Origin of the sequence: Amycolatopsis heterodermiae, assembly GCF_034929455.1 — a bacterium.
Taxonomy (GTDB): domain Bacteria; phylum Actinomycetota; class Actinomycetes; order Mycobacteriales; family Pseudonocardiaceae; genus Amycolatopsis; species Amycolatopsis heterodermiae.
This window is the reverse complement of sequence record NZ_JAYFSI010000001.1, coordinates 790,865-1,239,224: the sequence shown is the minus strand read 5'-3', so window position 1 is coordinate 1,239,224 and position 448,360 is coordinate 790,865. Positions and strand designations below refer to the sequence as shown.

Annotated in this window: 451 protein-coding genes, 3 tRNA genes, 4 pseudogenes and 3 riboswitches (2 of these 461 cut by a window edge); of the genes and pseudogenes, 229 read left to right on the top strand and 229 right to left on the bottom strand. The window is 70.1% G+C overall.

Annotated elements, in window-relative coordinates:
* Positions 1 to 438, top strand: partial view of a helix-turn-helix transcriptional regulator gene (locus VA596_RS06060; RefSeq protein ID WP_323324321.1) — the 3' portion only. 435 nt of this gene lie to the left of the window's left edge; 438 of the gene's 873 nt are visible here — the last part of the coding sequence; its start codon lies beyond the left edge, outside the window; its stop codon occupies positions 436 to 438.
* A gap of 30 nt (positions 439 to 468) precedes the next feature.
* Here the strand turns inward: VA596_RS06060 and VA596_RS06055 are convergent, their stop codons facing one another.
* Complete coding sequence (locus VA596_RS06055; RefSeq protein WP_458364006.1) at positions 469 to 891, bottom strand: MarR family winged helix-turn-helix transcriptional regulator; 423 nt, start codon at positions 889 to 891, stop codon at positions 469 to 471.
* Between the two features lie 157 nt (positions 892 to 1,048).
* Here VA596_RS06055 and VA596_RS06050 point away from each other — a divergent pair, with 157 nt between their 5' ends.
* Genes VA596_RS06050 through VA596_RS06035 form a run of 4 tightly spaced genes read left to right on the top strand, consistent with a single transcriptional unit; the run spans position 1,049 to position 4,282 of the window.
* Positions 1,049 to 2,011 carry a ring-cleaving dioxygenase gene (locus VA596_RS06050; RefSeq protein ID WP_323324319.1) on the top strand — a complete coding sequence of 321 codons (963 nt, stop codon included), beginning with the start codon at positions 1,049 to 1,051 and terminating at the stop codon, positions 2,009 to 2,011.
* Complete coding sequence (locus VA596_RS06045) at positions 2,011 to 2,613, top strand: alpha/beta hydrolase (RefSeq protein WP_323324318.1); 603 nt, start codon at positions 2,011 to 2,013, stop codon at positions 2,611 to 2,613. The genes VA596_RS06050 and VA596_RS06045 overlap by 1 nt, the downstream gene beginning before the upstream one ends.
* 42 nt (positions 2,614 to 2,655) lie before the next feature.
* Positions 2,656 to 3,795, top strand: coding sequence for a dipeptidase (locus tag VA596_RS06040; protein WP_323324317.1), 1,140 nt, complete (start codon positions 2,656 to 2,658; stop codon positions 3,793 to 3,795).
* Between the two features lie 46 nt (positions 3,796 to 3,841).
* On the top strand, positions 3,842 to 4,282 hold the full coding sequence (locus VA596_RS06035) for a LapA family protein (RefSeq protein WP_323324316.1): 441 nt from the start codon (positions 3,842 to 3,844) through the stop codon (positions 4,280 to 4,282).
* Here the strand turns inward: VA596_RS06035 and VA596_RS06030 are convergent.
* A complete protein-coding gene (locus VA596_RS06030) occupies positions 4,279 to 5,100 on the bottom strand; it encodes a maleylpyruvate isomerase family mycothiol-dependent enzyme (protein WP_323324315.1) in 822 nt (273 codons plus the stop codon). The genes VA596_RS06035 and VA596_RS06030 overlap by 4 nt on opposite strands.
* Positions 5,101 to 5,182: 82 nt before the next feature.
* On the opposite strand from VA596_RS06030, the gene VA596_RS06025 reads away from it, so the two are divergent.
* Both VA596_RS06025 and VA596_RS06020 read left to right on the top strand, forming a co-directional pair.
* A complete protein-coding gene (locus VA596_RS06025) occupies positions 5,183 to 5,974 on the top strand; it encodes an Abi-alpha family protein (RefSeq protein WP_323324314.1) in 792 nt (263 codons plus the stop codon).
* Positions 5,975 to 5,978: 4 nt separating this feature from the next.
* Entirely contained in the window at positions 5,979 to 7,214 is a 1,236-nt protein-coding gene (locus tag VA596_RS06020; protein ID WP_323324313.1) for a DUF445 domain-containing protein, read from the top strand.
* On the opposite strand, the gene VA596_RS06015 is transcribed toward VA596_RS06020, so the two are convergent.
* The gene (locus VA596_RS06015) at positions 7,211 to 7,567 is read right to left on the bottom strand and encodes a winged helix-turn-helix transcriptional regulator (protein WP_323324312.1); all 357 of its coding nucleotides are present in this window, start codon (positions 7,565 to 7,567) and stop codon (positions 7,211 to 7,213) included. The genes VA596_RS06020 and VA596_RS06015 overlap by 4 nt on opposite strands.
* Positions 7,568 to 7,680: 113 nt before the next feature.
* On the opposite strand from VA596_RS06015, the gene VA596_RS06010 reads away from it, so the two are divergent.
* From VA596_RS06010 to VA596_RS05980, 7 genes are all read left to right on the top strand, one after another.
* Positions 7,681 to 8,667 (top strand): zinc-dependent alcohol dehydrogenase family protein, encoded by a 987-nt coding sequence (locus VA596_RS06010; RefSeq protein WP_323324311.1) that lies wholly within the window; start codon positions 7,681 to 7,683, stop codon positions 8,665 to 8,667.
* 102 nt (positions 8,668 to 8,769) lie between these two features.
* Positions 8,770 to 11,721, top strand: coding sequence for a patatin-like protein (locus VA596_RS06005; protein ID WP_323324310.1), 2,952 nt, complete (start codon positions 8,770 to 8,772; stop codon positions 11,719 to 11,721).
* A 123-nt stretch (positions 11,722 to 11,844) separates the two neighbouring features.
* A complete protein-coding gene (ectA, locus tag VA596_RS06000; RefSeq protein ID WP_323324309.1) occupies positions 11,845 to 12,495 on the top strand; it encodes a diaminobutyrate acetyltransferase in 651 nt (216 codons plus the stop codon).
* Between the two features lie 15 nt (positions 12,496 to 12,510).
* Positions 12,511 to 13,764 carry a diaminobutyrate--2-oxoglutarate transaminase gene (gene ectB / locus VA596_RS05995; RefSeq protein WP_323324308.1) on the top strand — a complete coding sequence of 418 codons (1,254 nt, stop codon included), beginning with the start codon at positions 12,511 to 12,513 and terminating at the stop codon, positions 13,762 to 13,764.
* Positions 13,765 to 13,775: 11 nt separating this feature from the next.
* The gene (locus tag VA596_RS05990; RefSeq protein ID WP_323324307.1) at positions 13,776 to 14,168 is read left to right on the top strand and encodes an ectoine synthase; all 393 of its coding nucleotides are present in this window, start codon (positions 13,776 to 13,778) and stop codon (positions 14,166 to 14,168) included.
* A 30-nt stretch (positions 14,169 to 14,198) separates the two neighbouring features.
* Positions 14,199 to 15,101, top strand: coding sequence for an ectoine hydroxylase (gene thpD, locus VA596_RS05985; RefSeq protein ID WP_323324306.1), 903 nt, complete (start codon positions 14,199 to 14,201; stop codon positions 15,099 to 15,101).
* Between the two features lie 406 nt (positions 15,102 to 15,507).
* A complete protein-coding gene (locus VA596_RS05980; protein ID WP_323324305.1) occupies positions 15,508 to 18,234 on the top strand; it encodes an AfsR/SARP family transcriptional regulator in 2,727 nt (908 codons plus the stop codon).
* Between the two features lie 301 nt (positions 18,235 to 18,535).
* On the opposite strand, the gene VA596_RS05975 is transcribed toward VA596_RS05980, so the two are convergent.
* The 6 genes from VA596_RS05975 to VA596_RS05950 form a co-directional block, all read right to left on the bottom strand.
* Positions 18,536 to 19,204: a DUF4190 domain-containing protein gene (locus VA596_RS05975; RefSeq protein WP_323324304.1), complete on the bottom strand. Its 669-nt coding sequence runs from the start codon at positions 19,202 to 19,204 to the stop codon at positions 18,536 to 18,538.
* A 306-nt stretch (positions 19,205 to 19,510) separates the two neighbouring features.
* Positions 19,511 to 20,395 (bottom strand): hypothetical protein, encoded by an 885-nt coding sequence (locus VA596_RS05970; protein ID WP_247058625.1) that lies wholly within the window; start codon positions 20,393 to 20,395, stop codon positions 19,511 to 19,513.
* Positions 20,392 to 20,868 carry a DUF6932 family protein gene (locus VA596_RS05965; protein WP_323324303.1) on the bottom strand — a complete coding sequence of 159 codons (477 nt, stop codon included), beginning with the start codon at positions 20,866 to 20,868 and terminating at the stop codon, positions 20,392 to 20,394. Before VA596_RS05965 ends, VA596_RS05970 begins: the two co-directional genes overlap by 4 nt.
* Before the next feature lie 55 nt (positions 20,869 to 20,923).
* Positions 20,924 to 21,322, bottom strand: a complete 399-nt coding sequence (locus VA596_RS05960; protein WP_323324302.1) for a hypothetical protein — start codon at positions 21,320 to 21,322, stop codon at positions 20,924 to 20,926.
* Between the two features lie 15 nt (positions 21,323 to 21,337).
* Positions 21,338 to 22,075 (bottom strand): OmpA family protein, encoded by a 738-nt coding sequence (locus VA596_RS05955; protein ID WP_323324301.1) that lies wholly within the window; start codon positions 22,073 to 22,075, stop codon positions 21,338 to 21,340.
* Between the two features lie 1,278 nt (positions 22,076 to 23,353).
* Positions 23,354 to 24,175 (bottom strand): SGNH/GDSL hydrolase family protein, encoded by an 822-nt coding sequence (locus VA596_RS05950; protein WP_323324300.1) that lies wholly within the window; start codon positions 24,173 to 24,175, stop codon positions 23,354 to 23,356.
* Between the two features lie 279 nt (positions 24,176 to 24,454).
* Between VA596_RS05950 and VA596_RS05945 the strand changes: the two genes are divergently transcribed.
* Positions 24,455 to 25,117, top strand: a complete 663-nt coding sequence (locus VA596_RS05945; protein ID WP_323324299.1) for a DUF3159 domain-containing protein — start codon at positions 24,455 to 24,457, stop codon at positions 25,115 to 25,117.
* Positions 25,118 to 25,226: 109 nt separating this feature from the next.
* Here VA596_RS05945 and VA596_RS05940 read toward each other — a convergent pair whose 3' ends face one another.
* On the bottom strand, positions 25,227 to 26,192 hold the full coding sequence (locus VA596_RS05940) for an N-acetylglucosamine kinase (RefSeq protein ID WP_323324298.1): 966 nt from the start codon (positions 26,190 to 26,192) through the stop codon (positions 25,227 to 25,229).
* Positions 26,189 to 27,235, bottom strand: a complete 1,047-nt coding sequence (locus tag VA596_RS05935; RefSeq protein ID WP_323324297.1) for an SIS domain-containing protein — start codon at positions 27,233 to 27,235, stop codon at positions 26,189 to 26,191. Before VA596_RS05935 ends, VA596_RS05940 begins: the two co-directional genes overlap by 4 nt.
* A gap of 148 nt (positions 27,236 to 27,383) precedes the next feature.
* Between VA596_RS05935 and VA596_RS05930 the strand changes: the two genes are divergently transcribed.
* Both VA596_RS05930 and VA596_RS05925 read left to right on the top strand, forming a co-directional pair.
* Positions 27,384 to 28,139 carry a GntR family transcriptional regulator gene (locus VA596_RS05930; protein ID WP_323324296.1) on the top strand — a complete coding sequence of 252 codons (756 nt, stop codon included), beginning with the start codon at positions 27,384 to 27,386 and terminating at the stop codon, positions 28,137 to 28,139.
* A gap of 42 nt (positions 28,140 to 28,181) precedes the next feature.
* Positions 28,182 to 29,732 (top strand): MFS transporter, encoded by a 1,551-nt coding sequence (locus tag VA596_RS05925; RefSeq protein WP_323324295.1) that lies wholly within the window; start codon positions 28,182 to 28,184, stop codon positions 29,730 to 29,732.
* 25 nt (positions 29,733 to 29,757) lie between these two features.
* Here VA596_RS05925 and VA596_RS05920 read toward each other — a convergent pair whose 3' ends face one another.
* Entirely contained in the window at positions 29,758 to 30,705 is a 948-nt protein-coding gene (locus tag VA596_RS05920; protein ID WP_323324294.1) for a threonine ammonia-lyase, read from the bottom strand.
* A gap of 146 nt (positions 30,706 to 30,851) precedes the next feature.
* On the opposite strand from VA596_RS05920, the gene VA596_RS05915 reads away from it, so the two are divergent.
* Positions 30,852 to 31,577 carry a hypothetical protein gene (locus VA596_RS05915; protein WP_323325673.1) on the top strand — a complete coding sequence of 242 codons (726 nt, stop codon included), beginning with the start codon at positions 30,852 to 30,854 and terminating at the stop codon, positions 31,575 to 31,577.
* Between the two features lie 61 nt (positions 31,578 to 31,638).
* On the opposite strand, the gene VA596_RS05910 is transcribed toward VA596_RS05915, so the two are convergent.
* From VA596_RS05910 to thiE, 3 genes are all read right to left on the bottom strand, one after another.
* Complete coding sequence (locus VA596_RS05910; protein WP_323324293.1) at positions 31,639 to 33,276, bottom strand: hypothetical protein; 1,638 nt, start codon at positions 33,274 to 33,276, stop codon at positions 31,639 to 31,641.
* A gap of 14 nt (positions 33,277 to 33,290) precedes the next feature.
* A complete protein-coding gene (locus VA596_RS05905; protein WP_323324292.1) occupies positions 33,291 to 34,490 on the bottom strand; it encodes an OmpA family protein in 1,200 nt (399 codons plus the stop codon).
* Positions 34,491 to 34,670: 180 nt separating this feature from the next.
* Positions 34,671 to 35,330, bottom strand: coding sequence for a thiamine phosphate synthase (gene thiE, locus VA596_RS05900; RefSeq protein WP_323324291.1), 660 nt, complete (start codon positions 35,328 to 35,330; stop codon positions 34,671 to 34,673).
* Between the two features lie 31 nt (positions 35,331 to 35,361).
* A riboswitch (TPP riboswitch) is annotated at positions 35,362 to 35,467 on the top strand.
* Between thiE and thiO the strand changes: the two genes are divergently transcribed.
* The 4 genes from thiO (at position 35,461) to VA596_RS05880 (ending at position 38,026) form a co-directional block, all read left to right on the top strand.
* On the top strand, positions 35,461 to 36,537 hold the full coding sequence (gene thiO, locus VA596_RS05895) for a glycine oxidase ThiO (RefSeq protein ID WP_323324290.1): 1,077 nt from the start codon (positions 35,461 to 35,463) through the stop codon (positions 36,535 to 36,537). It overlaps the preceding riboswitch by 7 nt.
* Positions 36,537 to 36,737, top strand: coding sequence for a sulfur carrier protein ThiS (gene thiS, locus VA596_RS05890; RefSeq protein ID WP_323324289.1), 201 nt, complete (start codon positions 36,537 to 36,539; stop codon positions 36,735 to 36,737). Before thiO ends, thiS begins: the two co-directional genes overlap by 1 nt.
* Position 36,738: 1 nt before the next feature.
* Positions 36,739 to 37,497 carry a thiazole synthase gene (gene thiG, locus VA596_RS05885; protein WP_323324288.1) on the top strand — a complete coding sequence of 253 codons (759 nt, stop codon included), beginning with the start codon at positions 36,739 to 36,741 and terminating at the stop codon, positions 37,495 to 37,497.
* A 97-nt stretch (positions 37,498 to 37,594) separates the two neighbouring features.
* Entirely contained in the window at positions 37,595 to 38,026 is a 432-nt protein-coding gene (locus VA596_RS05880; RefSeq protein WP_323324287.1) for a MarR family winged helix-turn-helix transcriptional regulator, read from the top strand.
* Here VA596_RS05880 and VA596_RS05875 read toward each other — a convergent pair.
* A complete protein-coding gene (locus VA596_RS05875; protein ID WP_323324286.1) occupies positions 38,023 to 38,385 on the bottom strand; it encodes a winged helix-turn-helix transcriptional regulator in 363 nt (120 codons plus the stop codon). The genes VA596_RS05880 and VA596_RS05875 overlap by 4 nt on opposite strands.
* Positions 38,386 to 38,477: 92 nt before the next feature.
* On the opposite strand from VA596_RS05875, the gene VA596_RS05870 reads away from it, so the two are divergent.
* A complete protein-coding gene (locus tag VA596_RS05870; protein WP_323324285.1) occupies positions 38,478 to 39,317 on the top strand; it encodes an SDR family oxidoreductase in 840 nt (279 codons plus the stop codon).
* Here VA596_RS05870 and VA596_RS05865 read toward each other — a convergent pair.
* Positions 39,314 to 40,120, bottom strand: coding sequence for an ion transporter (locus VA596_RS05865; RefSeq protein ID WP_323324284.1), 807 nt, complete (start codon positions 40,118 to 40,120; stop codon positions 39,314 to 39,316). The genes VA596_RS05870 and VA596_RS05865 overlap by 4 nt on opposite strands.
* Positions 40,121 to 40,407: 287 nt before the next feature.
* Complete coding sequence (thiD, locus tag VA596_RS05860) at positions 40,408 to 41,235, bottom strand: bifunctional hydroxymethylpyrimidine kinase/phosphomethylpyrimidine kinase (protein WP_323324283.1); 828 nt, start codon at positions 41,233 to 41,235, stop codon at positions 40,408 to 40,410.
* A gap of 105 nt (positions 41,236 to 41,340) precedes the next feature.
* Here thiD (VA596_RS05860) and VA596_RS05855 point away from each other — a divergent pair, with 105 nt between their 5' ends.
* Entirely contained in the window at positions 41,341 to 42,351 is a 1,011-nt protein-coding gene (locus tag VA596_RS05855) for a phosphatidylinositol-specific phospholipase C domain-containing protein (RefSeq protein ID WP_323324282.1), read from the top strand.
* 146 nt (positions 42,352 to 42,497) lie between these two features.
* Positions 42,498 to 44,009: an alkaline phosphatase family protein gene (locus VA596_RS05850; RefSeq protein ID WP_323324281.1), complete on the top strand. Its 1,512-nt coding sequence runs from the start codon at positions 42,498 to 42,500 to the stop codon at positions 44,007 to 44,009.
* A gap of 19 nt (positions 44,010 to 44,028) precedes the next feature.
* On the opposite strand, the gene VA596_RS05845 is transcribed toward VA596_RS05850, so the two are convergent.
* The 4 genes from VA596_RS05845 to VA596_RS05830 all read right to left on the bottom strand — a co-directional run bounded on the left by VA596_RS05845 (position 44,029) and on the right by VA596_RS05830 (position 48,063).
* On the bottom strand, positions 44,029 to 44,550 hold the full coding sequence (locus tag VA596_RS05845) for a hypothetical protein (RefSeq protein ID WP_323324280.1): 522 nt from the start codon (positions 44,548 to 44,550) through the stop codon (positions 44,029 to 44,031).
* 4 nt (positions 44,551 to 44,554) lie between these two features.
* Positions 44,555 to 45,352 carry a bifunctional hydroxymethylpyrimidine kinase/phosphomethylpyrimidine kinase gene (gene thiD / locus VA596_RS05840; protein ID WP_323324279.1) on the bottom strand — a complete coding sequence of 266 codons (798 nt, stop codon included), beginning with the start codon at positions 45,350 to 45,352 and terminating at the stop codon, positions 44,555 to 44,557.
* A complete protein-coding gene (thiC, locus tag VA596_RS05835) occupies positions 45,349 to 46,983 on the bottom strand; it encodes a phosphomethylpyrimidine synthase ThiC (protein ID WP_323324278.1) in 1,635 nt (544 codons plus the stop codon). Before thiC ends, thiD (VA596_RS05840) begins: the two co-directional genes overlap by 4 nt.
* Positions 46,977 to 47,101, bottom strand: a riboswitch (TPP riboswitch). It overlaps the preceding gene by 7 nt.
* Positions 47,102 to 47,151: 50 nt before the next feature.
* Positions 47,152 to 48,063, bottom strand: coding sequence for a S1C family serine protease (locus VA596_RS05830; protein ID WP_323324277.1), 912 nt, complete (start codon positions 48,061 to 48,063; stop codon positions 47,152 to 47,154).
* 196 nt (positions 48,064 to 48,259) lie between these two features.
* Here VA596_RS05830 and VA596_RS05825 point away from each other — a divergent pair, with 196 nt between their 5' ends.
* Entirely contained in the window at positions 48,260 to 50,425 is a 2,166-nt protein-coding gene (locus tag VA596_RS05825) for a glycoside hydrolase family 15 protein (RefSeq protein WP_323324276.1), read from the top strand.
* A gap of 24 nt (positions 50,426 to 50,449) precedes the next feature.
* Here the strand turns inward: VA596_RS05825 and VA596_RS05820 are convergent, their stop codons facing one another.
* Complete coding sequence (locus VA596_RS05820) at positions 50,450 to 51,028, bottom strand: peptide deformylase (protein ID WP_323324275.1); 579 nt, start codon at positions 51,026 to 51,028, stop codon at positions 50,450 to 50,452.
* Positions 51,029 to 51,183: 155 nt separating this feature from the next.
* Here VA596_RS05820 and VA596_RS05815 point away from each other — a divergent pair, with 155 nt between their 5' ends.
* A complete protein-coding gene (locus VA596_RS05815) occupies positions 51,184 to 51,492 on the top strand; it encodes a DUF3263 domain-containing protein (protein WP_323324274.1) in 309 nt (102 codons plus the stop codon).
* Complete coding sequence (locus VA596_RS05810; RefSeq protein WP_323324273.1) at positions 51,489 to 52,115, top strand: LytR C-terminal domain-containing protein; 627 nt, start codon at positions 51,489 to 51,491, stop codon at positions 52,113 to 52,115. Before VA596_RS05815 ends, VA596_RS05810 begins: the two co-directional genes overlap by 4 nt.
* Positions 52,116 to 52,166: 51 nt before the next feature.
* Here VA596_RS05810 and VA596_RS05805 read toward each other — a convergent pair whose 3' ends face one another.
* The 3 genes from VA596_RS05805 to VA596_RS05795 all read right to left on the bottom strand — a co-directional run bounded on the left by VA596_RS05805 (position 52,167) and on the right by VA596_RS05795 (position 56,497).
* Positions 52,167 to 54,434 carry an AAA family ATPase gene (locus VA596_RS05805; RefSeq protein WP_323324272.1) on the bottom strand — a complete coding sequence of 756 codons (2,268 nt, stop codon included), beginning with the start codon at positions 54,432 to 54,434 and terminating at the stop codon, positions 52,167 to 52,169.
* Between the two features lie 374 nt (positions 54,435 to 54,808).
* Entirely contained in the window at positions 54,809 to 55,771 is a 963-nt protein-coding gene (pssA, locus tag VA596_RS05800; RefSeq protein ID WP_323324271.1) for a CDP-diacylglycerol--serine O-phosphatidyltransferase, read from the bottom strand.
* Positions 55,772 to 55,774: 3 nt separating this feature from the next.
* Positions 55,775 to 56,497 carry a phosphatidylserine decarboxylase gene (locus tag VA596_RS05795; RefSeq protein ID WP_323324270.1) on the bottom strand — a complete coding sequence of 241 codons (723 nt, stop codon included), beginning with the start codon at positions 56,495 to 56,497 and terminating at the stop codon, positions 55,775 to 55,777.
* A gap of 229 nt (positions 56,498 to 56,726) precedes the next feature.
* Here VA596_RS05795 and VA596_RS05790 point away from each other — a divergent pair, with 229 nt between their 5' ends.
* Positions 56,727 to 56,951 carry a hypothetical protein gene (locus tag VA596_RS05790; RefSeq protein WP_323324269.1) on the top strand — a complete coding sequence of 75 codons (225 nt, stop codon included), beginning with the start codon at positions 56,727 to 56,729 and terminating at the stop codon, positions 56,949 to 56,951.
* A gap of 39 nt (positions 56,952 to 56,990) precedes the next feature.
* On the opposite strand, the gene VA596_RS05785 is transcribed toward VA596_RS05790, so the two are convergent.
* A complete protein-coding gene (locus VA596_RS05785; protein WP_323324268.1) occupies positions 56,991 to 57,275 on the bottom strand; it encodes a GlsB/YeaQ/YmgE family stress response membrane protein in 285 nt (94 codons plus the stop codon).
* An 81-nt stretch (positions 57,276 to 57,356) separates the two neighbouring features.
* Here VA596_RS05785 and VA596_RS05780 point away from each other — a divergent pair, with 81 nt between their 5' ends.
* On the top strand, positions 57,357 to 57,917 hold the full coding sequence (locus VA596_RS05780; RefSeq protein WP_323324267.1) for an ArsR/SmtB family transcription factor: 561 nt from the start codon (positions 57,357 to 57,359) through the stop codon (positions 57,915 to 57,917).
* Positions 57,914 to 59,167, top strand: a complete 1,254-nt coding sequence (locus tag VA596_RS05775) for an MFS transporter (RefSeq protein ID WP_323324266.1) — start codon at positions 57,914 to 57,916, stop codon at positions 59,165 to 59,167. Before VA596_RS05780 ends, VA596_RS05775 begins: the two co-directional genes overlap by 4 nt.
* Here VA596_RS05775 and moeA read toward each other — a convergent pair.
* Positions 59,121 to 60,311 carry a molybdopterin molybdotransferase MoeA gene (gene moeA / locus VA596_RS05770; RefSeq protein WP_323324265.1) on the bottom strand — a complete coding sequence of 397 codons (1,191 nt, stop codon included), beginning with the start codon at positions 60,309 to 60,311 and terminating at the stop codon, positions 59,121 to 59,123. The genes VA596_RS05775 and moeA overlap by 47 nt on opposite strands.
* A 74-nt stretch (positions 60,312 to 60,385) precedes the next feature.
* On the opposite strand from moeA, the gene VA596_RS05765 reads away from it, so the two are divergent.
* The 5 genes from VA596_RS05765 to groL all read left to right on the top strand — a co-directional run bounded on the left by VA596_RS05765 (position 60,386) and on the right by groL (position 65,454).
* Entirely contained in the window at positions 60,386 to 61,063 is a 678-nt protein-coding gene (locus tag VA596_RS05765; protein WP_323324264.1) for a TIGR00266 family protein, read from the top strand.
* Complete coding sequence (locus VA596_RS05760) at positions 61,063 to 61,686, top strand: AIM24 family protein (protein WP_323324263.1); 624 nt, start codon at positions 61,063 to 61,065, stop codon at positions 61,684 to 61,686. The genes VA596_RS05765 and VA596_RS05760 overlap by 1 nt, the downstream gene beginning before the upstream one ends.
* A 112-nt stretch (positions 61,687 to 61,798) precedes the next feature.
* The gene (locus VA596_RS05755) at positions 61,799 to 62,005 is read left to right on the top strand and encodes a cold-shock protein (RefSeq protein ID WP_005164266.1); all 207 of its coding nucleotides are present in this window, start codon (positions 61,799 to 61,801) and stop codon (positions 62,003 to 62,005) included.
* Between the two features lie 67 nt (positions 62,006 to 62,072).
* Entirely contained in the window at positions 62,073 to 63,566 is a 1,494-nt protein-coding gene (locus VA596_RS05750; protein WP_323324262.1) for a serine/threonine-protein kinase, read from the top strand.
* Between the two features lie 259 nt (positions 63,567 to 63,825).
* Positions 63,826 to 65,454 carry a chaperonin GroEL gene (gene groL / locus VA596_RS05745; protein WP_247058577.1) on the top strand — a complete coding sequence of 543 codons (1,629 nt, stop codon included), beginning with the start codon at positions 63,826 to 63,828 and terminating at the stop codon, positions 65,452 to 65,454.
* A gap of 56 nt (positions 65,455 to 65,510) precedes the next feature.
* Here the strand turns inward: groL and VA596_RS05740 are convergent, their stop codons facing one another.
* Positions 65,511 to 65,843 (bottom strand): hypothetical protein, encoded by a 333-nt coding sequence (locus VA596_RS05740; protein WP_323324261.1) that lies wholly within the window; start codon positions 65,841 to 65,843, stop codon positions 65,511 to 65,513.
* Between the two features lie 174 nt (positions 65,844 to 66,017).
* On the bottom strand, positions 66,018 to 66,233 hold the full coding sequence (locus VA596_RS05735) for a PspC domain-containing protein (RefSeq protein ID WP_323324260.1): 216 nt from the start codon (positions 66,231 to 66,233) through the stop codon (positions 66,018 to 66,020).
* A 123-nt stretch (positions 66,234 to 66,356) separates the two neighbouring features.
* On the opposite strand from VA596_RS05735, the gene VA596_RS05730 reads away from it, so the two are divergent.
* Entirely contained in the window at positions 66,357 to 67,130 is a 774-nt protein-coding gene (locus VA596_RS05730; RefSeq protein ID WP_323324259.1) for a nucleotidyltransferase domain-containing protein, read from the top strand.
* Between the two features lie 40 nt (positions 67,131 to 67,170).
* Here VA596_RS05730 and VA596_RS05725 read toward each other — a convergent pair whose 3' ends face one another.
* The 3 genes from VA596_RS05725 to VA596_RS05715 all read right to left on the bottom strand — a co-directional run bounded on the left by VA596_RS05725 (position 67,171) and on the right by VA596_RS05715 (position 70,887).
* Complete coding sequence (locus tag VA596_RS05725) at positions 67,171 to 68,100, bottom strand: o-succinylbenzoate synthase (RefSeq protein ID WP_323324258.1); 930 nt, start codon at positions 68,098 to 68,100, stop codon at positions 67,171 to 67,173.
* A gap of 99 nt (positions 68,101 to 68,199) precedes the next feature.
* Positions 68,200 to 69,045: a DUF72 domain-containing protein gene (locus tag VA596_RS05720; protein WP_323324257.1), complete on the bottom strand. Its 846-nt coding sequence runs from the start codon at positions 69,043 to 69,045 to the stop codon at positions 68,200 to 68,202.
* 1,080 nt (positions 69,046 to 70,125) lie between these two features.
* Entirely contained in the window at positions 70,126 to 70,887 is a 762-nt protein-coding gene (locus VA596_RS05715) for a DUF4253 domain-containing protein (protein WP_323324256.1), read from the bottom strand.
* A gap of 234 nt (positions 70,888 to 71,121) precedes the next feature.
* Here VA596_RS05715 and VA596_RS05710 point away from each other — a divergent pair, with 234 nt between their 5' ends.
* Positions 71,122 to 71,694 carry a DinB family protein gene (locus VA596_RS05710; protein ID WP_323324255.1) on the top strand — a complete coding sequence of 191 codons (573 nt, stop codon included), beginning with the start codon at positions 71,122 to 71,124 and terminating at the stop codon, positions 71,692 to 71,694.
* A gap of 3 nt (positions 71,695 to 71,697) precedes the next feature.
* Here VA596_RS05710 and VA596_RS05705 read toward each other — a convergent pair whose 3' ends face one another.
* On the bottom strand, positions 71,698 to 73,344 hold the full coding sequence (locus VA596_RS05705; RefSeq protein ID WP_323324254.1) for a DNA repair helicase XPB: 1,647 nt from the start codon (positions 73,342 to 73,344) through the stop codon (positions 71,698 to 71,700).
* Between the two features lie 89 nt (positions 73,345 to 73,433).
* Between VA596_RS05705 and VA596_RS05700 the strand changes: the two genes are divergently transcribed.
* On the top strand, positions 73,434 to 74,093 hold the full coding sequence (locus VA596_RS05700) for an LppU/SCO3897 family protein (RefSeq protein ID WP_323324253.1): 660 nt from the start codon (positions 73,434 to 73,436) through the stop codon (positions 74,091 to 74,093).
* An 11-nt stretch (positions 74,094 to 74,104) separates the two neighbouring features.
* Here VA596_RS05700 and VA596_RS05695 read toward each other — a convergent pair whose 3' ends face one another.
* Positions 74,105 to 75,070: an ABC transporter substrate-binding protein gene (locus VA596_RS05695; protein WP_323324252.1), complete on the bottom strand. Its 966-nt coding sequence runs from the start codon at positions 75,068 to 75,070 to the stop codon at positions 74,105 to 74,107.
* A gap of 186 nt (positions 75,071 to 75,256) precedes the next feature.
* On the opposite strand from VA596_RS05695, the gene VA596_RS05690 reads away from it, so the two are divergent.
* The 6 genes from VA596_RS05690 to mdlC all read left to right on the top strand — a co-directional run bounded on the left by VA596_RS05690 (position 75,257) and on the right by mdlC (position 83,913).
* The gene (locus tag VA596_RS05690) at positions 75,257 to 78,010 is read left to right on the top strand and encodes a sensor histidine kinase (protein WP_323324251.1); all 2,754 of its coding nucleotides are present in this window, start codon (positions 75,257 to 75,259) and stop codon (positions 78,008 to 78,010) included.
* A 12-nt stretch (positions 78,011 to 78,022) separates the two neighbouring features.
* Positions 78,023 to 78,700, top strand: a complete 678-nt coding sequence (locus VA596_RS05685; protein WP_323324250.1) for a copper homeostasis protein CutC — start codon at positions 78,023 to 78,025, stop codon at positions 78,698 to 78,700.
* A 421-nt stretch (positions 78,701 to 79,121) separates the two neighbouring features.
* A complete protein-coding gene (locus VA596_RS05680) occupies positions 79,122 to 79,334 on the top strand; it encodes a hypothetical protein (RefSeq protein WP_323324249.1) in 213 nt (70 codons plus the stop codon).
* Positions 79,335 to 79,381: 47 nt separating this feature from the next.
* Positions 79,382 to 80,326 (top strand): hypothetical protein, encoded by a 945-nt coding sequence (locus VA596_RS05675; protein WP_323324248.1) that lies wholly within the window; start codon positions 79,382 to 79,384, stop codon positions 80,324 to 80,326.
* A gap of 254 nt (positions 80,327 to 80,580) precedes the next feature.
* The gene (locus VA596_RS05670; protein ID WP_323324247.1) at positions 80,581 to 82,227 is read left to right on the top strand and encodes a S53 family peptidase; all 1,647 of its coding nucleotides are present in this window, start codon (positions 80,581 to 80,583) and stop codon (positions 82,225 to 82,227) included.
* 99 nt (positions 82,228 to 82,326) lie between these two features.
* Positions 82,327 to 83,913, top strand: coding sequence for a benzoylformate decarboxylase (gene mdlC, locus VA596_RS05665; RefSeq protein ID WP_323324246.1), 1,587 nt, complete (start codon positions 82,327 to 82,329; stop codon positions 83,911 to 83,913).
* Between the two features lie 69 nt (positions 83,914 to 83,982).
* Here the strand turns inward: mdlC and VA596_RS05660 are convergent, their stop codons facing one another.
* From VA596_RS05660 to VA596_RS05645, 4 genes are read right to left on the bottom strand one after another with little or no spacing between them, the layout of a single operon-like run.
* The gene (locus VA596_RS05660; RefSeq protein WP_323324245.1) at positions 83,983 to 84,846 is read right to left on the bottom strand and encodes an ABC transporter ATP-binding protein; all 864 of its coding nucleotides are present in this window, start codon (positions 84,844 to 84,846) and stop codon (positions 83,983 to 83,985) included.
* A 17-nt stretch (positions 84,847 to 84,863) separates the two neighbouring features.
* A complete protein-coding gene (locus tag VA596_RS05655) occupies positions 84,864 to 85,697 on the bottom strand; it encodes an ABC transporter permease (RefSeq protein WP_323324244.1) in 834 nt (277 codons plus the stop codon).
* Positions 85,694 to 86,464, bottom strand: coding sequence for an ABC transporter permease (locus VA596_RS05650; protein WP_323324243.1), 771 nt, complete (start codon positions 86,462 to 86,464; stop codon positions 85,694 to 85,696). The genes VA596_RS05655 and VA596_RS05650 overlap by 4 nt, the downstream gene beginning before the upstream one ends.
* Positions 86,465 to 86,471: 7 nt before the next feature.
* Positions 86,472 to 87,503, bottom strand: coding sequence for an ABC transporter substrate-binding protein (locus VA596_RS05645; protein WP_410171841.1), 1,032 nt, complete (start codon positions 87,501 to 87,503; stop codon positions 86,472 to 86,474).
* Between the two features lie 701 nt (positions 87,504 to 88,204).
* Here VA596_RS05645 and VA596_RS05640 point away from each other — a divergent pair.
* From VA596_RS05640 to VA596_RS05615, 6 genes are all read left to right on the top strand, one after another.
* The gene (locus VA596_RS05640) at positions 88,205 to 91,423 is read left to right on the top strand and encodes a sensor histidine kinase (RefSeq protein WP_323325669.1); all 3,219 of its coding nucleotides are present in this window, start codon (positions 88,205 to 88,207) and stop codon (positions 91,421 to 91,423) included.
* Between the two features lie 20 nt (positions 91,424 to 91,443).
* Entirely contained in the window at positions 91,444 to 91,905 is a 462-nt protein-coding gene (locus VA596_RS05635; RefSeq protein ID WP_323325667.1) for a roadblock/LC7 domain-containing protein, read from the top strand.
* 25 nt (positions 91,906 to 91,930) lie between these two features.
* Positions 91,931 to 92,725: a DUF742 domain-containing protein gene (locus VA596_RS05630; protein WP_323324242.1), complete on the top strand. Its 795-nt coding sequence runs from the start codon at positions 91,931 to 91,933 to the stop codon at positions 92,723 to 92,725.
* Positions 92,706 to 93,314: a GTP-binding protein gene (locus tag VA596_RS05625; protein WP_086861435.1), complete on the top strand. Its 609-nt coding sequence runs from the start codon at positions 92,706 to 92,708 to the stop codon at positions 93,312 to 93,314. Before VA596_RS05630 ends, VA596_RS05625 begins: the two co-directional genes overlap by 20 nt.
* Before the next feature lie 403 nt (positions 93,315 to 93,717).
* Complete coding sequence (locus VA596_RS05620) at positions 93,718 to 94,134, top strand: roadblock/LC7 domain-containing protein (protein WP_323324241.1); 417 nt, start codon at positions 93,718 to 93,720, stop codon at positions 94,132 to 94,134.
* A 6-nt stretch (positions 94,135 to 94,140) separates the two neighbouring features.
* On the top strand, positions 94,141 to 95,076 hold the full coding sequence (locus VA596_RS05615) for a DUF742 domain-containing protein (RefSeq protein ID WP_323324240.1): 936 nt from the start codon (positions 94,141 to 94,143) through the stop codon (positions 95,074 to 95,076).
* A gap of 304 nt (positions 95,077 to 95,380) precedes the next feature.
* On the opposite strand, the gene VA596_RS05610 is transcribed toward VA596_RS05615, so the two are convergent.
* Entirely contained in the window at positions 95,381 to 97,618 is a 2,238-nt protein-coding gene (locus tag VA596_RS05610; RefSeq protein ID WP_323324239.1) for a helicase-associated domain-containing protein, read from the bottom strand.
* 91 nt (positions 97,619 to 97,709) lie between these two features.
* Here VA596_RS05610 and VA596_RS05605 point away from each other — a divergent pair, with 91 nt between their 5' ends.
* The 4 genes from VA596_RS05605 to VA596_RS05590 all read left to right on the top strand — a co-directional run bounded on the left by VA596_RS05605 (position 97,710) and on the right by VA596_RS05590 (position 100,819).
* Positions 97,710 to 97,889 carry a hypothetical protein gene (locus VA596_RS05605; protein WP_247058525.1) on the top strand — a complete coding sequence of 60 codons (180 nt, stop codon included), beginning with the start codon at positions 97,710 to 97,712 and terminating at the stop codon, positions 97,887 to 97,889.
* A gap of 105 nt (positions 97,890 to 97,994) precedes the next feature.
* Positions 97,995 to 99,383 carry an NAD-dependent malic enzyme gene (locus VA596_RS05600; RefSeq protein ID WP_323324238.1) on the top strand — a complete coding sequence of 463 codons (1,389 nt, stop codon included), beginning with the start codon at positions 97,995 to 97,997 and terminating at the stop codon, positions 99,381 to 99,383.
* A 48-nt stretch (positions 99,384 to 99,431) separates the two neighbouring features.
* Positions 99,432 to 99,902, top strand: coding sequence for a cyclic pyranopterin monophosphate synthase MoaC (moaC, locus tag VA596_RS05595; RefSeq protein ID WP_323324237.1), 471 nt, complete (start codon positions 99,432 to 99,434; stop codon positions 99,900 to 99,902).
* The gene (locus VA596_RS05590; protein ID WP_323324236.1) at positions 99,899 to 100,819 is read left to right on the top strand and encodes a molybdenum cofactor biosynthesis protein MoaE; all 921 of its coding nucleotides are present in this window, start codon (positions 99,899 to 99,901) and stop codon (positions 100,817 to 100,819) included. Before moaC ends, VA596_RS05590 begins: the two co-directional genes overlap by 4 nt.
* On the opposite strand, the gene VA596_RS05585 is transcribed toward VA596_RS05590, so the two are convergent.
* Positions 100,806 to 101,252 carry a nitroreductase/quinone reductase family protein gene (locus tag VA596_RS05585; protein ID WP_323324235.1) on the bottom strand — a complete coding sequence of 149 codons (447 nt, stop codon included), beginning with the start codon at positions 101,250 to 101,252 and terminating at the stop codon, positions 100,806 to 100,808. The two genes, VA596_RS05590 and VA596_RS05585, sit on opposite strands and share 14 nt — an antisense overlap.
* A 56-nt stretch (positions 101,253 to 101,308) precedes the next feature.
* On the opposite strand from VA596_RS05585, the gene VA596_RS05580 reads away from it, so the two are divergent.
* Positions 101,309 to 101,779: a MarR family winged helix-turn-helix transcriptional regulator gene (locus VA596_RS05580; RefSeq protein ID WP_323324234.1), complete on the top strand. Its 471-nt coding sequence runs from the start codon at positions 101,309 to 101,311 to the stop codon at positions 101,777 to 101,779.
* Positions 101,780 to 101,867: 88 nt separating this feature from the next.
* On the opposite strand, the gene VA596_RS05575 is transcribed toward VA596_RS05580, so the two are convergent.
* The 3 genes from VA596_RS05575 to moaA all read right to left on the bottom strand — a co-directional run bounded on the left by VA596_RS05575 (position 101,868) and on the right by moaA (position 105,513).
* Positions 101,868 to 102,512: a transglycosylase family protein gene (locus VA596_RS05575; RefSeq protein ID WP_323324233.1), complete on the bottom strand. Its 645-nt coding sequence runs from the start codon at positions 102,510 to 102,512 to the stop codon at positions 101,868 to 101,870.
* A gap of 1,731 nt (positions 102,513 to 104,243) precedes the next feature.
* The gene (locus tag VA596_RS05570) at positions 104,244 to 104,504 is read right to left on the bottom strand and encodes a MoaD/ThiS family protein (protein ID WP_323324232.1); all 261 of its coding nucleotides are present in this window, start codon (positions 104,502 to 104,504) and stop codon (positions 104,244 to 104,246) included.
* Position 104,505: 1 nt separating this feature from the next.
* Positions 104,506 to 105,513, bottom strand: a complete 1,008-nt coding sequence (gene moaA, locus VA596_RS05565) for a GTP 3',8-cyclase MoaA (protein ID WP_323324231.1) — start codon at positions 105,511 to 105,513, stop codon at positions 104,506 to 104,508.
* Positions 105,514 to 105,684: 171 nt separating this feature from the next.
* On the opposite strand from moaA, the gene VA596_RS05560 reads away from it, so the two are divergent.
* The 7 genes from VA596_RS05560 (at position 105,685) to VA596_RS05530 (ending at position 111,291) form a co-directional block, all read left to right on the top strand.
* Complete coding sequence (locus VA596_RS05560; protein WP_323324230.1) at positions 105,685 to 106,173, top strand: MarR family winged helix-turn-helix transcriptional regulator; 489 nt, start codon at positions 105,685 to 105,687, stop codon at positions 106,171 to 106,173.
* A gap of 33 nt (positions 106,174 to 106,206) precedes the next feature.
* Positions 106,207 to 106,611, top strand: coding sequence for a TOBE domain-containing protein (locus VA596_RS05555; protein WP_323324229.1), 405 nt, complete (start codon positions 106,207 to 106,209; stop codon positions 106,609 to 106,611).
* Entirely contained in the window at positions 106,608 to 107,414 is an 807-nt protein-coding gene (modA, locus tag VA596_RS05550; protein WP_323324228.1) for a molybdate ABC transporter substrate-binding protein, read from the top strand. The genes VA596_RS05555 and modA overlap by 4 nt, the downstream gene beginning before the upstream one ends.
* Before the next feature lie 58 nt (positions 107,415 to 107,472).
* On the top strand, positions 107,473 to 108,240 hold the full coding sequence (locus VA596_RS05545; RefSeq protein WP_323324227.1) for an ABC transporter permease: 768 nt from the start codon (positions 107,473 to 107,475) through the stop codon (positions 108,238 to 108,240).
* On the top strand, positions 108,237 to 109,307 hold the full coding sequence (locus VA596_RS05540; RefSeq protein ID WP_323324226.1) for a sulfate/molybdate ABC transporter ATP-binding protein: 1,071 nt from the start codon (positions 108,237 to 108,239) through the stop codon (positions 109,305 to 109,307). Before VA596_RS05545 ends, VA596_RS05540 begins: the two co-directional genes overlap by 4 nt.
* Positions 109,308 to 109,658: 351 nt before the next feature.
* Positions 109,659 to 110,453, top strand: a complete 795-nt coding sequence (locus VA596_RS05535) for an HAD-IIA family hydrolase (RefSeq protein ID WP_323324225.1) — start codon at positions 109,659 to 109,661, stop codon at positions 110,451 to 110,453.
* A 37-nt stretch (positions 110,454 to 110,490) separates the two neighbouring features.
* Positions 110,491 to 111,291: a metallophosphoesterase gene (locus VA596_RS05530; RefSeq protein WP_323324224.1), complete on the top strand. Its 801-nt coding sequence runs from the start codon at positions 110,491 to 110,493 to the stop codon at positions 111,289 to 111,291.
* Here the strand turns inward: VA596_RS05530 and VA596_RS05525 are convergent, their stop codons facing one another.
* The 13 genes from VA596_RS05525 to VA596_RS05465 all read right to left on the bottom strand — a co-directional run bounded on the left by VA596_RS05525 (position 111,292) and on the right by VA596_RS05465 (position 120,701).
* Positions 111,292 to 111,666: a YccF domain-containing protein gene (locus VA596_RS05525; RefSeq protein WP_323324223.1), complete on the bottom strand. Its 375-nt coding sequence runs from the start codon at positions 111,664 to 111,666 to the stop codon at positions 111,292 to 111,294.
* The gene (locus VA596_RS05520; protein ID WP_323324222.1) at positions 111,666 to 112,427 is read right to left on the bottom strand and encodes a PhzF family phenazine biosynthesis protein; all 762 of its coding nucleotides are present in this window, start codon (positions 112,425 to 112,427) and stop codon (positions 111,666 to 111,668) included. The genes VA596_RS05525 and VA596_RS05520 overlap by 1 nt, the downstream gene beginning before the upstream one ends.
* A 76-nt stretch (positions 112,428 to 112,503) precedes the next feature.
* A complete protein-coding gene (locus tag VA596_RS05515) occupies positions 112,504 to 113,934 on the bottom strand; it encodes a hypothetical protein (RefSeq protein ID WP_323324221.1) in 1,431 nt (476 codons plus the stop codon).
* 14 nt (positions 113,935 to 113,948) lie between these two features.
* On the bottom strand, positions 113,949 to 114,515 hold the full coding sequence (locus tag VA596_RS05510) for a DUF3558 family protein (RefSeq protein ID WP_323324220.1): 567 nt from the start codon (positions 114,513 to 114,515) through the stop codon (positions 113,949 to 113,951).
* A complete protein-coding gene (locus VA596_RS05505; protein WP_323324219.1) occupies positions 114,512 to 115,012 on the bottom strand; it encodes a hypothetical protein in 501 nt (166 codons plus the stop codon). The genes VA596_RS05510 and VA596_RS05505 overlap by 4 nt, the downstream gene beginning before the upstream one ends.
* A 72-nt stretch (positions 115,013 to 115,084) precedes the next feature.
* Positions 115,085 to 115,795, bottom strand: a complete 711-nt coding sequence (locus VA596_RS05500) for an ESX secretion-associated protein EspG (RefSeq protein WP_323324218.1) — start codon at positions 115,793 to 115,795, stop codon at positions 115,085 to 115,087.
* 33 nt (positions 115,796 to 115,828) lie between these two features.
* Positions 115,829 to 117,064, bottom strand: coding sequence for a ComEA family DNA-binding protein (locus tag VA596_RS05495; RefSeq protein ID WP_323324217.1), 1,236 nt, complete (start codon positions 117,062 to 117,064; stop codon positions 115,829 to 115,831).
* Positions 117,061 to 117,504 carry a hypothetical protein gene (locus VA596_RS05490; protein WP_323324216.1) on the bottom strand — a complete coding sequence of 148 codons (444 nt, stop codon included), beginning with the start codon at positions 117,502 to 117,504 and terminating at the stop codon, positions 117,061 to 117,063. Before VA596_RS05490 ends, VA596_RS05495 begins: the two co-directional genes overlap by 4 nt.
* Entirely contained in the window at positions 117,501 to 118,076 is a 576-nt protein-coding gene (locus tag VA596_RS05485) for a 4Fe-4S single cluster domain-containing protein (protein ID WP_323324215.1), read from the bottom strand. Before VA596_RS05485 ends, VA596_RS05490 begins: the two co-directional genes overlap by 4 nt.
* Entirely contained in the window at positions 118,064 to 118,267 is a 204-nt protein-coding gene (locus VA596_RS05480; RefSeq protein ID WP_323324214.1) for a DUF2997 domain-containing protein, read from the bottom strand. Before VA596_RS05480 ends, VA596_RS05485 begins: the two co-directional genes overlap by 13 nt.
* Before the next feature lie 8 nt (positions 118,268 to 118,275).
* A complete protein-coding gene (locus VA596_RS05475; RefSeq protein ID WP_323324213.1) occupies positions 118,276 to 119,895 on the bottom strand; it encodes an AAA family ATPase in 1,620 nt (539 codons plus the stop codon).
* Positions 119,896 to 119,976: 81 nt separating this feature from the next.
* The gene (locus tag VA596_RS05470) at positions 119,977 to 120,243 is read right to left on the bottom strand and encodes a hypothetical protein (protein WP_323324212.1); all 267 of its coding nucleotides are present in this window, start codon (positions 120,241 to 120,243) and stop codon (positions 119,977 to 119,979) included.
* A 194-nt stretch (positions 120,244 to 120,437) separates the two neighbouring features.
* Positions 120,438 to 120,701 carry a hypothetical protein gene (locus tag VA596_RS05465; RefSeq protein ID WP_323324211.1) on the bottom strand — a complete coding sequence of 88 codons (264 nt, stop codon included), beginning with the start codon at positions 120,699 to 120,701 and terminating at the stop codon, positions 120,438 to 120,440.
* A 488-nt stretch (positions 120,702 to 121,189) separates the two neighbouring features.
* Here VA596_RS05465 and VA596_RS05460 point away from each other — a divergent pair, with 488 nt between their 5' ends.
* The 3 genes from VA596_RS05460 (at position 121,190) to VA596_RS05450 (ending at position 124,526) form a co-directional block, all read left to right on the top strand.
* On the top strand, positions 121,190 to 121,525 hold the full coding sequence (locus VA596_RS05460) for a hypothetical protein (RefSeq protein ID WP_323324210.1): 336 nt from the start codon (positions 121,190 to 121,192) through the stop codon (positions 121,523 to 121,525).
* 464 nt (positions 121,526 to 121,989) lie between these two features.
* Positions 121,990 to 123,648 (top strand): AMP-binding protein, encoded by a 1,659-nt coding sequence (locus VA596_RS05455; protein WP_323324209.1) that lies wholly within the window; start codon positions 121,990 to 121,992, stop codon positions 123,646 to 123,648.
* A gap of 47 nt (positions 123,649 to 123,695) precedes the next feature.
* Positions 123,696 to 124,526, top strand: a complete 831-nt coding sequence (locus VA596_RS05450) for a hypothetical protein (RefSeq protein WP_323324208.1) — start codon at positions 123,696 to 123,698, stop codon at positions 124,524 to 124,526.
* A 21-nt stretch (positions 124,527 to 124,547) separates the two neighbouring features.
* Here VA596_RS05450 and VA596_RS05445 read toward each other — a convergent pair whose 3' ends face one another.
* Positions 124,548 to 125,516 carry a R2-like ligand-binding oxidase gene (locus VA596_RS05445; RefSeq protein ID WP_323324207.1) on the bottom strand — a complete coding sequence of 323 codons (969 nt, stop codon included), beginning with the start codon at positions 125,514 to 125,516 and terminating at the stop codon, positions 124,548 to 124,550.
* 4 nt (positions 125,517 to 125,520) lie between these two features.
* Positions 125,521 to 126,123, bottom strand: coding sequence for a TetR/AcrR family transcriptional regulator (locus VA596_RS05440; protein ID WP_323324206.1), 603 nt, complete (start codon positions 126,121 to 126,123; stop codon positions 125,521 to 125,523).
* A 95-nt stretch (positions 126,124 to 126,218) separates the two neighbouring features.
* Here VA596_RS05440 and VA596_RS05435 point away from each other — a divergent pair, with 95 nt between their 5' ends.
* The gene (locus tag VA596_RS05435) at positions 126,219 to 126,842 is read left to right on the top strand and encodes an HAD family hydrolase (RefSeq protein ID WP_323324205.1); all 624 of its coding nucleotides are present in this window, start codon (positions 126,219 to 126,221) and stop codon (positions 126,840 to 126,842) included.
* On the opposite strand, the gene VA596_RS05430 is transcribed toward VA596_RS05435, so the two are convergent.
* A complete protein-coding gene (locus VA596_RS05430; protein WP_323324204.1) occupies positions 126,839 to 127,081 on the bottom strand; it encodes a hypothetical protein in 243 nt (80 codons plus the stop codon). The two genes, VA596_RS05435 and VA596_RS05430, sit on opposite strands and share 4 nt — an antisense overlap.
* Before the next feature lie 133 nt (positions 127,082 to 127,214).
* Between VA596_RS05430 and VA596_RS05425 the strand changes: the two genes are divergently transcribed.
* On the top strand, positions 127,215 to 127,604 hold the full coding sequence (locus VA596_RS05425) for a cold-shock protein (RefSeq protein ID WP_323325665.1): 390 nt from the start codon (positions 127,215 to 127,217) through the stop codon (positions 127,602 to 127,604).
* 7 nt (positions 127,605 to 127,611) lie between these two features.
* Here VA596_RS05425 and VA596_RS05420 read toward each other — a convergent pair whose 3' ends face one another.
* The 3 genes from VA596_RS05420 to VA596_RS05410 are packed head-to-tail and all read right to left on the bottom strand — an operon-like array spanning position 127,612 to position 130,839.
* The gene (locus tag VA596_RS05420; RefSeq protein ID WP_323324203.1) at positions 127,612 to 128,100 is read right to left on the bottom strand and encodes a DUF2771 family protein; all 489 of its coding nucleotides are present in this window, start codon (positions 128,098 to 128,100) and stop codon (positions 127,612 to 127,614) included.
* A gap of 10 nt (positions 128,101 to 128,110) precedes the next feature.
* Positions 128,111 to 130,021 carry an MFS transporter gene (locus VA596_RS05415; protein WP_323324202.1) on the bottom strand — a complete coding sequence of 637 codons (1,911 nt, stop codon included), beginning with the start codon at positions 130,019 to 130,021 and terminating at the stop codon, positions 128,111 to 128,113.
* Positions 130,022 to 130,071: 50 nt separating this feature from the next.
* A complete protein-coding gene (locus VA596_RS05410) occupies positions 130,072 to 130,839 on the bottom strand; it encodes a glutaminyl-peptide cyclotransferase (protein ID WP_323324201.1) in 768 nt (255 codons plus the stop codon).
* Between the two features lie 51 nt (positions 130,840 to 130,890).
* On the opposite strand from VA596_RS05410, the gene VA596_RS05405 reads away from it, so the two are divergent.
* Positions 130,891 to 133,176: a DUF3027 domain-containing protein gene (locus VA596_RS05405; RefSeq protein ID WP_323324200.1), complete on the top strand. Its 2,286-nt coding sequence runs from the start codon at positions 130,891 to 130,893 to the stop codon at positions 133,174 to 133,176.
* Positions 133,173 to 135,980, top strand: a complete 2,808-nt coding sequence (locus tag VA596_RS05395) for a sacsin N-terminal ATP-binding-like domain-containing protein (protein ID WP_410171840.1) — start codon at positions 133,173 to 133,175, stop codon at positions 135,978 to 135,980. The genes VA596_RS05405 and VA596_RS05395 overlap by 4 nt, the downstream gene beginning before the upstream one ends.
* Positions 135,981 to 135,983: 3 nt before the next feature.
* Here VA596_RS05395 and VA596_RS05390 read toward each other — a convergent pair whose 3' ends face one another.
* Complete coding sequence (locus tag VA596_RS05390; protein WP_323325663.1) at positions 135,984 to 136,211, bottom strand: DUF2530 domain-containing protein; 228 nt, start codon at positions 136,209 to 136,211, stop codon at positions 135,984 to 135,986.
* 83 nt (positions 136,212 to 136,294) lie between these two features.
* Between VA596_RS05390 and VA596_RS05385 the strand changes: the two genes are divergently transcribed.
* Positions 136,295 to 137,764, top strand: a complete 1,470-nt coding sequence (locus VA596_RS05385; RefSeq protein ID WP_323324197.1) for an NCS2 family permease — start codon at positions 136,295 to 136,297, stop codon at positions 137,762 to 137,764.
* Here VA596_RS05385 and VA596_RS05380 read toward each other — a convergent pair whose 3' ends face one another.
* Positions 137,765 to 138,325, bottom strand: coding sequence for a hypothetical protein (locus VA596_RS05380; protein ID WP_323324196.1), 561 nt, complete (start codon positions 138,323 to 138,325; stop codon positions 137,765 to 137,767).
* A gap of 106 nt (positions 138,326 to 138,431) precedes the next feature.
* Between VA596_RS05380 and VA596_RS05375 the strand changes: the two genes are divergently transcribed.
* Entirely contained in the window at positions 138,432 to 138,863 is a 432-nt protein-coding gene (locus VA596_RS05375) for a MarR family winged helix-turn-helix transcriptional regulator (protein WP_323324195.1), read from the top strand.
* A 125-nt stretch (positions 138,864 to 138,988) separates the two neighbouring features.
* Positions 138,989 to 140,245 carry an MFS transporter gene (locus tag VA596_RS05370; RefSeq protein WP_323325661.1) on the top strand — a complete coding sequence of 419 codons (1,257 nt, stop codon included), beginning with the start codon at positions 138,989 to 138,991 and terminating at the stop codon, positions 140,243 to 140,245.
* A 756-nt stretch (positions 140,246 to 141,001) separates the two neighbouring features.
* Here VA596_RS05370 and VA596_RS05365 read toward each other — a convergent pair.
* The 6 genes from VA596_RS05365 to VA596_RS05340 all read right to left on the bottom strand — a co-directional run bounded on the left by VA596_RS05365 (position 141,002) and on the right by VA596_RS05340 (position 146,835).
* The gene (locus VA596_RS05365; RefSeq protein ID WP_323324194.1) at positions 141,002 to 142,021 is read right to left on the bottom strand and encodes a hypothetical protein; all 1,020 of its coding nucleotides are present in this window, start codon (positions 142,019 to 142,021) and stop codon (positions 141,002 to 141,004) included.
* Between the two features lie 223 nt (positions 142,022 to 142,244).
* Positions 142,245 to 143,048 carry an arylamine N-acetyltransferase family protein gene (locus VA596_RS05360; protein ID WP_323324193.1) on the bottom strand — a complete coding sequence of 268 codons (804 nt, stop codon included), beginning with the start codon at positions 143,046 to 143,048 and terminating at the stop codon, positions 142,245 to 142,247.
* A gap of 104 nt (positions 143,049 to 143,152) precedes the next feature.
* Positions 143,153 to 143,776 (bottom strand): superoxide dismutase, encoded by a 624-nt coding sequence (locus VA596_RS05355; RefSeq protein WP_247058440.1) that lies wholly within the window; start codon positions 143,774 to 143,776, stop codon positions 143,153 to 143,155.
* A gap of 197 nt (positions 143,777 to 143,973) precedes the next feature.
* On the bottom strand, positions 143,974 to 144,642 hold the full coding sequence (locus tag VA596_RS05350; protein ID WP_323324192.1) for a biliverdin-producing heme oxygenase: 669 nt from the start codon (positions 144,640 to 144,642) through the stop codon (positions 143,974 to 143,976).
* A 72-nt stretch (positions 144,643 to 144,714) separates the two neighbouring features.
* Positions 144,715 to 145,314 (bottom strand): TetR/AcrR family transcriptional regulator, encoded by a 600-nt coding sequence (locus VA596_RS05345; protein WP_323324191.1) that lies wholly within the window; start codon positions 145,312 to 145,314, stop codon positions 144,715 to 144,717.
* A 21-nt stretch (positions 145,315 to 145,335) separates the two neighbouring features.
* Positions 145,336 to 146,835, bottom strand: a complete 1,500-nt coding sequence (locus tag VA596_RS05340; protein ID WP_323324190.1) for a glutamate-cysteine ligase family protein — start codon at positions 146,833 to 146,835, stop codon at positions 145,336 to 145,338.
* Between the two features lie 213 nt (positions 146,836 to 147,048).
* Between VA596_RS05340 and VA596_RS05335 the strand changes: the two genes are divergently transcribed.
* Positions 147,049 to 147,855, top strand: a complete 807-nt coding sequence (locus tag VA596_RS05335; RefSeq protein WP_323324189.1) for a TrmH family RNA methyltransferase — start codon at positions 147,049 to 147,051, stop codon at positions 147,853 to 147,855.
* A 47-nt stretch (positions 147,856 to 147,902) separates the two neighbouring features.
* Positions 147,903 to 148,523: a DUF2537 domain-containing protein gene (locus VA596_RS05330; RefSeq protein ID WP_323324188.1), complete on the top strand. Its 621-nt coding sequence runs from the start codon at positions 147,903 to 147,905 to the stop codon at positions 148,521 to 148,523.
* Here VA596_RS05330 and VA596_RS05325 read toward each other — a convergent pair.
* Positions 148,510 to 149,946: a hypothetical protein gene (locus tag VA596_RS05325; RefSeq protein ID WP_323324187.1), complete on the bottom strand. Its 1,437-nt coding sequence runs from the start codon at positions 149,944 to 149,946 to the stop codon at positions 148,510 to 148,512. The genes VA596_RS05330 and VA596_RS05325 overlap by 14 nt on opposite strands.
* Before the next feature lie 82 nt (positions 149,947 to 150,028).
* Between VA596_RS05325 and VA596_RS05320 the strand changes: the two genes are divergently transcribed.
* Positions 150,029 to 150,382: an MmcQ/YjbR family DNA-binding protein gene (locus VA596_RS05320; protein WP_323324186.1), complete on the top strand. Its 354-nt coding sequence runs from the start codon at positions 150,029 to 150,031 to the stop codon at positions 150,380 to 150,382.
* A gap of 12 nt (positions 150,383 to 150,394) precedes the next feature.
* Here VA596_RS05320 and sepH read toward each other — a convergent pair whose 3' ends face one another.
* The 3 genes from sepH to VA596_RS05305 all read right to left on the bottom strand — a co-directional run bounded on the left by sepH (position 150,395) and on the right by VA596_RS05305 (position 153,358).
* Positions 150,395 to 151,246, bottom strand: a complete 852-nt coding sequence (sepH, locus tag VA596_RS05315; protein WP_323324185.1) for a septation protein SepH — start codon at positions 151,244 to 151,246, stop codon at positions 150,395 to 150,397.
* Between the two features lie 301 nt (positions 151,247 to 151,547).
* The gene (locus tag VA596_RS05310; protein WP_323324184.1) at positions 151,548 to 152,699 is read right to left on the bottom strand and encodes an ATP-binding protein; all 1,152 of its coding nucleotides are present in this window, start codon (positions 152,697 to 152,699) and stop codon (positions 151,548 to 151,550) included.
* Positions 152,696 to 153,358 carry a response regulator transcription factor gene (locus tag VA596_RS05305; protein WP_323324182.1) on the bottom strand — a complete coding sequence of 221 codons (663 nt, stop codon included), beginning with the start codon at positions 153,356 to 153,358 and terminating at the stop codon, positions 152,696 to 152,698. The genes VA596_RS05310 and VA596_RS05305 overlap by 4 nt, the downstream gene beginning before the upstream one ends.
* 114 nt (positions 153,359 to 153,472) lie before the next feature.
* Between VA596_RS05305 and VA596_RS05300 the strand changes: the two genes are divergently transcribed.
* From VA596_RS05300 to VA596_RS05275, 6 genes are all read left to right on the top strand, one after another.
* Positions 153,473 to 154,006 (top strand): hypothetical protein, encoded by a 534-nt coding sequence (locus VA596_RS05300; RefSeq protein WP_323324181.1) that lies wholly within the window; start codon positions 153,473 to 153,475, stop codon positions 154,004 to 154,006.
* A complete protein-coding gene (locus VA596_RS05295; protein ID WP_323324179.1) occupies positions 154,003 to 155,097 on the top strand; it encodes a peptidoglycan-binding protein in 1,095 nt (364 codons plus the stop codon). Before VA596_RS05300 ends, VA596_RS05295 begins: the two co-directional genes overlap by 4 nt.
* A complete protein-coding gene (locus VA596_RS05290; RefSeq protein WP_323324177.1) occupies positions 155,094 to 155,780 on the top strand; it encodes an ABC transporter ATP-binding protein in 687 nt (228 codons plus the stop codon). Before VA596_RS05295 ends, VA596_RS05290 begins: the two co-directional genes overlap by 4 nt.
* Complete coding sequence (locus VA596_RS05285) at positions 155,777 to 157,045, top strand: ABC transporter permease (RefSeq protein ID WP_323324175.1); 1,269 nt, start codon at positions 155,777 to 155,779, stop codon at positions 157,043 to 157,045. Before VA596_RS05290 ends, VA596_RS05285 begins: the two co-directional genes overlap by 4 nt.
* Positions 157,046 to 157,225: 180 nt before the next feature.
* Positions 157,226 to 158,752: an amidohydrolase family protein gene (locus tag VA596_RS05280; protein ID WP_323324173.1), complete on the top strand. Its 1,527-nt coding sequence runs from the start codon at positions 157,226 to 157,228 to the stop codon at positions 158,750 to 158,752.
* Positions 158,753 to 158,798: 46 nt separating this feature from the next.
* Entirely contained in the window at positions 158,799 to 160,040 is a 1,242-nt protein-coding gene (locus VA596_RS05275) for a glycosyltransferase 87 family protein (RefSeq protein ID WP_323324172.1), read from the top strand.
* A 10-nt stretch (positions 160,041 to 160,050) separates the two neighbouring features.
* Here VA596_RS05275 and serC read toward each other — a convergent pair whose 3' ends face one another.
* Positions 160,051 to 161,175: a phosphoserine transaminase gene (serC, locus tag VA596_RS05270; protein WP_323324170.1), complete on the bottom strand. Its 1,125-nt coding sequence runs from the start codon at positions 161,173 to 161,175 to the stop codon at positions 160,051 to 160,053.
* 168 nt (positions 161,176 to 161,343) lie between these two features.
* Here serC and VA596_RS05265 point away from each other — a divergent pair, with 168 nt between their 5' ends.
* Positions 161,344 to 162,012 (top strand): hypothetical protein, encoded by a 669-nt coding sequence (locus VA596_RS05265; protein ID WP_323324168.1) that lies wholly within the window; start codon positions 161,344 to 161,346, stop codon positions 162,010 to 162,012.
* Between the two features lie 198 nt (positions 162,013 to 162,210).
* Here the strand turns inward: VA596_RS05265 and VA596_RS05260 are convergent, their stop codons facing one another.
* The 5 genes from VA596_RS05260 to VA596_RS05240 are packed head-to-tail and all read right to left on the bottom strand — an operon-like array spanning position 162,211 to position 166,991.
* Positions 162,211 to 163,551, bottom strand: a complete 1,341-nt coding sequence (locus tag VA596_RS05260) for a serine hydrolase domain-containing protein (RefSeq protein ID WP_323324166.1) — start codon at positions 163,549 to 163,551, stop codon at positions 162,211 to 162,213.
* Positions 163,552 to 163,574: 23 nt separating this feature from the next.
* Positions 163,575 to 164,195 (bottom strand): response regulator transcription factor, encoded by a 621-nt coding sequence (locus tag VA596_RS05255; protein ID WP_323324164.1) that lies wholly within the window; start codon positions 164,193 to 164,195, stop codon positions 163,575 to 163,577.
* Complete coding sequence (locus VA596_RS05250; protein ID WP_323324162.1) at positions 164,192 to 165,349, bottom strand: sensor histidine kinase; 1,158 nt, start codon at positions 165,347 to 165,349, stop codon at positions 164,192 to 164,194. The genes VA596_RS05255 and VA596_RS05250 overlap by 4 nt, the downstream gene beginning before the upstream one ends.
* Positions 165,346 to 166,155, bottom strand: coding sequence for an ABC transporter permease (locus tag VA596_RS05245; protein WP_323324160.1), 810 nt, complete (start codon positions 166,153 to 166,155; stop codon positions 165,346 to 165,348). The genes VA596_RS05250 and VA596_RS05245 overlap by 4 nt, the downstream gene beginning before the upstream one ends.
* Positions 166,152 to 166,991 (bottom strand): ABC transporter ATP-binding protein, encoded by an 840-nt coding sequence (locus tag VA596_RS05240; RefSeq protein ID WP_323324158.1) that lies wholly within the window; start codon positions 166,989 to 166,991, stop codon positions 166,152 to 166,154. The genes VA596_RS05245 and VA596_RS05240 overlap by 4 nt, the downstream gene beginning before the upstream one ends.
* Before the next feature lie 778 nt (positions 166,992 to 167,769).
* On the opposite strand from VA596_RS05240, the gene VA596_RS05235 reads away from it, so the two are divergent.
* Both VA596_RS05235 and VA596_RS05230 read left to right on the top strand, forming a co-directional pair.
* Entirely contained in the window at positions 167,770 to 169,470 is a 1,701-nt protein-coding gene (locus VA596_RS05235; RefSeq protein ID WP_323325659.1) for an SDR family oxidoreductase, read from the top strand.
* 20 nt (positions 169,471 to 169,490) lie between these two features.
* Positions 169,491 to 170,066, top strand: a complete 576-nt coding sequence (locus tag VA596_RS05230; protein WP_323325657.1) for a TetR/AcrR family transcriptional regulator — start codon at positions 169,491 to 169,493, stop codon at positions 170,064 to 170,066.
* 36 nt (positions 170,067 to 170,102) lie between these two features.
* On the opposite strand, the gene VA596_RS05225 is transcribed toward VA596_RS05230, so the two are convergent.
* Positions 170,103 to 171,251, bottom strand: coding sequence for a citrate synthase 2 (locus VA596_RS05225; protein WP_323324156.1), 1,149 nt, complete (start codon positions 171,249 to 171,251; stop codon positions 170,103 to 170,105).
* Positions 171,252 to 171,531: 280 nt separating this feature from the next.
* On the opposite strand from VA596_RS05225, the gene VA596_RS05220 reads away from it, so the two are divergent.
* The 7 genes from VA596_RS05220 to VA596_RS05190 all read left to right on the top strand — a co-directional run bounded on the left by VA596_RS05220 (position 171,532) and on the right by VA596_RS05190 (position 177,214).
* Positions 171,532 to 171,834: an urease subunit gamma gene (locus VA596_RS05220; protein ID WP_323324154.1), complete on the top strand. Its 303-nt coding sequence runs from the start codon at positions 171,532 to 171,534 to the stop codon at positions 171,832 to 171,834.
* A gap of 11 nt (positions 171,835 to 171,845) precedes the next feature.
* Positions 171,846 to 172,151: an urease subunit beta gene (locus tag VA596_RS05215; RefSeq protein ID WP_323324152.1), complete on the top strand. Its 306-nt coding sequence runs from the start codon at positions 171,846 to 171,848 to the stop codon at positions 172,149 to 172,151.
* On the top strand, positions 172,152 to 173,867 hold the full coding sequence (locus VA596_RS05210; protein WP_323324150.1) for an urease subunit alpha: 1,716 nt from the start codon (positions 172,152 to 172,154) through the stop codon (positions 173,865 to 173,867).
* Positions 173,867 to 174,547 carry an urease accessory protein UreF gene (locus tag VA596_RS05205; RefSeq protein ID WP_323324148.1) on the top strand — a complete coding sequence of 227 codons (681 nt, stop codon included), beginning with the start codon at positions 173,867 to 173,869 and terminating at the stop codon, positions 174,545 to 174,547. The genes VA596_RS05210 and VA596_RS05205 overlap by 1 nt, the downstream gene beginning before the upstream one ends.
* Entirely contained in the window at positions 174,537 to 175,244 is a 708-nt protein-coding gene (gene ureG / locus VA596_RS05200) for an urease accessory protein UreG (RefSeq protein ID WP_323324146.1), read from the top strand. The genes VA596_RS05205 and ureG overlap by 11 nt, the downstream gene beginning before the upstream one ends.
* Entirely contained in the window at positions 175,241 to 175,939 is a 699-nt protein-coding gene (locus VA596_RS05195; protein ID WP_323324144.1) for an urease accessory protein UreD, read from the top strand. The genes ureG and VA596_RS05195 overlap by 4 nt, the downstream gene beginning before the upstream one ends.
* A gap of 564 nt (positions 175,940 to 176,503) precedes the next feature.
* The gene (locus VA596_RS05190) at positions 176,504 to 177,214 is read left to right on the top strand and encodes a TetR/AcrR family transcriptional regulator (RefSeq protein ID WP_323324142.1); all 711 of its coding nucleotides are present in this window, start codon (positions 176,504 to 176,506) and stop codon (positions 177,212 to 177,214) included.
* A 48-nt stretch (positions 177,215 to 177,262) separates the two neighbouring features.
* Here the strand turns inward: VA596_RS05190 and VA596_RS05185 are convergent, their stop codons facing one another.
* The gene (locus VA596_RS05185) at positions 177,263 to 178,948 is read right to left on the bottom strand and encodes a purine-cytosine permease family protein (RefSeq protein ID WP_323324140.1); all 1,686 of its coding nucleotides are present in this window, start codon (positions 178,946 to 178,948) and stop codon (positions 177,263 to 177,265) included.
* Between the two features lie 228 nt (positions 178,949 to 179,176).
* On the opposite strand from VA596_RS05185, the gene pdxH reads away from it, so the two are divergent.
* The 3 genes from pdxH (at position 179,177) to VA596_RS05170 (ending at position 181,999) form a co-directional block, all read left to right on the top strand.
* Positions 179,177 to 179,854, top strand: a complete 678-nt coding sequence (gene pdxH / locus VA596_RS05180; RefSeq protein ID WP_323324138.1) for a pyridoxamine 5'-phosphate oxidase — start codon at positions 179,177 to 179,179, stop codon at positions 179,852 to 179,854.
* Between the two features lie 289 nt (positions 179,855 to 180,143).
* Positions 180,144 to 181,409, top strand: a complete 1,266-nt coding sequence (locus VA596_RS05175; protein WP_410171867.1) for an MFS transporter — start codon at positions 180,144 to 180,146, stop codon at positions 181,407 to 181,409.
* A 23-nt stretch (positions 181,410 to 181,432) separates the two neighbouring features.
* Entirely contained in the window at positions 181,433 to 181,999 is a 567-nt protein-coding gene (locus VA596_RS05170) for a DUF3558 family protein (protein WP_323324134.1), read from the top strand.
* A 44-nt stretch (positions 182,000 to 182,043) separates the two neighbouring features.
* On the opposite strand, the gene VA596_RS05165 is transcribed toward VA596_RS05170, so the two are convergent.
* Genes VA596_RS05165 through VA596_RS05150 form a run of 4 tightly spaced genes read right to left on the bottom strand, consistent with a single transcriptional unit; the run spans position 182,044 to position 185,223 of the window.
* Positions 182,044 to 182,931, bottom strand: a complete 888-nt coding sequence (locus tag VA596_RS05165) for a hypothetical protein (RefSeq protein ID WP_323324132.1) — start codon at positions 182,929 to 182,931, stop codon at positions 182,044 to 182,046.
* Positions 182,932 to 182,987: 56 nt separating this feature from the next.
* The gene (locus VA596_RS05160) at positions 182,988 to 183,812 is read right to left on the bottom strand and encodes an MBL fold metallo-hydrolase (protein ID WP_323324130.1); all 825 of its coding nucleotides are present in this window, start codon (positions 183,810 to 183,812) and stop codon (positions 182,988 to 182,990) included.
* Complete coding sequence (locus VA596_RS05155) at positions 183,809 to 184,645, bottom strand: MBL fold metallo-hydrolase (RefSeq protein ID WP_323324128.1); 837 nt, start codon at positions 184,643 to 184,645, stop codon at positions 183,809 to 183,811. The genes VA596_RS05160 and VA596_RS05155 overlap by 4 nt, the downstream gene beginning before the upstream one ends.
* Positions 184,645 to 185,223, bottom strand: a complete 579-nt coding sequence (locus tag VA596_RS05150) for a TetR/AcrR family transcriptional regulator (RefSeq protein WP_323324126.1) — start codon at positions 185,221 to 185,223, stop codon at positions 184,645 to 184,647. Before VA596_RS05150 ends, VA596_RS05155 begins: the two co-directional genes overlap by 1 nt.
* A 120-nt stretch (positions 185,224 to 185,343) precedes the next feature.
* On the opposite strand from VA596_RS05150, the gene VA596_RS05145 reads away from it, so the two are divergent.
* From VA596_RS05145 to VA596_RS05130, 4 genes are read left to right on the top strand one after another with little or no spacing between them, the layout of a single operon-like run.
* Positions 185,344 to 185,946, top strand: coding sequence for a protease pro-enzyme activation domain-containing protein (locus VA596_RS05145; protein ID WP_323324124.1), 603 nt, complete (start codon positions 185,344 to 185,346; stop codon positions 185,944 to 185,946).
* Positions 185,947 to 185,956: 10 nt separating this feature from the next.
* Complete coding sequence (locus VA596_RS05140; protein ID WP_323324122.1) at positions 185,957 to 186,862, top strand: aldose 1-epimerase family protein; 906 nt, start codon at positions 185,957 to 185,959, stop codon at positions 186,860 to 186,862.
* Complete coding sequence (locus VA596_RS05135) at positions 186,829 to 187,332, top strand: GNAT family N-acetyltransferase (RefSeq protein ID WP_323324120.1); 504 nt, start codon at positions 186,829 to 186,831, stop codon at positions 187,330 to 187,332. The genes VA596_RS05140 and VA596_RS05135 overlap by 34 nt, the downstream gene beginning before the upstream one ends.
* An 11-nt stretch (positions 187,333 to 187,343) precedes the next feature.
* Positions 187,344 to 188,561 (top strand): amidohydrolase, encoded by a 1,218-nt coding sequence (locus tag VA596_RS05130; RefSeq protein ID WP_323324118.1) that lies wholly within the window; start codon positions 187,344 to 187,346, stop codon positions 188,559 to 188,561.
* A gap of 70 nt (positions 188,562 to 188,631) precedes the next feature.
* Here VA596_RS05130 and VA596_RS05125 read toward each other — a convergent pair whose 3' ends face one another.
* The 3 genes from VA596_RS05125 to VA596_RS05115 form a co-directional block, all read right to left on the bottom strand.
* Entirely contained in the window at positions 188,632 to 189,237 is a 606-nt protein-coding gene (locus tag VA596_RS05125) for a Uma2 family endonuclease (protein WP_323324116.1), read from the bottom strand.
* 394 nt (positions 189,238 to 189,631) lie between these two features.
* Positions 189,632 to 190,159, bottom strand: a complete 528-nt coding sequence (locus VA596_RS05120) for a Uma2 family endonuclease (RefSeq protein WP_323324114.1) — start codon at positions 190,157 to 190,159, stop codon at positions 189,632 to 189,634.
* A gap of 44 nt (positions 190,160 to 190,203) precedes the next feature.
* Positions 190,204 to 191,340: an acyl-CoA dehydrogenase family protein gene (locus VA596_RS05115; protein WP_323324112.1), complete on the bottom strand. Its 1,137-nt coding sequence runs from the start codon at positions 191,338 to 191,340 to the stop codon at positions 190,204 to 190,206.
* Positions 191,341 to 191,443: 103 nt separating this feature from the next.
* Between VA596_RS05115 and VA596_RS05110 the strand changes: the two genes are divergently transcribed.
* The 4 genes from VA596_RS05110 to VA596_RS05095 all read left to right on the top strand — a co-directional run bounded on the left by VA596_RS05110 (position 191,444) and on the right by VA596_RS05095 (position 195,926).
* A complete protein-coding gene (locus tag VA596_RS05110; RefSeq protein WP_323324110.1) occupies positions 191,444 to 192,019 on the top strand; it encodes a TetR/AcrR family transcriptional regulator in 576 nt (191 codons plus the stop codon).
* 41 nt (positions 192,020 to 192,060) lie between these two features.
* Positions 192,061 to 193,002, top strand: coding sequence for a carbohydrate kinase family protein (locus VA596_RS05105; protein ID WP_323324108.1), 942 nt, complete (start codon positions 192,061 to 192,063; stop codon positions 193,000 to 193,002).
* Between the two features lie 197 nt (positions 193,003 to 193,199).
* Positions 193,200 to 194,516: a citrate synthase gene (locus VA596_RS05100; RefSeq protein ID WP_323324106.1), complete on the top strand. Its 1,317-nt coding sequence runs from the start codon at positions 193,200 to 193,202 to the stop codon at positions 194,514 to 194,516.
* Positions 194,517 to 194,579: 63 nt separating this feature from the next.
* Positions 194,580 to 195,926 (top strand): cryptochrome/photolyase family protein, encoded by a 1,347-nt coding sequence (locus VA596_RS05095; RefSeq protein ID WP_323324105.1) that lies wholly within the window; start codon positions 194,580 to 194,582, stop codon positions 195,924 to 195,926.
* Here the strand turns inward: VA596_RS05095 and VA596_RS05090 are convergent, their stop codons facing one another.
* The 6 genes from VA596_RS05090 to VA596_RS05065 form a co-directional block, all read right to left on the bottom strand.
* Positions 195,927 to 197,117: an ABC transporter permease gene (locus VA596_RS05090; RefSeq protein ID WP_323324103.1), complete on the bottom strand. Its 1,191-nt coding sequence runs from the start codon at positions 197,115 to 197,117 to the stop codon at positions 195,927 to 195,929. It lies immediately after the preceding gene.
* Positions 197,114 to 198,028 (bottom strand): ABC transporter ATP-binding protein, encoded by a 915-nt coding sequence (locus tag VA596_RS05085; RefSeq protein WP_323324101.1) that lies wholly within the window; start codon positions 198,026 to 198,028, stop codon positions 197,114 to 197,116. Before VA596_RS05085 ends, VA596_RS05090 begins: the two co-directional genes overlap by 4 nt.
* Positions 198,021 to 198,575 carry a hypothetical protein gene (locus tag VA596_RS05080; RefSeq protein WP_323324099.1) on the bottom strand — a complete coding sequence of 185 codons (555 nt, stop codon included), beginning with the start codon at positions 198,573 to 198,575 and terminating at the stop codon, positions 198,021 to 198,023. The genes VA596_RS05085 and VA596_RS05080 overlap by 8 nt, the downstream gene beginning before the upstream one ends.
* Positions 198,572 to 198,841, bottom strand: coding sequence for a helix-turn-helix transcriptional regulator (locus tag VA596_RS05075; protein ID WP_323324097.1), 270 nt, complete (start codon positions 198,839 to 198,841; stop codon positions 198,572 to 198,574). Before VA596_RS05075 ends, VA596_RS05080 begins: the two co-directional genes overlap by 4 nt.
* 210 nt (positions 198,842 to 199,051) lie before the next feature.
* Entirely contained in the window at positions 199,052 to 200,593 is a 1,542-nt protein-coding gene (locus VA596_RS05070; protein WP_323324095.1) for a glycerol-3-phosphate dehydrogenase/oxidase, read from the bottom strand.
* A complete protein-coding gene (locus VA596_RS05065; RefSeq protein WP_323325655.1) occupies positions 200,590 to 201,153 on the bottom strand; it encodes a TetR/AcrR family transcriptional regulator in 564 nt (187 codons plus the stop codon). The genes VA596_RS05070 and VA596_RS05065 overlap by 4 nt, the downstream gene beginning before the upstream one ends.
* Before the next feature lie 97 nt (positions 201,154 to 201,250).
* Between VA596_RS05065 and VA596_RS05060 the strand changes: the two genes are divergently transcribed.
* Positions 201,251 to 202,870 (top strand): FAD-binding oxidoreductase, encoded by a 1,620-nt coding sequence (locus VA596_RS05060; RefSeq protein ID WP_323324093.1) that lies wholly within the window; start codon positions 201,251 to 201,253, stop codon positions 202,868 to 202,870.
* On the opposite strand, the gene VA596_RS05055 is transcribed toward VA596_RS05060, so the two are convergent.
* The 3 genes from VA596_RS05055 to VA596_RS05045 form a co-directional block, all read right to left on the bottom strand.
* On the bottom strand, positions 202,848 to 203,402 hold the full coding sequence (locus tag VA596_RS05055) for a gamma-glutamylcyclotransferase family protein (RefSeq protein ID WP_323324091.1): 555 nt from the start codon (positions 203,400 to 203,402) through the stop codon (positions 202,848 to 202,850). The genes VA596_RS05060 and VA596_RS05055 overlap by 23 nt on opposite strands.
* A gap of 65 nt (positions 203,403 to 203,467) precedes the next feature.
* Positions 203,468 to 204,565, bottom strand: coding sequence for an S-(hydroxymethyl)mycothiol dehydrogenase (locus VA596_RS05050; RefSeq protein ID WP_323324089.1), 1,098 nt, complete (start codon positions 204,563 to 204,565; stop codon positions 203,468 to 203,470).
* Positions 204,566 to 204,681: 116 nt separating this feature from the next.
* Positions 204,682 to 205,161 (bottom strand): HAD domain-containing protein, encoded by a 480-nt coding sequence (locus VA596_RS05045; RefSeq protein WP_323324087.1) that lies wholly within the window; start codon positions 205,159 to 205,161, stop codon positions 204,682 to 204,684.
* A 60-nt stretch (positions 205,162 to 205,221) separates the two neighbouring features.
* Here VA596_RS05045 and fdxA point away from each other — a divergent pair.
* Positions 205,222 to 205,542: pseudogene (fdxA, locus tag VA596_RS05040) on the top strand (ferredoxin); the annotation flags it as partial.
* Positions 205,543 to 205,659: 117 nt separating this feature from the next.
* Here fdxA and VA596_RS05035 read toward each other — a convergent pair.
* On the bottom strand, positions 205,660 to 206,523 hold the full coding sequence (locus VA596_RS05035) for a sigma-70 family RNA polymerase sigma factor (RefSeq protein WP_323324083.1): 864 nt from the start codon (positions 206,521 to 206,523) through the stop codon (positions 205,660 to 205,662).
* Between VA596_RS05035 and VA596_RS05030 the strand changes: the two are divergent.
* Both VA596_RS05030 and VA596_RS05025 read left to right on the top strand, forming a co-directional pair.
* Positions 206,514 to 206,681, top strand: a pseudogene (locus VA596_RS05030) (carboxymuconolactone decarboxylase family protein); the annotation flags it as partial. The gene VA596_RS05035 and the pseudogene VA596_RS05030 overlap by 10 nt on opposite strands.
* Positions 206,682 to 206,736: 55 nt before the next feature.
* The gene (locus tag VA596_RS05025) at positions 206,737 to 206,877 is read left to right on the top strand and encodes a carboxymuconolactone decarboxylase family protein (RefSeq protein ID WP_323324081.1); all 141 of its coding nucleotides are present in this window, start codon (positions 206,737 to 206,739) and stop codon (positions 206,875 to 206,877) included.
* 56 nt (positions 206,878 to 206,933) lie between these two features.
* Here the strand turns inward: VA596_RS05025 and VA596_RS05020 are convergent, their stop codons facing one another.
* The 7 genes from VA596_RS05020 to VA596_RS04990 all read right to left on the bottom strand — a co-directional run bounded on the left by VA596_RS05020 (position 206,934) and on the right by VA596_RS04990 (position 215,873).
* On the bottom strand, positions 206,934 to 208,196 hold the full coding sequence (locus tag VA596_RS05020; protein WP_323324079.1) for a peptidase C39 family protein: 1,263 nt from the start codon (positions 208,194 to 208,196) through the stop codon (positions 206,934 to 206,936).
* Between the two features lie 73 nt (positions 208,197 to 208,269).
* Positions 208,270 to 208,671, bottom strand: coding sequence for a PaaI family thioesterase (locus tag VA596_RS05015; RefSeq protein ID WP_323324077.1), 402 nt, complete (start codon positions 208,669 to 208,671; stop codon positions 208,270 to 208,272).
* 58 nt (positions 208,672 to 208,729) lie between these two features.
* Complete coding sequence (locus VA596_RS05010) at positions 208,730 to 210,454, bottom strand: TIGR03767 family metallophosphoesterase (RefSeq protein ID WP_323324076.1); 1,725 nt, start codon at positions 210,452 to 210,454, stop codon at positions 208,730 to 208,732.
* A gap of 684 nt (positions 210,455 to 211,138) precedes the next feature.
* Entirely contained in the window at positions 211,139 to 211,954 is an 816-nt protein-coding gene (locus VA596_RS05005) for a carbohydrate ABC transporter permease (protein ID WP_323324074.1), read from the bottom strand.
* On the bottom strand, positions 211,951 to 212,847 hold the full coding sequence (locus VA596_RS05000; protein ID WP_323324072.1) for a carbohydrate ABC transporter permease: 897 nt from the start codon (positions 212,845 to 212,847) through the stop codon (positions 211,951 to 211,953). Before VA596_RS05000 ends, VA596_RS05005 begins: the two co-directional genes overlap by 4 nt.
* Positions 212,848 to 212,855: 8 nt before the next feature.
* A complete protein-coding gene (locus VA596_RS04995; protein WP_323324070.1) occupies positions 212,856 to 214,142 on the bottom strand; it encodes an ABC transporter substrate-binding protein in 1,287 nt (428 codons plus the stop codon).
* Between the two features lie 102 nt (positions 214,143 to 214,244).
* The gene (locus VA596_RS04990) at positions 214,245 to 215,873 is read right to left on the bottom strand and encodes a long-chain fatty acid--CoA ligase (RefSeq protein WP_323324068.1); all 1,629 of its coding nucleotides are present in this window, start codon (positions 215,871 to 215,873) and stop codon (positions 214,245 to 214,247) included.
* A gap of 444 nt (positions 215,874 to 216,317) precedes the next feature.
* Between VA596_RS04990 and mihF the strand changes: the two genes are divergently transcribed.
* Both mihF and VA596_RS04980 read left to right on the top strand, forming a co-directional pair.
* Positions 216,318 to 216,629: an integration host factor, actinobacterial type gene (gene mihF / locus VA596_RS04985; protein WP_026468624.1), complete on the top strand. Its 312-nt coding sequence runs from the start codon at positions 216,318 to 216,320 to the stop codon at positions 216,627 to 216,629.
* A gap of 83 nt (positions 216,630 to 216,712) precedes the next feature.
* A complete protein-coding gene (locus VA596_RS04980; protein WP_323324061.1) occupies positions 216,713 to 217,855 on the top strand; it encodes an isochorismate synthase in 1,143 nt (380 codons plus the stop codon).
* A gap of 54 nt (positions 217,856 to 217,909) precedes the next feature.
* On the opposite strand, the gene VA596_RS04975 is transcribed toward VA596_RS04980, so the two are convergent.
* From VA596_RS04975 to VA596_RS04965, 3 genes are read right to left on the bottom strand one after another with little or no spacing between them, the layout of a single operon-like run.
* On the bottom strand, positions 217,910 to 218,104 hold the full coding sequence (locus VA596_RS04975) for a hypothetical protein (protein ID WP_323324060.1): 195 nt from the start codon (positions 218,102 to 218,104) through the stop codon (positions 217,910 to 217,912).
* The gene (locus tag VA596_RS04970; RefSeq protein WP_323324058.1) at positions 218,104 to 218,427 is read right to left on the bottom strand and encodes a DUF6247 family protein; all 324 of its coding nucleotides are present in this window, start codon (positions 218,425 to 218,427) and stop codon (positions 218,104 to 218,106) included. Before VA596_RS04970 ends, VA596_RS04975 begins: the two co-directional genes overlap by 1 nt.
* Before the next feature lie 43 nt (positions 218,428 to 218,470).
* Positions 218,471 to 219,157: a 4'-phosphopantetheinyl transferase family protein gene (locus VA596_RS04965; RefSeq protein ID WP_323324056.1), complete on the bottom strand. Its 687-nt coding sequence runs from the start codon at positions 219,155 to 219,157 to the stop codon at positions 218,471 to 218,473.
* A 129-nt stretch (positions 219,158 to 219,286) separates the two neighbouring features.
* Between VA596_RS04965 and VA596_RS04960 the strand changes: the two genes are divergently transcribed.
* Positions 219,287 to 220,456 (top strand): acyl-CoA dehydrogenase family protein, encoded by a 1,170-nt coding sequence (locus VA596_RS04960; RefSeq protein WP_323324054.1) that lies wholly within the window; start codon positions 219,287 to 219,289, stop codon positions 220,454 to 220,456.
* Positions 220,457 to 220,523: 67 nt separating this feature from the next.
* On the opposite strand, the gene VA596_RS04955 is transcribed toward VA596_RS04960, so the two are convergent.
* From VA596_RS04955 to VA596_RS04940, 4 genes are read right to left on the bottom strand one after another with little or no spacing between them, the layout of a single operon-like run.
* Positions 220,524 to 220,844: a hypothetical protein gene (locus tag VA596_RS04955; protein ID WP_323324052.1), complete on the bottom strand. Its 321-nt coding sequence runs from the start codon at positions 220,842 to 220,844 to the stop codon at positions 220,524 to 220,526.
* Positions 220,845 to 220,902: 58 nt separating this feature from the next.
* Positions 220,903 to 221,544, bottom strand: a complete 642-nt coding sequence (locus VA596_RS04950) for a TetR/AcrR family transcriptional regulator (protein WP_458364000.1) — start codon at positions 221,542 to 221,544, stop codon at positions 220,903 to 220,905.
* On the bottom strand, positions 221,535 to 223,067 hold the full coding sequence (locus tag VA596_RS04945; protein ID WP_323324050.1) for an ATP-dependent acyl-CoA ligase: 1,533 nt from the start codon (positions 223,065 to 223,067) through the stop codon (positions 221,535 to 221,537). Before VA596_RS04945 ends, VA596_RS04950 begins: the two co-directional genes overlap by 10 nt.
* Entirely contained in the window at positions 223,064 to 223,801 is a 738-nt protein-coding gene (locus tag VA596_RS04940; RefSeq protein WP_323324048.1) for an enoyl-CoA hydratase/isomerase family protein, read from the bottom strand. The genes VA596_RS04945 and VA596_RS04940 overlap by 4 nt, the downstream gene beginning before the upstream one ends.
* A 47-nt stretch (positions 223,802 to 223,848) precedes the next feature.
* Here VA596_RS04940 and VA596_RS04935 point away from each other — a divergent pair, with 47 nt between their 5' ends.
* Complete coding sequence (locus VA596_RS04935; RefSeq protein WP_323324046.1) at positions 223,849 to 225,432, top strand: amidohydrolase; 1,584 nt, start codon at positions 223,849 to 223,851, stop codon at positions 225,430 to 225,432.
* Between the two features lie 4 nt (positions 225,433 to 225,436).
* On the opposite strand, the gene VA596_RS04930 is transcribed toward VA596_RS04935, so the two are convergent.
* Positions 225,437 to 225,757, bottom strand: coding sequence for a hypothetical protein (locus VA596_RS04930; protein ID WP_323324045.1), 321 nt, complete (start codon positions 225,755 to 225,757; stop codon positions 225,437 to 225,439).
* A gap of 58 nt (positions 225,758 to 225,815) precedes the next feature.
* On the opposite strand from VA596_RS04930, the gene VA596_RS04925 reads away from it, so the two are divergent.
* Both VA596_RS04925 and VA596_RS04920 read left to right on the top strand, forming a co-directional pair.
* Complete coding sequence (locus VA596_RS04925) at positions 225,816 to 226,256, top strand: GNAT family N-acetyltransferase (protein ID WP_323324043.1); 441 nt, start codon at positions 225,816 to 225,818, stop codon at positions 226,254 to 226,256.
* A 39-nt stretch (positions 226,257 to 226,295) separates the two neighbouring features.
* Complete coding sequence (locus tag VA596_RS04920) at positions 226,296 to 226,979, top strand: metal-dependent transcriptional regulator (RefSeq protein WP_323324041.1); 684 nt, start codon at positions 226,296 to 226,298, stop codon at positions 226,977 to 226,979.
* Here VA596_RS04920 and VA596_RS04915 read toward each other — a convergent pair.
* Entirely contained in the window at positions 226,976 to 227,488 is a 513-nt protein-coding gene (locus VA596_RS04915) for a hypothetical protein (RefSeq protein WP_323324039.1), read from the bottom strand. The genes VA596_RS04920 and VA596_RS04915 overlap by 4 nt on opposite strands.
* Positions 227,489 to 227,642: 154 nt before the next feature.
* Here VA596_RS04915 and VA596_RS04910 point away from each other — a divergent pair, with 154 nt between their 5' ends.
* The 5 genes from VA596_RS04910 to VA596_RS04890 all read left to right on the top strand — a co-directional run bounded on the left by VA596_RS04910 (position 227,643) and on the right by VA596_RS04890 (position 230,801).
* On the top strand, positions 227,643 to 228,227 hold the full coding sequence (locus VA596_RS04910; protein WP_323324038.1) for an LLM class flavin-dependent oxidoreductase: 585 nt from the start codon (positions 227,643 to 227,645) through the stop codon (positions 228,225 to 228,227).
* Positions 228,224 to 228,475: a hypothetical protein gene (locus tag VA596_RS04905; RefSeq protein ID WP_323324036.1), complete on the top strand. Its 252-nt coding sequence runs from the start codon at positions 228,224 to 228,226 to the stop codon at positions 228,473 to 228,475. The genes VA596_RS04910 and VA596_RS04905 overlap by 4 nt, the downstream gene beginning before the upstream one ends.
* Positions 228,476 to 228,548: 73 nt before the next feature.
* Positions 228,549 to 228,893 (top strand): transcriptional regulator, encoded by a 345-nt coding sequence (locus VA596_RS04900; RefSeq protein ID WP_323324035.1) that lies wholly within the window; start codon positions 228,549 to 228,551, stop codon positions 228,891 to 228,893.
* 46 nt (positions 228,894 to 228,939) lie between these two features.
* The gene (locus VA596_RS04895) at positions 228,940 to 229,998 is read left to right on the top strand and encodes a zinc-binding dehydrogenase (protein WP_323324033.1); all 1,059 of its coding nucleotides are present in this window, start codon (positions 228,940 to 228,942) and stop codon (positions 229,996 to 229,998) included.
* Positions 229,999 to 230,174: 176 nt separating this feature from the next.
* A complete protein-coding gene (locus VA596_RS04890) occupies positions 230,175 to 230,801 on the top strand; it encodes an alpha-ketoglutarate-dependent dioxygenase AlkB family protein (RefSeq protein ID WP_323324031.1) in 627 nt (208 codons plus the stop codon).
* Here VA596_RS04890 and VA596_RS04885 read toward each other — a convergent pair.
* Positions 230,798 to 231,376 (bottom strand): ArsR/SmtB family transcription factor, encoded by a 579-nt coding sequence (locus tag VA596_RS04885; protein WP_323324029.1) that lies wholly within the window; start codon positions 231,374 to 231,376, stop codon positions 230,798 to 230,800. The genes VA596_RS04890 and VA596_RS04885 overlap by 4 nt on opposite strands.
* A 90-nt stretch (positions 231,377 to 231,466) precedes the next feature.
* Here VA596_RS04885 and VA596_RS04880 point away from each other — a divergent pair, with 90 nt between their 5' ends.
* Together VA596_RS04880 and VA596_RS04875 are read left to right on the top strand one after the other, a co-directional pair.
* On the top strand, positions 231,467 to 231,823 hold the full coding sequence (locus VA596_RS04880) for a hypothetical protein (RefSeq protein WP_323324027.1): 357 nt from the start codon (positions 231,467 to 231,469) through the stop codon (positions 231,821 to 231,823).
* The gene (locus VA596_RS04875) at positions 231,816 to 232,010 is read left to right on the top strand and encodes a hypothetical protein (protein WP_323324025.1); all 195 of its coding nucleotides are present in this window, start codon (positions 231,816 to 231,818) and stop codon (positions 232,008 to 232,010) included. The genes VA596_RS04880 and VA596_RS04875 overlap by 8 nt, the downstream gene beginning before the upstream one ends.
* On the opposite strand, the gene VA596_RS04870 is transcribed toward VA596_RS04875, so the two are convergent.
* The 5 genes from VA596_RS04870 to VA596_RS04850 are packed head-to-tail and all read right to left on the bottom strand — an operon-like array spanning position 231,963 to position 236,234.
* A complete protein-coding gene (locus tag VA596_RS04870; protein WP_323324023.1) occupies positions 231,963 to 232,832 on the bottom strand; it encodes a 5-oxoprolinase subunit C family protein in 870 nt (289 codons plus the stop codon). The genes VA596_RS04875 and VA596_RS04870 overlap by 48 nt on opposite strands.
* Positions 232,829 to 233,437 carry a 5-oxoprolinase subunit B family protein gene (locus VA596_RS04865; protein ID WP_323324021.1) on the bottom strand — a complete coding sequence of 203 codons (609 nt, stop codon included), beginning with the start codon at positions 233,435 to 233,437 and terminating at the stop codon, positions 232,829 to 232,831. The genes VA596_RS04870 and VA596_RS04865 overlap by 4 nt, the downstream gene beginning before the upstream one ends.
* Positions 233,434 to 234,186, bottom strand: a complete 753-nt coding sequence (locus tag VA596_RS04860) for a LamB/YcsF family protein (RefSeq protein WP_323324019.1) — start codon at positions 234,184 to 234,186, stop codon at positions 233,434 to 233,436. The genes VA596_RS04865 and VA596_RS04860 overlap by 4 nt, the downstream gene beginning before the upstream one ends.
* 1 nt (position 234,187) lies before the next feature.
* A complete protein-coding gene (locus tag VA596_RS04855; protein WP_323324017.1) occupies positions 234,188 to 234,982 on the bottom strand; it encodes a putative hydro-lyase in 795 nt (264 codons plus the stop codon).
* A 10-nt stretch (positions 234,983 to 234,992) separates the two neighbouring features.
* Complete coding sequence (locus VA596_RS04850) at positions 234,993 to 236,234, bottom strand: MFS transporter (RefSeq protein ID WP_323324015.1); 1,242 nt, start codon at positions 236,232 to 236,234, stop codon at positions 234,993 to 234,995.
* Between the two features lie 117 nt (positions 236,235 to 236,351).
* Between VA596_RS04850 and VA596_RS04845 the strand changes: the two genes are divergently transcribed.
* Both VA596_RS04845 and VA596_RS04840 read left to right on the top strand, forming a co-directional pair.
* Positions 236,352 to 237,074 carry a GntR family transcriptional regulator gene (locus VA596_RS04845; RefSeq protein WP_323325651.1) on the top strand — a complete coding sequence of 241 codons (723 nt, stop codon included), beginning with the start codon at positions 236,352 to 236,354 and terminating at the stop codon, positions 237,072 to 237,074.
* Between the two features lie 180 nt (positions 237,075 to 237,254).
* Positions 237,255 to 237,590, top strand: coding sequence for a hypothetical protein (locus VA596_RS04840; RefSeq protein WP_323324013.1), 336 nt, complete (start codon positions 237,255 to 237,257; stop codon positions 237,588 to 237,590).
* Between the two features lie 56 nt (positions 237,591 to 237,646).
* Here the strand turns inward: VA596_RS04840 and VA596_RS04835 are convergent, their stop codons facing one another.
* From VA596_RS04835 to VA596_RS04815, 5 genes are all read right to left on the bottom strand, one after another.
* Complete coding sequence (locus VA596_RS04835; protein ID WP_323324011.1) at positions 237,647 to 239,011, bottom strand: ricin-type beta-trefoil lectin domain protein; 1,365 nt, start codon at positions 239,009 to 239,011, stop codon at positions 237,647 to 237,649.
* The gene (locus VA596_RS04830) at positions 239,008 to 240,870 is read right to left on the bottom strand and encodes a ricin-type beta-trefoil lectin domain protein (RefSeq protein WP_323324009.1); all 1,863 of its coding nucleotides are present in this window, start codon (positions 240,868 to 240,870) and stop codon (positions 239,008 to 239,010) included. Before VA596_RS04830 ends, VA596_RS04835 begins: the two co-directional genes overlap by 4 nt.
* Positions 240,867 to 241,934 carry a ricin-type beta-trefoil lectin domain protein gene (locus VA596_RS04825; protein ID WP_323324007.1) on the bottom strand — a complete coding sequence of 356 codons (1,068 nt, stop codon included), beginning with the start codon at positions 241,932 to 241,934 and terminating at the stop codon, positions 240,867 to 240,869. Before VA596_RS04825 ends, VA596_RS04830 begins: the two co-directional genes overlap by 4 nt.
* An 81-nt stretch (positions 241,935 to 242,015) precedes the next feature.
* A complete protein-coding gene (locus tag VA596_RS04820; RefSeq protein WP_323324005.1) occupies positions 242,016 to 243,245 on the bottom strand; it encodes a family 16 glycosylhydrolase in 1,230 nt (409 codons plus the stop codon).
* 704 nt (positions 243,246 to 243,949) lie between these two features.
* Entirely contained in the window at positions 243,950 to 245,185 is a 1,236-nt protein-coding gene (locus tag VA596_RS04815; RefSeq protein WP_323324003.1) for an ROK family transcriptional regulator, read from the bottom strand.
* Between the two features lie 131 nt (positions 245,186 to 245,316).
* Here VA596_RS04815 and VA596_RS04810 point away from each other — a divergent pair, with 131 nt between their 5' ends.
* From VA596_RS04810 to VA596_RS04770, 9 genes are all read left to right on the top strand, one after another.
* Positions 245,317 to 246,504 (top strand): ROK family transcriptional regulator, encoded by a 1,188-nt coding sequence (locus VA596_RS04810; protein WP_323324001.1) that lies wholly within the window; start codon positions 245,317 to 245,319, stop codon positions 246,502 to 246,504.
* 319 nt (positions 246,505 to 246,823) lie between these two features.
* Positions 246,824 to 248,380 carry an ABC transporter substrate-binding protein gene (locus VA596_RS04805; RefSeq protein WP_323323999.1) on the top strand — a complete coding sequence of 519 codons (1,557 nt, stop codon included), beginning with the start codon at positions 246,824 to 246,826 and terminating at the stop codon, positions 248,378 to 248,380.
* A gap of 18 nt (positions 248,381 to 248,398) precedes the next feature.
* Positions 248,399 to 249,508, top strand: coding sequence for an ABC transporter ATP-binding protein (locus tag VA596_RS04800; protein WP_323323997.1), 1,110 nt, complete (start codon positions 248,399 to 248,401; stop codon positions 249,506 to 249,508).
* Positions 249,505 to 250,485: an ABC transporter permease gene (locus VA596_RS04795; RefSeq protein WP_323323995.1), complete on the top strand. Its 981-nt coding sequence runs from the start codon at positions 249,505 to 249,507 to the stop codon at positions 250,483 to 250,485. Before VA596_RS04800 ends, VA596_RS04795 begins: the two co-directional genes overlap by 4 nt.
* 1 nt (position 250,486) lies before the next feature.
* Entirely contained in the window at positions 250,487 to 251,482 is a 996-nt protein-coding gene (locus VA596_RS04790; RefSeq protein ID WP_323323993.1) for an ABC transporter permease, read from the top strand.
* Positions 251,479 to 252,471 (top strand): ABC transporter ATP-binding protein, encoded by a 993-nt coding sequence (locus VA596_RS04785; protein WP_323323991.1) that lies wholly within the window; start codon positions 251,479 to 251,481, stop codon positions 252,469 to 252,471. Before VA596_RS04790 ends, VA596_RS04785 begins: the two co-directional genes overlap by 4 nt.
* Positions 252,472 to 252,512: 41 nt before the next feature.
* Positions 252,513 to 253,916, top strand: coding sequence for a GH1 family beta-glucosidase (locus VA596_RS04780; protein WP_323323989.1), 1,404 nt, complete (start codon positions 252,513 to 252,515; stop codon positions 253,914 to 253,916).
* A gap of 171 nt (positions 253,917 to 254,087) precedes the next feature.
* The gene (locus VA596_RS04775) at positions 254,088 to 254,786 is read left to right on the top strand and encodes a DUF2306 domain-containing protein (protein ID WP_323323987.1); all 699 of its coding nucleotides are present in this window, start codon (positions 254,088 to 254,090) and stop codon (positions 254,784 to 254,786) included.
* 255 nt (positions 254,787 to 255,041) lie between these two features.
* On the top strand, positions 255,042 to 255,341 hold the full coding sequence (locus VA596_RS04770; RefSeq protein ID WP_323323985.1) for a DUF2306 domain-containing protein: 300 nt from the start codon (positions 255,042 to 255,044) through the stop codon (positions 255,339 to 255,341).
* Here VA596_RS04770 and VA596_RS04765 read toward each other — a convergent pair.
* Both VA596_RS04765 and VA596_RS04760 read right to left on the bottom strand, forming a co-directional pair.
* Positions 255,298 to 256,452, bottom strand: a complete 1,155-nt coding sequence (locus VA596_RS04765) for an acyl-CoA dehydrogenase family protein (RefSeq protein ID WP_323323983.1) — start codon at positions 256,450 to 256,452, stop codon at positions 255,298 to 255,300. The genes VA596_RS04770 and VA596_RS04765 overlap by 44 nt on opposite strands.
* Positions 256,449 to 258,791, bottom strand: coding sequence for a bifunctional salicylyl-CoA 5-hydroxylase/oxidoreductase (locus tag VA596_RS04760; RefSeq protein ID WP_323323981.1), 2,343 nt, complete (start codon positions 258,789 to 258,791; stop codon positions 256,449 to 256,451). Before VA596_RS04760 ends, VA596_RS04765 begins: the two co-directional genes overlap by 4 nt.
* Positions 258,792 to 258,857: 66 nt before the next feature.
* Here VA596_RS04760 and VA596_RS04755 point away from each other — a divergent pair, with 66 nt between their 5' ends.
* On the top strand, positions 258,858 to 259,253 hold the full coding sequence (locus VA596_RS04755) for a RidA family protein (RefSeq protein ID WP_323323979.1): 396 nt from the start codon (positions 258,858 to 258,860) through the stop codon (positions 259,251 to 259,253).
* Here the strand turns inward: VA596_RS04755 and VA596_RS04750 are convergent.
* On the bottom strand, positions 259,240 to 260,094 hold the full coding sequence (locus VA596_RS04750; protein ID WP_323323977.1) for a PaaX family transcriptional regulator: 855 nt from the start codon (positions 260,092 to 260,094) through the stop codon (positions 259,240 to 259,242). The genes VA596_RS04755 and VA596_RS04750 overlap by 14 nt on opposite strands.
* A gap of 51 nt (positions 260,095 to 260,145) precedes the next feature.
* On the opposite strand from VA596_RS04750, the gene VA596_RS04745 reads away from it, so the two are divergent.
* The 3 genes from VA596_RS04745 to VA596_RS04735 are packed head-to-tail and all read left to right on the top strand — an operon-like array spanning position 260,146 to position 262,035.
* A complete protein-coding gene (locus VA596_RS04745; protein WP_323323975.1) occupies positions 260,146 to 260,823 on the top strand; it encodes a GNAT family N-acetyltransferase in 678 nt (225 codons plus the stop codon).
* Positions 260,824 to 260,866: 43 nt separating this feature from the next.
* Positions 260,867 to 261,637 carry a hypothetical protein gene (locus VA596_RS04740; protein WP_323323973.1) on the top strand — a complete coding sequence of 257 codons (771 nt, stop codon included), beginning with the start codon at positions 260,867 to 260,869 and terminating at the stop codon, positions 261,635 to 261,637.
* Positions 261,638 to 261,675: 38 nt separating this feature from the next.
* Positions 261,676 to 262,035, top strand: coding sequence for a PLDc N-terminal domain-containing protein (locus tag VA596_RS04735; protein WP_323323971.1), 360 nt, complete (start codon positions 261,676 to 261,678; stop codon positions 262,033 to 262,035).
* Positions 262,036 to 262,126: 91 nt separating this feature from the next.
* Here the strand turns inward: VA596_RS04735 and VA596_RS04730 are convergent, their stop codons facing one another.
* Positions 262,127 to 262,591, bottom strand: a complete 465-nt coding sequence (locus VA596_RS04730) for a MarR family winged helix-turn-helix transcriptional regulator (RefSeq protein WP_323323969.1) — start codon at positions 262,589 to 262,591, stop codon at positions 262,127 to 262,129.
* Positions 262,592 to 262,737: 146 nt separating this feature from the next.
* On the opposite strand from VA596_RS04730, the gene VA596_RS04725 reads away from it, so the two are divergent.
* On the top strand, positions 262,738 to 263,133 hold the full coding sequence (locus VA596_RS04725; protein ID WP_323323967.1) for a nitroreductase family deazaflavin-dependent oxidoreductase: 396 nt from the start codon (positions 262,738 to 262,740) through the stop codon (positions 263,131 to 263,133).
* A gap of 215 nt (positions 263,134 to 263,348) precedes the next feature.
* Here VA596_RS04725 and VA596_RS04720 read toward each other — a convergent pair whose 3' ends face one another.
* Positions 263,349 to 264,527, bottom strand: coding sequence for an acyltransferase family protein (locus VA596_RS04720; RefSeq protein WP_323323966.1), 1,179 nt, complete (start codon positions 264,525 to 264,527; stop codon positions 263,349 to 263,351).
* An 87-nt stretch (positions 264,528 to 264,614) separates the two neighbouring features.
* Positions 264,615 to 265,505, bottom strand: a complete 891-nt coding sequence (locus VA596_RS04715) for a LysR family transcriptional regulator (protein ID WP_323323964.1) — start codon at positions 265,503 to 265,505, stop codon at positions 264,615 to 264,617.
* Between the two features lie 92 nt (positions 265,506 to 265,597).
* Here VA596_RS04715 and VA596_RS04710 point away from each other — a divergent pair, with 92 nt between their 5' ends.
* From VA596_RS04710 to ligD, 3 genes are read left to right on the top strand one after another with little or no spacing between them, the layout of a single operon-like run.
* On the top strand, positions 265,598 to 266,890 hold the full coding sequence (locus VA596_RS04710; RefSeq protein WP_323323962.1) for an FAD-binding oxidoreductase: 1,293 nt from the start codon (positions 265,598 to 265,600) through the stop codon (positions 266,888 to 266,890).
* Between the two features lie 60 nt (positions 266,891 to 266,950).
* On the top strand, positions 266,951 to 267,748 hold the full coding sequence (locus VA596_RS04705; RefSeq protein WP_323323960.1) for an oxygenase MpaB family protein: 798 nt from the start codon (positions 266,951 to 266,953) through the stop codon (positions 267,746 to 267,748).
* A 52-nt stretch (positions 267,749 to 267,800) separates the two neighbouring features.
* The gene (gene ligD, locus VA596_RS04700; protein ID WP_323323958.1) at positions 267,801 to 268,757 is read left to right on the top strand and encodes a non-homologous end-joining DNA ligase; all 957 of its coding nucleotides are present in this window, start codon (positions 267,801 to 267,803) and stop codon (positions 268,755 to 268,757) included.
* A 79-nt stretch (positions 268,758 to 268,836) separates the two neighbouring features.
* Here the strand turns inward: ligD and VA596_RS04695 are convergent, their stop codons facing one another.
* Complete coding sequence (locus VA596_RS04695) at positions 268,837 to 269,604, bottom strand: CDP-alcohol phosphatidyltransferase family protein (RefSeq protein WP_323323956.1); 768 nt, start codon at positions 269,602 to 269,604, stop codon at positions 268,837 to 268,839.
* A 69-nt stretch (positions 269,605 to 269,673) separates the two neighbouring features.
* On the opposite strand from VA596_RS04695, the gene VA596_RS04690 reads away from it, so the two are divergent.
* The 6 genes from VA596_RS04690 to ribA are packed head-to-tail and all read left to right on the top strand — an operon-like array spanning position 269,674 to position 274,611.
* Positions 269,674 to 270,630, top strand: a complete 957-nt coding sequence (locus VA596_RS04690) for a zinc-dependent alcohol dehydrogenase (RefSeq protein ID WP_323323954.1) — start codon at positions 269,674 to 269,676, stop codon at positions 270,628 to 270,630.
* A 31-nt stretch (positions 270,631 to 270,661) separates the two neighbouring features.
* The gene (locus tag VA596_RS04685) at positions 270,662 to 271,060 is read left to right on the top strand and encodes a 6-pyruvoyl trahydropterin synthase family protein (protein WP_323323953.1); all 399 of its coding nucleotides are present in this window, start codon (positions 270,662 to 270,664) and stop codon (positions 271,058 to 271,060) included.
* 5 nt (positions 271,061 to 271,065) lie between these two features.
* The gene (locus VA596_RS04680; RefSeq protein ID WP_410171866.1) at positions 271,066 to 272,130 is read left to right on the top strand and encodes a glycosyltransferase family 4 protein; all 1,065 of its coding nucleotides are present in this window, start codon (positions 271,066 to 271,068) and stop codon (positions 272,128 to 272,130) included.
* Positions 272,127 to 272,957 (top strand): class I SAM-dependent methyltransferase, encoded by an 831-nt coding sequence (locus VA596_RS04675; RefSeq protein WP_323323950.1) that lies wholly within the window; start codon positions 272,127 to 272,129, stop codon positions 272,955 to 272,957. Before VA596_RS04680 ends, VA596_RS04675 begins: the two co-directional genes overlap by 4 nt.
* A complete protein-coding gene (locus VA596_RS04670; RefSeq protein ID WP_323323948.1) occupies positions 272,954 to 273,976 on the top strand; it encodes a lysylphosphatidylglycerol synthase transmembrane domain-containing protein in 1,023 nt (340 codons plus the stop codon). Before VA596_RS04675 ends, VA596_RS04670 begins: the two co-directional genes overlap by 4 nt.
* Complete coding sequence (gene ribA, locus VA596_RS04665; protein ID WP_323323945.1) at positions 273,973 to 274,611, top strand: GTP cyclohydrolase II; 639 nt, start codon at positions 273,973 to 273,975, stop codon at positions 274,609 to 274,611. Before VA596_RS04670 ends, ribA begins: the two co-directional genes overlap by 4 nt.
* On the opposite strand, the gene VA596_RS04660 is transcribed toward ribA, so the two are convergent.
* A complete protein-coding gene (locus tag VA596_RS04660; RefSeq protein WP_323323943.1) occupies positions 274,600 to 275,298 on the bottom strand; it encodes a creatininase family protein in 699 nt (232 codons plus the stop codon). The genes ribA and VA596_RS04660 overlap by 12 nt on opposite strands.
* Positions 275,299 to 275,326: 28 nt before the next feature.
* On the opposite strand from VA596_RS04660, the gene VA596_RS04655 reads away from it, so the two are divergent.
* From VA596_RS04655 to VA596_RS04635, 5 genes are all read left to right on the top strand, one after another.
* Complete coding sequence (locus tag VA596_RS04655; RefSeq protein WP_323325649.1) at positions 275,327 to 276,127, top strand: inositol monophosphatase family protein; 801 nt, start codon at positions 275,327 to 275,329, stop codon at positions 276,125 to 276,127.
* A gap of 137 nt (positions 276,128 to 276,264) precedes the next feature.
* A complete protein-coding gene (locus VA596_RS04650; protein WP_323323942.1) occupies positions 276,265 to 277,737 on the top strand; it encodes a serine/threonine-protein kinase in 1,473 nt (490 codons plus the stop codon).
* A gap of 39 nt (positions 277,738 to 277,776) precedes the next feature.
* Positions 277,777 to 278,916, top strand: coding sequence for a glycosyltransferase (locus VA596_RS04645; RefSeq protein WP_323325647.1), 1,140 nt, complete (start codon positions 277,777 to 277,779; stop codon positions 278,914 to 278,916).
* Positions 278,917 to 279,260: 344 nt separating this feature from the next.
* The gene (locus VA596_RS04640) at positions 279,261 to 279,929 is read left to right on the top strand and encodes an RNA polymerase subunit sigma-70 (RefSeq protein WP_323323940.1); all 669 of its coding nucleotides are present in this window, start codon (positions 279,261 to 279,263) and stop codon (positions 279,927 to 279,929) included.
* A complete protein-coding gene (locus VA596_RS04635; RefSeq protein WP_323323938.1) occupies positions 279,926 to 280,204 on the top strand; it encodes a sigma-70 family RNA polymerase sigma factor family protein in 279 nt (92 codons plus the stop codon). Before VA596_RS04640 ends, VA596_RS04635 begins: the two co-directional genes overlap by 4 nt.
* Here the strand turns inward: VA596_RS04635 and VA596_RS04630 are convergent.
* Positions 280,191 to 283,427 (bottom strand): GH92 family glycosyl hydrolase, encoded by a 3,237-nt coding sequence (locus VA596_RS04630; protein ID WP_323323936.1) that lies wholly within the window; start codon positions 283,425 to 283,427, stop codon positions 280,191 to 280,193. The two genes, VA596_RS04635 and VA596_RS04630, sit on opposite strands and share 14 nt — an antisense overlap.
* Positions 283,428 to 283,530: 103 nt before the next feature.
* Complete coding sequence (gene pdxR / locus VA596_RS04625; RefSeq protein WP_323323935.1) at positions 283,531 to 284,850, bottom strand: MocR-like pyridoxine biosynthesis transcription factor PdxR; 1,320 nt, start codon at positions 284,848 to 284,850, stop codon at positions 283,531 to 283,533.
* A 47-nt stretch (positions 284,851 to 284,897) separates the two neighbouring features.
* Here pdxR and VA596_RS04620 point away from each other — a divergent pair, with 47 nt between their 5' ends.
* Positions 284,898 to 285,893, top strand: a complete 996-nt coding sequence (locus tag VA596_RS04620; RefSeq protein WP_323323933.1) for an aldo/keto reductase — start codon at positions 284,898 to 284,900, stop codon at positions 285,891 to 285,893.
* On the opposite strand, the gene VA596_RS04615 is transcribed toward VA596_RS04620, so the two are convergent.
* Complete coding sequence (locus VA596_RS04615) at positions 285,821 to 286,729, bottom strand: LysR family transcriptional regulator (protein WP_323323931.1); 909 nt, start codon at positions 286,727 to 286,729, stop codon at positions 285,821 to 285,823. The two genes, VA596_RS04620 and VA596_RS04615, sit on opposite strands and share 73 nt — an antisense overlap.
* A 70-nt stretch (positions 286,730 to 286,799) precedes the next feature.
* On the opposite strand from VA596_RS04615, the gene VA596_RS04610 reads away from it, so the two are divergent.
* Both VA596_RS04610 and VA596_RS04605 read left to right on the top strand, forming a co-directional pair.
* Complete coding sequence (locus tag VA596_RS04610) at positions 286,800 to 288,020, top strand: MFS transporter (RefSeq protein ID WP_323323929.1); 1,221 nt, start codon at positions 286,800 to 286,802, stop codon at positions 288,018 to 288,020.
* Positions 288,021 to 288,128: 108 nt separating this feature from the next.
* Positions 288,129 to 288,314, top strand: coding sequence for a hypothetical protein (locus VA596_RS04605; protein ID WP_323323927.1), 186 nt, complete (start codon positions 288,129 to 288,131; stop codon positions 288,312 to 288,314).
* Between the two features lie 44 nt (positions 288,315 to 288,358).
* Here VA596_RS04605 and VA596_RS04600 read toward each other — a convergent pair whose 3' ends face one another.
* Complete coding sequence (locus tag VA596_RS04600; RefSeq protein ID WP_323323925.1) at positions 288,359 to 291,268, bottom strand: AfsR/SARP family transcriptional regulator; 2,910 nt, start codon at positions 291,266 to 291,268, stop codon at positions 288,359 to 288,361.
* A 148-nt stretch (positions 291,269 to 291,416) separates the two neighbouring features.
* On the opposite strand from VA596_RS04600, the gene VA596_RS04595 reads away from it, so the two are divergent.
* Both VA596_RS04595 and VA596_RS04590 read left to right on the top strand, forming a co-directional pair.
* Positions 291,417 to 292,067 (top strand): vWA domain-containing protein, encoded by a 651-nt coding sequence (locus tag VA596_RS04595; protein WP_323323923.1) that lies wholly within the window; start codon positions 291,417 to 291,419, stop codon positions 292,065 to 292,067.
* Complete coding sequence (locus tag VA596_RS04590) at positions 292,054 to 292,968, top strand: hypothetical protein (protein WP_323323921.1); 915 nt, start codon at positions 292,054 to 292,056, stop codon at positions 292,966 to 292,968. Before VA596_RS04595 ends, VA596_RS04590 begins: the two co-directional genes overlap by 14 nt.
* Here the strand turns inward: VA596_RS04590 and VA596_RS04585 are convergent.
* Positions 292,957 to 293,580 (bottom strand): response regulator transcription factor, encoded by a 624-nt coding sequence (locus tag VA596_RS04585; RefSeq protein WP_323323919.1) that lies wholly within the window; start codon positions 293,578 to 293,580, stop codon positions 292,957 to 292,959. The genes VA596_RS04590 and VA596_RS04585 overlap by 12 nt on opposite strands.
* Positions 293,577 to 294,656: a sensor histidine kinase gene (locus VA596_RS04580; protein WP_323323917.1), complete on the bottom strand. Its 1,080-nt coding sequence runs from the start codon at positions 294,654 to 294,656 to the stop codon at positions 293,577 to 293,579. The genes VA596_RS04585 and VA596_RS04580 overlap by 4 nt, the downstream gene beginning before the upstream one ends.
* Positions 294,657 to 294,813: 157 nt before the next feature.
* Between VA596_RS04580 and VA596_RS04575 the strand changes: the two genes are divergently transcribed.
* A complete protein-coding gene (locus VA596_RS04575; RefSeq protein ID WP_323323915.1) occupies positions 294,814 to 295,308 on the top strand; it encodes a GlcG/HbpS family heme-binding protein in 495 nt (164 codons plus the stop codon).
* Positions 295,309 to 295,430: 122 nt separating this feature from the next.
* On the opposite strand, the gene VA596_RS04570 is transcribed toward VA596_RS04575, so the two are convergent.
* The 4 genes and pseudogenes from VA596_RS04570 to VA596_RS04555 form a co-directional block, all read right to left on the bottom strand.
* Positions 295,431 to 296,351: a type II toxin-antitoxin system HipA family toxin gene (locus VA596_RS04570; RefSeq protein WP_323325645.1), complete on the bottom strand. Its 921-nt coding sequence runs from the start codon at positions 296,349 to 296,351 to the stop codon at positions 295,431 to 295,433.
* Positions 296,352 to 296,369: 18 nt separating this feature from the next.
* Positions 296,370 to 296,672, bottom strand: a pseudogene (locus VA596_RS04565) (HipA N-terminal domain-containing protein); the annotation flags it as partial.
* Positions 296,665 to 298,416, bottom strand: a complete 1,752-nt coding sequence (locus tag VA596_RS04560; protein WP_323323913.1) for a DUF262 domain-containing protein — start codon at positions 298,414 to 298,416, stop codon at positions 296,665 to 296,667. The gene VA596_RS04560 and the pseudogene VA596_RS04565, both read right to left, overlap by 8 nt.
* A 209-nt stretch (positions 298,417 to 298,625) precedes the next feature.
* Positions 298,626 to 298,698: transfer RNA gene (locus VA596_RS04555), tRNA-Arg, on the bottom strand.
* 258 nt (positions 298,699 to 298,956) lie between these two features.
* On the opposite strand from VA596_RS04555, the gene VA596_RS04550 reads away from it, so the two are divergent.
* The 7 genes from VA596_RS04550 (at position 298,957) to VA596_RS04520 (ending at position 305,985) form a co-directional block, all read left to right on the top strand.
* Positions 298,957 to 299,610 (top strand): response regulator, encoded by a 654-nt coding sequence (locus tag VA596_RS04550; protein WP_003087851.1) that lies wholly within the window; start codon positions 298,957 to 298,959, stop codon positions 299,608 to 299,610.
* Entirely contained in the window at positions 299,611 to 300,219 is a 609-nt protein-coding gene (locus VA596_RS04545; protein WP_323323910.1) for a trimeric intracellular cation channel family protein, read from the top strand.
* A gap of 67 nt (positions 300,220 to 300,286) precedes the next feature.
* Positions 300,287 to 300,979 carry a response regulator transcription factor gene (locus VA596_RS04540; RefSeq protein WP_323323908.1) on the top strand — a complete coding sequence of 231 codons (693 nt, stop codon included), beginning with the start codon at positions 300,287 to 300,289 and terminating at the stop codon, positions 300,977 to 300,979.
* Entirely contained in the window at positions 300,976 to 302,394 is a 1,419-nt protein-coding gene (locus VA596_RS04535; protein ID WP_323323906.1) for a HAMP domain-containing sensor histidine kinase, read from the top strand. Before VA596_RS04540 ends, VA596_RS04535 begins: the two co-directional genes overlap by 4 nt.
* A 151-nt stretch (positions 302,395 to 302,545) precedes the next feature.
* Positions 302,546 to 303,346: a DeoR/GlpR family DNA-binding transcription regulator gene (locus tag VA596_RS04530; protein WP_323323904.1), complete on the top strand. Its 801-nt coding sequence runs from the start codon at positions 302,546 to 302,548 to the stop codon at positions 303,344 to 303,346.
* Positions 303,343 to 304,425, top strand: a complete 1,083-nt coding sequence (galT, locus tag VA596_RS04525; protein WP_323323902.1) for a galactose-1-phosphate uridylyltransferase — start codon at positions 303,343 to 303,345, stop codon at positions 304,423 to 304,425. The genes VA596_RS04530 and galT overlap by 4 nt, the downstream gene beginning before the upstream one ends.
* Before the next feature lie 72 nt (positions 304,426 to 304,497).
* Positions 304,498 to 305,985: a S1C family serine protease gene (locus VA596_RS04520; RefSeq protein ID WP_323323900.1), complete on the top strand. Its 1,488-nt coding sequence runs from the start codon at positions 304,498 to 304,500 to the stop codon at positions 305,983 to 305,985.
* 1,061 nt (positions 305,986 to 307,046) lie between these two features.
* Here the strand turns inward: VA596_RS04520 and VA596_RS04515 are convergent.
* The 4 genes from VA596_RS04515 to VA596_RS04500 are packed head-to-tail and all read right to left on the bottom strand — an operon-like array spanning position 307,047 to position 310,130.
* Complete coding sequence (locus VA596_RS04515) at positions 307,047 to 308,177, bottom strand: molybdopterin-dependent oxidoreductase (protein WP_323323898.1); 1,131 nt, start codon at positions 308,175 to 308,177, stop codon at positions 307,047 to 307,049.
* The gene (locus tag VA596_RS04510; RefSeq protein WP_323323896.1) at positions 308,174 to 308,806 is read right to left on the bottom strand and encodes a methyltransferase domain-containing protein; all 633 of its coding nucleotides are present in this window, start codon (positions 308,804 to 308,806) and stop codon (positions 308,174 to 308,176) included. The genes VA596_RS04515 and VA596_RS04510 overlap by 4 nt, the downstream gene beginning before the upstream one ends.
* Positions 308,806 to 309,489 (bottom strand): TIGR04282 family arsenosugar biosynthesis glycosyltransferase, encoded by a 684-nt coding sequence (locus tag VA596_RS04505; protein WP_323323894.1) that lies wholly within the window; start codon positions 309,487 to 309,489, stop codon positions 308,806 to 308,808. The genes VA596_RS04510 and VA596_RS04505 overlap by 1 nt, the downstream gene beginning before the upstream one ends.
* A complete protein-coding gene (locus tag VA596_RS04500) occupies positions 309,486 to 310,130 on the bottom strand; it encodes a glycosyltransferase family 2 protein (protein ID WP_323325643.1) in 645 nt (214 codons plus the stop codon). Before VA596_RS04500 ends, VA596_RS04505 begins: the two co-directional genes overlap by 4 nt.
* A 170-nt stretch (positions 310,131 to 310,300) precedes the next feature.
* Between VA596_RS04500 and VA596_RS04495 the strand changes: the two genes are divergently transcribed.
* The 5 genes from VA596_RS04495 to VA596_RS04475 all read left to right on the top strand — a co-directional run bounded on the left by VA596_RS04495 (position 310,301) and on the right by VA596_RS04475 (position 314,409).
* A complete protein-coding gene (locus VA596_RS04495) occupies positions 310,301 to 311,722 on the top strand; it encodes a hypothetical protein (protein ID WP_323323892.1) in 1,422 nt (473 codons plus the stop codon).
* Between the two features lie 10 nt (positions 311,723 to 311,732).
* Positions 311,733 to 312,434 (top strand): response regulator transcription factor, encoded by a 702-nt coding sequence (locus VA596_RS04490; protein ID WP_323323890.1) that lies wholly within the window; start codon positions 311,733 to 311,735, stop codon positions 312,432 to 312,434.
* On the top strand, positions 312,431 to 313,480 hold the full coding sequence (locus VA596_RS04485; protein ID WP_323323888.1) for a sensor histidine kinase: 1,050 nt from the start codon (positions 312,431 to 312,433) through the stop codon (positions 313,478 to 313,480). Before VA596_RS04490 ends, VA596_RS04485 begins: the two co-directional genes overlap by 4 nt.
* Before the next feature lie 108 nt (positions 313,481 to 313,588).
* Complete coding sequence (locus VA596_RS04480) at positions 313,589 to 314,008, top strand: hypothetical protein (RefSeq protein WP_323323886.1); 420 nt, start codon at positions 313,589 to 313,591, stop codon at positions 314,006 to 314,008.
* Complete coding sequence (locus VA596_RS04475; RefSeq protein ID WP_323323884.1) at positions 314,005 to 314,409, top strand: hypothetical protein; 405 nt, start codon at positions 314,005 to 314,007, stop codon at positions 314,407 to 314,409. The genes VA596_RS04480 and VA596_RS04475 overlap by 4 nt, the downstream gene beginning before the upstream one ends.
* A gap of 17 nt (positions 314,410 to 314,426) precedes the next feature.
* Here the strand turns inward: VA596_RS04475 and VA596_RS04470 are convergent, their stop codons facing one another.
* A complete protein-coding gene (locus VA596_RS04470; protein WP_323323882.1) occupies positions 314,427 to 315,488 on the bottom strand; it encodes an NAD-dependent epimerase/dehydratase family protein in 1,062 nt (353 codons plus the stop codon).
* 122 nt (positions 315,489 to 315,610) lie between these two features.
* Between VA596_RS04470 and VA596_RS04465 the strand changes: the two genes are divergently transcribed.
* Genes VA596_RS04465 through VA596_RS04455 form a run of 3 tightly spaced genes read left to right on the top strand, consistent with a single transcriptional unit; the run spans position 315,611 to position 317,166 of the window.
* The gene (locus VA596_RS04465; protein WP_323323880.1) at positions 315,611 to 316,111 is read left to right on the top strand and encodes a MogA/MoaB family molybdenum cofactor biosynthesis protein; all 501 of its coding nucleotides are present in this window, start codon (positions 315,611 to 315,613) and stop codon (positions 316,109 to 316,111) included.
* Between the two features lie 19 nt (positions 316,112 to 316,130).
* Positions 316,131 to 316,958, top strand: coding sequence for an aldo/keto reductase (locus tag VA596_RS04460; RefSeq protein WP_323323878.1), 828 nt, complete (start codon positions 316,131 to 316,133; stop codon positions 316,956 to 316,958).
* A gap of 34 nt (positions 316,959 to 316,992) precedes the next feature.
* Entirely contained in the window at positions 316,993 to 317,166 is a 174-nt protein-coding gene (locus tag VA596_RS04455; protein ID WP_323323876.1) for a hypothetical protein, read from the top strand.
* A 4-nt stretch (positions 317,167 to 317,170) separates the two neighbouring features.
* Here the strand turns inward: VA596_RS04455 and mscL are convergent, their stop codons facing one another.
* The 4 genes from mscL to VA596_RS04435 all read right to left on the bottom strand — a co-directional run bounded on the left by mscL (position 317,171) and on the right by VA596_RS04435 (position 319,459).
* Complete coding sequence (mscL, locus tag VA596_RS04450; protein WP_323323874.1) at positions 317,171 to 317,587, bottom strand: large-conductance mechanosensitive channel protein MscL; 417 nt, start codon at positions 317,585 to 317,587, stop codon at positions 317,171 to 317,173.
* A gap of 84 nt (positions 317,588 to 317,671) precedes the next feature.
* Positions 317,672 to 318,322: an SAF domain-containing protein gene (locus VA596_RS04445; protein ID WP_323323872.1), complete on the bottom strand. Its 651-nt coding sequence runs from the start codon at positions 318,320 to 318,322 to the stop codon at positions 317,672 to 317,674.
* Positions 318,323 to 318,452: 130 nt separating this feature from the next.
* A complete protein-coding gene (locus VA596_RS04440; protein WP_323323870.1) occupies positions 318,453 to 318,782 on the bottom strand; it encodes an FmdB family zinc ribbon protein in 330 nt (109 codons plus the stop codon).
* An 86-nt stretch (positions 318,783 to 318,868) separates the two neighbouring features.
* Positions 318,869 to 319,459 (bottom strand): 5-formyltetrahydrofolate cyclo-ligase, encoded by a 591-nt coding sequence (locus VA596_RS04435; protein ID WP_323323868.1) that lies wholly within the window; start codon positions 319,457 to 319,459, stop codon positions 318,869 to 318,871.
* A gap of 24 nt (positions 319,460 to 319,483) precedes the next feature.
* On the opposite strand from VA596_RS04435, the gene VA596_RS04430 reads away from it, so the two are divergent.
* From VA596_RS04430 to VA596_RS04410, 5 genes are all read left to right on the top strand, one after another.
* Positions 319,484 to 320,389, top strand: a complete 906-nt coding sequence (locus VA596_RS04430; protein ID WP_323323866.1) for a UTP--glucose-1-phosphate uridylyltransferase — start codon at positions 319,484 to 319,486, stop codon at positions 320,387 to 320,389.
* Positions 320,386 to 321,663 (top strand): molybdotransferase-like divisome protein Glp, encoded by a 1,278-nt coding sequence (glp, locus tag VA596_RS04425; RefSeq protein WP_323323864.1) that lies wholly within the window; start codon positions 320,386 to 320,388, stop codon positions 321,661 to 321,663. Before VA596_RS04430 ends, glp begins: the two co-directional genes overlap by 4 nt.
* Positions 321,663 to 322,331 (top strand): GNAT family N-acetyltransferase, encoded by a 669-nt coding sequence (locus VA596_RS04420; protein ID WP_323323862.1) that lies wholly within the window; start codon positions 321,663 to 321,665, stop codon positions 322,329 to 322,331. Before glp ends, VA596_RS04420 begins: the two co-directional genes overlap by 1 nt.
* Before the next feature lie 163 nt (positions 322,332 to 322,494).
* Positions 322,495 to 323,343, top strand: coding sequence for a divisome protein SepX/GlpR (gene sepX, locus VA596_RS04415; protein WP_323323860.1), 849 nt, complete (start codon positions 322,495 to 322,497; stop codon positions 323,341 to 323,343).
* 53 nt (positions 323,344 to 323,396) lie between these two features.
* Positions 323,397 to 323,469, top strand: a tRNA-Ala gene (locus VA596_RS04410).
* Between the two features lie 634 nt (positions 323,470 to 324,103).
* On the opposite strand, the pseudogene VA596_RS50635 reads toward VA596_RS04410, so the two are convergent.
* From VA596_RS50635 to VA596_RS04355, 10 genes and pseudogenes are all read right to left on the bottom strand, one after another.
* Positions 324,104 to 325,051 (bottom strand): annotated as a pseudogene (locus VA596_RS50635) (recombinase family protein); the annotation flags it as partial.
* A gap of 135 nt (positions 325,052 to 325,186) precedes the next feature.
* Positions 325,187 to 325,813: an ImmA/IrrE family metallo-endopeptidase gene (locus tag VA596_RS04395; protein WP_323323854.1), complete on the bottom strand. Its 627-nt coding sequence runs from the start codon at positions 325,811 to 325,813 to the stop codon at positions 325,187 to 325,189.
* Positions 325,814 to 326,060: 247 nt separating this feature from the next.
* Positions 326,061 to 326,870: a replication-relaxation family protein gene (locus VA596_RS04390; protein ID WP_323323852.1), complete on the bottom strand. Its 810-nt coding sequence runs from the start codon at positions 326,868 to 326,870 to the stop codon at positions 326,061 to 326,063.
* Between the two features lie 155 nt (positions 326,871 to 327,025).
* Positions 327,026 to 329,308 carry a helicase HerA domain-containing protein gene (locus VA596_RS04385; RefSeq protein WP_323323850.1) on the bottom strand — a complete coding sequence of 761 codons (2,283 nt, stop codon included), beginning with the start codon at positions 329,306 to 329,308 and terminating at the stop codon, positions 327,026 to 327,028.
* A gap of 288 nt (positions 329,309 to 329,596) precedes the next feature.
* A complete protein-coding gene (locus VA596_RS04380; RefSeq protein WP_323323848.1) occupies positions 329,597 to 329,896 on the bottom strand; it encodes an MT-A70 family methyltransferase in 300 nt (99 codons plus the stop codon).
* Positions 329,869 to 330,219, bottom strand: a complete 351-nt coding sequence (locus VA596_RS04375; RefSeq protein WP_323323846.1) for an MT-A70 family methyltransferase — start codon at positions 330,217 to 330,219, stop codon at positions 329,869 to 329,871. Before VA596_RS04375 ends, VA596_RS04380 begins: the two co-directional genes overlap by 28 nt.
* Entirely contained in the window at positions 330,216 to 330,467 is a 252-nt protein-coding gene (locus VA596_RS04370; protein ID WP_323323844.1) for a hypothetical protein, read from the bottom strand. Before VA596_RS04370 ends, VA596_RS04375 begins: the two co-directional genes overlap by 4 nt.
* A gap of 128 nt (positions 330,468 to 330,595) precedes the next feature.
* The gene (locus VA596_RS04365; protein WP_323323842.1) at positions 330,596 to 330,763 is read right to left on the bottom strand and encodes a hypothetical protein; all 168 of its coding nucleotides are present in this window, start codon (positions 330,761 to 330,763) and stop codon (positions 330,596 to 330,598) included.
* Between the two features lie 65 nt (positions 330,764 to 330,828).
* A complete protein-coding gene (locus VA596_RS04360) occupies positions 330,829 to 331,038 on the bottom strand; it encodes a hypothetical protein (RefSeq protein ID WP_323323840.1) in 210 nt (69 codons plus the stop codon).
* Between the two features lie 194 nt (positions 331,039 to 331,232).
* A complete protein-coding gene (locus VA596_RS04355; RefSeq protein WP_323323838.1) occupies positions 331,233 to 331,607 on the bottom strand; it encodes a hypothetical protein in 375 nt (124 codons plus the stop codon).
* A gap of 94 nt (positions 331,608 to 331,701) precedes the next feature.
* Between VA596_RS04355 and VA596_RS04350 the strand changes: the two genes are divergently transcribed.
* Positions 331,702 to 333,558 (top strand): hypothetical protein, encoded by a 1,857-nt coding sequence (locus VA596_RS04350; protein WP_323323836.1) that lies wholly within the window; start codon positions 331,702 to 331,704, stop codon positions 333,556 to 333,558.
* 447 nt (positions 333,559 to 334,005) lie between these two features.
* Here the strand turns inward: VA596_RS04350 and VA596_RS04345 are convergent, their stop codons facing one another.
* Positions 334,006 to 334,536, bottom strand: coding sequence for a hypothetical protein (locus tag VA596_RS04345; protein WP_323323834.1), 531 nt, complete (start codon positions 334,534 to 334,536; stop codon positions 334,006 to 334,008).
* A 904-nt stretch (positions 334,537 to 335,440) separates the two neighbouring features.
* On the opposite strand from VA596_RS04345, the gene VA596_RS04340 reads away from it, so the two are divergent.
* Positions 335,441 to 335,782: a hypothetical protein gene (locus VA596_RS04340; RefSeq protein WP_323323832.1), complete on the top strand. Its 342-nt coding sequence runs from the start codon at positions 335,441 to 335,443 to the stop codon at positions 335,780 to 335,782.
* A 235-nt stretch (positions 335,783 to 336,017) separates the two neighbouring features.
* Here the strand turns inward: VA596_RS04340 and VA596_RS04335 are convergent, their stop codons facing one another.
* The 5 genes from VA596_RS04335 to VA596_RS04315 all read right to left on the bottom strand — a co-directional run bounded on the left by VA596_RS04335 (position 336,018) and on the right by VA596_RS04315 (position 339,267).
* Positions 336,018 to 337,190: a methyltransferase domain-containing protein gene (locus VA596_RS04335; protein ID WP_323323830.1), complete on the bottom strand. Its 1,173-nt coding sequence runs from the start codon at positions 337,188 to 337,190 to the stop codon at positions 336,018 to 336,020.
* Positions 337,187 to 338,173 carry an ATP-grasp ribosomal peptide maturase gene (gene tgmB / locus VA596_RS04330; RefSeq protein WP_323323828.1) on the bottom strand — a complete coding sequence of 329 codons (987 nt, stop codon included), beginning with the start codon at positions 338,171 to 338,173 and terminating at the stop codon, positions 337,187 to 337,189. Before tgmB ends, VA596_RS04335 begins: the two co-directional genes overlap by 4 nt.
* 27 nt (positions 338,174 to 338,200) lie before the next feature.
* Positions 338,201 to 338,479, bottom strand: a complete 279-nt coding sequence (locus tag VA596_RS04325) for a hypothetical protein (protein ID WP_323323826.1) — start codon at positions 338,477 to 338,479, stop codon at positions 338,201 to 338,203.
* A gap of 7 nt (positions 338,480 to 338,486) precedes the next feature.
* The gene (locus VA596_RS04320; protein ID WP_323323824.1) at positions 338,487 to 338,900 is read right to left on the bottom strand and encodes a hypothetical protein; all 414 of its coding nucleotides are present in this window, start codon (positions 338,898 to 338,900) and stop codon (positions 338,487 to 338,489) included.
* Between the two features lie 121 nt (positions 338,901 to 339,021).
* A complete protein-coding gene (locus tag VA596_RS04315; RefSeq protein WP_323323822.1) occupies positions 339,022 to 339,267 on the bottom strand; it encodes a hypothetical protein in 246 nt (81 codons plus the stop codon).
* Between the two features lie 264 nt (positions 339,268 to 339,531).
* Here VA596_RS04315 and VA596_RS04310 point away from each other — a divergent pair, with 264 nt between their 5' ends.
* Complete coding sequence (locus tag VA596_RS04310) at positions 339,532 to 340,791, top strand: helix-turn-helix transcriptional regulator (protein WP_323323819.1); 1,260 nt, start codon at positions 339,532 to 339,534, stop codon at positions 340,789 to 340,791.
* Positions 340,788 to 341,303, top strand: a complete 516-nt coding sequence (locus tag VA596_RS04305) for an NUDIX hydrolase (RefSeq protein ID WP_323323818.1) — start codon at positions 340,788 to 340,790, stop codon at positions 341,301 to 341,303. Before VA596_RS04310 ends, VA596_RS04305 begins: the two co-directional genes overlap by 4 nt.
* Before the next feature lie 10 nt (positions 341,304 to 341,313).
* On the opposite strand, the gene VA596_RS04300 is transcribed toward VA596_RS04305, so the two are convergent.
* The gene (locus tag VA596_RS04300) at positions 341,314 to 341,553 is read right to left on the bottom strand and encodes a helix-turn-helix domain-containing protein (RefSeq protein WP_323323816.1); all 240 of its coding nucleotides are present in this window, start codon (positions 341,551 to 341,553) and stop codon (positions 341,314 to 341,316) included.
* A 258-nt stretch (positions 341,554 to 341,811) separates the two neighbouring features.
* On the opposite strand from VA596_RS04300, the gene VA596_RS04295 reads away from it, so the two are divergent.
* Both VA596_RS04295 and VA596_RS04290 read left to right on the top strand, forming a co-directional pair.
* Complete coding sequence (locus tag VA596_RS04295; RefSeq protein WP_323323814.1) at positions 341,812 to 342,912, top strand: hypothetical protein; 1,101 nt, start codon at positions 341,812 to 341,814, stop codon at positions 342,910 to 342,912.
* A 214-nt stretch (positions 342,913 to 343,126) separates the two neighbouring features.
* The gene (locus VA596_RS04290; protein WP_323323812.1) at positions 343,127 to 343,663 is read left to right on the top strand and encodes a DUF5343 domain-containing protein; all 537 of its coding nucleotides are present in this window, start codon (positions 343,127 to 343,129) and stop codon (positions 343,661 to 343,663) included.
* 73 nt (positions 343,664 to 343,736) lie between these two features.
* Here VA596_RS04290 and VA596_RS50630 read toward each other — a convergent pair whose 3' ends face one another.
* The 3 genes from VA596_RS50630 to VA596_RS04280 form a co-directional block, all read right to left on the bottom strand.
* Positions 343,737 to 344,003, bottom strand: coding sequence for a putative T7SS-secreted protein (locus VA596_RS50630; RefSeq protein WP_410171839.1), 267 nt, complete (start codon positions 344,001 to 344,003; stop codon positions 343,737 to 343,739).
* Positions 343,919 to 344,335: a hypothetical protein gene (locus VA596_RS04285; RefSeq protein WP_323323810.1), complete on the bottom strand. Its 417-nt coding sequence runs from the start codon at positions 344,333 to 344,335 to the stop codon at positions 343,919 to 343,921. The genes VA596_RS50630 and VA596_RS04285 overlap by 85 nt, the downstream gene beginning before the upstream one ends.
* Positions 344,336 to 344,452: 117 nt before the next feature.
* Positions 344,453 to 344,629 (bottom strand): hypothetical protein, encoded by a 177-nt coding sequence (locus VA596_RS04280; protein WP_323323808.1) that lies wholly within the window; start codon positions 344,627 to 344,629, stop codon positions 344,453 to 344,455.
* 242 nt (positions 344,630 to 344,871) lie between these two features.
* Here VA596_RS04280 and VA596_RS04275 point away from each other — a divergent pair, with 242 nt between their 5' ends.
* The 4 genes from VA596_RS04275 to VA596_RS04260 all read left to right on the top strand — a co-directional run bounded on the left by VA596_RS04275 (position 344,872) and on the right by VA596_RS04260 (position 349,555).
* Positions 344,872 to 345,534, top strand: coding sequence for a hypothetical protein (locus tag VA596_RS04275; RefSeq protein ID WP_323323806.1), 663 nt, complete (start codon positions 344,872 to 344,874; stop codon positions 345,532 to 345,534).
* 491 nt (positions 345,535 to 346,025) lie between these two features.
* On the top strand, positions 346,026 to 347,594 hold the full coding sequence (locus VA596_RS04270) for an ATP-dependent nuclease (RefSeq protein WP_323323804.1): 1,569 nt from the start codon (positions 346,026 to 346,028) through the stop codon (positions 347,592 to 347,594).
* A 480-nt stretch (positions 347,595 to 348,074) separates the two neighbouring features.
* On the top strand, positions 348,075 to 348,686 hold the full coding sequence (locus tag VA596_RS04265; RefSeq protein ID WP_323323802.1) for a hypothetical protein: 612 nt from the start codon (positions 348,075 to 348,077) through the stop codon (positions 348,684 to 348,686).
* A 428-nt stretch (positions 348,687 to 349,114) separates the two neighbouring features.
* Positions 349,115 to 349,555 carry a hypothetical protein gene (locus VA596_RS04260; protein WP_323323800.1) on the top strand — a complete coding sequence of 147 codons (441 nt, stop codon included), beginning with the start codon at positions 349,115 to 349,117 and terminating at the stop codon, positions 349,553 to 349,555.
* A gap of 8 nt (positions 349,556 to 349,563) precedes the next feature.
* On the opposite strand, the gene VA596_RS50625 is transcribed toward VA596_RS04260, so the two are convergent.
* The 3 genes from VA596_RS50625 to VA596_RS50615 all read right to left on the bottom strand — a co-directional run bounded on the left by VA596_RS50625 (position 349,564) and on the right by VA596_RS50615 (position 350,970).
* Positions 349,564 to 349,857 carry an Rv3235 family protein gene (locus tag VA596_RS50625; protein ID WP_410171865.1) on the bottom strand — a complete coding sequence of 98 codons (294 nt, stop codon included), beginning with the start codon at positions 349,855 to 349,857 and terminating at the stop codon, positions 349,564 to 349,566.
* A gap of 158 nt (positions 349,858 to 350,015) precedes the next feature.
* Positions 350,016 to 350,714: a DNA cytosine methyltransferase gene (locus VA596_RS50620; RefSeq protein WP_410171838.1), complete on the bottom strand. Its 699-nt coding sequence runs from the start codon at positions 350,712 to 350,714 to the stop codon at positions 350,016 to 350,018.
* Complete coding sequence (locus tag VA596_RS50615; RefSeq protein ID WP_410171837.1) at positions 350,668 to 350,970, bottom strand: DNA cytosine methyltransferase; 303 nt, start codon at positions 350,968 to 350,970, stop codon at positions 350,668 to 350,670. The genes VA596_RS50620 and VA596_RS50615 overlap by 47 nt, the downstream gene beginning before the upstream one ends.
* 122 nt (positions 350,971 to 351,092) lie before the next feature.
* Between VA596_RS50615 and VA596_RS04250 the strand changes: the two genes are divergently transcribed.
* Together VA596_RS04250 and VA596_RS04245 are read left to right on the top strand one after the other, a co-directional pair.
* Positions 351,093 to 352,553 carry an ApeA N-terminal domain 1-containing protein gene (locus tag VA596_RS04250; RefSeq protein WP_323323796.1) on the top strand — a complete coding sequence of 487 codons (1,461 nt, stop codon included), beginning with the start codon at positions 351,093 to 351,095 and terminating at the stop codon, positions 352,551 to 352,553.
* Between the two features lies 1 nt (position 352,554).
* Positions 352,555 to 353,118: a PIN domain-containing protein gene (locus tag VA596_RS04245; protein ID WP_323323794.1), complete on the top strand. Its 564-nt coding sequence runs from the start codon at positions 352,555 to 352,557 to the stop codon at positions 353,116 to 353,118.
* A 970-nt stretch (positions 353,119 to 354,088) separates the two neighbouring features.
* Here the strand turns inward: VA596_RS04245 and VA596_RS04240 are convergent.
* The 9 genes from VA596_RS04240 to VA596_RS04210 form a co-directional block, all read right to left on the bottom strand.
* Positions 354,089 to 355,504, bottom strand: coding sequence for a site-specific integrase (locus tag VA596_RS04240; RefSeq protein WP_323323792.1), 1,416 nt, complete (start codon positions 355,502 to 355,504; stop codon positions 354,089 to 354,091).
* A complete protein-coding gene (locus tag VA596_RS50610) occupies positions 355,504 to 355,740 on the bottom strand; it encodes a helix-turn-helix domain-containing protein (RefSeq protein ID WP_410171864.1) in 237 nt (78 codons plus the stop codon). The genes VA596_RS04240 and VA596_RS50610 overlap by 1 nt, the downstream gene beginning before the upstream one ends.
* 118 nt (positions 355,741 to 355,858) lie before the next feature.
* Complete coding sequence (locus VA596_RS04235; protein ID WP_323323791.1) at positions 355,859 to 356,164, bottom strand: hypothetical protein; 306 nt, start codon at positions 356,162 to 356,164, stop codon at positions 355,859 to 355,861.
* Between the two features lie 152 nt (positions 356,165 to 356,316).
* Positions 356,317 to 357,720, bottom strand: a complete 1,404-nt coding sequence (locus VA596_RS04230; RefSeq protein WP_323323789.1) for a restriction system modified-DNA reader domain-containing protein — start codon at positions 357,718 to 357,720, stop codon at positions 356,317 to 356,319.
* The gene (locus tag VA596_RS04225; protein WP_323323787.1) at positions 357,717 to 358,469 is read right to left on the bottom strand and encodes a hypothetical protein; all 753 of its coding nucleotides are present in this window, start codon (positions 358,467 to 358,469) and stop codon (positions 357,717 to 357,719) included. Before VA596_RS04225 ends, VA596_RS04230 begins: the two co-directional genes overlap by 4 nt.
* Complete coding sequence (locus VA596_RS04220; protein WP_410171836.1) at positions 358,469 to 359,209, bottom strand: ParA family protein; 741 nt, start codon at positions 359,207 to 359,209, stop codon at positions 358,469 to 358,471. The genes VA596_RS04225 and VA596_RS04220 overlap by 1 nt, the downstream gene beginning before the upstream one ends.
* Entirely contained in the window at positions 359,101 to 359,406 is a 306-nt protein-coding gene (locus tag VA596_RS50605) for a ParA family protein (protein ID WP_410171835.1), read from the bottom strand. The genes VA596_RS04220 and VA596_RS50605 overlap by 109 nt, the downstream gene beginning before the upstream one ends.
* A gap of 105 nt (positions 359,407 to 359,511) precedes the next feature.
* On the bottom strand, positions 359,512 to 360,447 hold the full coding sequence (locus tag VA596_RS04215; protein WP_410171863.1) for an alpha/beta hydrolase: 936 nt from the start codon (positions 360,445 to 360,447) through the stop codon (positions 359,512 to 359,514).
* A 73-nt stretch (positions 360,448 to 360,520) separates the two neighbouring features.
* Entirely contained in the window at positions 360,521 to 361,819 is a 1,299-nt protein-coding gene (locus tag VA596_RS04210; RefSeq protein WP_323323783.1) for a cytochrome P450, read from the bottom strand.
* A gap of 182 nt (positions 361,820 to 362,001) precedes the next feature.
* Here VA596_RS04210 and VA596_RS04205 point away from each other — a divergent pair, with 182 nt between their 5' ends.
* Positions 362,002 to 362,835 (top strand): SAM-dependent methyltransferase, encoded by an 834-nt coding sequence (locus VA596_RS04205; protein WP_410171834.1) that lies wholly within the window; start codon positions 362,002 to 362,004, stop codon positions 362,833 to 362,835.
* Between the two features lie 42 nt (positions 362,836 to 362,877).
* A complete protein-coding gene (locus VA596_RS04200; protein ID WP_323323779.1) occupies positions 362,878 to 365,007 on the top strand; it encodes a putative bifunctional diguanylate cyclase/phosphodiesterase in 2,130 nt (709 codons plus the stop codon).
* On the opposite strand, the gene VA596_RS04195 is transcribed toward VA596_RS04200, so the two are convergent.
* The 11 genes from VA596_RS04195 to VA596_RS04145 all read right to left on the bottom strand — a co-directional run bounded on the left by VA596_RS04195 (position 364,950) and on the right by VA596_RS04145 (position 375,566).
* Complete coding sequence (locus tag VA596_RS04195; protein WP_323325641.1) at positions 364,950 to 365,846, bottom strand: DMT family transporter; 897 nt, start codon at positions 365,844 to 365,846, stop codon at positions 364,950 to 364,952. The genes VA596_RS04200 and VA596_RS04195 overlap by 58 nt on opposite strands.
* Positions 365,847 to 365,900: 54 nt before the next feature.
* The gene (locus VA596_RS04190) at positions 365,901 to 368,009 is read right to left on the bottom strand and encodes an MMPL family transporter (protein ID WP_323323777.1); all 2,109 of its coding nucleotides are present in this window, start codon (positions 368,007 to 368,009) and stop codon (positions 365,901 to 365,903) included.
* A gap of 112 nt (positions 368,010 to 368,121) precedes the next feature.
* The gene (locus VA596_RS04185) at positions 368,122 to 368,370 is read right to left on the bottom strand and encodes a hypothetical protein (RefSeq protein ID WP_323323775.1); all 249 of its coding nucleotides are present in this window, start codon (positions 368,368 to 368,370) and stop codon (positions 368,122 to 368,124) included.
* Positions 368,367 to 368,711, bottom strand: a complete 345-nt coding sequence (locus VA596_RS04180) for an ArsR/SmtB family transcription factor (protein ID WP_323323773.1) — start codon at positions 368,709 to 368,711, stop codon at positions 368,367 to 368,369. Before VA596_RS04180 ends, VA596_RS04185 begins: the two co-directional genes overlap by 4 nt.
* A 70-nt stretch (positions 368,712 to 368,781) precedes the next feature.
* Positions 368,782 to 369,519 carry a Long-chain-fatty-acid--CoA ligase gene (locus VA596_RS04175; RefSeq protein WP_323323771.1) on the bottom strand — a complete coding sequence of 246 codons (738 nt, stop codon included), beginning with the start codon at positions 369,517 to 369,519 and terminating at the stop codon, positions 368,782 to 368,784.
* Positions 369,520 to 369,573: 54 nt separating this feature from the next.
* Positions 369,574 to 370,299, bottom strand: a complete 726-nt coding sequence (locus VA596_RS04170; RefSeq protein ID WP_323323769.1) for a DUF2786 domain-containing protein — start codon at positions 370,297 to 370,299, stop codon at positions 369,574 to 369,576.
* A gap of 336 nt (positions 370,300 to 370,635) precedes the next feature.
* Positions 370,636 to 371,292: a response regulator transcription factor gene (locus VA596_RS04165; protein ID WP_323323767.1), complete on the bottom strand. Its 657-nt coding sequence runs from the start codon at positions 371,290 to 371,292 to the stop codon at positions 370,636 to 370,638.
* The gene (locus tag VA596_RS04160; protein ID WP_323323765.1) at positions 371,289 to 372,434 is read right to left on the bottom strand and encodes a sensor histidine kinase; all 1,146 of its coding nucleotides are present in this window, start codon (positions 372,432 to 372,434) and stop codon (positions 371,289 to 371,291) included. The genes VA596_RS04165 and VA596_RS04160 overlap by 4 nt, the downstream gene beginning before the upstream one ends.
* Positions 372,435 to 372,593: 159 nt before the next feature.
* Positions 372,594 to 373,148 carry a TetR/AcrR family transcriptional regulator gene (locus tag VA596_RS04155; protein WP_323323763.1) on the bottom strand — a complete coding sequence of 185 codons (555 nt, stop codon included), beginning with the start codon at positions 373,146 to 373,148 and terminating at the stop codon, positions 372,594 to 372,596.
* A complete protein-coding gene (locus VA596_RS04150) occupies positions 373,127 to 373,936 on the bottom strand; it encodes an SGNH/GDSL hydrolase family protein (RefSeq protein ID WP_323323761.1) in 810 nt (269 codons plus the stop codon). The genes VA596_RS04155 and VA596_RS04150 overlap by 22 nt, the downstream gene beginning before the upstream one ends.
* A gap of 154 nt (positions 373,937 to 374,090) precedes the next feature.
* Positions 374,091 to 375,566, bottom strand: coding sequence for a helix-turn-helix domain-containing protein (locus tag VA596_RS04145; protein ID WP_323323759.1), 1,476 nt, complete (start codon positions 375,564 to 375,566; stop codon positions 374,091 to 374,093).
* Between the two features lie 114 nt (positions 375,567 to 375,680).
* On the opposite strand from VA596_RS04145, the gene exaC reads away from it, so the two are divergent.
* Together exaC and VA596_RS04135 are read left to right on the top strand one after the other, a co-directional pair.
* A complete protein-coding gene (gene exaC, locus VA596_RS04140; protein ID WP_323323757.1) occupies positions 375,681 to 377,204 on the top strand; it encodes an acetaldehyde dehydrogenase ExaC in 1,524 nt (507 codons plus the stop codon).
* On the top strand, positions 377,204 to 377,578 hold the full coding sequence (locus VA596_RS04135) for a DUF779 domain-containing protein (protein ID WP_323323755.1): 375 nt from the start codon (positions 377,204 to 377,206) through the stop codon (positions 377,576 to 377,578). Before exaC ends, VA596_RS04135 begins: the two co-directional genes overlap by 1 nt.
* Here the strand turns inward: VA596_RS04135 and VA596_RS04130 are convergent.
* On the bottom strand, positions 377,547 to 378,905 hold the full coding sequence (locus VA596_RS04130) for a M20 family metallopeptidase (protein ID WP_323323753.1): 1,359 nt from the start codon (positions 378,903 to 378,905) through the stop codon (positions 377,547 to 377,549). The genes VA596_RS04135 and VA596_RS04130 overlap by 32 nt on opposite strands.
* A 54-nt stretch (positions 378,906 to 378,959) precedes the next feature.
* On the opposite strand from VA596_RS04130, the gene VA596_RS04125 reads away from it, so the two are divergent.
* Positions 378,960 to 379,643: an MOSC domain-containing protein gene (locus VA596_RS04125; RefSeq protein WP_323323751.1), complete on the top strand. Its 684-nt coding sequence runs from the start codon at positions 378,960 to 378,962 to the stop codon at positions 379,641 to 379,643.
* Positions 379,633 to 380,232: a TetR/AcrR family transcriptional regulator gene (locus VA596_RS04120; protein ID WP_323323749.1), complete on the top strand. Its 600-nt coding sequence runs from the start codon at positions 379,633 to 379,635 to the stop codon at positions 380,230 to 380,232. Before VA596_RS04125 ends, VA596_RS04120 begins: the two co-directional genes overlap by 11 nt.
* Before the next feature lie 52 nt (positions 380,233 to 380,284).
* Here VA596_RS04120 and VA596_RS04115 read toward each other — a convergent pair whose 3' ends face one another.
* Both VA596_RS04115 and VA596_RS04110 read right to left on the bottom strand, forming a co-directional pair.
* Positions 380,285 to 381,853 (bottom strand): beta-N-acetylhexosaminidase, encoded by a 1,569-nt coding sequence (locus tag VA596_RS04115; RefSeq protein WP_323323747.1) that lies wholly within the window; start codon positions 381,851 to 381,853, stop codon positions 380,285 to 380,287.
* Positions 381,854 to 381,920: 67 nt separating this feature from the next.
* Positions 381,921 to 383,798 (bottom strand): propionyl-CoA synthetase, encoded by a 1,878-nt coding sequence (locus tag VA596_RS04110; RefSeq protein ID WP_323323745.1) that lies wholly within the window; start codon positions 383,796 to 383,798, stop codon positions 381,921 to 381,923.
* 186 nt (positions 383,799 to 383,984) lie between these two features.
* On the opposite strand from VA596_RS04110, the gene VA596_RS04105 reads away from it, so the two are divergent.
* Complete coding sequence (locus VA596_RS04105) at positions 383,985 to 385,739, top strand: serine/threonine-protein kinase (RefSeq protein ID WP_323323743.1); 1,755 nt, start codon at positions 383,985 to 383,987, stop codon at positions 385,737 to 385,739.
* Here the strand turns inward: VA596_RS04105 and VA596_RS04100 are convergent.
* Entirely contained in the window at positions 385,736 to 386,305 is a 570-nt protein-coding gene (locus VA596_RS04100) for a class I SAM-dependent methyltransferase (protein WP_323323741.1), read from the bottom strand. The two genes, VA596_RS04105 and VA596_RS04100, sit on opposite strands and share 4 nt — an antisense overlap.
* A gap of 82 nt (positions 386,306 to 386,387) precedes the next feature.
* Between VA596_RS04100 and VA596_RS04095 the strand changes: the two genes are divergently transcribed.
* Positions 386,388 to 387,092, top strand: coding sequence for an AraC family transcriptional regulator (locus VA596_RS04095; protein WP_323325639.1), 705 nt, complete (start codon positions 386,388 to 386,390; stop codon positions 387,090 to 387,092).
* 1 nt (position 387,093) lies between these two features.
* Here the strand turns inward: VA596_RS04095 and VA596_RS04090 are convergent, their stop codons facing one another.
* Complete coding sequence (locus VA596_RS04090) at positions 387,094 to 388,662, bottom strand: dolichyl-phosphate-mannose--protein mannosyltransferase (RefSeq protein WP_323323739.1); 1,569 nt, start codon at positions 388,660 to 388,662, stop codon at positions 387,094 to 387,096.
* Positions 388,663 to 388,741: 79 nt separating this feature from the next.
* Here VA596_RS04090 and rsmI point away from each other — a divergent pair, with 79 nt between their 5' ends.
* The 3 genes from rsmI to VA596_RS04075 all read left to right on the top strand — a co-directional run bounded on the left by rsmI (position 388,742) and on the right by VA596_RS04075 (position 392,400).
* Positions 388,742 to 389,581, top strand: coding sequence for a 16S rRNA (cytidine(1402)-2'-O)-methyltransferase (rsmI, locus tag VA596_RS04085; protein ID WP_323325637.1), 840 nt, complete (start codon positions 388,742 to 388,744; stop codon positions 389,579 to 389,581).
* A gap of 4 nt (positions 389,582 to 389,585) precedes the next feature.
* Positions 389,586 to 389,831 (top strand): hypothetical protein, encoded by a 246-nt coding sequence (locus VA596_RS04080; RefSeq protein ID WP_323323737.1) that lies wholly within the window; start codon positions 389,586 to 389,588, stop codon positions 389,829 to 389,831.
* Positions 389,832 to 390,009: 178 nt separating this feature from the next.
* Entirely contained in the window at positions 390,010 to 392,400 is a 2,391-nt protein-coding gene (locus tag VA596_RS04075; RefSeq protein ID WP_323323735.1) for a LamG domain-containing protein, read from the top strand.
* On the opposite strand, the gene VA596_RS04070 is transcribed toward VA596_RS04075, so the two are convergent.
* Complete coding sequence (locus VA596_RS04070) at positions 392,397 to 392,936, bottom strand: QsdR family transcriptional regulator (protein ID WP_323323733.1); 540 nt, start codon at positions 392,934 to 392,936, stop codon at positions 392,397 to 392,399. The two genes, VA596_RS04075 and VA596_RS04070, sit on opposite strands and share 4 nt — an antisense overlap.
* A gap of 50 nt (positions 392,937 to 392,986) precedes the next feature.
* Between VA596_RS04070 and VA596_RS04065 the strand changes: the two genes are divergently transcribed.
* On the top strand, positions 392,987 to 393,946 hold the full coding sequence (locus VA596_RS04065; protein WP_323323731.1) for a quinone oxidoreductase family protein: 960 nt from the start codon (positions 392,987 to 392,989) through the stop codon (positions 393,944 to 393,946).
* On the opposite strand, the gene VA596_RS04060 is transcribed toward VA596_RS04065, so the two are convergent.
* Positions 393,923 to 395,170 (bottom strand): aminodeoxychorismate synthase component I, encoded by a 1,248-nt coding sequence (locus VA596_RS04060; RefSeq protein ID WP_323323729.1) that lies wholly within the window; start codon positions 395,168 to 395,170, stop codon positions 393,923 to 393,925. The two genes, VA596_RS04065 and VA596_RS04060, sit on opposite strands and share 24 nt — an antisense overlap.
* Positions 395,171 to 395,189: 19 nt before the next feature.
* Positions 395,190 to 395,804, bottom strand: a complete 615-nt coding sequence (locus VA596_RS04055) for a glycoside hydrolase family 25 protein (protein WP_323323727.1) — start codon at positions 395,802 to 395,804, stop codon at positions 395,190 to 395,192.
* 166 nt (positions 395,805 to 395,970) lie between these two features.
* On the opposite strand from VA596_RS04055, the gene metG reads away from it, so the two are divergent.
* From metG to VA596_RS04025, 6 genes are all read left to right on the top strand, one after another.
* Positions 395,971 to 397,764 carry a methionine--tRNA ligase gene (gene metG / locus VA596_RS04050; protein ID WP_323323725.1) on the top strand — a complete coding sequence of 598 codons (1,794 nt, stop codon included), beginning with the start codon at positions 395,971 to 395,973 and terminating at the stop codon, positions 397,762 to 397,764.
* A 12-nt stretch (positions 397,765 to 397,776) separates the two neighbouring features.
* Positions 397,777 to 398,613, top strand: a complete 837-nt coding sequence (locus VA596_RS04045) for a TatD family hydrolase (protein WP_323323723.1) — start codon at positions 397,777 to 397,779, stop codon at positions 398,611 to 398,613.
* Between the two features lie 287 nt (positions 398,614 to 398,900).
* Positions 398,901 to 400,331 (top strand): transglycosylase family protein, encoded by a 1,431-nt coding sequence (locus VA596_RS04040; RefSeq protein ID WP_323323721.1) that lies wholly within the window; start codon positions 398,901 to 398,903, stop codon positions 400,329 to 400,331.
* Positions 400,332 to 400,884: 553 nt separating this feature from the next.
* On the top strand, positions 400,885 to 401,232 hold the full coding sequence (locus tag VA596_RS04035; RefSeq protein WP_323323719.1) for a hypothetical protein: 348 nt from the start codon (positions 400,885 to 400,887) through the stop codon (positions 401,230 to 401,232).
* 9 nt (positions 401,233 to 401,241) lie between these two features.
* Positions 401,242 to 402,081, top strand: a complete 840-nt coding sequence (rsmA, locus tag VA596_RS04030) for a 16S rRNA (adenine(1518)-N(6)/adenine(1519)-N(6))-dimethyltransferase RsmA (protein WP_323323717.1) — start codon at positions 401,242 to 401,244, stop codon at positions 402,079 to 402,081.
* 137 nt (positions 402,082 to 402,218) lie between these two features.
* A riboswitch (SAM riboswitch) is annotated at positions 402,219 to 402,309 on the top strand.
* 207 nt (positions 402,310 to 402,516) lie between these two features.
* On the top strand, positions 402,517 to 403,530 hold the full coding sequence (locus tag VA596_RS04025; RefSeq protein WP_323323715.1) for a methionine ABC transporter ATP-binding protein: 1,014 nt from the start codon (positions 402,517 to 402,519) through the stop codon (positions 403,528 to 403,530).
* Between the two features lie 64 nt (positions 403,531 to 403,594).
* On the opposite strand, the gene VA596_RS04020 is transcribed toward VA596_RS04025, so the two are convergent.
* A complete protein-coding gene (locus tag VA596_RS04020) occupies positions 403,595 to 404,992 on the bottom strand; it encodes a DHA2 family efflux MFS transporter permease subunit (RefSeq protein ID WP_323323713.1) in 1,398 nt (465 codons plus the stop codon).
* A 106-nt stretch (positions 404,993 to 405,098) separates the two neighbouring features.
* Here VA596_RS04020 and VA596_RS04015 point away from each other — a divergent pair, with 106 nt between their 5' ends.
* Genes VA596_RS04015 through VA596_RS03995 form a run of 5 tightly spaced genes read left to right on the top strand, consistent with a single transcriptional unit; the run spans position 405,099 to position 410,530 of the window.
* Entirely contained in the window at positions 405,099 to 405,641 is a 543-nt protein-coding gene (locus VA596_RS04015; RefSeq protein WP_323323711.1) for a TetR/AcrR family transcriptional regulator, read from the top strand.
* 9 nt (positions 405,642 to 405,650) lie between these two features.
* Entirely contained in the window at positions 405,651 to 406,613 is a 963-nt protein-coding gene (locus VA596_RS04010; RefSeq protein WP_323323709.1) for a 4-(cytidine 5'-diphospho)-2-C-methyl-D-erythritol kinase, read from the top strand.
* Entirely contained in the window at positions 406,610 to 407,017 is a 408-nt protein-coding gene (locus tag VA596_RS04005; protein ID WP_323323707.1) for an ASCH domain-containing protein, read from the top strand. The genes VA596_RS04010 and VA596_RS04005 overlap by 4 nt, the downstream gene beginning before the upstream one ends.
* 4 nt (positions 407,018 to 407,021) lie before the next feature.
* Positions 407,022 to 408,788, top strand: coding sequence for an ABC-F family ATP-binding cassette domain-containing protein (locus tag VA596_RS04000; RefSeq protein WP_323323705.1), 1,767 nt, complete (start codon positions 407,022 to 407,024; stop codon positions 408,786 to 408,788).
* A gap of 53 nt (positions 408,789 to 408,841) precedes the next feature.
* A complete protein-coding gene (locus VA596_RS03995; protein WP_323323703.1) occupies positions 408,842 to 410,530 on the top strand; it encodes a fatty acyl-AMP ligase in 1,689 nt (562 codons plus the stop codon).
* A gap of 61 nt (positions 410,531 to 410,591) precedes the next feature.
* Here the strand turns inward: VA596_RS03995 and VA596_RS03990 are convergent, their stop codons facing one another.
* The 4 genes from VA596_RS03990 to VA596_RS03975 form a co-directional block, all read right to left on the bottom strand.
* Positions 410,592 to 410,945: a DivIVA domain-containing protein gene (locus tag VA596_RS03990; protein WP_323323701.1), complete on the bottom strand. Its 354-nt coding sequence runs from the start codon at positions 410,943 to 410,945 to the stop codon at positions 410,592 to 410,594.
* 180 nt (positions 410,946 to 411,125) lie between these two features.
* Positions 411,126 to 411,449 carry a DivIVA domain-containing protein gene (locus VA596_RS03985; RefSeq protein WP_323323699.1) on the bottom strand — a complete coding sequence of 108 codons (324 nt, stop codon included), beginning with the start codon at positions 411,447 to 411,449 and terminating at the stop codon, positions 411,126 to 411,128.
* 21 nt (positions 411,450 to 411,470) lie between these two features.
* The gene (gene pth / locus VA596_RS03980) at positions 411,471 to 412,064 is read right to left on the bottom strand and encodes an aminoacyl-tRNA hydrolase (protein ID WP_323323697.1); all 594 of its coding nucleotides are present in this window, start codon (positions 412,062 to 412,064) and stop codon (positions 411,471 to 411,473) included.
* 9 nt (positions 412,065 to 412,073) lie between these two features.
* Complete coding sequence (locus VA596_RS03975; protein ID WP_323323695.1) at positions 412,074 to 412,682, bottom strand: 50S ribosomal protein L25/general stress protein Ctc; 609 nt, start codon at positions 412,680 to 412,682, stop codon at positions 412,074 to 412,076.
* Between the two features lie 353 nt (positions 412,683 to 413,035).
* Here VA596_RS03975 and VA596_RS03970 point away from each other — a divergent pair, with 353 nt between their 5' ends.
* Both VA596_RS03970 and VA596_RS03965 read left to right on the top strand, forming a co-directional pair.
* Positions 413,036 to 414,148, top strand: coding sequence for a hypothetical protein (locus tag VA596_RS03970; protein WP_323323693.1), 1,113 nt, complete (start codon positions 413,036 to 413,038; stop codon positions 414,146 to 414,148).
* Positions 414,149 to 414,248: 100 nt separating this feature from the next.
* Positions 414,249 to 414,890, top strand: a complete 642-nt coding sequence (locus VA596_RS03965; protein WP_323323691.1) for an NAD(P)-dependent oxidoreductase — start codon at positions 414,249 to 414,251, stop codon at positions 414,888 to 414,890.
* Here VA596_RS03965 and VA596_RS03960 read toward each other — a convergent pair.
* The 5 genes from VA596_RS03960 to VA596_RS03940 form a co-directional block, all read right to left on the bottom strand.
* On the bottom strand, positions 414,884 to 415,753 hold the full coding sequence (locus tag VA596_RS03960; protein WP_323323689.1) for a TIGR03621 family F420-dependent LLM class oxidoreductase: 870 nt from the start codon (positions 415,751 to 415,753) through the stop codon (positions 414,884 to 414,886). The genes VA596_RS03965 and VA596_RS03960 overlap by 7 nt on opposite strands.
* A 64-nt stretch (positions 415,754 to 415,817) precedes the next feature.
* Positions 415,818 to 416,798 carry a ribose-phosphate diphosphokinase gene (locus VA596_RS03955; protein WP_323323687.1) on the bottom strand — a complete coding sequence of 327 codons (981 nt, stop codon included), beginning with the start codon at positions 416,796 to 416,798 and terminating at the stop codon, positions 415,818 to 415,820.
* Positions 416,795 to 418,267 carry a bifunctional UDP-N-acetylglucosamine diphosphorylase/glucosamine-1-phosphate N-acetyltransferase GlmU gene (glmU, locus tag VA596_RS03950; protein WP_323323685.1) on the bottom strand — a complete coding sequence of 491 codons (1,473 nt, stop codon included), beginning with the start codon at positions 418,265 to 418,267 and terminating at the stop codon, positions 416,795 to 416,797. Before glmU ends, VA596_RS03955 begins: the two co-directional genes overlap by 4 nt.
* A 48-nt stretch (positions 418,268 to 418,315) precedes the next feature.
* Positions 418,316 to 420,070, bottom strand: coding sequence for a GGDEF domain-containing protein (locus VA596_RS03945; protein WP_323323683.1), 1,755 nt, complete (start codon positions 420,068 to 420,070; stop codon positions 418,316 to 418,318).
* Positions 420,071 to 420,116: 46 nt separating this feature from the next.
* A tRNA-Gln gene (locus VA596_RS03940) sits at positions 420,117 to 420,188 on the bottom strand.
* 202 nt (positions 420,189 to 420,390) lie between these two features.
* On the opposite strand from VA596_RS03940, the gene VA596_RS03935 reads away from it, so the two are divergent.
* The 3 genes from VA596_RS03935 (at position 420,391) to VA596_RS03925 (ending at position 422,318) form a co-directional block, all read left to right on the top strand.
* Positions 420,391 to 421,356, top strand: coding sequence for an acyl-CoA desaturase (locus tag VA596_RS03935; RefSeq protein WP_323323681.1), 966 nt, complete (start codon positions 420,391 to 420,393; stop codon positions 421,354 to 421,356).
* Positions 421,357 to 421,455: 99 nt separating this feature from the next.
* Positions 421,456 to 422,049 (top strand): TetR/AcrR family transcriptional regulator, encoded by a 594-nt coding sequence (locus VA596_RS03930; RefSeq protein WP_284748553.1) that lies wholly within the window; start codon positions 421,456 to 421,458, stop codon positions 422,047 to 422,049.
* Positions 422,046 to 422,318, top strand: coding sequence for a DUF6228 family protein (locus tag VA596_RS03925; protein WP_323323679.1), 273 nt, complete (start codon positions 422,046 to 422,048; stop codon positions 422,316 to 422,318). The genes VA596_RS03930 and VA596_RS03925 overlap by 4 nt, the downstream gene beginning before the upstream one ends.
* On the opposite strand, the gene VA596_RS03920 is transcribed toward VA596_RS03925, so the two are convergent.
* Positions 422,311 to 422,703, bottom strand: coding sequence for an NUDIX hydrolase (locus VA596_RS03920; protein WP_323323678.1), 393 nt, complete (start codon positions 422,701 to 422,703; stop codon positions 422,311 to 422,313). The genes VA596_RS03925 and VA596_RS03920 overlap by 8 nt on opposite strands.
* Positions 422,700 to 423,203 carry an isochorismatase family protein gene (locus tag VA596_RS03915; RefSeq protein ID WP_323323676.1) on the bottom strand — a complete coding sequence of 168 codons (504 nt, stop codon included), beginning with the start codon at positions 423,201 to 423,203 and terminating at the stop codon, positions 422,700 to 422,702. Before VA596_RS03915 ends, VA596_RS03920 begins: the two co-directional genes overlap by 4 nt.
* 31 nt (positions 423,204 to 423,234) lie before the next feature.
* Between VA596_RS03915 and VA596_RS03910 the strand changes: the two genes are divergently transcribed.
* Positions 423,235 to 423,960 (top strand): SDR family NAD(P)-dependent oxidoreductase, encoded by a 726-nt coding sequence (locus VA596_RS03910; protein WP_323323674.1) that lies wholly within the window; start codon positions 423,235 to 423,237, stop codon positions 423,958 to 423,960.
* A 221-nt stretch (positions 423,961 to 424,181) separates the two neighbouring features.
* Here the strand turns inward: VA596_RS03910 and VA596_RS03905 are convergent, their stop codons facing one another.
* Genes VA596_RS03905 through VA596_RS03890 form a run of 4 tightly spaced genes read right to left on the bottom strand, consistent with a single transcriptional unit; the run spans position 424,182 to position 428,031 of the window.
* Positions 424,182 to 425,360, bottom strand: coding sequence for a PQQ-dependent sugar dehydrogenase (locus tag VA596_RS03905; RefSeq protein ID WP_323323673.1), 1,179 nt, complete (start codon positions 425,358 to 425,360; stop codon positions 424,182 to 424,184).
* Positions 425,361 to 425,377: 17 nt separating this feature from the next.
* Positions 425,378 to 426,229 (bottom strand): alpha/beta fold hydrolase, encoded by an 852-nt coding sequence (locus VA596_RS03900; RefSeq protein ID WP_323323671.1) that lies wholly within the window; start codon positions 426,227 to 426,229, stop codon positions 425,378 to 425,380.
* 45 nt (positions 426,230 to 426,274) lie between these two features.
* Positions 426,275 to 426,931, bottom strand: coding sequence for a response regulator transcription factor (locus VA596_RS03895; RefSeq protein ID WP_323323669.1), 657 nt, complete (start codon positions 426,929 to 426,931; stop codon positions 426,275 to 426,277).
* Entirely contained in the window at positions 426,928 to 428,031 is a 1,104-nt protein-coding gene (locus VA596_RS03890) for a sensor histidine kinase (protein WP_323325635.1), read from the bottom strand. The genes VA596_RS03895 and VA596_RS03890 overlap by 4 nt, the downstream gene beginning before the upstream one ends.
* 147 nt (positions 428,032 to 428,178) lie before the next feature.
* On the opposite strand from VA596_RS03890, the gene VA596_RS03885 reads away from it, so the two are divergent.
* Together VA596_RS03885 and VA596_RS03880 are read left to right on the top strand one after the other, a co-directional pair.
* A complete protein-coding gene (locus VA596_RS03885; protein WP_323323667.1) occupies positions 428,179 to 428,775 on the top strand; it encodes a class I SAM-dependent methyltransferase in 597 nt (198 codons plus the stop codon).
* The gene (locus VA596_RS03880) at positions 428,747 to 429,235 is read left to right on the top strand and encodes a DedA family protein (RefSeq protein ID WP_323323665.1); all 489 of its coding nucleotides are present in this window, start codon (positions 428,747 to 428,749) and stop codon (positions 429,233 to 429,235) included. The genes VA596_RS03885 and VA596_RS03880 overlap by 29 nt, the downstream gene beginning before the upstream one ends.
* On the opposite strand, the gene VA596_RS03875 is transcribed toward VA596_RS03880, so the two are convergent.
* Positions 429,211 to 429,987: a helix-turn-helix transcriptional regulator gene (locus tag VA596_RS03875; RefSeq protein WP_323323663.1), complete on the bottom strand. Its 777-nt coding sequence runs from the start codon at positions 429,985 to 429,987 to the stop codon at positions 429,211 to 429,213. The two genes, VA596_RS03880 and VA596_RS03875, sit on opposite strands and share 25 nt — an antisense overlap.
* A 74-nt stretch (positions 429,988 to 430,061) precedes the next feature.
* On the opposite strand from VA596_RS03875, the gene VA596_RS03870 reads away from it, so the two are divergent.
* The gene (locus tag VA596_RS03870; RefSeq protein ID WP_323323661.1) at positions 430,062 to 430,985 is read left to right on the top strand and encodes an LLM class flavin-dependent oxidoreductase; all 924 of its coding nucleotides are present in this window, start codon (positions 430,062 to 430,064) and stop codon (positions 430,983 to 430,985) included.
* Positions 430,986 to 431,037: 52 nt separating this feature from the next.
* A complete protein-coding gene (gene mfd / locus VA596_RS03865; protein ID WP_323325633.1) occupies positions 431,038 to 434,595 on the top strand; it encodes a transcription-repair coupling factor in 3,558 nt (1,185 codons plus the stop codon).
* Positions 434,596 to 434,616: 21 nt separating this feature from the next.
* On the opposite strand, the gene VA596_RS03860 is transcribed toward mfd, so the two are convergent.
* Positions 434,617 to 435,024 (bottom strand): hypothetical protein, encoded by a 408-nt coding sequence (locus tag VA596_RS03860; RefSeq protein WP_323323659.1) that lies wholly within the window; start codon positions 435,022 to 435,024, stop codon positions 434,617 to 434,619.
* A gap of 86 nt (positions 435,025 to 435,110) precedes the next feature.
* On the opposite strand from VA596_RS03860, the gene VA596_RS03855 reads away from it, so the two are divergent.
* The 7 genes from VA596_RS03855 to VA596_RS03825 all read left to right on the top strand — a co-directional run bounded on the left by VA596_RS03855 (position 435,111) and on the right by VA596_RS03825 (position 441,246).
* The gene (locus VA596_RS03855; RefSeq protein WP_323323658.1) at positions 435,111 to 436,160 is read left to right on the top strand and encodes a SurA N-terminal domain-containing protein; all 1,050 of its coding nucleotides are present in this window, start codon (positions 435,111 to 435,113) and stop codon (positions 436,158 to 436,160) included.
* Positions 436,157 to 437,086: a MazG family protein gene (locus VA596_RS03850; RefSeq protein ID WP_323323656.1), complete on the top strand. Its 930-nt coding sequence runs from the start codon at positions 436,157 to 436,159 to the stop codon at positions 437,084 to 437,086. The genes VA596_RS03855 and VA596_RS03850 overlap by 4 nt, the downstream gene beginning before the upstream one ends.
* A 72-nt stretch (positions 437,087 to 437,158) precedes the next feature.
* Positions 437,159 to 437,716 carry an RNA polymerase sigma factor gene (locus tag VA596_RS03845; RefSeq protein ID WP_323323654.1) on the top strand — a complete coding sequence of 186 codons (558 nt, stop codon included), beginning with the start codon at positions 437,159 to 437,161 and terminating at the stop codon, positions 437,714 to 437,716.
* Positions 437,713 to 438,522 (top strand): zf-HC2 domain-containing protein, encoded by an 810-nt coding sequence (locus VA596_RS03840; protein ID WP_323323652.1) that lies wholly within the window; start codon positions 437,713 to 437,715, stop codon positions 438,520 to 438,522. The genes VA596_RS03845 and VA596_RS03840 overlap by 4 nt, the downstream gene beginning before the upstream one ends.
* Positions 438,523 to 438,533: 11 nt before the next feature.
* Entirely contained in the window at positions 438,534 to 439,337 is an 804-nt protein-coding gene (locus VA596_RS03835) for an ABC transporter ATP-binding protein (protein ID WP_323323650.1), read from the top strand.
* Positions 439,337 to 440,686: a hypothetical protein gene (locus tag VA596_RS03830; protein WP_323323648.1), complete on the top strand. Its 1,350-nt coding sequence runs from the start codon at positions 439,337 to 439,339 to the stop codon at positions 440,684 to 440,686. Before VA596_RS03835 ends, VA596_RS03830 begins: the two co-directional genes overlap by 1 nt.
* Positions 440,683 to 441,246, top strand: a complete 564-nt coding sequence (locus VA596_RS03825) for a hypothetical protein (RefSeq protein ID WP_323323646.1) — start codon at positions 440,683 to 440,685, stop codon at positions 441,244 to 441,246. The genes VA596_RS03830 and VA596_RS03825 overlap by 4 nt, the downstream gene beginning before the upstream one ends.
* Positions 441,247 to 441,979: 733 nt before the next feature.
* Here VA596_RS03825 and VA596_RS03820 read toward each other — a convergent pair.
* From VA596_RS03820 to efeU, 6 genes are read right to left on the bottom strand one after another with little or no spacing between them, the layout of a single operon-like run.
* Positions 441,980 to 442,390, bottom strand: a complete 411-nt coding sequence (locus VA596_RS03820) for a PPOX class F420-dependent oxidoreductase (RefSeq protein WP_323323644.1) — start codon at positions 442,388 to 442,390, stop codon at positions 441,980 to 441,982.
* A 33-nt stretch (positions 442,391 to 442,423) separates the two neighbouring features.
* Positions 442,424 to 443,566 carry a GDSL-type esterase/lipase family protein gene (locus VA596_RS03815; RefSeq protein WP_323323642.1) on the bottom strand — a complete coding sequence of 381 codons (1,143 nt, stop codon included), beginning with the start codon at positions 443,564 to 443,566 and terminating at the stop codon, positions 442,424 to 442,426.
* Positions 443,563 to 444,132 (bottom strand): TetR/AcrR family transcriptional regulator, encoded by a 570-nt coding sequence (locus VA596_RS03810; protein ID WP_323323640.1) that lies wholly within the window; start codon positions 444,130 to 444,132, stop codon positions 443,563 to 443,565. Before VA596_RS03810 ends, VA596_RS03815 begins: the two co-directional genes overlap by 4 nt.
* A gap of 48 nt (positions 444,133 to 444,180) precedes the next feature.
* On the bottom strand, positions 444,181 to 445,437 hold the full coding sequence (gene efeB, locus VA596_RS03805; protein WP_323323638.1) for an iron uptake transporter deferrochelatase/peroxidase subunit: 1,257 nt from the start codon (positions 445,435 to 445,437) through the stop codon (positions 444,181 to 444,183).
* Entirely contained in the window at positions 445,434 to 446,594 is a 1,161-nt protein-coding gene (gene efeO / locus VA596_RS03800) for an iron uptake system protein EfeO (protein WP_323323636.1), read from the bottom strand. Before efeO ends, efeB begins: the two co-directional genes overlap by 4 nt.
* Positions 446,591 to 447,436: an iron uptake transporter permease EfeU gene (efeU, locus tag VA596_RS03795; protein WP_323323634.1), complete on the bottom strand. Its 846-nt coding sequence runs from the start codon at positions 447,434 to 447,436 to the stop codon at positions 446,591 to 446,593. Before efeU ends, efeO begins: the two co-directional genes overlap by 4 nt.
* A 370-nt stretch (positions 447,437 to 447,806) precedes the next feature.
* On the opposite strand from efeU, the gene VA596_RS03790 reads away from it, so the two are divergent.
* Positions 447,807 to 448,360 carry the 5' portion of a lysozyme family protein gene (locus VA596_RS03790; RefSeq protein WP_323325631.1) on the top strand. 193 nt of this gene lie beyond the right edge of the window, so only the first 554 of its 747 coding nucleotides appear in the window; it begins with the start codon at positions 447,807 to 447,809; its stop codon lies off the right edge, out of view.

Sequence of the window (448,360 nt, the reverse complement as noted above, 5' to 3'; positions counted from 1 at the left end):
ATCGTGTTCGGGATCGGGCCGGGTGACCGCAACCTGCTCGAGAGCTTCTTCACCAACGAGAAGGTGCGGTCGCGTTATTCGAACCCCGAGCGCGTCGAACGCGAAGCGGTCGCGCAGTTCCGCGCGGCCGCGGCGGGCCGGTACAACGACCCAGGCTTCGGCAGGCTGATCGCGTCGCTCTGTTCGCGTAGTGAGCGGTTCGCGGCGCTGTGGCGCAGTCACGAAGTGCTGGGCTCGTGGAAGAAGCGGAAGGAGATCGACCACCCGGACGCGGGCCGGCTGAGCTTCGACGTGCACGCGTGGCGCGTCGACGGCGCGGACGACATCCGGTTGTTCCTGCACCTGCCCTGCCCGGCGTCGGACACTCGGGTGAAGCTGGAAACCCTGCTGCGCAAGCACGAACCGGTCGTGCGGGAGGCGCAGCCCGCGGCCAGCTGAGTGACTGAGGGGTCTCCGCCGGGAGGCCCCTCAGTCGCCGTTGAACGCCCGCAGGGTCCGCATCGCCTCGGCGAGCCCGGCCGCGTCGTCGCCCAGGGGGGTCAGGACGATCCGGCGCAGGATGTCCGCGGCGGCCGCGCGGGCCTTGTTCGCCACCTCCAGGCCGTGGTCGGTCAGCGACGCGAACGTCACGCGGCGGTCGTCGGGGCTCGGGACGCGGCAGATCAGGTCGGCCGCAACCAGCCTGTCCGCGACCTTCGTGAAGCCGCCGCTGGACAGTGCGGCCTCGGTCGCCAGCCGGGTCATCGGCATCCGGTGGTCGGGCGAGCGGACCAGCCGCACCAGGATGTCGAACGACGCGGGCGCGAGGCCGAAGCGCTCGGCGATCTCGCCCATCAGCTTGTCCTGCGTGGCCAGGTACCCCTCGATGACCAGGCCCCACCAGGTGACGATCTCGTCGTCGTCGGTGCTGTGTTGATGGGCGCTCGGCGGTAAAGAGTGCCTCGCGCTCTGATCGGGTGTCACGGTCGCAGCCTACCGGAGAGTCTGTCCGGAATATATCTTGCGCGCGAGAGGTTGTGGGGTTACCTTGGCCTGAGGAGGCAATCCCATGTCGATCAAGACGTCCGGCCTGCACCACGTCACCGCCATCGGCGGCGACCCGCAGCGCAACGCCGACTTCTACCTCCGGACCCTCGGACTCCGGCTGGTGAAGACCACCGTGAACTTCGACGATCCGGGCACCTACCACCTCTACTACGGCGACAGCTCCGGCAAGCCGGGCTCGCTGATGACGTTCTTCCCGTGGCCCGACGCGCCCAGCGGCCGCCTCGGCACCGGCCAGGCGACGACCACGTCGTTCTCCGTACCGGAGGCCTCCATCGGCTGGTGGAAGCAGCACCTGGACGCCCAGAAGATCGAGACCGGCCAGGTGCGCAACGCCGACGACGAGGACACGCTGACCTTCCGCGACCCGGACGGCCTGCAGCTCGCGCTCGTCGCGCACCCGCAGGGCGACCCGCGTGACCCGTGGGACACCGAACTGGTGCCGGCCGAGCACGCGATCCGCGGCCTGCACTCGGTGACGCTGTCGGTGAACCAGGAGGACGCGACCGCGGCGATGCTGACCGACGGTCTCGGTCTCGGCTTCGCCACCCAGGAGAGCAACCGCCTGCGTTTCGCCGCCGGCGACGGCGGGCCGGGTGCGCTGGTCGACGTCCTCGTGACGCCGGACGCGCCGCGCGGGCTGGTCGCCGCCGGCACCGTGCACCACGTGGCCTGGCGCGCGCCCGACGAGGAGACCCAGAAGACCTGGCGCGCGGAGCTCGTGGACAAGGGTGTCAACGTGACGTCCATTTTGGACCGGCAGTACTTCCGCTCGATCTACTTCCGCGAGCCGGGCGGCACCCTGCTGGAGGTCGCGACCGACGAGCCCGGGTTCGCCATCGACGAGCCGCTGCTGGAGCTGGGTCGCGCGCTCAAGCTGCCGCCGTGGCTGGAGCCGCGCCGCGACGAGATCCAGCACATGCTCCCGAAGCTGAACCTCCCCGCCGAGAACAACCCGGAGCTGTGATGACGCTGACGCACAAGTACGTCGAAGGCGCGCCGGACGCACCGGTGCTGCTCCTGCTGCACGGCACCGGCGGCGGCCCGGACGACCTGCTCGGCCTGGCGCGCGAGCTGTCCCCGGGCGCCGCGACCCTGGCCCCGGCCGGGCCGGTGTCGGAGCACGGCGCCGCGCGCTGGTTCCGGCGGCTCGAGGAAGGCGTCTTCGACCACGAGGACGTCGTCAAGCGGGCGCACGAGCTGGCGGACTTCGTCGTCGAGGCGCGGGAGAAGTACGGCTTCGGCGGCCGGCGGCTGGTCGCCGTGGGCTTCTCGAACGGCGCCAACATCGCGGCCGCCGTCGCGCTGCTGCGGCCCGAGGTCGTGCGCGAAGCCGCGTTGTTCGCGGCGATGTCGCCGGTGCCGGACCCGCCGTCGCACGACCTGAGCGCGTCGCGGATCTTCCTGGCCAACGGCGAGCACGACCCGATGGCGCCGCTGGCGTCGACCGAGGAGCTGATCCGGCTGCTGCGTGAGCGGGGTGCCGACGTCGTCACGGATCGTCACCCAGGCGGGCATCAGGTCACTGTGGACGGTGTCCACGCGGCCGCGAAGTGGCTTGCGGTGTAGCGATTGTACGGAGCGTATACGGCGTCACCCTAGGATCGGGTGATGACTAACGAGGCACTACAGCGTGCTACCACACTGCTGGACGGGGTCATCCTCGCCGACGGGCACAACGACCTGCCGTGGGAGCTGCGGCAGCACGGTGGCGCGAACCCGGTCGATGCGGTCAACTCGCTCGACCTGACCGTCCGGCAGCCCGAGCTGCACACCGACTTCCCGAAGCTCGCCGAGGGCAAGCTCGGCATGCAGTTCTGGTCGGTGTACGTGCCGTGTCAGTTCGAGGGCGACAGCGCGGTCACCGCCGTGCTGGAGCAGATCGAGATCGTCCACCAGCTGGCCGAGCGCTACCCGGACCGGCTCCGGCTGGTGGACACGGCGGACGAGGCCGAGGCCGCGTTCGCCGACGGCCGGATCGCGTCGCTGCTCGGCGCCGAGGGCGGGCACAGCATCGCCGAGTCGCTCGGCGTGCTGCGGGCCCTGCGCCGCCTCGGCGTCCGGTACATGACGCTGACGCACAACTTCAACACCACCTGGGCCGACTCGGGCACCGACGAGCCGGTGCACGGCGGGCTCACCGGGTTCGGCCGCGACGTCGTGCGCGAGATGAACAAGATCGGCATGATGGTCGACCTCTCGCACGTCGCGCCGTCGACCATGCGCGCGGCGATCGAGGTCAGCTCGGTGCCGGTGATCTTCAGCCACTCGTCGTGCCTCGCGGTCAACGACCACCCCCGCAACATCCCCGACGACGTCCTCGCGCAGCTGCCCGGCAACGGCGGCGTCGCGATGGTCACCTTCGTGCCCGCGTTCATCTCGCCGAAGGTCGCCGCCTGGGACGAGCAGCTCAAGGCCGCGATGGCCAAGGCCGGCCAGGACTACCGGGACCTGGGGCAGCGCGGCGAGTTCGTCAAGGCCTGGGACGCACCGGAGAAGCCGAAGGCGACGGTCGAGGACGTCGTCGCGCACGTCGAGCACGCGCGCGAGGTCGCCGGGGTCGACCACATCGGCCTCGGCGGCGACTACGACGGCGTCGGCACGCTGCCGGAGGGACTGGAGGACACGTCCAAGTACCCGGTGTTGTTCGCCGCACTGCTCGACCGTGGGTGGAGTGACGAGGACTGCGCCAAACTGGCCGGGAAGAACACGCTCCGCGTGCTCCGGGACGTCGACGCGTACACCCGTTAGAGGGTTTGACGCGGCGCTCCCCGCGTGCTGGGCGGACACTGGACGCATGACGCACGCGCGCGGGGACGCCACCGGCCCCACCAGCCACGACCTGCCCGGGACCGAGGTTCCGGAGGGTGCGCTGGAGCCCGCCGAACAGCGCGCGGGCGACGTGCGCCCGGGCCCCGAGGAAGTGACGCCGGTGCGCCCGGCGCCGACGCGCGTCGGCACGTCGCCGTCCGCGGGCCGGGGCAAGGCCCGGCCGACGCGGATCAGCGGCACCTGGGTCGCGGTGATCGCCGGCCTGCTGGTGCTGACCATCCTGCTGGTGTTCATCCTGCAGAACCTCGACCCGGCGACGGTCCACTTCTTCGGCGCCGAAGGCAGCCTCCCGCTGGCCATCGCGATGCTGTTCTCGGCCCTGGGCGGCGCGGCGCTGGTCGCGCTGATCGGCGGCGCCCGGATCCTGCAGCTGCGGAAACAGGCCCGGAGCCCGCGCCGCCGCTAGACGATGATCGACGTCATCCCGAGTACGACCGCGCAAACGTTTTCGTCGCCCGAAGTCTTCACGCGGCCGAGGTCGGGCGCGTTGCGGGTGCAGAGCCGCCAGAACGTGTCCAGGTCCGTCGCCACGGCGGCCAGCGGGGTGCGCGACGGCGGCGCGCCGCGGTCCAGGACCCAGCCGTCACGCTCGCGGCGGGCGTGCCACCTGCCGCCGCCCTTGCCGGTGACGGTGTAGCCGACCTGCTTGCCGACGCGGGCGTCGACGTCGCGCAGGGTGTGCGGCAGCGCGCGGACGAACGTGTCGGCGATCGGCTCGGCGTACTCGGCCTCGAGCGGCGTGTGCTCGAGGGCTTCGCGGAGCTGGACGTGGTGGACCCAGAACTCCGAATAGTCGCGGGCCGCGTCCAGCCAGCGCGGCGCCGGCCCGTCGCCCGCCCAGCTGACCGGCTCACCCAGGACGTCGAGGTCGAGCTTCGCCCAGTACTCGGTGGTCTGGCCCATGAACTCGTACATCATCGTGAGCAGGACGTCCGTCGAGAGGCGGCGGCACGCGACGACCCACTCCTCGTTGAGCCGGTCGATGAACCGCGGGAACGCCTCGCCGGGACGCGGGCCGTCCGACTGGTGGTCGTCACGGCCACGCGAGAGCCGGCTGACCTTGTCTCCCAGCAGGTGGGCGGCAATGTCCTTGACCGACCAGCCGGCGCACATCGTCGGCCGCGTCCAGTCTTCCTCCGTCAACGCACTGAGCAGCGTCATCAGCGACTGCTCCTCCTTCGAGAAGTACGGGAGGACGTCGATCGGCGGACCCCATGGATTCATGCCGCACATCATGCCGGTCGTCACACGACCATTCGGCCTACCCGCAGGTAGCATCACCGCGTAAGCAGAGGGGAGTGCGCTCGTGAACGCAGAGCGACCGAACGGCCGGGGCACCGGCGACGAGGTGGCCGACCTGGCCCGCCGCGCCGGCCAGCTGGCCGGCTGGGCCGCACGCACCGGGTTCGCGTTCACGCGCCGGCTGCCCGGCGTCGAGACCGCCGAACGCGGGGTGCGGCAGGTGGAGCGGCAGCTGCTGTCCGAGCTGCGCCGACGTCTCGACGAGGTGGACGACCCGTACCACGCGGCGCTGACCGCGGCGTCCGCGATGAACCGCCCGGCGGTGCCCGGCAGGGTCGAAGCCACGGTCACCATCGTGCCCGCGCGCGACAACCACGCCGAGCCGCTGCGCGCCGCGATGGCCGAGCTGCTCAACCACTCCATCGGCTTCGGCCGCGACCGCGCCCGCGAGTACTTCTACGCGATCATCCTGCGCCAGCTGACGCCCGACGAGGCCCGCATCCTGTCGGCGCTGTCCGACGGCTCGCCGTTCCCGGCCATCGACGTCGCGGAGCGCACCGGCCTCGGCGGCGCGGGCCGGCTCGTGCTGCGCAACGCCTCGACCGTCGGCAAGGCGGCCGGGGTGTCGCTGCCCGACCAGGTGCCCGGCTACGTCACCCGGCTGATCGGGCTCGGCCTGGTCGACCTCGACGAGGAGGTCCCGGCGCTGGAGACGCAGTACGAGATCCTGATGACGGACGAGACCGTGCGCGACGCGGAGAAGCACGTCAAGCGGGCGAAGTTCGTCAAACGCACGATCCACGTCTCGCGCCTCGGCGCGGAGTTCTGGCAGGCCTGCGACCCGAGCCTCGGTTAGCGGGATGGGGTCGTTCCTCGCCGGCATCGTCGCCGACTTCGCCCAGCACTGGCCCCTCTACGTCTCGATCCCGATCGTCGCGGCCCTGATCGGCTACGGCACCAAGCTCGTCGCCATCCGGATGATGTTCCAGCCGGTGGAGTTCATCGGCGTCAAGCCGTTCTTCGGCTGGCAGGGCATCGTCCCGAAGCGCGCCGCGCGGATGGCGAGCATCGCCTGCGACACGATGACCGAGCAGCTGATCAAGCCGGCCGAGGTCGTCGCGCGGCTGGACGCTTCTCGTATTGCCCAGGAGATCGAGAAACCGCTGCTCGCGGGCGTCGAGGACATCGTGCGCGAGGTCGCCGGGCACTACCAGCCGGGGCTCTGGGAGTCGCTCCCGGTGCGGGTGCAGCGGCTGGTGATCGAGCGCGTCCAGCACGAGTCGCCGCGGATGGTCGCCGCCGTGCTCGACCTGATCAAGTCCGATGTGGATAGTGTGTTCGACCTCAAGGGCATGGTGGTCACCAGCCTCGTCAAGGACAAGCGGCTGCTGAACCGGATCTTCCAGGAGGCCGGCGCCCAGGAGTTCAAGTTCATCGCGAGGTCGGGCCTGGTCTTCGGCGGCGCGATCGGCGTCATCCAGATGATCGCCTGGATCCTGTTCAAGTTCCCGCTGATCATGCCGGTGTTCGGCCTGTTCACGGGCTGGTTCACCGACTGGCTCGCGCTGCGGATGATCTTCTACCCGATCGAGCCGCGGCGGTATTTCGGAGTGGAGTGGCAGGGCCTGTTCCTGAAGCGGCGCAAGGAGGTCGCGGAGGCGTACGGCGAGCTGATCGCGAAGGAGATCATCACCCCGCACAACGTCATCGAGGCGATCCTGCACGGCCCGCTGTCCGACCGCGTCCTCGCGCTGATCCAGCGCCAGCTCGACGAGGAACTGGGCAGCGTCGCGCGGCCGCTGGTGGTGTTCGCCGTGGGCAGCCGCAAGTACCAGGACATGAAGCTCTCGATCGCGTCGCAGATCATGAACCGCCTGCCGGAAACCATGCGCTACATCGAGGACTACGCAACGGACGCGATGGACATCCGCAACGTCCTGGTGTCGAAGATGAAGGAACTGTCCCCGCACGAGTTCGAGCGCCTCCTGCGCCCAGCCTTCGAACAGGACGAATGGATCCTCATCGCCACGGGCGCGGTCCTGGGCTTCGCGGTCGGTGAGGCCCAGGTCCTGCTGCTGGAGCACTTGGCGGCTTAGGCGTCGTACGCGCGCCTCGCCGCGCCCACCTTCTCCCGGTGCTTCGCCGCCCACGCCGAAAGGGCGTGCAGCGGTTCGTCCAGCTCCGCCGCGTGTGCGGTCATCGTGTACTCCACCCGCGGTGGGACCTCCGGGTAGACCTTGCGCGTCACCAAGCCGTTGCGCTCCAGGCCGCGCAGCGTCAGGGACAGCATCCGCCGGGAGACGCCGTCGAGGGCGCGCTCCAGTTCGCTGAACCGCCGGGGGCCGCCGCCGAGCTGGACGAGGACCCGGATCGCCCACTTGTCGCCCACCAGGTCCAGCACCTCGCGCAGGGAGCACATGTCGGCCGGAGGAGTTTCGGTGTTGTCCATCGCCCTGACCTCGTTCGTAACAGTCGTGTGCCGTCGTACCAGAAAAGTGCCGTCTTCCAGCGGAAACGCCGCCGGTCCACGATCGATTCCGAGACAGGCGAAAGGAATCGGGAATGACGAAGACAGTGCGGTTCGCCGCCGAAGGCGGACCGGAAGTGCTGGAGCTGGTGGACGTCGACCTCGGTGCGCCGGGCCCCGGCGAACTGCGGCTGCGGGTCGAGGCGATCGGGCTCAACCGGGCCGAGGCGATGTTCCGCTCCGGCACGTACTTCGAGCGCCCGGACGAGTTTCCGGCCAAGCTCGGCTACTCGGCGTCCGGGATCGTCGAGGCCCTCGGTGACGGCGTCACGGAGTTCGCCGTCGGGGACGCGGTCAGCACGGTCGCGGGCTTCTCGATGCGGAACTACGGCGTCTACGGCGAAGCGGCGATCGTGCCCGCCTCGGCGGCCCTCCGGCGTCCGGAAGGGCTCGACGCCACCGAAACCGTCGCGCTGTGGGGACCGTTCCTCACCGCGTACGGCGCGATCGTCGACGAAGGACACGTGCGCCCCGGCGACTTCGTGCTGATCACGGCGGCGTCGAGCAGCGTCGGGCTGGCGACGATCGACGTCGTCAACCACATCGGCGCGATCCCGCTGGCCGCGACGCGCACCGCGGCGAAGAGGCGGCGACTGCTGGACGCGGGCGCGGCGCACGTGATCGTCACCGACGACGAGGACGTCGTCAGCCGCACCCGCGAGGTCACCGGCGGCCACGGCGCGGACTTCGTCTTCGACGCGGTCGCCGGCCCGGGCGTGCGCGCGCTGTCCGACGCGACGGCGCCCGGCGGCACGCTGGTCGTCTACGGCGCACTCGACGTCCCCGAGACGCCGTTCCCGCTGTGGACCCCGCCGACCATGCGGATGTTCAACGCGTTCGAACTGACCATGAACCGGGAACGCCTCGACCGGGCGGGCCACTTCATCCGGGCCGGCGTCCGCGCGGGCACGTTCCGGCCCCGCGTGGACCGGACGTTCGACCTCACCGACGTCGCCGAGTCGCACCGCTACCTCGAGGCGAACGGCCAGTTCGGCAAGGTGGTGGTCACGGTGGGCGGCTGACAGGCCGATCGAGGTCCACCCGAACGGCCGTACACCTGGACGTATCCCCGCGCTCACCTCACGCCTCTACTCTGCGTCGGACTACTAGGGGCAGGGGAGCCCATGGCTGAGACAGCGGAACCGTGGCAGCAGGAGATCCGCCTGGCCATGACCATGGTCGGCGGCTCCAGCCTCGCCATCTGGATGGGCGGCGTCGCCACCGAGACCTCCCAGCTGCTGCGGGAGTCGCGGGGCGAAGAGGCGGGGTTCTACCGCGGGCTGCTGGACCTCCTGCGCGCCAAGGTGTCGATCGACGTCCTGACCGGCACCAGCGCCGGCGGGATCAACGCGGCCTGCCTCGGGCTGGCGGAGGCGTTCGGTTCGACGCCGCAGGTGCTGCGCGACACGTGGATCGAGACCGGGTCCCTGGAGAACCTGATCCGCGACCCGCTGGAGCGGGAGCCGCGGTCGATCCTCGACGGCGACCGCGTCCTGCTGGGTGACGTGAAAAGGGCGCTGCAGGCGATCGCCGGGTACGGCACCCCGCCCGCCGAACCCCCGGACATCACGGTGCTGCTCACCGGCACGATGGTCGACGGCGAGACGACCCGGTTCGACGACGCGCTGGGGAACCTGGTGCGCGACACCGAACACCGGATGCTCTTCCGCTTCGACGGTCCACTGTGGACGAACGGGGTGGCGGGGCCGCTGGCGCTCGCCGCGCGCTCCACCGCCTCGTTCCCCGGCGCGTTCGAGCTGTCCCGGATGCCGATCGGCACCGAGGTCGCCGACGAGCTGCACCCCGACATGACCGCCTACACCGACCTGACCCGGTCGCACTGGCTGACCGACGGCGGGGTGCTGCTCAACAAACCGCTGCGGCCGGCGCTGCGGGAGATCTTCGAGCGCCCGTCCCATTCGGACGTCCGGCGGCTGCTGCTCTACGTCGTGCCGACCGGCGAACGGGACACCGTCGCGCTCGACTGCGACCCGGCGAACCCGCCGCTGCTGTCGAACGCGATGAGCAGGGTCGTCTCGACGGTGATGAGCCAGTCGATCAGTACCGAGCTGGAGGAGCTGACCCGGCACAACGACGCCGTCGTCCGCGCCCGCGACACCCGCGTCTCGCTGGCCGCGCTCGGGCTGCGCGGCGGTCCGGCGGCACTGGTCGACCACCGGCTGGCGACGGCGTACCTGGACCGGCGGACGGCCGAGGACGCCGCCGAGCTGGTCCAGGTGGCGACCCGCCGCTACGCACTGTCCGATGTGGACACCGAGGACCGCGAGTGGGCGTCGGGGATGTCGCAGCAGCTGCGCAGCGTCGCCGTCGAGGGGCTCAAGACCGGCATCCCGCCCGGACCGCCGTCGGCCGCCGTGAGCGTGCCCGAGCTGGTCGCCTACCGCACGAGCGCGCTCGACGACGCCGTGGCGACCGGGCTGCAGCTGATCAACGCCGGGTTCCGGCTCGGGCCGGACCCGGTGGAGGCCAAGGAACTCAACGCCGCGCGGGCCGGGCTGCACGCGGCGCGGCGGACGTCGGCGCGGGGCGTGCGGCTGGCGCAGTGGATCGCCGCGCACGACGGGCCCGGCGCGAGCAGCACGCTCGAAGTGTGGATCCGCGAACTCGCGCAGGAGTGGGCCGGGCTCGGCCGCTCGGACGCGGTCGCGCAGGCCTGGCCGATGGTCGTCACGGCCTTGCGGGCCGCGGCGCCGACGTTGCGCGCGCTGGCGACCGCGAAGCCGGACGACGACGACACGGTCACCACGCTGCTGGACTGGCTGGACCTCGGCACCGGGGGCGACGACGTCGTCCAGGCGCGGCTGCTCGGCCTGCACGTCGCGACGCGCGGGCTGCTCGCGCAGGCGCCGTCGGTCGACCAGCGGGTCGAGCTCGTGCAGGTCAGCGCCGACTCCCGGACGCTGCTGGATCTCAAGCGGCGCCGGTCGGGCGACAAGCTGACCGGGATGCAGGCGGACTACTTCGGCGCGTTCTACAAGGCGTCGTGGCGGGCCAGCGACTGGATGTGGGGCCGTGTCGACGGCGCCGGCTGGCTGGTGCAGTGCCTGCTCGACCCGGCGCGGCTGGAGACCCTGCGCGACCTGATCGGGCCCGAGGCGTTCCGCGACGAGGTCGTCGCGGCCTTCACGCCGCTCTGGCGCGAGCCGCAGCGCGCCGACAACGGCGAGGCGGCCGAGATCCAGCAGCTGAAGGACCAGCTGAGCGCCGAACTGGCGTTCCTCGGCCTGGACTCCGCGCTGAACCCGGTCGGCTTCGGGACCGCCCGCCCGATCAGCATGCCGGTGACGGCCATGGTGCTGGCGCGGCCGCGGCAGGCCGAGATCGCCGCGGAGGAGCTGCCGGTCGTCTCCCTCGCGGCGGACTACGACCGCAAGGACGAATCCGGTCTCGGTGCCGCGCTCGCCCAGCTCAAGAGCCGGGAGCGCCCGGCCGACGTGGGTGTCCAGCAGGAGTTCCAGGCCTGCCGGGTCTCGGCCGAGCGGCTCGCCGGGGAGCAGGGCACCGCGCGCCTGACCCGGACGGTGGTCGCGCTGGGCGCCGCCACGGTGAACGCCGGCACCGTCGCGTTCCGGCTGCCCGCGGGCTGGCCGCAGACGGTCGCGCGCATCCTGCGGACCGTCAGCCGCGTCGCGGCGAGGATCGCGGGGCACGCCTCGCGCGCGGGTGCGGCCGGCTCGATCGCCGCCGCGGTGCTCACCCTGCTGGCCGGGGTGGTGATCGGCGGCAACGGCAGCGTGGTGCTGTCGTGGATCGGCCTGCCGGTGCTCGCCGGCGCGGTCGTCTACCTGGCGACGGCGGTCCTCACGATGGGCCGCGCCCCGCGCCGGGCGTTCACGGTGCTGGGGGCGCTGGCCGTGGTGGCGCTCCTGCTCGCGGCGTTCCTGCCCCCGCTCGCGCGGCCGTTCTTCGGCTGGCTCGGCGACGTGGTGGCCGGCTGGCGCCGCGGCGAGGGCGCGGTGTGGTGGCTGGTCGTGTCCGGGCTGCTCGTCCTCCCGGCGGTGGTGATGCCGGTGAACGCCGTCTGGCGCGCACTGAAGGCCCACCGCCGGAGCTGAGCGCGGCACTTTCACGTGAAAGTGCCGTGAGGTCGGCCACCCGGATTCGGCCCGGCGCCTTGCGATCTTCGCGCCGGGGGTTCATGGTGCGGATAGGTCGCCGGCCACGGGTGCGCGACCAGGATGGCCGTCTGCCCCGGAACTTCCCTGATCAAACACGTTTGTGGGACTCCTCACCGGGTACTCCACGTCCTCCCAGGTCATCGCGGGGGTCGTGAGCTGCGTCGCTGGCGGCCGGAAAATTCTCTGTTACGTTTCCTGAGTATGTCCGTAACGCACTTGATCGAATCGCCGACCAAGGCGGACGGCGCGGAGCTGTGGCGAATCGCGCGTGATTCCGCCAAGCTCGATCTCAACTCGCCGTACGCATACATGCTGTGGTGCCGCGATTTCGCCGAGACATCGGTGGTCGCGCGCGAAGACGGCAAGGCGGTCGGATTCGTGACCGGCTACCGCCGGGCGGAGGAACCCGACGTGGGGTTCGTCTGGCAGGTCGCGGTCGACGCGTCGCAGCGAGGAAAGGGCCTGGCCGGCACGCTGCTGGATGCGCTGTACACGCGACTCGTCGCCGACGGGGTGCGCTACCTCGAGACCACCATCACCCCGGACAACGAAGCGTCCATCCGGCTGTTCACGTCGTTCGCGAAGCGCTGGAACGCCACGGTGGAAACCAGTGTGCTGTTCGGCGGGGACGAATTCCCCGAAGCCGGGCACCTGGCCGAAGAGCTTTACCGCATCGGTCCGCTGTCGGTACGCAAAGATCCGGGCGAGTAGGAGAAAAGAAACGTCATGAGCATCTTCGAAGAGCTCGAGTCGGAAGTACGCAGTTACAGCCGCGGCTGGCCGGTCGTGTTCGACCGCGCGCAGGGCAGCTGGCTGTACGACGAAAGCGGCAAGGGCTACCTCGACTTCTTCGCCGGCGCGGGGGCGCTCAACTACGGGCACAACAACCCGGCGCTCAAGCAGGCCCTGGTGGACTACATCCAGCGTGACGGCGTCATCCACGCGCTGGACATGTACACCGTGGCCAAGCGCGACTTCCTGCAGACCTTCCGCGACAAGATCCTCGACCCGCGGAACATGAACTACAAGGTCGTGTTCCCGGGCCCGGGTGGCGCGAACGCCGTCGAGGCCGCGCTGAAGCTCGCGCGGAAGGTGACCGGCAAGGAGTCGGTCATCAACTTCACCAACGCCTTCCACGGCATGACGCTCGGCGCGCTGTCGGTCACCGGCAACTCGATGAAGCGCGGCGCCGCGGGCATCCCGCTGGTGCACGCCACGCCGATGCCGTACGACGCCTACTTCGACGGCGCCATGCCGGACTTCCTCTACTTCGAGAAGCTCCTCGAGGACTCCGGCAGCGGGCTCAACGAGCCGGCCGCGGTGATCGTCGAAGGCGTCCAGGGCGAGGGCGGCATCAACGCCGCGCGCCTGGAGTGGCTGAAGGGTCTCGACGACCTCTGCAAGCGCCACAACATCCTGCTGATCCTCGACGACGTCCAGATGGGCTGCGGCCGCACCGGCCCGTTCTTCAGCTTCGAGGACGCCGGGATCTCGCCGGACATCGTCTGCCTGTCGAAGTCGATCGGCGGCTACGGCCTGCCGATGGCGCTGACGCTGATCAAGCCGAAGCTCGACGTCTGGGAGCCGGGTGAGCACAACGGCACCTTCCGCGGCATCAGCCCGGCGTTCGTCACCGCCACCGAGGCGATCAACGTCTACTGGAGCGACGACGAGCTCGAGAAGTCGACCAAGGCCAAGGGCGAGCGCATCGCCAGCGCGTTCTCCGGGCTGGTCGAGGCCTACCCCGAGGCGAACCTGGTCGCGAAGGGCCGCGGCCTGGCGCGCGGCCTCGGGTTCGAAAACGGCGACCTGGCCGGGCGCGTGTGCGCCGAGGCCTTCGCCCGCGGCCTGCTCATGGAGACGTCCGGTCCGGACGGCGAGGTCATGAAGCTGCTGCCGCCCCTGACCCTGACCGACGACGAGCTGACGCAGGGTCTGTCCATCATCGACGAGTCCGTCAAGGCCGTCCTGAGCAAGTAAGGGAGAACGACGTGCTCGTTCGCACGCTCGACGAGGTGACCGACACCGACGCCGACATCAAGACCGAGAACTGGCGCAGCAAGCGCATCATCCTGGCGAAGGAGGGTGTCGGCTTCTCGGTGCACGAGACCACGCTCTACGCCGGGACCGTCAACGACTTCTGGTACGCGAACCACATCGAGGCCGTGTTCATCACCTCGGGCGAGGGTGAGGTCGAGGACCTCGCCACCGGCAAGGTGTACGAGCTCAAGCCCGGCACGCTGTACCTGCTCAACGACCACGACAAGCACCAGGTCCGGCCGCGGACCGAGATCAAGTGCGTGTGCGTGTTCAACCCCCCGGTGACCGGCCGCGAGGTCCACGACGAAAACGGTGTCTATCCGCTCATCACCGAGGAATCGTAAAAGCCGGAAGACAAGCAGGAGGCGAAGCTCGTGACGTTGACGGACACCCGGGTCGGCGATGGTTACCCGACCCGGATCACCGGTAAGCCGGAACACCTTCCGCGGGTGCACCCCACCGTGTGGGGCACGGAGGCCGACGGTCCGATCGACGCCGCGACCCTCGCGAACCACGAGACCAACGGGTACACCGTGGTCGGCGACATGCTGTCGGTCGGGGAGGTCCAGGCGTACTGGCAGGAGCTGGTGCGGCTGTCCTCGGACCGCGAGCTGGCCGCGGACGAGCGCGTGATCACCGAAGAGCGGACCGGCGAGGTCCGGTCGATCTTCGACGTCCACGTGCTCTCGGACCTGATTTCGGAGCTGGTGCACGATCCGCGCGTGCTGGACCGGGCGCGTCAGCTGCTCGGCTCCGACGTCTACGTCCACCAGAGCCGGGTGAACTACATGCCCGGGTTCAAGGGCACCGGGTTCTACTGGCACTCGGACTTCGAAACCTGGCACGCGGAGGACGGCATGCCGTCCCCGCGCGCGGTCAGCTGCTCCATCGCGCTGACGGACAACTACCCGTTCAACGGCGGCCTGATGATCATGCCGGGCTCGCACCGGACGTTCGTCCAGTGCGCCGGCGAGACGCCGGAGGGCAACTACAAGAGCTCCCTCAAGGACCAGCGGGTGGGCGTGCCGAGCGAGGACGACATCACGAAGATGGCGGCCGAGCACGGCATCGACCAGTTCACCGGGCAGGCCGGGTCGGCCCTGTGGTTCGACTCGAACATCATGCACGGCTCGGGGAACAACATCACCCCGTACCCGCGCTCGAACATCTTCCTGGTGTTCAACAGCGTGGAGAACGCCCTGAACGAGCCGTACGCCGCGAGCGCGCCGCGCCCGTCCTTCATCGCCGGGCGCGACACGACACCGATCTCGCGCTGATCGGCGAGGCCGCAACCCGCCGGTGACTGATCCGGTGCGCTTTGTTACCGTGTCGCCACCGCGCGGGCGTGTGGCCCACGCGATAGACGTCTTCGCGGACGACCGGCGGGTGCTTCGCTCGGGGTGAGCCCACCCCGCCCGGTCGCTCTCGGCGACGGCGGGCGGACCGCGCCCCCTGGCGGCCCGGCCGGAGTTTCACGCACGACCCCGCACCAGCGGATCGGGACCGATGGTGCGGGGTCGTGTCATGTCCGCGGGAAGTCGCACGGGTGGCGCGCCCCCGCTGCGGAATCCGCAGAGCGGCGAACTTCCTGGTGAAAGGCCTGCGACGTTCACGACCGGGTGGTATTCGTCAGCTGGCGATCACGGTAGGTTCACCGTGAACCCCGGGGAGGTGGGCGCGAGCATGGCCGAAATCCGCTTCCAGCTGCTCGGGCCCGTCCAGCTCTTCGCCGACGACGTCCCCGTCCCCATCGGCGGTCCCGGTGTCCGCGGCCTGGTCGCGCTCCTCGCCCTGCAGCCCGGCAAGGTCGTCGCGCTCGACGACATCATCGACGCGCTGTGGGGCCACGACCCGCCCGCGACCGCCCGGACCATCGTCCACGGCAACGTGTCCCACCTGCGCCGGGTGCTGCGCGAACTCCGGGGTGACGCGACCATCCTGACCACACCACCGGGGTACCGGCTGGTGGTCGAGCCCGGCCGGATCGACGTCCACCGGGCGCGGGCGCTGCTGGAGCGCGCGTCCGTGGCCGGCCCCGAGACCGCGGCCGCGCTGCTGGGCGAGGCGCTCGCGCTGTGGCAGGGGCCGGTGCTGGGCGGGGTGCCCGAGTCCGTCCGGGCGCCCGAGCTGGCGGAGCTGCGCCGGGCCGTGCACGGCGCCCGCGTCGACGCGGACCTGAACCTCGGGCGGCACGCCGAGCTGATCGTCGAGCTCAGCCCGATCGCCGATCCCCTGGAGGAGCGCACCGCGGGCCAGCTGATGCGGGCGCTGTACCACGCCGGGCGCCGCGGGGACGCGCTCGAGCTGTACCGGACCGTCTCCCGCGCCACCGTCGCCACCCTGGGTGTCGAACCCGGTGCCGAGCTCCGCTGGCTCCACGAACGGATCCTCCACGACGACCTCGCCGCGCCGGTCGAAGAGCACGCGAAGGCGATCTCCCAGCTGCCCGCCGCGGTGCCGAGCCTCGCCGGGCGCACCGACGAGCTGGCCTGGCTCGACGCGCTGGTCACCCGCGCCGAAGCCGGTGAGACCACGATCGCCGTGGTCACCGGCACCGCCGGGGTCGGCAAGAGCACACTGGTCGTCTGGTGGGCCCACCGCGTGGCGTCCCGGTTCCCGGACGGCGTCCTGTTCGCCTCGCTGCGCGGCTTCGACCCGCACCACCCGCCGCTGGAGCCGGCCGAGCTGCTCACGCAGTTCCTGCTCGGCCTGGGCGTCGAAACCGCGAAGATCCCGGAGCTGCTGCACGAACGTGTCGCGCTGTACCGGTCGCTGATCGCCGGGCGCCGGATGCTCGTGCTGCTCGACGACGCCCGCACCGCCGAGCAGGTGCGCCCGCTGCTGCCGCCGAGCGCGCGCACGATGACGGTGGTGACCAGCCGGTCGCGCCTCGACGGGCTCGCCGTGTCGAACGTGGCCAAGCAGCGCGTGCTCGGCACGCTCGCCCCCGACGACGCCGTCCGGCTGATCGAGGAGCTGGCCGGCCCGGCGGGCCACAACCACACGCTCGCGCGGCTGTGCGGCTACCTCCCGCTCGCGCTGCGGATCGCCGGTGCCCGGTTGTCGGCGAGCCCGCAGCGCACCGCGGAGGAGCTCGTCGACGAGCTCGGCAACGAGCGCACGCGGCTGGCCGGGCTGCAGGTCGACGGCGCCGACGACGGCGTGCGCGCGGCGTTCGACGTCTCCTTCCGCGGCCTGCCGGACGAGATCGCCGAGACGTTCCTGCAGCTGGGCGGGGTGCCCGGGGTGATGGTCGGGCCGCACCTGATGGCCGCCGTCGCGCAGATCCCGGTGGCCGAGGCCCGCCGTCGCCTGCGCGCGCTGGCCGCGCACAACCTCATCGAAGAGACCGCCCGCGACGCCTTCGTCCCGCACGACCTCGTCTGGCTCTACCTGCGCGAGCTGGCCGAGCAGGGGCTCGACGAGAAGGAACGCGAAGCGACCCTCGGCTGGACGATCCGCTACTACCAGGCGGTGGCCGACCGGGCGCGGCGCCGGCTCGCCCGGGTCGCCGACCGGCTCGACTTCTCCCGTGTGCTCACCGACGACGAGCTGCCGCCGCTGCCGGGCTTCGCCGAGGCACAGGCGTGGTTCGCGGCCGAGTGGCCGAACCTGCTGGCGGTGCTCGACGCCGCGTACGCCGCGGGCCGCCACGACGACGTCTGGCAGCTGGCCTTGCTCGGCCACACCTACCGCGTCGCGTGCCCGCTGCTCGACGAGTGGACGCGGATGGCCGACCTCGGCGTCGCCGCCGCGGAGGCCGCGGGCGACGTCGCCGGGCAGTGCTGGCTGCGGCTCACGCGCACCGAGATCGCGCTCACCTTCGAGCTGCCGGGGGCCGGTCTCGCCGACGCCGAGCGGGCGCGGGAGCTGGCCGCCGGACTGGAAGACCACCGGCTCGTCACGGCGGCCGACCTGCAGCTCGGCCGCGCGCTGAGCCGGCTCGGTGACCACGGGCGGGCCGTCGAGCGGCTGCGCGAAGCCGTCGCGGAGTCCGGGGGCGACCCCGTGCTGCTCGGGCAGGCGCTCAGCAGCTGCGCGGAGGCGGAGAAGCGGGCGGGCCGGTTCTCCGACGCGCTCGGCCACCAGCTCGCCGCCCTGCGGGTCGACCGCGAGCTGGGCGACGACGACCGGGTCGCCGGCTCGCTCGGCACCCTGGCCGAGCTGAGCCTCCTGGCCGGTGACCAGCTCGCGGCCGAGCGCTACGCCCGGGAGGCGATCGACCTCGCCGTCGGCCGCGAGTGCGTCGCGCGCGAAGGCGCGTTGCGGCTGACCCTCGGGCGCGTTTTGCGGGCGAAAGGCGACGTCGACGGCGCGCGGGAACAGCTCGCGATGTCCGTCCGCATTTACGAGCGGGTGCACCCGAAGCTCGTCGGGGAAGTGCGCGGCGAACTCGCCGAACTGCCGTGACGAATAACCGCTTCCGCCGCGTTTCGACAGGTCAGCGGCGGAGAGCCACATTCGTGGGGAAAGCCCCTTGTTGCGAATGGGTCACGGCCGGCGTCGAGCCGGACGATCCTTAGTGGATTCTTAGTGCCCGCCTCCGCCGTCCGCGTAGGTTCGGCGGTGCCGGCGTAGCCCTAGGGGAGGGGCAGGCTGTGACGCCGGCGCCAGGCCCCACGGGGGAAACCCCGGCCGGGGCGGAGCCGCCGGGAGCGGCTCGTGGCGGGCCGGCCGGCCGAGATGGGGGTAGGCCGGCCGGTCGCCAGGCTCAGCCCACGCTCGCCGTGCAGAGCGCGATCGTCGTCCCGCTGTTCTCCGCGACCTTCTTGCCGTCGACGGAAATGGAGCAGGCGATATCGTTGTAGGTTTGCGAATTGCGGGTGTCCGCGGTGAGCGTCAGCAAATAGGAACCGCTGTTGTAGGAAGCCTGGCCGTGCCAGGCGTCGGTGCTCGCGGGCGCGTTTTCCGTGCGCTGGTCGCTGAGGCTGCCGTAGCGCACGGTCGCGCCGCCGGCCGAAGTCACTTCGAAGGTCACGGTGTGCTTGTCCCCGCCCGCCGCGGGCATGTGCAGGCCGGAGGCGCCGCCGCCCAGGAACGTCGAGTAGAGCAGCATCCCGGCGGTCGTGAGCAGTGCCACGACCGAGACGGCGGTGGCGGTGATCGCCAGCCCGCGGTCGCCTGCGGTGCCCTTCTTGACCTGGACCAGCCCGACGACGCCCAGGACCAGCCCGATCCCGCCGAGGGGCCACGCGACGAACTCGATGTCCGGGACAAAAGCGACGATCAGGGCGGCCGTCCCGAGCAGCAGGCCGACGATCGCCGGGATGTTCCGCGCCGGTTTCGCGTTCGCTTGACGACGCTCCGTGGCCGTCACCGGCGGGGCCGGCCTGCTGCCGTGGCGCGCGGTGGTCGGCGGGTACTGCGGGTCGGTCATCATGCCTGCCCCTTCGGGTGCGAGTGCGACGACGTTAACCCATAAGAGTCCGCCAGAACGAAATTGTTACATTCTGGAAAAAGTCATTGTCCCACCGTTCCGCGCCAGGTATCGGTATTTCCTGACCACGCGCGCAGGGTGTGACCCGGTGATCAATGCGATGAATATCGGAGATCCCACTGTCCGATGCCGACTATCGCGACTTCACGGCCGGTATCGTAAATACCGTACGGTCATCCCGGCACCGCCGAGAGGCCTACGACGAGTGTCGGGTCGTGCACGGAACGCGAATACGGTATTTCGGACGTCTCAGTCGAAAAGGCTCACTTCGGGAGTGATCTCGAGGAGCTCGAACACCGGACGGCCGCGCCGGCCGTCGATCGTGGTGGTCCGCACGACCCGCAGCCGCGCCGTCACCGGGTGGTCGAGGTTCTCCTTGATCTCGTCCAGCAGGTCCTCGGCCACCGCGCCCTGGATGGTGCCGCCCGACTCGCGGTCGAGGTAGAAGATCCGGCGCCGGGTGCGCACACCGTCGAGCCGCCCGCGCACCGTCTCGTAGCCGACGGCCTCCCGCGACTCCCGGAGGCTGCCCTGCAGGATCCGCGCCTGCTCGGTGGTCATGCTGCGGGTGACCTGCTCGCCCGCGGTCGGCGTCAGCGCCATCCCGATGCCGGCGTTCTTCGCGACGGCGTTGACGATGTCGCTGACGGCGTTGCGGACGGTGTCGCGCTGCAGCAGCACGGCGTCGAGCGCGCCGTCGTCCGAGCCGTTGGCCGGCAGGAAGTCGCACAGCTCCTTCACGGCCCGCTCGGACAGCGTTTCGATGCCGTCCACGATCAGCGCGTCGTCGGCGACGTCGAGCTCGGGGAAGCCGAAGAAGATCGCGTTGCCCGCCTGGCCGCGCTGGATCAGCGGCGCCTTGTCCCGGTCGGCCTGCTGGACGATGGTGACCTCGCCCGACGGGTTCCGGATGATGTGCCCGATCTTCGCCGTCGCGTCCTGCAGGGCCCGGCTGATGTCGGAGAAGGTGTAGGCGTCGATGTGCTGCTCGCCGATCACCGAGACGTGCAGCAGCGGCGAGCGGGACGTGCGCTCGAACTTGGCGTTCGCCGCCATCGCCGACGCGCGCGCCAGGTCGTCCAGCCAGGTGCCGCCGGGGATCTCGTCGGCGATGCGCCGGAACTCGTTCCTCACCAGATCATCTCCGGGTAGCCCTTGCCGCCTTCGGCCCAGACCTCGGCCCAGGTGTCCTCGTCGCCGGGGCGGCAGAGGAAGCCGTCGAGCATGCCGCCGACCGGCTGGACCTGGTCGAGGTACATCGCGGGCTGCCCGACGATCACGCCGCGCAGGGTGAGCAAGCCGTAGAGCGCCGAGCGGCCTTCGTCGTCGAGCCGCTTCAGCGCGCCCCATTCGTCCGGGATGAGGACGACGTCGAGGCCGCGCGGCGGGTGCGCGGTGCGGGTGACGAGCTCACCGCCGATCCACGCGCGCCCGGACGGCATGATCCGGCGGGCGACGCCGAGGTAGCTGTTGAGGGCGCTGAACAGGATCTCGCGGTCGTTCTGGTGCGGGGCGTCGAAGACCAGGCGCTCGTAGACGTCGGCGAGGTCGCAGGCGTGGCGGCCCGGCGGCAGAACCTGCTGGGGCGTCCAATGGGGGAGCGCCACGCCACCCCTCCTCAGCCTCGCTCACAGTGCGTAGCCGAATTTACCAGGATGGGTGTCAGCCACCGCGCCCAGGCTGGTGCGGGGCCTGCGGCCACGCGTCGGGCAGGTCGTCCGCCCGGGGCCAGGCCGGTTCCTCCTCGGCGGGCCAGTCCTCGGACTCCGGCCCACGCTGCGGCGGCAGCGGGAGGTGCCCTTCGCGGTGGCCGGCGGGCTCGGGGGTGTCGTCGTCGTAGCGGGACTCCTCCGTCGGCTGGAAGGCCGTGGCGGGGATGAACTGGGTCTGCTCGGCCTCGTCGTAGTAGGGCTCAGGCTCGTATGCGGGTTCTGGTTCTTCGTGGGGGCGTTGCGCCGTCCGTGTCGTCTGCGTCGTCCGGAGGACCAGCCACGCGGAGAGCGCGCCGAGGGCGAAGGCGACGATCAGCCACAGCCAGATCTGCCCGAACAGCCACACCATGCTCACTCACTCCCTTCAGACGACGGTGATTTCGACGCGCCGGTCCTCGCCGCCGGTCGCGGGACGGGTGTCGCCCAGCCCGCGCGAGGTCACGCGGCCGGCCGTCAGCCCGTTGGACGTGAGGATCCGCGCAACGGCCCTGGCGCGGTCCCGGGAGAGCTTCAGCGCGGCGCCCTCGCCACCGGGCCCACGCGCGACGTGCCCGGTGACGCGGTACCGGAAGGCGGCGGGCGACTTGGCGAGCGCGATCCCGACGTCCCGCGCGGCCTGTTCGCCTTCCGGGGTGAGCCGAGCGGTGTCCGGCACGAAGGTGATGGGCGCCTCGGCAAGCATCCGATCGATCTCGGCCTGAACGCCGGCCTTGTCGGTGGGCGGCGGCGCGGCCGTGGTGGTGGTCGGCGGCGGCGGGCTCGAGGTGGTCGGTGTCGTTGTCGGGCTGGGACTGGGGCTCGGACTGGGGGCCACGGGGATGACGTCACCGGAGACCTGCGCGGCCCGCACACCATCGACGTTCTGAACGACTTCGAGGGCGCGCAGTGCCTTGTCGGGCGGGAAACCGCTGAGGGTGGCATCCCGCCCGTCGAAACTGATTTGGCCCGACGGCAGCCCCGCGGCGGCGAGCGCGGCTTGGGCGTCGGCGGTGAGGTTCCGCTGGATGCTCCCGGACTGCGCCCAGGTCACGACCCCCGCCAGCAGTGCCGTGACCAGCACCGCGATCGGAATCAGCCGGATCCAGCCACGCCCACCGGACATGAAGCGACTGTAAGCCGGGTCACGCAGGTTGGCGACCCGGGAGAGGCATCGGTCCACAAGTTGTCCCCAGCCGAGTCGACTTGTGGACAACTGACGGCGCGGTGATCGGTTGACCACTTTCCGTCGGATCCACCCGCTACGCTGGAGACGGGCGGCCCCCCTTGGGAGTGGCGGGGTATGTCTGTTGGGTCACCAGGGGCCGGTGTTCGCAGTTTCTGCTGGTCTCCGAAGCCGAGCCGGGCACCAGGCCAGGTATTCGCAGGTGGGGTGGGTCTTCGGCGGCCGGTGTTCGCGGTTCGGGTGAGTTTCGTGGCTCTCGAGCCCAGGATCGGGTGTCCGGCAGGGCGCAGGGTCGAGCTGCTGCTCGGGGTTCCTGGCGGGCCCTCGGTAGTCAGGTGGCTCGGCAGCCTTGAAGTTTTGCTCGGCGGCTTTGACGTGCGGCTCGGTGGACTTGACGCGTGCGAGGCGGCGTGCGGCGCGGTGGTCCGAGTCGAGCCCACACCAAGAAGGCCGCAAGCGACGAAAGCCGCGAGCGAAGAAGCGCACAGTCGAGGAGCGGCGAGCGAAGAAGCTCGCAGCCAACGAGCCGCGAGTCAAGAAGCCCCCAGCCGGATGTCGAGCCGAGCCCGTAACCGAAGAACCGCGAGTCAGGGAGCCTCGAGCCAAGGAGCTGTAGGCGAGGGTCGCGAGTCGGGAACCCGCGAGTCAGGAAGCCGGGGCCAGGAAGCCCGCAGCCAGATGCGGAGGCAAGCTCGCAACCAAGGAGCCGTGAGCTAAGGAGCCGGAGGCCGAGAACCCGCGAGTCAGGAAGCCGGAGCCAGGAAGCCCGCAGCCGGATGTGGAGGCAAGCTCGCAACCAGGGAGCCGTGAGCTAAGGAGCCGGAGGCCGAGAACCCGCGAGTCAGGAAGCCGGGGCCAGGAAGCCCGCAGCCGGATGTGGAGGCAAGCTTGCAACCAAGGAGCCGTGAGCTAAGGAGCCGCGGTCTAGGAAGCCGCGAGTCAGGAAGCCCGCAACCAAAGAGCGGCGGGCCAAGAAGCCGGGGCCAGGAAGCGGCGAGCCAAGGAGCCGCGGGCCAAGGCGCCGCGAGCCAGGAAGCCGTGAGCCAAGGGCCCGGGCCAAAAAGCCGGGGCCGGAAGGCCCGCTGCCAAGGAGCCGCGAGTCAGGAAGCCGAGGTCGGAAAGCCCGCTGCCAAGGAGCCGCGAGTCAGGAAGCCGAGGCCAGAAACCCGCAGCCAAGGAGCCGCGGGCCAGGAAGCCCGCAGCCGGACAACAAGAACCTCAGCTCGCCTGCTGCCGCTGTTGCTGCGTGTTCTCCGCGACCTCCAGCACCTCGAGCGGCACCAGCGGCGAAAGCTGCGGCCGCTTCGGCGACAGCCCGTCACCCATGGACTCCCCGCGCAGCTGGCGGCGGATCCACGGCAGCAGGTGCACCTTCGTCCACGCCAGGTCCGATCGGCGCGAGTCGATCCAGCGGCTCGGGGTGTCCTCGGACGGCCAAGGCTCGCGCCAGTCGCCTTCCACCGGGATGCCCAGGACCTCCGCCGACTTCAGGGCGATGCGGCGGTGGGCTTCCGGGGAGAAGTGGAGGCGGTCGTCGCTCCAGGCTCGGCGGTCGTGGAGGGGGCCCATCGTCCAGAGGTCGACCATGCGTGCTCCGTAGCGCTCCGCGATGGCCCACAGGTGCGTGTTGTAGATCGCCACCTTGCCGCGCAGCACCGACATCACGGACAGCACCTTGGTGTCGGGGCCGTTGAAGATCAGCACCGGGATCCCGGCCTCGCGCAGCTTCGCGACGCCCTCTTCGAACCGCTCGACGACCGCCTCGACGTCGGCGCCCGGGACGATGATGTCGTTGCCGCCGGCGCAGAGCGTCACCAGGCCGGGCTTCAGCTCCAGGGCGATCGGCAGCTGCTCGTCCATGATCTCGTCGAGCATCTTGCCCCGCAGGGAGAGGTTCGCGTACCGGAAGTCGGACCGCCCGGCCGCCAGGATCTCGGCGAGCCGATCGGCCCAGCCCCGGAACGAACCGTCCGGCAACGCGTCGTTGAGTCCCTCGGTGAAGCTGTCACCGATCGCCACATAGCTGTCGAATCCGTACACGTTGGGTCCCCTTCCCGTCCTGCGGCCGACACACCCCGACATATAGTTGTACACCACAACTAACGAATCGGCGTGCACCCCCACGATGCGCCCACCGCCACCGTGGGTTCAGCCAGCGGTAACAGTGTCTTATCTTGTCGGCCTTCTGCGCTTCTGTATTACGCAGTCTTCACCTTCGGCATGCCGTGAAACAGCACACTCGGAGGTAAATCCGGCACCCGATGTGGCGAAGATCTCCCCCATCGGGGCGTCGCGGCCGTGATCCGGCAGGCTGGACACGTGTCCGAACAACCCCGTGAGTCGCTCGCGCAGATCCTCGGCGGCCGCCGGGGCGCGCTCGACGCCAGCATCCCGCCGGTCGCCTTCGTCGTGGGCTGGCTCGCGGCCGGTCAGTCCATCGCCTGGGGTGCCGGCGCCGCCATCGCGGTCGCCGTCGCGCTCGGCATCTTCCGGTTCGCCCGCGGCGGGAAGATCCGCGCGCTGGTGGTCAGCCTCGCCGCCGTCGTCGCGGCCGCGCTGATCGCCCTGCACACCGGCCGCGCCCAGGACTTCTTCCTGCTGCAGTTGATGTCCAATGTGGCCAGCGCCCTGCTCTGGGCGGCCAGCATCGTGATCCGCTGGCCGCTGCTCGGCGTCGTGGTCGGGCTGGTGCTCGGCCAGAAGACGCGCTGGCGCCGCGACCCGGTGCTGCTCAAGGCGTACTCGAGGGCCAGCTGGGTGTGGGTGTTCGGCCAGTACGTCCTGCGCGTGGTCGTCTACGGCCTGCTGTGGTGGTCCGGCCAGGTGATCGCGCTCGGCGTGGCCCGCACGGTGCTGTCGTGGCCGCTCGTCGCGCTGACCGTGGCGGTCAGTGGCTGGGTGCTCTACCGCGCGTTGCCTCCGGAGCATCCCGGGCTGCGCCTGGCCCCCGAAACCCGGGCGGACGACGTACCCGGGACATAAGGCGGCCCCCGGCGAGGGGGGAGGGTCCGGGGGCCGGTGCCCACGTTACCCGGACTACCCGGGTTCAGTCGACGTTTTGGCGGTTTCACACGACGTTTTGCTCAATTTCTCAGGGGATCCCCGGGAATACTGGTCTAACCACCCCTTCGCCGAAAGCGTCCACCGCGGCCAGCCAAGCGGCGCCGAGCACGCCATCGGAGCTGGTCAGCACCTCGAGACCGGCCAGCCCGCGCCGCACGAGCGCGCCGACCGGGCTGGTGCCCGTCAAAACCGAGCCCACGAGGACGACGGGGGTCGACTCGCCGGGTTCGCGCGCGGCGAGGGCGTTCGCGACGAGGAGTTCGGCCGCGCGGGCCACGATCCCGGCCGCCGCGGGCTCGCCGGCGTCGTACGCCGCGCTCACCAACGGGGCGAACCGCGCCAGCCGGACCGGCGCTTCGGCGTTGGCGTTCGTGATGAGCGCCCGCGACGCGGCGAGGCGCTCCGCGTCGGTCCGGACGTCCACTCCGGACGGTCCGAGCGCGGCGGTGAGCACCGCCGCCGGGAGGCCGTCGAGAGACAGGCCGCGCCCGAGTGCCTCCAAAGTGGAACGGACGGCTTCGCGGCCGAGCCAGAACGCCGACCCTTCGTCACCGAGCAGCCAGCCGTAACCGCCCGCGGTGCCGGCGAGCCGCCGCTTCCGGATCCGGCCCGCGATCGAGCCGGTGCCGGCGACGAGCACCGTCCCGTCCGGCGCCGAGGTCGCCGACGCGTATGCCACTTCGGCGTCCGCCACGACCCGGACCGTGGTGAGCCCGAGCCGCGCCCACGTGCTTTCGAAGACCGCGGCCACCGCCGGGTCGCTCAGCTTGCTGACCCCGGCCATGCCGACGACGCACGCGCGCACGGCGCCGGGGTCGTGCGCGCCGAGGGCCGCGGTGATCGCGTCGGCGATCCGGCCCGCCGCGACCTCGGGCGTGTGGGCGTTGGGGTTGGCGCCGCCGCCGCGCCCGGTGCCGAGCACGACGCCGGCGGCGTCGACCAGTGCGGCCCTGGTCGACGTGCCGCCGGCGTCGACGCCGATGGCGGAACTCACCGGGTCTTGGTCACCTTCAGCAGGCCGCGCGGGCTGTCCGGGTCGCCGCCGCGGGCGAGCGACAGGCCGAGCGCGATCCGCTGGATCGGCAGGATCTCCAGGATCGGCGCCAGCTCCTCGACCGTCGGCGCGACGTCGATGCGCAGCGCCGCCGGCACCTCCGAGGCGGCCGAGCCGACGGCGAGGACGTCCGCGCCGCGCTTGCCGACGGCCTCGAGGACCTCGTGCATCGCCTGGCCGCCGTGTCCCTTGCTGGTCATCGCGAGCACGGCGGTCTCGCCGTCCACCGCCGCGACCGGGCCGTGCAGCAGGTCCGCGCCGCTGTACGCGCGGGCGGCCAGGTAGCTGGTCTCCGCGAGCTTCAGCGAACCTTCGAGCGCGGACGCGTACGAGTAACCGCGGCCCGTGGTCAGGACGCGGTCCACGAAGCGGTACCGGTCGACCGCGTTCTGGACGCCTTCGGCGGCGCCGTCGAGGGTCTGCTGCGCCAGCTCGCCGATCTTCTCGGCGTCGGCCGCCTTGCCGCCGCGCACCGCGTCGATGAGCAGGTACAGCGCCATCAGCGTGGCCGAGTACGTCTTGGTCGCGGCGACGGCCTTCTCGAGACCGGCGCCGATGTCGACACCGAGCTCCGACGCCGCGCGCAGCGGCGAGTCGGGCGTGTTGGTGACGGACACCGTCAGCGCGCCCTGGCGCCGGGCCGTTTCGGTCACCTCGATCAGGTCAGGTGAACCACCGCTCTGGCTGACCGTGACGAACAGCACGTCCCGCAGATCGGGCCGTGCGCCGTACAGGGTCGCCGTGGACGGCGAGACAAGACCAGCCGGAAGGCCGAGCAGTACCTCGATCAGGTACTTCGCATACAACGCTGCGTGGTCACTCGATCCACGCGCGGCGAGCAAAGCGAAGCGCGGGGGGCGTTGTGAGATCTTTTCCGCCACCCCGGCGATTTCCGCCTGACGCTCGACCAGTCCCGCCAGGACGTCCGGCTGCTGGGCGATCTCCGCGGCCATGTGCTCGCCGGGCCGTTGTTCGGTCATCATTTTCCTCTCCACCTCCGGCATTATGTACCGGACTCAGGCGGCGTCGGTCAGGTCTAGACCAATGTTAGTGGGGCGGCGGGTTTGGGGAAAAGGGTACGTTTCTTACGGGGACGTGGCGTGTTATGAGGGAAGACATAGGGAGTCGGGCATGTTGGAGACCACCACCACGGGCGAGGCGGGCGCCGTCGCCGGGATGCGCGGGCAGCGCGAGCCCAAGTACTGGGCACTGAAACAGCACCTCCTCGACCTGCTCGACGTGCTTCCGCCCGGATCGCCGATCCCGACGGAACGCGCGCTCGCCGGGGAGTTCACGGTCTCCCGCACCACCGTGCGCCAGGCGCTGGCCGACCTGACCGCCGAGGGCCGCCTGCACCGTGTACAGGGAAAAGGCACCTTCGCGGCCGAGCCGAAGCTCGCGCAGCGGCTGCAGCTGTCCTCCTACACCGAGGACATGCGCAAGCAGGGCCTGAAGCCGTCGTCCAAGCTCCTGGAAGTCGAAGAGCTTCCGGTCGAGGGCGATCTGGCGAAACTGCTCGGAATCCGGACGGGCGCGAAAATTCTTCGCCTTCGACGGCTTCGACTGGCGGATTCCCAGCCGATGGCGCTCGAGACGACGCACCTGCCGCTCGGCCGTTTCCGCGGGCTGCGCAAGCACGTCTCGGCGGGCGGGTCGTTGTACGCCGTTCTGCGCGAGCACTACGGCGTCGAACTGGAACGCGCGGAGGAGACGATCGAGACGTCGCTCGCCGGGCCGCAGGAGGCGGAGATGCTCGGGGCGGACGTCGGCATGCCGGTGCTGATGCTGACGCGGCACTCGTTCGCCACCGACGGCAAGCCGGTGGAGTTCGCCCGCGCGATCTACCGGGGGGACCGCTACAAGTTCGTCACGACGCTGATGCCGTAGCCCTCGGTTGACGGCGGTCGCCGGGCAAGGTGGAGTGTGCTGGTGACAGCCACCGAAGACACCGGGATCCGGTGGGGGACGCACGCCGCGCGCGGCGTGCTCGCGACGACCATCCTCGGCTCCGGCATGGCGATGCTCGACGGCACGATCGTCAACGTCGCCCTGCCCCGCATCGGCACCGAGCTGGGCGCGTCCGTCGCCGGGCTCCAGTGGATCCTCGACGGCTACATGCTGGCGCTCGCCGCGCTGATCCTGGTCGCCGGCTCGCTCGGCGACCGGTACGGCCGGCGCCGCATGTACCTCATCGGCGTCGTCTGGTTCGGCGTCGCGTCGGGCCTGTGCGCCGCGGCGACGTCGACGGAGATGCTCGTCGCGACGCGCATCCTGCAGGGCGTCGGCGGCGCGCTCCTGACCCCGGGCTCGCTGGCGATCCTCCAGTCCTCCTTCGCGCACGACGCGCGCGCCCGCGCGATCGGCGCCTGGTCCGGCCTCGGCGGCATCGCGGCCGCCGCCGGGCCGCTGCTCGGCGGCGTCCTGGTCCAGGTGTGGTCGTGGCGGCTGGCGTTCCTGATCAACGTGCCGATCGCGGTCGCCGTCGTCCTCATGGCCCGGAAGTTCGTCCCGGAGTCACGCGACGAGCAGGCGACCGGGCACCCGGACTTCGGGGCCGCCGCGCTCGGTGCGCTCGGCCTCGCCGGGATCACCGGCGCGCTGGTGGAGGCACCCGGGCGCGGCATCGGCGACCCGATCGTGCTGGTCGCGGGCGTGCTGGGGGTCGTCGGGCTCGCTGCGTTCGTCTTCGTCCAGCACCGCTCGCGCGAACCGCTGGTGCCGCCGTCGCTGTTCCGCGACCGGACGTTCACCCTGTCCAACGCGCTGACCTTCGCCATGTACGCCGCGCTCGGCGGCGTGATGATGCTGCTGGTCATGCAGCTGCAGGTGTCGCTCGGCTACTCGCCGACCGCGGCCGGCCTGGCCGGGCTGCCGCTCACGGTGATCATGCTCCTGCTGTCGGGCCGGTCGGGTGCGCTCGCGCAACGCATCGGCCCGCGGACGCAGCTGGTGGTCGGCCCGATCGTGGTCGGCATCGGGATGCTGCTGATGCTGCGCATCGCCCCCGGCGCGTCCTACCTCGGGGCCGTGCTGCCCGCGGTCGTGGTGTTCGGGCTCGGGCTGGCGACGGTCGTGGCCCCGGTGACCGCGACGGTGCTCGCCGCGGCCCCGGACCGCTACGCGGGTGTCGCCTCCGGCGTCAACAACGCGATCGCCCGCTCCGGCGGCCTGCTGGCGGTGGCGGTGCTGCCCGCCGCGGCCGGGCTGACCGGCGAGGCGTACGCCGACCCGGTGGCGCTGACGGCGGGCTGGCGGACGGCGTTGATCATCTGCGCGGTCCTGGCCGTCGCGGGCGGGCTGATCGCGCTGGGCATCCACAACGGCGTCCTGGCGCCTCCTTCGTCCCCTTCGCTTGCTTCGCCTTCTTCGCCGCCGGTGGCCGACGAGTCGCCCCACCTGGGCGAGTGCTTCCACTGCGGGGTCGAGGGCCCGCCGACGCACGTGCGCCGGGGGACCCCCGCTCCCGCCGCCGGGGACTGACCGGCCGCTCTGGGCGAGCGCGGGGTCAGGCCAGGATCTCCGCGAACAGCGCCGGGTCGACGTTGCCGCCGGAGACGATCGCGACCGTGCGTCCCGCGGGCAGCTCGCCGGCGTGGTGCAGGTAGGCCGCCGTGGTCACCGCGCCGCTGGGCTCGGCCACCAGGCGAGCCTTTTGCGCCAGCGTGCGGACGGCGTCACGGATCTCGTCCTCGGTGACCGTCACCATGGCGTCGACGACCTCCGTGAGGTGCGCGAAGGTCAGCTCGGACGGCTGCGCGCGCAGGCCGTCGGCGATGGTGCGGGCGCGGTCGGCCATCGGCCAGTCGACCTGACGGCCCAGCCGCAGCCCCTCGGCCGTGTCGCCGGCCAGCGCGGGCTCGACGCCGATGACCTTCGCCCGCGGGCAGCGAGCCTTGATCGCGGTGCCGACGCCGGAGGCCAGCCCGCCGCCGCTCACCGGTACCAGCACGACCTCGACGTCCGGCAGGTCCTCGGCGATCTCCAGGCCCGCGGTGCCCTGCCCGGCGATGATCGCCGCGTCGTCGAAGGGCGGGACGAGGGTCAGCCCGCGTTCGGCGGCCAGTTCGTGCGCTTTGGCCTCGTGCTCGCCGATCGGCACCTCGATCACCTCGGCGCCGTAGGAGCGGGTGGCCTCGACCTTGATCCGCGGCGCGATGTCCGGCACGACGATCACCGCGGGCACGCCGAACCGCTGCGCCGCGTACGCGACGGCCTGCGCGTGGTTGCCACTCGAGTAGGCGATGACGCCGCGGGCGCGCGCCTCGTCGTCCAGGGTGCCGATCGCGTTGAACGCGCCGCGCACCTTGAACGCGCCGATCGGTTGCAGGCTCTCGGGTTTGAGCCACAAGGACTTCCGGGGATCCCACGTTTGGAGCAGCAGCGGCGTGCGCACGGCGACACCTTCGACGCGCTTCGCGGCGGCCTCGATGTCAGAGATCGTCACCAGTTCCATGTGCCGAGTATGTCAAGAAACTGTTCGATTTACACTGTCCACAGTAGACAGTCAACGTGGCGCTCCTCACGCCGTGGCAACGCGGGGAGTTTCCCGCGCGCCTTACACGTTGGACAGGGGAGAAGACTTACTACCGGATCGGGATCATGAGCAAGGAGAACGCAGCGACTTCCGAAGCGAAGGAAGCAAAGTCAGGACTGCGCATCGCGCAGGTGATGGCCGCGGCGCTGGCGGCGGTGACGGCGGCGCTGCTGGGGTCGACCCTCGGCGTGGCGGGCACCGTGGTCGGCGCGGGTGTGGCGAGCGTGATCACCACGGTCGGCGGCGAGGTGTACCTGCGCTCGCTGCAGCGCACGCGCGCGGCGGCGCTGAAGGCCCGCCAGCTGGCGACGTCGGGGATCCGCCGCCGCGGCGGCCCCGAGGTGGCCTTGGCCGAACAACCGACGGTGCAGCTGCCGAAGCCCGGCGAGGAAGAGCCGGGTCGCCTGCGGAAGCTGCGCTGGCCGCTGATCATCGGCACCAGCGTGGTGGCGTTCGCGGTGGCGATCCTGGCGATGGTCAGCGTGGACGCGGCCACCGGAGGCAGGGTGGCCGGCGGCACGGGCGCAGGCATAGGCAAGATCTTCGGCAGCGGCTCGGGCCAACCGGACAAGACCCCGGCAACCACCCCGTCGACGTCGACGGACGACACACAGAACTCACCGACGGACACGTCACCGACACCGACCTCGACCTCGACGTCCACCCCGCCGACGACGTCATCGGACGCACCGACGACGACCCCGACAACGCCGAGCACGACGTCGCAGAAGCCGACCACGTCGGCTGCACCCCCAACCAGCCAGGGCGCAGCCTCCACCCCGACCCCGTAACAGTCGTGGGGAGCACCTTCAGGGACCTATAAGCCCTGAAGGTGCTCCTCACGGCTTCGGCTCAGGCCGAGTAAGACCAGGTTGTGACGAGGCCCTGGGCGGTTTCCTCCGAGCCGCTGTCCGCGACCGGGGCCAGCCAAGCCGTGGCGAGGGTCACGACCGCCGTGAGGGCCGCGCCGATCAGCATCAGCCGGTGCGGGGGCTTGGGCCGATCGGGGATCTCCACCGGCGTGGGACCCACGATGATCAGCTTGTCCTTCTCCTGGAAGACCGGCAGGGCGCTGCCACGATCACCCTCGCCGGCGGTCAACTCGGCGAGCGCTGGGCCTCCGCCCGGCGAAACAGGCGACGTGAAGATCGACTCGCGGTTCGCGAGCCAGGTGTTGACGAGGTCGAGCCGCGAACGGAGGTCGACCCGCCGGGCCCCGGTGTCTTCGACCTCGGGCAGCGCCCGGCGCCTGAACTCCTCGCGGTCGAGATCGCCCGGGGGCAGGCCGAACCAGGTCCAGGCCAGTTCGACGGCCCGCAGCGAGTCGGCGAAGGTGCGCTGCCGGAGTGTCTCGGCGTGGTTCGTCAGCTTGTCCGCGGCGACGAGGGCGCTGTGCGCGGCCTCTCGTTCGGCGGCCACCCGGCCCTGGGCCCGCTTGATGCGACCGGTGATCTCGTCGATCACCGTCCGCTCGATCTCCAGCCGGTCACCGAGCAGGTTCCCCCGGCAGTACAGCCGGGCCATCTGGACGACGACGCAGCCGAGGATCAGGCCGATCACGATGCCGAACAGGACGGCCTCGTAGACCGGCAGATCCGCCTGCCGGGCGAGCCAGGCGACCCGGACGCCGCCGATCATCGCGACGGCCGCGGCCACCCCGACCAGCCCGTAGTAGGCGTGCGAGTACTGCTGGTCGGCTTCGGCGATCTCGTCGGTGGTCGGCGCCGGGCGTTCCGGGCCCGACCGGCCGTGCCGGAACGGGCGGTTGTAGTCCGCCGCGGCACCGCGGCGGTCGACGCTCAGCCTCTCGGCGCTGACGAACGTGCGCGCCGCCCATTCGATGGCCAGCACCTGCAGGCTCACCATGCCGAGCCCGATCGCCCAGCGGAGCGCGTTGTCCGAGCCAGTGGTGAAAGACAGGTTCAGCAGCGGCTTCCACAGGAGGATCGCGTCCATCACGCCCAGCAGGGTCGAGGCCAGGATCCGCCACGCTTTTTCCCAGCTGCGCTGGGTGTGCCGCGAGTCGCCTTCGGCACTGCGTTGACGGGCCAGCTGCTCGTCCTGGTGATGGATGACCTGGATCCGCCGTCCGTCGATCTTCTCGCCGTCCGGGCCGGTGATGGGGTCGTTCAGGATCCCGCTGGCGTGTTCGATCGTGTCGACGGCTTCGGCGAGGTGCTTGGCGGCCTCGAGGTCCTGTTCGGCCGCACGGTCGTCGGTCGGAGCCGAGTACTCCAGCGCCTGCGCGTGGCAGGTCGCGGCGGCGTTCTGGATCGTGCCGGCCGCGGTGTCCGCCAGCGGCCGGTCGTGGTCGGGCTTGCCGGTCGCCGGGTCGATCACACTGAGGTAGGTGGCGGCGGCCGCCGTCCAGACGCCCTCGTCGGTCGAGCCGAGGGCCATGGCGGCCGGCCTCGGCAGGTCGGTTACGCGAAATGAGCCCTTCGGCAGGCCGGGGTAGGCCGCCAGCGGCACGTCGGGCGTGTCGGTCACGAATTCTCCGTTTCTCAAGAGCGGGCGACGAGCTTGATGACAACCACTCGCTGCGCCGGCGATGTGGCGTCCTGGCCAGGGGTGGCGAGTTCGTCGAACCCCACGCCGGACGCCGAGATGTCGCCGGCCGGGATTCCCTGGTCGCGAAGCAGCTGCGCGACGGCGTTGGCGCGCTTCGCCGAGGTGTCGCGCGCGCCGCCGGGGTCGCCGTAGCGGGCGCAGTAGCCGGTGACGCTGATCCGGGACTTCCCGTGCTTGCTCCGGTACTGCTCGGCGGCTTGCGCGGCCACCGCGGTAGCCGCCGGGCGGTCGATCAAGTCCGCGCTGTCGGGGGCGAACGCCGCCTCGTCGATTCGGGGATCGTCCGTTTTGGCGGGTGGCTGTGGTGGCGTGAACGGAATGATCGGGGGGACCGTCGAGGCATTCGGCCAGGCACCGGTCGTTCCGTTGTCGTGGATCGGGTCGGCGATTTGCGCGCCGAGGTCGTCGGCGAGAGTCGTGGTGAACTTCTCGCGCCAGGATTCGGATCTCGGATCGAGCGGCCGCTGTTCCGCGCCGACCGGGGTCAAAAAGACGATGTGCAGGTCGACGCCCTGCAGATCCAGATCTTTCAGTGGAGTCTTCAGCACTTCGTCAACGGCTTGCTCGGGATCCGCGCCGGCGCTCAACGACGAGATCGTGAACGGATCGAGGGAGCCGGTCAGCACCGTGCTCGTCAGCCAGACCTCGGCTTGCCCGGTCCGCGCGGCTTCGTCCGCGGCGGCGTGCAACGCGGCGTACAAGGAGAATCCCGTCGGGCTGACCGCGGCTTTTCCCATGCGACCGGCGACGTCCTTGAGGATCTTGTCGACATTGGACGCCTGCTGCCGGCTGTCGTCGACCTTTCCGTTTCCGCGGTCGAGGTCCAGGCCGATGTCGCTCGCGACGTTCACCGCCTGCTCGCCGACGGCATAGGCGGTGAGCAGGGCGCCTCCGTCCTTACCGGCCTGCCGGAGGCGATCGCGCAAGGCACGCGGCAGGGTTCCGGGGGAATGGGTGGTCTTTTCCGCCAGCCACACCAGATCCGTGTTCCTGACCGGGTCCCCGATCTGGTTCAGCACGACCACGATCGCGACGAAAAGCACCACGGCGCCGGCGAAGATCGCCATGATGCGAGTGCCCTTGGAGATCGAGCGCTTCGGCGGGGTGGGTGTCTCGTAGTCGTAGTTCTTCACGAATCCTCCGTGCGGCCCCTATTGCCGTTGCTTCGGGGTTCCGCACGGAGGTCGGTGTTCGGCCGAACACCGTTACTCCGTGCTTTCTGCAAATGGCCCGATCAGGTAAACCCGACGCGGGTGGGATGAAGATCTGATTTCGGCCGTAACAAATGCGCGAGTTCGACCGAACCAGTTCTCTCAGGTGAGGTGGGACCGCAGTTCTCGCGCCGCCGCAGCGGGATCCTCCGCCTCCGTGATCGCCCGGACCACCACGATCCGGGACGCTCCCGCCGCCAGGACCTCCGGCAGCCGGGGGACGTCGATGCCGCCGATGGCGAACCAAGGCCGGGGCGGCGCGTCGGAAGCCACCGAACGGACCAGGTCCAGCCCCGGTGCCGAACGCCCCGGCTTGGTCGGGGTCGGCCAGCAGGGGCCCGTGCAGAAGTAGTCCACTCCCGGCTCGGAAGCCGCGGCCGACGCCTGGGCGGCCGAGTGCGTCGAACGGCCGATCACCACGTCGTCGCCGAGGATTTGGCGGGCCAGGGGGACCGGGATGTCGTCCTGGCCCAGGTGCAGGACGTCCGCCCCCACCGCTAGGGCGACGTCCGCGCGGTCGTTCACCGAGAGCAGTGCTCCGTGGCGGGCGCAGGCTTCCGCCAGCACCTCCAAGGCCGCGATCTCGCCCTTGGCTTCCAGCGCGCCCGTTTTGTCGCGCAGCTGGATGATGTCGACGCCGCCGGACAGGGCCGCGTCGGCGAACGACGCCAGGTCGCCGCGGGCGGTTCGGGCGTCCGTGCACAGGTACAGGCGCGCGGCGTCGAGCCGGGCGCGGATCTTGTCACCGGAGAGGGCGGGCATAGCGGCGACCGTACCTGGCGAGCTAGGGTGAACGGGTCCGCACGGGAGCCCGAGGCACGGGCTGAGAGGGAGCTGCCGCTCCGACCGTGGAACCTGATCCGGGTCATGCCGGCGCAGGGAGCGTGATCCCATGACGAACACCTTGGCCGTGGTCGGTGCCGGCGTGATCGGCCTGTCCGCGGCGTGGCGCGCGGCCACGCGAGGCCACGCGGTCACCGTTTACGACCCCGAACCCGTCCGTGGCGGCGCGTCCTGGCTGGCCGGCGGCATGCTCGCCCCGGTCACCGAGGCTTGGCCCGGGGAAGAAGCCGTCCTCGCCCTTGGCGAAGAATCCCTGCGACGCTGGCCCGGCTTCGCGCGCGACCTTATCCAGGAAGGCGTCGACCCCGGTCTCGCCGAGCACGGGACGCTGGTCGTCGCCTTCGACAGCGCCGACGCCGGTCACCTCGACATCCTCGCCGGCTACCTGCACTCCCTCGGCCGCGCGGCCGAACGCCTGACCGGGCGCGAGGCCAAGCGGCTCGAACCCGGCGTCGGATCCGTCCGAAGTGGACTCCACGTGCCCGGCGACCTGGCCGTGGACAACCGGAAACTGCTCAACGCGCTGTACGCGGCTTGCCTCAACCACCAGGTCCGGTTCGTCCGCGAACGCGTCGAAACCATCCCGGACGCCGACGCCGTCGTGCTCGCCGCCGGCGCCTGGACCGGACGGCTGCACCCGCAGCTCGCCGACGCCGTCCGCCCGCTCAAGGGCGAGATCCTCCGCCTCAAACCCCGCCGCGGCTGCCTGCCGCCGCCCGCGCGCACCGTTCGCGCCGTGGTCGAAGGCCGGCCGATCTACCTCGTCCCGCGCGGCGACCAGGAACTCGTCCTCGGCGCGACGCAGTACGAAGCGGGCTTCGACCGGGCCGTCACCGCGCGCGGCGTCCGTGAGCTGATCGAGGGCGCCGAGCGCGTCTTCCCGGCGATCACCGAGTACGAGCTGGCCGAGACGGCCGCGGGCCTGCGCGCCGGCAGCCGGGACGCGCTGCCGTACCTCGGTGTCCTGGACGACGGCGTCTACGCCGCGACCGGGCACCACCGCAACGGCCTGCTGCTGGCCCCGGTGACCGCGGACGCCGTGGTCGCCTGGCTCGAGGGGGAGAAGCCGCCCGAAGGCGTCGAAGCGGCTTCGCCCGCCCGCCTGTCCCAGAAGGAGCACGTGTGATGGAGATCAAGCTCAACGGCCGGTGGACGGAGTTCCCGGACGACGCGACCGTCGCCGACGTCCTCGACGCCGCCGGCGGGCAGCGGCCCGGCATCGCCGTCGCGGTCGACGGCGTCGTCGTCCGCCGGGGCGACTGGGCCACCACCGCCGTGCCCAAGGGCGCGGTGTTCGACGTGCTCACCGCCGTCCAAGGAGGCTGAAGTGGACGAAGAACCGCTGGTCATCGGCACGTGCAAGCTGTCGTCACGGCTGATCATCGGCACCGGCGGCGCGGCGAACCTCGCTGTGCTCGAACGCGCGCTGGTCGCGTCCGGCACCGAGCTGACCACCGTCGCGATGCGACGCGCCGACGCCGAGGGTGGCTCCGGCGTCCTCGAACTCCTGAAGAGGCTCGGGATCGAGCTGCTGCCGAACACCGCGGGCTGCCGCACGGCCGCCGAAGCGGTGCTCACCGCGCGCTTGGCGCGCGAGGCGCTTGATACCGATCTCATCAAGCTCGAGGTGCACGCGGACGACCGGACGCTGCTCCCGGACCCCGTCGAAACCCTCGACGCGGCCGAGCAGCTGGCCGCCGACGGCTTCACCGTGTTCGTCTACACGAACGACGACCCGGTGCTCGCGCTGCGCCTGGAGGAGGCCGGCTGCGCCGCCGTGATGCCGCTGGGCGCGCCGATCGGCACCGGCCTCGGGATCCGGAATCCGCACAACATCGAGCTGATCGTTTCGCGGGCGGGCGTGCCGGTGATCCTCGACGCCGGAATCGGCACCGCGTCGGACGCCACGCTGGCGATGGAGCTGGGCTGCGACGCCGTCCTGCTGTCCACCGCGGTCACCCGGGCCAGCGACCCCGAGCGGATGGCCGCGGCGATGCGCTCGGCCGTCGTGGCCGGACGGCTGGCGCGGGGCGCGGGGCGGGTGCCGCAGCGCTTCTGGGCCCAGGCGTCGAGCCCGCCGCGCTGACCGTCGGCGCCTTAACACCGAACCCGCACCGGGAACCCGTAAAGTGGACCGAACTTTCCGGCGCACCCGCGCACGGGTGAGGCAGAAGGAGCCAGCCGTGACCACATCGGTCCAGGACACCTCGGGCAGGTTGTACCTCGCGGTGGGCAGGCTGTCCCGATCGCTGCGCCAGGCCGGTGTGCCGGGCCCCGGCCACGGCGCGATCTCCGCGCTGGCGACCCTGGTGCACGCCGGCCAGCTCCGGCTCGGGGATCTCGCCGCCAAGGAGGGCGTCGCCGCGGCGACCATGTCGCGGATCATCGCGTCCCTGGTCGAGGCCGGGTACGTCAGCCGAGAGTCCGACCCGGTCGACCGGCGGGCGTGGCTGGCGAAGGCCACCGAAGAGGGCGAGCGGCTCGTCTCCGGCGTCCGGTCGACGCGGGTGCAGGAGCTGAACCGGCGGCTGGATCGCCTGTCGCCGGAGCACCGCGAAGCGCTGACGACGGCGCTGCCGGCGCTCGAAGCCCTGATCGCCGACGAAGACCGCTAAGGGGTCGGCAGCCGCCGGGTGATCCGGTCGAAGAGCTCGCCCAGCGGCTCGCCGACGTCCCGGCCGAAGTCGGTCAGCCCGTAGGTGACCTGGGGTGGTGTCGTCGGCTCGACGCGCCGCCAGACCAGGCCGTCCTTGACCAGCGCGCGCAGGGACTGGGCGAGCATCTTCTCGCTGATCCCTTCGATGCTCTCGCGCAGCTCGAAGAACCTGAGGTCGTTGCTCTGCAACGAGATCAGCACCCAGATGCCCCACCGGCTCGTCACGTGGTCGACCACCTCGCGCGCGGCGCAGGCGGTGTGAAACACCTCATACCGCGGCTGGGTCCCGCCCTGGGTGATCTGCGCGCCTCCGGTCACGTAGGGAGCTTACCCGGAGGTGTGTCCTTACCAAAAGTTAGCTCGGCTCCTAGCGTCCTGATCACCGAAGACATCGGACGAAGGAGCAGAGCATGATCGTGGTGACCGGGGCTACCGGGAACGTGGGCCGGCCGTTGACACAGGCGCTGGCCGAGGCGGGGCAGCAGGTGACGGCGGTGTCGCGGCACGCCGCGGCGGTCCCGGACGGCGTCCGCCACGTGGTGGCCGACCTGGCCGAGCCCGCCGGGCTGGAGCCGGCGCTCGCCGGGGCGAAGGCGTTGTTCCTGCTGCTGTCCGGCGACCTGCACGCCGTCGGCGCCGACCCGGCCGACATCGTCCGCACGGCGGTCGCCAGTGGGGTCCGCAAGGTCGTCCTGCTGTCGACGCTGGGCGTGGCGACCCGGCCGTTCGGCACGACGCGGGTGGCGATGCGCGCCCTGGAGGACGTGCTGCGCGAGTCCGATGTGGACTGGAGCATCCTGCGGCCGGGTGGGTTCGCCTCCAACGCCCTGTGGTGGGCCGAGTCCGTCCGCACCCAGCACGTCGTCGCCGCGCCCTTCGGGGACACCGGGGTGCCGGTGATCGACCCGGCGGACATCGGCGAGGTCGCCGCGGCCTGCCTGCTGGACGACCGGCACACCGGCGAGATCTACGAGCTGACCGGGCCGGCGGTGATCACCCCGCGCGGGCAGGCGGCCGCCATCGCCGACGCGCTGGGCTCGCCGGTGCGATTCCAGGAGCTGACCCGCGCCGAGGCCAAGGCCGGCATGACCCAGAGCATGCCGGGCGAGCTCGCCGACGACACCTTGGACATCCTCGGCTCGCCGAGCCCGGCCGAGCTGCGGGTCAGCCCGGACGTCGAGCGGGTGCTCGGCCGTCCCCCGCGTTCCTTCGCCGACTGGGCCGCGGAGAACATCGCCGCGTTCCGTTAAGCGGCCCGCTCACGCCGCAGCTCGGCGAGCTCCGCGCGTACGGCGCGGAGCTCTTCGAGGATCTCGCGGTTGGCCTCGGCCTGCGTCGCGGCCTGCTTGGCCTCTTCCTCGCGGATGTCCTGCCGCAGCTCGTCCTCCATACCGCTGACGACGACGGCGATGAAGAGGTTCAGCACCGCGAAGCTGGACACCAGGATGTAGACGACGAAGAAGATCCACGCCATCGGCGCCTGGACCATGATCTCCTTCGCGATGTCCGGCCACGCTTCGCCGGTCATCACCTGGAAGAGCGTGAACAGCGACGTCCCGAGGTCACCGAAGTTCTCGGGCGAGATGACGCCGAACAGCTTGGTCGCCATCACGCCCGCGACGAAGATGATCAGCGCGAGCAGCGCGGCGATCGAGGCCATGCCGGGGATCGCCGCGAGCAGCCCGGAGACGACCTTCCGCATCGACGGGACGACGGAGATCAGCCGCAGCACCCGGAGCACGCGCAGCGACCGCAGCACGGCGAACGGCCCGGTCGCCGGGATCACCGCGATGCCGACGACCAGCAGGTCGAAGACGTTCCAGTTGTCGCGGAAGAACCCGCCGCGGTAGGCGTAGAACTTCGCCAGCAGCTCGGCGACGAAGATGCCGAGCGCGATGTGGTCGAGGATGTGCAGGAGGCCGCCGTAACCGTCGATCAGCGACGTCGACGTCTCCATCCCGAGGGTGACCGCGTTGAACACGATCACGGCGATGATGAAGTTCTGGAAGCGGCGGTCCTCGAGGACCTTCGCCACCCGCTCGCGCCCGGTCAAGGCCGTCCCCCGTTGTGGTCAAGGATCAGTAAACGAGGAAAGGGTAGCCGGGCGGGTACTCAGCGCTCCTCAGGCGTTCGCGGCGCGCGGGCTGGGTGCGAGAGGGTGGGCCTCGGCGTTCCTCGCGGGCCGGCTTCCGGGCAGCCTGATTCGGTCGCCACGGCGGAGGATTCCTGCGCGACTGGCGGCGACCTGCGGGTCTTCGAGGACGGCCGCCGCAAGGACGAGACGGGTGCTCGGCGACCTGCGGGTCTTCGGGCGCGGCCGCCGCAAGGTCGTGCTGGTACTCAGCGCTCCTCGGGTGCCAGGCGCCAGAAGGCCGAGACCGGGCCGACCTTGGCGCCCATCGGGTACGCGTGCTCGACCGCGTGGGACACGAACCACTTGCCGTAGCGGGCCGCCTCGACCACTGACATGCCCTTCGCCAGGCCCGCCGTCAGCGCCGACGCCATCGTGTCGCCCGCGCCGTGCGTGTGCTGGGTCGGGTAGCGCTCACCGGGTAGCTCCACGAACGTCGAGCCGTCGAAGAGCAGGTCGACGCACTCCGGGTCGGACTGCAGGTGGCCGCTCTTCACGAGGACGTAGCGCGGGCCCATCCGGTGCAGCACCACCGCGGCGGTGTGCATGCCTTCGCGGTCCTTCACCGTCATCCCGGTCAGCAGGCGGACCTCGTCGAGGTTCGGCGTCAGCACCGTGGCGCGCGGCAGGAGCTCGTCGCGCAGGGCGTGCAGGCCGGCGTCGTCGAACAGCGGGTGGCCGTGCATGGACGCCGCCACCGGGTCGACGACGAACGGGATCTTCTCGTCGCGGCCGATCTCCGCCTTGTCGCACGCCGCCGCGACGGCGTTGATGATCTCCGCGGACGCCAGCATGCCCGTCTTGGCCGCGCCGACCCCCATGTCCGCCGCGACGGCCTCGATCTGCCCGGCCACGATGTGCGGCGGCAGGTCCGCGCGGTCGTGCACGCCCAGGGTGTTCTGCACCGTGACGGCGGTGACGGCGACCAGGCCGTGGACCCCGCAGGTGAGGAACGTGCGCAGGTCCGCCTGCAGACCGGCGGCGCCGCCGGAGTCCGATCCGGCGATGGTCAACGCAGTGGGCGGGCTCGTGGTCATGGTGGTTTCCCGACTTCTGGTCTAGGCCAACCGGCCGCTTTTCCTTCATGAGCAGTCAACCACGGTGAGACATTGTGAACATTACTCACGTTCGAAGGAGCCTGGATGAAGCTCTTCTCGGTGGCAGTCCTCACGGCGGCGCTCGTGCTCTCCGGGGCGACGGCGGCCCATGCGGACAGCCCGAAGCTCTCCCACGTCACGACCGTCGGCGTGCACAACACGTACGACCCGGCGGCCTACGACTACCTGGCCAGGGCGCTCGACGCCGGCTCGTCGCTCATCGAGCTGGACGTCTGGCCGGACTTCATCACCCACGAGTGGAAGGTCAGCCACTCGAACCCGTTGGGGAACAACAACAACTGCGTCGCGGCGACGTCGGCGTCGCAGCTGTACACCGGCGGGAAGAACAAGAACCTGGAGTACTGCCTCGACGACATCCGGATCTGGCTCGCCGCCCACCCGGGCCACACGCCGCTCACGCTCAAGCTGGAGATGAAGACCGGCTTCTCGGACAACACCGGCATGGGCCCCGACGAGCTGGATGCGACGTTCCGCTCGCACCTGGGCAGTGTCGCGTTCCGCCCGGGTGAGCTGCTCGGCAGCTACGGCACGCTCGACGACGCGGCCAAGGCGGACAACTGGCCGTCCGTGGACGCGCTGCGGGGCCGCGTGATCACCGAGATCATCCCGGGCACGGTGGAGGAGCAGAACCCGACCGACACACTGAAGACCGACGTCGAGTACGCGCGGTACCTGGTCGGGCTCAAGAACGCCGGCCGGGTCGGGGACGCCTACATCTTCCCGACCGTCCACGGTGCCGTCGGCGGTGACCCGCGGGACAAGTACACCGCCGACCTCAAGCCGTGGTTCGTGGTCTTCGACGGTGACGCCAGCGCGTGGGTCACCCAGACCGGCCCGTGGTGGTACGACGCCAACCACTACTACGTCGTGATGACCGACGGCCAGAACGTCGCGCCGGCCATCGACGCCCACAACCCGACGGTCGACCAGGCCAACCAGCGCGTCGCGGACCTGGCGAAGCAGCACGCGTCGGTGATCACGTCCGACTGGACCGGGCTCACGACGGTGCTGCCCCAGGTGCTCACCAGGGGCTGAATCCACGGGGCCGGCCTCGATCAGCTCGAGGCCGGCCCGCCGCGGCCCGCTGATGGCTCACCGGGTTTCGCCGGGCGTTCACCTCGTCGCCTCCGTGGCTCCCTAACCTCCGGGTAACTCATCCGAACCAATTTCCTGGAGGGTTCATGCGGAGACTGTTCTGCCTGGTCACAGCGTTGGTCGCGGCCGCGGGGCTGACGACCGGCGTCGCCGAAGGGGCGGCCAAAACGCCCAAGGTGCTGGTGATCGGGCTCGACGGCACGCGGTTCGACAAGCTCCTCGCCGCCGACACGCCGAACGTGCACGCGCTCGTCCAGCGCGGGTACTCGTCGCGCAGCTCGCTCTACGGCAGCGGGATGGCGCCGACGCTCAGCGGCCCCGGCTGGTCGTCGATCCTCACCGGCGTCTGGCCCGACAAGCACCTGGTCAAGGACAACGCGTTCACCGGCAACAACCTGGCCGCCTACCCGAGCTGGCTCGCGCGGGCCGAGACGGCGAACCCGGCGCTCGACACCTACGCCGCCGTCGACTGGAAGCCGATCGGGGACCGGATCCTGCGGACCGGCCAGGACCGCAAGTACGTCCTGGACGGCGATTCCGCCGGCTACGAGAACACCGACCCGCAGCTCGCCGCGGACGCCGAGAAGCACCTGAAGCAGGACAAGGCCGACGCGTCGTTCGTCTACTTCGGAGAGACGGACGAGGCCGGTCACGCCCACGGCGCGGATTCGCCGGAGTACGCCGCGACCCTGCGCTCGGACGACGCGTACATTGGCCGGCTGTTGACGGCGATCAGCGCGCGGCCGACCTACGCGTCCGAAGACTGGCTGATCATGCTGACCACCGACCACGGCCACACCGGTCCGGGCGGCCACGGCGGTGACAGCCCCGAGGAGCGCATGACGTTCGTCGTCGCGGCCGGCGGCGCGGTACCGGCCGGAACACCCGCGGTGGCGCCGAAGATCGTCGACATCGCGCCGACGGCGTTGCGGCACTTGGGAATCGCGCTTTCCCTGGACGGCTACGCGTTGGGTGCGGTGCCGGTGGACCCGTTCGATTCGGCGGTGCTGAAGTCGCGTGTGGACGAAACCGGCGTCCCGGCTTCGGTGCCGGGCTGGACGCACGACGCACCGTCGGGCTGGACGGTCCGGAACGCTTCGGCCATGCCCGCGGGTGTGACGGAGTGGCAGGGCTGGGCGTTCACGAACGACGACTTCTGGACGCGCACCGCGCCCGGGCAGGAGCGGGAGGCGAACGTGCGGTCCCGGGGGGTGTTCGCGGTGGCGGACCCGGACGAGTGGGACGACAAGGGTTCGCCGTCCTCGAAGGGCACTTTCGATTCTTCCCTGGTTTCGCCCGCGCTCACGGTCTCCGATAAGTCCACTGTGGACATCGGGTTCGTCTCGCACTACCGCCAGGACGGCACCCAGCGCGGCGCGCTGACGGTGTCCTTCGACGGTGGCGCGGAGAAGCCGATCCTGGCCTACGGCCCGGAATCCTCGTCCGCGAACCGAGGCGGCGACGTCCTGTCCCAGCCGACAACGGCCTCCGTGGCGGTCCCGGCGGGCGCTCGTTCGGCGCGGTTCACGTGGCGCCTTTATGCGGCGGGCAACAACTGGTACTGGGCGGTCGACGCACCGCACCTGGCGGCCCGCTGAGCGCACGGGTGGGGCCGGCTCACGCGCCGGGCCGGTCCCACCAGTGCGGCTGGTCGATGTCGGGCCGGTCGCGCAGCGGGAAGTAGAACGGGACGCCCAGTGCGGCCGCCAGAGCTTGGCCCTTCTCCGACGCCTCTTCGGTCGGCTGCGTGCGGCCGACGTAGGGCGGGAACATGCCCAGCGGGACCAGTTCGTGCTCCGGACGCGCCACGACGACGCACAGCGTGGGGATCCAGCCCCGCGAGTCGCCGTCCCAGATGATCTCGACCGCGAGCGGGCTCAGGTTCTGTTCGGCGACGGCGGCCAGCATCCCGGCCACCGTGACCTCCGGCGGCGGCTTCAGCAGCCCGCGTTCGTGCAGGTCACCGTTGCGGAAGCCGACCAGGCCCTGGCCTTCGGTGATGCCGGGCGCCGGCGTGAGGCCCGATTTCTCGCGCAGCGCCAGGATCGCGTGCAGGGTGTGGCCCTCGGCGAGCAGGTTGTCGATCTCGGTGCGCAGCTCGCCGGGCAGGGCCGCCCACAGCTCTTCGGGTTCCCTCACCCGCTCAGTCTGTCAGCACCCAGAACGGCGACACCGGGCCGACTCCCGCGCCGAGCGGATAGGACTCCGCAACGCAGCGCTCGATGAACTTCTTGCCCGCCGCCACCGCGTCCGGTACCGAAGCGCCCTTCGCCAGTGAGGCCGTGATTGCCGAGGCCATCGTGTCGCCCCCGCCGTGGGTGTTCTCCGTGTCGTAGCGGGGGCCGCTGAGTGAGATGACCGCGTCGCCGTCCGTCAGGAGGTCCACGCAGGTGCTGCCCTCCATGTGGCCGCCCTTGACCAGGACCCACCGGGATCCGAAGGCCAGCAACGCTTCCGCCGCTTCGCGTTGGGAAGCAGGGGACGTCACCGAGATGCCCGTCAGCAGGCGGACCTCGTCGAGGTTCGGGGTGATCAGCGTCGCGCGGGGGAACAGCTCCGTGCGGATCGCCTCCAGGGCGTCCTCGCGCAGCAGGGCGTGGCCCGTCATCGACGCCGCCACCGGGTCGACCACCAGCGGGATGTCGCCGCCGACCTCGTCGAGGGTCTTGGCCACCGCGCGGATGATCTCCGCCGTGGCCAGCATCCCCGTCTTGGCCGCGTCGACGCCCATGTCCGACGCCACCGCCTTGATCTGCGCGGCCACGACGTCGGCCGGGATCTCGGTGAAACCCTGGACGCCCAAGGAGTTCTGCACGGTGACGGCCGTCAGCGCGACCAGCCCGTGCACGCCGTGGGCGAAGAACGTGCGCAGGTCCGCCTGGATGCCCGCACCACCGCCGGAGTCGGATCCGGCGATGGTGAGGGCGGTGGGCGGAGTCACGGCTGGACCACGGGCAGGTAGACTTTGCTGCCGGATTCGGTGAACTCCGCCGACTTCGAAGCCATGCCGGCCTCGATGGCCTCCACAGTGGACAGACCGTGTTCCTCAGCGTACTTGCGGACGTCCTGCGTGATCCGCATCGAGCAGAACTTCGGGCCGCACATCGAGCAGAAGTGCGCGGTCTTGGCCGGCTCGGCGGGCAGCGTCTCGTCGTGGAACGCACGCGCCGTGTCCGGGTCGAGCGACAGGTTGAACTGGTCGTTCCAGCGGAACTCGAAGCGGGCCTTCGACAGCTCGTCGTCCCACTCCTGCGCGTACTGGTGCCCCTTGGCCAGGTCGGCGGCGTGCGCCGCGATCTTGTAGGTGATCACGCCGGTCTTGACGTCGTCGCGGTTCGGCAGGCCGAGGTGCTCCTTCGGCGTGACGTAACACAGCATCGCCGTGCCGTACCAGCCGATCTGCGCCGCGCCGATGGCCGAGGTGATGTGGTCGTAGGCCGGCGCGATGTCCGTCGTGAGTGGACCGAGGGTGTAGAACGGCGCCTCGCCGCAGAGCCGTTCTTCGAGCTCGACGTTCTCCTTGATCTTGTGCATCGGCACGTGGCCGGGGCCCTCGATCATCACCTGGACGTCGTGCGAGCGCGCGATGTGGGTCAGCTCACCGAGGGTCTCCAGTTCGGCGAACTGCGCGCGGTCGTTGGCATCGGCGATCGAACCGGGGCGCAGGCCGTCGCCCAGGGAGAACGTGACGTCGTACTGGCGCAGCAGCTCGCAGAGTTCCTCGAAGTGCGTGTACAAAAAGGACTCCTGATGGTGCGCGAGGCACCACGCGGCCATGATCGAGCCGCCGCGGCTGACGATGCCGGTGACGCGCCGCGCGGTCAGCGGGATGTAGCGCAGCAGCACGCCGGCGTGCACGGTGACGTAGTCGACACCCTGTTCGCACTGCTCGACGATGGTGTCGCGGTAGACCTCCCACGACAGCTTTTCCGGTTCCCCGTCGACCTTTTCGAGCGCCTGGTAGATCGGCACGGTGCCGACCGGCACCGGCGAGTTGCGGATGATCCACTCACGCGTCTCGTGGATCCGCTTGCCGGTGGAGAGGTCCATGATGGTGTCGGCGCCCCAGCGGGTGGCCCACACCATCTTGTCGACCTCTTCCTCGACCGACGACCAGACGGCCGAGTTCCCCATGTTGGCGTTGATCTTCACCAGGAAGTTCTTGCCGATGATCATCGGCTCGGACTCGGGGTGCCGCCGGTTGACCGGGATCACTGCGCGGCCGCTCGCGACCTCCGCGCGCACGAACTCCGGTTCGACGCGCTCGCGGGCCGCGATGTACTCCATTTCCCTGGTGACAACGCCTTTTTTGGCCCAGCCGAGCTGCGTGTTGTGCTCCCGGCCGTCGGACCAGCCGGCCCGCAGCCGGTGGAGTCCACTGTAGACGTCGATGGTGGCGTCCGGATCCGTGTACGGGCCCGAAGTGTCGTAGACGTCGAAGTGTTCACCGTTCGAGAGGTCGATCCGGCGGGCCGGAACGCGAAGCCCGGATTCCGTCTGGTGATAGACCTTGTGCGAACCGGTGATCGGACCCGTGGTGACGGAGACGTGCTTGTTTTCAAGCGTGGTCAACGACTTTCACTCCCTACGCCGGCATTACCCGGTCAGGTTCATGCGGTCGGTGACACCCGGGACAGATCCCCAGTCACCCTCTCAGCCCGCCATGGCGCGAGCTCCCGCGTTGTGGTGTTGTGCCACCGACCATGCCACGCCGGGGCGCCAGACTCAAGTCCGCTCACCTCACCCGACCAGTTCGGCGGGTGTGGCGTAGACGTCGACCATGGCTCCGTTGCGCAGCACGGTGATCGGCAGCGGGGTGCCGATCACTTCGGCGAACAGCTGCCGCTGGATGCCCTGCGCGTCCGAGACGCGGGTGCGGCCGACGGTCAGCACGAGGTCGCCCGCCCGCAGCCCGGCGCGCTCGGCGGGCCCGCCGGAGACGACTTCGCGCACCCGCAGCCCGGCCTCCTGCCCGGTCCGCTCGGCGATGTCGTCGGGCAGCGGCGCGGGCACGCCGACCACGCCGAGGTACGCGCGCCGCACCCGCCCTTCGACGACGAGCGTGTTGATGATCCGGCGCGTCGTCGAGTTGATCGGCACGGCGAGCCCGAGCCCGACGCCGGCGACCGCGGTGTTGACCCCGACGACGCGGCCGGCGGAGTCGGCGAGCGCGCCGCCGGAGTTGCCGGGGTTGAGCGCGGCGTCGGTCTGGATGACGTCCTCGATCACCCGGCCGGCGCGGCCGTGGCGCACCGGCAGTGCCCGGCCGAGCGCGCTGACGACCCCCGCGGTGACCGAGCCGGAGAAGCCGAGCGGGCTGCCGATCGCGACGACGAGCTGCCCGACGACCAGGTTGTCGGCGTCCCCGAGCACGGCGGCGGACGGCGTCTCGTCCCGCGCCCGCAGCACGGCGAGGTCCGACAGCGGATCGGCCCCGACGACGTCGAAGCGTGCTTCGCTGCCGTCGGCGAAGGTCGCGACGCCTTGTCGTTCGCCGTCGACGACGTGCGCGTTGGTCAGCAGGTAGCCGTCGTCGGCGAAGACGACCGCGGAGCCGCTGCCACGCCCGAGCTGAACCCCGGCGACGTGCGGGGTGACGGTCTTGGCGACCGTGCTGACCGAGCGCGAGTAGGCGTCCATCGCCTCGTCCATGAAGTACCTCGATTACACCGTTGCAGGTACTTCAAGTGTGCGCCGGTCACCGCGAGAAGTCCGTTCGCTGGTCGAGAACCCCGGACCAGTGACGGTCAGTGGTTCACCGATTCGGACCATGCGCCGGTGAAGGATCGGCGAGACACTGCCTGTCGCTTCCGTAACGGTGCAGAAGTGACATCACTGTGGGGTTGATATGCGCAAACTCATGGTCTCGGCCCTTGCCGGGCTGCTGGTCACCGGGCTGATACCGGCGACCGCGGCGGCACAGGGTACGGCTCCCGGCGCGCCCGGTGCCCATCCCAGCTGGCTGCCCGCGAACAAGACCGGCTTCGGTACCGCTCACGACCGCGGCAGCAACGTCTGGTTCACGCTCCAGGGCGGGCAGCTGTCCGAGGTCTACTACCCGGACCTGTCCACGCCGAGCGTCCGCTCGATGAACTTCGTCGTCACCGACGGGCGCAGCTTCGCCGACCTCGACTACGCCGAGAAGTCGCAGCAGGTCCGGCGCACCGACGACGACAGCCTGACCTACGAGCAGACCGTCACCGACGACCAGCACCGCTGGCGGCTGCGCAAGACCTACGTCACCGACCCGGCCGCGACGACCGTGCTGGTGGACGTCGACTTCCAGTCGCTGACCGGGCGGCCGTACCAGCTCTACGCCGTCGCCGACCCGGACCTGACCAACGACGGCTCCGACGACTCGGCCGCCCGCAGGGGTGACGCGCTCACCGCGTCGGACGCCACCAACGCCGCCGCGTTGACCGCGAAGCCCGGCTTCACGAAGACCAGCGTCGGCTTCGCCGGGGTGTCCGACGGCAACACCCAGCTCACGAAGACGTTCAAGCTCGCGACGTACGACACCGCCGCGAAGGGGAACGTCCTGCTCACCGGGCAGACCGCGGCCGACGGCGTGCGCAGCCGGCACGTCACCCTCGCGCTCGGCATGGGCGCGAAGGCGGCCGACGCGCTCGGCAACGCACAGGCGTCGCAGCGGCGCGGTTTCGGTGACATCACCCGCTCGTACGACCGCGGCTGGGAGCAGTACCTGCGCGGGGTGAGCAAACCGCCGTCGTCGCTGAAGACCGACAGCGAGCGCGACCTCTACAAGGCGTCGATGCTGACGCTGGCCGCGAGTGAGGACAAGCACCACCCGGGCGCGTTCATCGCGTCGCCGAGCATGCCGTGGCGGTTCGGGAACAACGACCCGGAGTGGTCGCCCTCCGGCACCTACCACCTGGTCTGGCCGCGTGACCTCTACCAGATCGCGACCGGCCTCGCCGCCGGTGGCGACACGGCGGCCGCGAGCCGCGCGGTGACGTACATGTTCGGCACGCAGCAGCAGGCCGACGGGCACATGCCGCAGAACAGCCGGGTCGACGGCGTGCCGTACTGGACGTCCGTCCAGCTCGACGAAACCGCTTTCCCGATCGTGCTGGCCCAGCAGCTCGGGCGCACCGACGTCTGGCCCGGCGTGCGCAAGGCGGCCGACTTCCTGTTGTCCTACAAGGGTCCTGATGGTCAGGCGTCGCCGTGGACCCAGCAGGAGCGCTGGGAGGAGCAGGACGGCTGGTCCCCGTCGACGATCGCGTCGGTGATCGCCGGGCTCGTCTGCGCGGCGGACATCGCCTCGCACAACGGCGCGGCGGCGGATGCCGCTCGGTACCTCGCCGCGGCCGACAAGTTCAAGGCCGACCTGCCCAAGCAGACGATCACCACGAACGGGCCGCTGTCGAAGGACCCGTACTTCGTCCGGCTGACCAAGGACGGCAACGCGAACGCCGGGACGACGTACAACCTCGGCAACTCCAGCGTGACGATGGACCAGCGTGCGGTCACCGATGCGGGCTTCCTCGACCTGGTGCGCCTCGGCGTCTACCGCGCCGACGACCCGGTGATCGTGAACAGCGTTCGCGTCACGGACAAGGAGATCTCGTTCACCACGCCGACCGGCCAGTTCTGGCACCGCTACACGAAGGACGGCTACGGCGAGCAGGCCGACGGTTCGCCGTGGGACTACACGTTCCCGGCCGAGAGCCGCACGACGTTCGGCCGGCTGTGGCCGCTGCTGGCCGGCGAGGGCGGCGAGTACGAACTGACGCTCGGCCAGCCCGGGGCGGCCGCGCGGCGGCTGCGTGACCTCGGCCGGGTGAGCAGCTCGGCGGAGACCATGCCGGAGCAGGTGTGGGACGAGAACCCGCCGTCGGGCCAGACGGGTTTCCCGGCCGGCACCCCGAACACCTCGGCGACGCCGCTGGCCTGGACGCACGCGCAGTACGTCCGCCTGGCCTGGGACGTCGAGGCGGGCTCGACCCTGGAGACGCCGAAGGTGGTCCGCTGCCACTTCCTCGGCTGCTGAGCCTCCGGGGGACGGCGGTCGTCGTCAGATGACGGCGCCGTCGTCCTCCGGGGTGCGCGGCGGGAGCCACGAGAGGCCGGGAACGCCCCACTTGTTGGACTTCAGCATCTTCTTCGCGGCGCGGGCGTGGCGCCCGACGAGCCGGTCGAGGTAGATGTAGCCGTCGAGGTGGTCGGTCTCGTGCTGCAGGCAGCGCGCGAAGTAGCCGGTGCCCTCGACCTCGATCGGGTTGCCTTCGATGTCGGAGCCGGTCACCTTCGCCCACGACGCGCGGCCGGTCGGGTACGACTCGCCGGGCGCCGAGAGGCAGCCCTCCCAGTCGTCGTCCGGGTCCGGCATGGTCTCCGGGATCTCCGACGTCTCGAGCTTCGGGTTGACGACGACGCCCTTGTGGCGGACGCCCTCGTCGTCCGGGCAGTCGTAGACGAACACCCGCAGGTCGAGGCCGATCTGGTTGGCGGCCAGGCCGACCCCCTCGGCGGCGTACATCGTCTCGAACATGTCGTCGGTGAGGGTGCGCAGCTGCTCGTCGAACTCGGTGATCTCCCGAGTCGGGTTGTGCAGCACGGGGTCGCCGGCGATCCGGATGGCGTGGACGGTCACGAGCGGGCAGTTTAGTCGGACCCTTCTGGTAGACCTGCATCAGACCGTGACGCGCCGGTGTCGATGCCCACGTCGGCGTGCGGATCCGTGGTTGAATGACGCCCGCGGAAGAGCTAGGTCATGATCGCCATGTCGCCCGATTGAGAGGGACTCGGATGGACGCCGCGGAGTCGATGGCTGAGCCGCAGCCGTCGCCGCCGAAGCCCGTGCCCGGCCTGACCGAACGCGAGGTCGAGATCCTCGCCTTCGAGCGTCAGTGGTGGCGACACGCCGGGGCGAAGGAGAACGCCATCCGCGAGCGCTTCGAAGTCTCCACCACGCGCTACTACCAGCTGCTGAACAAGCTGCTGGAGAAGCCGGAGGCGATCGAAGCCGACCCGATGCTGGTGAAGCGGCTGCGCAAGACGCGCGCCGCCCGGCAACGCAAACGTGGCGCACGGCGACTGGGGATCGAGCTGAAATGAGCGTGTTTTCGGGAATGTCCCGGCCGATGAAGGCCGCGGGCGTCGCGCTGATCGGCGTCGCGATCATCGCCGCCGTCATCGGCGGGATCTCCGCGTTGAGTGGTGGCGGGTCGAACGAAGCCGGGCCGAGCGGGACGCCCAGCACCCAGCCCGGCACGCCGCCGGGCGGCACGTCGCCGACGTCGCCCCCCTCCTCTTCGACACCGCCGACGTCGAGCACGGCCGGTCCGACGTCGCCCACGCCGCCGTCGTCCGGCCAGCCGACCCCCGGCCAGCCGACGTCGGGGCAGCCGGGTCAGCCCGGTGACCAGCAGACGTCCAACAAGTGGGTCACCGTCCGGGTGTTCAACAACTCGACGATCAAGGGCCTCGCGGCGCGGGCGAAGGACGACTTCGCCGGCTCGGGCTGGAACGTCACCGAGGTCAGCAACTACTCGCAGGGCATCATCCCGGCGACCACGGCCTACTACCGGCCGGGCACCGACGAGGAGGCCGCGGCCAAGCAGCTGGCGCAGGAGTTCGGCTTCAAGGCCGAGCCCCGCTTCCAGGGAATACAGGACGCGAGCCCGGGCGTGATCGTCATCGTGACGAACAACTACGAGTCCGGCCACAAGGGCAGCTGACGAGCTTTTGCCGAAGGGGCGCCACCCGCGGGTGGCGCCCCTTCGCGCGTTTCAGTCGCCGGTCTGCACGTGGGCGTAGGCCTCCAGGGCCGCGAGCTGGGCCGGGTCCAGGCTCGGCCGGACCTTCGTACGGGCCGTCTCGAGGTGGGCCGCCGTGACCTCGTGGGCCTCCAGCGACTCGCGCATCGCCGTCAACGCCGCTTCGCGGATCAGGGCCGCGCAGTCGGCCGCCGAGTAACCGTCCAGAGTGGACGCCACCGCGGCCAGGTCCACATCGGATGCCAGCGGGGTGTTCTTCGAGGTCGCCAGCAGGATCGCGGTGCGGGCCTCGGCGTCCGGCGGCGGCACGTAGACGCGGCGCTCCAGCCGTCCGGGCCGCAGCAGCGCCGGGTCGACCAGCTCGGGCCGGTTCGTCGCGCCGAGCACGACGACCTCGCGCATCGGCTCGACACCGTCCAATTCGGTCAGCAGCGCCGCGACCACGCGGTCGGCGACGCCGGAGTCGGACGACTGGCCGCGGCGCGGGGCCAGCGCGTCGATCTCGTCGAGGAAGATCAGCGACGGCGCGGCCTCGGCGGCGCGGCGGAACAGCTCCCGCACCGCACGCTCCGACTCGCCGACCCACTTGTCCATCAGCTCGGCGCCCTTGACCGCGAACACGTTGAGCGCGCCGGTGCCGGCCAGCGCCCGCACCAGGAACGTCTTGCCGCCACCGGGCGGCCCGTAGAGCAGCACCCCGCGCGGCGGTGCGACGCCGAGCCGGGCGAACGAGTCCGGGTACCGCAGCGGCCACAGCACCGTCTCGGTGAGGGACTGCTTGACGTCGACCATGTTGCCGACGTCGTCCAGGGTCAGCCCGCCGGTGGCCAGGTTGTCCGAAGTGGACAGCGACACCGGCCGGACGGTGGTCAGCGCCGCCTCGAGGTCCTGCTGCGAGACGCGCGGCTCGTCCTCGTCACGCTGGCGCAGCGCCGCCCGCAGGGCCGCGTCCCGCCGCAGCGCGATCAGGTCCGCCGCGACGAACCCCGGCGTCCGCTCGGCGAGCGCGCCGCAGTCGATGCCCGGCTCGAGCGGGACGTCACGCAGCAGGACGTTCAGCAGCTCACGGCGGATTTTCGCGTCCGGAAGTGCCAGGCCCAGCTCACGGTCCAGCAGGTCCGCGGCCCGCAGCCGCGGGTCGGCGGACTCGGCGCGGGCCGTCGTCGCGACCACGGCGAGCCGGTCGCGGCGCAGGGCCGCGCGCAGCTCCTCCAGCACGACCGTCGCCACCGGCGGCGGGGTGGTCGCGGGCAGCAGCGCGTCGACGTCGGTGATCAGCAGCACGGCCGGGCCCGTGGCGGCGCGGACCGCCTCGCGCAGGCGGGCCACCGCGACGTTCGGGTCCAGCACGGCCAGGTTGGGCGCGGCCAGCGGGACGACCTTGACGTCCTCGGCGTGGGCGACCGAACGCACGAGCGTCGCCTTGCCGACGCCTTCCGGGCCGGACAGCAGCACCCCGAGGTGGGCGGGCGCGCCCAGCTTCGCGAGCAGCTCGGGCCGGTGGAAGGCCAGGTCGAACCACTCGGAAAGCTTGCGGGCGGCCGCTTCGCCGCCGATCAGGTCGGCCACCGGCACGGCCGGCTCGGTGACCTCCGCGACCGCCACTTCGTCTTCGACGATCTCGGCGTCGATCCACTCCTCGGCCGCGGTGACGGCGGTGGTGCGGACGAGCGCGGTCGCCGTGCGCGGCGCGGCGGGCTCGGCGGCGGGCCGCGCGCCGTCCCGCCAGACGACCACTGTGGACGGTCCAACCGCGACGGTGCCGGCCGGCTCGGTCGCGGTGACGGTCAGCAGCTCGTTGGTCCAGGTCGCGCCGATGGCCCGCGACAGCTGGCCGCGCAGCCCGGCGGCGTCCGAGCCCGGCTGCGGCGCGAGGTCCTGCGGCAGCAGGGAAACGGCGTCTCCGACGGTCAGGACCTTGCCGATCAGCGCGAGCCGCAGCATGTGCGGGCTCACCGAGGTGCTGGCCAGCCGCGACCCCGCGACGGTCACCGTCCGCGCCGCGGACACCTCGGCCGGGGCGACGACGACCTCGGCGCCCTCGGTGACGCCGAGGTTCGACATCGTGACGTCGTCGGTGAGCAGCACCCCGGGCACGCCGGTCTCGTCGGCGGGCGCCGCGAGTGCGGCGCTGACGCGGGCGCCGGTCAGGTGCACCGCGTCCCAGGCCCGCAGGCCCAGCGCGTCGAGGACCTCGGGGTGCAGCCGGACGACGCCGCGGCGGGTGTCCAGCGCGGACGGCGTGTGCCGGACGGTCAGCGTGATCTGGGGGTGGCTCACGCCGTTCACCCTAGCGATGCGGAGCCCGCCCAGGCTGCCGAGCGGGGTGATGTCCCGGACCGCCGACACCGCGTGTCGTCCATCCGAGTACGCGTGTCGTCCCGCCAGGTACGCGTGTCGTCCCCTCAATCACCCGTGTCGACCCCTCAAACACGCGTGTCGACCCTCCGATCACGCGTGTTGCCTGCTCGATCCTGCGCGATCGCGAACCCGGACGGTCGGTTCGCGTGCCCGGAGGGGCATCTCGCGTGATTGAGCGGGCATCACGCGTGATTGGAGAGGCATCGCGCGTGATTGGCGAGTCGACACGCGTGATTGGGAGGACGACACGCGTACTCAGGTGGACGACACGCGTGCCTGGATGGACGACACGGTTACTTGCGGCGCAGGCCGATCTGGCGCCAGGAGCGGCGGCGCTGGCCGTCGCCGTTCTGGGCGTTTCCTCGGGGGGTGCGGACGTACTCGCCGTTGCGGGGGAGGCGGACCGCGCGCATCGCGGCGCCCGCGACGCGGCGGCGCAGCGGCGGGCGCAGGCCGAGGCGGCGCTGGGAGCGGGCCCGGCGGATCGCGCGGCGCTCGCGCGGCGGGACCGTCCAGGCCTCGGGGTGCGCGGCCAGCCAGCGGCTGCGGTAGACCGAGTACGGGATGTGCGCCAGGTACAGGATCATCGCGACGATCAGCGCGACCAGCGGGAACTGGATGATCGCCGCCGCCAGCAGGGCGACGCCGATCAGCAGCGGCGCGATCGCCTTCGCCGGGGCCTTGACCGTCTTCAGCGACAGCGTCGGGATCCGGCTGATCAGCAGGGCCGCGATGGCGATCGTCCACGCCCACACGACCCACTGCGACGACCACCAGCCCCCGCCCCACTGCAGCCAGGCGACCAGCGGCAGCATCGCGAGCAGGCCACCCGCCGGCGCCGGGACGCCGACGAAGAACTCGCTGGAGTACGGCGGCTGCTCGGTGTCGTCGAGCAGCGTGTTGAACCGGGCCAGCCGCAGGATCATGCAGACGGCGAAGATCAGCGACGCGACCCAGCCGATCCGGTCCGCGCCCGCCTGCCACACGTAGATGACGAGCGCCGGCGCGACGCCGAACGAGATGCCGTCGGACAGCGAGTCCAGCTCCGCGCCCATCTTCGACGTCGCGTCGAGCAGGCGGGCGATCCGGCCGTCCAGGCTGTCGAGCACCGCGGCGATGCCGATCGAGGCGATCGCCATCGAGTAGTTCTTCGTCAGCGCGAACTGCACCGCCGACAGCCCGGCGCACAGCGCCAGCACGGTGATGGCGTTCGGCAGCAGCCGGACGCCGGGGGTGGTCGTGGTCACGCGGACCATGGGTCAGCCTTCCGAAAGCGCCGGGAGCTCGGCGATCACCGTCTCGCCGCCGACCGTCCGCTGGCCCTTCGCGACCAGCACCCGGGAGCCCGGCGGGAGGTAGAGGTCGACCCGCGAGCCGAAGCGGATGATGCCGTACGTCGCGGCGGCGCCGACCTTGTCGCCCTCGCGGATCTCGCACAGGATGCGGCGCGCGACGAGCCCGGCGATCTGCACGACGACGAGCTCGTGGCCGTCTTCGGTGCGCATCAGCACGGAGTTGCGTTCGTTGTCCTCGCTCGCCTTGTCCAGGTCCGCGGAGAGGAACTTGCCCGGCCGGTAGGCGACTCGCTCGATCACGCCGTTCGCCGGCACGCGCTGGACGTGCACGTCGAACACCGAGAGGAACACCGACACGCGCATCCGCGGCTCGGCCGGCAGGCCGAGCTCGGCGGGCGGGACGGCTTCCTCGATCAGGGAGACGAGGCCGTCGGCCGAGGCCAGCGCGACGCCGTCACGCGGCGGCGGGACCCGCTTCGGCTCGCGGAAGAACGCGGCCATGGCCACGGTCGTGAGCGCGCCGAGGACGCCGAGGCGCTTGGAGAACCGGCGGGCGACCAGCGTCGCGACCGCGCCACCCGCCACGAACGGGCGACCGGCCGGGTGCATCGGCGGCAGCGTCTCGCGGGCGAGCTGGAGGGCGTGGGCGACGGGATTGCCGGTGGATTCTCCCCGGGTGCCGCTCATGGTCGGGTCCCCTGGTTTCGTGTCGTGAGGGCGGGTGACGCCGGGGTTCCGGCGGCCGCGTACGGGCGCCACCACGCTACCGCTGCCCCAGGTGGGGGTCTGGTCGGGTCCGTCCGGGTCCTCCGCGAGGGTGTCCCCGTGACGGGTGGGAGCGACCACATCCCGGTAACGGATGGTCGAAGTCTGCGATAACTCTGGGTAGTTGACGCCGCCTGACCTGTGAGGACCGATGATCGACCGCCACGATCCCGCCGAAGCCCGGCTCGCCGAGCTGCTCGGTGCGTGGCGCCGGGACGTCTCCGAAGGGCCGTTCCCGTCCCTCGTCGATCCGGACCACGCGGTGGACGTCGTCCTCGAAGCGAAAAGACGAAGCCGGGTGCATGCACCCCCCGACGGCACATGCACCCGGCCCCGGAACCAGGGCGTGCGAGAAGCGCCGAACGACGTACTTTAGCCGCCGGAACCGTGTTGACCACTGTTCATCAGGCAACCGTTACGAACGATCACCCGAACGACGGCCGATACCGCTCACGAGCCGCAGGATCGCCAGCAGCACGACGGCGCCCAGGATGGCCACGCCGAAGCTGGGGAAGTCGAAGTCGAACGACTTCGCCTGGCCGGTCGCGAGCCGGTAGAGCAGCCCGCCCAGTGCCGCGCCGACCACGCCGACGAGCACGCTGACCAGGCACCCCTGCCGGCGCCGGTCCCGCCCGTCGACCACGAGGTTGGCGGCCCAGCCGACGAGCGCGCCGAAGATGACCCATGCGACGAAACCCATGCGGAGAGCTTACGCGGGCTGATCACACGAAAGCACAAGAGACATTGCACAAGAGCCTTTGTACAACTACTCTTGTGTGTCATGACCGAAGACATCCGGGAGATCCGGGACTCCAAGGTGCTGGCCGCCATGTCGCACCCGCTGCGCCGCCGGCTCCTGGAACTGCTGCACCTCGACGGCCCCGCGACGGCGTCGATGCTCGCGGCCAAGACCGACCAGGCGGTGGGCAACGTCAGCCACCACATGAAGGTCCTGTCCGCCGCGAAGCTGGTCGAGGTGGCGCCGGAACTGGCCCGTGACCAGCGGGAACGCTGGTGGCGGCGCAGCGCCAAGACCCTCCGGTGGGCCGCCGCGAGCTTCCCCGGTGACCCGATCGCCGAAGCGGCCGAGGTGCTCGTGCTCGACCACCAGGTGGCGATCGCCCGCGACTGGATCGCCCAGCGCGAGACCTACCCCGAACCGTGGCAGGGCGGCCCGTTCAGCATCGACACGTGGGTGCGGCTGTCGCGCGAGGAGATGGACGAGCTGAACGCGCGGGTCCTGCTGCTGATCAGCGAGTTCGAAGACCGCACCGAGCCCGGCGACGGCGTCGAGCGGCGTCCGGTCTTCTTCGCCGCGCGGGCCTCGCTGGGTCAGCCGTGACGGGGCTCTGGGGGAGCCGCGACTTCCGGCTGCTGTGGACCGGCGAGACCACCAGCATGCTCGGCAGCATGGTCGCGAGCACGGCGTTGCCGCTGGTCGCGGTGCTCACGCTGGGGGCGAGCACGTTCCAGGTCGCGCTGCTGACGGCGGTGGCCTGGCTGCCGTGGCTGGTGATCGGCTTGCCCGCCGGCGCCTGGGTCGACCGGCTGCCGAAGCACCCGGTGATGCTGGCCTGCAACACGGTGTCGATGGCGGTGTTCGGCAGCGTCCCGCTCGCCGCCGCGCTCGGGCTGCTGACCATGCCGTACCTGCTGGCCGCCGCCCTGCTCGGCGGGGTCGCGAAGGTGTTCTTCAGCCTGGCCTACAAGGCCTACCTCCCGGCGCTGGTCGGTCCCGGCGACCTGCTCGAGGGGAACGCGAAGCTGCAGGGCAGCGAATCCGCGACGCAGGTTGCCGGGCCCGGCCTGGCCGGGCTGCTCGCGCAGGCGTTCGGCCCGGTCAGCGGGATCCTGGCGGACGCGGTCAGCTTCGGCGTCTCCGTCCTGTGCGTGCGGGCGATCAAGGTGCGCGAAACCGTCGTCCCGGTCGAGCGGACGCCGTTGCGCAGCCAGATCGCCGAAGGACTGCGGTTCGTCCTCGGCGACCGCTACCTGCGGACGCTGATGACGTTCGGCGCCGTCTCGAACCTCGCGCTCACCGGGTACCAGGCCATCCAGATCGTGTTCCTGTCCCGCACGCTCGGCGCCGCACCCGGCCTGGTCGGGCTGGTGCTGGCGGTGGCCGCGACCGGCGGGGTGGCCGGCGCCGCGCTGGCCGGGCGGCTCGGCGCCCGCTTCGGCACCGCCCGCGCGTTCCTGCTGTGCGAGGCGTTCGCGGCGCCGATGCTGCTGCTCGGCCCGCTGAGCGGCCCCGGCTGGGGTCTCGTGCTGTTCGTCGTCGCGGAGTTCGGCGTCTGCGCGGGTGTCGTCGCGTCGAACGTGCTGACCACGACGTTCCGGCAGCGCTACTGCCCGCCGGAGCTGTTCGGCCGGATCACCTCGACGACGTCGATCGTCAACTACGGCACGATCCCGCTGGCCGGGGTCCTCGGCGGCGTGCTGGGCGAGGCGATCGGCGTCCGCGAGACGCTCTGGGTGATGTCCGCGGTGCTGATCGCCGCCCTGGCGATGCTGGCGCCGCTCGTGCGGCTGCGCGACTTCCCGGTCACAGCAGCAGCACGTCCACTTCGTCGCCTACCGCTGCCGACGTGACGTCCTCCGGCAGCACGATCAGGCAGTTGGCCTGGGTGAACGCGGCCAGCAGGTGCGAGCCCGGCCCGCCGCGCGGGCCGACCACCCCGGTGACCTCCCGCCCGGACGGCGCGAACACCCCGCGGCGGAACTGGCGACGGCCGGCGGGCGAGCTCATCTCCTCGGTCAGCCGGGCCCGCACCTGATGACGCGAGACGTCGGTGTGGCCGAGCGCGGCCAGCAGCGCCGGGCGCAGGAACGCCTCGAACGACACGAGCACGCTCACCGGGTTGCCGGGCAGCGTCACGACCGGCACGCCCTGCCAGCGCCCGCTGCCCTGCGGGCCGCCCGGCTGCATCGCGACCTTCGCGAACTCGACGCCCTGCCCGGTGAGCGCGTCCTTCACGACTTCGTAGGCGCCCGCGCTGACCCCGCCGGAGGTGACCAGCAGGTCGGCGCCGGCCAGCCGCGGCTCGATGACCTTGCGGAACTCCTCGACGTCGTCGACCACGCTGCGGACGACGTCGACCTCGCAGCCGAGCTCGCGCAGCGCGGCGGCCAGCATCACGCTGTTGGACTCGTAGATCTGGCCGTGGCGCAGCGGGGCCGGCGCGTCGATCAGCTCGGTGCCAGTCGAGGCGATCAGCACCCGCAGCCGGTGCACCCGCACCTCGGCGAGCCCGACCGCGGCGGCCAGGCCCAGGTGCGAGTGCCCCAGCACGGTCCCAGCCGGCAGCGCGACGGTCCCGGCGACGACGTCCTCGCCGGTGCGCCGGATGTGCGCGCCCTCGCGGGCTTCGGCGGTGATCGTCACGGTCTCGGTGCCGCGGTCGGTGTCCTCGACCATCACGACGGCGTCCGCCCCCGGCGGCAGCGGCGCGCCGGTCATGATCCGGTGCGCGGTGCCGGGTTCGAGCGTCCCGACGTCGACCCGGCCCGCCGGGATGTCGTCGGCCACCGGCAGCGTCACCGGGGACGTGGTCACGTCGGCGGCGCGGACGGCGTAACCGTCCATCGCGGAGTTGTCGAACGGGGGCAGGGACACGCCCGCCAGCACGTCCTCGGCCAGGACGAGGCCGGCCGCGGCGGCGAGCGGCAGGGAGGTCGCGGGTGCGGTGCCGAGGAGCGCGGTGATCCGCTCCCGGTAGTCGTCGACGGAGATCACCGGACCATCCTCCCCCCTCGGGTGGGGCGTGCAAGACTCTCGGTCGTCTGAGAGCACGCCAGCGGGGAGTACGCATGCAGGTCCGAGTCCGCAACCAGCCTTCGTTCGCCGTCGCCCGGCTGATGTTGGCGCCCGGGGAACCGTGCCAGGTGGAGTCCGGCGCGATGATGGCCACGAGCTACGGCGTGCAGGTCCAGTCCCAGGCGCAGGGCGGCATCATGAAGGGCCTCGGCCGCGCCTTCCTCTCCGGCGAGTCCTTCTTCATCTCCACCTTCACCGCGCCGCAGAACGGTGGCTGGGTCGACGTCGCGGCCAACCTGCCCGGCGACATCCAGACCATCCCGCTCGACGGCCGCACCGGCTGGGCCGTCACGCGCGGCTGCTGGCTCGCGTCGTCGCACGGCGTGCAGACCGAGACCAAGTGGGGCGGCATGAAGAACCTGATGGGCGGCGAGGGCGGCTTCCTGACGCACGCCACCGGCCAGGGCGAGCTGCTCGTCAGCTGCTACGGCGCGGTCGAGACGATGACCCTGCAGCCGGGCGAGATGGTCACCGTCGACACCGGGCACGTCGTCGCGTACGCCGACACCGTGCAGTACCAGATCCGGAAGGTCGCGACGGGCATCATCCAGTCCATGAAGAGCGGTGAAGGCCTCGTCTTCGACTTCGTCGGCCCCGGCCAGATCATGACGCAGACGCGCAACCCGTCGGCGCTGATCAGCTGGATCATCTCGCACGTCCCGTCCCGCTGATGCGCGTCCAGACCCGGCACACGCCCGGTTTCGGCGTCGCCCGCGTGCTGCTCGACCCGGGCGAGGCCGTGCACGCCGCGCCCGAGACGCTGCTCGCGAGCCGCTTCGGCGTCACCGAGACGGCGGCCGGCCGCGGCGGCGCCCGTGCGGGCAAGTCGACGGCGGCCGTCTACACGGCACCGTCCGACGGCGGCTGGATCGACTTCGCGCCCCTGCGTCCCGGCGACGTCTACCCGCTGGAGCTGCGCGGCGGCACAGGCTGGTCGGTGCACCGCGAGGCCGTGCTGGTGCGGCCGTCGGCCGTCCGGCACGACACCGGCTGGGCGCCACTGCAACAGCTCTTCGGCGCCGACGCGGGTTTTCTCGACCACTACAGCGGAACCGGGGCGCTCGTGCTGGCCGCGCCCGGCCCGGTGGACGCGTTCGAGCTCGCCCAGGGCGAGCTGGTCACGGTCCGGCCGGACTACCTGCTGGCCTACCCGGACACGATCCAGTGCCGGCTGCGCGCACTCGACCCCGGCGGCCCGCAGTCGGTGCGCACGGGAGAGGGATTGGCGGTCGACTTCGCCGGTCCCGGGACGGTGCTCGTGCACGCGCGGAACCGGCGCCTTTCGGGCACGTGATCTTCAGACGAATTGCCCATTGCCGGGGGGAATAATTCCGGTAGCGTGATTGTCACTCGCGCCGCTGGCCCTAGCTGGGCCAGCGGATCCTTGTGTGCTGAGGGAGGGCGCCGTGGCTGTCGGCACCGTCAAATGGTTCAACTCGGAAAAGGGCTACGGGTTCATCGAATCCACCGAAGGACCGGACGTCTTCGTCCACTATTCGGCCATTCAGGCTGACGGATTCCGCACTTTGGACGAGGGTGACCGCGTCGAGTTCGAAGTCCAGTCCGGGAGAGACGGTCGTAGCCAGGCCGCGGACGTGCGGAAGGTGTCCTAGTCGACCGAGTTGACCTGTTGGGCGAACCCCCGGCAGCCGCCGAACCTGGGACGTTAGGCTGCCGGGCGTGACAGGCGATGTGTCGGGGGACCTCACCGGTCGCCGGCTGGGCAACTACCGCATCGACGGAGTGCTCGGCAAGGGCGGCATGAGCGTGACCTACAAGGCCACGGACGTGCGCCTGGGCCGGAAGGTGGCGCTGAAGGTCATCGGCGACCACCTCGGTACCGACGCCGAGTTCCGCGAGCGGTTCGTCGACGAGGCGCGCAACACGTCCGCGATCGACCACGCCAATGTCGTGCCCCTGTACGACTTCGGCGAGCTCGACGGCATGCTCTACATCGCCATGCGGATGGTCGACGGCGGTGACCTCGCCGGCCTGATCGCCGGCGGCCCGATCGCGCCCGCGCGCACGCTGACCATGCTCGACCAGGTCGCGGACGCGCTCGACACCCTGCACAACCGTGGTCTGGTCCACCTGGACGTCAAGCCGGCCAACGTGCTCGTGACGAAGAAGGAGACCTCGCGCGAGCACGTGTACGTCGCCGACTTCGGGCTGACGCGCCGCGGCGCGACCGGCCACCGCACCCGCGGTGGCGACTTCCTCGGCTCGCCCACCTACGCGGCGCCGGAGCACCTGCGGGGCGAGCCGCTGGACGGGCGCACCGACCAGTACGCGCTGACGTGCGTCCTCTGCGCCTGCCTCACCGGCAGCCCGCCGTTCAAGGGCGACGTGCCGACGGTGATCAAGGGCCACCTCAACGGCGAGCCGCCCGCGATCTCCCGGGCCGTCGCGCTGCCGCCGGCCATCGACGAGGTCATCCGCAAGGGCATGTCCAAGAACCCGGCGGACCGCTACCCCAGCTGCGTCGAGATGATCGCGGCCGCTCGCCGCGCGCTCGGCGCCCAGGCGACGTCGGACACCCCGCCCGGGCCCCCGGGGACGAATTCGGGTGGAGTTCCCGCGCCGCAGCGCCATGGTCAGGTACAACAGGGACCGCACCAGACCACGGCACCGCAGGGAGAGGGGGCCCCCGTGCACCCGTACGGAGGACAGCAGCAGCCCGGTTACGGGCAGCAGCCGGGGCCGCAGGGTCCCGGTGGCCCCGGTGGCCCGCCGCCGCAGGGCCCGCCGCCCGGCTACGGCTACCCCCAGCAGGGCCCGCCGCAGGGGATGCCCCCGGGCATGCCCCCGCAGGGCATGCCGCCCCAGGGGTACGGCTACCCCCAGCAGCAGGGCATGCCGCAGGGGCCGCCGCCCGGCTACGGCCCGCCCGCCGACCCGATGCGCCTGCGCCCGCCGATGCCGGCGGGCGGCGCGGGCGCGTTCGACCAGACGAAGAGCGGCGGCGGCGCCAAGTGGGTCTTCATCGTGATCGGCGCGGTCGTGGTGATCGGCGCGATCGTGGCGGCGATCATCATCTTCAGCGGCGGCGACAGCGGCGGTGGCGGCCAGACGACGGCCCCGAACATCCCGGTCGGCCCCGGCGACTCCCAGAGCACCCCGACGTCCTCGCTCAACGCGCCTCCGACGTCGATCTCCATCAAGCCGACCTCCTGAATCCGTGCGGCGCTGAGCAGGTCTTCTTGCACTCTCCCCCTGAGAGTGCTAAACACGGCATTGGCACTCGACGCCGTTGAGTGCCAGGCGAGCGGTCACCGATCGCGCGCTTGAAGGTCGGGACGGTGAGGCTGTACCCCCACCCGGGTCCAGTCGTCCGTCGCGGGCACCGAGCCTGGCCGAGGAAAGAGTCCTGCTGCCGCCGCTGCAATGCAGTACAGCGCGGCGGTGGCGCCCAATACCGGAGGACCACACCGCAATGGCCAAACTGATCGCGTTCGACGAGGACGCCCGCCGCGGTCTTGAGCGCGGCTTGAACATCCTCGCCGAAGCCGTCAAGGTGACCCTCGGCCCGCGGGGCCGGAACGTCGTGCTCGAGAAGAAGTGGGGCGCGCCGACCATCACCAACGACGGCGTCTCCATCGCCAAGGAGATCGAGCTCGAGGACCCGTGGGAGAAGATCGGGGCCGAGCTCGTCAAGGAAGTTGCCAAGAAGACCGACGACGTCGCGGGTGACGGCACCACCACCGCCACCGTGCTCGCCCAGGCCCTGGTCAAGGAAGGCCTGCGCAACGTCGCGGCCGGAGCCGACCCGATCAGCCTGAAGCGTGGCATCGAGGCGGCCGTCGAGGCCATCATCGAGCAGCTGCACAAGGCCGCCGTCCAGATCGAGACCAAGGAGCAGATCGCTGCTACCGCCTCGATCTCGGCCGCTGACCGCACCATCGGCGAGCTGATCGCCGAGGCGCTGGACAAGGTCGGCAAGGAAGGCGTCGTCACCGTCGAGGAGAGCAACACCTTCGGTCTCGAGCTCGAGCTCACCGAGGGCATGCGCTTCGACAAGGGCTACATCTCGGGCTACTTCGTGACGGACCCGGAGCGTCAGGAAGCCGAGCTGGAGGACCCCTACATCCTCCTCTTCGGTTCCAAGATCTCCACCGTCAAGGACGTCCTGCCGCTGCTGGAGAAGGTCATCCAGTCCGGCAAGCCGCTGCTGATCATCGCCGAGGACGTCGAGGGCGAGGCCCTGGCCACCCTCATCGTCAACAAGATGCGCGGCACCTTCAAGTCCGTCGCCGTCAAGGCCCCGGGCTTCGGTGACCGCCGCAAGGCGATCCTGCAGGACATCGCGATCCTGACCGGTGGCCAGGTCATCAGCGAGGACGTCGGCCTCAAGCTGGAGAACGCCGACCTGTCGCTGCTGGGCAAGGCGCGCAAGGCCGTCATCACCAAGGACGAGACGACCATCGTCGAGGGTGCGGGCGACGCCGACCAGATCCAGGGTCGCGTCAACCAGATCCGCGCCGAGATCGAGAACTCGGACTCGGACTACGACCGCGAGAAGCTCCAGGAGCGTCTGGCGAAGCTGGCCGGCGGCGTGGCCGTCATCAAGGCCGGTGCCGCCACCGAGGTCGAGCTGAAGGAGCGCAAGCACCGCATCGAGGATGCCGTGCGCAACGCCAAGGCCGCCGTCGAAGAGGGCATCGTCGCCGGTGGTGGCGTCGCTCTCATCCAGGCTGCCGAGGCTGCCTTCGCCGGTCTGAAGCTCGAGGGCGACGAGGCCACTGGTGCCAACATCGTGAAGGTGGCCGTCGAGGCCCCGCTCAAGCAGATCGCGATCAACGCCGGCCTCGAGGGCGGCGTCGTCGTGGAGAAGGTCAAGGGTCTGCCGCAGGGTCACGGCCTGAACGCCGCCACGGGTGTCTACGAGGACCTGCTCGCCGCCGGCGTGCCGGACCCGACGAAGGTCACCCGCTCCGCGCTGCAGAACGCCGCCTCCATCGCGGCGCTGTTCCTGACCACCGAGGCCGTCGTGGCGGACAAGCCGGAGAAGGCTTCGGCCGCTCCCGCCGACCCGTCCGGTGGCATGGGTGGCATGGACTTCTGAGCCACGCCTGAAAAGGGCCCGGTCCGCTTCGGCGGGCCGGGCTTTTTCTTTGGCCGCTAGGGTTTCGTGAAGAACCAGATGGCGAAGGCGCCGACGATCACGACGCCGAGCGCGAGCACGCCGAGGCCCCCGAGCCAGGCGGTGCTCGCTTCTTCCGCTTCCAGCGCGAGGACGATCGCGCCGATCCCGGTGAGCAGGATCCAGATCGCGGCCGCCGCGGCGGTGAAGAGCACGGTCCGGGTGACGCTCGGGCTGCCGGTGTCGTTGAAGGCGAGCGCGAAGAAGGCGGCGAAGGCGGTCAGCCCCAGTCCGGCGAGCAGGTAGAGCCCGCCGAGGACCCCCACGACGACCTTCGCGGCCGTCCGGCTGGCGGTGTTCCCTTGATCCACGAGCGCGAACCCTAACCCCTCGAACGGGGTTCGCGGAGGGCTTTTCGGCCGGTCAGCGTAGTCGTCTACGCCGAACGGCCCGGACGTCCCCTTGGCGTCCGGGCCGTTCCACTGGCACACCCCGTGATCGTCCGGCGGGCACCGGTTCCCCCTGCGAACCGGCGCCCGCCCCGGTCAGGAGTCTTCTTCGGGGGTCAGGATCGCGGCCGCGATGTAGATCGGGATGGCGATGCCGACGGAGAGGAAAACGGCGGCGACGAGCCCGATGCGCAGCACGTTCGCGTCGATGCCGAGGTACTGGGACCAGCCACCGCAGACGCCGGTGAGCATCTTGTCGGTACGGCTGCGGCGGACCTTCTTGGTTTCCGGGGTGTACACGCTGTTCGTCATGCATCAATGTTCGCCCGCCGGGGGTGCCGGCCACATCGGGAAGGGCCCGGATCCGGACCCTGAACTCGACCTCGGGGAAAACCAGGTGCCGGCCCGGACCCGGGGCCGGTACAACTTCGGACCATGGAACACGACAACCCCGAGTTCGCCGCGATCGCCGAGCAGGGCACGATCCTGCGCTGCCAGGTCGGTTCCGGCCTGCACGGCACCGCCGTCGACGGTCAGGACGACCGCGACGAAATGGGGCTGTGCGTGGAGCCGGCCGAGTACGTCACCGGGCTGCGGCGGTTCGAGCAGTACGTCTTCCGCACCCAGCCGGAAGGCGTGCGCTCCGGACCCGGCGACCTCGACCTCATCGTCTACTCGCTGCGCAAGTGGGTCCGGCTGGCGCTGAGCGGGAATCCCACGATCCTGCTGCCGCTGTTCGTGCCGACCGCGGAGATCGTCCGGATCACCGATCTCGGCCACGAGCTGCGCGCGAACGCGGACCGGATCGTTTCCCGGCAGGCGGGCCTGCGGTTCGCGGGTTACCTGCGGACGCAGCGGAAGCGGCTGCTGGAAGGCGGCCCGAACGTCAACCGGCCGGAGCTGGTCGAGAAGTACGGCTTCGACACGAAGTACGCGATGCACATGGTTCGGCTGGGCGTCCAGGGTGCCGAGCTGCTCGAGACGGGCCGGATGACGCTGCCGATCGCCGAGCCGTGGGGTTCGTGGCTGCGCGATCTCCGGCGGGGCAAGCACACGCAGGCCCAAGCCGTCGACGCCGCGGCCGAGCTGGAAGACCGGCTCGACCGCCTGGTCCGGGGTGGGTCCCCGCTGCCTGAGCAGCCGGACCACGCGTGGGCCGACCGCTGGCTGGTGCACGCGTACGACTCGGCCTGGCAGACGGCGGCTTGAGGTCGTGAGTGTTTAAGGCGGTTCTAGCCGCCCTAAACACTCACGACAAGCTGCGGACCCTCGCCAGCCGGGCTTCCCACGCCGCCTGGACGTCGGCCGAAGCCGCGTACGCCTCTGTCGGCTCCGGGGGCTTGCGCAGGACCGGGAGGTAACCGTCCACAGGGGACAGTGGGTTCGCGCAGACGTCGCCTTCCAGCAACGAGATCGTGCCCAGTCCGCACGCGAACTCCAGCTCCGGGAGCGCGCCGGCCAGCGCGAGGCCCGCGGCCAGCCCGACGCTCGTCTCCACCGCCGACGACACCACGCACGGCAGGCCGCACGCCTCGGCGACCTCCAGCGCCCGGCGGACGCCGCCGAGGGGGGAGACCTTCAGCACCGCGATGTCCGCCGCTCCGGCGACCGCGACCTTGAGCGGGTCCTCCGCGCGGCGGATCGACTCGTCCGCGGCGATGCGGACCGACACCCGGCGGCGAACCGCGGCGAGGTCGTCGATCGTCGGGCACGGCTGTTCCGCGTACTCCAGGCCGCCCGCCGCCTTGTCGAGGTCGGTGATCGCGCGGACCGCGGTGTCGACGTCCCACGCCATGTTGGCGTCGACGCGGATCGCGCCGGCCGGGCCGAGCGCGTCGCGGACCGCCTCGACCCGGGCGCAGTCGTCCGGAAGGGACGATCGGGTGTCCGCCACCTTCACCTTCGCCGTCCGGCAGCCCGACGCCTTGACCAGTTCGTACGCCTTTTCCGCGCCGACCACCGGCACCGTCGTGTTCACCTCGACGCGGTCACGGACCGGCTCCGGCCAGCCCGTCTGGCTCGCCTCGATGGCGGCATGCAGCCACGGCAGGCTTTCGGCGTCCGAGTAGTCGGCGAACGGGCAGAACTCACCCCAGCCCGCCGGGCCGGGCAGCAGCACGCCCTCACGGACCGTGATACCGCGGAAGCGGTTGCGCAGGGGAATCGCGTAGACCTTCATCACCGCCGATCATGCCACCGTCCCGCCTGCGCGGTTGGTCCTCGATTTCCGCCTGCTGGTTCCGGCCGACGGCCTGCGCGTGGCGTCGGCCGATTGCGCTCACTGTCTTGTCGGCGGGCTCACTCCCAGCAGCTCGGCCAGGGCCTCCGCGTTGCGTGGGGCCTCCACCTTCACGTCGTTGTCGAAGTAGACGTGGACGTCTCGCTTTCCGTCGTCGTGCCAGGTGCGGATCTTCTCCGCCCACTCGCGTAGCGCGCGGTCCGAGTAGCCGCTGACGTACAGCTCCTCGGCGCCGTGCAGGCGGACGTAGGCGAAGTCGGCCGTCTGGTCTTCGAGGAACGGCCACTTTCCCGCCGTGTCGGCGACCACCAGGGCGATGCCGTGCTCCCGCAGCAGCTCCGTCGCCGCGGGCTCGGTGAAACTCGGGTGCCGGACCTCCAGTGCGTGCCGTAGCGGCCGGTGCTTCCCGGCCTCCAAGTACGGCTTCGCCTTCAGCTTGTCGTCGTGCTTCGTCGCCAGCTCGGCCGCTTCCGTGGTCGTGCGCGGCAGGAGGGCGAAGAAGTTCACGAGCCGGTCGGGGTCGAACGTGAGCCGGGGTGGCAGCTGCCAGAGGAACGGCCCCAGCTTCGCGCCGAGCGCCAGCACGCCGGAGGCGTAGAAGTTGGCCAGTGACGTCTCGACGTCGCGCAGCTGCTTCATGTGCGTGATGAAGCGGCCGCCCTTCACCGCGAAGAGGAAGCCGGATGGGGTCTCGTCGAACCACGCGCGGTACCGCTCCGGGCGCTGCAGTGAGTAGAACGAGCCGTTGAGCTCGACCGCGCTCAGCCGCCGCGACAGGTATTCGAGCTCGCGCCGCTGCGCCAGCCCCGGCGGGTAGAAGTCCCCGCGCCAGGGCGGGTAGCGCCAGCCCGACGTCCCGATCCGGATTTCGGCGATCGCTCTCACCGCCTTCCCGCGCTGGGTGATGCCCGCTCGACGGCACCCCCAAACGGGCCCGCGCGGCCGCCGCCGGGACCAGTGGACCGCTGGCCGGGACAACTGACCCAACTTGGCGGACGGCCGTCTCACCGGCCCCTTGACGTGTCTGCTCATCGCCCCGCCTGCCGGCGGTGTCCCGCGCTGCTCCGCTGCGGCAGGTCTTCCTTTCGCGCTCTCATGCCCAGGAGGGCTGTCGGTGTGGTGTGGGTGTGCGGCTTGGGCTCGATGCCCGCGCCGCGTGGGGTGTCGGTTGCCGCGCCGGGTGTGGGTTGCGGCGATGTGCTGGGCGGTCGCTGGAGCCGGGGGTGGGTTGTCGTGCTCGGGAGAGCCGCCGGTGTTGCGTGGGCGGGCGACTTAGGTCCGGTGCCCGCGCCGAGTGGGGTGGCGGTTGCTGTGGCGGGTGGTCGCTCGTGCCGGGTGTTTGTGTGGGTTGTCGTGCCGGGGAGGGCTGTCGGTGTGGTGTGGGTGTGCAGCTTGGGTCCGGTGCTCACCCCACGTGGGATGGCGGCTGCCGTGGACGGCCGCCGCGGGGGTCGGGTGTGGGTTGCCGTGCCCAGGAGAACGGTCGGTGTTGCGTGGGTGGGCGGCTTGGGTCCGGTGCCCGCGCCGCTTGGGGTGGTGGGTGGTCGCTGGGGTCGGGTGTTTGTGCGGGTTGTCGTGCCTAGGGCTGTCGGTGTGGTGTGGGCGTGCGGCTTGATGCGCGCGTCGCGCGGGGTGGCGGCTGCCGTGCAGGGCGGCTGCGGGGGTCGGGTGTGGGTTGTCGGGCCGGAGAGGACCGCCGGTGTCGCGTAGGTGGGCGGCTTGAGGCCGGTGCCCGCGCCGCGTGGTGTGGTGGTTGGCCGCTGGTGTCGGGTGCGGGTTGCCGTGCCCAGGAGAGCCGCCTCCGTCGCGTGGGCGTGCGACTTGATGCGCGCGTCGCGCGGGGTGGCGGCTGCCGTGCAGGGCCGCCGCGGTGTCGTGCTCATGAGAGCTGCCCCCGCGCGTGGGTGGGCGGCTTGGGGCCGGTGCCGCGGGGGACGGTGGGTGGCCGCCGGGGTTCGGGGGTTCTCATGCCCAGGAGAACCGCCAGTGGCGTGACTGGACCAAATCCGATGCGTACTCGCGCAGGTTGCCCGGCTGGGCTGCGAACGTCGGGAGGCTGAACGCTCGGTGCTCCGCTGCCACCGACAGGGCCCTTGCCTGGTTGCGGGGTGGGGCCGACACCGACAGCTCGATGGCGTCGAACCCCAGCACCACCAGCGTCGCCCCGAAGCGGTCTTCCCAGCTGCGCAGCACCGCCGACAGTTCGGCTACCTGGTCGGTGCACTTGATCATGCCCGTCCAGCCCAGCAGGGCCGGGATGTCCGCGGGGCGCTCGGTCTGGACCAGGCCGAGCCGGTGCGGGGCGCGCGTGGCCAGGATCGAGCCGGTGTTGCCCGCCTCGGCCAGCGGGTCGGAGCGGCGTGGGCTTCGCTTGGCCAGCCCGGGGAACCGTGCGGTGAAGGGGCGCAGGCAGGCGCCGTCGCAGCAGGAGCCGTCCCACCAGCGGTCGAGGACCATGGCCGGGTCGGCCGAGGCGACCCGGTGGCCGGCCGGGGCGAGCCGGCCGCGGTCGTCGATCCAGTCCTCGCCGTTCGCCGCGAAGCGCTGGTCGTGCGGGATCAGCACCGGCCACAGCCCGGACCGCTCGAACTCGGCCACGCAGCCCAGGTAGCGCTCGGGCCGGGTCAGGGGCAGGTCGGACACCCACAGCCTGCCGTGCCACGACCCCGGTGGCAGGGTCTGGACCGGCGGCGCGGGGGTACCGGGGCGGAGCGGTGCGATCGTCATGACGTCCCCTCGAACTTGTGTTCGGCTGGTGCATGTCGAACAATAGTTCGAGGGTCTGACAATTTCCAGCGTCCGGCCCGCTCATCCGTTCGAGTGAATCCGGAAAACCGCAGGTCAGGAAGCTGCACGAGACGTGTGTGGCGGAAGTTGTTCCTGTGACGATGCGCTGGGCCGAACGGGGACGCCGTGGCCGCCGAACGCGAGCGGCGTGCTCGTTCGGGCAGGCTGGGGACCGTGATCGACGACTTCGCGAAGGACTACCTGCACGCCGACCTGCGAGAGATCCGGGAGGCGATGCTCCGGAAGCTCGACGGGCTGTCCGAGTACGACATCCGCCGTCCGCTGACCGCGACCGGCACCAACCTGCTCGGCCTGGTCAAGCACCTGGCGGTGGGCGAGGCCCGCTACTTCGGCGAGGTCTTCGGCCGCCCGTCTCCCGACGCCGTCCCGCGGTGGGACGACCTCGAGCGGCGCGGCACCGACATGTGGGCGGCCGAGCACGAAACGCGCGAGGAGATCACCGGCCGCTACCAGCGCGTCTGGGCGCACTCCGACGCGACGATCGCCGCGCTGGCCGTCGACGCGCCCGGCCACGTGCCCTGGTGGCCGCGCCCGGACGTCATGCTGTTCAACGTCCTCGTCCACGTGCTCACCGAGACCAACCGGCACGCCGGGCACGCCGACATCCTGCGCGAGCAGCTGGACGGCACGCTGGAGACGGGCGGCGGGCGCGACCGGGCGTTCTGGGCGGCCAGGCGCGCCGAGGTCGACCGGGCGGCGAGGGCCGCCGGCCCGGTCGGCCCCTGAGCGTCAGAGCGGCCGGAGCAGGTCGTCCGCGTCGACGATGTGGTACGCGTAGCCCTGCTCCGCCAGGAACCGCTGGCGGTGCGCCGCGTACTCCGTGTCGACCGTGTCCCTCGAGACGATCGAGTAGAAGTGGGCCTGGCGCCCGTCGCCCTTGGGACGCAGGAGGCGGCCGAGGCGCTGGGCCTCCTCCTGCCGCGAGCCGAACGTGCCGGAGACCTGGATCGCCACCGACGCCTCGGGCAGGTCGATCGAGAAGTTCGCGACCTTCGACACGACCAGCGTGCGGATCTCGCCGCGGCGGAACTTGTCGAACAGCTCCTCGCGCTCCTTGTTCCGCGTGGAGCCCTGGATCACCGGGGCGTCGAGCTCGTCGCCGAGCATCTCCAGCTGGTCGAGGTAGGCGCCGATGACGAGGGTCGGCTCGCCCGCGTGCTTCTCGACGATCGACTTGATCACCGGCGTCTTCGTCTGCGCCGTCGCCGCCAGCTTGTAGCGCTCGTCGGCTTCGGCCGTCGCGTAGCCGAGGCGTTCGGCGTCGGTCAGCGTGACGCGGACCTCGGTGCACTCCGCCGGCGCGATCCAGCCCTGGGCCTCGATGTCGCGCCACGGCACGTCGAAGCGCTTCGGCCCGATCAGCGAGAAGACGTCGCCCTCGCGGCCGTCTTCGCGCACCAGCGTCGCCGTCAGCCCGAGGCGCCGCCGGGACTGCAGGTCCGCGGTCATCCGGAACACCGGCGCGGGCAGCAGGTGGACCTCGTCGTAGACGACCAGGCCCCAGTCGCGCGAGTCGAACAGCTCCAGGTGCCGGTACTCGCCCTTGGTCTTGCGGGTGACCACCTGGTAGGTCGCGATGGTGACCGGCCGGATCTCCTTCTTCTCGCCGGAGTACTCGCCGATCTCCTCCTCGGTCAGCGACGTCCGCGCGATGAGCTCGCGCTTCCACTGCCGGCCGGCGACCGTGTTCGTCACCAGGATCAGCGTCGTGGCCTGGGCCTTCGCCATCGCCGCGGCGCCGACCAGCGTCTTGCCCGCGCCGCACGGCAGCACGACGACGCCGGAGCCGCCGGCCCAGAACGCCTCCGCGGCCATCCGCTGGTAGTCGCGCAGTTGCCAGTCCGCCTCGTCGAGGGCGATCGGGTGCGCCTCGCCGTCGACGTACCCGGCGAGGTCCTCGGCCGGCCAGCCGACCTTCAGCAGCGCCTGCTTCAGCCGCCCGCGCTCGGACGGGTGGACGATCACCGTGTCGTCGTCGATCTTCGCGCCCAGCATCGGGCTGATCTTCTTGTTCCGCGAGACCTCGGTGAGGACCGCGCGGTCGGTGGTCGACATCACCAGGCCGTGCGCCGGGTGGTTGGCGATCTGCAGCCGCCCGAACCGGCCCATCACGTCGACGACGTCGATCAGCAGCGGCTGCGGCACCGGGAAGCGCGAATACGTCGTCAGCGCGTCGACGACCTGCTCGGCGTCGTGGCCCGCGGCGCGCGCGTTCCACAAGGCCAGGGGGGTGATGCGGTAGGTGTGGACGTGCTCCGGGGCGCGTTCGAGCTCGGCGAACGGCGCGATCGCGACGCGCGCGTCGTCGGCCTGGGGGTTGTCGACCTCCAGGAGCACGGTCTTGTCGGACTGGACGATCAGCGGGCCATCAGTCACAACTACTGTTATACGTGCCTCGCTCCGGCCCGCTCCTGTCGCGGGTCCGCCGGTGGGACGATATGCCGAGGGGATCACTGGAGGGCACGTTGACCACACCACCGTCCGACGACAACCCGTTCCGGACGCCGGACTACGCGACGCCGCCGCCGTCCGCGCCGATGCCGGTGGCGCCGATGCCCGGCGGGCCGATGCCGGGGGCACCGCAGCGGCCGGGGATTCCGCACTGGTTCAGCGTGAAGGTGCGGATCACGCTCGTCGCGTGCGTGGTCCTCGCGCTGGCGGTCGGCTCCCTGGGGGCGCTGAGCATCGTGTGGATCCACCAGGCCGGGCCGCCGTCGGACGGCGACTGCCTGTACCTGACGCGGGAGAGCGGCGACAACCTCGCCTACCACCGCGTCGGCTGCGGGGAGGACAGCGCCACGTTCAAGGTCGAGGACAGCTACCGCGGCGCGCTCCGCTGCAGCGGCGGCGACTACGTGCGGTTCCAGATCACCGGCACCGGTTCGAGCACCGAGCGGACGCTCTGCCTGGCCCTGAACGTCGACCCCGGCGACTGCCTGCGTGACGTCGATGACGAGGCCACGGTCAGCAAGGTGAGCTGCACCGACCCGGCGGCCCAGGAACGCGTCGAGGTCCTCTCCGGCTACCAGCGCGACGACAAGTGCGAAGGCGCCGACAAGGTCCTGTCCTACATCGGCCCGCCGTCCCGCACGGTGTGCCTGATCCAGACCGGCGAGAACATCTAGCCGGGCGGCGGTCAGTAGCTGTTCTGGTCGGGCAGGAGCGCCTGGACGTCGAGGCGGTTCGCCAGCTGGCCCGAGTTGTGCATCAGGTCCGCCACGCGCTGCAGCCGGATGCCGTTGAGCGATGCCGGGTACGAGCCGAGGGAGATCAGCGACGCCGTCGTCGTGTCGATGTCGGAGAACTTCGGGAGCGAGTCGCGGACGATGGCCGGGTCGGTCGCGCTCTGCTGGGCCTTGCCCAGTGCCGTGCGGAACGCGGCGAGCGTGCGAGGGTTGGCCTCGGCGAACGGTTTCGCGGCCGCGTAGCCGGACAGCGGGAAGTCGAGCGTCGCGCCGCGGGCGCCGTCGGCGAGGATGTGCGCGCCCAGGTCCTTCTCGGCGCGGGTGATGTACGGCTCGGCCATCAGCGCCGCGTCCGCGTCGCCCGCCTGCAGCGCCTGCGGCATCTGGTCGAACGGCACCTGCTTGAACTTGATCTTCGCGACGTCGACGCCCGCGGTGCCCAGCACCGAGCGCGCGGCGAGCGCGCCGATGTCGTCGAGCATGTTGACGGCGATCTCCGGTGCCTTCTTGGCCGTCGGCACGGTGTAGTCGGAACCCGGCAACGTGACCAAGGCCATGGTGTTCGAGCCCGACGTGTAGGCCTCGCCCTGCAGTTGCAGCGGCTGACCGCCGGCCGCCGCGCGGAACATCGCGATGTCGCTGGCGAACGTGACGTCGAGGTCGCCGGAGGCCAGCTTGGCCAGTCCGTCACCGGCGCCGAGCTCCACGAGCTGCACTTTCAGTCCCGGCGGCCCGAATTTCCCGGCCCCGACGGCGATGCGCAGCGGGGCCGTGTCGATGGCGTTGCCCACACCGACACGCAGAGTGGTCCGTTCCAATGGCGGTGGCGCGGCCGTCGAACCGGAATTGAACAGGCTGCAGCCCGAAGTCGCCAGCAGCGCCGCTACCAGCGGAATCGTGAGTCTGCGTCTGATCATGAACCTTCACCTACCGCGAGAATCTGATTCTCGTGCTGGATCGTATGGTCCGCGCCCCATACGATCGCGGGCAGGGCCGTATCGCGCCAGCGCGGCTTTCGGATCTTCATGAAGCGGGCTACCGTTCAGTAGGTTCGAGGTGTCGGTAGGTCCGCGGGTTCCTCCCGCGGTGGAAAAGGAAACCAGGTGACCCGTCGCGACAAACGTCCCCGCAAGGGTGGCGAGGCGGCGGATCCGCGTCCGGCGGGCGGCCGCTGGAGACTGCGGAACTGGCGCCTCGGGACGAAGCTCTTCGCCGTCCTGCTCATCCCCGCGCTGGCGGTGATCGCGCTCGTCGGCCTCCGCATCAGCTCCGACCTGCGTGACGCGCAGCAGCTCGCGGAGTTCGCCACGCGCGGCCGCGTCGACAGCACTGTCGCCGAAGCCATCCACGAGCTCCAGCGCGAGCGGGACCTCACCGTGCGCTTCGTCGCGCAGAGCCGCCAAGGCGACACCGCCGACCTCGACGGCCAGCGCAAACGCGTCGACCAGGCGATCGGGACGTTCGAGCGGACGCTGGCCGACAGCAGGCCCCGCCTCGACGCGAAGGCCGCGGACAGCCTGCAGCAGACCGACGACCGGCTGCGCGTGCTCGGCGGCCTCCGGTTCTCCGCGCAGCACTCGGCGTTCCCGGCCGACGCCGTGCTGCGCTCCTACAGCGAGCTGATCTCCGGCCTGCTCGACATCAGCGACTCGGCCGCCGCCGACGTCTCGGACCCCGAGCTCGCGCGGTTGCGCTTGGCGGGCAACGCACTGGCCCGGATCAAGGACCAGATGTCGGTCAAGCGCGCGGTGCTGGCGGAGGCGCTCGCCGAGGGCACGCTGAACCGCGACCGCACGCGCGAGCTGCTCAGCGCGGAGGCCGAGCTCGAAGCCGCGCGCAACGACTACCGCACCTTCGCGACCCCCGACCAGCAGCGGATGTACGAAGACACGGTGATCGGCCTGGTCGTCGACATCGGCAACGACATGGTCGACTCCGCGCTCACCCGCACCGAAAACGGCCAGAACCTCTCCGGCCTCGACCCGAACCAGTGGGACACCTCGGCGACGCACACGGTGAACCTGGCCCACCAGGTGCAGCAGGCGCTGCTGGTCCAGTTGCAGGAACGCACCGACACCCTCGCGTCGCAGGCGCGCACCGCGGCGCTCTGGGACGGCGGGGCCGTGCTCGCCGTGCTGCTCGTCGCGGGCGTGCTCTCGGTCGTCATCGCGCGTTCCCTGTTGCGCCCCTTGCGGATCCTGCGCCGCACGGCGCTGGAGGTGGCCGAGCACCGGCTGCCGGCGGCGGTGCAGGGCCTGCTCACCGACCCCGAGCCCGCGCCGGAGAACCTCCGCAAGCGCCTCGCCGTCGCGCCGGTGCCGGTGTTCACCCGCGAAGAGGTCGGCCAGGTGGCGCGCGCGTTCGACGCGGTGCACGGCGAAGCCGTCCGGCTGGCTGGCGAACAGGCGATGCTGCGCGAGAACGTCAACGCGATGTTCGTCAACCTCTCGCAGCGGAGCCAGGACCTCGTCGAACGGCAGCTTTCGGTGCTCGACCGGATGGAGGCCGACGAGCAGGACCCGGACACCCTCGCCGGGCTGTTCGAGCTCGACCACCTCGCGACGCGGATGCGGCGCAACAGCGAGAACCTGCTGGTCCTGTCGGGGCACGACTCCGTGCGCGGGGACGACGGCGCGGTCGCGGCCGACGAGATCGTCGGCGCCGCGCTCTCGGAGGTCGAGCACTACCAGCGCATCGAGCTCGGCCCGGCGCCGCAGGTCGCGGTCCGCGGCGAGGCCGTCAACGACCTCGTGCACGTGGTTTCGGAGCTCCTGGAGAACGCGACGCGCTACTCCGGCGACGGCACGGTGACCGTGGGCAGCGCCGAAACCCACGACGGCGACTGGCAGATCGAGATCACCGACCACGGCGCCGGCATGCCGCAGGCCGAGATCGACCGCACCAACGCGCGGCTGGCCAACCCGCCGGACGTCGACGTCGAGGTGTCGCGCCGGATGGGCCTGTACGTGGTCGCGACGCTCGCCAAGCGGCACCGCATCGACGTTCGGCTGAGCCCGGCCGACCGCACCGGGCTGGTCGCGACGGTGCTGGTGCCCACCGCGCTGATCGTCGAACTGCCACCGCTGCCCGCACCGCCGCCGCCCGCCGAGCCGCCGGTCGCCCCGGAGCCCGAGCTGCTGGCGCCGCTGGCCCCGCTCAACCAGCCGGAACCGGAGCCCGAAGGGCCGGAAGAGCTGACGCCGCCGTCGATCGAGGCCGGCCCGCCGCGCCGCGCGCCGGTGGTGGCGCGCGACCACGCCCCGGAGTGGCCCACCGCGGAAGACGACATCCACCTGGACTTCGACGCCCCGACCGAACGGATGCCCGCCTACCGCGACGTCCTGTCCCGCTGGTTCGACGCCTCCGCACCGCCCGAGCAGCCGCGCCGGGCGGCGGAACCGCGCCCGGTCGCCGAGGAGCCGCGGCCGGTCGAACCCGAGCCGCGGCACGCGCTGTCCGGCGGGCTGCCGGTCCCCGAACCCGCGCCGGTGCCCCCGCCACCGCCACCGCCGCCCCCGCCGCCGTTCTTCCCGGTGGCCGGGTCGAACCCCGACGACGAGGACACCGACCCGCAGTTCCCGCCGGTCGCCCCGCCCGCCGTGCTCGCGCAGCCGTCCGCCGCGATCGAGCCGGAGTACCAGTGGCCGACGCCCGCGGAGCTCGAGCAGGAGGACGGCGCCGAGGACACCTGGCCGTTCCTGCAGCCCGCGGATGCGGCCGCCAGCCCGGGAGCGGTGCCGGAGCAGCGGCCGATACTCTCTCTTTCCCCGGAAGCGGTGCGCGAACGGATGACGAGCCTGCAAGGCGGCTTCCGGCGAGGGCGGCACGCGAGGGGAGAAGACACCCGGAACCAGTGAAACGGATGAGGCATGAGCTCGAAGACGCCCCTGCTGGAAGTGATCGCGCTGGACGCGGCGGACGCCGAAGGCGCGCAGGCGGGCGGGGCGGACCGCCTCGAACTGGTTGCGGACATGGCCCAGGACGGCCTGACGCCCTCGCTGGAGACGCTGCGTGACGTCCGGTCGGCGACCGATCTCCCGATCCGGGTCATGCTGCGGGACAACGGTTCCTTCGCCGCCGGCGACATCGAGGGCCTGCGCGCCGACACGGCCCGGCTGATCGACGCGGGCGCGCGCGAGTTCGTCTTCGGCTTCCTGAACTTCGACAGCGAAATCGACCTCGACGCGTGCGAAGCACTCATCAAGGAGATCGACGGCCTGCCCTGGACGTTCCACCGTGCCATCGACCGTACGCGCGACCCGCTGCGCGCGTACGACCAGCTCACTTCGCTGGGCTGTGACACCGTGCTCGCCGCGGGCCACCCGAACGGCGTCGGCAGTGGCCTGTCGGTGCTGCAACGGCTCGCGCAGCGGGAGACCGGACCGGAGTTGCTCGTCGGCGGCGGCCTGCGCGCCCAGCAGGTGCACCTCTTGCGCGCGGGCGGGGTGCGCGGGTTCCATGTCGGCAGCGCCGTGCGGCCCGGCGGCTGGCAGTCGCCGGTCGACGCCGAATCGGTTCGCACCTGGGTGGAACTCGTCAAGTCCTGATCGAACTGCGGAATTCTGCGGCGGATCGGAGGACGATAACGAGATCCGTCGAATCGCGGTGCGCACTCCGGTAAGCGATTCCCGCACGATGAAATTGCATTTCGAAAGTGCAGGAGCCGAGCGCGGGTTGCGCGTGCAGGTGCACGCGCAACTCAGGGTTATGACCTGGTTGGCGGCTGATTTGGGGTCGAGCCACTGGCTACGGTTGTCCCGCATTTCGCGATCTGGCCATGTTCAGGAATCGTTCTGCAAGTGCGGGAGGCGGCGCTGTGTGCGCGCGTATTCAGTTCAAGACGAGCTCGTTGCGAGGCCGGCAAGAACCGAAGAACACGACCGTCCGGCGGATCTCCGTCACCTGGGGGTGGCGGAATACGCGCGATTACCGGGCCGCCGCGCCGGGAACAAGCCGGAAGGTCGGATCGTGACCAGCGCGATACCGCGTCAACGCGGAACCGGAACCCCCGGGGACGAGTACGCCCGGCTGGGTCTCGGCGGCTCGCTCGCCCTCACCGGCCTCCTGGCCGCGGTCAAGATCGCGGAAACGGCCACGGGCGTGGTGCTCACCGCCGCCGGGGTCCTGCCCGGCGGCAACCCCCCGAAGGAGCGGCCCGAGGCCTGGCCCGGAGGGGAATGACCGGGAGCTGCCAGTGGCGGTGGCTCTCTAGGAGACGGAGGGCTGCCATGACGGGCAGTGACAGCCGCGGGAACGTACGGGTGGGACTCACCGACGTGCGACGGCTCGAGGAAGCCGTCGCGGAACTCCGGGCCCGGGACTACCGCTACGGCGGCGGGTCCTGCGCCGAGGCGATCGAGGCGCGCCTGCCGGACGCGGCGGAGCTGCTGAACGGCACGATGCGGGACGCGGTACTGGTGCGGCTGTGCACCGTCGTCGCCGACCTGTACAACCTGGCCGGCTGGACGAGCTTCGACGAGGACCGGCCCGCGGCCGCGCTGACCGCGTTCGCGCGGGCGCTGGAACTGGCCGTCGAAGCCGGGAACCACGACCTGCAGGCCAACATCCGCTACCGCACCGGGCGGCTGCACCTGCACTACGGCGCGGTCGACGCGGCGCTGGCGGAGTTCGCGCAGGGGCGGGAAGCGGCGCGGCGGGCGCGTTCCCCGCGTGCGCAGGCGATCCTGTCGGCCAACCAGGCGTGGGCGTACGCGAAGAAGGCCGACGTCGCCGCGGCGCTGACGTACCTGCGCCGCGCCCGCACCGAGTTCGCGGCCGCCGACGAGACCGAGGTGTCGCCGTGGGCCGCGTTCTTCGGCGCCAACGACATGGCGGCGATGGCCGGCACGGTGCACGGCGAGCTGGCCATGGTGGTCGACGTGCGTCACGGCCGCGACGGGATCCGAGCACTCACCGACGCGATCGCCGGCTACGGCCCCGACATGACGCGCAGCCGCGGCCTGACGGTGATCTGGCTGGCCACGGTCCATGCCCTGGACGGCGACCTCGACGTGGCCGCCCGCACCGGCCAGGAGGCCATCGAGCTGGCCGGCGCGCTGCGGTCACCAAGGACACGGCAGCGGCTGCGCACGTTGTTGGCCGCGGCCCGCAGGTTTCCTGGCGACGCGCACGCCCGGGAGATCGTCGACCGCATCGACGAGCTGCCGCACTGACATCCCGGCGTTCCGGCGGCGCGAGGCGCGAACGCCAGCACCGGCATTTCCGGAACCCGCACCGCCATCCCGACACTTCGGACAATAATCGTTTTGCCATGAAAAGGTAAACCCGCCGGAAAACGAAAATGGGAACCGCGAAACGGCAGACAAAAGTAGGTTCCTTGCCGCGAGATCCGCTTCTTATGCTTCTCGGCAACCTGCGGCGAGCATTCCGCGCAGGCCCGGTCCCCACCGCCGAGAGGAATTCTCCCATGCGCTTGCGCAAGCTCGTCGCGGCCGCTGTGCCGCTGCCTGCGTTGCTCGGCCTCGCCGTGGCCGTCCCGGCCGCCGCGGCGTCGGAACCCCTGGTCACGCTGGCCGACTCCGCCGCTCCTCTGGTCAACAGCGACCGCACCGGCGACGTCGCCGGCGCGCAGCGGATCACCGCTGCGCTCTCGCTGAAACTGCACAACCAGCAGGCGCTGGAAAAGTTCCTCGCCGATGTGCAGAACCCGGCTTCGCCGCAATACCACCACTTCCTCACGCCCGCGCAGTTCAATGCCGAGTTCGGCCCGACGCAGGCCGACGTCGACAAGGCCGTCTCATTCCTCGGGAAGGCGGGAGCCACCGGGATCGAGGTTTCCGGCAACCGGCAGGCCATCACGTTCAGCGGTTCGGCGGCGCAGCTCGAGGCGGCGTTCCACACCGGGATCGGGACCTACCACGACAAGTCGTCCGGCCGGAACTTCTTCGCCAACGACGCCGCGCCGACCGTGTCCGCGGACGTCTCGGGTGTCGTGGCGAACGTCGTCGGCCTGGACGACCACGCCGTGCGGACGCACTCGGCCAAGGCCGCTCAGCCCAACGTCGTCAAGTCCGTCACCCCGCCGATCCTCAAGACCGCCTACGGCACCAGCGGTCTCTCGGCGACCGGCAGCGGCGTGAAGGTCGGCTTCGTCGAGTTCGACGGCTACAAGAAGGCCGACGTCACCAAGTACGACAGCACGTACGGCCTCTCGGCGGGCACCGTGACCACGGTCCCGGTCAGCGGCGCGAATTACGACTCCTCGCCGGGTGACGGCCAGATCGAGGTCGAGCTGGACATCGAGGTCGTGCACGCGCTGGCCGCGGCGGCCAACGACTACGTCTACGAGGCGCCCAACTCGAGCGCCGGCGAGCTGGCGATGTACCAGAAGATCGCGTCGGACCACACGGTCAACGTCGTCTCGATCTCCTGGGGCGCCTGCGAATCCGCCGAGGGATCGAGCGCGGCGAACAGCGTCAGCAACGCGATCGCGACCGGCACCGCGGAGGGCATCTCGTACTTCGCGGCGGCGGGCGACGACGGCACGACCGACTGCTACCGCCAGACCGGTTCGACGGCGAAGGCCGTGGACTTCCCGGCGTCCAGCCCGAACGTGACCGGCGTCGGCGGCACGCAGCTGACCGTGACGTCCTCGAACGCCTACAGCAGTGAGAAGGCGTGGAACGACGGCGCGTCCAACGGCTCCACGGGCGGCGGCATCTCGACGGTCTTCACCGCGCCGTCGTGGCAGTCCGCGCAGAGCACGACCAAGCGCAAGGTCCCGGACGTCTCGGCGGACGCGGCCAGCGGCTCGGGTTACTACATCTACACGGCGGGTGCCTGGGAGACGGTCTGGGGCACGTCGGGCGCGGCCCCGCTGTGGGCGGCGTTCGCCACGCTGCAGAACCAGGTCCACGGCGGCGGGCTCGGCAACCTGAACCCGAAGTTCTACTCGATCGGCAACGGTTCCTCGTACGGCACGGGCTTCCACGACGTGACGACGGGCAACAACACCCTGCACGGCACGACCGGCTTCACCGCCGGCACGGGCTACGACCAGGTGACCGGCTGGGGCTCCTTCAAGGGCTCGGGCTTGTCCGGCCTGATCGGCTGAGTTCCCTGAAGGCCTCCTTCCCGGCCACAAGAGCCGGGAAGGAGGCCTTCACGGCTTTTCGGTGGTTTCATTCGCGGCTCAGGCGGCTAGCCTGGGGGCATGATCAAGCGCACGGTGCTGGACGCCTCCCGCGACCTCCTCCGGGAGCTCGGCCTCACCACGGTGTTCGGCAACCCCGGCACCACCGAGGTGCCCTTCCTCACCGACTGGCCGGACGACTTCTACTACATCCTCGGGTTGCAGGAGTCCGCCGTCGTGGCGATGGCCGACGCCTACTCCCAGGCTACGCGCCAGGCCGTGCTGGTCAACCTGCACTCCGCGGGCGGTGTCGGGCACGCGCTCGGCAGCATCTTCACCGCCTACCGCAACCGGACGCCGCTGATCGTCGTCGCCGGGCAGCAGGTGCGGTCGCTGCTCCCGCACGATCCCTTCCTCGGCGCGGTGGACGCCGCCGGGTTCCCCAAGCCGTACGTGAAGTGGTCGATCGAGCCGGCCACCGCCGAGGACGTCCCGGCCGCCCTCGCCCGGGCCTACCACGTCGCGACGCAGGCGCCGTCCGGTCCGGTCTTCGTGTCCGTTCCGGCCGACGACTGGACCGTGACGACCGAGCGCCCGGTCGTCTCCCGCCCGCGCATCCGCGGCTTCGGACCGGATCCGGAGTCGATCGCCGAAGCCGCCGCGGCGCTCGCGGCCGCCGAACGGCCGGGCATCGTCGTCGGCGGGGCCGTCGACCAGGACGGCGCGGTCGAGGAGGCCGTCGCGCTCGCCGAACGGCTCAACGCCGGCGTGTGGGTCGCGCCGATGTCGTTCCGGTGCTCGTTCCCCGAGAACCACCCGCTGTTCCAAGGGTTCCTGGACCCCGAGCGCGGCGCGATCTCGGACAAGCTGGCCGCGCACGACCTCGTCGTCGTGCTCGGCGCGCCCGCCTTCACCTACCACGTCGAGCGCGGCCGCGGTGAAGCTCCACTGCCGCCGCTGCTCCTCGTCAGCGACGACGAGCAGATCCTCGCGCGTGCCGCCGAAGGCACCGCCATCCGCACCACGCAGAAGCTTGGCATCCAGGCTTTGACCGACGCCGTCGGCGAGACGAGCCGTCCCGCGCCCGCGCCGCGGCAGCGGCCGGCGAAGCCGGACGGCAGCGCGCTCACCGCGGCGTACGTCTACGCGACCCTCGCGGAACTGCTGCCGGAGGACGCGCTGGTCGTCGAGGAGACGCCCAGCCACCGCGGTGCCCTGCACGACCACCTGCCGATCACCTCGACCGACATGGGCTTCCTGACGATGGCCAGCGGCACGCTCGGGTACGGCGTCCCGGGTGCGGTCGGCGCGGCGCTCGCCCGGCCGGACCGCACGGTCGTGGGTGTCGTCGGGGACGGTTCGAGCATGTACGGCATCCAGGCGCTCTGGACGGCCGCGCGCCAGGAACTGCCGGTGACGATCGTGATCCTCGACAACACCGAGTACGCGGCGGTCCGCATCCTGGGCGACGCGATCGGCGGCGCCAAGCTCCCGGGCACCCAGCTGGGCGGCATCGACTTCTCGACGCTCGCCGCGAGCATGGGCTGCCAGGGCATCGCGATCACCGAGCCGGCGGCGCTGGCCCCGGCCCTGACGGCCGCGCTGGCCGACAAGCGCCCGACGCTCGTCCACGTCCGGGTCGTGCCGGAGAACTCGACGATCTACTGACAGAACTCGGCGGCCGCGGCGGGAATCCAACCCGCCGCGGCCGCCGAGTGTCCGAAGTGGACGTTCGCGTCAGCGCCGGGACCGCGGCCTGACCGGCTGCGCCTTGGACTGCTCGGCCAGTGCCCATTCCGCCGCGTCGGACGCCGCCTTGGCGGCCTCGTCCGGGGTGCCGCCGTGCAGCAGCCGCGCCACCTCGCCGCGCAGCGTCACGAACTCCAGCGACTCGCGGGTCGCGATCTGGTCGCGGTCGGCGGGCAGGTCCACCCGCAGGTCCGCGACGATCGAGGCCGGCGACTTCGACAGCACCAGCACCCGGTCGGACAGGTAGACGCTCTCGTCGATGTCGTGCGTGACGACGAGGATGGTCGTGCCCTGCTCCCGCTGCACCCGCCGGGTGAGGTCCTCGAGCTCGAACCGCGTCTGCGCGTCGACCGACGCGAACGGCTCGTCCATCAGCAGCAGCGACGGCCGGCTGGCCAGCGCGCGGGCGATCGACACCCGCTGCTGCATACCGCCGGACAGCTGCCACGGGTACTTCCCGCCGACGTCCGCGAGGCCGACGTGCTCCAGCGCCTCGGCGGCCCGCTTGCGCCGCTCGCCGCGCGAGATCGAGCGCCACCGCAACGGGAACTCGACGTTCTTCTGCACCGAGAGCCACGGGAACAGCGACCGGCTGTAGTCCTGGAACACGACGGCGAGGTCGTCCGGCACGCCGTCGACGCGGTCGCCGTGCAGGCTGACCGTGCCCTCGGTCGCCGGGGTCAGCCCGGCGACGCAGCGCAGCAGCGTCGACTTGCCGCAGCCGGACGGGCCGACGATGCTGGCCAGCTGCCCGGCCTCGACGGTGAACGAAAGGTTGTTCACGGCGGTGTGCGCCTTGGCGCCGGAGCCGTACCGGTGACTGACGCCGGACACTTCGAGCATGGTTGACATTGAGGGCCTTTCCACCGTCAGTCGCGGCCGAGGCGGGCCGGCTGCCAGGCCAGCACCCGTCGTTCCGCGGCCAGGAAGATCGTGTTGAAGACGTAGCCGAGGATCCCGAGCAGCACCAGCCAGGACCACATGGTCGGGAAGTCGAAGTCCTGCTGGGCGTTCAGCAGTGAACGCCCGATGCCGAAGGAGGAGCCGACCAGTTCGGAAACCACCATCAGGAGCAGCGCGATGGACAAGCTGACCCGCAGCCCGGCGAAGATCTTCGGCGCCGCCGCGGGAAGCACGACCATGCTGATCCAGTACGTCTTGGGCGTGCGGAACGACCGCGCCGTCTCCACCTTGACCTGGTCGACCGAGCGGACGCCGTCGACCGAGTTGAGCAGCACCGGCCAGATCGCGCCGAAGATGATCGACCCGATCTGCATGCCCGAGCTCAGCCCGAACAGCACCACGAACACCGGGATCAGCGTGGGCGGCGGGATCGAGCGGAAGAAGGCGAAGAGCGGCCCGAGGTAGTCCAACGCTTTCGCAGACCGGCCGACCAGCACCCCGAGGAGGATACCGACCACGGACGCCAGTGCCCAGCCGCCGAGCATGTGACCCAGGCTGGGGAGCACGTTCTCGAACACCGCGTCGGTGAGGAAGAGGTGGTCCGCCGGGCCGGTGAACCACAGGTTCACCGCGCGGACCGCGATCTCGGACGGCGGCGGGAAGAACTTGCTGCCGGCCGCGCGGGCGGCGAACTCCCAGAGCACCACGAGGATCGCGAAGAGCAGCCAGTTGCGCAGGACCGCCGTCACGCCGCGGACGGCGCGCCTGCCGACGCGCCCGGAAAGAGTCGCCGCGGTCACGCGATCGCCTCCCGGTCCACCGTGCTCCAGCGGAACATCCGCTTGCCCACCTGCTCGAGTCCTTCGTTGATGAGCCAGCCCAGCACGCCGGCCACGACGGTGCCGGCCAGCACGAGGTCGAACCGGGTCGAACCGGTGCTGGCGACCAGGATGAAGTTGCCGAGGCCGACTTCGGAGCCGGCCAGGAACTCGGTGCTGACGACGGCGATCAGCGCGATGGTCGCCGACAGCCGGACGCCGGTGAAGACGAACGGCGCGGTGAACGGCAGCGCGACCGACGAGAGGATCCGGAACCGGCTGGTCCCGCTCGCCCGCGCGGTCTCCATCAGCACCGGGTCGATCTCGCTGATCCCGTAGATCGTGTTGAACATGATCGGCCACAGGGCGGCGTACACCGCGAGGGTGATCTTCGCCTCCGGGCCGGAGCCGATCACCAGCAGCACCAGCGGGATGAGCGCGGCGACCGGGATCGGCCGGAGGAACTCGACGATCGCGGCGGTGGCGTTGCGCAGCACCGGGACGCTGCCCAGCAGCAGTCCGGCCGGCACGCCGACGACCACGGCGATCAGGATGGCGATGAACCAGGCCAGCATCGTCGCGACGACGTCGCGGACGAAGTCGGGGTCACCGAGCAGTTGCCCGACGGTCACGAGGACGACGCTGGGCGGCGGGAAGAACGTCTTGCTGACCAGGCCGATCTGGACGACGATCTCCCAGAGCAGGAGGAAGCCGACCAGACCGGCCAGGTTGCGGAGCAGTTTGGTCACGACGTCGTCAGCCGGCGCTCGCCTGCGGGGCGATCATCGGCGCGGCCTCGACGGCCGTCGTGATGGCACCCAGTTGCAGCAGGAGGTCGGGCACGCGCTGCATGCGCCGGGCGTCCAGGACGGAGCCGTAACCGGGGATGGTCAGCAGCTTCGCGGTGTCCTGGTCGATCTTCGCGTACTTGACGAGCAGCGGCTCGATCTTCGACCGGTCGGCGATCGCGTCGCGGGTGGCCTTCTGCATCGCGCGCTGGAAGGCGGCGAGGGTCTTCGGGTTCGACTGGACCCACTTCTTGGTGGCGCCGTAGCCGGTCAGGGGGAAGTCCTGGCTGGCACCGGTGTTGATGTCGATCACCGGGGTGGCGCCGACGTTCTTGGCGGCCTGGGTGATGAACGGCTCCGGCAGGTAGGCGGCGTCGACCTGGCCCGACCCCAGCGCGGCGGCGATGTTCGGCAGGGCCAGCGGGACCCAGACGACCTTGTCCGACGGCACGCCGTGGTCCTTCATCACGGACTTCGTCAGCAGGTCCGAGGCCGTGTTCTTGGCCGTGATGGCGATCCGCCGGCCGGCGAGGTCGGCGACCGTCTTCACCGGGGAGTTCGGCACGGTGACGATGGCGTTGCTCTTCGCGTTCACCGAGGAGCCGTCGGCGACGAGCTGCATGTCGGCCGCGCCCGTGCTCTTCGCGATGAAGAACGGCGTGTAGGTGGAAAGCGCGATGTCGGCCTCGCCGGAGATCGACTTGGTCATCGAAGCCTGGCCGCTGGCCGCCACGACGGACTTGACGTCGAGACCCTCGGCCTTGAAGTAGCCGCCGTCCTGGGCGAGCCAGAAGGGGCCGAGGTCGGTCGTGGGCAGGATCGACACCGTGAGGTTCGTCTTCTCCAGTCCACCGCCCCCGTTCGACGACGAGGTGTTCGAGCTGTCCGAGCCGAGCGCACTGCAGCCGGTGAGGGCTGTGGCGGCCGCGGCGGTGAGGGCGAGCCCGAGCACGGCGCGGCGAGTCCGAACCCGGCCGCTGCTCACGGCGTTTCCAAGCAAGGCCTGCTCCTTGACGACGGTGACGGTGGGTGTACCGAATCCAGCGGAAGTGCGTGACTGATTGTCCGAGCCACGCGGGCCACTGTAGAGAACGTGACAGCCCGCTCACAACGGGTAGAAGCAATACCCGGGAGAGTGGTGCGCGTCACTCTTTAGGATTCTGGTCTAGACCCACTGCTCCACTCGCCGTAGCTGAATACCCAGCGTAGGGCCAGAAACTGGAAAAAGAGATCACCAGCTGTACGTCTACTGAGCGAACGCTGTGCAACATCCTGCGCGTGTTGTCGGGAGGGTTACATCTTCCCCGGCCGTTCGCTACCCTCTGCACCTGCGGGGAGGATTCAACCTCCGATGTAGTGAGAGAGAGTGCCTGGATGGCCGATCAAGACGACCCGCTTCGGTCTACCAGGACACGCTGTGCTTTTCCTGAGAGATTCGCCCCCGCAGCAGAGACCACAGCCAGGCCGGGCACTACCGCCGCGCCGGTGGGATAAGGCCGACCAGACCGATGCAAGACCAGCGCAGGGACCCGACCGTGATGCTCCAGCTGAACCGATTCCGTCCGGGAGGACGGCGTTCGGGCACCCCCGTCGAAGACGATCTTTTCACCCGTACGGGTACCGTCTCGCGCTGGGCTCCGACCGACCGGCCGTTGCGCCGGTATGCCAGGAGCGTGCGTACGAGTGGCTGAAGAGAACGTGATGCGCCCTGGCGGGCGATGGACCGATCAGGGCTTTACGAGCACAAACGATGATGGTGGTGCGGCGGTGCCGAACGAAGACGCCGCGGGGGTGGGAGGGACCCCTGCGCAGTCGCCCGGAGGAGATCCGGGGAAGAAGTCCGGGTTTTTCTCCGGCATGCGTGACTGGCGGCTGCGGTCCAAGCTGGCCGCGGTCCTGATCATCCCGACCCTGACCGCGTCGGTGCTGGGGGCACTGCGCGTGGTCGACGACGCCCAGCAGGCGGCGGAGTTCCAGCGCACCGCCGACCAGGTCGCGTTCGCGGTCAAGGTCACCACGGTGGTGCACGAGCTGCAGAACGAGCGCGCGCTGGCCGTGGCCCGGATCGCCTCGGGCAACGCGTTGCTGCAGACCGGCCTGGACTCCGAGATCGCCAAGGTCGACCGCGAGGTCGCCGATCTGAAGAGCTCCGCGTCCGGTCTCAAGAACGACGACCAGGCGACGACCGACCGCTACGCCCGCGGTATCCAGCGCCTCGACGCGCTGCGCCCGCTGCGCGCGGCCTACGGCGCGCAGAACGGCCTGCCGGACATCACCGTCATGACCGCCTACTCCGGCATCATCGACGCGCTGATCGAACTCGGCCGCGAGGTGACGACCGCGGTCACCGACCGGGACGTGCTCCGCCTCGGCACGAGCACGCAGGCGATCAGCGAGGCCAAGGAGTTCACCGTCCGCTCGGACGCCGACCTGCAGATCGCGGCGTACCGCACGACCTTCCCCGGTGACCTCCTCGACCAGACGCGTGCGTCGGCCTCCAGTGCGGACGCCTCGGTCATCTCGTTCCTGGCGAACGCCGACGACGACCAGCGGCAGCTCTACAACGACACCTACTCCGGCCCGGAGGTCGACGACCGGCGGCGGATCCAGACCAACGCCTTCGCCTTCGCCCAGCAGGGTGACGCGCCGAGCATCGACCCGTCGGTGCTCAGCAAGGACAGCACGGTCTCGGCGGACAAGCTGCACGCCGTCGAGTCGAACCTGCTGGCCCAGCTGAAGACCCGCGCGGACGACCTGGCCACCTCGGCCGTCAACTCCGCCTGGATCGGCGGTGCCATCGTGCTCGCCGCGCTGGCCGCCGCGATCGCGCTGATGCTCATCGTCGCCCGCTTGATGCTGCGCCCGCTGCGGGTGCTGCGGAAGAGCGCGCTGGACATCGCGTACACCCGGCTGCCCGAAACCGTGCAGGGGATCCTCGACGACCCGGACCCGGTCGGCGCCTCGAAACGGGCCGTCCAGCCGGTGCCGGTCACCTCTCGCGACGAGATCGGCGAGGTGGCGCGCTCGTTCGACATCGTCCACGAGCAAGCCGTCAAGATGGCCGCCGAGCAGGCCCTCCTGCGCGAGAACGTCAACGGCATCTTCGTGAACCTCTCGCGCCGGTCGCAGCGGCTGGTGGAACGCCAGCTCGGCGTCATCGACCGGCTCGAGGCCGACGAGCAGGACCCGGACCACTTGGCCAGCCTGTTCGAGCTCGACCACCTGGCCACCCGGCTGCGGCGCAACGGTGAGTCCCTGCTGGTGCTCTCCGGCGCCGGCCTGGCCAAGTCCGTGCCCAAGCCGGTGCCGGCCGCCGACGTCATCGGCGCCGCGGTGTCCGAGATCGAGCAGTACGCCCGGATCGAGGTCGGCATCGTGCCCGACGTCGCGGTCCAGGGCCTCGCGATCCACGACCTCGTGCACGTCCTCGCCGAGCTGCTCGACAACGCGACCTACTTCTCCGAGCCGGAGACGAAGGTCATCGTGCGGGCGGTCGTCACCCGCCGCAAGGCGCTGGCCATCCAGGTCACCGACCACGGTGTCGGGATGAGCGACGAGCGGCTGGCCGAGGTCAACTCGCGGCTCGCCGAGCCGCCGGACCTGGACGTGTCGGTGACCCGGCGAATGGGTCTGTACGTGGTCTCGCGGCTGGCCAAGCGCCACGGCATCGAGGTCCGGCTGCGCGAGAACGAGGACATCGAGGGTGGCGTCATCGCCCGCGTCGTCGTCCCGGCGGAGCTGCTCACCCACCTCCGCCCGGGCCAGCGGCAGCAGACCCAGACGCCGCCGCCGGTGAACCGGTCCGAGACGTCGATGTCGCTGCCGAGCATCCCGGTCCCGTCGATGCCCGACTTCGAGCAGACGCAGACCTACGCGAAGACCCCGCCACCCCCGCCCCCGCCGCAGGCCCCGCCCTCGCACCCCCCGGTGCCGAGCCAGGGCGGCCTGGTCCCGCTGGACCAGCCGATCAGCCTCGACGACCTGGTCAGCGGGGGCCGCGCGGCCGGACCGTTCCTGTCCCCGGAGCTCCCGAAGCCGGAGACGCCCGCCTGGCCGACCGCCGAGGACCTGGCCCCGCTGACGCCGTCGGCGAACGGCGACGGGGCGAGCCACAGCTCGGACACGCAGTTCCAGCCGCTGGTGCTGCCCAAGCGCGAGCCGAAGTACGTGCCGCCGGAGGAGCCGCCCCAGGCGCCGCCCCCGGTCCCGGACGTCGGCCCGTCGGCGCTCGAGGACGATGTACCCACCCGGCGGCTGCCGATCTACCAGTCGGTGCTGTCACGCTGGTTCAGTGAGGGCGACGAGGCGGGTACGGCCGATCCGGTGCCGTCGCAGGGCGACGCCGGCGACGACCCGATGCTGCCGCCGCTCGCCGGCCACGTCGACGAGCCCCGGTACGAGCAGCCCCAGCGGGAGCCCGTCCGGCAGCGGGAGCCCGTCCGCGAACGGGAGCCCGTCCGGGAACGCGAACGGGAGCCGGAGCCCGTTCCGGAACCCGAACGGGTGGACGAGCTGCTGCCGACCGCGGCGACGCGGCACCCGCTGCTCCCGCCCGACGACGGCTGGCACAGCGCCTCCGACGAAGGCTGGAACGCGGCCCAGTCGCTGCTCGAGGCCAAGGACGAGGAGATCACCCCGGCCGGGCTGCCCAAGCGCGTCCCGAACGCCTACCTGGTGCCGGGGTCGATCAACAGTCCTTCGTCCGACGGACCGGCGCAGAACAACTTCGCGGACAACACCGGCGGCCGACCCGGAACGGGTGTGATCACCCGCTCGGCGTCCACGGCGCGGAGCAGGATGGCAAGCTTCCAGCGTGGGTACACGTCCGGGCGGCACGCGTTGAAGGAACGCACCGACGACGGGCTGGAAGGCAGTGGCGTTCCGATGAATGGCAACACCACAGACAGCAGTGAGGAGTGAAAGTGACACGGGCGGGTGCAATGCAGCCGGGTGGCTCCGCGCAGCCGGGTGGCTCCGCGCAGGCCAAGGCGGGTAATTCCGGCAGCTTCGCTTGGCTGATCACGGATTTCGTGCACCGGGTGCCCGGCGCGGCCCACGCGGTCGTGGTGTCGGCGGACGGTCTGCTCTTGGCGGCCTCTCGGGGCCTCCCCAAGGACCGGGCGGACCAGCTGGCGGCCGTCGCGTCGGGGCTCACCAGCCTCGCGCGGGGCGCGGCCAAGGTGTTCGAAGGTGGCACGGTCGCGCAGACCGTGGTCGAGATGGCCAACGGCTTCCTCTTCCTCATGTCGGTTTCCGACGGCTCTTGTCTCGCGGTGCTCGGGTCGCCCGAAAGCGACATCGGCTTGGTCGTCTACGAGATGACCCTGCTGGTGGAGCGGGTCGGCCAGCAGCTGACACCGGAGATGCGCGCGCAACTGCAGGGCGCAGCGGTCCGCCGCTGAGGACCGGGGAACCGAGGAGAGAGCCGTGGATGACGGGCGCTTGAGGGGCGATGGCCGGCTCGGTGACGACTTCTCCGGCGGGTGGTCCGAGCAGCCGGGACCGGACGACGGCCGGGAGGACTGGCAGTCCTTCCGGGAACGAGTCGACCGCGAGTGGCGGACGCGCCGGGTGCAGGCCTCCGACAGCGACCCCGTCCGGGAGCCGCCGAACTGGCTGACCGACAGCAACGCGGGGCAGGAGCCGATCCGGCCCATCCAGCCCGGCAGCAACGAGTACCGCGACCGGTTGCTCGGCGGTCCGGGTGCGGAGCTGTTCGGCGGGTCGAGCGGGCCGCTGTACGACGCGGCGGACTTCGCCGCGTACAGCAACGGCCGCGATCGCGACTACTCGTCGGGACCGGACTCCGGGGAGCTGGCCGCGGCGCTGCCGCGGCAGGCCCACCAGGAGTACGTCGACGAGCCGCCGGCGACCGAGATGGAGACGTCGGGCCTGGTCCGGCCGTACTTCCGGACCCGGGGCCGGACGAAGGCGACCCTCGATCTCGCGATCGAGGCGCTGATCTCGACCAGCGAACAGGGCCGGATGCTCGACCGGGTCCGGGTACCCGAGCACCGGTCGATCTGCGACCTGTGCCTCGACACCCGGTCGGTGGCCGAGGTGGCGGCGCTGCTGCGGCTGCCGCTCGGCGTGGTGCGGGTGTTGATTGGTGACGTGGCGGGGCTCGGGCTGGTGCTGGTGCACTCCAGCAACCAGAACGTGGGCGACCGGCCGAGTATCGAGTTCATGGAAAGGGTGCTCAGTGGGCTTCGGAGAATTTGACTCCGACGCGAACGCGCCGCAGGTGACGGGTCCGACCTCGTCGGCCAAGATCGTGGTCGCCGGCGGGTTCGGTTCGGGGAAGACAACGTTGGTCGGGGCGATCTCCGAGATCGACCCGCTGACCACCGAGGCCATGATGACCGAGGCCAGCGTCGGACACGACGACACCTCGGCCACGCCCAACAAGACCACCACCACCGTGGCGATGGACTTCGGGCGTATTTCACTGGACTCGGACCTGGTGCTGTACGTGTTCGGCACACCGGGCCAGCACCGGTTCTGGTTCATGTGGGACGACCTCGCGGTCGGCGCCATCGGCGCGGTCGTGCTGGTGGACACGCGGCGGCTCGCCGACGCGTTCCCCTCGATCGACTTCTTCGAGAACCGGAAGCTGCCCTACGTCGTGGCGATCAACTGCTTCGACCGGCTGCTGCACCACCAGATCGAGGACGTCCGGCACGCGCTGACCATCGCGCCGTCGGTCCCGATCATGGCGTGTGACGCGCGCGAGCGCGACTCCGCCAAGCAGGTGCTCATCTCGGTCGTCCAGCACGCGATCGCGCACGATTCGGCGTTGCGCGCGGGATAGCCCGATGACGCCCCGAACCGGATGCGGCCGTTGGAGTGAACTCCGCGTGCTTCACCCACTTCGGGGAGTGCGGCGGCCGTCCGGAGCAGTGCCGGGCGCCGCCGGTTCGGTACCGTCGAGGACAGGGCCGCCCAGCCGGGCTACTGGAAACCCGGCTGACCAGCGCGGACGTCCCGTCGCCTCGGGTCGTGCCCGCGGTCGCGGAGCGTCCTGCGCACGTGTGGACCCGTCCGGGTCGATGCGGTGCGCAGTCGTGCGCACACGTAGGGTGCGCAGCGGTCATCCGGTGGTCGACTCGACACCACCGGCGGTGCGAATACGCTTTACGGAGGCGTCGTCGACCGGCCGTGCCGGCCACTCCGGGGTGCGGCGCGCGGCGCCGCACGAGCAAGGAGGGGCAGTAGTGACGGCATCCGGCCAGGGCACATTCGGCTGGCTCATCACGGACTTCGTGCGCCGGGTACCCGGCGCTGCCCACGGCGTCCTGGTGTCCGCCGACGGTCTGCTGCTGGCGCCGTCCGAAGGCCTTCCCCAGGAGCGCGCCGAGCAGCTGTCCGCGGTGGCCTCCGGACTGATCAGCCTGACGCACGGAGCCGCACGCTGTTTCGAAGCGGGCGGGGTCAACCAGACCGTGGTGGAGATGGAGCGCGGGTACTTGTTCCTGATGTCCGTTTCGGACGGGTCGTCACTGGCGATCCTGGCCGCGCCGACGTGCGACATCGGCACGGTCGCCTACGAGATGACGCTGCTCGTCGAGCGGGTCGGCCAGCAGATCACCCCCGAGCTGCGCGCGCAGCTGCAGGGCGGCGTGCGTGGGTAGGACACGATGAGGATTTCGGGATTCGACGATCCGGACTCCACCGGCTGGGACGCACTGCACCGCGGCACCGAACGCGAGGGTTTCGACTCACCGAGCAAGTTCGACATGTCGACGTTGTCGACCATCATGCCGCGACGCCGTCCGGCCCAGACCTCGCAACCCTCACAGCCGCAGCCGGATCCGCAGGGTTACACCGACGAGGACACCCGCGAGTGGGGTTCCTCGGCGTCCTCGGTCGAGGACGACGCCTACGACGACGGTTACGACCCCGACCAGCCGGAATGGCAGGACGAGGAGCCGTACGAGCCGGAGCCGCCGCCGGTGGAGACCTGGACGCCACCGCGTGGCGCCGGCCGTTCCCCGGCCCCGCGCCCGCCCGCGCCGCGCCCGCCGGCCCCGCGTCCGCCCGTCGCCCGGCCGCCCCGTGCCCAGGCGGCGCCCCCGCCTGCGTGGGCCCCGCCGGTCGACCCGCGGACGGGCTGGACACCCCCGCCGGACCCGGAGACCCGCTGGATCCCGCAGGCGGCCGAGCCGTACGGCTACGAAGAACCGGCCTGGAACGAGCCGGCCGTACGCGCGGCGAGCCCGGTGCGGGTCGGCTCCGCGGGTTCGCGGGTGCGCCCGTACACCCGCACGGGCGGCCGCACCCGGTCCGACCACAACCTCGCGCTGGAGGCGCTGGTCTCGACGTCCGACGACGGCCGTCGTTACCGCGGCGTCCGGTCGGTCGAGCACCGCCGGATCTGCGACCTCTGCCTGGACACGCGGTCGATCGCCGAGATCGCCGCGCACCTGCGGCTACCGCTGGGCGTGGTGAAGGTGCTGGTCGGCGACATGGCCGACATCGGCCTGGTCCTGGTCCACCACACGGAACTGATCCTGGGCGACCGCTCATCGCGCGACTTCATGGAACGCGTCCTGGCCGGCCTGCGAGCCCTCTGAGAACGCACTTTCCTAGCGAAAGCTCGGCCTCGGGTGGGCTCGAAGCGGAGCTTTCGCTAGGAAAGATGCGTCCCGGCCGGTGGGCGCTGGTCCTCGACCAGCGCGGCCGACGGTCGCCGATGATGGCTCCGGCCTGGGATCTCCCGCGCGATCGGTTGCGCCATCAAGACCGACCGGTTGCGCATCTGGCCGCCGAGCTGGGATCGCCCGCGCGACGAGTCCGCTCGCATCGCCGACGAGCGCTGGTTTCGACCGGTGCGCCGGCGGTCGTCCGATACCGCCGTCGCGGCGAAGCCGACCCGCGCTAGTCCTCGACCAGTGCGGCCGACGTGATGCGGTGCAAGGAGTAGCGCTCGTTGTTCTCACCCTCGAGAATCCCGCCGCCGACGCGGATCGGGCGGACCACGCGCTGGCTGGCGGTGCCTCGGGAGTCGACGAAGCCGATCCAGACCTCGCGGCGTTCCAGCGTGGCCCGGGACAGCAGCTCGAGCGTCGCCGACGTGTCCGCGCCGCCACCTCGGTGGGCCTGGACCGTCGAACCGCGGCGGCGGGCCGTGGCCGCGTCGCCCGCGCGCAGGTTGGAGACGATCCGCTCGGCCTGGTCGTCGGTCAGCACCGCCTGCTCGCCCGGGTTGCGGCGGGCCGCGCGGGCCTTCGCCGGCAGCCTGCGGCCGCCCGGGCGGATGTCGACGACGCGGCCGTCCGGGCCCTCCGCGGCCGGGGCGAACCCGGCCCCGCGCAGCCCGGCCAGCACCTCGTGCAGCGGGTCCGGGCTGATCACGACGGTCGGCGCGATCAGCCGCAGGTCGTGCTCCGCCGCGATCGGGTGGGCCAGCACCTCGGCCAGCAGCGCCTCGTCGTCGCACCGCAGGAACGACGCCGCGACCCCGCCGCGCAGCCGCCCGTGCCGCCGCGCGACGTCGTCGATCAGGTAGCTGAGCCCCTGTGGCACCGGCGTCGCCGACTTGGCCTTGAACAGCGCGTGCAGCTCGTCCGCCGTCCGTCCGGTGTCGAGTGCGCGCCGCACCGAGCCCTCGGTGATCCGGTAGACCGTCGCGTGGCCGGCCGATTCGATGTCGGCGACCGCGTCCATCTCGGTGGCCAGCTCCGGCTCCAGCGGACCCGGCGCGACCACCGTCAGGTCGGCCTGCAGCAGCACCTTGTCCACGGGCGCGGGCAGCGCGTCCAGGATCGCTTCGACGGCGGCCGGGCGGTCGTCGGCCAGCAGCGCTCGCGTCGCCGTCGTGACGCCGCCGAGCCCGACCAGGCCGAGCGCGCTCGCCTCGGCCATGGTCCAGCGCACCGTGTCGTCCCGCAGCCGCCCGCCGCGCCGCGGGGCGCGCCAGGCCAGCACGGCGACCAGCTCGTCGGCGCTCTTCACCCCGGCGCCCTCGGGCAGGTCGGCCAGCGCGGTCAGCACGCGCCGCCGCGCGACCGGCGCCAGCGGCCGCCGCAGCTCCTCCGAAAGGGGCGCGACCGGCTTGTCCTTGGCGTCGCGGCCGCCGGCGAGCCCGGGCAGCCGCGGCAGCTCCAGCCACGCCTGCGCGAGCGTCATCCACCGCTGCGCGGTCGGCGACGCGAGCCAGGAGTCGGTCAGCGTCGTCGGCACCCACTCGGGCACGGTCGTCTCGCTGTCCGCGACGAGCCCGGCCCCGACGGCCAGCTCGGCCAGGAGCGTCGCCTGCGTCTCGTCGATCTCGAGGTCCTTGGCCAGCTTCTTCAGCTCGCGCACGCCGAGGCCGCCCGACTTGAGCACCGGCGGCGGCGACGCCGACCACGCGCGCAGCAGGGATTCGGTGTGGCGCAGGAACTCCATCGCCTCGCCGGCCGCGGCTTCGTCCAAAGTGGACGCCCGGTGCGGGTGCACCGGCAGCTCGGGCTCGGTGAGCGTGCCGGGCGCGAACACCCCGCCGCGCACGGCGATCCCGAGCTCGCGCGGCAGCTCGACGGTCTGGTCGTCGCGCCGCAGCAGCAGCCCGCGGGCGAGCAGCTTCTGCACCGGCGTGCCGGCCTTCTCCAGCGCGAGGTCGATCCCGGCGTCGCGGGTGCGGCCGATCGGCGGGCCCGCGGCCAGCGCGTTCAGCACCCCGCGTTCGTCGTCGGGCAGCTCGGCCAGCCGCGCCTCGAGGTCCTCGCCGGCCAGCGCGGGCGACGACGTGCCGAGCCCGGCCGGGAACGGCCCGAGCGCCTCCCGGACCGCGGGCGGCACACGCAGCGCGTCGTCCGGGCCCCAGGCGAGCACGCGGGCGCGGAGCCGGGCCAGCGGCACGGTGATGTCGGCGCCGGCCAGCTTCGCGACGTCCTCGACCGGCACCGGGTCGCGGTCGGCGCCGGCCAGCAGGCACGCCTCGAGGACGGCCAGGGTGAGCGTGTCGAGGTCCTCGCAGGCACGCGCGACGGAACCCGGCGTGCCGGCCCGGGTGGCCAGCACGGTGCTGTCGGAGGGCGGTGGCGTCGACAGGTCGCGACGCGTGCGGAGGAGCTCCGCGAGCACGTCGTCGGACTCCGTACGCAGCCAGTCCGCCAAGGAGGTCGCGGGCATAGAAGGCCAGGGTACCGGGCGGTTGGCCGAGCCTGCCCGGGCTCGGGCAGACTGTCCCCGGAAGAAAGAGCGCGGCTGTGTGGAGGACGTTGTGGCCAAGGGCGAGAAGAAGCACAAGGGTGTCGACCCGACCTGGCCGGGCGAGGCCGGTGAGCACCCCGTGACCGAACTGGCGTCGGACCGCCAGGGCGCGCTGTCGCCGTTCGGGGATCTCACGTTCCCGCTCGACACGGTGCCCTACGTGCACCCCGAGACCGAGATCAACCGCTGACCGCATAGTTACTGGTCAGTACCCGTATCGGCGGCTCGTGAGGGCGGTCACGGGAGTAGGTTCGCTCCCGTCCCAACCGAGTTTTCCCACGCGGGGGTAAGTGCCATGCCGGTTCCCGGTCCCGGATATTCGATCACCGTCCGGGTCGAGGCTCCGGCCTCGACCAGTGCGGCCGGTGACCTCACCACGGCCGTCGGGCGGGTCGGCGGGGTGCTGACCGCGTTCGACGTCGTCGAGTCCCACTCCGACGCGATCGTGGTCGACATCAGCGCGAACGCGCTGTCGGAGAACCACGCGAACGACATCACGCAGACGCTCGACTCGCTGCCCGGCGTCAAGGTCCGCAAGGTCTCCGACCGGACGTTCCTGATCCACCTCGGCGGCAAGATCGAGGTCGCCCCCAAGGTCGCGCTCCGCAACCGTGACGACCTCTCCCGCGCCTACACCCCGGGCGTCGCCCGCGTCTGCCAGGCGATCGCCGCGAACCCCGAGGACGCGCGCCGGCTGACCATCAAGCGCAACACCGTCGCCGTCGTCACCGACGGCTCCGCGGTGCTCGGCCTGGGCAACATCGGCCCGGCCGCCGCGCTGCCGGTGATGGAGGGCAAGGCGGCGCTGTTCAAGAAGTTCGCCGACGTCGACGCCTGGCCGGTCTGCCTGGACACCCAGGACACCGAGGAGATCATCAAGATCGTCAAGGCGATCGCGCCGGTGTACGCCGGGATCAACCTCGAGGACATCGCCGCGCCGCGCTGCTTCGAGATCGAGAAGCGGCTGCGCGAGCAGCTGGACATCCCGGTGTTCCACGACGACCAGCACGGCACCGCGATCGTGGTCGTCGCCGCGCTGCGCAACGCCCTGCGCGTGGTCGGCAAGAACATCGAGGACTGCAAGATCGTGGTCAGCGGCGTCGGCGCGGCCGGCTCGGCGATCATCCGGCTGCTGCTGCGCAAGAACCCGGGTGACATCGTCGCCGCGGACATCGACGGCATCGTCCACTCCGCCCGCGGCAACCTCGACGACAACCTCGCGTGGATCGCCTCGCACACGAACAAGGAGCAGGTCAGCGGCACCCTGCACGAGGCGCTGGCCGGCGCGGACGTCTTCATCGGCGTCTCGGCGCCGAACCTCTTCGGCGCCGAGCAGGTCGCGACCATGAAGGACGACGCGGTCGTCTTCGCGCTGGCCAACCCGGACCCGGAGATCGACCCGCTGGAGGCGCAGCAGCACGCCGCCGTCGTGGCGACCGGCCGCAGCGACTTCCCGAACCAGATCAACAACGTGCTGGCCTTCCCGGGCGTCTTCCGCGGCCTGCTCGACGCGCACGCGAACAACATCGACGACAACATGCTGCTGGCCGCGTCCGACGCGATCGCCGACGTCGTGGACAGCGGCATGCTCAACGCGTCGTTCATCGTGCCGAGCGTGTTCGACAGCGCGGTGGCGCCCGCGGTCGCCGAGGCGGTGCGCAAGGCGGTCCGCGCCGAGCGCTGAGCCCGTCCCGGGGCCTCCGGCCGGGGGCCCCGGAAGTAGCCTCGGCTGGTGAGTGAACTCAGCCACGTCGACGGGACCGGCGCCGCCCGGATGGTCGACGTCTCCGGCAAGACCGCCACCGCGCGCACCGCGCTCGCCGCCGGGACCGTGCGGACCACCGCCGAGGTGCTCCGGCTGCTGGCGAGCGACGGCCTCCCCAAGGGTGACGCGCTGGCCACCGCCCGGATCGCCGGGATCATGGGCGCGAAGCGGGTGCCCGAGCTGATCCCGCTGTGCCACCAGATCGCGCTGTCCGGCGTGAAGGTGGAGTTCGAGCTGGGCGAGGCCGAGGTCGGGATCCGCGCGACCGCCAAGACCACCGACGTCACCGGCGTCGAGATGGAGGCGTTGACCGCGGTGGCCGTGGCCGGGCTGACGCTGCACGACATGATCAAGGCCGTCGATCCGGCGGCGACGCTGGACGAGGTCCGCCTGCTCCGCAAGGACGGCGGCAAGACCGGGACCTGGGAGCGGCCGTGAAGCGCAGTGCGCGGGTGATCGTGGCGTCCAACCGCGCCGCGAAGGGGATCTACGAGGACAAGACCGGCCCGGTGATCGTGGCCTGGCTGGCCGACCGCGGGTACGACGTCCCGGCGCCGGTCGTGGTCGAGGACGGCGACCCGGTCGGGGTGGCGCTGCGGGCCGCGCTGGCCGACGGCGTGGCCGTCGTGCTCACCACCGGCGGCACCGGGATCTCCCCGACCGACCGCACCCCGGACGTCACGCGGGCGGCCCTGGACCACGAGCTGCCGGGCGTCGCGGACGCGATCCGCGCGGCCGGCCTCCCCAAGGTGCCCACAGCGGTCCTCTCGCGCGGTGTGGCCGGTGTTGCGGGGAGGACCCTCATCGTGAACCTTCCGGGCTCCAGCGGCGGCGTGAGGGACGGTTTGGGGGTCCTCGACGGCATCTTGGACCACGCCGTCGACCAGCTGGCCGGTGGCGACCACCCGCGACCGCCCGCGTCGGGCCCCGCGGTCCGCGTCGCGCGGGCCGTGGTGACCGGGGAAACCCTCTCGGTGGAGGAGCACGCCCGCCTGGTCGAGGACGACGCGGCGGGCGCGGTGGTGACGTTCGCCGGGGTCGTCCGCGACCACGACGGCGGCAAGGGCGTCCGCGACCTGACCTACGAGGGCCACCCGAGCGCGAGCCAGGTCATCGCGGACGTCGTGGCGGACCTGTCGGCCCGCTGGACCGGCGTCCGGGCGGTCGCGGTCAGCCACCGCATCGGCGCGCTGACCATCGGTGACGTCGCGCTGGCGGTCGCCGTCGCGGCCGAGCACCGGGGCCAGGCGTTCGCCGCGTGCGCGGAGGTGGTGGACGAGGTCAAGGCCCGTCTCCCGGTCTGGAAGCACCAGCACTTCACCGACGGCACCGACGAGTGGGTCAACTCGCCCTGACGGGTTCGAGGCGGAAGACCGCGACGCGGTCGGCGGCCGCGGCGAACTGCTCCGGGTCGGCCGCCGTCACGATGCCCAGCTTGACGAACATCGGCACGCCGTGGGGCACCTCGCGCGGGAACGCGCGCACGACGTCGCGGCGGAGGTCCGGGTCGGTGACCTCGGTGAGCGTCACGGCCTGCCGTCGCCGTCCGCGGGCGAGCTCGCCCCGGCCCGCGGCGCGGACGTTGCGCGCCCAGTCGGACTGCGGCAGGCCGGCGACGACGTAGCGGTGGCCGTCGACGGTCAGCGGCGAGACCGGCGTGGGGCGCGGGGTGCCCGACCGGCGGCCGGGCACCGTCAGGACGTGGATGGTGCCCAGGGGCAGGCCGGCCCGGGTGAGCAGGCGGATGAGCCGGTTGGCGGGACGCAGCCAGCCAGGGAGGGTCGTCACGGCGGGGAATCCTTTCGACGATCGAAGGAGTTGCCGGTCACGGTAGACTCTTTCGAGTGTCGAAGCAATTGAGGTCCCGGGCCGAGCTGATCACCGAAGCCACCCACGCCGCGGCCGACTTCGGTGCGGCCAACGACCTGGTCGACGAGGCCGCGGCGGCGGCGTTCGGCGTCAACCGGACGGATCTGCGGATCATCGGCCTGGTCGCGAACGCGGGCACGCTGACGGCCGGCGGTCTGGCCACGGCGGCCGGCCTGAGCCCGGCCGCGACGACGACGGCGATCCAGCGGCTGACCCACGCCGGTCACCTGACGAGAAGAACCGACGCCGATGATCGGCGCCGGGCGGTGGTGGAGCTGACCGCGCGTGCGGTGGACCTGCTGGAGGAGGTCTACGGCCCGGTCGAGCGGGCCGGGCGCGAGCTGCTCGAGCGCTACTCGGCGGAGGAGCTCGCGTTCATCGTCGACCTGCTGCGCCGCGGCGAGCGCATGCAGCTCGCGGAGGCGCGCCGGGTCCGGGAGAGATGACACGAACCCTCCACCGCCCGGGGGATTGGCGGTGGAGGGTTCGTGGAGTCACGGCCTGAAGCCGGACCTACGCATCACTGCGCGATCGTCACTTGGTGGCGATCTTCTGCCCGACGAGGATCATGTCCGCGTTCGGGATGTACTTCGCGTTCAGGTCCTGCAGCTTCTGGTAGCCGCCCTGGACGTTGAACTGCTTGGCGATCTTCGACAGCGTGTCGCCCGCCACGACGGTGTAGTTGCCCGACGGGTTCGAGCTGCTCACGCCGGCCGTCTGCGTCGGCGCCGCCTGCTTCGGGGTCGCCTGCTTCGGAGCCTGGGTGCTCTTCTTCGGAGTCACCTTCTTGGGCGTGGTGGTCTTCGCGGTCCGCGGGGCCGTCGACGAACCGCCGCCGCCCTTCTTGCCGCAGACCGGCCAGGCGCCGATGCCCTGGCCCTGCAGAACGCGCTCGGCCACGGCGATCTGCTGCTCGCGGGACGCGCCCTGAGCGCTGCCGGTGCCGCCGTAGGCCTTCCAGGTGCTCTGCGTGAACTGCAGGCCGCCGTAGTAGCCGTTGCCGGTGTTGATGCTCCAGTTGCCGCCGCTCTCACACTGCGCGATGGCGTCCCAGTTCGTCGCCGACGCGGGGGTCGCGGCGATTGCGAGGGGAGCGCCGACCGCGATACCCGCGATGGCGACGCGAGCGACGGTGCGGGTGGCAGCGGACATCTTGCGGTGCTTGCCTCGGTAAGACATCTGAATGCTTCTCAGGCTTCCCTGCGCCTACGAGCCTGTGCTGAGGGTCAGGATCGGGGTCCTGGCGCCGGCTGTCTCAAGCCGGCAGACGGATCCGACGCACGACGCGTCGTCCTCGTCCCCTCGTCCCTGTCCGGAAATGCTTTCGCTCGGGGTATGGGTCCGGGGATCCGTCGGACAGGGCTAGGCGCTACGGATTCCCGGTGTTGCGTTCGACTGGTCGGGGCCAGCCGATTAGCGACGGTACGTAACGAGAGCCGTGATCGGAAATTATTCGAGGCGTGACCTACGTCACAGTAACAGCACGCAACCCTTGCCGATACGGGTGTTAGTGCAGGTCAGAGGGCCGTTATCTGCCCGTTTCCTAGCCGAGACAAAACACGGATCGTGAGGCTTGCATCACGTGTTTTGCGTAGCGAATGGCCCATTCGTGCCCCCTGGATCACCAATGGAGGGCGCATCTTATGGGGCCTTGTGGCGGTTCGCCAGACTTGACATAGACGCCTCATGTACCCCACGAGTCACTCCAGTCCCACCTGTTCGAGCGGTTTGCGACCACGGTCGGAGTCGTCCGCCCGGGCAGCTCCCCCCGGCTCGGACGACGGACTGCGACCAGCCAGGCGAAACGGGTCACCGGACGGGGTGGAGTCGATCTTGCATTAAGCCTCCCGCGAACGCCCGGAACCGCTGACGCAACACGCCGGGGCTTCGAACCCGCGTCGGCGAGCGGTCGCTGCCGTACTTGAGTGGTCGGCTCGGGTACGGGTCGGGCGAACTCGCGGACCGGGACGAGCGGCTCGGGTACTTGGATGACAACTCGCGGATCCAGGGGTCGGCTCGCATACCTGGAGGGTCGGCGCACCTATAGGGGCGCCGACGCCGCCGGAAGGGGCGCAGCCTCCCTTCGGGAGGGTTGCGCTCCCTCCAGGAGGCGGCGCGCGTGGCGGGAGGGTGGCACACCCGCCGAGAGCGGCGCTCGCGTGTATGTGGGGGCAGTCGCGGCCGCCGGGTGGGGCGACTCGGCAGTCGGGGAGGGCGGCACAACCCCTGGGAGGCGGCGCGCGGCGGGAGGGGTGGCACGCCCAGCGAGAGGGCACTCACCTATCTATAGGGCAGCCGCAGCCGCCGGGAGGGGCGACCCGGCCGCCGGGATCGGGAGGCGCTCCCCGCTGAGAGGCGGCGCACCCAGCGAGAAGGGCGGCTCACCTGTCTATGGGAGCGCCATGGCCGCCGGGAGGGGTAAGTCGCCCATCGAGAGGGTCGGCGTGGCTGCCGGGAAGGGCGGCGCAGTATCGAGAAGGCCGGCGCCGCTATCGGGAGGGCAGCGCGTGTGGCAGCAAGGCGGCGCACCCATCGCGAGAGGCGGCGCACCTATTCATAGGGCGACACGGCCGCTGAGAGGGCGACACCGCCGCCAGGAGGAGTGGCGCGCCTCGCGGGGAGGGTGGCGCACCTATCTATATGAGCGCCACCGCCGATGCGAGGGCATCGCGCGTGATCGGGGAAGGCATTGCGCGCGTCTGGAGGAGGCATCGCGCGTGACCGAGGGCATCGCGCTTGCCGAGAGGGGGCTTCGCGTGTGATCGAGGGGGTGCCAGGCGTGTCTGGAGAGGCATCACGCGTGTCGCGAGGGCATCGCGCGTGTCTGGAGGGGCATCACGCGTGATTGAGGAGGCATCACGCGTGTCTGGAGGGGCTTCACGTGTGATTGAAGCGACGACACCAGCTGTGTCAGCCGCCGGCGAAAGGGGGGAGGACGTCCAGCTCGGCGCCGTCCTTCAGGGGGCGGGTCAGGTCGCGGACCGCTATGCCGTCGAGCAGGTAGCTGACCGCTTCCAGGACCCGTGGCAGCTCCTCCGGGTGGAGGCGGCGCAGCTCGGCCACGGCGTCGGCGACGCAGGAGCCCGAAGGCAGCTGCACCTTCTCCTCTTCCTCACCGGCCGCGGCGCGCGCCGCCGCGAAGTACCGGACCACGATGGTCAGGGTCGTCATCTCAGCCGCCGATCGCGCTCATCGGCCGGATCGGCTGTGCGAACCCGGCGTCGTTGATCTCGTGCCCTGCGAGCTTCCCCCACATTGTCGCGCGCCAGGCGTCCGCCACTTCTTCGTCGCGCACACCCGCGCGCAGGAGGGCCCGCAGGTCGGTCTCGTCGTTGCTGAACAGGCAGGAGCGCACCGCGCCGTCCGCGGTCAGCCGGGTCCGCTCGCAGGCCGAGCAGAACGGCCGGGTCACCGACGCGATCACGCCGACGTCGCCGGGGCCGCCGTCGACCAGCCAGCGCTCGGCCGGCGCGCCACCCCGGGCCACCGGGAACGGGGTCAGCGAGAACGCCTCGCCCAGCATCCCGAGGATCTCCGACGCGGTGATCATCTCGCCGCGGTTCCAGCCGTGCTGGGCGTCCAGCGGCATCTGCTCGATGAACCGCAGGTGGTAGCCCTCGGCGAGGCAGAACTTCAGCAGCGCCACGGCCTCGGTGTCGTTGATGCCGCGCATCAGCACGGCGTTGACCTTGACCGGCGTCATCCCGGCGTCGCGCGCGGCGGCCATGCCGGCCAGCACGTGCGAGAGCCGGTCGCGCCGGGTGATCTCGAGGAAGGTCGCGGGGTCGATGGTGTCGAGCGACACGTTGATCCGGGCCAGCCCGGCCGCGGCCAGCGCCGGAGCGCGCTTCGCCAGGCCGATCCCGTTGGTGGTCATGGACAGCCGGGGCCGCGGCTCGAGCGCCGTGATCCGCGCCACGAGGTCCTCGAGACCCGGCCGCAGCAGCGGCTCGCCGCCGGTGAGCCGGATGTCGGTGACCCCCAGCGTCTCGACGGCGATCCGCATCAGCCGGACCAGCTCGTCGTCGGTGAGGACCTGCTCGCCCGGCATCCAGTCGAGGCCTTCGGCGGGCATGCAGTAGGTGCAGCGCAGATTGCACCGGTCCGTCAGGGAAACCCGCAGATCGGTGGCCACCCGGCCGAAGGTGTCGATGAGTCGTGGGTTCTCGGGCCTGGGCACACGAGAGGAACCTCGTGTACCGGGGACGCGAGGAAACCCGAGATCCACTGCCGTCATTACGCACAGCCTAACTCTGGAACGCGCGAAGTGAGGTGATCGCTAGGATACTTTGCGGAGTGAGTGGTTCAGCGGCCGAACTACCCCTACGGCACACCGGGAGAAGGACGCGTGATGTCGAGCACGACGGAAAAGCCGTACCCGGTCTCCGAAGCGGAACTCTTCCGCTTCGCGGAATTGGGTCGCGAAAGCAGCACGCTGACCGTACTCCGGCACGCGCGGATCGCCGAGCGGATGGGGCTGTCCGGTACCGACCACAAGACGCTCGACCTGGTCGGACAGGCCGACGGTCCCCTCACCGCGGGCCGGATCGCCGAGCTCACCGGGCTGTCGACCGGCGCGGTGACGGGGGTCATCGACCGGCTGGAGAAGGTCGGCCTGGTCCGCCGCGTGCGCGACCCGGACGACCGGCGCAAGGTCCTCGTCGAGGTCGTGCCCGGGGCCGTGGAGCGCTACGCGCCGCTCTTCCAGTCGGCCTTCGACGGGCTTCGCGAGATGCTCGCGCAGTTCTCACCGGCCGAGCGAAAAGTCATCGAGCGTTATCAGAATGTCATGCTCGAACAGCTACGCGCCGAGATCATGCACAATTCGCGCCCCGCATAGCTTTTCCTCAACTGCGGCGATAATGTCTGCGCCATGCCGCAATTTCGGTTGTCCGAGGCAGCACGCCTCCTCGGGGTCAGTGACGACACCGTGCGCCGCTGGGTGCGCGCGGGCCAGCTGACCGCCACCGACGACGCCGCCGGCCGCAAGGTCGTGGACGGCGCCCAGCTGGCCGGGTTCGCCCGGGCCCAGGCGAGCGGCCCCGACGACCCGTCCGCGGTCGGCCGCTCCGCCCGCAACAAGTTCGTCGGGTTGGTCACCGAGGTCGTCGCCGACAAGGTGATGGCCCAGGTGGAACTGCAGTGCGGGGCACACCGCGTGGTGTCCCTGATGAGTACGGAAGCCGTACGCGAGCTGGGCCTGCGCCCGGGGGTGCTCGCGGTCGCGGTGGTCAAAGCGACCACTGTCGTGGTGGAGACACCGGAAGGAAGTCGATGAAGAAGCTTGTTCTCGCCGTCGCGGCCGTCGCCCTGTTCGCGGGCGCGTGCAGCAGCTCGGACGAGCCCAGCACGCAAACCGGCGGGTCCTCGGCCAGCGCCCCGGCGCCCAAGGGCACCGGCGACGCCGGCGGCACGCTGACCGTGTTCGCCGCCGCGTCCCTCACCGAGTCGTTCACCGCGCTCGGCAAGGAGTTCGAAGCCTCGCACCCCGGCGTGACCGTGAAGTTCAGCTTCGCGGGTTCGTCCGGGCTGGTCCAGCAGCTGACCAACGGCGCGAAGGCCGACGTCTTCGCCTCCGCCGACCAGGCCAACATGGACAAGGCCGTGCAGGGCGGGGTGATCGACGGCCAGCCGACCGTGTTCGCCACCAACAAGCTCGCCATCGCCGTCGCCCCGGGCAATTCTAAGAACATCAAGTCGTTTCAAGACCTCAACAAGCCCGGTCTGAACGTCGTGGTCTGCGCCCCGCAGGTGCCGTGCGGCTCGGCGACCAAGAAGGTCGAGACGAACACCGGCGTCACGCTCAAGCCGAAGAGCGAGGAGCAGGACGTCAAGCAGGTGCTGGCCAAGGTCCAGTCCGGCGACGCCGACGCGGGCCTGGTCTACGTCACCGACGCCACGTCCGCCAAGGGCAAGGTCGACAAGGTCGACTTCCCCGAGGCGAGCGGCGCGATCAACAACTACCCGATCGCCGTGGTCAAGGGCGGCCAGAGTGCCCTGGCCAAGGAGTTCGACGACTTCGTGCTCGGCACGGAGGGCAAGACCGAGCTGACCAAGGTCGGGTTCGGCCCTGCGGCGTAACCGTCTCGCGAACGGCCGGCCGGGGCACTCCCCGGCCGGCCGTTCGCGGGTTCCGTGGGTGCTCGCCGTGCCCGCCACGCTCGCGCTGGCGCTGGTCGTGCTCCCCGTCGTCGGGCTGCTGGTGCGCTCCGACCTCACGCGCTTCCCCTCGCTGATCGTCACGCCGTCTTCGCTGCACGCGCTGCGGCTGTCGCTGATCACCGCCGCGCTGTCCACTGTGGCCTGCGTGCTGCTCGGGGTGCCGCTGGCCGTCGTGCTCGCCCGCGCCCGGTTCGCCGGCGTCCGCCTGCTGCGCTCGATCGTGTTGCTGCCGCTGGTGCTGCCGCCGGTCGTCGGCGGGCTCGCGCTGCTCTACCTGCTCGGCCGCAAGGGCTTCCTCGGCATGCTGATCACCACGCTGACCGGGGAGTCGGTGCCGTTCACCACGACCGCGGTGGTCATCGCGCAGACGTTCGTCGCGATGCCGTTCCTCGTGGTCAGCCTCGAAGGGGCGCTGCGCGGCTCCGGCGACCGCTTCGAGCAGGTCGCCGCGACGCTCGGCGCGCGTCCTTGGACCGTCTTCCGCCGGGTCACGCTGCCGCTGCTGCTGCCCGCGCTCGGCTCCGGCGTCGTCCTCAGCTTCGCCCGCGCGCTCGGCGAGTTCGGCGCGACGATCACCTTCGCCGGCAGCCTCGAGGACGTCACGCGCACGCTGCCGCTCGAGGTCTACACGCAGGCCGAAGTGGACGTCGACAGCGCGGTGGCGCTCGCCCTGCTGCTCATCATCGTGGCGGTCGTCGTGATCGCCGTCGCGCGCCCGCGCTCGTGGGAAGGCGGCCTGCGATGAGCCTGGCCGCCCGGATCGACGTCGTGCGTGGTTCGTTCGAGCTGTCGGTGGACCTCGACGTGCCGACCGGGACGGTCCTGGCGCTGCTGGGCCCGAACGGCTCCGGCAAGTCGACGGTGCTGGGCTGCCTGGCCGGGCTGATCGCGCCCCGGTCCGCGGAGATCACCGTGGCCGGGCGGTCGCTGGCCGACTTGGCGCCCCACCGGCGGGGCATCGGGCTGCTCTCGCAGGACGCCCTGCTCTTCCCGCACCTGTCCGCAGTGGACAACGTCGCCTTCTCGCCGCGCTCGACCGGCGCCGGCCGCCGCGCCGCGCGCGACCTCGCCCACTTCTGGCTGGCCGAAGTGGACGCCGTCGAGCTCGCCGACCGGCGCCCCGGCCAGCTGTCCGGCGGCCAGGCCCAGCGCGTCGCGATCGCCAGGGCGCTCGCCGCCCAGCCGGACCTGCTGCTGCTCGACGAGCCGTTCGCTGCCCTCGACGTCGACGCCGCGCCCGCGATCCGCGGCCTGCTGCGGCGCGTGCTGAAGACCGGCCCGACGACCGTCCTGGTCACCCACGACCCGCTCGACGCGCTCGCGCTTGCCGACCACGTCGCGGTGATGAACGACGGCCGCGTCGTCGAACGCGGCCCGACCCGTGACGTGCTGTCCGCCCCGCGAACGGCGTTCACCGCGCGGATCGCCGGCCTCAACCTGATCGCCGGCACCGCGGTCGACGGCGGCCTGCGGACACCGTCGGGTGACGTCGTTTCCGGCATCCCGGCGTCCGACGTGGTCCAGGGTGAGCCGGCGGTCGCGGTGTTCCCACCGAACGCCGTCGCCGTCTACCCCCACGACGGCGAGCACCGGGGGAGCCCGCGCAACACGGCCGACGCCGTCGTCGCGGCGCTGGAGCCGCACGGGCCGGTGATCCGCGTCCGGGCGGAGGCCGGCGGCTGGGCGCACGGCCTCACCGCCGACCTCACCCCGGCCGCCGTGGCCGAGCTCGCCCTGGAGCCCGGCTCGGCGGTGACGCTGTCGGTGAAGGCCGCGACGGTCAGCGTGCACCCGGCCGCCACCGGGCCCTGAACGGCGACGAGCGGGAACTCACCGTCGATTTGATTCGACCGCGAAATCCGTTTTTTCCTGCCGTTGCGCAATTCGATTGTCGGCCCCCCGCAACGTGCTCGGCGGCAATGGTGAGTGCTGCCGCTGGTACTGCACCCCGGGAACGCGGCCGGAACGCGCAGCGGGTCGAGGAACCTCGTGAGCCCCCAGTTCGGCGCGGTGATCGGTCCAGTCGCCGCCGGACGCTCGACGATTGTGCGGGGTCTGGATGAATTGCGCACGAAGTAATTCCGCGAACCCCCTCGTGTGCCGGGCGCGCGAAGCTTTTCGGTGAAGAACGCAGGTGCCTCGCGCGCGTGATAGGTTTCGCCCATGGATGAGCGCCGGTGGACGTATCTCTCCGACATGGACGGCGTCCTGGTGAAGGAGGAGCACCTCGTTCCCGGGGCCGACGAGTTCCTCGCCGAGCTGAAGTCGAACGGCATCGACTTCCTGGTGCTGACGAACAACTCGATCTACACCCCGCGCGACCTGCGGGCCCGGCTGGAGCGCACCGGGCTCGACATCCCCGAAGAGGCGATCTGGACGTCGGCACTGGCGACGGCGAAGTTCCTGTCGTCGCAGCGGCCGAACGGCTCGGCGTACGTCATCGGCGAAGCGGGCCTCACCACGGCGCTGCACGAGGTCGGTTACGTCCTGACCGAGCGCGACCCGGACTACGTCGTCCTCGGCGAGACGCGCACGTACAGTTTCAGCGCCATCACGCGGGCGATCCGGCTGATCGAGGGCGGCGCGAAGTTCATCGCGACCAACCCGGACGCGACCGGCCCGAGCGTCGAGGGCTCGATGCCCGCCACCGGTTCCGTCGCGGCGCTGATCGAGAAGGCCACCGGGCGCTCGCCGTACTACGTCGGCAAGCCGAACCCGCTGATGATGCGCTCGGCGCTGCGCCGATTGGGTGCGCATTCGGAGTCGACGCTGATGATCGGCGACCGGATGGACACCGACGTGCATTCGGGCATCGAAGCCGGCCTGCAGACGATTCTGGTGCTCACCGGCATATCCACCCGGGAGTCGGCCGAACGCTATCCGTATCGGCCGACCCTGGTGATCGACTCCATCGCCGACCTGATCGGGCGAACCGCGGACCCGTTCGGCGAAGGCTGATCGACGTCGAAACGGAAGCAGGGCTTATCGTCAGCGGATGAGCAACTCCACGTACGTTGTCGGCGACGTGCACGGCCACCGGGATGAACTGGCCGATGCTCTGCGCGCCGAGGGGTTGGTGGACGACGAAGACAACTGGTCAGGGGGCGAGGACCAGCTGTGGTTCCTCGGTGACTTCGTCGACCGCGGCCCGGACGGGGTCGGCGCGATCGACCTGGTCATGCAGCTCGAGGAACAGGCGGCCGACGCCGGCGGTCTCGTGCAGACGTTGCTGGGCAACCACGAGATCCTCGCGCTCGGCATGTACCACTTCGGCGACGAGCCCGTGCCGTCCGACTTCGGCCCGCGCAGCTTCGCCCGCAGCTGGGAGATCAACGGCGGCCTGCTTTCGGACCAGGACCGGCTGACCCCGGAGCACATCGAGTGGCTGGCCGCGCGCCCGCTCGCCGCGCTGGCCGCCGATCACCTGCTCCTGCACTCGGACACGCTGGAGTACCTCGACTGGGGGGATTCGGTCGAGGCGATCAACGAGTCCGCCCGCGAGATCCTCACGGGGTCGGACATCGAGTCGTGGTGGGACGTCTGGCGCCGCATGACGACGCGCTACGCGTTCCGCGGCCCGGAAGGCGAGGAAAACGCCCAGAAGCTGATGGACGCACTGGGCGGGTCGCGGATCGTCCACGGGCACAGCGTCATCGCGGACCAGCTGGGCATCCACCCGACGCAGATCGAAGGCCCGTTCCTGTACGCCGGGGGCAAGGCCCTGGGCGTGGACGGCGGCCTGTTCGTCGGCGGCCCGTGCCTGGTGGTGCCGCTGCCGTACGAGCCGGAGCCGTGATCAGGGGAGCTCGACGATCTCCTTGCCGAGCGGCATCAGGGACACCGGGATCATCTTGAAGTTCGCCACGCCCAGCGGGATGCCGATGATCGTGACGCACAGCGCGATGCCCGTGAAGACGTGCCCGATCGCCAGCCACAGCCCGGCGAAGAGGAACCAGACGACGTTGCCGAGGAACGACGGCGCGCCCGCGTCACGCCGATCGACCACCGTGCGGCCGAACGGCCAGAGCGCGTAGCGCGCGATCCGGAACGACGCGAGCCCGAACGGGATCGTGACGATCAGGATGCAGCAGATCACGCCCGCGGCCAGGTAGCCCAGCGCCATCCAGAAGCCGCAGAGCACGAGCCAGATGATGTTCAGCAGCGTGCGCATCAGACGTGCAGCTCCCCGCTCACGACGGTCACGGCCTGGCCGGACAGGTGGACCCGGTCGCCGTTCTGGCGCGTCCGGACGATCCCGCCGCGCGCCGACGCCTGCTCACCGGTGAGTTCGGTCTTGCCCAGCCGCTCGGACCAGTACGGCGACAGGATGCAGTGCGCCGAGCCGGTGACGGGGTCTTCGTCGACACCGACACCGGGCCCGAAGAACCGGCTGACGTAGTCGACGCCGTCGACGTCCCCCGCGGCGGTGACCAGCAGGCGGCCCTTCCAGGTGGCCTTCAGCTCGTTCAGGCGGGGTTCGAGCGTCCGGACGGCCTTGGCGTCCGGGAGGACGGCGAAGAGGTTGTCGACCCCGCGTCCGATGCGCTCGATCCCGACGCCGGGGAGGATCGCGGACAGGTCGTCTTCGGTGTCGGCGGGCGGGTCGGAGGGGAAGTCCAGCTCGACCCAGCCGTCGGCGGCCTTCGCACGCAGCTCGCCGCTGAGAGTGGTGTAGACCTGCTCGCCGCCGAGGACGTGCGTGGTGGCGACGGTGGCGTGCCCGCAGAGGGCGACTTCGGCCGCCGGGGTGAACCACCGCAACGACTTCGGCCCGTCCCCGGTGGTGACGACGAAGGCGGTCTCGGAGTGCCGCATCTCCGCAGCGACGGCCTGCATCCAGGCCGGCTCGGCGGGCGCGTCGAGGAGAACGACCCCGGCGGAGTTCCCGGCGAAGGCCCGGTCGGTGAAGGCGTCGACGATGAAGAAGCGCATGCTTCCACTGTATCCAGGGCTTTTGGCCTGGTGGTGGTGACGCTTTTCTCGCGCGACCAGGGCAACCCCTTAGGGGTCAGGCCTCCCCGATGGTCGGCCGGACGATCTTCTCGCCGTCCGGCCCGCGCTCCGGCTTGAGGTCGAAGAGGTCTTCCTCGAGCTGGATCTTGTTCTTGTGTTCCTTGTCGTCTTCCTTCTTCTTGCCGGCACCGGCCGCCCCCGCGGCGGCGCCCCCTTTGCCCTTCGCCGCGGCGGCCGCGGTGGCCCCGCGCTCAAGCCGTTCCCCGGAGCCCTTGGCACCGGTCTTGCCGCCCTCGCCCGCGGTCTCCTTCGGCCCCCCGGTGGCTCCGCCACCGGAAACCCGAGACCCGGCAAAGCCGCTCCCGGCCCGCCCGACACCGGACTTGCCCCGCGTGATGTCCCCACCGGCACCACCGGTCCCGGACGCACCGCCCGGAGGAATGGCAAGCCCGTCGGGCCCCACCCGCGGAAAGGCGCTGGGGGCCGGAGCCCCGCGGAAGCCGGTGTTGCCACCGCCGAGGTTTCCAGTCCCACTGGCGGTCCCAGGCCCCACGAAGGTACTGGGCGGCGTGGTTCCTGGGGGCGTCGTGGTGCCGGGGAAGCTGCCGCCGGTCCCCCCGCCGGTCCCGCCGACCCCACTGAAGCCGCCGGTCGTTCCTCCGGTTCCGGTCCCGCCGGTGCCCCCGATGGTGGGGGTGCCGGTGAAGCTGGTGCTGCTGGTGCCGTGGAACCCGCTGGCGGTGGTGCTGTCACCGGACCCCAGCTGAGGAGGCGGCGAGTAGGTGGGCTGAGTGCTGGCGGTCTCGTGGTAGGTGCCGTCGAGACCTTGGAGAACCTGCACGGCCTGCTGGTGCGCGGCGTCAGCCTGCTGCTGCTTGGCCTGGATGCCGCTCATCGTGTTGCTCATGCCGACCAGATCGCCCGAGTTGTACTGCTGCTTCGCCTTGTCCATCTCGGCTTGCTGGTCGAACCCGGTGGGCTCGGGCATGTTCGTCTTGGCGTAGTGCGCAGCGGCCGACTGCTGCGAGTAGTGGTTCGACGCCAGCTGCATCGCGGTGCCGGTTTCTTCGGTGTGGCCGGCTGTGCTCTGGAAGAACGTGTTCGCCTGGTCGGCTGCGGGTCCTTGCCATTGCCCGCCGGCCGCCGTGGCGGCGTCACGGAACTGGTTGGAAGCGTCGGCCAGCCAGTTGCCGTAGACGTTCGCGACCTTGCTGCGGTCGTTGATGCCCTCGATGTCGAGGTCTTTGTGCACCATGTCGTACAGCACCTCATGGGGGCTGTTCGCGTAGTTCTCACCGGGGGCCGGCGCGTCACCACGCAAGTTCTGGCCCTGCTGCAGGAGCTTTCCCTGCGCGACCGAGTAGTCCGACGCGGCTTTCTCGGTCAGTCGCTGACCGTCTCCGCCGTGGCCCTGGAGCTTCTGTTCGGTGGACGCGTAGTAGTCACCCTCGGACTGGCGATGCTGCGCCCGGTGCGGCTGACTCATGACAGGTCTCCGTATCAGTTCTTCGGCAGTAGTGGCTCGACCTTCGCGGCGATTTCCTCGGCTTGCTTGCAGGCGGTCGCCGTATCCGATCCGGAGCTGATCACCAGCAAGGCCCGTGAGTCCTGCTTGACCTGGAACCTCACCGCGCATTGCCCCGGCGAATGCTGGGGTTCGCGTTCCTCGACTGCCGGGCGCCCGTTGACGTTCCCGTCACTCGCTTGTTGGGGGTTGGTGACGTTGTCCTTGTAATTGCCTCCGGCTTGCAAGGACAACCCCACGGTCACCCCCGGTGTGTTGCCGGAAGTGTCCTTGGAGGCGCCGCATGTCTCCTTCGCGTCCGCGATCGTGGGAGCGGCCTTGGGGAAACCCTGCCCGGTGAGGACCTGGTCGAGCACCGTGCACGGGCTCAGGCCGGCGAAGGGGTTGCCCGGATCGTCGGTCGCGCTGGCCGAGGTGGGCGTAGAGGTTCCCGATCCAGACTGGCTGGGGTTCGCTTGGCCACCGACCTGACTCGTGCAGGCGGTCAGGCCGAGGGCGAGGATCAGCGCGGCGATCGCGACCGAAGGGCGTCGTACGGTCACTTCGCCTGCAGCCCCTTGTTGAGTTCGGCGAACGTCATGCTGTGGGTGTCCTCGGTTTCGCGGTAGTTCTTGCGAGCGATGACCATCGCTTCACGAGCCTGCTGGACGCCATCACGCATCCGGATGAGGTTGGGGATCAGCGACTCCTCGTCACCGTCGGACACCTTCACGTTGAAGTCGGCGACGGCCTTGGCGTATTCGCTGCCGCCCATCTTGGCCGGGTTGGCCAAAATGTAGACCTCGTGGATCATCCGGTTGTAGCCGTCGAGGAAGAAGTCGCATGCCTTGATGTAGGCCTGGAAGCCCTCTTCGTTCACCGCGAAGTGGCCGCCCTCGGCGAGCGCCTTGAGGTTGTGGCCGCCTTCCGAGACCCGCTTGGCGGCCTCGGAGTCCACCGGGCCGTCGACCAGGCCCGAGAGGAAGTTCGAACCGGCGTCGCCGGCTGCCGCGGGTGGGGGTGTGAACGTTCCCGGTGCGCCGAACTGTGAGCCGCCCATGACGCCCTCCCCGTCGTCCTGGGACCACCCAGCGTGGTCCCTCCGCACTGTACTAGTGACGAAGGGCCGGTGTCAGTGGCTCGCGCCACGCGCCTCGTGGAGCCAGGTTCGCAGGTGAGAACCATCCGAAGGGATGAACCGTAGCCGCTCCTCGCCGCCGGGGAGCGGGTCGGTGAACATGAGGAAACGGCCGCCGTCGTTGTCGACGAAGGTGGCCGTCCCGACCGGGTGCAGGGCGCCTTGACCGTGCCGGACCGACAGTTCGAACGTGCCGTACCGATGCAGCGGCCAGGCGGAGAACCCGGCGGCCGCGTCGAGGTCGCGGCGGGCCGTCGACGGGCCGCGGACGAACGCCAGCTCCGCCAGGGGCACCGGCGGGTAGCTCGGCAGCATGCCGACCACCAGATCGACCAGGCGATCCGGACGGCTCTGGGCGAACAGGACCTCTTCACCCGCGAGTTCCGAATAGACGCCCAGGCCGTGGCCGATCGTTGCTCGGTAGAGCACCTGCCGTCCGTCTGCCAGCTCGGCCGCTCGGACGATGATCAGGACCTCCGGCTGGGTCCACGACCTCAGGGTCTGCTCGACCTCGATGTCCAGCTTGTCCGGGCCCGCCAGGCCACGCGCCCGGAGCGCTTCCCAGGACTCGGCCGCCAGGCGGTCGTGTTCCTCCAGGGTGTGGCCGGCGCTGCGGATCTCGAACGGGTGCCAGCTCGCCGGGAGGCCGGTTCGCCGGACCGCGACGTCGACCTCGTTCAGCCCCAGGGCGAATTCCTCCGGCACAGTGCCGAGCGTAGCGGAACCGGCACCCGGCGCTCAGATGTCCAGCTGCCGCACGCCCGTCTCCCGCTGAGCGATGACGGGCGCCTGGCCCGCCGTCGCGCGCCCCCGCAGCCGGACTATCTCGTGCGGCTGCAGGCCTGCCGCGACGCCGAACGCCTCCACGTCCGGGAAGCCGCCCTGACGCCGGCGCTGCTCCAGCGCCTCGTTCACCCGCTCGGGAGTCATGCCCGGCAGGCGCGCCAGCTCCGGGCCTGCTGCCGTGTTGACGTCCACGAGAGCAACCGGCAGCGGGGCGGAAACCGGCGGCGGCGCCAGAACCGGCGCGTCGACCGGGACGTACGTCTCGACGATGTCGTTCTGCCGCACGTCACGCGTCGCCAAGCCCAGGGTGAACACCCCCGTGCCGGCTGCCGTCCGCATCGCGACGCCGCCCCTCGCCACCGACAGGATCCGCAGGTCGGTCGCGACCACCGTGCTGCGCTCGTTGAACGTCGTGCCCACCGGGCGCAGCAGGCGGGCCCTCGTGCCGACCGTCAGCAGGTTGTTCGTCCGCCCGTCCGGCACCTCGACCGCGGCCACGACCGAGCCGTTGCCCAGGTCGGTGACGCCGTGGACGTGCGCCGTGCCCTCCCGGCGTTCCAGGTGGTCGTGAGCCGGTTCTTCGTACGCCGTCAGCGCGTCGCCGGCCATCGGCGGGACGTCGCACTGGAAGCCGAGCAGCACCGTCCCCAGCTGGCCGGACGGCAGTTCCGGGAGCGGCCCGGCCGGGCCGAACAGGCCGAGCACCCGCATCGGCTGGCCGACGGGACGCCCACCGCGGAACAGCCCGGTCAACGCGCCGAACCGCAGCACGCCACGCTCCGACCGCACCTGGACGTGGAAGCCCGTCAGCTGGTCGTACGCCGGGGCGAGCACCGTGGCCATACAGAGCTGCCGGCTGGTGTCCGGCCCGACCATGTCGTCCGTGTACAGCTCGAGCGCGTCACCGGGCCCGAGGTCGGTGCGCCCGACCGCGACGAAGACGTCCTTCAGGAACCCGGCGTCGGTCACCGGCTCGACGTCGCTGGAGAAGAACTTCTTCCGCACCATGATCCCGAGGCGCAGGTTGTCCGCGAGGATCCGGTCGGCCCGCTTCAGCCGCGCGCGGGCGCCGCGGACCGCCCGGCCCGCGCTCACCTGGCCGCCGGGCAGCTCGCCGAGGCCGGGCAGGGTGACGCTGGCGTTGAGCGCCTTGCCGAACTCGATCAGCCCGACCCTGACCTCGGTCACGACGTGGCGGCCAGGGTGACGCTGATCGACTGGTCGGCGTTGGTCCGCTCGGACTCGACGCGCATACCGGACTGGGCCGCGCGCTCCTTCAGCCGCGTGAGCACCGCGCGCTGCACCTCGGCGCCGTACGCCTCGTCGACCGACAGCACGAGCCGCTCGGCCTCGGCGGGGGTCAGGCCGGGGCCGTCGACGTGCGCCACCTGGACGCCGTCCGGGCCGTAGACGAACGTGATCCGCCGGCCTTCCCACGCGCCGACGACGGCGTTGCCGTCGTCGCCGACCTGGGCGCGCAGCCCGGACAGCGCGCGGGCCAGCAGGTCGCGGTGCCGCATCCGGGTCCGCACGGTGACGACCCCGGGCTGCGCCTGCGTGTGCGCGGCGATGGTGGCGGCGTTGAGCTGGGCCAGCGCTTCGCTGCGCAGCTTGAGCGTGACGCTCATCGGTGATCCCCTTCGAGCAGCGCTTCGAGTACTTCGGTGGTCGCGAACCCGTTCAGCTCCACCGATCCGTCCGTCGCGATCCGCAGTTCCAGGCGGTTCGGCGTGCTGAAGATCGACTCGTCGTAACGGTTGGTCAGGAAGTGGAACCGCTGGTTGACCGAGCCGATCCACGGCCGCGACGGCTCCGGCCGGTCGGCCAGGAAAGGCCCGTCCACCAGCAGGTCCGTCGCGTCGAGCAGCTCCGACGGTGGTAGGTCCTCCAGGACGTTCCCGGTGAACGTCATCACGGACAGCCCGGCCGAGCGGACGGCGGAAGCGAAGGCGCCCAAGGGTTCCGGCTGGTCGAACGGCTCGCCGCCGAGCAGCGTGACGCCCTCGATGCCGTCGATCGCCAGCACCCGCTCAGCCAGGTCCTGCCAAGCCACGAGCGTGCCGCCGCGGGTCGTCCACGTCTGCGGGTTGAAGCAGCCGGGGCAGCGCACCGAGCAGCCCTGCGTCCACACCGCGCACCGCAGGCCGGGCCCTTCGGCGGCGGTGACGTCGACGATCCGGTGCAGGTTCAGGAGTTCCATTGCGACTGCTGCTGCGAAGCCGTGTTCTCCGCCTGGGCGGACGTGCGCCGGTAGTCCTCGGTGAACTCCGACGTCTCCGTCTCCGCGCCGAGCAGGTCCTCCAGCAGGGGGATGTAGTCGAGGCACTTCGAGCCGGTCACGCCGTGCGTCTCGGCGCTGATCGAGCCGTCCTTGGCGATGGTCACGGTCACCCGGTGCGTCATACGTCGATCGCCCTTCCCCTCGATGGCTCCGGCCGCGACGGCGCCGGCTCCGGCACCGCGGCGACGTCGTTGTCCGTGGCAGCTACCGCGCGGGTCTCCGCCCACTGCCGGATGGCCAGGATCTCGTCGGCCTGGGTGACCGACAGCGGCACCGTGGACTTCACCGCCCGCACCAGGTCGTCCCGGCGCAGCGGGCGCTTCTCGGCGAACGCGTCGACGAGCCCGGACAGCACGGCCTGCTCGATCTCCGCGCCGCTGTAGCCCGCGCTGACGTCGGCGAGCTCGGCGTACAGCGCGTCGTCCACCTTCAGCTCGCTGCGCACGAAGTCGTCCGTGACGCGCTTGTTCAGGTGGATCCGCCAGATCGCGGTGCGCTCCGGCGTCGAAGGCAGGTCGACGAAGAAGATCTCGTCGAACCGGCCCTTGCGGAGGAACTCCGGCGGCAGCGAGTCGACCTGGTTCGCCGTCGCCATCACGAACACCGGCGCCGTCTTCTCCTGCATCCAGGACAGGAACGTGCCGAACACGCGCCGCGCGGTGCCGCCGTCGCCACTGCCGCCCGCGCCGGCGAGGCCCTTCTCGATCTCGTCGACCCACAGCACGCAGGGCGCGATGCCCTCGGCGGTGCGGATGACCGTGCGCATGTTCTTCTCGCTTGAGCCGACCAAGCCGGCGAAGACGCGGCCGAGGTCCAGGCGCAGCAGCGGCAGCCGCCACATGTTCGCGACGCACACCGCGGAGAGGCTCTTGCCGCAGCCGGGGACGCCGGACAGCAGCAGGCCCTTCGGCGCGGCCAGGTTGTACGCCGACGCGGCGGGTGTCCAGGTGCCGGTGCGCTTGGTCAGCCAGCGCTTGAGCCGGTCGAGGCCGCCGACGGCGTCGAACCCGGTCTCCGCCGGGACGATGTCGAGCATCCCGGACCGGCGCACGGCCTGGCGCTTCTCGGCCAGGATCAGCTCGAGGTCGCTGGGGTCCAGGCCACCGCCCTCGACCAGCGCCCTGGCGAACGCGTTCTCGGCTTCCGGCAACGTCAGCCCGCGCGCGGCGGCGACGATCATGTCGCGATCGTCCCGGTCGATGCTGATCCGGACGTGCTGCCGGTGCGCGGCGACCATGCCGTCGAGCAGCTCGCCGATCTGCTGCCGGTCGGGCAGCGGGAACTCGACGACGGTCGCGTCGTGCTCCAGCTCCGGCGGCACGGGCAGCGACGGGGACACCAGGATCAGGCTCAGCGGCACCGGCCGGGTCTTGAACGCGGCCGCGAGCTCACGCAGTCGCCGCACGACCTCGGGATCGGGCCGGTGCCCGCTCTCGGAAACCAGCGACGGGTGCAGGTCGGCGAAGACGAAGACGGCGGGCTCGCTCCAGCCGTAGACGCGCTCGAGCGCGGCCGACGCGCTGCGGGTGTCGGCGATCGGCGGACCGCCCGCCGGAGCCAGCCCGGTGGTCGACGACCAGACGTACACCCGGCGCGGCGTCCGCAGCCGGGCACCGTCCTCCGCGACCGCGCGGATCTCCCGCACCACCCGCTGCTCTTCGTGCGTTTCGACGACCAGCAGCGGATACCGGGCTTGCAGCAACTGGGTCAGCTCATCGCGAAACCCCTGGCCGGCCATCGATCGCCCCCTCGAAGTCCGTCCGGATGCTACCAGCGGGTCCGTGCGCGGCAGGCCCCCGCGGAGCGGGTTTGCGCGAGGTCAATCCTTGTGACTGTTGCTGATGAACAACGCTCCCACGATCGTGGCACCGGATCCGACCATCGACGGGAGGATCATGCGGCCGAGCTCAAGAGAGAACTGGCTCGTCAACTGATCGGGAGTGGTCCACGCCGCGACGAGGATGAGCGTGAAAACCAGCAACAGGATCATGCCGACTCCGAACAGCACCCATTTCTGCATGGTGGAGACGTGCTTCATCTTGGTGGCCTGTTGGCGCTCTTCAAAGGTTTCTTCGATGTTGACCAAGGGTTTTTTGCCTGGCGCCGGATGATCCTGTGACGGTCCTGACTTGGGAACGTTGTCGCTCCACGTCGTGGGCGCCTCCGCAGGCCGGACGTGTACCAGGTCACCTTGTCCCGCGGTGGTGGGATCACTCCAGACACCGGCCGCTGGGGGCAGAGGTTGGGGGGAGGTCGGCTGCGGCTGGTCGGGCGGGGTATTCACAGCGGGCGTCCACCGCCGTTGCTCCACGGGCTGCCGCCAGGGCAATGTCTCTCGCCGTCCCCCTCGGTCTCGTACCGGAAGAGGGGCCTGGTACCGGCGATTTTTTCGCGTCCGATGTAGATCGTGTATTCATCGGTCGTCAGGGCGACCGCGTTCGCGAATTCGCTTTCGTCGATCCGAGCGGTCACCTCGGAAGGCGTCGAGGGGAGATCGTCACCGCCAGGTGGCGACACGGTGACGGGCGGTTCCGGTGGAGTCATCAGATCATGTCCTTCCTCGAGCGGCCAGGGTGGATCAAGTGCTCACGAGAGCGGTCGAACAGGACATGGCAGTAGCCCCTTGCCGCGCCCCAGGTTACCCCGGCGTGAGTTTGATGTGGTGAATCTGTACGTTTGAAGCGCCCATGGCGTGTCATACGCATGGGTCATGTAGTCGGTTCCCGATCATGCGTGGGCCATTCGAGTGAAATTTGGCAGACTAACGAGTGCACGTTTGATGTGGTGCTAGTGCACTGCCAGTGTGCAAGTCACCCTGTGTGCCACGGTCGAGAGTGGCCGATATTCGACGTCGAGAAAGTGAGGTGAGCCTGACCTGTGAAATACTTGCGCAAGCTACGCTTGTAACAAGACGTGCCAGCCGCCGACTGAACCGGATGATTGCCACGGACGTGCCACGTACGGCACACGTAACCACCACCTGATCACCGCGTTCCACTATCAGGAGACAAGACTTGACGGAGGAGAGAGCCATGACGACGCCCGCACCCACCCAAGATGCCCCCGCGGTCGACGAGCGCAAGTCTGCCGATGAGGCCGCGAACGCCGCGGCGCCGACCTCCGGCACGCGGGACGTGGCGGTGGCGCCGTCGTCGGCTCCGGCCACGCCCAAGCGCATCAACGTCGCCGTCAACCCGGAGACCATCACCGCGTTGCAATTGGTCATCGAACGCGAGGGAGTCACCTTGACTGAGGCGGTGCGAAGGCTCATCGGCTACGGCGAGGTGCTTTATCGGGCCACCAAGGTGGAGCAGGCGGAGTTGCAGATCAAGACGGCGACCGAGACCAAGCAGGTCATCATTCTCTGACGCCGCTCGGCAGTTGTTGTTTTCTTTCAAGCTGTTGATATTCATTTTTCAATGATCGATATCTCGTGTCGCAGGTGAGCGACTGATGCTGTGTTCCGCGCGCGAACACAGATCGACCCCCATCCGCTGATCTTCCTCGTGACCGTCGTGCACCCTGCAATTTGCAACGCACGTGCATATGCACAGGAATATACCCTCAGTCGCTTTCGTGCGCCACAGCGTTACCGGGCGTGGTGCACCAATTGGTGCCGCTGCCGTTTCACACGACCACAGTCGCTCCTCGGCTACTCGCTGCAACACTTGTCACGGTATTTCGCGCATCGCGGTCACCGTGTGAGCCGTGTGCGTACTCGATTCGAGCAAGATCGGGATCGCGGAGAGTTCGTGGCCGGCGTTGATCTGGCTGAGGGGCCACTTGGTTCTTAGACTCACCTGGCCCGACGAAGACGTCCAAGGGAGCCACCATGCCTGACGCGCCCGCCCTGCCGAGTTACGGTTCGGGGATCTCGGAGGCCCCGCTGCTCGGGGACACCATCGGTGACAACTTCGATCGGACGGTGGCGGCGCACGGCGACCGTGACGCGCTGGTCGACCGGTACGCCGGGCGCCGGTGGACCTACCGTGAGCTGGCCGCCGAGGTCAACGCGCTGGCGCTGGGGCTGCTCGCGCAGGGCGTCGGCAAGGGCGACCGGGTCGGGATCTGGTCGCCGAACCGGGCCGAGTGGACGTTCCTGCAGTACGCGACGGCCAAGATCGGCGCGATCCTGGTCAACATCAACCCCGCGTACCGCTCGCACGAGCTGGAGTACGTGCTCAACCAGGCCGGCGTCAAGTTGCTGGTCGCCTCGGACAAGTTCAAGACGTCCGACTACCCCGCGATGGTCGACGAGGTGCGGGAGAAGTGCGCGCAGCTGGAGCACGTCGTGCTGCTCGGCGGCGAGAGCTGGCAGGCGCTGATGGACGCCGGCTGGCAGGGCGACCCGGCCTTGCTGGTCGAGAAGCAGGCCGCGCTGTCGGCCGACGACCCGATCAACATCCAGTACACCTCGGGCACCACCGGCTTCCCCAAGGGCGCCACCCTCAGCCACCACAACATCCTCAACAACGGCTACTTCGTCGGCGAACTGTGCAACTACACCGAAGCCGACAAGGTCTGCATCCCGGTGCCCTTCTACCACTGCTTCGGCATGGTGATGGGCAACCTGGCCTGCACCAGCCACGGCGCCTGCATGGTCATCCCGGCGCCGGCGTTCGACCCGAAGGCGACGCTCGAAGCCGTCGCCGCCGAGCAGTGCACGTCGCTCTACGGGGTGCCGACGATGTTCATCGCCGAGCTGAACCACCCGGACTTCGCGAGCTTCGACCTGTCGTCGCTGCGCACCGGGATCATGGCCGGCTCGCCGTGCCCGGTCGAGGTGATGAAGCAGGTCATCGACCGGATGGGGATGGCGGAGGTGTCGATCTGCTACGGCATGACCGAGACGTCCCCGGTGTCGACGCAGACCCGCTCGGACGACTCGATCGAGCGCCGCGTGTCGACGGTCGGGCGGGTCGGGCCGCACCTGGAGGTCAAGGTCGTCGACCCGGAGACCGGGCTGACGGTGCCGCGCGGTGAGCCGGGCGAGCTGTGCACGCGCGGGTATTCGGTGATGCTCGGGTACTGGGAGCAGCCGGACAAGACGGCCGAAGCGATCGACGCGGCCCGCTGGATGCACACCGGCGACCTGGCGGTCATGGACGGCGACGGGTACGTCAACATCACCGGCCGCATCAAGGACATGGTCATCCGCGGCGGCGAAAACCTGTACCCGCGCGAGATCGAGGAGTTCCTCTACACGCATCCGGACGTCCTCGACGCGCAGGTCGTCGGCGTCCCGGACGAGAAGTACGGCGAAGAGCTGATGGCGTGGGTCCGCATGCGCGACGGCGCGGAGCCGCTGACGGCCGAGAAGGTGCGCGAGTTCTGCGAAGGCAAGCTGGCGCGCTACAAGATCCCGCGGTACGTGCACGTCGTCGAGGAGTTCCCGATGACGGTGACGGGCAAGGTCCGCAAGGTCGAGATGCGCGAGAAGTCGATCACGTTGCTGGGCTTGGAAGCCGCGGCCTCGGCGAAGCACGCCTAAATCGGCTGGACGACGGAGGCGCGTTCCCGGCGCGCCGGAGGGGCGCATTGGGGACGCTGCTCGCCGTGGCGTCGCTCGGGCTGCCCGCGGTCGCGGACGCCGCCCCGGCCGGGCCCGTCGACCTGGGCACCCTGCCGGGAGACCAGTTCAGCGACGTCGCCGCGATCAACGCCGCCGGGGTGATCATCGGCGGCGGCTCGGACGGGCACGGCGGCCAGGTTTCCCTGCGCTGGGACCGGAACGGCCGGAGCGTCACGCTCGCGCCGCTGCCGGGCGGCGGCCAGACCGACGCGACCGGGATCACCGCGGACGGCTCGCTGATCAGCGGGATCGCGTACGACGCGGCGGCCCACCCGCACGCCGTGCGCTGGAACGCCGCGGGCGTCGTCACCGATCTCTCGCCCGGGTACGCCGAGGCGACGGTGTCCGCGATCAGCGACGCCGGGGTGATCACCGGGACCGTCACCGAAACCGGGCAGGCCAGGCCGGTGGCCTGGGGCCGCGACGGGCGGCTGGTCCGGCTCGGCTGGCCGGCGCCGCCGTCCTACGCGCAGCCGCGCGCGATCAACTCCGCCGGGGTGGTCGTGGGAACGGGCGCCCTGGAGTTCGCCCAGGACCGCGCCGTGCGGTGGGTCCACGGCACGGCCACGGTGCTGGAAGGCGGCCGGCGCTCGGAAGCCGTCGACGCGGCCGGCACCGCCGTCGGCAACGTCGAATCGGTGGCCGCGCGCTGGGGCGCCGACGGCACGGAAACGAGCCTCGGCACCCTGCCGGGCGGCGACGCCGGCAGGGCGACCGGGATCGCGCGGGACGGGACGATCGTCGGCAAGTCCGACACGGCCGACGCCTGGCACGCGGTCTACTGGCCGGCGAGCTGACGCACTGGTGAACCGAAAGTGTCAGGAGGCGGCGGCCGCCGCCTCCGCGATCGCCTTCTCGTCCTCCTCGCCGAACGTGTCCTCCAGCTGCTCCGGCGAGTAGTCCAGGTCGATCTGCGCCACCGGCATCCCGCGCGCCGACTCGATCGCGCCCAGGCGCCGCTGGGCGCGGTCGGCCGCGTACTGGATGATCTCCTCCGGGTCGTTGTCGAACGGCACTTCCTCGAACTGGTCCTGCACCCACTGGATCATGTTGAGCGCGTGGGGAAGCAGCTCGCCCATCCGCTGCTGCACGGCGTCCCACAGCGAGTCGTCCGCGGCGACGTGGCGGCGGCAGGTGAACGTGCCCCACGCCATGTGGCGGCGCTCGTCGTCACCGATGCGGCGGACCAGTTCCTGCATGCCCGGCAGGATGTCGTGCTGGGTGCAGATCAGCTGCCACGAGTAGTAACCGGTCAGCGCGAGGCTGCCTTCGATGACGTGGTTGTACGTCACGCTCGCGCGGATCTGGTTGAGCGGGCTCGGATCGTCTTCCAGCGCCCGCAACGACCGGGGCAGCTCTTCGTAGAACAGCTTGCGGTAGTGGGGGTTCTCCGCGACGTACGGGTGCAGGTCCTCGGTCAGCCCGACGGCATCCATCCAGCGCCGGAACACCTCCGTGTGCTTGGCCTCCTCGAAGCAGAACTGCGTCAGGTACATCTCGTCGCCGAACCGGCCGGTCGCCGACATCGCCCGCATGAACGGCTGGATGTCCTCGGTGACGGCCTCTTCGCCGGCGATGAACTGGGCGACCAGGTACGTCGTGCTGCGCTGCTGCTCGGGGTTGAGGGTGTCCCAGCCTTCGCGTTCGCGGCCGAAGTCGATGTCCGCCGGGTTCCAGAACTTCTTGTTGCCCTTGGCGAACAGCCGCAGCGGGAACGAGTCCCAGTTCAGGCCGCCCTTGCGCAGCGAGGAGAAGCCGGTCCGCAGTTCGGCGAGCGTGTCGGTCATCGTGTCACTCCATTGTGGACGAACGGTGGACGAAGTGGCGGATCGCGGGAGCCAGCACGGCGGTGACGGCGTCGGCCGCCTCCGCCGCGGAGTGCGTGGGGAGCACCAGGTGCGACAGCGAAAGCCGCACGACGGTCTCCGCGAGCAGGGCGGCCGATTCGGCCGTCAGTCCCGGTTCCAGCTCGCGGTACTGCCCGGCGGCCAGTTCGGCGGCCGCGGTCAGGATCGGCTCGCCCTTGGTCGTCAGCAGCGGCAGCAGGTCCTCGCCCGCTTCGGTGCCGAGCGCCGCGGCGACCAGGCGGTTCTCCCGGGCGTGCTCGATCGTGTAGACGACGGCGCAGTGGATGCCGGCCAGCAGGCCGCCCGCCGTCTCGAACCGCTGCCGGATCCCGTCGAGGAACTCCGCCGCGGTGCGCAGCGCCACCGCCTGGGCCAGCGCCGCCTTGTTGCCGAACTCGTTGTAGACGGTCTGCCTGCTGACCCCGGCCTTCGCCGCGACGTCGGCCATCCGCAGCGCCGCGTAACCCCGGTCCGGCAGCAGGTCACCGGCGGCGTCGAGCAGCGCTTCCCGGAGGGACGCCCTGGTTCGGTCAGTGAAGCTGGTCACACCCTCACCTTGACACAGATCACCCCGCTGTCAAGACGCTGTACATGATCGGTCTACGTGTAAATATGTCGGTGGTGGCAGCTACCGTGGCGGGTGTGGGCATCACGGTGGGCTTCGACCTCGACATGACACTGATCGACGCGCGGCCGGGCATGGCCGCGGCGATGAACGCGCTCGGCGCCGAGTCCGGCCTGCCGCTGGACGGCGACGCGTTCGCGGCCAACCTCGGCCCGCCCCTCGACGACATCCTGCGCGGCTTCGAAGCGCCCGAGGAGCGCATCCCCGGCCTCGTCGACCGCTTCCGCGCGTTGTACCCGGACATGGTCGTGCCGAGCACGGTCGCGCTGCCGGGCGCGGTCGAGTCGCTGCGGGCCGTGCGCGACGCCGGCGGGCGCACGCTCGTCGTCACCGGCAAGTACGGGCCCAACGCGCAGCTGCACGTGGACGCGCTCGGCCTGGAGGTCGACGAGGTCGTCGGCGAGCTGTGGTCGACGCGCAAGGCCGAGGCGCTCCTGGCGCACGACGCGCGCGTGTATGTCGGAGATCACGCCGGCGACATCCGCGGTGCGCTGGCCGCCAACGCGCTCGCGGTGGGCGTCACGACGGGTCCGTGCGACCGCGCCCTGCTGCTCAGCGAGGGCGCGGACGTGGTGTTCGACTCCCTGACGGAGTTCCCGGACTGGTTCGAACGAACCTTCGCGGGGAGCGTGGTGCCTTAGCTCGTTTTCTTGCCGCGGGCCTCGAGGACGAGCGCGAGCAGGCCGAGCGCCAAGCCCAGCGGGGTGACGACGCCGGCGCCGAGGGACAGCCAGATCGGCAGGTTCTCCAGACCGGCGGCGAACATGATGAACACCGCCAGGACGGCGAGCATGCCGAGGCCGAAGAGGCCGATGCCGATCCGCATGAGGAACGGTTTACCGGGGGCGGCCACGGTGGCCTCCTTTGTCGCGGTCGTCATGAAGCAGAGGGTATCCGCAGGTATCGACTTCTCCCCAGGGCATGTGGCGAGATACCCTTTCAGGAGCGCGCCCTGGGTACGCCCACCGGGCGCGTTCGTCGTGAGCGGGACAGCAGAAGGATTGGTGAGGGAAGTGCCGACCGGCAAGGTCAAGTGGTACGACGTGGAGAAGGGGTTCGGTTTCGTCACGCAGGACGATGGTGGCGCCGACGTCTACATCCGCAAGGCCGCGCTGCCGCAGGGCGTCGAGGGGCTCAAGGCCGGGCAACGGCTCGAGTTCGGCGTCGCCGACGGCCGCCGCGGGCCGCAGGCGCTCTCCGTCCGGCTGCTCGACCCGCCGCCGTCCGTCGCCGAGGCCCGCCGTCGCCCGGCCGAAGAGCTGCACGGCCTGATCGAGGACATGATCAAGCTGATCGAGCTGAAGGTGCAGCCGGACCTGCGTCGCAACCGCTACCCGGACAAGAAGAACACCAAGCAGATCGGCGAGATCATGCGCGCCGTCGCCCGGGACCTCGACCCCTAAACCGCTTTCAGGACTGCGGCTGGTCCAGTCGCAGGCCCCAGACGTCGCTGGGCAGCAGGCCCGATTCGCCGGTGCCCGCGTTCAGCACGGCCGTGTACTTCTGCACGTCGACCGCCGAGATGCGGTCGGCGGGCGTCGGCGGCGTGACCGTGTACGCGTAGCGGTCCAGCGACGTGAACGGGATCGGGTCGCTCTGCTTGAACTCGCCCTGCGGGGTGACGTACTCGTAGACGATCTGCCACGGCGCCCCGGCGACCTCGCCGGGCACCGAGATCTGCACCGGCTTGCCCGGCCGGACCTTCAGCGTCTGCGTCGCGCCCTTCGCGCTGCACGGCTGGGCGAGCTGCTGCGAGTAGTCGCACGTCAGTACCGGCGTGGTGTTGATCGTGTGGCCGTCGGCGTAGAAGGTGACCTCGGCCGGGCCGGGTGCCGAACAGCCGGTCAGCACCGCGAACCCACCGGCCGCAAGCAGGGCCACCACCCGGGAACGTCGCATGCGCCGGAGCCTACCGGCGGGCCCTCGGGTCCCCGGGCAGGCCCTGGGCCGGGAAGCTGCCGGTCGGCTCGGGGCGCAGCGGGCGGTCGCCGCCGAGGCCCGGCACGAGCGAGCCGCCGCGGCGCACCAGGTACGTCTGGGTCATCCCGACCGCCAGCAGGATCGTGATCACCATGAAGCCGATCCAGTAGGTCGGCGGCAGCAGCAGCCCGACCGCGCCGCCGAAGCACCAGGCCAGCTGCAGCACGGTCTCCGAGCGGCCGAACGCCGACGCGCGCGACTCCTCGGGCAGGTCCTCCTGGATCACGGCGTCGAGGCTGATCTTCGCCAGCGCGCTGGCCGTCGCGCCGATCAGGCCGACGATCGCCGCCGTCGCCAGGCCGGGCAGCACCGTCGCCACCAGCGCGGCGAGCACGCAGCCCGCCACGCAGCCGACGATCACCTGGTCCGGGCTGCCGAAGCTCAGCCGCGAGCCCAGCGCGTTGCCGATGAACCCGCCGGCCCCGGCCGCGGCGCCGATGATGCCCAGCAGCAGGAGCTGCATGAACGGGCTGTGCCCGGTGCCCTCGGTCTGGGCCTTCACCGCGAACGCAGCGAACATCATCAGGAAGCCGGTGAGCACGCGCACCGAGCCGTTGCCCCACAGCGCGACGACGATGTGGCGCCCCAGCGGCTGCCGTCGTTTCTTCTCGGTCGGGTGCGCCGAAAGCGACGTCGGGACCTCGCCCTCGGTCGCCTCGACCCAGGCCGGGATCCGCATCGACTGCACCGCCGCGGCGACGCAGATCAGCGCCGTGAACCACAGCGCGCCCGCGGCGCCGGAGAGCGCGTTGATGCCGCTGGCCAGCGCGCCGAAGACCCCGGCGGCGACCAGGCCGAACGTCGTCAGCCGGGCGTTCGTCTTGGACAGCGTGATCTCGGACGGCAGCACCCGGGGCGTCACCGCGGCCTTGAGCACGGTGAACGACTTCGAGAGCACCATCATCCCGAGCGCGGCCGGGTAGAGCAGCCAGTCGTCGAAGTGCAGCGCCATCACGACGGCCATCAGGCCCTGGCCGATCGACGACGCGCACATCGCCAGCCGGCGGCCGCGCTGCACCTTGTCGAGCGCCGGCCCGATCACCGGCGCGACCAGCGCGAACGGCGCGATCGTGATGAGCAGGTAGAGCGCGACCTTGCCCTTGCTCTCGCCGCTGGTCGCGGCGAAGAACAGGGTGTTGGCCAGCGCGATCGCCATCGCCGCGTCGCTGGCGTAGTTCAGCATCACGGCGTAGGTCAGCGAGGTGAGGCCGGACTTCTCGGCGCCGTCGGCCTTCGTCGCGCGCTGGAAGGCGCCGACGGCCTGGCCGGTCAGCTGCCGGCTGCGCATCGCCGCCACGCGCGTGACGGTGATCTTCTTCGGCAGCTTCGGCGTGCCACCCGGCGTCCGCGGTTCTTCACGCGGCGGCACGGGTTCGGGCTCCGGCGGACGCGGCTCGCCCGCGTAGCCACCGGTGTCGTAGTGCTCGTACTCACCGCTGCCGGGACGCCGTTCCCCCTGGTAGAAGCCGTGGGGATCGCGCCGGACCGGCTCGGTGCGGTGCGGGTCGTGGGCCGGCGGGTACGGCCGGGCGCCGCGCGGCGGCGGTGGCTGGTGCCGGGTCGGCGCGGCGGCGGTCGGGGCCTCGTTCGCGTCGGGGACGAACCCGGCGCGCGGCGGCTCGCGCCTGGGCGGTTCCTGCCTTGGCGGTGGCGGCGGGACGGGGCGTTCGACGCGGGTCGGGGCCGGGCGGTCGACGCGCGTGGGCGCCGCCTCCTGCCAGGACCGGGCCTGCGCCGCGCCAGGCTCCGGCGTCCAGCGCCGCTTGCTCTTCCGGCCGCGCTGCTGACCCGGCCGGCCGCGTGAGCCGTCGGAGTCGGAGCGGGAGCCGAAGAGTGCCACGTGACCAATCCTGCCTTACCCGGGGGCCGCCACGCCCGCTCATCCGTGCTTTAGGGGTGTTGCGGGACGAACCTCACCCGGAACGTGACCTGCCACTGCTTGCCGGTGAGGAGGAATTCGCCGGTTCCCGGCACGGCGGCGATCCCGTTGAGCACGGCCTCCGGATCGGTCACCTTCGCCTGGGCGCGCAGCCGACCTGCGTCGATCGTGCCGGTGACGTGCCCGGTGGCGGCGTCGATCCGCAGGATCGTGTCGGTGTGCCAAACGTTTGCGTAGACGTCGCCGCCGACGCACTCCAGCTCGTTGAGCTGGTCGCGGCCGACCTCGACGCTGCCGGTGACGGCGAAGGTCTTCGGGTCGCGGAAGGTCAGCGACGACGAGCCGTTGCTCATCACCAGCCGTCCGCTGTCCTGGTGGCACAGGCCCCAGCCCTCACCCTGGAACGGCACCCGCCGCAGCTCGGCGAGGGTCTTCGTGTCGCGTTCGATCGCGAAGCCGTCCTGCCAGGTGAGCTGCCAGAGCGTCGGGCCGAGGACGGTGACGCCCTCGCCGAAGAGCGGTGCCGGCAGCGCCGCGGTGGTCGCGGGTGGTCCGCCGGGCGGGCCCGCGGTCAGCTGCGACTGTCCGGACAGGCCGGTGCTCTCGTAGAGCGTGCCGCCGGCGAACTCGAGGCCTTCGGTGAACGCGGCGGGGTCGTGCGGCAGCGTCGCGACCACCTGGACGGTCAGTTGTTCGGCCCCGGGCGGCGTGGCGGGGGTGCCGGCGCAGCCGCCGAGCGCGGCGGCCAGCAGCAGCGTGGTGATGATCGGCGTGCGCACGTTGAACAGCCTGGCACGGGCGCCGCGGGTGCGTGCGGCACAATTGGCCGCATGACTCTGCTGCTGACCCTGGACGACGGCTCCGTGCAGCGCAAACTCGCCGAAGCGGTGGGTTTCGCGCGTGCCGCGGTGCTGGAGGAAGCGCCCGAGGAGCAGATCGGTGCCCACGTCGGCGCCGGCCGGGAGGACGCGGTCTCGGCGAGTCACCTGTTCGAAGCCCAGGTGCCCGGTTACCGCGGCTGGCGCTGGTCGGTGACGGTCGCTCTGGCGGGCGACGACGAGCCGGTGACGGTGAGCGAGGTCGTCCTGGTGCCCGGCCCGGAGGCGCGGATCGCGCCGGCGTGGGTCCCGTGGGAGCGCCGCGTCCGCGCGGGCGACCTGGGCGTCGGCGACATCTTCCCGACGGACGCCAACGACCCCCGCCTCGCCCCGGCGTACCTCCAGTCGGACGACCCGGCGGTGGAAGAGGTGGCGCGCGAGACGGGCCTGGGCCGCATCCACGTCCTGTCCCGTTACGGCCGCGAAGACGCAGCGACCCGCTGGCACACCGGCGAGTTCGGCCCCCGGTCCGACATGGCCCGCTCGGCCCCGGGGGTCTGCGGAACGTGCGGTTTCTTCGTCCCCCTGGCCGGCTCCCTGCGAGGCGGCTTCGGAGCGTGCACGAACGACATCGCCCCAGCAGACGGCCACGTGGTCGACGTCGAGTACGGCTGCGGAGCGCACTCGGAGGTGGAGGTCGAGGTGACCTCCTCGATCCCGGTGGCCGAACTGGTCTACGACGACTCCCTGCTGGACTTCGACCCGGCGCCTGCTGAGGTCGAGCCTGTTGTTCCTGCCCCCGCTGCTTCCGACGTCTCCGGCACGGTGGCACCGCCGACGGTGGCCGAGGTCGAGGCGGTCGCGCTGGTGGAGGCAACGGAGGCGGTGGAGTCCCCCGCAGCCGAGCCCGAGACGGCTGTGGCAGAGGCGGACCTGTCAACGGCGGAGGTCGAGCCGGAGGTAGCTGCCGAGTCACAGGCCGCGGTGCCGGAGATGGCTGCGGTGCCGGAGGTGGCTGAGGCCGCGGAGCCGGAGCAGGTTGAGGTGGCCGAGCCGGAGGTGGCTGAGGCCGCGGGGCCGGAGCAGGTTGAGGCGGCCGAGCCGCAGGTGGCAGAGGCTGCGGAGTCGCAGGCGGTGGCAGCGGCCGCCGAGGTGGCTGCCGAGCCGACGGCGGCAGAGGTCGTGCCAGAGCCAGCGGAAGTAATTGCCGAGCCCGTGGTGGCTGGCGAGGTCGAGCCAGAGGCAGCGGAAGTAGCTGCCGAGTCGGTGGCGGCTGCCGAGGCAGCAACGACGGCGACACCGGAAGCCGAGCCGGCCGAGGTGACTGCCGAGTCTGGTTCGGTGGTGGCCGGGGGTGACTCGGTTGTGGCTGAGTCGGTGGCTGCGGAGGCCGAGTCGGCTGGGGCTGGCCCGGTGCTGGGCGAGTCTGGTTCGGTGGCGGCTGCGGGTGACTCGGTTGTGGCTGAGTCGCCGGCGGCGGAGGCCGAGTTTGCTGGGGCTGGCCCGGTGGTGGGCGAGTCTGGTTCGGTGGCGGCTGCGGGTGACTCGGTTGTGGCTGAGCCGGTGGCTGCGGAGGCCGAGCTGGCTGAGGTTGACCCGGTAACCGCCGAGTCTGAATCGGTGGCGGCTGAGAGCGAGGCCGTTGTCGCTGAGCCGGTGGCAGCGGGAGCCGAGCCCGAGGTTTCGGAGCCGAGCCGGGCTGAGGTGTCTGCCGAGCCGCAGTCGGTTGTGCCTGAAGCCGAGCCCTTGGTGGCTGAGGCCGCGGTGATCGATGCGGGTGCCGAGTCGCAGGGGGCCTCCGGGGCGGACCACGCGGCGGCCGAGCAGACCGAAACCGTTTCGCCGGAAAGCCGGACCGCCGCGGCTGAGCCGCAGGCGGTCGACGAGCAGTTCGCCGAGCCGGTTGCGGTGGCCGAACCCGTGGTTGCCGACTCGTCGGAGGCTGCGAGTGAGGCGACCCGGCGCGACGTGACCGATGTGGTCGACGCGCAGGCGGTTGACCAGGTCGCAGAGGAGCCGGCTCGGGTTGACGTTGCCGAGCTGCCTGCCGCTACCCCTGAGGCTCGGGAAACCACGGTGAGCGAGCCTGAGCTTTCTGTGGTGACCGCCGAGACCGTCTCGTCCGAAGCCGAGGCGACCGACACGACTGTCGGGCCGGCCGGTGCCGAGGTCGACGTGCCGGAAGCTGTGGTGGCTGAGGCGCAGTCCGAGCCTGAGCCCGTTCAGGGTGAACTCACCTATGTGGTGGTGACCGAGCCGGATCAGCCGGCCGAGACCGACGACCGTAGCGACCGGTGACGGACTCTGCGCCCGAGCCGCGCGATCCCTTTGGTACCGCGCGGCTTCGGGAGGCGACCCTGCGCTCCTGGCGGGACTCGCCCACCCGGCTCACCGAGGACACCAACGTCGAACGTGACCTGCGTGTCGGGGCCTATCGGGATCGGCTCTTCGTCGAGCTGGCGCAGAACGCCGCCGACGCCGCCATGGCCGCCGGTGCGCCGGGGCGCGTCAAGGTGTCGCTTGTGGACGGTCAGCTTCGGTTCGCCAACACCGGGGCTCCCCTTGACGCTCGTGGGGTTGCTTCCCTCGCGTCCTTGCGAGCGTCGGGGAAGACCGGGGACACCGTCGGGCGGTTCGGGGTCGGGTTTGCCGCCGTGCGCACCGTTTCCGACGAGCCTCAGGTTCTGAGCACCACCGGTGGGGTCGTCTTCTCCGCCGATCGGACCCGCGAAGCCGCCGGGATCGAGGGGGACGTTCCCGTTCTCCGGCTGCCGTGGCCGACTGAAACCGCTGTCTCAGAAGGGTTTGACACCGAGGTTCGCCTGCCGCTGCGGGATGATGTCGACGGGCAAGGTCTTCTTGACGAACTGAGCAAGGACGTCGCCGATCTTCTGCTCGCCCTGCCGTGGCTTGCCGAGTTCGATGTGGACGGTCGCGTTTGGACTCGCGCCGCCGATCAGGATGTGGTCGAGATTCGGTGCCCAGCAACGGAAACCCGGTGGCTGACCCATCGTGGTGACGTCGTGTGGGCTGTCCCGGTTGACAACCAAGGCACGCCGGTCCCGATCGAAGAAGACGTTCTCCGCGCGCCCACCCCGACCGACGACGGGCTGTCGTTGCCTGCCCGGCTGCTCGCGGCGGTGCCGGTCGAGCCGTCGCGGCGCCGGGTGCTGCCCGGGCCGGAACTGAAGCAGGCGCTGGAAAAGGCCGCCAGGGAGTACGTCGAACTCGTCCGGCTGCTGCCGCCGGAGCACCGGTTCGCGCTTGTGCCCGTGCCGGGGTTCCCGAAGTCCACAGTGGACGCGCAGCTGCGTGAAGACGTGCTGTCGGTCCTGTCGAACGAGCCGTGGTTGTCCACTCAGGACGGCCGCGAGGTATCCGGTCGTCAGGCGCGCGTGCTCGACGTCGACGTGCCCGGCCTGCCCGCGTTGCTCACGGACGTCTTTCCCGGCCTGCTCGACGACGCCCCGAACGTGCTCAAAGCCGTTGCCGTGCAAGTGATCAGCATCGAAGAGGTGCTGGAGACGCTGACCGGAACCAGCAGGGAACCCGGCTGGTGGCACGACGTCTACAAAGCACTGAACGTCGCCGTCGAGTCGCACGCGCTCGCCGCGTCCCGGCTGGACGGCCTGCCCGTTCCGCTCTCCGACGGCCGGACGCTGCCGGGTGCGCGGGGCAGTCTGCTAGTCGACGGCTCGGCCGAGCTGCTCGAACTGCTGTCCGATGTGGACATTCCCGGGCTGCGGCTCGTGCACCCCGCGGCGTCGCACCCGCTGCTGGAACGCTTGGGCGCCAAGCACGCCGATGCGCGGGAGCTGCTCAACGCCGACCAGTTGCGTGACGCCGTCGAGCGCAGCGTCGAGGACGTGCGGTCCGGTTTGGACGGGACGACCCTCGCTGGCGCGGTACTCCGGCTCATCGCCGACTGCGGTGACGACGCTCCACAGTGGACGAGCGCGCTCGCGCTGCCCGCCACCGACACCTGGCGCCGCGCCGACGAACTCGTCCTCCCGACCTCGCCCCTCATCGACATCTTCGACGAAGAGGTCTTCGAGGAGGACGGCACGCTCGACGTCCTCGACGAGGACTTCGCCGAGGACTGGCCGTCCGAGACGCTGAAGGCCGTCGGCGTGCTCGACTCGTTCGCACTGGTGCAGGACGACGAGCCGCACGAACCCGACCACGACCTCCCGGACGAAGAAGCCTGGTGGGACGCGCGGACCGAGCCGCCGACGACGCTGGTCGCGATCCGGGACCTCGACCTCGTCGCCGACGACTCCTGGCCCGCGGCGCTGCGCCTGCTCGCGGCGCGGCCCGAGACGTGGCACGCTCTGCGCCTGCCCGGCGGGCACGCGGCCTGGTGGATCGCGCAGTACGCCGTGCTCGGCGGCCTGGCGCCGAACGAGTGGCGGCTGCCGGACGCGGACCTCGCCGGGCTCTACGACGAGGTCCCGGACGTCGGCCTCACCGAGGACCTCCTCAAAACCGCCGGCGTGCGCCAGGATCTGACGCTGTCCACAGTGGACGAGGCGACCGACGTCCTCAACCGGCTCGGTGACGCGGACCGCACGATCTCGCCCGGCCTGATCACGCGCGCCTACGACGCCGTCGTCGAGTCCGGGTTCGAGCCGGCCGCCCCGGACGCCGTCCGGGCCGCGGACGGCTCCGTCGTCGAAGACGCCGTGGTCCTGGACGTGCCGTGGTTCGCCGGGGCGCTCGAACCGGACCAGTTCGTCGTCGCGCCCGAGGAGCCGGACAGGCTGGCGGACCTGCTCGACCTGCCGCTGGCGAGCACCACCCCGGCGGAGGTCGTCACCGAGGGCGAGTACGCGCCGTGGGCCGAACTGCCCGCGCTCAAGCTCGTCGCCGACCAGCTCGGGATCCCGCTGCCCGACGGCGGCGTGCTGGTGCACGACCCGCTGACCGTGTCGATCCAGGTCACCGAGCACGACGTCCAGTGGTGGTCCGACGGCCGCCTGCACGCGGCCGACACGTCGGAGGGCCTGGCCCGCGCGTTCGCCTGGGCGACCGGGCGCTGGCCGGACCGGCACCTCATCACGGCGCTGCTCGACGACCCGTCGCCGCGGACTCTGCTGGCCTGACGCCTAGAGACGCTGCGCGGAACGAGAGCCACGGCGGGCGGCGGCGCGCTGCCACAGGATGATCGCCATCCCGATGAACCCGAGCACGAACCCGGACAGCGCCGTCTGCACCCACAGCCCCGAAGTCGTGAAGAAGAGCACCACCAGCGCGACGGTCCAGATCGTGGTGCCTACGATCACCACCGGCGTCAGGTCGGTCAGCCTCTTGGGCAGCTCCGGCGTGTGCCGCAACGAGCCCGTAACCTCCGGTGGATTGCTCGGATCACTCACGAGGTGCAGGGTACTCCGCAGCAGCGAGAGAATGGGCAGGGCGAATGGCGGAGCAGGAGACGACCCGCACCGGGACGTCCACACTGGACCGGTTCTTCAAGATCACCGAGCGGGGGTCGACCGTCCCGCGTGAACTGCGCGGCGGCCTGGTCACCTTCGTGACGATGGCCTACATCGTGGTGCTGAACCCGCTGATCATCGGCAGTTTCGCCCCGGACGACGCGGCCGCGCACAAGGACCTGCTCGGCGGGATCCTGCCGGTGCCGCAGGTCGCCGCCGTCACCGCGCTGGTCGCCGGGGTCATGACGATCCTGATGGGCCTGGTCGCGAACTACCCGTTCGCCATCGCCACCGGCCTGGGCATCAACAGCCTGGTCGCGGTCACCATCGCCCCGCAGATGACCTGGCCGGAGGCGATGGGCCTGGTCGTCATCGAGGGCGTGATCATCGTCGCGCTCGTGCTCACCGGCTTCCGCACGGCGGTGTTCAAGGCCGTGCCCGCGTCGCTGAAGTCCGCGATCGCCGTCGGCATCGGCGTGTTCATCTGCCTGATCGGCCTGGTCGACGCCGGGTTCGTGCGCCGGCTGCCGGACGCCGCGCACACCACCGTCCCGGTCGGCCTGGGCATCAACGGCTCGATCGCGAGCTGGCCGACCGCGGTGTTCGTCGTCGGCCTGCTCATCACCGGCATCCTGGTCGTGCGCAAGGTCAAGGGCGCCATCCTCATCGGCGTGCTGTCCTCGACGGTGCTGGCCATCGTGGTCGAGGCGATCGTCAAGGCCGGGCCGTCCAAGGGCACGAACCCGCTCGGCTGGAACCTCGGCTACCCGGCGCTGCCGGACCAGGTGGTCGGCCTGCCGAACCTCTCGCTCGTCGGCGACGTCTCGTTCGGCGCCTGGACGCGGCTGCCGATCATCACCGTCTGCCTGCTCGTGTTCACCCTGGTGCTGGCCGACTTCTTCGACGCCATGGGCACGATGACCGGCCTCGCGAAGGAAGCCGACCTGCTGCCGGCGGACGGCCAGCTGCCCAACGTCGGCAAGGCGCTGTTCGTCGAGGGCCTCGCGGGCGCGGCCGGCGGTTTCGGCTCGGCCAGCTCGAACACGGTGTTCGTCGAATCGGCGGCCGGCATCGCCGAAGGCGCCCGGACGGGCCTGGCGAACGTCGTCACCGGCGTGCTGTTCATCGCCGCGATGTTCCTGACGCCGCTCTACCAGGTGGTGCCGGTCGAGGCGGCCGCGCCGGCGCTGGTCGTGGTCGGCGCGATGCTGATGGCGCAGGTGCGCGACATCGACTTCACCGACTACTCGATCGCGCTGCCGGCGTTCCTGACCATCGTCGTCATGCCGTTCACGTACTCGATCGCGAACGGCATCGGCGCCGGCTTCGTCAGCTACGTCGTGATCCGCGCGGCCACCGGAAAGGCCCGCCAGGTGCACCCGCTGATGTGGGTGATCGCGGTGGCGTTCGTCGCGTACTTCGCGGTCGGCCCGATCCAGGCCGCGTTCAACTGATCAGCCGGGCGCGCTGACCTTCAGCGCGGCGTCCAGGACGCCGCGATCGCGGTCGAACTCGGCGGGCGGCGCCTCGAAGCGGATCGTGACGAGGCTGTCGCCCGCGCCGAGCCCGACGACGGTGACCCGCTCGGGCGTGCCGTCGCGGAGGTAGGTGTAGTCCCATTCCGCCGCGTCCTGGATGTCACCGGCTTCGACGGGCTTCACGACCGAGCCGTCATAGTGCGCCTTCGCGGCGATGGCCTGGAGCCCGCTCAGGGTGTCTTCCTGCGTGATCGGCACCTTGTCGGTCTCCAGCAGGAGGTCGCCGCTGCGGTAGCTCGCGCGGTCGTTTTGGTGCGTCACGACCCAGCCCGAAGGCACCGGGATCCGGATCGCCCAGCCGCGCCCGCCGGACACATCGGGGAAGTCGTACTCCTCCATGGACGGCTGGGCGGCGGACGGGCTCGGCGCCGGTGGTGCGGCCGCCGGCGCTTCGTCGCTTCCGCGCCAGAACTGGGCCACCACGATGGCCAGGATCGCCACGCCGACCACGGCCGAGCCGGCCAGTTTCTTGTTCATCGGACCCCCAGGTTCCTCCGTCGGAAGGGACGCGCGGGCCTCCTCCGGGTTGCGGGTTGACGGAGATCACCTGAAGGGAGGAAGTTTCGTAAGGTATGCTAACTATATGTCCGGCGACACGCACGAACGCTCCTTGGCGAGCCGTCTGCGTCTCGCGGTGGTCCGGCTCAACCGCCGGCTGCGGGCACAGCGCGTCGGGGACGATCTGACGTTGACGCAGGTCGCCGCGCTGTCCACCTTGCACAAGTGCGGTGCGCTGACCCCCGGGCAGCTCGCCGCGAAGGAAGGCGTCCAGCCGCCCTCGATGACGAGGGTGATCGCCGCGCTCGAGGAGATGAAGTTCGTCGAGCGGCGTCCGCACCCGACCGACGGCCGGCAGGCCATCGTCGAGTTGTCCGAGAGCGGGCTGGCCTACGTTCAGCGGGCCATCTCCGTCCGGGAGGCGTGGCTGGACAGGCAATTGGCCGAGCTCGGCGACGAAGAGCGTGAAGTGCTCTCGAAAGCCGCCGAAATCATCGACAGGATGGCGGGGAACTAACCACGGTGACCACCACGGGTAGCGAAACAGAACGATCGATCGAAACCACTGCTACCCGGGAGACGGCACCACCGCTGCCGTCCGCGTCACCGCCGTCCGATGTCGTGCCCCAGCGCCGCGGCAGCATGTTCGCCTCCCTGCGGATCCGCAACTACCGGCTGTTCTTCACCGGCCAGGTCATCTCGAACATCGGCACCTGGATGCAGCGCATCGCCCAGGACTGGCTGGTGTTCACCCTCAGCGGCAACAACCCCATCGCCCTCGGTGTCGCCGTCGCGCTGCAGTTCGCGCCGACGCTGTTCCTCTCGCTGTGGGCCGGTGTCCTCGCCGACCGCGTCGACAAGCGGCGCCTGCTGACCTGGATCCAGGCGATCGCGTGTTCGCAGGCCGTGGTGCTCGGGGTGCTCGACCTGACCGGGCTCGTGGCGCTGTGGCAGGTCTACGTCCTGTGCTTCACGCTCGGCATCACGGCGGCGCTCGAAGTGCCGACGCGGCAGTCGTTCGTCGCCGAGATGGTCGGGCGCGACCAGATCGCGAACGCCGTCGCCCTGAACTCCTCGATCTTCAACATGGCCCGGATCGTCGGCCCGGCGATCGCCGGGTTCGCCATCACCTGGATCGGCACCGGCTGGCTGTTCATCGCGAACGCGGCCAGCACGGTCGCCGTCATCACCGGGCTGATCCTGATGAACCCGGCCAAGCTGTTCCGCGTCGCGGCGGTGCCGCGCGAGAAGGGCCAGCTCGCCGAGGGCCTGCGGTACGTCCGGCGGCGCTCGGACCTGATGACGGTCATGGTGCTGGTGCTGTTCGTCAGCACGTTCGGCATCACGTACTTCAGTTCGCTGCCGATCGTCGCGGCGAACGTCTTCCACACCGCCGCCGACGGCTACGGCCTCCTCTCGACGCTGGTCGCGGTCGGCACGTTCACCGGCGCGATCATGTCGGCCCGCCGCGGCACGAAGGGCCGGCCGCGGGTGCGGTTGATGCTGGTGTCGGCCTTCTTCCTGGGCGTGTTCGAGCTGATCACGGCGTTCATGCCGAACTACCTGACGTTCGGCCTGGGCCTGATCCCGCTCGGCTTCGCCACGATGACGTTCCTCAACACGGCGAACTCCCTGGTGCAGACGTCGGTCAGCCCGGAGATGCGCGGCCGCGTGATGGGCCTGTACGTGCTGGTCCTGATCGGCGGCAACCCGATCGGCGGCCCGATGGTCGGCTGGATGGCCCAGGCCTTCGGCGGACGGTCTCCCTTCTACATCGGCGGCGCGGTCTCGGCGCTGGCCGCGGTGATCTGCGCGATCGTGCTGATCCGGCGGGGCGGGGTGTCGTGGCCGGTGCGTCGCGGGTTCGGACTGCGGGTGTTGAAGCGGGCGAAGGTCTAGCCGGTCGGGGCGTGGGCCCGGGGTGGTTGGCTCGTGTTCTCGGGTGGTCGGTGGGGTGCCTAGGCGGTTGGCACGTGTGCCCAGGTGGTCGGGTCGTGTACCGGGTGGTTGGTGGTGGGCCTGGTGGGTTGGCTGGCGTGCCCGGGGTGGTCGGCGCCTGCGCTCAAGGGGCCGGGTCTTGTCCCTGGGTGGCTGGTTGGTCCCTGGAGGTTTGGGGCGCGTGCCCGGGTGGTCGGGTCGCGGGGCCGGGTAGTCGGTGCCTGGTGAGTTGGGTTGCGTGCCCTGGTGGTCGGCTCGTGCACTCAGGGGTCGGCTCGTGTTCTCGGGTGGGTGGTGTGCCGGGTCGGTCGGGTGCCCGCGGTGGTCGGCGCGTGCGCTCAGGGGCTCGGGTCGCGTCGCCGGGTGGTTGGTGGTGTGCCTGAAGGGTTGGGTTGCGTGTCCAAGGGGTCGGCTCGTGCATTCAGGGGGTCGGGTCGCCTCCCCGGGTGGCCGGTGGTGTGCCCGGAGGGTTGGGGCGCGTGCCCGGGTGGTCGGCTTGTGTTCTCAGGTGGTCGGGTTGTGTACCCGGGTGGCCGTTGGTGCGCCTCGACGGTCGGCGCGAGTGCCTAGGTGGTCGGCGCGCGTGCCAGGTGGTCGGGTCGCATGCCCCAGGTGGGCGGGTCGCATCCCCGGGGGCCTGTGGCGTGCCAGGTGGTCGGCTCGTGTACCCAGGTGGCCGGTCACGTGCCCGGACCGGGCGGGCGAGGCCGAGAGGGGTCAGCGGCCGAGTAGGGGCGGTACCACCTTCTCGGCTAGGTCGTGCAAGGCGTTGCCGGGTTTGGTGGAGTCGGTCCAGGTGATCTCCAGGGTTTGGTGGGAGTCGTCCAGGAGCTGGATTTCCGCTGTGGTGTCTGGCGTCTTTTCGCGGGCCGGGCGGCCGGCGAGCCGGTCGGGGAAGGACCCGTCGCTCTTGTCGTGGTAGGCGAGGGTGATGGTCTTCAACTCCTCCTTTCGCTCACACGAGCCGAAGAGGCCGGGCCTCAGCTGGTCCAGTGGGGTGTTCGACGCCCGGGACAGCTGGGTGCACAGCTGCCAGGTGATCAGCGGGTACGCCGCGTCGCCGATTCCCGAGCCGGGGATCGGCGTCATCTCGTGTGCTCGCTCGTCGCGGGTCGGAAGTGACGGGCCCGGGGTGGCTACCGCGGCGACCATCGCTGTGCCCAGCGCCGTCGCCATGCCGCCGAAGTCGGGCTCGGTCCGGACGCCCGGCTGGGCGCTGACCCGGATCTGGAGCTGGGGTTTCACCCAGTCCTGCGTGGAGTCCGACAGCCGGACCGTCAGCATCGCGTCGATGGGGTGCTGGGTGGTGGTCCGGGTCAGGGTCGCCCCGTGCCCGGCGACCTCCAGTTCCGTGGCATCGCCGCCGGTGAGCGGGGGCTCGGACCACATCCCCGCCGAGACCTCCAGGTCCGCCGTGACGACGTGGCATTCCCCGTACTTCGTCGCCTCGCGCAGCACCGGGCCGCCCAGCACGCTCGCCCAGCTCGCCTCCGGGACGGCGCCGCACAGCACGTGACCCGCGGTCGCTGGCGGCAGGGCGGCCACCATCTCGCCGGTCGGCATCGGCACCCGCCGGACCGCCTCGCCGTCCGCCGAGGGCCACCGTGCCGGAAGCGATCGCGGTGGCTCCTCCGGAGCGTCGCGGCTCAGGAACCAGGCGCCGCCGGCCAGCACCGCGAAGACCGCCGTCAGCGAGACGGCGATCAGCACGGTGCGGTCCTTCCCCCTCGTGTTCACGCTGTGACGGTATCGGCACGCACCGACAGAAAAGGGCGGTTCTCGCGGTCAGCGTCACTCGAACGAGTGAGATTCGGGTCTCCACGAGAGACCTCTTGTCCGAGGGGTGAGGTTAGGCTAACCTCATACATGTCCGCTTCGTGGTGGGAGCGGCAGTCAGTTCGGGAACGGACGGAGCCCCGGCCCTGGGAACCCCAGGCCGGGGCTCCGTTCGTTGACAGGGTCAGGGCAGTGTCGGGCTGAGCGAAGGGCTCGTCAAGGGGTTCTCACCCGGGAGCGTGGGCAGGCGCTGCAGCACCATCCCGAAGTACACCCGGTAGGCCGTGCGCACCGCGTCGTCGCCGGTCAGGCGGACCTCGTGGCGGACGTCGTCGACCGTTTCGATCAGCTTGGCGCCCGAGAGCGTCACGCGGCCCTGGGACGTCGGGCGGGAGCACGTCAGCGACCGCGTGAAGTGCGACTCCGGGGACGTCGACTGCCACCACGCCATCGGCACGAAGTCCGAAAGCGGGCGCGGACGGTGCTCCAGGCGGTACTGCGGCTTCCCGTCCAGCAGGACGTCGACGTCGCCGTACGGCGCGTCCAGCACCAGGAAGTCACCCTCCGGGTCGGCCTGGGCGTCCACACCGGACAGGCGCAGCGGGTGCCGGGCGAACCGGCCGAAACCGACGTCGAGCAGCCACGGCTCGTCGAGCTCGACGACGACCGCCGCGTGGTCGAGGGGCGGGCCGAGCGAGCCGTCCGGGCGGAACACCTGCGCCGCGTGCAGCGAGGCGTCGTAGCCGAGCTCGCGCAGGAGGGCGGCGAACAGGCCGTTGAGCTCGTAGCAGAACCCGCCGCGGCGGCGTTCCACGATCTTGGTGAACAGCGCCTCCTCGGTGAGCTCGATCGGCTCGCCGAGGTGGACGCTCAGGTTTTCGAAGGGGACCGCCGCCAGGTGGCGTTCCTGCAGGGTGCGCAGCGTCGCGAGGTCGGCCGCCGCGGGCCATGCGACGCCCAGCCGGGCCAGATACGCGTCAACGTCCATGCCCCCAAGCCAAACACCTCGACCGCACTCGAGGTCAAGCGAATTCACCCGGAGACGAAAACGGGGCCCTCCACAGTGGAGGACCCCGTTCGCGAACCGCGTGCTCAGCCGAGCAGCAGGCCGTTGCCGCCGGCGACGGCGTTGTCGAAGCGCTTGCTGATCTCGGCCCAGTTGAAGATGTTCCAGAGGGCCTCGACGTACTTCGGCTTCACGTTCTTGTAGTCCAGGTAGAACGCGTGCTCCCAGACGTCGACCAGCAGGATCGGCACGGTCGGCAGGATCAGGTTGTTGTGGTGGTCGCGCAGCTGCTGGGTGATCAGCGTCTTGCCGATCGGGTCCCAGGAGAGCGCGCCCCAGCCGTTGCCCTGGATCGTGGTCGAGACGGCGGTGAACTGCGCCTTGAACTTGTCGAAGGACCCGAAGGCCTCGTCGATCGCGGCGGCCAGCTCGCCGGTCGGCTTGTCGCCGCCTTCCGGCGACAGGATCTTCCACCACACGACGTGGTTGGCGTGGCCGGCCAGGTTGAAGGCCAGCGTCGTCTCGAGACCGACGATGCCGCCGAAGTCCCCGGCGTCGCGGGCTTCCGCGATCTTGTCCAGGGTGTCGTTCGCGCCCTTGACGTAGGTCGCGTGGTGCTTGCTGTGGTGCAGCTCGTTGATCTCGCCGGAGATGTGGGGCGCCAGGGCGCTGTAGTCGTAGTCGAGATCGGGGAGCTCGTAGCGGGCCATTGGCCCTCCTTCTGTCTTCGACACAAGTTTCCGGTATCGAACCTAGTAGCACACGGCCGCCCGCGGCGAGCGGGGGCGCGTCGTCGTCACTGCTTGGGACGACTGGTTCGACAGTGGCGTACCCGGGGGCACACCACCCGAAACCGAGCCTGCAACCTGGACTTAACTGGAGGTCAACGAGCTGTGACGACGGTCATTCAGGCCGCGCGGAACTCGTCCAGCCGCTGGGCCAGCTCGTCGAACACCGCGACGTTGCACTCGAACGCCACGACTGTCTCGTCGATCACCCGGGCGCGCTCGGTGTCGCTCCACGGGGCGTTGTCCAGCTTCGCCCGGTAGGCGTCGCGGAACTTCGGGGCGCTGCCGATGCCCTCGAAGTGGTAGAAGAGCGTGCCCGCGTCGGCCACGTCGTACGTCTTCTCCAGCAGGCGCCGGATGGCCTGGCCGCCCGCGATGTCGCCGAGGTAGCGCGTGTAGTGGTGGGCGACGTACCCGCCGGCCCACGACGACGCCTCTTCGACGCGCGCGACGTACGCCTGCGTCGAGGCCAGGGGCGAGATCGCCGAGCGCCAGTCCGGGCCGACGAGGTGGGCCAGGTCGAGCTCCAGGTTCGGCAGCCGCCGCAGCGCGTCGAAGACGAACTCGCCGCCCACCGGGTCGGCCGCCAGCCGGTCGCTCGCCGCTTCGATCGCGCCGTAGATGAAGTAGTACTGGATCGCCAGTTGGGTGTAGCCGTCCTGCGACAGCTCGCCGCCCAGCAGCGCGCGCATGTACGCCGAGTAGTTCGCCTTTTCGTGCACCTGCAGCGTCGAGGCGCGCAGGGCCGCCGAGAACGGACGGGTGTCCAGGTCCGTGGTCACCGACATGATGGGCCTCCCGGCGATCGATCTGACACACTGTCAGAAAGAGCCTAGGCCATAACCCGCGGTAAGGCTACCCTAAATCTCCGACGCGCCGACCGCGCGCAGCACGAACCGGACGGCCGCCTCGACGACGTCGTCGCGCTGCTCCGGCGGCCCCTCGACCAGGGCGCGGTTGCCCAGCGCGGCGGTGATCATCGCGATCAGCACGTCCGGGTCCTCGGCGGGCCAGCGCCCCAGGTCGACCCCGCCGGTGAGGATCGCGCGCAGCCGGTCGGTGATCGGGTCGGCGTGCGCGCTGATCCGCCGGTACGCCGCGGGGGCCAGCGCCGACGCGAGCGCCGTGCCCGGCGGCATGTGGTACTCGGCCAGCACGCGCAGCTGGAGCCGGACGAACGTGCCGAGCTGGTCCACCGGGTCGGCCTGGGCCTCGACGGCTTCGGTCAGCCGCGTGACGTACCGGGCGGCCTCGTCCTCGACGAAGGCGACGAGCAGGCTCTCCTTGTCCGGGAAGTGGTTGTACAGCGCGCTCCGGCCGACCCCGGCCGCGGCGGCGACCCCGGTGAGCGAGATCGCGTCGAAGCCGCGTTCGTACAGCTGGGCGCGCAGGACGTCGAAGACGCGCGCCCGGACTTCGCGACGGTGCGCCTCCAGCGACCCACCGAGAATCTTCGGCATCCGCTCAGGCTACTGCGCCGATCAGTCGGCCACGGTCCACGTGTGCACGGGCTCGCCCGCTTCCGACAGCTCCAGGTACCGCCCGAGCATCCGGGTCAGCGCCTCCTCGCGGTCGAGGCCGCGCTCCTCCGCGCGCACGACGTAGTCGCGCTGCCAGGTCGCCCCGGTCCGCCGCGCGAGGCACCGCTGTTCGATGATCCCGAGGTAGCGCTCGCGGGCCTCGTCGGAGACGTCGGAGCGGCGCAGCCCCTCGTGGGCCAGCGGGAGCAGCACGCGCAGCGCGAGCTCGTCCGGCGGGATCCAGCCGATGCCCGGCCAGTACAGCTGCGCTTCGAAGCCGCGACGGGCGCCGGCGTAGAGATTCTCCTCCGCGGCCTGGAACGACATCTGGCTCCACACCGGGCGTTCCGCCTCGGCGAGCGCGCGCTGGGCGCCGTAGAAGAACGCCGCGTTCGCCACGGTGTCGACGACGGTCGGCCCGGCGGGCAGGACGCGGTTTTCGATGCGCAGGTGCGGCAGGCCGTCGACGACGTCGTAGACCGGGCGGTTCCAGCGCCAGATGGTGCCGTTGTGCATGCGCAGCTCGGTGAGCTTCGGCGCCTGGCCGGCGTCGAGGGCTTCGATCGGGTCCTCGGCGTCGGTTTCCGGGAGCAGGCCGGGGAAGTAGCGGACGTTCTCCTCGAACAGGTCGAAGATCGACGTGATCCAGCGTTCGCCGAACCACACGCGCGGCCGGACGCCCTGGTTCTTCAGCTCTTCGGGCCGGGTGTCGGTCGCCTGCAGGAACAACGGGATGCGCGTCTCCTGCCAGAGCGCCTTGCCCAGCAGGAACGGCGAGTTCGCGGCGAGCGCGATCTGCAGCCCGGCCAGGCACTGCGCCGCGTTCCAGTGCGCGGCGAACTCCTCCGGCGCCACCTGCAGGTGCAGCTGCACGCTCGTGCACGCCGCTTCCGGAAGGATGGATTCCGCATAGCTGCGCAGGCGTTCCGGTTGCTGGCCCGGCAGCGCCGAGCCTTCCATCGCCAGCACGGTCCGTTCGCCGCGGGCGGCGAAGATCTGGTCGTTCAGCGTGGCGTACCGGGACTTGTTGGTCAGCCACTTCTGGTCGAAGTGCTCGTGCTTCAACGTCGGCAGGATGCCGATCATGGCCACCGCCGACCCGGTGTCACGGGCCTTCGCCGACGCGGTGCCCAGGTACGCGCGGAGGTCGTCTTCGAGCTGGAGGGCCGAATCGCCGGCCAGCGGACGCGGCGGCACGTTCAGCTCGAGGTTGTGCTGGCCCAGCTCGGTGGTGAACGACGGGTCGTCGAGCGCCTCCAGCACCGCGGTGTTCGTCATCGACGGGCGTAGCTCACGGTCGACCAGGTTCAGCTCGACTTCGAGCCCGATGTTCTTGCGCGGGAACGAAAAGCTGCCGTCGGTGAGCATCCGGGCCAACGTGTCGAGACAGCGCTGCACCTTGCGGCGATACCGTCCTCGATCGAGCGTGTTGAACGGTTGTGCCGCCAGGTCCATCCCCATGACCATCCCTGCTTCGCGTCGGCGTGGAAACTGGTACGTGTTTCAGGTTCCCGGCGGATAACCGTTTCACAGCGGTTGAATCCGTGCTAGCGGCCAAACTGGTGCTGTCCGTCACCGGGAGTTAACCGACAGCAAAAAGGACCCGTTCGTACCAGAGCCGGGTGGACGTTCGGACCAGTGAGCCGCCCGGCAAGCGGATGACAGACTGTGCGGATGGCCGTGATCCACACCGACGACTCCGGCGACCCGAGACTCGACGACTTCCGCCACCTGTCCACTGCGGACCGCCGCCCGGACCGGCCTGGTGGCAAGGGACTCGTCATCGCCGAGGGCACCGTCGTGGTGTCCCGCCTGCTCGCTTCCCGGTACCCCGTACGGGCTCTGCTGGGCGTTGAACGGCGTTTCGCGGAGCTGGCCGGAGAACTCGCCGGGACGGACGTCCCGCAGTACGTCACCTCCGCGGAGACGATGGCCGACGTCGTCGGGTTCCACCTCAACCGCGGCATCCTCGCGGTCGCCGACCGGCCGGCGCCGCTGACCGTCGATGACGTGGTGACCGGCGCCGGCACGATCGCGGTCCTGGAAGGCGTGGGGGACCACGAAAACCTCGGCGCGCTGTTCCGCAACGCGGCCGCGCTCGGCGTCGGCGGCGTGCTGCTCGGCCCCGGCTGCTCCGATCCGCTGTACCGGCGCAGCGTGCGCGTTTCCATGGGACACGTCCTGCGCGTGCCCTTCGGGGACCTGACGGACTGGCCGGGCGGGCTCGACGACCTGCGGGCACGCGGGTTCGCGGTGGCCGCGTTCACCCCGCGCCCGGGCTCCGTCCCCCTGCGTGAACTGCGCGAGCACGCGCCCGGTCCGGTGGCCCTGCTCTTCGGCGCGGAGGGGCCGGGGCTGACCGAATCCGCGCTCGCCGCTGCTGATCACGCGGTGCGGATACCCATGCCGGCCGGAGTCGACTCCCTCAATATCGCCACGGCCGCGGCCGTCGCCTTCTACGAGCTGGCGTCGGGTGGCTAAGGTGCCTCCTAGTGTTTCGGGGGACTCGGGCGGGGTGAAGGGACACCATGGAGCTGCGGATCCGCGGTGAGCGCGCGGTGCTGGCCGGGCCCGGTGGTGAGCAGGCGCGCGAGGTGGACCCGTACAAGCTCGCGATCGGCGGCGACCTGGCGCAGGCGCTGCACGAGTGGGCGCGGGTGGCGTCCGCCGTCTCCGCCGACTCGGGGGAGGAGGCGGCCGCGGTCGTCTCCCAGCGCGGCCGTCAGCTGGCCGGCCGGCTGGCCGCGGTGATGGGCACGGCCGTGCGGTTCGTCGACCCGGTGACCGGCGCCGACACCGTCGTCGAGCCGCCGCCGCGGCAGTCCCAAACCCTCCGGAAGCTGGTCCGGACGGTGCTGGGGCCGCCGGGACCACCCGGGGAACCGACCCCGTGGCTGACCGGGCTGACCATCTCGGCGTTCATCGCCGCCGTCGTCGTGGTGGCGATGCTGGCCCTGGCGACGTCGCTGGAGCGCGAAACCAGCGGCTGGATCGTGCTGGCGGCGTCGGTGATCGTGACGGCCGGGATCGCGCCGTCGCTGTGGCTGATCCGCCGTACCCCGATCCTGCGCTGGGCCGCCTACGGCGCGGCCGGCGGCGTGCTGATCGCCTGGGTCGGCGTGCTGGTGATCGCCTTCAGCGGTACCTGACGTAGGTGACCAGCGTGCCCTGGGCCCGGGTCGCGGTCTGGGAGCTGAAGACGTAGCCGCGCGACGCGGCGACCTGGCGGACCAGCTCGGACGAGACACCGAACGGCTCGGAGAAGAACGTCACGCTGTCCTTGCCGGTGAATTCGTTCGCCAGCCAGCCGACGCGGGTCGAGCGGGGGAAGACCCGCAGCACCCACGCCATCGGCCAGACCCCGGCGACCACCAGCGCGAAGCCGATCGTGAACGGGCGGGTGTCCCCGGTGACCGCCGCGGTCACGCCGCTGCCGCCCGCGCAGAGCACCAGCCAGGCGACCGGGGCCAGGAAGCCGGCGAACGACATCCGGAACCCGGACGCGCGTGGTGGCGCGGCGGGATCACGGCGCAGGAGCAGCAGCCGGTCGGTCGGGTCGGCGCACTCCCCGGCCGGGAGGAGACCTTCGCCGCCCGCGATCTCGGCGATCCGCGCGGGCGGGAGCTTCGCGTGCCGGACGCTCAGCCACAGCTCGTCGCGGCCGTCGAGGTGGTTGCGCAGCCACCGCTCGCGTCCGGGCGCCTCGACGACCGGTTCGGCCGCGGGCGGCAGCGCCGGCGCGGGCGTGCCGAACACCAGGCCGGGACGGCACTTGACGAAGAGGGACGACTCGTCGTTCCGGCCCGCGATGTATGGGCCGCCGTAGAAGTAGCCGTAGAGGGAGGCGACCTCGCCGAGCAGTTCGGCGGACAGCGACGGGGGGAACGGCACGGCCACCTGCCGCTCGCCCGTGAACGGCGCGTCCAGCCACTGCAGCCGCGGCGACCGGCCGGCGACGACCCGCAGCACGACCAGGACCGTGGTGGCGCCCGCGGTGAGCAGCAGCGGCGCGGTCGTCCGCTCGAACAGGGCCCAGGCGCCCGCGGCCACGAGGCTCGCGGCGAACACCGTGAACAGCCAGTACTGCACGCGGTGGTGGGTGATCCGCTGGGCCGTCCGCGGCCGCAGCTGTTCGTCGGGCAGGCCGGCCCGGCGCAGCAGCACCAGCCGATCGCCCGGATCGCTCGCCTCCGCCACCACGGTCATCCCGGCGGTCGCGGCCGCCGCGCCGACGTCCGCGCGGGCCAGCTCCAGCCGGCGCAGGCTCGCCCAGAACTGGTCCTGCCCGGTGAGCAGCCGGTCGAGCCGCCGCCGGGCGGCGGCCGTGCCCGGACCGCGGTCGAAGTGCGGCGGGAAGAACCCGGGCGCGAACTCGAAGCGGAGGAAACCCGCCTGCTCGGGCGGGGTTTCGCGGTACCGGCGCCCGAGCGCGGTCTGGCGGACCTCGTGCGCGTGCAGGCCCCACTGCTCCGGCGAGATCTGGACGACGGCCGCGCCGGAGAAGACGCGGAACCGCAGCTCACCGAGCCGGAGCAGGTGCGCGCGCTCGGCCGGTGGCGACATCGTCGTCATCGCGGATGGTCACTGTGCATGATCGACCCCTCCCTCAGCGTGACATCGTAGGGGAGGCCGGGAGAACGGGGATACTGGCGCGATGGAGCAGCTCGATCGGTTGCGGAAGTTGTGCCTCGCGCTGCCGGAGGCGACCGAACGCGACAGCCACGGCGAGCCGACGTGGTTCGTGCGCGGCAAGAAGACGTTCGTCAGCTTCGCGAACCACCACCACGACGACGGACGGCTCGCCTTCTGGTGCCCGGCGGCGGCCGGGGTGCAGGAGGAGCTGGTGCGCACCGAATCGGAACGGTTCTTCCGGCCGCCGTACGTCGGGCACCGCGGGTGGCTGGGCGTGCGGCTGGACGTCGACGTCGACTGGGCCGAGATCGACCGGATCGTGCGGGACGCCTACCGCCTGGTCGCGCCGAAGTCGCTCGCGGCGCTGGTGGAGTAGGCCGCCTTGGGTCTAACCGCGCTGCGAGCGGACCCCGAGCAGGACGTCCTCCCAGGACGGCACGATCGGGTGATTCTTTTTGGCCTTCGGCCGCGCCGGTTCCTCCGCGCTGGCCGTCTCCTCTTCGGGGTCGGCCGGGACGCGGGGGATCTCGCGGGTGTCGTCGTCCGGGTCCGGCTCGGCGGCCGGCAGCTCGGCGTGGTCCGGCGCCACCGAGTCCAGCGTCGGCTGGAACTCCGCGTCGCGGGCCGGGTTGAGCGCGCGGACCGTCCGGGGCGGGCGGTAGGCGTTCGGGTCGAGCAGGACCTCGGCGTTCTCGTCGAGCGCCGTCACCGTGCCGCCGTGCGCCCCGGGCGAAAACGCCCAGTGCGCGCGGTTGTCGGAGCGGCCGGCCTTCCAGCGCAGCACGACGACCCAGCGGCCGTCGTCGCCCTTCCAGGAGTCCCAGGTGGCCTGGGAGTAGTCGTGCCCGCGCACGCCGAAGCCGTACGCGACGACCTCGCCGAGCGTCTGCACGTCCGGGCCGTCTTCACGGACCGGGTGCGCGCTCTGCGCGAGCTCGGCGGTCCGGGACCGCTCGAGCAGCACGGGGTAGGCGTAGCGCTCGACGCGCTGCTCCGAGATCCCGGCGCCGCTCGCGACTTGCTGGACTGATTCGCCGGCGCGGATTCGCGCCTGGATCTCGCGTGGCCGCATCTGGCTCTCCAACTCGATTTCGATCTGGCCGAGGCGGGTGATGTCACCCCGCGCCGCCGCGCGCAGTCTCTCATCGGCCGGGAGGAGGAATTGCGTACGGCTCGCCGGGTCTTCGCACACGATGGACTTACCGTCCTCGTGCAACCCGACCACTCGCAGCGTGCGCATTGTTCGCCTTCCCCGATGCTTCACCGTTGTGGGTGCCCACGTTAGAACGGCGCGTCGGCTTGACGTGCGAGGCGCGCCGAGTCTTCACCCAAGTGACCACTCTTCATTTCGTGACTCTCGCATCATCCGTGCCCTGGTCAGCGGCATCTGTGTGACACGCCGACCACGCAAAGTCACGATCGAGTGGATCGTCACGGCTGTCGTTGCCAATTTTTCACCGTCTGGCCCAACGCCGCTGGGCCCTGTGGTCGTTGGGACTGGTGTGACTACTGAGACGCGTGGGACTTTGCGGGGTTGCTGCTCATGAGGGCAGGCGGACGGTCACCGTGAGGCCGCCTCGCTTGCCCGGCTGGGCCTCCGCGGCGCCGCCGTGGGCGTGGGCGACCGAACGGACGATCGACAGCCCGAGCCCCGCGTTGCGGGTGTCGCCCGTCCGCTCGGCGCCGGCCACCCGGCGGAACGGCTCGAAGAGCGTCGGGACGGCTTCGGGCGGGACCACCGCGCCCGAATTGCGGACCTCCAGCGCCGGGTCGCCGCGGACCTCGGCGTACACCCAGCCGCCTTTGGCGTTGTACGTGATCGCGTTGACCAGCAGGTTCGTCACCAGCCGCTCCAGCAGCACCGGATCACCCGCCACCGTCCGCGGCCTGAGCCGGGTCTCCACCTTGACGCCCGCCGACTCCGCCTGGGCCGAGGTGGCCCGGACGACCGACGCGACGACCTGGTCGAGCCGGACCGGGGCGCGGGCGGTCAGGCCGCGGTCGCTGCGGGCCAGCACCAGCAGGCCCTCGATCATCCGCTCGCTGCGCTCGTTGGTGTGCAGCAGGTGCGTGCCGAGTTTCCGCAGCTCCGGCGCGACTTCGGGGTCGGCCATCGCGACCTCGATCAGCGTCCGCTGCACCGCCAGCGGCGTCCGCAGCTCGTGGGACGCGTTCGCGACGAACCGCTTCTGGCTGTCGAACGACTCCGCGAGCCGGTCGAGCATGCCGTCGAAGGTGTCGGCCAGTTCCTTCAGCTCGTCGGGCGGGCCCTCGAGGTTGATCCGCCGGTCGAGCTTGCCCGCTTCGAGCCGCCGCGCGGCCGACGTGATGTCGTGCAGCGGCCGCAGCGCCCGGCCCGCCATCAGCCAGCCGAACAGGACGGCGAGCGCGGCCGTCGCCACGAGCGCGATCGCCGAGTTGACGACCAGGGTGGACAGCGTCGAGGACCGGTACTCGTCCAGCGAGCCGCTGACCAGCCGCACGGCCACGCCGGCGGGCGCCTGGACCGCGTTGTCCGGGATCCCGTACACCGTGTCGGCGGCCGAGCCGAGTGACGCCGTCGCGAACCGGGCCGGGTCCGGCAGCGTGCCCTGCACCAGCAGGTAGTTGATGACGACGAGGACCAGCCCGGCCAGCAGGAACAGCCCGCCGTACCAGGCGGTCAGCTTCGTCCGGACCGACAGCGCGTTCACGGCGTGCCGAACCGGTAGCCGGCGCCGGGCACCGTCTCGATCACCGGCGGGTCGCCGAGCTTGCGGCGCAACGTCATCACCGCGACGCGCACCGCGTTGGTGAACGGGTCGGCGTGCTCGTCCCACGCCTTGTCCAGCAGGTCCTCGGCGCTCACCACCGTGCCCTCGGCCCGCATCAGCACTTCCAGCACGGCGAACTCCTTCGGCGAGAGCTGCAGGAACCGGCCGTCGCGCGCGGCCTGGTGCCGCGGCAGGTCGAGCACGACGCCGTCGCGCTGCAGCACCGGCGGCAACGCGGGCCGCGCGCGCCGCGACAGCGCCTGCACCCGGGCGACCAACTCGGCGAACGCGAACGGCTTGGTCAGGTAGTCGTCGGCGCCGAGGCCCAGCCCGGCGACCCGGTCGGTGACGTCGGCGGCCGCCGTCAGCATCAGCACCCGCGCCTCGCCGCCCGCCGCGACGACCGCGGCGCACACCTGGTCGCCGTGCACCTTCGGCAGGTCGCGGTCGAGGACGACGACGTCGTAGCCGTGCACCCCGACCCGCTCCAGAGCCTGTTCGCCGTCGTAACAGACGTCGACGGCCATCGCGAAGCGGCGGAGGCCCTCCGCGACCGAGTCGGCGAGCAGCCGCTCGTCCTCCACCACCAGCACACGCACCCGCCCAGTCTGCCCAGGCGGGCCATAAGCCCCGCATAAGCGACTTCGCTTAGCGCGCCGGAATCCCCCGATCCGTAGACCTGACGACCGAGAACCGGAGGAAAGGAGCGAGCGATGCGAACACGCCTGACGGTCATCGCGGCGATCGGCGCCGCGGTGCTGCTCGCGGGGTGCGGGGCCAAGCCGGACGACGGGTCGAAGGTGGCCTCGATCTCGGGGCCGTCCTCGTCGGCCCCGGCCAAGGCCGCGGACAACAAGAGCGACGAGGACAAGATGCGCGACTTTGCCAAGTGCATGCGCGAGCACGGCGTCGACATGCCCGACCCGAAACCGGCCGGCGACGGCGGGATGGCGGTGACGCTCGGCGGTGACGCCAAGGACGCGGGGAAGCTCGACTCGGCGCAGAAAGCCTGCAAGAGCCTCATGCCCAACGGCGGCGAGATGAAGGCGCCGAGTCCCGAAGAGCTCGACAAGATGCGCAAGGACGCCAAGTGCATGCGGGACCACGGCATCGACATGCCCGACCCCGACCCGGCCGGCAAGGGCGCGACGCGGCTGGGCGGCCCGGGCGAGGACCCGTCGAAGTTCGAAGCCGCCGCGAAGGCGTGCGGCCTCGGCATGTCCGTGCACGCGGAGCCCGCCAAGTGACCACGGAAACCGAACTCGAGCCACGCCGCCGTGGCCGCGCCCGCTGGTTCGTCGCCGCGGCGGTGCTCGTCGTGGTGGTGGGTACCGGCTCCGCCGTGATCCTGACGCGCGTCTCGTCCGCGACGTCGGTGCCGGAGGCCGCGCCGCCGTCCGTCGAAACCGCGGAGGTGGCCAAGACCGACCTCAGCGAAGAGGAGGAGGCCGACGGCACGCTCGGGTACGGCGAGGAGTCCTCGGTCGCCGGCCGCAAGCCCGGCACGATCACCTCGCTGCCCGCCGCCGGCAAGGTCCTCACCCGCTGCCAGGCGGTGTACGGCGTCGACGCGAAGCCGGTGCCGCTGTTCTACGGCACGCTGCCGTTCTACCGCGACCTCGCCGAGGGCGCGGCCGACGGCGCCGACGTCAAGCAGCTCGAGGAGAACCTCAAGGCCTGCGGTTACGGCGGGTTCGGCACGCCGGACAAGAAGTTCACCTCGGCGACGGCGGCCGCGCTGAAGAAGTGGCAGAAGGCGCTGGGCCTGGACCAGACCGGCGCGTTCGGTCAGGGCGACGTCGTGCTCGCCGCGGGTGAGCTGCGGGTGTCGGCTCTGTCGGCGAAGCTCGGCTCACCGGCCCAGGGCGAGGTGCTGAAGACCACCGGCACCGTCCGCTCGGTGCAGGTCAAGCTCGACGCGGCCAAGCAGGACCTCGCCCAGCAGGGCGCGAAGGCGTCCGTGACGATCAACGGGAAGACGTCGAAGGGCACGATCACCGACGTCGGGAAGTCCGCGGTCGAGGGCAAGAACGGCGCGGGGCAGGACGACGGCAAGCCCAAGATCACCGTGACCGTCCAGCTCGACGACCCGGCCGTGGCCGGCACGCTCGACTCGGCCCCGGCGACCGTCCGGTTCACCAAGGACGTCCACTCCGGCGTGCTCGCGGTGCCGGTCGGCGCGCTGCTCGCGCTCGCCGAAGGCGGTTACGCCGTCGAGGTCGACGAGAACGGCAAGCGGCGGCTCGTCGCCGTCCAAACCGGACTGTTCAGCGGGGGCAAGGTCGAGGTCAGCGGCAACGGCCTGACCGCGGGCATGCGGGTGGTGACGACGTCGTGACGCCCGTTCTGCGCGTCCACGAGGCCACGCGCACCTACCCCGGCGGGGTCGCCGCGCTCGACGGCGTCTCGCTCTCCCTGGAGGACGGCGAGATGGTGGCGATCGTCGGGCCGTCCGGGTCCGGGAAGTCCACGCTGCTGCACCTGATGGGCACGCTCGACCGGCCGTCCGCCGGCCGGGTCGAGCTGCGCGGCCACGACGTCGCCGAGCTGTCGGACCGGAAGGTCTCGGCGCTGCGCTCACGCTGGATCGGGTTCGTGTTCCAGCAGTTCTTCCTCGACGAAGGGATGAGCGCGGTGGACAACGTCTGCACCGGCCTGCTCTACGCCGGGGTGCCGCGGCGACGGCGGCGCTCGCGGGCGCTGGCCGCGCTCGACCGCGTCGGGCTGGGGCACCGGGCGTGGCACCGGCCCGGCGAGCTGTCCGGCGGGGAACGCCAGCGCGTCGCGATCGCCAGGGCGGTCGTCAACAACCCGGCGATCCTGCTGGCCGACGAGCCGACCGGCAACCTTGACACCGGCACCGGCGCATCGGTGCTCTCCTTGCTCGGCGAGCTGTCCGCGGACGGCACGACGATCGTGGTGATCACCCACGACCGGGAGATCGCGGCGGGCATGCCGCGGCGGATCGAGCTGCTCGACGGGCGCCTGCGCCTCGACACCGGACTGGTGGGTGCGCGATGACGCTGGTGACGCTGCCGGAACCGGCGCGGCTCAAGCCGCCGGACGTCGTCGCGCTCGGCGCCCACGGCATGCGGACGCGCCCGGTGCGGGCCGTGCTTTCCGCGCTGGGCATCGCGATCGGCGTCGCGGCGATGGTCGCGGTGCTGGCGATCCCGGCGTCCGGCGCGCAGGCGCTGCACGACCGGCTGGCCGCGCTCGGCACCAACCTGCTTACCGCCGGGCCGGGCCAGACGTTGTTCGGCGACAACGCGACCCTGCCGGACGACGCCGTCTCGATGGCGAAGCGGATCGGGCCGGTGACGGCGGCGACCGGCACCGGGACGACGTCGGCGAGCGTGCGGCGCAGCGACAAGATCCCGGTCGACGAGACGTCCGGGCTCGGGGTCTACGCGGCGCGCCCGGACCTGCTCGGGGTGCTGGGCGGGAAGGTGCGGTCGGGGGCGTTCCTGGCCCCGGGCAACCAGAACTACCCGGTGACGGTGCTCGGGGCGCAGGCCGCCGCGCGCCTCGGCATCGACCACTGTGCCAACGGGGGCTTCGCCCCCAGCCGGGGGCTCCGCCACCCGGAGCCCCCGAAAGACGGGTGTGACCCGGCACGGCCGCCGCAGGTGCTGATCGGCACGCAGTGGTTCACCGTCGCCGGGATCCTCGGGCCGATGCCCCTGGCCCCGGAGATCGAGCGGTCGGCGCTGGTCGGCTGGGACGTCGCGAAGCGGCTCCTCGGCTTCGACGGCCATCCGTCCACTGTGTACGTACGGGCCAATGAGTCCGCAGTGGACGGTGTGCGGTCGGTGCTGGGCGCGACGCTGAACCCGCAGGCGCCCAACGAGGTCGAGGTCCGCCGCCCGTCGGACGCGCTCGCCGCGCAGAAGCTCACCGACAACACCTACAGCGCGCTGTTCCTCGGTCTCGGCGGTGTCGCGCTGCTCGTCGGCGGGGTCGGGGTGGCGAACACGATGGTCATCTCGGTGCTGGAACGGCGCCGGGAGATCGGCCTGCGGCGCGCGCTCGGGGCCACGAAACGGCAGGTGCGCGGGCAGTTCCTGGCCGAGTCGGTGCTGCTGTCCGGGCTCGGCGGGCTGGCCGGCGTCGTCACGGGGGTGCTGGTGACCGCGGGGTACGCGCTGAGCCAGGGCTGGCCGGCCGTGCTGCCGGTCGGCGCACTGGCGGGCGGCGTCGGCGTCGCGGCCCTGGTCGGGGCGGTCGCCGGGGCGTACCCGGCCGTCCGCGCGGCCCGGCTGGCCCCGACGCGGGCCCTGGCCTGAGACGGCACTTTCACGTGAAAGCGACGAGGAGGACCCCTCCGGATCACTTTCACGTGAAAGTGCCGCTCCGGTGATATCTCCCCGTGTGCGCTGCACCGGGATTGAGCACGGTAAAAGATTCCCCGACCGCCGCCCACGGCGTTGAATACCGATCACATCGTTGATCGAAGGGCGGCTGCCGTGGTGCGGGTCGAGGCGAACAGACGAGACTTCCTTCGCTGGCTTGCCACGGCGGGCGCGGGGCTCGCCGCCGCGGGGGTCGCCCCGGCGCTCTTCGCCCAGGAAGCCGCCGCGGCCGGCACGGACGTCGTGGTGGTGCTCGGGGCCACGGTCGTCGACGGCACCGACGCGCCCGCCCGGCCGCACTCGGCGGTCGTCCTGGTCGGGGACCGGATCGCCTGGGTCGGCCCGGCCGCCGAGGTGCCGCACCACAGCGGTGCCCGGATCGTCGACGGCCGCGGGCGCTACGTCGTCCCCGGCCTCTGGGACATGCACGCCCACGGCATCGACTACGAGAAGCTGTGGCCGCCGATGTTCCTGGCCAACGGCGTCACCGGCATCCGCGAGATGCAGGGGTACGACGAGAACCGCGCCACCCGCGACAAGATCGTCCGCGGCGAGCTGCTCGGCCCGCGGGTCGCCCTCGCCAGCGCGATCATCGACGGCCCGGTCAGCCTGCTCGGCCCGCCGATCACCCAGGTCGCGACCCCGGAGGAGGGCCGCGCGGCCGTCCGGACCGCCCTCGCGCAGGGCTCCGACTTCGTGAAGACCTACTTCTACCTGCCGAAGGACGTCTACGCGGCGATCGCCGACGAGTGCCGCCGCGTCGGCCTGCCGTTCGCCGGGCACTGGCCGTACCGGCTGCGCCAGCTCGACGCCGCGAAAGCCGGGCAGCGCAGCTTCGAGCACAACTTCGGCGTGCCCATCCACACGTCCAGCCGTCGTGACGAGATCCTGGCCCGCCTCGACGCGACGCCGTTCGACCCGAACGCGAAGCGCGACTTCTTCAACCTCGCCCGCGAGCTCGACCGGCAGGCGGCCCAGGCCTACGACCCGGCCACCGCGGAACGCCACTTCGCCGGGCTCAAGGCACTGGACAGCTGGATGAGCCCGACGTTCGCCGTCAACCGGGTGATCTCGCGGCCGGCCGACGCCTACACGCACGACCCGCGGCTCAAGTATGTCTCGCAGGACATCATCGACTACTGGGCCGACCGGCTGCCGCTGTTCACGCCGGTCACGCCCGAGCAGATCGCCCAGCAGGAGGCCTACTTCGAGGCCCAGCTGCGTCTCGTCGGCGCCGCGCACCGGGCCGGCGTGGGCGTCATCGGCGGCACCGACTGCCTGAACCCGTACGTCTACCCGGGGTTCAGCCTGCACGACGAGCTCGACTTCCTCGTCGAGGCCGGGCTTTCGCCGCGGCAAGCGCTGCAGACGGTGACGCGCGACGCCGCGCGGTTCCTCGGCCGCGAGTCGACCACCGGCACCGTCACCGCCGGCAAGGTCGCGGACCTGGTGCTGCTCGATGCGAACCCGCTCACCGACATCCGCGCGGTCCGCCGGATCAACACCGTCGTGACCGCGGGCCGGGTGCTCGACCGGGCGCGGCTGGACCACATGCTGGCGGACGTCGTCACCGCGGCGCAGCAGCCGACGGCGACCGCGAACAGCAGGTCAGTGGGCTTGCCGGTGCGTGGCTGCTGCTGAGCGCCCGGTAATCTCGGCCGGTCGGAGACCGGCTCGAGGGGGACGCGTGACGCAGTGGTCCGGGCGGAAGCTCGCGTGGGTGCTGGCCGTGCTCGAGATCGCGGCCGTCCTGCTGGTGCTCGTGCTGAAGCGGTTCGACGGCCTCGACCTGGAGGTCTACCTGGGCGGCGCGAAGGCGCTGGCCCAGCAGGGTTCGCCGTACGACGCCTGGGTGCCGACCACGCACCAGATCCTGCTGCCGTTCACCTACACGCCGTTCGCGGCGGCGGTGTTCCTGCCGGGCACGCTGCTGCCGTTCGCGGTGACGATGAAGCTGGTCAGCATCGCCTCGATCCTCGCGACCGGGATCGTCGCGTACCTCTACATCGCGACGCTCAACGGTTCCCTGACCGACTCGTCGAAGGTCCACGGCCGGGCGGTGGCGGCGCTCGTCGCGATCGTGGCGCAGCTGGCCGGCGCCCTGCTCGAGCCGGTGCGCTCGACGCTCGGCTTCGGGCAGATCAACGCGCTGCTCATGCTGCTGGTGGTGCTCGACGTCCTGCTGCCGGGCAAGCGCGGGCGGACGAAGGGCCTGCTGATCGGCGTGGCCGCGGCGATCAAGCTGACGCCGGCGGTGTTCGTCGTCTACTTCCTCTTCCGCCGCGACTACAAGTCGGCCGCGCGGGTGGTCGCCGGGTTCGTGGCGGCCGGCGCGCTGCTGTGGGTGATCCGGCCGTCGGCGTCCTTCACGTACTGGACGAAGCTCGTCTTCGACGCGGGCCGCATCGGCGGTGTCGACTACGTCGGCAACCAGTCGCTGAAGGGCCTGGTGACGCGGCTGGGCCTGCCGGAAACCGCGGGGAACGTCGTCTGGCTGCTGGCCGCGCTCGCCGTGATGGCCGTGGTCGCGGTGGTGATCGTGCGGGCGGCCGAGCCGGTGCTCGGGCTGACGGCGTGCGCGCTCGGCGGGCTGCTCGTGTCGCCGATCTCGTGGACGCACCACTGGACGTGGTGCGTGCCGATTCTGGTGCTGGCCGGGTACTACGGCGTCCGGTCCTGGCCGACCGACCGCGTGGTGACGTGGTGGGCGGGCGCGGTCGTCGTGGCCGGGCTGGCGCTGTTCATCGCCGGCCCGATGTGGTTCGCCCCGCGCCCGGCGCCGTCGTTCGCTTGGTGGCTGGCCACCGAGTCCTACGAACTCTTCGGCCTGCTCCTGCTGGTCCTCGCGGCTTTCGCTGCCCCTCGCCTCAAAGCCGTGAAGGCCACCTTGAGGGACTCAGAGTCCCTCAAGGTGGCCTTCACGGACTAACGCGGTCGGATCAGCCCAGGCGCTCGACGACGTACTCGATGCTCTGCGTGAGCTTCGTGATGTCGTCCGGGTCGATGGCCGGGAACAGGCCGACGCGCAGCTGGTTGCGGCCCAGCTTGCGGTACGGCTCGGTGTCGACGATCCCGTTGGCGCGCAGCACCTTCGCCACCGCGGCGGCGTCGACCTCGTCGGTGAAGTCCACCGTGCCGACGACCTGCGAGCGCAGCTCCGGGTCCTTCACGAACGGCGTCGTGTAGCTCGTCTTCTCGGCCCACTCGTACAGCCGCGACGACGAGTCCTTCGTGCGTGCGGTCGTCCACTCGAGGCCGCCCTGGCCGTTCATCCACTCGATCTGCTCGGCGAGCAGGAAGAGCGTGGCCACGGCCGGGGTGTTGTACGTCTGGTCCTTGCGGGAGTTGTCCAGCGCGGTGGTCAGCGACAGGAACTCCGGGATCCAGCGGTCGCCGCCGCCGATCTCGCCGATCCGCTCGACCGCGGCGGGCGAGGCCAGCGCGATCCACAGGCCGCCGTCCGCGGCGAACGACTTCTGCGGCGCGAAGTAGTAGACGTCGAAGTCCTCCGCCTTGACCGGCAGGCCGCCGGCGCCGGAGGTGGCGTCGATCGCGACGAGCGCGCCGTCACTGCCCTCGGGGCGGCGGACGGGCACGGCGACCCCGGTCGACGTCTCGTTGTGCGCCCAGCCGACCAGGTCCGCGCCGGCTTCGTAGGCGATGTCCGGCGCGCTGCCCGCGTCGGCCTTGACGACGATCGGGTCGGCCAGGAACGGCGCGCCCTTGGTGACGGAGGCGAACTTCGAGGAGAACTCGCCGTAGGTGAAGTGCTGCGAGCGCTCGCGGACGAGGCCGAACGCGGCGGCGTCCCAGAAGGCCGTGGTGCCGCCGTTGCCCAGGATCACCTCGTAACCCTCGGGGAGGGAGAACAGCTCGGACAGCCCGGCCCGGACGCGCCCGACGAGCGACTTGACCGGCTTCTGCCGGTGCGACGTGCCGAGGTAGGTGGAGCCGGACTCCGCCAGGGCGCTCAGCTGCTCGGCGCGGACCTTCGACGGTCCGCAGCCGAAGCGGCCGTCGGCCGGCTTGAGGTCTGCGGGGATGGTCAACTCAGCGTCGGTCATGTGGCCAGTCTCTCAGGTCGGGACTGGGCAGGTCGAAGCGGTGCTGAACTGTCCGGAATGTGGAATCGCCGCTGTTCCGGGCAGTGGGACGGCGACCGTTTCGCCGGAAATCCGGTTTTCGCCGCCGTCGGTGATCGATAGTTTCAGCCGCCGGAGGAGGTGATCGAGGTGCGCCGGACCGCAGGGGTCGTGGCCTGGCTGCTGGCGGCCGCCGGGATCGCGGACGGGTTGGCGGAGCACCCGCCGCACGGCGCCGACGTCGGGAACGCCGCGGTGTTCCTCACGCTCTTCCTCGGCGTGACGGTCTACGGCCTGACGCGGCTCCTGCCGTTGCGCCCGGTGCAGCGACGCGCGTCCCTGCGACGCCGGCTGCTCGCGGCCACGGCGGCGGTCTGGGCGGTCGCGGTCTTCGCCGTCGGCATCGAGGTCGTGGCGATCGTCGTCAACGGTGGCTGGCTGCCGTGGCTGCTGCCGGTCCCCGCCTTGGTCGCGGTGTCGGCGCTCGCCCTGTGGCGGTCGGACCTCGCCGGCCCGGCGCGGTGCCTGGCGAGCGACGACTGGACGCCGATCACGGCCGCGGCCTTCGAGGTCCACCCCGGCGAACCGGTCGACGGTTTCATGGTGCTGCCGAGCGGCTGGCGGACCAGGTTCCACCTGCCCGCGGTCCCGGCCGACGTCGCCGAGGAACTGCGCGACCGCCGGCGCCTTTGGCTCGCCGGCTGGCCCTCGGACCATTTCGTCGTGGGCCTTCCGGCCGGTAGCGGCTGCGCGATCGGCCTCGTGGGCGCCCACGGTGACCGTAAAAACACGGGCCCCGGCGCTCCGGCCCGCCGGTAGCGTCGCCTGCCATGCAGACAGTGCAGCAGAGCTTCCCGGTGCCGCCCGAGGACGAGCCTGAAGTTCGGCCTGTTCGACTGGGGTGAGGGCAAGCGCCTCGCCAGCCAGTTCGCCGCCGTTGTCGCCCTCACGGCCGGCACGGCGGCCCTGACCTGAGGCCCCGCTCACTCTGACTGGGGGTGTGAGCGGGGCCCTTCCTCAGCGCCAGCCTTCGACGCCGCCCGGTACCGGCGCGGCCGGGTCGTACGGCGTGCGCGTGAAGACGAACGTCGCCAGGTCGAGGTGGGTCGCGACGCCGTCGCTGTCGCGGCCCACCTCGAGCGTCTCGCCGGAGTAGTAACCGTCGAGGCCGAGGTAGGTGTCCTTGTCCGTCTCGCGGAAGCGCGAACCGCGGCCGGCGCCCTCGGCCGGGGCCAGCAGGAGCAGCCCGTCACCCTGGATCCGCAGGTGGTACGGCGTCGGGCCCCAGTGCCAGAGCCCGGTCAGCGCCAGCAGCGCCGGGTCCACAGTGGACGGTTGCCACTCCGCGGGCAGGCGCGGTTCCAGCTCGTCGGTCATCGTGATCAGGTCCAGGGCCAGCGGCGTGATGCCGACCCCGGACGTCGAGTTGGCCAGCACCAGCGCGCCGGTCCCCGCGGCCGGGTCGACCAGGGACGCGGCGAGGAACCCGGGCATCGAGCCGGTGTGCCCGGCCAGCCGGCGGCCCTGGTAGCGCACCAGCATCAGGCCGAGCCCGAACCCGGTGGCCCAGACGTCGGTGTCGTCGACGGTCACCATCGTGCGCATCTGCTCGAGCGTGTCCGGGCTCAGCACGCCACCGGTGTGGCCGCCGAGGAACGACGTCCAGCGGCCGAGGTCGGTGGCCGTGGACCACAGCTGCCCGGCGGGCGCCATCGCGCCGGCGTCGGGGCTGGGCTCCGGCAGCAGGACGTCGGCGAAGGGGTGCACGGCGAAGCCGTTGGCGTGCGCGCCGACCGGGTGCGGGGTGGTGCGGGTCATCCCGAGCGGGCCGAGGATCTCCTCGTCGATCACGGACAGCCAGTCTTTGCCGCGAAGGCGGGCGATGAGCCAGCCGAGCACGCCGTAACCGACGTTCGAGTAGTGGAACTTCGCGCCGGGCCGGTGCTTGGTCGCGCCGTCGGCGAGGCTGCCGACGAGCGCGTCCCAGTCGGCGCCGGGGGTGCGTTCCCACCATTGGCCGGGCGATTCGGACGTCAGGCCGGAGGTGTGGGAGAGCAGCTGAGCGACCGTCGCGGCGCCGAACGCCGTGCCGGGGACGTGCTTTTCCAGCGGGTCGTTGAGGTCCAAGCGGCCTTCGTCGCGCAGCCGCATCACGGCGGTGGCGACGAGGGTCTTGGTGATCGAGCCCAGCCGGTACTGGGTGTCGGTGCCGGGCACTTCGCCCCCGACGCGTCCGCGGCCCCCGGACCAGACGATCTCCCCGTCCCGCACCACGGCGGCCACCAGCGACGGAGCCCGGCAGGTCGCCTGCTCGCGGGCGATCCGGCGGAGCAGGGCGTGTTCGGTCGACTCAAGCATGCAGGCATTCTGCCGCGCGCGGCTCAGGTGAGCAGGTTCCGGGCCATCGCCGTGGTCACGGCGGCCGTGCGGTCCGACACGCCGAGCTTGCCGAACGTCCGGAGCAGGTGCGTCTTCACCGTCGCCTCGCTGATGTGCAGCGCCCGGCCGATGTCCGCGTTCGTGCCGCCCTTCGCGACCAGGCGCAGGACCTCGACCTCGCGCGCCGACAGCGTCTGCGGTTCCGGGTTGCGGACGCGGTTGACCAGCTTCCCCGCCACCGACGGCGCCAGCACCGTCTCGCCGCGCGACGCCGCGCGGATCGCGTTCGCCAGCTCCGTCCGTGACGCGTCCTTCAGCAGGTAGCCCGACGCGCCGGCCTCGACCGCGCGCAGGATGTCCGCGTCCGTCTCGTACGTCGTGAGCACGACGATCCGCCGCGACGGCTGCTCGCGCAGGATCCGCCTGGTCGCGCCGACGCCGTCGAGGCCGGGCATCCGCAGGTCCATCAGCACGACGTCCGGCTGCGCGACGCGGTCGAGCGCGACGGCTTCGTCCCCGGAGCCCGCTTCGCCGACGACGGTGAGGTCGGGTTCGGCTTCGAGCATGCCGCGCAGCCCTTCGCGGACGACGGGGTGGTCGTCGACGAGCATGATGCGGATCACGCGGGGACCTCCAGGGTCAGTTCGGTGCCGTCGGCGCCGCTGCGGACGCTCAGCGTCCCACCCACCTGTTCCGCGCGGGACCGCATGCCCCGCAGGCCGAACCCGGTGACGCGGTCCGGGTCGAACCCGGCGCCGTCGTCCCGGACGTCCAGCCGGACCGCGTCGTCCACAAGGGACAGCCGGACGAGCACCGCGCCGGCCGTCGCGTGCCGCCGGACGTTGTTCAGCGCCTCCTGCGCTCCGCGCAGCAGGACCACTTCGGCGGCCATGGCCAGCGCGGGCAGGTCACTGTCCACTTCGTACCGGACGGCGAGGCCGGTCTCGTCGCCGAGCCGGTCGGTCAGCCGCCGGACGGCGTCGACGAGGGAGCCGCTGGTGAGGTCGTCCGGCGCGAGCGCGGCGACCATCGTGCGGGCCTCGGCGAGGTTTTCCCGCGCGGTGCGGGCGGCCAGCTCGGCGTGCCGCCGCGCGGCCGCCGGGTCGGTGTCCACTTCGGACTCGATGGCCTGGGCGAGGGTGACGATGCTGGTGAAGCCCTGGGCCAGCGTGTCGTGGATCTCGCGGGCGAGCCGTTCGCGCTCGGCCGCCGTGCCCGCCTCGCGGGAGAGCCGGGAGACCTCGGCCTGGCTCTCCTCCAGCCGGTCGATCAGGTCGGCGCGGGCCCGGCTCTCCTCGATGACGTGCAGGATGAACTTGCCGGACAGCACCCCGAACACGACGAGGATCGCGGTCATCGGCAGCAGGATGTGCAGCACCGGGCCCTCGAGCCCGTCGTTGAGGATCGACGCCGCGGGGCTCAGCAGGATCGCCGCCGTGGTGAGCACCGCGGCCGGGCGGAACTCGAGCGTCATGAACAGCAGCGGGCAGGCCATGAACAGGATGAAGCTGGCCGTGGTGTTCGCGAGCACGGCGACCGCGACCAGGGCCAGCGCCGCGGCGGCGAACGCCCACCGCTGTCGCGCATGCCCGTCGTCCCGGACGATCCGGCGGCCCCAGAGCAGGTACGTCAGCGCGAGCGCGGTGAGCGCCCCCACGGCGACGGTGCTGCGGACGGGGTCGGTCTCGTCCAGCAGCACCAGGACCGTCGTGGCGACGTACGCCACCGCGAAGAGGATCTCCCAGAGCCAGTTGAACCGGTCCCAGGCGTCGCTCACTTCCCGTCGGTCCACCGGAAGCTCAGCCGCGCCAGCACCAGCCCGGCCACGCACCAGATCCCCAGCACCAGCGCCACCCGCGGCAGTTCCCATGAGCCAGCCATCTCCATTCCGACCGCGCCGTCCGGCAGGAACACCGACCGGAAGCCCTGGCAGATCCATTTGAGCGGGAAGAACGACGCGATGTCCACCATGATCTTCGGCAGGTTCGTGATCGGCGTGACGAACACGCCGGAGATGAACTGCAGCACCAGGTAGAGCATCTGCACGACGGCCACCGCGCCGGTGGTGGACCTCGCGAGCGAGCTGAGCGCGATCCCGAGCAGCGTGCAGGACACGATGCCGAGCACGAACACCCACAGCAGCGTCAGCCACTTGTCCGCTTCGGTCGGCAGCTTCAGCCCGAAGAGCAGCATGCTGACGGCGACCATCAGCACGGTCTGGGCCAGGCTGGACACCGCGACCAGCACCATCTTGCCGATGAAGTAGGACGACGACGGCATCGGCGTGCCGCGCAGCCGCTTGAGCGCGCCGGTCTCGCGGTCGGCCGAAACCCCGGTGGCGATGCTGTTGAACGACGTCGAGACGATGCCCGACCCGATCATCCCGGCGGCGAGCAGCTGCCCCGACGTGACGCCTGCCAGCGCGGTGGGACCGTCCAGGATGGACCCGAGCAGGATCATCAGCACGGCGGGCAGGGAGAAGGTGAAGACCACCTGTTCCTTGTGCCGGAAGAACTGCCGCAGCTCGGTGCCGCCGCGGGCCAGGCCCAAGGCGAGTGGGCCGGGGAGGGCGAGGGTGGTCATGCCTTGTCTCCGATCAGGTCCAGGTAGATGTCCTCCAGGCTGGGCCTGGTCACGGTGAGGTTCGCCAGCTCGCGCCCGCCCGCGGAGAGCTGGTTGACGAGCTTGGTCGGGTACGCGGTGCGCTCGGTGTGGTCACCGCGTTCGTCGGTCCAGCGCACGGTGGCCTCGGCACTCGCCCGCCCCCCGAGGTTCTGCGGAGTGTCCTGCGCGACGATCTCCCCGCGCGCGATCACCGCGACCCGGTCGGCGAGCGCCTCGGCTTCGTCGAGGTAGTGGGTGGTGAGCAGGATGGTCGTGCCCTCACCGGCGAGGTCGCTGATGAGCGACCAGAACTGCCGGCGCGCCTCGGGGTCGAAGCCGGTGGTCGGCTCGTCGAGGAAGAGCAGTTCAGGCCGCCCGATGATGCCGAGAGCGACGTCCACCCGCCGCCGCTGCCCACCGGAGAGCGACTTGACCCGGGACTTGGCTTTTTCGGTGAGCCCGACCTTCTCGATCACCTCATCGGGATCCCGCGGGTCGGGGTAGTACTTCGCGAAGTGCCGCACGGTCTCGGCGACGCTCAGCTCAGCCGCGTCGTTGGCGGTCTGCAGCACGATGCCGATCTTGGACCGCCATTCCCGCCCGGCCTTGCCGGGATCTTCCCCGAGCACGGTGACTTCGCCGCTGGTCCGCTGCCGGTGCCCTTCGAGGATCTCGACGGTGGTGGTCTTCCCGGCCCCGTTGGGCCCGAGCAGGGAGAACACCTCACCGGGAGCGATGTCCAGATCAAGGCCGGCCACCGCGAGGTGACCGGGGTACTGCTTGCGCAGGCCGCGCACGCTCACTGCTGTGGTCATGGGTTCAGCTTGACCCTGTGAGGTGTCGATTCCGCCCAACGCGCGGCTGAACCTGGCTGTCAGCCGATCGGTGGACAGGGTTGTCGGCTGGGTTGCTTTGTGGGGCGTCTGAGCTGGGCTTTTGGTCTGGTTCTCGGCTGCGGTTGCGCTGGGGGTCGGTGGGCCGCTCGTGCCGGGTTGGGCGCGAGTGGCCCTTTGGCGCTGTTCTGGTTGCGGCGCGAGTGGCCTCTGGCGCCTTGCCGGGCGCGCGTGGCCCTTTCGCGCCGCCTCTAGGCCCTCGGCGCGAGTGGTCCACTGGTGTCTCTTCCGGCACGAGCGGCCTTTTTGTGCTGGTCCGGCCGCTGCGCGAGTGGCCCGTTCGTGCCGTCTCGACCATGGTGCGAGTGGCCCGTTCGTGCTCTGCGAGGCGCGAATGGTCCTTTGGTGCCGCTCCAGCCCGGCGCGAGCGGTCCATTCGTGCCCGGTCCAGGCGCGAGCGGTCCGTTCGTGCCCAGCCCAGGCGCGAGCGGCCCTTTCGCGCCGCCCCGACCCCGGCACGAACGGCCCGTTCGCGCCGCCCCACACCCGCCCCCAACCCCAAGCCACCCACCCCCGACATCACCGATCCGTAGATCAACCACCGGCGCGCCGCCTTGCCAAGATCGCCATGGTTTCCCGTGGAACCACAAAAACGCTGTCATACAAGGAAAATGCACGAATGACGATCATCCGGTAGCCCCCGCAAGGGTGAACGCCTTGTTGACAAGTTGTCTAACATGACAGAATGCCTCACACGTGGGTGACAGCCAGCGACGGTGTCCGCCTCTCGGTCGAGATCGATGGCCGGGATGACCGGCCCACGGTCGTGCTCGTGCACGGCTATCCCGACAACAGCTCGATGTGGGACGGCGTCAGGGCCGAGCTGCGTGGCAAACACCGCGTCGTCACCTACGACGTTCGTGGGGCCGGACAGTCGGACACGCCGTCAGGACGCTCGTCCTATCGGCTGGACCAGCTGGCCGATGACCTCAAGGCCGTCGTCGACGAGGTGCAGCCGGACGGCAAGGTGCACCTGCTCGCCCACGACTGGGGCTCCATCCAGACCTGGCACGCCGTCACCGGCGACGGGCTGCGCGGGCGCGTCGCGTCCTTCACCTCGATCTCCGGGCCGAGCCTCGACCACGCCGGCGCGTGGTTCCGCGCGCAGCTGAGCCGCCCGTCGCCGAAGAAGGTCAAGAACGCGCTCGCCCAGTTCCTGCACTCCTGGTACATCCTCGCGTTCCAGCTCCCGTTCCTCCCGCCGCTGCTCTGGCGCACCGGCATCATGCCCGCGCAGATCGCCCGGATGGACCCCGGCGCCGCGAAGCCGAGCACCAAGGACGGCGTCAACGGCCTCGAGCTGTACCGCGCGAACATGTTCACCCGGCTGAGCCGTCCGACACCCCGCAGCGCCGACGTTCCGGTGCAGGTGCTGGCCCCGACCGGTGACGCCTTCGTCACGACGCCGCTGCAGACCGAGATCGCCGAATGGGTCCCTGACCTGCGGGTTCGCCGGATCGTCGGGACGCACTGGGTGACCCGCGCCAAGCCGAAGGTCGTCGCCGGTGCCGCCGCCGAGCTGATCGAGTACACCGAAAACGGCGCCGAGAGCCGCGCCCTCCGCAGGGCGAAAGCCGGAACACCACGGTTCGCGCACAAGCTGGTCGTCGTCACCGGCGCGGGCAGCGGCATCGGCCGCGCCACCGCGCTCGCCTTCGCCGACGAGGGGGCCGACGTCGTCATCACCGACATCGATCCGGACGCGGCCGCGGAGACCGTCAAACTCCTGCAGGACAAGGGAGTCGACGCCGCCGAGTACACAGTGGACTCCAGTGACGGCCCCGCCGTGCACCGGTTCGCCGAGCAGGTCAGGGCCGAGCACGGCGTGCCGGACATCGTGGTCAACAACGCCGGGATCGGCATGTCCGGGTCGTTCCTCGACACGTCCGTCGAGGACTGGGAACGCGTCATCGACGTCAACCTCTGGGGTGTCATCCACGGCTGCCGCGCGTTCGCGCCGATGCTCGCCGAGCGGGCCGAGGGCGGGCAGATCGTCAACCTGGCCTCCGCCGCGGCCTACCTGCCGTCGAAGATCCTTTCCGCTTACGCGACAACGAAATCCGCCGTGCTGACGCTGAGCGTCTGCCTGCGCGCCGAGCTGGCTGCGGACCACATCGGCGTCACGGCCGTGTGCCCGGGCATCGTCAAGACCAACATCACCAACACCACGCGGTTCGTCGGAGTGTCCGAAGAGGAGCAACAGCGGCGGCAGAAGGAAAGCTCGAAGCTCTACGCGCGCCGCGGCTTCGGGCCGGAGGGCGTCGCGAAGGACATCCTTCGGGCGGTGGAGAAGGATACGGCGATCGCACCGTCCACTCCGGAGTCGAAGGTCGCGCTGGTCCTTTCGCGACTGACGCCGGGCCTGCTGCGAGCGGCGGCGAAGCTGGACGTCACCCCTTGACCGTCCGCCGGCCGCGGCGGATGTCGCCGCAGGCCCGCCGCGACGACCTGATCCGCGCCGCGCTCGACCTCTTCGGGTCACGGCCGCCGGAACTGGTCACGGTGGACGACATCGTCGCGGCGGCCGAGGTGTCGCGGCCGTTGTTCTACCGCTACTTCCCGAACCTGCGCGAGCTGCAGGTCGAGGCGCTGCGCACGGTCACCGACGGGCTGATCGACGGCCTCGCCGGGCTCGAGGAAGGCCCGCCGGAGGTGCGGCTGCGCGCGGCCGTCCGCGGCCTGATCGACGTCGCGGACAACTACCGCGCGGGCTACATCGCGTTGCTGCGCAGTGGATCCGTGATCGCGACGTCCGAAACGGACGCCGCGGTCGACGCCGTCCGCAACCGCGCGGTCGCCCTGATCCTCGACGCGCTCGACGTCAAGGACCCGTCGCCGTTGCTGCTGCTGACCCTGCGCTGCTGGACGGCGGTCGTCGAAGGCGCGCTGCTGAGCTGGCTGCAGGAACGCAGCGTCGCTCGCGACGAGCTGGACGGCTGGCTCGTCGGCCAGCTCACCGCGATGCTCGCCGCCACCGAAGCGCACGAGCGGGGCTGACCCCGCGTCAGCCCCGCTCGCGCCGGTCGAAGCCGGTCAGTGCTTGGTGACCAGTTCCCAGCCTTCGACGTCTTCCGGCGTGCGCGGCGCCGGGCCGACGTACTTGGCCGACGGCCGCACCAGGCGTCCGGTCCGCTTCTGCTCCAGGATGTGCGCGGCCCAGCCGGCGGTGCGCGCCGAGCTGAACATCGACGGCATCATGTGCGGCGGGACCTGCGCGAAGTCCAGGATCACGGCGGCCCAGAACTCGACGTTCGTCTCGATCGGGTGATCCGGACGCCGCTCGCGCAGCTCCTTCAGCGCGGCCTGCTCCAGCGCCGCGGCGACCTCGTAGCGCTCGGCGCCCAGCTCCTGGCAGGTGCGCCGCAGCACGCGGGCCCGCGGGTCCTCCGCGCGGTAGACGCGGTGGCCGAAGCCCATCAGCCGTTCCTTGCGGTCGAGGATGCCCTTGACCAGGCCGGCGGCGTCGTCGGTCCGTTCGACCTCTTCGATCATCGGCAGCACGCGCGCCGGGGCGCCGCCGTGCAGCGGGCCGGACATCGCGCCGATCGCGCCGGACATGGCCGCCGCGACGTCGGCGCCGGTCGAGGCGATGACACGGGCGGTGAAGGTCGACGCGTTGAGGCCGTGCTCGGCGGCCGACACCCAGTAGGCGTCCAGCGCCCGGACGTGGGCCGGGTCCGGCTCGCCGCGCCAGCGGACCAGGAAGCGCTCGGTGATCGACTGGGCCTCGTCGACGCGGGCCTGCGGGACGGCCGGCTGGCCGATGCCGCGAGCCGACTGCGCGACGTACGACAGGGCCATCACCGAGGCGCGGGCCAGCTGCTCACGGGCCTCTTCGTCGGTGATGTCGAGCAGCGGGCGGTAGCCCCAGATCGGCGCCAGCATGGCCAGCGCGGCCTGGACGTCGACCCGGACGTCGCCGGTGTGCACCGGCAGCGGGAACGGCTCGGCCGGCGGGAGGCCGTGGCCGAACCGGCCGTCCACGAGAAGGCCCCACACGTCGCCGAAGGTCACCTTTCCGGCGAGGTCTTCGATGTCGACGCCGCGGTAGCGCAGCGCACCGCCGTCCCGGTCGGGTTCGGCGATTTCGGTGTGGAAGGCGACAACGCCTTCCAGACCCGGTCGGAAGCCGTCGTCGGGTTGGCCGGACGGCTGTGGCTTGCTGATCGTGGAGGTAGTCACTGTTTCGCGAAACCTTTCGGTGCGCTTTCTTCCCCGGCTGGTCGCGCTGACGGGATACGCACGGAAAGCGCGCGCACCATCGCACGGATGGATAGACCTTGCTCCCTCGATCGCCGGGGGGCAATCGAAAGATGCGGTGGTTTCGGTCACGATTACGAGAACGATTCAGTCACGGAGGACGTCCGGCCGGAGAATTTTCGCCACCGACTGTGACGAAGCCCAGGTAAATCCTGTGTTTCCGAACCGGGCGCCGCCGTGGTCCGGGTGATAGACCTAGCTGATGCACCTCAGCCCTCAGGAGCGCGACAAGCTGCTGATCCACGTGGCGGCGGACGTCGCGCGGAAGCGGCTGGACCGCGGGGTCCGGCTCAACTACCCGGAGGCGGTCGCGCTGATCACCGATCACGTGCTCGAAGGCGCCCGCGACGGCCGCACGGTCAGCGAGCTCGTCGCCAGCGGCCGGAGCGTGCTCGGCCGGGCCCAGGTCCTCGACGGCGTGCCGGAGATGGTCGACTCCGTGCAGGTCGAGGCCACTTTCCCGGACGGCACGAAGCTCGTCACCGTGCACGACCCGATCGTCTGAGGGGGACCTCGATGCGTCCAGGCGAGATCATCCCCGGCGACGAGCCGGTGGAGCTGAACCCGGGCCGCGAGCGCGTCCGGCTGCTCGTGCGCAACCTCGGCGACCGGCCGGTGCAGGTCGGCTCGCACTACCACTTCGCGGCCGTGAACCCGGGCCTCGAGTTCGACCGTGACGCCGCCCGCGGGCACCGGCTCGACGTCCCGGCCGGCACGTCGGTGCGCTTCGAACCGGGCGTCGAACGTGAGGTGGATCTCGTCCCGCTGGCCGGCGCGCGTCGCGTGCCCGGGCTGCGATCCGAATTCTCCGGGGAGTTCTGAATGCCGCAGATCGACCGCGAGCGCTACGCGGAACTGTTCGGGCCGACCACCGGCGACCGGATCCGGCTCGCCGACACCGACCTCCTGATCGAGGTCACCGAGGACCGCTCGATGGGTCCCGGTGGCTCCGGCGACGAGGTCCTCTTCGGCGGCGGCAAGGTCATCCGCGAGTCGATGGGCCAGGGCACGGCGACCCGCGCCGAGGGCGCGCCGGACCTGATCATCACCGGCGCCGTCATCCTCGACCACTGGGGTGTCGTCAAGGCGGACGTCGGCGTGCGGGACGGCCGGATCGTCGGGATCGGCAAGGCCGGCAACCCGGACACGATGGACGGCGTCGACCCGGCGCTGGTGATCGGCCCGTCGACGGAAGTGCTGTCCGGCAACGGGAAGATCCTCACCGCGGGCGGCATCGACTGCCACGTCCACTTCATCTGCCCGCAGCTCGTCGACACCGCGCTGGCCGCCGGACTGACCACTTTGGTCGGTGGCGGCACCGGGCCGAACGAAGGCACGAAGGCCACGACCGTGACGCCCGGCGCGTGGAACCTCGGCCGGATGCTGTCCGCCATGGACGGTTACCCGGTGAACGTCCTGTTGCTGGGCAAGGGGAACACCGTCCGGCACGAGGCGCTGCGGGAGCAGCTCGCCGCCGGTGCGGGCGGGTTCAAGCTGCACGAGGACTGGGGCACCACACCCGCGGCGATCGACGCCTGCCTGACCGTGGCCGACGAAGCCGGCGTCCAGGTGGCCATCCACACGGACACGCTGAACGAGGCCGGGTTCCTGGAGTCCACTGTGGACGCCATTGGCGGCCGCTCGATCAACGCGTACCACACCGAAGGGGCCGGCGGCGGGCACGCGCCGGACATCATCCAGGTCGTCTCGCTGCCGAACATCCTGCCGTCGTCGACCAACCCGACCCGGCCGCACACCGCGAACACCCTCGACGAGCACCTCGACATGCTGGTCGTCTGCCACCACCTCAACCCGTCGGTGCCCGAGGACCTCGCGTTCGCCGAAAGCCGGATCCGGCCGACGACCATCGCGGCCGAAGACGTCCTGCACGACATGGGCGCGATCTCGATGATGAGCTCGGACTCGCAGGCGATGGGCCGGATCGGCGAGGTGATCATCCGGACCTGGCAGACCGCGCACGTGATGAAACGGCGCCGCGGCGCCCTGCCGGGCGACGGCGCGGCCGACAACCTGCGCGCCCGTCGTTACGTCGCCAAGTACACGATCAACCCGGCCATCGCGCACGGCATGGAGACCGAGATCGGCTCGGTCGAGGTCGGCAAGCTGGCCGACCTGGTGCTGTGGGAGCCGAAGTTCTTCGGTGTCCGCCCGCACGTGGTGCTCAAGGGCGGTTTCCCGGCGTGGGCGGCGATGGGCGACGCGAACGCGTCCATCCCGACGCCGCAGCCGGTCATGGCCCGGCCGATGTTCGGCGCCAACATCGGCGCGGCGCTGAGCCTGCACTTCGTCGCGCCGTCCGCTTTGGACAGTGGGTTGCGGGAGACCTTCGGCATCACGCGGCCGCTGGTCGCGGTGTCGAACATGCGCGCGCGGACCAAGGCGGACATGGTGCTCAACGACACGACGCCGGACGTCCGGGTCGAGCCGGACAGCTTCGCGGTGCACGTCGACGGCGAGCTGATCGAGCCGCAGCCGGTGACCGAACTGCCGATGGCCCAACGGTACTTCTTGTTCTGATGGACCTTTCGGCACTCATCCTCGCGGACTCGCGCTTCCCCGGCGGCGGGCACGTCCACAGTGGCGGGCTGGAAGAAGCCGTCGCGCGCAAGCTGATCCGGTCCGTGCCGGATCTTCCGGGATTCCTTTCCGGACGGTTGCGGACGGCGGGCTTGCTGGCGGCGGTTTTCGCGGCGGCGTCGGCACATGCGGCCGCGCGTTCCGTCGCGAGTGGGCACTGGGCCCGGCTGGACGCCGAGCTGGACGCGCGGACGCCGTCGCTCGCGCAGCGCGAGGCGTCGCGGGCGCAGGGCCGGGGGACCGCGCGGGCCGGGCGGATCTCCTGGCCGTCACCGGTGCTTTCTTCGCTGCTGACGGAAACTCCGCGGCCGCACCATCCGATCGTGCTGGGTGCCCTGGTCGGCGTCGCGGGCGGTTCGCCGCACGACGCCGCGATGGCTGTCGCGTACCTGGCGGTCAGTGGTCCGGCGAGTGCGGCGGTGCGGTTGCTGGGGCTGGACCCGTTCGCCGTCAACGCCGTCGTCGCGCGGCTCGACCTGCGGTCGGTGTGCGAGACCGCGGCGGCCGTCGCGGGGGACGATCCCGCGTCGCTGCCGTCACCCGGGTCGCCCGGGTTGGATCTGTTCGCCGAGGCGCACGCCCGGCATCACCAGGAAGAGGTGCGTCTCTTTGCCAGCTGAACACGGTCATGGACACGGTCACGTTCACGAGGTCAACTTCGACCCGACGGCCGCCGAGCCCGACCACTACGACGCGGCGCCGACGGCCGGGCGCGCGTACCGGATCGGCATCGGCGGCCCGGTCGGCTCGGGCAAGACGGCGCTGACCGCGGCGCTGTGCCGGGCGCTGGGCGACGAAGTGAACCTCGCCGTCGTCACCAACGACATCTACACCACCGAGGACGCGGATTTCCTGCGCCGCGCGGGAGTGCTCGACCCGGAGCGGATCGAGGCGGTGCAGACCGGCGCGTGCCCGCACACGGCGATCCGCGACGACATCACCGCGAACCTCGACGCCGTCGAGCGCCTGGAGGAGAAGTTCCCGGGGCTGGACCTGGTGATCATCGAGAGCGGCGGCGACAACCTCACGGCGGTGTTCAGCCGCGGGCTGGCCGACAGCCAGGTGTTCGTGGTCGACGTCGCGGGCGGCGACAAGGTGCCGCGCAAGGGCGGCCCCGGCGTCACGACGGCGGACCTGCTGGTGATCAACAAGATCGACATCGCCCACCTGGTCGGCGCGGACATGAACGTGATGACGTCGGACGCCCACCGGATGCGCGGCGAGCTCCCGGTGATCACGCAGTCCCTTGTGGACACTCCGGACGCGCCGGCGGTGGCCGACTGGGTCCGGTCGCTGCTCCCGGTCCGCGCCGGGTGAAGGCCCACGCCCGGCTGACCGCGTGCTTCGACGGGTCGCGGACGGTGTTGCGGGAGCTGCGCTCGATGGCCCCGCTGACGCTGTTCCCGCGCCGCGGCGGTGGCCGGACGGCGGTGGTCCACCTGGTCAACTCGGCGACGTCCCCCTTGGGCGGCGACGACCTCCTCCTGACGATCCACGTCGGCCCGGGAGCGTCGCTGCGGCTCTCGGGCGTCGCGGCTACGCTGGCCCTGCCCGGCCTGCACGGCGAAGGCTCGCTGTCCACAGTGGACATCTCGGTGGCGGAGGGCGGTTCGCTGGAGTACCTCCCGGAGCCGACGGTCATCACGGCCCGGGCCCGGCACACGGCCGTCTTTCAGGCGTCGCTGGCGGACGACGCCTACCTGCACACGCGCGAGGTCCTGGTGCTGGGCCGCGCGAACGAGAAGCCGGGCACGCTCACGACGTCCCAGCAGGTCACGCGCGGCGCGGTGCCGGTACTGCGCCAGACGCTGACGATCGGCGACCCGGCGCTGGACGCCGGCCTGGCCCACCTGGCGGGCCGCCGGGTCCTGGCCACGGACCTGGTGATCGGCGGCCCGGCGCTTCCGGCGGCCTCGGGCGAGTGGTGGTCCCGCACGCCCCTCGCCGCGGGCGGCACCCTGACGACTTCACTGGCCCCGGACGCGGTCACGGCGCTGGCGCCCCTGCCGTGAGAAGCGCCCTGAGGGGAGTTAAAGGCCACGGGGGTGCCCCTCAGGGCTTTCGGGTGCTGGCTGTGTCGGGGTCTCGTGCGAGCCCACGGCTCACGAGCGCGGAGGCGGCAGGCAGAAGTGCGGGCGGCGGCGTTGGCCTCGGGAGCCGAGTGCTGCCGCGTCGCGGTCCCGTGCGAGCGCGGGGTCGGCAGCGCGGAAGGTCCTGGGTGCAGCGGGCCTCGGCAGTGGCCGCCCCTCATGGCTTTCGGGTGCCGCGGTCGCGGGCGAGCGCGGCAATCGCGAGCGCAGGGTCGGCAGGCAGAATTGCGGGCCTCGGCGGTGGCCGACCGAGGGAAGTCGAACCTGACCGCTCGCCGGGGAAGGCCCCCTGCGCCGTCCCCGGCGAGCGGAAGTTGTCGAACGTCAACACGCGGAAGCGTTTGCGTGAGCGGGATGCGCTTGTTCTCGATACCGTGCGCCGGCGGGTTCGGCGATCGAATCCGCGGAAGCCTTTGGTAATGACGATTTTCACAAGTTACTCACCCGGGTAGGATCTGGCAATCCCTCGGAAGGAGGAGAGAATCGGTGGCTCGCACGTACGGCGGGGTCGCGCCCGAGCAACGTCGTGCCGACCGTCGTCAGCGGCTGCTCGTGGCCGGCCTCGAGCTGTTCACCTCCACCGGTTTCCGGCACACCAAGATCACCGAGATGTGCGCGCGGGCGGGGGTGTCGACGCGGAACTTCTACGAGGAGTTCACGAGCAAGGAGGACGTGCTCCGCACCCTCCACGACCAGATCAACAGCCTGGCGCTCGCGCACGTCACCGCGGAGCTCGACAAGGTCGCCGACGCCGACGCGCTCACCCGCATCTCGAAGCTGCTGGACGTCTTCATCGCGACGGTCACCGTCGATCCCCGGATGCCGCGCCTCAACTACGTGGAGGCGGTCGGTGTCAGCCCCGAGCTCGAGGCGCAGCACCAGGTGTGGGTCGACCGCTGGGCGAACTTCATCGCCGCCGAGGCGACCCGCGCCGCGGAGCACGGGGTCGCGCCCGTGCGTGACTACCGGCTGACGGCGATCGCGCTGGTCGGGGCGGGTACCGGGCTGCTGCGCGAATGGCAGGCGCACGACCCGCCGCTGCCGGTCGAAGAGATCGGCGCGGAGTTCCGCGCGATGATGCTTTCGGCCATCATGCGGCCGGTGAAAATCTTGGACATCGAGGGCAACCGCGGCGCCTCCTCCGACGTTGAAGAGTCGAGCCGGGAGGGGGGTCCGGGGGGAACCCGGCCAACGTGAAGGCCCGCTCACCTGCTGCGGACGCAGGTGAGCGGGCCTTCTCGGACTTTACGCCTGGCGCGGCGTCGGCATCCCCAGCGAAACGGGGCCCGTCTCCTGGCACAGGTCGTGGCAGCTGTTGTCGAGCGTGCAGCACAGCGAGCAGATCGGCCCGCTCTGCTTGGCGCAGTCGGCGACGTCCGGCAGTTCGTACGGATCACCGCAGACCGAGCAGGTGTACGTCGCCAGCAGGTCGACGTCCTGCTCCGGCCCGGACACGGTGTTCGACCGGGCCAGGTAGTACTTCCCGCGCGTCACGACCGCCAGCGTCGGCACCAGAACGATCGCGATGAGCAGCGCCAGCAACGGGCTGAACGCCGCCAGGAACGGCCCGAAGGCCCCGAAGTACGCTGCGATCGACACCGCCGAGGCGACGAGCATCGAGCCGAACCCGACCGGGTTGATCTTGTGCAGGTAGGCCCGCTTGAACTCGATGTACTTCGGCGAGAGCCCGAGCGGCTTCGCGATCACCAGGTCCGCGCACACCGCGCCGATCCAGGCGATCGCGACGTTCGAGTAGAAGCCCAGGATCTTGTTCAGGAACCCGAACGCGCCGAACTCCATCAGCGCGAGCGCGATCCCGCAGTTCACCAGCACGTACCAGACGCGGCCCGGGTGCTTGTGCAGCACGCGGGAGAAGAAGTTCGCGAACGACAGCGAGCCCGAGTACGCGTTGGTCGTGTTGATCTTGATCTGCGAGACGACGACGAACAGCGCGGCGAACGTCAGGGCGACCGGCCCGAGAGCCGGTTTCACCGCCTCGACGTACGGCGCGATCGGTTCGAGCGCGGCCGTCTTGCCGACGACGCCGAGCGCGAGGAACGCCAGGAGCGCGCCCCCGATCTGCTTCGCCGCCCCGAGGATCACCCAGCCGGGCCCGGCGGCGAGCACGGCGGTCCACCAGGCTCGCTTGTTCTCCGCCGTCTTCTCCGGCATGAACCGCAGGTAGTCGGCCTGCTCGCCGATCTGCCCGATCAGCGACAGCGCGACGCCCATGCCGAAGCCGAACCCGATCGCGGAGAACCCGGACCCGGCACCTTCCGTACCGCCGAAGGCCGCGAAGTCGGCGAAGCGGCCCGGCTCGCGGACCAGCACCACGATGAACGGCAGCACCAGGCCGGCGAGCCACAGCGGCTGCGTCCAGGTCTGCATCTTCGCCACCGCGCCCATGCCGTAGAGCGCGAACGGCAGCACGATCAGCGTGGCGAGCAGGTAGCCGACGGCCAGCGGGATGCCGAGGGCCAGCTCGAAGGCCTGGCCCATGATCGAGCCTTCGAGCGAGAAGAAGATGACCGTGAAGCTCGCGTAGACGAGCGAAGTGAGCGTTGACCCGAAGTAGCCGAAGCCGGCTCCGCGGGTCAGGAGGTCCATGTCCACTCCGGACTTCGCGCAGGCGGCCGCGATGGGCACGCCGGTCGTGAAGATGACGACGGCGGCGGCGAGGATCGCCAGCACCCCGGAGGTGAAGCCGTAGGAGAGCACGATGCTGGCGCCGATCGCGAAGTCGGCGAGGTAGGCGATGCCGCCCAGCGCCGTCGTCGCGACCACGAACGGTGACCATTTCCGGAACGAATGGGCGGCGAAGCGCAGTGAGTAGTCCTCGCGGTTCTCATTCGCCGCGAGTGGTGCGTACTGGCGTTGCGGTGGGACCGTTTCGGGAGTGCCTTCTGGGGCGTTCGACAGGATCTCGGTCATGCCTGCCTCCGGGGTGGTGGGGAACGGGCCGAAAGATAGCCGCGTCCTTTATCGATCCCGGTCCAGGAGGTAACGCGGGCGTAAATGCATGCTGACGGGCGGTTACGGCTGGATGGCGGCGAAGTCGTGTCGGGAGTCACCGTTCAGTGGGTTCCGCTGCAGCTCGCGAGGCCCTAACGTCACCTGGACCCAAGTGTCAGGGCCCCGACCGGGTACGGAGGTTTGGCGATGATGCCGGAGATCGAGGACAAGGTGGAAGACGCCGTGGTACGCCTGCCCGGGATGCGCGTCGCCTACGACGGCGCCGCGTTCGACGAGTCGGCGCTGGCGGCCACGTGGACCGACCAGTTGCAGGGCTGGCTGAACCAGGCCGTCGCCGCCGGGATCGCCGAACCCAACGCGATGGTGCTGGCGACCGCGGACGCCGAAGGCCGGCCGTCGTCGCGCACCGTGCTCTGCAAGGGCCTCGACGAGCGGGGTGTCGTGTTCTACACGAACTACACCTCGTCGAAGAGCCACGACCTGACGGCGACGCGCTACGCGTCGGTGACGTTCCCCTGGTACGCGCTGCACCGCCAGGTCCACGTCCGCGGCGAGGTGGAGAAGGTCGGCGTCAAGGAGACGGCGGAGTACTGGGCGCAGCGGCCGCGCGGCTCGCAGCTCGGCGCCTGGGCGTCGCCGCAGTCCCGCGTCGTCGACGGGCGCCGCGCCCTGGACACTGCGCTGAACGGCATCGAGCGGCGCTTCGCCGACGTCGAGCAGATCCCGGCCCCGCCACACTGGGGCGGCTGGCGGATCCGACCCGACCTCGTCGAGTTCTGGCAGGGCCGCGAGGACCGCATGCACGACCGCCTCCGCTACATGCGCCACGAAGACGGCTGGAACATCGAGCGCGTCGCGCCGTAGTTCTTCCTTCCGAAGGGGCCCTCGCCACGGTGGGGGCCCCTTCGGCGTTCCGGCGACGAGCACGGCTTCGGCGTCACCGCGGCAGGTTGTCCACACGCCGGCCGTGATGTGGACAACCGGGCCCCGGAGACGGCTTTTCGGGCCTTCCGTCGGACCTCCCCGATACGCTGGAAGCGGGGCCGGTCCCCCGGAGAGGGCGGGTGCTGGCCGGCCGCGGCGACGAAAATCACGCGACCCGGGATAGTTAGCCGAGCTAAGCTCGTTGGTTGTGAGTGATCAACCGGGGACCTTGCCGCCCCGCTCGGGCATCCGCGGGCTCCTCGGTCGCATCGTCGTCGACACCCGGCCGTTGAAGATCCCGGCCTTCCGGCGGCTCTGGCTGTCCACTGTGGTCACCGCGGTCGGCACCCAGCTGACCGCCGTGGCCGTGCCCAAGCAGGTCTTCGACATCACCGGCTCGTCGGCGTACGTCGGCCTCAGCGGCCTCGTCGCGCTCGTCCCGCTGCTGGTCTTCGGGCTCTGGGGTGGCGCCATCGCCGATGCCGTCGACCGGCGGAAACTCCTGTTCGTCACGAACGTCGGGGTCGCGATCACCTCCGCGCTGCTCTGGCTGCAGGCGTTCATGAACTTCGGCTCGGTGTGGCTGGTGCTCGGCCTGCTGGCCGTCAACCAGGCGTTCTTCGCGATCAACATGCCGACCCGCGGCGCCGTCGTCGCCCGGCTCGTGCCGGCCGAGCTGCTGCCGTCGGCGAACGCGCTGAGCACCACGATGTCGACCTTCGGTGCCGTGTTCGGCCCGCTGCTGGCCGGGGCGCTGATCCCGGTCCTCGGCCTCTCGACGCTCTACCTGATCGACGTCGTCGCCCTGACGATCACGCTCTTCGCGGTCTGGCGGCTGCCGTCGATCCCGCCGCTGAACGGGCCGTCGCGGCGGGCGGGCGTCCGGGACGTCGTCGACGGCTTCCGGTACCTCGCCGGCCAGAAGATCCTGCTGGCCTCGTTCGTCGCCGACATCATCGCGATGGTCTTCGGGATGCCGCGGGCGCTGATCCCGGAGATGGCCGAGCGCACGTTCGGCGACCCGCCCGGCGGCGGCCCGGCGCTCGGCTGGCTCTACGCCGCGCTGCCCGCGGGCGCGATGCTGATCGGGCTGTTCTCCGGCTGGCTGACGCGCATCCACCGCCAGGGCGTCGCGGTCGTCATCTCGATCTGCGCGTGGGGTGCGGCGGTCGCGGCGTTCGGGCTCGCGCACTCGCTGTGGCTCGCGGTCGTCTTCATGGCGGCGGCCGGCGCCGCGGACATGGTCAGCGCCGTCTACCGGATGGCGATCCTGCAGACCGCGACGACGGACGAGATGCGCGGCCGGCTCCAGGGCGTGTTCACCGTGGTCGTCGCCGGCGGGCCGCGGATCGCCGACCTGACCCACGGCTGGGGCGCCGCCGCGTTCGGCACCGCGGCCACGGCGACCGTCGGCGGGCTGCTGGTCATCGTGCTGGTCCTGGCCTCGATGCTGGTGCTCCCGGCGTTCTGGCGGTACCGGGCGCCGACCGCTTAGGCCGTTCGGACTAGGGTGCGGGCATGCGTAAGCTCGCCGTCGTTTTGGTCGCTTCTGCCGCTTTGACCGCCTGTTCGTCCGGATCCCAGCCGGCGCCGGCGCCCAGCTCGCCGTCATCGGAGTCGAAGCCAAAGCCGACGCCGACGCCCAGCCCGAACGCCACGGCCGCGTCGCTCGACCCGTGCAAGATCCTGCCCGCCGACGCCGTCTCGAAGACCCTGTTCCTGGACAACCTCACCGCGGTCGCCGGCCCGTCGCAGGACAACGCGGCCAACGGCGGCAAGTCGCGCAGCTGCGAGTACAAGCTCGGCGACAAGGCCGCCGGCGCGCTCGCCGTGACGCGGTTCGAAGGCCGGGAGGGCAAGCCCGCCGACATGGTCGCGTCGATCAAGAAGGGCAAGGCGGGCGCGCGGGACGTCGCCGGGTTCGCCGACGGCGCGGTCTACTACGTCGACGAGCAGAAGACGGCGACCCTCGCTTCGGCGAAGGTGGTGTCCGGGACGCCCGTGCTGATCAACTACACCGGCCCGGCGAAGATGACGCCCGAGCAGATGGCCCCGCTGGTCAAGACGGCCCTCGCGGCCAGCTGATCAGGCCCAGCCGACGAGCTGCAGGTCGGCGGCCGGAAGCTGCTTCAACGCGGGCCGCGTGATCGCGCCGGGTGTGACGGGTGAGTCGAACCACTCGCCCCGCGTCGACTGGTACAGCACGGTGGCCCGGTCCGGCGCGGCGGCCGTTTGGTGATCCGCGGCTCGGACCGCTCGACGAGCTTGGTGAGCTGCGCGGCACCGCCGTCGAGCTTCAGCCGCGCGAGCACGCCGTGAGCGTCGGTGCCGGTGGCGGCGGACAGCAGCGCGGTCGTGGCGTCGAGGGCCGCGACCAGGTCGTAGCGCGTGCCCGCGTCGTCGTAGGTCGCGTAGGCGATCGCGCCCGCGGAGTCGGTCAGGTAGGCCAAGGCGCCGGCGCGGTGGACGTCCTTCCCGGTGAGCACCCCACCCTGCGGGTCGGGCCACCAGGCGTGCTGGTCGTCCGCGGGCACGAGGTCGGCTTCCTTGGTGTGCTGGCCGGGCCGGGTGTAGTCGGTGGAGTAGACGGCCTGGCCGTCGTCGAAGTAGAGCTTGGTCCCGGCCGGGCCGAACCGCGGGTTCCGGAAGCCCGGCACGGCGCCGGTGCGTTCGTAGCGCCGCTCGCGCTTGTTCAGCTTGAAGACGTCGACCTCGCCGCCGGTCTCGAGGGTGGCGTAGCGCCCATCGGGGGAGACGAGGTCGAGCTTGGTGGCCGGCCCGCCGAACCGGGACGGCGAGGTGTCGTGCCCGGTCAGCGGCAAGGTCGTCTTCACGACGCCGGTGGCGGGATCGGCGAAGACGACGTCGTCGTGCCCGGCCCCGCGCTGGAGCAGCACGACCCCGGAAAGGTCGAGCGGCGCCGGGTCCGGCGCCGCCGCCGGAGAGGGCGGGGTGGTGGTCCCGCAGGCCGTCACGAGGACGGCGAGCAGCAGGCACCACCCGGTCTTCACCACCATCGGAACTCCCGTCGTCCGCGGCTCAGATGCGACGGGAGATCGTCCGGTTCCCTCGGTTATCGGCGCAGCGCGGCCAGTTCCACCGGGCTGTGGGCCGAGAACACCGCCACCTCGTCCTGGTGGTCCTTCACCAGCTCCTGCAGCCGGGCCAGGTTCTCCAGGCGGGCCCCGCGCTTCGTCTGGACGAGGTTCTGGAACGCCGTCATGCCCGGCGGGCAGTGCGGGGCGACCGGGTCGAGCTGGCCGTGGAAGAAGTACGCGTCGCCCGCGTGCAGGAGCCAGCCGTCGCCGGTGTCGATCGCGACGCCGGTGTGGCCGCGCGTGTGGCCGGTCAGCGGGACCAGCAGGATCTCCTCCGGCAGGCCCTTCAGCGACCGGACCGCGTCGAAGCCGAACCACGGCTCGCCGGTCTCGTCGTAAGTGCTCCACAGTGGACGGTGGGCGAACTGGGCCGCGCGGTAGCGGTTCTTCTCGGCCGCGTTCGACGGGGCCGTCGCCACCCGGTGCTCCTCCGTGCGGACGTGCACCACCGCGTTCGGGAAGTCCGCCAGCCCGCCCGCGTGGTCGATGTCCAGGTGGGTCGGCACGATGTGGCGGACGTCGGCCGGGTCGAGGCCGAGCGCCTCGATCTGCGCGACCGCCGTCTCGGCCTTCAGGAGCCGGGCGCCGACCATCGCCACGAACGGGCGGCCCAGCCACTTGCCGGGCTGGGCGACACCCTGGGTGCCGAACCCGGTGTCGACCAGCACCAGGCCGTCGCCGGTCTCGATCAGCAGGCAGTGGGCGACGAGCTCCGCCCGGCGCAGCAGCCCGGGCTCGCCGTCGAGCAGCTTTCCGCCCGCCGGGCGCATCGTGCCGCAGTTGAGGTGGTGCACCTTCATACGCTGCTCCTGGTGCTCAGCCGGAGGAACTGGGTCTCGTCGTGCGCGGCGAACACGCTCACGTCGTCGCCGTGCTCCTGAACAAGCTGGCGCAGGCGGGCGTGATTGTCCAGCCGGGCGCCCTTCACCGTCTCCATGCGACCCTCGAACCACTTCAGGCCGGGCGGGCAGTGCGGCGTGGCCGGGTCGACCTGGCCGTGGAAGAAGAACGAGTCGCCCGCGTTGAGCAGCCACCCGCTCCCGGTGTCGACGGCGACCCCGGCGTGCCCGCGGGTGTGCCCGCCGAGCGGGATCAGCAGGATCTCCTCCGGCAGGCCGTCCAGCTGCCGCACGGCGTCGAAGCCGAACCACGGTTCCCCGGTGTCCGCATAGGACGTCCACTGTGGACCATGACTGAACTGGATCTTCCGGTACCGCCCGCGTTCCGCGGCGTCACGCGGCGACTCCAGGGCCCGCAGCTCCTCGGCGTAGACGTGCACGCGGGCCCACGGGAAGTCGATCAGCCCGCCCGCGTGGTCGAGGTCGAGGTGGGTCAGCACGATGTCCCGGACGTCCGCGGGGTCGAAGCCGAGTGCCCGGATCTGCGCGATCGCCGGCAACGCGGGATCCGCGACCGGGTTCGACTGCCGGACGAACCCGGCGCCGAGCCAGGCCTCGCGGTCGACGGCGGCCGGCGTGCCCATGCCGGTCTCGACCAGCACCAGCCCGGTGGCCGTCTCCAGGAGCAGGCAGTGGCAGACCATGGTGGCGCGGCGGAACAGGCCCGGCCGGCCGTCGACCAGCCGGCCGCCGAGCGGGCGCATGGTCCCGCAGTTCAGGTGGTGGACCCGCATCAGGAGAACTCCCGTTCGAGGGTGGTGTGCAGGTGGGCGGCGACGGCCCGCAGCGGGGCGACGTCACGGCGGGTGCGGGCCAGCAGCAGCCCGCCTTCGACGGCGGCGAGCACGATGGTGCCCAGCTCGTCGGCGCGGTCCGGGCCGAGTCCTTGCGCGGCAAGGTATTCGGTGAGGATGTCGTGCCAGGCCGAGTAGCCGTCCGCGCAGGCTTCGCGGATCGGCTCGCTCTCGGCAGCGGCGTCCAGCGCGACCGTCGCCAGTGGACAGCCACGCTGGAAGTCGGACTCCGTCAGGAAGTTCGCGAGCACGTCGACGACCCGGTCGACCGTGGTCGCGACGTCCGGGGCGTCGGTGACGACCGCGCGGAGCAGCTGGCCGGTGCGTTCGCTCGACAGCCGGACGGCCTCGGCGGCCAGTTGTTCCTTGCCGCCGGGGAAGTGGAAGTAGAGCGACCCCTTCGGCGCACCCCCGGCCGTCGTCAGCTGGGTGAGGCCGGTGGCGTGGTAACCCTGCGAGTGGAACAGGTCGGCGGCGGTGTCGAGCATCCGCTGCCGCGTGTCGGTGCGGCGAACCATGGAAGGGACCGTAGCTCAAACTATGACGACCGGTCTAGTGAGTAACGCTGAAAGGCTGTCTGCGGCCATCCGGGTGAGGCTGCTGGTCTGACCGAGCGACAGGGCGCATCATCACTAAGCGTGAGCGAATCCGACTTCGTGGCACTGCCGGGTGGTGTTCGCCGAGAGCTGCCCAGGGCCGCCGTCACCTCGCGGCGGCGCATCACCGTGACGCTCGTGCTGCGCCGGCGTTCGTCAATCCCTGACCAGCTCATCGAGGGTCCGGACACTCTCGGACGAGAGCTGTTCGCCGAGCGGCACGGCGCCGATCCGGTCGACGTCGAGATCGTCCGCGCGTCACTGAGGGGCCTCGGGCTGGAGGTCGTCGACAGCGATCTGGGTACACGGAAAGTAGTCGTTTCGGCTCAGAGCGGGACCCTCGTGCGGGCCTTCGGGACCAAGCTGCACGTCGTCCACGACGGCGAGCGCGTCCGAACGGGTGAGCTGTGGATCCCCGCGGAGCTCGACGGGATCGTCGTCGCGGTGCTCGGTCTCGACGACGGGCCCGGCGAGTTCCTGACCGCGCTGGCCGCCGCGGTGCACGCCGAGCCGACCCCGCCGGTGCTCGACCTCGGCGGCACCCTCGCCGACGAGGACTGGGCCGGGCAGGAACGCGCGGTGCTGGCCGACGTGCTGGCGGACGCGGCGGCGCTGGGCATCAAGGTCGTGCCGCCGCGTCGGTAAGGTCGTCCGCATGGGCAACCCGACCGGTCAGCAGTTCGAGATCACCCGCGGCAACGCGCGCGCCGTCGTCACCGAGATCGGTGCGGGCCTGCGTGCGTTCGAAGTCGGCGGAGTGCCGTACGTCGAGGAGTTCCCCGAGGACGCGAAGCCCCCGAAGGGCGCCGGGCAGGTGCTGCTGCCCTGGCCGAACCGGACCAAGGCGGGCAAGTGGACGTTCCAGGGTGAGGAGCAGCAGCTCGAGATCACCGAGGAGGCGCGCGGCAACGCCATCCACGGCCTGACCCGCCACCTCGAGTGGGAGCTGCTGGAGCACGCCGAGTCGTCGATCACCCTGGCCGTCGACGTCGCGGTGCAGCCGGGCTGGCCGGTGCCGCTGCGCGCGACGATCACCTACGACCTCGCGCCGCGCGAGCTGACCATCACCCACGAGATCCGCAACGAGGGTGACCAGCCGATCGGCGTCGGCGTCGGCACGCACCCGTACTTCCGGATCGGCGACGTCCCGACCGACGAGCTGACCCTCACCCTGCCCGCGAGCCGCGTCCGGCCGTACCTCGGCGACGAGCAGATGCCGTATTCGCCGGAGCAGGACGTCGAGGGCACCGAGTACGACTTCCGCGGCGGGCGGGTTCTCGAAGGCGTCGACCTCGACACGGCGTTCGGCGGGCTCTCGACGGCCGAAGACGGGCTGCACCACTTCGTCCTCGCGCACGGCGAGCAGCAGCTGCTGGTCTGGACCGGCCCGGACTTCCACTGGGCGCAGGTCTTCACCCCGGACGACCTGGTCGGCCGCGGCCGCGCCGTCGCGATCGAGCCGATGACCTGCCCGGCCGACGCCCTCAACACCGGCACCGACCTGGTCGAGCTGGAGCCGGCGGCGTCGTGGTCGGGCAGCTGGGGCATCCGGGTCAGGTGAAGCCGCTTCGCCTGGGCGTCGCCGACGCGGGCGAAGTGCTGACGCTGCAACGCGCGGCGTACGTCACCGAAGCCCGCGCCCACGACGACCTCGACCTGCCCCCGCTGCTGGAGACCCTCGCCGAGACGCGCGCGGCGCTGCTGGGCCTTTCGTGGGGCGTCCGGGACGCGGGCCGGCTGATCGCGTCGGTGCGGTTGACGGTGACGGACCACGTCGCGGTGATCGGCCGCCTGGTCGTGGCCCCGGACCGGCAGGGCGCCGGCCTGGGCGGCTCCTTGCTGCGCGCGGCCGAGGACCTGGCCCCGCCGCCGGTGACGCTGTTCCGGCTGTACACGGGCTCGGCCAGCGCCGGGCCGCTGAGGCTGTACGCGAAGCACGGTTACCGCGAGACGCACCGGACGCCCGAGAACAACCACGAGCTGGTGCACTTGGAGAAGCCCCGCGTCGCGGCGTCCAGCCGAGTTCGTTAGCGTGGCGAACTATGGCGAAGGCAATTGTCGGGGGCTACGTCGTCCCCATCGACGGTGATCCCATCGACGGCGGCACGGTCCTGATCGACGACGGCAGGATCGTCGCCGTCGGCACCGAGGCCGACGTCGACATCCCGGAGGACGCCGAGCTGGTCGACGCGGCCGGCACCTGGGTGCTGCCCGGCTTCATCGACGCCCACGCCCACCTCGGCGTCCACGAGGACGGCGAAGGCTGGTCCGGCAACGACACCAACGAGATGACCGACCCGAACGGCGCCCGCTTCCGCGCCGTCGACGGCATCGACCCGTACGAGCCCGGTTTCGACGACGCGCTCGCCGGCGGGGTCACGAGCGTCGTCATCAAGCCCGGGTCGGGCAACCCGATCGGCGGCCAGACGATCGGCGTCAAGACCTGGGGCCGCAGCATCCTCGACATGATCTTCGCGGAGCACGTCAGCGTGAAGAGCGCGCTCGGCGAGAACCCGAAGCGCGTGTACGGCGAGAAGAAGCAGACGCCGTCGACGCGGCTGGGGGTCGCCGCGATCCTGCGCGAGGCGTTCACGAAGACCCGCAACTACCAGGCGAAGCGCGACCACGCGGCGGCCGAGGGCAAGCCGCACGACGTCGACCTGACGCTGGAGACGCTGTCGAAGGTCCTCGACGGCGAGCTGTACTGGGACCAGCACGTGCACCGCGCGGACGACATCGTCACGGCCATCCGGCTCGCCGACGAGTTCGGCTACAAGCTGGTGATCAACCACGGCACCGAAGGCCACCTGATCGCGGACCTGCTGGCCTCGCGCAACGTCCCGGTCATCCTCGGGCCGCTGTTCACCACGAAGTCCAAGGTCGAGCTGCGCAACCGGACTCTGCGGTCGGCGGGCATCCTGGCCCGCGCGGGCGTCAAGATCGCGATCACCACCGACCACCCGGTGATCCCGATCAACTTCCTGGTCTACCAGGCGGCGCTGGCGGTCAAGGACGGTCTGGACCCGCACACGGCCCTGCGTTCGCTGACCGTCAACCCGGCTGAGATGCTGGGTCTGGACAGTCAGATCGGCTCACTGAAGCCGGGCCTGGACGCGGACGTCGTCCTCTGGTCCGGCGACCCGCTGGACGTGATGAACCGCGCCCTGCGGGTCTTCGTCCGCGGCGCCGAGGTGTACCACTTCGACGAGCAGCTGGGCGAAGGCGTATCGGCGGACCGCCGCTACCGCGAGTCCCGCTGACCGTCCCCCGAACGGACGGACGACACGCCGGTTACCGGGCGGTTCCGGCGTGTCGTCCGTCTATTTTCGTTCACGAGAGCAGCGCGTCGAGGTCGATCTTGACGGGGAACGGGACGTCGGTGGCGAAGGTCCCGGTGACTGCGGACGCGTCCTGGTAGCCGAATTCCCCGGCCTGGTGACAGGCGACCAGGGAGACCGGCTCGGTGATGTCGACGATCCAGTAGTGCGGGATCCCGGCGTCGGCGTACTCGTCGTGCTTCACCTGGTAGTCCGTGCGCCTCGAACCGGGCGACACGATTTCGGCCACGAGCGCCAGGTCTTCGGCTCGGAGCATGCCCTTCGTCTGTCGAACGCGGATGAGCGCGGTTCTTTCGACAACCAGCAGGTCGGGCCGTCGAGAATGGCCCGGTCTGCCCTTGGGCGCCAGACCGAGATCCACGTCGGTGTCGAGGAGAACCTTGAGGTGGCCCGGTACCTGTGGGATGACCTGTTGCGCCAGTTCGAGCAACGCGTCGTTGTGGTCGGGAATGGGACTGGGGGACATCACGACGCGGCCTTCCACGAGTTCGGTGAAACCTGAGTCGGTTTCACCGAGTGCCGCGTACTCCTCGATCGTCAGCAGGTGATCGGGGATCTCCCACCGGCGACCGGGCTCCGGCTGGGAAAGTGCAATCACAGCATCTCCTCACGTCGCCGGAATTCTCTCACGGCTCAAGTGCAACCATGAGTAACCGTATCTGTACGCTTCGTGAGACACCTTTCCCTCAACCGGGCGCAAAGTTCATGAGCAGCGCGTTGATGTCGACGATCCGGCAGTGCGGGATCCCCGGCATCCGCGTACTCGTCGTGCTTCACGCGGTAGTCGGTGCGCCGGGAGTCCGGTGACACGATCTCGATGACCATTGCCACCTCGTCGGCGCGGATCGAGACGACGAGCGAATCCTGGTTCGCCGCGAGGTGCCAAGCGCAGGTCCACGTCGCAGCCGTAGACGAAATCGAGTTCGGGTGGCACTTGGCCTTTGAGCTGGCAGGCCAGCTGGAGAGCGGCCAGGTGGTGCACCATGCCGGATTCACGACAGCAGGGCGTCGAGGTCGAGCTTGACCGGGAACGGGACGTCGGTCGCGAAGGTGCCGGTGACCGCCGCCGCGTCGTCGTAGCCTCGGCATGCCGTCAGTGAGACCTGCTCACCGAGGTCGACGATCCAGTAGTGCGGGATCCCCGCGTCCGCGTACTCGTCGTGCTTCACGCGGTAGTCAGTCCGCCGGGAGCCGCGGGTCACCAGCTCGATGGTCACCGTCACCTCCTCGGCGCGGATCGGGCCCACGCCGGAAGCCGCTGTGCGGGAGAAGATCAGCAGGTCCGGCCGGCGGGCGAAACCGGGTTCGCCCGGTGCGGCCAGGCCCAGGTCCACGTCCGCGCCCAGGGCGAACGTCAGGCCTAGCGGCAGCTGCCGCTCGAGCTGTGCGGCCAAGCGGCACGCCGCCATGTTGTGCGCACGGCCCGAGCCGGGTGAGGTCACCACGCGGCCTTCCACCAGTTCGGTGAAACCGCGGTCGGTCGCACCCAGCGCCATGTACTCCTCGACCGTCAACAGCATGGCGTAACCGTAGCTGTACCGAGCGTGAGACACCCGTAACCAGGTCAGGCGGACTTCAGCTCCCGGGCGATGACCATGCGCTGGATCTGGTTGGTCCCTTCGAAGATCTGCGGCACCTTCGCCTCCCGCATGTACCGCTCCACCGGGAAGTCGCGGGTGTAACCCGCGCCGCCGAGGACCTGGACGGCGTCCGTCGTCACCTTCATCGCGCCGTCCGTGGCCACCAGCTTGGCGATCGACGCCTGCCTTTGGAACGGCATCCCGCGGTCGCGCCGCCGGGCCGCGTCCAGGTAGGTCGCGCGGGACGACTCGACCGTGGCCGCCATGTCGGCCAGCAGGAACTCGACGCCCTGGAAGTCGATGATCGGGCGGCCGAACTGGGAGCGGCCCTTCGCGTAGGAAACCGCCTCGTCCAGCGCCGCCTGCGCCAGGCCCACCGCGCACGCCGCGATGCCGAGACGGCCGGAACTCAGCGACGACAACGCGATGCGCAGCCCCTGCCCCTCCGAGCCGATGAGCCGGGATGCGGGCACCAGGGCGTTGTCGAAGTTCAGCTGGGCCGTCGGCGACCCCGTGAGGCCCATCTTGCGCTCGCGCGGCGCCGCCGAGAGGCCGGGTGTCGAGCCGTCGACCAGCAGGCAGGAGATCTCCTGCTCGCTCGTGCGGACCATCGTCGTGTAGAAGTCCGCGACGCCGGCGTGCGTGATCCACGCCTTCGTGCCGTTGACGACGTAGTCCGCACCGTCCCGGCGCGCGCGTGTCGACAAAGCGGCCGCATCCGAGCCCGCCTGCGTCTCCGACAGGGCGTACGCGCCGAGCAAACCCCCTTCGAGCATGTCCGGCAGCCACTCGTCGCGCTGCTCGTCGGTGCCCCAGTTGGCCAGGCCGTAGCAGGACATCGTGTGCACCGAGAGGCCGACGCCGACCGTCATCCACGCGGCCGAGATCTCCTCGAGCACCTGCAGGTACACCTCGTACGGCACGTCGCCGCCGCCCCAGCGCTCCGCGTACGGCAGCCCCAGCAGCCCGGACTTGCCGAGCAGCCGGAACTGCTCACGCGGGAACCGCTCGGCCTCCTCGGCCTCGGCCGCCCGCGGGGCGAGCTCGTCGCGGGCGATCTCGGTCGCCAGCGCGACCAGGTCCTCGGCCTCCGAGGTGGGCAGCAGGCGTTCGGCGGGCATCGTCGTCCTCCAAAAAACCGTACTGAAAACAGTACTGTGGGTCTGCTCAGAGTACAGTACGACAAGCCTGGGGCGGCCGCGAGACATAGGAGATAGTGGTCCGATGGAAGCCAGTCGCAGGCCCACCGCGAGGCAACGCGCCCTGCTCGCCGACCTCGAGGCGCTCTTCCTCGCCGAGGGCTTCGCCGCGTTCACCCTGGACGACATCGCCGGCCGCCTGCGCTGCTCGAAGTCGACGCTCTACGCCCTCGCGCCCAGCAAGGAGCAGCTCGCCGTCAAGGTCGTGGCCCAGTTCTTCCGGGGTGCCGCGGAGCGGATCGAGGAGCGGATCGCCGGGATCGACGACGCGCCCAAGCTCATCGGCGAGTACCTGGCCGGCGTCGCCGAGCACCTCAACCGGGCGTCGGCGACGTTCATGCGCGACATCGCCGAGTTCGCCCCGGCGCGCGAGACCTACCAGGTCAACAGCCGGTTCGCGGCGCAGCGAATCCGTGCGTTCATCGACAAGGGCGTCGCCGACGGCGTCTTCCGCGACGTCCACGCCCGGCTCGTCGCCGAGATGACCGGGCTGATCGTCGAGGGCATCCAGACCGGCGTGCTCGCGCAGCGCACCGAGGTGTCCGACGCCGAGGCGTTCACCGCGCTGGGCGAGCTGCTGCTCGGCGGGCTGAACAAATAGCGGACAGGAATTGTCACGGCGTTCTCCCTTAAACTCGCCCGGTGATCGTCGTAGGCGGAGAAGCGCTCGTTGACCTCGTCCCGGGTGACCCCCTGGACTCCACTGTGGACGGTGGGCTGCGCGCGCTGCTGCCGCGCCTGGGCGGCGGGCCGTACAACGTCGCACTGGCCGCGGGCCGGCTCGGCGTCCCGACGGCCTTCCTGTCGCGGGTGTCCACGGACCGCTTCGGCGAAGCGATGGTCGACCGCCTCCACGCTTCGGACGTCGACACGTCGCTGCTGCAGCGCGGGGACGAGCCGACGACGCTGGCGGTCGTCGCGCTCGACGCCAAGGGCGCCGCGCGCTACACGTTCTACGTCGAGGGCACGGCCGACCGGCTCGTCGCCGACCCCGGCCCGCTGCCGGACGGGACGACCGCGCTCTCGCTCGGCACCCTCGGGATGGTCCTCGAACCCGGCGCGTCGGCGTACGAGGCGATGCTGCGGCGCGAGGCCGCGCGCGGCGTGCTGACCGTCCTCGACCCCAACATCCGCGAGGCGCTGATCACCGATCCGGCCGCCTACCGCGCCCGGTTCGCGTCGTGGCTCCCGGACGTCCGGCTGCTGAAGATCTCCGACGACGACGCCGCGTGGCTCACCGAAGGCGCCGACCCGGTCGCCGCCGCGAAGTCGTGGGTCGAGTCCGGTGTGGACGCCGTGGTGCTCACCCGGGGCGCCGACGGCGTCGCGGTGATCACCGACGCAGGTGAGCTGGCCCACGTGCCGTCGCGGCGGGTCGAGGTCGTCGACACCATCGGCGCCGGCGACACCGTGCAGGGCGCGCTGCTGGCCTGGCTGACCACCCACGAGGTCTCGGACCTGGCGTCCCTCGACGCGGACGCGTGGCGCGAAGCCCTGGCTTTCGCGGCGAAAGCGGCTTCGATCACCGTGTCGCGCAGTGGCGCGGAGCCGCCCACGTCGGCCGATATGGCATCCACCGTGTGAACCTGGTCCCAAAGCGGGTACCAGGGGCAACGTCACCGCTGCGCGGTGCCGGGGTTCTCGACTAGCGTAGAGAGGCATTCTTCATACCCCAGCGGGGCGGTGTGCAGCGAGGCGCCAGTGTTTCCTCGCGTGAACACGTGGCTACCTGTGGAACCTACAGGCGCCGCCGTCCCGTGCCCAACGTGAGAGGGACTTGCATGTCCGACGCGACGACTGCGGGGCAGTCCGGCGGCGAAACCGCGAAGCTGAGCCTTCCGAGTGGCGAACACGAATTCAAGATCGTCCACCCGGTCGAGGGCGCGCCCGGGATCGAACTGGGGAAGCTGCTGGCGCAGACGGGGTACATCACCTACGACCCCGGTTTCGTCAACACCGGCGCCGCGTCGTCGGCCATCGCCTACATCGACGGCGACGCGGGCATCCTCCGCTACCGCGGGTACCCCATCGAGCAGCTGGCCGAGAAGTCGACCTTCGTCGAGGTCTCCTACCTGCTGATCTACGGCGAGCTGCCGACCGAGGCCCAGCTGGCCGACTTCACCCAGAAGATCCAGCGCCACACGCTGCTGCACGAGGACCTCAAGGCCTTCTTCAGCGGCTTCCCGCGTGACGCGCACCCGATGCCCGTGCTGTCCAGCGCGGTCTCGGCGCTGTCGACGTTCTACCAGGACTCGCTCGACCCGTTCGACGAGCCGAACGTGGAGCTGTCCACCATAAGGCTTCTCGCCAAGCTGCCGACCCTGGCCGCCTACGCGTACAAGAAGTCCGTGGGCCAGCCGCTGCTGTACCCGGACAACTCGCTCGGCCTGGTCGAGAACTTCCTGCGCATGACGTTCGGCTTCCCGGCCGAGCCGTACGAGGTCGACCCGGCCGTCGCGAAGGCGCTCGACCTGCTGTTCATCCTGCACGCCGACCACGAGCAGAACTGCTCGACCTCGACCGTGCGCCTGGTCGGCTCGTCCGAGGCGAACCTGTTCGCGTCGATTTCGGCCGGCATCAACGCGCTGTTCGGCCCGCTGCACGGCGGTGCGAACGCCGCGGTGCTCGACATGCTCGAGGGCATCAAGAACGACGGCGGCGACGTCGCCAAGTTCGTCGAGCGGGTGAAGAACAAGGAAAAGGGCGTGAAGCTGATGGGCTTCGGGCACCGGGTCTACAAGAACTACGACCCGCGCGCGAAGATCATCAAGAACACCGCCGACGAGATCCTCGGCAAGCTGAAGGGCGGCGACCAGCTGCTCGACATCGCCAAGAAGCTCGAAGAGACCGCGCTTTCGGACGATTACTTCATCGAGCGCAAGCTGTACCCGAACGTGGACTTCTACACCGGCCTGATCTACCGGGCGCTGGGCTTCCCGACGAAGTTCTTCACGGTGCTGTTCGCGCTCGGCCGCCTGCCGGGCTGGATCGCGCACTGGCGCGAGATGATCAACGACCCGGCCACCAAGATCGGCCGCCCGCGGCAGATCTACACCGGCCACGCTTCGCGGGACTACACCCCGATGTCGGAGCGCTGATCGCTCACCCTGGCAAACGCCCCGTCGTGCACTGGCACGGCGGGGCGTTTATCGTTGGGCCGCGTGACCAAAGAAGCACCCGTCGTCCTGTGGTTCCGCCGCGACCTGCGCCTCGGCGACCACGCCGCGCTGCTCGAAGCGTCGAAGCACAGCAAGCACGTCCTCGCGCTGTACGTCCTCGACGAGGCGCTGCTCAAGCCGTCCGGTGACGCGCGCACGGCGTTCCTCTACGGCTGCCTGGAGAAGCTCGACGAGCAGCTCGGCGGCCGGTTGATGCTCGTGCGCGGCGAGCCGGCGGCCGAGGTCGTGAAGGCCGCGAAGAAGATCGGCGCGTCCGCGGTGCACGTCAGCGCCGACACCGGCCCGTACGGCCGGCGGCGCGACGCCGAGGTCGCGAAGGCGTTGGCGGACAACAACATCGACTGGGTCGAGACGGGCTCGCCGTACGCGATCATGCCCGGGCGCGTCACCAAGCCGGACGGCGACCCGTACCGCGTCTTCACGCCGTTCTTCCGGGCGTGGACCGCGCACGGCTGGCGTGGCCCCGCCGACACCGGTCCGTCCCTTGTGGACTGGGTGGAACCGCCTCGCACGCTCAAGATCCCCAAGGCGCCGAAGGTTTCCGCGACGCTGCCCGAACCGGGGGAGCAGGCCGCGCTCGACACCTGGCACACGTTCCTCGACGAGGCCCTCGAGACGTACGACACCGATCGCGACCGGCCGGATCGTGAAGGCACCACGCGGATTTCGCCGTACCTGCGCTGGGGGTGCGTCCACCCGCGGACGCTGCTCGCGGACCTCGCCGGAAACGACGGTGTCGGCGCGAAGTCGATGCGGGGCGAGCTGTGCTGGCGCGAGTTCCACGCCGACGTCCTGTGGCACCGCCCGGAAACCGCGCGGAAGAACTACGACCGCCGGTTCGACAAGATGAAGCACGACAGCGACACCGAGGCGTTCGAGCGGTGGTGCGCCGGGAAGACCGGCTACCCGATCGTCGACGCCGGGATGCGGCAGCTGCTCGCCGAGGGCTGGATGCACAACCGCGTCCGGATGGTCGTCGCGAGCTTCCTGGTGAAGGACCTGCACCTGCCGTGGTGGCTGGGCGCGCGGCACTTCATGAACCACCTCGTCGACGGCGACCTCGCGTCGAACCAGCTGAACTGGCAGTGGGTCGCGGGCAGCGGCACCGACGCGGCGCCGTACTTCCGGATCTTCAACCCCACGACGCAGGGGGAGAAGTTCGACCCCAACGGCGACTACGTCCGCAAGTACGTCCCCGAACTGCGTTCTGTGCCGGGAAAGGCGGTCCACAAGCTGAAGGAGCGCCCCAAGGAGTACCCGGAGCCGATGGTCGACCACGCCCACGAGCGCCAGGTGTCCTTGGAGCGGTACGGCCAGATCACGTCGTGATCAGCCGCGCAGGGCCTCCGACAGCTTGATGCGGCTGCCGATGCGCAGCACGCTGTTGCCGTAGATCTTGCCGCCCAGCCAGGTGAGCAGCGCGACCAAAGCGGCGGTCAGGCCGAGCGACAGCCCGATCTCCCAGCCGGTCGCGGCGCCGGTCGCGATGCGGGCCGGCATCAGGATCGGCGACAGCAGCGGGATCAGCGAGACGACCTTGGTCGCCGTGCCGTCCGGGTCCTGCAGCAGCAGGTTGAACCCGGACACGAACCCGATGATCAGCACGACGTTGATCGGCCCGACCACGGACTGCGTGTCCTCCTGCCGCGACACGAGCGAGCCGAGCGCGCCGTAGATCATGGCGTACAACAGGAATCCGAGCAGGTACCAGAGAAGGCCCCACAGCAACGCGCCGGTCGCGAAGCCGGTCAGGGAGAGCACCCCGGTCGCCGTCGCCGCGATCAGCCCGGCCGCGGTGAGGATGACGAGCTGCGTCAGGCCGACCAGGCCGAGCCCGATCACCTTGCCCAGCAACAGCTGCCACGGCCGCACGCTGGCGAGCAGGATCTCCACGACCCGGCTCGACTTCTCCTCGACGACGCCCTGGGCGACCATCATCCCGTAGGTGATGATGCTGATGTAGAGCAGGAAAGCGACGATCACGCCGAGGATGAGCCGTTCGGTGTGGTCGGCCGGCTCCGGCGACAGCGCGTCGTCCTGCACGTGGGTGCCGTTGACCTGGGCCATCACGTCGTCGGGTTCGAGCTGTGCGGCCGAGAGGATGCCGTCGAGCACCTGCTGCTGCGCGACCTGGTCGAGCACCGTGCGCAGGCTGCTGTCCAAAGAGGACTTGTAGGTCGCGGTCAGCTTCGCCGCGCTGCCCGAGACGAGCGCGTCGAGATCGCCGTCCTCGACCTTCTTCCGGCCCTCGGCCGGGTCGGTGACCGTGACGGTCGAGATCTGCTGGCCCGACTGCGCCGCCTTGGTCTGCAGCTGCTGGGCGATCCCGGTCGCCTGCCCGGTCAGCCCGACCGTGCGCTTGTCGGCCGAGCCCGCCAAAGCCGTCTGGAAACCGACGTAACCCAGCAGCAGCACCAGCATCACGACGGTGCCGATCACGAACGAGCGCGTCCGCAGCCGGGTGTTCAGCTCGCGCTTCATCACGAGCCAGACGGCCCGCCGCCCGCTCAGCGTCCTCATCGCGGCTCCCCCTTCTCGGTCACGGCGTCGCGGAACAGCTCCGTCAGCGTCCGGCGACGGTGGCTGAACTCGGTCACCGGCCCGGTCGACAGCGCCGCGGCGAGCACGGCCTGGTCGTCGGCGCTCGGTTCGAGACCGAGCACGGTGGTCGTTTCGTGCTCCTCCAGCACGCGCACGCCGGGCAGGCCCGCGGTCCAGCCGGGACGCGCGCCCGGCGCCGTCACCACGAGCTTGCTGCCGCCTTCGGCGGTCAGTTCGCCGACGGTGCCGACGGCGACCATCCGGCCGTTGCGGATGATCCCGACCCGGTCGCAGAGCCGTTCGACGAGGTCGAGCTGGTGGCTGGAGAACACGACCGGCACGCCGGCCGCGGCCTTCTCGCGCAGTACCGCGCTCATCACGTCGACGGCCAGCGGGTCGAGGCCGGAGAACGGCTCGTCGAGCACCAGTACGGCCGGGTCGTGCACCAGCGCCGCGGCCAGCTGGACGCGCTGCTGGTTGCCGAGGCTGAGTTTCTGCACCTCGTCCCGGCGGCGCTCGGCCAGGCCGAGCCGGGTGATCCAGGTTTCGGCGTTGCGGTGCGCCTCGTTCGCGGTGAGGCCGTGCAGCTCGGCGAGGTAGACGAGCTGCTCCAGCACCTTCATCTTCGGGTACAGCCCGCGTTCCTCCGGCATGTAGCCGATGTGCGTGCGGGTCTCGTGCGTGATCTTTTCGCCGTTGAACCGGACCTCCCCGCCGTCGGCGGCCAGCACCCCCAGCGCGATCCGCATCGTGGTGGTCTTGCCCGCGCCGTTGCTGCCGACGAAGCCGAACAGCTCGCCGCCGCGGACGTCGAACGTGACGCCGTCCAGTGCGACTTTCGCGCCGTAGCGCTTGGAGATCCCGTCGATCTCCAGGTTCCCCTCACCCATGTGTGTCCCCCTCGTCGAAATCCTCGGGATCGTCGTCCGGCAGCGCCCAGCCCAGCACGATCGGCGGGACGGTGGTGCCGGTGACCAGCAGCGCGGACATCATCATCACGCCGCGGAACGCGCCCTCGGCCTGCCCGGCGACGACCAGGGTGTAGAACATCGCGACCAGCATCAGCGCGACGAGCACCAGGTAACCGACGTAGGTGACGCGGTGACGCCACTCGCGTTCGCGCTCGTCCAGCAGCCGCGAGAAGCTCCCGCTCATCCGGCCGGTCAGGATCTTCAGCAGGGTGAAGGCGGCCCCGCCGACCAGCAGGGAGCCCATCCACAGGCCGAAGTACAGCCACGGCGAAACCATGGTGAAGACGGCCGCGCTGCCGACGAGCACGAGATCGGCGGCGGCCAGGACGACCGCCAGCGCGCGCCGGTGCCGCCGGTCGCGCCAGCCGGGCAACCGCTGGGCGTGCCGCAGTTCGCGTTCGTCCATCCTGTCGAGCTGACGTTCCCAGTAGGCCGCGAGCCGGCCCTGCTGCTCGGTCATCGTCATGCTCCCCCCTCGCGGTAGACCTGGGTGGACAACGGCATGAACGGTTCGCGGCTGAACACCGCTTCGACCGGCAGGTCGAACACCGAACAGATCCGGAACGCCAGGTCCAGGCTCGGATAGTGGTCGCCGCGCTCGAGCGCCCCGATGGTCTGCGGGTTCACTTCGACGGCGTTGGCGAGCGCGGCCCTGCTCATCCCACGCTCGGCTCGCAACACGGCCAGCCGATTGTGGATCGGCAGCTCTTTGCCGCGTCTGACCGGACTCATGGAACGTACTGTTGCAAAAACCCAACGACTCGTCAACCTAAGAGAACATCAAGCCTTGGTTGTCCACAGGCCTTCGGTGATGTGGACAGCTTGGTCCCGAGCGCGGCTTTTCGCGGGTTTTGTCCGGGGGTGCCGGTACGCTGGAAGCGGGGCCGGTCCCCCGGAGAGGGCGGGGGGCGCTTTTTTGGGGCGGGCGGGCCGGTGGACTGATTAGGTCAGGCCGGCCAAAGCCTTGTCGACCAGCTCGGCTACTCGCGGGGTCGCTGCGGCCGCGTCGGAAGGGATCAGGGCCAGCCGGGTTCGGCGCTCCAGAACGTCCTCGACGTCCAGTGCGCCCTCGTTGCGGACCGCCCAGACGATCTCCGCCGCCGTGATTTCCGTGCCCGGCGACACCGGGGCCGCGAACTCGGTGTCCAGCTCGCCCAGTGCCGCCACCCGGGGGGCCTCCGTGCCGTACTTGGCCACCAAGCGGGCCGGTGCGTCCACAAGGGACAGATCCTCGCGGCGCGCCGCGCCCAGCAGCGGGAGCCGGGACGTGCGGCAGGGTGTCGACGGCAGCCCGGCCAGGCGCACCGCCGCGTCGACCGCGTCTTCGGCCATGCGGCGGTACGTCGTGAGCTTGCCGCCGACCACCGTCAGGAGTCCGTCGGAGCCTGCCAGGACCGCGTGCTTGCGGGACAGGTCCGCTGAGCGGCCGCCAGTGCCCTCGATCAGTGGACGCAACCCGGCGTACGAACCGGCGATGTCCGAGCGGGTCAGCGGGCGCGACAGAACCGACGAGGCCAGCGACAGCAGGAAGTCCACATCGGACTCGGGAACCGTTGGTACGTCGGGCAAGGAGCCTGAGACCGGCTCGTCGGTCAGTCCCAAGTAGACACGGCCGTCCGGCTGGGGGAGCAGGAAGACGAACCGGTTGGTCTCGCCGGGCACGCCGATGTTGACCGATGTCGTGCCCATCGGCACCGTGCCCGGGGCGAGGACCAGGTGCGAGCCGCGGGACGGCCGCAGCTTCACCGAGCCGGTCAGCGTTCCGGCCCAGACGCCGGTCGCGTTGACGACCTGCCGGGCGAACAGGTCCAGTTCGTCGCCCGAAACGCCGTCGCGGACGCGGACCCGGTCGGCCTTCACGGAAACCGCCGACAGGCGGGTCAGGATCCGGGCGCCGAACGCCGCCGCCGTGCGCGCCAGGCTGATGACCAGGCGGGCGTCGTCCACCAGGGCGCCGTCGTAGGCCAGCAGCGCGCCGCGCAGCCCGTGCGGTGACAACCCCGGTGCCAGCGCCAGTGCCTCCGCCGCCGGGATCGTGCGCGGCCGCGGCAGTACCGACGACGGCGTGCGCGCCGCCCGGCGGAGGCCATCGCCCGCTCGCAAGCCCGCCGCGACCAGCGCCTGCTGCGCCCGGGACGTGCTGGGGTACAACGGGAACAGCTGCGGCATCGCCCGCGTGAGGTGCGGTGCCGTGCGCGTCATCAGGACGCCGCGCTCGACCGCGCTTTCGTGCGCCAGGCCCAGCTCGCCGTGCGCCAGGTACCGCAGCCCGCCGTGGACGAGCTTCGACGACCAGCGTGACGTCCCGAAGGCGAGGTCACGTGCCTCGACGAGCGCCACCGACAACCCACGGGACGCCGCGTCGAGCGCGATCCCGGTGCCGGTGACGCCGCCGCCGACCACGATGACGTCGACGCGTTCGCCCGACGCGAGTTCCGCGAGCTCGCGTTCGCGGCGCCGCGCGTTGAGCGAACCCGACGTCATGGCTTCAAGGCCGCGTCGAGCACGTGGGTGAACTCCGCCATCAGCACCGCTTCGTCGACGTCCACCGTCGCCGGCCGCAGCGAGAACGCGAAGGACTGGACCAGCAGCAGCACCGCCCGGGACTGGGCCGCCACCGGCGCGCGCCGGATCGAACCGTCGTGGTGGCCGGCCGCCAGCAGCTGGTGAAGCGCTTGCTCGGCGAACTTCTGGGTCGCGCCGAGCCGCTCCACGATGTACGGCAGCACCAGCTCGGGGTCGACGTCGAGCAGCGTGCGGAACAGCGGATCGGTCGACAGCGCGCGGATCCCGGCCGAGGCGATGAGCACCAGCCGCTCACGGCTGTTCGCCGCGTCCGCACCGCGTTCGCTCGCGATGCGCAGCAGACCGCTGAACTCCCGCGTCATCAACGCGGCGAGCACGCTGCGCACGTCCGGGAACCGGCGGTAGACCGTCATCCGGCTGACGCGCGCGGTGCGGGCGATCTCGGCGAGTGTGGTGCGGCGCACACCGACGGCCAGTACGCAGGTGCGAGCGGCGTCGAGCAGCACGTCATCGGCCACGCGCGTCGCCGTCTGGCGGTTGCGGGTGTCCGCGAGCGCGGACGATCCCGCGCTCTGCATGGTGTGACGTTTAACGTCCATATGTCACACTGTAGTCGTGAACGAGCTGATTGACCACCGTCTCCGACGGTCTTGGACCGCGGAAGCCGCCGACGCCGCCCAGCTTCCCGCGCGAGCGGCCAAGTGGCTTGAACAGCGTATAGGCCAGATGGCTCCCAGCGCTGCACCATCGGCCGAATTGACGGTGAAAATACCGTCGTCGAATCTGGCCGAGTCTGCAGTGGAAGCGCTGTCCGAGGTCGTCGAATCGGCGAACGTGCTGGTCGACGACGCGGCGCGGCTCGCGCGGGCCACCGGCCTGTCGTACCTGGACCTGCTGCGCCGCCGCTCGGCCGATGCCGGGTTCCCGGTGCCCGACGCGGTGGTGCTGCCCGCGGACCCGGACGAGGTCCAGGCCGTGCTCGACGCCTGCGTCAAGCACGATGTCGGAGTTGTCCCGTTCGGCGGCGGCACTTCGGTGGTCGGCGGGGTCGCCGCGCTCAGCGGGGAGAAGACGTCGGTGATCGCGCTCGACCTGGTCCGGCTCGACGCGCTGGTGTCGGTCGACACCGAATCGCGCATCGCCGTGCTGCAGGCCGGCGTCCGCGGTCCCGAAGCCGAGCGGCTCCTCGGCGAGCGCGGCCTGACGCTCGGGCACATCCCGCAGTCGTTCGAGCGCGCCACGATCGGCGGCTTCGCGGCGACGCGCTCGGCCGGGCAGGCGTCGTCCGGCTACGGCCGGTTCGAGGACATGGTCACCGGTGTGCGGCTGGCCACCCCGCGCGGCGAGTGGAAGCTCGGGGTCGCCCCGGCGTCCGCGGCCGGGCCGGACCTGCGTCAGCTCGCCGTCGGCAGCGAAGGCGCGCTCGGGGTCATCACGGAGGTTTCGCTGCGCGTCCGGCCGGCGCCGCCGGTCAAGCGGTACGAGGGTTACGCCCTGTCCGGCTGGGAAGCCGGCGCGGCGGCCGTGCGCGACCTGGCCCAGAACCACGTGCTCGCCGACGTCACCCGGCTGTCCGATGTGGACGAAACCGAGGTGTCGCTCGCGCTGAACGCCGGCCTCAAGACGACGGCGCTGCGGAAGTACCTGGCCGCGCGCGGCGTGCGGCGGCCGTGTTTCCTCATCGTCGGCTGGGAGGGCACCGCGCACGACGTCGCGGTGCGCCGCCGCGAGACGACGCGCCGGCTGAAGGCGCTGGGCGCAGTGCGCGTCGGCAAGGCGCTCGGCGAATCCTGGCGGCACGGCCGGTTCGGCGGCCCGCGCCAGCGCGACATGCTGATGGACCGCGGCGTGTGCGTCGAGACGCTGGAGACGGCGACCTACTGGTCCACAGTGGACGAACTGCGCGACGATGTCCGCGCCGCGCTCACGGCGTCACTGGGCCGCGCGATCGTCATGTGCCACATCTCGCACGCGTACGAAACGGGCGCGTCGCTCTATTTCACGGTGCTGACCGCGCGCGACGAGGCCGACCCGGTCGGCCAGTGGCAGCGGGCGAAGGCCGCGGCCAGCGAGGCGATCAGCGGCCTGGGCACGATTTCGCACCACCACGCCGTCGGCGTCGACCACGCGCCCTACCTGAGCGCGGAGATCGGCAAGCTCGGAGTCGAGGTGCTGCGCGCGGCGAAGTCGGCCGTCGACCCGACCGGGATCCTCAACCCGGGGAAGCTGGTCTGAGCACTTCGCACGGCACCCCGTGGCCGTCGGCGGCGACGCCTTCGAGCGCCGCCGCGTCGGCCTGGGGGACGTCCGTGGTGCGCACCGGCTTGCCGTCCACGAGCAGCGGGTAGCGGATCGGCGCGGCGCCGACGTAGGTGTGCACCTCGGTCAGCCGGGTGCCGTCCTCGAGTGTGATGTCGGGGTCGGTCAGCCGGGCCAGGTGGTAGCGCGTTCCCCGGCCTTCGCAGCGGTCGAGCACCGCCAGCTGGTCCGGGGTCACGAACCAGACGGCGTGCTCCTCGACCCCGTCCATCGCGGTGAGGGTGGCGGGGCGCTGGTCGTCGACCACGCGGAAGCCGGCCGCCCACACCGCGGCGAGCCCGCCGCAGCGCACGTGCGTCACCACGACCGGGCCGTCGAGCCCGAGCCGGCCGCGCAGCCAGGTGATCTTCGACGGGTTCGCGTTCGAACCGTAGGCCAGCACGGCCATCCGGTCGCGCCAGCCTTCGGGAGCGGTGTCGAGCGGGTGCCCGACGCCGTCGACGTGCACGAACGAGTAGCCCGGCCGGGTGCCCGGGTAGGGCTCGGCCGGGTACTCGTCGTCGGTGAACAGGGTCAGAACGTCACCACGCTGCGCAGGACGTCACCGTGGTGCATGCGCTCGAAGGCCTGCTCGACGCCGTCGACGCCGATCCGCTCGGTGACGAACTTGTCGAGCGGCAGCCGTCCCTGCAGGTAGAGGTCCACCAGCATCGGGAAGTCCCGGCTGGGCAGGCAATCGCCGTACCAGGACGACTTCAGCGAGCCGCCGCGCGAGAAGAAGTCGATCAGCGGCAGGTCGTTGAGACGCATTTCCGGCGTCGGCACGCCGACCAGCACGACCGTGCCGGCGAGGTCGCGGCCGTAGAACGCCTGGCGCCAGGTCTCCGGCCGGCCGACGGCGTCGATCACGACGTCCGGGCCGAAGCTGTTGGTGGCGTCCTGCATGGCCTCGACCACAGCTTCTTCGGACAGGCCCTTGCTGTTGACGGTGTGCGTCGCGCCGAAGTCCTTGGCCCACGCGAGCTTCCGGTCGTCCATGTCGATCGCGACGATCGTGGTGGCGCCGGCCAGCTTCGCGCCCGCGATGGCCGCGTCGCCGACGCCGCCGCAGCCGATGACCGCGACCGAGTCGCCGCGGGTGACGGCGCCGGTGTTGATCGCCGCGCCCAGCCCGGCCATCACGCCGCAGCCGAGCAGCCCGGCGACGGCGGGTTCGGCGTCACGGCTGACCTTCGTGCACTGTCCGCTGTGGACGAGCGTCTTCTCGAGGAACGCGCCGACGCCGAGCGCGGCCGACAGCTTGGTGCCGTCGGCGAGCGTCATCGGCAGGGTGGCGTTGAACGTCGAGAAGCAGTACCACGGCTTGCCGCGCTTGCAGGCCCGGCAGGTGCCGCAGACGGCGCGCCAGTTGAGGATGACGTAGTCGCCGGGCTCGAGGTCGGTGACGCCGTCCCCGACGGCTTCGACGACCCCCGCGGCCTCGTGGCCGAGCAGGAACGGGAAGTCGTCGTTGATCCCGCCCTCGCGGTAGTGCAGGTCGGTGTGGCAGACCCCGCAGGCCTGCACGTTGACGACGGCCTCGCCGGGGCCGGGATCGGGCACCAGGACCGTCTCCAGCGAGACCGGCTCGCCCTTCGCCCGCGAAACGACCCCCTGGACCTCGTACGGCATGCGAATCCACCTTCCCGGCTGCACTGCTGGTTCGTCCGCAGCTTGCCACGGATGACGCTGAGATGGCGACATCCGCATGAGTGAGGTTCGGTGATTCCTGCGCAACTGGTTGCGCTTCACGCAACTGTGGCCAGCCAGACGGCGATGGCGTCGAAGTCAGCGGTCGTGAGCCCGGCGCTCGCCGAGACGGTGTGGAGCAGGGCGGGGCCGGGGTGGTGTTCGGCGACCCAGGAGCGGTCCAGGTCGGTGGTTTCGTCGTCGATCCAGACGAAGGGGAGTCCGGCGGCCCGCTCGACGATCGGCCGGGTCTTCCAGTGCAGGCCGGGAGCGGTGGCGTCCTCAACGGGGAAGTCGAGCACCGTGAGCGGCGGCAGGCCGGCCAGCGGGGCCACGCAGTCGTTGGCGTCTTCCATCCAGGTGGTGGCCCAGACGAGGTCGCACCCGAGGGCGAGCAGCCGCGGGCCGAGCCCCGGGTCGATCCGGGGCAGCAGCGGATGGCCGAGGTCGGCGTCCGTGAACGTCTTGTACTCCCCGGAAGTCCGCCCGAACGGGATCAGCGGACCGTCGACGTCGAGGAACAACAGGGGGCGTGGCATGGCTCCGAAAGTCTGGCACGGGCTCTATCCGCTCCGGGCGGATGTGGCTAGGTTCCTCGCATGGCGTTCGTGATCGGGCTTCCCTGTGTTGATGTCAAGGACCGCGCGTGCGTGGACGAATGTCCGACGGACTCCATCTACGAGGGCGCCCGGAGCCTCTACATCCATCCGGACGAGTGCTTCGAGTGCGGCGCCTGCGAGGTGGTCTGCCCGGTGCAAGCGATCTCCTACGTGGAAGATCTCTCGTCCGCTCCCGACAACGGCCGGTTCTTCACCGAGATCCTCCCCGGGCGCGACGCGCCGCTGGGGTCGCCGTGCGGTGCGGCCGCGGTCGGCCCGCTGGACGCCGACACGGTGATGGTCGCGGCGCTGCCGCCGCAGAGCCCGCCCGATCGGCCGCTGCCGCGCAAGAAGCCCCATGGCGGCGGCTGCTCCTGCGACGGCGGTCCGCGCGACCCGAGCTGAAGCCGGCTTGGGCCTCCGGCCCCGGGTTCCACGCTACCCGGCAGCACCGACAGTCTCGGGTGGCTCCGGCAGCTCCATCGACGCCAGCCGGGCCGGGTCGGCCACCGCCGCGATGGCCGCGACCAAGCCGCCCACCACCGTGAACGCCACCACCGACAGCGGGCTGCCGTCCTCGCGCCACGCCACGACGCCCGGCAGGCCGCCCACCAGCACCGTGCGTCCGCCCGAAGCCGCGCCGAAGCGGGCGCCCGCCGCGACGCTCGTCGCGCCGAGGACCACGACCACTCCGCCGGGCGTGTCGACCGTCAGCTGGACTTCCGGGTCGAGCACGCGCAGGAGCCCCTCGAAGTCGCCGTCGCGGGCTGCCGTCAGGAATGCCTGGACCACCTTGCGCTGCTCGGGGCCGGCCGTCGACGGGCGGGACGCCTCCCGGACCTTGCGGCGGGCTCGGCTGGCGAGCATCTTCGCCGCGCCCGGGGTCTTGCCGAGGATGTGGCCGATTTCGTCGAACGGCACGGCGAACAGGTCGTGCAGCACGAACGCCACGCGCTCGCCCGGCCCGAGCGACTCCAGGACGACCAGCAGCGCGAGCCCGACCGAGTCCGCCAGCGCCACGTCCTCCTCAGGCGCGGAGCCGACCGCTACGACGACCTCGTCGTAGGGCGATTCGGGACGCGACTTGCGCGAGCGCAGGACGTCCAGGCTGATCCGGCCGACGACCGTCGTCAGCCAGCCGTCGAGGTTGTGGATCGCCGCCGCGTCCTGGCGCGAAAGCCGCAGCCAGGCCTCCTGGACGACGTCCTCGGCGTCGGCGTGCGAGCCCAGCACCCGGTGGGCGACCGCGCGCAGCCGAGCCCGGAGGGGCGCAGGTAACCGAGGGAGGACCGATGGAAGCACGACTGAAGAGTTCGAGCAGTCCCGAAGTGGTCGGCGCGATCCAGCAGCTGTTCAAGGCGGTGCACGCCGGCGGTGTCGATCCGCTGCTGATCGAGCTGGTCCACCTGCGGGCCAGTCAGGTCAACGGCTGCAGCCCGTGCGTGTTCGCCGGCGTCCAATCCGCGAAGAAGCAGGGCGAGACCGACGAGCGGCTGCACAACGTCGTCGCCGGGCGTGACCGACGAGATCTGGGACGCGGCCGCCGCCTGCTTCGACGAGAAGCAGCTGTCGGCGATCACCCTGAACATCGCGCTGACCAACTTCTTCAACCGGATCAACCGCACCACGCGGCAGCAGGCCGGCCAGGCCTGGTGAAGGTCCGTGAAGGCCACCTTGAGGGACTCAGCGTCCCTCAAGGTGGCCTTCACGGCTCAAGCCGGGGTGACGATGTAGACGATCCCGCCGGGGCCGCTCGCGACCGTGCCGTCCGCGCGGTAGCGCTTCGTGCGCTGCCAGATCTTCTCGAACTGGTCCCGCTTGTAGACGTTGCGCACCCGGTCGTTGCTGCTGGACGCCGGGTCGTTGACGATCACGTCGCCGTCCTTCGTGAAGCCGACCACCACCATGATGTGGCCCGCCGTGCCGTACCCCGCGCCGTCCAGCTCGTCGGCCAGGAACGACTGCGACGTGATCACCGGGATGCCGCGGGCGATGTAGGTCTCCAGCTCGTTCAGCGAGTGCAGCCGCGTGATGTGCCCGCGCAGGCCGCGCGACGCCGCATAGGCCGTGTTGAACGGCCAGTTGCCGGTGCCGTCGTAGGCGTGGTCGTAGGTGTAGCGCGCCGCGAACGCGACCGACGGGTCGACGTAGTCCGACGGGATCCACGCCATCTCGGCCGCCGACGGCTTCTTGCCCCAGTACTCGGCCACCATCTCCGTCGACGTCGGGCTGCACCAGGCTTCGCCGCCCCCGCCGTACTGCGGGAACTGTCCCTTGTGGAGGTTCTGGGCGTACGCGGGCACCTTCAGCTCGATCCCGGTCGCGCGGCCCGGCTTCGTCGTCTGGACGTCGAAGCGGTCCGGCACGGCCGAGGTCATCGCGCCCAGCGACGTCACCGACGGCGTCGCGTGCGTGCCCTTCTCCCGGTAGAGGCTGATCCGCAGCTTGTACGACTTGAGCGTGACGCCCGCCTTCGTGACCAGCGTGTCGACGTCGACGAGGGCGTTCGCGTCGTCCTGGCCGTCGACGCTGGTGCGCAGGATGTCGGCGTCGCCGCTGGCCCAGCGGCCCATCACGTACCAGGCCGTCTCCGCGCCCGCCGACGTTCTGCCCTGCGCCTCGACCTGCAGCCAGGTCTTCGACGGCGTCAGCGCGTTCCACGACGAGACGAGTTGCGTCGCGCCGAAGCCCTGGCGGTACGACGGCGACGTCCACTGGCCGTATTCGTACGTCTTCGTCGTGCCGAGCTCGGGCTCGGTGTGCTCGACCGTGCCGATCGGGCGCGTGATGCGCAGGCCGTCGCGGGTCAGCGCGAGCCCGGCGAAGCTGCCCTCGTGCAGGCGGCCGCCGGCCCACTCGTGGTAGTCGATCGACTCGTCGTCGCCCGGCCGGCCGGGCGCGGCCTCGGCGACCTGCGCGGTCACCGCCGTCAGCATCACCACGGACAATATGGAGAACAAACTGCGCACCCGCATCCCGGCTCCCACCGCTCGACCCACCCAGTAGGCAGGGATTTTCGCCGGTCGGGCCGGGTATGTAAACAGGTACCTAGAGCACGGCCTGCGTCTGTGTCACTTTCGCGACCAACTTGCCGTCGTCGTCGTGGACCTCGGTCTCCACCACGACGAACTTGCGGCCCGCGTGCAGTGGTCTGGACGACGCAGTCGCGTAGCCCGAACGCACCGCGCGCAGGAAGTTCGTCTTCGACTCGACGGTCGTCGTGCCCTGGCCGCCCTCGGGCAGGTTGAGGAACGCGCACACGGCGCCGGTCGAGTCGGCCAGCGCCATGAGCGCGCCCCCGTGCAGCACGCCGCCGAGCGTGCAGAGGCTCTCGTCCCACTTCAGCCGGCTGCGCACGAGCGCGGGCCCGTGTTCCCGGACCTCGACGCCGAGGCGTTCGGAGAACGGCATGGAGCGGTGGAAGAGCTGCGTGCCCTCGGGATCGGTCATGCCCCGCAGCTTGCCGGACGGCGGCGCCGCGGGTCGATTACCTCTCGCGTAACGCGCGTCAGCTGAGCGGGTGGACGAGCAGCAGCTCCGTGTTGTGGTCGACGGCCTCGCCGACCCGCCCGAGGTCGACGTGGATGTCGTTGTAGGACAGCTCCCGGTAGAGGGACGCAAGCGCTTGCGGCGTCCGGGCGCCGTAGTCCACGGCGTACGGCGCTTCGGCCTCGATCAGCGTCGTGAACAGCGACAACGTGCCGTCGGCGTTGTCCGCGACCTCGACGATCCGGGCGTGCTGCGGGAAGTCGACGTGCGACGCGGTGTTGATCTCCCAGAAGCTTTGCTTCGGCGTGCCACCGGCGTGCGCGGTGATCTTGTTGAGGTGCGTGTGGCCGTTGACCCAGGCCAGCACGTTCGGGAAGCGCTTGAGCAGTGCGACGAACGCGTTGCCGTCGAGGCGCGGGTCGAGCAGGTGGCGCGAGTCCGGCAGCAGGTTGCCCATCGAGCCGCTGGTGTGGTGGCTGAACAGGAGGAACAGCTCGTCGGTGACGCCGTGGGTGACCCGGCGGCCGAAGAAGTCGTAGTATGCCGAGCTGCCGCGCTTGAGCGTCGACTCGACCCAGTTGTACTGCGCGAGGCCGATCGAGCCGTCGGCGAACCCGGCGTCGGTCGTCGTGTCGAGGCTGATGCCGGTGATGCCCGGCGCGATCCGGAAGGTGTAGTAGACGGCCTTGCCGTCGGCGTTGTCGGCGCCGAAGCCGTGACCGACCGGGCCGGGGCCGGTGTTGGCGGTGTCGAGGTGCGCGCGCACGAACTCGCCGGTGCTGAACGGGCGGCGGCGCGCGTCCGGCGTGATCTCGCGGATCGTGCCCCCGCCGCCGAACAGTTCGGCGACCGGCACGCTCGAGCCGGGCTTCTTGATGGCCGCGGCGAGCTTCTTCGCGGTGCTCTCGTCCTTGCCGATCACCTTGTACTTGCTGGTGTACCAGGCGTCGATGCCGGGGATCTGGGCCGGCAGCGAGCCGACGATGCTGTCGTCGTGGTTGCCGAAGGTGCAGAACCACGGGACGTCGAGCCCCGGCGCGGTGAACGTCCCGATGCCCGCTTCGAGCAGGCCGGGAATCTGTGGGAAGCCCTTGGCGGTGTACGCGTCGCCGCCCGGGGTGCCCGGGTTCCAGAACGCGCTGTTGCCCGAGCTCTGGACGCCTTCGTAGGCGTTCGGGTCGCCGGAGTTCGGCGTGACGCTGCCGCCGTTGAGCACCTTGAGGAACCAGTCGAGCTCGATCAGCTCGTGGTTGTCGGTGTTGTCGCCGGTGGTGACCATGAGGTCGAACGGCCGTCCGGTGAACGGCCCCTGCCGCACGCTGTTGACGCGTTCGACGAGCGCGCTGGTCGCGACGGTGCCGAGCGCCTCCTGCGGCCGGTGCGCGGAGCCGATGTAGGGGTGCAGGTACTCGAAGCGCGCGGGGCTCTCGGTGTCGGTGATGTGCAGGTCGGTGAACTGCACGAACGCGCTGAGCGCGCGGCGCCGGTCGTCGCGCCCGGCCTGCGGGGCGGCGAGGTCACCACGGACGACGAGCGGCCAGCCGGGGCCGGCGCTCAGCCGGGAGTAGGTCGCGGTGCCGCCGCCGGCCGCGACCTGCTCGAGCGTCGTCCCGGCGGTGCTGACCGAGCGGGTGGAGGTGAGCCGCAGCGCCCGGTCGAGCGCGTTCGCGGTGGGTGTGCAGAGCAGCAGCCCGAGACCGGCGGCGCCGGCCGTGGCGAAGGTGCGCCGGGTGAGTTCGGCCATGTGATTCGCTCCCCAGGTGTCTCGGTTGCCCAGCACCGTGCCGGACGACGTTGTCCACACGGTGAACATGAAAAACATTCACCGTGACACTTTGGTTCACCTTGTCACAGGGCTTGGGGTGGGGTGTACCGCCGAAGGTCGTGGTCATTTCCGCCGCGGGCCGGTCAGCAGGCGATGCCGCACGCCGTTCCCGCCGCGGCGAACAACCCGAAGAAGAACAGCATCATGACCAGCGCCGGGATGACCGCGATAATGCCGCAGACCAAGCCCGCGATCGCCATGCCCTTGCCGGTGTAGCCGGGCCGGTCGCCCTGGATCAGGCCGGCCCACGACAGGCTGATCGCCAGGAAACCGAACAGCAGGTCGAGGAACGGAACTCAGAACAGCACGAGCGCCACAATGCCGATCACCATGCCGGCGACGGCCATGCCGCTGGTGCGCAGCAACGGGTACGCCGCGTACGGCCGGCCGGTGTACTGCTGGATCAGCCTTACCAGAACCGGCCGTCGATCCGCGGATTTCGGTCGCGGTTGTCCACAGGGGCCGCGCTGATCGTCCAGTTGTCCACAGATTCGCGAGGACCCCGTTTTCGGCCCTTCCCCCCGATAGACTGGACAGGGGACGCCCCCCGGGATGGGTGGGGGTGTTGTCTTGGTCCTCTGGGCCGGGCAAAAGTGGCGCCGCTCAGCCTTTCAGGCCCGACTCCGTCACCCCTTGGACCAGGTAGCGCTGCAGGAACGCGAACAGCAGCACGATCGGCAGGATCGACACCGCCGCCGCCAGGAACAGCAGGTTCAGTTGCGGGTTCTGCGCCGTCAGCAGGCCCGACAGCGCCACCTGGACCGTCCATGAATCGGGGGACTGGGCGATGATCAGCGGCCACAGGAACGCGTTCCAGCTGCCGATCACCGTGATCACCGCGATCGCCGCGAAGAAGCCTCGCGAGTTCGGGACCACGATGCGCCAGAACACGCCCCAGCGCGTGAGGCCGTCCACTCGCCCGGCCTCCTCCAGTTCGCGGGGGAAGTCCAGGAAGTACTGCCGGAACAGGAAGACGCTGAACGCGCTGAACAGCCCCGGGATCACCAGACCGCGGAAGTCCGACAGCCAGCCGAGCGTCGAGACCACCACGAAACTCGGCACGAACGTCACCGACGTCGGGATCATCAGTGTTCCCAGCACCGCGTAGAAGACCAAACGAGAATGGCGATAAGGGATGCGCGCCAGGCCGTAGCCCGCCAATGAGCACAGCACCAGCAGGCCGACCGTCTGCAGTACCGCCACGATCGCCGAGTTCACCAGGCTTCGAGCGAAAGGGACGTCGTCCATCGAGAACAGGCGAGTGAAGTTCTCCCAGTGCACTGTGGACGGGAAGAACGTCCACTGTGGAGCGGTGATCTCCGCGCGGGACGCCAGGCCGTTGCGCAGCAGCAGGTAGAACGGCAGCAGGAACAGCACGGCCGCGACGATCAGCGCCGTCCAGCGGAGGAACGCTCTCATGACGCACGTCCGAACCGGAGGACGCGGCCCTGCAGCAGCGTCACCAGGGCGATGATCAGCGCCAGGATCACCGCGCCCGCGCTGCCGCGGCCCAGGTCCTGGCCGCCGGAGCCCAGGGACGTGTAGTACAGGTACACCAACGGTGGCCGGGCGAACGGTGGGTAGCCGCGGGCGTCGCCCATGATGTTGTAGAACTCGTCGAACGCCTGGTACGCGTTGATCAGGTTCAACAGCAGCACCGCCACCGCCGTCGCGCGCAGCTGGGGCAGGGTCACGTATCGGAACACCTGCCAGCCCGGCTTCGCGCCGTCGAGCCACGCCGCCTCGTACAGGTGCTGGGGAATCCGTTGCAGGGCCGCGATGAACAGGATCATGTAGAACCCGAGCTGCAGCCACAGTCGCGCCGTCACCAGGACGACCCAGTACAGCGGCGGGTGGACCGTGCCCGTCCAGGCGACCGGGTCGGCGCCGAACAGGCCGAGCACCGTGTTCGCCAGTCCGTATCGGACACCCGAGAACAGGGACGTCTTCCAGATCAGCGACGCCACGACGTACGAGCACGCGAACGGCAGGAAGAACACCGACCGGAAGAACGCCCGCGCGAACCGCAGCTGGTTGACGCCGAGCGCCAAGGCCAGCGACAGCACGAACGTCAGCGGCACGATGAACAGCGCGAACACGCTGAACGTGCCGAGGCTGGACAGGAACGGCTCGTCGGTGAGCATGTGCCCGTAGTTGTCCAGCCCGACGAACTCCGTGGGCGTGACGGTGTTGCGCGCGTCGAAGAACGACAGGTACGCGCTCCAGCCGATCGGCAGGTACGCGAACACCGCCAGCCCCAGCAGGAACGGCCCGACGAACAGCCAGAACGTGCGTGCGTCTCGCCGCTTCATCCTCTGTGTCATCCAAAAAGGCGCTTGAGCTCGGCCTGCGCCACCCCGACCGCCGTCTTGACCTGCGCGGCCGGATCGGCTCCCTCCTTAGCGATCTTCGCGACCGCGTCGGACAGCGCCGTGTTCGACTGCTGTGTCCACACCGGACCGCCGACCAGGTGGCTGTTCTCCTTGACGAACCGGGCGGCGTCGGCCGCCGGGCCGGTCTTGAGGCTGTCCGCGCGGTCGGCCAGGCTCTGGCGCGCCGGGACGTGGAAGCCGAACTTCGTCGCGAACTCCAGCTGGTCCTGCGTCTGGTCGACCCACAGCCACTTGATGAACGCCTTGGCCTCGGCGACGTGCGCGCTCTTGGCGTTGACCATCGCGCCGTACGCGCCGACCGGCACCGACGGCGCGCCACTCGCGTCGAGCTTGGGGAAGGGCAGCACGCCGAAGTCGTCGTCGAACGCGTCGCGGATCTTCGGCACGTTCCACAGCCCGGTCCACTGCATCGCGGCCAGGCCGTCGACGAACGCGCCGGGGTCCGACCAGTCGGCGGGCGCGCCGAGCAGCAGCGAACCGTTGCTGTTGAGCGTGTGCAGCTTGGCCAGCGCGGTCGCCGCTCGCGGGTCGTCGAAGCCGACCTCGCGGTTGCCGTTCTTCAGGTAGTCGAGGCCGGCCGACCACAGCAGCGGGCCGGTGAGCACGCCGACACCGCCGTCGTTGCCCGCGAAGAAGCCCTTCACGCCGTCCTTCGTGAGCTTCGCCGCCGCGTCGACCAGCTCGTCGACGGTCTGCGGCGGCTGCACGCCCGCCGCCTGCAGCAGGCTCTTGCGGTAGAAGAGCACCTGCGTGTCGGTGGCCTGCGGGATGCCGTAGACCTTGCCCTCGACGGTCTGCGCGGCCAGCACCGCCGGGCTGAAGTCGCCCTTGACCGGCCCGATGACGTCGTCGAGCGCGACGACCTGGTTCTGCCGCACCCAGTCGATCTTCACCTGGGCCTCGAAGACGTCCGGCACCTTGCTGTTCTGCAGCGCGGTGACGATCTTCGAGTCGTAGTCGCCCGGGTTCCACTGCACGGTGACGGCGGCGCCGGGGTACGTCGCGGCGTAGCGCTTGACGGCTTCCTGGACGCCGTCCTCGCCGTAGGCGTGGTACCACTGCTGGAGCGCGACCTTCGGCGCGTCCGAGGGCGGCGGCCCGGCCGAGTACGCCGTCGACGGCGGCGGGTCACCCTGCCGCCCGGTGTTCGACCCGCACGCGGCGACCAGCGCCCCGACTCCCGCGAGCGCGAGAAAACTCCGCCTGTTCTGCATCCCCAGTACTCCTCCGTGAATGTCCGTGAAGGCCACCTTCAGGGACATAGAGTCCCTCAAGGTGGCCTTCACGGAACTAAAGGCACGCCGGAGATTTACCCGTTAGAGCTGTGAGATGTCGAGCTTTCCCTCGGAGTAGGACGCGCGGATCCGCTTCTTGTCGAACTTGCCGACGCTCGTCTTGGGCACTTCGTCCACGAACGTCCAGTTCTCCGGCAGCTGCCACTTCGCGACCTTGTCGCTGAGGAACTCGCGCAGCTCTTCCGGCGTCGCCGTCTGGCCCTCCTTGAGCACGACGGCGACCAGCGGCCGCTCGTCCCACTTCTCGTCCGGGATGCCGACGACCGCGGCCTCGGCCACCGCCGGGTGACCCATGACCTGGTTCTCCAGGTCCACCGAGGAGATCCACTCGCCGCCGGACTTGATGACGTCCTTGGCGCGGTCGGTCAGCGTCAGGTAGCCGTCCGAGCTGATCTTGCCGACGTCACCCGTGCGCAGCCAGCCGTCGTGGAACTTGTCCGGGTCGATATCGGCGCCGCCGTAGTACGCCCCGGCGATCCACGGGCCCCGGACCTCCAGCTCGCCGACGGCTTCGTTGTCCCAGGGCAGTTCCTCGCCCGAGTCGCCGATCAGCCGAGCCGACACGGCCGCCGGGAAGCGGCCCTGCGTGTAGCGGTAGCGCCAGGCCTCGTCGCCGGTCGCGGACGCCGGCGGGCGCGCGACGCTGCCCAGCGGCGACGTCTCCGTCATGCCCCAGGCGTGCAGGATCCGGACGTTGTGGCGCTCCTCGAACGCGTGCATCAGCGACGGCGGCACCGCCGACCCGCCGACGACGACCTCCCGCAGGTGCGAGATGTCCTGCGGGTTGGCTTCGAGGTGGGCGAGCAGGCCCTGCCAGACGGTCGGGACCGCGCCGGCGAACGTCGGCTTCTCGGCGGCCAGCAGCGCGGCCAGCGGGGCGGGCTGGAGGAACCGGTCCGGCATCACCAGCGACGCGCCGACCATCAGCGCCGCGTACGGCAGGCCCCACGCCATCGCGTGGAACATCGGCACGATGGCCAGGGCGGCGTCGTGCTGGGCGAGGTTCATGCTGTCGCTCATGCAGACCTGCATCGAGTGCAGCCAGATCGACCGGTGCGAGTAGACGACCCCCTTGGGGTCACCCGTCGTGCCCGAGGTGTAACACATCGCCGCCGCGGAGCGCTCGTCGATCTCCGGCCAGTCGAAGGTGTCCGGCTGGCCGGCCAGCAGCTCGGCGTAGGAGTGCACCTGGATGCCGTCGGGCGCCTGCAGCGACGCCGCGTCGCCGTTGGCCACGATGACGTGCCGGACCGTCTTGAACTCCGGCAGCTGCTTGGCCAGCAGCGGGACCAGGGTGCCGTCGACGATGACGACCTGGTCCTCGGCGTGGTTGGCCACGAAGGTCAGCTGCTCGGGGAACAGCCGGATGTTCAGGGTGTGGAGCACGGCGCCCATCGCCGGGACGGCCAGGTAGGCCGCGAGGTGCTCGGCGTTGTTCCACATGAACGTGCCGACGCGCTGGTCGCCGGTGATGCCGAGGCTCCGGAGCGCGTTCGCGAGGCGGGCGGCGTTGCGGCCGAGTTCTCCGTAGCTCTCGCGACGGGCTTCTGAACCGGTCCAGGTGACGACTTCGCTCGCCGAGTGCACCGACGTGCCGTGGCGGAGCAGGTTCGCCAGCGACAGCTGGCCGTCCTGCATGGTGCTCAACATGGTCACTCCCGGGGGTGTTCGCCGGTGAACGGGGGTTGGGCCGACTCTAGTGCGGATCGGGTGAAGCGGGCATGGTCAACAATGGCTCCGTTCGGTCACGGTCGTCGCCCGATCGCGCGACGACCGAACGGTGATCATGATCATCGGATTTGGCCCTTTTCCTTGCAGTGAAGGAAATGCGCGCGAATTCGGGGCGTAGTGGAGGCTTCACTTCCGGGTGAGTTGGGCCACTCGGGACGCAGATTGGGAGCGTTTCCGCAGGCCGGAGCGGGTTGCCCGGCATCACCTCCAGGGGTAATAAGTGCGTGTCGGTTGCACGACCGCGAACCCGGTGGCGTTTACTGGGGCCGTGGTAAGGGACGGCTGGCCAGCGCTTGCAGCAGCAAGCACAGCAAAAAGCCGTCGGCCGCGAAAGCGGAGACCTGAGAGGAAAGGACTACTACGTTGGCTCTGCCTACGTTGACTCCGGAGCAGCGCGCCGATGCACTCGCCAAGGCGGCCGAGGCTCGCAAGGCGCGTTCGGAGCTGCTCGCGTCGATCAAGTCCGGCAAGGAGAGCATCGAAAAGGTGCTCAAGCAGGCCAAGGAGAACAAGACGATCGGGAAGACGAAGGTCACCCAGCTGCTGAAGGCCGTTCCCGGCCTCGGCGCGGTGAAGGTCGCCGCCCTGCTCGAGCAGGCCGGCATCGACCCGGACCGGCGCGCCGCCGGCCTGGGCGAGCGCCAGCGCGAGGCGCTCATCGACGCGCTCAAGTAGCCGTCACCAGGAGCTGACCGCGAGGGGAGTGTCGCTCGTGACACTTCCCTCGCGGATCTCCCGGATCCTGGGACTCTGGAGTCGTGGACGAACTCCCGGTTGCTGATTTGGTCGCCCGCTACCAGCGCGGCGACTTCCTGTTCACGACCGCCCGGCGCGCACTCCTGGCGCAGGGCACCCTCCGGACCGTCACGGAGACGGACCCCCGGCGGCTCGCCTCGGTGATCCCGGGCGTGCTGGCCGAGACCGGCGCCCCGCTGGCGGTCGGCGTCCTGCCGTTCGACACCGGGCCCGACACGAAGGTGCCGGGTCACCTGGTCGTGCCGCGGACCGTCCACCGGTCCGAAGGCGCCCCTTCGCTGCCCCGAGAGGTCCTGGCCGCGCCGTCACACGTGCGCGAAGTGCCCTCGCCCGAGCAGCACATGGCTTCGGTGCGCGCCGCCGTCGGCGCTCTTCGTGAGCGTGACCTGCGGAAAGCCGTCCTGGCCCGCGCGCTCGACCTCGAGTTCTCCTCGCCGGTGGCCGCCGAGAGCATCGTGCGGAACCTGGCCGTCGGCAACCCCCGGCACTTCACCTACGCGGCCGAGCTGCCCGGTGGCCGGACGCTCGTCGGCGCCACGCCGGAACTGCTGCTGCGCCGCACCGGGCTGACGGTCTTTTCGAGCCCGCACGCCGGCTCGATGCCGCGCTCGACCGACCCGGCGACCGACCGCGCCAACGGCGAGGCGCTGCGGACGTCCCGCAAGGACCAGCTGGAACACGCCGTGGTGATCGACTACCTCGTCGAGGCGCTGCGGCCGTTCTGCCGGACGCTGGAAGTCCCCGCTGAGCCGGAGCTGGTCACCACGCCGGCCATCTGGCACCTGCGGACGCCGATCACCGGCGAGCTGGCCGACCCGGACGTCACGGCGCTCGACCTCGCGGCGGCGCTGCACCCGACCCCGGCGATCTGCGGCACCCCGACCGACGGCGCACGCGACCTGGTCCAGGAGCTGGAGCCGTTCGACCGCGACTACTACGCGGGCGCGGTCGGCTGGGTCGACGCCACGGGCGACGGCGAGTGGGCGGTGGCGATCCGCTGCGCCGAGATCGCGTCGACGTCGATGCGCCTGTATGCCGGGGGCGGGATCGTCCCGGCTTCGGACCCGCGCGCGGAACTGGACGAGACGACGGCGAAGTTCCGGACCCTGCTGACGGCGATGGGCCTGGAAGACTCGCTCACGTAGTCCAGAGGACGCGGAGCAGGTCGACCCGATTCTGGTCTTCGAGGATCAGGTAGGTCAGCAACCTTCGCCGTGGGGGCCGAACACCAGGTTGCGCATGGCGCCGTCCGGGTTCGCGCGGTGGTACGGGTCGCCTTTGCCCGGCACGATCTCCAGCACCGCGATCGCTTCGGCCAGCGGCGGAAGAGCAAGCTGCGGCAGCGCTCGAATCTGGTCCTGGACCTCGGGGTAGACCTCGATGTCGTAAGCCACTACTGCAGGCCGAGCTCCGTCTTGAACGTGCTCCACGACCGGCTTCCGGCCGGTGCTTGCCCGGTCTGGAGTGCCCGGTCCTCGGCTTGGAGCATGCGCCGGTGCGCGGCCGGGTCGGCCTGCGTGCTGCGTGCCACCCGGCTCCACGAGGCGAGCGTCTCGACCAAGTCGGTCAGGCTCAGCTGATCGCGGGCGATGTCGAGCGCGTGCTCGTAGTCGCGATCGAACTCGACTACGTCCTCCGGCAGCAGGGCCGACCGGATGGCGGACGGTGAGGTGCTCGGACCGAACTCCGGTTCCGGTCCGATGGCTGCTGTGGACATGGGGACACACTATAGCGGCCGAGGTCGCCACTCCCCGTTTTCGTCAGGGGACCCAGTGTTCCTCGGTCACCGACAGTTCGTCGGTGGTCAGCACCGCGATCGCCGCCCGGTAGCCGTCTGCGGCCTTCAGGTCCACCAGGCGGGTGCGGGCCGGATCCAGAGCCGGGTCGCCCGAGGTGATCAGGCGGGCCGGCTCGTCGTAGCGGGAGAACGTGATGCTCTGCAGCGGGATCTTCAGGCCCTTGCCCGTGGCCTTCATCACCGCCTCCTTGCGCGTCCAGTAGACGAAGAACGCCGCGGCCTTCTCCTCGGGCGGAAGGCCCGTCAGGTGCCCCGCCTCGGCCGGGCTCAGGGCGTACTCGATGAGGCCGTCGTCCGCGCGACGGGTGGCTGTCTCGACGTCCAGGCCGACCGGGACCGCGGGGGTGGCCGCGAGGCCGATCAGGTCGCCCGAGTGTGAGATGGACAACGTCAGGTCCGCGCCCGGGATGCGGGGCCTGCCGTGCGGTTTGCCGCAGTCTTCGCAGGTCGCGTCGAACTTCACCGACTCCAGCGGGACGCCGAGGCGCTCCGCCGTGACCGTCTTCGCCAGGACGCGGCCGGTGAGGAAGCGGCGCTTGTCCGCGTCCTGCCGGTACGCCTCGAACCGGCCCTGTTCGACGTCGTCGAGCAGGCGCAGGAACTGCGGCTCGGCGGGCAGGGGCGCTGACCAGCGGACGACGATCTCCATCACAACCCCGATCCTCCCGGGCCGCGCAGCGCTTGTCACGAATTAGGGGACAGGACTGGGGTAATCCCGCTCTCAGGAGGTACCCTCGGACTAAGCGGTCGCTTAGCCAGTGTCGGAGGAGCAGCTCGGATGGATTTCTCACTCAGCACCGAAGAACGGGAAGTGCGCGACTGGGTCCGCACGTTCGTCCAGCGGGAGCTGATCCCGCTCGAGCAGGAGGTGCTGCGCCGCGAGCGCGCGCACCAGCCCGGCCTCACCGGCGAGGAGCTGAAGGACCTCCAGCTGAAGGCCAAGGAATCCGGCTTCTGGGGCGTGTTCACCCCCGAGGAGTACGGCGGCATGGGCCTGTCCGCCGTGATGGCCGCGCTGCTGGAGGCCGAGCTCGGCCGCACCTTCGTGCCGTTCCGCTTCGGCGGCGCCGCGGACAACATCCTGTTCCACGCCAACGAAGAGCAGAAGCAGACCTACCTGCTGCCGACCATCTCGGGCGAGCGCAAGTCCTGCTTCGCGATCACCGAGCCGGGTGCCGGGTCGGACGCCAAGGCCATCCGGACGACCGCCCGCAAGGACGGCACCGACTGGGTCATCAACGGCGAGAAGACGTTCATCACCGGTGGCAACGAGGCCGACTTCACCATGGTCTTCGCCATCACCGACCCCGAGAAGGGCGCGAACGGCGGTGTCACGTGCTTCCTGGTCGACCGCGAGGCCGGCTGGAAGTCCGAGTACATCGACACCATGGGCGAGTGGGGCCCGGCGTCGCTGATCTTCCAGGACGTCCGCGTCCCGGAGACGCAGATCCTCGGTGAGGAGGGCCGCGGTTTCGAGCTCGCCATGCAGTGGATCGGCCAGGGCCGTTACCTGCTGCCGGCGCGCGCTATCGGTTCGTGCGAGCGGCTGATCTCCATGGCCATCGAGCACGCCAACACCCGCGAGACGTTCGGGCAGAAGATCGCCGAGCGGCAGGCCATCCAGTGGATGATCGCCGACTCGGGCGTCGAGCTCGAAGCCCTGCGCTGGCTGGTGCTCAACGCCGCCTGGCAGGTCGACCAGGGTGTCGACTCGCGGCACGCGCAGTCGATGGCGAAGCTGTACGGCGGCCAGAAGGCCAACGAAATCGTCGACCGCGTGCTGCAGATCCACGGCGGCATGGGGTACACGCGCGAGCTGCCGGTCGAGCGCTGGTACCGCGAGCTGCGGCTGCTGCGCATCTACGAGGGCACCGACGAGATCCAGCGCCGCACGATCGCGCGCAACCTGCTCAAGGGGCACGTGAAGGTCGGCGGTGTGCTCGGCTGAGGACCCCCGGACGCAATCGAGGCCACCTCCCGGAACTTCGGGAGGTGGCCTCGCGGCTCTGGGGGGGTTACTTCTTGTTGCGGATGGCGATCGGCACGCCGGCCAGGTCCTCTTCGTTGCACAGCAGCTTCACGTCGTAGTACGGCGAGCCCTGCCGGTCGTCGTAGTCGAGGTGGATGGCCAGGACGTCGAGTGGTTCACCTAGCCACTCCTGCGCCTGCCGTAGCCACTTGGAGCACCGCTCCAGGGCGGTGGGGAGATCGTCATCGCGGAACTCGACCGGGCGGTAGGGTACGTCCTGCACCTGATCGCGGGGGCTTGCCGGCGCCGGGAGGCCCGGCGCGAGACCCGAGTCGTCCAGTTCCAGTTGGATCGTTTCCTCAGTCACCCTTCGAGCGTCCCCCACGCGCGCCGTCTGAGCAAGGCGTACACAGGTAAAAGCGGCGCTAAACGGACACCCCCCACTCTTTCGCGACGATTTCCCGGCAGCGTGCGAGGTTGCTTACACCGGGCGATGACGTGCAGCCCAGGGCCCGTGAAGCCAGCTCCGCGTAGTGCTCGGCGAGCTGGTCCAGCGCGAGCGGGCCGCGCGGCGAATACCACCGCGCGACGCCACTGCACATCTCCAGCAATGCCAGCCGCGTCACCGCCGGGTGGCCGGTGTGGAACACCCCGGCCGCCACGCCTTCGTCGATGGCCGCGGCCCAAAGCCGTTCGTAACCGTCGCGCAGGGCGACGACCGGTGCGCGCGCGGCCGGGGACAGGACGTCGACTTCGTTGTCCACCACGCGGGTTTCCGCCGGACCGACCGCGTGCGCGAGCACGTGCAACGCGACGAGCGTGCGCAACCGATGCACCGGATCGGGGCTGCCGGCGGTCGCTTCGCGGGCGGCGTCGAGGAGGCGGGTCAGCGCGGTGTGCATGATTTCCGCGAGCAGATCCTCCTTGGTGCCCATGTAGTGGTAGAGGCTCGCCGAGGAGAGTTCCGCCTCCTGCGCCAGATCCCGGATGCCGGTGCCGTGGAAACCCTTGTTGGCGAACAGCTTCACCGCCGCCGCGCGCACCCGGTCGCGACTGCTCACAGCCATGCTTCCGCCTTCGTGTCCCACGCGCCCGCGCGCAGGTCGGCCACCTTGCGCAGCTCGCCCTTCGCGACGCGCTCCGACGGCGTCAGCGGCAGCTCGTCGGCGAACGCCCAGAACCGCGGAACCTTGAAGTAGGCCAGTTTCCCAGCGCAGAAAGCGGCCAGCGCGGCCGGTTCCGGACGTTCGCCGTCACACACGACGTACGCCTTGATCTCCTCGCCGCGCAGCTCGTCCGGCACCGCGATCACGGCCGCGAGCCGCACCGCCGGGTGCAGCAGCAGCGCGCGCTCGACCTCGTCGGCGGAGACGTTCTCGCCGCTGCGGCGGATCATGTCCTTCGTGCGGCCGACGTAGTAGACGCGGCCCGCGTCGTCCATCCTGGCGAGGTCGCCGGTGCAGAACCAGCCGTTCTTGAACGCCTTCGCCGTCGCGTCGGGATCGTCGTGGTAGCCGTGCATCAGGCCGATCCCGCGGATCAGCAGCTGGCCGGTTTCCCCGCGTGGCAACGGTTTACCGTCGTCGCCGGCGATCATCACCTCGCGGTCGCGGCTGGGCCGTCCGATGCAGCCGGTGCCGACGGTTTCGTCGTGGTCAGCGGCCCCGACCCGGATGTCGCTGCCCGTCTCGGTCATCCCGAACGCCTCGAACCACGGCACCCCCCAGCGCCGCTCCAGCTCGGCGTGCAGGTCGTGCGGGATCGCGGACGCGCAGATCGCGCGGACCCGGTGGTCGCGGTCGGCGTCCGAAGGCTCCTGGCGCAGCAGCAGCGTCGGCATCAGGCCCAGGCAGTAGAACCACGTCACGCCGTGCTCGCGGACCTTCGCCCAGAACGTGCTGGGGTGGAACCGGTCCAGCACGACGAGCGTGGCGCCGCCGGCCAGGCCCAGCGCGACGTTCCACTGTGGATCGATGTAGTGGAACGGCTGCGCGGTGAGGACGACGTCGTCCTCACCGACGGCGGGGAAGTCGGTGGCGAGGCTGACGGCCAGCGTCGTCCAGTAGCGGTTGGGCAGCACGCAGCCCTTGGGGGCGCCGGTGGTGCCCGAGGTGTACTGGATGTTGACCGGCGTTTCCGGCACCGGGGTGAAAGCGGCGGCACTTTCACGTGAAAGTGCCGTTCGGAGCGCGTCCGGGGTGATGACCTCGGCCAGGCTGATCCGGTTCAGCAGCTCGGTGAACTCCGCCGCCGCGACGACCAGCTTCGCGCCGGAGTGGCGCAGGACGTGGGCGCCGTCGAACTCGCGGTAGTTCGTGTTGACCGGCACCAGCAGCGCGCCGATCTTGGCCAGGCCGAGCCAGATCAGCGGGAAGGCGGGCTGGTTGCGCAGCATCACGGCGACCCGGTCGCCCGGGCCGATGCCGCGCTCGGTCAGGGCGGCGGCGATGCGCGACGTTTCGGCGTCCACCTGGGCGAAGGTGAAGCGCTCCCCGGTTTCGTCGAAGATCCAGGCCGTGCGCTGTGGCCACAGCTCGGCGGCGCGCGTGACGAGCTGGGCGAGCGTCCCGATCTCGGCCGGCGGCGTCACGTCCGGCTCCGGAAGGCCTCCGTGGACGCGGCGACCGCGGCCGAGGTTTCGGTGATCAGCGCGTGGCTGACTTCGAGCTCCAGCGCGGGCTCGACGTCGATCGGGGTGTCGAGGACGCGCTTCGCCATCGCCGCGGCGGCCGGCGGGTGCTCGGCGATCCGCTTCGCCCAGCTCAGCGCCTCCGCCTGGAGCTGCTCGGCGGGCACCGCCGCGTTGACCATGCCCAGCTCCGCGGCCTTGCGGCCGTCGAAGCGCTCACCGAGCAGCAGCAGCTCCTTCGCCTTGAGCGGGCCGACGAGCAGCGGCAGCAGGCGTGACGCCGCGCCGGTGACGCTCAGGCCCAGGGAGACCTCCGGGAAGGCGAACACCGCGTCCTCGGCCGCGAGGATCAGGTCGCAGCCGAGCGCGAACTCGGCGCCCGCGCCGATCGCGTAACCGTGCACCGCGGCGATCACCGGCTGCCGCAGCCCGCGCAGCCGCCGCGTGACGTCCTGGAGCCGGTCGAGCCGTGCCCGCGAATCACCCTCCGGGGTGGGTTCCTTGAGGTCGTGACCGGCGCAGAAGGCCCGGCCGTTCCCGGACAGCACGACGACACGCGCGTCGCTGCGGGCGGCGGCGTCGAGCGCGGTGAGGAAGTCGTCGACCAGCACGGCGGCGACCGCGTTCAGCCGCTCGGGCCGGTTGAGCCGGATGTGCGCGATGCCGTCCTCGACGGCGAAGTCCACGGTGGGCATGCGGCCGATGCTAGACGTTCGATCGATCGATCGATAGCCTCGGGTGTATGCGGGTTGATGTGGTCTACGAAAACGCTCTGGTGTGGACCGGCACGGGCGTGACCAGCGCACTCGCCGTGCTGCACGGCCGGGTCGTGGCGCTGGGCGAGGACGCTCTCGGGGTGTCCGCGCGCCGCCGGGTCGACCTCGGCGGCGGGTTCGTCGTGCCGGGCTTCCACGACGCGCACAACCACATGGCCTGGTTCGGGATGGCGCTCGACGACGTTCCGCTCGGCGGCTGCCGCAGCGTCGAGGAGGTCTACGACGCCGTCGCCGCGCGGGCCGTGACGCTGCCGCCCGGGAGCTGGGTGATCGGGAGCGGGTACGACCAGAACAAGCTCGCCGGCGGGCACCCGGACCGTCACGGCCTCGACCGCGCGGCGCCCGGGATGCTCGTGCGGCTGAAGCACACGTCCGGGCACATGACCGTGGTCAACTCGGCCGTGCTCGACCAGCTGGACCTGGACAACGTGCCGGTCGGCGGGGACGTCGTGCACGCCGACGGCTCGCCGACCGGCCTGCTGCGCGAGCAGGCCCAGCTGCTGCTGCGGCCGCTGACCTACCCGACGCCGGTGGAGCAGGTCGTCCGCGGTCTGGACCGGGCTTCGGAGCGGTACCTCTCCGAGGGCATCACGAGCGTCCAGGAGGCCGGGATCGGCGGCGGGCTGGTCGGTGAGACCCCCGCCGAACTGGCCGCCTACCAGGTCGCGCGCGACCGCGGCGTGCTGCGCGTGCGCAGCACCGTGATGGTCGCCGCGAGCGTGCTGCACGACCTGCCCGACGGCGCCGAGTTCGGCCTCGACCTGGGCCTGCGCACCGGCCTCGGCGACGAGTGGCTGCGCGTCGGGCCGATGAAGCTGTTCGCCGACGGTTCGCTGGTCGGGCGCACCTGCGCGATGCACGAGCCGTTCGACGGCGAGCCGGGCAACGTCGGCTACTTCCAGGTGCCCGAGGACGAGATCGCGCGCACGATCCGGCGCGCGCACGACGCCGGCTGGCAGATCGCGACGCACGCCATCGGCGACCGCGCGATCACCGTCGTCCTCGACGCGTACGAAGCCGCGTTGCAGGCCTCGCCGCGCGCGGACCACCGGCACCGCATCGAGCACTGCGCGGTGCTTCAACCCGCGGAGCTGACCAGGCTCGCTTCGCTGGGGTTGCTCGCCTCGCCGCAGGGCCGCTTCGTCAACGAGCTCGGCGACGGGATGCGCGCCGCGCTCGGTGAAGCCCGCGTGCCGTGGTGCTACCGGCTGCGCAGCGTCCTCGACGCGGGCTGCGTGCTGCCGGCGTCGTCGGACCGCCCGGTGGTCGACGGCCACCCGCTGCTCGCCCTCGCGGACATGGTGCGCCGGCGCACGGCGTCCGGCGCGCCCTTCGCCCCCGAAGAGGCGCTGACGCCGGAGCAGGCGCTGCGCGCGTACACGTACGGCTCGGCCTACGCGACTTTCGCCGAGCAGGACCTGGGCACGCTCGAGCCCGGGAAGCTCGCCGACTTCGCCGTGCTCTCCGGCTCCCCGCTCGAGGAGTCCGCTTTGGACGACCTGCGCGTGCAAGCCACCGCCGTCGGCGGCGAACTGCGTTACCAGGCCTGATGTCTCACTTCGTCCGGATGAACCCGAGTGCCTCCTTCGCCAGGGCCGGCCACGGCTGCGGGGAGTCCGCCGCCAGGGCCAGCCATTCCTTCATCGGGGTGCCCTTGTTCGCGTCGAACCGGACGCCGTGCCCGCCCTCGACCAGCTCGTCCACGCGGGCCTTCGGCAGCTTCAGCACCAGCTGCCCGCGGACGAACATCGCGAAGATCCGGCCGTCCGCGCGCAGGGCGCCGCGCCCGAACCCGCCGGTCGCGCCGGGTGGCGTGATGCCCGGTTGTCCGGTGAACTCGTCGACCAGGTCCTCGAACTTCTCTTCCGGTGACATCGACCACCTCCTCCGCGCTCGACCCTAACGACCACCACCGACAGAAACGGGAGGCGCAATGCCCGTCCGCGACGCCGTCGCCGAAGACATCGAAGAGATCTGCGCGCTCATCGAGGAGCACGCCGTCTACGAGGACAAGCACGACCTCAAGCTGGACCGCGCCGAGATGGGCGGGCACCTGTTCGGGCCGGGGCCGAAGGCCTGGGTGCTGATCGCCACCCCGCCCGACGAGCCCGGCACGGTCGCCGGCTTCGCCTTCTGCAGCTGGAACTTCTCCACCTGGGAGGCCAAGCCGGGGATCTGGCTGGACGACCTGTTCGTGCGTCCCGCGCACCGGCGCCACGGCCTCGGCGGCGCCCTGCTCGACGAGCTGGCCCGCCGCACCGGCGGGCGCGTCGAGTGGGACATGCAGGCGGGCAACGAGAAAGGCGAGGCGTTCTACGCCCAGCTCGGCGCGGAACCCGTGCCCGGCTGGATCCGCTACCGCTGGCGGCCGTGACTTTCACGAGAAAGTAGGCCGCCCCGTATCGTATGCGGCATGGGAGATGGTTCGGTCCGGAGGTCCTCGTCGGTCGAGGACTACGTCCGGGTGATCTACGGCCTGGTCGAGCGGGGTGAGGCGGTCACGAACACCTCCCTCGCCGGACGGCTGGAGGTCAGTCCGTCCTCGGCGTCGGGGATGGTCACGAAGCTGTCCCAGCTCGGCCTGGTCACCCACGTGCCGTACCGCGGCATCGAGCTCACGGCCGACGGCCGGCTGCTCGCGCGGTCGGTGCTGCGCCGCCACCGGCTGATCGAGACGTACCTGGTCTCCGAGCTCGGCTACACCTGGGACGAGGTCCACGCGGAGGCGGACGCGCTGGAGCACGCGGTGTCGGACCGGCTGGTCGAGCGCATCGCGGCCAAGCTCGGCAACCCGGTCCGCGACCCCCACGGCGACCCGATCCCGGCCGCGGACGGCAGCGTCGAGGAGCTGCAGGTCCGCATCCTGGACGACCTGGAGCCGGGCGCGGTCGGTGAGATCGTCCGGGTCTGGGACACGGACCCGGAGCTGCTGCGGTACCTGACGGAACACGCGATCAACCTGGGCGAACGCATCGAGGTCGTGGAACGCCAGCCGTTCGGCGGCCCGATGGTGGTCAAGGTGGGGTCACCGCCGGAGGTGGCGACCCACGCGATCGGCAAGGAGATCGCGCAGGCCCTGTCGGTCACGCTGCGCTAACCACCGATGGTGAGGCTGAAGCCGTCGCGCTCGGTCTCGTCCGCGCTCTTCCAGAGGGTGCCGCGGTTGTTGTTGCCGACGTGCACGCCGTAGCGGTCGGCACTCGGCACGTCGGTGAACGTGAAGGTGAACGTGCGCACCCACGCGCCGTCGACGATCTTCGTCTCTTCACCGGGGCTGCGGCGCAGCTCGGTGGTGGCCACGACCTGCCCGGTCTCGTCCACGAGCGTGACCTGCGAGCCGTTGCCCAGGTCGCTGTAGCCGTCGTACCCGTCGGCGGCGGCCTTGGTGCACTTCAGGTCGCACAGCAGGGACAGCGTGCCGTGGACCGACGACGGCCCGGCGGTCGTGAAGACGATGATCAGCACGACGGCGAGCACGGTGGCGGCAGCGGCGCCGAGGACGACGAAGAGGGGCTTGCGGCTGCGGCGCGCGGGCTGCGAGACGGGTTCGGGTTGCGGGACCGGTTCAGGCGGTGGCGGCTGGAACAGGTTCGGTTCGGCGGTCATCTGTCTGTCTCGCTCTCTGTGGCCGTGACTGCGCACAGAGACGTGTTGATCAGGGCGTGCGTTACGGGAAGGTGACCTGACGTCGGGGTGCGTACGCCCGGGTGACGTCCTGGAGCGGATGTGGGGACACCCTCGCTCCGCCGACCATGGGCGCATGACCGCTCACTTCCGCTTCGGTCTCGTCGCCGGTTACTCGCCTGACCTGGCCACCTGGACCGCTCAAGCCCGGCGGGTCGAGGATCTCGGCTTCGACACGCTGCTCGCCACCGATCCCGTCGCCGGGGCCGATCCCTTCGTGCTGCTCGGGGCGGCCGCCGCGGTCACCGGGCGGATCACGCTCGGTACGTACGTGCTCGCCGATCCGTTCCGGGACGCGCGGGCGCTCGACTGGCAGGCGCAGACGCTGCACCGGCAGACCGGTGGGCGGTTCGAGCTCGGGCTCGGCGCCGGGCGGCCGAATGCCGACTCCCACGCCGCCACGCTCGGGCGGGAGTTCCCCTCGCCGGGTGAGCGCGTCACACGGATGGCGGAAACGATCGCGCACCTCAAACGATCGATCGACCGCCCCCGGCTGCTGCTCTCGGCCAGCGGGCCGAAAATGCTGGCGCTCGCCGCGCAAGAAGCCGACATCGTCACCTTCTCCTGGCACCCGGCGACCACCGAGGACCAGGCCCAGTCCATTGTGGATCGATTCCGAGGACTCGCCGGGCCGCGGCTGCCGGAGATCGAGCTGGGGTGAATCTGATCGCCGTCGGCGAGGAGCCCTCACCACAGGTCGCGCGGTTCGCCGGGCTCGACGTCCCGGACCTCGTAGCGGCAGGCGCTGTCACCGTGCTGCCGTCGGATCCGGGCCGTGCCAGGGAAAAGCTCAGCCGCTGGCGGGATCGGTGGGGGATTTCCTACGTCACTGCCAACTCCGGTTACGCGGAGCCCTTCTCCGCGATCGCGGACCACGTCAGGACTTCCGGGGCGTTCGCAGGTGGGTGAGTGCTCTTCCGATCTTGCCGGGGCGGGCCTACGCTCCAATTTTCCGTATTCGGGAGTGCTTCGGAGCGATGTGATGACCGGTCAGCGAACACACACGATCGACCGGGGGGAACTGGCGGAGCTCGACCGGCTGCTGGCCGCCGGGCCCTTCGCCGTGGCACTGCGTGCGGCGATCCGGGTGCGTGGCCTCGGCCTCGACCGGATCCGCTATCGCTTGCGCGGCAGGGGAACCACGGTCAGCCTGGCCACCCTCAGCCACTGGCAGTCCGGACGGTGCCGTCCCGAGCGGGCGGAATCGTTGGAGGCGCTGAGAAACCTCGAGGACATCCTGAACGTGCCCGACGGCTCGCTCAGCAAGCTCCTCGGACCACCGCGGGTGAGAACGCGCTTCCACCCGCAGCCGCCGCCGCTCAACTGAGCGGATTTTCGGCTGTACCGCTCAGTTGAGCGGCTAGGCTCGCGGCATGCGAGCTGTGGTCATGGAGGAGTTCGGCGTGCCGCCCGTCGTGCGGGAGGTGCCGGAACCGGTCGCGCCGCCCGGTGGGGCCGTCATCGAGGTCGACGCCACCGGGGTGTGCCGCAGCGACTGGCACACGTGGCAGGGGCACGACACCGCGGTGACGCTGCCGCACGTCGCCGGGCACGAGCTCGCCGGCCGCGTCGTCGCGCTCGGCGAGGGCGTACGCGGCTGGTCGCTCGGTGCGCGCGTCACCGTGCCGTTCGTCTGCGCCTGCGGCACGTGCGAGCAGTGCGCCCGCGGTGACCAGCAGATCTGCGACCGCGAGTTCCAGCCGGGCGCGACGCACTGGGGGTCGTTCGCCGAGCGCGTCGCGATCGGGCACGCCGAGGTCAACCTGGTCGCCCTGCCGGACTCGCTCGGCGCGGCCGAGGCGGCCGCGCTCGGCTGCCGGTTCGGCACGGCGTTCCGCGGGGTGCTGCGGCAGGGCCGGGTCACCGCCGGGCAGTGGGTGTCGGTGTACGGCTGCGGCGGGGTCGGGATCTCCGCGGTCCTGCTGGCCGTCGCGGCCGGGGCGAAGGTGGTCGCGGTCGACGTCTCGCCGGCCGCGCTGGAGCTCGCGGCGAAGTCGGGGGCGGCGCTGACCGTCGACGCCTCGGCGTTCGACGGCCCGGAGGCCGTCGCCGCGCACGTGCGCGAGCTGACCGGCGGCGGCACGCACGTCTCGCTCGACTGCCTCGGCTCGCCGTCGACCTGCGCGGCCTCGGTGGGCAGCCTCCGCAAGCGCGGGCGGCACGTCCAGGCCGGGCTGATGCCGCCGGCGCAGGGCGTCGCGCCGATCCCGATGCACCGGGTCGTCGGCGGCGAGCTGGAGCTGGTCGGGATCCACGGCCTGCAGGCCCACGAGTACCCGGAGTTGCTGCGCGTCGTCGAGACGTCGGGGATCGACCTGGCCGCGCTGATCGGCGCCCGGATCGGGCTCGCCGACGTCCCGGCCGCGCTGGCCGCGATGAACGACCCGGTGCCGGCGCGGGCGGGCGTCACCGTGGTCACGTTCGGTGAGTGATCGGCGGCGCCGTGGTCAAGTGATCGGTTCGTAGCTGATCCACGCTGGCAAAGTGACATTCAGGTGTGAGAACGTCCAATCGTGGCGGTCCAGAGCGAGGGGATTCGGCCGCAGGAGCGCCCCGCCGTTCCGTTGGGACGTCTCCTGCGGCTCGTTGCACTGGCACAATCGGCGTAGTGGACGCCCTTCTGCCGCGCCCCCGGGCCGAGCTCGCGCCCGGTGCGGTGCACCTGCCCGACTGGCTCGACTTCGACGCGCAGCGCGAACTCGTCGCGGCCTGCCGCGGGTGGTCCGGCTACCACCACACCCGGCTGCCGAACGGCGGCGTGATGTCGGTGAAGTCCGTCTGCCTCGGCTGGCACTGGTACGCCTACGGCTACTCGCGCACGACCGGCGAGGGCACGCCGGTGCTGCCGTTCCCCGGCTGGCTCGGCGACCTCGGCCGCCGCGCGCTGGCGGACGCGTACGGCGAACCGGCCGACGGCTACGCGCCGGACATCGCGCTGGTCAACTTCTACGACGCCGTCGCGAAGATGGGCCTGCACCAGGACAAGGACGAGCGGAGCCTGGATCCGGTGGTGTCGCTCAGCCTCGGCGACACGTGCGTCTTCCGCTTCGGCAACACGCAGACCCGCGGCCGCCCGTACACCGACGTCGAGCTGCACTCGGGCGACCTGTTCGTCTTCGGCGGCCCGTCGCGGCTGGCGTACCACGGGGTGCCGAAGACGCTGCCGGGCACGGCGGACCCGGCGCTGGGGCTGACCGGCCGGCTGAACATCACGCTGCGGGTGTCCGGGCTCTAGTCCTCTGTGGACTCCGCTTCCGGCACCACGACCAGGCGGACGGCCATCGCGCGGGAGCCGGCCGGGTGCTTTCCCGGTTCCGTGACGTACTTCCAGAGCAGGTTCTGGTACTCCTCGACGAAGGACGCGACCTGCTCCTTCGTCAGGTGCAGGCCGGAGCGGTAGATCTGGTTCCAGCCCGCCGAACTGTCGTAGCCGGCGTACGCGCGCGTCACCAGTCCCAGGTCGTGGCTCATCTTGAGGGCGCCGAGCTTGATCGCCGCCTCGCGTTCGTCCGGGGTCAGCTCCAGGCCCGGTGGGGTGTAGATGTCCTTCATCAGCGACTTCCACCAGCGTTCACGCCCGTTGGAGCGCGCTTCGATCTCCGCGATCAGGTCCAGATCGGCGAGCTTGCGGAGGTGGTAGCTGGTCGTGCCGGTGCTCTCGCCAAGCGCCTTCGCGACGCTCGTCGAGTTCGCCTCGCCGTGTTCGCCCAGGTAGGACAGGATGTCGCGGCGCACCGGGTTGGCCAGGGCCTTGTAGAAGGCCTTGAGATCCGCGCCGGTGAGGACGCGCCGTTCGGGACGTTCGACCATGGCCCGAGCGTACTACAGAGACTGTTTGCAAAGAATCTCTGCATTCGGCTACCTTGGGTTCCAGGGGTACGAGTCTTCGGGGAGTCGACGATGCGGAAGGTCTTCTGGGCGGCGGGGTTGTGCCTGCTGCCGTGGATCGCGGTACTGGGGATGACGCTGCCGGACGTCTATCCGGCGCAGCACTGGCGCCTGGCGTGGACGGGCTTCGACGCGGCGGAGGCGCTCGGCCTGCTCGTGACGGCCTGGCTGCTCGGCCGCGGCGATCCGCGGATGCCGTTCGCCGCGATCGGCACGGCCACGCTCCTGCTGACCGACGCCTGGTTCGACGTCGTCACGGCCGGCGACGACGTCGTGTTTTCGCTGCTCTTGGCCGGGTTGGAGGTGCCGCTGGCGCTGGCGTGCCTCTCGGTGGCGCTGCCACGGCCGGCGGTGCCGGCGCATGTCTGAGCTGAGCCCGCGGCTGCGCGACGAGATCGACGACCAGGTCGCGGAGGCCTTCGACGCCTACCTGGCCGAGCGCCTGTCCGAGCCGGGCCCGCTGCGCACCGCGGTCCGCGCGCGGTGGTGGACGCCGGCGGTCGCGGCGCTACTGGGGGTCGCCGCGACCCTGCTGGCCTGCCGCGGCTGGTCGTGAGAAGCGCAGCGTCTGACCGGGCCGCAGCTGGGCGGCGACGTCCAGGTCTTCCTCGTCGACGACGGCGATCACCGGGTAGCCGCCCGTGGTCGGGTGGTCGGCGTGGAACAGGATCGGGCGGCCCGACGGCGGTACCTGCAGCGAACCGGGCACACACGGCTCCGACGGCAGTTCGTCGTGGCGGGCGCGCTCCAGAGGCGGGCCGGCCAACCGGATGCCGACGCGGTCCGAGTCCGGCGAGACGGTGTACACAGTGGACAGAAGCCGGGACGGGTCGGTGAACCAGTCGCGACGCGGTCCCGGTGTCACGCGCAGGATCGGCGACGCGGGGAGAGCCGCGCGCGGCGCGAGATCGACCACCGGGAACCCGAGTGGCGGAGACCCGATCGGCAGCAGCATTCCCGCGGCGAGTGGTGGCGGGCCGAGCTTGCCGAGGGTGTCCGTCGAACGCGAACCCAGCACCGGCGGAACGTCGATGCCGCCGCGGACCGCGACGTAACACCGCAGTCCGGTCGACGCCATGCCGAGCGCCAGTTCCTCGCCCGGCCACAGCGTGATCGGCCCGTTCAAGCCGCCCTTCGACAACGGGCAGTCCGCGCCGGTCACCGCCACCGTCGTCACCGCCGACGCGCGCAGCACCAGGCCGCCGAGCGTGACTTCCAGGCCCGCGGCGCCCGAGGGGTTGCCGACGAGCCGGTTGGCCAGCCGGAACGAACCGCGGTCGGCGGCGCCGGAACGTCCGACGCCGAGTGCGGCGTGCCCGGGACGGCCGAGGTCCTGCACGGTCGTGGCGAACCCGGGCCGGAGGATCTCGAGCTTCACGAAACCTCCCGGAACCGGACCCGCGTCCCCGGCGGCAGCAGGTTCGGCGGGTCGCGTTCGACGTCCCACACCGGGATCTCGGTGCGCCCGAGCAGCTGCCAGCCGCCCGGCGACGCGCTCGGGTACACCGCGCTGTACTCACCCGCGATCGCCACCGAACCCACCGGGATCCGCGTGCGGGGCGACGACCGGCGGGACACGTGCAGCCGGGTGTCCAAACCGGACAGATAGGCGAACCCCGGTGCGAAGCCGCAGAACGCCGAGACGTACGAGCCCGCGGTGTGCCGGGCCACGACCTCCGCTGCCGACAGCCCGGCCTCGGACGCGACCTCCGCCAGGTCCTCGCCGTCGTACACCACCGGAATGACGACCTCGGCGGCCGAAGCGACCTGACTGTCCACAGGAGACACTCGGCGCAGCAGGTCGCCCAACCGATCAACGGAAGTCACCGCCGGGTCGAAGCGGACCAGCAAGGTCCGGGCGGCCGGGACCAGCTCCTCGACACCAAGAAGCGGCGCCTGCGCCAGCGCAGCCTGATAGCCCAGGACGTCGGCCACCTCCACGAGCACCGCGTGACGTCCGCAGGGCAGCAGCCGGACGGTCATCCGGTGAACGCGGCGAGCGGGACACCGGCGTCGGCCAGGCCGTCGCGGATCCGCCGGGCCAGCTCCACCGCGCCCGGGGTGTCCCCGTGCACGCACAGGGAGTCCGGGCGCAGGTCGAGCTTGCCGCCGTCGGCCGTGACGACCCCGCCGCCGGTCGCCATCGCGACCGCGCGTTCGGCGACCGCGTCCGGCTCGTGCAGGACCGCGCCGGGCTGCTTGCGCGACACCAGGCGGCCTTCCGCGGTGTAGGCCCGGTCGGCGAACGCCTCCGCGTACGCCACCACCCCGGCCTTTTCCGCCTCCCGCTGCATTTCCGAGTCCGGCAGGCAGAGCAGCGCGAGCGCCGGGTCGTACCGGCGCAGGCCCTCGACGATCGCCGCGGCCTGCTCCGGGTCGGCCGCCGCCGTGTTGTACAACGCGCCGTGCGGCTTCACGTACGTCACGCGGCTGCCGGCCGCGCGGGCGAACGCGTCGAGGGCACCGATCTGGTACAGCACCTCGTTCGCCAGGTCCTCCGGCGCGATGTCGAGCGCGCGCCTGCCGAACCCGGCCAGGTCGTGGTACCCGACGTGCGCGCCGATCGCGACGTCGCGATCGGCCGCCAGCTCGCACACGTGCCGCATCACCGACGGGTCGCCGGCGTGGAAGCCGCAGGCGACGTTCGCGCTGGTGACGATGTCGAGCACGGCTTCGTCGTCGCCCATCTTCCAGGCGCCGAACCCCTCGCCGAGGTCGCTGTTCAGATCCATTTCAGCCCACCCGGTATTCGCTGTCGTGGCGGTCGGTGATGAACATGTACCCCGGCGCGTGCGTGATCGCGTACGGCGGCCGTGACGCCATCAGCGCCGCCTGCGGGGTGACCCCGCAGGCCCAGAACACCGGGACGTCACCGTCGGCCGCGTCCACCGGATCACCGAAGTCCGGCCGGGAAAGGTCCTCGATGCCGAGGGCACGCGGGTCGCCGATGTGCACCGGCGCGCCGTGCACGGACGGCATCGCGCGGGTGATCCGGATGGCGTCGTCGACGCGGTCCTCCGGGATCTGCCGCATCGACACCACGAGCGGGCCGAACAGCCGCCCGGCCGGCTCGCACGGCCGGTTGGTCACGTACATCGCGACGTTGCGGCCCTGCTCGACGTGCCGCAGCGGGACGCCCTCGGCGGCCAGCGCCGTCTCGAACGTGAAGCTGCAGCCGATGGAGAAGGCGACCATGTCGCTGCGCCACAGCCCGGTCGCGTCGGAGACTTCGCCGGCGAGCACGCCGTTCTGCCAGATCCGGTAGCGCGGCAGGTCGGTGCGCAGGTCCGCGCCCTCGGCGAGCCGCGTGCCCGGGTCGCCGGGGTCGGTGACGTCGAGCAGCGGGCACGCCTGCGGGTTGCGGGTGCAGAACAGCAGGACGTCGTAGGCCCAGTCCTCGGGCACGGCGATCAGGTTGGTCTGGGTGAAGCCGCCGGCCCAGCCGGTGGTGGGGCGGGCCGTGCCACGCCGGAAGACGGAACGTGCCTGCTCCGGCGTGAAAGTGGCGGGCTGGTCGAAGGTCGTCATGAGTTCCCCCTCAGTCAACGAGTTCGATCCCTCGGGTTTCGGGCAGGCCGAGCAGGGCCAGCGCGGCGATGGCGTACCCGATGGCGCCGAACACGATCGCGCCGCCCGCGCCGAGGAAACCCACGACGGTCGGGAAGATCGCGCCGACCGCGCGGCCGAAGTTGTAGGTGAAGCCCTGGCCGGTGCCGCGCAGGGCCGTCGGGTACAGCTCGGCGAGGTACGCGCCGAAGCCGCTGAAGATCGCGGACATCGAGAAGCCGAGCGGGAAGCCGAGCACCAGCACGAGACCGTTGGCGCCCTTGGGGATCTGGGTGTACGCGACGATCAGCCCGGCCGACAGGATCGCGAACGTCAGGAAGGTCTTCTTGCGCCCCATCAGGTCCGTCAGGTAGCCGCCGCAGACGTACCCGACGAAGGCCCCGGTGATGAGGAACGCGAGGTAGCCGCCGGTGCCGATCACGGTCAGCTCGCGCGTCTTCTTCAGGTACGACGGCAGCCAGGTCGAGATCGTGTAGTACCCGCCCTGGACGCCGGTGGCGAGCAGCGCGGCGAAGAACGTCGTGCGCAGGAGGTCGCGGTGGAAGATCTTGGCCAGCGTGCCCTTGACGCGCTCGGTCTTCAGCCGTTCCTCGGCGCGGGGCGCGTCCTTGACGCTCTTGCGGACCCAGAGCACCAGCAGCGCCGGGATGACGCCGGTCCAGAACATGATGCGCCAGGCCAGATCGGGGCTCGCGAGGCTGAAGACGACGGTGTAGACGATCACCGACAGGCCCCAGCCGACCGCCCACGCGCTCTGCACGAACGCCACGGTCCGGCCGCGGTAGCGCGCCGAGGAGTACTCCGCGACCAGCGCCGCGCCGGCCGCCCACTCACCACCGAAGCCCAAGCCCTGCAGGGCGCGGAAGATCAGCAGCGTCTCGAAGTTGGGCGCGAACCCGCAGAGCACGGTGAAGACCGTGTACATCGCGATGGTGATCTGGAGCGTGCGGACGCGGCCGATGCGGTCGGCCAGCATGCCGGCGCCGATGCCGCCGACGGCCGACACGACCAGCGTCGTCGTGCCGAGCAGGCCGGCTTCACCGCTCGATATGCCGAAGTACGCGGTGATCGCGGCGAGGCCGAGGGGCAGGGTCTGGTAGTCGAACGAGTCCAGGCCGTACCCGCCGAACGCGCCGGCGAACGCGCGTTGGCCGCGTTTCCCCAGCGTGCGGAACCAATCGAACGGCCGGGCCTCGGTTGCTGTGGCAGTCATGTCGGGCACCTCCTGGCCAGTGTCTCATCGTGGCGTGCCTCACACAGTAAGGATTGTTCAACAATTCCACAAGACGGCAATTGGATCGTCCTCAGTGTGACGGGTACCATCGTCGCCGTGGTCATCGAAGACAGAGACGTCCCGGGCCTGGAGGCCGATCGCGGCCTCGTCAGCCGCAAGAGCACGGCCGAGCGGGTGGCCGGCGTGCTGCGCAAGCGCATCGCGGAGGGCTTCTTCCTGCCCGGCGGGCGGCTGTCGGAGCAGGACATCGGCAACGCGCTCGGCGTCTCGCGCAACACCCTGCGGGAGGCGTTCCGGCTGCTCACGCACGAGCGGCTGCTCGCCCACGAGCTCAACCGCGGGGTCTTCGTGCGGATCCCGAGCGTCGAGGACGTCGTCGACATCTACCGGGTGCGCAAGATCATCGAGTGCGCCGCCGTCCGCGGGGTGACGGCCAAGCCCGCGTCCTTCCCGAAGATCCGCGAGAAGGTCGAGATCGGTGACGAGGCCGCGCGCACGGGGAACTGGAAGGACCTCGGCACCGCGAACGTCTGGTTCCACCAGGAGCTGGCCGCGCTGTCGGGCAGCGAGCGCGTCAACGAGCTGGTCAGCAGGCTCATCGCCGAGCTGCGGCTGGTGTTCCACATCATGGCCGAGCCGCGCCGGTTCCACGAGCGCTACCTGCCGCGCAACCACGAGATCCTGGACCGGGTCGAGGCCGGGGACGGCCTGGGCGCGGAGCAGCTGCTGATGAAGTACCTGGAAGACGCGGAAGAGCAGCTGGTCGGCGCGTACGCCGAACGCGCGGCGGCGGCCCGGGCGGCGATCGCCGTCGAGTGATGGCCGAACGGGCAGGCTTGCCGTCCGGACGGGCCGAGCCCCCGCCGGAGCCGATGGCGCCTGGATAACCTCATCGCGGTTTCGCCGCCGGAACCCCCAGCGGTGGCCGAGACCCGGCTGCCGGGGCGTGGTTACCCCCCAGGGCCACCCCCGGCAGCTCCGGACGGCACTCTGGGACCCATGCGGATGAACTCGCGAGCGTGGACCGACCGCTTCGACGCGGTCCCGTGGGCCGAAATCGCCACCTGGTTCCACGAGCTGGCCGCGGAGCACGCGGAGTTCCGCCCGATGACGGACATCGTCAGCAGCGTCCTGGCCCGCGGCGGTGACCGGCACCTGGTCGCGCTCACGTCGATGCACGACCTGGTCGTCACGTCCCGGCCGGTGCCGGACGGCCGGCCGATCGAGGTGGTCGTCGTCCGCTCGCCCTCCTCCGGTGCCTCGGACTCCGACGCCGTGCCCCAGTTCTGGCGGTTCGTCCGCGAAACCCTGGACGTGGAGGCGGAAAAGCCGTGAAGGCCACATTGAGGGACTCTGAGTCCCTCAATGTGGCCTTCACGGACTTTCGGGACTTAGCCGGCGTAGCGGGCGAAGATCCTCGTGAAGTCCCATGCCTGCTGGGAAACGCCCGAACACGTGTCGTCGTTCGGGTACGCCCCGGGGCACGGGCGGTCGCGGTTCGCGGACCAGAACGTCAACCGGGCCAGGTGGTGCGTGTTCGCGTAGGCCAGGATGGTGTTGAAGTCGTTGAGCGTGACCGTCTCGCTGTTGTCCGTGATGCCGTTCATCGACGAGATGCCCATGTGCCGGTAGGCCGTGTCGTCGTCGTAGCCGTAAGCCGACTTGACGACGTTCTTGAGGCCCTCGGCCGCGCGCTGCGTGAGCGTGCCCATGTTCTGGCCGGTCCCGCCGAAGTCGAACGGCATGATGACCCAGCCGTCGACCGTGAGCCCGGACTGCGCCGCTCGGTTGACCAGGCTGTTGTCCGGTCCCGACTGCCCGGTGCCGAACGTGACGTACAGCTTGATGCCGGCGTTGTTCGCCCGGATCGTCTTCAGCGCGTCGACCGTGCGCTGCTGCACGGTCGGGTTGCTGTAGGCGTCGGCTTCGATGTCGATGTCGATCGCCTTGAGGCCGTACGCGCTGATCACCTTCTGGTACGCCGCCGCCAGCTCACCCGCGCTGCCGCACGACGACTCCAGCTTGTTGCCGGAGTAGCCGCCGAACGACGGGATGACGTCGCCGCCGCCCGCCCGCACGGTGTTGATGGTGTTCTGGTCGACGCCGCCGGTCAGTGCGCGCCCGCCGTCCCACTGCGGGTTGCAGTAGCCGTTGGACAGCACGAACGCCAGCGTGAACCACTTGACGCCGGTGGCGTTCTGGATCGTCGCCGGGCTCGGCGGGTTGCCCCAGCCGTTGTAGAGGTACGGCGCGACGGCCATCACGCCCGGCCCGGTCGGCGGCGGGGTGGTGCCGCCGCTCGGGAGCGTCCACTGCTGGTTGGCGCTGGTGGCGCACGTCCAGATCTGCAGCCGGGTGCCGTTCGCGCTCGAGTTGCCGGTGGCGTCGAGGCACTTGCCCGACCCGGTGTTGACGAGGTTCTTCGCCGCGTTGGCCGTCCACTTCTGGGCGTTGGAGCCGTTGCAGTCCCAGAGCTGGATCAACGCGCCGTTCGCCGTGCCCGCGCTGGTGACGTCGAGGCATTTGCCCAGTGCCTGCAGGGATCCGTCGCTGCCGACTGTCCACTGTTGAGCGTTCGAGCCGTTGCAGTCGTACAGCTGGATGGCCGTGCCGTTCGCGGTGCTCGCCGCGTTGACGTCGACGCACTTGCCGGCGATGCCGGTGATCGGCCCGGTCGCCGCCTGCGCGACTCCCGGGGCGAGCACCAGGGCCGATGCCGCGGCTACGAGAGCGCCGAATGCTGCCAGTTTTTTCATGCGGGCACGTTCCACTTCTGGTTGGCGGCACCGGTGCACGTCCAGATCTGCAGCCGGGTGCCGTTCGCGCTGGAGTTGCCGGTCGCGTCGAGGCACTTGTTCGACGCCGACCCGACGATGTCCTTGGCCGCCGTTGCCGCCCAGGCCTGGTTGGCCGTCCCACCGCAGTCCCACAGCTGCAGCTGGGCACCGTCCGCTGTGGACTGTCCGGTGACGTCGAGGCACTTGCCCAGTGCGCGGATCGTGCCGTCGGTGCCGACCGTCCACTGCTGGGCGCTCGAGCCGTTGCAGTCGTAGAGCTGGACCGCGGCGCCGTTCGCGCTGCTGGCGTTCGCGACGTCGAGGCACTTGCCGCCGAGGCCGGTGATCGCGCCGGTCTTGCCGCCGCCACCGCCGCCCGTGCCCTGGTTGCCGGCCCAGGTGAACGTCGCCGACGTGTGGCCGGGCAGGCTGTAGGTGAACGACGAGTTGCCCCAGTTCACCCGCACGCTCTGGGTGCCGGTGCTGGTGTTGTACGCGATCAGCGCCTTCGAGCCGTCCGGGTTCTTCCAGGCGACGTTGCGGACCGTCGAGTTGTCGTTCGAGTCGATCCGGACCGCGCCCGGCTTCACGAACTTCGTCAGGTGGCCCATCGTGTAGTACTCGACCGTGTAGTCGACCTGGCCGTTGCGGCCGTCTCCGTTGTGGACGGTCACCAGGCCGGTGCACGTGTCACAGCCGCCGTTGTGCGGGTTGTGCGCCTGGTCCATCGCCAGGCTCCACTTGGTGACCGTGCGGCTCCAGTTGCGCGTGTAGTCGACGATGTTGGTCATGTCCTCGGCCTGCTGGTTCGACACCCAGGTGCCGCCCGAGTGCTCGGTCGAGTACGCGTTGACGGTCGGGTACTGGTTGTGCACGGTCGTCTGCTGCGAGACGTTGCCGCCGTACCCGTGCCACGCCATGCCACCGAAGTTCGGGTCATTGCGGATGGCCGCGTCGTCCATCGTCGGCGCCGCGAACGACTGGTACTGGTCCCAGTTCCAGTCGAGCGCGAGGACCTTTGTGGACAGTCCGGCGCTGTGCAGCGCGGGCAGCAGGTTGGTCTTGGTGAAGTAGGCCAGTCCCGCGCCGTTCCAGTTGGTCGACGGGTAGCTCGCGCAGCACGTCGGTTCGTTCTGGACGGTCAGGTAGCTGATCGGCACGCCCGCGGCCTGGTAGGCCTGGACGTACTTGACGAAGTACTGCGCGTAGGCCGGGTAGAACTGCGACTCGACCCAGCCGAGCAGGTAGCTGTCGTTGTCCTTCATCCACGGCGGCGCGCTCCACGGCGACGCCATGACCTTCAGCTGCGGGTTGAGCTGCAGCGCCTGCTTGGTCAGCGGCAGGACGTCTGTCTGGTCGTGCGCGATGGAGAACTTCGTCAGGTTCGGGTCGGTCTGCCCGGCGGGCACGTCGTCGAACGTGTAGCTGTACCGCGCGATGTCCGACGCGCCGATCGGGTTGCGCAGGAAGCTGATGCCGATGCCCGCGTTGGGGTCGAACAGCTTCTGCATCACCGAGTTGCGGGTGCTGGCGCTGAGCAGGTTGCTCGAGTTGAGCAGCCACGCGGCGGAGTCGGTGAACGACGCGCCGGCGCCCTCGAACTGCTGGTACGTCGTGTTTTCGTTGACGTTGATGGTCTGGCCGCCGGTGCCGGTGCCCGCGGCGAAGCTGACCGGCGTCTGCTGCTGCAGGCCGCGGGTGACGTTGACGCCCTTGGCGTCGTCGGTCGTGGTGAGCCAGACGTTCACGGTCTCGCCCGCGGCCTGCGCGGGCACGGCGAAGGTGGCGGCGGCGAGTGCGGCGACGCCGAGCATGGAGAGCAGAGAGCGTTTTATCATGGCAGCGTCCACTTCTGGTTCGCGCCGGACCCGCAGGTCCAGATCTGGAGCCGGGTGCCGTTGGCACTCGAGTTGCCGGTGGCGTCGAGGCACTTGCCCGAGCCGGCGTTCACGAGGTTCTGCGATCCGTTGGCCGACCACTTCTGGGCGGCGGATCCGTTGCAGTCCCACAACTGCACGGTGGTGCCGTTCGCGGTGCCCGCGCTGGTGACGTCGAGGCACTTGCCGAGCGCGCGGATCGTGCCGTCCGAACCGACCGTCCACTGTTGAGCGGTGGTGCCGTTGCAGTCGTAGAGCTGGACGGCGGTGCCGTTGGTGCTGCTGGCCGCGTTGACGTCGACGCACTTGCCGCCGACACCGGTGATCTGCCCGCCACCGGCGGGCGGCGGGGTGGTGGTGCCGCCGGCGAACTGCGTGGCGACCTGCTCACCGAGGCTGGTGGCGTTGTTGTGGTTCTCGATCGGGTTGACGTGCGTGTTCGGGAACACGATGTACGTCACCGGACCCTCGGTGCCGCCGTTGCTCGGGTTGGGGTTGATGCCGAGGTTGACCGCGGTGGCGTAGGACGCCTCACCGATGATGCTGGTCGGGCCGGTGTCGCCGACCACGGCGTAGGTGACCTGGTTGTTGTAGATCACCGCCACGACCGAGCCGCCGTCGATGCCGTAGTTGCGGTAGTCCCATGTGGACGTCGGCTGCGGCAGCACGATGTAGGGCAGCTGCGCCGCGTTCAACGGCTGGTCGGTCGACGTGTGGAAAGCGGTGTCGGGGTAGAAGCAGCAGTCGGTCTGCTCGTTGCACTGGGAGGTGCGGACACCGTCGCAGTCGATGTCCATGTCGGCCTTGAAGAAGACCGCGCCGTTGGCCTGGCAGACGGGCACGGTGGCCGCGCCGCCTTCGTCGAAGGAGTACTTGCCGTTCGAGATCTGCTGGCACGACGTCGTCTTCGCGAGCAGCTGGCTCGCCGACGGCCCGGCTTCGGGAGCGGCCTGGGCCGGCCCCGTCGTCAGGCAGGTAAGCGCTATCAGGGCACCGCCCAAGAGCTCGAGGAGCTTTTTCCGCACTGGAATTCTCCTTGGGGGAAAGGGAAAGAGGGCACGACGACCAGGCGGACCGAGTCGGTCCGCCTGGTCGAGGTGGTCAGATCAGGGCGTGGTCCACTTCTGGTTCGCGCCGCCGCCGCAGGTCCAGATCTGCAGGCGGGTGCCGTTCGCACTCGAGTTTCCGGTGGCGTCGAGGCACTTGTTCGCGTTGGGGTTCACGATGTCGTGCGCCCCGCTGATCGCCCACTGCTGGGCGGCCGTGCCGTTGCAGTCGTAGAGCTGCACCGCCGTCCCGTCCGCGGTGCCCGCGGCGTTGACGTCCATGCACTTGCCCAGCGCGCGGATCGTGCCGTCGGTGCCGATGGTCCAGTTCTGCGCGGCGTTGTTGTTGCAGTCGGTGATCTGGATCGGCGTGAGGTTGGCGGTGCTGGCGCCGGCGACGTCGACGCACTTGCCGCCGATGCCGGTGATCCGCCCGGTGCGCCCGCTCGGCGGGGTGCCGCCGCCGGTGTCGTTGGTGACGTGCACGTAGTCGACGACCAGCTGCTGCGGGAACTGCGTGCTGCTGTTGGGGTCGCCGGGCCAGTACCCGCCGACGGCGAGGTTCAGGATGATGAAGAAGTTGTGGTCGTAGACCCAGCGGTTGCCGTTCAGGTCGGACGGCGTGCGCGTCTGGTAGAGGTTCCCGTCGACGTACCACTTGATCTGGTTGGGCGACCAGTCGACGGCGTAGGTGTGGAAGTCGTCGGAGAAGTTGGGGCCGTTGTAGGCCGCGCCGATGCCGCCGGAGCCGGAGTAACCCGGGCCGTGGATGGTGCCGTGCACGGTGTTCGGCTCGAACCCGACGTTCTCCATGACGTCGATTTCGCCGTCGGTCGGCCAGTTCCCGCCGCCGAGCATCCAGAACGCCGGCCACATGCCCTGCCCGCGCGGGAGCTTCATGCGCGTCTCGAAGTGGCCGTAGGCCTGGCTGAACTTGCCGGAGGTGTTCATCCGCGCCGAGGTGTACTCGCAGCGGCCGTACCAGCAGTTGTAGTTGCCGGGATTTTCCTTCTTGGCCGTGATGACCAGGTGGCCTTGGCCGTCGAGCTGGGCGTTGTTCGTGCCCGACGTGTAGTACTGGCGCTCGTGGTTGTTGACGTTGTCGCCGGTTTCGAGCTGCCACTTGGAGCCGTCGACGGCGGACCCGGCCGGGCCGTTGAAGTCGTCGGTGAAGGTGGCCGCGGCTTCGGCGGCGGGTGCGGTCAGTGCCTGCTGCCCGAGGACGAGCAGTGAGCCGACGGCCAGTAGCGCCGCTGCTCTTCGCAACTTGCGGAACTTCGAGGTGGACATCTTTGTCGCCTCTCTCACCGAGGGGACCGGCGTTCCGCGCGCAACACGGAACGCGGGGAGGGGGAGGTGGCCGTGCATGCCGGGGCGGCGGCAGGCGTGACCGTGCAGCGCGCTGCCGTCCGCGGTCCGGGGCGGGGTGGTTCGCGGGCGACAGCGGGTTGTACCGGGCTTTGTTGTGCTTGGCAACAAAGTATGCATGGTCCAGACAAGTCCGGCAACCATCGGCCGGTCATTTTTTTTCAACCCGAATTAAGGGTGGGTTGGTGACGGGGCCGAAGGGCTCGAGGTGTCGCTGACCTGCGGGGGCGGGTTCCCGCTCAGCGGGGCATGGGGGTTGTGCACAGGGTTGCGGGGTTGTGGACAAGTGGGTTGTGGGGGTCGGCCTTTGGCGGGGTTTTGTCTGGGGGTCTCGATACGCTGGAGCGGGGATGGTCCCCCTGGGAGGGTGGGCCCTGCTCGGGGCCGCGAAGGGACGACACGCTGCCGCGAAGGGCCAATACGCCGGCGGGAGTGGCCAACAAGGCGCCCGGATCGGCGAACGTGGCGTCGGAGCGGCGGACATGGCGCCTGGAACGGCCAACATCGCGCCTGGAGCGGCCAACACACCGGGGTGTCGGGTGTGCCCGGCGTGTTGACCCCTCAGGTGAGCATGTTGGCCACTCCCGCCGGTGTGTCGGCCGCTCCGGCGAAAGTGAGAGCCCGGGTCAGGCCGCGTCGGAGTTGGACGCTCCCGGCTTGGCGATCCTGGACGTCGCGCCCTGCTCCAGCAGGTCCGCCACCGGCAGGGTTGCCGCGCCCGTGGCAACCGCGTCCAGGCCCAGCGAGCCCAGCTGGATCGACGTCTGGCTGAACGGGTGCCTCAGCGCGTGCTCGCCCGCGGCGGAACGGATCTGCGGCAGCAGCTGCTCGCCCAGCGCCAAGCCCGCCCAGCCACCGATCACTATCCGCTCCGGGTTGAACAGGTTGATCAGGTTCGCGATCCCCGCACCGAGGTAGCCCGCCGTGTCCTCCAGGACGCGCGCCGCCGTCTTGGACTTCGGGGCTGCCTCCAGCAGGGCCGCGAACTGGGCCTGCTCGTCCTCGCCCGGGATGTCCTTGCCCCGCGCACGCCGGTAGCGGGCGAGCACCCCGCCCGCGCCGATGTAGGCCTCCAGGCACCCTCGCGCGCCGCAGCGGCAGTCGTGGCCGCCGTACGCGATCGTCGTGTGGCCCCACTCGCCCGCGCTGCTGGTCGAGCCGCGGTACGTCGTGCCGTCGGTGACCACCGCCGCGCCGACGCCCGAGCCGATCAGCGCGATCACCGCGTGCCGCGCCCCGCGGCCGGCGCCGAACCACATCTCCGCCTGGCCCTGCGTCTTCGCGCCGTTGTCGACGAACAGCGGCAGGTTCACGCCGGCGTCCTGCAGCAGCGCCACGAGCGGGACGGCGTCCCAGCCGACCGTCGGCGCGTGGACCAGCACCCGCTCGCCCTGCTCGACCGTGCCCGGCACGCCGATGCCGACACCGAGCACTGCGGAGTCGTCGATGCCCGCGCTGGCGAACACCTCCCGCAGCCCGGACGTCACCTGCTCGACCGCCGTCGCCGGGTCCGGCGCCGCCGGGAGCGGGTGCTCGACCGTCGCGAGCCGGTTCATCGCCAGGTCGAACAGCTCGACCTTGACGCCGGTTTCGCCGATGTCGACGCCGGCGACGTTCCCGTACGCCGGGTCGACGCGCAGCAGCACGCGCGGCCGCCCGCCGTCCGATTCCACCTGGCCCGCTTCGGTGATGAGCCGTTCCTCGCCCAGCTCGGCGGTCACGTTGCTGACCGTGGCGGCACTCAATCCGGTCAGCTGGCTCAGTTCGTGCCGCGAGAGCGGGCCGTCGAAGTAGAGTTTCGACAGCAGCAGGGAACGGTTGTGCCGCCGCAGATCGCGGACGGTGGTGCGCTTGCTCGCCATGGGCAACCCATCTGAACTCTTACCGGCTACTGACAGGATGCCTGATCACCCTAAGTTGTGGCCATGTATTAACTGGTGAACTAAGTCCCGAACTGGTGGTCGTACAGCATGTATCTGGCACAATCCCCACCGTGACCCAGGTGGTGCGGCAGACGACCAGAGACCTCCGGCGGCACAACCGTGCGGCACTGCTCTCCACCCTCTACCTCCACGGCCCGGTCAGCAGACTGGAACTGGTAGCTGAATCGGGACTGTCGGCCGCCACCGTTACGAACGTCGTAGCCGAACTGATCGCCGACGGCGTCGTCGCCGAGGCCGGATCGGTCGAATCGGACGGCGGCCGCCCGCGCACGCTGCTCGCCGTGCGGCCCGATTTCGGGCACGTCGTCGGGGTCGACGTCAGCGAGACGCACGTCGAGGTCGGCCTGTTCGACTGCGCGCTCGGGACGTTGGGCACCGTGCGCCACCCGCTGGTCGGCACCCGGCTCGACCCGGGTGAGGTGGCCGCGCTGGTCCACACCGGCATCGCCGAGGTGCTCGAGGGCGGCGGGGCGGACGCGGTGTTCGGCGTCGGCATCGGCGTGCCCGGGGCGGTCCGCGACGGCGGGATCGTCCACGCGCCCACCCTCGGCTGGCGCGGCGTGGCCTTCGCCGACCTGATCCGCCCGCACGTCGTCGCGCCGCTGCACCTCGACAACCGCGCCCGGACGCTGGGCCAGGCCGAGTCCTGGCTCGGGGCCGGCCGGGGCGCCGACCGCGCCATCGTCGCCCTGCTCGGGGTGGGGGTCGGGGCCGCGGTCGCGACGGCCGGGCCGTCCCACCCGGGCATCACGACCAGCGAGTGGGGGCACACCGTCGTCAAGGCGGCCGGCGCGGCCTGCCGGTGCGGTTCGCACGGCTGCCTGGAGGCCTACGTCGGCACCGAAGCCGTCGTCCGGCACTACGCCGACCGGGTGGGAAAAGAACCGGTCATCGGGGACGAAAGCGACGCGGAACTAGCCCGCATCGTGGCCGAAGCCGCTGGTGGGGGCCCCGCCGCGGAGGTGCTGGCCGAGACCGGTGAGTACCTCGGGATCGGCATCGCGAACCTGATCAACCTGCTCAGTCCCGATCGGGTGGTGCTTTCCGGCTCCGCGGGGGCGATCATGGGTCCGGCGATCCTGCCCGCCGTGCGCGACGCGGTCGGCCGGCACGCGCTGGACTACCTGGCCGGGCGCACCGAAGTCGTCCTCGGCCGGCTCGGGCCGGAGGCCGTCGCGCTCGGGGCGGCCACCCTGCCGGTCGCCCAGCTGCTCGCCGCGGGCGGCCGGACCGGCTGAAATCCCTTGCGTCGCAAGGGGTAAACCGCCGGTCGGCCCAAGCCTGCGAGTTCTTTCAGTACTTAAACTTAGGTACAAAACGTTACCCGCGTGTTATTGACGTGACCCGAGTCACCCGGGTTGACTCGTGGCGTCGTTCGGTCGCCGGCGGTCGGGGCTCGCTACCAGTCGACACGGAGTAGTCGTCGATGACCAGGAGGAACCGATGCGAGTCAAGCGCTCCATCGTCGCAGCGCTCGTGGCAGTAATGGCCCTGGGGGGCTTGACCGCGTGCGGAGGAGGTAGCAGCTCTGGCGCAGGCCAGGGCAACCCCAACGCCGTGCTCAACGTGGGCATGCCGAACGGCCCGCAGTCGGAGAACAACAACCCGTTCCTCGAGACGTCGGCCGCGGCCAACCTCGGGTACCGCTGGACGATCTACGAACCCCTCGCGATGCTCAACCGCGTCAAGCCGCAGGAGCCCGGCAAGCCGTGGCTGGCCGCCAAGTGGGACTGGTCGGACAACTACAAGAAGCTGGTCCTGACCGTCCGCGACAACGTGAAGTTCTCCGACGGCCAGCCGATGACCGCCGAGGACGTCGCCTACACCTTCGGCCTGCTGAAGGACAACAAGGCGCTGAACATCGACGCCGTCCCGTACAAGGACATCACCGCGGCCGGCAACCAGGTCACGCTGGGCTTCGACAGCTCCCAGTTCGTCAACCAGGTGAAGATCCTGCAGACGATCGTGGTGCCGAAGCACATCTGGCAGACCATCAAGGACCCGGCGCTCGACACGATCAAGAACCCGGTCGGCACCGGCCCGTACACGCTGAAGTCGTTCACCCCGCAGACGGTGATCGTCAGCCAGCGTGACGGCTACTGGCAGGAAGCGCCGAAGGTCAAGGAGATCCGCTACACGTCCTACACGGACAACAACGCGCAGGTCTCGGCGCTGGCCAGCGGTGCGGCCGAGTGGAGCTTCGTCTTCATCCCGAACTACAAGGCCGTCTACACGAACAAGGACCCGCAGCACTACAAGCTCTGGTTCCCCGCGCAGCTGGCCGTGCACGGCCTGTGGTTCAACACCGAGAAGGCCCCCTGGAACAGCGCGCCGCTGCGCCAGGCGATCAGCAAGGTGATCAACCGCGACGACATCTTCAACCAGGGTGAGGCCGGCTACTTCTACCCGAAGAACGACCAGGTCACCGGCATTCCGACGCCGGCGGGTGACCCGTTCATCGCGCCGCAGTACAAGGGCCAGACCGTCAAGGTCGACGTCGCGGCGGCCAAGGCGCAGCTCACCGGCGCGGGCTTCACGTTCAACGGCGACAAGCTGCAGGACTCCTCCGGCAAGCCGGTCACCCTCAAGCTCACGGTGCCGTCGGGCTGGTCGGACTACATCACCGACCTGGAGATCATCAAGGACAACCTGTCGCAGATCGGCATCACCGCGACGGTCGACAAGATGAACCAGGACGCGTGGACGAAGTCGGTCGACACCGGTGACTTCGAGGGCCTGATGCACTGGACCAACGACGGTGCGACGCCGTACGACATGTACCGCGACGTCATGGACGGCAACCGCTACAAGCCGACCGGCCAGGGCAACATCAACGGCAACTACGGCCGCTTCAAGAACGACGAGGCGACCAAGGCGCTCGAGACCTACGCCAACGCCGAGGACGACGCCTCCCGCACCGCCGCCATGGCGACGTTGCAGAAGATCATGATCGACCAGCAGCCGATGATCCCGACGTCGGCCGCGAACTCGGGTGGCGAGTACAGCACGAAGAACTGGACGGGCTGGCCCGACGAGGCGAACCCGTACGCCCCCGCGCAGCCGACCCTGCGCAACGCGCTCGACATCATCCTGCACCTGAAGCCCGCGGCCTGATCGATGGCGGATTCAGTCATGACGGAACAGGGGGACGGCCGCGGCGACGCGGCCGCCCCCGCCCCCTCCGACCCCGCTTCGGCCGGGTCGGAGGGGGAAACCCCCGGCGCGGTCGTCCTCGAGGCGGAGGGCCTGACCAAGCACTTCCCCGTGCGGCGCAAAGGACGGGCCGGGCTGACCGGCCCGCGCCGCGCCGTCCAGGCCGTCGACGACGTCTCCCTGACGTTGCGGCGGGGGCGCGTCACCGCACTGGTCGGCGAGTCCGGCTCGGGCAAGTCGACCGTCGCGCGGCTGCTCGCGCAGCTCTACCCTCGCACCGACGGGGACATCCGGTTGCACGGCGAGACGGTGAACGTCCGCGGTGGCAAGGCCTTCCGCGCCTACTGCCGCCAGGTCCAGATGATCTTCCAGGACCCGTTCGCGTCGCTGAACCCGGTGCACACCGTGCGCTACCACCTGACGCGGGCGCTGAAGATCCACGGCCGCGCCGGTGACGACCTGGAGCAGGCGCTGCACGACCTGCTCCTGCGCGTCCAGATGACCCCGCCCGAGCGGTACATCGACAAGTTCCCGCACGAGCTCTCCGGCGGCCAGCGCCAGCGCGTCGCGATCGCGCGGGCGCTCGGCGCCGACCCGGAGGCCCTGCTGGCCGACGAGCCGGTGTCCATGTTGGACGTCTCCATCCGCCTCGGGGTGCTGAACCTGTTGCGGGACCTGAAGGAACGCCTGCACCTCGCGATCCTCTACATCACCCACGACATCGCGTCGGCCCGCTACTTCGCCGACGAGACGATGGTGATGTACGCCGGCCGGATGGTCGAAGGCGGTGACAGCGAGACGATCACGCAGAACCCGGCGCACCCGTACACGCGCCTGCTCATCGACTCCGCGCCCGACCCGGACCGGCTCGCCGGCGGCAGCGCCGAGCTGGACCCCGGCGAGGTGCCCGCCGAGCGCGGGGCCGGCGAACCGCCGAGCCTGATCGACCCGCCGTCCGGCTGCCGGTTCCACCCGCGCTGCCCGGTGGCGATGGAACGCTGCAAGACCGACCTGCCGCCGCGGTTCGAGGTCGACGACGCGCCCGGCCACTGGGCCGCGTGCTGGCTGTACGACGGGGCCGCCCGATGAGGTACCTGCTGCAACGGCTGGCCTTCTACGTCTTCACGGCCTGGGCCGCCGTCACCATCAACTTCTTCATCCCGCGGCTGATCCCGGGTGACCCGGTGCAGTCGCTGATCACGAAGAACCAGGGCACGCTCAGCGCGGACGCCATCCAGTCGCTGTATGTCCTCTTCGGACTGGACAAGAACGAAAGCATGGTGACCCAGTACTTCCACTACTGGGCCCAGCTCTTCCGCGGTGACCTCGGGCTGTCGTTCACGTTCTTCCCGACCCCGGTCACCGAGGTGCTCGGCGACAGTCTGCCGTGGACGATCATCCTCGTCGGGATCACCACGATCATCGGCTTCGCGATCGGCACCGGCCTCGGCGTGGTCGCCGGCTGGAAGCGCGGTTCGTGGGTCGACGGCCTGCTCCCGGTGACGACGTTCCTCTCGTCGGTGCCGTACTTCTGGCTCGGCCTGATCGCCCTGACGCTGCTGGCCGGGCCGGGGAGCTTCTTCCCGTCGTCCGGCGGGTACGACCCGGGCCTGATCCCCGGCTGGGACCCCGAGTTCATCGGCAGCGCGATCCAGCACAGCCTGCTGCCCGCGATCACCATCCTGATCAGCTCGATGGGCAGCTGGATCCTGGGCATGCGCAACATGATGGTGACCGTCGCGTCCGAGGACTACGTCACCGTCGCGCACGCCAAGGGCCTGCCCGAGCGCCGGGTCGCGGTCGGCTACGCGGCGCGCAACGCGCTGCTGCCGAGCGTTTCCGGCTTCGCGCTGGCGCTGGGGTTCATCGTCGGCGGCACGCTGCTGGTGGAGATCGTGTTCTCCTACCCCGGGGTCGGCTTCGAGCTGTTCCAGGCGGTCGGCTCGCAGGACTACCCGCTGATGCAGGGCATCTTCCTGATCATCACGCTGTCGGTGCTGGTGGCGAACCTCCTCGCGGACGTCGCCTACCTCGCGCTCGACCCGCGGACCCGGAAGGCGGCCTGACATGGCGGTACCAGCAGCGGACGTCAAGGCCGCCCAAGCGCTTCCGGTCGACGCCATCGCCGGGCGCGCCAAGCGGCGCCGGTTCCGGTTCCTCACCGGCGGCAAGACGATCACCGGGCTCAGCGTCATCGTGTTCTTCCTGATCATCGCGGTGATCGGCGAGTGGATCGCGCCGTTCGACCCGTCGGCCCGCAGCAACGACCTGCTCGAAGGGCCGTCGGGGCGGCACTGGTTCGGCACCACGCACCTCGGCCAGGACATCTTCAGCCAGGTCCTGGTCGGCACGCGCAGCGTCATGCTCGTGGGGCTCACAGCCGGTGTGGTGGCGACGATCCTCGCGGTCATCGTCGGCGTGACGTCCGGCTACCTCGGCGGGACGCCGGGTGAAGGGCTCTCCGCACTGTCCAATGTGTTCCTGGTGATCCCGGCGCTGCCGCTGATCATCATCATCGGCAGTGCGCTGCCGAGTGGTGGTGACTACCTGGTGGCGGTGGTCATCGGGTTCACGTCGTGGGCGTGGGGCGCGCGAGTCCTGCGCGCGCAGACACTTTCGTTGAGAGGCCGGGAGTACGTCGAAGCGGCGCGCGCCACCGGCGAGTCGACGTGGCGGATCATCTTCTTCGAGATCCTGCCGAACCTGACCGCGGTCATCGCGTCCAGCTTCGTCGGCACAGTGATCTTCGCGGTGATGTCGGAGATCACGCTGGCGTTCGTCGGCGTCTCCAGCTTCTCGAACTGGAACTGGGGCACGATCCTGTTCTGGGCGCAGAGCCAGCAGGCGCTGGCCCAGGGCGCCTGGTGGTGGTTCGTGCCGGCCGGGCTGGCGATCGCCGTCCTCGGCACCGCGTTGTCCCTGCTGAACTTCGGCATCGACGAGTTCGTCAGCCCGCGGTTGCGCGGCAGTGGCAAGGCGAAGGTGCGCGACATCCACGGGCGCACCCAGCGCATGCGAGTGGGCTTCACGCCCGTGCTCGGGCGGGAGGAACAGGCATCATGACACCGGTCCTGGAGATCAAGGGCCTCGACGTCGACTACGGCGTCGGCGACGAGGCCGTGCGCGCGGTGCGCGACGTGCACCTCACGCTCAACCGCGGCGAAGTCCTAGGCCTGGCCGGGGAAAGCGGCAGCGGGAAGTCCACTTTGGCCTACGGGCTGACCCGGCTGCTCGCGCCGCCGGGCGTGATCCGCGGCGGCGAGGTGATCTACCACCCCGAAAACGCCGAGCCGTACGACGTCCTGAAGCTGAGCCACAAGCAGCTGCGGGACTTCCGCTGGGCCGAGACGTCCATCGTGTTCCAGGGCGCGATGAACTCGCTGAACCCGGTGCACAAGGTCGTCACCCAGCTCGTCGACGTCATCAAGGCGCACGAGCCGGACACGACCCGGGCCGGGCGTGCGGCCCGGGCGAAGGACCTGCTGAAGCTCGTCGGCATCTCGGCCGACCGGCTGGAGGCGTACCCGCACCAGCTCTCGGGCGGCATGCGCCAGCGCGTGATGATCGCGATGGCGCTGGCGCTCGAACCACGCGTCGTCATCATGGACGAGCCGACCACCGCGCTCGACGTCGTGATGCAGCGCCAGATCCTCGGCCAGCTCGTGGAACTGCGCGAACGGCTGGGCTTCTCGGTCCTGTTCATCACGCACGACCTTTCGCTGCTGGTCGAGTTCTCGGACCGGATCGCGATCATGTACGGCGGCCGGATCGTGGAACAGGCACCGGCGTCCGCGCTCTACCGGGACGCGCTCCACCCGTACAGCTACGGCCTGCTGAACTCGTTCCCCGCGCTGCGGGGTCCGCGACGCGAGCTCAGCGGGATCCCGGGTTCCCCACCGGACACGCGCGGGATGCCGGCCGGCTGCGCGTTCCACCCGCGGTGCCCCAAGGCCTTCGAGCCGTGCGACTCGAAGATCCCCGTGCTGGGCCTGCCCGGCGGGGACGCTTCGCGCGAAGTGGCGTGCTTCCTGCACCCCGTCGCGACCCCCTGAACGCCGTCTGCCCTGTCCGGTACCACTGGAGGAGACCAGCCTTGACCGAGACCACAGCCGCGACCGCCGAGCAGCAGGCGTTGATCGACAGCCTGCCGCAGGACTTCCGCTGGGGCGTGGCGACCGCCGCGTACCAGATCGAAGGGGCGGTTTCCGAAGACGGGCGCACACCGTCCATTTGGGACACTTTCTGCCAGGTCCCGTGGGCGATCGACAACAATGACAACGGTGACATCGCCTGCGACCACTACCACCGGATGCCGGCGGACATCGGCCTGGTCGACGAGCTGGGCGCCGACACCTACCGGTTTTCCGTGGCGTGGCCCCGGGTCCAGCCGCGCGGCCGCGGGCCCGTCAACGAGGCCGGCATCGGCTTCTACGACCGGCTGGTCGACGAGACGCTCGGCAAGGGCATCACGCCGTGGCTGACGCTCTACCACTGGGACCTGCCGCAGGAGCTCGAGGACGCGGGCGGCTGGCCGGCGCGCGACACGGCGTACCGCTTCGCGGACTACGCAATGCTGGTGTTCGACCGGCTTTCCGATCGGGTCCGCCATTGGACGACGCTGAACGAGCCGTGGTGCTCGGCGATGCACGGGTACGTGCACGGCGTGATGGCACCGGGACGGCGTGACTACTCGGCCGGTCTGCACGCGGTGCACCACCTGCTGCTGGGCCACGGCCTGGCGACGCAGCGCATGCGCGAGGCCGCGCCGCCGGACACGGAGTTCGGCATCACGCTCAACATGTGCACGGCCGACCCCGCGACGGATTCCGAAGAGGACGTTCGCGCGGCGCGTCAGGCGGACGGCCTCGGCGTCCGGATCTACCTGGACCCGCTGGTGCGCGGGGAATACCCGGAAGACGTGGTGGAGGACCTGGCCGCGCGGGGTGTCAAGCTGCCGGTGCAGGACGGCGACCTGGAGATCATCTCGACCCCGCTGGACTTCCTGGGCGTCAACTACTACTTCGGCCAGCAGTTCTCCGGCGTCGACGAGCAGGGCAGCGCGGTCGACCCGGACGGCGTCCCGACGTCCCGCACGGTCCCGTTCGGCGAGCCGACGACGGCGATGGGCTGGGAGATCCTGCCGGGCAAGTTCACCGAGCTGCTGACCCGGCTGGGCCGTGACTACCCGAACCTCCCGATGTACATCACGGAGAACGGCTCGGCCTTCGACGACGACCCCGACTCCGACGGTTTCGTCCACGACGAGCAGCGCACGGCGTACCTGGCCTCGCACATCGCGGCGGTGGCGGCCGCCCGTGAGGCGGGCGTGGACGTCCGGGGCTACTTCGCCTGGTCCCTTTTGGACAACTTCGAGTGGGCCTACGGCTACGCGAAGAGGTTCGGCCTGATCCGCGTGGACTACGAAACGCAGCAGCGCACGATCAAGCAGAGCGGCTACTTCTACCGCGACACGGTGCGCCGGGTCCGCGGCAGCTGACACTCGGGAAAGTCCGTGAAGGCCACATTGAGGGACTCTGAGTCCCTCGATGTGGCCTTCACGGCTTTTCGGCGGTAAGGCGGGCCCCACCGGGGTGGCGGTGGCAGGCCCCATGGTCCGGACCCGGGGGTTTCCCTAGCGTCGAGCAGGCAGCCGACCCTTGGGGGAGTCATGAGCGTCCGGACGGAGATCAGACCCGCGCCTCGGAAGACGTCCTGGTGGCGGCGGCCCTGGATCGGGCCGCTCGCGCTGCTCGTGGGCGCCTTTCTCGCCTTCTCGCTGCCGCCCTATCTCGCCTTCGATCCGGCGCGGTCGCGGGTGCCGCAGCCGGAGGGTTTTCCCGCGCACTACTGGTTCCTCGTCGCGCACGTGATCTTCGGATCAGTCGCCATGGTGGGTGCCGTGTTGCAGATCTGGCCGTGGCTGCGCCGGACGTACCCCGTTTTCCACCGTTACGCCGGCCGCGCTTATGTCTTCGCCGGCGTGCTGCCGGCCGGGGTCATGGCGTTGACCATCGGGTCGCAGAGCCCGTTCGGTCCGACCACGCGGGTCAGTGACGTCCTCGCGGCGCTGCTTTGGCTCGGGTGCACCTTCGCCGGCTGGCGGGCGGTGCGGGAACGGCGCTTCGGCGACCACCGCCGGTGGATGATCCGCAGTGTGGCGATGACGTTCTCGATCCTCGTCAACCGCATCATCAGCCCGATCGCGATGGTCGTGCTGGAGCCGCGGATCCCGACCCTGTTCGGCGGCAGTGAACTCGCTTACTCGCAGAGCGTCGCCGCGATTTCTTCGTGGGGCAGCATCGCGTTCGCGCTCATCCTCAGCCAGCTCTACCTGGACCGCGCGAAGACACCGGCGGGTGTGCGATGAGCGTCCGGACAGCGACGCCGGTCACGAAGTGGTGGCGACGTCCTTGGGTCGCGCCGCTCACCCTGGTCGTCGCGGCTTTCCTCGTGTACTCCGTGCCGCCTTACCTGAGCCTGGACCCCGCGCAGGCCCGCGTGCCCGCACCGCCCGGGTTCGCCGCGCACTACTGGTTCCTCGTTGCGCACATTCTGTTCGGCACGATCGCCATCGTCGGGGTGCAGATCTGCCCTGTCGAGCCCGTTCGGCCCGGCCGCCGGGGTGCTGAACGTCGTCGCCGCGCTGCTGTGGCTGGGCTTCACCATCGCCGGCTTCCGCGCGACCCGGCAGCACCGGTACGCCGACCATCGCAAATGGATGATCCGCAGTTTCGCGATGACCATGAACACCCTGCTCAGCCGGGTCTACGCGCCGATCGCGTTCCTCGCCCTGGGCCCGCACTACTCCGGGATGGAGACGCTGATGCCGGCCGCGGCCACCCTGAGCGGCACGCTGAGCCTGTTCACGCTACTGCTGGTCAGCCAGTGGTGGCTCGACCGGAAGCCAGCCAGCGCGCGATGATCGTCCGCTGGATCTCCGACGCGCCTTCGTAGATCCGCGGCGCGCGGACCTCGCGGTAGAGGTGCTCCAGCAGGTGCCCCCGCTGCAGGGCCCGCGCGCCGTGCAGCTGCACCGCCGAGTCGACGACGAACTGCGCGGCCTCGGTGGCGAACAGCTTCGCCATCGCCGCGCGGCCGCCGAGGTTCTGCTCACCCGCGTCGTACGCACCGGCCGCCGCGTAGACCAGCAGCCGCGCGGCTTCCGTGCGGGTCGCCATCTCCGCCAGCGCGTGCGCGACCGCCTGCTGCTTGATCAGCGCGCCACCAAAGGCTTCGCGCTGTCCGGTGTAGTCCACAGTGGCGTCCAGCGCGGCCTGCGCCATCCCGACGGCGAAGGCGCCGACGCTGGGGCGGAACAGGTCCAGCGTCCGCATCGCCACGGCGAAGCCGCGGTTCTCCTCACCGAGCAGCTCTTCGCGCCGGACCTCGACACTGTCGAACGTGACCGTGCCGATCGGGTGCGGGCTGACCAGGTCGAGGTGCTCGCCACCGAGACCCGGCCGGTCGCCGGGGACCACGAACGCGCTGACCCCGCGTGAACCGGCGCCTTCCGTGGTGCGCGCGAACACCGTGTAGAAGTCGGCTTCGGGCGCGTTGGAGATCCACATCTTCTCGCCGGTGAGGCGCCAGCCGTCACCGTCGGCCTCGGCCTTCAGGGACAGCGCGGCCGCGTCCGAACCGGCGTCCGGCTCGGTCAGCGCGAACGCCGCCACCGCGTCCCCGGCCGCGACGGCGGGCAGCCACTTCGCGACCTGATCGTCCTGTCCGGACTGGAGAACCGGGTAACTTCCCAGTCCCTGCAACGCCAACGCCGTCTCGGCCTCGGTGCTGACGGTGGCCAGGTTCTCCCGCAGGATGCACAGGTCCGTCGCCGCCGCCTGCCGTGACGGCTTTCCGTCGGCGACGCCGGGGAAGAGTCGCGCGAGGAGGCCGAGCGCGCCCATCGCCTTGAGCAGCGGGCGGTTCACCGCACCCTCCACACCGGACTCGGCGAGCGGGCGCAGCTGCTCCTCGGCCAGTCGCCGGACGTCCGCCGCGAAGGCGAGCTGGTCCGCGTCCAAGGTGAAGGTCATGACAAGGCTCCCGGTCGCCAGCGGGCGTGGGCGGTGCCGGTCGGGCCCGACCGGACGAGGTCCAGCCGCGGTTCCGGGCCGTCGCTGCGGCCGGTCTGCGGCTTGCGGTTGCCCGCGGCGAACGGCTTCGGCCACGCCAGCGGGTAGTCCTGCTCGGCCGCCGCGTGCAGCGTCCACTGTGGATCGTAGAGGTGCGTCCGGCCCAGTGCGCACAGGTCCGCGCGCCCGGCCAGGATCAGCGAGTTGACGTCGTCGTACGACGAGATGGCGCCGACGGCGATCACCGCGATGCCGTACTCCTGCCCGATCTCGTTGCGGATCCGGTCGGCGTACGGCGTCTGGTAACTCCGGCCGTACTGCGGTTTCTCGTCGCACACCACCTGGCCGGTGGAGACGTCGATGCCCGCCGCACCGTGGGACGCGAACGCCCGGGCGATCTCGACGGAGTCGTCGGCGTCGATCCCGCCTTCCGCCCAGTCGGTCGCCGAGATCCGGACGGTCATCGGCCGTTCGGCGGGCCAGGCCGCGCGGACCGCGTCGAAGACTTCGAGCGGGAAGCGCAGCCGGTTCTCCAGCGAGCCGCCGTACTCGTCGGTCCGCCGGTTCGTCAACGGCGAGAGGAAGGACGACAGCAGGTAGCCGTGCGCGCAGTGCAGTTCGAGGACGTCGAACCCGGCGCGAGCGGCGGCCTCAGTGCACGCGACGAACTCGTCCCGGATCGACGCCATGTCCGTTGCGGACAGTTCGCGCGGGACCTGGTTCCGGTCGGAGTACGGCAACGCCGAAGGCGCGCAGACCTCCCAGTTGTCCGACGGCAGCGGCTCGTCGATGCCGTCCCACATGAGCTTCGTCGAACCCTTGCGGCCGGAGTGTCCCAACTGGACACCGATCCGGGCGGCCGACTGGGTGTGCACGAAGTCGACGATCCGCTTCCACCCGGCTTCCTGTTCGGCCGTGTAGAGGCCGCCGCAGCCGGGCGTGATCCGGCCTTCCGGCGAGACGCAGACCATCTCGGTCATCACCAGACCGGCCCCGCCGAGAGCTTTGCTTCCCAGGTGTACCAGGTGGAAGTCGCCCGGCACACCGTCCACAGCGGAGTACATGTCCATCGGCGACACGATGATCCGGTTGGAAAGCTCCAGCTCGCCGAGCCGGAACGGCTGGAACATCGGCGGCCGCGACGTCGTGCCGAGCGAGCCCGCGAACCAGTGGTCCAGCTCGCTCGCGAACTCCGGGTCGCGCAGGCGGAGGTTGTCGTAGGTGACGCGGCGGCTGCGCGTCAGGATGTTGAACGCGAACTGCGGCGGGTCCTGGTGGGCGTACTGCGCGATGTTCTCGAACCACTCCAGGCTGGCCTGAGCGGCGCGCTGCGTCGACGTGACGACCGGACGCCGTTCCAGCTCGTACGCCTTGAGCGCCTCGGCGACACCCGCGTTTTCGTGCAGGCACGCGGCCAGCGCGAGGGCGTCCTCCATCGCCAGCTTCGTGCCGGAGCCGATCGAGAAGTGCGCGGTGTGCGCGGCGTCGCCGAGGAGGACGACGTTGCCGTGCACCCAGGTCTCGCAGCGCACGGTGCCGAACGTGACCCACTTCGAGTTGTTCGCCATGACGCCGTGGCCCTGCAGCACGTCGGCGCAGAGTTCGCGGATCAGCGAGATCGACTTCTCGTCGCTCTCGCCCGGCTTGAGGTTCGTGGCCGCCACGGGGGCGAACGTCCGCTGCCAGACGTCCTCCTGCACTTCGAGGATGAACGTGCTGCCGTCGCGGCCGTACGGGTAGCCGTGGATCTGCATGATCCCGGCCGGCGTTTCGAGGACGTAGAACTTGAAGGCGTCGAACACCAGGTCCGTGCCGAGCCAGATGTAGCGGCACCGGCGCGTCTCGACGCTGGGCCGGAAGTGCTCGGCGTGTTGCGCGCGGACCGCGGAGTTGACGCCGTCGGCGGCGATGACCAGGTCGTAGCCCGACAGGTCGGCCGGTGCCTCCTCGCGGAACCGCAGCTCGACGCCGAGCTCGGCGCAGCGGTTCTGCAGGATGCCGAGCAGGCGCTTGCGGCTCATCGCGGCGAAGCCGTGGCCGCCCGAGGTGGTGACGGTGCCGCGGTAGTGGACGTCGATGTCGTCCCAGCGGGCGAACTCGGCGCGCATGGCCTCGTGGACGGCCGCGTCGGCGTGCTCGATGCCGCCGAGCGTCTCGTCGGAGAACACCACGCCGAAGCCGAAGGTGTCGTCGGGCGCGTTGCGCTCCCAGACCGTGATGTCGTGACCCGGGCCGAGCTGTTTCGTCAGCGCGGCGAAGTACAGGCCCGCCGGGCCGCCGCCGATGACCGCGATACGCACGCCGTCCAGGGTATGTCGTCATGCGTACGACCGTCAATAAGGCGAAAGATGGTCTACGGTGTCCGCATGGAACGCATCAACCCGCCGGAGCTGGGCAAGCCCTCCGGGTTCTCGCACGCGGTGGTCGCCGAGGGCCGGGTCGTCTTCCTCGCCGGGCAGACCGCGCTGGACGCGTCGAACAAGATCGTCGGCGACGGCGTCGTCGAGCAGTTCGAACGCGCGCTCGGCAACCTGCTGACGTCGCTGCGCGCGGCCGGCGGCTCCCCGGAGGACCTCTGCAGCGTGACGATCTACATCGTCGACATGGCGGATTACCGGACGCACGCGCGCGAGATCGGCGCGGTGTGGCGGCGGCTGGCAGGCACCGACTACCCGGCGATGGCCGGCGTCGGCGTCGACCGGCTCTGGGACGAGGAAGCGCTGGTCGAGGTCCAGGGCTTCGCGGTCGTCAGCCGAGGTTGATCGCCCGCGAGACGTACGCGCGGGCCGGGTCCTCCAGCCGGGCGTGCAGCTCGAAGAACAGCTCGGCCGCGCGGATGCCCGACCAGTCGCGCGGCAGGAACTCGGCGGGCAGGCCGGGGTCGAGGTAGGGCATCCGCCGCCAGCCGGTGAGCACCCGGACGTAGTCGCCGAAGGCCTCTTCGTCGGCGACGGACTTGCGCCGCTGCCACCGCCGCAGCGCCGGGCCGTGCTCGTCGAGGAACGTCGTGTACAGCTCGTCGAGCCGGTCGAGGTCCCACCAGTCGCGGACCTTCGCCGCGACGTCGCCGAAGGCCAGGTGGTCGGCCCGGAACAGGTCGGCGTACCCGGAGAGGCCGAGGCGGGTCAGGGCCTCCGCGGTGACGTCGTGCAGGTGCGCCGGGGCGATCCAGACGCCCGAGGCGGCGGTGCCGAAGCCCATCCGGGCGAGCTGGGTGCGCAGCAGGTGGCGTTTGTGCCGCTCGGTCTCCGGCACCGAGAACACCGCGAGCAGCCAGCCGTCGGCCGGGGTCGCGCGCTCGCGGCGGAAGATCCGCTCGTCACCCTCGCGCAGGATCTCGCGGGCGTCGTCGGACAGCTCGTACCCGGCTGTCGCGTTGCGACGGACCGCCTCGAGAATCCCGCGGCGCTTGAGCCGGGAGATCGACGAGCGCACGGCCGGCTCGTCGACTCCGACGGCGGCCAGCAGGTCGATCAGCGAAGCGACCGAGAGCCAGCCGCCCTCGTTGCGCGAATAGAGGCCGTACACCGTCACGATGAGCTGGCGAGGCTGGGCCGCACGGCCGGAGCCGTCCAGTTCGGTTGCCTCGGGTACGGCCGTCATCCGGCCACAATAACAACCGGCCGCCAGGGGCTCCGCTACGATTTCGCCGCGATGCTGCCAGCCACCAAGGGGATCTTCGACCGGCTCACCCGGCGCGGCCGCCTGATGTCCAAGCGGACCTGCGACCGGCAAGGCCATGTGGTGCGCTCCGGGCCCTTCCTGTTCCGCACGCCCACCGCCTGGGAGTACGCCGCCGCCGTCGCCTGCGGCAGTGATCCCGCCGCGCAGCGCTGGCTCGGCTGGCAGCGCGACTCGATCGTCGCCCGGGGGGCCCGTGCGGACGCGCTGCGGGTCGTGCCCGGCACCGGTCCGGACTGGGTGTCGCCCGATCCGCAGTCGATCGACCTGGTGATGATCGACGTCGAGGCCGGCCGCTGCGTCGGCCTGGTCAGCGTGCACACCGGCGAGGACGGCGGCCCGGAGACCGGCGGCTACCTCGCCCCGGACTACCGCGGCCGCGGCATCGGCCGGGTGCTCTTCGCTGCCGGGCTCACCCTGGCGCACGACCACCTGGGCCTGGCGCGGGTGCGGGCGGGCGCCGAGGTGGGCAACGTCGCGAGCGCGCGGTCGCTGCAGGCCGCCGGTCTGGCTCGCGTCGCCGGCCCGCCGACGTACCGGCTGCCCGACGGCCGCGTCACCGAGGCATGGTGGTTTCAGCACGACGTCCCGCGGGTGACGCGCTGCGCCGGCCCGCAGGCGACGTGGTTCCCGGCGTCCTCGGTGCTCTGAAACTTCGGCCGGCGCCGACGTTTCCCGCGCCTACGGTCACCGCATGACCCAGCTGACCGCCCCGGTGCCCCCTGTCCCCGCCGACGTCCCGCCCGGCGGCGTCGCCTGGCTGCGCGCGTCCGTCGCCCGGTTCAGCAACGGTTCCGACCATGCCCGGCGAAGGGCTCTGGCTGTCGATCTGCTCGCTGCCTTAGACGCGGAGTCGTTGCAGGACAACGCTTTTGTGCGGACTCAGCGGATCATGACGGACGTCGAGGACGTCGACGTGATGGCCGCGATCGCCCGGCCGGTGCCGGTCGGTGTGCTCGCGGCGGCGCTCGGGCTGCCCGATGTCTCGGCGGAGGTGGCGCTGGTCGCGGCCGCGTACCACCCGCACGTCACGCCGTCGGACGCGGCGGAGGCGGCGATGGCCCGGCTGGTTGAGGTGTGCGGCGGAGTCACCGAACTCGCGGCCGCCCGGATCGGCCTGTTGGTCCAGGCCTGCGACGCCACGGCCGGGCTCATCGGCAACGCGCTTTCCGCGTCACTGGCCGGAAAACCGGGCGAACTCCTGACCGACCCGCCGGTGCTGCGCACGCGCCGCCGGATCGGCGGCGAGAACGTCACGGTCGAACTGGCCGGGACGCCGTTCGGGGCCGGGCCACGGGAATGCCCCGGTTCGGCGCACGCGATCGCGCTCGCCACCGGAGTTCTCGAGGCGCTGCGCGGGTTTCGCCTGACAGAAGCGGAAACGGCCTGGGTGTCGTCGCCGAATCTCCGGATGCCCGCGGTGCTGCGGGTGACCCGCGGAAGTTCGGCGGGCGGCCTCTGCTAGAACTACCGCGTTCATTTTCACTGGGGGAAGGCCGGAAATTGCTGTACATGGATGGGCTGCTGGGCTTCGTCACGCTCGGGTTGTGGATCTTCTGCCTCGTCGACGTGATCACCACGGACGAGTCGTCGTGCCGCAACCTGCCGAAGATGCTGTGGCTGCTGCTCGTGCTCTTGGTGCCGCTGGTCGGCTCGATCGTCTGGCTGGTCGCCGGCCGTCCGCAGCAGGTGTCGCGCGCGACCGGCCGCTACGAGCGCAACGCGCCTGCGTTCCCGGAGTACGACCGGCCGGGCCGCTTCGCGGCGACCAGCGCGGACGACGACGAGGAGTTCCTCCGCAAGTGCCGCGAACGCGCGGAGGCGCAGCGAAAGCTGGCCCGCGAGAAGGGCAGCGAGGCCTAAGGCCCGAACGCCCCAATGTGGCGTTGGGTGCGTTGGACGCACCGAACGCCACATTGGGTGCGTTGGACGCAACCAACGCCACATTGGGGCGTCAGCAGGTGGGGCCTTCGCAGGTGCCGCGTTCGTAAGCCTCCAGCGTCGAGATCACCAGCTTGCGCTCGGCCGGCGTCAGCGGGGCGAGCGCGTTGCTCCAGGCCCGCGCGCCGCGGGCCAGCCAGGCGTCGACGGCCGGGCGCTTGTCCGGCGTGATGCTGACGATCGTGCGGCGGCGGTCGGCCGGGTCCTCGTCGCGGTTGAGGACGCCCTGGCGGCTGAGGTCGCCGACCATCAGGCTCGCCGTCGTCGGCGCGACCTCGAGGCGGCCGGCCAGTTCGGTGACCGTCATGGGGCCGTCGAAGAGCAGGTAGGACAGCAGGGACAGGTGGCGCGGCGCCAGCGCGCAGCCGTTGAGCTCTTCGGGGACCGGAGTGCGCTTCGCGCGGCCGACCAGGCGGGGCATGAGCAACAGGAGCTGCCGCACGCCGTCCTCGACACTCGGCCCGGCTTCCGTTGACATCGCACTCCTCCCGTCGGTAGCTTTGTTTGCAAAACAAACGCTTCGACCGCTCCCGAGCCTACCTCGGGGGCACCGATCGAGCGTACCGGCAAGAAACAGGGGTCGAGATGACGTCCGAGGTTCCCGGGTTGGCCGAAGTTCGCGAGATGAACAGGGGTGTCATCGAGGAGTTCCGCGCGAACGCGGGCATCGTCGGCGGCATGTTCGAGGGCAAGAACGTGCTGCTGCTGACGACGATCGGGGCGAAGAGCGGCGAAGAGCGCCTGTCCCCGCTGGCCTTCACCCGCGACGGCGACCGCATCGTGATCGCCGCGTCCATGGGCGGCGCGCCGAAGAACCCGGCCTGGTTCCACAACCTGGTCGCGAACCCCAAGGTCACGGTCGAGATCGGCACGGAGAAGTTCGAGGCAACGGCCACGGTGATCGCCGACCGCGCCGAGCGCGACCGCCTCTACGCGGGCATGATCGCCCACGCCGAGGGCTTCGCCGAGTACGAGAAGAAGACCGACCGGATCATCCCGATCGTGGTCCTGGAGCGCTGACGGTGTCGTGAGTGTTTAGAAGGGTTAGAACCCTTCTAAACACTCACGACAAGCCGCGGCAGACTCCACTGCCGCCGGCCGAGTCTCGGCGACCCGGCGTGCGTTGGGAACCGGCGTCGCAGCGGGTTTGTTCGTGCCAGGCCCGCGACTTGGTCGGGGCCGTCGGCGGCGGCGCGGGCCGCGGAGTTGCGGGCTTGTGTCGACGATCCGGCGCGCTACGAAACCGACGTCGTGGCGGACGCCGGAGCGGGCTCGACGCGGGGCTCGGCGGGGGGCTGCTCGACAGCCTCCCGCTCCTCGCGCCGGGCTTCCTTCCGGGCGATCACCCGCTTGCCGGCGTTGATCAGGGGCTTCTCCACCCAGCGGTGGATCAGGTCCGCGATCGCCAGCGCGACCAGGAACACCGTCACCCCGGTGACCGTCCGGTTCACCGCGAGACCCGGTACGGCCTGGACGACGACGAAGTGCACCGGGCCCTGCAGCAGGTAGAGCGAGTACGACCGCTCGCCGACGAAGCGCATCGGGGACGTCCCCAGCAGCCAGCGCAGCGGGCCCGGGCTGACCAGCACGATCAGCAGCAGCATCGTCAGCACCGTGTACCCGACCAGCAGCAGCATGTTCTGGTCCGACTTGTGCCACAGGGTGTCGAAGTTCGTGTGCAGCACCGCGAACGCGGCGACGATCGGGATCGCGGCCAGCGGGTGGGTCAGCGGCTTCAGCACCGCGTACCCGCGGCCGTAGTGCAGCAGGATCGCCAGCAGGCAGCCGCCGGCCAGGATGAAGTAGTGGATGGTCGAGGTGTAGAGCGCGACCGGCGCCGCCCCGACCTTCCAGCCGCTGGTCACCGGCACCAGCGCCAGCAGCACGACCATCGCGGTGCCGACCAGCAGGAACTTGCGCTTGGCCGCGCCGATCCCGATCGCGACCAGCAGGAACGGCCAGACCAGGTAGAACTTCTCCTCGATGCCCAGCGTCCACGAGCCGCTGAAGAAGTTGTCGGTGCCGTTGCCACCCGAGCCGGGGAAGAACTCGTTGAGGAACGTCAGGTAGTACTTCAGCGCGTGCGGGAAGTCGCGGGTGAAGAACTCCCCGCGCAGGATCACGAACGCGACGATGCCGCCGAGGATCACCAGGTACGGCGGCAGGATCCGGAAGACGCGCCGGATGTAGAAGTTCGACAGCGAGATCCGGCCGGTGCGGTCCTGCTCGCGCAGCAGCAGCGTGGTGATCAGGAAGCCGGACAGCACGAAGAAGATGTAGACGCCGACCCAGCCCGACAGCCAGCCCCAGTTCGGGCCGCCGAAGTGGAAGAAGATGACCATCGTCGCGGCCAGCGCGCGCAGGCCGTCGAGCCCGGGGAAGCGCCGGCTGCCGAGGTACTCCTCGTGGCTCATCGTGCGCAAAGTCGGTCCCCCGTCGGTGTGATCGTCGGGGGCGAGTATATGGGGGTCGCGGTGCGTGATCGAGCTGTGCCGCCCACGTCAGGAGGGCCGGGGCAGGTGCCTCCTGGCGAACGCGATCAAGGCCCTGGCCGCGGGTCCGGCGGGGCCCGGATCGCGCCACGCCAGGGCCAGCACACCGCGCAACCGCGGCCGGACGATGTCGAGCACCCGGACGTCGCCCTCGTGGTAGCGGGCCAGTGATTCCGGCACCACCGCGACGCCGAGCCCGCGCAGGGCCAGCTGCACCAGGACGTTCGGATCGGCGGCCTCGAACGCGATCCGCGGTGTCAGCCCCTCGGCCGCGAACGCGCTGTCCAGCGCCGTGCGCAGGCCGGTGCCCTTCGGCAACGCCATTAGCGGCGGCCCGGCCAGGTCGGCCAGCGCGACCTCCGCCCGGTCGGCCAGTGGCCCCGAAGGCGCCGTGACCGCGAGGAACGGCTCGTCGATCAGCACCTGCGTCGTGATGCCGGGCGGCGGGTCCGCGGCGAGGCCGACCACCGCCAGGTCGAGCCGGCCCTCCCGCAACGCCGTCAGCATCGTGTCGGAGTTGGCCTCGGCCAGGGTGATCTCCACCGCCGGATACCGCTCGTGGAACCGGGCGAGCAGGTCCGGCAGGCCGACCGGGCCGGCCGACGTCACGGCGCCGAGCGCGACCTGGCCGCGGACGAGCCCGGCCAGCTCGTCGACGGCTTCGCGCACCCCGCGCACCGCCGCGAGCGCGGCCCGCGCGTGCGGCAGCGCGGCCGCGCCGACGTCGGTGAGCCGGGCGGTGCGCCCGGACCGGTCCAGCAGCTCCTGCCCGAGCTCGCGTTCGAGCCGCCGGATCTGCGCGCTGACCCCGGGCTGGGCGACGTGCATTCGCTCGGCCGCGCGCGTGAAGTTGCCTTCCTCCGCGACGGCGACGAAGTACGCGAGCTGGTGCAGTTCCATAAGCACTGATTCTAGCTACCAGACAAAGCAGATCTTGGACTTCTGATCGTCGCGGACTCAAGGTGGAAGGAGCACCGAAGGAGGAGTTCACGATGGACGTCACCCCGCTCACCGGCCAGGTCTTCGAGCCCGGCCAGGACGGTTACGCCGAGGAGGTCGCCGGGTTCCAGCTCGCCGTCGCGAGCCGGCCCGCCGTGGTCGTCGGGGCCGAGACCACCGACGACGTCGTCGCCGCGGTCAAGTTCGCCGCCGCCCACGACCTGCCGGTTTCCGTGCAGGCCACCGGCCACGGCCTGACCGCGGGCACCGAAGGACTGCTGATCAGCACCCGCCGGATGACCGGCGTCGAGATCGACGCCGAGGCCGGCACCGCCCGCGTCGAGGCCGGGGTCCGCTGGGGCGCGGTCCTCGAAGCCGCCGCGAAGCACGGGCTCGCTCCGCTCAGCGGCTCGTCCCCGGACGTCGGCGTCGTCGGCTACACGCTCAGCGGCGGCTTCGGCCTGATGGCCCGCAAGTACGGCCGCGCCGCCGACCACGTCCGCGCGATCGACGTCGTCACCGCCGACGGCTCGCTCCTGCACGCCGAGCCGGGCTCGGACCTGTTCTGGGCGCTGCGCGGCGGCCGTGACGGCTTCGGCGTCGTCACCGCGCTGGAGTTCGACCTGGTCCCGGTGACCGACCTCTACGGCGGCGGCCTCTACTTCGACACGGCCGACATCCCCGCCGTGCTGCGGGCCTGGCGCACGTGGTCGGTGGCCGCGCCGGACACGCTGACGACGTCGCTCGCGCTGATCCCGTACCCGGACCTGCCGATGCTGCCGGAACCGTTGCGCGGCAAGCACATCGCGCACGTGCGCGTCGCCTACCTCGGCGACGGCGGCGACGAGCTGGTGGCGCCACTGCGGGCCGCCGCACCCGCGCTGATGGACACGCTCAAGCGGATGCCGTTCAGCGAGTCCGGGTCGATCGCCGCCGAGCCGCCGAATCCGCACGGCTACCACGGCACCAACGCGACCGTCACCCAGCTCAACAACGCCATGCTCGACGCGATCGTCGAGCACGCCGGTCCCGGCGCGGACGTCGACACCGTGCTGATCGTCGACCGCCTGGGCGGCGCGCTCGCCCGGACGCCGGAGGTGCCGGGGGTGGGCTGGGACAGCGCGGCCGAGTTCGTCGTGCGAGCGCTTTCGGTGGTCGGCGACGACGGGATCGACCCGGTCCGCCACGCCCACGCGAAACTGTTCGACGCGCTGGCGCCGTGGACGAGCGGCCGTCTCCTGCCGTTCGTGTACGGCGAGCACGACCCGGCGGAGGTCGCGCGGAGTGTCTACTCGGCCGCCGACCTGCGGAAGCTTCGCGAGCTGAAGCCGGGGTTCGGCTCTTGACATGACGTCAACAGCGGCGTTTCCTGGATGCGGTACCCGCTCAGGCGAGGAGGCGTCCCGATGGCCGCGACCGCCCTCCGTGACGCCGTTCTCGGCGCCGGGCTGCTGGCCGGCAGCGCGAACGTGATCATGCAGCTCGCTCGCGCGCCGGTCGGTTACGGCGTGCTGGAGAGCCGGGTCGACAGCGGGAACCTCTTCCGGCACCCGGCGAAGCGGACGCGGACCACCCTCACCTACCTCGCCGTCGCGACCATGGGGACCGACGCCGAGCGCGCCGCGTATCGCAAGAGCGTCAACCGGGCGCACACCCAGGTCCATTCGACGCCCGACAGTCCCGTCGCCTACGACGCGTTCGACACCAACCTCCAGCTCTGGGTCGCCGCCTGTCTGTACAAGGGGTTCGAGGACGTCTACCTCGCGTTCGTGGGCGGTGATCCGGAGCGCTTCTACGGCGAGGCCGCGACGCTCGGCACAACCCTGCAGGTCGACCCCGGGATGTGGCCGGGGGACCGCGACGCCTTCGAGGAGTACTGGACCGACGGCGTCGCCGAGGTCGCCATCGACGAAACCGTCCGCCGCTACCTGACCGACATCGTGGACCTGCGGTTCCTGCCGCCCGCCGCGGCCGCGCTCGGCCGCCCGTTCCACCGGTTCGTCACGACCGGCTTCCTCCCGCCGCACTTCCGCGCGGAGATGCGGCTGAGCTGGACCCCGGCCGACCAGCGCCGGTTCGACGCGCTCCTGCGCGCGCTCGGCGTGGTCGTCCGCCGCAGCCCCGGTCCGCTGCGGCGGTTCCCGTTCAACCTCTGCCTCTGGGACCTGCGCCGCCGGCTGCGCACCGGGCGCCCGCCGGTCTGACGGAGGCCCGCAGCGAGTTGACCGCTTCGCGCGCGCAGGCGAAGGTGGGCCGATGAGCAGCGACGAGGTCCGGCACGGCGTCAAGTTGAGCAGTCTCGACCAGGAGGTCTTCCCGGACGCGGGGGCCACCAAGCGCGACCTGCTCGACTACCTCGAAGCGGTCGCCGACCGGATGCTGCCGGAGCTGCACGACCGGCCGCTGTCGGTGGTGCGGGTGCTGCGCGGCCAGGAACCGTTCATGCAGAAGAACCTGCCGAAGTACACGCCGGACTGGGTGGCCCGGCAGTCGCTGTGGGCCGACCGTTCCCGCCGCGAAGTCAGCTACGGGCTGGCCAACGACGTCCGCACGCTGATCTGGTTCGGCAACCAGCGGGCGATCGAATACCACGTGACGCTCTTCCGCGGCGACCCCACGACCGGGCCGACGCACCTGGTCCTGGACCTCGACCCGCCGGAGGACGGCCCGTTCACGCTGGCGATCGACGCCGCGAAGCTGGTGCGGGAGGCGCTGCAGGCCGACGGTCTCGACGGCGCCGTCAAGACCAGTGGTTCGAAGGGCCTGCACGTCTTCGTCCCGCTCGCGCCGGGCCAGTCGACCGAGGACATCGCGGCGGCCACCCGGGCGGTGGCGGCCCGCGCCGAGCGCATCGACCCGGCCCGCGGCACGACGGAGTTCGTCAAGGAACGCCGTGACGGCAAGGTCTTCCTGGACTCGACCCGCTCCGGCGGCGGCACGGTCGTCTGCGTCTACAGCCCGCGCAACCGCCCGGGCGCGCCGGTGTCGTTCCCGGTCCGCTGGGCCGACCTCGACGGCGTCAAACCGTCGGACTTCACGGTCCACACGGCGCCCGGCCTGCTGGCCGACGGGGATCCGTGGACCGAGGAGATGCCGGAGCCGTTCACGCTGCCCGCGGACCTGGTCGAGGAGGGCCACACGATCCCGATCGCCCGGGTCGCGGCGATGCACGAAGGCAAGCGCCGCGCCAAGGCCGCCCGCGAATCGAGCTAGGTTTCGCCCAAGTCCGTGAAGGCCACCTTGAGGGACTCAGAGTCCCTCAAGGTGGCCTTCACGGAAGTCGGCAGTCGGGTCAGGCGGCCTGGTTGTGGGCCGGCCAGGTGGGGCCGTGGTGGGGGGCGGCGCGTCGCCGGGTGATCGCCACGATCGCGCTCGGGCGGGCGGCGGGGACGCGGGTCCGGGCCAGCCAGACGACGTCGCGGCCGAACGACCAGACCAGCGACGCCAGCGCCAGAACCACCGCGGCGACCGTCCAGAGAACCGGCAGGATCCCGGCGACCGCCACCACCAGCACCACACCCTGGACCGCGGCCACCGTCTTGCGCGCCATGCTCGGGTACAGCGGCGCGGTCAGCCAGGGCATGGCCCACGAAGCCGCGACGAACGCGTACCGCATCAGGCCGATCGCGAGCACCCACAGCCCGGCCGTCTCGGCCACCTGGACGCACATCAGCAGGATCAGGAACGCGTCGACCTCCATGTCGAAGCGCGCGCCGAACTCGGACGACGTGCCGGTGCGGCGGGCGACCTGGCCGTCGACGCCGTCGAGGAGCAGGGCGACGGCGATGAGCCCGACCAGCCAGGCGTGCGGGTGACCGCCGTCCGCGATCAGCTCGGCGGCGCAGCCGACCAGGGTCGCGCGGGCGAACGTGATCCAGTCCGCCGGGCCGAATTCGCCACGCCCGGTGCGCTGCAGGCCCCAGCCCGTCAGCAGCACCAGCGCGAGGCCGAACACGAGCCCGGTCGCCCAGGCGATCGGGCTGACGCCGCCGGCGACGGCCCCGCCGGTGAGCACGCACGCCGGCACCGCCGCACGCACGAGAAGTCCCTGCTTGATCATCGTCTGCTCCGCGAAATGCTCATAGGGTGGCGGCGACACCAGCCTCCGGTCGCCTGCTAGGAGAAACACGTGGAACGTGCTTTCTGGGTTCAAAGTCCCGGCGAAGGCGAGATCCGCGCCGTGCCACTGCGGGACCCCGGGCCGGGCGAAGTTCTTGTCCGCACGCTGTTTTCCGGCGTCTCACGCGGCACCGAAACCCTCGTGTTCCGCGGCGGCGTCCCGGCCAGCCAGCACGACGTCATGCGCGCGCCGTTCCAGGAGGGCGACTTCCCCGGGCCGGTCAAGTACGGCTACCTCAACGTCGGCGTGGTCCAGAACGGAGAGCTCCAGGGGAAGACGGTCTTCTGCCTCTACCCGCACCAGACCGCGTACGTCGTCCCGGCGAGCGCCGTGACCCTCGTGCCCGACGACGTCCCGCCCGGCCGCGCGATCCTCGCCGGCACGGTCGAGACCGCGGTCAACGCCGTCTGGGACGCGCGGCCGCGGCTCGGCGACCGGATCGCGGTGATCGGCGCCGGGATGGTCGGCTGCAGCGTCGCGAAGCTCCTCTCCGGTTTCCCCGCGACGCGCGTGCAGCTCGTCGACGTCGACCCGAAGCAGAAGGAGGTCGCCGACGCGCTCGGCGTCGACTTCACGACGCCCGAGGACGCGCTGGGTGACTGCGACCTCGTCGTGCACGCGAGCGCGACGGAAGCCGGGCTCGCGAAGGCGCTGGACCTGCTCGCGCCGGAAGGTGAGGTCGTCGAGCTGTCCTGGTACGGCGACCGGCGGGTGAGCGTGCCGCTCGGCGAGAACTTCCATTCGCGGCGGCTGACGATCCGCAGCAGCCAGGTCGGGACGGTCGCGCGCCCGGACCGCGACTACGCCCAGCGCCTCGGTGTCGCTCTCGAGCTGCTGGCCGACCCGGCGTTCGAAGCGCTGGTCAACGCGGAATGCGCGTTCGACGACCTGCCGTCGATCTTGCCCCGGCTGGCCGCGAATGAACTTTCCGCCCGTTGCCTCCGTGTCATGTATCAGCCGCAGTAACCACGTCCACCCGAACGCATCGGAGGTCTTGGTGTTCAGCATCACCGTCCGTGACCACGTGATGGTCGCCCACAGCTTTCGCGGGGAGGTCTTCGGACCCGCGCAACGCCTGCACGGCGCGACCTTCGTGGTGGATGCCACCTTCCGCCGCACCGACCTCGACGAGGACAACATCGTCGTCGACATCGGCAAGGCCACGGAAGAGCTCGGGGCGGTGCTGAGCGACCTGAACTACCGCAACCTCGACGACGAGCCGGTGTTCAAGGGCATCAACACCTCGACCGAGTTCCTCGCGAAGGTCATCGCCGACCGCCTCGCCGACGCGATCCAAGCCGGACGCCTCGGCGAAGGCGCGCGTGGCCTCGAGGGCATCACCGTCTCGCTGAAGGAATCGCACGTCGCCTGGGCGAGTTACGAGCGTGCGCTGTGAGCGCCATCTACGTCATCCTGCCGGGCGACGTCGACGACCCGGCCGTCCCGAGCGGCGGCAACACCTACGACCGCCGGATGTGCGACGGCCTCACCGCGGCCGGGCTGGACGTGCACGAGATCGCCGTCGGCGGCAGCTGGCCGCGCCCGGACACCGAGGCCCGCGCGGTGCTCGGCCACCTGCTCTCGGCGCTGCCCACCGGGTCCGCCGTGCTGCTCGACGGCCTGGTCGCGTGCGGGGTGCCCGAGGTGATCGTCCCGCAGGCGCGGCGGCTGTCGCTGTCGCTGTCGGTGCTGGTGCACCTGCCGCTGGCCGACGAGACCGGCCTGCCGCCCGCGCTCGCCGCCGAGCTGGACGCGCTGGAGCGCGAGACGCTGCACGCCGCGAGCTCGGTCATCGCGACCAGCGAGTGGGCCGCGCGGCGGCTGATCCGCCACCACGGACTGGCCCCGCACCGCGTCCACGCCGTGACGCCCGGGGTCGACCGGGCGCCGCTGTCGATCGGCACCGACGGGATGTCGCGGCTGGTCTGCGTGGCGAACGTGACCCCGCGCAAGGGCCAGGGCGTGCTCGCCCAGGCCCTCGAAACCGTCGCCGACCTGCGCTGGACCTGCGAATGCGTCGGCGGGATCCGCCGTGAGACGAAGTACGTCGAGCGCCTGCGCGAACACCGCCTCGGCGCCCGCTTCACCCTCACCGGCCCGCGGTCCGGCCAGGCGCTGGCCACGACCTACCACACCGCCGACCTGCTGGTGCTGCCTTCGCGCGCCGAGACGTTCGGCATGGTCGTCACCGAGGCCCTCTCCCGCGGCGTGCCGGTGCTGACCACCGACGTCGACGCGCTGCCCGACACCGTCGGCGTCGCGCCGGACGGCTCGGTGCCCGGGATGCTCGTGCCGGGCGACGACGTCGAAGCGCTCGGGTCCGCGCTGCGCCGCTGGCTGACCGACGCCGACCTCCGCAAGCGTTTGCGCACCTCGGCGCAGCTGCGGCGCGACACGCTGACCGGCTGGGACGACACCGCGCGCCGGATCGCCGAAGTCCTCCAGCGGCAGGAGGCAGCGGCATGAGTGCCTACTCGCCCGAGTGGCTGAGCCTGCGGGAGCCCGCCGACGCGGCGGCCCGCGCGCCCCAGCTGCTCGAACCGCTGCGGGACTACCTGACCGACGACGACGAGGTCGTCATCCGCGACCTCGGCTGCGGCACCGGCTCGCTCGGCCGCTGGCTGGCCGCGCGGCTGCCCGGCACCCAGCACTGGATCCTGCACGACCACGACACGGACCTGCTCGCCCACGCCGTCGCCGGCCTGCCGCGGACCACGCTCGACGGCAGCCCCGTCGACGTCGTCACCGAGCAGCGCGACGTCACGGCGTTGCGGGCCGCCGACCTCGACGGGACGTCGCTGGTCACCGCGTCGGCGCTGCTCGACCTGCTCACCAAGGACGAGGTCACGGCGCTGGCCGGGGCGATCGTCGAGGCCGGCTGCGCCGCGCTGCTGATGCTCTCCGTGGTCGGCCGCGTGGAGCTGGCGCCCGACGACCCGCTCGACGACGAGATCACCGCCGCCTTCAACGCCCACCAGCGCCGGATCACCGGCGGCCGCCGCCTGCTCGGCCCGGCCGCGCTGGACGTCGCCGCGACCGCGTTCGGCCGGCTCGGCGCCACCGTGCTCCGCGCGGACAGCGCCTGGCGGCTCGGCCCGGACCAGGCGGAACTGCAGGGCAGGTGGCTCGAGGGCTGGGTCGGTGCCGCCGTCGAGCAGGTCCCGGACCTGCTTCCCGCCGCCGACGTCTACCTGCAGCGACGGCTGGAGATGGCCGCCGCCGGCGAGCTGTACGCGGTGATCGACCACGGCGACCTGCTGGTCCTGCCGCCGAGCCTGGAAGTGGCGGCGTGAAGCGCGCGCTGGCCTGGCTGCGCATCCTCGCCGCCGTCGGCATCCTCGCCGTCCTCGTCTGGCAGCTCGGCAGCGGAGCCTTCCTGGACGGCCTCGGCCGGATCGACACCGTCGGCGTCGTCGCCGCGCTCGGCATCGGCTTCGCGACGACGCTGTTCAGCGCGGGCCGCTGGCAGATCGTCGCCACCCGGCTCGGCCTGCGGCTTTCGCTGCGCACCGCGGTCGGCGACTACTACCGGGCGCTGTTCCTCAACGGCGTGCTGCCCGCGGGCGTCCTCGGCGACGTCCACCGCGCGGTCCAGCACGGCCGCGAGTCCGGCGACGTGCCGCGCGGCGTGCGCGCCGTCGTCCTGGAGCGCACGGCCGGGCAGGTCGTGCTGATCGGCTCCGCCGTCACCGTCGTGCTGGCCTGGCCGGGGGTCGTGCCGGGCGCGTTCCGCCAGGTCGTGACGCTCTGCGGGGTCGTCGTGGTGCTGCTCGCGGTCGCCGCCGTGGTGGTCGGCCGGGTGGTCGGCGGCCGCTGGATCCACAGCCCGTCGAAGGTGCGCCGCGGCTTCGCCGCCACCCTCGCCGACGTCCGGCTCGGCCTGCTGACCCGCGAGACGTGGCCCGCCGTGGGCTTCCTGTCGGTCGCGACGCTGGCCGGGCACCTGGCGCTGTTCGTCGTCGCGGCGCGGGTCGCCGGGGTGGACGCGCCGGTCGGGCAGCTGCTGCCCCTGATGATCCTCGCGCTGCTCGCGATGGGTCTCCCGCTCAACGTCGGTGGCTTCGGCCCGCGTGAAGGCGTCTGCGCCCTGCTCTTCGGCGCGGCCGGCCTCGGCGCCGCCCAAGGTGTCACCGTCGCCGTCGTCTACGGCGTGCTCTCGCTGGTCGCGAGCCTGCCCGGCGCCGGCGTCCTGCTCGTCCGGAGCGTCGCCGGGTTCCGCCTGGCCCGCGCTCCGCACGCCGGAACCGTCGTTCCCGCCCCGCGCACGGCGGCCGACGTTCCTGTCGAACCAGAGATGGGATTGAAGCCATGACCGCAAGCGAAGCCGTCGAAAACCTGCCGCACCGGGCCGTGGTCGAGCGGGTGGTCGACACCCGGCTCCCGACGCGGCACGGGACCTTCCGCGCGGTCGGCTACCTCGACCGGACCGGCACCGAGCAGGTCGCGCTGGTCCACGGCGAGATCACCGAGCTCGGGACGCTCACCCGCGTGCACAGCGAGTGCCTGACCGGCGATGTCTTCGGCTCGACGCACTGCGAATGCGGCGACCAGCTGGACGCGGCGCTGGACCGGATCGTCGAAGAGGGCGCCGGCGTGCTGATCTACGTCCAGGGCCACGAGGGCCGCGGGATCGGCCTGCTCGCCAAGCTCAAGGCGATGCGGCTGCAGGACGAAGGCCTCGACACGGTCGACGCGAACGTGGCCCTCGGCCTGCCGATCGACGCCCGCGACTACCACTCGGCGGCCGGGATCCTGGCCGATCTGGGGGTCCGCTCGGTGCGGCTGCTGTCGAACAACCCGGAAAAGGCCAACCAGCTCACCCGCTACGGAATCCGGATCAGCGAACTGGTTCCGCTGCTGGTTCCGCCGAATCCGGAGAGCCTCCGCTACCTCCGGACGAAGGCCGAGCGGATGGACCACCTGCTCCCGCACCTGTCAGGCGCTTAACACCTCGAGCACCGCGGCGAAGCGCTGGACCAGCGTGTCCAGCACGACGTGCCCCTTCGCTGCGCTCGCCAGCGACGGACGGCCGACGACGCCCGACTCCGTGTACGCCCGCAGGCCCAGCGTCAGCAGGTGTTCCCGGTCGGTGACGTGGTCGGCCGTCTCGTAGCCCGGCCGGACCAGGTGCGGGTGCGCGTGCAGCAGGATCGACGTCTCCAGCTCGCCCGCGTGCATGTCGTCGTCCAGCGACGTCCGCAGGCCGGCCGCGGTGTGCGCGGCCTGCCAGTCGGCGACACCCGGGAACAACGCCATCGACCCGTTCGACTCCTGGACCACATTGGACAGTACGTAGTTGCCGCCGTGCCCGTTGACCAGCACGAGCCGGTCCACGCCGGACGCTTTCAGCGAGTCCGCGACGTCGGTGACGACGGCGTGCAGGGTGCGCGCGGAGATGCTGACCGTGCCGGGCCACGCGGCGTGCTCGTGCGAGCAGGAGATCGGGAGCGGCGGCAGGTGCAGCACGGGGTGGGCGTCCGCGACGGCTTGCGCGAGCGTCGCCGCGATGACCGTGTCGGTCACCAGAGGCAGGTGCGCGCCGTGCTGCTCGAAGCTGCCGACCGGCAGCACCGCGACCTGCGCACCCCGCCGCTGCTCGTCGACGGTGGTCGTGAGCGGGAACAGGTCGGTCATGGCGCGGCCCTTCTCTATGTTGGGTGGCATGAGCGAGCATGCCGCACTACTGGACGTCGCGCGCGAGGCCGTGGCGAAGGCGACCGGGATCATCCGGTCGCGCCCGAACTTTTCCGTTTCCGCGAAAGGCGATCGCGACCTGGTGACCGACGTCGACACCGCGGTCGAGGACGCGCTGCGCGAGTTCCTCGCCGCCGAGACACCCGAGATCGGCATCCTCGGCGAGGAGCGCGGGCGCAGCGGGGACGCCGGTGACCTGTGGTGGGCGCTCGACCCGATCGACGGCACCGCGAACTTCGCCCGCGGAATTCCACTCTGCGGGATTTCCCTGGCGCTCGTGGACGGTGCGCAGAGCACGGTCGCGGCGATCACGCTGCCCTATCTGGGCGTCACCTACACGGCCGCGCAGGGCGAAGGGGCTTTCGCGAACGGCGAGCGGGTCGCCGCGTCCGCCGCCTCCGAGATGCCGGACGCCATGATCGCCGTGGGTGACTTCGCGATCGGCGAACTCGCGGACGAGAAGAACCGCGCCCGGCTGTTGCTCCTTTCGGACCTGGGCGCGCGGGCGCAGAAGATCAGGATGTACGGCAGCGCGGCGGTCGACCTGGCGTGGGTGGCGGACGGAAAGCTCGACGCAGCACTGATTCTGTCCAACAACCCGTGGGACACGATGGCCGGCGTGCTGCTCGTGCGCGAGGCCGGCGGCGCCGTCGTCGACCGCGACGGGAGCGAGCATTCGGTCGATTCCGCCGCGACGATCGCGGTCGGTGCCGGGCTGCGCAAAGAGATCGTGGACGCGCTTGATCGTGCGTATGGGGTTGTTCGTTAAGATTTCGGGGTACACGGTGGGCAGCGCCACGTGCGTGATTGCACTGTCCGCGCAAGGTTTTCGGTTACGTTGGTACCGGTCGGCGGATGAGCCTGGCATGCTGGCCGGATCTCGTGGGCCGCTTCGGAGAATGGTGGATGCTCGTGGAAAGTCGCCGGATCCGCGATCGGTACCGGCTGATCGAGCCGATCGGCGGCGGTGCGATGGGCACGGTGTGGCGCGCGCAGGACGAGATGCTCGGACGCACGGTGGCGATCAAGGAACTCCTGCTGCCGCACGACCACGACGAGGACCGCACCGAAGAAGCGAAGAACCGCGCGATGCGCGAGGCGCGGATCGCCGCCCGGCTGCAGCATTCCCACGCGATAACGGTGTTCGCCGTCCTCGAAGAGGAGGACCGGCCGTGGCTCGTGATGGAGTACCTCGCGTCGAAGAGCTTCGCCGTCCTGATCCAGGACGAGCCGGTCCCGGTCGACGACGCCATCCGCATCGGCGCGCAGATCAGCTCCGCGCTGGCCGGCGCGCACCGCGTCGGGATCGTGCACCGCGACGTGAAGCCGGCCAACATCCTGGTCTCCGACGACGGCACGGCGAAGATCACCGACTTCGGCATCTCCCGCGCGATCGGTGACGTCAAGCTCACCGCGACCGGCGAGATCGCCGGAACGCCCGCGTACCTCGCGCCCGAGATCGCCCGCGGCGAGGACGCGAGCTTCGCCGCGGACGTCTTCTCCCTCGGCGCCACGCTGTACGCCGCCGTGGAGGGCACCACGCCGTACGGCACCGCGGACAACCCGATCGCCTTGCTCTACAAGGCGTCCAGCGGGGAGATCGAGCCCCCGGTCAAGGCCGAGCGGCTGACCCCGCTGCTGCTGCGGATGCTCGCCACCGAGCCGGACGAGCGGCCGTCGATGGACGAGGTCGAGCAGGAGCTGCGCGCGCTGCTGACCGACGAGGAGCCGGGGGAGGCCGTGCTCGCGGCGACGATCCCGGACGCCCCGGCCGCGGTGCCCGACATGCCGGCCTCGGCCGCCATCCCGCCTCCGGCGGGCGAGGTCGCCACGGTGTCGCCCGGCGCGCGCAAGGGCATGATCGCCGTCGGCGCGGGCGCGGCGCTGCTGTGCGTCGCGGTCGTCGTGGCGATCCTGCTGGTCGTGCGCCAGAGACCGCCGCAGGACACCGCCGCCCCGCCGGCGTCGCCCGCGCCCTCCACCTCGGCTTCGACCACTCCGTCGGCCTCGCCGTCCCCGACGCCCGCGCCCACCTCGGCGCCGTCGACCTCGGTACCGCCCACGTCACCGACGGTCTCGACGGTGGCGTCCGCGAAGACCGCGGCCGACGCGCTGTCCGCCTACTACCAATTGCTCCCGAGTAACACCGCGGAAGCGTGGAAGCTGCTCACGGACAAGTTCAAGGCGTCCCGCCACCAGACCTACGCGACCTACACGGGCTGGTGGCGGCAGTTCAAGTCGGTGCAGGCCACGAGCGTCACGCCGGCCGGGCCCGACCGGGTCACCGCCCACGTCGTCTACGACGGCAAGCAGCCGGAGACGGACACCTTCACGATGGTCCAGGTGAACGGTGTCTGGATGATCGACGGCCAGAGCTGAACCGAACCGCTTCCGCCCGCGTGTGACAGATGAGCCGTCATCGTCGTCGACCGCGCTGGAGGTAGCCGTGCCCGATTCCACCGCTGTGCCCCGGCGCTCGCGATGAGGCCCGCCGACCCGATGGTCTTCATCCTGCCGGCCGCGCCGGCGGGCAGTGACACCTACGACAAGCGCATGTGCCAGAACCTGCCCGCCGTCGGGCAGCCGGTGCTGGAGCTGCCGATCGACGGCGACTGGCCGGAGCCGGACGCGACGGCCCGCAGACGGCTCGCGCGGTCCCTGACCGCGCTGCCCGACCGGACGGTGGTGCTGCTCGACGGCATGATCGCGTCCGGCGTGCCCGAGATCGTCGTCCCGCACGCCCGGCGGCTGCGGCTGGCCGTGCTGGTGCACCAGGCCCTCGCCGACGAGCCCGGCCTCGACCCCGCGCACCGCGCCGAGCTGGACGCGTGCGAGCGCGAGACGCTGCGGATGGCCGGCATGGTCGTCGCGACCAGCCCCTGGCTGGCCCGGCAGCTGATCGACCGCCACGACCTCGACCCGGGCCGGGTGTACGTGGCCAGGCCGGGCACCGACGCGGCCCCGCTGGCCGCGGGCGCGGACGGCGTGTCCCGGTTGCTGTGCGTCGGCGACGTCACCCGCCGCAACGGCCAGGACGTGCTGGTCGAGGCCCTGGGCGAGGTCGACCACCTGGCGCTGTCGTGCGTCTGCGTCGGCTCGCTGACGGCGTCCCCCGGCTACGTGGACGAGCTGGGCTGGTCGATCGAGCGCCTGGGCCTGGGCGGCCGCATCACCCTGTCCGGCGACGCGGTGGATTTGGGAGCGGCCTACAACGCGGCGGACCTGCTGGTGATCCCGTCCCGCGGGGGCGCGTCGAGCATGTTCGTGGCGCAGGCCCTGGCCCGCGGCATCCCGGTCCTCGCGACCGAGGTGGGCGGGGTCTACGACGCGCTGGGCGTGGACGCGGACGGCGAGATGCCAGGACTGCTGGTCCCGCCGAACGACCCGTTCGCCCTGGCGGACGCGCTGCACCGCTGGTACGCGGACCCTGAGCTGCGTCGTTCGTTGCGCACGGCGGCACTGGGCCGCGGGAGCGCCTTGGAGGAGTGGGACGTGGCGGCGCGGCGGCTGACGCACGTGTTGTCGAGGTTGGCGTCGGAGCCGCGCATCGTGGCTTGAGCCTTGCCGCGGCCGATCGGGTCCGATCCGGGGTGTCTTTCGTGATCTCGTCTCCGCGGACATCGAGTGGATCGACTCCGGAAGAAGCGGTTCAAGCGGCCTCGTGGGTGCGGTTCGTCGATCGCCCTGCCGCCGGTCGCCATGGTCACGCTGCTGGCTGGGCTCGAAACCTTCTTCACCTGGCGCTCCCGCTCGCTGCTGACGGAGGCTTCTACGCCGAACAGCAGGAGCTGTGGGCCGACGTGAGCCGCCGGTAGGTCGAGTTCCGGAAACACGACCGGGCACCCCAGCCGGAAGTCCGGCCCTGACCGATTCCTTTCACCGCCCCCACTGGTCAGAGCATCATGACCGTCGTGACTCCGGACTTCGAGGCCTTCCGGCGTGAGCTGCTGGCGCACTGCTACCGCATGCTCGGCACCCCCGACGAGGCCGAGGACGTCGTCCAGGAGACCTACCTCCGGGCCTGGCGGGCCTACGACCGCTTCGAGGGCCGCGCCTCGCTGCGCACCTGGCTCTACCGGATCGCCACCAACGCCTGCCTGACCGCCCTCGAACAGCGCGGACGCCGCCCGCTCCCGTCCGGGCTCGGCGCGCCCGCCGCCGATCCGGACGCGCCGCCGATCGCGGCCGAGCCGGGTGATCTCTGGCCGCGGCCGATCCCGGACGCCCTGATCACCCCCGAAGACGAAGACCCCGCGGCGATCATCGCGGCCCGCGACGGCGTCCGTCTCGCGCTCATCGCCGGGCTGCAACTGCTCCCGCCGCGGCAGCGCGCCGTGCTGATCCTGCGCGAGGTGCTGGCGTTCCCGGCGGCCGAGGTCGCGGAGATGCTCGGCACCAGCGTCGCCGCCGTGAAGAGCACCCTCCAACGCGCTCGCGCCACCCTCAACACCACCCCGGACGTCCCGGAGCTCACCGAGCCGGAACAGCGCGAACTCCTCGACCGCTACATGGAGGCGTTCGTGAACTCCGACCTGAACGCCTGGAGCAGGTCCTGCGCGACGACGCCGTGATCGAGCCGGTCCCGTCCCGCACGTGGTTCGCGGGCAAGCGCACCTGCGTCGCCTTCCTGCGGCACGTGATGGGCGAGCCGGGCGACTGGCACATGACGCCAACCCGCGCGAACGGCCAGCCCGCGGCGATCACCCACTACCGCGGCGAGCCGTACGGCATCGCCGTCCTGACCACCACGCCCCGGGGCATCGCGCGGATCACCGTCTTCGGCTTCCCTGACCTGGTGGAACGGTTCGCCGGAGCCCCGGCGAACCGAACCGTCACGCCAGGGTGAGCGCGTAGATCTCGACCCGCGGGTCGTTCGGCAGGCTCACCGACTGCAGCGTCTTGCCGCCGTCGAGCGCGGCCGAGATGCCGAACAGCCGCACCGGCGGCCCGTCGACGCCGCTGCCCGCCTTGATGCGGTGCGGCATGTCGAGCACCACCGGGCTGCCCGAGCCGGCCCAGTCGCCGAACGTCGCGGCCAGGTCGGCGCTCGTGCCGTCCGTGTAGTGCGCGGTCAGCGTGGTCGTCACCGGGCCGTTGTGCGACGACCCGACCAGCCGCAGCGCACCGTGCGCCCCCGCCGGGAGCAGCAGCGACTGCCCTCGCGCCTCGACGAAGTTCGCCGCGGTTCCCGACGCGTCCGGCGCCGCGTACGTGACGCCGTCCCAGGTCACCGGGCCCGCCGGCGGCAGCAGCGAAGCGTCGTAGCTCCAGCCGCCGCCGTCGAAGTTGCCTTCGGTGGACGCGGCGACCGTCGCCGTGCCGTCGTGGTTGTAGTCGCGGCCCAGGTCGACCGCGCACTGCGTCCCCGAGGTCACGCACGCCGACGGCGTCCGCACCTCGATCGTCACCGAGCGGGTCACCGTGTTCGCGCCCAGCCCGGCCACCTTGACCTGCACCGGATACGTCCCGGCCGCGGCACCCGCGGGCACCGTCACCGTGATCGGCACCGCCTTCTGCACCGGCAGCCGCCCGGACCAGATCAGGTCGACCGGCTGGACCTTGGCCTTCCACCCCGACGGCGCGGTCGCCGTCACGGTCACCGGCTGCAGCAGCGGGTTCTGTGCGAGGACGTCCAGGTCGAGGTGCACCTGCTGCGCCGCGCCGGCGGGGATCACCACGGACGTCTGCCGCAGCGACGCGTCGACGTGCCGCCGCAGGTCACCGACGGCGTTGTTCACCGAAGGCGGCTCGGAATTGGTCCCCCACGAAGAGGGCTTCGACCCGAGCTTGTGGTTCAAGGTGCCGCCGTGCGCAACAGCGGACCAGTCCAGCGAGGTCTGCCGGACGTCACGGCCGTTGAGCGACACGCTCTGGACGTAGCGGTTGGTGTCGCTCGCCCCCGGCGCGTTCACGGTCAGCGTGCCGCCCTGCGAGCGCCCGTACTGTCCGATCCGGACGGTCGCCGACTCGAACTGCGGGCTCGACACGGCGAGGAAGTTCGCGCCGCTCATCGTCGGGTACAGCCCGAGCGACGAGAAGACGTACCACGCGGACATCGTGCCGAGGTCGTCGTTGCCGGTCATGCCGTCGGGGCCGGTGGTGAACAGCGTCATCGCCGCGCGGACGACGGTCGCGGTCTTCGCCGGCGCGCCGACCCAGTTGTACATGTACGGCGCGAGCAGGTCGGGCTCGTTGTTCGGGTTGTACGTCGCCTTGCCGTAGTAGTCGTACGGGCTGGAGATCCAGTCGTTGCGGGCGGTGCCCGCCGGGTCGGTGAGCAGCTTGTCGTAGGCGAAGAACGAGTCGAGCCGCTTCTGCGTCGCGGGCTTGCCGCCCATCAGGTTCACGAGCCCGGCCGGGTCCTGCGGCACGAGCCACTGGTACTGGTAGGCGCCGCCTTCGTGGAACTGGTGGTCGGCGTCGACCGGGTTGTACGGCGTGAGGAACGTGCCCTCGGTCGTGCGCGGCCGGAACTGCTGCGTGGACGAGTCCCAGAGGTTCTTGTACCACTGGCCGCGGTCGGCGAACATCCGCGCGTCGGCCTGGTGGTTCAACCCGCGGGCCATCAGCGCGAGCGCCGCGTCGGCCGCCGAGTACTCCATGGTCGCGGACGCCGGGTGCTCGCAGTCGTTGTCGCCGCCCTTGGCCGCGCAGTCCGTGCCCAGCGTGAGCCCGCTCGGGATGTACCCGCGGTCGTTGTAGTAGTTGACGCCGGAGCGCCCGTTGTACGGCGAATCAGCCGGCGGCGTGCTCGTCGCGTTCTTCTTGAGCAGCCCGTACGCCTCTTCTTCGTGCCCGGCGAGCAGGCCCTTCGACCACGCCTCGACGAGGAACGGCGTCACCGGGTCACCGGTCATGATGTTGGTTTCGCTCTCGGCCAGCGCCCACCGCGGCAGCCACCCGCCGTCGCGTCCGATGGCGACGACCGACAGCGCGACGTCCCGCGCGACCTGCGGTTCGAGCATCTCGAGCAGCTGGTTCTGCGGCCGGTAGGTGTCCCAGAGCGAGAAGTTCTGGTAAGGCGTGTAACCACTCGCCGTGTGGACCTTGCCGTCGAAGCCGGTGTACGCGCCGTCCGTGTCGCCGGCGAGGTTCGGGTGCAGCTGCGAGTGGTAGAGCGCGGTGTAGAACGCCGTCTGCCGCTCGGTGGTGCCGCCGCCGATCTTGATCGCGCCGAGCCGGTCGGCCCACTGCTGGTGCAGCGCGGTCTTCGTGGCGTCGAAGTCGAAGTCCTTGGTCTCGGCCGCCAGGTTCTTCCGCGCGCCGTCGAGCCCGGTGTAGGACAGGCCGACCTTGAGGACGACGTCGTGGTCGGTGGTGGCGTCGAAGCTCGCCCAGGCGCCGTTGCCGCCGGTGCCCGCGGCGTCGCGGCTGCCCGGCGTGCGCGTCGAGTCGCGCCAGGTGCCGTACGAGCTGAACGGCCGGTCGAAGGTGGCGGTGAAGTAGACGGTGTGCTCGTCGTGCCCGGCGCAGAACCCGCCGGCCTTGACCCGCCCTTCGAGCGTCCGGTCACCGACGACGTGGATCTCGGAGTCCTTGACGGACTGGTTGGCCTGCCCGGTGTTGAACAGGACGTTCGCCTGCCCGGTCGACGGGAAGGCGTAGCGCTGCCAGCCGGTGCGCGCGGTCGCCGTCAGCTCGGCGTTCACGCCGTACTTCTTGAGGCCGACGCGGTAGTAGCCGGGCTCGGCGTGCTCGTCGTCGTGGCTGTACTCGGACTTGTAGGCGTCCTTGTCAACGTTGTCGACGGCGCCGGTGGTCGGCATGATCGGCAGCTCGCCCATGACACCGCAGCCGACGCCGGACAGGTGCGTCTGGCTGAAGCCGTAGATCGCGTTCTGCAGGTAGTCGTACCCACCCTGCCCGCCGGTGTCCGGGCTGACCTGCACCATCCCGAACGGCGCGCTCGCCCCGGGGAAGGTGTTGCCGAAGTTCTGCGTGCCGACGAAGGGGTTGACCAGGCTCACCGGATCCGCCACGGGCGCGGCCTGCGCCACGGCGGGCGCCAGCCCGGTGACCACCACCCCCACCGCCACCGCGGCGGCCAACCGTCTGCTCTGCGACCACATGGGCGCACCTCTCAGGAGATGACAACGTTGTCAGAAGCGGACCATTGGTCAGGCCCTCGGTCCGGTGAGCACCTTTCCACCTCGATGGGCGTTTGAGAAGCCCTCAACCGGCCGCTTCGCGGAGTAACCGGGCGGCGTCACTGACAGCGTTGTCGGCCAGGTTGCCGTAGCCGAGCACCAGCGCCGGCTCGCCGGGAGCCACGCGGTACCCGTCGAGATCCGCCACCTTGACGCCCTTCGCGCGCGCTTGTTCCGTCACGTCGGCCGCGTTGCGATCGAGGTGCAGCACGAGGTGCAGCCCGGCGGCGACACCGGACAGCCGCGCGGGCCCGAGCGCCTCGACGAGCCGGTCGCGCCGGGCGCGGTACCGCAACCGCGCGGCTCGCAGGTGCCGGTCGTAGCCGCCGTTGTCGACGAATTCGGCGAGCGCCAGCTGGTCGACCACCGGTGGCGCGTGACCGGGGAGCGTCCACTGTGGAGGGAGCGCGACCCAGCCGAGCCCGAGCGCCGGGCTGAGCGTCTTGCTGACGGATCCGAACAGCGCGACCCGTGTCGGATCCCTGCCCTGGACGGTGCCGACCGGACGCCGGTCGTACCGGAACTCGGCGTCGTAGTCGTCCTCGAGGATCAGCCCGTCGACGTCCCGAGCCCAGTCGAGGAGTTCGGCACGCCGTCGAGGGGAAAGGACGGTGCCGGTGGGGAACTGGTGCGCCGGCGTGACGAGCACGGCTCGCGTCCCGCGCGGGATCCGGCCGGCGTCGATGCCCTCTTCGTCGACCGGCACCGGGTCGATCGTCATCCCGGTCGCCGCGGCGGCGCGCCGCAACCGCGTCCAGCCGGGGTCTTCGACGGCCAGCCGCGTGACGCCCCGTCCGAGCAGGGCGCGGCAGACGCGGGTCACGCCGTCGGTGACACCGCCGCAGATCACGACGTCGTCCGTTTCGGCACCCCGGACCCGCCGCAGGTACCCGGCGAGGGTGGTGCGCAGCCGCGGGTGCCCGGCCCGGTCGGGGAGCCCGAAGTCGGCGTGCGGCACGGTGGTGAGCACCCCGCGCACGGCGTCGGCCCACCGCTGCCGCGGGAAGTGCCGCAGGTCGGGCAGCCCGGGCGCGAGGTCGTACCGCGGCGGGAGTTCGTTCCGCGCAGGGGCTTTCGGCGGCGGTTCGCTCGCGACACGGCGTACGCGGGTGGCCGAGCCGGTGCGCCCGTCGAGGTAGCCCTCGGCGACGAGCTGGGCGTAGGCCTGGGTGACGACCCACCGCGAGCACCCGAGATCGGCGGCGAGCTGACGGCTCGGCGGCACGGCGACGCCGTCTTCGAGCCCGCGGATCGCCCGGCGCAGGGCGCGCGCGAGCTGGTCGTGCTTCGGCCCCGGCCCGCTCAGGTCCAGCAGGACGCCCCAATTGGTCTGTGATCCGGCCACGTCATTGGACTGTAGTACCGGACCGATTCTCTTCTAGGTTCGTGAGCATGAAGAAGGTGGAACTGGGCCGGACCGGCCAGCGGGTGAGCCAGGTGTCGCTGGGCTGCATGACGATGGGCACGTCGACCGGCGAGCAGACCTCGGCGCGGATCCTGGACGCCTACCTCGACGTGGGCGGCGACTTCCTGGACACGGCGGACTGCTACTCGTGGTGGGCGGGTCCGTCGTGCACCGGCGGCGAAAGCGAAGCTCTCCTCGGCCGTCTCCTGAAGGGCCGCCGCGACCGGGTTTTCCTGGCGACGAAGGTGTCGGCGCAGCCGACGGACCTCCCGGCGGCGCGCGCGGCGGCCCGCCCGGACGGCACGACCGACTGGGAAGCGCGGGAGCGCACCTACGAGGGCGCGAGCGCCGCGGTGATCCGGCGTTCGGTGGAGGAAAGCCTGCGGCGCTTGGGAACGGACCACATCGACCTGTACTACATCCACGTCGACCTCCGGCGCGAGCCGCTCGAGGAGACACTGTCCGCTTTGGACACTCTGGTGCGCGCCGGCAAGGTCCGGTACACGGGCTGGAGCAACGTCCGCACGTGGCGCCTGGAGCAGATCCACGCACTGGCGTTGGCGCACGGGTGGTCACCGCCGGTGGCGGTCCAGGTCCAGCATTCGTACCTGCGCCCAACTGGTGCCGACGTCCCGTCGATCGCGGGCGGCGAGCTGCTGGACTGGCTGGCGGCACACCCGGACGTCTCCCTCGCGGCATATTCCGCGCTGCTGCGCGGAATCTACGACGACGCGGCCTATCGCGAATCCACGCCGGTGTGGCGCGCGTACGCCGGACCGGATTCCGAGGCACGGCTGGCCGCGGTGGCGAAGGTGGCGTCGTCGTCGGGCGCGACGGGCAACCAGGTGGCGCTGGCGTGGTTGCTCCACAAGGGAGTGATCCCGCTGATCGGCCCGCGCACCTGGGAGCACTACGCGTCGATCGCCCCGGCGTTCACCTTGGAGCTGTCGGAGGAGCATGTGTCCTTATTGGACAACGCGTAGGCGATGAGCGCGGCGATGCTCGGCTTGTGCTCGTCGCGCCGCCGCCAGGTCATGGTGACGGTCGTCGTCCCGCCCGCCAGCGGCACGGCGACCGCCCCCGGGTGGTCGACGACGGCGGGCACGATCCCGCACCCCATTCCGGCGGCGACACACCGGGCCAGCGCGGCGAGGCTGCCGACCTCGGTGTCGACGACCGGCCCGTCGATCCGGTCCAGCATCTCCCGGAAGCCGCAGCCCGGCGGTGTGGCCAGGAATCCGACACCGCGGAGATCGCCGGTCCGGATCTCTTCCTTGCCCGCCAACGGATGTGCCGGCGGAACGATGACGACAAGGGGTTCTTCACCGAGCGACGCACTGGCGAACGCGGGATCGTCGGGCGCTTCTCCGAAGGTGAAGCAGACGTCCATTTCGGACGATCGCACCGTCCGGTACAGCTCGCCGCGGCCGCCTTCCTTGAGGGACAACCGCACGCGCGGCCACCGGGCCCGGTAGGCGCTGAGCAAGCCGGGCATCCGGTGCGCGCACAGGGTTTCGAGCGCCCCGACGGTCAGGTTGCCGCCAGGCTCCCCGCGTTCGTCGTCCACGGCGGCCTTGGCTTCCTCCACGAGCGAAAGCACCTGGCCGGCGTAGCCAACCAGCCGCTCCCCGGCGGCGGTGAGCCGCAGCCGCCGCCCGCGTTCGAAGAGCTTTGACCCGAGTTCGGCTTCGAGGGCCTGGATCTGTTCGGTGACGCTCGACTGCGCGTAGTGCAGTTCGGCCGCGGCGTGGGTGAAGTTGAGCGTCCGCGCGACGACGCGGAAAGTACGCAGGTGGCGCAGTTCCATGGTTTCCCCCATCGGAGCTCCCGATACCCGTCATCGTAACTCCCTGCTTCCGCCGATGTCACGGAGTGTCCAAGCTGGACGGGTGTCAAGACTCCTCGCCGGCCTTTCGCTGGGCTACTTCCTCGTCATGCTGGACACGACGATCGTGACGGTCGCGCTCCCCGCGCTGTCCGCGGATCTCGCGGACCAGCAATGGATTTCGAACGGGTACACCCTGACGTTCGCGGCGTTCCTGCTGACGGCGGGAGCTTGGTCCGACCGCTTCGGCGCGCGCCGGGTGTTCTTCACGGGCTTGCTCTCGTTCGCCGCGCTGTCCTTGGTGTCGGCGCTGTCGGTGTCCGCGCCGATGTTGATCGCCTTGCGTGCCCTTCTGGGTGTCGCTGGCGCGTTGCTGGTGCCGTCGTCGCTGTCGTTGATCGCGGTCGCCCACCCGGCACCCGCGTCCCGCGCGAAGGCGATGGGCGTGTGGGCCGCGTTGAGCGGGACGGGCCTGGTCGCCGGCCCCTTGCTGGGCGGCGTGCTGACGGAGGCGTTCGGCTGGCGGGCGATCTTCCTGGTGAACGTCCCGGTGGCGCTGCTCGCCCTGGCGCTGTCGTCCGCCGCTCCGCTGACCCCGCCCAAGCCCGGCCGGGTCGACTGGACCGGCCAGGCGTCCGCGATAGTCGCTTTGTCGACACTGTCGTACGCCCTGGTCGAGCACGCCTGGTGGGTGCTCCTGCCGTCGACGCTGGCGGCAGCGGTGTTCGTGGTGTCCCAACGCCGTCCGGACGCGATGCTCCCGCGCCGTCTCGTCTCCCGGAACCTGCTGGCCGGCGCGATCGTGAACTTCGGCCTGTCGGGTGTCCTGTTCGTGCTTTCCCTCTATTTTCAGGAAACCCGAGGCTATTCACCATCGGCGACGGGCTTGGCGTTCCTCCCGTTGACGATTCCGACGGCGTTCAACCCGATCTTCACCGGCCGCCTGGTGGCCCGGATCGGCCCCCGGATCCCCGCGGTGTCGGGCTTCCTGCTGATGTCGGCCGGCACGCTGCTCCAGGCGTTCGCGCCCGCCCTTTCGGTGGTGGCGCTGGCCCTGCTGGGTTTCGGGGTCTCACTGGCCATCCCGTCGCTCCTGACCGCCGTGATCGGCTCGGCCCCACCGGAACTGGCGGGCATCGCTGGCGGCGCGCTGAACGCATCCCGCCAGACGGGCGCGGTCCTGGGCGTGGCGATCCTCGGCTCGCTGCTGACCGTCACCACGATTCCCGTCGTGCTCGCCGGAGCAGGTGCGCTCCTGGCTGTTTCCTGTTTCCTGTTCCAGTAGTAAACAGTCAACTCCTTGTCGCGCATTCGGGCGTGACGAATCCTGATCGCAGGGCGCGGAAATCCCGCGAAAACCCCGGTCAATCACCTTTCCCCAGGAGGATTCGTCATGTCCTTTCCCAAGAAGCTGGCCACGATCGGCGGGCCCGTGCTCGCGTTCTGCGTGATCGCGCTGGCCCCGCTGATCGGTTCCACCACGGCCTCCGCGGACGGCGACGGCGGGACCCCGCCCCCGCCGTCCACCAGCACGACCCCGCCGCCCGCGGGCACCGACGGCAACCCCTGGCACGGCTGACGGGTGCCGGGCCGGTCACGAGCGGTTCGTGACCGGCCCGGAAATCATCGAAATCGGCAAGCACATTCCAGGGGCACGCGTTCCTCGCGCACTTCACCGGCTTCCGGGAAATCGAGCGCGGTGAATTCGGTTTCGGCCGTGGCCCAGTGCGTGACGGCGGTTTCGTGGTCGCCCATCGCGTGCAGCGTCCGGGCGATGCCGTGGTGGGCACGGGCCACGTAGGCGCGGTTCCCGTCGCCGGCGGCCAGGTCCAGGGCCGACTTGGCGGCGCTGAGCGCGTCCCGGTGCGCACCCCGGGCGAGGGCGGTCGCGCCGCGGTCGAGGTAGAGCTGCGTCTGCAGGTCGGCGTCGGGCGCGTTCGCCGCCACCTCACGAGCTTTGTCGTGGTAGCGCACGGCTTGCGTGAACTGGCCCATCCGCCGGTGCACGTTCGCGATGTTGTTCAGCGCGTACGCCTCGACGCAGTGGTCCTCGACCTCGGCGGCGTGCCCGTGCGCCTCGGTGTAACTGGCCAACGCCTCCGTGAGCAGGCCGAGTTTCTCCTGCGCGGACCCGAGGTTGTTCACCGCGTGCGCCAGACCCTGGACGTGGCCGACCTCGCGCAGCATCCGCGCGGCCCCCGAATGCTGTTCCAGCGCGACGGCGACGTTGCCGTGCAGTTCGTTGAGGTAGCCCAGCATGCTCAACGCGTGGGCCTCGCCTCGCCGGTCCTCGGTCTGCTCGTACTTCTCCCGCGCCGCTTCGAGATGCGCGATGGCTTGGTCGTGCTTGCCCAGCTCCATCGTCGGGATGGCGAGCGCGCACAACGTCGCCGCTTCGCCGCGCGGGTCGCCGAGCCGGCGCCACTTCGGCAGTGCCCGGGCCGCGAATTCGAGCGCCTCGGCGAGCTGGCCGCGACGGTCGTTCGCGGTCGCCAGCCGCAGCAGCACGTGCGCCTGGCCGTAGTCGTCGTCCGGATCGACGGTCTCCCAGGCGAGCTCGAGGGTGCCGATCCAGTCCTCGAACTGGTTGGTGGTGTTGAAGTAGCGCCACAGCAGCACCGCCAGCCGCCAGGTGTGCCCGGGCAGGTCGTGCTGCGCGGCGTAGTGGATCGCGGCCACGAGGTTGTCGCGCTCGGCGACGATCCACCGCAGCCCCGCGCCGGCGTCGGCGAAGGCCGGCGTCACCGGGGAGGACCGGTCCGTCGCGGGCAGCTGGGCCTTGTCGAACGGGTACGCGGCGCCGACCGCGGCCGCCAGCGTGACCAGGTAGAAGTCGAGCAGCCGCACGAGGGCGTGCCGGGGTGCGGGCTCGGCGCCGGCGAACTCCTTGAGCGGGTCGAGCATCAGGTACCGCTCCGGCGCGGCCTCCTCCAGCAGGCTGACCTCGTGCAGGTCGTCGAGCAGCGACCGGGCCTCGCCGACGTCGCAGCCGGCCAGCGCCGCGCCGCCGGTGACGCCGACGTCCGGCCCGGGCAGGCTGCCCAGCAGCCGGAACATCGCCCGCTGCGGCTCGCCGAGCTGCTGGACGGACACCCGGACGGCGGCGGCGCCGTCGTCCTCACCCCACGGCCCGCTCTCTTCGAGCAGGTGGAGCAGGTGTTCCAGCGGCCACCCGCGGTGCCGCCGGAACAGCGCGGCCGTCACCCGGATCGGCATCGGCAGGTACCCGCACCGCTTGACGACCTCGGCCACCGTCGCCGCCCGGCCGCGCACCCGCGGCGGATCGGCCAGCGCGTGGAACAGCTCGACGGCTTCTTCGGGTGACAACGGGGAAAGCCGCACGGGATCGCCGGTGTCCGCGTCGCCCATCCGGCGGCTGGTGACGACGGCCAGGCAGCCGTCCGCCTCGGGCAGCAGCGGCCGGATCTGCTCCGGCGTCGCGGCGTTGTCCAGCACGATCAGCGTGCGCGTGCCCCAGAGCGTCGTCTGGTAGAGCGAGACCTTCCGGCCGACGGTGGCCGGGATCTGCTCGGCCGGCACGCCGAGCTCGACGAGCAGTTCGGTCAGCGCGTCGCCGACGCTCGCCGGGGCCACCCCGGGCGTGAACCCGTTGAGCCGGGCGAGCAGCTGCCCGTCGGGGAACCGGTCGCGCAGCCGGTGGGCCGCCTCGACCGCCAGCCCGGTCTTGCCGACGCCGGGCGCGCCGCTCACCCAGACCGCGTGCCGCCCGGCCGCGGCCGCCGTCTCGATCGCGGCGAGCTCGGCGGCGCGGCCGGTGAACCCGCCGGGCCGCGACGGCAGCGAGCTCGGCGGCTCGCCGTGCTCCGCCCGCGCGGCGAGGTTCCGCAGCACCGGACCCGGTTCCATGCGCAGCTCCGCGAGCGCGTCACGAGTGCCGTTGAAGACGCGCAACGCGCCGACCCGGTCGCCGCCGGACAGCAGGGCGCGCATGAGCAGTTCGGCGTGCTTCTGGCCGGCCGGGTCGGAGCGGACGAGCGGCCGCAGCCGGTCACGCGCCGAGCGGTGGTCCCCGGTTTCCAGCTCCAGCTCGGCCAGGTCGCCGACGACGTCGGGCCGGCTCTCCTCCGGGAAGACCACCTCCGGGCCGCCGACGCGGTCGATGTCGATGTCCTCGAGGAACGTCCCGCGCCACAGGCCGGCGGCCTCGCGCAGGAGCTCGACGGCCCGGCGCGGATCGCTCGCGCGGACGTCCGCGGCCTCGGCCCGCAACCGCTCGAACCGGACCGTGTCCAGCTGGTCGCCGTCGATCCGCAGCAGGTAGCCCGTGGGCGTCGTCTCGATGGCCACGCCGGTGTCCTGCACGACGTCACGCAGCCGCTTGATGTACCCGCGCACCAGCGTCGGCTTGGTTTCCCGGCCGGTCCAGACGATCTCGGTGAGCCGGGCGGTCGACACCGGCTTGTTCGCGTTCAGGAGCAGCACGACCAGGACGAACCGCTGCTGCTGGTCACCCAGCGGCACCGGCACGCCGTCGTGCCACGCCTCGAGCGGGCCGAGCATCCGAAACTCCACGCGGCCTCCCGGCGATCAGCTTGCGTTCCCCGATTGGTGTCGCGCAATCGACCGTAAGGGTTTCGAAAATCCGCATTTCTTGCACATTCGATACACACGCCCTTGTCAGGCTGCGCCGGTGAATCAGGGGAGTGAGGGAGAAACCGGAATGCGGCCCGACGTGTTGCCGTGCTACGTCGTTTGCGACGTTTCGCTTTCGATGGCGGACCACATCGGCGAGCTGAACACCGGGCTGCGGGAGTTCCGCGGCGCGGTCCACGCCGACGCGTCGGTCACCGGCCGGATCCTCTGCGGCGTGATCGGCTTCGGGGAGACGCCGCACGTGGTGCAGTCCCTGCTGCCGATGGACGACCTCGCCGAGCTGCCCGCACCGCGCGCGTGCACCGGCACCGACTTCGGGGCGGCGTTCACGTTCCTGCGGGAGGTGCTCGACCGGGACGTTGGCGGACTGGAGCAGCACCGCCTGCGCGTCCACCGGCCCCTGGTGTTCTTCCTGTCCGACGGCCAGCCGACCGACCCGGTGACCTGGCCGGCGGCGTTCGCCGCGCTGACCGACCCGGCCTGGGCGCGGCGTCCGCACGTCGTGGCGTTCGGCGTCGGCGACGCGGACGAGGACGCGCTCGGCCGGATCGGCACGTACCGCACCTACCTCGGCCGCGACGGCGTCCGGCTGGGGACGGCGCTGATCGCCTCGGTGATGCACGTTCTGTCCACTTCCCGTCCACCGGCCGATCGCACGCTGTCCAGAAAGGAGACGTCATGGAGACGCACTGAAGGAGACCACCGTGGAGCCCTCTGAGCTGGTCCAGGAGCTGAAGATCCTCCGCAAGGGCCGCGGGCTGCAGGGCCGGATCGGGGAACGGGTCGGGCCGTTCCTGCGGTCGGCGTGCGCGGTCTCGGCGGACGACGGCCTGGTGGCGGTCCGCACCAAGGTGGCGGGCCGGCTCTCCGAGCTGGCCGCGCACCTGCCCGAGGACCTCCGCCTGGCGGCGCTGGCGGCCTTCGCGATCACCGTGGAGGCCCGCCAGCCGCTGTACCAGGACCGCGTCCGCTGGGCGGCGAACCGCGTCGACCGCGACCCCCGCACGGTCCGGCGCCGCGTCGACGAGGCCATCGATCTGCTGGCCGAGTTGGCCGCGGGATCGTCGTCGCCACCGGCGGTGTCCTCGTCCGACCGCTGGCACACGGCATCGTTGTCGATCGCGCTGGTGCTGGACGAGCTGCTGGTCCTCGAGCGACGCCGGATCATCGCCGACCAGGACGGGTTGACCGCGCTGGACCTGGCGATCTCGCTCCCGTCCGGTGCCGAGGACCTGTCGGTGACGGTGCTCTACGGCGGGACGCTGGCGGACCGCGGAATGGAGGCGACCGATCGCTGGGGCTACGGGCTGGAGCTGCCCAAGCCGTTGCCCCGGGGCGAGTCGTGCGAGATCGCGATCCTGTTCCGGCCGCCATCGCTGCGCCCGTACCTGGTCTCGGTGCCCCGCCACCCGTGCGACCGGTTCGACCTGCGAGTCAGGTTCGGCCCCGAGCCTCCCCAGGAGGTCCGGGCCCTGGACGGCGTCTTCCAGAGCGACGTCACGGACCCGGGCTACCGCGGCCGCCACTGCGAAGTCGACCCGGCGGGGGAGGTGCACCTGCAGTTCCAGGGCCTGACCCCGGGCATGGCCTACGGCGCCCGCTGGGACTCAGTCCAGTAGCCGTTGTTCCTTCGCCACGGCGACGGCGCCGGCCCGGGTGTCGACGCCGAGCTTGCCGTAGATCCGGCTCAGGTGGGTCTTGACGGTCGCCTCGCTGATGAACAGCGCGCGGGCGATCTCGCGGTTGCCCAGTCCCTGGCCGAGCTGGCCCAGGATGTCCTGTTCACGATCGGTGAGCGCGGGCCGCGGGGTGCGCAGCTGCGCCATCACCCGGTCGGCTACCGGCGGTGACAACGCGGTGCGTCCGGCCGCGGCGGCGTCGATCGCGGCGTACAGCTCGTGGGCGGACCCGGCCTTGAGCAGGTAACCAGTGGCTCCCGCGGCGATGGCGCGGGTGATGTCCGCGTCGGTGTCGTAGGTCGTGAGGACCAGGATCCGGGGCGCGCCGGGGCCGGTGCGGATCCGCCGGGTCGCCTCGATCCCGTCGATGCCGTCGCCGAGCTGCAGGTCCATCAGGACGACGTCCGGGTGCACGGTGGCCGCGGTCGCGACGGCCTCCTCCCCGCTCGCCGTCTCCGCGACGACCTCGATGCCGTCCGCGCCCGCCAGCAGGGCGCGCAACCCGGCCCGCACCACGGCGTGGTCGTCGCACACCAGCACGCGAATACTCATGGGGCAGTCTCCAACGGGATCGCGGCCGAGATCACGGTGCCCTGGCCGGGAGCGGATTCGACGGTCAACCGGCCGCCGAGCTGCTGGGCCCTGGCCCGCATGGCCGGCAGCCCGTGACCGCGTTCACCAGGCGGCTGTTCCTTGAGGGCGAATCCGCGCCCGTCGTCGGCGACGTCGAGCACGACCTGGTCGTCGAGGTAGGTGAGGGTGACCACGGCGCGGCCGGCGTCGGCGTGCTCGAGCGCGTTGGCCAGCGCGCCCTGGGCGATGCGGACCAACGCGGACTGGACGCGCTCGGGTAGTTGCCGCGAGGTGCCGTCGACGCGGACCTCGGCCGGCAGCCCGGCCCGGCCGGCCACCGCGCGCAACGCCTCGTCGAGAGTGGCGTCGGCAAGGTCGGCCGGGGCGAGGTCCTGTACGAGCCGGCGTGCCTCCGACAGGTTGCCGGCGCCGACGCGCAGCGCGGAACGCAGGTGCTCGCGGGCCAGCTCGGGCCGGTCCCAGGCCTGGTCGGCGGCCTGCAGCAGCATCGCCTGGCTGGACAGGCCCTGGGCGAGCGCGTCGTGGATGTCCCGGGACACCCGGTGCCGCTCGGCCAGCACCCCGGCGCGCCGCTCGGACTCGCGCAGCCGCACGGTCTGGCGCCGCATGAAGGTGATCACCGCCGCGGTGACCACGGCGATGGCGATCGGCACGATGGTCAGGTTCGGGTCGAAGCCGTCGGCCAGCCGGTTCTGCGAGACGACCACGAGCGCGGTGACCACGCCGACCAGCCCGAGGGCCGGCCCGGTCGGCAGCGTGCGCAGGCCGGTGACGAACAGCGGGATCGCCGACCAGGCGAAACTCGGGGCGAGGACGACCAGCACCACCCAGATCGCCAGCACCGCGATCAGCCAGAGCCTGCTCTGGGATCTGATTCCGACGCCGTACGCGACGACGAGGGCGGCGGTCAGCGTGATCACCCACGGCGCCAGTGAGGTGCCCTCGTGGCGCGTCAGGTAGCGGATCGCGGAGGCGAGCACCAGCAGGAAGAACGCCGAGTGCATGGCCGCGGCGAGCCACCGCGCGTCTGTCATGCTCACCCCTTTTCTCTTGGCACCAGCGTCAGCCGGGCTTGATGCCCGCGCATCAGCCGATCGGCTGACCCCGTTGTCGGCCGAAGCAACGACCGGATCAGCCTGGTGGCGGGCCGAAGCTGGAGTCATCGAACCGCACGACTCCGAGGAGCACACCATGATCTCGACCCGCATCGCCGCCGTTGCCACGGCTCTCGCCGTCATCACGGTCGGCGCCGTTTCGGCCACCGCGGCTCCCTCGACCGCCCTCGTCCAGACGTCACACCTGTCGATCGCGGCGGCGCAGAAGGCCGGCCAGGCCGCGCTGAACGCCGCGACCAAGGCGGGCCAGCACGTGTCGGTCGCGGTGGTGGACCGCGACGGCAACACGGTCCTGACCCTGCGCGGCGACGGCGCGGGCCCGCAGTCGTACAGCTCGGCGCAGCAGAAGGCGTTCACGGCGGTCTCGTGGAACGCGAAGACGTCCGAGCTGGTGGGCCGTCTCCAGCAGACCCCGACGTTGAAGGACATCGAAGGCACCCTGTTCCTGGCCGGCGCGGTCCCGGTGACCGCGGGCTCGACGCCGATCGCGGCGGTCGGCGTCGCGGGCGCGCCGTCGGGCACCCAGGACGAGTCGTTCGCCCAGGCCGGCGTGGACGCGCTGGGCAAGTAACGTGGCGACGGTGTTGATCAGCGACGTCCGCCCCTGGGGCGGCCCCCGCAGTAGGCGGACGATTGGAGTATTGCCAAGTGGTGTCAAGCTGACTTGATCAGAGTAAGTCGTCTCGGCCTACTTCAGGCTCGAAGCAGCGTTTTGGTGCGTGCGTCAATTGTCTTACGGAGGTACTGTGTTAGGCCCGCTGGGAGACTGAAAGATTCGGCCACCTCTGGCCAGTTAGATCTGATTTTCTCGACTGTTTCCGTCACTTGATCGATCAGTCGGGCTTCGGTGGCGTTCAGTCGACTCTCTAGCCGCTGGAACGTTTTCAAATTGACCTCTTCGAATCTTTTCGTACCGCCAAACTTCAGTCCGAGATCTTCCTCTCCTGTTCCAGCTCTGTAGATGTCTGTTGACACCAGATCGTACACAGGGGACAGCGTGGGAATTCGCTCGTTTCGATAGATTAGCGACCAGTTCTTTAGGTGTGCGTCACCATTGCTGATGAGGACGATAAAAGCTATCCTTCGAGCAAACTCGCGTAATGAGTCGGTGTCATGTCTCCTGTAAATAAGTGACGCAATGGTTTCGAAGTTCCCTTTGTATTTGTCCCCCGGGTAGAAGTTTCTCACCTGCGCCAAGTCTTCGATGTGAATTAGTTCCCGTTTGCGGCCCCGGTCAAATCTCCTGATCGCATAGGCCCATTCCTCGCCTCCTGGCCAGACGTTGGAAGGAAGGCCGTATAGTTGATCGCGATTAACGAGCTTTGTCTCAGGGACGTCGATTCCTGCTCTGCTTGCCAGTGTCATCATTGCGAATTCATTCTGAGGTAACATGCTGAACTGTCGATCTGGCAGTTTGACAATCCAGTCGCTTCCCTCGCCAAATCCCGGTATGGTCAAGCGATCATCTTTTGAAAGCATAGCAAATTTCAGTTGTACGCCAGCTAGGGAGATGCGCCAGCCAGGATGACTTTCCGTATCGGCGGAATGATGGGGTAAATTTCGACTGCTGGAGTCGTTCCATGATGAGTCCCCCTCTTGAGGGTGGAGTTCCACGGGTAAGATTCGCACGGCTCCCGGGAGGTCTCGTCCGACGTGGGAGAGTAACTCCATCTCTCTGTCGACTGAGACGCCTCGATCCTCGGCGACCCAGTCGCGTACTCGGCCCTCTGGGAGCAAGTTCGAAAACCACGGAGGGACCCTGAGTGCTGAAGATTGAGGGGCAAGAACGGTCTCTTCGAAATGTAGACCCAGGACGGGGCGCTCCGGGTCTTCGCGGTACGAAATATCAAACGTCAGACGCGTATGGTCACCGCGCTGATGTAATACTCCAACGTGACGGTTCCTTAGCCATACTGCGTGCTGTGTTTCACGCAATGCCGTCTTCCTCCGCTAGGTCTTCGACTAGAAGTGAGGTAAGTGGTGGCGTGCTCTCGAAACTCCACTCGCACATACGCTCAAGGAACGACGTTAGTTGAGTCTGCAGTGCTGTTTGGCGTGCCTTGAGGAATTCGACCGTCTGTCCGGTAATAATAAGATTAGCCATCTCGGAAGAGATCAGATGGGATGCAAGGGCGGCTCGCCATGCGGTTTCCGAGAGCTTGAGAGGGCGCTGCGAAATCAGAGGTTCAATCGATGCTGATGTCGCTTCCATGATGGGTACTAAAGCCCTGTTGGCTGCCCAGAGTCGGTATTCGTGCGGAACTGTGTTTCTTGGAACGATATAGCGGACTGCGTCCAAGGCTGTTGGCCTGTCCAGGAGGACGCGTGATAGGTCATCTCGGCCGAACGGGTTCCCGTCGTCGAGAGATCGAGGCATATTTGCCCACCAGGCGCACAGTACCGTTTTGGTGGCAGCTTCATTGCTGCGAAACCGTCGCAGGTCCGGAGTTGGCGTTTCTGGATATTCGACAAGTCTCAGCAATTCTTGGATTGACCCGGTGAGGTCGTCTGGTTTAACGGCGAACACTAGGAATCGAATGGCACCTGTCGTGCTGCCCTTGAATACTTCTGGGCCGACAACTGCGGCTCGCCAGAACCACCTTCGAAGAAGTCGGATATTTCTGGGGCTGGGGTTGGGGTGATGTGCAAATAATCGCGTTAGAACAACCAGTAGGTGGCGATAAGGAAGCATTCCGATGTGAGGAACGCTCGCTTCTTCTTGGAGAAATGCGATTGCGCGCCGCATTGCAGTCTCTCCGAGTTTATACGCGGTATCGCGAGCCTCGTCAGGAAAGTCGATAATGGCCCGCCCCGGTTGGTGGCCACGAGGTACGCCCTCTTTTCCGCCAAACTCGTTTCTGATCTCCCGCTTTACGTCGGGACCTCGGCGAGCAAGCATTGCCATGAGGATTGTGTCGTTATCGACCGTTCCGAATCCCAAGTCTTCGTCTAGATGTTCCGAAATTTTGTCGAATGTGAGCCTATCCTTAATTGCTTCATCGTCAGCGAATAGGGCTGAGAAGATCTCCGCCCTACTGAGGCGTTTTCCGTAGTTATTCATTCGGTCGAAGATGTCTTGCAGTACTTTTACGTCGTTCTGTGTTACCTCGTATGCGGGGATTTGAAACTGACGCAATGTTTGCGTTATGTTGTTCGCGCGATCGATGTATTCAATTGTTTCTGGAAATTTCTGAAACCACTGCAATACGCGGGTCAGGTTGAATAATACAGGGAGGGGGATGACTAGAGGCTCGTCCTCGGGTGGCGCAGGCACAAATTCCTGATCGCGCAAGTTGTACGCAAGGGCGAATCGTGGGTCTCGACTCGCTTCGGGAATGAGCGCGCTGGCGAGGCTTGTGATTCGCTGCTGCCCGTCGACTACCCATCTTGCCGCACTCACGTCGGGTGCTTGAATTTCCAGTGATCCGAGCTTGAGTAGTTGCGCGGTTGCTGGTCGTCGCCATAGCAAAAGGGAGCCGACAGGATATCCTCGGACGATGCTATCGAACAGTCGCACTACGTCTTGGCGTTGCCAACGGAAGTCGCGCTGGAAATGGGGAATTCGAATCTCACCCGATCGTGCCATGTTCACGAGGTTCTCTACCGTGAACATGGTCGCGTTGGGGCGATCATCGAGTCCGTTTGTCACGTTCGCCTCCGGCTGCTCACTGTTGTTCATCAAGAAGGTTGTACCACTCCGGTGGCCAGCCTGGGGCAATTTACACTTCGGGTATCTGACTTGACTGACCAAGGTCTGATGCGGCGTGGAGCTAACGAGCCGAGCTCCGCACGAGTGAGAGAGCGTGCGAACTCGTGTTTCTCGAGCGGCGAGGCGGTCGCAGCGCAGACATGCTCCTGAACTCGCCACGTCACCGGGTTCCGCTGATGTGCCCCCGGCAGGATTCGAACCTGCGACACCCGCTTTAGGAGAGCGGTGCTCTATCCCCTGAGCTACGAGGGCCTTGCCGGTGCCAGCGTACCGGGCCCGGGACGGGTACAGGCGAAGGGGCACGGATGGAGTAGCCCGACCTCCGTCGTCACCCGAGTGAGTGGTTCTGACAGCCGTCCTACACCCCCTGGGTGGGGCAACCGCACCTGACCTGGACGGACCAGCTGGTCACCTGGTCGTGTCTGGTTTCGAACTGCTGAACAACAGTAGGTAACCTTCGTTAACGGGACGCGGGGAGCCGCCTCCTACTGGCTGTTGCGGAGGGCTTCGTTGATCAAGCTCATGTTCGCCGACGACGAGGAACTGGTGCGCTCGGGGCTGCGCGCGATGATGTCCGGGGCCCAGGACATCGAGATCGTGGGCGAGGCTAGCGACGGCAGATCCGCGGTCGAGGTCGCCCGGCGCTATCACCCTGACGTGGCCCTTCTCGACATCAAGATGCGTGCTCCCGACGACGGGATCAGGGCGCTCCGAGCCATCCTCGCGCTGCCCGATCCGCCCACCGTCGCCATGCTGACCACCTTCGACATCGACGAGTACGTCAGCCTCGCGCTGCGGCTCGGGGCCAACGGCTTCCTCCTCAAGGACATCGATCCCGCGGCCCTCCTGCGCGCGGTCAGGGACCTGGCCAGGGGCGGGGCCGTCCTGGACCCGGGCGTCGCGGCGCGGATGGTTCAGTCCCACCGGGACGAACAACGCGCTGCTCAGCCCGCCCGGAAGCTGCTCGCCTCGCTGTCCGAACGCGAGCGCGAGGTCGTCGCGCTGATCGGCCAAGGTCTCTCCAACGCCGAGATCGGCGGGCGCCTCCACCTGTCCGAAGCCACCGTCAAGGGGTACGTCTCCGCCGTGCTCTCCAAGATCGGGGCGGCGAACCGCGTGCAGGCCGCCCTCCTGGCCTACCGCGGTGGCCTGCTCGACCAGTAGATGCTGCTCACGGCGCTGGAGTTCCTCGGGCTCGTCGCCTTCGCGGCGTCCGGGGCGCTGGCCGCCGTGCGGGCCCGGCTCGACGTCTTCGGCGTCGTCGTGGTCGGGCTCACCACCGCGCTCGGCGGTGGGGTCATCCGCGACGTCCTGCTCGGCATCCACCCGCCGACGACGCTGCGGAACTGGCCCTACCTCGCCGTCTGCGCGGGGACGGCACTGGTCGTGTTCGTCTTCCACCCGCAGGTCGCGCGGCTGCGGCGCGGCGTGCTCCTCGCCGACGCGCTCGGCCTCGGCGTGTTCGCCACCGCCGGGACGACCATCGCGCTCAACGCCGGCGCGACCGTCTACGCCGCGTGCTTGATCGGCATGACGACCGGGATCGGCGGTGGTGCCGTGCGCGATCTGCTGCTCCGGGAAATCCCGCTGGTCCTGCGGAAGGAGATCTACGCCGTGGCCGCGCTGGCCGGCTCGGTGCTCGTCGCCATCGGTCACGCTCTGCGACTGCCGGAGGGGCCGGTGACCGTCGTCGCGGCCGCCGCCGTGGTGGCCGTGCGGATGGTCGCCCTCTGGCGGCACTGGAACGCCCCGGTCGCGCGCGGTCCGGAGTGAGGAAACTCTTTGTGTGTTCTGTGTGTGTTCTTAGGCGAGTCTCAGCACGCTGAGTAAAACTACCGCTATGCGCATCCTTGTGGTGGACGACGACCGCGCCGTCCGTGAGTCGCTCCGGCGGTCCCTGGAGTTCAACGGCTACCAGGTCGAGCTGGCCAGCGACGGTGCGCAGGCGCTGGAAGCCATCATCGCCAACCGGCCCGACGCGATGGTCCTGGACGTCATGATGCCGCGCCTCGACGGCCTGGAGGTCGCCCGCCGCCTGCGCAGCACCGGCGACGACCTGCCGATCCTCGTGCTGACCGCCCGTGACACCGTCTCCGACCGGGTGTCCGGCCTGGACGCCGGCGCCGACGACTACCTTCCCAAACCGTTCGCGCTCGAGGAGCTGCTCGCCCGGCTCCGGGCGCTGCTGCGCCGCGCCATCCCGGACGGCCAGAACGGGCAGGAGACGGAGATCCTGTCCTTTGCGGACCTGACGCTCGACCCGGGCACGCGCGAGGTCCGCCGCGGCGGCCGCGAGATCAGCCTGACCCGGACCGAGTTCGCACTGCTGGAACTGTTCCTTTCCTACCCGAAGCACGTCCTCACGCGGGGCCGGATACTGGAGGAAGTATGGGGTTACGACTTCCCGACGTCGGGCAACGCACTGGAGGTCTACGTCGGCTATTTGCGCCGCAAGACGGAGGCCGAAGCGGAACCGAGGCTGATCCACACGGTGCGGGGGGTGGGCTACGTCCTGAGGGAAACGCCCCCGTGATCGACCCGCCCGCGGAGGAGGACCCGCGCGGCACCCGCTGGGGTACGCGCCGGTTCTCCCTGCGCGGCCGGGTCACGCTGCTCGCCGCGGCCTGTGTCGCCGGTGCCGTCGCGCTGGTCTCGATCGGCGCGTACCTGGTCGTCAGCAGCAACCTCTACCAGCAGCTGGACGACGGCCTCGTCGCGCGCGCCGAGGCGGCGGTCAACTCGCCGCAGGTGCAGACCGAGCTGCGGCAGGTCCCCGGCGCCTTCCTGGCGAGCGCCGACCTGCAGATCGGGCAGCTCAACGCCGCCCCCGACGTCCAGCACGCCGTGATGACCTACCCGCTGTCGAGCTCGGCGCCGCCGTTCGACCAGCGGGAGCTCGACGTCGCCAACGGTGATTCGCCGCAGTCGCTGCGGACGGACTTCCGCACGGACGCCCGGGTCGTCGCGCTGCCGTCCGGGCACGGCGAGGCCATCGTGCTGGCCCAGTCGATGGGCCCGACCAAGCGCACGCTGAACGAGCTCGCGCTGGTGCTGTTCCTCATCGGCGGCGCGGGCATCCTGGTCGCCGCCGCGGCGGGCACCGCGGTCGCGCGCGCCGGCCTGCGCCCGGTGGACAGGCTGACGTCGGCCGCCGAGCGTGTCTCCAAGACCGGCGACCTGCGGCCGATCCCGGTCAGCGGCGACGACGAGCTGGCGCGCCTCACCCAGACGTTCAACACGATGCTCGGCACGGTCGCGGACTCGCAGGAGCGGCAGCGCCAGCTGGTCGCGGACGCGGGCCACGAACTGCGGACGCCGTTGACGTCGCTGCGCACCAACCTCGAGCTGCTGCTCGCCGCGAGCAAGCCCGGCGCGCCGCCGCTGCCGGACGCCGACCGCGTCGACATCGTCGCGGACATCAGCGGTCAGCTCGACGAGCTGACCCAGCTCATCGGCGACCTCGTCGAGCTCGCGCGCCAGGACGAGCCGCGCGAACGCTTCGAGCGCGTCGAGCTGCTGGAGGTCGTCGAGCGGGCCTTGGACCGGGCGCGGCGCCGCGCGGGCGAGATCAACTTCGACGTCTCGCTGCAGCCGTGGGTGCTCACCGGCGACAACAGCTCGATCGAGCGCGCGGTGCTGAACCTGCTGGACAACGCGGTCAAGTTCTCGCCGCCGGACGCGACGGTCTGGGTGCGCCTCTACCCGCTCGGCGACGGCACCGCCGTGGTCGAGGTGGCGGACGCCGGCCCGGGCATCGCCGAGGAGGACCTGCCGAAGGTGTTCGACCGCTTCTACCGCTCGTCGGAGGCACGGACGCTGCCCGGTTCCGGGCTCGGCCTCGCGATCGTCAAGCACGCGGCCGAGCGCCACGGCGGGGCGGTGTACGCGGCGCGGGCGCCCGAGGGCGGCGCGCTGATGACGATCCGGCTGCCGGGGGCGCCCGGCTGAGAGGGACGTCGCCGGACGGTGGTGGGTTGCGCTCGTCTCCGTCCGGCTGTGACCTGGTCTTTCGAAGTTCACCCGGATCTCCGCACCAGGTACCGTGTTGAATCGTGTAGGATTTTGTGTGGTTGGGGAGCGACTCGGGACGGAGTGAACGGTGCTGGCGCGTCAGCGACAGGCGGTGATCCTGGAAGAGGCACGCCGGACCGGTGCGGTCCGGGTCAGTGACCTCGTGACCAGGCTGGGCGTGTCCGATATGACCGTGCGCCGCGACCTGGACGTCCTGGCCGGCCGCGGGCTCGTCGAGAAGGTCTACGGCGGCGCCACTTCGATCGTCGGCAAGAGCACCGACGAGCCCGGCTTCGAGGCCAAGTCCGTGCGCCAGCGCGCACAGAAGGACGCGATCGCCGAGCTCGCCGCGACGCTGGTCCGGCCCGGCACCGCGATCGGCATCTCCGCCGGTACCACCACGTGGACGCTCGCGCGGGCGCTCGACGCGATTCCCGGCCTCACCATCGTGACCAACTCGATCCAGGTCGCCGACGTGCTCCGCGGGTCGACGCAGCCGGACCGCACGGTCGTGCTCACCGGCGGGGTGCGGACGCCGTCGGACGCGCTGGTCGGGCCGGTCGCCGTGCACAGCCTGCGGTCGCTGCACCTCGACCTCGTCTTCCTCGGGGTGCACGGGATGTCCGACGGGCCGGGCTTCACGACGCCGAACCTGACCGAGAGCGAGACCGACCGCGCGCTGGTCGAAGCCGGGCGCAAGCTGATCGTGCTCGCCGACCACACCAAGTGGGGCACCGTCGGCATCTCGACGATCGCCGACCTGGACGAGGCCGACGTCGTCGTCACCGACGACGGGATTTCCGACGAGGCCAAGGAAATACTTGCCGAAAGGGCAGGGGAACTCATGATCGCCGAGACGGCGGAGACGGTCGAGGCTGAAGAAGCGTGAAGCGCACGTCACGGCACCTGGCCGATGGCCGGGAGATCATCTACTTCGACCAGCCCGGCGCGCCCGAGCGCGTCGCCGAGGACACCCGCGACCTGCCGCCGGTTTCGGCCGCGTCGGAGATCCGGCTCGACCCGCTGACCCACGAGTGGGTCGCGATGGCCGCGCACCGGCAGACGCGCACGTACAAGCCGCCTGCCGACTTGTGCCCGCTGTGCCCGAGCAAGCCCGGAAAACCGAGTGAGATCCCCGAAAGCGACTACGACGTCGTCGTGTTCGAGAACCGCTTTCCCTCCTTCGCCGAGGACGTCGTCGGCGAGCCGTCTACTGTGGATGGTCTGGGACTGGTGCCGACCGCGCCCGGCCGGGGCCGCTGCGAGGTCGTCTGCTTCACCAGCAACCACGACGGTTCCTTCGCCGGCTTGACGCCGAAGCAGGTGCGGGCCGTGGTCGACGCCTGGGCCGACCGCACCGCCGGGCTGTCCGAAGTGCCCGGTGTGGAGCAGGTCTTCCCGTTCGAGAACCGCGGTGAGGAGATCGGCGTCACGCTGTCCCACCCGCACGGGCAGATCTACGGGTACCCGTTCGTCACGCCGAAGACCGCCCGGATGCTCGACGTCGCCCGTGCGTACCAGGCCGAACACGGGCGCGCGGTGCTCGGCGACGTGCTGGCCGCCGAACGCAAGTCCGGCGCGCGCGTGGTGGCCTCCGGCGAGCACTGGACGGCGTTCGTGCCGCCGGCGGCACGCTGGCCGGTCCAGGTACAGATCGTGCCGCACCGGCAGGTTCCGGACATCCCGGAGCTGACCGACGCCGAGCGCGACGACTTCGCCGACGTCTACCTGGACGTCCTGCGCCGCTGCGACGCGCTGTACGACCGGCCGCTGCCCTACATCGCGGCGTGGCACCAGGCGCCGGTGCGCCAGGACCGCGACCTCGGCTGGCTCCACCTGGAGCTGTTCTCCGTGCTGCGCGCGAAGGACAAGCTGAAGTACCTGGCGGGGTCCGAATCGGGCATGGCGGTCTGGGTGAACGACGCGACACCGGAGCAAATCGCGGAACGGCTCCGCGCGGCGGGGTGACCCGGCCATACTCATCTCCGATGCACAGGTTCGGCTCAGGAACCTCTCAGGACCGTCCCGCAAGGTGATGACATGACCGAGAACGACCCCACCGCGCACGACCCCGCGACCCCGCGGCCCTCCGCGGACGCCCAGCCCGGCCAGGAGGCCGCTCAGGGCGGTTGGGCCGGGAGTCCGTACGGCGAGCAGGGCGCCACCGCGTCCGGTAGCTCGCACGGCGCCGGACCTTATGGTGACCAGGGCGTCTCGTCGCCCGCGTCCGGCACGCCGCACTACGCGGAGCCGTCCTACCACGCGGTCACGGGGGCCGATCCGTCCTACGCGGCGCCGAACGCGAACCCCTGGTCCGCGCAAAGTGCGCAGACGCCGCCGCACGGGCAGGCCCAGCAGAGCGTCTACCCGCCGCCGAACCCGTACGCGCAGCCCGGCACGTCGATCTACAACACTGCGCCGCCGGCCCCGGAGAAGAAGCGCTCCGGCGGCAAGCTGCTCGCCGGTGTCGCGCTGGTCGCGCTGCTGGTCGGCGGTATCGCCGGCGGTGCGGTCGGGTACCTCACGGGCGGGACGTCGGGCCCGGCGAGCAACGCGCTGGACGCGCCGAAGCCGGCCCAGCAGACCGGCAACGCGCCGGCCGGGTCGGTCGAGTCGGTCGCGCAGAAGCTGTCGCCGAGCGTCGTCGAGCTGCAGGTCAGCGGGCAGCAGGGGGCCGGCGAGGGCTCCGGGTTCGTCATCAGCACCGACGGCTACATCCTGACCAACAACCACGTCGTCGAGGTCGCCGCGGGTGGCGGGCAGATCCAGGCCGTGTTCCAGGACGGCAGGAAGGCCGCCGCCAAGGTCGTCGGCCGCGACCCGACCACCGACATCGCGGTGGTCAAGGTCGACGGCGTCGGCAACCTGACCCCGGTCGAGATCGGCCGGTCCGACGACCTGCGCGTCGGCCAGTCCGTCGTCGCCATCGGTTCGCCGTTCGAGCTGGCCGGCACGGTCACCTCGGGCATCGTCAGCTCGCTGCACCGGCCGGTGCGGGCGGGCGGCAGCACCGGTGACCAGACGACCGTGATGGACGCCGTCCAGACGGACGCCGCGATCAACCCGGGCAACTCGGGCGGTCCGCTGGCGAACATGTCGGGCCAGGTCATCGGCATCAACTCGGCGATCTACAGCCCGCAGTCCGGGCAGGGTGGCCAGGGGCAGGGCGCGTCCGAGGGCGGCAACGTCGGCATCGGCTTCGCCATCCCGATCGACCAGGCCCGCCGCACGGCGGACACGATCATCAAGACCGGCCAGGCCGTGCAGACCTACATCGGCGCGCAGGTCAAGGACGCCCCGCAGGGCGGTGCCGAGCTCGGTGCCATCACCGCGGGCAGCCCGGCGGAGAAAGCCGGCCTGAAGTCGGGCGACATCGTGACGAAGATCGACGACCGCAACATCGACTCGTCCGACACCCTCGTCGCCGCGATCCGAACCCGGGCGCCGGACGAGAAGGCCACGTTCACCCTGCAGGGTGGCCGCACGGTCGAGGTGACCCTCGGCGGGCAGCCCGTCACCCCCAACTGATCCATTCCAGACGCTCGGCCGCCTCGGCGGCGGCCGAGACCAACTTCGGCTCGACCCCCGTAGCTTTCGGGGCCGGACCCACAAGGCCACGCGCGACCGGATTTCGATGCCGGTCGCGCGTGGCCGCATTTACGGGGCCTTCGGACGGGCTTCTCGCGTGTCTGGCGGGGCATCGCGCGTGACTGAGGGGGCATCGCGTGTGATTGGAGGGGCATCGCGCGTGACTGAGGGGGCATCGCGTGTGATTGGAGGGGCATCGCGCGTGACTGAGGGGGCATCGCGTGTGATTGGAGGGGCATCGCGCGTGTCTGGAGGGTCGGCACGCGTGATTGGAACGTCGACACGTGTATCTGGAAGGCCGGCTCTCGTGATTGGAGGGTCGACTCGTGTGCCAGGAGGGTCGGCTTGTGTGGCCGGTGGGGCATCTCGCGTGATGGGAGAGGCATCGCGCGTGTCTGGAAGGGCATCGCGTGTGTCTGGAGGGGCGGCACGCGTGATTGGGGGGTCGACACGTTTGCTCGGAGGGTCGGCTTGTGTGTCCGGTGGGGCATCTCGCGTGATTGGGGAGGCTTCTCGCGTGATTGGAGGGGCATCGCGTGTGTCTGGAGGGTCGGCACGCGTGATTGGGGGGTCGACACGTGTGCTTGGGCGGTGGCGGGGGATGAGGCGGTGGCGTAGGGCGGTGAGGATTACTGCCAGCCAGACTGCGGCCAGCGTCAGGGTGAGGCCCAGCGCTGGGTTGCCGTCGTGGAGGCCGGGCATGGGGGCCGTGCCGTACGGGCGCCAGAGGAGCGGGAACGCCAGGATTGCCAGGACACCGGTGAGGACTACGCCGGTGACTACCGGGGTTTTCCACAGGGCGGGTAGGACTCGGGCCAGGGTGATGCCCAGCAGGGCTGTCAGTGGGGCGATCAGGGCGTCGTTGAGGATCGGGCCGCCCACCAGCCAGCCGACCGTGCCGAACACGTCCGGGCGCAATGGCAGCGCGTATTCGGCGAACAGGACCACGCCCCACGCCAGGGCGGCGAGGCCCGGCAAAGCCAAGAGCGCACGGGCGATCTTCACAGCGCCTCCAGTTTCGTGACCCACTTCGTCTGCAGCACCCCGGGCCGGTTCGGCGCGATGATCCGGCAGGGGAAGCCGTGGTCGATGTCGAGGACGTCGCCGTTCAGCTCCAGGGCGAGCAGGGTCAGGTCGTCGGCGGTGTGCTCACCCGGGAGCACGCTGACGCCGTACAGCCCGGAACGCTCCAAAGAGGACACTCGTACCGCCGTGCCCGGTTGTGAGCCGGTGGCTTTCAGCAGTGTCGGCAAGGAGATCCCGCGCCAGGTCGCCGACTGGCTCCACCCCTCGACGCACGCGATCGGCAGCTCGGCGGTCGTCTGCGGCAGGGCGCGCAGCTCGTCGAGGGAGAACGCCGTGGTGCCGCGCGGGGTCACCACCGAGAGCCGCCAAGTCGCCGCTCGCGCGGTCTGCGTGACGCCCGCGGCCACCGCGGTGCGGTTCACCGGCAGGCCCTGCGTGCCCTTGCCCGTCTTCCACGCGAGCCCGGAAACGCCGCGCAGGAAGGGAACCGTGGCCCCGGCCGTCGCGACGACCGCCACCCCGGTCGCCAGGCCCGTGGTGCGGAGGAAGCCGCGCCGCGACAGTCCGGTGGCCGGACGCTCCTCGGCCTCGCCGCCGACCCGGCTCAGCGCGCGGCGGATGACAGGCAGCTTGACCGCGACGTGCACCAGGATCGACCCGATCGCCAGCCACGCGACCGCGTAGTGGATCTGCGGGAAGTAGAACGTCCACGGATAGTTCTGCGCGACGTTCAGCAGCCCGGTCGTCAGCTCGAAGAACGCCGAGCCCGACAGCACCAGGATCGACAGGCGTTCCAGGGCGTGCGGCAGCGAGCGGACCAGCGGACGGCCGAACAGCTTCGGGTAGACGCTCCACAGTTTCGCCAGCAGCAACGGGATCGACGCCACCCCGGAGATCACGTGCAGCCCCTGCGTGACCCGGTAGAGCCCGGCCGGCCGGCTCGGCCAGAAGAACCACTCCGGCGGGTGCTGGATCAGGTGGCTGATCAGGCCCGTCACGAAGCACGTCGTGAACGTGACGGCCAGCGCCAGCCCGATCTTCGACGTCACGCGCTCGTTGTGCGCCGCCGTTTTGAACTGTTTCTCGTCGGGGATCGGCAGTTTCACGGCTTCTCCAACCGGGCGAACCAGCGGTGGCCGTGCTGGGTGGTGCGGTCGACGTGCAGCCCGGCCCGGTTCGCGACCTCGGCGATGGCGTCCGCGCCGACCCAGGCCCAGGTGAACCACGCGACGTCGGCGTGGCCGGGCCGCAGCCGGACGCGCTCGTGCCGCAGGCCCCCGCCAGGCGGGTCCAATTCGACCAGGACGTCGCCGTCCGCGGCGATCAGTTCGGCTGCACGGCGCAGCAACACCGTGGGGTCGCCGCCGATGCCGATGTTGCCGTCGGCCAGCAGGACGTGCCGCCAGCGGCCTTCGCCGGGTATGTGGTCGAAGACGTTGCGGTGCAACGCACTCCCGCCGCGGCGGCGGGTCAGCCGGACCGCCGTGTGGGAGCTGTCGACGCCCAGCGCGACGACGCCGCGTTCGGCCAGCGCGGCGGTGAGCCGGCCCGGGCCGCAGCCGATGTCGAGGGTCGGGCCGGTGCAGGCGTCGAGCAGCACGTCGTCGCCGTCGGACGCCTGGCCCCAGCGCTCGACCGGCAGCTCGATCCGCTCGCCGTTCGGCAGTTCGAGCCAGCAGCGGTGGCCGAGCAGGCCGTGGTCGAACTCGTTCCCGGTGCTCGCCGGCGCCGTCATCACGCCACCGCCCGGCCGCGGACCGCCGCGACGGCGCGGGCGAACCGGCCGTCCGGGCAGTCGAGCGCCACCCCGCGGGCGTCGGTCATGGTGTCCACATCGGACAGTTCGGCCGCCTGCCACGGCTCCAGGCCGCAGGCGACGAGGGCGCGCAGCGTGCGCGCGCCGGTGTCGTCGCGGGACATCGGGACGCCCGCGAGGACCTGGGCGCGACGCGGGTCGGCGAGCCCCAGGGCCCACCAGCCGCCGTCCGCGGCCGGGCCGAGCACCGAGTCGTGGCCGTGCCGCACGATCGGCGCGATCGCCGCGGCCAGCGAACCCGGCGTGACCTGCGGGGTGTCCATACCGATCTGGAGGATCGGCAATCCCGCGTGCACGGCCGCGGCGTCCGCGTGCGCGTTGGCCAGCCGGGTGCCGAAGTCCCAGCCGCGTTGCGGGATCACGGTCGCACGGCGCAGCGCGAGGCCGATCTCGGCACCCCGCGTGGCGGCGCCGAGGTCGCCGGTCATCGCGACGACCGGCGCGGCGCCGGGCACCGCGCACACGGCGTCGAGCGTGTCGAGCAGGGCGGCCGCGGCGATCTCCGCCGCCTGGGCCGGTGTCGCGGGCGGGCAGAGCCGGGTCTTGGCGAACCCCGGCACCGGTGCCTTGGCCACGACCAGCAGCACGAACCGGGCCGTCATCGCGCCAGCACCCGCCCGAAGTCGCGGACCGCGCGCAGCGTGCCCCGCACCGAACCGGACACCTTCGACTTCGTGCCCTTGGCCCGCTCGCCGTAGCGGACGTCGAACTCGCGGACCCGCCACCCGGCGCGCTGCGCCTTGATCAGCAGCTCGAGGGGATAACCGAACGCGCGATCCGTGACGCCGAGGCCGAGCAGCGCCCGCCGGTCCGCGGCGCGCAGCGGCGCGATGTCCCGCACCGGCAGTCCGCGGGTGCGCAGGAGCAGGGACAGCACGACGTTGCCGGCCCGCGCGTGCCACGGCCAGACCCCGGGGCCGGTCGGCACCCGGCGTCCGACGGCCAGGTCGGCGCCGTCCACGACCGCGGCCACCAGCCGCGGCAGGTCGGCCAGGTCCAGGGAGCCGTCGGCGTCGGCGAAGCACACGATGTCGGCGGTCGCGGCCTCCAGGCCGGTGTGCACGGCGGCGCCGTACCCGCGACGCGGCTCGTGGATCACCTTCGCGCCGAGCGCGGCGGCCACTTCGGGCGAGCCGTCGGCGGAGCCGTTGTCGACCACGATCGCGCGATAGCGCGGTGGCAGAGCCGCGAGCACTCCGGGCAAGGCGCCCGCCTCGTCGAGACAGGGGAGGACCACGTCCACTTCCAAGTCAGTCACGCCGCTGACCGTAGGTCTACCGTGGACAGTGGGAAAGCATTGTGCCGCTTACCAAATCATGACATTGACCAACCGGGTGACGAGTTCTTACCGGCTCGTTACGGCTGCCGCCGCCAGGCCGTGGAACCCGGCAAGCAGCCCTAAGGTGGACGGCGATGAGCGAGCCGAATTCGGCAGCCAGGCTCGCCGAGCCGCCTGCCCGCGAACCCGCAGACCCGGCACCCGATCGACCCGAGCGACGCGCCCGCCGGGCCGATCTCCTCGCCGTCGCGGCGGCCGTGGTGCTCGTCGCCGCGACCGCCGCGGTCGGCCTCTACTACAACCGCCCGAACTCCGGCGTGGTCATCTACGCCTCCGCACCACCGTTGTTCGCGTTGCCTCTGCCGCACGTCGGACCGGGCACGGTCTACGCCGTCGTGATCGCGGTCGCGGTGGTGCTCTGGGGGCCGACGCTGGCCGCCCGCCTGCCGTGGCGACGCGCGCTCGCCGCCGGGTACCTGGCCTCGCTCGCCTGGATCTTCTCGCTCGCCATGGTCGACGGCTGGACCCGCGGCTTCACCGGGCGGCTCACGACGCTCCAGGAGTACCTCCACGAGGTGCCCGGCATCACCGACATCCCGCGGATGCTGCGCGAGTTCTCCTCCCGGATCCTCGACTTCCAGCCGAACTCCTGGACGACCCACGTCTCCGGCCACCCGCCGGGCGCCACGCTCGTGTTCGTCTGGCTGGACCGCCTCGGCCTCCACGGCGGCGCCTGGGCGTCGACGGCCGTGGTGCTCGTCGGCAGCCTGGTCGCGGTGGCCGTGCCCGCCACGGTCGCGCTGCTGGGCCGTCCCGACGCGGCCCGCGTGGTGCTGCCCTTCGCCGTTCTGTCGCCGGGCGCGGTGTGGATCGGCGTCTCGGCGGACGGCCTGTTCGCCGGGGTGACCGCCACCGGCATCGCGCTGCTCGCGCTGTCCGCCACCGGGTTCACGCGCCGGCGGCGGTACGCGATCCCGGCCGGCCTCGCCGCCGGGCTGCTGCTCGGCTTCGGCATCTTCCTGTCCTACGGCCTGGTCCTGCTCGGCCTGGTCGCGCTGGCCGTCGCCGTGCTCGGCCGCCAGTGGCGCGCCGCGGCGCTCGCCGTCGTCGGCGCGCTCGCTGTTGTGGCGGCCTTCGCGCTGGCCGGCTTCTGGTGGCTCGAGGGCTACCACCTGGTCGTCGCGCGCTACTACCAGGGCATCGCGACGCTGCGGCCGTACTCCTACTGGGTGTGGGCCGACCTGGCCGCCGTCGCGATCGCGGCAGGCCCCGCCGTGGTCGCGGCCGCCCGCCGTGGGGTGTCGTTCCTGCCGAAGCCACGGAAAGCGGTGTTCGCCGAGCCGATCGTGCTCATCGGCGTCGCCGCGCTGGTCACCATCCTGTTCGCCGACGTTTCCGGGCTGTCGAAGGCGGAGGTCGAGCGGATCTGGCTACCGTTCGGGGTGTGGCTGCTGCCGATGACGGCGTTGCTGCCCCGGCCGGGCCGCCGGTGGTGGCTGGCCGCGCAGGCGGTGACCGCGCTGGCGGTCAACCATCTGCTGCTGACGAGCTGGTGAGGGAGACGTGATGAACGATCAGGCCGGGCGCGTGCTCGTGGTCGACGACGACGAGACCGTGCGCGACGTGGTGCGCCGTTACCTCGAGGTGGCCGGGTTCACCGTCGACATGGCCGGCGACGGCGCCGAGGGCCTGGCGAAGTTCTCCGCCCACGAGCCCGACCTGGTCGTCCTCGACGTCATGATGCCCGGGATCAACGGCCTCGAGGTGTGCAAGCGGCTGCGCCAGGTCAGCCAGGTGCCGATCGTCATGCTCACCGCGCTCGGCGAGGAGGAGAACCGGATCGCCGGTCTCCAGCTCGGGGCCGACGACTACGTGACGAAACCCTTCAGCCCCAAAGAACTCGCCCTCCGCGTGGCGTCCGTGCTGCGCCGCGCGCGGATGCCCCGGCCGCAGCCCGCGGCCGCGGAACTCGTGGACGGCGACCTGCGGCTGCAGATGACCGCGCGCACCGCGACCCTCGGCGGCCGTGAACTCCCGCTCACCACCCGGGAATTCGACCTGCTGGCGTTCTTCCTCGGCCACCCCGGCGTCGCCTACTCGCGGGCGGACCTGCTGGAGAAGGTCTGGGGCTGGGACTTCGGCGACCAGTCCACTGTGACCGTCCACGTGCGACGGTTGCGCGAGAAGATCGAGCGCGAACCGGCCAAGCCGACCCGGGTCGCGACCGTGTGGGGCGTCGGCTACCGCTACGACCGGGAGCAACCGTGATCGAACCCGGTGAGTCCTTCGCCGAGATACTCGCGCACCTCTGGCACATCCTGCCGCTGGCGCTGCTGTTCGCGCTCCCGGTGGCCGTGCTGGGCGGCGTGGTGCTCTACGTGCTGCGCCGCGGTTCGCTGGCCACCACCCTGACCGTGCTGGTGCTGATCCCGGTGCTGGCGACGCTGGTCGGCGTGCTGGGTGTCAGCGGGTTCATGTTCACCCCGGCGCTGACCACGATGCTGCTGGTCTGCCTGCTCGTCGGGGTGGTCACCGTGCCCGCCGCGATCATCCTCGGCCGGGCCATCGCGCGCCGCAGTGTGTGGGAGCGGGAGGCGCGGGACCGCGAACGCGCGGCCGAGGCGTCCCGGCGCGAGCTGGTCGCCTGGATCAGCCACGACCTGCGCAGCCCCCTGGCCGGCATCCAGGCGATGGCGGAGGCCCTCGCCGACGGCGTCGTCTCCGAACGCGACGAGGTCGCCGACTACGCCCAGCGGATCAGCGGCGAGACCACCCGGCTGTCCGGGATGGTCGGCGACCTGTTCGAGCTCTCGCGGATCACCGCGGGCGCCCTCGAGCTGACCATGTCCGCGGTGCCGCTGCGGGACGTCGTCAGCGACGCCGTCGCCGCCCAGAGCCCGGTCGCCGAGCGGAAACGGGTGCGGGTGCTCGCCAACGCCGAGACGTGGCCGATCGTCTCCGGCAGCGACCCGGAACTGGCCCGGATCGTGCGGAACCTGGTGTCCAACGCGATCCGCCACACCCCGCCGGACGGGACGGTCGCGGTGCAGATCGGCGTCGACGGCGACGAGGCCCTGCTGGCCGTCGACGACTCCTGCGGCGGCATCCCGGACGACGAGATCGGCCGCGTCTTCGACGTCGCCTTCCGCGGCACCCAGGCCCGCACGCCCGAGCGCAGCGGGACGACCACCGGCGGCGGGCTCGGCCTGGCCATCGCCAAGGGCCTGGTCGAGGCGCACCGGGGGAAGATCGGCGTGCACAACCACGGCCCCGGCTGCCGGTTCGAGGTTCGCCTGCCGCTCGCGATGTCGTAGATCCGGGTGACACCCACATCGGTGGGAGTTCCGCTCGATCCGAGTCCCGGCCGCCGCGGCTGGTCACCTCCCTGTCAGAGGCTGGACCACTCTGACCAGGGAGGAACCATGAAACGGACGCTGACCGGGGTCGCCCTCTGCGCGTTCTTGGCCTTGTCCAGTGCGGGAGTCGCGGAGGCCGCACCCGCTTTCGTCCCGCCCACCGCCGCGGGTTGCGGTGGTACGGGCTACGCGCCGCCCGGCGGCGGCTGGGGCGCGGTCTCGAACTCGAGCTGCGGGCTGGCCGGTTCGCCCGGCCTGAAAATCAGCTACAGCTACACGTCCCGCTCCGACGCGAGCCCGATCCACGCCTCCGCCAAGCACTACACCACCGCGGAGGGCACCAACCCGGGCCCGGAGAAGTGGACCGAGTTCGGCGCCGGGACGTCCGGGAACAGCGGCCCGCTGCCGTGGGGGAACTCGCTGGCCATGAAGTCGATCAAGTTCCAGTCGATCAACGTGCTCGGCGCGATCGTCGACTGGTCGTGATCCGGACGCTGTGCTGGGTTCCGGCCCTGCTCGTGCTCGCCGCGTGCGGTGCGCAGGCGGCGCCGGGACCCGGCGCGGTCGAGAAGACCGTGCGCGATTACGTGGCCTTGCGCAACAACGGCGACCTGCGGGGGATGCTCGGCAAGTCGTGCGGCGGCCTGTACACCTCGACGAGCAACCTCCTTGCGCAGAGCCCGGACCGGCAGGGGGAGATCACCGCGTTGATGCGCGACCACCCCGTCGACGTCGAGTCCGTCGTCGTCAACATATCTGGCGACCACGTGTTCGCCACCACGATGACCGGCTCCGCCCGGACCGCCCGCGGCCGCGAGACGGCGAGCCAGCACGGGGAAGTCCGCCAGTACCAGGACGGTTACCGCGTCTGCGAGATGAAGCCTTAGACGGCGAGCTGTTGCCGTCAGGCCGTGACCGGGTCTCGCAGTTCCGCTGTCGCGAAGCCGTCGATGCCGGCGGCGAACCCGACCTCCGCGGTGAACCCGAGCAGCTCCTTGGCCCGTGCGGGGTCGGCGACGACGTGCCGGACGTCCGCGGCCCGGGCACCGCCGACCACCTGCGGTGCCGGGCCGTCGCACGCCCGCGCCAGCTCTTCGGCCAGCTCGCCGACCGTGTGCGGGGTGCCGGAGCAGACGTTGAGCGGGGTGATGTCGCCCGCCGGGCCGTCGGTGCGCAGGGCGAGCACGTTCGCCCGCGCGACGTCGTCGACGTGCACGAAGTCGCGCTGCTGACGGCCGTCCTCCAGCACCCGGGGTGCTTCGCCGCGGACCAGCGCCGACCGGAACAGGGACGCGACCCCGGCGTACGGGGTGTTCTGGGGCATCCGCGGCCCGTAGACGTTGTGGTAGCGCATCGCCCAGACGCTGCCGCCGGTCTGGCGCGCCCACGCGCCGGCCAGGTGCTCCTGCGCCAGCTTCGTCGCCGCGTACGTGCTGCGCGGGCTCAACGGCGCGTCCTCGGGCACCAATTGCCACGCCAGATCGGTGCCGCAGGCCGGGCAGCGCGGCTCGAACCGGCCGGCGTCCACATCGGACGCCCGCCGCGGCGGCGGCAGGACGACGCCGTGGTCCGGGCACGAGTACCGGCCTTCGCCGTAGACGACCATCGACGACGCCAGCACCAGCTTCCGCACGCCGGCCGCGTGCATCCCGGCCAGCAGCACCGCCGTGCCGTAGTCGTTGTGCAGGGCGTAGGACGGCGCGTCCGACTGGTCGACGCCGTGCCCGACGACGGCCGCCTGGTGGCACACCGCGTCGACGCCGTCCAGCAGCTCCGCGACGATCTCCGCGTCGGTCACGTCGCCGCGCAGGAACCGGTGCCGGCCGGTGTAGGCCGGTGGCGTGTTGGAGCCGTGGGCCGTGGGGAGCAGGTTGTCGAGCACCACGACCTCGTCGCCCGCATCCGCCAGCTGATCGGCGATGTGGGACCCGATGAACCCGGCTCCGCCGGTGACCAGTACGCGCATGACGGACACGCTAGGGGCCCGGCCCGGGCGCCGTCGCGCCGAGCGCGGTCACGTCACTGAATCGTCAGAACCCACCGGGCACCTCCCGGCGGTGGGCCGCCGAAACCGACTACGGTGGGCGCATGGAACGGAGTGCACAACGGCTGGGCCGGGCCCTCGTGGTCATCGTGGACGATCGTGTGGCGCACGGCGAGCACGAGGACGCCACGGGACCGCTGGTCACCGAGCTGCTCGAAGAAGCGGGCTTCATCGTCGACGGCGTGGTGGTCGTAGAGGCCGAGACCGTGGGGATCCGCAATGCGCTCAACACCGCCGTGATCGGCGGTGCCGACCTGGTGATCACGGTCGGCGGCACCGGTGTGCTGCCGCGTGACAACACCCCCGACGCCACCGCCGGTGTGCTCGACCGCCCGATCCCGGGCATCAGCGAGGCGATCCGCGCGTCCGGCCTGGCCGCCGGCGCCGTCGACGCCGGGATCTCGCGCGGGCTCGCGGGCGTCTCCGGCAGCACGCTGGTGGTCAACCTCGCCGGCTCGCGCTCCGCGGTGCGGGACGGCATGGCGACCCTGACCTCGCTGGTGCCGCACGTGATCGACGAGCTTTCGGGCCTCGAAGAGGTGTAACTCCCTCGGCGTCGCCGACATGGGGATCGTGGACTTTCACATCGGCGGGAACCTGCTCGTGCGCAGGCTCGGCTTCGGGGCGATGCACCTGCCGACGGAGCCCGGGGCGGCGCGCGAGCAGGCGATCGCGGTCGCCCGGCGGGCCGTCGAACTGGGCGTGACGCTGATCGACACCGCCCACCTCTACGGCGGCGGGGCCAACGAGGAGCTGCTCGCCGAGGCGCTGTACCCGTATCCCGACGAGCTGGTGATCACCACCAAGGTGGGCGTAGCGCGCACCGGTCCCGGCGGGGACTGGCGCCTCGACGCCCGGCCCGAGATCCTGCGTGACCAGGTCGAGCAGGCTCTGCGCAGGCTGCGGGTGGAGCGGATCGAACTGCTGCAGCTGCACCGCGTCGACCCGGAGACGTCGCTGGCCGACCAGCTGGGCACGCTGCGGGAGCTCCAGCTCGCCGGCAAGGTCGGCCGGATCGGGCTGTCCGAGGTGTCGGTGGACCAGCTCGAACGCGCTCAGGAGATCGTCGAGGTCGTCAGCGTCCAGAACCGCTACAACCTGCTCGATCGTGAGCACGAGCCGGTGCTGCGGGCCTGTGCCGAGGCCGGGATCGCTTTCCTGCCTTGGCGGCCAGTGGGCCTGGCGGCCGGTGACCCGCGGATCGCCGCGGTCGCGGCCGAACTCGGCGCCACCGCCGCCCAGGTGGCCCTGGCCTGGCTGCTCGCCCGTTCGCCGGTGATCCTGCCGATTCCGGGGACCGGCCGGATCGGGCACCTCGAAGAGAACGTCGCCGCGGTCGGGCTCCGGCTGAGCCCGGCCCAGCAGGAGCGGCTGGCTGATCTTCGCTCTTGAGTTGTCAAGGAACGTCTCGTGGGACACTGGGGGCATGCCGGGCACTGAACGCGACCCCCAGACCAGCAGCGAGCGGCGCCGCCGGGTCGACGAGATCTTCGGGGACGTGCTGCCCGAGACGACCTCCGACGAGCGTGACCCCGACCGGCGCACCGGCCTCCCGGACGACTGGTACCGGGAGAACCGGCCGCCGCACCACGACCGCTGAGGCGTCAGTCGCGGCGGTGGTTGCCGCCCTGGGCCTGCGCACGCAGCAGGTCGCGGATCTCGATGAGCAGCTCGACGTCGGTCGGCTCCGAGGGGCCCGGCTCCTGGCCGCGCTTGCGCCGCTCCTGCACGTGCTTCACCGGCAGCACGATCACGAAGTAGACGACCGCCGCGACCAGCACGAAGTTGATCGCCGCGTTGATCACGCTGCCGAAGTCCAGGAACGTGGCCTTGTTGTTGTCGAAGATCTGGTAGCCGAGGCCCTGCGCGGCGTCCGTGCCGCCGATCGTGCTGATCAGCGGCTTGATGAGGCCGGTGGTGAACGCCGTGACGATGGCCGTGAACGCCGAGCCGATGACCACCGCGACGGCGAGGTCGACGACGTTGCCGCGCATCAGGAAGTCCTTGAAACCCTTGAGCACTTGTTCTCCTCACGAACGGGGACGGTTGCTCCACCGCCCCGAAGCCTGCCGGGGGATGCCGTCGCCCGTCTCGGCGGACGCGGGCTAGCGGAGAGTAACCGTTACCGGACGGTCCAGTGAAATCGCCGCCACCCGCGTCGCGATCGCCTCCGGGAGCCGGAGCAGGACGAGCGGTCCCTTGGCCGGCGCGGCCAGTGGACGGGCCCCGGCCGGGTCCGGAGATCCGATCGTCACCACCATCGCCCCACTGGCCAGCACGGAGGCGGACGCCCCCGGTTCCGGCGCGGCCACGACGTCGACGCGCTGTCCGGGACGCAGCAAGTCGGCGACGGCCGAGTCGGCCAGCCGGACCGGCACGGTCGCCGTCGCGGGATCACCCGACGCGGGGATGGTCGTCGCCAGGCGGACGTCGGTCAGCGGTTCACCGGCGCGGACAGCGCCCGCCAGCAACCGCCCTTCGACGGCGTCGAGGGAGATCAGCGCCCCTGACGGGCGCGCGTCACCGGGGAGTTCGGTGAGCCGGACGTCGGACGCGCGGAGCGTGGCGCCGGAAGGAAGGTCGCGGGCCGCGACGACGGTCGGGGTCGTCGGTGCGCCACGTGCGGAGCCGGGGTGCGCGAACAGCAGGGCCCCGGTCAGGACCAGGCCGACGGCGAACCAACGGCGGAGCAGCCGTGTTCGCCGGCCCAGCAGCCGGGTGAGATCGAGTGTGCGGAACTTCGCCAGGACGTCCACAGGTCCCCCTCGGTCGGATCGAGTGCGGCCACGTGCCGCACAAGATCGACGTTAGGAGCCGCGGACGGGCCGCCGGAAGGGCCTCGTCCGCAACCTGTGGACAACTGGGGTGTTGTGGATAACTCCGGGCTCAGGAAGCCGCGGCGGCGGTTTTCGTCGTACCCGAGGAGGAGGATGCCGCGCCCGAGTCGGACTTGGGCTTCGACTCCGACTTGGTCTCCGACTTCGACTCGGACTTGGTCTCGCTCTTCGCCGGGGCCGCCGTGGTGCTCGACTTGCTGGCCTCACGCGAGTCCGTGCGGTAGAAACCGCTGCCCTTGAAGACGACGCCGACCGAGCTGAAGACCTTGCGGAGCGGCCCAGAGCACTGCGGACAGACCGTCAGGCTGGGGTCCGAGAACGACTGCACGGCTTCGAACCGGTGGTCGCATTCTTTGCAGGCGTACTGGTACGTAGGCACTGAGGGCTCCTTTGCTGGCACTCATCCGACAAGAGTGCCAACTAGATTGTGCTTGAAAGCATTCCCCGAAAGCAATTCCGCGTTGCTCACATCGGCAGCTCGAGCACGCCTCGACCAGGAGTCAAGGCCCCGCTCATCCGCACGTCGTGAGGTTGCCCGGGCAGCCGGTCGACCAGCTCTTCGTCACGGACGACGGCGAGTAGGTCCGCGCCGGCCGCGGCGAACACCAGCGAGCGATCGTAGTGGCCGGCACCCCGGCCGAGGCGGACACCCTGGCGGTCGACGGCCAGCGCGGGCACCAGGATCAGCTCGGCCGCGCCCACGGCCTCGATACCCAGGCGCTTTCCGGCCGGCTCGAGGATGCCCCGCAGCCGGCCGGGCCGGAGATCGGCCTCGCCGGTGTACTCGGCCCAGTCGAGCGGACCCGGTTCCGGCCGGATGACCGGAAGCAGGACCCGCGCGCCGCCGGCGGACAAGGCGTCGGCGAGCGCCGTCGTGCCCGGTTCGGTGCCGAAGGGCAGGTACGCGCACACGGTCGTGGCTGTGACCTTCGACACGGCGCTGACCAGCGCGGACGCCTCCTGGGCGTGCGATTCGGGGGTCTGTTCCGCCCGCGCGCGGGTCAGCCGGGTACGCCACTCCGCCTTGCTCAGGTGCTCATTGCCCAGCGCATGCATGGCCTCACGTTAGGCTTTGCGCCCATGACGGGCGCCGCAACCTCCAAGACGTTCAGAACCGCCATCGTGCCTGCAGCCGGGCTCGGTACACGCTTCCTCCCGGCGACGAAGGCCGTGCCGAAAGAGCTGCTGCCCGTGGTGGACACACCGGGGATCGAGCTGGTCGCGGCCGAGGCCGCGGCCGCCGGGGCGGAACGCCTGGTCATCGTGACCTCGCCGGGCAAAGAAGCCGTCGTCAAGTACTTCGAGACCCAGCCCGAGCTGGAGGCGAACCTCGAGGCCAAGGGCAAGACCGAGCTGCTGGAGAAGGTCCGCCGTGCCCCCGCGCTGCTCGCCGTCGAGACCGCCATCCAGGAGCAGGCGCTCGGCCTCGGCCACGCCGTCGCGCAGGCCGAGCCGAACCTGACGCCCGAGGACGAGGCCGTCGCGGTGCTGCTGCCGGACGACATCGTGCTGCCGACCGGCGTGCTCGAGCGGATGAGCGAGGTGCGGGCCAAGCACGGCGGCAGCGTGCTCTGCGCGTTCGACATCCCGAAGGCCGAGATCTCGCCGTACGGCGTCTTCGACGTCACCGACACCGATGACGAAGACGTCAAGCAGGTGCACGGCATGGTCGAGAAGCCGAAGCCGGAGGACGCGCCGTCGACGTACGCCGCGGCGGGCCGTTACCTGCTGGACCGGGCGATCTTCGACGCGCTGAAGCGCATCACCCCGGGCTCCGGCGGCGAGCTCCAGCTGACCGACGCGGTCGCGCTGCTGATCACCGAAGGACACCCCGTGCACATCGTCGTGCACCGCGGTGGACGCCACGACCTGGGGAATCCGGGTGGTTTCCTGCGCGCCGCGGTCGATTTCGCGCTCGAAACGCCCGAGTACGGTCCATCTTTACGGGCGTGGTTGACGGAACGGATCGGGACAGATCGCCCATGACGGAATCCCTCGACGCGGCGCGGCCCGAGGTGGCCGAGGAGGAGGCCGAGTTCCGCTCGGTCGACGCCCAGATCGCGATGACGCTGGACGCCGCCGTCCGGCCCCGGCCGGTGCGGGTGGCGATCTCCGAGGCCCAGGGCCTGCTCTGCGCCGAGGAGGTGGTCGCCGAGCACGCGCTGCCCGGGTTCGACCAGGCGGCGGTCGACGGGTACGCGGTGCGCAGCGTCGACGTGCGCGCGGCCGGGCAGGAGGAGGTGCAGCTGCCGGTGGTCGGCGAGATCGCGGCGGGCTCGCGCCAGCCGCGGCGCCTCCAGCCGGGGCAGGCCGTGCGCGTCGACACCGGCGCGCCGCTGCCGACGCTGGCCGACGCCGTCGTGCCGCTCGCCTACACCGACGGGCACCAGGCCAAGGTCACCGTGCACCGCTCGGTGCCCTCGGCCGGGTACGTGCGCCGGGCCGGCGAGGACGTCCAGATCGGCGACGTCGCGGTCCGCAGCGGTGACACGATCGGGTCGGCCCAGGTCGGCCTGCTCGCCGCGGTCGGCCGCGCGAAGGTGCTGGTCTACCCGCGTCCGCGGGTCTCGATCGTGTCGGTCGGCGACGAGCTGGTCGACATCGACCGGACGCCGTCGGTCGGGCAGGTCTACGACGTCAACTCCTACGCCCTGGCCGCGGCCGCGCGCGACGCGGGCGCCGAGGTCAGCCGGGTCGGCATCGTGTCGAGCGAGCCGAAGCGGCTGCGCGAGATCGTCGAAGGCCGGCTGCTGATGTCGGAGATCGTGGTGGTCGCCGGCGGCGCCGGGGGCAGCACCGGCGACGAGGTCCACTCGGCGCTGTCCGACCTCGGCCGGATCGACTCGACGCGCGTCGCGATGCACCCCGGCTCCGTGCAGGGGTTCGGCAGGCTCGGACCCGACTCGGTGCCGACGTTCCTGCTCCCGGGCAACCCGATGAGCGCACTGGTGGTGTTCGAGGTGCTCGTGCGGCCGCTCATCCGGGCCGCGCGCGGTACGCGCAACCCGCACCGGCGGATCGTCGGCGCGCGGCTGCTTTCGCCGATCACGTCGACCGAGGGCCGTCGCGGCTTCCTGCGCGGGCAGCTCCTGCGCGACGAGGCCAACGGCGAGTACCTGGTCCACCCGCTCGGCCAGTCCGGCGCGCACCTGCTCGCGTCGCTGGCCGAGGCGAACTGCCTGATCAACGTGCCGGAGGAGATGACCGACGTCGCCGCTGGCGAGCAGGTCCAGGTCACCTTCCTGGCGCAACGGGCCTGATGAACTCCGTGTCGGGCGTCTCCTACCCGGTCGAGAGCAGGCACCCGGGCTGGCCGGCGCGCCTCGGCCCGCTGCGGGTGCCCGCGGGGGAGGTCGCGATCCGGCCGGTCCGGCTGCGCGACGCCGGCGAGTGGAGCCGGATCCGGCTCCGGGACCGCGCGCACCTCGAGATGTGGGAGCCGACCGGCGTCGGGCCGTGGCCCGAGCGCAACGCGTTCTGGTCGTGGCCGTCGCAGTGGGCGGCGCTGCGGTCGCTCGCGCGGCGCGGGCTCTGCCTGCCGTTCACGATCACCCTCGACGGCCGGCTCGCCGGCCAGATCACGGTCGGCAACGTCGTCCGCGCGTCGCTGCGGTCCGCCTGGATCGGCTACTGGGTCTCGTCCGACGTCGTGCGCGGCGGGGTCGCCACGGCCGCTGTCGCCCTGGTCACCGACCACGCCTTCGTCTCGGCCGGCCTGCACCGGCTGGAGGCCACCGTGCGGCCCGAGAACGCCGCCAGCCTGCGGGTTCTCACCAAGGCGGGGTACCGGCAGGAGGGGCTGTTCGAGCGTTACCTCGACGTCGCCGGCGCCTGGCGGGACCACTACTGCTTCGCGGTCACGCGCGAGGAGACCGGCGCCGGGCTGGTGTCCCGGCTGGTCGCGGCGGGTCGCGCCGACTACGCCTGACGGTGATTACCCGCCCGGGGCTGCGAGCGCGTTACCACATGCTGTGAGATTCACCTAATCCGGTGAGGCATTTCCGTGATCCAACCCGGCGAGCCTCCGTCCGATCTGTTACTCCTGTGACTAGCGTGATTTCAGGTGAAGGATTCGGGGGAGGTGACGGGAGATGCCCAGCTCCGTGATCATCGTCGCGCTCGCCGCGGCATGGCTCGTCGTACTCGTGCCCATGGTCGCGCGTCGGCGGCAGCAGGTCGCGAGGACCGCTGACTCCGCGTTGGCGGCCAGGGTCGTGCGCAGTGGTGGTGGACGCAACGAAGGCCGGGAGGAATTCGCCATGTCCGACAATCCCGTGAAGTCCCGGCCCACGGTCGAGGACGACCTCGCGGAGCTGGAGGCGGACCTCGAACTCGAGGACGACCTCGACGACGAAGAGGAGCCGGAGCCACTCCCGCAGCCGACCCGCGCCGAGCGGCGGGCCGAACGCGCCCGCCCCGGCTACCGGCCGGGCCGCGGCGGCTTCGACCCCGAGGCCGCGGAGATCGCGGCCCGCGCGAAGTACAGCTTCCGGCAGCGCGTCGTCGTCATCCTGCTCGTCGTCGCGGTGGTCACGGCCGCGATCGCCGGCTTCCTCGTCCCGCTCGTCTGGTGGGGCCACGGCCTCGCCGACGTCGTCCTGGTCGGGTACCTCGTCTACCTGCGCCGCCAGGTGCGCATCGAGGAGGAGATCCGCCAGCGCCGTCTCGCCCGGTTCAACAGCACCCGCGCGCCGCGTCACCCGTCGGGTCCGGCACCTCGGCCTTCTGTTGAGGATTTCGAGGCCGAGGAGGAGGCCGAGGACGTCGACGCCGTGGAGGTCGTCGAGCCGGTCCGCCGCGAGGTCGTCGAGCGCCGCCCGTCGCCGACGTCCCGCATCCGCCGCAGCGCGGTCGTCGTCGACCTGGACGACGAGGACCCGGCGTTCGAGGAGCTCGACGAGCCCGGGACCGGCCCGTATCGACGCGCGGTAGGCGAGTGACCCCCCGCGTGATGTGCTCGTAGGGCACTGCTAAGCTCTACGAGCACGATCAAGGGGCTGTAGCGCAGTTGGTAGCGCGTCTCGTTCGCATCGAGAAGGTCAGGGGTTCGATTCCCCTCAGCTCCACGTAACGAGCCTTATCACAAACTTGACCCGTTGAGGTCAACGTGGATGGGGTTGCCTCACCGGGAGCGTCACGCTGGTTAGCCAGGGTGGCGCTCTTTTTGGTTTTGCGCTCGATCAGGTAGGCATCTCGGATGGCCTGGAACGGATCCTTGAGCGCCTGGTCCATGACCTTCTCGGCGTCGAGGTAGAGCCGGGCGAAGAACACCCGGTTGAGCATGCCGCGCACTACCTCGTCACCAGCCTGGTAGGCCTGGTGCGGCTCAGCCAGCAGTTCGAACGCCTGGTGGAAGATCGTCTGGCTGGTGTCGAGGTCGGTGCTCGACCGTTCCAGCGTCGCCGCGATCTCGGCCTGCTCGGCCCGGATGCCATCGAGCCTGCTGCGCAGTTTGGCCTTGGGCCACTCCTCCTCGGCAGCCAGGTCGAGGAAGTAGCTCTCTTTTTTGTCGAGTTTGGCCAGCTGGGCGGCGTAGCGTTCGCGCAGCTCGTCGGTCAGCTGACGGTCAGTGCTGACGGCCCCGTCAATGCCAGCCCGCACCTTCGCCAGCCATTCGGCCGGCATGGTGACCGTCGCGGCGTAGTGGGCTTCCACGGCGGCCTCAGCGACTTCCACGGGGATGCCGGGCAAGTCACACACGCCGTCTTGTCGCCCCCTGCAGGTAAAGTAATAGTAATCCCCGCCGTGACGGCCCTTGACGTACGTGATCACCAGCCGGTGCTTACATCGCTCGCACCACAAGAGACCCTTGAGGTAGTGGTCGTGCGTCCGGTGTCGTACCTGGGCGTCGGTGTGCTTGGCGAGCAGCTGCTGTACTTGCTCGAACAGCTCTGACGTTACGAGCGCCTCATGGCGACCGCGGTATTCCACGCCGTCATGTTCGACATACCCGAGGTAGTAGCGATCTCGCAGTACGAGGCCGAGCTTCTTGGCACTGATCGGGCCGCCTGGTGAGTCACCGCGGGCGGGCATCCGCAATCCGGCATGTGCCAGCTTGACGGCCAGCGTCCGAAAATTTTCCTCACCGGCGGCGTACAACTCGAAGGCCATCCGCACCAGCGGCGCCCGTTCCGGGTCGAGCACCACGCCGTTGACCGGACGGCCATCGACCGTGATGCGCTGGTTGAGGTAGCCCACCGGCGCCCGGTGCACTGTTCCGCCGTTTCGGGCTCTGTTGGCCATTTTGACCTTTATGTCTTCGCCACTCAAGCGTACTTGGAGCCAGTTGAAGACGTCGGTCATGGCCTTCATGCCCTCAGCCATGACACCATCGCCGAAGTCCTCGCGTGCTGAGATCAGCTCCACGCCGAGCTGCTTCAGAGCCAGTTCGGTCGTTCCAGCTTCGATGTAGTTCCGGAAGGCCCGGGACCGCTGGTAGATGATTACGGCATCGATGTCACGGTCTTGCTGGATGCGGGTAATCATCTCGCGGAATGTTGGGCGCTTCTCGATGGTCTGCGCCGAGTAGCCGGGTTCGATGTACTCGCCGACGATCACCGCACCAAGGGCTTTGGCCTTCTGGCGTCCGTACTTCCGTTGCGTGTCAATGCTGTTGCCATCGCGATCGAAGTCGGCGCCCGTATCCATCTGGCGCTTGCTGGACACCCGCAGATATAGGACGACGCGTGGGGCGGGCTTGGTTGCCTCGCCGCGTACATGTCGGTTAAGGGTGGTGCTGGACACCCGTTCATCACCTCCTACTTGTCAAAGAACGTGCGCTGTCTAGGCACAACAATGGTTTGGGCTGATGTTGCCCGAAGTTCGCAGGAAGGTGCGCTTGATCGGCCGGTTGATGAGGCCGAGCCGTGTTAGCCGGGTACGCATCGCCTCAGCCGAGACGTTGAACATCAGGGCCGTCGCCTCCAGGTCACGCAATGTTCCCCAGACCCGCGCCACCAATGCCGGCGGCATCAGCACATGAGCGGCGAACTCATTACATAGTAACTCCACTTGCAAGTGTTGTCGTCCCGGATTGCCGCTTCCAAGATTGGACGTCAAAATTTCAAAATTTTCAAGATCAATGACATGTTTAACCTCGTGGATTGCACTAAATCTTTGGCGAACGGCTGGCTCAATCTCGTTGAGATAAATCTCCACCTGACCTTTGCTAAGCTGCACGGTCATGCCGCTGCCATTGCAGTCCGCCGGGTCCAGCTTGATGCTTGGTACAAATTGGACGGGTACGTGCTGCTGCTTAAGCAGCCAGGCTAAGCCAAAATCTGACTGATCGGTGGCTCCAAGATATTCGCGCAAGGCGTTGGCTTGCATGCGAGCCAGTTGTAGTGACTCGCCGTAGCTGAGCGGCCGCTTTGGGGCCAAGCTGCGCAGCGAAGCAAGCAACTCGGCCATCTCCTGGTCGGTTATGTTTGATAGCATTCCGGTGTCCTCCTCTCTCTCGTTTAGTCGTTGTTGTAAGCGCTGAACGTGGCCGACTGTCCGGCTCTCGGGTGGGGCACGCCTATGATGTGCAGTTATAGTAGATATGCAGGTGGCGTGATCGTCGAATCAAAGAACTTGCTAGTCGCCATATGGCGGTATCTAGTTGTATCTGATGGCATCACACTCCTGTTTAACGTTGTTCATTTTATTACATTTGTTATCCGTAGTCTACAATATTATTGACAACAGAACTCATTTGTTTCACAACCTGTGGATAGATGACGCAGTGGATGAACTGGAAGGCCGGGTCCGGCAGGCACGCGATGACCTCAGCAACCGCCGCCCGGCGAGCCTCGTTCGGCACGCTGACCAAGACGCGCGGGATGACGCCACCGGGTCCGACCTGCCCGCTGCGGGCGAACTGGACGTACACCAGCAGCTTGCGCTTGATCGTCGGCAGGCCCTCAGACGCCTCGTCCTGCTCTAGCCAGTAGGCGTCGGCAGCGTCACTCGATCGAACGACGATGTAGGCATCCGGCTTCAAGCGTCCGCCACTGCCGTCTGGGTGCCAGCTGGCCGGTTCAGCTTCGAACGTCGTCAGCTGAAGTTCCCCGGCCCGCTCCAGGGCTCTGAGCTGCACATATAGCTCACTGACGGCCAAGGTGTGCTTCAGGAACAGCCGACCAGGAGTCCACGGCCGGCGTGGTCGATTACCGGGACTGCGGGCCGCACTGAACCGCTGGCCAGTGGCGTTGAGGGCGTAGACCAGCCCCCTACTGCCCGCGCGGACGCCGCCGATTCGGCGCTCGAGTGTGGTCAACAGCTTCAGCGACACCAAGCGTGCCAGCACGCGGCGGCGCGTTCGATCACGGCTGGCAGCTGACAGGTCGGCGAAGTGGAGACGGGTCAGCTGTTCACCGGTCAGTACGCGGACCCGTGCCAGGTCATCCACGATGTGCCGATCCCGATCACTCAGCACATCAGCCAGCTGGTCCAGCGCGGCCGCGGTCGTCCGGCGGAAGGTCATGGGTAGAGCTCCAGGGCGAAGGGAGTTTGTCCTCCACGAGAGGACAAGTGAGTCGTTGGAGGTAGCGATGTCGAACGTGGCGCCGACCTCGGTAATCAGCGCGCAGCGACTCGACGCGATCGGGGTAGCGGCCGGTAGGACGAGCGGACAACCTCTCACGTCGTCGCTCCGGCGGTGTAACGACCAAACGAGGCGGTCGGTGGTGTGCTTCGGGCGGCGATCGCGCCTTCCACGTCTGCCCGCGGGACGCCGTAGCGCTCTCGGCTCGCGGTGGCCAACTCATCGGGGTCCCGCGTTGGCTCATCGAGCGGCAGGGTCGTGAGGGTGGCCGGCGTCTGCGTCACGCCGTCAACACAGAGCCGGGCGGCAGCTTCGAAGCGCGCCAGCCCCTTCAGGTCATCAACGGTCAGCGGGCTGAAGCGCTTGGCGAGGATGACGGCGTCCTCGTGCTCGACCGCCATCGTGAGTTGCGAGCGAACCGTCCCGAGCAGTGCTGCGCGAATGGTGTCGGGAGCCTGTGTCAGAAACTGCAGAGCGGTCGTGATGCCGAGGCCAAGTCCCCGGGCCTGGCTGAATATCTCAGAAAGCGGCAGAGGTAAGCGCATTAGGTTAGGCGCCTCGTCGATAAAGGCGAAAAAAGGCGCCCGCTTTTCAGCGGAGACCGTTACTCGGGCAAGCGTCGTCTGCCACAGCAGTGAGACGAGGAGTGAGCCGAGCAAGCTAGCAGTCTCGCGGCCCAGCGTGCCTTCCGACAGTGAGATCAGGACGACCTTGCGCTCTCGGAAGACCGCGGATAAGTCGATCCCTTTAGACTGACCGAGCATGAGGCGGATGGCTGAGCGTGAGGTAAAGGCTTCAACCTTCTGTAGCACCGGTCGAATAGTCGCCATTTGGTCACCGTCCGACAGCTGGTCGTGGCGTTGCCAGTAATCTCGAACAGTCGGTGGGACAGTTGGTTGCTTCGTGAGCCGCTGCCGGAAGCCTGGTTGCGTGAGCATTGGCACAAAATCGACCAGCGTCAGACGAGAGTCGTCCATGCCTCTCGCGTTAACCAGTAGGTTCAGGCCACTGCGCATCACTGCATCCGACCTCGGCCCCCAGAATCCTGACCAGATCGACGTGAATACCGACAGCACGTTGTCGACAAGCAATTCGCGGCCGGCCTCGTCGCGGGCGTGGCCGAGGACGTTGAGTCCCATGGGCTGTTCACGGCGGGCGGCGTCGACGACCACCAGGCGGTCGGCGTCCTTGTCGCCAACTCGGGCCAGGACGTCGGAGATCAAGTCCCCCTTGGGGTCGATGACGAATACGCCGTGACCGGCATCGATGTCACTCAAAATCATGCGGGCCAGCAGCCACGATTTTCCGGCACCGGTTGGTGCCACGATTGCGAGGTGGCGGAGCCGATCTTCCGCACCCAAGGTGATCGGTCGGTCCGTCATACCGGGGTAGTTGCTCAGACCCAACGTCACGGACCGGCGGTGCATACGCATCGGCGGTGGCAGCTGTCGGGCGGCGCCGGTCGCGATGCCCGGCAGGTGTTCGGCCCCCACGAAACCGACGAAGCCGCTCAGCTCGGCGGTACTAAGTAGCAAAGGCCAGGCGGTCAGCGGCAGCGATCGGTGCTTCAGGCGCCCAGCGACGTCCTGGCTGGCCAGGAAGCGGCGCACGATGCGGACGCCGGCGGCGTTGGTGTTGTGCAGGGTGGACCAGGTGCGGTTCAGCAGTGACAGGGCCCGCGGTCGGCTGGAGGTCTGAACGCCCAGTCGTATCGTGACCTGCATCAGTTGGTCTTTCTGCTTGATGCGTGCCGCTCGGACCGCTTCAGCATCCGGCGGTGCCTCGCCTTCCAGCAGGTAGCTCGACCACCACTGATCTTGCGGACGTGGTGCGGCCGCATGGATGGGCGCGGGTGTCCCGGCGCTGGTGAACGTCACCTGCCAGCGGATGACCTCGCCCTTGCTGAGCGGCTGCAGACTGGCCAGCAGTGCGCTGCTGAGCGCGTCGGTCCGTTCGGTCGCTAGCGGACGGCTCCGGCTGGTGGCGGTCGCTTCAGCCCCGACCGTGGCGTTAAAGGGCCGACGCAGGTAGTTCGGCGCCGCTTCGAGCCGGGCACCGGGCAGGCCGGCCCGGATGCTACTGAGCACCTGGCCCGTTCGCCGTTCGGAAAAGAGCAAGTAGTGCCGGATGCCGCGGTGATCGGCCTCGATCTCCAGGACGAGCGGCGACTCGGGTACCAGCGACCACTTCGGCCCGTGGGTGCAGGCGGCCAGCATGCCGAGCCAGCGGGCGGTGTCTTCCGGTGTGAGTGCTGCCGGTAGGTGCAAGCGGTACGCCACCAGCGAGGCCCGCCACTGCTTGGCGAGTGCGGAACGACCGCCGACGATAACGCCGAGCACCGCGCTCCCGGCCACGAGCAACGCTAGAAGTAGGTTCATGCTTCCTCCTCTCTTGGTTTAGTAGTTGTCGATGGGGTTTCGGCTTTCACGGCCGCACGGTCAAGCTGCTTGCCAAGTGCAACAAGGGCTTGCGTCAGAAGTTGGGTGTCAACTTCCTTCCGCGGCGTACCGCGGACTCGCACGTACCATTGCTGCACGTCAGTTTCTCCAGCTTGGAGCAGTTGCCCCCTATATTCTTGTTATGCCCAAGTTGAGAACGGGTTGCAAGTAGATTGTTTATTCCACAGCACCGATCGGTATAGGCTGACCGGTGATTGAAAGGCTCTTTTAGAGCGTCACGTCGCTCTCGACCTGATTTCCCCAGACGTCCCACCGCGGCTGTCGGCGGCGGGCGAACAGCTCCAGGTACGGCCCCGGGGAGCAGCGCTCGATGATCGCGTACTGCTCCTCGGGCTTGTGGCTGTGCTCTTGCACCGGCGCGTAGAACCAGGAGCCCTGGCTCCTGAACTGGACGGGCGCTCGGCCTCGAACGCCGAGGAGTAAGTGCTCGGTCTGGTTGCGCAGGTAGTTGCCCAGACCAAACCGCGGTTTGATCCACGTCAGGCAGCTGCGGTACGAGAACCCCACGCCTCAATGACGCGGAGCCCCTCGAGGAAGGTGGAGTTCGTGACCCACAGCCAGAGATGCGCATCGTCGGCTGCCAAAACTTGCACCGGCAGATCGCAGATTTCACGCAGCTTCATGAGGGGATAGTGCATGCTTGCCCCTCGTGCGCCCTGCTGGTTTGTTGACCAGGGCGGGTCAGCCAAGATGGTGTGATAGGTCTTCAAAGGGTAGTTCGCTCTCCTTCGCTCGTCCTCAATGGTGTTCAAGCAGGGTCCACCGCCGATCTGGGTCGTGACCCTGCCTGAACACCTGCATGTGTCCCAGGCTGTGAGCCCGGACCTCACAACGGCTTGTACTCCTCGTGGTCAGTGCGGTTGACGAACACGTCCTGCTTCAGAAAGTTCTCGCGCTCCCTGGCCTGTCGCCGCTCCAAGCGGTCGAGCAACTTGGTGACGTCCTGGACCAAGCCGTCCTGGATGAAGATGGTCAAGGCGCTAGCCTCTTCCAACTCTTCAAGCCGTGTCGTCACGTCTTCCAGCAACTTGACGAGCCGCCGCAGCCTGATCTCGGTCTGCTTGGTGTCGTCATTCATCGCCCATGTCCCTTCCGGAGGCTATGCCTCGCGAACTGTGTGAGAACTCGGTACTGCTCATTGATTCGTCTAGATCCCAAGGCGGCTGCCACAAAGGCTGGCAACGGCAGCAAAAGTCCGAAGTGCACTTACATCTTCGAAACGTCGACCACTTTCACGATGGCCCGCCCCGCCCAGATGGCCAGTAGCACCGTGACCACCCAGAACAAGAAGGGCGGCAGCACGGCGTACAAGATCATGCCGAGCACCCACACGGCGAACGGCAGGCACAGTAGTGCCAATCCGATTTTGAGCATGACGAAGTCACTCCAATGACTGAGAAGGTGTAGAGAAAGAGAGCAGCCGGGAAACTAGCCGCTTCCTAGTGCCGCCGGCCGATGAATACCCAGACCAAGCCGCCCAAGATGAGCGCGGCGCCAATGCCGACGAGGCCGGGGTTGAGTAGTGACAACAACAAGTCCCAACCACCCGAAACCATCTGCCACAAGGCGGCGGGCAGGATGGACTGCAAGATGAGGGTCAAGAGCTTTAGGGACAGCCCGAAGACCAGCAGACCAAAAACGATGCCCACCAACCTGCCGATGACGGGGCCGGGTCCACGGTGCAGGGGGTACCTCCCTCCGAGGCGGCTAGTGAGGTTTCATCAGGTCAGCGCCTGATGCAGCCATTCTGACCAGGCGCGCGAAGGGAAGCAGTACACGAGCCGTACAGAACCGTGACGGAAGCCGTACAAAGATCAACAGGACACACTCCCACCCCGAGCGCTTAGTAGTCGAACTGTAAAAGGTCAGGTTCGAGCGGATGAGGAATCGGAGGCTTGTTCGGCTCATACCGATGGACATTCGGTGGAAAGTCTAGATCTTGACGCAACGATTTCGTAATCAATTGATGGCCTCGTGCTTCTTCCTGCGTCTCAAGCGCGATGATTAGGTACCGCCCGAGCTCCTTGTCTCGCTTGGCCAACGAGTCACACAGATGACTGACTTCATCCATCGCCCCGTCCGCACAATCTTGTCCAGTGATTTTTTCAGTGAACGCCTCGACAAGAAGTCCAGTTATGCGCGCAATGCACGCGGCCTCAAAGCGTTTTGCGGCGATTGGGCTATCATCTTTGGGACGAAGAGGCAGTGCTTCACTCATTACATTATCTGATTGTGAACCATTTCTCTTAGAAGTCAACCGGCTCTGCCTAGGCCGACTGGGGCCGGTTCGGGCCGCCGCGTATTATATGGACATGACGAGCGAAGAAGGGCTTAGCATCAAGGTGCGGAAGGAGCTAGTTACCCTACGTGCCCGTGGATACTGGCGGATTAATGACCCTGACCTGGTTGCTATACAGACTTCTCGGCTGGAGAAAGCGGCACGTCGTGCTCCCGGTCATCGACCAAATATGACTCGTGTAGCCGTAATTGAGCTACTACTGCGGCACGAGGTGGCAAAACTTCGTATACCGTATCGGGACTGGCTCGGTATTCTTTTCGGGCTACGTGATGGCGATGACCAGATAGGAACTGATGCGCTGCGTGAGCAGGCAGCAAAATTTGCCGGTGAATTTGACCCTCACGTTTTTAGGCGGACCAAAGAAAAGGCGGCGCTAAGTGCGCTGGCGGATCAGATCGTCGCCGATTGCTTAGTAGTTGCAAATGAGCCTACAGATCTTCCTGAATTACGCGATGAGTTCTCCGATATGGCGCAGAACTCTAACCCTGCTTACGTTCCCCGCGAAGCCATTCACCATGAGTTCGCCCGGCTTGCACGAGACGGCGTCCGACTAGTCGCCCTCGTCGGCCAGGCAGGCATGGGCAAGACAACCTTAGCGGAAGCACTAACCGAGTCTCGTGCCCCCTTCATTCGCGTGCGGGACGGCAAGTTGGAAGAGCTAGATCTACAAGCGGCATTTCTTTCGGTAGGTATCAGCCGAGAGGTTGTCTTGACCGATAATCCGGCGACGTACCTCTCGGCGTTACTTAGTTGCCCCCAGGCGCCTGAGTGGGTTGTTTTGGATAACTTGAAAAGTACAGCCGAGCTACGCCATCTACTACCTGCCACGTTGTATAAAAGTCGCGTACTAGTGACCAGTCGAATGAGCGACTCATCCTTCCTCGGTCGCGGTCAGGTGATCGAAGTCGAGAGGATGACGATCGAGGAATCGGTTGCGCTGCTGCGTCGCAAACTGCCCGAGCATCGAGCTAGAGAGCTAGAGGAACTTGCCAGCCTGTTGTTTAGGCATCCGCTCATTATGGAGTATGCATCCTCGCTACTTGAAGGTAAGTCGGTATCCGCTTGGCAGTTTGGCCAAGAATTTCGAGCAGATGTTACAGAACTCGCAGGTCACGCACAGACGGAGGATGGTCAGGTACTCTCGGTTATCCTTCATCGTATTGCCGCTGAATTAGCGATCTACAACCCAATTGCACATCGACTGCTGGCAGGATTGAGTTTTCTTGAATGTGACGTCCCGCTCCTCGAAGTCGACTTGATTGCATACACCAGGGCAACGTCTGGAACGAACCTGTCGCTAGTTTCATGCCTCCAGGCAATAAAACATTTGTTAGACGCAAGCCTTCTTCGGCAACACTCGCGCGGAAATCAGACTTTCTACGTTATGCATCCCTTAGGGCAGCTCGTTTTACGGAGCGAGTTCCGCCCGCGAGCAGTCGAGGTTCTGAAGGCTTGCGTAGAACTCCACTACGCCATAGTCGAGAAAGTAGAGTCGACGTGCTTAGAAAATAACGGTCTATACGCACGGAACGCGACAGAAGGTGAGCGCACCTTCCTGCAAACTTGCAGTGGATGGCAGTTCTTACATAATGTCTTCTTCCGCTTGAGGACCAAACCCAACGAGTTCACGCTAACAGCGCCAGAAAAGGACTCCGTCGTCGACTATATATCCAAGATGATGACATCAACGATAGTTGGCAGGTATTCAGCGCTTCATGAAGGCGGGCGCCCAATCATACATCCTTACTGGTTCGAGCTGGTGTATGGTAGCACAGCAGGCGCAAAGGAATTTCTTGCGCTGATTCCAAGCCTCAGGCAAGCGATCGAGAAAGTGAGGGCGCTCGGCAATGAACGAACAGAAATCTCGTAGATTTCCCGTGGGCGATGAGCGACACTGTCTCTGATGTGTAACCGCACGACGACCGCGCCCGAGTTAACGACGTCGAACGAATCCCGACCCAAATGCAGAGCCTAGACCCAGCATCAGGGCACTTGCTATCCAGTCGCGCAATACGGGTCGCCGACTCTTGAAGCGCTCCCGCGTGTTCACATGCGCCACTTCCATGAAGCGATGGAAGTCGTCGCGCACTACTTGGACGCCACAGGCAGCGGGCTCCGCGAGATGATCAACAGTGAGAACGAAGCGCGCGATGCGATGGCCGATTTTTACGGCCCCTGATATGCGACGCAGCGTCGTCTATCTCTGATTCGCTACGGTGGAAGTGTCTACGTCATCTTCGTTATCAGCAGCCGATTTGTATCCATTACCTAGAACCATCGTCTTGCTGACATTGCTGCATCACCATCCGGTGGCTCGCTAGTACTTCCTTGCCCCACATTTCTTCTGAGACACGAGTGGCGCATCAGGTAGCGGATATAACAAAAAGCCTCCAGGTTCGAGGCTGCTTCTGATTGACTGCCATCCGACTGGTGTCACGTTGACGGCGTACAGGCAGTTCGTGTCTCCAAGTTTGTCCTTGCTGAGATCTACGGTGTACTTGGCAACTTGCCCGGGTTGCGTGGGTAGAAGGTACTTCGCGTACCACTCCTGATGCTTGTTGGTACCAACGTTTTCGGCCTCGACCACGTAGGCGTACTCACGTCCGGCCGCCGGTGCACACTTGATCGTGAAGACGGCATACGCCGTCGGGCCGAGGTTGTCACCGCCATAGGACAGGTCGACAGGGTCCCCATTGCAGACCGTGGTGTCTGGACCGCTCGGAGATGACGTGGTCGGCCCCGTCGGCGATGGTGCGCTGCTGGACGGCTTGCTCGCCGAGCTGTTGATGACCGCAGCGGTAATGGCTGCTACAGCCGCGATGAGCGCTGCACCGACGACGGCCGGCATCGCCAACTTCCGGCGTCGTGGCGTCGCAGGGACATTCGATTCGGTAGGCGCAGGCTGTGGATCTTCCGGTTCATCCGCCATCTTCGCTCCAGTCCGCGCGCCTGCCGATGCCGAGTAGGTCGGTAGTGCTTGTCGAGCTGTTACGAATCGACCGCACGTGCCAAACCTCAAGCTGCTCGCGCTGGTTGACTCGGGCGCTGTCCTGGTCGCGAAACGACCGGTTGAAAGCAATTGCCCCTGAAGCTGTGCAGGTCAGGAGTGCCGAAGGCGGCCCAGCCGATACCGGCGGCCCGGCTCGTCTCGAACTCTGCGAGGAGCACGCTCCGGTGGGCGGTGCCGGTCAGTTGGTGGCATCGCGCGGCCCGATGGCGGCGTTCGTGCACTCGCACGGACCGTCTCCGCTGCACCTGCACGGGCGTTTGCACCTCCTGATCACCGGCCGCAGTGGCGCCCGGAGATCATTTGAGCGCATTCACTCCAACGTGTTTGCAGTGTCATGTATCTGTCCGCGTCATTCCAAAAATGAGTAGCGGTGACACACGAAAGGGTGAACATTGCTGCCGCCATGTGGGTCCTGACCAGCGCTTAGTTACACACAATCACCGATTTGACCGCTCATCGTTCACTAAATACCGGTCGGCGCATTGCTCTCGCTCTAGCCCGATCTACTCATCGGTAGGCGTGCCGGTTCCGCCAAGATGATGTCAGCGTCACCCGGGGTAACCCAGGAGACGTGAAGACGCGGCTCCCAGCTGTCACTGGGAGCCGCGTAGTTGTCCGCGATACCTGATCCGACACGCAAATATCGAGAGAGGCTACGAACATGTCGACGTTACCGCCGCGGGGTGGCGACATGCCAGAGCGACGATCCCCCGATCGGCTCACATTCACACAAGATTCCAACGTGGTCGGCTTCAACGAGCTCTTCGAGGCTGTCGCCGAGCCGGCCGCAGAGGCTGCGCCGACGAGCGTGGTGCTCGGGCCGGCCTGCCGTCGGATGCGACTCGACGGACAGGCGCAGGTGGGAACGCCGCATCCGCTCTGGGAGCTGCTGAGGCAGGTGGTGTTCGGCGACGCTAAGCACACCTGGCGCTCTGCTCTCCTGCTGACGGTGCTCGGAGCCGTGATCTGCGGCATCCTGCTTGCTGGGTCGGTGGCACTTGCCGCCGCTGGCGCCGCGCTGGTGGGCTTGGTGGGACTGTTGCGGCTGAGCCGCTGGCAGGCCAACCGGGTGCGTCTCGGCTGATAGCCGGGGCGTAAGAAGGTGGGCAGGGTCCGGGGCTGAAAAAGGCAGCCCCGGACCCTGCCCGGCTCGCGTTCCCCTGCACTGAATATTCAAGCGAATATTCGCCCGTTTGGACACCGCCGACGGCGTAGCGGCAATGCTCAGATGGGTGCGTTCGTTGTGCCGCTGTGTGAAACCACCTGCTAGTCGGCCTGCCCGGCCTCGGCCAAGACGCGGAAGTCGGTCTCGCTTCGTGCTACAAGGGCAGAGACCACCGCTCGTCGATGCCTGGGAGAGTCACGACCTGACCGCCTTCGGGCGAAACCATGATCGTGAAGTCCTCGGGACGGGGTTGATCCAGACGGGTCCACAGCTCATGCGTGGTCTCCAGCTCGTTCCAGAGGCGACGGTCTCCCCCCTGGGTGACTTCGCGTTCGCCGCCGCTAGCGTCCACGGCGATGCGCGCCCATGACTCGCTGCGCGGATCGGTCAGGCAGAAGTACAGCGGCTCGCCCTTGCTCCTGATCCGGCCGGCTCGCACTCCGGGCATCGACAACTGCGCCAGGAAGGCGAAGTCCCACTTGCGGAGGGCGGCTGGGCCGAGACCGGTACTCCGGTGCGGGCCCGGAGCGCTCACAGCTCGAGACGCCAAGCCCGGCAGTTCGTCAGCAAGGGCCTCCTCGCTGCGCAATGGCATGAAGTTCACTCGTTCCGGCAGGAAGCGACCGCGTGCGGACCCATCCTTATTCACGGTGAGGCGGGCGAGGTTGCCCGCGAAGTTGCCGCGCAGGTCGGCCAGGATCGTGCCCCCGGGCCGCACCTGCCCAAGCCAGGCCGGCGGCACTTGCCGCAGCGATGCGGTGGCGATGATCCGATCGTAGGGCCCGCCTGCCGGATACCCGAGGTAGCCGTCCGCGACCGCGAGCGTCGGGCACAGACCGAGGTGATCCAGCCGTTCCTGCGCTTCGGCCACGCACCGCGGATCGATGTCTACAGAGGTGACGGCCGCCGACCCGAGCCGATGGGAAAGCAGTCCAGCCGTCCAGCCTGTCCCGGTGCCAATCTCCAGCACGGCGTCCCCTTCGGTCGCCTGGCTGGCCTCCAGCATGATCGCCACCACTGACGGTGCCGAACACGATGTCGTGGCCATCTCGCGCTCGTCGAAGATAGTGAGGAGTGCCTCATCCTGGTAGACCGCGCGCAGCCACTCCTCCCGTCTGGGGCCGTCGGCGACGTCGAGGGCATGACCGCCCAAGTTGTCCGGCAGGGTGAAGCGTGGCGCGAACAGAGGGCGAGGAACGTCCTCGAACGCGGTCCTCCACGCCTGTTCAGTCAGCTTTCCGGCGGTCGCCAGACGCTCGATGAGCGTGTGGTTGAGGTCAGCGGACAGCTGACTAAGCCTTCTGTCCTGCTCGGTCGCGTCGGTCACTGATCTTCTCCTGTGAGTAGGGCGGCGATCGCCTCCGCAATGGGGAGGGCCGTCGCGTCCACTATCCAGCCCCATTGCCCGCTGGGGTTCAAGTCGACGAAGTAGTGCGTGTCGTCGGCGGTGACGACGAAGTCAGCCGCGGCGAAGGTCAGCCCGAGCTGCTCGGTCATCGTCAGGAGCGCCGACTTAACGCCTTCGGGAAGGTCGACGGGTTCGTAGCGCAAGGCCTGGTAGTCCGCGCGCCAGTCGAGCAACTCGCCGGCGTCGTCGTCGACGAGGATGTTCGCGGCGAATACACGTCTGCCGACGACGGTGGCCCGCACGTCCCGGACCTTCGGGATGCGCTCCTGGAACTGGTGCGCCGTGAGTGCAACCCGGTCATCGGCCATGTCGGCGACCGTGACCGGTGTCGTGTACACGAGCGATACCCGCTCTCCATCGGAGACGGAGGCGCCCGAGAGTGTCTTGTAGACCACGGAGCCGCCCAGGCGTCCGCTGAGATCGGCAGCATCGCCCGGGACATTGGTGATAACGGTGCGCGGTACGGCCAGTCCGCACGCCGCAGCGGTGACCAGCTGGAGCGGCTTGTACTCCGCATCTGCTGCTTTGGATGGGTGGTTCACCCAGGTGCATCCCGGCAGGCTCATCAGGAGCCCACCAACCGCTCGACGGGCTTCGCGCGCGGCGAAGCGCTGTTCGGCGTCGTTCATCGACGGCGGAAAGGTGAACGCGGTCGGCCTGCGGACGTACACGCTGCGGATGTCGCGCAAGCCGACCGCGCCGTCGGGACTACGGATCTCACCGTGCCAGGAGCCATCGAACCAGACGCTCACGTTCAACGAGAGTGGGAAGTCGCCGGTATCGGCCCGGAATACCTGCGCGTTCCGGCGCTCCAGCTCCCGGACGACCAGGTCGGCTGACTTATCGCTCGGTTCCGTCAACACCAGCACGGTGTCCGCGACTTCGTCTGGTTCGAGATTCATGGCGTAAGCGCGTCCTTCGTCGGTGGGTCAGATGTCGTTGGCGACGTCGTAGCGGGTGTCGCCCTCGTCGTTGCCGTCGGTGGACTGCTCGGTCACGCTTTCGGTGGCCATCGTGGCACCGGTTCCGGTGCGCAGGACCACGACGTTGCGGGAGGCGGGGGCAATCCGCAGCGTCAGACCGAAGGGGGTGGCCTCCGTGTCCGAGACGGGCTTCGCCGTCGGAATGAAGCCCCGGCGGACGCCAAGCCCGAAACGCTCGTCTGCGTCGGTGAGTGACATACGGGTTGTCATTATCTGCTTCTCCATTTCCCTATCACCATGCCGTTTTCGGCTTTGGGTCTTGGACCAGGCCAGTCGGTCGGATCGTGACCGGCCGACCCATCTCGAGGGGAACTCCGGCGTCTGGAGCCGGGGCGAGAACCTGAAAAGGCGCGTCTGCCTGCCCCGGCGCGCCGATCGTGAGCACGGCCCGCAGAGTCCATAGCGGGTCTGCGCCGTATTGCCAGGAGACCACCGATGGGCGAAAGACGTCGGTGTCGGGGAAGGTCGGTGTTCGGTACGCGGTGGCGTGGTGCTCGTCGCGGATTATGAGGACGTCGGTGTACGTGAGCCACCGGCATGTGGCCGCGTACAGGTCCGGCGAATCCGGCCTACCGAAGAGGTAGAGCGTCCACTTTCGGCGGCGCAGCTCGGTGAGGAGGTCGTCGAGGGAGAGGCCTGTCACCATCGGCGTACTTCGCCCTTAGTTCCGGCGAGCGGGCATGGGCAGGCATTTCGGCTGGTGACGCGACCCGGACGCCGCTCTCGCGGCAAACCGCCGTATCGAGAGAAGATGGCGGTCATGATCTCTAGAAGCCCTCGCGCAGTCGGTAGGCGTGCCGAACAATCTCGCAGGGCCAGGCCGTCTCGCAGCACGCACAGGTACCCGTGGCCGGGTTCGGTTCGTGCAGCACGAACGTCAAGGTGATGAGGCTGTAGAGCTGCACGGGCTCTGGGATTCGCTCGGTCAGGGTGGCCGACAGTCGGTTCAGTCGTCGCTGCCAGGCGCAGGACACCTGCGGGTTATTACGCAGGTCGATCGTTCGTACGGCCATGGCGACCGCTCCGTCCATCTCGTCATCGATCTTGGACGGCAGCCGACACCGAGGGACTCGTCTGGCCATCGGGAGAAGAACGGCCAGTGACACCTCGGGGCGGGGCGCCCACCTCGGCGCCGGCTGCCGGTCTTGACCTTGGTCGACCGCACCACTGGGGCCCAGGGAAAAGATCGGGAAATTTGGCGCAAAAGAAACCCAATCAGTGGGGCTGACCTGCGGTAATGTGACCAGGCGGCACAGGCCGTATACGGAGGGGCGCGTATGGTCGCCAAGCGCGACGAACTGGCACGGACACGACGAGCAGCTGGCTACACGCAGGAACAGCTCGCCGAGGTGCTTGGGGTCGACGTCAAGACGATCGGCAACTGGGAGTCCGGCAAGACCGAGCCACTGCCGTATAAGCGCCCAAAGTTGGCCGCCGTCCTGCACGTCAGCGCGGCTCGGCTCGAGGAACTACTTCACGTGGATCCGGCGGTCGAAAGGTCCGGTGAACACGAGAGTCCCGACGCCGACGCGATTGGTCCCGCAAGCGGGCAGCGACGTCCCTTGCCAGCGACGCGCCTCCCTCATCATAGGCAACCGGATCGACAGGCCGACCTCGCCACCATCCAGGCCATGGCCACGGCCTTCCAGGTGGCAGATCGGAAGGTCGGCGGCGGTCAGATCTACCCGACGGTGGTCACGTACCTGCAAACCGAGATCAGCCCGCGGCTCTTCGACCCGGCCAGCGACATCCTCGGGGAGCGCTTATTCCAAGCGGCCGCTTCGCTGACCGAGATCGCTGGCTGGATGGCCCACGACAGCGGCTACGACCAGCATGCTCAGCGGCACTTCAGTCAGTCGTACCGGCTTGCGAGGGCGGCAGATCACCCGGCACTTCTGGCCAATATATCGGCCAGCATGAGCCATCTGGCCGGCCAGCTCCACCAGGCCAAGGCCGCCGTTCGGATCGCTCAGGTCGGCTTGGCCCACGCTGAACGCGGGCCCGGCCGCCAGCGGCTGACAGCTCGCCTCTACGCCATGACCGCTCGCGGCCTTGCCATGCAAGGTGACGCGGACGCCAGCCGCCAGGCGCTCGTCGACGCGGAGCGCGTTCTCGAACGTCTGCATGAAGACGGACCGGCGGAGTGGATCAGCCAGTTCGACGAAGCCGCACTCGCCAGCGAAGCAGCGCTTTGTTACGACACTCTGGGAGACCGACGGCAGGCAGAGCGCCAGGCCCGGCGTGTTCTTGAATTGCGCGTCGGTGATCGCGTTCGCAGCCGCGCCTTCGGGCAGCTGACCCTTGCTGAGGTACTCGTCGGCGGCGGCGAGATCGACGAGGCGGCTTCGCTCGGGCGCGAGGTGTGCGCGGCCCTCGGCTCACTCACCTCGGCCCGTGTCCGCAACCGACTGACCGACCTCAAGACTGTCTTGCAGCCGCACCGCTCAGCGCTCGAAGTACAGCTGTTCCTGGCAGAATGCACTCATGTCTTGCAACCTGCGACAGCTTCGGAAGCTGACACGGCGTGGCCGGTGTGACTGACGACGAGGCCGCCCGCTTCGCCTACCTCGCTGAAGGCAATGCCAAGCAGGCTCGGAAGCGAGTCGCCGCCGACGTCCTGATAACCGACCAGGCTGGCCGCGTCTTGCTGGTAGATCCCACCTATAAGGAGGGATGGGACATACCCGGCGGAATGGCTGAGGCCAACGAGCCGCCGCGGGTCGCCGCCGAGCGCGAGCTGCACGAGGAGCTTGGGTTGACGCTGACGATCGGGCGACTACTGCTGGTCGAGTGGGTACCGCCGCATGGGCCGTGGGACGACCAGCTGGTGTTCCTCTTTGACGGCGGCGTCATGGACGAGGCGGAGATCGCAGGCCTTCGCCTGGCCGACGACGAACTGGCCGGCATGCAGTTCGTGACGTTGGACGAAGCCGAGCCGTTGCTCAAGTCGCGGTTATGGGCGCAGTTGCGGAAAGGGCTCGACGCCCGCGCTTACGGCCGGTCCACCTACGTGGAGCTCGAGTCAGCCGGGGACGAGACTGCTGGGTAAGAACCGACAGTCAGTCTTGCGGCCAGAGCCGCTGGACGACCGCGGCCGCACTGGTCTGAAGGACTCTGGCGATCTGATGCAGCTCCACGACATCGAGACGTCGCTCGCCAGCCTCGTACTTGCTCACGAAAGACTGCTGCTCGTCGAGCAGCTTGGCGACCTGTACCTGCGTCAGCCCAGCTTCCAAGCGCAGTTCCCGCAGGAGCGCGCAGAGGCGCAGGTACTCCGCAGAGTAGATCGACTTGTCCACGGAGCCAGCCGACCGCGACGCTTGTCAATATCCCAAAATCGGATACTGTCGCTGCGGGTCGTACACACGGCGACCTCTCGTCGATCTTGTCATTGGAGGTGATGAGATGCGTAGCGCGAGCGGCGATGGCGGAGGCGGCGGCACCTGATCCGTGGCGGTAGCAAAGCGGCGCCCTCTCCGGAGCTCGTTGGAGGGGGCGCCGCCCTTGCAGTACTTCACACTTTTATTTGAATACCAATTCAAATAAACTAGTAGTAGATGAACCACTTGCTCGACCAGCTTTACAAGACCAAACTCCGGCTTGCCGGCCTCGTGACCGCCGTGATCGGTGTTGCTCTTCTCTTTCTGGCACAGCATGTCGAGGGTGTGCCGACGTTGAGCTGGCTGGTGGGGTGGCCGACCAAGGAGCTTGGCAGCACCTTTCTAGGCCTTGGCGTTTTCGGCTTAATTTTCGAGTACTACGCCCGCAAAGAAGCAGACGCGCGGGCGACCGAGAACTTTCGCAGAGCCCTACGTCAAGAAGCGCCTGCGCTTGTCGATGCTGTTCTAGACAGCTTCGCTGCCAGCCCTGATCGGCTCAAGAACATTGCCTCAGATGAGACCCTCGACCGGATCGCAGCGAACACGATCGGTCTGCGCGTTGACGATCCCGAGCTGGCGGCTGAGGCCTATGCGGATCTCCGCGAGCAAGTCATCCGTTCACCGGAGAGATGGCGGGACGTTGACATCGCGGTTTCGCTGAGTCCATGGGAAGTTGGCCCAGCTCAGGGGCGTGGATCGATGTTCGTCGCCACGGTTCGGTGGGAGTACAAGGTACGCCCGGTCAGTCCGACGATGCGCTTCGTCTGCTTGTCCGACGAGTCGGAGTACCGAGACCTGCGGCGCGATCCGACCGTTGCCGGGCGGTGGTACTTCGATACCTCGGTACCTCTCGACGCCGCCGACCCTGAAGTCTTCACGCTGGTTCGCCTGTCGGTCGACGGCAAAGACAGGAAAATCCGCCGTTCGACCAGGGAGGGCAGTCAACAGGCGACCGTGAGCCTCGGCCCGGAAGTAGTCGGCCGCGATGTGACCATCTCCTACACCTACCGTGTGCTGGTGCAACGCCACGGCCACCTGCTCTATCTCGACATCCCGCGGCCAACCAAGGGCGTTCACGTCAAGCTCGACTACGCCAACGCCGGCATTCGCCGTGTCAACGTCATCGACTACTTCGCCAGCCCGACTGCTTCTCGTGTGGAGACGTCGGCAGCATCGACACCAGTCAAGACGATCGACGTCAGCTTCGAGCGGTGGGTCTTCCCGCGGGCGGGCGTCGCGTTCGTCTGGGTCCTAGACGAGGAGCTCAAAACATCATAATAATCGAATAAATAGCCTAAGGTGGGGTGCTGTTCGAAGTAGATTGGTAGAGCCACGACAAGCCTCGGTTCATAACTGTTTTTGCATCTGCAGGTTCACGCAGGCGGACTGTTTGACTGCAAAAGTCAAGATGAGGCGACATTGCGTAATCACACGTTCATGCAAAAACCTGCTCCCTGTGGTATTATGTGTACGTTGTTAAGCGAGGCCAGTTATGAAATTTCCCGTCGTTCCCATTGAGTGTATCAACAACTTCTTCGGTAAGCTCCCGGATGTTGAGAAAGATCAGAAGATTACAGTTAAGCTCGTAAAAGAACATGTTGATTGTATCCACCGGAACGCCGTGAGTCTTACTGGGATGCTTGAACTGTTTGGGTTTATCAATAAAGATGCTACGCCCACTGAGGTATGGTGGCACTACCAAGAAGATCCTCAGGCAACCCTCCGGCCAATTATTGAAGAACGCTACGCATGCCTATACGAGCGGTATGATGATCCCTATCAGCAGTCGCCCAGGGCGATTTCAGAAGCGCTGACGAGTGTCACTAACCGAAGCGATCTCTGGGGCAAGCATGCGGCGCGCTGCTTCCGCGCGTTGTACGAAGTTGCAAATACAAAGGCTGTTTCTGTATCACCCGAGATCTATGAGAGCGTGGCTCCGAAGAGTGGTGTAACCATTTCGATTTATGGCCTACAGGGCACTGCTCTGATTGATCAGGATCTCGTAGGGGCGCTAAGCAAGTATCTCTAGAGAGCATCTTACAATCGAGTACGGCAAGGTTAGCCTTGCGTGAGCGGGCTCGCATCACTCGATCAGGTGTCGCCTATCGGAAGCTGTTGATCGCGTTGGCATCGGCGTGGAAGGCGTCCCCAGCAGTCAGCCAGCGAGTCGGTTCCGCATGGGTCCGCCTGCGGTAGGCATCGGCGGCGGGCCTGAACCACCAGCCGCCAGTGTCAAGCTTCTTGAAGCCTTCACCGACGCGGACCATGGCATCTCCGTAGACCATTAGATGCACGGTCGACGCCCGGATCTCCGCGGCCTCGCCGGGCACCAACTCCTTCGGATCATCCGTCTCGCCGAGTTCAGCCATCGCTCATCACCGTCGCGCCTGGGGTCGGCGCCGGTGTCGTCGAAGATGCCCTTGAGCTTGTGCTCGTGCGCCTGGTCCGCCTTGCTGTAGGCGCCGGCCGCATCGACCAAGCGGCGGGACAAATGCTGGCCGCCCTTAGTCAGGTTCTCGACGCCGAGCGCCCAACGGGTCGTGAATGACTCGTAGGAGTCAGCCAGCTTGGTGTGCCCGATGAACTTCCGGTCGCAGTCGATGTTCTCGACCTGTAGTTCGTCGAGGTCGCCGAGCAGGTCAGACAGGCCAAGCCCGGCGTTCTTCAGCGCCTCGACATCGACAGCAAAACCGTCTGGCATCGCACCCTCCCCGTGGATGACCAAGATCGGCGTCAACCCTACGGGGCAGGTCAGACACTGTCTGCGACACCTCTTAGCCGTCACCCGTTCGGACGCAGGCAGTCCGAGCAGTCGGGATCAGATCAGCGGTTCTCGATCTTGTTGCTGAGATTTGGCTGCCTGCTCCAGCTTCTTGTCGGATAACTCGAGAAGAACGGCGAGCAAGCTGCGTGCCACGGCTGGTGTCAACTCTGGTAGCCCGTGTGGCAAGATCACGCGAACACGGTTGCTTGACTGTCCGGCGACATCGGCCATCTGGACAGCTCAGCCCCTTTGATGCCTCTCCGGCAAGATCTCGAAGGAGTGAGTCCTCCGCCAGCTATCGGGTACCGCGGCCATGGCGACTCGTCGAGCAATGCTTGTGCTGGCGTTCTCACAGGACAGGCAACTGGCGCGCGTTGGCGGACGGCGTGGCGGCCAGGATTTCCCAGAGCGTTAAGGCAAAATACTGAGAGAACCTACTCCGGCATGTGGAGCAAGTCTCTTAGTTTTGAGAGATGGCGGGCATCGTGAACACTACCCAAGACGTCCTGGTGCAGATTGACTCACTGCTTGCGGAATACGACACGTTGGAGCAAGCGGGCAAGCTGGTTCGCCATAGTGCCGACGAAAACAGCGTTCGTCGGCTCGCGACCCGCATGCAGGCTGCTGTCCAGCGGCTCGCTCCGCGCGACAGTGTCTACGCACGAGAAGCGCACGGTATCCGACCTCTAAGCCCTCGACTGGAACTACCTAGACTGAATGATCTGCTTCTGGCTATGAAGGAAGATATTCAGGCAGGTTGGCTTACGACAGTTGTCGAGCTGGTTCACGCTGATACTCACAAGGACTACCTCGACATGGCCGAAGAGTTGCTGAAGAAAAAGTACAAGGATGCTGCGGCGGTTATTGCTGGCTCTTCCTTGGAGGTACACATACGCGCGCTTTGCATAAAGCACGGTGTACCGATATCTGTGGCTGGCAAGCCGAAGAAGGCTGACACGATGAACGCTGACCTGAAGAAGGCGCTAGTCTATGGTGGCCTTGAGCAGAAGCAGATCACGTCATGGCTCGCTTTGCGGAACTCGGCAGCACATGGGCAATACAGCGACTATGTCGAGAGCGACGTCCGTCAGCTGATCGATGGAATACAGGCGTTTGCGATCAAATATCCAGCGTGACATCCAGACGAGACAGTTGAACACCGGAGTGGTTCCGCTTATTGAGGAGTTCCGACTTCCCCATGGTCGGGAGCGACGTAGCATAACTTGATCTTTGATGATGCGGGAAGTTGGCATCCTGGATGCTCATCTCGGCATTCACAAACAGCGTTGCTGACTTGCTCTTCGGCCGGAGTGCGTCATGCTGCACAGCAGCTACCAATGGCGACCAGTGCGAACAAGCTGGCCAACCAGAGCACCCAGTTGGTCGTCATTGTCACGTAGATGACCGCTTGTGCGAGGGCGCTCGCCAAGAAGGCCATGGAAAGCGCGACCCACACTGCCTGTCTGACGCTGAGTTGTACTTCTCGTTGCCGCATGGACTCACCTCCGACAGCACTACATCGCTGTACGACCGAGTTGGGTTACACAAGGGCAAGGCTTGTAGGGTCAATGAGGCTGCCCAAGCAAGTCGAGCGGTCCCTCGCTCACTGTCTTGCTAGCCTACTGGCATGCGCCTGCTTGCCGTTGAGATCGACAACTGGAAAAGCTTCGACCATACCGGCCGGGTCAATATTGAGCAGATAAACCTCCTGGTCGGCCGAAACAACAGTGGCAAGTCAGCCTTCATTCGGGCTGTACACCAGCTTCAGGATGGGTTGCCGGCAACGTTGCGTGACCTGCGTCTTCAAGCAACTGGTGCGGTAGTAGGGTGCCACGTTGGCAGCCGTGATATTCAATCAGAAATTGAGAAGTACTTCCGGATCTCGTATGATGAGAAGTACTTCCGGAACCCGTATGATATTGTCGACGGGCACACGCAGGTAGTTTTTCGATTTACACCAGCGGGCAATAGGTTAACCTTCGAAACGCCCAGCATGAAGGTGGGCGAAAATCGGTATTCTCTCAGTGGCAAGATTTCTGCAGGCGAGCCCAATAACTTCTTGTATACTTACTTTTCAAAGCGAAAAGTAGTAGGGTTCTCGCCTTCCGTGGACATCAATCGTGCTCGAAGAGTCAGCGGCGACTTGAGCAATCTCGTTGCGAAGATCGATCGCCTGGCGAATCCGGGCTACACACGTTCTCAAACCTACTTCGACTTATGTGACGCAGTACTAGGGTTTCGCGTCACAGCGTATCAGTCCGAAGAGGGCAAGGAAGCGGGTCTGCAAATTGGTGACTACGACACCATCCCCTTAGAAGCCATGGGTGAAGGTGTCAGCAGCCTGCTCGGCCTGATCGTTGACCTCTGCATGGCTGAGGGCAAAGTCTTTCTCATTGAAGAGCCTGAGAATGACATTCACCCAGAGGGGCTCAAAAAGCTACTCAATGTCATCGTGGACAAGTCTGAGACTAATCAGTTCATTATCTCCACGCACTCCAATGTCGTGGTCAAGCACTTGGGTGCCGCACCGAACAGTCAAATCTTGTCAGTGCGACTAGCCGACTACAAGCAGGACGCGATACCAACCTCGACCATCACGCCGATCGAGAACACGCCGGAGGCGCGCATTGCCGTGCTTCGCGAACTGGGTTACGAGCTGTTCGACTTCGATCTAGCTGACGGTTGGCTGTTGCTTGAAGAGTCGTCGGCGCAGGCCATCATCCGCAACTACCTCATTCCGTGGTTTGTGCCCCGACTGGCACGTATCCAGCTGGTTTCAGCGAATGGCGTCGGCAAAGTTGAACCAGCCTTTGAGGACTTCCGTCGACTGTTCCTGTATGCCCACCTCGAAAAACATTACGAAGGCCGAGCCTGGGTTGTCGTTGACGGCGACGACCTGGGGAAAAAGACAGTTCAATCACTCCGTGCTGCGTACAAGTCATGGCCAGAAGACCACTTCCAAACCTGGAGCAAACAAGACTTCGAACGTTTCTATCCAGCACGCTTCGCTCCAGAGGTGCAGCGTATCCTTGTCTTGTCTCATCGTGAGAAGCGCGAGCCAAAGCGCCGACTGCTTGAACAGGTCAAGACCTGGTGCGAGGTAAATGCTGATGAGGCAAAGCGCGAGTTTGAGGAGTCTGCTGCCGAGGTTGTCGACTTCTTGAGAAGGATTGATATGAAGCTTTTCGACGGCTAGTCACTTTTCTGCAAGATGTCCGCTTCGTCCGATTCGAGCAAACCTTAGCCGTACGAAGCAAATAATAGCTCGTTCGAGTGAATGACCGGGGATGCGTTAACAGCGGAGCACCTTTTTCGGACCTTGAGGGGCAGAAGATCGCTAGACCGTTGATGAAAGGCAACGGGAAATCTTACTAGCTAGTCGGCTTCTCCCGAAAGGTGTAGCACCGTGCGAAGACATACGACGGTCGCGGCAGCGGCCATGCTCCTGGTGCTGGGCATCACCCAGCCGGCGTCCGCAGACGCCGCCGCCGTGACCCCGGCCGAGACGGCTCATGCGCTTGCCGCGGTTCCCGGGATTCTCGCCAGCTCGGACACAGTCTCGGCAACGGCGGACGCGGACTCCGCGGCTACCACGACTGTGGCGGGAACAACCGTCGATGCCCCGCGTGACGCCAGCGATGGCGTGGGGCTCCAAGCGGCGGGAGGTGGTCCGGCAGTGAAGATCGAGCTGCCGAACGCCGACGCCGCAGGCAACGGCACGCAGGTTGCTCCAGGAACCGTCGCCTATCCCTCCAGCGATGGAGCCGCCAACGCCGTGCAGGCCACGGAAGACGGCGGGGCCCGGATGCTGACCGTGATCGACAGTGCCAGGGCGCCCGAACAGTTCCCCTACAAGGTGGATATTCCGGGTGGCGGACACATCGAGCTGGCCGATGGCGGCACGGCTATGGTCGTCGACGGGAGTGAGGGCCTAGTGCTCGCGGTGCAAGCACCGTGGGCCAAGGATGCCAACGGCGTCGCTGTCCCGACCCAGTTCAGCGTCAGTCCGGACGGCCAGCAGTTGATCCAGACCGTCAGCCACCGGAGCGCCAACGTCACGTACCCGGTCACGGCCGATCCGTCGTTCTGGCGTGGGCTCGGCAACTACCTGGGCTGCATCATCGGCGTCGGCGTGCCGATCGGTGCGGCGTTCGTGATCGCGGCGTTGCCGCAGTCATGGCCGTTCGTGATCAGCTGGGCCTACCAGCAGTCGGCTCAGGGTGGTCGCGCGATGATCACTTACGTCAACTGGGTTCACGACCGCTGTCGGGCGTTCTTCCGCGGCTAGAGCACACAGACCCGCTTGCGCTGGTCCCGTTGGCGGAACGTCGGCGGACCAGCGCAAGCGGAATTAGGGGCTTGGCGGGGCGAGGGGTCCCGGCGCGGGGCGCATGAAGGGGTGTGGCGGTCCGTAGGAAGAACTCTGCTTCACGGAAGCTTCCTTGCTCGATCTCGTGGTTGCGGCCAGTGCGCTGCCTGAAACTAACTTTTCGCCGCCTTGATGAGCGATTGCCACAATGTTCAACGTGGACGACGACTACGAAGCCAAGCTTACGGCCAAACTGAAGTCTAACTCAGATTGACGTCTCATCTGAGCGGTAAGTACTGATAGATACTTCCTCCCGTTCGGCAGTGGTATGCGATTTCCCGCAGGTCCAGCTTGCAGTGAGATATTCACTTAGGAGTCCCAGGCAATTCACGCGGTATGATCGAGTGATGGGACGAGCTGAGCGAATCATCCGCAAACGGATCGAGCTTGAGCGGCAGGCGCGGCCGACGCGACCTGCTTCGAGTCGCATCTTTAAGTCAAACTACGAGACGCAGTCACCAATTATTCGAGCTGACATGGCTATCCGCGGGTTCGTCGCGTACATGGAAAGCAACGACTATCCGGGCGGGCAGATAATAGGTCGCCGTGCCGCCTGGCACGTCGGTAGTTTTATGCGTTACCACTATGAAACGACAAATGTTGGGAATATCTATATAACTGCCGATGGCGAATTTCTTCTTGTTGAAGCAAGCGGCAGCGTTTCTAAACCTGTAAGCTTTTCAAGGCTGTGCGCACTGATGGCCAATACGCCAAAGCATGAGTATGAATCGTTCAGTGCCGACAAGGTTATGCAAAACATCGAAAGGCTGGCAGCAGCCGCAGGATGACTGACCGTCTAGAGTTGCGTCAACGCGACGCATAACCACCCCCGCCGGTAATAATGAAACCGGGCGGCAACGGCTCGCGCCTCACGGTCATTCGCGGCGGTGCCGTTAGCCTCGATCACTTCCGGCCGCGGCTTCTGGAGGTGCAGCGTTCTCAGGCGGTAGCCCTGCCCTGTGCTTACCGGGTGGGGTATCCGCTTGCTGAGCACGCTGTACAGCGGCACGGAGACACGGTCCTCGAGTTGGCGGAGTGGGCGCCGGCCGTCGAGTACTTCGACCAGGCCACCTAGTACAAGGGCGGCCATCCGTCGTTCAAGCGGCGTGGCTGGCTCCAAGTCGGCCACTAGAGCGGGGCTGTCGGCCGGCAAGGCTGGGCCGAACGGCAGCTGGTTGACCGGTAGAGACGCGTACTCCTCTCGGTGAAGTTGTTGTGGTTGTTCTATAACAGTGTTCCTCTTACGTTTTACGTGGTGACCTCCCAGTGGTCGGGTGGAGTGAGGCCAGTAAGCAGTCGCCGCAGCGCGTCCGTGGCTTGCTGCGGTACGACGCCGTTGCCAAGGGCTTTAAGCTGCGCGCAGTACGGCAGGTCAAGGCCGGTCACGAAGCCGGCGGGAAGGCCCATGAGCCACTCGACGAAGGCGGGAGCAAGTCGGTCTTGGCCACGTGTCCCTCGCTCGGTGGGAGCCGGAGCTACACGGCCAGTGACGGCCTCCCAGCGCCGTATGGCGGGTTCGTACTGTCCCCAGTCGGGCGCAGCTTGCGGGTAGGTCGTGGCTAACTCGCTATGAGAGCTACGGCCACGTCGTTCAGACCGCGTCGGTGGTCGTACGCCCGGCTCACGGAGCCTCCGAAGCGGTCGCTGGCGGTTGGCGTCGGTAACAGCGGCCCAGGCGGGATGGTCTGGCAGGTAGGCCAGGATAAAGACCCGTTCGCGCCGGTGGGGAGCACCGGCGTCGGATGCGCGAAGGCTTGTCCAGCGTGCGTCATACCCGAGCGTGGCCAGGTCGCCAAGGACTCTGCTGAGTCCGCGCCGCCGGAGGGCGGCAACGTTCTCCAGGACGACGATGCCGGGTCGTAGTACGCGAACGCCCTGGGCGATGGTGAGCCACAGGCCACTACGCGACCCCTGCTTGATGCTTGATACCGGCCCCAAGGCCGGCATAGCTGATGTCTTGGCATGGGAAGCCCGCGGTAACGACGTCGACGGGCGGCAGGTCTTCCCAGGTGATGGTGGTCAAATCGCCGAGGTTCGGGGCGTTTGGGAGTCGGCTACTCAAGATGGTGCGGACATGCGGCTCGTTGTCAGCGCACCACACGACGGTGCCGCCGAGCGCGGCTTGCACGGCCTGGTCGAGACCGCCGTAGCCGGTGCAAAGCGAACCAATCCGAAGCTGGTCAGGTTTTCTCGTTGTTTGCATGAGGATTGTTCCTTTCTGAGGTTGTTGCTCGAAGTTGAAAAATTGGATCGAGGTGATATCGTCGGTGTGGGATGATCACAGGGTGCGGGCTGTAGGCGACTACGGCTGCTCGGGGAGGCGGCATGAGTCGGATCGATATCAATCGGCCGTTCGATGTTTTTGGCGAGTTTTGGGTTTCCGGGCAAGACGACAAGACCGCCCGCGGACGCATGTACCGTGATGAGAGCGGTATCCGCATCCAGTTATTCGATGACTTGCGCCCTGGCCCCAGTCACGTGCCGGTGCCGGGAAGCGAAAACTCAAGCTGGGAAGTTGTTGAGTCGCCGGATATCGACGTGCCTTTGACGATTCACGGTCGTCTCGGCGGCATGGTCGGGACGGTAACAGCATTTGAGTGTCTCACGATGCGCTCGTCGGTCGTCATGTTTGGAGGCGGCCCGCAGGAATATGTACTGATGCCGTTGAGTGTGCTTGTCGGCGGACATATTGGCGACCGCAGTCATACCTACACTGGCGTTCGAGTAAAGCTGCACCACCTTGATGAGTGGGCGACGCTACCCGGCTTCGCGTTTGAGTTCTCGCGCGACCCGGCGAAGATCAATATTTCGTACGATGAGCCGACCGTTGAGACGGTTGAGCTTGCAAGTGGCGCAACGCTGACGATCTCTCAGCACGTGACCTTCCCCGCCGTAACAACGTCTGGCGGTTCGATCAATCGGACGGTGCAGATCCGCATTGCACAGCTTGACAATCTGACGTGGCAGGAGATATCTCGCAGCATCCTTCGGCCACTTGAGAGTCTTCTGACGCTCTGTCTGGGCGTGCAGTGCAAGGTATCCGGTGTCGAACTGACGGACGACGGCCAACACTGGATGCAACTAACTGGTGGGTGGCTGAGTGCCGACCCCGTGGATGCGAAGGTCGAGAGACCCTTTGTGGCACTGCACGATATTGGGTTGTCGGCCGTCGCTGGCTGGCTCGACAAGGTCGAGCAGTTCGGCCCGTTGCCGCCCGTCGTGGCTCGCTTCTCGGCGAAGCAGCAAACTGTTCATCTAGAGACAGAACTCCTGGAGATGACGACTGCTGCTGAGGGGCTGCATGCTCGTCTCTTTCCTGAAGTAGTCCGTATGAATGCCGAAACGACGGAGCGTGTCCGAGACGCAATCATCGAGGCGGTGTCGGCAGAAGAGCAAAACGTGCGCGACATCATCCAGGGGGTCTGCTCGTTCTTGGATGCGCCCGGATATCCGATGCGCCTCAAGCAGCTTGCCGGATTAGTTGACGACTGCGCTCCTGAAATTACCGGAAAGACTAACCGATGGGCGCGCCACGTCACGGAGGCGCGTAACAGTTATGCGCACCGGACAAAAGGCTTTCTGAGCGAGGACGAAATTGATGTTCTCGCGACGGTGACAGAGTCACTTCGCTGGTTGCTTCGTTCAATCTTGCTACTTGAGGCCGGTGTAAGTAAGAAGCACCTTGCCGAGCGACTGGGGGAGAGTAGTGCGTACCTATTCTTCCGCAAGCGCGCAAAGGAAAGTCTGCCTAAGGTGTACGACGAGCAGGAAGACTCATTAAAATGAGTTGGCCGAACTGACCATGCAAACCGCGCTGATCAGCGCCGCGACGGCGGCTGTAGTGACGCTACTTATTGAGTACCTGGCGAAGCCACGGCTTGAGGCTCGGAAGAACCGGATCGTCGAAGCATCTCGACAGCGGCTTGAGTTGGGCCATCGATTCCTTGCGATCAACTACAACGTGCACCTGCTCAGCTTGGATCTCGACGACGAACGGCTTCCGCCGGTCGAAAAGTTTCGGACGGTTACGGCCGAGGTGGGACGTATGGCCGACCAGGCCCTATGGTTGGTCCAAGTACTGCCCGCTCGTCACTGGCCGACTGTCGTTCGGCCGATGGTTGCCGCGCGTTATCGGCTTGACCGAGCGCTTGAACTGATCGAGGCCGCGGAGCAAGCCAGTGGCCAACCATCCGTGGGTGAGATTGCGCAATACGTTAATGAGGCTAAGGAGAAGTTGGCGCGAGCCCTTGATATGTATTCGCTCTCACGATGGCGCTTCCGGTCGTATCTGAAGGCCCTGCGAGCGGCTGAGGCGCAGAGTAATGCCAGGATAGTCGACAGCGCATCCTAATAGACACTATGTGGATTCTTCGGTGACACTGACGGCGCCTTTGGCGACAACGCATCCAAGTATCCACGCTCTACTGCATGCACGTGCCGCCTCCATAACAGATTGGAAGCGGTTGACATTGCCGCCAAAAGATGAGCTGAATAGCCTCGCCGACAGCTTGACTAAAGCAGGACTGCGCGCAGAGATGCTTATATCTCCTGGTGACGGAGAGGTAAGCGGGAATAAGCCAGTTATTCGCGCCCATCTGAACAATAGCGCAATTACGCTACACTCCGACGGGCTCAATGTGCTCCTTTACGAGTTGCTGGAACCGGACGCTTGGGCGCGCGGCATTACTGAGCCGCTACATCGGCCCGATATTCCTTTGGGGCCATCCCTGATATTCTCCGACGAGTCTGCCGCTTGGGTTCAGACGGGGCAATAATTTGATTGCCTTACTTACTCATCCTTGTGTCGCGGTTCGTATTTCGTAGCGCAGCATGGCGCACGAACAGCGGAGCGCCAGGAAGAGTTGCTCAGTTCGTTATTACCCGTGTAGCTCAAATGTGTAACCCACCAGGCTACGGGGGCGATCTACAGGTCGAGCCGTGACACGGAGCCGGAGGCGATCATATGGTGACGTTCGGAACATTCCTTTTGATTTTTGTATTGCTATGGTGTGCCGCAACTGCTTTGGCGGCGGCCCTGGATGCACCCAAAGCTTTCCGGCCACTGGTGGTTCCTCTCGCAATTTGGCTCACTGTCGGGTATCCAGGATTGATCTGGACCTCGACGGGGTTCAATGACCTGATGTTTGGAGCTGGACACAGTCCCAAGTCAATAGACTCAATCGTCACTGGCCTGATCTCGGTCGCCATGGGCCTCGTGACAATTGGCAACATAGGCGACCACTGGAGTGAGTAGCGTGTTAATGCTCGGTAAGCGCTGCGTGCTGACCGTCGCCCGCGTCAAGTCTGAGTAATCGTCGAGATCAGGGACTATTGACAGCAGCGTCTACAGCAACGCAGCCAATTAACCACGTGTACGACCGCACGCGAGCTAACGCTGTAACTGCCGTAAACCTGTTGACATTGTTGCCAAAAGGTGAGCTGAAGAGCCTTGTGTCCCCAGTTCGAGTCTGGGAGGAGCCACCAAGATTATGACCCCTGATAAAATCAGCCAAAAAGCTCCAGCCTCGTGCTGGAGTTTTTTGGTTTGACGGCAGTATATCGGCATTTTGACGGCAACGGTTGCCGTCAAGTGTGCGCCAGAAAATCCGTTGCTCCACCTTTTCCAGGGCGTTGCGCTTGCTTGCCATGTCAACATGCTCGTAAATACCCGTGGTTTTGACGTCGCCATGCCCGAGGATCGCTTGTATATCGCGGTCGTGGACATTTAGACTCTTTTGAGTCGTTGCATTGGTGTGGCGAAGTCCATGTAGCTTGATCGGCCGCAGGTCATCGTCTAGGCAGATGCGCCGGAATGACCGGAAAAGGTTGCGAGCTTCGACTGGTCGGCCAGAGCGGGTTGTGAAGACTAGGTCCGCCGACGTGCCGGTACCGCACCATGCCTCGCCAGCGGCTTGTCGGTCTCGTGTCTGCTTCTCGAGCTGCTGGTCCAGGGCGACCTTCGCCGCGGGAAGTAGTGGTTCGTCGCGACGGCTCGTCCGCGTCTTGAGCTCGACACTGCGCATCTGTCCGTCGATACGCTGCACTTGCTGTCGTATGCGGAGTACGTCGGCTTCAGTGTCCACATCGCACCAGCGCAATCCGCGGACTTCTCCGCTGCGCAGGCCGTAGAGTAAGAGCAGCACGAACATGGGGTAGAGCGGATCAGTGCGAGCTACATCAAGGAAGCGACGAGCGTCGTCAGCAGTCCAGTGCTCGGCTTCGGCGGCGGCGTAGCTTGGGAGCAGCACAAGCCGGGCGACATTTCGGAAGACTAGTTCCTGACGCACGGCGTAGGTCAGGGCTGCACTGAGAACCTTCCGGATTTGATGCAGACTGGCGGCCGGCTTACCGGCTCGGTGTAGGCCCGTGAAGTAGTCCTGAACCGTCCGAACCGATAGCTGCGAGAGTCGGTGATTGCCAAGCCCGGGCTTGAGATAGAGTCGGACTACGGATCTGTGGCGGCGAGCGGTAAGGGGACGATTGAAGATTTCGACTGCATTCTCTAGCCAGTAGTCAAGGTATTCGTCGATTCGCCAGTCTTTGTCTGGCAGTGGAATACCTCGGAAGTCTTGAGTCTTGAGTTTGGTGAGCTTCTCATGAGCTTCTGCAAAACTTTTGCCAAAGACACTCTTGCGCTTGCGGTATCCGGCAGTTGTCATGACGTACAGCTGGCCCTCCCAACGCCCGTCTTTGCGCTGGTAAATTGAGCCTTCGCCGTTGGCCTTTCTCCGCGTCATCAGGAGTTGGCCTCGTCAGTCCGTGACTGTACGAACGTGTGGATCGCCGTTGCTGGGACCAGTCGCCTTGACCCGATCTTGATCGTTGTGAGCTTGCGCGTGCGTATGAGCTGGTTAACAGTCCACCGACTAACCCGCAACGCCCTACAGGCTTCATCTACCGTCAACAGCAGCGGTTGATGCGGGTCTTCGTTGGATGCGGGCGTCGCTAAGCGTCGCCAGAACAGGCGTGGCATGGTTGCCGTTGGTTGTGTGAACATTGTTCACCTCCTCTCGGTTAGTTGATCTTTCAGGGCGGGTGTGTCCACCCAGTCCGGCCGCCGACGTGGGTTGTCAGTGGCCGGACTGGAGGGACTAAGAGCCGTCGAACTGGTGTTGCTCCTCCCGCTTGACAAGGCGCTGGATGCTGCTCAACGAGACGCCGTATTGCTTGGCGAGTGCAGGCTTGGAGACGCCCTTCGCAGCGGCTTCGCAGATGAGGCGGATCGCCGCAGCGTCGAGCCGATCAGTCACTCGCCACTGGCGCTCGCTGCGGCCGGTGGACTGCACACTTCGGCGCGGCCGGCGTGGGGACTGCTGGGCCTTCCGGAGCCGCTGCACCGCCCTGACCAGGGCATCTGCCAGGTCAGGGCGTTTGTGATAGCGGCTCGTCAGGTCCACGCTTTGGAGGCCCGCGCCCGCGGAGGGCGCGGGCTTTTTGCGTGGGGCTTCCGTGTCTTCTGGGGGTGCAACCCCCAGACCCCGCCCGGGGGCACGCCCCCGGACCCCCAATGTGGTTGCGTTCTCGTGGTGGGTGCGGCGGGTTCGTGTGGCTATGCCGGGTCTCGGTATTGGTGCAGCATCTTGTTGAAGCGGCGTAACTTGTCCACTGCGTCTTCCGGTACCGGGTCGGGGTGGAAGTGCATGACCTTGTTGCGGACGAAGCGGATCTCTTCCAGGCGGGAAATGAAGGTCGGGCGGTCCAGTGGCCAGCCCAGCTTCTCCCAGACCTCCTTGTTCTCCAGGACGCGCTGGTAGTCGCCCATGGAGAGCTGGTCGAAGCCGGTGATCTTCCGGTTGCACAGCCGCTGGATGGTCGGGAGGTCGACGGCGCGGTTCAGGACCCAGCGGAGCGTTTGGTCCAGCTCGCCCACCTGGAAGAACGGCGTCGCCATCTCGCCGTAGCGTTGTGCCACGTCCGCTGTGGTAACGATGCCCTTGACCGCCTGGCTTTCGTCCAGGACGAACACGAACTCGCGCTGCTGCAGCGTGGGGAGCACCTCGAAGAGGTCGCGGTCGTACGCGACGAGTTCGACGTGGGGGTCGATCGCGTCGGCGACGGTGGCGTCCGGCTTCTGGTGCATCGCCTGGGCGATCGAGCGCCACGTCAGCGCGCCGCGCACGTTGCGAGGGCCGTTGAGCACAGCGAGCTGCGAGTAGTCGTTCAGAAGCATCTTCGTGATCGCTTCTTTGAGCGTGCTGTTGGGATGGACGGATTCCACGCCTTCGAGCGGGGACAGGTTCCCGACCGTCAGCCGGACGTTCAGGTCGCTGCCGCCTTCGTCCTCGACGCCGGGCAGATCGTCGACTTCCGGTGGCCCCTCCGCCGCCGTCTCCTCCGGTTCGTCGGGCGGCGTGATCAGCGATACCAGTGTGTCGAGGGTTACGGCCCGGAAGCCTGGTGACGTCATCAGGCCGTGGTTGGCCAGATCCGCTTCGATCTGGCTGACCTGGTCGCCACGCTCCTTCGCGCCCCAGAGTGCAAGGAGTTCGCGAACGGTGATGCGCTCCGGGGTGTGGTCCTCGGCGCGGCTGCGCGCTTGCCTCAGGCGGTCGTGAACGCGCTGACGGTCGATGTCCTCGCTCTGCCGGTCCGCCACCCGGGTAATCGCCCGGTCGAGCAGCTCTTGGCGCACCCCGTCCAGCAGCCGGTCCTGGCTGACCACCCACCACGCCCGCCAGCCGTCGACCGCCCGCATGCCGGCAGCCACCATGGCGGCCCGCGACGGTGAGCGGAACTCCTCGCCTGCGGGCTCGAGACGAATCCGGCCCCGGTCGGTCACGGTCGCGTGGTAGGTCGCGCCGATGCGGACGCGCTTGAACCTGAGCTTCGCACCGGCTTCGATCAGGCCGGCTTCCAGAAGGTCCGAGACCATGACGCGGCGGCCGCCGATCAGGTACATCGAACGGCCGCCGGCCTCGTCGTTCGCTCCTGTCTCACCGGCCAAGGTGCTCACCACTTCCGCAGACCGGCGAACCTGCGCCGCGCGCCGATCGCTTGTCTGAGGATCTTCTTTTGAAGTTCAGTCTGGCTCAGGCGTTCCACGCGGGTGAGCTGCAACTCCGCGGCGACGGCGAGCAGGGTTTCCCGGTTCAGGTGCTGTGCCTTGAGGTACGCAGCGCCCTCTGGCTCGGTTTCGATTTCGGTCAAGCGTGCGGTGATGGCTGCGACGTCGGCGTTCGACTCCGCGGGGGCTACCGGTGGCGGCTTCGGCGTGGCGGGCGGTTGCTCGGCCCCCTTGTCGGCGGGCGGCTCGGGCTGGGCTTGGCGTGCCGGAAGATCCACGAGAGGGGTCTTCTGACGGCTTGGTACGGCCGCGTTCGCGTCGGTCTGACTGTGGCGGGCCAGGAGGTCGATGAGCTTGGCCTGCGCGAGCTTGCTGTAGTTGCGCAGGCGAAGGAGCTTGGCGACGCTCTTCAGCTCCGGCACTTTGAGGTCAGCCGCGTTCAAGTACGTTCGCCGGTCGTCTTCCGAGGTCAGCTGCGAAAGCTCGTGCACCGCCCGAGACAGGTCGTCGGCCGGTGTCGGAAGGGCCGCGACGGGCGCGTCCTCCTGAGGTATCGGGGCGGCAGGTGCAACGTCCTCGTGAAGAACCGTCAGTTGGGCCTCTCCGCTGACGATCGCCTGCAACGTTGCCTCGTCCTGTTGTTCCAGGAACTCGTAGACCCTCGCCTGCAGGACGGCGAAACTCTTCAGGTTGCTCATCAACGATCACCCGACAGCGCGAGCGCGCGCAGGATCTCGTCGGTCAGTTGGTCGAACTCCTTGACGACCTCGTCCTTTCCGGACGTGCGCAGCATCGCCGGGACGCCGCTCTCGCCCGCGTCGCCGAAGTGCTTCGGGCTGTTGCGGATCTTGCTCTTCAGCACGGGAACCACCGAGTTCGCGTTCACCTCCTCGATGTAGCCGTGCTGGGCCAGGGTCACCTGCTGCGAGTAGATCTGCACCATCGTGAAGACGACGCCCAGGAACGTCGGGTCTATCGGGCGGTACGCGCCAGAGTCGCGTTTGTGGTTGACGTAGTCGTTGAATTGCTGCACCAGCCCCGCGCAATTGCCGGCGAGGTAGTCCAGGCCCAGCGTGGACAGGTAGTCCGCCTTGGCCGGCACGAGGATCTGTTCGCTGGCCACGATCGCCGTCTTGGTGACGAGGCCGAAGTTCGGGGCGCAGTCGATGAGCACCAGGTCGTAGTCGCCGAAGGTGCTGTCCTCCAACGCACTTCGCAGGCAGCTGTGCAGGTCCAGGAACTTCCGCTTCGAGCCGTCGAGGGTGGTGCTGCCGCCCAGCCGCGCAGCTAGTTCCAGGTCGATGTCGATCAGGCCGAGGTGGGACGAGATCAGGTCGAGTCGCCCGGTGAGTTCTTGAGAACGTGGTTGACCCGCTCGGGTGTGACGACGAGGTCGGCCAGGGAGATGTCCCGCCCGGGCATCTCGGAGTCGTACCACTGCCTGATCGTGCGGCTGTCCTTGAGGCGGTGGTGCCAGTCGTCGACGGTGAAGAACGAGAACGTCAGGTTGGTCTGCGGATCGAGGTCGATGAGGAGGACGCGGAGGCCGCGGGCGGCGGCTACCGCGCCCAGGTTGGCGGTGAGGGTTGTCTTGCCCACGCCGCCCTTGTAGTTCATGACCGCCACGATCCGCATACGCCACTCCCCGCTCGCCGGTCCGGTCTACGACTTTCGCAGAAACCGGGCCGGCGCGCGGGGGTGTCCTCGAACTGGCAATTCCTTGTCCTGTTTCTGTCCCGGTCAGGAAAGGGTCTTGAGCCAGTTCGTCACCTGGGTGAAGTACGTTCCCGCGTTCGGGGCGTAGTTGATCGCGTGGCCGTAGCCGTTCAGGATGTACGTTTGCAGGCGGGCTGCCGGGGCGAAGAACGGGGCTTCGGACGCCCGCAACGCTTCTGGGGACGAGCAGTCGCTCGCCAGGGGGCCGCAGAAGTGGGGGTCGTTGCCCACCACCAGGAAGACCGGGACGGCGATCTGCTGCGACGCGGGGATGACCACCGTGGTCATGGCGATCGTGTCCACCGCCTCCGTCGCCGCGAATACGTCCTTTGTGGACTCGTCGTACGCGATCGCTCCTGCGTCGTTCGGGCCTGGGGTGTGGAAGGCCGTGTAGCGGGTTCCGGGGGACGTCGTGAGGTAGCCCGCGTCCAGGCCTCGGCTGCTCAGCTGCGGGTCCAGCGGTGCGGGAATCATGTTCGCCAGCACCGGGATCACCGTGATGTAGTTCATCCGGTGCGTCATGTCCGTCACCAGGACGCCGTCGACGTCGTGGAAGTTGGCCGCCTCGATCATGGCCATCGCCGAGCCGATCGAGTGGCCTCCGACGATCACCTTGGGGAACCTGGGACGCACCGTCTGGATCACCTGGTGGACTGCGTTCGCTTGGGCTGTTGCGGACAACAGGGCGCTTAAGGGCTTCGAGCTTGAGCCGGTGCCCAGGCGGTCGACCGCCAGTGTTGCCACGCCTGCCTGGTTCATCGCCAGGCGGAACGAGCGTAGTTCGGGCGTGTAGGCGATGTCCCAATAGGACGCGTTGTACGTCCCTCCGGGGATCAGGACCACCACCGTCTTCGCCTGGGACGGGGCGCAGAGGCGGCCGTGCATCGTGCCGAGTGGGACTGGGACGTACAGGTCCTGGCAGGTGACCGTGTCCGCCTGGGCGGGAGTCGGCACGGACAATGCCGCCGCGGTCAGCAACAGGGCAGCACAAAGGCGGCGGAAAGCTTGGCGAAGCAAGGAGAACTACCTCCAACTAGCGACGGACTGCCGTCATCGGCAGGCTTTCGGGGTAGGCGGCCGAGGTGAACTTCACGCGCACCGGCCGGTCCGACACCGGGACCAACCTCCAGCGCGCGGCCACCGTGGCCACCGTGATGACGATTTCGTTCTGGGCGAAGACGTTCCCGATGCACTGGCGGGAACCGGCGCCGAACGGGACGAACGCGCCCTTCGGCGGCTGCTTCGCCCGGTCCGGGGACCAGCGATCCGGGTCGAACTTCTCCGGGGCCTCGAAACTGGCGGCGTCGTGGTGCAGGGCGTGCGGGCTGACGATCACCTCGGCGCCCTCCGGGAGCCGCGTGTCGCCGAGGTCGACCTCCGTGAGGGTGCGGCGCATCAGCATCCAGAGCGGGTACTGGCGCAGCACCTCGTCGACCACCTGCCGGACGTAGGCCAGCCGGAACAGGTCGGCGCCGGTGACCGGACGGCCGTCGAGCACCTCGTCGAGCTCGGCGTGCACCCGTTCCTCGACCTCCGGGTGCCGGCCGAGTTCGTGGAACGTCCAGGCCAGGGCGAGCGCGGTCGTCTCGATGCCGGCCGTGAGCAGGGTGAGGACCTCGTCGCGCGCCTGCTCGTCGGTCATGCCGCCCAGCAGCAGCATCGACAGCAGGTCGCCGCGGTCGACGCCCTCGGTCCGCCACTCGCGGATCACCTCCAGCACGATCGCCTGCATCCGCGTGATCGCTTCGTCGAACCGGCGGTTGCCGGGAATCGGCAGCTTTTCGACGAATTTCGGCGACAGTGCGCGAATCATTCCCTGCTGGATGATCAAATAGATGGATCGACGAGCTTCGGCGATGGCCGCTTTCCCCAGTTCGGTGGAGAACAGGGCCTCGCCGACGATCGTCACGGCCAGGCCCTGCAGGTCCTCGTCGAGCATCCGGACGTCGCCCGGCTGCCACGAATCGGCCAAGTCGGCGGCCGCGCGGCGCATGGTTTCCACGTACCCGGCCAGGCGGTCGCGGTGGAACGCCGGCTGCATCAGCCGCCGCTGCCGCAGGTGGAAGTCACCGTTCGAAAGCACCAGGCCGTTGCCGACGAACGGCCGGAACTTGTCGAACATGGCGCCCTTGCGGAACTTCGGCCCGGACGTGACCAGCACTTCGTGGGTCAGCCGGGGGCTGGTGACGAAGTAGGTGGGCGAGGGACCGAGGTAGATCTTGACGATCTCACCGTGTTCGTGCAATGCGTCGGTGAATACGAAGCGTCGCCGCAGGAGCGCCGGGGTGTGCCCGAGAAAAGGCCACCGGCCCGGTGCGACCGGGACGGTCATGAGGACTCCTCGTTACGCCATTGTGTGGATTCCGCCAACGAGACGGCCTACGGTAGGCGCGTCCGGTGGAGTGTGACAGTGCCCGATCGGGTGGTCTGTCGTCATGCATATGGCGCAGCGAGGGAACCGTGAGGGGTCGCTAAACTCGTTGCCATTCCCGATGTGACTAGAAGGTGTTCTCTGTGACACGATCACCGGAATGGGTGCCACCGGGTGTCGATATCTCCGTGCCGAGCATGGCTCGTACGTACGACTTCATGCTGGGCGGAGGACACAACTTCGCCGTCGATCGCGCGGTGGGCGTGCAGATCGAACGCGCGATGCCGGGCCTGCGCGAAGCCGCGCGCGTGAACCGCGCGTTCCTCGGACGGGCGGTGCGGTTCATGGTCGACCGCGGGATCCGGCAGTTCCTCGACGTGGGTTCGGGGATCCCGACGGTGGCGAACGTGCACGAGGTGGCGCAGGCGCGCGACCCGGAATGCCGTGTGGTGTATGTGGATCGCGACCCGGTGGCGGTCGCGCACAGCGAACTGATGCTGACCGGCAACGATCACGCCGCGGTCGTGCAGGCCGACATGCGGGACCCGGAGAAGATCCTCGAGTCGCCGCAGGTCCGCGGCCTGCTCGACCTCGACGAGCCGGTCGGGGTGCTGATGTTGCTGATGCTGCACTGGATTCCGGACGAGTCGGATCCGCTGGATCTGGTCGGCCGTTACCGCGCGGCGATGGCGGACGGCAGTTTCCTCGCCATCACGCACGTCACCGGCGACCACCAGGGCGACAATCTCAGCGAGGCGACCGACGTGATCAAGGAAAGCCGCAGCCCGGACCAGGTGACTTTACGGACGCACGCACAAGTGACCGAGTTGTTCACCGGTTTCGAAATCGTCGAACCCGGTCTGGTCGGTTGCGGCGAATGGCGGCCGGCCGGTCCGGCGGACATCTCGGACACCTCCGACATGAACATGCTGGTTTACGCGGGAATCGGCGGCAAGAAATCGGCCGGGCACCGATAGTGACCAATTCAAGCACGCGTTTTACAAAGCAGGGCTGAGTACATGCCGAAACCCGATCACCGGCCGGACCGGCCCTCGGTGACGTTCGACCCCGAGCGCGGGCGGACCCTGCTCGCCCGCAAATGGGCGTACCTGCTCAGCGGCGTGACCGTCGTGTCGCTGGGCCGCGAAGGGCTCGAACGGGAGCTGCGCGAGCTGCTCGACGCGTTCTGCACGATCCTGCTGGGCAAGCATGCCGACGCCCCGTCCGCGGAACGGATCGGCGAACGGCTGGTCGCGCTCGGGTACGTCGGCGAGCCGGGCCTGCGGTGCACGCTCGAGGTTCTCGGGAAGGGCCTGCCGACGCTGCCGGAGCTCCAGCCGCCGGACCGCTACGCCGGGCGGATCGTGCTCGGCCTGGGCGCGCTCTCCTGCGGGTTCCTGGTGGCGCACGAACGCAGCGTCCTCGACCAGCAGGAGAGCATGCACCTGTCGCTGCTCAAGGCGGTGCGGGACGCGCAGTGGAACCTCAAGGAGAGCGAAGCACGCTTCGACGAGGTGGTGACGTCCTCGGCGAGCGGCATCGCGGTCGTCCGGCTCGACGGCCGCATCGTGCGGGCCAACACCGCGCTCGCCGAGATGCTCGGGCATCCCTCCGGCGAGCTGACCGGAACCGGGCTCTACGACCTCGTGCACCCGGATTCCGTCGAGGTCTTCCGCGAAGCCATGCAGACGCTGCTCGAAGACGGCGGCCGCGAGCGGGTCCGGCAGTCCCTGCGGCTGCTGCGCAAGGACGGCGACGTCGCGCGCATCTCGCTCACCGCGTCCCTGCTGCGGGACGCCGACGACCGGCCCGGCCAGTTCGTCGTGGTCGTCGAGGACGGCACCGAGCTGATGCTGCTGCAGGGCGAGCTGAGCCGGCAGGCCCTGCACGACGTGCTGACCGGCCTGCCGAACCGCCAGTACTTCGGCACCCACCTCGAAGCCGCCCTGCGACGCGCCGACCCGGTGTTCGGCGTCACGCTGCTCCACGTGGACCTCGACGCGTTCGGCATGGTCTGCAACAGCCTCGGCCGCCGTGTCGGCGAACAGGTGCTCGTGCACTTCGCGAAGCGGCTGAAGGCCGTCGTGGCTCGCGAGCGGGCCATGATCGCCCGCTTCCACAGCGACGAGTTCGGCATCCTGATCGAGAACACGGCGATGACACCGGACATCAACACCATCGTGCGCGCCATCAACGACGAGCTCGCCGAGCCGTTCTTCGTCGAAGGGCACGGGCTGGCGCTGTCGGCCAGCGCCGGGGTCGTGCACCGGCCGGTGAAGGGCATCGAGCCGGCCGAACTGCTGCGGGCGGCGGACCAGACGCTGCGGCGGGCCAAGGCCCGGCGACGCGGCCAGTGGAAGATGTTCGACGCGGTGGCCGACGCCGCGGACCGGCGGGCGCAGGGTCTCGCCGTCGGCATGGCCGGGGCGTGGGAGAACGGCGAGATCACCGTGCGGTACCGGCCGATGGCGCGGCTGGCGGACGGCGGGCTGGCCGGCGTCGAGGCCCGGCTGCAGTGGGACCGGCCCGGCCGGCCGCCGCTGGCCCACGACCGGTGCGCGGCGCTCGCCGAGTCCACCGGGCTCGTGCTGCCGCTGGGCGACTGGGCCCTGCGGACGGCGAGCCGGCAGGGCGAGTGGTGGCACCAGCGCCTGGACTTCGGGCTGCCGGTGGTCGCCGGCCTGACCGAGCACCAGGCGACGGACGAGGCGCTGGGCACCCGCGTCACCGGCCTCCTGGCGGACTCCGGCCTGCCGCCGGAGCAGCTGATGATCGGCGTCCCGGTCGGTGCGCTGGGTACGTCCGGGGTGGTTGAGAACCTGACCGCGCTGGCCGGACTCGGCGTCCGCGTGCTGCTCGACGAGTTCGGTCTGGGCCCGGACGACCTGCGGGCGGTCGAGGACCTCCCGGTGGGCGTGGTGCGGGTCGCCCGGCGGCTCGCCGAATGGCAGGCGTGGACGGACTCGACGTTCCTCGGCGCGCTGGTGCCGCTGGTCCGGCAGGTCGGCGCCACGCTGGTCGTCGACGGCATCGACACCGAGGTGCAGGCGAACTGGTGGCGCGACGCCGGCGCGGATCTGGCCACCGGCGACTACTTCGGCACCGCCGGCGAGGCGGGCGCGGTGGTGGAGCACTTCGTCGGTGCCTGAGCCCGCCACCGGGTGAGCGCCACCGCGGCCAGCACGATCACCATGCCGCCGACGATCCTGGGGGTCAGCGGCTCGCCCAGGACGAGCGCGCCCAGGGCCACCGAGACCACCGGGAGCAGGTAGCCGACGGTCGCGGCCGCCGTCGGGCCTTCGTCGGTGAGCACGCGGTAGTTGAGGTAGAACGTGACGCCGGTGCCGAAGACGCCCAGGATCGTCACCGCGAGCACCGCCGTCAGGTTCAGCCCGGGCGCGGGGCCGGCCAGCGGGAGCGCGACGGCCGTCAACGCGGTCGCCGTCATCAGCTGGGCGGCCGACAGCGCCATCGGGGCGCCGTTCGGCGGGAGTTTCCGGGCCATGTAAGCGAACGCGATCGCGTAGCTCAATGCTGCTCCGAGGAGCGACAGCGCTCCGGCGCTCAGCAGGCCGGACTGCTGCCAGGGCGCGAAGATCACGAGGACGCCCGCGAAACCCAGGACCAGGCCGAGGATCCGGGCCGGGCCGAGGCGGCGCTCCGTGCCCAGTGCCGCGCCGATCAGCACCGACCACAACGGGGTCGTCGCGTTCATCACGCCCGCCACGCCGGAGTCCACCGTGCGCTCCGCGATGCCGAACAGCGCGAACGGCACGGCGTTGCAGAAGAACGCCGCGACGATCAGCCGGCCCCACGTCGCCCGGTCGCGCGGGAGGCGCTGGCGGCCCGCGACCGCCAGCGCCAGCAGCGTCAACGCGCCCAGGGCGCAGCGGATCAGCGTGAGGTGGACGGGGCTCAGCCCGGTCAGCGCCAGCTTGATCCACAGGAAGCCCGAGCCCCACAACAGGGCCAGCACGCCGATGCGCACCACCACACCCACCTCTCCTCCGACTCCTCCTTTCACCGTGCCGGAGGTGATCTGTCAGGACAAGTGAAGAGTTCTGGACTGATCTTTAAGAGGTTCTACAGGTTTCCAGAGGCGGTCGCCGAACAGCGCGAGGGCCGCGGGCAGCAGGACGCCGCGGACGACCGTCGCGTCGAGCAGGATCGCGAAAGCCATGCCCAGGCCCAGCATCTTGTACTCGATCGCCGCGAGGCTCAGGAAGATGCTGAACACGCCCGTCATGATCAACGCCGCGCTCGTCACGACGCCGGAGCTGCTCGCGGTGCCTTCGACGATCGCCTCCCGCGGCGGGCTGCCCGCCTGACGGCGTTCGCGGATCCGGCTGAGGATGAAGATGTGGTAGTCCGTGCTCAGGCCGAACAGCAGCACGAACAGGAACATCGGCAACGAGCCGAGCACCCCGCCGTACGGCGTGAAACCCAGTAGTGGCGCGAGAAAGCCGTCCTGGAACACCAGGGTGAGGACGCCGTAGGCCGCGCCGACCGACAGCAGGTTGAGCAGGATCGACACCGCCGGCACCGCCACCGACCGGAACACCAGCAGTAGCAGCACGAACGCGAGCAGCAGGATGAACCCGAAGACGTACGGCGCCCGGTCCAGGACCTGCGCGGTGAAGTCGTGCGCCTCGGCGGTCCGGCCCGCCACCGCGTAGTGGACGCCGTCGAGCCGCCCGATCGTCTGGGGCAGCAGGGTTTCCCGCAACGCCGTGAGTGTGCGGTCGGCGACCTCGTCGTTTCCGCTGCCGCCGAGCGGGATGCGCACGACGAGCGCGTCGCCGACCGGAACCACGATCGCCGGCTTCGGCGTCCGCGCGGTGAGGGCGTCGACCGCCCGGCGGACGGCGGGGGTGCTGACCGGGCCGTGATCGCTCCAGACGACGACGTGCGCCGGCATGGTGACACCCGGGAACGCGTCCTGGACGCGCGCGGCCGCGTCGATCACCGGGACGCTGCGCGGCAGGCTTTCGGTCGGTGCCGGGTCCTGCAGCCGGATCCCGGCCGCGGGCAGGGCGAGCAGGACCAGCAGCCCGGCGGCGATCCCGGTCCACCACGCCGGACGCCGCGTCACCGTCGAGGCGACTCCGGCCCAGAAGCGCGAACGGGTGCCACGCTTGCCCAGCAACGGGATCCGGAGGCGGTCGACGCGGGTGCCGAGCAGCGAGAGCGTCGCGGGAAGCACGGTCACCGACGCCAGCACCGCGAGCCCGACCACGAGGATCGTGCTGACGGTCAGGCCGCGGAGGTTGTCGAGCCCGGTGAACAGCAGGCCCGTCACACACAGCGCGACCGTCAGTCCCGACACGGCGATCACGTGCCCGGACGTCCGCGCGGCGATCCGGATCGACTCGGCGACGCCGCGTGCGCGTTCCTCCCGGACGCGGCGCAGGAAGAACAGTGAGTAGTCGACGCCGACCGCCATACCGATCAGCAGCGTCATCGAGGAAGTGGCGCTGTTGACCGGAATCCAGTTGTCCACTGCGGACAGAAGGCCGAACGTGGCCAGCACCGTGGTGCCCGCCAGCAGCACCGGGATCGCCGCTGCGACCAGCGAACCGAAGACGGCCAGCAGGATCAGCAGGGTGAGCGGGAGCGAGCGCGTCTCGGACCGTCCGATGTCCTCCTTGATGCTCTGGTCGACCGCGCCGGACACGCTGAGGTCGCCCGCTTGCGCGAGCCGGGCGTCCGGGTGCCGCGCGGCCACCGCGTCGACGGCCGCGGTCGCCGTCGCGAGGTTGGCCCGGATTTCCGTGCCGGTGCCGAGGATCCGGAAGGTGACCAGGCCGGACCGGCCGTCGGCGGAGACCTGGGCGGGATCGTCCAGCGGGCCGCGGATGTCCGCGACCGCACCGGAGGCCGACAACGTCGTCACCAAGTCGGTGACGGCCGGGGAATTCCGTGGTACCAGGACGTTCTCCCAGAACGGCTCCCGGGAATCCTGGCGGTCGAGGACTCCCTGACCGGTGCCGGAGTCGCCGGCGGGGCTCGAGCGCGCGTCGGTGCCGGGGGCGAACGTGCCGATGACCCAGGCGAGCGCGACGAGCGCCAGCCAGCCGAAGATCGCCGCGGCGCGGTGGTGCGACGACCAGCGCGCGACGCGTTCGACCACGGGCGTGCCTGCAGGCAGCATGAACTAAGGTCCTTCCGTGAAGGAGTGATCCGATGAGAGCTCGCCTTCGGGCGAGTGGGTGCTTCTTCTTCCTGGGCCGCCGAGTTGCCGCTCGGCGGTCCAGGGCCTCAGGTCAGTCGACCTCCTTGAGCACGTGCTCGATGGATCGCAAGCGGTCCTGGACGTCCCGCAGCTGGCGCTCGGTCTCCTCCTGCGTCCGGACGGCTTTCTCGGCCAGCGACCGGAATTCGGCCTCCCGGGCCAGTGCGGCCTTGGCGCGCCAGGTCGAGGCCAGCTGCACGATCGCGACCGTGAGCACGACGGTGATCAGGACGAAGACCCCGGTCACGCCGATGATCTCCTGCCACTGGTGCCAGTTCATGTCCGTCCCTCCTCGCCGTCCCCGCGGACGGACTCCGGTGTGGTCAGCGTCGGCACGGCGGCCGCGATCGCCGCCGGCGTCAGCACGACGGAGAACGGGGTGAGCTCGTAGAAGCGCAGCGTCTTGCCGTCTTCGCCCACCTCGAAGCTGGCCGTGACCAGGCCCGCGGCCTCGAGCTTGCGCAGGTGCACCTGCAGCAGCGCGCGGCTGATCCGCAGCTCGCGCGCCAGCTCGCTGACGTAGGCGCGTTCGGCCAGCAGGGCCGCGACGATCCGCAGCCGGTGCGGGTTCGCCAGGGTCCCCAGCAGCCGGACGAGCTCGTCCCCGGTGGGCTCGGTCACGGCGTCCTCCACATGCAAACAAAAGCTAGCAGGTGGCGTCTCGGAGAACCATCAGGGTGATCCCTGAGTCCTACATGGGGTGTTCCATCCAGACGTTCGGCTCGACGTAGGTCGCCGTGTCGTAGGCCGTCGTCGCGTGGACCGGGGCGATGCCGCCGGGGATGAGGTTCTCGCCTTCCCGCAGCTTGACGCCCGTCCACTCGCGCCAGTCGGCCAGCGAACCCGCCAGTGTCACCGCGAACGGGCAGACCTTGACGACCCGGGCGCCCAGGCGTTCGTGGGTGCGCAGCCAGCGGTCGGCCAGCAGGCCGTCCGGGCGGCGGCGGGCCGCGTACTCCGGCATCGGGACGGCCGGCTCCTGCTCCTTGCCGATCGGGCGGACCGACACGATCAGCTTGCGCAGCCCCGTTTCCGCGGCTCGCGCCTTCAACGCCTTGAGCATCGGCGCGGACAGGCCGCTGCCACGCAGGCGCGGCGCGATCACGACTTCCAGCGCGCACAACGCGTTCGGTGCGCGGCCGTCCATCACGTCCTGGGCCGCCCACTCGATGGCCTGGTCCCAGCCGTGGTCCGGCAGCTCCGTGCGGTCTTCCGCCGGGAAGGCCAGCGGGACCGACAGGGCGCGGGCGATCGGGACGCCGTCGTCGTCCAGCGCGATCAGGAAGTAGCGCGCCCAATGGCGCAGGAACCGCTCGCCGGTGATCATCCGGCCGCTCGCACCCTGGTAGATGAACCGGCCGCCGACGTCACCGAGGTTCAGCGCCGGTTCGAGCAGGTCAGGACGTCCGGCAAGATCAACCACGCGCATGCGCCCAGTCAAGCGGAAACGATCACCACCGGGATAGCGGCAACCGGGCGACAGTCAGCGGACGGGCAGGGCCCTGCGCCGGCGGGTCAACGCCGAGGGGTCGAGGTTCGCCTTCGTGCCGGCGTCGTGGCCGTCGAGGTAGCCGCTGCCGGACAGGCGCCGGGGCGCGGCCGAGCGCAGGTCGCCGTACTCCTCGTCGAACCGGTGCTGGACCAGCGCCGAGCGGTCGCGGACGACGAGTTCGGCCGAGCGCACGCCGGGCGCGGCCGTGCGGACGGCCTCCTGCTCGGCCAGCGAAAGCCGCTCGTGGACCGCGCGCGCGAAGCCGTGCAGCCACGTGCGCCGGTAGGCCGCCAGTGACTCGCCGGGGAAGAACCCGCCGGGCCGGACGCGGGTCAGCTGGGTGCTCGCCTGCAGCAGGAGGCTGGTGAACAGCAATTCGACGCGGCCGAGGTCGGACTGGTAGCCGAACACGGTGACGCTCTCGACCTTCTGGCCGACGCGGTGCAGCAGGGTCCGGCAGCGCAGCGGGTAGGCGACCGAGGTGAGCAGGCTCGCCTTGTCGCGGCTGTACGGGTCGTTCATCGGGATGGTGAGCGTGCCGATGTCGTCGACGCTCGCGCCGGTCTCCGCGAGCATCGCCTGGTCGATGCCGTACCGGGCGACCAGCTCGGCGGCCTTCTTGTTGTACGCCTCGGCTTCCGCCTCGGTGACCGCCGGGTCCTCGGCCTTGGCCAGGAGCTTGCGGATGCGCTCGAGCTGCGGGTCTGACTCGGACATGGAGGGAGCTTATTCGATCAGGTGTTCGGGCGTGCGCACCGGGTGAGCGTGTCGCGGATGATGTGACGAGCGCCTTCGCGGCCGAGCGGTCCGATCCGGCAAGGGCTGAAGCGAAACCGCGCGCGTGACCGGCGTGCCCGCCGAAGGGTGGCAGGTCGTCGCCGGCACCTCGGACGCCGACTGGCAGCGGCAGGAGATGCCGGCCCATCGGCTTTCCGGCTGCGGCGTGGACGCTCGGCAAGGCGGTCGCAGTGGACAGCTAAGGGGGTGCGCGTTACCGAAGTCGAAGCTCGGGCGCCGATGCCGACCGCGCGCACCGGGTGAGCGTGTCGCGGCTCAAGTGCCTGGGCGCACCAGGCCGGTTTCGTACGCCACGACCACGGCCTGCGCGCGGCTCGAGATGCCGAGCTTCGTCATCAGCCGGTTGAGGTGGGTCTTCACCGTTGCCTCGCTGACGCGCAGCTCGGCCGCGATCCACCCGTTCGTGACGCCGGTGCCGACGAACCGGAGCACCTCCAGCTCGCGTTCGGTCAGCACTGACAGGCGTGCGGTGGGCAGCTGCGGTGGGGTCCGGGTGAAGGCCTCGACGAGGCGCCGCGTGATCGTCGGGCCGAAGAGCATGTCGCCGCGGGCGACCGCGTGGATGCCGGCGACCAGCGTGTCCGTCGGGCTGTCCTTGAGCAGGAACCCCGCCGCGCCCGCGCGCAACGCCGTGTAGACGTATTCGTCGAGGTCGAACACGGTCAGCATGAGCACGCTCGGCCGCGGAGGCACGGCCTCGGCGAGGATCCGCTCGGTCGCCTTGACGCCGTCCAGGCCGGGCAGCCGGATGTCCATCAGGATGACGTCCGGCCGCAGCGCCGCCGCCTTCTCGACGGCCTCGAGACCGTCACGCGCTTCGCCCGCGACCTCGATGTCCGGCACCGCGCCGAGCAGCGCGGCGAACCCCGCGCGGACGAGGTCCTGGTCGTCGACCACCAGCACGCTCGTCACTCGGGCTCCTGCGGTTGGGGGACGGGCCGCGGGTACGGCAGCGTCAGCACGACGGCGAACCCGGCCGGGTCACGGGGACCGATCTCGATCACGCCACCGTACATCCGGGCCCGTTCGCGCATGCCGATCAGCCCGTGCCCGCCCGGGTTGGGCGGCTCGGACGACCCGCCACCGGGGTCGGTGACGCCGAGGACGAGGTGCTCGGTCCCGTAGTCCAGCGTCAGCTCGGCCGTGGGGCCGCCGTGCTTCAGCACGTTCGTCAGTGCCTCCTGCGCGACGCGGAACGCGCACAGCTGCTGGCCGGGCGGCAGCGTCCGGGCCTCGCCGGTGACGCGGAGGTCGACCGCGACCCCGGCTTCGCGGACCCGGGCGGCGAGGATCCCGAGGTCGCCCAGCCCGGGTTGCGGCCGGTACCCCTCGAGCGGGTGCTGCGGCGGGCGAAGGACGCTCAGGAGGCGTCGCAGCTCGTCGAGCGCTTCGGTCGTGGTGCCGGTGATCGTGTCCAGCGCGGTCCGGGCGGTGTCCGGCGCCGACTCGAAGACGTACCGCGCGAGGTTGGCCTGCACCGCGATCACCGAAAGGTGGTGCGAGACGACGTCGTGCAGCTCGTGCGCGATCCGGACGCGCTCCTCCGCGACGGCCAGTTCCGTGTCGTGCTCGGCGCGCCGGATCCGGTGGCTGCGGACGTGGGCGGTGCGCCCGATCGCCGCGACGCCGACCGCGAGCAGCAGCGAGATCAGCGTGTCGCCGACCGGGGAGACCGGGCTGCCGAACAGCATCGACGTCTCGTACGCGATCAGGCCGAGCACGGTGACGGCGAGCGCGTCGCGGAAGCGGCAGTGCGCCCAGACCGTGTAGGCGGCGATGACCACGCTGAGCTGCCCGAGCTGCGAGCGGAAGCCGAGCGCGTAGAAGACGCCCATCAGGACCACGCAGGCGGCCAGGGCCGGGATCGGGAACCGGCGGCGCAGCGCGAGCGGCAGCGCGCTGACCGCGGCGAGGACGAGCCCGAGCGGGCGCGCGTGGGCGCCGAAGGGATCGCCCAGCTCGGTGGCGCCGGCGAGCTGGTAGGCCGCGACGAGCACCGCGAGCACGGCGTCCACCAGCCGTGGCCGCGCACGGAGTTCCCGCAGTGCCGTCACCGGGGGAAAGTTACCGGTGTACCGCCAAGGTTTACCCCGGCTACGTCGCCGGTTGCTTCCGCTGCGTGTCCGTTCGCCACTACGGTCGGCCACTGACTCGGCGGAGAGGGTGCCCCACCGGGGCCGGGGGAGGTCTCCGGAGCCCCTCTCCGCCGGGCGTCACCCGAGGTACGCGTCGAGCGTGACGGCCAGCGCCGATTCCGGCGACGGCGCGAAGCTCGCCCCGGCCAGCCCGCCCCAGAGCCACAGCTGCGCGAGGCCGTGCAACGCGGCCCAGAGCGACGCGGCGACCAGCCGCAGGTCGGCACCGGACCGCGCGAGCGGCGTCGGCACCGCCGCCACCAGCACGGCGAAGGTGTCGAACACCCCGCTCGCCGCCGCCGAGAGCGCCGGGTCGGTCGTGTCGACGAGGTCGCGGCGGAACATCAGCTCGAACATCGCCGGGTTCGTCAGCGCGAAGTCGACGTAGCTGTGGCAGGCGGCGGTCAGCCGTTCGCGCGGCGAGCCCGGCAGCTGGTCGCCGCGGGCGAGCAGGTCGGCGTACCCGCGGGTGGCCACGGCGGAGAGCAGCTCGGCCCGGCCGGAGAAGTGCCGCAGCGGGGCGCCGTGCGAGACGCCGGCCGCCTTCGCGATCCCGCGCAGCGTCACCGCGTCGACGCCTTCGCCGGCCAGCAGCTCGGACGCGGTGTCGATCAGGCGTTGCCGGGTGCCCATGCCTCGTCCAGGGTCATCTCTTGGGCCATCGGGAGCAGGTCGGGGCGCTTGGCGAAGAAACCGTCGCCGGGCTGGCGGCCGACCAGCCGGTTGCGCGTACGCGAGACGGCGACTGGCAGCACCTCGCGCATCACCCAGTTCAGGTCCGCGCGCCAGCCGGCGTGCGACGGCGTGCCGGGCAGCGGCGCGAGCCAGCCGGGGTCGTGGTCGACGCCGAGCAGGCCGAGGACGTAGGCGGCGAGCCGGTGGTGCCCGTGCGTGGACAGGTGCAGCCGGTCGGCGCCGAAGTAGCGCGAGTCGGTGACGGCCTGGTCCGGCCACAGGTCGACCAGCTGCGCGCCGTAGCTGACGGCGGCTTCGCGGATCGCCTCGTTGAGCGCGACGATCCGCGGCCGCATCCGCGCGCCCAGCGGCATCCGGTTCGAGATGTCGCTGAGGGTGAAGGTCACGACGGTGGGCGAGATCTCCGTGCAGGCGCGGATGGCGGCGTCGACCCGGCGGGCGACGGTCCGCGCGTCCCAGCCCCGGCTCATGACGTCGTTGCCGCCGCCGAAGAGTGCAATGAGGTCGGGTTCGAGCCGGGTCGCGGCGGGGACCTGCTCGGGCACGATCTGGTCGAGCCGCCGCCCGCGGACGGCGAGGTTCGCGTACCGGAAGCGCGGCTCCTCCTCGGCCAGGCGCGCGGCGACGAAGTCCGCCCAGCCGCGGTACTGGTGCCGGCCGGGGTACGGGTCGTCGAGACCCTCGGCGCAGCTGTCGCCGAGGACGACGAAACGGTGGTAGCTCATTCCCGATCTCCGTAACCCGTGGTTCACCTTGTGGACACTGTCTATCAAACTCCTGTAGACGCTGTCTACATCGGGGTCGCCAAGAGGTGATCACGGGTGTGCCGGTCTCGGGGCGCGTGGGCCGGAGGTTGGGACGGCTGTCCTGGGAGACGGGTCAGGCGAGCCGGGCGCGGTGGGCCGAGACCGCCGCGCGGCGGGGGTCCGCGGCCGGGAGCAGCTTCAGCAGCGTGTCCAGGACCTCGAAGTCGTCGGCGCCGCAGGCCGTCTCCCAGAAGGACCACAGGACGGCCGGGTCGGTGCTGTTCAGGGCCACCTGGCGGACCTGGGCGGTGAGCGTCTCGCGTTCCTCGCGGATCGCCGGGGCCTCGGACTCCGGCAGCAGCGGGCCGCGGAACGCCCGCAGGACGTCGGACGGGGAACCTGAGCGCAACGCCGAGCGGGCCCGGACGAAGTCCGCGTCCACCTCGGCCGCCAGGCGGTACGGGCGGGTCTGCACCACCGATGCGCCCAGCTGGGAACGCAGGCGGTGGATCTCCGCGCGGACCGTCACCGGGTTGCCCGCCTCGCCGTAGAGCTGCAGGGCCAGCCGTTCCGCCGAGAGGCCGTTCGGGTGCAATGCCAGCAGGGTCAGGATCTCCGCGTGGCGCAAGGTGAACGGGACGTCACGACCATCCACTGTGGTCGATCCGGCGCCGTCGGCCAGGTATTCGAGGCGCAGCCGCGGGCGGTGGCCGCCGCTGCCGCCCGACCGCAGCCGGAGGAGGTAGCCCTCGGCCAGCGGCTCCACCGTCGCGAGGCGGCCGTCGGGGAGGGCGACGGTGCCGCCGCCGCGCCGGACGTCCACCGTGGCCGGCAGCAGGCACGCCTGGGCCGCCAGCACCCGGCCGCCCGCCGAAAGCAGGGCGCCGGGACGGCCGCGCAGGGCCTCCAGGTGGGGCATGTTGACGCGCCGCAGCCGTTCGTCGCGGACCGCGAGCTGGGCGCGCAGCTGTCCTTCGGCGAGCTGCGCCGTGGCTGTGACCAGGGACAACATCGCCGGGTGGACCGTGCGCAGCGGGCCGCTGACGTCGATCGAGCCGAGCAGCACGCCGGTCTCGGGGTCGCGCACGGGCGCCGCCGCGCACGTCCACGTGTGGTAGCGCCGGACCAGGTGCTCGGCCGAGTAGATCTGCACCGGCTCCCCGGTCGCGAGGGTGGTGCCCATGGCGTTCGTGCCGATCGCCGACTCGCTCCACCGGGTGCCTTCGGAGAGGCCCACGTGGTCGGCGCGCACCAGCTGGTTCGCGGCGCCCTCGCGCCACAGGATCAGGCCCTCGGCGTCGGTCACGATCATCACGTGCTCGGCGTCGTCGGCGATGCTCACCAGCATCTGCCGCAGCACCGGCAGCACGGGCGCCAGCGGGTGGGCCTCCCGCAGCGCGGCCAGGTCGTCCGCGTCGTAGACGAACGGGGCCTCGCCCTCGTCCGGGTCGACGTGCGCGGCCAGCGACCGGTCCCAGGACGCCGAGACCACGGAGCGTGGCGGACGCGGCCCCGGGACGCCGGACAGCACCGCCGCGCGGACGTGCTCCAGCAGCCGCGCGTACGACTCCGGATCGCGCAGCAGTTCCGGCTCGGGCGCCTCTGCCACAGCCTCCAGACTAGAGACCCAGCTCACAGCGCTGCAACGTCCGTGCAACGTTGCCCGGCCTACGTTCGCGGGGAGCCGAGGAACACCGTCACTCCGAGCAATGAGGCAGGGAAGATGGTCCAGTACGCCGCACCGAACACCGAAGGCAGCGTCGTCAGCTACGAATCACGCTACGACCACTACATCGGCGGCGAATACGTGCCGCCCGCCAGCGGCCTGTACTTCGAGAACCCGACTCCCGTCACCGGGAAGACCTTCTGCGAGATCGCCCGCGGCACCGCCCCGGACGTCGAGAAGGCCCTCGACGCGGCCTGGGGCGCCGCCCCGGCCTGGGGCAAGACCTCCGTCGAGGAACGCGCCGGCATCCTGCTCAAGATCGCCGACCGGATGGAGCAGAACCTCGAGAAGATCGCGGTCGCCGAGGCGTGGGAGAACGGCAAGGCCGTCCGCGAGACGCTCGCCGCCGACATCCCGCTGGCCATCGACCACTTCCGCTACTTCGCCGGCGCGCTGCGCGCCCAGGAGGGCGGTATCTCGCAGATCGACGAGAACACCGTCGCCTACCACTTCCACGAGCCGCTCGGCGTGGTCGGCCAGATCATCCCGTGGAACTTCCCGATCCTGATGGCGGTCTGGAAGCTCGCTCCCGCGCTGGCCGCGGGCAACGCGATCGTGCTCAAGCCGGCCGAGCAGACCCCGGCGTCGATCCACCTGCTGATGTCGATCATCGGCGACCTGATCCCGCCGGGCGTGCTGAACATCGTCAACGGCTTCGGCGTCGAAGCCGGCAAGCCGCTGGCCTCCAGCAACCGCGTCCGCAAGGTGGCCTTCACCGGTGAGACGACGACCGGGCGCCTGATCCTGCAGTACGCCAGCGAGAACATCATCCCGGTGACCGTCGAGCTGGGCGGCAAGAGCCCGAACATCTTCTTCGACGACGTCGCCGCGCAGAACGACGCCTTCTACAACAAGGCGCAGGAGGGCTTCACGCTCTTCGCGCTGAACCAGGGCGAGGTCTGCACCTGCCCGTCGCGCGCGCTGATCCAGAGCGGCATCTACGACAAGTTCCTGGGTGACGCCGTCGAGCGCGTCCGCAAGATCAAGCAGGGCCACCCGCTCGACACCGACACGATGATCGGCGCGCAGGCGTCCAACGACCAGCTCGAGAAGATCCTGTCCTACATCGACATCGGCAAGCAGGAAGGCGCCGAGATCCTGATCGGCGGCGGCCGCAGCGACCTCGGCGGCGACCTGTCCGGCGGTTACTACGTCGAGCCGACCGTGTTCGCCGGCGACAACAAGATGCGGGTCTTCCAGGAGGAGATCTTCGGCCCGGTCGTGTCGGTGGCGAAGTTCGCCGACTACGACGACGCCATGAAGATCGCCAACGACACGCTCTACGGCCTCGGCGCCGGTGTCTGGTCCCGTGACGGCAACACCGCCTACCGGGCCGGCCGCGACATCCAGGCGGGTCGCGTGTGGGTGAACAACTACCACGCCTACCCGGCCCACGCGGCCTTCGGCGGTTACAAGGCGTCCGGCATCGGGCGGGAGAACCACAAGATGATGCTGGACCACTACCAGCAGACGAAGAACATGCTGGTCTCCTACTCCGACCAGGCCCTCGGGTTCTTCTGATGGACACCCCCCGGCGGGTGGACCTGACCGAAGAATCGGCCGATCTGCTGCGGAAGCTGGTCGCTCTCCACGGTCAGGTGATGTTCCACCAGTCCGGCGGCTGCTGCGACGGGAGCGCGCCGATGTGCTACCCGGTCGGCGAGTTCAAGACCGGCCAGTCCGACGTGCACCTCGGCGACCTGGTCGTCGACGGCATCGACGACGTGCCGGTGTGGATGTCCGGGCCGCAGTTCGAGTACTGGAAGCACACCCACCTGACGATCGACGTCGTCCCCGGCCGCGGGAGCGGGTTTTCCCTGGAGGCGCCCGAAGGCGTGCGCTTCCTGATCCGCTCCCGCCTGTTCAGCGACGAAGAGTCGGCGGCGCTGAACTGAAGGCACGGAACAACGCCGTGGCGAGCACCAGCCCTTCCCGGGCGACCGGGGCGAGCAGGTGCTCGTCCGGCGCGTGCTGCAGGCACCCCGGGTAGGAGTGCGGCAGCCACAGCGTCGCCAGGCCGAGGACGTCGGTGAAGACGTGATTGGGCAGGCCGCCGCCGAAGCTGGGCAGCAGGGCGACGGGGTTCTCCGCGACGGCGTCCAAAGTGGACTTCGCCCAGCTCGCCCAGGGGTTGTCGACCGGCGTGCGGCTGGCCAGGAAGCTGACGTCCGCGGTGACGTCGATCATCGGGAAACCTTGTGCGGCAAGGTGTTCCCGGATGGCGGGGGCGACACCGCCGACGTCGGTGCCGGCCACGTACCGCAGCTGCAGGACCGCCCGCGCCCGGCCGGGGATGGCGTTGACCGGGCGGTCGGCGTTCCCGGCGTCGAGCGCCAGCACCTCCAGGGTGTTCCAGCCGTAGAGCCGCTCGGCGGGCGTGAGGCGTTGATCGCCCCAGCCCTCGTCCGCTGCGTCGACGACCACGTCGGCCAGCGCGGCGCGCACGGAGTCCGGCAGCTCCGGCGGCAGCAACGCGGGCACTTGGACGCGGCCGTGACCGTCGACCAGGCTCGCGATGGCGGCGGCGAGGGTCGTTGCCGGGTTGCGCAGGATCCCTCCCCAGTTGCCGGAGTGGGCGGCGTCCGGGCGCAGGTCGGCGTCCAGGGTGAGCCGGATGCCGCCGCGGGCGCCGAGGAAGAGCGTCGGGGTCGCCGCGTCGAGTCGCGGGCCGTCGGAGGCGATGAGGACGTCGGCGCTCAGCAGGTCCTGCTGTTGCTGGGCGAACTCGGTGAGGCCGGGTGAGCCGATCTCCTCGCCGGTCTCGAAGAGGAACTTGAGGTTGAAGCCGAGCTTTCCCTGATCAGCCAGCAGGAGTCGCAACGCCGTGAGGTTGATCAGGTGCTGGCCCTTGTTGTCGGCGGTGCCGCGGCCGTACCAGCGGTCGCCTTCGGCGGTCAGCGTCCACGGGCCTCGGCCTTCGCTCCACGCGCCGGCCTCTCCGACGACGTCGGCGTGGCCGTAGCAGAGCAGCGTCGGCAGGCCGGGGTCCTCGGTGCGGACGCCAACCAGGAACGGGCCGCCGGCCGGGTCCGGGTTGGCGTGCTGCGTGACTTCGCAGCCCAACGCGGTCAACGCGGGCGTGAGGACGTCGTCGAGGTAGGCCTGGATCGCGGCGCGGCCTTCGGGGGCGTCGCTCACCGTCGGGTAGGCGACGAGCGTGGCCAGTTCGGTGAAGAAGGCGCCGGAGTCGACGTGGGCACGGGCCTGGTCGAGCAGTTCCATGACCGCCAGCCTAGAGGGGGTAAACAATACGAACGGTCGTGCTATCTTCGAGGCATGAACGTCGACAGCGTTTACGTGGGCGAACCGAGCGTCCTGGGGTACCGGCGCGAGCTGCCGGTGCTGAGCGGGATCACGAAGGCGCTGGTCACGGCGCCGGAGCTGAAGCTCACCGAGCTGAACCTCGACGGCGACCGGCAGGCCGACCTCACCGTGCACGGCGGCCCCGACAAGGCGGTCTACGTCTACCCGGCCGAGCACTACGCGGACTGGCGCGAGGACGGTTTCGAGGTGTCGACGGCCGACTTCGGCGAGAACATCTCCCTGTCCGGGGTCACCGAGGACGACGTGCGGATCGGGGACGTCTGGGCCTGGGGTGACGCGCTCGTGCAGGTCTCGCAGCCGCGGTCGCCGTGCTTCAAGCTCGCGATGAAGACCGGCCGCAAGGACATCACCCCGGCGATGATCGACAGCGGCCGCAGCGGCTGGTACCTGCGGGTGCTGCGGACCGGCGTCGTGCCGACGTCGGGCGCGGTGGAGCTGGTCGAGCGCGCGGACGGGCCCACGGTCGCCGAGGTGTACGTCATCACGTTCGCGAACTACGGGCAGCTGCCACCCGAACACGTCGGGGCCGCGCTGGAGTTCGCGGACCGCGTGCTCGCGACGCCCGCGCTGGCCGTGCAGTGGAGCGCCGGGATCCAGTCCACTGTGGACAGGTGGCGGGCGCGCCGTGCCGGTTGACGGCCGCGTCGCGCGCGGGGACGTCACGCGCAAGCTGGTGCTGCGGCGCGCGGTGGACGTCGCGTCGGTCGACGGCCTGGACGGGCTGTCCCTCGGCCGGCTGGCCACCGAGCTGGAGCTGAGCAAGAGCGGCGTCTTCGCCCTGTTCGGCTCGAAGGAGGACCTGCAGCTCGCGACGGTCGAGGCGGCGTTCGAGATCTTCCGCTCGCACGTCGTGACGCCGTCTCTCGACGTCGCGCCGGGGCTGCCGCGGCTGCGGGCGATCTGCGAGAATTGGCTGGTCTACTCGGAAAAGCGCGTCTTTCCGGGTGGCTGTTTCTTCTTCAACGTCGGCGCGGAGTTCGACGCGCGCCCGGGCCGGGTCCACGACGCGGTGGCGTCGGCGAGCGGCTCGTTCGCGACCTTCATCCGCTCGACCGCCGCCGAGGCGGTGAACCTGGGCCACCTGGACGTCGACGCCGAAGTCCTGGCGTTCGAGCTGCACGCGCTGGGCCGCGCGGCGAACGCGGACTCCGTCCTCACCGGCACCACCACCCCCTACGCCGTCGCCCGCCGCGCCATCCAGGCTCATCTCGCCGAAAAGCCGTGAAGGCCACATTGAGGGACTCAGAGTCCCTCAATGTGGCCTTCACGGACTTGCGCTACTTCCAGTCGACCTGGGGGCTGCGGTAGAAGTTGATGCCCTGCAGGGTCCAGCGGGGGGACTGCTTCGCCAGGCGGAGGCGGTAGGCGTCCCAGTTGTGCGTGGACTTCGGGGACCAGCCGATCTCCGCGATGCCCGGCAGGCGCGGGAACGCCATGTACTCGATGTCGTCGCTCGTGCGGATGGTCTCCGTCCACAGTGGAGCTTCAACGCCCGCGACCTGGCTCTCGCCGACGCCGTCCACCAGTGAGGCCGGGTCCCAGTTGTAGCCGTCCTTCACCTCGACCAGCGCCGCCCAGTCCTGGCCCAGCGGCGTCGACTCGTCGTACTTCATGTCCAGGTACGCGTAGTTCGCCGGCGACATCAGGATCTTGTTGCCCCGGGCCGCCGCGGCCGCGACCGAAGCGTCCTCGCCGCCGAAGTCCCAGTACTGCGGGATCGCCGACACGGGCGGGGTGCCCTTGGCGATCTCGTGCCAGCCGGTGATCTTCTTGCCGTACTTCGCGACGATCGGCTGCACCTTCTGCTGGAAGGTGACGTAGTCGGCGGGCGGGGTCGCGTGGGCCTCGTCGCCGCCGATGTGGATGTACTGGCCCGGTGTGATGGCCGACAGCTCGCGCACGACGTCGTCGACGAACTTGTACGTGATCGGCGACGAGATGCACAGCGAGCTGTAGCCGACCTCGGTGTCGGTGCGCACCGGGACGGCCTTGCCGTCGCAGTTCAGCTCCGCGTACGTCGACTGCGCCGCGTTCGTGTGGCCCGGCATGTCGATCTCCGGGATCACCGTGATGTGCCGCGAAGCGGCGTACGCGACGATGTCCTTGTACTGCTTCTGCGTGTAGTAGCCGCCCGGGTCGCCGTACGCGGCGGTCTGGCCGCCGACGGTCGCCAGCTTCGGCCAGCTCTTGATCTCGATGCGCCAGCCCTGGTCGTCGGCCAGGTGCAGGTGCAGCGTGTTGAGCTTGTACTGGGCGATCTGGTCGATGTACAGCTTGACCTGGTCCGGCCGGAAGAAGTGCCGGGCGACGTCGAGCATCGCGCCGCGCTCGCCGAAGCGCGGGTAGTCGAGGATCGTGCCGCCCGCGACGGTCCACGTCCGGTGCTGCACGCGCTTCGCCTCGATCGCCGACGGCAGCAGCTGCCGCAGCGACTGGACGCCCTCGAAGAGGCCGTCCGCGGTGTTGGCACTGAGCTTGACACCGTCGCGCGCGACCTTCAGCTGGTAACCCTCGGTGCCGATCCGGGCGTCGTGGCCCAGCTCGAGCGAGATCGCCGGCAGGCCCCACGTGTGCGGCACGACCGGCAGCGGGTAGCCGGTGGCCGGGCGCAGCAGGCCACGCAGGTAGTCCGCGACCTGGCCGGCGCCGCGGTCGGCGCTGATCACGGTGAACGGTGTGAGCTTGAAGTCCGACCGGGGATCGGCCTTCGCCGACACCGGCGCGGGGACGACGTCGGTCACGCTCCGTTCAGGAGCCGCTGGAGCGGCTTCGGCGGTGGCGGCGGGCAGGCCGACTGCCGTCAGACTCACGACAGCCGCGGTCAAGACGGCTCTGGACAAGCGCATCAGGGCACCTCCGGTCGGGGACTCCCTCGCAAAGGTACAGACCAGCCGGTGAATTTGGAACGGTACTTTACGAAGTGCGCAGCGCGGCCCGGATCGCGTCCAGCACGGCGGGGTCCTCGATGGTCGACGGCACGGCCTCGTCGCGGCCGTCGGCGATCGCGCGCATGGTCTTGCGCAGGATCTTCCCGGACCGCGTCTTCGGCAGTGCGTCCACAATGGACACATCGCGGAACGCCGCCACCGGCCCGATGTCCCGGCGCACCAGCGCCACCAGTTCGTCGCGCAGCTGCTCCCCGGGCGTGTCGACGCCGGCCTTCAGCACGACGAACCCGCGCGGCAGCTGCCCCTTGAGCTGGTCGGCGACGCCGATCACGGCGCACTCCGCGACCGCCGGGTGCGAGGCCAGCACCGCCTCCATCGAACCCGTCGAAAGCCGGTGGCCGGCGACGTTGATGACGTCGTCGGTGCGGCCCATGACGAACAGGTAGCCGTCCTCGTCGAGGTACCCGGAGTCGCCGGTCAGGTAGTGGCCGTCGTAGCGGGAGAGGTAGGCCTCGCGGTAGCGCTCGTCGTCGCCCCAGAGCGTCGGCAGCGAGCCCGGCGGCAGCGGCAGCTTGATCGTGATGGCGCCTTCGCGGCCCGCGGGCAGCTCGTCGCCGGCCTGGTCGAGGATCCGGACGTCCCAGCCGGGCACGGGCTTGGTCGCCGACCCGGGCTTGACGTCCATCGGCTCCAGGCCGCGGAGGTTGGCCGCGATCGGCCAGCCCGTCTCGGTCTGCCACCAGTGGTCGATCACCGGCGTGCCCAGCTTCTCGTGCGCCCAGTGGTAGGTCTCCGGGTCGAGCCGCTCGCCGGCCATGAACAGCGTCCGGAACTGCTTGAGGTCGTACTTCTCCAGCTCCTTCGCGTCCGGGTCGACCTTCTTGATGGCCCGCAGCGCGGTCGGCGCGGTGAACAGCGCCTGGACGCCGTGCTCGGCGATGACCCGCCAGAACGCGCCGGCGTCCGGCGTCCCGACCGGCTTGCCCTCGTAGAGCACCGTCGTCGCGCCCGCCAGCAGCGGCGCGTAGACGATGTAGGAGTGCCCGACGACCCAGCCGACGTCGGAGGCGGTCCACCAGACGTCGCCGGCGTGGACGTCGTAGATCGCGTCCATCGACCAGGCCAGCGCCACCGCGTGCCCGCCGGTGTCGCGGACGACGCCCTTCGGCTTCCCGGTCGTCCCGGACGTGTAGAGGATGTAAAGCGGATCGGTCGCCTTCACCGGTACCGGATCGGCCGGTGACGCGTTCGCCGCCAGCTCCCGCCAGTCGACGTCCCGCGCGGACAGCTCGGCCGGCGCCTGGTCGCGCTGCAGCACGACGACGTGGTCCGGCTGGTGCTCGGTCAGCTCCAGGGCGGCGTCGATGATCGGCTTGTACTCGACGACGCGCGTCGGCTCGATCCCGCAGGACGCGGCCAGGACGACCTTCGGTTTCGCGTCCTCGATCCGGGCCGCAAGCTCCTTCGGCGCGAACCCGCCGAAGACCACCGAGTGCACCGCGCCGATCCGCGCACAGGCCAGCATCGCGATGACGGCCTCGGGGACCATCGGCAGGTAGACGATGACGCGGTCACCGCGCGTCACCCCGAGGGAACCCAGCGCACCGGCGAACCGCGCGACCTCGTCGCGGAGCTGCTCGTAGGTGTAAGTGCGTTGCTGTCCGGTCACGGGGGAGTCCCAGATCAGCGCGTCCTGGCCGCCGCGGCCGTCCTCGACGTGGCGGTCCAGCGCGTTGTAGGAGGTGTTCAGTTCGGCGTCCGGGAACCAGCGGTAGAACGGCGGGTGAGAGTCGTCCAGGGCCCGCTCCGGGGCCTTCGTCCAGCTGATCGTCCTGGCCGCTTCCAGCCAGAACGCGTCCGGCTCGGCCAGGCTCCGCCGGTAGGCCTCGGAGTACGCGCCCATTCCCGCTCCTTCGCGTCGAACGTCCCGCCTGCCCCCATCATGACCCGGGGACGGCGGGCACGCCGGATTCGAGCGCCGGAAAGACCCGGCAACCCAACGGCGGCCGGGAGCGTCCTAAGCTGGACCGCGGGGAAATGCCTGCGTGACGCCTGTGATGCGAACACGGACAGTGAGGGAGACCTAGCGGTGAACGGACTCGCGAGCGCGTTGCTCTCGCTGGCCCATTCCTTGTTCGGCCCGGGCTTCTGCCCCGGCGACTGGGTCTGGGCGACGAGTGCGGCCGGCGCGCTCGTGGCGCTGCTTCCGCCGATCGGGGCGCTGGTCGTCTCGATCATCCGGAAGGGCACCGGCAACCGGTACGACCTGACGACGCTGTCGGTGTTCGGCGCGATCGGCGTGCTCAGCGCGCTGGTGCTGCCGTGGCTGCTGTCCAACGGCATCTCGGGCGTCTTCCGTGCCGAGTGGGCCGGCGAGAAGTCCGGCCTGCCCAAGGCGGCCACGGCCACGCTGAACAGCGGGTTCTGCTGGGTCGACAACCAGAAGGAGTACCTCGGCGGCGGCCAGACCGTCTTCGACGTGCTCTCCTCGCAGAACGGCAAGGACCTCCCGTTCTTCGTGTACCTGCTGGCGTTCGTCGTGCTGCCGGCCGGGTCGCTGCTGTTCGTGATGCTGCAGGGGCGCACGGCGTTCCGCCGCGGTCCGAAGTGGCCCTCCCGCCTGTTCTGGATCCCGTTCGTCGCGATGGCCCTGTTCAGCGTCGGCATGGAGGTGAACACCGCGCTGCACTTCTGGCTCGGGTTCCTGCCGTTCAGCGTGCTGGGGCTGATCCCGGTCGCGATGGTCGGCCCGCCGCCGTGGTCGGTGATCAACCGGCCGGACGTACCGCCGCGCCGCGACCAGGAGCCGTACCGCCCGCCGCCGTCGCAGGTCCAGCCGCGGCCCACCCCGCCGCCTCCGCCGCCACCCCCGATCAACAAGCCGTACCCGAAGACGGCGCTGGCGTCCGCGCCCGAGCCGCCGCCGATGGCGGGTGCCCTGGCCGCGGCGCCGGGCCCGATCCCGCCGCCGCCCGGCTCGCGCAACGCCGGCGGCAGCCGCTACCGGCGCGTCAAGCAGCTCGGTGCCGGTGGTTTCGGCACGGTTTGGCAGGCCGTCGACACCCAGCTCAACCGCACGGTCGCGCTGAAGATCGCGCACGCGCCGGACCGCGACACCGCCGAGCGCATGCAGCGCGAGGCCCGCGCGCTGGCCGTGGTCAGCCACCCGAACTGCGTCAAGGTGTACGACCTGGCCGAGGAGCCCGACGGGCTCGCGCTGGTCATGGAGTACCTCGAGGGCCGTCCGCTGGCCGAGCTGGTCGACGGGCAGGGCCCGCTCGACGACATCGCGGCCGGCCGCCTCTGGGCGACCATGTCGGGCGCGCTCGCCGCGGCCCACGAGAAGGGCGTCCTGCACCGCGACATCAAGCCGTCGAACATCGTGCTCGACCCCAGCGGCCTGGCCCACCTGATCGACTTCGGCATCGCCCGCAGCCAGGGCGACTCCAAGATGACGGCGACCGGCATGATGATCGGCACCCCCGACTTCGTCGCCCCGGAGCAGGCGATGGGCGCGACGGCCTCCCCGGCGTCGGACGCCTGGCAGCTGGCGGCGACGATCAGCTACGCGCTGTCCGGCCAGCCGCCCCGGGGCACCCGCGAGACCCCGATGGCGGCGCTGATGGCCGCCGCCCGCGCCGAACCGGTGTCCCGGCTGCCCCAGCGCAGCGCGCACGCGCGGCTGCTGGCGGCGTCCCTGGACCCCGAGCCACGCCGCCGTCCGACGCTCAACGCCGTGCGGCGCGAGGTGGAGGGCTGGCTGTCGCGGGCGGGCAAGTCCGCGGACGGCCCGGTGACCCGGGTGGTGCCCCGCCAGCCGGGCAGCCAGATGCCTCGCCGCTAGCCGGGCTTCACGGCCGAGAAGATCACCAGCTGCTTCGGCTCCAGCTGGACGTCCACCTGCTCGAACCCGGCCTTCGCCAGCCGCGCCGGGAACGTGCCCGCGTCGACGACGTTCATCGTGTCGCCGATGTGCAGCAGGCGGAACCGCAGGTTGAGCTGGCCGTCGCTGCCGCAGTACGTGCCGCCCGGGCGCAGGACCCGTGCGGCTTCCGCGAAGATCGCGTCCTGCAGCTGGTGGGTCGGGACGTGGTGCAGCATCGTGAAGCAGACGACGGCGGAGAACCGGCCGGACTCGAACGGCATCTCCGCGCCGCTGCCCTCGACGACGTCGGCGCGGTCGCCGTACTTCGCGCGCAGCAGCTCGGTCGACGCGGGGTCGATCTCCAGGACCGTCAGCTTCGGCACCACGCCCAGCAGCACCTTCGTCGTGGCGCCGAACCCCGGCCCGATCTCGAGGACGTCGTCACCCAGCTCCCGCTGCGCGAGCCACGGCGTCAGGCGCTCCTCGACGGTGGCCGCCCACTTCTCCGAGCTGCAGATCTTGCGGTGGATCAGGTTCATCGGCATGACCTCGACGTTAGGGAGACGGCGTGATGACCGGTAGCCGATAGGCTGCCAACCGATGTCGCAAACCGGCCAGCCCCGCGCCATGCTGCTCGGCCAGGTGCCGCTGCCCGCGAGCACCTGGTTCCCGTGGCACCGGCACGAGCTGCACCAGCTCGTCTGGGCGGCCAGCGGGGTCATCGCGGTCAAGGTGGGTGACGCGGGCTGGGTCATGCCGCCGACGCGTGCCCTGTGGATGCCCGCCGGCGTCCGGCACCGGACCGGTGCGCTCGGCAAGGCCGCGCTGCGCGGGATCTACGCGCACCCGGACCGCAGCCCGGTGTCGTGGCCCGAGCCGCGGCTGGTCGCCGTCCGGCCGCTGCTGCACGAGCTGCTGGAGTACCTGACCGGGGACGGCGTGGCCCCGGACGCCCGGCTACGCGCCGAGGCCGTGGCCTTCGACCTGCTGGAACCGCTCGACGTCGTGCCGATCGTCGTGCCGTCACTCACCGACCCGCGGGCCCGGGACGTCGAGGCGGCGGTGCTGGCCAACCCGGCCGACCCGCGCGGCCTCGCCGAGTTCGGCCGGGACGTCGGCGCGGCCGAGCGCACGCTGGCGCGGATCTTCGCCCGCGAGTGCCGGATGCCGTTCGGGACGTGGCGCACCCAGGTGCGCCTGCGTGCGGCGCTGCCGATGCTGGCTCAGGAACTGCCGCTGGAAACGGTCGCGCACCGCGTCGGCTACAGCTCGGCGAGCGCGGCGTTCCGGCGCGCGGTCGGCGTCACCCCGAGGGCGTACTACGCGGGCTGAGCTACCGCCAGGACGGCAGCCAGCGCTCGGCCTCCCACTGGCCGTTCGTGATCGCGATGCCGTTCAGGATCGGCCACAACCAGGCGAAGTTCGCCACCACGAGCCCGACGTACAGGCTGACGACGAGCAGACCGGTCCCGCGTCTTTCGAACCCGCGCCGGGCGCTACCCAGGATCTGGCCCAGGCACAACGTCAGCCCGAGCACGAGGAACGCGGCCAGCGGCGTCGCGTAGAAGAAGTACATCTGGCGGTCGATGTTCGTGTACCAGAAGACGTACCCGCCGAGGTAGCCGACGAGGACGGCGGCGTAGCGCCAGTCCGCGCGGAAGATCGAGCGCCACGCCGACCAGGCGAGCATCGGGATGGCCAGCCACCACATCGCCGGCGTCCCGATCAGCATCGTCGCGCTGACGCAGCGGGACTCGCCGCAGCCGGTGACGTCGCCGTCGTAGCTGTAGAGCATCGGGCGCAGCCCCATCGGCCACGTCCAGGGCTTCGACTCCCACGGGTGCGGGTTGTCCTTGGGCGTGACCAGGGTTTCGTGGAAGTGCAGGACGTTCGCCGAGTAGTCGCCCAGCGAGCGCAGCGACGCCGGGATCCAGCCCCAGACGCCGGGCGCGATGTCCTTGATCTCGGTGTAGTGCCGGTCGGTCGCCGTCTCGCTGGCGAACCACGCCCAGTACGCGCCGAGGTACATCACGAGCGGGATCAGCAGGATCGCCCACAGCGCGGGCGCCACGTCCCGGCGGATCGTGCCCAGCCAGGGCCGCTCGACGCCGGCCGCGCGCCGCGCCGCGACGTCGAAGCCGACGCACAGCAGCCCGAACGCGACGATGTAGTACAGCGCCGACCACTTGACGCCGAAGGTGAGCCCGATCATCAGCCCGGTCGCGAACCGCCACCAGCGGAAGCCGAGCTTGGGCCCCCACACCGACTCGTTGACCCAGCCCTCGCGCACGGCCGTCGCGAGCCGGGTGCGCACCTGGTCGCGGTCGACGAGCAGGCAGGCGAACGCGGCGAGCACGAACAGCGCGATGAAGATGTCGAGCATGCCCATCCGCGACTGCAGGTGCAGGACGCCGTCGCTGATCACGAGGATGCCGGCGATGCCGCCGAGCAGCGTCGAGCGGGTCAGGCGGCGGGCGATGCGGATGGTCAGGAAGATGATGAGCGTGCCGGCCAGCGCGGGCATGATCCGCCAGCCCCAGCCGTTGTAGCCGAACAGCCATTCGCCGATCGCGATCAGCTGCTTCGCCAGCGGCGGGTGGACGACCAGCTCGTAACCGTAGTTGTCCTCGTAACCGCCGTTGCGCAGCACCTGCCACGCCTGCGGGACGTAGTGCTTCTCGTCGAAGACCGGGCTGCCCTTGTCGGTCGGGCTGCCGAGGTTCTGCAGCCGGACGATGCCGCCGATCACGGTGAGCACGATGGTCACGAGCCAGGCGCGCAGCCGGTCGTCCGGCATGCCGCGGCCGAGCAGGGTCGTCTCGCGGTCGGTCGGCGGCCGGAGCGCCTCGACCGGGCCCGGCCGGACGCTTTCGTCGTCGGGACGGGTCAGCACGGCGGTCACGGGGCGATCCTACGGGCGGGACAGGGCGTACGTCGTCCGGATCCGCCGACCCGCCTAGGCTGGCCCGGTGAGCTCATCGGTGACAACCGGCCGCCTGGTACTGGCCGCTACCCCGCTCGGCGACGTCCGCGACGCCTCGCCGCGCCTGGCGGAGGCGCTGGCCGAGGCCGACGTCGTGGCCGCTGAGGACACCCGCCGGTTCCGGTCGCTGGCCGCGGCGCTGGAGGTCACCCCTCGCGGCCGGGTGGTGAGTTTCTACGAGGACGTCGAGACGGCTCGCCTGCCCAAGTTGCTCGAATCGTTACGCGCGGGCGAGACCGTGGTGCTCGTGACGGACGCCGGTATGCCCAGTGTGTCCGATCCGGGCTTCCGGCTGGTGGCGGCGTGCGTCGAAGAGGACCTCCCGGTGACGTGCCTCCCGGGCCCGTCGGCGGTGACGACGGCGCTGGCTTTGTCCGGTTTGCCGTGCGACCGCTTCTGCTTCGAGGGGTTCGCCCCGCGCAAGCCGGGCGAGCGCGCGAAGTGGCTCACGTCGTTGCGCGACGAGCCACGCACGGTGGTGTTCTTCGAGTCCCCGCACCGGCTGGCCTCGTTGCTGGCGGACGCGGCTTCGGTGCTGGGCGTGGACCGGCGGGCCGCGGTTTGCCGCGAGCTGACGAAGACGTACGAAGAGGTGAAGCGTGGGTCCCTCTCGTCGTTGGCTTCGTGGGCCGAGGAGGGCGTGCGCGGCGAGATCACGGTGGTCCTCTCGGGCGCCGAGCCGCGCTCGGTCTCGGTGGCGGACCTGGTGGGCGAGGTGGCCGACCGCGTGGCATCGGGCGAGCGCCTGAAGTCCGCCGCGGCGGAGGTCGCGGAGGCGGGCGGAGTGTCCAAAAAGGAGCTTTACGACGCGGTGCTGGCGGCGCGGAAGGTGAAGTGAGCCGGTGCCTTCGTCGATCTCGCCCGAGCTGCGTGCCGCGTTGCGTGCGCTGGGGAAGGTGCGGGACGAGAAGCCCGGCGCGGAACCCGGCACCGAGGCTTTCGCGGCGTGGCGGGTGAGGATCGCGGAAGCGTTGGAGTCGCTGGTGCCGTTGCTGGTCCTCCCGGAGGATCGACACCGGGCAGCGGCCGAGGCGCTCGAAGCCCGAGCCGGGGCCGCACGGATTCGCGCCTCGCGGCCGCCCGGATGACGTGCTCCGGCCGGTGAGCTACCGCCGGTCGATCCGGGGTAAATGTCCTGTTCACGCAACCCGAGCCGGGCGTGATCGAGATTGAGCCGTTCGGCCGCTACCGCCGGAATCGATCTTCGGCGATCGTTCCTCGTGGGCGCGGCCGGGACTGTCCAGGCCGCGGAGGAGGGGTTTCCGCGTGTCTTCCGTTGTGCGTTCTTCCCGGTCGAGATCCGGCCGTGGCGGGCTCTTCGTCGTACTGGCCGTGGCGTCCGGGATCATCCCCGCCGCGGCCTTCGCCCGTCCGGCCGATGCGGCGACCACGGCGCCCGGCGCGCCCTCCGTTTCCTCGTCGACGTACCCGGCCGGTACGTTCGGCGGCGGCCCGGGCGTGCCCGGTGACTTCACGTTCACGCCGGCCGGCACGGGCTCCCCGGTCGACCACTACATCTGGCGGCTGGACGACTCGGCCCCGCAGAACTGCGTCGGGAGCGGCGCGGTGAAGCCGGCCGTGCCGGGCGGTCCCGCCACCACGACCATCACGCCCGCCAGTTCGGGCTTTCACGTGCTGAGCGCGTGGGCGTGCGACAGCGCGCAGACGTCCTCGGCGCGGACCGACTACTCCTTCGCGGTCAAGGACGCCGCGGCCCCGGTGGCCGCGTGGCAGTTCGAGGGCGACAGCCGCTCGCAGTTCCCCGGCCTCCGCTACGCGGGTGCCGGTTCGGCCCCCTTCGCACCGGGCAAGCTCGGCCAGGCGTCGGCGGTGAGCGGCCAGCCCGGCGACTACCTGGCGACGAGCGCGCGGGTCCTGGACCTCGGCAAGTCGTTCTCGGTGTCGGCGTGGGCCGACGCGGCCGACCTGAGCAAGCGCCGGGTGGTGCTGTCCCAGGACGGCACCCGGACGAGCGGGTTCGCCCTGCAGTACCTGGACACCGGCAAATGGGCGTTCAGCCTGAGCGGCTCGGACGTCGCGAACCCGGTCGTGCGGTCGGCGGTCTCGACGGCGGCTCCGGCGACGGGCGTCTGGACGCACCTCACCGGCGTCTACGACGCGTCGGCGCACACGGCGACGCTGTACGTCGACGGCCAGGCCCAGCAGACGGTTCCGGCCACGGCTTCGGGCGGGGTCGGCCCGCTGGTCCTCGGCGGCGGCCTGGCCGCGGGAGCGCGGGCGGACCTGTTCCACGGGTCGATCGACGAGGTGGCGGCCTTCGGACGCGCTCTGTCCGCTGCCGACGTCACCACGCTCTACCACCAGAACGGCGTCCCGACGGGACTTTCCGCCACCCGCGAGTACACATTGGACGGTGACACGGCCGACGCCACCGGCGCCGACGGCACGTTGACCGGGACGAACCTCGCCTACGGCCCGGGCTACTCGGATTCCCCGGGCCGGTCCGCGACCGACGACTCGATCGGCCACGGCCGGGGCCAGGCGCTGGCGGGCACCGGCGCGGCGACGTCGTCCCCGGTGGTGGACACCGCGGGAGCCCTGTCGGTTTCGGCCTGGGTGAAGCTCGACAAGCCCGGCTGCTACACCTTCGCGGCCCAGGGAGGCGCGTTCAGCCTCGGTGCCACGTCCGACAGCCTCACGTTCGGGCTGAGCACCACCGGGGGCCTCTGGCGCTGGGCGAAGACGCCCATCGCCCCGCACCTAGGGAAGTGGACCCACCTGACGGGCGTGCACGACGTGCTCGCGGGCAAGGAACGGCTGTACGTCGACGGCACGCTCGCCGCGGAGACGACGATCCCGGCCGGCACCGCGTGGCGGTCGACCGGCCCGTTCCGGATCGGCGCCTTCGCCGGCTCGATCGACCAGGTCCAGGTGTGGGACCGCGCGGTGCCGGCCGCCGAGGTGGCCGACCTCGCCAACACCGCCGTGCTGCGGGCGAACTACCAGCTCGACGGCACCACGACGGACGCCGTCAGCGGCGTCACCGCCACCCCGGGCGGCAGCTTCCAGCTGACGACCGACGATAACGGCGCGAACGTCGCCCGCTTCCCGTTCGACGGCGGCGCCCAGGTCGAAGGGCCGCGCCCGCAGAACTTCCGCAGCGACCGGAGCTTCACCGCCGAAGCGTGGGTCAAGCACACCTGGACCGCGGCGGACGTCGAGCGGGAGAAGCAGCGCGACCCGTCCGACCCCGCGGGCGTCGACAAGGCCGGCCGCACGGCGCTCGGGGCGAACAGCGCGTCCACCTCGCCGTACCTCCTGGGCTACCGCGGGGTGCAGGACCCGGACGGCACCTGGCGCCCGCGCTTGAGCTGGACGTTGGGGACGACCCAGGTGACGCCGGACGGGAACGCCGAGTCCGGCGTCTGGACGCACCTCGCCGGGACGTACGACGCGGTGACGCACCAGGCGTGCCTGTACGCGACGACGGACGCGTTCCAGTTCAGCCCGAAGTGCGTCGGCAACGTCACCGGCTGGAACGGCGCGAGCGATCTCGAGGACCTCTTCCTCGGGCACGGTCGCTTCAACGGCCAGGACAGCGACTACTGGTACGGCGACCTGCGCGGCGTCCGGGTTTACAGCGGCGTGCTCGACCAGCAGCACATCAACGTCGACGCCATCCTCGACCACCCCTAGGTCAGCAACGCGGTCACCGCGGCGTGCGCCTTCGCGGCGTCGGGCGCATCGCCGGTGATCACGTCCGTGTAGACGAACGACTCCCCGATCCGCACCAGGAGGTAGGCCAGATCCGGCACCGGCAGGGGCGGCACCAGCCGCCCTGCCGTGACCTCCGCCGCCAGCAGCGACTCCAGCTCCGCGGTCGTCCGCCGCTGGCAAACGCTGGCCCGGGTCGTCAACAGCCGCAGGGCACGCTCCGGCTCCCGTCGCAGGAAGTCCCGGAACGGCGGTGAGTCGTTCGCGAACCGGACGTACCCGCTCACGAAGTCCGCGATCCCGGCTGCCCCGCGCCCGGCGCACGAAGGGAGCAGGCGCGTGATCGACGTCGCCGACAGCGACCAGAGGATCTCCCCGAGCAGGAGGTCCCGCGAGCCCACCCGCCGGTGCAACGTCGCGCGGCTGATCGACAGCGCCTCGGCCAGCTCGCCCATGTCCACGCGCCGGCCGGCCAGGAACCAGTCGCGAGCCAGGTCGAACGCCGCCGAGTGAGACATATGTCAGAATGTCTCACATCGAGCAGTGAACAGCCAGGAGGGACGGCAGCATGCGTGCAGTGCAGGTGACCGAGTTCGGCGGGCCCGAGGTCCTCACGCCGGTCGAGCTGCCGGATCCCGTCGCCGGGCCCGGTGAGGTGCTGATCGACGTCGCCCGGATCGGGGTCAACTACGCCGACACCCACCAGGCCGAGAACTCCTACCTCGCGCCGTCGAAGCTGCCGCTCGTGCCCGGTGGTGAGGTCGTCGGGCGCAACCAGGCCGGTGAGCGCGTGGTCGCCCTGCTCAACGGGGGTGGCGGGTACGCCGAGAAGGCCGTCGCGCCCGAGGCGACCACCTTCCCGGTGCCCGACGGCATCGACGACCTGACCGCGCTGTCCATGCTGGTCCAGGGCGCGACCGCCTGGGTGCTGCTGCGCAAGAACGCCCACCTGGAGAAGGGCGAGTCCGTCGTCGTGCACGCGGCCGCCGGCGGGGTCGGGACGATTGCCGTGCAGCTCGCGAAGGCGTGGGGCGCGGGCCGTGTCATCGCCACCGCCAGCAACGACGAGAAGCGCGCGCTCGCCCTCGAACTCGGCGCCGACGTCGCGGTCGACTCGCGCGCCGAGGACATGACGGCGACGCTGCTCGAGGCCAACGGCGGCCGCCGGGTCGACGTCGTGCTCGACATGGTCGGCGGCCGGACGACCGACCAGAGCATCGCCGCGCTGGCGGCGTTCGGCCGGCTGGCGTTCTACGGCATGGCCGGGCGCGAATCGCCGAAGCCGGTCGACCTGCGCAACGTCCTCGGCCACAGCACCACGATCAGCGGCATGTGGCTGCCGCACGTCTTCCGTCTGCCGGGCAACGTCTTCGGTACGGCGTTGACCGAGCTGTTCGACCTGGTCCTCGCGGGCAAGCTGCGCGCGATCCCGGGCGGCGAGTACTCGCTGTCGGACGCCCGCGGCGCGCACGAGGCCCTGCGCTCCCGCGGCACGGTCGGCAAGCTACTGCTCGACCCCGCCAAGTAGCGGGCCGGCCAGGAGTGCCTCCAGCGGCGCCGCCTTGTGGAGGCACTCCTGCCACTCCGCCTCCGGGTCCGAATCCGCCGTGATGCCGCCGCCGACGCCCAGCGCAATCGCGCCCGCGGCGATCTCGAACGTCCGGATCGCGACGTTCAGCTCCAGCCCGGCCGCGGGTGACGCCAGCCCGATCGCTCCCGTGTAGACACCTCGGGCGCAGGGCTCGAGCGCGGCGATCAGGTCCAGGGCCCGGATCTTGGGCGCGCCCGTCACCGAGCCCGGTGGGAACGTCGCGTCCAGCAGCGAAGCGTCGGTAACCGCGGGGCCCAGCACGCCCGAGACCGTCGACTCCAGGTGCCACACCCCCGGCGCCGGGCGCACCCGCAGCAGCGACGGCACCGTCACCGAACCCACCTCGCACACCCGGCCGAGGTCGTTGCGGACCAGGTCCGTGATCATCACGTTCTCCGCGACGTCCTTTGTGGACTGGCGCAGCAGGAAAGCGTTGCCGTCGTCCGAAGGCCCGCGCCGGGGGAGCGTCCCCTTGATCGGCGTCGAGGACGCCGAACGGCCGTGGCGGGCCAGGAACAGTTCCGGCGAGAACGAGACCACCGACCCCCAGCCACCCGCCAGGAAGGCCGCGCGGCGGGGCGCCAGCGAGGACACCCCGGCCGCGAACAACGCGGCGGGCGACCCCGAGAACGTGCCCGTGAAGCGGCTGCAGATGTTCGCCTGGAACAGCTCCCCGGCCTCGATCGCGTGCACGCACGCCTTCACCGCGTCCCGGTGTTCCGACGGCAGCGGACGCCGGAGCGGTCCCGCCTCCCAGGAGAGCGCCGGGGCGGGCGCGGCCAGCAGGGACTCCATTGTGGACACCGACGGCCCGCCGCCGTCCAGGGACTCCAGGTAGCACTCGCCCGAGGCGGACCACCGCAGGACGTGGTCCGCCCAGCCCCACGCCGAGGGCGGCAGCGCACCCGCACGTCCGGACGGGTCCGCCGAGTCGTAGGCCAGGTACCCGAACGCGCCCCCGCCGACGACGCCCGGTGGTGCGTCCACCGGAGCGGGCCATGCGGGGGGACCGGGGGAAACCGTGAGCGACGGCGCGAGCACCGCGCGGGAGCCGAACCAGTCACCCGACAGCATCGCGGGGGCGAAGCCGCGGGCGGACAGGGCCAGCAGCGCGCGCGACGGTGTCGCGTTCGTCCGAAGTGCCCTGCTCGTCACGCGCATGGCGCCATACCACCACAGGTCAGAGCAGCAGGTCGCCCAATGTGAACGGATACACTACGGCGTTCTGCTCGACCGGCCCGGCGATGCCCGGCACGTCCGGCGCGCACGCGTGCTGGTGCACCCCGAGCCGCGAGTGGAACCAGCCGGCCCGGCCCGGGATGCCGTTGTGGCGGATCAGCCACAGCACCACTTCGGAGTCGGCCCAGCGGTCGGGGTGCAGCCGGTGCTGCCAGCAGTCGTAGTCGGCGTAGATCAGCACGCGCTCGATCCGCGCCGCGTGCCGGACGTACTTGATCCACGCCTTGATGAACCGGTCGTCGACGCTCGGCGCCGCCACCTCCAGCGCCGGCGCCAGCGAGCCGGGCGAGAACGCGCCGAGCCGGCTCGCGGTGCGCACGAAGTGGTCGGCCTGGTCGTGCACCGCGCCGGGCCGCGCGTAATGACGGCCGCCGACGTGCAGGCCCGCCTCCTGGGCGTCGCTGAGGCTCCGCTCCGCGGCCAAGCTGGTCCAGTTGACGTTCTCGCTGATCGTCACCGAGACGAACCGGGCCTGCGCGCCGCGCACGGCCTGCCAGTCGGTGACGCGCTCACGGTGGGACAGCGAGATGCCGAGTTCGGCTTCCGGCTCCGTCACAGTCCGCCCCCGGCGCGTAGATGAGAGCACACCATACGTCGCCGGAGACCGACCCGCAGTCACACCACACCGGGTTGATCAGGCGTTTTCTTCTCCGGGTGGCGGGCCGGCCGGCTCCGCGTACCGCCCGACAACTCCGTGGACGGCATCCGTAGGCTAATAAGGTATGAGCACCCCAGTGTTGACTGCGGTGGCCTGGCCCTACGCCAACGGCCCCCGCCACATCGGCCACGTGTCCGGATTCGGCGTCCCGTCCGACGTCTTCTCCCGCTACCAGCGAATGGCCGGCAACCGGGTGCTCATGGTGTCCGGCACCGACGAACACGGCACGCCGATCACCGTCCAGGCCGACAAGGAAGGCCTCACCTCCCAGCAGACCGCCGACAAGTACACCCGCCAGATCGGCAACGACCTGCAGGGCCTCGGCCTGTCCTACGACCTGTTCACGCGGACCACCACCGGCAACCACGCCGACGTGACGCAGCAGATCTTCCTGGCGCTGCACCGCAACGGCTACGTCGTGCCGAAGACCACGCGCGGGGCGATCAGCCCGTCCACCGGCCGCACGCTGCCCGACCGCTACGTCGAGGGCACCTGCCCGATCTGCGGGTACGACGGCGCGCGCGGCGACCAGTGCGACAACTGCGGCAACCAGCTCGACGCCGCGGAGCTGATCAACCCGAAGTCGCGGATCAACGGCGAGACGCCGAAGTTCGTCGAGACCGAGCACTACTTCCTCGACCTCCCGGCGTTCACCAAGACCCTCGGCGACTGGCTCTCGACCAAGACCGACTGGCGCCCGAACGTCCTCAACTTCACCAAGAACCTGATCGACGACATGCGGCCCCGGCCGATCACCCGCGACCTCGACTGGGGCGTCAAGATCCCGCTCGACGGCTGGCGCGACCAGCCGATGAAGCGGTTCTACGTCTGGTTCGACGCGGTGATCGGCTACTTCTCGGCCAGTGTCGAGTGGGCCCGCCGCTCCGGGAACCCGGACGCGTGGCAGGAGTGGTGGAACAACGCCGACGCGCGGTCCTACTACTTCATGGGCAAGGACAACATCACCTTCCACGCCCAGATCTGGCCGGCGCTGCTGTTCGGCCACAACGGCGAGGGTGACAAGGGCGGCGAGCCCGGGAAGTACGGCAAGCTGCACCTGCCGGACGAGATCGTCTCCAGCGAGTTCCTCACCATGAGCGGCTCGAAGTTCTCGACCTCGCGCGGGCGCGTCATCTACGTCGAGGACTTCCTGCGCGACTTCGGCCCGGACACGCTGCGGTACTTCATCTCGGTCGCCGGCCCGGAGACCCAGGACACCGACTTCACCTGGGACGAGTTCGTCCGCCGGACCAACTTCGAGCTGGCCAACGAGTGGGGCAACCTGGTCAACCGGTCCATCTCGATGGCGCACAAGAACGTCGGCTCGATCCCGCGCCCGGAGGCCCCGGCCCCGGCCGACGAAGAGCTGAAGGCGCTGTCCCGCAAGGCGTTCGACACCGTCGGGGCGCACCTGGCCCGGTCGCGCTTCAAGCAGGCGGCCGGCGAGGCGATGCGCGTCGTCACGGCGGCGAACAAGTACCTGTCGGACCAGGAGCCGTGGAAGCTCAAGGACGACCCGGTCCGCCGGGACAGCGTGCTGCACACGGCGCTGCAGGTCGTCAGCGACGCCAACACGCTGCTGACGCCGTTCCTGCCGCACTCGGCCCAGAAGATCCACGAGGCCCTCGGCGGCACCGGCGTCTGGGCCGCGCAGCCGGAGCTCAAGGAGGTCGAGGACCTCGACATCGCCGGGCGGGTCAACCCGATCCTCACCGGCGACTACGCGTCGGAGCAGGCGAAGTGGGAGTCGAAGCCGATCGAGGTCGGCACCCCGCTCGCCAAGCCGTCGCCGCTGTTCACGAAGCTCGACCCGGAACTCGGGGAGAACGGCCCCGAGTGGGCCCCGATCACGAAGTAAGAGGTATGCGAGTTGGGTGACGAGAAGCGCGAGCTGCCGCCGGTCCCGGACCGGCTCCCGGTATCGGTGGTGGACGCGCACACCCACCTCGACGCGTGCGGCGCGGTCACCGCGGCCGACGTCACGGCCATGGTCGACCGCGCCGAGCGCGCGGGCGTCGCGCGCGTGGTGACGGTCGCGGACGACCTCGCGTCCGCCCGCTGGGCGGCCGAGGCCGCCACGTGGGACCCGCGCGTGTGGGCCGCGGTCGCGATCCACCCGACCCGCACCAAGGCCTTCGGCGACGCCGAGAAGTCCGAAGTGGAGCGCCTGGCCTCGGCCGAGCGCGTCGTCGCGGTCGGCGAGACCGGCCTCGACTACTACTGGGACTACTCGCCCCGCGACGCCCAGCAGGAGGCGTTCCGCTGGCACATCGACCTCGCGAAGCGGCTGGGCAAGCCGCTGATGATCCACGACCGCGAGGCCCACGAGGACGTGTTGCGCATTCTGGCCGAAGAGGGTGCGCCGAATGCCGTAATCTTCCATTGTTTTTCCGGCGACGCGGAAATCGCCCGCCGCTGCCTCGACGCGGGGTACGTCCTTTCGTTCGCGGGGACCGTGACGTTCAAGAACGCGAAGGGGCTCCACGAGGCGGCGCGGCTCTGCCCGCCGGGCAGTTACCTCGTCGAGACCGACGCGCCGTTTCTGACCCCCCACCCGTTCCGTGGGCGGCCGAACGAGCCGTACGGCGCCGCCTACACCGTCCGTCACCTCGCGGCGCTCAGGGGCGAAGCTGTCCACGAAGTCGCCGAATCGGTCCGGACCACTGCCGAGCGGATCTACCGACTCCCCAGTGTCACAACGGGTTGAACGCACTGCGACAACCGGGTTCCTTGATCGCCCACCTGATGGAGTGACCCAGATCACGACACTCCGGGGGGTGTTTGCGCAACCCGGCGGGACCCGTTACTGTCCCGTGATCGTGCCGGTCGGTACTGCACCATGCAGTTGCCGGCTGTTACGCCCTCAGTCACGTCAGTGCACGTCGGGGAAGCGGAACCGGGTTGGTACGACCGGGACCGTGACGATGGCGCCGGCTGCGGGCCCAGACGTAAAGACGCCGCCCCGAACGGCGTCTTGGGAAAGGGAACGACCCGGTGACAGGTAGCAGACAGGCTGGAGCACGCTCCGCCGCCGTCCTCGACCGCAATTACTTCGAGGACACCGCGTACGGCCAGCTCGACTTTTCTGACGACCCGAACATCACGCAGCAGGACATCCTCGCCGCGCTCGGCCCCGACGCCGACGCGATGATGGCCGAGATCGACGTCGACGTCGACGAGCTGATCCGCCTCATCAACGCGGAGACCACCTTCCTCCCCCCGATCGTCATCCCGGACGAGATCGAGGCGGACCGCACCGCGTCCCCGCAGGCCAAGCGCGCCGCGATGGACGAGAGCATCCGGGCGACCTCCAAGGTCTGGAAGCGCCGCTTCCTCAAGGGCGCCGTCCTCAGCGTCATGATCAGTGTCGCCGGTGGCGGCGCGGCCGCGCTGGCGATGAACAAGAGCGTCACCGTCGACGTCGACGGCCAGCAGACCACCGTGCACTCGTTCGGCGACACCGTCGGCGAAGTGCTGGAGGACGCGGGCCTGTCCGTCGGCGCGCACGACTCGCTCTCCCCGTCCCCGCAGGCCGAGGTCGGCGACGGCGGCGTCATCAAGCTCGAGCGCGGCCGCCAGCTGAAGCTGGTCGTCGACGGCGCGGAGCACACCTCGTGGGTCCGCGCGACGCACCTCGGTGACGCGCTCACCCAGCTCGGCATGAAGCAGGCCGAGCAGGCCGGCACCTGGATGTCGATGCCGAAGGACGGCGAACTGCCGCTCGACGGCGCGACCGTCCAGATCAAGACCCTCAAGCACCTCACGCTCTTCGACGGTGCGAACGAGCCGAAGCAGGTCACGACGACCGCGGTCACCACGAAGGAGTTCCTGGGCGAGTACAAGCTCACCCTGGGCCCGGAGGACGCGGCCGAGGGCGGCCTGGACGTCAAGCTGACCGACGGCGCCGAGGTCCACATCAGCCGGACCGGCGTCTCGATGGTCAACCAGAAGGAGACCATCGCCCCGCCCGAGCAGAAGGTCGACGACCCGGACCTCGACAAGGGCAAGACCCAGGTCGAGGACCCGGGCACGCCGGGCGAGAAGATGGTGACCTACAAGGTCACGCAGAAGAACGGCAAAGAGGTCTCGCGCCAGTCGATGTCGGAGCAGGTGATCACTCCGGCCAAGCCGAAGATCACCCACGTCGGCACCAAGAAGGCCGCGACCCCCGACATCGGCGACGGTTCCGCGTGGGACCGCATCGCGCAGTGCGAGTCGGGCGGCAACTGGGCCATCAACACCGGCAACGGCTACTACGGCGGCCTCCAGTTCGACAAGCAGACCTGGAACGCCTACGGCGGCTCCGCGTACGCCGCGCTGCCGAGCCAGGCTTCGCGCGAAGAGCAGATCGCGATCGCGGAGAAGGTCAAGGCCGGACGTGGCGGCAGCTACAGCGCCTGGCCGGTCTGCGGCAAGAAGGCCTGATTTTTCTTTCCCCGAAACGGCCCCCGCCTCCCAGCGGGGGCCGTTTCGCGTCCAGCCAAGCCCTCTCGCGCACCTGGAGAGGCATCACGCGTGATCCCCGGGGCATCACGCGTGATCCCCGAGGCATCAAGCGTGTGCCGAGGGGCATCACCCGTGTCTGCCGGGGCATCACGGTGATGCCCGCCCAACCACGCAAGATGCCCCTCCAATCACACGAGATGCCTGCCCAATCACACGTGATGCCCCTCCAATCACGCGAGATGCCTGCCCAATCACACGTGATGCCCCTCCAATCACGCGAGATGCCTGCCTAGTCACGCGTGATGCCCCTCGAATCACGCGTGATCCGTCTCCAATCACGTGAGTTGCGGGTTCTGATCACGTTGGGTCCGCGTGCGTGCACGTGTGTCGACTGTCCAATCACGCGTGTCGGCTTCTTGATCACGCGTGTCGACCCTTCAATCACGCGAACCGACCTTTGGGTGCGCGAGCCGACCCCTCGCGCGCGGGAAATTCGGGTGCTCCGGCCTCGGGACCTGGTCAGACTGGGGCCGTGGAGGACTACCAGCGGAACCACCTTCGGAACTTCCGCGAGGCGGTCGACCGGCTGGCGTGGCCCGCCGAGCGGCAGCAGGCGTGGCTGCGCGAGATCGGCATCCCCGGCTGCGCAGACGAACTCGCCTTGGAGTTCGGCGATTTCTACGAGGTCATCGGCGCTTGGGGCGGCCACGGCGAGGCCGCGCCGACCCTCGCCGAGCTTGATCGGCTGCTCACGCGGATGAGCGGCGAGGTCAACGCGCACCTCTGGACGCCCGAAGCTCTCGCGGCCGAACCGGACTGGCAGCGGATGCGCGAGCTGGCGACCGCTGCCCTCGCGGGGTTGCCGGACCACGCTGGGTAAGCTCACCCGGTGGTTGAACTGCTGGGACCTGCCGAGATCCGCGGGCTGGCGGCCGAGCTCGATGTGCGGCCGACGAAGAAGCTCGGGCAGAACTTCGTGCACGATCCCAACACCGTCCGGCGGATCGTCGAGCTCGCGCACGTCGGGCCGGACGACGTCGTTCTCGAGGTCGGGCCCGGGCTCGGCTCCCTGACGCTCGGGCTGCTCGCCGCCGGGGCGCGGGTCGTGGCCGTCGAGATCGATCCCAAGCTCGCCGAACGCCTGCCGAAGACCGTCGCCGAGCGCGGGCCGGACGCCGCGGGGCGGCTGGACGTCGTCGAGGCCGACGCCATGCGCGTCGCGAAGGACGACCTGCCCGCCGCGCCCACCTCGCTCGTGGCCAACCTGCCCTACAACGTCGCCGTGCCGGTCGTGCTGCACCTGCTCGCGGAGCTGCCGTCCCTCCGGTCAGGCCTCGTGATGGTCCAGACCGAGGTCGCCGACCGGATGGCCGCGGGCCCGGGCAGCCGGATCTACGGCGTCCCGAGCGTCAAGCTCGCCTGGTACGGCCCGGCACGCAAGGTCGCCGCCGTGCCACGCTCGGTGTTCTGGCCGGTGCCGAACGTCGATTCGGCGCTCGTCGCCTTCGAACGCGGTGACGTGCCGGCGTCCGAGGACCGGGATCGGCTGTTCGGCCTCGTGGACGCCGCGTTCTCACAACGCAGGAAGACCCTCCGCGCCGCGCTCGCCGGCTGGGCGGGGTCGGCCGAGCGGGCCGGCGAACTGCTGGTCGCCGCCGGTATCGACCCGAAGACCCGCGGTGAGCAGCTGGACGTGCACGCCTTCGCCCGTCTCGCCGCCGTTCGCTGACGCGTCTGCACTGGTCGCCGTCTCGGCGCGTGAAAATACGCCCTCGCGAGTGCTGATCCCGCGATTCGGACACCTCCACTCGTGTGATCTGGCCCAACGGGCTTGCGTTCGCTCCTCGGGATCGGTTTTACTCAATACGTCCATCCCGAGCGACTGAGAGACCTGGCTCGCCGAAGTCGCAGCAACCACCCTCCGCAGGGCAGGTGCTACCGCCAGGACCGATGGAGGCCGTCCCGATGAAGAGGGTTGCTCGCCCGCTGCTGCTGACCAAACGCCGCGTAGTCGACGAGGGTCGCCGCTCCGTGACCGCATGTCGACGCTCCAACTGAGCTTGATCGACCCGTCACACCTCTTCTTCATGCACCGTCCATAGAGGACGGAAACTCGCTTGCGGCCGGACGCGTACAGCAACGCGCCCCGTTTTCTGGAGCCTTCGTGATCACCGTCGAAAACCTGTCCAAGTCCTTTGCCCTCAACGGAAATCCGGTCGTCGCGCTGCGCGACGTGAGCGTCGACGTCCAGGCCGGCTCACTGTTCGGCGTGGTCGGCCCGGCCGGGTCCGGCAAGTCCGTCCTCGCCCGGTGCATCGCGCTCCAGGAGCGGCCGGACCGCGGTGTCGTCCGGCTCGACGGCCTCAACACCGGCACCCTCGACGGCCGCCGGCTCCGCGAGATCCGCCGCCAGCTCGGGGTCGTCGGAACCAAGCCCGAGCTGATCGCCGAGCGCACCATCGCCGGCAACATCGCCTCCCCGCTGGAGCAGCTCGGGGTCGACGGCCCGCAGCGCCGCAGCAAGGTCGGCTCGCTGCTCGACCTCGTCGGCCTGACCCCGCGCGCCGCGCAGCGTCCGGGCGAGCTGACCGCCGGGCAGCTCCGCCGCGTCGCCGTCGCGAAGGCGCTGGCCGCGGCCCCCGCGGTGCTGCTCGCCGACGACCCGACCGCCGGGATCGACCCGGAGGAGGCCGGCGCGGTGCTGACCGTCCTCGACCGGGCGCGCGCCGAGCTGGGCGTCACCATCGTGGTCACGACGCCGGACGCGAGTGTCGTCCGCCGCGTCTGCGACGACGTCGCGGTGCTCGAAGACGGCACCGTCGTCGAGCGCGGCACCGTCCTCGACCTGGTCTCGAACCCGACGAGCCGCACCGCGCAGGCGCTGCTGCCCGCCATCGAGACGACCCGCTCGCAGGCGTCGCGCTACGACCGCTCGGTCGACGTCGTGCTGGTCGGCTTCGCGTCGGTCGGCGCGCTGCTGCCCGAGGCCGCGGGCCGCTTCGACGTCGAGTTCGCCACCATCGGCGGCGGCCTGACCCGGATCGGCGACACCCCGGTGGGCCGGTTCCGCCTGGGCGTCCGCGGTGAGCGGGCCGACGCGGCGCTGGCGTGGGTCGCCGAGCGCGGCGGCCACGTGACGCACACCGCGCGCGGCCCCCAGGGCGTCGCCGCAGCCTGACCCCGATTGTCCGTGAAGGCCACGTTGAGGGACTCAGAGTCCCTCAACGTGGCCTTCACGGCTTTCAGCGGCTGCCGCGCGGGAGCAGGAGAAGCGCGGCGAGGGCGGCGGCGCCGACGATGGCCGCCGCCCAAGCCGCGGCTGTTGTGTAGCCGTGGACGATCGCGGCCGACGTCGTGAGCCCGGCCGCCGCCGCGGTGGCGATCGTGTTGAGCGTCGCCGTTCCCAAAGATGCGCCGACCTGCTGTGACGTCGTCACGAACGCCGACGCGGCTCCAGCGTCTCGCGCCCCGACGTCCCGGGTCGCGACGTTCAGCACCACCGGCATGCACAGCCCGGCGCCGAGGCCCAGCAGCAGCTGCATCGGCAGGATCACCGCGGCGTACGACGCGTCCGGCGTCAGCCGCACGGCCAGCAGCAGCCCGCAGGCGAGCACGAACAGCCCGCCCGCCAGCAGCGGACGCGGGCCGAAGCGCGCCAGGAGCCGTCCGGACAGCTGGGTCGACGCGAAGAGGTTCGCGCCCAACGTCGGCAGGAACGCCAGCGCCGCGGCGAGCGCGCCGTACCCCATCACCACCTGCAGCTGGTAGGTCAGGAACAGGAACATCCCGAACGCGCCGAACGACGCCGTCCCGACGGTCAGGTACGCGACGGCGCGGGCCCGGTCGCGCACCACCGCGAGCGGCAGCAGCGGGTGCGGGTGCCGGCCTTGCCGGACCACGAACGCGCCGAGCAGCGCCATCGCCAAACCCAGGAAACCCAGTACGGTCAACGAGTTCCAGCCGGAGGTGGCCGCTTCGGACAGTGCGTGCACGAGCACGACGACCCCGCCGCAGCTGAGCGCCGCACTGGTCCAGTCCAGCTTCGTCTCGCGGTGCCCGGCCGTGGCCGGCACGGCGAACCAGGCGCCCAGCCCGGCGACCACGGCGAGCGGGACGTTGATGTAGAGCGACCAGCGCCAGTCGAGGAACTCGGTCAGCGCGCCGCCGAGCGTGAGGCCGAGCGCGGAGCCGGACATCATGATCGCGCTGAAGATCCCGTACGCCTTCCCGCGTTCGCGCGGGTCGGTGAAGGTGAGCGTCAGCAGCGACATCGTCGACGGCGCGAGCAGCGCGGCGAACACCCCCTGGGCGGCGCGCGCGGCGATCAGCCAGCCGGCCGACGGCGCCGCGCCGCCGAGCGCGGAGGCGACGGCGAACCCGGCGACGCCGACCAGCAGCGTCGTGCGGCGGCCGAACCGGTCGGCCATCCGCCCGCCGAGCAGGAGCAGGCCGCCGAACGCCAGCGTGTACGCGGAGATCGTCCACTGGCGGCCGGTGTCGGACATCCCCAGCGCGCGTTGCGCCGAGGGCAGGGCGATGTTCACGACGGTCGTGTCGAGCACGACCATGAGCTGGGCCAGGCCCAGCGCGGCGAGCGCGAGCCAGCGGCTCGCGGCGCGCGGTGGCGCGGTTGTCGTCATGGGAGACCCCCGGGGTAAGCTGCGGATGCATTGCCTGTCGGCCGACAAGCAATGCCGAAGGTAAGCCATTGCTAGTCGGCCGTCAAGTAAGTTGAAGGGGTGGAGCATGGCCGGGCGGCGCACCGACACGCGCGAACGCATCCAGCGCGTCGCGCTCGAACTGTTCGCCGAGCAGGGGTACGAGGGCAGCTCGCTGCGGGAGATCGCCGAGCGGCTGAACGTCACGAAAGCCGCGCTGTACTACCACTTCCGCACGAAGGAGGACATCGTTTCGAGCCTCCTCGAGGACTGGGGGACCGCGCTCGACGACCTCCTCGAGCGCGAGACGCGCCCGGCCGAGCTGCTCGCCGCGTACGCCGGGCTGGTCGAGACCCGGTTCGGCCCGGTGATGGGCCTGGTCCAGCGCAACACGTCGGCGTTGAAGGCCATCGCGGCCGGTGCCGGGCTCGCGGACCGCATGCTGCGGCTGCACGAACGGCTCCGCGGCGGTTCGGCCGACCCCGAGTCGGACCTGCGGGCCCGGCTCGCCCTGGTCGCCGTCCAGCTCAACAGCGCCGAGGGCGGTCCGGGCACGCCGCCGGACATCGCGCTCGCCGTCGCGCTCGACGTCCTTTCTCCTGGCGGGAAGCCGGCCGGTGCGGGCACGTAGGCTGGTCGGGTGCTCGCTGTAGTCCCGCCCCCAGTCACCGTCCGGGTTCCGGCCAAGGTCAACCTGCACCTGGCGGTCGACGACCTGCGTGAAGACGGTTACCACGAACTGGTGACCGTGTTCCAGGCCCTGTCGCTGACCGACGAGGTGACCGTCGCGGTCACCGACGACCCGGGCCTAGAGATCTACGGCGAAGGCGAGGGCACGGTCCCGACCGACGCCACGAACCTGGCCTGGCGCGCCGTCGAAGCGCTGGCCGCGCACGTCGGCCGCACCGGGGAGCCGAAGGTGCGCGTGGTGCTGCGCAAGGGCATCCCGGTCGCCGGCGGCATGGCGGGCGGCAGCGCCGACGCGGCGGCGACGCTCGTCGGGCTCGCCTCGCTCTGGAACCTCGAAATCACCCGTGACGAGCTCGCGGCGATCGCCGCCGGCCTGGGCAGCGACGTCCCGTTCGCGCTCTACGGCGGCACGGCGCTGGGCACCGGCCGGGGTGAGCAGCTCGTCCCGGTGCTGTCGCGCCACACGTTCCACTGGGTGCTGGCCTTCGACCAGCGCGGCCTGTCGACGCCGAAGGTGTTCGGCGAGCTGGACCGCCTGCGCGCGGAGGGCAACCCGCCGCGGATCGGCTCGCACACCCCGGTCGTCGAGGCGCTGGCCTCGGGCGACCCGCGTCAGCTGGCGCTCCTGCTGGGCAACGACCTCCAGGCGGCCGCGGTGTCGCTGCGCCCGGGGCTGCGCCGCACCTTGCGCGCCGGCGTCAACGCGGGCGCGCTCGCGGGCACGGTCTCCGGTTCCGGCCCGACGTGCGCGTTCCTCTGCGAAGACGCGCAGACGGCGGTCGAGGTCGCGGCCGAGCTGTCGGGCGCGGGGGTGTGCCGCACGGTCCGCGTGGCCCACGGCCCGGTCCCGGGAGCGCGGGTGGTCGGCGGCGACGACGCGCCGCGCCCGGCACCGCCGCGGGTGCACGCGTGAGGCGCGCCGAGTTCGCGTTTCCGGGACCGTTGCGGGACAAGCTCGTCGCGGCGATCCTCGACGGCACGAAGACGACGACCTCCGCGCTGCTCGCGGGCTACGAAGCCGAAGGCGAAGCGCCGCCGGTGGCCGGCGAGCGCGAACTGGTCGTCGACTCCGCGGACAAGGGCGTCGCGATCATCGAGATCCGCGAAGTGCGGGTCATTCCACTCTCCGAAGTGGACCTCGCGCACGCGGTCGGTGAGGGTGAGGGCTTCACCACCGTCGCCGGATGGCGCGCGGACCACACCTCCTTCTGGCACACGGCCGAAGTGCGCGCCGAGCTGAAGGATCCCGAATTCACCGTGGACGACACGACCCCGATCGTGGCGACCCGGTTCACCCTTGTGGAAAGGATCGGCTGAGCGCATGGCCAACCTGGTCAACCTGGAGGCGGTGAGCAAGTCCTACGGGGTGAAGCCGCTGCTGGACGGCGTCTCGCTGGGCGTCGCGGCCGGGCAGCGCATCGGTGTCGTCGGCCTCAACGGTGGCGGCAAGACCACGCTCCTCGAAGTCCTTTCCGGACTCGCCGACCCGGATTCCGGGCGGGTGAGCCACGTCGGCGGCCTGCGGATGGCCGTGGTCACCCAGCGGACCGAGCTCCCGGACGGCAGCAGCGTCGGCGAGGTCGTGCTCGAACGCTACGGCGCCGAGCACGAATGGGCCGCCGACGCGCGCGTCCGGTCCATTGTGGACGGCCTGGGCATCACGGCGATCGGGCTCGAGACGCCGACCGCGAACCTCTCCGGTGGCGAGCGGCGGCGGGTTTCGCTGGCCGCCGCGCTGACCGGCGAACTCGACCTCGTCGTGCTCGACGAGCCGACCAACCACCTGGACGTCGAAGGTGTCCAGTGGCTCGCCGACCACCTGCTGACCCGGCGGATCGCGGTCGTGGTCGTCACCCACGACCGGTGGTTCCTCGACACCGTCGCGAGTGTGACGTGGGAGGTCGCCAACGGCCGCGTCGAGAGTTACGAAGGTGGTTACGCAGACTGGATCTTCGCGCGCGCCGAGCGGGCGCGGCTGGCCGCGACGGCCGAGGACAAGCGGCAGAACCTGGCGCGCAAGGAGCTCGCGTGGCTGCGCCGCGGGCCGCAGGCGCGCTCGTCCAAGCCGCGCTACCGGATCGACGCCGCCGAGGCGCTGATCGCCGACGTGCCGCCGCCGCGCGACACCGTCGAGCTGATGGCGTTCGCGAAGCGGCGGCTCGGCAAGACCGTGCTGGAGCTGGAGGACACGACCTACCAGGTCGGCGACCGGACGCTGCTCGACCACGTCACCTGGCGGGTCGGCCCCGGCGACCGGATCGGCCTGGTCGGCGTCAACGGCTCGGGCAAGACGTCGCTGCTCAAGCTGCTCGGCGGGGACGTCGAAGGCTCGACCGGGCGCCGGATCCAGGGCAAGACCGTCGCGCTCGCGCACCTGCGCCAGGAGCTCGACGACCTGCCCGCGGACCTGCGCGTGCTGCAGGCGATCGAGCAGGTCGCCGGGCGCGTGGTGTTCGGCAAGCAGGAGATGACGGCGTCGCAGCTGGGCGAGAAGCTGGGTTTCCCGCAGGCCCGCCAGTGGACGCCGGTCGGCGACCTGTCGGGCGGCGAGCGGCGCCGGCTGCAGCTGTGCCGGCTGCTGATGGCCGAGCCGAACGTCCTGCTCCTCGACGAGCCGACGAACGACCTGGACATCGACACCCTGCAGCAGCTGGAGGACCTCCTCGACGGCTGGCCGGGCACGATGATCGTGGTTTCGCACGACCGGTACCTGGTGGAACGCGTCTGCGACACGATCGTCGCCCTCTTCGGCGACGGCCGGATCACGCACCTGCCGGGCGGCATCGAGGAGTACCTGAAGCGCCGCGCCCTGGCCAAGGAACCGGCGGCCGCGACGGCCCCGACGGCGGCGAAGACCGAGGCCAAGAAGTCGGCGGCGGACCTGCGCGCGGCCCAGAAGGACCTGGGACGCCTGGAGCGCAAGCTGGACCAGCTGCACTCCAAGGAAGAGAAGCTCCACGCGTCCCTGCTCGAGGCGGCGACGGACCCGGCGAAGCTGATGGAGCTGAACGCCCAGCTGAAGGGCGTCCAGTCCGAGATCCAGGACGTCGAGGCCCGCTGGCTGGAGACTTCCGAGCTGCTGGAATGACCGGTTTCCGCGTTGGTCGGCGGATGTTGACAGCGAGACAGTAATCTCTGGCCATGAGCAGGTTCGTGGACACGCTCGTCGCCACCGCGGCGGGGCGAGGTCAGCAGCGTGGCATGGTCACCGGGGAGCCGAAGGAGCCGGTCCGGCGGACCTGGGCCGAGGTGCACGAGCAGGCCCGGCGGATCGCCGGTGGCCTGGTCGCCGGCGGGTTCGAACGGGGCGGGGCCGTCGCGGTGCTGGCCGCGGCGCCGGTGCTGATCGCGCCCACCGTGCAGGCCGTGTGGCTGGCCGGGGGCAGCGTCACCATGTTGCACCAGCCGACCCCGCGGACCGACCTCGCCGAGTGGGCCGAGGACACCGTGCGGGTGCTCGGGATGATCGGGTCGGACCTGGTGCTGCTGGGCGAGCCGTTCGACCAGCTCGCCCCCGTGCTCGCCGAGAAGGGCATCGGCTTCAAGCTGATCAACGAGCTGGCCGGCGCCGAGCCGCTCGCCGACGTCGTCGTCACCGACGAGGGCGAGACCGCGCTGCTGCAGCTGACCAGCGGGTCGACCGCCGACCCGAAGGCCGTGCGGATCACCTACGGCAACCTGTACTCCAACGTCAAGGCCATGGTCGACCGCGCGGAGTTCGACTTCGACACCGACGTGATGGTCTCGTGGCTGCCGACGTTCCACGACATGGGGATGGTCGGGTTCCTGACCGTGCCGATGACGTTCGGCGTCGAGCTGGTCAAGATCACCCCGGTCGAGTTCCTGACCGGGCCGCTGATCTGGCCCGCGCTGATCACGAAGTACAAGGGCACGACCACGGCCGCGCCGAACTTCGCCTACGCGATCGTCGGCCGCCGGATGGCCCGCGTCGAAAACGACGACGAGTACGACCTGTCGACGCTGCGGATCGCCCTCAACGGCGCCGAGCCCGTCGACGAGTCCGCCGTCCAGACCTTCGTCGACGCCGGCGCCCGGTTCAAGATGCCCGCCGAGTGCGTGTTCCCGGCCTACGGCATGGCCGAGGCGACCCTCGCGGTGTCGTTCGCGCCGCTGTTCACCGGCCTCACCCTGGACGTCGTCGAGGCCGACGCGCTGGAGGCCGACAACCGCGCCGTCCCCGTCCCCGAGGGTGACGAGCGGCGCGGCACCGACGGCGTCCGCTCGTTCGCGGTGCTCGGCCGCCCGCTGGACGGGCTCGAGGCGGAGATCGTCGACGACAAGGGCGAACGGCTCGGCGAGCGCGAGGTCGGCGAGATCCGGCTGCGCGGCGAGGCCGTCACGCCCGGCTACCTGACCATGGACGGCCCGCTCGACACCCAGGACGCCGACGGCTGGCTCAACACGGGCGACCTCGGTTACCTGATCGACGGCCAGATCGTCATCTGCGGCCGCCGCAAGGACGTCATCATCATGGGCGGCCGCAACCTGTACCCGACGGACATCGAGCGCGCGGCGACGTCGGTCGAAGGGGTGCGCGCGGGCAACGCGGTGGCGGTGCGGCTCGACGCGGGCAGCCGCCGCGAGCGCTTCGCCGTCGTCCTGGAGTCCAAGCTGGCGGGGGACGCCGAGGCCGAGAAGAACCTGGTGAAGCAGGTGTCGGCCCGGGTCCGCGACGCCGTCGACATGCGGCCGTACGCGGTGGTCGTGCTGCCGGCGGGCAGCCTGCCGAAAACGCCGTCCGGCAAGGTCAAGCGGGCGGCCACGGCCACCCAGTTCGCGGACAGGATCAAGAAGAACGCGGACGCCTGACGCGTCGCTTTCACGTGAAAGTGCCCACCTGGAGGCGGCACTTTCACGTGAAAGTGACGGTCTAGCGCTGCTGGAGGTGCTCGGCGAGAGCCGGTGGGGTGGCGCGTTCCGCCGTCGCCTCGTGCTCGGTGCGCGCGCCCGGGAGGTCCGGCGCCCGGCCCGTCCGGGCGGCGAGCTGGTCCTCTATCGCGTCGAGGAACTCGTCGACCTCGCGCTCGTCGTACCCGCGCTTGCCGATCAGGGGCTTCGAGAACAGCACGTGGTGCACTTCGGCGGCGGTCAGGTCGTCCTCCTCGGCGAACGTCTTGGCGACGCGCCGGACGAACTCGTCGACCTCGTGCTTGGCGTAGCCACGGCGGCCGATCGGGGCGTTACCGAAAGAGACCTCGGTGAGGTCTTCGGCGGTGAACGACATGGAACTCTCTCCGATTCCGGGGTTGGCGGTGCGAACTCCGTACACCGTCCTAACCCGTGAACAGGCTCCCCCGGAAGGGGCAGACCCCAAGCTCACCCCGACGGGCAGCCTCGCGCCCGCCATCGAGTGAGCGGGACTACCGAGCGCCATGTGGCGGGTTTCACACTGCGACCTGGGGGTTCAGCTCCGGCCGAACCACTTCCGGGTGCCCTCGGGACGCCGTTCCCCGGCCACCGGCGGCGGAGGCGGCGGCTTCCGCAACCGGACCAGTGCCTCTTCGGCCTCGTCGAGGAAGAGGTCGACCTGGGCCTGGTCGTAGCTGCGCGCGCCGAGCGGCATGATCGTGAACTCGACGTAGTGGATGTCGTCGGGCGTCAGGATGTTCCGCCCGGCCAGCGCCTCGGCGATGAGGTCGAGGAAGGCGTCGACCTGGTCCTCGTCATAGCCGCGACGGGCGAACCGGGGTTTGCCGAACGCGATCGCCCGGACTTCGTCAGGGGTCATGGCTTCACCTTGCCACCCGTGTCAGCCTGCGTGAAAGGTGTTCTGCGCGGCCGCGAGGCCGGTCCCGACCAGGGCCTCGGTCGCGTCCGCGCACCGGTCGACCTCGAACGGGAGCTCCTTGCGCTCGACCGTCGAAAAGTCCTTCAGCACGAAGTCCGCCGGGTCCTGGCGGCCCGGCGGGCGGCCGATCCCGAACCGCACCCGGTAGTACTCGCGGGTGCCGAGCGACTTCGTGATCGAGCGGAGCCCGTTGTGGCCGTTGTCGCCGCCGCCGAACTTGAGCTTCAGGGCGCCGAAGTCGACGTCCAGCTCGTCGTGCACCACGACGACCCCGGTCGGCGGGATCTTGAAGAACTTCGCGGCGCCGACCACCGGCCCGCCCGAGAGGTTCATGAACGAGCGCGGCTTCACCAGCACGACCCGGCGGCCGCCGAGACGGCCTTCGAGCACCTCCGCGCCGCTCTTGTGCGCCTTGAACTTGCCGCCGACCCGGCCGGCCAGCTCGTCCAGCACCATGAACCCGACATTGTGCCGGTTTCCGGCGTACTGGGGCCCGGGATTGCCGAGGCCGGCGAGCAGGATCAGCTCGCCGGCCCCGGGCAGGTCTTCGGTCATGCGGAAAGACTATTCGGCGGCTTCGGCCGACTCGCCGCCCGCCTCGGTGGCGGTGTCCTCGTCGTCTTCCTCTTCACGCTGCGGCTCGTTGACGGCCACGACGAGGGCGTCCGGGTCGGTGACCAGGACGGCGCCCTGGGGCAGCTCGACCTGCGACGCGACGATCTGGGTGCCGATCTCGGCGCCCTCGATCGAGACCTCGAACTGGTCCGGGATGTGCAGCGCCTCGACCTCGACCTGCAGGGTGTCGACGTCCTGGTTGACCAGGCCGCCGGGGCCGGGGTTGCCGGTGACGACGACGGGGACGTCGACGACGATCTTCTCGCCGCGCTTCACGACCAGCAGGTCGACGTGCTCGATGTAGTTCTTGAGCGGGTGCACGACGATGGTCTTCGTCAGCGCGAGCTCGTCGGAGCCCTCGATGGCGAGGGTGATGACGGCGTTGGAGCCGTTCTCACGCACGACGCGGGCGAACTCGATGGCCGGCAGCGCGAAGTGCCGGGGGTCCGAGCCGTGGCCGTACAGGACGGCGGGGATCTTGCCGGCGCGACGCGTGCGACGCGCGGCGCCCTTGCCGAACTCGGTGCGCGGCTCGACGGACAGACGTACCTCGGACACGGTGTGGCACTCCTTCAAATCACGAACATGGTGCGGTGAACAGCATGCTGCGGCGGGGATGCGATGGGTCTTGTCGTTCGGGTGGTTGCGTTCGGCGGCGAGATTTCCGGGCGTGCACGACAGCCGGGAGGGCTACTCGAGCCGCCGCGTCGATCACGCCGGGCACCCTGGAAGGGCCCCGCCTCGCCGAGACAACCTCAAGAGTGTAAACCAACCTCATCACGGTGGGTTGCGGCGGGTGCCCGGACCAGGCTAGAACCCTCCTGGAGCCCAGGATGTGACGACACAAATCCGGTGGCGGGACTTCGCCTGCCGAGGTGTGCTCGGCGGAGCGGAAGAGCAGGGGGCGGAAGATGCGGGCTCGAGGCACGGTGGCGGCCGTGTTGCTGCTGAGCGGGCTGCTGGCCGGTTGTCAGGTGGCGGTCCCGGGCACGCCCGGGGTGTCCGCGGCGGACCAGGAGAAGGCGGACCGGCGCGCCGAGCAGCGCACGGCGGTCGACGCCGCACTGGCGGCGCTGGAGCAGGCGCCCGCGCTCGCGCTGAAGGCGACGGTCAAGGGCGCCGAGCAGCAGTTCCGGATCACCCGCGGCGGCAGCGCGGTCGGCGCGCTGCCGCTCGAGGGCCGCGTCGTCCAGGTGACGTCCGCCGCCGGGCAGTTCTACCTGCAGGCCGACGCCGACTACTGGAAGGCGCACGCGATCGACGAGGGCACCCAGTTCGGCACGAGCTGGGTGCGCTCGCAAGGTACCGAGCTGCCGATGGACCCGGCGGCCAGGCTCGCCCCCGCCGCCCTCGCCGGCGCGCTGCGCAAGGCGATCGCCGGGATGGACCAGGCGCGCGAGCCGGTCAAGGCCAAGCTCCCGGACGGCACCGAGGTCTTCCAGCTCGGGGCCGCGCCCAGCGTCGTGCGGATCACGACCGCGAAGCCGAACCGCGTCGTCAGCTTCGCGCCGGCGCTGCTCGACCCGCAGGGCGGGCCGAAGTTCGGCGCGGAGTTCCAGGTCGCCCCGCTCACCGGGGACGCGATCAAGAAGTTCCACACCGACCTCGACAACACCGTCGGCGGCCTCGGGCAGCCGTTCGAGGGGCTGGTGCAGGCGAGCGCCGTCGTCACCAACGACAACCTGGACTGCAAGGACTTCGTCGGTTCGTGCACGACGACGGTGGACGTCTCCAACAGCGTCGTCGGCTCGCCGGCTTCGGGTGAGAAGAGCACCGTGCACCTCAACCTCTCGGTCGAGGTGAGCGCCGACTCGCTCGGCTCGCAGACATGCACGGCGGCCGCCGACGCCGAGCCGTACGCGACGGTCAAGATGTCCTGCACGGTCACCTTCCGGCTGCCGAACCGCACGGCCAGCTACCAGGTGCTGTCCAAGCCGAGCGCGACGGCGGAGGTCCGCGCCGCCCTCGACGTCAACGCGGTGAAGCAGAAGCTGGCCACGGAGTTCGCCGCGCTGGGCGGCTGACCTGGACACCTACCCGGCGGTGCGTTGCTTCCGTTGAAGTAGGTGATCTTCCGTTCCTAGCATCGGCTGTGACAGCCGACTTTCGAACGGAGCAGATGACATGGCCAAGCTGGTGGTTTTCGGGGGGACCGGGTACGCCGGGAGCAGGATCGGCGCCGAGGCGGTGCGCCGCGGGCACGAGGTCGCCGGCGTCGCGCGCAACCCCGGCTCGGTGCCCGAGGGCGTCGAAGCGGTGCAGGGTTCGTTGCACGACGAGGAGTTCGTGGCGCGGGCCGCCAAGGACGCGGACGTCTTCGTGGTCGCCACCCCGGCCCGCGCGATCGACGGCGAGAAGCTGATCGACGCGGTGCCCGGACTGGTCCGGATCGCGCGCGAGAACGGCGTCCGCCTGTCGTTCGTGGGCGGCGCGGCGAGCCTGCTCGTCGCCGAGGGCGGCCCGCGGCTGTTCGACACCCCGGAGTTCCCGGACGAGTACAAGGAAGAGGCCGGCAACCACGCCGAGGTGCTCGCCCTGCTGCGTGAGCAGCCCGAGGACCTCGACTGGTTCTACGTCAGCCCTGCCGCCGAGTTCGGCGCCTGGATCCCCGGCGAGCGCCGCGGCGAGTTCCGGGTCGGCGGCGACGTCCTGGTCACCGACGAGAACGGCAAGTCGCACATCGGCGGCGACGACTACGCGATCGCGTACGTCGACGAGATCGAGCAGCCGAAGCACCGCCGTGCGCGGTTCACTGTCGCCTACTGAAGCTCCTTCAGTACGGGCGCGAAGGTTTCGAGGAACGGCTCGAAGACCGTGATGTAGGAGAAGCCGTAGCGCTTGCGCCGTTCCTCCAGCTGTCCGGCGATCTCCTCGACCGTGCCCAGCAGCAACTGGGGCGCGTCGAGGAGTTCGTCGACGCTGCGGGCGGCGCGGTGCTCGGTCTCGTCGTGCCACGCCGACGCCGCGGCCCGGCGGTCGTCGGTGACCACGACCCGCTGCACCAGCATGTTGTACTCGACGTCGCGGGCCCCGGCGCGAGCCCGGAAGTACGCCACGCGCTCGTCCATCGCCTCGGCGTTGTCGAGGACGAACGTGCCCGGCGGCCGGCCGGGCGCCTGCCTCAGGCCCGCGAAACCCACGACGTCCGCGTGCTCGGCGGCCAGGCCGAGCACGCCGTCGCTGTTGCCCGCGATGAGCAGCCGCGGCTGCTCGACCCCCTCGTCTTCGAAGTGTTTCCGCAGGAAGCCGAGGCTCTCTTCGAGGTAGCCGATGCGGCCCGCGGCGTTCTGCCACGGCAGCCCGGCGGCGTCGAACTCGCTCTTCATGTGCCCGGAACCGAGGCCCAGATCCAGGCGCCCGCCGAGCAGCGCGGCCGTCGACGACGCTTCCCGCGCGAAGAGCGAAAGGTTGTAGAAGGGCACGTTGGACACGAGCGTGCCGAGCCGCGGCCGTTCGGTGACGGCGGCGGCCATGGCCAGCGCCGGGAACGGCGCGAACCGTCCGGTACCGAGGTGATCGGGCACGGTGATGACGTCATAGCCGAGTTCCTCGGCCCGCCGGCACTTCGCGATCCACGCGTCCCGGCTGCCGATTTCGCGGAAGCTCACGCCGAACTTGTAGTTCCCCATGCCGGCGACGCTAGCGCCGGGAACCGCCGCCGGGCGCGGAGTTCGCGCCCGGCGGACGGGTTCGTCAGGCGTTGCCGTCGAAGAGGGACGTGACCGAGCCGTCCTCGAAGACCTGCTGGATGGCTTCCGCCAGCATCGGGGCGATCGACAGCACGGTCAGGCCGTTGAACCGCTTCTCCTCGGGGATCGGCAGCGAGTTCGTGACGATGACCTCGCGCGCCTTGCACTGCGAAAGCCGCTCGGTCGCCGGGTCCGACAGGATGCCGTGGGTCGTCGCGATGACGACGTCCGCCGCGCCCTCGTCGATCAGCGCTTCGGTGGCCTTCACGATCGTGCCGCCGGTGTCGATCATGTCGTCGATCAGCACGCAGAGCTTGCCCTCGACCTTGCCGACCACGCGGTTGGCGACGGCCTGGTTCGGCTTGTCCGGGTCGCGGGTCTTGTGGATGAACGCGATCGGCCGGTCGCCCAGCTGCTGCGCCCACTTCTCGGCCAGCCGCACGCGGCCCGAGTCCGGCGAGACGACGGTGATGTCGGCGTCGCCGTAGGTCTTCTTGATGTGGTCGGCCAGCACGCTCTGGGCCATCAGGTGGTCGACGGGGCCGTCGAAGAAGCCCTGGATCTGCGCGGTGTGCAGGTCGACCGTCATGATCCGGTCGGCGCCCGCGGTCTTGAACAGGTCCGCGATCAGCCGGGCCGAGATCGGCTCGCGGCCCTTGTGCTTCTTGTCCTGGCGCGCGTACGGGTAGAACGGCATCACGACGGTGATCCGCTTCGCGCTCGCCCGCTTGAGCGCGTCCACCATGATCAGCTGCTCCATCACGTACTCGTTGATGGGCGTGGTGTGCGCCTGGATGACGAAGGCGTCGGTGCCGCGGACGGACTCCTCGAAGCGGACGAACAGCTCGCCGTTGGCGAACGTGTGAGCCGTCTGCGGGGTGATCGTCACGTTGAGGTGCTCGGCGACCTCTTCGGCGAGCTCCCGGTGCGCCCGTCCGGAGAAGAGCATCAAGTTCTTCTTCGGCGTACCTGACTTCGGACTCATGCTGGCGACTCCCCGTCGGTTCCTGCTGCTGAATCGGCGTCGAGGGCGGCCTGCGCCGCCTCCGCCGCGGGCGTACCCGGCCGGCGCCGGATCGCCCAGCCTTCGATGTTGCGCTGCGGCGGCGCCGACACCGCGAGTGTGCCCGGCGGGACGTCTTCGCGGATCACGGCACCCGCACCACTGTAAGCGCCGTCACCGATCCGCACCGGGGCGACGAAGGTGTTGTCGGCGCCCAACCGGACATGCGACCCGATAACGGTCTTGTGCTTGTTCACGCCGTCGTAGTTCACGAACACGCTGGAGCAGCCGATGTTGCTGTTCTCGCCGATCGTGGCGTCGCCGACGTAGGTCAGGTGCGGCACCTTGGTGCCGGCGCCGATGTCGGCGGCCTTCGTCTCGACGAACGCGCCGAGCTTGGCCTTGACACCCAGCTTGGTGCCCGGCCGCAGGTAGGTGAACGGCCCGACGTTCACGCGGTCGCCCAGCTCGGAGTCGGAGCCGTGCACCCGCACGACGGAGGCGCCGGCCCCGATCGAGACGTTGGTCAGCGTGCTGTCCGGGCCGACGGTGCTGCCCTCGCCGACCGAGGTCGTGCCCTTGAGCTGCACGCCCGGCTCGATCACGACGTCACGCGAGAGGGTGACGCCGGCGTCGATCCAGGTCGAGGCCGGGTCGACGACCGTGACGCCCTCGCGCTGCCAGCGGCGGACGATCCGGCGGTTCAGCTCGGCGCCGAGCACCGACAGCTGGACGCGGTCGTTGACGCCCTCGGTCAGCCACGGGTCGTCGACGACCAGCGCGCCGACGCCCCGGCCGTCGCCGTTCGCGATGCCCAGGACGTCGGTGAGGTAGAGCTCGCCCTGCGCGTTGTCGGTCGACAGGCGCGAAAGGCCGTCGCGCAGCACCGCGGCGTCGAAGGCGTAGACACCCGAGTTGATCTCGGTGATCTCCGCCTGCTCCGGGGTGGCGTCCTTGTGCTCGACGATCCCGGTGACGTGGCCGGCGTCGTCGCGCGTGATGCGGCCGTAGCCGGCCGGGTCGGCGACCACGGCGGTGAGCACGGTGACGGCGTTCTTCGCCTCGAGGTGCTCGGCCAGCAGGGCCGAGAGCGTCTCGGTGTCCAGGAGCGGGACGTCGCCGTAGCTGACGATCACGGTGCCGGTGAGGTCGGCGGGCAGGGTCGCGAGGGCGCAGCCGACGGCGTGGCCGGTGCCCTTCTGCTCGGCCTGCACCGCGGTGCCGACCGCGCGGCCGAGGTTCTCCGCGACGGCGGCCAGGTGCTCGCCGACGGCCTCGCGGCCGTGGCCGACGACCACGACGAGGTGCTCGGGGTCCAGGCCGGCGGCGGCCCGGACGGCGTGCTCGACGAGGGGCCGCCCGGCGATGGGGTGCAGCACCTTCGGCGTCGAGGAACGCATGCGGGTGCCTTCACCCGCGGCCAGGATCAACGTGCTCAGCGGGCCGGTCAACGACGCTCCCAACGGTTACCAACTGGTGGCTTCTGTCGGGCACCGATCCTAACTGTGCTCCTCGGGGTCCCACGCGGGGTCGGTCGGTAGGCCCTCGCTCGTCCACGCCGCAGCTGGGTCCGCAGCCATCGAGTTGGCCGAGGCCACCTGGTTGCCGCCGCCGCGTTTGGCCTGGTACATGGCCGCGTCCGCGCGGGCGAGGACCTGCTCGCCCCGCTCCTGCGGGCGCAGGGAGACGAGCCCGATCGACAGCGTGACGCCGTGCGACAGGTGGTGCGGCAGGCCGGCGACGGACTTCACCGCACGGCCGAGCGCCATCTTCGCCGCGGACGCCGGGGTGCCCGGCAGCAGCACGATGAACTCGTCACCGCCGTAGCGCGCCACCAGGTCGTCACCGCGCAGGGCGTCACGCAGCGTGCTCGCGACGACACGCAGCACATTGTCGCCTTCGGCGTGCGACTGCTTGTCGTTGACGCCCTTGAAGCCGTCGAGGTCGACGAGCGCGACGGCGAGCGGCTGCGCGTCGGCCGAGGACGCGAGCTGCCGCAGCTTCTCGTCCAGCGCGCGCCGGTTCGGCAGGCCGGTGAGCGGGTCCTGCAGCGCCTGCTGGGTGATCGCGCCGTGCTCGGCCGACAGCCGTTCGTGCTCGCGGCGGGCGTTCAGCGTGGCGATCTGCGACTCGCGCAGGCTCCACATCTCCGTCTCCAGCCGGGTCGCGTAGTCGATCAGCGACTGGCTGGCGCCGGACGCGTAGTCCGGGCTGGTGTCGAGGCGGGCGAGTTCGCGGGCGATGTTCAGCCGCATCGACGGCTGGGAGCCGTCCTCGCCCAGCGACTCGCGGGCCGAGCGGAGCACGTCCAGCGCGTCTTCCCGCCGGCCGGCCTTGTCGAAGCAGCGGGCGAGGGCGATCGTCACGATCTCGCGTTCGCCCGGGTAGCCGATGCCCTCGTGGAGCCCGCGGAGCCGGTCGATCTGGTCCTCGGTGGGCCGGTGCAGCGCGAGCGCGGCGGCCAGCACGCCGACCTGCTCGACGGCTTCGACGCCGGCCCGGCGCGGGAACAGCGACTCGCTGTAGGGGCCCTCGATGGCCATCGCCATCGAGGCGGCGGTGCGGAACTTGTCGGCGCTCTCGTCGTACTCTTCGATCCGCTCCAGCCGCAGGCCCCAGCCGAGCAGCATCTTCACCCGGTTCAGCAGCTGCAGGGTGATCTCGTGCGGGGTCGCGCTCTCGCGGATCGCGGACGCGGCGCGGCTGCTGACCTCTTCGGCGGCTTCGTAGACGCCGAGCTGGTTGAGCACGATCCAGCAGTCGTTCAGCGTCGACCACAGCATCCGGTTCCAGGTGCGGATCCCGACCTGGCGGTCCGGGATCGCGGAGTCGTCGAGGATGGCCAGCGCGCGGGCGATCTCGGTGAGCGCGGCGTCCTCCTGCGCGGCGAGCACGAGGCGGCGCCCGCGTAGGGCGTGCGCGTCGGCCCGCAGCAGCGCCAGGCCGTGGCGCCGGGTGTGCGCGAGCATCTCGTCGAGCCGCGGCTCCGCTTCGGCGGCGAGGCCCTTGGTGATCAGCCGGGCGGTGGCGGAGGAGCGCAGCAGCTGCGCGACCAGCAACGGCTCGCCGCGGCGCTGGGTCTCGTCGAGCAGCTCGTCCATCTGCGCGACGATCTCGAGCTGGTGGGGGTAGTCCGAACGCTGGACCGCGGCGGTCAGCTCACGCGCGCGTCCGACGAGCCAGGCGTCGGACATCTCGATCAGCGTGGGCCGCCTGGCCGCTACCGGGTCGGTCGCCTCTTCGGTCAGCGCCAACCTCCCGGTGTCGTGGTTCGGGGTCCTCAGCTTGGTGTTTTCGCTGCTCCGCCGCCAGGATTCGAACCTGAACTGTCAGAACCAAAATCTGAAGTGCTGCCGATTACACTACGGCGGATTGCTCCTGGTCAGGATAGCGACGATCGGGTGTCGTCCGCGCGGGGGATGCGTTACGCGCCCGTCTGCCGGGTACCCGGGTCCGAAGTACCGGTGAGAGGTTCAGCCACTCCCCACCCGGCGGAACCTCCTGTACCGTAACTTACGGCATCGTAGGTTAGGTAACCCTTTGTAGGGGCACCACGCAGGAAGAAGTGAAGCGTATGACGGCCACGCTCGACCGTTCGCAGCCCACCGGGGAGCCTCCGGCGCCCAAGGGGCCCAAACCTGTCATCGAAGGCACACGCGGAATCGGCGTGCAGCTTTCGGTCTACTTCGGCGTGATCGCGCCGTTGGTGGCACTGCTGGTCGCGGTGCCGTTCGCCTGGGGCTGGGGGCTGAGCTGGGTCGACGTCGGCATCTTCGTGGTGTTCTACGCGATCAGCGGGCTCGGCATCACGGTGTCGTACCACCGCTACTTCACGCACGGCTCGTTCAAGGCCAAGAAGTGGCTGCGCGTGGTCATGGCCATCGCCGGCAGCATCGCGCTGCAGGGCCCGGTCATCACCTGGGTCGCCGACCACCGCCGTCACCACGCGTTCTCCGACCGCGACGGCGACCCGCACTCCCCGTGGGCGTTCGGCACCTCGCCGTGGGCCATCGCCAAGGGTTTCTGGCACGCGCACATGGGCTGGCTGTTCGAGCGCGACCAGACGAACGCCGAGCGCTTCGCGCCGGACCTGGTGAAGGACCCGGCGATCAAGAAGGTCGACGACCTGTTCTGGCTGTGGGCCCTGATCAGCCTGGCGCTGCCGGCCCTCATCGGCGGGCTCGTGTCCTGGTCGCTGTGGGGCGCCGTGACGGCGTTCTTCTGGGCCGGCCTGGTGCGCATCTGCGTGCTGCACCACGTGACGTGGTCGATCAACTCGATCTGCCACATGATCGGCGACCGCCCGTTCACCGCCCGCGACAACTCGGCCAACTTCTGGCCGCTGGCGATCTTCAGCTTCGGCGAGTCCTGGCACAACCTGCACCACGCCGACCCGACGTCCGCGCGCCACGGCGTGAAGCGCGGCCAGATCGACATCTCGGCGCGGCTGATCTGGATCTTCGAGAAGTTCGGCTGGGTGCACGACGTGCGCTGGCCGACCCCGCAGCGGTTGGCCCGAATCGCCACGGACAAGAGCTAGCCTCACTGTAGGGTTCGGCGCGTGGCGGGGAGACGACGTTCAAAGCGTGAGCAGCAGGTCACCGGGGCAAGACCGGCCGCCCCGGTGACCCGCGTCCGGATGACCGGCAGCGAACGGCGGCAGCAGCTGCTGAACGTCGCGCGGGCGCTGTTCGCCGAAAAGGGCTTCGACGGCACGTCGATCGAGGAGATCGCGCACCGCGCCAACGTGTCGAAACCGGTGGTGTACGAGCACTTCGGCGGCAAAGAGGGCATCTACGCGGTGGTCGTCGACCGCGAAACGCAGCTGCTGCTGGAACGCATGGTCTCGACCCTCCACGGCGGTCACCCGAGGGTGATGCTGGAACAGGCGGCGACGGCGTTGCTGTCGTACGTCGAGGATTCCCACGACGGCTTCCGCATCCTGGTCCGCGACTCCCCGGTGGCGAGCTCCACGGGCACGTTTTCCACCGTGCTCAACGACATCGCGAGCCAGGTCGAGCACATCCTGGCCCAGCAGTTCGCGGCGCGTGGCTACGACGAAAAACTGGCGGCGCTGTACGCCCAGGCGTTGGTGGGCATGGTGGCGCTGACCGGCCAGTGGTGGCTCGACGCCCGGAAGCCGAAGCGTGACGAGGTCGCGGCGCACCTCGTCAACCTGGCTTGGAACGGGCTGTCCCATCTGGAGGACAAGCCCAAGCTCCGGCTGAGATGACGGTTTCCGTCGAGGGTCCGGGCGTAACGGTCACGTTGTCGAACCTCGACCGCTCGGAAGGCGACCTCGTGGTCTTCTCGGTCCGCGGTGACCTCGAACTGCGCGCGGTCCACACCGGCGGAGTCGTCGAGCTGGCGTGGACGCTCCGCGGACCCGAGTCGGTGCTGGATCGGGCGCGCCACTGGGAGTGCGTGGCCCGCACGTTCCTGACTCCGGGCGAGGAACTGCGCCGCTTCAGTGCGGACGTGACCGCGTTCCTGGCTACTTGAGCAAGCCGGCCTGGTGCAAGTGGTCGAAGATGAGCTTGTCCACCGCCGACACCCGGTCACGGTCCGCGTAGCCGAGCCAGGCGATCTCCTCGATCTCGCTGCTCGCCGCCAACGTCCCTGTGTACTCCGCGGTGAAGCACGTCATCCGGACGACCACGCCCGCCGCCTTGCCGTCCGCCTGGGCTTCGAAGGCGCCGGCCGGCCGGATCGTCGGCTCGGCGATCGCGACGGTGACCTCTTCGCGGATCTCGCGCACCAGGGTCTGCTCGTCCGTCTCGCCCGGCTCGCGCTTGCCGCCCGGGAGGTAGTACGCCTGCTTGCCGCGCGAGCGCGTGCTCAGGATGCGGCCGTCCACCAGGTGCAGCCAGGCGATCTTGTCGATCACGCCAGCCCCGCCAGCGCCTCGTCGGTGGTCACGACCGTGCCCAGGCGCGGGAAGATCTTCGTGATCGCGTTCTCGTGCGAGATGTCCGACAGGGCCGTCATCGCGTCCGAGACCGCCACCGTGTCGTAACCGTGGTCCGAAGCCGCGCGCAGGGTCGACTCGACGCCGAACTCCGTCGCGATGCCGCCGAACACCACCGTGCGGACGCCCTGGCCGCGCAGGTACTCGTCCAGGTCGGTGCCGGCGAAGCCGCCGATCGTGAACTTGGTGACGATCTTGTCGTCCTGCGGGTCGAACACCAGCTCGTTGCCCGGCGGGTTGTCCGGCCGCGACACCTTCACGATCACGACCGGCGCGCCCGCCGCGCGGAACGCCTCCCGCAGGCGCAGGGCGTTCGCCAGGACCGTTTCGCCGGTGTGCGGCGTGGTCGGCAGCACCACGATCCGCTCCTGCAGGTCGACAAGCACGAGGGCGGACGTGGCCGGATCGATCTTCGTCATACCCCGATCCTAGGCAGTAGGGTTTCCGGACATGGGGAACAGCAGGGAAATCGTGGTGACCGGCGGCGGCACGGGCATCGGGTACGCCGTCGCGGCGGCGTTCGCGCAGGCAGGTGACCGGGTCACGATCACCGGGCGCCGGGAGAAGGTGCTCACCGAGGCGGCGACGCTGCTGGGCGCGCGGCCGGTGGTGTTCGACGCGGCCGATCCGGCGGCCGTCGAGACCGCACTGGGCGAGTTGCCGGACCGGGTCGACGTGCTCGTCAACAACGCCGGCGGCAACACGGACTTCAGCGGCGACGGCGGCGAGGGTCTCGCCGGGTTCGCGGCCGCCTTCGAGCGGAACCTCCGGTCCAATGTGGTCAGTGCGGCGCTGGTGACGCACGCGCTGCGCGACCGCCTCGCCGACGGCGCGCGGATCGTGACGATCGGCTCGATCGCCGCCCACACCGGCGCCGGCTCGTACGGCGCCGCGAAGGCCGCGGTCGAGGCGTGGAACGTCAGCGTGGCGCAGGAGTTCGGCCCGCGCGGGATCACCGCGAACGTCGTCGCGCCGGGCCTGATCGGCGAGACAGAGTTCTTCCACGGCAAGCTCAGCGACCGCCGCCGCGAGCGGCTGGTCGGCAACACGATGAACAAGCGACCTGGCACGCCGGAGGACGTCACCGCCGTGGTGACGTTCTTGGCGAGCCCGGCCGCCGGGCACGTCACCGGCCAGGTGCTGCACGTCAACGGGGGCGCCTACCTGGGCGGCTGAGGCGTCGCCGATCGGTTCGGACGCTGGAAGCCGGTCCCCGGACGCCAGGTCGGCGGTGGCGTCCGGGGACCGGCGCGGTGCTGCCGCGGGAACGCTTTCTTCGGACCGCGTCCAACACTCGTCGGTGGCGGGCGAAAAACTCCTGGTGCACACCATGTTCCGCGATCGCCTCGCGGCACGACAGTGTTCCCGGCACCGGCCGGGTGTGTCTTTTGCACACCTCAGGCGGGCGTGACCTTCAGCAGCTTGTCGTTCGTCCCGTCCGACGTGGTCACGTACAGCGCGCCGTCCGGGCCGCTGCGGACCGCCCGCAACCGGCCGAACTTGTCGTCGAACTCGGGCGGCAGGGAGACGTCGAGGACCTTGCCCGCGGGGTCCAGGTGGAACAGCAGCAGCTTCTGTCCCTTGAGGGCGACGACGACGAGCGCGCCGTCGTTCGGCCCCCACTGGGCGCCGGTCAGGAACGCGTCGCCGCTGATCGCCTCGGTGATCTTCCCGGATGTCCACAGTGGACTCACCGCGTCCGGGAAGCGCTTGAGGTCGGTCATCGGCACGCTCTCGTCGTAGCTCGAGTCCGTGCCGCCCTTCGACGGGTCCCAGCCGTAGTTCGCGCCCGGCTTCAGCAGGTTGACCTCGTCGTCGAACGTCGGGCCGTGCTCGGCGGTGATCACCTGGCCGCTGCCCGGCCGGATCGCCACGCCCTGCAGGTTGCGGTGCCCGTAGGTGTAGATGAGCCGTTCGCGCGGGTCCGGCGACGTGATGAACGGGTTGTCCGGCAACGGCTTCCCGGTCTTCGCGTCCAGCCGCAGCACCTTGCCGCCCAGCGCGTGCCGGTCCTGCGAGACGGTCGACTTCGCCGTGTCGCCGGTGCCGACCAGCAGCGCGCCGTCCGGCGCGAACGTCGGGCGGCAGCCGGAGTGCCGTCCGCTCGGGTTGACCGGCAGCCCGGTCAGCAGGTCCTTGACCTTCGTCGCGCTCGCGCCGTCGCCGGCCAGCTTCCAGGTGACCAGCCGGATGTCGACGGCCTTGCCGCCCTCCTGGTGGTCCTGGCAGGTGATGAACTCACGGCTGGTCGTGAAGTCCGGGCTGATCACCATGCCGAGCAGCCCGCCCTCGCCCTGCACGAGGACGTCGGAGAAGTCGGCCTTGACGTCGGTGACCTTGCCGTCGCGGATCAGCGCGAGCTTGCCCGGCCGCTGCGGCACGAGGTAACCGCCGTCGGGCAGGAAGCCGATGTCCCAGCCGTGCTCGAGCCCTTCGGTGACCGTCTCGACCTTGAACTTCCCGCTCGACGCCGTGGGCGCGGGTGGCGGGACGCTCTGCACGGGGGCGCTCGACGCCCCTGAGCAGCCCGTGACCAGCAGGGACACCACACCGATGAGACCCAGCACACGCCGCATAACGGCTCATCCTGCCATCAAGCGGTGAAATCGCCGTTCGCTGCCGCACGCGTGAGGAACTCCAGGTCGGCGTCGCCCGGGAGGTAGTGCCCGGTGCCGGGAACCAGATCGACGACGGCGTCCGGCGCCACCGCCTCGAGCCGCCGTTTGGTCGTCGCGGAGTCGACCATGACGTCGTCCGCGCCGGCGACGGCGTACACCGGCATGGTCAGCCCGGCCAGCGCGGCGTCGCCGAACGCCGGGAACGGCCCGGTGCGGTAGCGGTAGTTCGCCGACACGAGCAGCTGGTGCTCGACGACCGGCGACGATCCCGCGTCCCCGAGCACCCCGGCCACGGACCGGCGGCGCCCCCATTCACCCAGCATCGCCAGGAACACGGCCTTTACCAGGAACCCCTTCTTCATCGGGCCGAGGCCGATCGGGGACCGCAGCGCCAGCGCCGTGACGCGCCCGGGCCGCCGGGTCGCGTAGTCGAGCGCGAGCCAGCCGCCGAGCGACGACGTCAGGAAAGCCGCCGACGCGACCCCGAAGTGGTCGAGCACGGCGTCCAGCCAGGTCGCGTACCGGTCCGTGCCGAGCGGCGGGCGCGTCTCGGCGCTCAATCCAGGCTCGCCGATGACGTCGACGGCGTACACCCGGAACCGCTCGGCCAGCTCCGGGAGCCGGTGGGCCCATTCGCCGGAGTTGCTGCCGGAACCGTGCAGCAGCACGAGGGCCGGGGCGCCGGCCGGGCCGGAGACGAGCACGAACGTCTCGCCCTCGGGGGTCGGCACCCGCACCTGCTCGTGGGGGACGGGCCACGCCTTGAGGACGTCGAGGTAGCGCTCGCGCAGCAGCCGAGCGCCAGCTTCGGATTTGTATATCGTCATGCAAAGTACTCTAACCTTCCCTATCAAGCGGTTAAATAGGGAGTGTTAAGTCCCTGGTCGGATCAGGCCGGACTCGTAGGCGAACACCACCGCGTGCACCCGGTCGCGCAGCCGCAGCTTGCCCAGGATCCGCCCGACGTGCGTCTTCACCGTCGTCTCGCCGATGTACAGCTTCGCCGCGATCTCGCCGTTCGACAGCCCTCGCGCGATCAGCCCCAGCACGTCCTTCTCGCGCTCGGTCAGCACGCCGAGCTTCGCGACGTCGACCGGGTCGCGGTCGTCGTCGAGGTAGCGGTCGAGCAGCCGCCGGGTGACCGACGGCGAGACCATCGCGTCGCCGCGCAGCACCCCGCGGACCGCGACGAGCATCTCCTCGGACGGCGCGTCCTTCACCAGGAACCCGCTGGCCCCGGCGCGCAACGCGGCGTAGGCGTACTCGTCGAGGTCGAACGTCGTGATGATCAGGACCCGCACGTCCGGCAGCTCCGCGCAGATCCGCCCGGTCGCCGTGACGCCGTCGAGCACCGGCATCCGGACGTCCATCAGGACCAGGTCCGGCCGCAGCTCCCGAGCCTTCTCGACGGCTTCCTCGCCGTTCGCGGCCTCCCCGACGACGGCGAGGTCGTCCTGGCTCTCGACGATCATCCGCAGGCCGACCCGCACCAGTTCCTGGTCGTCGCAGAGCAGCACCCGGACGCTCACGGCCCGACCACCAGGCTCGCGCGCACCCGGTAGCCGCCGCCGGGCAACGGCCCGGTCGCCAGCTCGCCGTGGTACATCTCGACGCGCTGGCGCATCCCTTCCAGCCCGCGGCCGGACGACGGCAGCGCCGGGGAAGGTGCCCCTTCGCCACCGGTGTTCGTCACCTCGATCCGGGTCTCACCGGGCCCGAAGGCGACTTCGACGCGGCCGGTCGCGTCGGCCGGGGCGTGCTTGATCATGTTGGTCAGTGCCTCCTGGACGATCCGGTACGCCTGCAGCGCGGCGCTCGCGGGCAGGCCGCCCGGGTCGCCGGTGACGTCGAGCGTCACCGCGCGCCCGGACTGGTCGACGAGCTCCCGCAGCTCCGCGACCGTCGGCTGCGGGCTGCGCGCGGCCTGGCCGGCGTGCAGGACGTCGAGCAGCCGCCGCAGCTCGGCGAGCGCGTCACGGCCCGTGCGGCCGATGGTGTCGAGCGTGCGGTCGACGACGTCAGGGTCGCGGTGGCGAGCCAGCTTCGCGCCTTCGGCGTTCAGCACGATCACGCTCATGCTGTGCGCCAGCACGTCGTGCAGCTCCCGCGCGATCCGCGCGCGTTCCTCGGCGGCGACCGCGCGGGTCTGGGCGTCGGCCCGTTTCTCCTCCTCCTCGGCGAGCTGTTCCTTGGCGTGGAAGAACTCCCCGAGCGCCCAGGCGGCGATGTGCAGCGGGAGGATCCCGACGATCGTGAGCGTCGGGTTGTCGGAGTAGGTGCCCCAGGTGAAGCCCCACAGGAAGTCGAGGACGACGATGCCGGCCGCGACCAGCGCGCCGAACCACCGGTCGCCCAGCTTCACGAGGGTGAACAGCACCACGGCCATGCTCAGCTCGGCGCGGCCGCGGTCGAACGCCCAGATCTCGTTCGTGTAGGCCACGGTGGCCCCGGCGATGATCAGCACCGCGGCGATCCGCGGGTGACGGCGGCGCACCAGCAGCGGCAGCAGGAACAGCATCGGGATCGCTCGGGTGGTCCACGGCGCGTCGCCGTTCCAGTTGGGCGCCAGGGAGACGAACACCGCGTACAGCGGCAGGTCCACCGTCCACCGGTGCCTTCGCACCCACATCACGAGTCTTTCCACGGACCGAACGTAACGCGGTGGCCGGGCCGGTGGCGTCATTCCTCCGGTCGGTCCTTGTCCTCCTTCGGGAGGACATGCGCGGCCGATCCGGCGGATTCGGGGCCACGACGGTGGTTTCTAGCGTCGGGATTCATGTCGATCACCAGAGAATTCCTCCGCCACCCGATGCTGACGGGTGCGATCGCGGCCAGCTCGCCGCGGCTCGCCGAGACGATGACGGCCGGCCTCGGCCTGGAACACGCGTCGCGCGTCGCCGAACTGGGGCCGGGCACCGGCGTCTTCACCGAAGCCGTCCTCGCGCTGCTTCGCCCCGAAGCGCGCTTCACGGCCGTCGAGATCAACCCGCGTTTCGCGGACGCGCTGCGGGACCGGTTCCCGCAGGTCGACGTCGTGACGGGTTCGGCGGAACACCTTGCGCCCGAACGGTTCGACGTCGTCGTGTCCGGTCTGCCGTGGACCGCCATGACCGCGGACCGGCAGCACCGCATCCTCGATGCGGTCACCGCGTCGCTCGCCGCGAACGGCCGGTTCACGACGTTCGCGTACGCCCACGCCGCCTGGACACCACCCGCTCGTCGTTTCGCTGCTTCACTGCGAAGCCGCTTTGCCGTCGTAGAGCGGACTTCGGTCGTCTGGGGGAATCTGCCACCGGCGTTCGTCTACCGCGCGGCGCTGCCGGTGAGCGTGGGGAGGACCCGGCGTGGACAGCCTGCTGCGGCCCCTGCTTGACGCGCCCGCGGCGGTCGTCTACCTGGTCTGCGGCCTGCTGGTCACGGCGGAAACCGCGCTGCTGCCGGGAATCGTGCTGCCGACGCTGTCGGCGTTGCTGCTGATGGGTTTCCTCGCCGAGCGCGGCACGCTCCACCTGGGACTCGCGTTCGCGGTGGCCGTGGTGGCGGCCGTGCTCGGGGACCAGCTCGCGTACCTCGAAGGACGGCGGTGGGGACGACGGCTGGCGCGCCGCGTCGGCCAGGACCGCTGGCACCGCGCGGAATCGGCCGTCGCGCGCTACGGCGTCCCGGCGGTGATCGCCGGGCGCTGCCTGGTCGGCGTGCGGACGATCGTGCCGCGGGTGGCGGGATCAGCGGCGATGCCGTACCGGCGGTTCGCGGTGGGCAGCGTGGGTGCGGCCGTGCTGTGGGCGGGCGCGGAGCTGCTGGCCGGTCACCTGACCGCGCTGGTCGTCTGAAGCAGGGCTTCCGCGGTTTCGGCGTCCGCGGGCAGGAACGTCTCCAGCTTCAGCTCCGACACCGTGACGTCCGCCGCGGTCGCGAACGTCGTGATCGCGGTGATCAGCCGCAGCTCACCGACCGAAGTGGACAGCCGGACCGGCACCGCGAAACCCAGGTGGTCCGGGGCCGGCGGGGGTGCCGGCGGCAGGTACGTCTCGAGTTCGGCGAGCTGCGCGGCCAGCCGGTCGTCGGGGGTGCGGGCCAGGTCGTTGCGGATGCGCTCGAGGATGTGGCGCGCCCAGTCGTCGAGGTTGCGCACGCGCGGCGCCATGCCCTGCGGGTGCAGCGCGAGCCGCAGCGTGTCCACCGGCTCCTCCAGCAGTTCCGGCGCGACGCCCTCGGTGAGCAGGCCGAACGCGTCGTTGCTCGCGACCAGCACGCCGTAGCGGTCGACGACGATGGCCGGGTAGGGCCGGTGCCCGTCGAGCAGCCGCCGCAGGCCGTCGAGCACCGGCTTGATCGCCGGGTCGTCGAGCCGCGTCTCGGGGTACGACGGCGCGAAACCGGCGGCGTAGAGCAGGCCGTTGCGTTCGCGCAGCGGCAGTTCGAGGGATTCGGCGACGCGCAGCACCATCGCGCGCCCGGGCAGCGAGCGCCCGCTCTCCATGAAGCTCACGTGCCGCTGCGTCGTCCCGGCCCGCAAGGCCAGGTCGAGCTGGCTGATGTGGCGCCGCACGCGCCAGTCCTTGAGCGCCGTTCCGAAGTTCACCCGCCCATCATCTCGGCCCGCGCCATTCCCCGCGAGGAATTGAGCGCATACCCCGTCGCGGCGAGGCTGGCGGCATGACGAACTACGGCCTGGTCGTACCGACCTACCAGCCCATCCTCGACGCCGGGCGGACCGCGCCCGAGCTGGTCGAGACCGCCGTCGAGGCCGAACGGCTCGGCCTCGACTCCGTGTGGGTGGGCGACACGCTCGCCCGCGCCCCGATCGACGCGCTGACGATCCTCAGCGCGTTCGCCGCGCGCACGTCCCGCGTCACGCTCGGGACGGCGTCCCTGCTCCCGGCGCTGCGGAACCCGGTTCTCACGGCGAACCAGCTGCTCAGCATCGACCTGCTGAGCGGCGGGCGGCTCACGGTGGCGGTCGGTGCCGGGTTCACCGGGCGGAGCGAGCCGGAGTTCGCGTTCGCGGGTGTCCCGTGGGCGCGGCGCCGGGCGCGGCTGGACGACATCGTCGCGCTGTGGCGGGCCGCGTGGAGCGGCGCGACGTCGTTCCACGGGTCCCTCCTGCACTACGACTCCCTGCCGTCCTTCCCGGCGCCGTCCCGCCCGGGTGGCCCGCCGGTGTGGCTGGCGGCGCACACGCCGGAGGCCCTGGAGCGCGCTGGACGGCTCTACGACGGCTGGCTGCCGTACCCGCCGGACCCGGCGGACTACGTCTCGGGGCTGGCCGCGATCCGCTCGTCGGCGACCCGCCCGGTGACCCCGGCGCTGTTCGCGACGGTCCTGATCGAGGACGACGCCGAGCGCGGGAAGGTGCTGCTGGACGAGTACTGCCAGCGCAACTACGGCATGCCTCCCGAGTTCGTCCAGCGGATCCAGATGCAGGTCACGGGCACGGTCGCGGAGGTGGCCGCCCAGCTGCGCGAGTACGGCGGCGCGGAGCACGTGCTGCTGCGCGTCGCGAGCACCGAGCCGAAGGTCTTCGACGAGCAGCTGCCGCGGCTCGCGGAGCTGGCGGAGCACCTCCGCGGCCAGCCGTGATCGGAAATGTGTCGGGGGTGGCACGTAGGCTGGGACCGTGACCGACGCTTCACTGTCCGGACTCCTTACCGCCACACTTCCCGACCCGGCCCTGCGCGGAGTGGTCGAGCGCGCCGGCGCGCCGCTGCTCGAACTCCAGGGGCCGATCGCCGCGCGGCAGCTCGTCGCCGCCGCCCTCGCCAGTGACGACGGTGCCGGGAAACCCGTGCTCACCGTGACCGCCACCGGCCGCGAGGCCGACGAGCTGACCGCGTCGCTGGGCGCCCTCCTCGGCAAGGGCCGGGTCGCCGACTTCCCCTCCTGGGAGACGCTGCCCCACGAGCGGCTCTCGCCCCGCGCCGACACCGTCGGGCGGCGGCTGGAGGTGCTCCACCGGCTGAAGACGGGCGACGACGACCTGCGCGTCGTCGTCGCCACCGTCCGGAGCCTGATCCAGCCGATGGCGCCCGGCCTGGGCTCGCTGGCGCCCGTCGACCTGGTCGTCGGCGAGGAGCAGAGCTTCGACGCCCTGCTGGAACGGCTGGTCGAGCTGGCCTACACCCGCGTCGACATGGTCGAGAAGCGCGGCGAGTTCGCCGTCCGCGGCGGCATCCTCGACCTGTTCGGCCCGACCGCGCAGCACCCGGTCCGGATCGAGTTCTGGGGCGATGAGGTCAGCGAGATCCGCGCGTTCGCCGTCTCCGACCAGCGGTCGCTGCCCGGCGAGATCCCGCGGGTCACCGCGCCGCCGTGCCGTGAGCTGCTGCTCACCCAGCCGGTCCGGGAGAAGGCCGCCGAGCTGGCGAAGACGTACGAAGCCGACGCCCACCTGGCCGAGATGCTCACCAAGCTGGCCGACGGCATCCCCGTCGAGGGCATGGAGGCGCTCATCCCGGTGCTCTGCGAGGGCGAGCTGGAGCTGCTCACCGACGCGATGCCGGTCGGCACCCACGTGCTGCTCACCGATCCGGAGAAGATCCGCGCCCGCGCCGCCGACCTCGTCCGCACCGGCCAGGAGTTCCTCGAAGCGTCCTGGACGACGGCCGCGGCGGGCGGCCAGGCCCCGATCGACCTCGGGGCGTCCGCCTACCGCGGCCTCGACGGCATCGCCACCCACGCGCGGGACACCAAGCGCACCTGGTGGACGCTCAGCCAGCTGACCAGCGAAGACCCCGACGTCTACCGCGTCTCGGTCGAGTCCGCGCCGTCCTACCGCGGCGAGCTCGAACGCGCGATGACGGACCTGCGCGCGCACACGGCGTCGGGCGGCACGGCGGTGCTCGTCGTGGCCGGGCACGGCACCGCGTCGCGCGCGGTCGAGCAGCTGTCGAGCGCGGACGTCCCGGCGATCCTGGCCGGCGACGGCGTCACCGGCCCGCTCCGGCCCGGCACGGTCACGGTCACCTGCGGCGCCCTGACCGACGGGTTCGTCGCCCCGGAGCGCGCCCTCGTCGTGCTGTCGGAGGCGGACCTCACCGGCCGCGGGGCCGGCGCCGGAACGTCCACAAAGGACCTCAACACCAAGATGCCGTCGCGGCGGCGCAACGCCGTCGACCCGCTGGCGCTCAAGAACGGCGACTACGTCGTGCACGAGCAGCACGGCATCGGCCGGTTCGTCGAGATGGTGCAGCGCACGGTCGCCGGCGCGACCCGCGAGTACCTGCTGCTGGAGTACGGCTCGTCCAAGCGCGGCCACCCGGGCGACCGCCTGTTCGTGCCGACCGACCAGCTCGACGAGGTGTCCAAGTACGTCGGCGGCGAGCTGCCGACGCTGAACAAGCTCGGCGGCTCGGACTGGAAGAACACCAAGGCGCGGGCCAAGAAGGCGGTCAAGGAGATCGCCGCCGAGCTGGTGCAGCTCTACGCCGCGCGCCAGGCCGCGCCCGGGCACGCGTTCGGCCCGGACACGCCGTGGCAGGGCGAGCTCGAGGACGCCTTCCCGTTCACCGAGACCAACGACCAGCTCGCCGCGATCGACGAGGTCAAGGGCGACATGGAGCGCGGGGTCCCGATGGACCGCGTGATCTGCGGCGACGTCGGGTACGGCAAGACCGAGATCGCCGTGCGCGCGGCGTTCAAGGCGGTGCAGGACGGCAAGCAGGTCGCGGTGCTCGTCCCGACCACGCTGCTCGCCCAGCAGCACCTCAACACCTTCACCGAGCGCATGGCCTCCTTCCCGGTGAAGATCCGGGGCCTGTCACGGTTCTCCGCCAAGAGCGAGACCGACGCGACGCTGGAGCAGCTGGCCAGCGGCGAGATCGACATCGTCATCGGCACGCACCGCCTGCTGCAGACGGGCATCCGCTACAAGGACCTGGGTCTCGTGATCGTCGACGAGGAGCAGCGTTTCGGCGTCGAGCACAAGGAACACATCAAGGCGCTGCGCACGCACGTCGACGTCCTGACGATGTCCGCGACGCCGATCCCGCGCACGCTCGAGATGTCGCTGGCCGGCATCCGCGAGATGTCGACGATCCTGACGCCGCCGGAAGACCGGCACCCGATCCTGACCTACGTCGGCTCGTACGACGACAAGCAGGTCGGTGCCGCGATCCGCCGCGAGCTGCTGCGTGACGGCCAGGTCTTCTACGTCCACAACCGCGTTTCGTCGATCGAGAAGGCCGCGCGGCACATCCGGGAGCTGGTGCCGGAGGCGCGGGTCGTCACCGCGCACGGGCAGATGAACGAGGACAAGCTCGAGAAGATCATCCAGGGCTTCTGGGAAAACGAGTACGACGTCCTGGTGTGCACCACGATCGTCGAGACCGGCCTCGACATCTCGAACGCGAACACGCTGCTGGTCGAGCGCGGTGACCTGCTGGGTCTCGCGCAGCTGCACCAGCTTCGCGGCCGCGTCGGGCGCGGTCGCGAGCGCGGGTACGCGTACTTCCTGTACCCGCCGGAGGCGCCGCTGACGGAGACGGCCCACGACCGGCTCGCCACGATCGCCCAGAACACCGAGCTGGGCGCGGGCATGGCCGTCGCGATGAAGGACCTGGAGATCCGCGGCGCGGGCAACATCCTGGGCGCGGAGCAGTCCGGCCACATCGCGGGGGTCGGCTTCGACCTGTACGTGCGGCTGGTCGGCGAAGCGGTCGACGCGTTCCGGAAGCACGCGGGCGCCGAGCCGGCCGAGGACGAGGAGATGGCCGACGTCCGCGTCGACCTCCCGATCGACGCCCACCTCCCGCACGACTACGTGCCGGGCGAGCGGTTGCGCCTGGAGGCGTACCGCAAGATCGCGGCGGCGCCGGACACCGCGGGCCTGGACGCGGTGCGCGAGGAGCTGATCGACCGCTACGGCCAGCCGCCGGCGCCGGTCAACCGGCTGCTGGCGGTGGCGAAGTTCCGGCACACGTGCCGCGAGGCGGGCGTGACGGAGGTGGCCGTCCAGGGCAACACCGTCCGGTTCGCGCCGCTGCCGTTGCAGGACTCGCAGATGGTGCGGTTGAAGCGGCTGTACCCGAAGGCGATGTTCAAGGCCGTGACGAACACGGTGTCCGTCCCGAAGCCCACGGAAGGTCCCGCGGGCGGCCGGATCGGTGCGCCGACGTTGCGCGACGAGGAACTGCTCGACTGGTGCGCGAAGCTGCTGACGCAGTTGACGAAGAGGCCCGCGCCGGTTTCCTAGCGGGGCCACGGGAAAAGGCGGTCAGCCGACTTCGCTGAACATCGGCGGCATCGGCTCCGCCAGCCCCATCCGCACCTGCTCCACCGGCACCGGAACCGCTCCGGCGCCCGCCATCGGCAGCGGCCGTGGCCTGCGTGGTTTACGTGCCCCGGCGCCACCACCGCGTCCCGGGTACACGAGCAGGCCGCGCGCCGGGTCCGGCACCGCGTCCAGCGCCGCCGTCACGACCGGCAGCGTCCGGAACGCGTCCCGGCTTTCCTCGGAACGGAATTCGATCTCCAGCACGACGCCCCAGCGGTGTTCGTGCCACACCCACTGCTCGGCGCCGTTCGTCAGTGCTGCTTCGGTCAGTGCGTCACCGCGGGCGAGGCGCCACAACGTAGCCGTGGACTCGCCATCGAAGACCTCGATGGTCAGCCAGTGGTCCATGTCATCGAAGGTACGCCCGCCGACACCGCACCGGTGTTGCGGTTCGGGTGCGATGGTGTGAGAGGGTATGCGCTGTGATGCGGATCATGGGGCGCCCTCGCGCGCTGGTCGCGGTTGTTGCCGGAGCTCTCCTGCTCGCCGGGTGCGGCACGGGCCCCAGTCAGGTCGGCAGCGCCGCGATCGTCGGTGACACCTCGATTTCCATCGACCAGGTGCAGAACCTGATCGACAAGGCCGTCCGCGAGCACCCGTACGCGCAGAAGCTGGCCTCCGAGCACAAGCTCGACCTGCTCGGCCGCGCGTTCGTCGGCCAGCTCGTGCTGCACGAGCTGCTCCTGAAGGCCGCGCAGCAGGAGGGCATTTCGCCCAACTACGGGCAGATCGACGCCCAGCTGGCGAAGGACCCCCTCGCCGGGGCGGTGCCCGCGAACTCGGCCAACGAGGCCCAGGCCGTCAGCCAGGTGGCCACCCGGGCGCGCGACCACCGCGAAGAGCTGACCGACGCCAACCTCGCGCAGGAGCTGGCCGACAAGACCATGCCGGACCTGGCGGTCGCGTTCGACTACACGTCGATCGGCTCCCTCCCGACCTCCGACGGCCAGGAACCGCCTCAGGGGCCCGCCGCGCAGAAGGCGGCCTACGACCTCGGCCGGCAGTTCGCCGCCGACCCCGCGGCCGCGGCCAAGCGCGTCGGTGCCGACAACCAGTACGAGCAGTCGCTGCGGCAGCAGGCGGCCTCGCAGGGCCAGAACGTCGACTCCATCCCGCCGCTCACCGGGGTCAACGTGGTGCTGCCGGCGGCACAGGCCGGCGTGCTCGCCGCGACGCCGCTCTTCGGCTCCGCGACCGGCACCGTCGCGGTCTTCCCGTACCCGAACCAGCAGGGCACGTGGTTCGTCGCCGTCGTCCGGCAGCGCTCGGACGACAAGCCCGTCGCCACGGAGCAGCCCCAGACGCTCGACCCCGCCACCAAGGGCGCCATCGGCATGCGGCAGCTGCAGCCGTACTTCGACCGGCTCGGCGTGCGCGTCAACCCGCGGTACGGCGTGTGGGACGTCGTCGGCCTGACCGTCGTGCCGGACCAGGACGCCGCCCAGGGCCTCGTGCTGTCCTCGGGTGCTCCGAAGCAGCAGTGACGACCGGCGTCGTCGTGGTCGTCCGCGGGGCGACCCTGCCCGCCGCGGCGCTGAAGGTCCTGCGCGATTCCACCGCCGTCTACGCGGCCACGGACGTCGACCCCGAGGTGTTCGGGGTCCCGGCCGTGACGTCGGCGTCGTCGCTGAAGGACATCGTGCTGCTCGCGACGTCCCGCGACGAGCCCGCCGCGTCCCTGCTCATCGCGACCGGCGCGCGGGTGATCGACACCCCGGTCCCGCCGCTCGTCGAGGCCGCGGACGTGATGGACCGCCTGCGCTCGCCCGGCGGCTGCCCGTGGGACGCCGTCCAGACGCACGAGTCGCTGCGGCAGTACCTGGTCGAGGAGACCTACGAGCTGCTGGACGCGATCGAAGACGGTGACCGCGAGGCCCTGCGTGAGGAGCTCGGCGACGTCCTGCTCCAGGTGCTGTTCCACGCCCGCGTCGCCGCCGAGGACGCCGACGACCCGTTCGGCATCGACGACGTAGCCGCCGCGCTCGTCGAGAAGCTGGTCGGCCGCCACCCGAACGTCTTCGCGGACGCCGACAAGGTGCACTCGGCCGAGCACCAGGAGCTCAAGTGGGAAGAGCTGAAGCAGCGCGAGAAGCAGCGTAAGTCCATTGTGGATGGTGTCGCGCTCGGCCAGCCCGCGGTCGCGCTGGCGGGCAAGCTCGGCCAGCGCAGCGGCCGCGCGGGCATCCCGCTGGACCTGTTCCCCGCGGGCGCGAACGCGGCCGCCCAGCTGTTCCGCATCGCCGCCACGGCCCGCCGAGCGGGCGTCGACGCCGAAGGCGAGCTGCGGACGCTGGCGAAGGAGTTCGCGCTGGAGATCCGCGCGGCGGAGCAAGCCGCGCGCGACGCCGGCCTGGAGCCGACAACCCTGGAGGCGGACGGCTGGCGCAAGTTCTGGCCCTCCCGCGACTGACGCCGAAAGCTCGTGTGACGCAGCACACAGTCGGGTGAGAACCGAATCCGATCATCCGGCGTCTTCCCTGGTGTGAGGACGAAGCCACTGGAGGACGCGGACGAGGAGCACCTCGTCCGGCGCACGGCCAAGGGCGACCGCGCGGCGTTCGAGGAGCTCTACCGCCGCACGTCGCCCTGGCTGGCCGTGCGCCTGCGCCGCCGGTGCGCGGACGAGCAGGTCGTCGCCGAGGTCATGCAGGAGACGTACCTGGCCGTCTGGCGCGCGGCGGGGTCGTTCGCGGGCGCCGCGACCGGCGGTTCCGCGGTCGGCTGGGTGTGGACCATCGCGGTGCGGCGGCTGGTCGACGCCTTCCGGCGGCGGGCGCACCACGCGCAACCGCCGCCGGTGATGGCGCTCGACGTCGCGCCGGTGCCGGGCGCCGAAGAAGAGGCGCTGGCGGCGGCGGTCGGCGACGACGTCGGTGACGCGTTGCGCGACCTCGCCCCCGAGCTGCGGGCCGTGCTGCAGGCGATGGTGCTCGACGGGCTGACCGTCCGGGAGACCGCCGTCCTGCTCGGCCTGCCGGAAGGAACCGTCAAGACCCGGGCCCGCCGGGCGCGGATCGCGATGCGGGAGGCACTGTCATGAACCATGCGTCGGACCGGCTCATCACCGGGTACGCGGCGGGTGACGACCTCCCCGGCGACCAGCTCTGGGGCCTCGAAGCACACCTCGAGGCCTGCGCGCAGTGCCGGGCGAGGCTGGCCGCGCTGACGCCGATGCAGCCGGTGGTCGACCTCGTCTGGTCGCGGCTCGCGGTGGACATCCAGCTGTCGGGCGAACCGGCGCACCCGCGTCCGGTCCGGCAGCCGAAGCGGCGGCGGTGGCTGTCCACCTGGGTCACCCCGGTGATGGTGCCGTGGCTGGCGATGATCGTGCTGCTCACGCTGCTCGCGGTGGTGTTCGACCAGGTCTGGCACACGGTGTTCGACACGACGGCGGTGCAGCTGTTCGCCCCGGTGCTGCCGGTGCTGGGCGTCGCCGCGTCGTGGGCGCGGGGGCTCGATCCGGCGTACGAGGTCGTCGTCTCGACCCCGCGGGCCGGGCTCTACCTGATCGCGCGGCGGACGGTGGCGGTGCTGCTCGTCGTCCTGCCGGTGCTCGGCGTCGCCGGCTGGCTGACCGGGACCGGTGTCGGGCTCTGGCTGCTGCCGAGCCTGGCCTACACCACCGGCACGCTCGCGCTGGGCGGGCTGATCGGGGTCACTCGCGCGGCGTACGCGCTGATCGCGGTCTGGGTCGCGCTGGTGGTGCTGCCGTCCGTGGCAGCCCAGCAGCAAACGTTTGCGCTCACCGCCGGTGCGTTGCCGGTGTGGGCGGGGGTCTTCGCGCTGACGACGGTGGTGGTCGCCCTGCACAGGGGCGCCTTCACCCGGCTCGGCGTGCGCAACTAGGGAGGAAGAACATGCGTGCTGTCGGGGCCGCCGAGATCGCGCCAACGGCCTACGCCTGGGAGATCCAGGCCGAAGGGCTGAAGGTGCGGGTGGGGCGGCGGAAAATGGCGGTGGACGGGCTGGACCTGTCCCTCGGCAAGGGGGTGCACGGCTTGCTCGGGCCGAACGGCGCGGGCAAGACGACGCTGATCCGGGCACTGGCCACGGTGCTCCGGCCGGCGGAAGGCACGCTGTCGTTGCTCGGTGCGCCGGCCGGGGGGCACACCGGGCAGCGCGGCCTGCGCCGCCGGATCGGCTACCTGCCGCAGAACTTCGGGTACTACAAGCGGTTCACGGTCCGCGAGTTCGTCGAATACCTGGCGTGGCTCAAGGAGATGCCGAAGGCCGGCATCCCGGGCGCGGTGCAGCGGGCGGTGGAGCGGGTCGGGCTGGCCGACCGCGCCGACGACCGGATGAAGACGCTGTCCGGCGGCATGGTGCGGCGCGTCGGGATCGCCCAGGCGATCGTCAACGACCCGGACATCCTGCTGTTCGACGAGCCGACGGCCGGCCTCGACCCGGCGCAGCGCGTCCGGTTCCGCGAGCTCGTCCAGGAGCTGGGCCAGGACTCGTGCGTGCTGATCTCGACGCACCTGGTCGAAGACGTCGCCACGGCCTGCTCCGACGTCGTCCTGTTCGACGCGGGCAAGCTGGTCTTCCAGGGCACGCCCGGCGAACTGGCCGCGGCGGGGACGCCGGACCACGTCGGCGACAGCCCGATCGAGCGTGGCTATTCGGCGCTGCTGAACCACGAGCCGGGCAAGGGGGCCTGGTGATGGTCTTCCGCATCGAGCTCCGGCGCTCCATCGCGCCCTGGGCCGGGCTGGCGCTGGTCGTCGTCGCGCTCGGGTTCCTGTTCCTGCTGTCCGGCCCGTGGTGGAAGGTGCCGGCGCCGTGGACGGGGAACACGACCACCACCGCGCTGTGGCTGCGGTTCCTGATGGTGTTCCTGTGGCCGATCGCCGTGGGGGCCGGGGCGATCCAGGGCATGCGTGACAGCCGGTCCGGCGTGGTCGAGCTGCTGTCCACGACGTCGCGGCCGGGCTGGCACCGAGCGCTGCGGCTGGCCGGCGCGGTGGGAGCGTTGAGTGCGCTCGGGCTCGTGCTGGTGTTCGTCGTCGGCTTGGGCGAGGTGCTGGGGCACGGCGGGTTCGTGTCCGCGAGCTTCCTGCCGGTCCTCGTCGTCGGTCTGCTCTCCGTCGTGGCGGGGAGCTGGGTCGGCCTGGCGATCGGGCGGCTGCTGCCGCACCCGCTGACCGCGCCGGCTATGGCCGTGCTGACGCTGGTGGTGTCGGTGCTGGTGTGGGCGTCGGGCGCGCTTTCCGGGAAGTACAGCCGATTCGGGTTGCTGACGCCGGTCTTCGGTGAGCCACAGGGCATGCTGACGACGACCGCGACGTCGGTGGACCTCGGGCAGGCCGTGTGGTTCGCGGGTCTCGCGGCGACGGGTTTCCTGCTGCTGGCGGCGAATTCCGCGCGGGCGAGGGTCCTGGGCCTGCTGCCCGTGGTGGCCGGGGCCGCGATCGCCCTGCCGGTCTTCCCGGCTTCCGCCGACGGGCTCCTGGCCCCCGACGGCATCGCCGCCCAGAAGGTCTGCGACGGCCCGATCTGCGTCAGCCGGGCGCACGAGGACAGGCTGGCCGCGCTGGCCGGGCCGGGGCGGGAAGCCCTGGCCATGCTGGCGAAGCTGCCCGGCGCGCCCACCCGGATCGAGGAGCTGACGGTGCCGTCTTCCGTCATCGACCGGCCCGATCGTGATCCTGGCGTCGTCCACCTGGACTTCCAGCTCAACAACGAGCTGCTCAAGGCGGACGCGAGCGCCCTGCGCGTGGCGGTGCTGTCGGGCGCCGGGCTGCCCGGGTGCACGCCGCCGAGCCACGGCGACCCGTCGGACCTGGGGGCCCGCATGATCGCGGCGGGATACTTCACGGGCGAGCTGAAGCAGCTGCCCGAGTACGGCGGCAGCTGGTACCGCGATAAGTCCGGGCGGATCGAGCAGGCTTGGCAGACGTTCCACGCGCTCCCGGCGGACGTCCAGTTCGCGCGGATCGTCGCGCTGCGGCACGTGCTCCTGACCTGCCAGGGTGACCCGCTCGACACGCTGGTGCCGGGAGCGCTGCGATGAGGTGGACGACGCTTTACGCCCGGTCGCGGCAACTCCCGGCGGCGTTCGCGGCGCTGGTCGTGGCGACGGCCGTCCTGTGGTTCGTGGCGCGCGACTCGTGGTCGCCGTTGCCGGTGATGCTGACGCTGACGGCCGGGATCGCGGTGGCGGCGATCGGGCTCAGCGGCCAGGACCCGGACCTCGACCGCACCGCGGCGCTGCCGTGGCCGGTCCGCCGGCTAGGGCACCTGACGCTGATCGGCCTCACCGCCTGCGGCGCGGTGCTGGCGATCCAGGAGCTGGGCACGCCCATTGTCGACTTGTCGATCATCCTACGCGACACGGCGGGCCTACTGGGCCTGGCCGGCCTGGCAGCAACCCTCGCGGGCGGCCAGTTCGGCTGGACCCTCCCGCTGCTCTGGGCGGCAATCACCCCATTCGTCCAGAACGACGGCTCGACAACGAGCCACATCGTGGGATGGATGCTGCAACCACCGAGCACCCCCACCGCCACATGGACGGCGCTGGTCCTGGGAGCGACAGGAGCCACGGCCTACACAGCCTGGGGCGGCCGCCGCTGACCGCAATGCCCCGCGAACCACGCGAGATGCCCGCCTAATCACGCGAGATGCCAGCTTGGTCACGCGATATGCCCGCTTGATCACGCGAGATGCCAGCCTGGTCACGCGAGGGGCTCCGCCGATCACGGGAGATGCGTGTCTGGTCACGTGAGATGCCGCCTGGTCTGGAGGTGTCCCGCGACTCACGGGAGATGCCCGCCTGTCGCGCTAGGTGCCCCGCGAATCACAGGAGATGCGTGCCTGGTCACGTGAGATGCCGCCTGGTCTGGAGGTGTCCCGCGACTCACGGGAGATGCCCGCCTGTCGCGCTAGGTGCCCCCGCGAATCACGGGAGATGCCCTGCCTAGTCGCGTGAGAAGCCCGCCTGATCACGCGAGATGCCCCTCCAGACACGCATGATGCCCGCCCAATCACGTGCGATGCCTCGCCGATCACGGGAGATGCCTGCCGGTCACGCGAGGTGCCCCGCGAATCACACGAGATACCTGCTTAGTCACATGAGATACCGCCTGATCACGCGAGATACCCCGCCAATCACGCGAAAGCCCCCGTCCGGTCCCGGGGTGCCGGCTCGAACTCCGCGCGTCGCGGGGTGGCGCACGTGATCCGAGGGGCATCACGCGTGATCCAGCGGGCATCACGCGTGACTGAAGGGGCATCTCGCATGATTGGCGGGGCATCACGCTGGGACGAGCGGCGGTGCGGGCACCCCCAGCGCCCGCACCGGTGGCCGTCAGACGTTGCGGATGTTGGTTTCCAGCTCTAGGGGCTCGCGGTCCCAGTCTTCGACGCCGAAGGCGAGGATGCGTTCCGGGTGGATGCGGATCACCGCGTCGTCGAAGTGGTTGTCCGGGAGGTTGACGCCCACCAGTGCCTCGGCGCGGCCGCGGATCTCCAGGCAGCGGACGCGCCACGGGTTGGTCGACGGGAGGTCGTCGACGACGAACGCGACCCGGTCGTTCGTCGCGATGTTGCGGAACTTCTTGCTGGTGCGCAGGTTGTGCCCGGTGACGTCGACGGTCTTCTCGTCCGGGTTGTAGCGGAAGCCGACCGGGTTGACCTGGAGCTTGCCGTCGGGCTGGGACGTCGCCAGGCGGCCGAGGGGCTGGTCAGCGAGGTACGCGAGCTCTGCTTCGGTGAACATGCGCCCAGCATTCAACTTCAAGCCAGCTTGAAGTCAAGCGAAGACGCCGTCCGCGAACACGAGCTTGGTGAACCGTTCGCCGATCCGGCGGTGGGCCGCCGGGTCCGGGTGCAGGTTGTCCGGCAGCGGGAACTCCGCGAAGTCCGCTTCGCCGTACAGCTCGCGGCCGTCGAGGTAGTGCAGGGCCGGGTCGCGGCGGGCCGACACGATCCGCGCCAGCTCGCTCCGGACGACCTCCAGCGTCAGCTTGCCCGCGGCCGTCTCGGCGGGGTCGCCGGTGGCGCGGAACCGCACCTGCCCGGCGGCCAGCGCCTCGTGGTCGAAGTCCCCGGGCCCGGGCGTCTGCTCGTGGATCGGGCAGAAGATCGGCGAGACGACCAGCAGCGGCGTGTCCGGGTGGCCGTCGCGGATGGTGTCGAGGAACCCGTGCACGGCCGGGCCGAACGCGCGCAGCCGCATCAGGTCGGCGTTGACCACGTTGATGCCGAGCTTGACGCTGATCAGGTCGGCCGGGGTGTCCCGCAGCGCGCGGGCGGTGAACGGGTCGAGCAGCGCGTTGCCGCTGAACCCCAGGTTGACCAGGTCCACGCCCGCGGCGGTCGCGGCGAGCGCGGGCCAGGTTCCCGACGGGCTCGCCGCGTTCGAGCCGTGGCTGATCGAGCTGCCGTGGTGCAGCCAGACCCGGCCGAGCGACGGCGCGGCCTCGGCCGGCGCGTCGGTGCGCAGGGCCACCAGCTCGGTGATCTCGTTGTGCGGCAACCAGATCTCGACGTCCTTGGGATCGGTACCCAGCCCGGCGAACCGGACGCGGCCGGTCGGGCCGTCGGCGTGCGACCCGGAGCCGGTGAGCGGGTCGACGGTCAGCGTGCTGCCGCCCTCGACCACGCCCGACTGCGCGAGCCGGCCGTCGACGAGCAGGTCGTAGACGCCGTCCGGGCGCGGCGGGGTGCCCGCGTACACCACCTTGGTGGGCCGGGTTTCCAGCTCGACGACGTCGGCCCGGGTCCGGAACCGCAGCCGGACGCCCGCGGGCTGCGCCTCGGCCACCGCGAGGCGCGGGTCGGTGTTCTGCTCCCGGGCCCGCGCGGGCAGCCGGTGCGGCACCAGGCCCAGCTCGGTGGGCTCGAGTTCGAGGGCGCCGCGAACCAGGGAGGCGGTGATCGGGGTGGTGATCATGTCTGAGGCCAATCGCGAAGAAGGGTGTCGAGTACGGCGAGGATCCGGGTCCAGGACTCCTGCGAGGCGGGGGAGCTGTGGTCGAAGCCGCCCTGGGACTCCAGGTCGACGTAGCCGTGGAAGACGCTGCCCAGCAGCCGGACGGCGTGCGTCTCGTCCGGCCCGGTGAGGTCGTAACCCCGCAGGATCGCGCGCATCATCTGCGAGTGCCGGACCCCGGCGCTCGCGGCGGCGGTCTCCGGGTCGAGCCGGAATCGCGCGGCGGCGTACCGCCCGGGGTGCTCCCGGGCGTAGTCGCGGTAGACGTCGGCGAAGGCCACGAGCGCGTCGCGCCCCGCCCGCCCCGCCAGCGCGGCGGCGGCCCGGTCGGCAAGCTCCTCCAGCGCGAGCAGCGCGACCTTCGTCTTCAGGTCGTGCGCGTTCTTGACGTGCGAATACAGGCTCGCGACCTTGACGTCGAACCGCCGCGCCAGCTCCGACGGCGTCACCTGCTCGAAGCCGGCTTCATCGGCCAGCTCCGCCCCGGCGCGTACGACGCGTTCCGTGGTCAGCCCAGCTCGAACCATAACTACACTCCCTTTTGCCTAAAGCGAGTGTAGATCAACCTAAAGGCTTTAGGCAAACAGGGCGTCGCCCCAGGAGCCGGTCGAAGAAACGCCCGGCGGCACCGCGAAGTGTGCCGAGCCGGTGTGCTGGACGTACTCCATCATCGCGTCCTTCGACGACAGTGCCTGCTGCATCGGGACGTACTGCTTGCGGGTGTCCCGGTTGAACGCCAGGAAGAACAGCCCGGCTTCGAGGTGCCCGACGCCGTCCGAGCCGTCGACGAAGTTGTACCCGCGGCGCAGGATCCGCGTCCCGTTCAACGCCTGGTGCGACGCCAGCCGGACGTGGGCGTCCTCGGCGATCACCTTCTCGCCACCAGCGCCGCCGACGTCGAGGTCCAGCTCGTCGAACTCGTTCTGCTGGCCCAGTGGCGCGCCGACGCCCTTCGTGCGGCCGATGATCTGCTGCTGGCCGTCCAGGGTTTCGCGGTCCCACGTCTCGATGTGCATCCGGATCCGGCGCGCCACCAGGTAGCTGCCGCCCGCCATCCAGGCCTGCCCGTCGGACGGCGTGGCCCACACCTGGTCGCGCAGGTAGTCCGTGTCCTCGGACTTGATGTTGTTCGTGCCGTCCTTGAAGCCGAACAGGTTCCGCGGGGTCTGCTGCGCCCGCGACGTCGACGAGCTGCGGCCGAAGCCGAGCTGCGACCAGCGGACCTCGGTGACGCCGAAGCCGAGCCGCACCAGGTTGCGCACCGCGTGCACGGCGACCTGCGGGTCGTCCGCGCACGCCTGGATGCACAGGTCGCCGCCGCTGCGGGTCGGGTCGAGCTTGTCCTTCGGGAACAGCGGCAGGTCGATCAGCTGCGGCGGCCGCTTGGCCGCGAGGCCGAAGCGGCCGTCGAACAGCGACGGCCCGAAGCCGATGGTCAGCGTCAGGTGCGACGCCGGCAGGTCGAGCGCCTCGCCGGTGTCGCCCGGCGGGGCGAACTCGCCGCCGCCGACCGCGCCGTTCGCGACGACCTCCTGGCCTGCCGTCATCCGGCGGGCCGCGTCGGTCCACGTCTTGAGCAGCTGCCGCAGCTTCTCGCGGTCGGTGGCCGTCACGTCCAGGGCGGCGAAGTGCAGGTTCGCCTGGGCCGGTGTGACGATCCCGGCCTGGTGCTCGCCGTGGAAGTCCACGGTGTTCACCGACGCCTCGGCGCTGCCGCTGGTCGCCTTGTCGATCCCGATTCCCGCCGCGGCCCCGGCCCCGGCGAGCGCGACACCCGCTCCCGCCAGGCCGAAGAGCTTCCGACGGGAGACGCGGGTGCCGTCTTCGGTCACTTGGACACAACCTCCGCAACCTTGCTCAGCGGCTCGCTCAGCGCGTCGACGGCACTGGCGAACGCCTTGATCTCGTCCTGGGACAGCTGGTTGTAGAGCTTGTAGCCGTCACCCACGCGGGTCTTGTCGAGCAGGCCCTGCACGTTCGCGAACTCCTTGTCCAAAGTGGACACGAGGGCGGCGTCACGCTCCTGCAGCAGCGGTCGCAGCGAAGCGATCGCGCCCTTCGAGCCGTCCACGTTGGCCTGGAAGTCCCACAGGTCGGTGTGCGAGAAGGTCTCCTCCTCGCCGGTGATCTTGCCGGTGGCGACCTCGTCGAGCAGGCCCTTCGCGCCGTTGGCCAGGTCGAGCGCGGTCAGCTCGAGGGTCTTCGACTTCGCGACGAGGTCCTTGACGTCGGTGAGCAGCTTGTCCGCGATCTGCGCGCTGTCGGGCTTCAGGCCGGTGACGTACAGGTCCTTCTCGAGCCGGTGGAACCCGGTGAACTGCTGGCCCTGCTCGAGGTCGGCCTCGCGGACGTCGATGGCCGGGTCCAGGTCGCCGAACTTCTCGGCGACCGGCTCGATGCGCTCGTAGTAGATCCGGGTGCGCGCGTACGCGGCCTTCGCCTCGTCGACCTTGCCGGCCTTGACGAGGTCGACGAACTTGCCCGTCTCCTCCTCCAGCGCGGCGGTGTTGTTCGCGACGTAGTCGGCGTAGCTCTTGGTGGCCTGGGCCTTCTGGGCGTTGGCGTCGGTCTGCTTCGCCGCGCCGCCGGTGACGGTGAACTCGCCGCGGATGCCGTTGCCGGCCATGCCCGGCTTGCACGCGGTCTGGTACTTGCCCGCGTCGGAGACCTCGACGATCAGCCGCCGGTTCAGGCCGGGGGCGATGTTCTCGACCTCGCCCATGATCCGGTCGCCCTCGGCGTAGAGGTAGAACTCGGTGACCTTGGTGCCCTTGTTGGTGATCTCGAAGGTCACGTTGCCCGCGCCCGCGGTGTTGACCGAGACGGTGCAGGCGCTGTCGGAGGCCTCGACCTTGATCGGGCCGCCGGCGGCGCCCGTCTCGGTGCCGGAGCCGGTGCTGCCCTGGCCGTCGCACGCGGCGAGCGTCACCAGCGCGGCGGCACCGGCCACCAGGGCCAGCGGGGTTCTGCGGGTCTTGCGCACGGTCACTCCTTCGGGGCGGCCGCGGCGGCGGGCGCCGGCGCGGTCTTCTTGCTGGGCTTGAGGAAAAGGGGCAGCACGATGACGACGTAGGCGACCCACGCGACGGCCTGCAGCACGGTCGTCTGCTGCGAGTAGTTGAGGATGCCCTTGAGCAGGGCGCCGTACCAGGACGTCTCCGGCAGCACGTTCGAAGCGTCGAAGGCGAGGGTGTTGATGCCCGGCAGGAACGCGGCCTCCTGCAGGTCGTGCAGGCCGTAGCCGAGCACGCCGGCCGCGACGAACACGAGCAGCACGCCGGTGATCATGAAGAACTTCGACAGGTTGAACCGGACGGCGCCGCGGTAGAGCAGGTAGGCCAGCACGATCGCGACGAGGATGCCGACGGCGAACCCGATCAGCGGCTGCACGGTGTCGGACTGCGCGGTCTGCACGGCGGAGTAGAAGAACACCGCGGTCTCGAGGCCCTCGCGGCCGACCGCGAGGAAGGACAGCAGCAGCACGGCCATCGGGCCGACGTCCAGCGCGTCGTCCATCTTCCCGCGCAGCTCGGCGGCGATGCTCTTGGACGCCTTGCGCATCCAGAAGATCATCGCCGTGACGAACACGACGGCGACGATCGACAGGCTCCCGCCGAGCAGCTCCTGGTGCTCGAACGACAGCTGGGCGGTCGTGTAGGTGAGCACGGCGCCCACGGCGACCGACAGCAGCACCGCGGCGCCGACGCCGGGCCACACCCAGCGCAGCGCGTGGCGCCGGTCGGTCTTGACCAGGAAGGCCACGAGGATGCTGACGACCAGCGCGGCCTCCAGGCCTTCACGCAGCCCGATCAGCGCGCTCGAGAACAACAACGGTCCGCCTCCTGTTTTCTTCCGCCCCCGTGAAGTTTTTAGGTAAGGCTCACCTGTAAGTCCAGCGCGGGTACGTCCGGAAGAGGTGGGAGAACCGGGCAAAACGGACCGAGGAGCGAAGTTAGGTTAGGGTAACCGCAGGTCAGCGTGCTGCGCGTCGACTCGATAACAAAATCTGTGACTTCGCTGGCAGTGGACCTGTTTTTACCCTGCGTTTGCCTGGTCAGGCGATCGAGGTCCCTCTTGAGTGGCTCCGTAACCTGTTCGGGTGGCCGATACCGCTCAGCCGACCGTCACACCTCCGGACTCGCCGCCCTCGGGCGGTCCACCGAGGCGCTATCTCGGCCGGGCGGCTCTCGCGGTGGTCCTCGTGGTCGCCGGCGTGGTCCTGGTGCTCACCATCGGCGTCCGGAACCCGAAGGCGCCCGCGGAGCCCCCGCCGGTCCAGCCGGCGCTGGCCATCCCGCAGCAGCGCCCGCAGGCCGGCGCGGAGTCGCCGCGGGCCGGGCTCGCCGCGCCGGTCGACCGGCCGGCGGTGTCCGACCAGGCCGAGCTCGACGCGTGGGCGGCCAGGGTCGCGGGCAAGACGCACATCCCGGCGCGCGTGGTTTCGGCGTACGGCCGGGCGGAGATGTGGATGCAGCGGCAGAAGCCGTCGTGTCACCTCTCGTGGGCGACGCTCGCGGGCATCGGCCGGGTCGAGGCCGAGCGCGGGAAGTTCGACCTCTCGGCGATCCGGCCGGACGGGCGGATGGTGATGCCGGTGGTCGGCCCGCCGCTGGACGGCTCGCCCGGCGTGCCGGCGGTGCACGACACCGACGGCGGCAAGCTCGACGGCGACAAGTCGTGGGACCACCTGATCGGCCCGCTGCAGTTCCCGCCGGCGACGTGGAAGAAGTACCAGGAGCGCGCCAACGGCGACGG

Coding starts and splice junctions, on each gene's coding strand:
- VA596_RS04720 (WP_323323966.1), bottom strand. CDS start 264,527: ATGAGCCACGAGGAGTACCTCGGCAGCCGGCGCTTCCCCGGGCTCGAC.
- thiE (WP_323324291.1), bottom strand. CDS start 35,330: ATGCCCGCCCTCTCCGGTGACAAGATCCGCGCCCGGCTCGACGCCGCG.
- VA596_RS05050 (WP_323324089.1), bottom strand. CDS start 204,565: ATGCCGTACGAGGTCCAGGGGGTCGTTTCGCGGGCGAAGGGCGAGCCG.
- VA596_RS05600 (WP_323324238.1), top strand. CDS start 97,995: ATGCCGGTTCCCGGTCCCGGATATTCGATCACCGTCCGGGTCGAGGCT.
- VA596_RS05960 (WP_323324302.1), bottom strand. CDS start 21,322: ATGGTGTGGCTGTTCGGGCAGATCTGGCTGTGGCTGATCGTCGCCTTC.
- VA596_RS04900 (WP_323324035.1), top strand. CDS start 228,549: ATGACCGGTCAGCGAACACACACGATCGACCGGGGGGAACTGGCGGAG.
- VA596_RS03855 (WP_323323658.1), top strand. CDS start 435,111: ATGGGGCGCCCTCGCGCGCTGGTCGCGGTTGTTGCCGGAGCTCTCCTG.
- VA596_RS04800 (WP_323323997.1), top strand. CDS start 248,399: ATGACGGAACAGGGGGACGGCCGCGGCGACGCGGCCGCCCCCGCCCCC.
- VA596_RS04295 (WP_323323814.1), top strand. CDS start 341,812: ATGAACCACTTGCTCGACCAGCTTTACAAGACCAAACTCCGGCTTGCC.
- sepH (WP_323324185.1), bottom strand. CDS start 151,246: ATGCGCACGCTGCGAGTGGTCGGGTTGCACGAGGACGGTAAGTCCATC.
- VA596_RS03815 (WP_323323642.1), bottom strand. CDS start 443,566: ATGATCACCACCCCGATCACCGCCTCCCTGGTTCGCGGCGCCCTCGAA.
- VA596_RS04795 (WP_323323995.1), top strand. CDS start 249,505: ATGAGGTACCTGCTGCAACGGCTGGCCTTCTACGTCTTCACGGCCTGG.
- VA596_RS05575 (WP_323324233.1), bottom strand. CDS start 102,512: ATGTCTTACCGAGGCAAGCACCGCAAGATGTCCGCTGCCACCCGCACC.
- VA596_RS04715 (WP_323323964.1), bottom strand. CDS start 265,505: ATGGAACTGCACCAGCTCGCGTACTTCGTCGCCGTCGCGGAGGAAGGC.
- VA596_RS03885 (WP_323323667.1), top strand. CDS start 428,179: ATGTCGATCACCAGAGAATTCCTCCGCCACCCGATGCTGACGGGTGCG.
- VA596_RS05520 (WP_323324222.1), bottom strand. CDS start 112,427: ATGCGCTTCTTCATCGTCGACGCCTTCACCGACCGGGCCTTCGCCGGG.
- VA596_RS05935 (WP_323324297.1), bottom strand. CDS start 27,235: ATGATGACCGAACAACGGCCCGGCGAGCACATGGCCGCGGAGATCGCC.
- sepX (WP_323323860.1), top strand. CDS start 322,495: ATGCCCAGCTCCGTGATCATCGTCGCGCTCGCCGCGGCATGGCTCGTC.
- VA596_RS05325 (WP_323324187.1), bottom strand. CDS start 149,946: ATGACGACGATGTCGCCACCGGCCGAGCGCGCGCACCTGCTCCGGCTC.
- VA596_RS05505 (WP_323324219.1), bottom strand. CDS start 115,012: ATGGGCGGCTCACAGTTCGGCGCACCGGGAACGTTCACACCCCCACCC.
- VA596_RS50610 (WP_410171864.1), bottom strand. CDS start 355,740: ATGCCACGCCTGTTCTGGCGACGCTTAGCGACGCCCGCATCCAACGAA.
- VA596_RS03890 (WP_323325635.1), bottom strand. CDS start 428,031: ATGTGGGTGCGAAGGCACCGGTGGACGGTGGACCTGCCGCTGTACGCG.
- VA596_RS04750 (WP_323323977.1), bottom strand. CDS start 260,094: ATGACGGCCGTACCCGAGGCAACCGAACTGGACGGCTCCGGCCGTGCG.
- VA596_RS05005 (WP_323324074.1), bottom strand. CDS start 211,954: ATGAGAGCGTTCCTCCGCTGGACGGCGCTGATCGTCGCGGCCGTGCTG.
- VA596_RS03955 (WP_323323687.1), bottom strand. CDS start 416,798: ATGAGTCCGAAGTCAGGTACGCCGAAGAAGAACTTGATGCTCTTCTCC.
- VA596_RS03965 (WP_323323691.1), top strand. CDS start 414,249: ATGGCCAAGCTGGTGGTTTTCGGGGGGACCGGGTACGCCGGGAGCAGG.
- VA596_RS03910 (WP_323323674.1), top strand. CDS start 423,235: ATGGGGAACAGCAGGGAAATCGTGGTGACCGGCGGCGGCACGGGCATC.
- VA596_RS04880 (WP_323324027.1), top strand. CDS start 231,467: ATGCGGAAGGTCTTCTGGGCGGCGGGGTTGTGCCTGCTGCCGTGGATC.
- VA596_RS05340 (WP_323324190.1), bottom strand. CDS start 146,835: ATGGGGATGGACCTGGCGGCACAACCGTTCAACACGCTCGATCGAGGA.
- VA596_RS04325 (WP_323323826.1), bottom strand. CDS start 338,479: ATGGAGAAGCAGATAATGACAACCCGTATGTCACTCACCGACGCAGAC.
- VA596_RS05555 (WP_323324229.1), top strand. CDS start 106,207: ATGCCGCAATTTCGGTTGTCCGAGGCAGCACGCCTCCTCGGGGTCAGT.
- VA596_RS04820 (WP_323324005.1), bottom strand. CDS start 243,245: ATGTCCACCTCGAAGTTCCGCAAGTTGCGAAGAGCAGCGGCGCTACTG.
- VA596_RS05675 (WP_323324248.1), top strand. CDS start 79,382: ATGACGGGCAGTGACAGCCGCGGGAACGTACGGGTGGGACTCACCGAC.
- VA596_RS04175 (WP_323323771.1), bottom strand. CDS start 369,519: ATGCGCGTGGTTGATCTTGCCGGACGTCCTGACCTGCTCGAACCGGCG.
- VA596_RS04840 (WP_323324013.1), top strand. CDS start 237,255: ATGCGGATGAACTCGCGAGCGTGGACCGACCGCTTCGACGCGGTCCCG.
- VA596_RS05085 (WP_323324101.1), bottom strand. CDS start 198,028: ATGGGTGAGGGGAACCTGGAGATCGACGGGATCTCCAAGCGCTACGGC.
- VA596_RS05455 (WP_323324209.1), top strand. CDS start 121,990: ATGCCTGACGCGCCCGCCCTGCCGAGTTACGGTTCGGGGATCTCGGAG.
- VA596_RS04320 (WP_323323824.1), bottom strand. CDS start 338,900: ATGGTGACAGGCCTCTCCCTCGACGACCTCCTCACCGAGCTGCGCCGC.
- ectA (WP_323324309.1), top strand. CDS start 11,845: ATGGCCGTCTGCCCCGGAACTTCCCTGATCAAACACGTTTGTGGGACT.
- VA596_RS05975 (WP_323324304.1), bottom strand. CDS start 19,204: ATGATGACCGACCCGCAGTACCCGCCGACCACCGCGCGCCACGGCAGC.
- VA596_RS05955 (WP_323324301.1), bottom strand. CDS start 22,075: ATGTCCGGTGGGCGTGGCTGGATCCGGCTGATTCCGATCGCGGTGCTG.
- VA596_RS05725 (WP_323324258.1), bottom strand. CDS start 68,100: ATGAAGGTCTACGCGATTCCCCTGCGCAACCGCTTCCGCGGTATCACG.
- thiS (WP_323324289.1), top strand. CDS start 36,537: ATGGAGATCAAGCTCAACGGCCGGTGGACGGAGTTCCCGGACGACGCG.
- VA596_RS04655 (WP_323325649.1), top strand. CDS start 275,327: ATGAGCGAGCATGCCGCACTACTGGACGTCGCGCGCGAGGCCGTGGCG.
- VA596_RS05920 (WP_323324294.1), bottom strand. CDS start 30,705: ATGGAACTGGTGACGATCTCTGACATCGAGGCCGCCGCGAAGCGCGTC.
- VA596_RS06020 (WP_323324313.1), top strand. CDS start 5,979: ATGGGGTCGTTCCTCGCCGGCATCGTCGCCGACTTCGCCCAGCACTGG.
- VA596_RS03905 (WP_323323673.1), bottom strand. CDS start 425,360: ATGCGGCGTGTGCTGGGTCTCATCGGTGTGGTGTCCCTGCTGGTCACG.
- VA596_RS05075 (WP_323324097.1), bottom strand. CDS start 198,841: ATGAGTCCGGTCAGACGCGGCAAAGAGCTGCCGATCCACAATCGGCTG.
- VA596_RS04100 (WP_323323741.1), bottom strand. CDS start 386,305: ATGCCGATGAACCTGATCCACCGCAAGATCTGCAGCTCGGAGAAGTGG.
- VA596_RS05000 (WP_323324072.1), bottom strand. CDS start 212,847: ATGAAGCGGCGAGACGCACGCACGTTCTGGCTGTTCGTCGGGCCGTTC.
- VA596_RS05790 (WP_323324269.1), top strand. CDS start 56,727: ATGATCGACCGCCACGATCCCGCCGAAGCCCGGCTCGCCGAGCTGCTC.
- VA596_RS05695 (WP_323324252.1), bottom strand. CDS start 75,070: ATGATCAGACGCAGACTCACGATTCCGCTGGTAGCGGCGCTGCTGGCG.
- pssA (WP_323324271.1), bottom strand. CDS start 55,771: ATGGTCCGCGTGACCACGACCACCCCCGGCGTCCGGCTGCTGCCGAAC.
- serC (WP_323324170.1), bottom strand. CDS start 161,175: ATGACCGACGCTGAGTTGACCATCCCCGCAGACCTCAAGCCGGCCGAC.
- VA596_RS04995 (WP_323324070.1), bottom strand. CDS start 214,142: ATGCAGAACAGGCGGAGTTTTCTCGCGCTCGCGGGAGTCGGGGCGCTG.
- VA596_RS05730 (WP_323324259.1), top strand. CDS start 66,357: ATGGAACACGACAACCCCGAGTTCGCCGCGATCGCCGAGCAGGGCACG.
- groL (WP_247058577.1), top strand. CDS start 63,826: ATGGCCAAACTGATCGCGTTCGACGAGGACGCCCGCCGCGGTCTTGAG.
- VA596_RS04835 (WP_323324011.1), bottom strand. CDS start 239,011: ATGAAAAAACTGGCAGCATTCGGCGCTCTCGTAGCCGCGGCATCGGCC.
- VA596_RS04260 (WP_323323800.1), top strand. CDS start 349,115: ATGGGACGAGCTGAGCGAATCATCCGCAAACGGATCGAGCTTGAGCGG.
- VA596_RS05380 (WP_323324196.1), bottom strand. CDS start 138,325: ATGAACAAGAAACTGGCCGGCTCGGCCGTGGTCGGCGTGGCGATCCTG.
- VA596_RS05015 (WP_323324077.1), bottom strand. CDS start 208,671: ATGACCGATCCCGAGGGCACGCAGCTCTTCCACCGCTCCATGCCGTTC.
- VA596_RS04455 (WP_323323876.1), top strand. CDS start 316,993: ATGCCGGGCACTGAACGCGACCCCCAGACCAGCAGCGAGCGGCGCCGC.
- VA596_RS05160 (WP_323324130.1), bottom strand. CDS start 183,812: ATGAAGGTGCACCACCTCAACTGCGGCACGATGCGCCCGGCGGGCGGA.
- VA596_RS05090 (WP_323324103.1), bottom strand. CDS start 197,117: ATGAGGACGCTGAGCGGGCGGCGGGCCGTCTGGCTCGTGATGAAGCGC.
- VA596_RS05345 (WP_323324191.1), bottom strand. CDS start 145,314: ATGCCGAAGATTCTCGGTGGGTCGCTGGAGGCGCACCGTCGCGAAGTC.
- VA596_RS04620 (WP_323323933.1), top strand. CDS start 284,898: ATGAAGAAGGTGGAACTGGGCCGGACCGGCCAGCGGGTGAGCCAGGTG.
- exaC (WP_323323757.1), top strand. CDS start 375,681: ATGGTCCAGTACGCCGCACCGAACACCGAAGGCAGCGTCGTCAGCTAC.
- VA596_RS05685 (WP_323324250.1), top strand. CDS start 78,023: ATGAGCTCGAAGACGCCCCTGCTGGAAGTGATCGCGCTGGACGCGGCG.
- VA596_RS04465 (WP_323323880.1), top strand. CDS start 315,611: ATGGAACGGAGTGCACAACGGCTGGGCCGGGCCCTCGTGGTCATCGTG.
- VA596_RS04290 (WP_323323812.1), top strand. CDS start 343,127: ATGAAATTTCCCGTCGTTCCCATTGAGTGTATCAACAACTTCTTCGGT.
- VA596_RS04855 (WP_323324017.1), bottom strand. CDS start 234,982: ATGACGACCTTCGACCAGCCCGCCACTTTCACGCCGGAGCAGGCACGT.
- VA596_RS05185 (WP_323324140.1), bottom strand. CDS start 178,948: ATGACCGAGATCCTGTCGAACGCCCCAGAAGGCACTCCCGAAACGGTC.
- VA596_RS04990 (WP_323324068.1), bottom strand. CDS start 215,873: ATGTTGAGCACCATGCAGGACGGCCAGCTGTCGCTGGCGAACCTGCTC.
- VA596_RS05330 (WP_323324188.1), top strand. CDS start 147,903: ATGGAGCTGCGGATCCGCGGTGAGCGCGCGGTGCTGGCCGGGCCCGGT.
- VA596_RS04350 (WP_323323836.1), top strand. CDS start 331,702: ATGACGAGCGAAGAAGGGCTTAGCATCAAGGTGCGGAAGGAGCTAGTT.
- VA596_RS04705 (WP_323323960.1), top strand. CDS start 266,951: ATGGCCGCGACCGCCCTCCGTGACGCCGTTCTCGGCGCCGGGCTGCTG.
- thiD (WP_323324283.1), bottom strand. CDS start 41,235: ATGACCACGAGCCCGCCCACTGCGTTGACCATCGCCGGATCGGACTCC.
- VA596_RS04270 (WP_323323804.1), top strand. CDS start 346,026: ATGCGCCTGCTTGCCGTTGAGATCGACAACTGGAAAAGCTTCGACCAT.
- VA596_RS04595 (WP_323323923.1), top strand. CDS start 291,417: ATGCGGCCCGACGTGTTGCCGTGCTACGTCGTTTGCGACGTTTCGCTT.
- VA596_RS04755 (WP_323323979.1), top strand. CDS start 258,858: ATGGAACGCATCAACCCGCCGGAGCTGGGCAAGCCCTCCGGGTTCTCG.
- VA596_RS05100 (WP_323324106.1), top strand. CDS start 193,200: ATGTCCGACGCGACGACTGCGGGGCAGTCCGGCGGCGAAACCGCGAAG.
- VA596_RS05915 (WP_323325673.1), top strand. CDS start 30,852: ATGAGCAAGGAGAACGCAGCGACTTCCGAAGCGAAGGAAGCAAAGTCA.
- VA596_RS04815 (WP_323324003.1), bottom strand. CDS start 245,185: ATGGCGAGCAAGCGCACCACCGTCCGCGATCTGCGGCGGCACAACCGT.
- VA596_RS04710 (WP_323323962.1), top strand. CDS start 265,598: ATGGACGTCACCCCGCTCACCGGCCAGGTCTTCGAGCCCGGCCAGGAC.
- VA596_RS04430 (WP_323323866.1), top strand. CDS start 319,484: ATGACGGGCGCCGCAACCTCCAAGACGTTCAGAACCGCCATCGTGCCT.
- VA596_RS06005 (WP_323324310.1), top strand. CDS start 8,770: ATGGCTGAGACAGCGGAACCGTGGCAGCAGGAGATCCGCCTGGCCATG.
- VA596_RS03900 (WP_323323671.1), bottom strand. CDS start 426,229: ATGACGATATACAAATCCGAAGCTGGCGCTCGGCTGCTGCGCGAGCGC.
- VA596_RS04785 (WP_323323991.1), top strand. CDS start 251,479: ATGACACCGGTCCTGGAGATCAAGGGCCTCGACGTCGACTACGGCGTC.
- VA596_RS03860 (WP_323323659.1), bottom strand. CDS start 435,024: ATGGACCACTGGCTGACCATCGAGGTCTTCGATGGCGAGTCCACGGCT.
- modA (WP_323324228.1), top strand. CDS start 106,608: ATGAAGAAGCTTGTTCTCGCCGTCGCGGCCGTCGCCCTGTTCGCGGGC.
- VA596_RS04885 (WP_323324029.1), bottom strand. CDS start 231,376: ATGGTCGAACGTCCCGAACGGCGCGTCCTCACCGGCGCGGATCTCAAG.
- VA596_RS04190 (WP_323323777.1), bottom strand. CDS start 368,009: ATGCTGCCTGCAGGCACGCCCGTGGTCGAACGCGTCGCGCGCTGGTCG.
- VA596_RS05165 (WP_323324132.1), bottom strand. CDS start 182,931: ATGGTGGTGAAGACCGGGTGGTGCCTGCTGCTCGCCGTCCTCGTGACG.
- VA596_RS04830 (WP_323324009.1), bottom strand. CDS start 240,870: ATGATAAAACGCTCTCTGCTCTCCATGCTCGGCGTCGCCGCACTCGCC.
- VA596_RS05785 (WP_323324268.1), bottom strand. CDS start 57,275: ATGGGTTTCGTCGCATGGGTCATCTTCGGCGCGCTCGTCGGCTGGGCC.
- VA596_RS04540 (WP_323323908.1), top strand. CDS start 300,287: ATGCGCATCCTTGTGGTGGACGACGACCGCGCCGTCCGTGAGTCGCTC.
- VA596_RS05360 (WP_323324193.1), bottom strand. CDS start 143,048: ATGGACGTTGACGCGTATCTGGCCCGGCTGGGCGTCGCATGGCCCGCG.
- VA596_RS04390 (WP_323323852.1), bottom strand. CDS start 326,870: ATGACCTTCCGCCGGACGACCGCGGCCGCGCTGGACCAGCTGGCTGAT.
- VA596_RS04950 (WP_458364000.1), bottom strand. CDS start 221,544: ATGGCTGTGAGCAGTCGCGACCGGGTGCGCGCGGCGGCGGTGAAGCTG.
- VA596_RS50620 (WP_410171838.1), bottom strand. CDS start 350,714: ATGCCGGCCTTGGGGCCGGTATCAAGCATCAAGCAGGGGTCGCGTAGT.
- VA596_RS04640 (WP_323323940.1), top strand. CDS start 279,261: ATGACCGTCGTGACTCCGGACTTCGAGGCCTTCCGGCGTGAGCTGCTG.
- VA596_RS05430 (WP_323324204.1), bottom strand. CDS start 127,081: ATGACGACCGCGACAAAGGAGGCCACCGTGGCCGCCCCCGGTAAACCG.
- VA596_RS04225 (WP_323323787.1), bottom strand. CDS start 358,469: ATGAGCAACCTGAAGAGTTTCGCCGTCCTGCAGGCGAGGGTCTACGAG.
- VA596_RS05205 (WP_323324148.1), top strand. CDS start 173,867: ATGGACCTTTCGGCACTCATCCTCGCGGACTCGCGCTTCCCCGGCGGC.
- VA596_RS04630 (WP_323323936.1), bottom strand. CDS start 283,427: ATGTGGTCGCAGAGCAGACGGTTGGCCGCCGCGGTGGCGGTGGGGGTG.
- VA596_RS05010 (WP_323324076.1), bottom strand. CDS start 210,454: ATGGCCGAACTCACCCGGCGCACCTTCGCCACGGCCGGCGCCGCCGGT.
- VA596_RS04915 (WP_323324039.1), bottom strand. CDS start 227,488: ATGACCGCCGAACCGAACCTGTTCCAGCCGCCACCGCCTGAACCGGTC.
- VA596_RS04695 (WP_323323956.1), bottom strand. CDS start 269,604: ATGATCAAGCAGGGACTTCTCGTGCGTGCGGCGGTGCCGGCGTGCGTG.
- VA596_RS05300 (WP_323324181.1), top strand. CDS start 153,473: ATGCGAACACGCCTGACGGTCATCGCGGCGATCGGCGCCGCGGTGCTG.
- VA596_RS05660 (WP_323324245.1), bottom strand. CDS start 84,846: ATGTCAACCATGCTCGAAGTGTCCGGCGTCAGTCACCGGTACGGCTCC.
- VA596_RS50615 (WP_410171837.1), bottom strand. CDS start 350,970: ATGCAAACAACGAGAAAACCTGACCAGCTTCGGATTGGTTCGCTTTGC.
- VA596_RS04470 (WP_323323882.1), bottom strand. CDS start 315,488: ATGCGCGTACTGGTCACCGGCGGAGCCGGGTTCATCGGGTCCCACATC.
- VA596_RS04200 (WP_323323779.1), top strand. CDS start 362,878: ATGCCGAAACCCGATCACCGGCCGGACCGGCCCTCGGTGACGTTCGAC.
- thiO (WP_323324290.1), top strand. CDS start 35,461: ATGACGAACACCTTGGCCGTGGTCGGTGCCGGCGTGATCGGCCTGTCC.
- VA596_RS04940 (WP_323324048.1), bottom strand. CDS start 223,801: ATGCCCACCGTGGACTTCGCCGTCGAGGACGGCATCGCGCACATCCGG.
- VA596_RS05530 (WP_323324224.1), top strand. CDS start 110,491: ATGAGCAACTCCACGTACGTTGTCGGCGACGTGCACGGCCACCGGGAT.
- VA596_RS03825 (WP_323323646.1), top strand. CDS start 440,683: ATGAGGTGGACGACGCTTTACGCCCGGTCGCGGCAACTCCCGGCGGCG.
- VA596_RS04585 (WP_323323919.1), bottom strand. CDS start 293,580: ATGAGTATTCGCGTGCTGGTGTGCGACGACCACGCCGTGGTGCGGGCC.
- VA596_RS04000 (WP_323323705.1), top strand. CDS start 407,022: ATGGCCAACCTGGTCAACCTGGAGGCGGTGAGCAAGTCCTACGGGGTG.
- VA596_RS05335 (WP_323324189.1), top strand. CDS start 147,049: ATGGCCGTGATCCACACCGACGACTCCGGCGACCCGAGACTCGACGAC.
- VA596_RS05355 (WP_247058440.1), bottom strand. CDS start 143,776: ATGGCCCGCTACGAGCTCCCCGATCTCGACTACGACTACAGCGCCCTG.
- VA596_RS05560 (WP_323324230.1), top strand. CDS start 105,685: ATGTCGAGCACGACGGAAAAGCCGTACCCGGTCTCCGAAGCGGAACTC.
- VA596_RS05120 (WP_323324114.1), bottom strand. CDS start 190,159: ATGCTGTTGACGGTCGAGGAGTACATGGCGCTGGGTGCGACCGACCGC.
- VA596_RS05130 (WP_323324118.1), top strand. CDS start 187,344: ATGGCGAAGGCAATTGTCGGGGGCTACGTCGTCCCCATCGACGGTGAT.
- VA596_RS05220 (WP_323324154.1), top strand. CDS start 171,532: ATGCACCTCAGCCCTCAGGAGCGCGACAAGCTGCTGATCCACGTGGCG.
- VA596_RS03930 (WP_284748553.1), top strand. CDS start 421,456: ATGACCGGCAGCGAACGGCGGCAGCAGCTGCTGAACGTCGCGCGGGCG.
- VA596_RS04650 (WP_323323942.1), top strand. CDS start 276,265: ATGCTCGTGGAAAGTCGCCGGATCCGCGATCGGTACCGGCTGATCGAG.
- VA596_RS04060 (WP_323323729.1), bottom strand. CDS start 395,170: ATGCGCGTGACGAGCAGGGCACTTCGGACGAACGCGACACCGTCGCGC.
- VA596_RS04920 (WP_323324041.1), top strand. CDS start 226,296: ATGGGAGATGGTTCGGTCCGGAGGTCCTCGTCGGTCGAGGACTACGTC.
- VA596_RS05980 (WP_323324305.1), top strand. CDS start 15,508: ATGGCCGAAATCCGCTTCCAGCTGCTCGGGCCCGTCCAGCTCTTCGCC.
- VA596_RS05230 (WP_323325657.1), top strand. CDS start 169,491: ATGTCGCCGCAGGCCCGCCGCGACGACCTGATCCGCGCCGCGCTCGAC.
- VA596_RS03995 (WP_323323703.1), top strand. CDS start 408,842: ATGAGCAGGTTCGTGGACACGCTCGTCGCCACCGCGGCGGGGCGAGGT.
- metG (WP_323323725.1), top strand. CDS start 395,971: ATGAGCACCCCAGTGTTGACTGCGGTGGCCTGGCCCTACGCCAACGGC.
- VA596_RS04965 (WP_323324056.1), bottom strand. CDS start 219,157: ATGGAGATCGTCGTCCGCTGGTCAGCGCCCCTGCCCGCCGAGCCGCAG.
- VA596_RS04775 (WP_323323987.1), top strand. CDS start 254,088: ATGAGCGTCCGGACGGAGATCAGACCCGCGCCTCGGAAGACGTCCTGG.
- VA596_RS05115 (WP_323324112.1), bottom strand. CDS start 191,340: ATGCCCGCCGAACGCCTGCTGCCCACCTCGGAGGCCGAGGACCTGGTC.
- VA596_RS05320 (WP_323324186.1), top strand. CDS start 150,029: ATGGAGCAGCTCGATCGGTTGCGGAAGTTGTGCCTCGCGCTGCCGGAG.
- VA596_RS04365 (WP_323323842.1), bottom strand. CDS start 330,763: ATGCTCAAAATCGGATTGGCACTACTGTGCCTGCCGTTCGCCGTGTGG.
- VA596_RS04520 (WP_323323900.1), top strand. CDS start 304,498: ATGACCGAGAACGACCCCACCGCGCACGACCCCGCGACCCCGCGGCCC.
- VA596_RS05490 (WP_323324216.1), bottom strand. CDS start 117,504: ATGAGCGTCACGCTCAAGCTGCGCAGCGAAGCGCTGGCCCAGCTCAAC.
- VA596_RS04725 (WP_323323967.1), top strand. CDS start 262,738: ATGAACAGGGGTGTCATCGAGGAGTTCCGCGCGAACGCGGGCATCGTC.
- VA596_RS04675 (WP_323323950.1), top strand. CDS start 272,127: ATGAGTGCCTACTCGCCCGAGTGGCTGAGCCTGCGGGAGCCCGCCGAC.
- VA596_RS04130 (WP_323323753.1), bottom strand. CDS start 378,905: ATGGAACTGCTCGACCAGGCCCGTGCCCACGTCGACTCCGGCGCCTTC.
- VA596_RS05370 (WP_323325661.1), top strand. CDS start 138,989: ATGTTCGCCTCCCTGCGGATCCGCAACTACCGGCTGTTCTTCACCGGC.
- VA596_RS06045 (WP_323324318.1), top strand. CDS start 2,011: ATGACGCTGACGCACAAGTACGTCGAAGGCGCGCCGGACGCACCGGTG.
- VA596_RS05930 (WP_323324296.1), top strand. CDS start 27,384: ATGTTGGAGACCACCACCACGGGCGAGGCGGGCGCCGTCGCCGGGATG.
- VA596_RS04560 (WP_323323913.1), bottom strand. CDS start 298,416: ATGAACAACAGTGAGCAGCCGGAGGCGAACGTGACAAACGGACTCGAT.
- VA596_RS05535 (WP_323324225.1), top strand. CDS start 109,659: ATGGATGAGCGCCGGTGGACGTATCTCTCCGACATGGACGGCGTCCTG.
- VA596_RS04575 (WP_323323915.1), top strand. CDS start 294,814: ATGATCTCGACCCGCATCGCCGCCGTTGCCACGGCTCTCGCCGTCATC.
- VA596_RS05795 (WP_323324270.1), bottom strand. CDS start 56,497: ATGAGCGGCACCCGGGGAGAATCCACCGGCAATCCCGTCGCCCACGCC.
- VA596_RS05635 (WP_323325667.1), top strand. CDS start 91,444: ATGCAGCCGGGTGGCTCCGCGCAGCCGGGTGGCTCCGCGCAGGCCAAG.
- VA596_RS05780 (WP_323324267.1), top strand. CDS start 57,357: ATGACCGAAGACATCCGGGAGATCCGGGACTCCAAGGTGCTGGCCGCC.
- VA596_RS04110 (WP_323323745.1), bottom strand. CDS start 383,798: ATGGGCGCGTACTCCGAGGCCTACCGGCGGAGCCTGGCCGAGCCGGAC.
- VA596_RS04155 (WP_323323763.1), bottom strand. CDS start 373,148: ATGGGCACCCGGCAACGCCTGATCGACACCGCGTCCGAGCTGCTGGCC.
- VA596_RS05525 (WP_323324223.1), bottom strand. CDS start 111,666: ATGCGCACGCTGCTGAACATCATCTGGCTCGTGCTCTGCGGCTTCTGG.
- VA596_RS06035 (WP_323324316.1), top strand. CDS start 3,842: ATGACGCACGCGCGCGGGGACGCCACCGGCCCCACCAGCCACGACCTG.
- VA596_RS05210 (WP_323324150.1), top strand. CDS start 172,152: ATGCCGCAGATCGACCGCGAGCGCTACGCGGAACTGTTCGGGCCGACC.
- pdxH (WP_323324138.1), top strand. CDS start 179,177: ATGATGCCGGAGATCGAGGACAAGGTGGAAGACGCCGTGGTACGCCTG.
- VA596_RS03870 (WP_323323661.1), top strand. CDS start 430,062: ATGACGAACTACGGCCTGGTCGTACCGACCTACCAGCCCATCCTCGAC.
- VA596_RS04170 (WP_323323769.1), bottom strand. CDS start 370,299: ATGTCCGAGTCAGACCCGCAGCTCGAGCGCATCCGCAAGCTCCTGGCC.
- VA596_RS04095 (WP_323325639.1), top strand. CDS start 386,388: ATGCTGCTCGGCCAGGTGCCGCTGCCCGCGAGCACCTGGTTCCCGTGG.
- VA596_RS04925 (WP_323324043.1), top strand. CDS start 225,816: ATGCCCGTCCGCGACGCCGTCGCCGAAGACATCGAAGAGATCTGCGCG.
- VA596_RS04115 (WP_323323747.1), bottom strand. CDS start 381,853: ATGCGCTTGTCCAGAGCCGTCTTGACCGCGGCTGTCGTGAGTCTGACG.
- VA596_RS05170 (WP_323324134.1), top strand. CDS start 181,433: ATGCGTAAGCTCGCCGTCGTTTTGGTCGCTTCTGCCGCTTTGACCGCC.
- VA596_RS05045 (WP_323324087.1), bottom strand. CDS start 205,161: ATGCCACGCCCCCTGTTGTTCCTCGACGTCGACGGTCCGCTGATCCCG.
- VA596_RS04510 (WP_323323896.1), bottom strand. CDS start 308,806: ATGACGGCGCCGGCGAGCACCGGGAACGAGTTCGACCACGGCCTGCTC.
- VA596_RS05760 (WP_323324263.1), top strand. CDS start 61,063: ATGCGCGTCCAGACCCGGCACACGCCCGGTTTCGGCGTCGCCCGCGTG.
- VA596_RS03915 (WP_323323676.1), bottom strand. CDS start 423,203: ATGACGAAGATCGATCCGGCCACGTCCGCCCTCGTGCTTGTCGACCTG.
- VA596_RS05670 (WP_323324247.1), top strand. CDS start 80,581: ATGCGCTTGCGCAAGCTCGTCGCGGCCGCTGTGCCGCTGCCTGCGTTG.
- VA596_RS04420 (WP_323323862.1), top strand. CDS start 321,663: ATGAACTCCGTGTCGGGCGTCTCCTACCCGGTCGAGAGCAGGCACCCG.
- VA596_RS04505 (WP_323323894.1), bottom strand. CDS start 309,489: ATGACGGCCCGGTTCGTGCTGCTGGTCGTGGCCAAGGCACCGGTGCCG.
- VA596_RS04615 (WP_323323931.1), bottom strand. CDS start 286,729: ATGGGGGAAACCATGGAACTGCGCCACCTGCGTACTTTCCGCGTCGTC.
- VA596_RS05375 (WP_323324195.1), top strand. CDS start 138,432: ATGTCCGGCGACACGCACGAACGCTCCTTGGCGAGCCGTCTGCGTCTC.
- VA596_RS04605 (WP_323323927.1), top strand. CDS start 288,129: ATGTCCTTTCCCAAGAAGCTGGCCACGATCGGCGGGCCCGTGCTCGCG.
- VA596_RS50625 (WP_410171865.1), bottom strand. CDS start 349,857: ATGGCCGCCCTTGTACTAGGTGGCCTGGTCGAAGTACTCGACGGCCGG.
- VA596_RS05640 (WP_323325669.1), top strand. CDS start 88,205: ATGCGCCCTGGCGGGCGATGGACCGATCAGGGCTTTACGAGCACAAAC.
- VA596_RS04435 (WP_323323868.1), bottom strand. CDS start 319,459: ATGCATGCGCTGGGCAATGAGCACCTGAGCAAGGCGGAGTGGCGTACC.
- ectB (WP_323324308.1), top strand. CDS start 12,511: ATGAGCATCTTCGAAGAGCTCGAGTCGGAAGTACGCAGTTACAGCCGC.
- VA596_RS04275 (WP_323323806.1), top strand. CDS start 344,872: ATGGCGGGCATCGTGAACACTACCCAAGACGTCCTGGTGCAGATTGAC.
- VA596_RS05715 (WP_323324256.1), bottom strand. CDS start 70,887: ATGACGATCGCACCGCTCCGCCCCGGTACCCCCGCGCCGCCGGTCCAG.
- VA596_RS05515 (WP_323324221.1), bottom strand. CDS start 113,934: ATGAGTCAGCCGCACCGGGCGCAGCATCGCCAGTCCGAGGGTGACTAC.
- VA596_RS05485 (WP_323324215.1), bottom strand. CDS start 118,076: ATGGAACTCCTGAACCTGCACCGGATCGTCGACGTCACCGCCGCCGAA.
- VA596_RS05350 (WP_323324192.1), bottom strand. CDS start 144,642: ATGTCGGTGACCACGGACCTGGACACCCGTCCGTTCTCGGCGGCCCTG.
- VA596_RS04345 (WP_323323834.1), bottom strand. CDS start 334,536: ATGCCGGCCGTCGTCGGTGCAGCGCTCATCGCGGCTGTAGCAGCCATT.
- VA596_RS03925 (WP_323323679.1), top strand. CDS start 422,046: ATGACGGTTTCCGTCGAGGGTCCGGGCGTAACGGTCACGTTGTCGAAC.
- VA596_RS05110 (WP_323324110.1), top strand. CDS start 191,444: ATGGAAGCCAGTCGCAGGCCCACCGCGAGGCAACGCGCCCTGCTCGCC.
- VA596_RS05475 (WP_323324213.1), bottom strand. CDS start 119,895: ATGGCCGGCCAGGGGTTTCGCGATGAGCTGACCCAGTTGCTGCAAGCC.
- VA596_RS03960 (WP_323323689.1), bottom strand. CDS start 415,753: ATGGGGAACTACAAGTTCGGCGTGAGCTTCCGCGAAATCGGCAGCCGG.
- VA596_RS05540 (WP_323324226.1), top strand. CDS start 108,237: ATGAGCCTGGCCGCCCGGATCGACGTCGTGCGTGGTTCGTTCGAGCTG.
- VA596_RS04490 (WP_323323890.1), top strand. CDS start 311,733: ATGAACGATCAGGCCGGGCGCGTGCTCGTGGTCGACGACGACGAGACC.
- pth (WP_323323697.1), bottom strand. CDS start 412,064: ATGACCGAAGACCTGCCCGGGGCCGGCGAGCTGATCCTGCTCGCCGGC.
- VA596_RS05735 (WP_323324260.1), bottom strand. CDS start 66,233: ATGACGAACAGCGTGTACACCCCGGAAACCAAGAAGGTCCGCCGCAGC.
- VA596_RS04460 (WP_323323878.1), top strand. CDS start 316,131: ATGGGGATCGTGGACTTTCACATCGGCGGGAACCTGCTCGTGCGCAGG.
- VA596_RS05020 (WP_323324079.1), bottom strand. CDS start 208,196: ATGCGGGTGCGCAGTTTGTTCTCCATATTGTCCGTGGTGATGCTGACG.
- VA596_RS04480 (WP_323323886.1), top strand. CDS start 313,589: ATGAAACGGACGCTGACCGGGGTCGCCCTCTGCGCGTTCTTGGCCTTG.
- VA596_RS05285 (WP_323324175.1), top strand. CDS start 155,777: ATGACGCTGGTGACGCTGCCGGAACCGGCGCGGCTCAAGCCGCCGGAC.
- VA596_RS04740 (WP_323323973.1), top strand. CDS start 260,867: ATGACCCAGCTGACCGCCCCGGTGCCCCCTGTCCCCGCCGACGTCCCG.
- VA596_RS05815 (WP_323324274.1), top strand. CDS start 51,184: ATGGACGCCGCGGAGTCGATGGCTGAGCCGCAGCCGTCGCCGCCGAAG.
- VA596_RS05850 (WP_323324281.1), top strand. CDS start 42,498: ATGCGGAGACTGTTCTGCCTGGTCACAGCGTTGGTCGCGGCCGCGGGG.
- VA596_RS04185 (WP_323323775.1), bottom strand. CDS start 368,370: ATGAACTGGCACCAGTGGCAGGAGATCATCGGCGTGACCGGGGTCTTC.
- VA596_RS05385 (WP_323324197.1), top strand. CDS start 136,295: ATGGCGGAGCAGGAGACGACCCGCACCGGGACGTCCACACTGGACCGG.
- VA596_RS05245 (WP_323324160.1), bottom strand. CDS start 166,155: ATGACCACCCTCGCCCTCCCCGGCCCACTCGCCTTGGGCCTGGCCCGC.
- VA596_RS04355 (WP_323323838.1), bottom strand. CDS start 331,607: ATGAGTGAAGCACTGCCTCTTCGTCCCAAAGATGATAGCCCAATCGCC.
- mdlC (WP_323324246.1), top strand. CDS start 82,327: ATGATCAAGCGCACGGTGCTGGACGCCTCCCGCGACCTCCTCCGGGAG.
- VA596_RS05870 (WP_323324285.1), top strand. CDS start 38,478: ATGATCGTGGTGACCGGGGCTACCGGGAACGTGGGCCGGCCGTTGACA.
- VA596_RS06015 (WP_323324312.1), bottom strand. CDS start 7,567: ATGGACAACACCGAAACTCCTCCGGCCGACATGTGCTCCCTGCGCGAG.
- VA596_RS05460 (WP_323324210.1), top strand. CDS start 121,190: ATGACGACGCCCGCACCCACCCAAGATGCCCCCGCGGTCGACGAGCGC.
- VA596_RS04860 (WP_323324019.1), bottom strand. CDS start 234,186: ATGGATCTGAACAGCGACCTCGGCGAGGGGTTCGGCGCCTGGAAGATG.
- VA596_RS04310 (WP_323323819.1), top strand. CDS start 339,532: ATGGTCGCCAAGCGCGACGAACTGGCACGGACACGACGAGCAGCTGGC.
- VA596_RS50605 (WP_410171835.1), bottom strand. CDS start 359,406: ATGCGGATCGTGGCGGTCATGAACTACAAGGGCGGCGTGGGCAAGACA.
- VA596_RS04370 (WP_323323844.1), bottom strand. CDS start 330,467: ATGAATGACGACACCAAGCAGACCGAGATCAGGCTGCGGCGGCTCGTC.
- VA596_RS04285 (WP_323323810.1), bottom strand. CDS start 344,335: ATGCCAGACGGTTTTGCTGTCGATGTCGAGGCGCTGAAGAACGCCGGG.
- VA596_RS04065 (WP_323323731.1), top strand. CDS start 392,987: ATGCGTGCAGTGCAGGTGACCGAGTTCGGCGGGCCCGAGGTCCTCACG.
- VA596_RS04660 (WP_323323943.1), bottom strand. CDS start 275,298: ATGACCGACCTGTTCCCGCTCACGACCACCGTCGACGAGCAGCGGCGG.
- VA596_RS04150 (WP_323323761.1), bottom strand. CDS start 373,936: ATGAGCTACCACCGTTTCGTCGTCCTCGGCGACAGCTGCGCCGAGGGT.
- VA596_RS03835 (WP_323323650.1), top strand. CDS start 438,534: ATGCGTGCTGTCGGGGCCGCCGAGATCGCGCCAACGGCCTACGCCTGG.
- VA596_RS05420 (WP_323324203.1), bottom strand. CDS start 128,100: ATGCGACGTTCCCGGGTGGTGGCCCTGCTTGCGGCCGGTGGGTTCGCG.
- VA596_RS06050 (WP_323324319.1), top strand. CDS start 1,049: ATGTCGATCAAGACGTCCGGCCTGCACCACGTCACCGCCATCGGCGGC.
- VA596_RS05405 (WP_323324200.1), top strand. CDS start 130,891: ATGACTCTGCTGCTGACCCTGGACGACGGCTCCGTGCAGCGCAAACTC.
- VA596_RS04730 (WP_323323969.1), bottom strand. CDS start 262,591: ATGTCAACGGAAGCCGGGCCGAGTGTCGAGGACGGCGTGCGGCAGCTC.
- VA596_RS04910 (WP_323324038.1), top strand. CDS start 227,643: ATGACCGCTCACTTCCGCTTCGGTCTCGTCGCCGGTTACTCGCCTGAC.
- VA596_RS05260 (WP_323324166.1), bottom strand. CDS start 163,551: ATGCTTGAGTCGACCGAACACGCCCTGCTCCGCCGGATCGCCCGCGAG.
- VA596_RS04790 (WP_323323993.1), top strand. CDS start 250,487: ATGGCGGTACCAGCAGCGGACGTCAAGGCCGCCCAAGCGCTTCCGGTC.
- VA596_RS04850 (WP_323324015.1), bottom strand. CDS start 236,234: ATGACTGCCACAGCAACCGAGGCCCGGCCGTTCGATTGGTTCCGCACG.
- VA596_RS05155 (WP_323324128.1), bottom strand. CDS start 184,645: ATGCGGGTCCACCACCTGAACTGCGGGACCATGCGCCCGCTCGGCGGC.
- VA596_RS03935 (WP_323323681.1), top strand. CDS start 420,391: ATGACGGCCACGCTCGACCGTTCGCAGCCCACCGGGGAGCCTCCGGCG.
- VA596_RS05080 (WP_323324099.1), bottom strand. CDS start 198,575: ATGACGATGACCGAGCAGCAGGGCCGGCTCGCGGCCTACTGGGAACGT.
- VA596_RS03820 (WP_323323644.1), bottom strand. CDS start 442,390: ATGTTCACCGAAGCAGAGCTCGCGTACCTCGCTGACCAGCCCCTCGGC.
- VA596_RS03830 (WP_323323648.1), top strand. CDS start 439,337: ATGGTCTTCCGCATCGAGCTCCGGCGCTCCATCGCGCCCTGGGCCGGG.
- VA596_RS06040 (WP_323324317.1), top strand. CDS start 2,656: ATGACTAACGAGGCACTACAGCGTGCTACCACACTGCTGGACGGGGTC.
- tgmB (WP_323323828.1), bottom strand. CDS start 338,173: ATGAATCTCGAACCAGACGAAGTCGCGGACACCGTGCTGGTGTTGACG.
- ligD (WP_323323958.1), top strand. CDS start 267,801: ATGAGCAGCGACGAGGTCCGGCACGGCGTCAAGTTGAGCAGTCTCGAC.
- VA596_RS04210 (WP_323323783.1), bottom strand. CDS start 361,819: ATGACCGTCCCGGTCGCACCGGGCCGGTGGCCTTTTCTCGGGCACACC.
- VA596_RS04250 (WP_323323796.1), top strand. CDS start 351,093: ATGAGTCGGATCGATATCAATCGGCCGTTCGATGTTTTTGGCGAGTTT.
- VA596_RS05810 (WP_323324273.1), top strand. CDS start 51,489: ATGAGCGTGTTTTCGGGAATGTCCCGGCCGATGAAGGCCGCGGGCGTC.
- VA596_RS04580 (WP_323323917.1), bottom strand. CDS start 294,656: ATGACAGACGCGCGGTGGCTCGCCGCGGCCATGCACTCGGCGTTCTTC.
- VA596_RS04015 (WP_323323711.1), top strand. CDS start 405,099: ATGGCCGGGCGGCGCACCGACACGCGCGAACGCATCCAGCGCGTCGCG.
- VA596_RS50630 (WP_410171839.1), bottom strand. CDS start 344,003: ATGGCTGAACTCGGCGAGACGGATGATCCGAAGGAGTTGGTGCCCGGC.
- VA596_RS03840 (WP_323323652.1), top strand. CDS start 437,713: ATGAACCATGCGTCGGACCGGCTCATCACCGGGTACGCGGCGGGTGAC.
- VA596_RS04970 (WP_323324058.1), bottom strand. CDS start 218,427: ATGTCCACAGCAGCCATCGGACCGGAACCGGAGTTCGGTCCGAGCACC.
- VA596_RS04240 (WP_323323792.1), bottom strand. CDS start 355,504: ATGACGCGGAGAAAGGCCAACGGCGAAGGCTCAATTTACCAGCGCAAA.
- VA596_RS04865 (WP_323324021.1), bottom strand. CDS start 233,437: ATGACCGTCCGGCTGCTGCCCTGCGGACGTCACGCGGTGCTCGTGGAG.
- VA596_RS04545 (WP_323323910.1), top strand. CDS start 299,611: ATGCTGCTCACGGCGCTGGAGTTCCTCGGGCTCGTCGCCTTCGCGGCG.
- VA596_RS05825 (WP_323324276.1), top strand. CDS start 48,260: ATGCGCAAACTCATGGTCTCGGCCCTTGCCGGGCTGCTGGTCACCGGG.
- glp (WP_323323864.1), top strand. CDS start 320,386: ATGACGGAATCCCTCGACGCGGCGCGGCCCGAGGTGGCCGAGGAGGAG.
- VA596_RS06030 (WP_323324315.1), bottom strand. CDS start 5,100: ATGAATCCATGGGGTCCGCCGATCGACGTCCTCCCGTACTTCTCGAAG.
- VA596_RS05240 (WP_323324158.1), bottom strand. CDS start 166,991: ATGACCACAGCAGTGAGCGTGCGCGGCCTGCGCAAGCAGTACCCCGGT.
- VA596_RS04495 (WP_323323892.1), top strand. CDS start 310,301: ATGAGCGAGCCGAATTCGGCAGCCAGGCTCGCCGAGCCGCCTGCCCGC.
- VA596_RS05445 (WP_323324207.1), bottom strand. CDS start 125,516: ATGACCGACACGCTCGCCGAACTGCGGACCGGCTTCTCCTCGCTGCGC.
- VA596_RS03970 (WP_323323693.1), top strand. CDS start 413,036: ATGCGGGCTCGAGGCACGGTGGCGGCCGTGTTGCTGCTGAGCGGGCTG.
- VA596_RS05765 (WP_323324264.1), top strand. CDS start 60,386: ATGCAGGTCCGAGTCCGCAACCAGCCTTCGTTCGCCGTCGCCCGGCTG.
- VA596_RS04935 (WP_323324046.1), top strand. CDS start 223,849: ATGCGGGTTGATGTGGTCTACGAAAACGCTCTGGTGTGGACCGGCACG.
- VA596_RS05140 (WP_323324122.1), top strand. CDS start 185,957: ATGGGCAACCCGACCGGTCAGCAGTTCGAGATCACCCGCGGCAACGCG.
- VA596_RS04280 (WP_323323808.1), bottom strand. CDS start 344,629: ATGGCCGATGTCGCCGGACAGTCAAGCAACCGTGTTCGCGTGATCTTG.
- VA596_RS05830 (WP_323324277.1), bottom strand. CDS start 48,063: ATGGACGAGGCGATGGACGCCTACTCGCGCTCGGTCAGCACGGTCGCC.
- VA596_RS03985 (WP_323323699.1), bottom strand. CDS start 411,449: ATGACCCCTGACGAAGTCCGGGCGATCGCGTTCGGCAAACCCCGGTTC.
- VA596_RS03810 (WP_323323640.1), bottom strand. CDS start 444,132: ATGGTTCGAGCTGGGCTGACCACGGAACGCGTCGTACGCGCCGGGGCG.
- VA596_RS04135 (WP_323323755.1), top strand. CDS start 377,204: ATGGACACCCCCCGGCGGGTGGACCTGACCGAAGAATCGGCCGATCTG.
- VA596_RS04875 (WP_323324025.1), top strand. CDS start 231,816: ATGTCTGAGCTGAGCCCGCGGCTGCGCGACGAGATCGACGACCAGGTC.
- VA596_RS04930 (WP_323324045.1), bottom strand. CDS start 225,757: ATGTCACCGGAAGAGAAGTTCGAGGACCTGGTCGACGAGTTCACCGGA.
- VA596_RS04895 (WP_323324033.1), top strand. CDS start 228,940: ATGCGAGCTGTGGTCATGGAGGAGTTCGGCGTGCCGCCCGTCGTGCGG.
- VA596_RS04745 (WP_323323975.1), top strand. CDS start 260,146: ATGCTGCCAGCCACCAAGGGGATCTTCGACCGGCTCACCCGGCGCGGC.
- VA596_RS04385 (WP_323323850.1), bottom strand. CDS start 329,308: ATGAACCTACTTCTAGCGTTGCTCGTGGCCGGGAGCGCGGTGCTCGGC.
- VA596_RS04395 (WP_323323854.1), bottom strand. CDS start 325,813: ATGGCCGAGTTGCTTGCTTCGCTGCGCAGCTTGGCCCCAAAGCGGCCG.
- VA596_RS05070 (WP_323324095.1), bottom strand. CDS start 200,593: ATGACGTCGGGTTCGCTCAACGCGCGGCGCCGCGAACGCGAGCTCGCG.
- VA596_RS05570 (WP_323324232.1), bottom strand. CDS start 104,504: ATGACGACCCTGACCATCGTGGTCCGGTACTTCGCGGCGGCGCGCGCC.
- VA596_RS05610 (WP_323324239.1), bottom strand. CDS start 97,618: ATGCCCGCGACCTCCTTGGCGGACTGGCTGCGTACGGAGTCCGACGAC.
- VA596_RS05150 (WP_323324126.1), bottom strand. CDS start 185,223: ATGGTTCGCCGCACCGACACGCGGCAGCGGATGCTCGACACCGCCGCC.
- VA596_RS05615 (WP_323324240.1), top strand. CDS start 94,141: ATGAGGATTTCGGGATTCGACGATCCGGACTCCACCGGCTGGGACGCA.
- VA596_RS06010 (WP_323324311.1), top strand. CDS start 7,681: ATGACGAAGACAGTGCGGTTCGCCGCCGAAGGCGGACCGGAAGTGCTG.
- VA596_RS04765 (WP_323323983.1), bottom strand. CDS start 256,452: ATGACCTTCACCTTGGACGCGGACCAGCTCGCCTTCGCGGCGGACGTC.
- ribA (WP_323323945.1), top strand. CDS start 273,973: ATGACCGCAAGCGAAGCCGTCGAAAACCTGCCGCACCGGGCCGTGGTC.
- VA596_RS04315 (WP_323323822.1), bottom strand. CDS start 339,267: ATGGCCGTACGAACGATCGACCTGCGTAATAACCCGCAGGTGTCCTGC.
- VA596_RS03990 (WP_323323701.1), bottom strand. CDS start 410,945: ATGTCGTTCACCGCCGAAGACCTCACCGAGGTCTCTTTCGGTAACGCC.
- VA596_RS04125 (WP_323323751.1), top strand. CDS start 378,960: ATGAACGTCGACAGCGTTTACGTGGGCGAACCGAGCGTCCTGGGGTAC.
- VA596_RS04960 (WP_323324054.1), top strand. CDS start 219,287: ATGGATTTCTCACTCAGCACCGAAGAACGGGAAGTGCGCGACTGGGTC.
- VA596_RS05855 (WP_323324282.1), top strand. CDS start 41,341: ATGAAGCTCTTCTCGGTGGCAGTCCTCACGGCGGCGCTCGTGCTCTCC.
- VA596_RS04070 (WP_323323733.1), bottom strand. CDS start 392,936: ATGTCTCACTCGGCGGCGTTCGACCTGGCTCGCGACTGGTTCCTGGCC.
- VA596_RS04020 (WP_323323713.1), bottom strand. CDS start 404,992: ATGACGACAACCGCGCCACCGCGCGCCGCGAGCCGCTGGCTCGCGCTC.
- VA596_RS05215 (WP_323324152.1), top strand. CDS start 171,846: ATGCGTCCAGGCGAGATCATCCCCGGCGACGAGCCGGTGGAGCTGAAC.
- VA596_RS05465 (WP_323324211.1), bottom strand. CDS start 120,701: ATGACTCCACCGGAACCGCCCGTCACCGTGTCGCCACCTGGCGGTGAC.